Source organism: Thiomicrolovo sp. ZZH C-3 (assembly GCF_054862725.1).
Window position 1 is genome coordinate 900,243 of the sequence record NZ_JBTKXX010000001.1, and the last position, 447,714, is coordinate 1,347,956.

The 447,714-nt window shown below is 57.3% G+C and carries 462 protein-coding genes, 2 tRNA genes, 1 other RNA gene and 2 riboswitches (2 of these 467 running past the window's edge); of the genes, 265 read left to right on the forward strand and 200 right to left on the reverse strand.

The genetic code is table 11. The features are described 5' to 3' along the window. From ACXWTF_RS04595 to ACXWTF_RS04635, 9 genes are all read left to right on the forward strand, one after another. A protein-coding gene (locus ACXWTF_RS04595; RefSeq protein WP_461713830.1) for a TlpA family protein disulfide reductase crosses the window boundary here: on the forward strand, positions 1 to 466 show its 3' portion. 47 nt of this gene lie to the left of the window's left edge; only the last 466 of its 513 coding nucleotides appear in the window; the start codon falls outside the window, past its left edge; its stop codon occupies positions 464 to 466. Between the two features lie 10 nt (positions 467 to 476). Beyond that, on the forward strand, positions 477 to 983 hold the full coding sequence (locus ACXWTF_RS04600) for a TRAP transporter small permease subunit (RefSeq protein WP_461713831.1): 507 nt from the start codon (positions 477 to 479) through the stop codon (positions 981 to 983). Then, positions 980 to 2,263 (forward strand): TRAP transporter large permease, encoded by a 1,284-nt coding sequence (locus tag ACXWTF_RS04605; protein ID WP_461713832.1) that lies wholly within the window; start codon positions 980 to 982, stop codon positions 2,261 to 2,263. The genes ACXWTF_RS04600 and ACXWTF_RS04605 overlap by 4 nt, the downstream gene beginning before the upstream one ends. 60 nt (positions 2,264 to 2,323) lie before the next feature. Further along, entirely contained in the window at positions 2,324 to 2,503 is a 180-nt protein-coding gene (locus ACXWTF_RS04610; RefSeq protein ID WP_461713833.1) for a hypothetical protein, read from the forward strand. An 11-nt stretch (positions 2,504 to 2,514) separates the two neighbouring features. Further along, positions 2,515 to 2,997, forward strand: a complete 483-nt coding sequence (locus tag ACXWTF_RS04615) for a hypothetical protein (RefSeq protein WP_461713834.1) — start codon at positions 2,515 to 2,517, stop codon at positions 2,995 to 2,997. A 75-nt stretch (positions 2,998 to 3,072) separates the two neighbouring features. Continuing rightward, positions 3,073 to 3,960 (forward strand): acyl-[acyl-carrier-protein] thioesterase, encoded by an 888-nt coding sequence (locus ACXWTF_RS04620; RefSeq protein WP_461713835.1) that lies wholly within the window; start codon positions 3,073 to 3,075, stop codon positions 3,958 to 3,960. 66 nt (positions 3,961 to 4,026) lie between these two features. Continuing rightward, the gene (locus tag ACXWTF_RS04625; RefSeq protein ID WP_461713836.1) at positions 4,027 to 4,521 is read left to right on the forward strand and encodes an HIT family protein; all 495 of its coding nucleotides are present in this window, start codon (positions 4,027 to 4,029) and stop codon (positions 4,519 to 4,521) included. 132 nt (positions 4,522 to 4,653) lie between these two features. Continuing rightward, complete coding sequence (locus ACXWTF_RS04630) at positions 4,654 to 5,139, forward strand: tetratricopeptide repeat protein (RefSeq protein ID WP_461713837.1); 486 nt, start codon at positions 4,654 to 4,656, stop codon at positions 5,137 to 5,139. Positions 5,140 to 5,188: 49 nt separating this feature from the next. Then, positions 5,189 to 5,491: an MTH1187 family thiamine-binding protein gene (locus ACXWTF_RS04635; protein WP_461714569.1), complete on the forward strand. Its 303-nt coding sequence runs from the start codon at positions 5,189 to 5,191 to the stop codon at positions 5,489 to 5,491. A 71-nt stretch (positions 5,492 to 5,562) separates the two neighbouring features. Here the strand turns inward: ACXWTF_RS04635 and ACXWTF_RS04640 are convergent, their stop codons facing one another. The 3 genes from ACXWTF_RS04640 to ACXWTF_RS04650 form a co-directional block, all read right to left on the reverse strand. Continuing rightward, entirely contained in the window at positions 5,563 to 5,772 is a 210-nt protein-coding gene (locus tag ACXWTF_RS04640; protein ID WP_461713838.1) for a hypothetical protein, read from the reverse strand. Positions 5,773 to 5,914: 142 nt separating this feature from the next. Further along, positions 5,915 to 6,430 carry a c-type cytochrome gene (locus tag ACXWTF_RS04645; protein WP_461713839.1) on the reverse strand — a complete coding sequence of 172 codons (516 nt, stop codon included), beginning with the start codon at positions 6,428 to 6,430 and terminating at the stop codon, positions 5,915 to 5,917. A 123-nt stretch (positions 6,431 to 6,553) separates the two neighbouring features. Next, a complete protein-coding gene (locus ACXWTF_RS04650; RefSeq protein WP_461713840.1) occupies positions 6,554 to 7,159 on the reverse strand; it encodes a Crp/Fnr family transcriptional regulator in 606 nt (201 codons plus the stop codon). 100 nt (positions 7,160 to 7,259) lie between these two features. Between ACXWTF_RS04650 and ACXWTF_RS04655 the strand changes: the two genes are divergently transcribed. Genes ACXWTF_RS04655 through ACXWTF_RS04685 form a run of 7 tightly spaced genes read left to right on the forward strand, consistent with a single transcriptional unit; the run spans position 7,260 to position 15,986 of the window. Continuing rightward, positions 7,260 to 8,399, forward strand: coding sequence for a succinyldiaminopimelate transaminase (locus ACXWTF_RS04655; RefSeq protein ID WP_461713841.1), 1,140 nt, complete (start codon positions 7,260 to 7,262; stop codon positions 8,397 to 8,399). Further along, entirely contained in the window at positions 8,392 to 8,877 is a 486-nt protein-coding gene (locus ACXWTF_RS04660; protein WP_461713842.1) for a hypothetical protein, read from the forward strand. Before ACXWTF_RS04655 ends, ACXWTF_RS04660 begins: the two co-directional genes overlap by 8 nt. Beyond that, a complete protein-coding gene (gene murC, locus ACXWTF_RS04665; protein ID WP_461713843.1) occupies positions 8,874 to 10,181 on the forward strand; it encodes a UDP-N-acetylmuramate--L-alanine ligase in 1,308 nt (435 codons plus the stop codon). The genes ACXWTF_RS04660 and murC overlap by 4 nt, the downstream gene beginning before the upstream one ends. After that, the gene (locus ACXWTF_RS04670) at positions 10,178 to 10,507 is read left to right on the forward strand and encodes a hypothetical protein (RefSeq protein WP_461713844.1); all 330 of its coding nucleotides are present in this window, start codon (positions 10,178 to 10,180) and stop codon (positions 10,505 to 10,507) included. Before murC ends, ACXWTF_RS04670 begins: the two co-directional genes overlap by 4 nt. Next, the gene (locus tag ACXWTF_RS04675) at positions 10,504 to 12,711 is read left to right on the forward strand and encodes an endonuclease MutS2 (RefSeq protein ID WP_461713845.1); all 2,208 of its coding nucleotides are present in this window, start codon (positions 10,504 to 10,506) and stop codon (positions 12,709 to 12,711) included. Before ACXWTF_RS04670 ends, ACXWTF_RS04675 begins: the two co-directional genes overlap by 4 nt. Positions 12,712 to 12,768: 57 nt before the next feature. Then, on the forward strand, positions 12,769 to 14,145 hold the full coding sequence (locus tag ACXWTF_RS04680; RefSeq protein ID WP_461713846.1) for a hypothetical protein: 1,377 nt from the start codon (positions 12,769 to 12,771) through the stop codon (positions 14,143 to 14,145). Then, complete coding sequence (locus ACXWTF_RS04685) at positions 14,142 to 15,986, forward strand: RND transporter family protein (RefSeq protein ID WP_461713847.1); 1,845 nt, start codon at positions 14,142 to 14,144, stop codon at positions 15,984 to 15,986. Before ACXWTF_RS04680 ends, ACXWTF_RS04685 begins: the two co-directional genes overlap by 4 nt. A 2-nt stretch (positions 15,987 to 15,988) precedes the next feature. Here the strand turns inward: ACXWTF_RS04685 and ACXWTF_RS04690 are convergent, their stop codons facing one another. The 3 genes from ACXWTF_RS04690 to ACXWTF_RS04700 all read right to left on the reverse strand — a co-directional run bounded on the left by ACXWTF_RS04690 (position 15,989) and on the right by ACXWTF_RS04700 (position 19,514). Beyond that, entirely contained in the window at positions 15,989 to 16,720 is a 732-nt protein-coding gene (locus tag ACXWTF_RS04690) for an outer membrane lipoprotein-sorting protein (protein ID WP_461713848.1), read from the reverse strand. Between the two features lies 1 nt (position 16,721). Then, a complete protein-coding gene (locus tag ACXWTF_RS04695) occupies positions 16,722 to 18,818 on the reverse strand; it encodes a hypothetical protein (RefSeq protein WP_461713849.1) in 2,097 nt (698 codons plus the stop codon). Positions 18,819 to 19,136: 318 nt separating this feature from the next. Next, positions 19,137 to 19,514 (reverse strand): bacteriohemerythrin, encoded by a 378-nt coding sequence (locus ACXWTF_RS04700; RefSeq protein ID WP_461713850.1) that lies wholly within the window; start codon positions 19,512 to 19,514, stop codon positions 19,137 to 19,139. Between the two features lie 119 nt (positions 19,515 to 19,633). Between ACXWTF_RS04700 and ligA the strand changes: the two genes are divergently transcribed. The 13 genes from ligA (at position 19,634) to ACXWTF_RS04765 (ending at position 33,126) form a co-directional block, all read left to right on the forward strand. Beyond that, on the forward strand, positions 19,634 to 21,586 hold the full coding sequence (gene ligA / locus ACXWTF_RS04705) for an NAD-dependent DNA ligase LigA (RefSeq protein ID WP_461713851.1): 1,953 nt from the start codon (positions 19,634 to 19,636) through the stop codon (positions 21,584 to 21,586). 4 nt (positions 21,587 to 21,590) lie between these two features. Then, entirely contained in the window at positions 21,591 to 23,429 is a 1,839-nt protein-coding gene (locus ACXWTF_RS04710) for a bifunctional diguanylate cyclase/phosphodiesterase (protein ID WP_461713852.1), read from the forward strand. Continuing rightward, positions 23,426 to 23,974 carry an outer membrane beta-barrel protein gene (locus ACXWTF_RS04715; RefSeq protein WP_461713853.1) on the forward strand — a complete coding sequence of 183 codons (549 nt, stop codon included), beginning with the start codon at positions 23,426 to 23,428 and terminating at the stop codon, positions 23,972 to 23,974. Before ACXWTF_RS04710 ends, ACXWTF_RS04715 begins: the two co-directional genes overlap by 4 nt. After that, positions 23,974 to 24,681 carry a 23S rRNA (cytidine-2'-O)-methyltransferase TlyA gene (gene tlyA, locus ACXWTF_RS04720; RefSeq protein ID WP_461713854.1) on the forward strand — a complete coding sequence of 236 codons (708 nt, stop codon included), beginning with the start codon at positions 23,974 to 23,976 and terminating at the stop codon, positions 24,679 to 24,681. Before ACXWTF_RS04715 ends, tlyA begins: the two co-directional genes overlap by 1 nt. After that, positions 24,650 to 25,489, forward strand: a complete 840-nt coding sequence (locus tag ACXWTF_RS04725) for a bifunctional riboflavin kinase/FAD synthetase (protein ID WP_461713855.1) — start codon at positions 24,650 to 24,652, stop codon at positions 25,487 to 25,489. Before tlyA ends, ACXWTF_RS04725 begins: the two co-directional genes overlap by 32 nt. Before the next feature lie 155 nt (positions 25,490 to 25,644). Then, entirely contained in the window at positions 25,645 to 26,325 is a 681-nt protein-coding gene (locus ACXWTF_RS04730; RefSeq protein ID WP_461714570.1) for a F0F1 ATP synthase subunit A, read from the forward strand. Positions 26,326 to 26,343: 18 nt separating this feature from the next. Next, positions 26,344 to 26,613: a hypothetical protein gene (locus ACXWTF_RS04735; RefSeq protein ID WP_461713856.1), complete on the forward strand. Its 270-nt coding sequence runs from the start codon at positions 26,344 to 26,346 to the stop codon at positions 26,611 to 26,613. A gap of 4 nt (positions 26,614 to 26,617) precedes the next feature. Continuing rightward, positions 26,618 to 27,202 carry a thiamine phosphate synthase gene (locus ACXWTF_RS04740; protein WP_461713857.1) on the forward strand — a complete coding sequence of 195 codons (585 nt, stop codon included), beginning with the start codon at positions 26,618 to 26,620 and terminating at the stop codon, positions 27,200 to 27,202. Then, positions 27,190 to 28,614 carry an Asp-tRNA(Asn)/Glu-tRNA(Gln) amidotransferase subunit GatB gene (gene gatB, locus ACXWTF_RS04745; RefSeq protein WP_461713858.1) on the forward strand — a complete coding sequence of 475 codons (1,425 nt, stop codon included), beginning with the start codon at positions 27,190 to 27,192 and terminating at the stop codon, positions 28,612 to 28,614. Before ACXWTF_RS04740 ends, gatB begins: the two co-directional genes overlap by 13 nt. Before the next feature lie 4 nt (positions 28,615 to 28,618). Further along, positions 28,619 to 30,184 (forward strand): ion transporter, encoded by a 1,566-nt coding sequence (locus tag ACXWTF_RS04750; protein ID WP_461713859.1) that lies wholly within the window; start codon positions 28,619 to 28,621, stop codon positions 30,182 to 30,184. Continuing rightward, complete coding sequence (locus ACXWTF_RS04755; protein WP_461713860.1) at positions 30,181 to 30,906, forward strand: NAD-binding protein; 726 nt, start codon at positions 30,181 to 30,183, stop codon at positions 30,904 to 30,906. Before ACXWTF_RS04750 ends, ACXWTF_RS04755 begins: the two co-directional genes overlap by 4 nt. After that, positions 30,875 to 31,771: an NAD(P)H-dependent glycerol-3-phosphate dehydrogenase gene (locus ACXWTF_RS04760; RefSeq protein ID WP_461713861.1), complete on the forward strand. Its 897-nt coding sequence runs from the start codon at positions 30,875 to 30,877 to the stop codon at positions 31,769 to 31,771. The genes ACXWTF_RS04755 and ACXWTF_RS04760 overlap by 32 nt, the downstream gene beginning before the upstream one ends. A gap of 5 nt (positions 31,772 to 31,776) precedes the next feature. Further along, the gene (locus ACXWTF_RS04765; RefSeq protein WP_461713862.1) at positions 31,777 to 33,126 is read left to right on the forward strand and encodes an SLC13 family permease; all 1,350 of its coding nucleotides are present in this window, start codon (positions 31,777 to 31,779) and stop codon (positions 33,124 to 33,126) included. A gap of 4 nt (positions 33,127 to 33,130) precedes the next feature. Here the strand turns inward: ACXWTF_RS04765 and ACXWTF_RS04770 are convergent, their stop codons facing one another. Then, on the reverse strand, positions 33,131 to 33,847 hold the full coding sequence (locus ACXWTF_RS04770; protein ID WP_461713863.1) for an endonuclease/exonuclease/phosphatase family protein: 717 nt from the start codon (positions 33,845 to 33,847) through the stop codon (positions 33,131 to 33,133). A 77-nt stretch (positions 33,848 to 33,924) separates the two neighbouring features. Here ACXWTF_RS04770 and ACXWTF_RS04775 point away from each other — a divergent pair, with 77 nt between their 5' ends. Next, entirely contained in the window at positions 33,925 to 34,215 is a 291-nt protein-coding gene (locus tag ACXWTF_RS04775; RefSeq protein ID WP_461713864.1) for a Dabb family protein, read from the forward strand. A 41-nt stretch (positions 34,216 to 34,256) separates the two neighbouring features. Here ACXWTF_RS04775 and ACXWTF_RS04780 read toward each other — a convergent pair whose 3' ends face one another. From ACXWTF_RS04780 to ACXWTF_RS04830, 11 genes are all read right to left on the reverse strand, one after another. After that, the gene (locus ACXWTF_RS04780) at positions 34,257 to 34,718 is read right to left on the reverse strand and encodes a hypothetical protein (protein ID WP_461713865.1); all 462 of its coding nucleotides are present in this window, start codon (positions 34,716 to 34,718) and stop codon (positions 34,257 to 34,259) included. A gap of 142 nt (positions 34,719 to 34,860) precedes the next feature. Then, positions 34,861 to 35,508, reverse strand: a complete 648-nt coding sequence (locus ACXWTF_RS04785; protein WP_461713866.1) for a class I SAM-dependent methyltransferase — start codon at positions 35,506 to 35,508, stop codon at positions 34,861 to 34,863. Next, positions 35,505 to 37,457: an ABC-F family ATP-binding cassette domain-containing protein gene (locus tag ACXWTF_RS04790; protein ID WP_461713867.1), complete on the reverse strand. Its 1,953-nt coding sequence runs from the start codon at positions 37,455 to 37,457 to the stop codon at positions 35,505 to 35,507. The genes ACXWTF_RS04785 and ACXWTF_RS04790 overlap by 4 nt, the downstream gene beginning before the upstream one ends. Before the next feature lie 63 nt (positions 37,458 to 37,520). Further along, positions 37,521 to 37,784, reverse strand: coding sequence for a Txe/YoeB family addiction module toxin (locus ACXWTF_RS04795; protein WP_461713868.1), 264 nt, complete (start codon positions 37,782 to 37,784; stop codon positions 37,521 to 37,523). Continuing rightward, on the reverse strand, positions 37,777 to 38,034 hold the full coding sequence (locus ACXWTF_RS04800; RefSeq protein ID WP_461713869.1) for a type II toxin-antitoxin system Phd/YefM family antitoxin: 258 nt from the start codon (positions 38,032 to 38,034) through the stop codon (positions 37,777 to 37,779). The genes ACXWTF_RS04795 and ACXWTF_RS04800 overlap by 8 nt, the downstream gene beginning before the upstream one ends. 150 nt (positions 38,035 to 38,184) lie before the next feature. Beyond that, positions 38,185 to 39,270: a hypothetical protein gene (locus ACXWTF_RS04805; RefSeq protein WP_461713870.1), complete on the reverse strand. Its 1,086-nt coding sequence runs from the start codon at positions 39,268 to 39,270 to the stop codon at positions 38,185 to 38,187. A 239-nt stretch (positions 39,271 to 39,509) separates the two neighbouring features. Continuing rightward, positions 39,510 to 40,226 (reverse strand): OmpA family protein, encoded by a 717-nt coding sequence (locus ACXWTF_RS04810; protein WP_461713871.1) that lies wholly within the window; start codon positions 40,224 to 40,226, stop codon positions 39,510 to 39,512. Positions 40,227 to 40,286: 60 nt separating this feature from the next. Continuing rightward, positions 40,287 to 41,147, reverse strand: coding sequence for an N-acetylmuramoyl-L-alanine amidase (locus ACXWTF_RS04815; protein ID WP_461713872.1), 861 nt, complete (start codon positions 41,145 to 41,147; stop codon positions 40,287 to 40,289). A gap of 3 nt (positions 41,148 to 41,150) precedes the next feature. After that, a complete protein-coding gene (locus ACXWTF_RS04820) occupies positions 41,151 to 41,666 on the reverse strand; it encodes a hypothetical protein (RefSeq protein ID WP_461713873.1) in 516 nt (171 codons plus the stop codon). Next, entirely contained in the window at positions 41,663 to 41,986 is a 324-nt protein-coding gene (locus ACXWTF_RS04825) for a hypothetical protein (protein WP_461713874.1), read from the reverse strand. The genes ACXWTF_RS04820 and ACXWTF_RS04825 overlap by 4 nt, the downstream gene beginning before the upstream one ends. A gap of 164 nt (positions 41,987 to 42,150) precedes the next feature. Beyond that, complete coding sequence (locus tag ACXWTF_RS04830; protein ID WP_461713875.1) at positions 42,151 to 42,453, reverse strand: hypothetical protein; 303 nt, start codon at positions 42,451 to 42,453, stop codon at positions 42,151 to 42,153. Positions 42,454 to 42,606: 153 nt separating this feature from the next. Here ACXWTF_RS04830 and ACXWTF_RS04835 point away from each other — a divergent pair, with 153 nt between their 5' ends. The 4 genes from ACXWTF_RS04835 (at position 42,607) to ACXWTF_RS04850 (ending at position 45,490) form a co-directional block, all read left to right on the forward strand. Continuing rightward, a complete protein-coding gene (locus ACXWTF_RS04835) occupies positions 42,607 to 42,804 on the forward strand; it encodes a hypothetical protein (protein WP_461713876.1) in 198 nt (65 codons plus the stop codon). Between the two features lie 75 nt (positions 42,805 to 42,879). Further along, positions 42,880 to 44,163 carry a M48 family metallopeptidase gene (locus ACXWTF_RS04840; protein WP_461713877.1) on the forward strand — a complete coding sequence of 428 codons (1,284 nt, stop codon included), beginning with the start codon at positions 42,880 to 42,882 and terminating at the stop codon, positions 44,161 to 44,163. Then, complete coding sequence (prmC, locus tag ACXWTF_RS04845; protein ID WP_461713878.1) at positions 44,163 to 44,999, forward strand: peptide chain release factor N(5)-glutamine methyltransferase; 837 nt, start codon at positions 44,163 to 44,165, stop codon at positions 44,997 to 44,999. Before ACXWTF_RS04840 ends, prmC begins: the two co-directional genes overlap by 1 nt. After that, a complete protein-coding gene (locus ACXWTF_RS04850) occupies positions 44,996 to 45,490 on the forward strand; it encodes a DUF4149 domain-containing protein (RefSeq protein ID WP_461713879.1) in 495 nt (164 codons plus the stop codon). The genes prmC and ACXWTF_RS04850 overlap by 4 nt, the downstream gene beginning before the upstream one ends. Positions 45,491 to 45,510: 20 nt before the next feature. Here ACXWTF_RS04850 and ACXWTF_RS04855 read toward each other — a convergent pair whose 3' ends face one another. Genes ACXWTF_RS04855 through ACXWTF_RS04875 form a run of 5 tightly spaced genes read right to left on the reverse strand, consistent with a single transcriptional unit; the run spans position 45,511 to position 50,204 of the window. Further along, positions 45,511 to 45,900, reverse strand: a complete 390-nt coding sequence (locus ACXWTF_RS04855) for a DoxX family protein (RefSeq protein ID WP_461713880.1) — start codon at positions 45,898 to 45,900, stop codon at positions 45,511 to 45,513. A gap of 8 nt (positions 45,901 to 45,908) precedes the next feature. Continuing rightward, positions 45,909 to 46,199 carry a J domain-containing protein gene (locus ACXWTF_RS04860; RefSeq protein WP_461713881.1) on the reverse strand — a complete coding sequence of 97 codons (291 nt, stop codon included), beginning with the start codon at positions 46,197 to 46,199 and terminating at the stop codon, positions 45,909 to 45,911. Positions 46,200 to 46,210: 11 nt separating this feature from the next. After that, positions 46,211 to 47,362: a cell division protein FtsZ gene (gene ftsZ, locus ACXWTF_RS04865; protein ID WP_461713882.1), complete on the reverse strand. Its 1,152-nt coding sequence runs from the start codon at positions 47,360 to 47,362 to the stop codon at positions 46,211 to 46,213. A gap of 14 nt (positions 47,363 to 47,376) precedes the next feature. Next, a complete protein-coding gene (ftsA, locus tag ACXWTF_RS04870; protein ID WP_461713883.1) occupies positions 47,377 to 48,744 on the reverse strand; it encodes a cell division protein FtsA in 1,368 nt (455 codons plus the stop codon). Next, entirely contained in the window at positions 48,741 to 50,204 is a 1,464-nt protein-coding gene (locus ACXWTF_RS04875) for a peptidylprolyl isomerase (protein ID WP_461713884.1), read from the reverse strand. Before ACXWTF_RS04875 ends, ftsA begins: the two co-directional genes overlap by 4 nt. 165 nt (positions 50,205 to 50,369) lie before the next feature. Between ACXWTF_RS04875 and ACXWTF_RS04880 the strand changes: the two genes are divergently transcribed. After that, entirely contained in the window at positions 50,370 to 51,665 is a 1,296-nt protein-coding gene (locus ACXWTF_RS04880; protein WP_461713885.1) for an adenosylmethionine--8-amino-7-oxononanoate transaminase, read from the forward strand. Positions 51,666 to 51,667: 2 nt separating this feature from the next. On the opposite strand, the gene ACXWTF_RS04885 is transcribed toward ACXWTF_RS04880, so the two are convergent. The 3 genes from ACXWTF_RS04885 to ACXWTF_RS04895 form a co-directional block, all read right to left on the reverse strand. Continuing rightward, positions 51,668 to 52,246 (reverse strand): class II aldolase and adducin N-terminal domain-containing protein, encoded by a 579-nt coding sequence (locus ACXWTF_RS04885; RefSeq protein ID WP_461713886.1) that lies wholly within the window; start codon positions 52,244 to 52,246, stop codon positions 51,668 to 51,670. 63 nt (positions 52,247 to 52,309) lie between these two features. Beyond that, entirely contained in the window at positions 52,310 to 52,621 is a 312-nt protein-coding gene (locus ACXWTF_RS04890; protein WP_461713887.1) for a sulfite:cytochrome C oxidoreductase subunit B, read from the reverse strand. A gap of 11 nt (positions 52,622 to 52,632) precedes the next feature. After that, positions 52,633 to 53,823 carry a molybdopterin-dependent oxidoreductase gene (locus tag ACXWTF_RS04895; protein ID WP_461713888.1) on the reverse strand — a complete coding sequence of 397 codons (1,191 nt, stop codon included), beginning with the start codon at positions 53,821 to 53,823 and terminating at the stop codon, positions 52,633 to 52,635. A gap of 176 nt (positions 53,824 to 53,999) precedes the next feature. Between ACXWTF_RS04895 and ACXWTF_RS04900 the strand changes: the two genes are divergently transcribed. The 14 genes from ACXWTF_RS04900 (at position 54,000) to ACXWTF_RS04965 (ending at position 68,374) form a co-directional block, all read left to right on the forward strand. Beyond that, positions 54,000 to 54,887: a LysR family transcriptional regulator gene (locus ACXWTF_RS04900; protein WP_461713889.1), complete on the forward strand. Its 888-nt coding sequence runs from the start codon at positions 54,000 to 54,002 to the stop codon at positions 54,885 to 54,887. A 3-nt stretch (positions 54,888 to 54,890) separates the two neighbouring features. Then, positions 54,891 to 55,823 carry a 16S rRNA (cytosine(1402)-N(4))-methyltransferase RsmH gene (rsmH, locus tag ACXWTF_RS04905; protein WP_461713890.1) on the forward strand — a complete coding sequence of 311 codons (933 nt, stop codon included), beginning with the start codon at positions 54,891 to 54,893 and terminating at the stop codon, positions 55,821 to 55,823. Further along, complete coding sequence (locus ACXWTF_RS04910; protein ID WP_461713891.1) at positions 55,813 to 56,106, forward strand: hypothetical protein; 294 nt, start codon at positions 55,813 to 55,815, stop codon at positions 56,104 to 56,106. Before rsmH ends, ACXWTF_RS04910 begins: the two co-directional genes overlap by 11 nt. After that, positions 56,103 to 59,210 (forward strand): efflux RND transporter permease subunit, encoded by a 3,108-nt coding sequence (locus tag ACXWTF_RS04915; RefSeq protein ID WP_461713892.1) that lies wholly within the window; start codon positions 56,103 to 56,105, stop codon positions 59,208 to 59,210. The genes ACXWTF_RS04910 and ACXWTF_RS04915 overlap by 4 nt, the downstream gene beginning before the upstream one ends. Before the next feature lie 250 nt (positions 59,211 to 59,460). Next, positions 59,461 to 59,536, reverse strand: a riboswitch (cyclic di-GMP riboswitch). Positions 59,537 to 59,727: 191 nt separating this feature from the next. Continuing rightward, the gene (locus ACXWTF_RS04920; protein WP_416768813.1) at positions 59,728 to 60,015 is read left to right on the forward strand and encodes a DUF2018 family protein; all 288 of its coding nucleotides are present in this window, start codon (positions 59,728 to 59,730) and stop codon (positions 60,013 to 60,015) included. 15 nt (positions 60,016 to 60,030) lie between these two features. After that, on the forward strand, positions 60,031 to 60,921 hold the full coding sequence (locus ACXWTF_RS04925; RefSeq protein WP_461713893.1) for a polyprenyl synthetase family protein: 891 nt from the start codon (positions 60,031 to 60,033) through the stop codon (positions 60,919 to 60,921). Next, a complete protein-coding gene (gene hemA / locus ACXWTF_RS04930) occupies positions 60,921 to 62,165 on the forward strand; it encodes a glutamyl-tRNA reductase (RefSeq protein WP_461713894.1) in 1,245 nt (414 codons plus the stop codon). Before ACXWTF_RS04925 ends, hemA begins: the two co-directional genes overlap by 1 nt. Positions 62,166 to 62,171: 6 nt before the next feature. Next, complete coding sequence (locus ACXWTF_RS04935; RefSeq protein WP_461713895.1) at positions 62,172 to 63,878, forward strand: proline--tRNA ligase; 1,707 nt, start codon at positions 62,172 to 62,174, stop codon at positions 63,876 to 63,878. Beyond that, positions 63,875 to 64,294, forward strand: a complete 420-nt coding sequence (locus ACXWTF_RS04940; RefSeq protein ID WP_461713896.1) for an FxsA family protein — start codon at positions 63,875 to 63,877, stop codon at positions 64,292 to 64,294. Before ACXWTF_RS04935 ends, ACXWTF_RS04940 begins: the two co-directional genes overlap by 4 nt. Continuing rightward, positions 64,257 to 65,087, forward strand: a complete 831-nt coding sequence (locus ACXWTF_RS04945) for a DsbA family protein (protein ID WP_461713897.1) — start codon at positions 64,257 to 64,259, stop codon at positions 65,085 to 65,087. The genes ACXWTF_RS04940 and ACXWTF_RS04945 overlap by 38 nt, the downstream gene beginning before the upstream one ends. Next, positions 65,084 to 66,022, forward strand: a complete 939-nt coding sequence (hemC, locus tag ACXWTF_RS04950; RefSeq protein WP_461713898.1) for a hydroxymethylbilane synthase — start codon at positions 65,084 to 65,086, stop codon at positions 66,020 to 66,022. The genes ACXWTF_RS04945 and hemC overlap by 4 nt, the downstream gene beginning before the upstream one ends. A gap of 86 nt (positions 66,023 to 66,108) precedes the next feature. Beyond that, positions 66,109 to 66,444 carry a cytochrome C gene (locus tag ACXWTF_RS04955; RefSeq protein ID WP_416768817.1) on the forward strand — a complete coding sequence of 112 codons (336 nt, stop codon included), beginning with the start codon at positions 66,109 to 66,111 and terminating at the stop codon, positions 66,442 to 66,444. Positions 66,445 to 66,521: 77 nt separating this feature from the next. After that, positions 66,522 to 67,910 (forward strand): argininosuccinate lyase, encoded by a 1,389-nt coding sequence (argH, locus tag ACXWTF_RS04960; RefSeq protein WP_461713899.1) that lies wholly within the window; start codon positions 66,522 to 66,524, stop codon positions 67,908 to 67,910. Then, positions 67,907 to 68,374, forward strand: a complete 468-nt coding sequence (locus tag ACXWTF_RS04965) for an OsmC family protein (protein ID WP_231020868.1) — start codon at positions 67,907 to 67,909, stop codon at positions 68,372 to 68,374. Before argH ends, ACXWTF_RS04965 begins: the two co-directional genes overlap by 4 nt. 328 nt (positions 68,375 to 68,702) lie before the next feature. Here the strand turns inward: ACXWTF_RS04965 and ACXWTF_RS04970 are convergent, their stop codons facing one another. Beyond that, positions 68,703 to 69,059, reverse strand: a complete 357-nt coding sequence (locus ACXWTF_RS04970) for a histidine triad nucleotide-binding protein (RefSeq protein WP_461713900.1) — start codon at positions 69,057 to 69,059, stop codon at positions 68,703 to 68,705. 305 nt (positions 69,060 to 69,364) lie between these two features. Between ACXWTF_RS04970 and pheS the strand changes: the two genes are divergently transcribed. The 7 genes from pheS to ACXWTF_RS05005 all read left to right on the forward strand — a co-directional run bounded on the left by pheS (position 69,365) and on the right by ACXWTF_RS05005 (position 78,985). Beyond that, positions 69,365 to 70,357, forward strand: a complete 993-nt coding sequence (pheS, locus tag ACXWTF_RS04975) for a phenylalanine--tRNA ligase subunit alpha (protein WP_461713901.1) — start codon at positions 69,365 to 69,367, stop codon at positions 70,355 to 70,357. Beyond that, positions 70,354 to 72,687 (forward strand): phenylalanine--tRNA ligase subunit beta, encoded by a 2,334-nt coding sequence (pheT, locus tag ACXWTF_RS04980; RefSeq protein WP_461713902.1) that lies wholly within the window; start codon positions 70,354 to 70,356, stop codon positions 72,685 to 72,687. The genes pheS and pheT overlap by 4 nt, the downstream gene beginning before the upstream one ends. Continuing rightward, positions 72,684 to 73,967, forward strand: a complete 1,284-nt coding sequence (aroA, locus tag ACXWTF_RS04985; RefSeq protein WP_461713903.1) for a 3-phosphoshikimate 1-carboxyvinyltransferase — start codon at positions 72,684 to 72,686, stop codon at positions 73,965 to 73,967. Before pheT ends, aroA begins: the two co-directional genes overlap by 4 nt. Beyond that, positions 73,957 to 74,793, forward strand: coding sequence for a 4-hydroxy-3-methylbut-2-enyl diphosphate reductase (locus ACXWTF_RS04990; protein WP_461713904.1), 837 nt, complete (start codon positions 73,957 to 73,959; stop codon positions 74,791 to 74,793). The genes aroA and ACXWTF_RS04990 overlap by 11 nt, the downstream gene beginning before the upstream one ends. A gap of 127 nt (positions 74,794 to 74,920) precedes the next feature. Further along, positions 74,921 to 76,582, forward strand: a complete 1,662-nt coding sequence (locus tag ACXWTF_RS04995; RefSeq protein ID WP_461713905.1) for a 30S ribosomal protein S1 — start codon at positions 74,921 to 74,923, stop codon at positions 76,580 to 76,582. Between the two features lie 102 nt (positions 76,583 to 76,684). Continuing rightward, complete coding sequence (gene serA, locus ACXWTF_RS05000; protein ID WP_461713906.1) at positions 76,685 to 78,271, forward strand: phosphoglycerate dehydrogenase; 1,587 nt, start codon at positions 76,685 to 76,687, stop codon at positions 78,269 to 78,271. Positions 78,272 to 78,292: 21 nt separating this feature from the next. Further along, complete coding sequence (locus ACXWTF_RS05005) at positions 78,293 to 78,985, forward strand: DUF2461 domain-containing protein (RefSeq protein WP_461713907.1); 693 nt, start codon at positions 78,293 to 78,295, stop codon at positions 78,983 to 78,985. A 2-nt stretch (positions 78,986 to 78,987) separates the two neighbouring features. Here the strand turns inward: ACXWTF_RS05005 and ACXWTF_RS05010 are convergent, their stop codons facing one another. Beyond that, positions 78,988 to 79,941, reverse strand: a complete 954-nt coding sequence (locus ACXWTF_RS05010; RefSeq protein ID WP_461713908.1) for an AraC family transcriptional regulator — start codon at positions 79,939 to 79,941, stop codon at positions 78,988 to 78,990. A 190-nt stretch (positions 79,942 to 80,131) separates the two neighbouring features. Between ACXWTF_RS05010 and ACXWTF_RS05015 the strand changes: the two genes are divergently transcribed. Further along, positions 80,132 to 80,593: a cupin domain-containing protein gene (locus ACXWTF_RS05015; RefSeq protein ID WP_461713909.1), complete on the forward strand. Its 462-nt coding sequence runs from the start codon at positions 80,132 to 80,134 to the stop codon at positions 80,591 to 80,593. A 14-nt stretch (positions 80,594 to 80,607) separates the two neighbouring features. Here ACXWTF_RS05015 and ACXWTF_RS05020 read toward each other — a convergent pair whose 3' ends face one another. From ACXWTF_RS05020 to ACXWTF_RS05110, 19 genes are all read right to left on the reverse strand, one after another. After that, a complete protein-coding gene (locus tag ACXWTF_RS05020) occupies positions 80,608 to 81,354 on the reverse strand; it encodes a DUF2238 domain-containing protein (RefSeq protein WP_461713910.1) in 747 nt (248 codons plus the stop codon). A 20-nt stretch (positions 81,355 to 81,374) separates the two neighbouring features. Then, entirely contained in the window at positions 81,375 to 81,704 is a 330-nt protein-coding gene (locus tag ACXWTF_RS05025) for a bactofilin family protein (protein WP_461713911.1), read from the reverse strand. Beyond that, positions 81,701 to 82,654: a M23 family metallopeptidase gene (locus tag ACXWTF_RS05030; RefSeq protein WP_461713912.1), complete on the reverse strand. Its 954-nt coding sequence runs from the start codon at positions 82,652 to 82,654 to the stop codon at positions 81,701 to 81,703. Before ACXWTF_RS05030 ends, ACXWTF_RS05025 begins: the two co-directional genes overlap by 4 nt. A 256-nt stretch (positions 82,655 to 82,910) precedes the next feature. After that, on the reverse strand, positions 82,911 to 83,435 hold the full coding sequence (locus tag ACXWTF_RS05035; protein WP_461713913.1) for a GNAT family N-acetyltransferase: 525 nt from the start codon (positions 83,433 to 83,435) through the stop codon (positions 82,911 to 82,913). Positions 83,436 to 83,467: 32 nt separating this feature from the next. Further along, a complete protein-coding gene (locus ACXWTF_RS05040) occupies positions 83,468 to 84,070 on the reverse strand; it encodes a LysE family translocator (protein WP_461713914.1) in 603 nt (200 codons plus the stop codon). Continuing rightward, positions 84,067 to 84,444: a cupin domain-containing protein gene (locus ACXWTF_RS05045; protein WP_461713915.1), complete on the reverse strand. Its 378-nt coding sequence runs from the start codon at positions 84,442 to 84,444 to the stop codon at positions 84,067 to 84,069. The genes ACXWTF_RS05040 and ACXWTF_RS05045 overlap by 4 nt, the downstream gene beginning before the upstream one ends. 154 nt (positions 84,445 to 84,598) lie before the next feature. Further along, positions 84,599 to 86,539: a thioredoxin domain-containing protein gene (locus ACXWTF_RS05050; RefSeq protein WP_461713916.1), complete on the reverse strand. Its 1,941-nt coding sequence runs from the start codon at positions 86,537 to 86,539 to the stop codon at positions 84,599 to 84,601. A gap of 156 nt (positions 86,540 to 86,695) precedes the next feature. Next, a complete protein-coding gene (locus ACXWTF_RS05055) occupies positions 86,696 to 87,016 on the reverse strand; it encodes a hypothetical protein (protein ID WP_461713917.1) in 321 nt (106 codons plus the stop codon). A 78-nt stretch (positions 87,017 to 87,094) separates the two neighbouring features. Next, positions 87,095 to 87,529 carry a thioredoxin TrxC gene (gene trxC / locus ACXWTF_RS05060; protein WP_461713918.1) on the reverse strand — a complete coding sequence of 145 codons (435 nt, stop codon included), beginning with the start codon at positions 87,527 to 87,529 and terminating at the stop codon, positions 87,095 to 87,097. 262 nt (positions 87,530 to 87,791) lie between these two features. Next, on the reverse strand, positions 87,792 to 88,292 hold the full coding sequence (locus ACXWTF_RS05065; protein ID WP_461713919.1) for a hypothetical protein: 501 nt from the start codon (positions 88,290 to 88,292) through the stop codon (positions 87,792 to 87,794). A 149-nt stretch (positions 88,293 to 88,441) separates the two neighbouring features. Next, positions 88,442 to 89,596 carry a hypothetical protein gene (locus ACXWTF_RS05070; RefSeq protein WP_461713920.1) on the reverse strand — a complete coding sequence of 385 codons (1,155 nt, stop codon included), beginning with the start codon at positions 89,594 to 89,596 and terminating at the stop codon, positions 88,442 to 88,444. A gap of 311 nt (positions 89,597 to 89,907) precedes the next feature. After that, entirely contained in the window at positions 89,908 to 90,345 is a 438-nt protein-coding gene (locus ACXWTF_RS05075; protein ID WP_461713921.1) for a hypothetical protein, read from the reverse strand. Between the two features lie 263 nt (positions 90,346 to 90,608). Next, positions 90,609 to 91,175, reverse strand: coding sequence for a hypothetical protein (locus ACXWTF_RS05080; RefSeq protein ID WP_461713922.1), 567 nt, complete (start codon positions 91,173 to 91,175; stop codon positions 90,609 to 90,611). A gap of 99 nt (positions 91,176 to 91,274) precedes the next feature. Continuing rightward, entirely contained in the window at positions 91,275 to 91,505 is a 231-nt protein-coding gene (locus ACXWTF_RS05085; RefSeq protein WP_461713923.1) for a hypothetical protein, read from the reverse strand. Further along, on the reverse strand, positions 91,505 to 91,912 hold the full coding sequence (locus ACXWTF_RS05090) for a hypothetical protein (RefSeq protein ID WP_461713924.1): 408 nt from the start codon (positions 91,910 to 91,912) through the stop codon (positions 91,505 to 91,507). Before ACXWTF_RS05090 ends, ACXWTF_RS05085 begins: the two co-directional genes overlap by 1 nt. A 100-nt stretch (positions 91,913 to 92,012) precedes the next feature. After that, positions 92,013 to 92,582: a hypothetical protein gene (locus tag ACXWTF_RS05095; RefSeq protein WP_461713925.1), complete on the reverse strand. Its 570-nt coding sequence runs from the start codon at positions 92,580 to 92,582 to the stop codon at positions 92,013 to 92,015. 107 nt (positions 92,583 to 92,689) lie between these two features. Continuing rightward, positions 92,690 to 93,679, reverse strand: a complete 990-nt coding sequence (locus tag ACXWTF_RS05100) for a DUF4238 domain-containing protein (protein WP_461713926.1) — start codon at positions 93,677 to 93,679, stop codon at positions 92,690 to 92,692. A 224-nt stretch (positions 93,680 to 93,903) separates the two neighbouring features. Continuing rightward, entirely contained in the window at positions 93,904 to 94,185 is a 282-nt protein-coding gene (locus tag ACXWTF_RS05105; protein ID WP_461713927.1) for a hypothetical protein, read from the reverse strand. A gap of 265 nt (positions 94,186 to 94,450) precedes the next feature. Beyond that, positions 94,451 to 94,777, reverse strand: coding sequence for a hypothetical protein (locus ACXWTF_RS05110; RefSeq protein ID WP_461713928.1), 327 nt, complete (start codon positions 94,775 to 94,777; stop codon positions 94,451 to 94,453). Between the two features lie 272 nt (positions 94,778 to 95,049). On the opposite strand from ACXWTF_RS05110, the gene ACXWTF_RS05115 reads away from it, so the two are divergent. Then, complete coding sequence (locus ACXWTF_RS05115) at positions 95,050 to 96,015, forward strand: integron integrase (protein WP_461713929.1); 966 nt, start codon at positions 95,050 to 95,052, stop codon at positions 96,013 to 96,015. Here the strand turns inward: ACXWTF_RS05115 and ACXWTF_RS05120 are convergent. From ACXWTF_RS05120 to ACXWTF_RS05145, 6 genes are all read right to left on the reverse strand, one after another. Then, on the reverse strand, positions 96,012 to 97,016 hold the full coding sequence (locus tag ACXWTF_RS05120; RefSeq protein WP_461713930.1) for a hypothetical protein: 1,005 nt from the start codon (positions 97,014 to 97,016) through the stop codon (positions 96,012 to 96,014). The genes ACXWTF_RS05115 and ACXWTF_RS05120 overlap by 4 nt on opposite strands. Further along, complete coding sequence (locus tag ACXWTF_RS05125) at positions 97,013 to 97,510, reverse strand: GNAT family N-acetyltransferase (RefSeq protein WP_461713931.1); 498 nt, start codon at positions 97,508 to 97,510, stop codon at positions 97,013 to 97,015. The genes ACXWTF_RS05120 and ACXWTF_RS05125 overlap by 4 nt, the downstream gene beginning before the upstream one ends. 82 nt (positions 97,511 to 97,592) lie before the next feature. Further along, complete coding sequence (locus ACXWTF_RS05130; protein ID WP_461714571.1) at positions 97,593 to 99,305, reverse strand: efflux RND transporter permease subunit; 1,713 nt, start codon at positions 99,303 to 99,305, stop codon at positions 97,593 to 97,595. Beyond that, a complete protein-coding gene (locus ACXWTF_RS05135) occupies positions 99,305 to 100,903 on the reverse strand; it encodes an efflux RND transporter permease subunit (protein ID WP_461713932.1) in 1,599 nt (532 codons plus the stop codon). Before ACXWTF_RS05135 ends, ACXWTF_RS05130 begins: the two co-directional genes overlap by 1 nt. A 9-nt stretch (positions 100,904 to 100,912) precedes the next feature. After that, positions 100,913 to 101,707, reverse strand: coding sequence for an efflux RND transporter periplasmic adaptor subunit (locus tag ACXWTF_RS05140; protein WP_461713933.1), 795 nt, complete (start codon positions 101,705 to 101,707; stop codon positions 100,913 to 100,915). After that, positions 101,704 to 103,092, reverse strand: coding sequence for a TolC family protein (locus tag ACXWTF_RS05145; RefSeq protein WP_461713934.1), 1,389 nt, complete (start codon positions 103,090 to 103,092; stop codon positions 101,704 to 101,706). Before ACXWTF_RS05145 ends, ACXWTF_RS05140 begins: the two co-directional genes overlap by 4 nt. A 265-nt stretch (positions 103,093 to 103,357) precedes the next feature. Here ACXWTF_RS05145 and ACXWTF_RS05150 point away from each other — a divergent pair, with 265 nt between their 5' ends. The 3 genes from ACXWTF_RS05150 to ACXWTF_RS05160 are packed head-to-tail and all read left to right on the forward strand — an operon-like array spanning position 103,358 to position 105,853. Further along, positions 103,358 to 103,954, forward strand: coding sequence for a hypothetical protein (locus ACXWTF_RS05150; RefSeq protein WP_461713935.1), 597 nt, complete (start codon positions 103,358 to 103,360; stop codon positions 103,952 to 103,954). After that, positions 103,951 to 105,024: a hypothetical protein gene (locus tag ACXWTF_RS05155; protein WP_461713936.1), complete on the forward strand. Its 1,074-nt coding sequence runs from the start codon at positions 103,951 to 103,953 to the stop codon at positions 105,022 to 105,024. The genes ACXWTF_RS05150 and ACXWTF_RS05155 overlap by 4 nt, the downstream gene beginning before the upstream one ends. 7 nt (positions 105,025 to 105,031) lie before the next feature. After that, positions 105,032 to 105,853 (forward strand): tyrosine-type recombinase/integrase, encoded by an 822-nt coding sequence (locus ACXWTF_RS05160; protein ID WP_461713937.1) that lies wholly within the window; start codon positions 105,032 to 105,034, stop codon positions 105,851 to 105,853. A gap of 14 nt (positions 105,854 to 105,867) precedes the next feature. On the opposite strand, the gene ACXWTF_RS05165 is transcribed toward ACXWTF_RS05160, so the two are convergent. After that, complete coding sequence (locus ACXWTF_RS05165; RefSeq protein WP_461713938.1) at positions 105,868 to 106,533, reverse strand: M15 family metallopeptidase; 666 nt, start codon at positions 106,531 to 106,533, stop codon at positions 105,868 to 105,870. Positions 106,534 to 106,674: 141 nt separating this feature from the next. Between ACXWTF_RS05165 and ACXWTF_RS05170 the strand changes: the two genes are divergently transcribed. From ACXWTF_RS05170 to ACXWTF_RS05220, 11 genes are all read left to right on the forward strand, one after another. After that, positions 106,675 to 107,172 carry a hypothetical protein gene (locus tag ACXWTF_RS05170; RefSeq protein WP_461713939.1) on the forward strand — a complete coding sequence of 166 codons (498 nt, stop codon included), beginning with the start codon at positions 106,675 to 106,677 and terminating at the stop codon, positions 107,170 to 107,172. A 104-nt stretch (positions 107,173 to 107,276) separates the two neighbouring features. After that, on the forward strand, positions 107,277 to 107,468 hold the full coding sequence (locus tag ACXWTF_RS05175) for a hypothetical protein (RefSeq protein ID WP_231020941.1): 192 nt from the start codon (positions 107,277 to 107,279) through the stop codon (positions 107,466 to 107,468). Positions 107,469 to 107,514: 46 nt separating this feature from the next. Continuing rightward, positions 107,515 to 108,603 (forward strand): radical SAM protein, encoded by a 1,089-nt coding sequence (locus ACXWTF_RS05180; protein WP_461713940.1) that lies wholly within the window; start codon positions 107,515 to 107,517, stop codon positions 108,601 to 108,603. 80 nt (positions 108,604 to 108,683) lie between these two features. Continuing rightward, positions 108,684 to 109,220: a YbhB/YbcL family Raf kinase inhibitor-like protein gene (locus ACXWTF_RS05185; protein WP_461713941.1), complete on the forward strand. Its 537-nt coding sequence runs from the start codon at positions 108,684 to 108,686 to the stop codon at positions 109,218 to 109,220. A gap of 1 nt (position 109,221) precedes the next feature. Further along, a complete protein-coding gene (locus tag ACXWTF_RS05190) occupies positions 109,222 to 109,842 on the forward strand; it encodes a DUF2238 domain-containing protein (protein ID WP_461713942.1) in 621 nt (206 codons plus the stop codon). Next, positions 109,835 to 110,770 (forward strand): sensor domain-containing diguanylate cyclase, encoded by a 936-nt coding sequence (locus ACXWTF_RS05195; protein ID WP_461713943.1) that lies wholly within the window; start codon positions 109,835 to 109,837, stop codon positions 110,768 to 110,770. The genes ACXWTF_RS05190 and ACXWTF_RS05195 overlap by 8 nt, the downstream gene beginning before the upstream one ends. A gap of 37 nt (positions 110,771 to 110,807) precedes the next feature. Next, the gene (locus ACXWTF_RS05200; protein WP_461713944.1) at positions 110,808 to 111,164 is read left to right on the forward strand and encodes a hypothetical protein; all 357 of its coding nucleotides are present in this window, start codon (positions 110,808 to 110,810) and stop codon (positions 111,162 to 111,164) included. Continuing rightward, positions 111,164 to 111,787, forward strand: a complete 624-nt coding sequence (locus tag ACXWTF_RS05205; protein ID WP_461713945.1) for a type III pantothenate kinase — start codon at positions 111,164 to 111,166, stop codon at positions 111,785 to 111,787. The genes ACXWTF_RS05200 and ACXWTF_RS05205 overlap by 1 nt, the downstream gene beginning before the upstream one ends. After that, positions 111,781 to 112,398, forward strand: coding sequence for an ATP phosphoribosyltransferase (gene hisG / locus ACXWTF_RS05210; protein WP_461713946.1), 618 nt, complete (start codon positions 111,781 to 111,783; stop codon positions 112,396 to 112,398). Before ACXWTF_RS05205 ends, hisG begins: the two co-directional genes overlap by 7 nt. Then, complete coding sequence (locus ACXWTF_RS05215; RefSeq protein ID WP_461713947.1) at positions 112,388 to 113,068, forward strand: class I SAM-dependent DNA methyltransferase; 681 nt, start codon at positions 112,388 to 112,390, stop codon at positions 113,066 to 113,068. Before hisG ends, ACXWTF_RS05215 begins: the two co-directional genes overlap by 11 nt. A 46-nt stretch (positions 113,069 to 113,114) precedes the next feature. After that, positions 113,115 to 114,311, forward strand: a complete 1,197-nt coding sequence (locus ACXWTF_RS05220) for a hypothetical protein (RefSeq protein ID WP_461713948.1) — start codon at positions 113,115 to 113,117, stop codon at positions 114,309 to 114,311. Here ACXWTF_RS05220 and ACXWTF_RS05225 read toward each other — a convergent pair. Both ACXWTF_RS05225 and ACXWTF_RS05230 read right to left on the reverse strand, forming a co-directional pair. Next, positions 114,293 to 115,123 carry an iron-binding protein gene (locus tag ACXWTF_RS05225; RefSeq protein ID WP_461713949.1) on the reverse strand — a complete coding sequence of 277 codons (831 nt, stop codon included), beginning with the start codon at positions 115,121 to 115,123 and terminating at the stop codon, positions 114,293 to 114,295. The two genes, ACXWTF_RS05220 and ACXWTF_RS05225, sit on opposite strands and share 19 nt — an antisense overlap. Beyond that, complete coding sequence (locus ACXWTF_RS05230) at positions 115,120 to 115,551, reverse strand: iron-sulfur cluster assembly scaffold protein (protein WP_461713950.1); 432 nt, start codon at positions 115,549 to 115,551, stop codon at positions 115,120 to 115,122. The genes ACXWTF_RS05225 and ACXWTF_RS05230 overlap by 4 nt, the downstream gene beginning before the upstream one ends. Before the next feature lie 91 nt (positions 115,552 to 115,642). On the opposite strand from ACXWTF_RS05230, the gene ACXWTF_RS05235 reads away from it, so the two are divergent. The 9 genes from ACXWTF_RS05235 to ACXWTF_RS05275 all read left to right on the forward strand — a co-directional run bounded on the left by ACXWTF_RS05235 (position 115,643) and on the right by ACXWTF_RS05275 (position 125,060). Next, positions 115,643 to 117,403 (forward strand): YgiQ family radical SAM protein, encoded by a 1,761-nt coding sequence (locus ACXWTF_RS05235; protein WP_461714572.1) that lies wholly within the window; start codon positions 115,643 to 115,645, stop codon positions 117,401 to 117,403. Positions 117,404 to 117,415: 12 nt separating this feature from the next. Next, on the forward strand, positions 117,416 to 118,954 hold the full coding sequence (locus ACXWTF_RS05240) for a sensor histidine kinase (protein WP_461713951.1): 1,539 nt from the start codon (positions 117,416 to 117,418) through the stop codon (positions 118,952 to 118,954). 10 nt (positions 118,955 to 118,964) lie between these two features. Further along, positions 118,965 to 121,568, forward strand: a complete 2,604-nt coding sequence (locus tag ACXWTF_RS05245) for an ATP-binding protein (RefSeq protein ID WP_461713952.1) — start codon at positions 118,965 to 118,967, stop codon at positions 121,566 to 121,568. Between the two features lie 35 nt (positions 121,569 to 121,603). Next, the gene (locus ACXWTF_RS05250) at positions 121,604 to 121,852 is read left to right on the forward strand and encodes an RNA-binding S4 domain-containing protein (RefSeq protein ID WP_461713953.1); all 249 of its coding nucleotides are present in this window, start codon (positions 121,604 to 121,606) and stop codon (positions 121,850 to 121,852) included. Then, positions 121,849 to 122,835 carry an anthranilate phosphoribosyltransferase gene (gene trpD, locus ACXWTF_RS05255; protein ID WP_461713954.1) on the forward strand — a complete coding sequence of 329 codons (987 nt, stop codon included), beginning with the start codon at positions 121,849 to 121,851 and terminating at the stop codon, positions 122,833 to 122,835. The genes ACXWTF_RS05250 and trpD overlap by 4 nt, the downstream gene beginning before the upstream one ends. Then, positions 122,832 to 123,248, forward strand: a complete 417-nt coding sequence (gene tsaE / locus ACXWTF_RS05260) for a tRNA (adenosine(37)-N6)-threonylcarbamoyltransferase complex ATPase subunit type 1 TsaE (RefSeq protein WP_461713955.1) — start codon at positions 122,832 to 122,834, stop codon at positions 123,246 to 123,248. Before trpD ends, tsaE begins: the two co-directional genes overlap by 4 nt. Continuing rightward, complete coding sequence (gene lptB, locus ACXWTF_RS05265; protein ID WP_461713956.1) at positions 123,241 to 123,963, forward strand: LPS export ABC transporter ATP-binding protein; 723 nt, start codon at positions 123,241 to 123,243, stop codon at positions 123,961 to 123,963. The genes tsaE and lptB overlap by 8 nt, the downstream gene beginning before the upstream one ends. Beyond that, entirely contained in the window at positions 123,941 to 124,702 is a 762-nt protein-coding gene (locus ACXWTF_RS05270) for a TIGR02757 family protein (protein ID WP_461713957.1), read from the forward strand. Before lptB ends, ACXWTF_RS05270 begins: the two co-directional genes overlap by 23 nt. Positions 124,703 to 124,766: 64 nt before the next feature. After that, positions 124,767 to 125,060 carry a hypothetical protein gene (locus ACXWTF_RS05275; protein WP_461713958.1) on the forward strand — a complete coding sequence of 98 codons (294 nt, stop codon included), beginning with the start codon at positions 124,767 to 124,769 and terminating at the stop codon, positions 125,058 to 125,060. 30 nt (positions 125,061 to 125,090) lie between these two features. On the opposite strand, the gene ACXWTF_RS05280 is transcribed toward ACXWTF_RS05275, so the two are convergent. After that, positions 125,091 to 125,291: a hypothetical protein gene (locus ACXWTF_RS05280; protein WP_461713959.1), complete on the reverse strand. Its 201-nt coding sequence runs from the start codon at positions 125,289 to 125,291 to the stop codon at positions 125,091 to 125,093. Positions 125,292 to 125,424: 133 nt separating this feature from the next. Between ACXWTF_RS05280 and ACXWTF_RS05285 the strand changes: the two genes are divergently transcribed. The 8 genes from ACXWTF_RS05285 to lpxD (ACXWTF_RS05320) all read left to right on the forward strand — a co-directional run bounded on the left by ACXWTF_RS05285 (position 125,425) and on the right by lpxD (ACXWTF_RS05320) (position 132,880). Next, positions 125,425 to 125,712: a hypothetical protein gene (locus tag ACXWTF_RS05285; RefSeq protein WP_461713960.1), complete on the forward strand. Its 288-nt coding sequence runs from the start codon at positions 125,425 to 125,427 to the stop codon at positions 125,710 to 125,712. Positions 125,713 to 125,793: 81 nt separating this feature from the next. Further along, positions 125,794 to 126,225 (forward strand): CoA-binding protein, encoded by a 432-nt coding sequence (locus ACXWTF_RS05290; protein WP_461713961.1) that lies wholly within the window; start codon positions 125,794 to 125,796, stop codon positions 126,223 to 126,225. A 5-nt stretch (positions 126,226 to 126,230) separates the two neighbouring features. After that, positions 126,231 to 127,442: a threonine ammonia-lyase gene (ilvA, locus tag ACXWTF_RS05295; RefSeq protein ID WP_461713962.1), complete on the forward strand. Its 1,212-nt coding sequence runs from the start codon at positions 126,231 to 126,233 to the stop codon at positions 127,440 to 127,442. 4 nt (positions 127,443 to 127,446) lie between these two features. Beyond that, complete coding sequence (locus ACXWTF_RS05300; protein WP_461713963.1) at positions 127,447 to 128,364, forward strand: Ppx/GppA phosphatase family protein; 918 nt, start codon at positions 127,447 to 127,449, stop codon at positions 128,362 to 128,364. Positions 128,365 to 128,782: 418 nt separating this feature from the next. After that, positions 128,783 to 130,477, forward strand: a complete 1,695-nt coding sequence (locus tag ACXWTF_RS05305; protein WP_461713964.1) for an acetolactate synthase large subunit — start codon at positions 128,783 to 128,785, stop codon at positions 130,475 to 130,477. Beyond that, positions 130,474 to 130,947, forward strand: a complete 474-nt coding sequence (ilvN, locus tag ACXWTF_RS05310) for an acetolactate synthase small subunit (RefSeq protein ID WP_461713965.1) — start codon at positions 130,474 to 130,476, stop codon at positions 130,945 to 130,947. Before ACXWTF_RS05305 ends, ilvN begins: the two co-directional genes overlap by 4 nt. Next, positions 130,948 to 131,943 (forward strand): UDP-3-O-(3-hydroxymyristoyl)glucosamine N-acyltransferase, encoded by a 996-nt coding sequence (gene lpxD, locus ACXWTF_RS05315; RefSeq protein WP_461713966.1) that lies wholly within the window; start codon positions 130,948 to 130,950, stop codon positions 131,941 to 131,943. After that, positions 131,930 to 132,880 carry a UDP-3-O-(3-hydroxymyristoyl)glucosamine N-acyltransferase gene (gene lpxD, locus ACXWTF_RS05320; RefSeq protein WP_461713967.1) on the forward strand — a complete coding sequence of 317 codons (951 nt, stop codon included), beginning with the start codon at positions 131,930 to 131,932 and terminating at the stop codon, positions 132,878 to 132,880. Before lpxD (ACXWTF_RS05315) ends, lpxD (ACXWTF_RS05320) begins: the two co-directional genes overlap by 14 nt. A gap of 124 nt (positions 132,881 to 133,004) precedes the next feature. On the opposite strand, the gene ACXWTF_RS05325 is transcribed toward lpxD (ACXWTF_RS05320), so the two are convergent. From ACXWTF_RS05325 to mqnF, 11 genes are all read right to left on the reverse strand, one after another. Further along, entirely contained in the window at positions 133,005 to 134,171 is a 1,167-nt protein-coding gene (locus ACXWTF_RS05325; RefSeq protein WP_461713968.1) for a pyridoxal phosphate-dependent aminotransferase, read from the reverse strand. A 98-nt stretch (positions 134,172 to 134,269) separates the two neighbouring features. Then, positions 134,270 to 134,617 carry a VanZ family protein gene (locus tag ACXWTF_RS05330; protein WP_461713969.1) on the reverse strand — a complete coding sequence of 116 codons (348 nt, stop codon included), beginning with the start codon at positions 134,615 to 134,617 and terminating at the stop codon, positions 134,270 to 134,272. Next, positions 134,614 to 135,312 (reverse strand): serine O-acetyltransferase, encoded by a 699-nt coding sequence (cysE, locus tag ACXWTF_RS05335; RefSeq protein WP_461713970.1) that lies wholly within the window; start codon positions 135,310 to 135,312, stop codon positions 134,614 to 134,616. Before cysE ends, ACXWTF_RS05330 begins: the two co-directional genes overlap by 4 nt. Positions 135,313 to 135,323: 11 nt before the next feature. Beyond that, entirely contained in the window at positions 135,324 to 137,156 is a 1,833-nt protein-coding gene (gene speA, locus ACXWTF_RS05340) for a biosynthetic arginine decarboxylase (protein ID WP_461713971.1), read from the reverse strand. Between the two features lie 17 nt (positions 137,157 to 137,173). Beyond that, the gene (gene hisS, locus ACXWTF_RS05345; RefSeq protein WP_461713972.1) at positions 137,174 to 138,385 is read right to left on the reverse strand and encodes a histidine--tRNA ligase; all 1,212 of its coding nucleotides are present in this window, start codon (positions 138,383 to 138,385) and stop codon (positions 137,174 to 137,176) included. Further along, entirely contained in the window at positions 138,382 to 138,969 is a 588-nt protein-coding gene (gene tmk, locus ACXWTF_RS05350; RefSeq protein ID WP_461713973.1) for a dTMP kinase, read from the reverse strand. The genes hisS and tmk overlap by 4 nt, the downstream gene beginning before the upstream one ends. Continuing rightward, positions 138,954 to 139,445, reverse strand: a complete 492-nt coding sequence (gene coaD, locus ACXWTF_RS05355) for a pantetheine-phosphate adenylyltransferase (RefSeq protein ID WP_461713974.1) — start codon at positions 139,443 to 139,445, stop codon at positions 138,954 to 138,956. The genes tmk and coaD overlap by 16 nt, the downstream gene beginning before the upstream one ends. After that, positions 139,438 to 139,965 (reverse strand): UbiX family flavin prenyltransferase, encoded by a 528-nt coding sequence (locus ACXWTF_RS05360; RefSeq protein ID WP_461713975.1) that lies wholly within the window; start codon positions 139,963 to 139,965, stop codon positions 139,438 to 139,440. Before ACXWTF_RS05360 ends, coaD begins: the two co-directional genes overlap by 8 nt. Before the next feature lie 310 nt (positions 139,966 to 140,275). Beyond that, positions 140,276 to 140,692, reverse strand: a complete 417-nt coding sequence (locus tag ACXWTF_RS05365; RefSeq protein WP_461713976.1) for a PAS domain-containing protein — start codon at positions 140,690 to 140,692, stop codon at positions 140,276 to 140,278. A gap of 72 nt (positions 140,693 to 140,764) precedes the next feature. Next, positions 140,765 to 141,634 (reverse strand): signal peptide peptidase SppA, encoded by an 870-nt coding sequence (sppA, locus tag ACXWTF_RS05370; protein WP_461713977.1) that lies wholly within the window; start codon positions 141,632 to 141,634, stop codon positions 140,765 to 140,767. A 2-nt stretch (positions 141,635 to 141,636) separates the two neighbouring features. Beyond that, the gene (mqnF, locus tag ACXWTF_RS05375) at positions 141,637 to 142,854 is read right to left on the reverse strand and encodes an aminofutalosine deaminase family hydrolase (RefSeq protein ID WP_461713978.1); all 1,218 of its coding nucleotides are present in this window, start codon (positions 142,852 to 142,854) and stop codon (positions 141,637 to 141,639) included. A gap of 79 nt (positions 142,855 to 142,933) precedes the next feature. Here mqnF and aroQ point away from each other — a divergent pair, with 79 nt between their 5' ends. The 7 genes from aroQ to ACXWTF_RS05410 are packed head-to-tail and all read left to right on the forward strand — an operon-like array spanning position 142,934 to position 146,531. Next, complete coding sequence (aroQ, locus tag ACXWTF_RS05380; RefSeq protein WP_461713979.1) at positions 142,934 to 143,410, forward strand: type II 3-dehydroquinate dehydratase; 477 nt, start codon at positions 142,934 to 142,936, stop codon at positions 143,408 to 143,410. Between the two features lie 4 nt (positions 143,411 to 143,414). After that, positions 143,415 to 143,906 carry a 2-amino-4-hydroxy-6-hydroxymethyldihydropteridine diphosphokinase gene (gene folK, locus ACXWTF_RS05385; protein WP_461713980.1) on the forward strand — a complete coding sequence of 164 codons (492 nt, stop codon included), beginning with the start codon at positions 143,415 to 143,417 and terminating at the stop codon, positions 143,904 to 143,906. Beyond that, positions 143,903 to 144,730 carry a P-loop NTPase gene (locus ACXWTF_RS05390; RefSeq protein WP_461713981.1) on the forward strand — a complete coding sequence of 276 codons (828 nt, stop codon included), beginning with the start codon at positions 143,903 to 143,905 and terminating at the stop codon, positions 144,728 to 144,730. The genes folK and ACXWTF_RS05390 overlap by 4 nt, the downstream gene beginning before the upstream one ends. Further along, the gene (locus ACXWTF_RS05395) at positions 144,730 to 145,278 is read left to right on the forward strand and encodes a hypothetical protein (RefSeq protein WP_461713982.1); all 549 of its coding nucleotides are present in this window, start codon (positions 144,730 to 144,732) and stop codon (positions 145,276 to 145,278) included. The genes ACXWTF_RS05390 and ACXWTF_RS05395 overlap by 1 nt, the downstream gene beginning before the upstream one ends. After that, a complete protein-coding gene (locus ACXWTF_RS05400; RefSeq protein WP_461713983.1) occupies positions 145,262 to 145,576 on the forward strand; it encodes a cupin domain-containing protein in 315 nt (104 codons plus the stop codon). Before ACXWTF_RS05395 ends, ACXWTF_RS05400 begins: the two co-directional genes overlap by 17 nt. Positions 145,577 to 145,596: 20 nt before the next feature. Continuing rightward, positions 145,597 to 146,112 (forward strand): shikimate kinase, encoded by a 516-nt coding sequence (locus ACXWTF_RS05405; protein WP_461713984.1) that lies wholly within the window; start codon positions 145,597 to 145,599, stop codon positions 146,110 to 146,112. Further along, positions 146,109 to 146,531: a thioredoxin family protein gene (locus tag ACXWTF_RS05410; RefSeq protein ID WP_461713985.1), complete on the forward strand. Its 423-nt coding sequence runs from the start codon at positions 146,109 to 146,111 to the stop codon at positions 146,529 to 146,531. Before ACXWTF_RS05405 ends, ACXWTF_RS05410 begins: the two co-directional genes overlap by 4 nt. 57 nt (positions 146,532 to 146,588) lie before the next feature. Here ACXWTF_RS05410 and ACXWTF_RS05415 read toward each other — a convergent pair whose 3' ends face one another. Next, positions 146,589 to 147,446: an MBL fold metallo-hydrolase gene (locus tag ACXWTF_RS05415; RefSeq protein WP_461713986.1), complete on the reverse strand. Its 858-nt coding sequence runs from the start codon at positions 147,444 to 147,446 to the stop codon at positions 146,589 to 146,591. Positions 147,447 to 147,527: 81 nt separating this feature from the next. Between ACXWTF_RS05415 and hisD the strand changes: the two genes are divergently transcribed. From hisD to ACXWTF_RS05485, 14 genes are all read left to right on the forward strand, one after another. Further along, positions 147,528 to 148,826 (forward strand): histidinol dehydrogenase, encoded by a 1,299-nt coding sequence (gene hisD, locus ACXWTF_RS05420; RefSeq protein WP_461713987.1) that lies wholly within the window; start codon positions 147,528 to 147,530, stop codon positions 148,824 to 148,826. A 448-nt stretch (positions 148,827 to 149,274) separates the two neighbouring features. Then, the gene (locus ACXWTF_RS05425; RefSeq protein WP_438273358.1) at positions 149,275 to 149,793 is read left to right on the forward strand and encodes a 4Fe-4S dicluster domain-containing protein; all 519 of its coding nucleotides are present in this window, start codon (positions 149,275 to 149,277) and stop codon (positions 149,791 to 149,793) included. Further along, positions 149,793 to 150,692: an NrfD/PsrC family molybdoenzyme membrane anchor subunit gene (gene nrfD / locus ACXWTF_RS05430; RefSeq protein ID WP_461713988.1), complete on the forward strand. Its 900-nt coding sequence runs from the start codon at positions 149,793 to 149,795 to the stop codon at positions 150,690 to 150,692. The genes ACXWTF_RS05425 and nrfD overlap by 1 nt, the downstream gene beginning before the upstream one ends. Positions 150,693 to 150,706: 14 nt before the next feature. Beyond that, complete coding sequence (locus tag ACXWTF_RS05435; RefSeq protein WP_461713989.1) at positions 150,707 to 154,126, forward strand: molybdopterin-dependent oxidoreductase; 3,420 nt, start codon at positions 150,707 to 150,709, stop codon at positions 154,124 to 154,126. Between the two features lie 77 nt (positions 154,127 to 154,203). Then, entirely contained in the window at positions 154,204 to 154,821 is a 618-nt protein-coding gene (locus ACXWTF_RS05440; RefSeq protein ID WP_461713990.1) for a TorD/DmsD family molecular chaperone, read from the forward strand. Next, positions 154,821 to 155,924, forward strand: coding sequence for an NADH-quinone oxidoreductase subunit I (locus ACXWTF_RS05445; protein WP_461713991.1), 1,104 nt, complete (start codon positions 154,821 to 154,823; stop codon positions 155,922 to 155,924). Before ACXWTF_RS05440 ends, ACXWTF_RS05445 begins: the two co-directional genes overlap by 1 nt. Positions 155,925 to 156,054: 130 nt before the next feature. Beyond that, on the forward strand, positions 156,055 to 156,816 hold the full coding sequence (locus ACXWTF_RS05450) for a hypothetical protein (protein WP_461713992.1): 762 nt from the start codon (positions 156,055 to 156,057) through the stop codon (positions 156,814 to 156,816). Then, positions 156,813 to 157,322: a hypothetical protein gene (locus ACXWTF_RS05455; protein ID WP_461713993.1), complete on the forward strand. Its 510-nt coding sequence runs from the start codon at positions 156,813 to 156,815 to the stop codon at positions 157,320 to 157,322. The genes ACXWTF_RS05450 and ACXWTF_RS05455 overlap by 4 nt, the downstream gene beginning before the upstream one ends. A gap of 85 nt (positions 157,323 to 157,407) precedes the next feature. Then, positions 157,408 to 157,719, forward strand: a complete 312-nt coding sequence (locus tag ACXWTF_RS05460) for a hypothetical protein (RefSeq protein WP_461713994.1) — start codon at positions 157,408 to 157,410, stop codon at positions 157,717 to 157,719. A gap of 79 nt (positions 157,720 to 157,798) precedes the next feature. Beyond that, positions 157,799 to 158,695, forward strand: coding sequence for a VWA domain-containing protein (locus ACXWTF_RS05465; protein WP_461713995.1), 897 nt, complete (start codon positions 157,799 to 157,801; stop codon positions 158,693 to 158,695). After that, positions 158,692 to 159,597, forward strand: a complete 906-nt coding sequence (locus ACXWTF_RS05470) for a vWA domain-containing protein (protein WP_461713996.1) — start codon at positions 158,692 to 158,694, stop codon at positions 159,595 to 159,597. Before ACXWTF_RS05465 ends, ACXWTF_RS05470 begins: the two co-directional genes overlap by 4 nt. Continuing rightward, positions 159,590 to 160,357 (forward strand): tetratricopeptide repeat protein, encoded by a 768-nt coding sequence (locus ACXWTF_RS05475; RefSeq protein ID WP_461713997.1) that lies wholly within the window; start codon positions 159,590 to 159,592, stop codon positions 160,355 to 160,357. Before ACXWTF_RS05470 ends, ACXWTF_RS05475 begins: the two co-directional genes overlap by 8 nt. After that, complete coding sequence (locus tag ACXWTF_RS05480) at positions 160,338 to 161,456, forward strand: hypothetical protein (RefSeq protein ID WP_461713998.1); 1,119 nt, start codon at positions 160,338 to 160,340, stop codon at positions 161,454 to 161,456. Before ACXWTF_RS05475 ends, ACXWTF_RS05480 begins: the two co-directional genes overlap by 20 nt. Before the next feature lie 57 nt (positions 161,457 to 161,513). Beyond that, positions 161,514 to 161,756, forward strand: a complete 243-nt coding sequence (locus ACXWTF_RS05485) for a hypothetical protein (protein ID WP_461713999.1) — start codon at positions 161,514 to 161,516, stop codon at positions 161,754 to 161,756. A 1-nt stretch (position 161,757) separates the two neighbouring features. Here the strand turns inward: ACXWTF_RS05485 and ACXWTF_RS05490 are convergent, their stop codons facing one another. From ACXWTF_RS05490 to ACXWTF_RS05500, 3 genes are read right to left on the reverse strand one after another with little or no spacing between them, the layout of a single operon-like run. Next, positions 161,758 to 162,501, reverse strand: a complete 744-nt coding sequence (locus ACXWTF_RS05490; RefSeq protein WP_461714000.1) for a CHAD domain-containing protein — start codon at positions 162,499 to 162,501, stop codon at positions 161,758 to 161,760. Positions 162,502 to 162,534: 33 nt separating this feature from the next. After that, positions 162,535 to 163,545: an endonuclease/exonuclease/phosphatase family protein gene (locus ACXWTF_RS05495; protein WP_461714001.1), complete on the reverse strand. Its 1,011-nt coding sequence runs from the start codon at positions 163,543 to 163,545 to the stop codon at positions 162,535 to 162,537. After that, positions 163,542 to 165,503 (reverse strand): M3 family metallopeptidase, encoded by a 1,962-nt coding sequence (locus ACXWTF_RS05500; protein WP_461714002.1) that lies wholly within the window; start codon positions 165,501 to 165,503, stop codon positions 163,542 to 163,544. The genes ACXWTF_RS05495 and ACXWTF_RS05500 overlap by 4 nt, the downstream gene beginning before the upstream one ends. 107 nt (positions 165,504 to 165,610) lie before the next feature. On the opposite strand from ACXWTF_RS05500, the gene ACXWTF_RS05505 reads away from it, so the two are divergent. Both ACXWTF_RS05505 and ACXWTF_RS05510 read left to right on the forward strand, forming a co-directional pair. Beyond that, entirely contained in the window at positions 165,611 to 166,177 is a 567-nt protein-coding gene (locus ACXWTF_RS05505; protein WP_461714003.1) for a YceI family protein, read from the forward strand. Then, on the forward strand, positions 166,174 to 166,794 hold the full coding sequence (locus ACXWTF_RS05510) for a DUF502 domain-containing protein (RefSeq protein WP_461714004.1): 621 nt from the start codon (positions 166,174 to 166,176) through the stop codon (positions 166,792 to 166,794). The genes ACXWTF_RS05505 and ACXWTF_RS05510 overlap by 4 nt, the downstream gene beginning before the upstream one ends. On the opposite strand, the gene ACXWTF_RS05515 is transcribed toward ACXWTF_RS05510, so the two are convergent. Further along, a complete protein-coding gene (locus ACXWTF_RS05515; protein WP_461714005.1) occupies positions 166,778 to 167,251 on the reverse strand; it encodes a CYTH domain-containing protein in 474 nt (157 codons plus the stop codon). The genes ACXWTF_RS05510 and ACXWTF_RS05515 overlap by 17 nt on opposite strands. A 274-nt stretch (positions 167,252 to 167,525) precedes the next feature. Beyond that, positions 167,526 to 168,065, reverse strand: a complete 540-nt coding sequence (locus ACXWTF_RS05520) for a DUF4136 domain-containing protein (RefSeq protein ID WP_461714006.1) — start codon at positions 168,063 to 168,065, stop codon at positions 167,526 to 167,528. 73 nt (positions 168,066 to 168,138) lie between these two features. Here ACXWTF_RS05520 and ACXWTF_RS05525 point away from each other — a divergent pair, with 73 nt between their 5' ends. Both ACXWTF_RS05525 and ACXWTF_RS05530 read left to right on the forward strand, forming a co-directional pair. Then, complete coding sequence (locus tag ACXWTF_RS05525; RefSeq protein ID WP_461714007.1) at positions 168,139 to 170,538, forward strand: fatty acid cis/trans isomerase; 2,400 nt, start codon at positions 168,139 to 168,141, stop codon at positions 170,536 to 170,538. Between the two features lie 68 nt (positions 170,539 to 170,606). After that, positions 170,607 to 170,894 (forward strand): hypothetical protein, encoded by a 288-nt coding sequence (locus tag ACXWTF_RS05530; protein WP_461714008.1) that lies wholly within the window; start codon positions 170,607 to 170,609, stop codon positions 170,892 to 170,894. Here the strand turns inward: ACXWTF_RS05530 and ACXWTF_RS05535 are convergent. Then, positions 170,891 to 171,436: a macro domain-containing protein gene (locus ACXWTF_RS05535; RefSeq protein WP_461714009.1), complete on the reverse strand. Its 546-nt coding sequence runs from the start codon at positions 171,434 to 171,436 to the stop codon at positions 170,891 to 170,893. The genes ACXWTF_RS05530 and ACXWTF_RS05535 overlap by 4 nt on opposite strands. A gap of 253 nt (positions 171,437 to 171,689) precedes the next feature. Here ACXWTF_RS05535 and ACXWTF_RS05540 point away from each other — a divergent pair, with 253 nt between their 5' ends. Both ACXWTF_RS05540 and ACXWTF_RS05545 read left to right on the forward strand, forming a co-directional pair. Beyond that, complete coding sequence (locus ACXWTF_RS05540; RefSeq protein WP_461714010.1) at positions 171,690 to 173,246, forward strand: EAL domain-containing protein; 1,557 nt, start codon at positions 171,690 to 171,692, stop codon at positions 173,244 to 173,246. Further along, positions 173,236 to 173,913, forward strand: coding sequence for a hypothetical protein (locus ACXWTF_RS05545; protein WP_461714011.1), 678 nt, complete (start codon positions 173,236 to 173,238; stop codon positions 173,911 to 173,913). The genes ACXWTF_RS05540 and ACXWTF_RS05545 overlap by 11 nt, the downstream gene beginning before the upstream one ends. On the opposite strand, the gene ACXWTF_RS05550 is transcribed toward ACXWTF_RS05545, so the two are convergent. Beyond that, positions 173,892 to 173,975, reverse strand: a tRNA-Leu gene (locus tag ACXWTF_RS05550). The genes ACXWTF_RS05545 and ACXWTF_RS05550 overlap by 22 nt on opposite strands. Positions 173,976 to 174,093: 118 nt before the next feature. On the opposite strand from ACXWTF_RS05550, the gene ACXWTF_RS05555 reads away from it, so the two are divergent. Beyond that, entirely contained in the window at positions 174,094 to 176,316 is a 2,223-nt protein-coding gene (locus tag ACXWTF_RS05555) for an FtsK/SpoIIIE family DNA translocase (protein WP_461714012.1), read from the forward strand. A gap of 156 nt (positions 176,317 to 176,472) precedes the next feature. Then, complete coding sequence (acnB, locus tag ACXWTF_RS05560) at positions 176,473 to 179,025, forward strand: bifunctional aconitate hydratase 2/2-methylisocitrate dehydratase (protein ID WP_461714013.1); 2,553 nt, start codon at positions 176,473 to 176,475, stop codon at positions 179,023 to 179,025. 140 nt (positions 179,026 to 179,165) lie between these two features. Here acnB and ACXWTF_RS05565 read toward each other — a convergent pair whose 3' ends face one another. Then, the gene (locus tag ACXWTF_RS05565; protein WP_461714014.1) at positions 179,166 to 180,200 is read right to left on the reverse strand and encodes a DUF2235 domain-containing protein; all 1,035 of its coding nucleotides are present in this window, start codon (positions 180,198 to 180,200) and stop codon (positions 179,166 to 179,168) included. A gap of 1 nt (position 180,201) precedes the next feature. Beyond that, positions 180,202 to 182,673 (reverse strand): EAL domain-containing protein, encoded by a 2,472-nt coding sequence (locus ACXWTF_RS05570; RefSeq protein ID WP_461714015.1) that lies wholly within the window; start codon positions 182,671 to 182,673, stop codon positions 180,202 to 180,204. A 105-nt stretch (positions 182,674 to 182,778) separates the two neighbouring features. Here ACXWTF_RS05570 and ACXWTF_RS05575 point away from each other — a divergent pair, with 105 nt between their 5' ends. Next, positions 182,779 to 183,120, forward strand: a complete 342-nt coding sequence (locus tag ACXWTF_RS05575; RefSeq protein WP_461714016.1) for a zinc ribbon domain-containing protein YjdM — start codon at positions 182,779 to 182,781, stop codon at positions 183,118 to 183,120. A 61-nt stretch (positions 183,121 to 183,181) separates the two neighbouring features. Here ACXWTF_RS05575 and ACXWTF_RS05580 read toward each other — a convergent pair whose 3' ends face one another. After that, positions 183,182 to 184,015 (reverse strand): transglutaminase domain-containing protein, encoded by an 834-nt coding sequence (locus ACXWTF_RS05580; RefSeq protein WP_461714017.1) that lies wholly within the window; start codon positions 184,013 to 184,015, stop codon positions 183,182 to 183,184. Next, complete coding sequence (locus tag ACXWTF_RS05585) at positions 184,012 to 184,242, reverse strand: DUF350 domain-containing protein (protein WP_231021020.1); 231 nt, start codon at positions 184,240 to 184,242, stop codon at positions 184,012 to 184,014. The genes ACXWTF_RS05580 and ACXWTF_RS05585 overlap by 4 nt, the downstream gene beginning before the upstream one ends. A gap of 210 nt (positions 184,243 to 184,452) precedes the next feature. Between ACXWTF_RS05585 and ACXWTF_RS05590 the strand changes: the two genes are divergently transcribed. Continuing rightward, entirely contained in the window at positions 184,453 to 185,400 is a 948-nt protein-coding gene (locus ACXWTF_RS05590; protein WP_461714018.1) for a hypothetical protein, read from the forward strand. A gap of 7 nt (positions 185,401 to 185,407) precedes the next feature. Here the strand turns inward: ACXWTF_RS05590 and ACXWTF_RS05595 are convergent, their stop codons facing one another. From ACXWTF_RS05595 to ACXWTF_RS05615, 5 genes are all read right to left on the reverse strand, one after another. Then, the gene (locus tag ACXWTF_RS05595) at positions 185,408 to 186,562 is read right to left on the reverse strand and encodes a T6SS phospholipase effector Tle1-like catalytic domain-containing protein (protein ID WP_461714019.1); all 1,155 of its coding nucleotides are present in this window, start codon (positions 186,560 to 186,562) and stop codon (positions 185,408 to 185,410) included. Between the two features lie 127 nt (positions 186,563 to 186,689). Then, a complete protein-coding gene (locus tag ACXWTF_RS05600) occupies positions 186,690 to 187,760 on the reverse strand; it encodes an alkene reductase (RefSeq protein ID WP_461714020.1) in 1,071 nt (356 codons plus the stop codon). Between the two features lie 96 nt (positions 187,761 to 187,856). Then, complete coding sequence (locus ACXWTF_RS05605; RefSeq protein ID WP_461714021.1) at positions 187,857 to 188,774, reverse strand: DUF3137 domain-containing protein; 918 nt, start codon at positions 188,772 to 188,774, stop codon at positions 187,857 to 187,859. Between the two features lie 67 nt (positions 188,775 to 188,841). After that, a complete protein-coding gene (locus ACXWTF_RS05610) occupies positions 188,842 to 190,038 on the reverse strand; it encodes an amidohydrolase family protein (protein WP_461714022.1) in 1,197 nt (398 codons plus the stop codon). A 152-nt stretch (positions 190,039 to 190,190) separates the two neighbouring features. Beyond that, entirely contained in the window at positions 190,191 to 190,601 is a 411-nt protein-coding gene (locus ACXWTF_RS05615; protein WP_461714023.1) for a DUF3617 domain-containing protein, read from the reverse strand. 185 nt (positions 190,602 to 190,786) lie between these two features. Here ACXWTF_RS05615 and ACXWTF_RS05620 point away from each other — a divergent pair, with 185 nt between their 5' ends. Then, entirely contained in the window at positions 190,787 to 191,842 is a 1,056-nt protein-coding gene (locus ACXWTF_RS05620) for a hypothetical protein (protein WP_461714024.1), read from the forward strand. A 27-nt stretch (positions 191,843 to 191,869) separates the two neighbouring features. Here the strand turns inward: ACXWTF_RS05620 and ACXWTF_RS05625 are convergent, their stop codons facing one another. Further along, positions 191,870 to 192,172 (reverse strand): monooxygenase, encoded by a 303-nt coding sequence (locus tag ACXWTF_RS05625; RefSeq protein ID WP_461714025.1) that lies wholly within the window; start codon positions 192,170 to 192,172, stop codon positions 191,870 to 191,872. An 84-nt stretch (positions 192,173 to 192,256) separates the two neighbouring features. On the opposite strand from ACXWTF_RS05625, the gene ACXWTF_RS05630 reads away from it, so the two are divergent. Next, entirely contained in the window at positions 192,257 to 192,694 is a 438-nt protein-coding gene (locus ACXWTF_RS05630) for a MarR family winged helix-turn-helix transcriptional regulator (RefSeq protein ID WP_461714026.1), read from the forward strand. 90 nt (positions 192,695 to 192,784) lie between these two features. Next, positions 192,785 to 193,132: a TraR/DksA family transcriptional regulator gene (locus tag ACXWTF_RS05635; protein WP_461714027.1), complete on the forward strand. Its 348-nt coding sequence runs from the start codon at positions 192,785 to 192,787 to the stop codon at positions 193,130 to 193,132. Positions 193,133 to 193,149: 17 nt separating this feature from the next. Here the strand turns inward: ACXWTF_RS05635 and ACXWTF_RS05640 are convergent, their stop codons facing one another. Then, positions 193,150 to 193,845 (reverse strand): CDGSH iron-sulfur domain-containing protein, encoded by a 696-nt coding sequence (locus ACXWTF_RS05640; RefSeq protein ID WP_461714028.1) that lies wholly within the window; start codon positions 193,843 to 193,845, stop codon positions 193,150 to 193,152. A gap of 188 nt (positions 193,846 to 194,033) precedes the next feature. Between ACXWTF_RS05640 and ACXWTF_RS05645 the strand changes: the two genes are divergently transcribed. Beyond that, positions 194,034 to 194,702, forward strand: coding sequence for a DUF5671 domain-containing protein (locus ACXWTF_RS05645; protein ID WP_461714029.1), 669 nt, complete (start codon positions 194,034 to 194,036; stop codon positions 194,700 to 194,702). Next, positions 194,699 to 195,130, forward strand: a complete 432-nt coding sequence (locus ACXWTF_RS05650) for a hypothetical protein (RefSeq protein ID WP_461714030.1) — start codon at positions 194,699 to 194,701, stop codon at positions 195,128 to 195,130. The genes ACXWTF_RS05645 and ACXWTF_RS05650 overlap by 4 nt, the downstream gene beginning before the upstream one ends. A 93-nt stretch (positions 195,131 to 195,223) precedes the next feature. Here the strand turns inward: ACXWTF_RS05650 and ACXWTF_RS05655 are convergent, their stop codons facing one another. The 14 genes from ACXWTF_RS05655 to ACXWTF_RS05720 all read right to left on the reverse strand — a co-directional run bounded on the left by ACXWTF_RS05655 (position 195,224) and on the right by ACXWTF_RS05720 (position 210,240). Beyond that, entirely contained in the window at positions 195,224 to 195,454 is a 231-nt protein-coding gene (locus ACXWTF_RS05655) for a hypothetical protein (protein WP_461714031.1), read from the reverse strand. Positions 195,455 to 195,683: 229 nt separating this feature from the next. Next, positions 195,684 to 196,514 carry a class I SAM-dependent methyltransferase gene (locus ACXWTF_RS05660; RefSeq protein ID WP_461714032.1) on the reverse strand — a complete coding sequence of 277 codons (831 nt, stop codon included), beginning with the start codon at positions 196,512 to 196,514 and terminating at the stop codon, positions 195,684 to 195,686. 187 nt (positions 196,515 to 196,701) lie between these two features. After that, on the reverse strand, positions 196,702 to 198,600 hold the full coding sequence (htpG, locus tag ACXWTF_RS05665; protein WP_461714033.1) for a molecular chaperone HtpG: 1,899 nt from the start codon (positions 198,598 to 198,600) through the stop codon (positions 196,702 to 196,704). Positions 198,601 to 198,750: 150 nt separating this feature from the next. Then, positions 198,751 to 199,476 (reverse strand): tRNA pseudouridine(38-40) synthase TruA, encoded by a 726-nt coding sequence (truA, locus tag ACXWTF_RS05670; protein WP_461714034.1) that lies wholly within the window; start codon positions 199,474 to 199,476, stop codon positions 198,751 to 198,753. Positions 199,477 to 199,479: 3 nt separating this feature from the next. Then, positions 199,480 to 200,499 (reverse strand): LptF/LptG family permease, encoded by a 1,020-nt coding sequence (locus ACXWTF_RS05675; RefSeq protein ID WP_461714035.1) that lies wholly within the window; start codon positions 200,497 to 200,499, stop codon positions 199,480 to 199,482. After that, the gene (locus tag ACXWTF_RS05680; protein WP_461714036.1) at positions 200,492 to 201,328 is read right to left on the reverse strand and encodes a prepilin peptidase; all 837 of its coding nucleotides are present in this window, start codon (positions 201,326 to 201,328) and stop codon (positions 200,492 to 200,494) included. Before ACXWTF_RS05680 ends, ACXWTF_RS05675 begins: the two co-directional genes overlap by 8 nt. Then, positions 201,325 to 202,002 carry a di-trans,poly-cis-decaprenylcistransferase gene (locus ACXWTF_RS05685; RefSeq protein WP_461714037.1) on the reverse strand — a complete coding sequence of 226 codons (678 nt, stop codon included), beginning with the start codon at positions 202,000 to 202,002 and terminating at the stop codon, positions 201,325 to 201,327. Before ACXWTF_RS05685 ends, ACXWTF_RS05680 begins: the two co-directional genes overlap by 4 nt. Continuing rightward, complete coding sequence (coaBC, locus tag ACXWTF_RS05690) at positions 201,999 to 203,267, reverse strand: bifunctional phosphopantothenoylcysteine decarboxylase/phosphopantothenate--cysteine ligase CoaBC (protein ID WP_461714038.1); 1,269 nt, start codon at positions 203,265 to 203,267, stop codon at positions 201,999 to 202,001. Before coaBC ends, ACXWTF_RS05685 begins: the two co-directional genes overlap by 4 nt. Beyond that, positions 203,264 to 204,574 (reverse strand): bifunctional UDP-N-acetylglucosamine diphosphorylase/glucosamine-1-phosphate N-acetyltransferase GlmU, encoded by a 1,311-nt coding sequence (glmU, locus tag ACXWTF_RS05695; RefSeq protein ID WP_461714039.1) that lies wholly within the window; start codon positions 204,572 to 204,574, stop codon positions 203,264 to 203,266. Before glmU ends, coaBC begins: the two co-directional genes overlap by 4 nt. A 14-nt stretch (positions 204,575 to 204,588) precedes the next feature. After that, positions 204,589 to 205,206 (reverse strand): phosphatase PAP2 family protein, encoded by a 618-nt coding sequence (locus tag ACXWTF_RS05700; protein WP_461714040.1) that lies wholly within the window; start codon positions 205,204 to 205,206, stop codon positions 204,589 to 204,591. Then, positions 205,203 to 206,642 carry an ArnT family glycosyltransferase gene (locus tag ACXWTF_RS05705; RefSeq protein WP_461714041.1) on the reverse strand — a complete coding sequence of 480 codons (1,440 nt, stop codon included), beginning with the start codon at positions 206,640 to 206,642 and terminating at the stop codon, positions 205,203 to 205,205. The genes ACXWTF_RS05700 and ACXWTF_RS05705 overlap by 4 nt, the downstream gene beginning before the upstream one ends. Positions 206,643 to 206,656: 14 nt before the next feature. Beyond that, positions 206,657 to 207,877, reverse strand: a complete 1,221-nt coding sequence (locus tag ACXWTF_RS05710) for a glycosyltransferase family 9 protein (protein WP_461714042.1) — start codon at positions 207,875 to 207,877, stop codon at positions 206,657 to 206,659. After that, positions 207,874 to 208,806 carry a lysylphosphatidylglycerol synthase transmembrane domain-containing protein gene (locus ACXWTF_RS05715; RefSeq protein ID WP_461714043.1) on the reverse strand — a complete coding sequence of 311 codons (933 nt, stop codon included), beginning with the start codon at positions 208,804 to 208,806 and terminating at the stop codon, positions 207,874 to 207,876. Before ACXWTF_RS05715 ends, ACXWTF_RS05710 begins: the two co-directional genes overlap by 4 nt. A 54-nt stretch (positions 208,807 to 208,860) precedes the next feature. After that, positions 208,861 to 210,240, reverse strand: a complete 1,380-nt coding sequence (locus ACXWTF_RS05720; RefSeq protein WP_461714044.1) for an ArnT family glycosyltransferase — start codon at positions 210,238 to 210,240, stop codon at positions 208,861 to 208,863. Positions 210,241 to 210,298: 58 nt separating this feature from the next. Here ACXWTF_RS05720 and ACXWTF_RS05725 point away from each other — a divergent pair, with 58 nt between their 5' ends. The 7 genes from ACXWTF_RS05725 (at position 210,299) to ACXWTF_RS05755 (ending at position 215,203) form a co-directional block, all read left to right on the forward strand. Beyond that, a complete protein-coding gene (locus tag ACXWTF_RS05725) occupies positions 210,299 to 210,979 on the forward strand; it encodes a phosphatase PAP2 family protein (RefSeq protein ID WP_461714045.1) in 681 nt (226 codons plus the stop codon). 82 nt (positions 210,980 to 211,061) lie between these two features. Beyond that, positions 211,062 to 211,730: a phosphatase PAP2 family protein gene (locus tag ACXWTF_RS05730; protein WP_461714046.1), complete on the forward strand. Its 669-nt coding sequence runs from the start codon at positions 211,062 to 211,064 to the stop codon at positions 211,728 to 211,730. Then, on the forward strand, positions 211,727 to 212,359 hold the full coding sequence (locus ACXWTF_RS05735; RefSeq protein ID WP_461714047.1) for a fused DSP-PTPase phosphatase/NAD kinase-like protein: 633 nt from the start codon (positions 211,727 to 211,729) through the stop codon (positions 212,357 to 212,359). Before ACXWTF_RS05730 ends, ACXWTF_RS05735 begins: the two co-directional genes overlap by 4 nt. 2 nt (positions 212,360 to 212,361) lie before the next feature. Further along, the gene (gene trmA, locus ACXWTF_RS05740) at positions 212,362 to 213,477 is read left to right on the forward strand and encodes a tRNA (uridine(54)-C5)-methyltransferase TrmA (protein ID WP_461714048.1); all 1,116 of its coding nucleotides are present in this window, start codon (positions 212,362 to 212,364) and stop codon (positions 213,475 to 213,477) included. Between the two features lie 128 nt (positions 213,478 to 213,605). Continuing rightward, positions 213,606 to 214,043: a DUF4395 family protein gene (locus ACXWTF_RS05745; protein WP_461714049.1), complete on the forward strand. Its 438-nt coding sequence runs from the start codon at positions 213,606 to 213,608 to the stop codon at positions 214,041 to 214,043. After that, entirely contained in the window at positions 214,043 to 214,447 is a 405-nt protein-coding gene (locus ACXWTF_RS05750; RefSeq protein WP_461714050.1) for an RrF2 family transcriptional regulator, read from the forward strand. The genes ACXWTF_RS05745 and ACXWTF_RS05750 overlap by 1 nt, the downstream gene beginning before the upstream one ends. A 117-nt stretch (positions 214,448 to 214,564) precedes the next feature. Next, positions 214,565 to 215,203, forward strand: coding sequence for an Hpt domain-containing protein (locus tag ACXWTF_RS05755; RefSeq protein ID WP_461714051.1), 639 nt, complete (start codon positions 214,565 to 214,567; stop codon positions 215,201 to 215,203). Here the strand turns inward: ACXWTF_RS05755 and recO are convergent. After that, positions 215,200 to 215,820, reverse strand: a complete 621-nt coding sequence (gene recO / locus ACXWTF_RS05760) for a recombination protein RecO (protein WP_461714052.1) — start codon at positions 215,818 to 215,820, stop codon at positions 215,200 to 215,202. The two genes, ACXWTF_RS05755 and recO, sit on opposite strands and share 4 nt — an antisense overlap. 133 nt (positions 215,821 to 215,953) lie before the next feature. Between recO and gltB the strand changes: the two genes are divergently transcribed. From gltB to ACXWTF_RS05830, 14 genes are all read left to right on the forward strand, one after another. Then, a complete protein-coding gene (gene gltB, locus ACXWTF_RS05765) occupies positions 215,954 to 220,414 on the forward strand; it encodes a glutamate synthase large subunit (RefSeq protein WP_461714053.1) in 4,461 nt (1,486 codons plus the stop codon). Positions 220,415 to 220,416: 2 nt separating this feature from the next. Then, complete coding sequence (locus tag ACXWTF_RS05770) at positions 220,417 to 221,799, forward strand: glutamate synthase subunit beta (protein ID WP_461714054.1); 1,383 nt, start codon at positions 220,417 to 220,419, stop codon at positions 221,797 to 221,799. A gap of 121 nt (positions 221,800 to 221,920) precedes the next feature. Then, entirely contained in the window at positions 221,921 to 222,784 is an 864-nt protein-coding gene (accD, locus tag ACXWTF_RS05775) for an acetyl-CoA carboxylase, carboxyltransferase subunit beta (protein ID WP_461714055.1), read from the forward strand. After that, positions 222,771 to 223,394 carry a thiamine phosphate synthase gene (locus ACXWTF_RS05780; RefSeq protein WP_461714056.1) on the forward strand — a complete coding sequence of 208 codons (624 nt, stop codon included), beginning with the start codon at positions 222,771 to 222,773 and terminating at the stop codon, positions 223,392 to 223,394. Before accD ends, ACXWTF_RS05780 begins: the two co-directional genes overlap by 14 nt. Further along, positions 223,385 to 223,843, forward strand: a complete 459-nt coding sequence (locus ACXWTF_RS05785) for a 23S rRNA (pseudouridine(1915)-N(3))-methyltransferase RlmH (RefSeq protein WP_461714057.1) — start codon at positions 223,385 to 223,387, stop codon at positions 223,841 to 223,843. The genes ACXWTF_RS05780 and ACXWTF_RS05785 overlap by 10 nt, the downstream gene beginning before the upstream one ends. 8 nt (positions 223,844 to 223,851) lie before the next feature. Continuing rightward, positions 223,852 to 224,208 (forward strand): RNA polymerase-binding protein DksA, encoded by a 357-nt coding sequence (dksA, locus tag ACXWTF_RS05790; RefSeq protein ID WP_461714058.1) that lies wholly within the window; start codon positions 223,852 to 223,854, stop codon positions 224,206 to 224,208. A 9-nt stretch (positions 224,209 to 224,217) separates the two neighbouring features. Continuing rightward, entirely contained in the window at positions 224,218 to 225,267 is a 1,050-nt protein-coding gene (locus tag ACXWTF_RS05795; RefSeq protein WP_461714059.1) for a hypothetical protein, read from the forward strand. A gap of 272 nt (positions 225,268 to 225,539) precedes the next feature. Further along, the gene (gene dusB / locus ACXWTF_RS05800; protein ID WP_461714060.1) at positions 225,540 to 226,538 is read left to right on the forward strand and encodes a tRNA dihydrouridine synthase DusB; all 999 of its coding nucleotides are present in this window, start codon (positions 225,540 to 225,542) and stop codon (positions 226,536 to 226,538) included. A 69-nt stretch (positions 226,539 to 226,607) separates the two neighbouring features. Beyond that, complete coding sequence (locus tag ACXWTF_RS05805) at positions 226,608 to 227,261, forward strand: response regulator transcription factor (protein WP_461714061.1); 654 nt, start codon at positions 226,608 to 226,610, stop codon at positions 227,259 to 227,261. Then, positions 227,248 to 228,501, forward strand: coding sequence for an ATP-binding protein (locus ACXWTF_RS05810; protein ID WP_461714062.1), 1,254 nt, complete (start codon positions 227,248 to 227,250; stop codon positions 228,499 to 228,501). The genes ACXWTF_RS05805 and ACXWTF_RS05810 overlap by 14 nt, the downstream gene beginning before the upstream one ends. Before the next feature lie 101 nt (positions 228,502 to 228,602). Next, entirely contained in the window at positions 228,603 to 229,766 is a 1,164-nt protein-coding gene (locus tag ACXWTF_RS05815) for a DUF302 domain-containing protein (RefSeq protein WP_461714063.1), read from the forward strand. 139 nt (positions 229,767 to 229,905) lie between these two features. Continuing rightward, the gene (locus ACXWTF_RS05820) at positions 229,906 to 230,658 is read left to right on the forward strand and encodes a sulfite exporter TauE/SafE family protein (RefSeq protein WP_461714064.1); all 753 of its coding nucleotides are present in this window, start codon (positions 229,906 to 229,908) and stop codon (positions 230,656 to 230,658) included. After that, the gene (gene uvrA / locus ACXWTF_RS05825) at positions 230,651 to 233,473 is read left to right on the forward strand and encodes an excinuclease ABC subunit UvrA (RefSeq protein ID WP_461714065.1); all 2,823 of its coding nucleotides are present in this window, start codon (positions 230,651 to 230,653) and stop codon (positions 233,471 to 233,473) included. The genes ACXWTF_RS05820 and uvrA overlap by 8 nt, the downstream gene beginning before the upstream one ends. Before the next feature lie 1,102 nt (positions 233,474 to 234,575). Further along, a complete protein-coding gene (locus tag ACXWTF_RS05830) occupies positions 234,576 to 235,343 on the forward strand; it encodes a patatin-like phospholipase family protein (protein WP_461714066.1) in 768 nt (255 codons plus the stop codon). 188 nt (positions 235,344 to 235,531) lie between these two features. On the opposite strand, the gene ACXWTF_RS05835 is transcribed toward ACXWTF_RS05830, so the two are convergent. Beyond that, the gene (locus ACXWTF_RS05835) at positions 235,532 to 236,359 is read right to left on the reverse strand and encodes an SDR family NAD(P)-dependent oxidoreductase (protein ID WP_461714067.1); all 828 of its coding nucleotides are present in this window, start codon (positions 236,357 to 236,359) and stop codon (positions 235,532 to 235,534) included. Positions 236,360 to 236,423: 64 nt separating this feature from the next. Next, positions 236,424 to 236,567, reverse strand: coding sequence for a hypothetical protein (locus tag ACXWTF_RS05840; protein ID WP_461714068.1), 144 nt, complete (start codon positions 236,565 to 236,567; stop codon positions 236,424 to 236,426). Positions 236,568 to 236,699: 132 nt separating this feature from the next. Here ACXWTF_RS05840 and ACXWTF_RS05845 point away from each other — a divergent pair, with 132 nt between their 5' ends. From ACXWTF_RS05845 to arfB, 3 genes are read left to right on the forward strand one after another with little or no spacing between them, the layout of a single operon-like run. After that, positions 236,700 to 236,975: a DUF503 domain-containing protein gene (locus ACXWTF_RS05845; protein ID WP_461714069.1), complete on the forward strand. Its 276-nt coding sequence runs from the start codon at positions 236,700 to 236,702 to the stop codon at positions 236,973 to 236,975. Between the two features lie 45 nt (positions 236,976 to 237,020). Next, positions 237,021 to 237,188 carry a hypothetical protein gene (locus ACXWTF_RS05850; protein WP_461714070.1) on the forward strand — a complete coding sequence of 56 codons (168 nt, stop codon included), beginning with the start codon at positions 237,021 to 237,023 and terminating at the stop codon, positions 237,186 to 237,188. 6 nt (positions 237,189 to 237,194) lie between these two features. After that, positions 237,195 to 237,608 carry an alternative ribosome rescue aminoacyl-tRNA hydrolase ArfB gene (gene arfB, locus ACXWTF_RS05855; RefSeq protein ID WP_461714071.1) on the forward strand — a complete coding sequence of 138 codons (414 nt, stop codon included), beginning with the start codon at positions 237,195 to 237,197 and terminating at the stop codon, positions 237,606 to 237,608. A gap of 648 nt (positions 237,609 to 238,256) precedes the next feature. Here arfB and ACXWTF_RS05860 read toward each other — a convergent pair. Continuing rightward, positions 238,257 to 239,102 (reverse strand): OmpA/MotB family protein, encoded by an 846-nt coding sequence (locus ACXWTF_RS05860; RefSeq protein WP_461714072.1) that lies wholly within the window; start codon positions 239,100 to 239,102, stop codon positions 238,257 to 238,259. Between the two features lie 624 nt (positions 239,103 to 239,726). Here ACXWTF_RS05860 and radC point away from each other — a divergent pair. The 9 genes from radC (at position 239,727) to ACXWTF_RS05905 (ending at position 248,976) form a co-directional block, all read left to right on the forward strand. Next, positions 239,727 to 240,386: a RadC family protein gene (gene radC / locus ACXWTF_RS05865; protein ID WP_461714073.1), complete on the forward strand. Its 660-nt coding sequence runs from the start codon at positions 239,727 to 239,729 to the stop codon at positions 240,384 to 240,386. Between the two features lie 100 nt (positions 240,387 to 240,486). Next, the gene (locus ACXWTF_RS05870; protein ID WP_461714074.1) at positions 240,487 to 241,092 is read left to right on the forward strand and encodes a hypothetical protein; all 606 of its coding nucleotides are present in this window, start codon (positions 240,487 to 240,489) and stop codon (positions 241,090 to 241,092) included. Beyond that, on the forward strand, positions 241,089 to 241,805 hold the full coding sequence (locus tag ACXWTF_RS05875) for a nucleotidyl transferase AbiEii/AbiGii toxin family protein (protein WP_461714075.1): 717 nt from the start codon (positions 241,089 to 241,091) through the stop codon (positions 241,803 to 241,805). The genes ACXWTF_RS05870 and ACXWTF_RS05875 overlap by 4 nt, the downstream gene beginning before the upstream one ends. 590 nt (positions 241,806 to 242,395) lie before the next feature. Next, on the forward strand, positions 242,396 to 242,590 hold the full coding sequence (locus ACXWTF_RS05880) for a YwbE family protein (RefSeq protein ID WP_231021224.1): 195 nt from the start codon (positions 242,396 to 242,398) through the stop codon (positions 242,588 to 242,590). Between the two features lie 49 nt (positions 242,591 to 242,639). Further along, positions 242,640 to 243,098, forward strand: a complete 459-nt coding sequence (locus ACXWTF_RS05885; protein WP_461714076.1) for a very short patch repair endonuclease — start codon at positions 242,640 to 242,642, stop codon at positions 243,096 to 243,098. A gap of 16 nt (positions 243,099 to 243,114) precedes the next feature. After that, on the forward strand, positions 243,115 to 244,764 hold the full coding sequence (locus tag ACXWTF_RS05890) for a DNA cytosine methyltransferase (RefSeq protein WP_461714077.1): 1,650 nt from the start codon (positions 243,115 to 243,117) through the stop codon (positions 244,762 to 244,764). Further along, positions 244,742 to 246,010 carry a hypothetical protein gene (locus ACXWTF_RS05895; RefSeq protein ID WP_461714078.1) on the forward strand — a complete coding sequence of 423 codons (1,269 nt, stop codon included), beginning with the start codon at positions 244,742 to 244,744 and terminating at the stop codon, positions 246,008 to 246,010. The genes ACXWTF_RS05890 and ACXWTF_RS05895 overlap by 23 nt, the downstream gene beginning before the upstream one ends. A 1-nt stretch (position 246,011) precedes the next feature. Then, the gene (locus tag ACXWTF_RS05900; RefSeq protein ID WP_461714079.1) at positions 246,012 to 247,997 is read left to right on the forward strand and encodes a DEAD/DEAH box helicase; all 1,986 of its coding nucleotides are present in this window, start codon (positions 246,012 to 246,014) and stop codon (positions 247,995 to 247,997) included. A 61-nt stretch (positions 247,998 to 248,058) separates the two neighbouring features. Next, positions 248,059 to 248,976, forward strand: coding sequence for a protein NO VEIN domain-containing protein (locus ACXWTF_RS05905; RefSeq protein WP_461714080.1), 918 nt, complete (start codon positions 248,059 to 248,061; stop codon positions 248,974 to 248,976). A gap of 160 nt (positions 248,977 to 249,136) precedes the next feature. Here ACXWTF_RS05905 and ACXWTF_RS05910 read toward each other — a convergent pair whose 3' ends face one another. Further along, complete coding sequence (locus ACXWTF_RS05910) at positions 249,137 to 249,541, reverse strand: globin family protein (RefSeq protein ID WP_461714081.1); 405 nt, start codon at positions 249,539 to 249,541, stop codon at positions 249,137 to 249,139. A 121-nt stretch (positions 249,542 to 249,662) separates the two neighbouring features. On the opposite strand from ACXWTF_RS05910, the gene ACXWTF_RS05915 reads away from it, so the two are divergent. The 5 genes from ACXWTF_RS05915 to ACXWTF_RS05935 all read left to right on the forward strand — a co-directional run bounded on the left by ACXWTF_RS05915 (position 249,663) and on the right by ACXWTF_RS05935 (position 253,798). Further along, positions 249,663 to 250,451: a DUF4197 domain-containing protein gene (locus ACXWTF_RS05915; protein WP_461714082.1), complete on the forward strand. Its 789-nt coding sequence runs from the start codon at positions 249,663 to 249,665 to the stop codon at positions 250,449 to 250,451. Between the two features lie 55 nt (positions 250,452 to 250,506). Then, entirely contained in the window at positions 250,507 to 250,794 is a 288-nt protein-coding gene (locus tag ACXWTF_RS05920; protein ID WP_461714083.1) for a hypothetical protein, read from the forward strand. 15 nt (positions 250,795 to 250,809) lie between these two features. Further along, entirely contained in the window at positions 250,810 to 251,502 is a 693-nt protein-coding gene (locus ACXWTF_RS05925) for a 2-phosphosulfolactate phosphatase (RefSeq protein WP_461714084.1), read from the forward strand. Positions 251,503 to 251,610: 108 nt separating this feature from the next. Next, positions 251,611 to 253,137, forward strand: coding sequence for a sensor histidine kinase (locus tag ACXWTF_RS05930; RefSeq protein WP_461714085.1), 1,527 nt, complete (start codon positions 251,611 to 251,613; stop codon positions 253,135 to 253,137). Positions 253,138 to 253,240: 103 nt separating this feature from the next. After that, a complete protein-coding gene (locus ACXWTF_RS05935; RefSeq protein WP_461714086.1) occupies positions 253,241 to 253,798 on the forward strand; it encodes a cytochrome b/b6 domain-containing protein in 558 nt (185 codons plus the stop codon). On the opposite strand, the gene ACXWTF_RS05940 is transcribed toward ACXWTF_RS05935, so the two are convergent. Then, complete coding sequence (locus ACXWTF_RS05940; protein WP_461714087.1) at positions 253,795 to 254,601, reverse strand: alpha/beta fold hydrolase; 807 nt, start codon at positions 254,599 to 254,601, stop codon at positions 253,795 to 253,797. The genes ACXWTF_RS05935 and ACXWTF_RS05940 overlap by 4 nt on opposite strands. Positions 254,602 to 254,776: 175 nt before the next feature. Here ACXWTF_RS05940 and ACXWTF_RS05945 point away from each other — a divergent pair, with 175 nt between their 5' ends. Then, complete coding sequence (locus ACXWTF_RS05945) at positions 254,777 to 254,926, forward strand: hypothetical protein (protein WP_461714088.1); 150 nt, start codon at positions 254,777 to 254,779, stop codon at positions 254,924 to 254,926. Positions 254,927 to 254,930: 4 nt separating this feature from the next. Here ACXWTF_RS05945 and ACXWTF_RS05950 read toward each other — a convergent pair whose 3' ends face one another. Genes ACXWTF_RS05950 through ACXWTF_RS05960 form a run of 3 tightly spaced genes read right to left on the reverse strand, consistent with a single transcriptional unit; the run spans position 254,931 to position 256,206 of the window. Continuing rightward, entirely contained in the window at positions 254,931 to 255,440 is a 510-nt protein-coding gene (locus tag ACXWTF_RS05950; RefSeq protein WP_461714089.1) for a pyroglutamyl-peptidase I family protein, read from the reverse strand. Between the two features lie 14 nt (positions 255,441 to 255,454). Beyond that, complete coding sequence (locus ACXWTF_RS05955; RefSeq protein ID WP_461714090.1) at positions 255,455 to 255,904, reverse strand: hypothetical protein; 450 nt, start codon at positions 255,902 to 255,904, stop codon at positions 255,455 to 255,457. Continuing rightward, entirely contained in the window at positions 255,901 to 256,206 is a 306-nt protein-coding gene (locus ACXWTF_RS05960; RefSeq protein ID WP_461714091.1) for a hypothetical protein, read from the reverse strand. Before ACXWTF_RS05960 ends, ACXWTF_RS05955 begins: the two co-directional genes overlap by 4 nt. 177 nt (positions 256,207 to 256,383) lie before the next feature. On the opposite strand from ACXWTF_RS05960, the gene ACXWTF_RS05965 reads away from it, so the two are divergent. After that, a complete protein-coding gene (locus ACXWTF_RS05965; RefSeq protein ID WP_461714092.1) occupies positions 256,384 to 257,619 on the forward strand; it encodes an HD domain-containing phosphohydrolase in 1,236 nt (411 codons plus the stop codon). Between the two features lie 33 nt (positions 257,620 to 257,652). On the opposite strand, the gene ACXWTF_RS05970 is transcribed toward ACXWTF_RS05965, so the two are convergent. From ACXWTF_RS05970 to ACXWTF_RS05980, 3 genes are read right to left on the reverse strand one after another with little or no spacing between them, the layout of a single operon-like run. Beyond that, complete coding sequence (locus ACXWTF_RS05970; RefSeq protein WP_461714093.1) at positions 257,653 to 258,144, reverse strand: Mut7-C RNAse domain-containing protein; 492 nt, start codon at positions 258,142 to 258,144, stop codon at positions 257,653 to 257,655. Next, entirely contained in the window at positions 258,144 to 258,392 is a 249-nt protein-coding gene (locus tag ACXWTF_RS05975; RefSeq protein WP_461714094.1) for a hypothetical protein, read from the reverse strand. The genes ACXWTF_RS05970 and ACXWTF_RS05975 overlap by 1 nt, the downstream gene beginning before the upstream one ends. 29 nt (positions 258,393 to 258,421) lie before the next feature. Then, positions 258,422 to 258,766 (reverse strand): DsrE family protein, encoded by a 345-nt coding sequence (locus tag ACXWTF_RS05980; RefSeq protein ID WP_461714095.1) that lies wholly within the window; start codon positions 258,764 to 258,766, stop codon positions 258,422 to 258,424. A gap of 32 nt (positions 258,767 to 258,798) precedes the next feature. On the opposite strand from ACXWTF_RS05980, the gene ACXWTF_RS05985 reads away from it, so the two are divergent. After that, positions 258,799 to 259,113, forward strand: a complete 315-nt coding sequence (locus ACXWTF_RS05985; RefSeq protein WP_461714096.1) for a hypothetical protein — start codon at positions 258,799 to 258,801, stop codon at positions 259,111 to 259,113. An 829-nt stretch (positions 259,114 to 259,942) separates the two neighbouring features. Here ACXWTF_RS05985 and ACXWTF_RS05990 read toward each other — a convergent pair. From ACXWTF_RS05990 to ACXWTF_RS06010, 5 genes are all read right to left on the reverse strand, one after another. Beyond that, complete coding sequence (locus tag ACXWTF_RS05990) at positions 259,943 to 261,379, reverse strand: protein adenylyltransferase SelO (protein ID WP_461714097.1); 1,437 nt, start codon at positions 261,377 to 261,379, stop codon at positions 259,943 to 259,945. A gap of 68 nt (positions 261,380 to 261,447) precedes the next feature. Continuing rightward, a complete protein-coding gene (locus ACXWTF_RS05995) occupies positions 261,448 to 261,759 on the reverse strand; it encodes a hypothetical protein (RefSeq protein WP_461714098.1) in 312 nt (103 codons plus the stop codon). A gap of 23 nt (positions 261,760 to 261,782) precedes the next feature. Next, positions 261,783 to 261,929 (reverse strand): hypothetical protein, encoded by a 147-nt coding sequence (locus ACXWTF_RS06000; protein ID WP_231021110.1) that lies wholly within the window; start codon positions 261,927 to 261,929, stop codon positions 261,783 to 261,785. A gap of 139 nt (positions 261,930 to 262,068) precedes the next feature. Continuing rightward, positions 262,069 to 263,511, reverse strand: a complete 1,443-nt coding sequence (locus tag ACXWTF_RS06005) for an FAD-dependent oxidoreductase (protein ID WP_461714099.1) — start codon at positions 263,509 to 263,511, stop codon at positions 262,069 to 262,071. Further along, the gene (locus ACXWTF_RS06010) at positions 263,498 to 264,184 is read right to left on the reverse strand and encodes a phosphoglycolate phosphatase (RefSeq protein ID WP_461714100.1); all 687 of its coding nucleotides are present in this window, start codon (positions 264,182 to 264,184) and stop codon (positions 263,498 to 263,500) included. The genes ACXWTF_RS06005 and ACXWTF_RS06010 overlap by 14 nt, the downstream gene beginning before the upstream one ends. A gap of 126 nt (positions 264,185 to 264,310) precedes the next feature. On the opposite strand from ACXWTF_RS06010, the gene polA reads away from it, so the two are divergent. The 4 genes from polA to ACXWTF_RS06030 all read left to right on the forward strand — a co-directional run bounded on the left by polA (position 264,311) and on the right by ACXWTF_RS06030 (position 272,071). Further along, complete coding sequence (polA, locus tag ACXWTF_RS06015) at positions 264,311 to 267,025, forward strand: DNA polymerase I (protein WP_461714101.1); 2,715 nt, start codon at positions 264,311 to 264,313, stop codon at positions 267,023 to 267,025. Between the two features lie 123 nt (positions 267,026 to 267,148). Continuing rightward, on the forward strand, positions 267,149 to 270,298 hold the full coding sequence (gene ccsA, locus ACXWTF_RS06020) for a cytochrome c biogenesis protein CcsA (RefSeq protein WP_461714102.1): 3,150 nt from the start codon (positions 267,149 to 267,151) through the stop codon (positions 270,296 to 270,298). A gap of 206 nt (positions 270,299 to 270,504) precedes the next feature. Continuing rightward, positions 270,505 to 270,936, forward strand: a complete 432-nt coding sequence (locus tag ACXWTF_RS06025; protein ID WP_461714103.1) for a hypothetical protein — start codon at positions 270,505 to 270,507, stop codon at positions 270,934 to 270,936. Positions 270,937 to 271,033: 97 nt separating this feature from the next. Continuing rightward, positions 271,034 to 272,071 carry a sodium:calcium antiporter gene (locus ACXWTF_RS06030; RefSeq protein ID WP_461714104.1) on the forward strand — a complete coding sequence of 346 codons (1,038 nt, stop codon included), beginning with the start codon at positions 271,034 to 271,036 and terminating at the stop codon, positions 272,069 to 272,071. A gap of 4 nt (positions 272,072 to 272,075) precedes the next feature. Here the strand turns inward: ACXWTF_RS06030 and ACXWTF_RS06035 are convergent, their stop codons facing one another. The 3 genes from ACXWTF_RS06035 to ACXWTF_RS06045 all read right to left on the reverse strand — a co-directional run bounded on the left by ACXWTF_RS06035 (position 272,076) and on the right by ACXWTF_RS06045 (position 273,332). Further along, positions 272,076 to 272,507 (reverse strand): pyrimidine dimer DNA glycosylase/endonuclease V, encoded by a 432-nt coding sequence (locus ACXWTF_RS06035; RefSeq protein WP_461714105.1) that lies wholly within the window; start codon positions 272,505 to 272,507, stop codon positions 272,076 to 272,078. 77 nt (positions 272,508 to 272,584) lie between these two features. Continuing rightward, positions 272,585 to 272,923 (reverse strand): cupin domain-containing protein, encoded by a 339-nt coding sequence (locus ACXWTF_RS06040; RefSeq protein ID WP_461714106.1) that lies wholly within the window; start codon positions 272,921 to 272,923, stop codon positions 272,585 to 272,587. A gap of 1 nt (position 272,924) precedes the next feature. After that, positions 272,925 to 273,332 carry a hemerythrin family protein gene (locus ACXWTF_RS06045; RefSeq protein WP_461714107.1) on the reverse strand — a complete coding sequence of 136 codons (408 nt, stop codon included), beginning with the start codon at positions 273,330 to 273,332 and terminating at the stop codon, positions 272,925 to 272,927. A 78-nt stretch (positions 273,333 to 273,410) separates the two neighbouring features. Between ACXWTF_RS06045 and ACXWTF_RS06050 the strand changes: the two genes are divergently transcribed. From ACXWTF_RS06050 to ACXWTF_RS06060, 3 genes are all read left to right on the forward strand, one after another. Further along, positions 273,411 to 274,055 carry a Crp/Fnr family transcriptional regulator gene (locus tag ACXWTF_RS06050; RefSeq protein WP_461714108.1) on the forward strand — a complete coding sequence of 215 codons (645 nt, stop codon included), beginning with the start codon at positions 273,411 to 273,413 and terminating at the stop codon, positions 274,053 to 274,055. Between the two features lie 93 nt (positions 274,056 to 274,148). Then, positions 274,149 to 276,623, forward strand: coding sequence for an ATP-dependent helicase HrpB (gene hrpB / locus ACXWTF_RS06055; protein ID WP_461714109.1), 2,475 nt, complete (start codon positions 274,149 to 274,151; stop codon positions 276,621 to 276,623). 54 nt (positions 276,624 to 276,677) lie between these two features. Beyond that, the gene (locus ACXWTF_RS06060; RefSeq protein WP_461714110.1) at positions 276,678 to 279,302 is read left to right on the forward strand and encodes a DUF2339 domain-containing protein; all 2,625 of its coding nucleotides are present in this window, start codon (positions 276,678 to 276,680) and stop codon (positions 279,300 to 279,302) included. Here the strand turns inward: ACXWTF_RS06060 and lolA are convergent, their stop codons facing one another. Further along, the gene (gene lolA / locus ACXWTF_RS06065; protein ID WP_461714111.1) at positions 279,303 to 279,818 is read right to left on the reverse strand and encodes a LolA-like outer membrane lipoprotein chaperone; all 516 of its coding nucleotides are present in this window, start codon (positions 279,816 to 279,818) and stop codon (positions 279,303 to 279,305) included. It lies immediately after the preceding gene. Between the two features lie 142 nt (positions 279,819 to 279,960). Here lolA and secA point away from each other — a divergent pair, with 142 nt between their 5' ends. The 4 genes from secA to ACXWTF_RS06085 all read left to right on the forward strand — a co-directional run bounded on the left by secA (position 279,961) and on the right by ACXWTF_RS06085 (position 285,364). Beyond that, positions 279,961 to 282,540 (forward strand): preprotein translocase subunit SecA, encoded by a 2,580-nt coding sequence (gene secA, locus ACXWTF_RS06070; RefSeq protein WP_461714573.1) that lies wholly within the window; start codon positions 279,961 to 279,963, stop codon positions 282,538 to 282,540. Next, entirely contained in the window at positions 282,537 to 283,745 is a 1,209-nt protein-coding gene (locus ACXWTF_RS06075) for an ABC transporter permease (protein ID WP_461714112.1), read from the forward strand. Before secA ends, ACXWTF_RS06075 begins: the two co-directional genes overlap by 4 nt. Before the next feature lie 166 nt (positions 283,746 to 283,911). Continuing rightward, on the forward strand, positions 283,912 to 285,084 hold the full coding sequence (locus ACXWTF_RS06080; RefSeq protein WP_461714113.1) for a cytochrome-c peroxidase: 1,173 nt from the start codon (positions 283,912 to 283,914) through the stop codon (positions 285,082 to 285,084). A 55-nt stretch (positions 285,085 to 285,139) separates the two neighbouring features. After that, the gene (locus tag ACXWTF_RS06085; protein WP_461714114.1) at positions 285,140 to 285,364 is read left to right on the forward strand and encodes a hypothetical protein; all 225 of its coding nucleotides are present in this window, start codon (positions 285,140 to 285,142) and stop codon (positions 285,362 to 285,364) included. 4 nt (positions 285,365 to 285,368) lie between these two features. Here ACXWTF_RS06085 and ACXWTF_RS06090 read toward each other — a convergent pair whose 3' ends face one another. Further along, positions 285,369 to 285,755 (reverse strand): hypothetical protein, encoded by a 387-nt coding sequence (locus tag ACXWTF_RS06090; RefSeq protein ID WP_461714115.1) that lies wholly within the window; start codon positions 285,753 to 285,755, stop codon positions 285,369 to 285,371. A 53-nt stretch (positions 285,756 to 285,808) separates the two neighbouring features. On the opposite strand from ACXWTF_RS06090, the gene ACXWTF_RS06095 reads away from it, so the two are divergent. The 3 genes from ACXWTF_RS06095 to ACXWTF_RS06105 are packed head-to-tail and all read left to right on the forward strand — an operon-like array spanning position 285,809 to position 287,518. Next, positions 285,809 to 286,549 (forward strand): DUF695 domain-containing protein, encoded by a 741-nt coding sequence (locus ACXWTF_RS06095; protein WP_461714116.1) that lies wholly within the window; start codon positions 285,809 to 285,811, stop codon positions 286,547 to 286,549. Positions 286,550 to 286,551: 2 nt separating this feature from the next. Then, positions 286,552 to 287,163, forward strand: coding sequence for a 1-acyl-sn-glycerol-3-phosphate acyltransferase (locus ACXWTF_RS06100; RefSeq protein ID WP_461714117.1), 612 nt, complete (start codon positions 286,552 to 286,554; stop codon positions 287,161 to 287,163). After that, positions 287,153 to 287,518, forward strand: coding sequence for a diacylglycerol kinase (locus tag ACXWTF_RS06105; RefSeq protein WP_461714118.1), 366 nt, complete (start codon positions 287,153 to 287,155; stop codon positions 287,516 to 287,518). Before ACXWTF_RS06100 ends, ACXWTF_RS06105 begins: the two co-directional genes overlap by 11 nt. Here ACXWTF_RS06105 and ACXWTF_RS06110 read toward each other — a convergent pair. Beyond that, complete coding sequence (locus ACXWTF_RS06110) at positions 287,509 to 287,778, reverse strand: hypothetical protein (protein ID WP_461714119.1); 270 nt, start codon at positions 287,776 to 287,778, stop codon at positions 287,509 to 287,511. The genes ACXWTF_RS06105 and ACXWTF_RS06110 overlap by 10 nt on opposite strands. Before the next feature lie 198 nt (positions 287,779 to 287,976). On the opposite strand from ACXWTF_RS06110, the gene ACXWTF_RS06115 reads away from it, so the two are divergent. The 7 genes from ACXWTF_RS06115 (at position 287,977) to ACXWTF_RS06145 (ending at position 293,599) form a co-directional block, all read left to right on the forward strand. Beyond that, complete coding sequence (locus tag ACXWTF_RS06115) at positions 287,977 to 288,228, forward strand: hypothetical protein (protein ID WP_461714120.1); 252 nt, start codon at positions 287,977 to 287,979, stop codon at positions 288,226 to 288,228. Between the two features lie 7 nt (positions 288,229 to 288,235). Further along, on the forward strand, positions 288,236 to 288,628 hold the full coding sequence (locus ACXWTF_RS06120) for an ester cyclase (RefSeq protein ID WP_461714121.1): 393 nt from the start codon (positions 288,236 to 288,238) through the stop codon (positions 288,626 to 288,628). Between the two features lie 65 nt (positions 288,629 to 288,693). Continuing rightward, positions 288,694 to 289,251, forward strand: coding sequence for an ATP-dependent zinc protease family protein (locus ACXWTF_RS06125; protein ID WP_461714122.1), 558 nt, complete (start codon positions 288,694 to 288,696; stop codon positions 289,249 to 289,251). Further along, a complete protein-coding gene (locus ACXWTF_RS06130; protein WP_461714123.1) occupies positions 289,248 to 290,786 on the forward strand; it encodes a UUP1 family membrane protein in 1,539 nt (512 codons plus the stop codon). The genes ACXWTF_RS06125 and ACXWTF_RS06130 overlap by 4 nt, the downstream gene beginning before the upstream one ends. Then, positions 290,783 to 291,721 carry an alpha-L-glutamate ligase-like protein gene (locus tag ACXWTF_RS06135; protein ID WP_461714124.1) on the forward strand — a complete coding sequence of 313 codons (939 nt, stop codon included), beginning with the start codon at positions 290,783 to 290,785 and terminating at the stop codon, positions 291,719 to 291,721. The genes ACXWTF_RS06130 and ACXWTF_RS06135 overlap by 4 nt, the downstream gene beginning before the upstream one ends. A gap of 16 nt (positions 291,722 to 291,737) precedes the next feature. After that, entirely contained in the window at positions 291,738 to 292,553 is an 816-nt protein-coding gene (gene ppk2, locus ACXWTF_RS06140; RefSeq protein ID WP_461714125.1) for a polyphosphate kinase 2, read from the forward strand. Continuing rightward, positions 292,550 to 293,599: a peptidase M42 gene (locus tag ACXWTF_RS06145; protein WP_461714126.1), complete on the forward strand. Its 1,050-nt coding sequence runs from the start codon at positions 292,550 to 292,552 to the stop codon at positions 293,597 to 293,599. The genes ppk2 and ACXWTF_RS06145 overlap by 4 nt, the downstream gene beginning before the upstream one ends. A gap of 7 nt (positions 293,600 to 293,606) precedes the next feature. Here ACXWTF_RS06145 and ACXWTF_RS06150 read toward each other — a convergent pair whose 3' ends face one another. The 4 genes from ACXWTF_RS06150 to ACXWTF_RS06165 are packed head-to-tail and all read right to left on the reverse strand — an operon-like array spanning position 293,607 to position 297,706. Next, the gene (locus ACXWTF_RS06150; RefSeq protein ID WP_461714127.1) at positions 293,607 to 294,650 is read right to left on the reverse strand and encodes a succinylglutamate desuccinylase/aspartoacylase family protein; all 1,044 of its coding nucleotides are present in this window, start codon (positions 294,648 to 294,650) and stop codon (positions 293,607 to 293,609) included. A gap of 12 nt (positions 294,651 to 294,662) precedes the next feature. Further along, positions 294,663 to 295,574: a 30S ribosomal protein S6--L-glutamate ligase gene (rimK, locus tag ACXWTF_RS06155; protein WP_461714128.1), complete on the reverse strand. Its 912-nt coding sequence runs from the start codon at positions 295,572 to 295,574 to the stop codon at positions 294,663 to 294,665. Next, positions 295,571 to 296,011, reverse strand: a complete 441-nt coding sequence (locus ACXWTF_RS06160) for an ATP-dependent zinc protease family protein (RefSeq protein WP_461714129.1) — start codon at positions 296,009 to 296,011, stop codon at positions 295,571 to 295,573. Before ACXWTF_RS06160 ends, rimK begins: the two co-directional genes overlap by 4 nt. 42 nt (positions 296,012 to 296,053) lie before the next feature. Next, positions 296,054 to 297,706 carry a Na/Pi cotransporter family protein gene (locus ACXWTF_RS06165; RefSeq protein ID WP_461714130.1) on the reverse strand — a complete coding sequence of 551 codons (1,653 nt, stop codon included), beginning with the start codon at positions 297,704 to 297,706 and terminating at the stop codon, positions 296,054 to 296,056. 132 nt (positions 297,707 to 297,838) lie between these two features. On the opposite strand from ACXWTF_RS06165, the gene ACXWTF_RS06170 reads away from it, so the two are divergent. Next, entirely contained in the window at positions 297,839 to 299,023 is a 1,185-nt protein-coding gene (locus tag ACXWTF_RS06170; RefSeq protein ID WP_461714131.1) for a saccharopine dehydrogenase family protein, read from the forward strand. On the opposite strand, the gene ACXWTF_RS06175 is transcribed toward ACXWTF_RS06170, so the two are convergent. Next, positions 298,965 to 299,948 carry a glucosaminidase domain-containing protein gene (locus ACXWTF_RS06175; RefSeq protein ID WP_461714132.1) on the reverse strand — a complete coding sequence of 328 codons (984 nt, stop codon included), beginning with the start codon at positions 299,946 to 299,948 and terminating at the stop codon, positions 298,965 to 298,967. The two genes, ACXWTF_RS06170 and ACXWTF_RS06175, sit on opposite strands and share 59 nt — an antisense overlap. A gap of 28 nt (positions 299,949 to 299,976) precedes the next feature. Here ACXWTF_RS06175 and nspC point away from each other — a divergent pair, with 28 nt between their 5' ends. Continuing rightward, positions 299,977 to 301,113 (forward strand): carboxynorspermidine decarboxylase, encoded by a 1,137-nt coding sequence (nspC, locus tag ACXWTF_RS06180; RefSeq protein WP_461714133.1) that lies wholly within the window; start codon positions 299,977 to 299,979, stop codon positions 301,111 to 301,113. Positions 301,114 to 301,131: 18 nt separating this feature from the next. On the opposite strand, the gene ACXWTF_RS06185 is transcribed toward nspC, so the two are convergent. The 5 genes from ACXWTF_RS06185 to ACXWTF_RS06205 all read right to left on the reverse strand — a co-directional run bounded on the left by ACXWTF_RS06185 (position 301,132) and on the right by ACXWTF_RS06205 (position 305,915). Further along, a complete protein-coding gene (locus ACXWTF_RS06185; RefSeq protein WP_461714134.1) occupies positions 301,132 to 302,373 on the reverse strand; it encodes an HD-GYP domain-containing protein in 1,242 nt (413 codons plus the stop codon). A gap of 70 nt (positions 302,374 to 302,443) precedes the next feature. Next, a complete protein-coding gene (locus tag ACXWTF_RS06190) occupies positions 302,444 to 303,835 on the reverse strand; it encodes a Do family serine endopeptidase (protein ID WP_461714135.1) in 1,392 nt (463 codons plus the stop codon). A gap of 66 nt (positions 303,836 to 303,901) precedes the next feature. Further along, a complete protein-coding gene (locus ACXWTF_RS06195; protein WP_461714136.1) occupies positions 303,902 to 304,108 on the reverse strand; it encodes a hypothetical protein in 207 nt (68 codons plus the stop codon). A gap of 89 nt (positions 304,109 to 304,197) precedes the next feature. Next, positions 304,198 to 305,136 carry a 4-hydroxythreonine-4-phosphate dehydrogenase gene (gene pdxA / locus ACXWTF_RS06200; RefSeq protein WP_461714137.1) on the reverse strand — a complete coding sequence of 313 codons (939 nt, stop codon included), beginning with the start codon at positions 305,134 to 305,136 and terminating at the stop codon, positions 304,198 to 304,200. Continuing rightward, positions 305,133 to 305,915, reverse strand: a complete 783-nt coding sequence (locus tag ACXWTF_RS06205; RefSeq protein WP_461714574.1) for a pyridoxine 5'-phosphate synthase — start codon at positions 305,913 to 305,915, stop codon at positions 305,133 to 305,135. Before ACXWTF_RS06205 ends, pdxA begins: the two co-directional genes overlap by 4 nt. A 249-nt stretch (positions 305,916 to 306,164) precedes the next feature. Further along, a riboswitch (guanidine-I (ykkC/yxkD leader) is annotated at positions 306,165 to 306,263 on the forward strand. 47 nt (positions 306,264 to 306,310) lie between these two features. On the opposite strand from ACXWTF_RS06205, the gene ACXWTF_RS06210 reads away from it, so the two are divergent. The 13 genes from ACXWTF_RS06210 (at position 306,311) to ACXWTF_RS06270 (ending at position 320,893) form a co-directional block, all read left to right on the forward strand. Next, entirely contained in the window at positions 306,311 to 307,381 is a 1,071-nt protein-coding gene (locus ACXWTF_RS06210) for a putative urea ABC transporter substrate-binding protein (RefSeq protein ID WP_461714138.1), read from the forward strand. Between the two features lie 9 nt (positions 307,382 to 307,390). Next, entirely contained in the window at positions 307,391 to 308,215 is an 825-nt protein-coding gene (locus ACXWTF_RS06215) for an ABC transporter permease (protein WP_461714139.1), read from the forward strand. Next, a complete protein-coding gene (locus ACXWTF_RS06220; protein WP_461714140.1) occupies positions 308,212 to 308,976 on the forward strand; it encodes an ABC transporter ATP-binding protein in 765 nt (254 codons plus the stop codon). Before ACXWTF_RS06215 ends, ACXWTF_RS06220 begins: the two co-directional genes overlap by 4 nt. A gap of 92 nt (positions 308,977 to 309,068) precedes the next feature. Then, positions 309,069 to 309,806, forward strand: coding sequence for an urea amidolyase associated protein UAAP1 (locus ACXWTF_RS06225; protein WP_461714141.1), 738 nt, complete (start codon positions 309,069 to 309,071; stop codon positions 309,804 to 309,806). 10 nt (positions 309,807 to 309,816) lie between these two features. Then, positions 309,817 to 310,437, forward strand: a complete 621-nt coding sequence (locus ACXWTF_RS06230; protein ID WP_461714142.1) for an urea amidolyase associated protein UAAP2 — start codon at positions 309,817 to 309,819, stop codon at positions 310,435 to 310,437. 4 nt (positions 310,438 to 310,441) lie between these two features. Then, a complete protein-coding gene (locus ACXWTF_RS06235) occupies positions 310,442 to 311,455 on the forward strand; it encodes a fatty acid desaturase family protein (RefSeq protein ID WP_461714143.1) in 1,014 nt (337 codons plus the stop codon). A gap of 127 nt (positions 311,456 to 311,582) precedes the next feature. Then, entirely contained in the window at positions 311,583 to 312,248 is a 666-nt protein-coding gene (locus ACXWTF_RS06240) for an N-acyl homoserine lactonase family protein (protein ID WP_461714144.1), read from the forward strand. Between the two features lie 177 nt (positions 312,249 to 312,425). Continuing rightward, positions 312,426 to 316,028: an urea carboxylase gene (gene uca / locus ACXWTF_RS06245; RefSeq protein WP_461714145.1), complete on the forward strand. Its 3,603-nt coding sequence runs from the start codon at positions 312,426 to 312,428 to the stop codon at positions 316,026 to 316,028. A gap of 8 nt (positions 316,029 to 316,036) precedes the next feature. Then, entirely contained in the window at positions 316,037 to 316,888 is an 852-nt protein-coding gene (locus ACXWTF_RS06250; RefSeq protein ID WP_461714146.1) for a sugar phosphate isomerase/epimerase family protein, read from the forward strand. Next, positions 316,885 to 317,769, forward strand: a complete 885-nt coding sequence (locus ACXWTF_RS06255) for a DMT family transporter (protein ID WP_461714147.1) — start codon at positions 316,885 to 316,887, stop codon at positions 317,767 to 317,769. The genes ACXWTF_RS06250 and ACXWTF_RS06255 overlap by 4 nt, the downstream gene beginning before the upstream one ends. Positions 317,770 to 317,782: 13 nt before the next feature. Continuing rightward, a complete protein-coding gene (gene atzF / locus ACXWTF_RS06260) occupies positions 317,783 to 319,114 on the forward strand; it encodes an allophanate hydrolase (RefSeq protein WP_461714148.1) in 1,332 nt (443 codons plus the stop codon). Then, positions 319,107 to 319,505, forward strand: coding sequence for an allophanate hydrolase-related protein (locus ACXWTF_RS06265; protein ID WP_461714149.1), 399 nt, complete (start codon positions 319,107 to 319,109; stop codon positions 319,503 to 319,505). The genes atzF and ACXWTF_RS06265 overlap by 8 nt, the downstream gene beginning before the upstream one ends. Before the next feature lie 197 nt (positions 319,506 to 319,702). After that, a complete protein-coding gene (locus ACXWTF_RS06270; RefSeq protein WP_461714150.1) occupies positions 319,703 to 320,893 on the forward strand; it encodes a hypothetical protein in 1,191 nt (396 codons plus the stop codon). Between the two features lie 92 nt (positions 320,894 to 320,985). Here ACXWTF_RS06270 and ACXWTF_RS06275 read toward each other — a convergent pair whose 3' ends face one another. Next, on the reverse strand, positions 320,986 to 321,792 hold the full coding sequence (locus ACXWTF_RS06275) for a DODA-type extradiol aromatic ring-opening family dioxygenase (RefSeq protein WP_461714151.1): 807 nt from the start codon (positions 321,790 to 321,792) through the stop codon (positions 320,986 to 320,988). Positions 321,793 to 322,009: 217 nt separating this feature from the next. On the opposite strand from ACXWTF_RS06275, the gene ACXWTF_RS06280 reads away from it, so the two are divergent. Next, entirely contained in the window at positions 322,010 to 322,885 is an 876-nt protein-coding gene (locus ACXWTF_RS06280) for a hypothetical protein (RefSeq protein ID WP_461714152.1), read from the forward strand. Between the two features lie 4 nt (positions 322,886 to 322,889). Here ACXWTF_RS06280 and tgt read toward each other — a convergent pair whose 3' ends face one another. After that, positions 322,890 to 324,011, reverse strand: a complete 1,122-nt coding sequence (gene tgt, locus ACXWTF_RS06285; protein ID WP_461714153.1) for a tRNA guanosine(34) transglycosylase Tgt — start codon at positions 324,009 to 324,011, stop codon at positions 322,890 to 322,892. A 185-nt stretch (positions 324,012 to 324,196) separates the two neighbouring features. On the opposite strand from tgt, the gene ACXWTF_RS06290 reads away from it, so the two are divergent. The 7 genes from ACXWTF_RS06290 to mog all read left to right on the forward strand — a co-directional run bounded on the left by ACXWTF_RS06290 (position 324,197) and on the right by mog (position 332,713). After that, positions 324,197 to 325,600, forward strand: coding sequence for a COG3400 family protein (locus ACXWTF_RS06290; protein ID WP_461714154.1), 1,404 nt, complete (start codon positions 324,197 to 324,199; stop codon positions 325,598 to 325,600). A gap of 74 nt (positions 325,601 to 325,674) precedes the next feature. Continuing rightward, positions 325,675 to 326,730: a 3-dehydroquinate synthase gene (gene aroB, locus ACXWTF_RS06295; protein ID WP_461714155.1), complete on the forward strand. Its 1,056-nt coding sequence runs from the start codon at positions 325,675 to 325,677 to the stop codon at positions 326,728 to 326,730. Then, positions 326,727 to 328,805, forward strand: a complete 2,079-nt coding sequence (locus ACXWTF_RS06300; protein WP_461714156.1) for a mechanosensitive ion channel domain-containing protein — start codon at positions 326,727 to 326,729, stop codon at positions 328,803 to 328,805. The genes aroB and ACXWTF_RS06300 overlap by 4 nt, the downstream gene beginning before the upstream one ends. Beyond that, positions 328,802 to 330,049 (forward strand): tRNA (N(6)-L-threonylcarbamoyladenosine(37)-C(2))-methylthiotransferase MtaB, encoded by a 1,248-nt coding sequence (gene mtaB / locus ACXWTF_RS06305; protein WP_461714157.1) that lies wholly within the window; start codon positions 328,802 to 328,804, stop codon positions 330,047 to 330,049. The genes ACXWTF_RS06300 and mtaB overlap by 4 nt, the downstream gene beginning before the upstream one ends. Next, positions 330,036 to 331,679: an AAA family ATPase gene (locus ACXWTF_RS06310; protein WP_461714158.1), complete on the forward strand. Its 1,644-nt coding sequence runs from the start codon at positions 330,036 to 330,038 to the stop codon at positions 331,677 to 331,679. Before mtaB ends, ACXWTF_RS06310 begins: the two co-directional genes overlap by 14 nt. Then, positions 331,666 to 332,178 (forward strand): pimelyl-ACP methyl ester esterase BioV, encoded by a 513-nt coding sequence (bioV, locus tag ACXWTF_RS06315; RefSeq protein ID WP_461714159.1) that lies wholly within the window; start codon positions 331,666 to 331,668, stop codon positions 332,176 to 332,178. The genes ACXWTF_RS06310 and bioV overlap by 14 nt, the downstream gene beginning before the upstream one ends. A gap of 1 nt (position 332,179) precedes the next feature. Next, entirely contained in the window at positions 332,180 to 332,713 is a 534-nt protein-coding gene (gene mog / locus ACXWTF_RS06320) for a molybdopterin adenylyltransferase (protein WP_461714160.1), read from the forward strand. 36 nt (positions 332,714 to 332,749) lie between these two features. Here the strand turns inward: mog and ACXWTF_RS06325 are convergent, their stop codons facing one another. The 5 genes from ACXWTF_RS06325 to ACXWTF_RS06345 form a co-directional block, all read right to left on the reverse strand. Beyond that, positions 332,750 to 333,802: a hypothetical protein gene (locus tag ACXWTF_RS06325; RefSeq protein WP_461714161.1), complete on the reverse strand. Its 1,053-nt coding sequence runs from the start codon at positions 333,800 to 333,802 to the stop codon at positions 332,750 to 332,752. Between the two features lie 144 nt (positions 333,803 to 333,946). Continuing rightward, positions 333,947 to 334,891, reverse strand: a complete 945-nt coding sequence (locus ACXWTF_RS06330; protein WP_461714162.1) for a hypothetical protein — start codon at positions 334,889 to 334,891, stop codon at positions 333,947 to 333,949. A gap of 235 nt (positions 334,892 to 335,126) precedes the next feature. Beyond that, on the reverse strand, positions 335,127 to 336,410 hold the full coding sequence (locus ACXWTF_RS06335; protein ID WP_461714163.1) for a serine hydrolase domain-containing protein: 1,284 nt from the start codon (positions 336,408 to 336,410) through the stop codon (positions 335,127 to 335,129). Further along, positions 336,410 to 337,243 (reverse strand): CPBP family intramembrane glutamic endopeptidase, encoded by an 834-nt coding sequence (locus tag ACXWTF_RS06340; RefSeq protein WP_461714164.1) that lies wholly within the window; start codon positions 337,241 to 337,243, stop codon positions 336,410 to 336,412. Before ACXWTF_RS06340 ends, ACXWTF_RS06335 begins: the two co-directional genes overlap by 1 nt. A gap of 176 nt (positions 337,244 to 337,419) precedes the next feature. After that, positions 337,420 to 337,902, reverse strand: a complete 483-nt coding sequence (locus ACXWTF_RS06345) for a GNAT family N-acetyltransferase (protein ID WP_461714165.1) — start codon at positions 337,900 to 337,902, stop codon at positions 337,420 to 337,422. Between the two features lie 93 nt (positions 337,903 to 337,995). On the opposite strand from ACXWTF_RS06345, the gene ACXWTF_RS06350 reads away from it, so the two are divergent. Next, a complete protein-coding gene (locus tag ACXWTF_RS06350; RefSeq protein WP_345986709.1) occupies positions 337,996 to 338,322 on the forward strand; it encodes a hypothetical protein in 327 nt (108 codons plus the stop codon). A gap of 82 nt (positions 338,323 to 338,404) precedes the next feature. On the opposite strand, the gene ACXWTF_RS06355 is transcribed toward ACXWTF_RS06350, so the two are convergent. From ACXWTF_RS06355 to ACXWTF_RS06375, 5 genes are all read right to left on the reverse strand, one after another. Further along, positions 338,405 to 339,181 (reverse strand): exodeoxyribonuclease III, encoded by a 777-nt coding sequence (locus tag ACXWTF_RS06355; RefSeq protein ID WP_461714166.1) that lies wholly within the window; start codon positions 339,179 to 339,181, stop codon positions 338,405 to 338,407. Between the two features lie 54 nt (positions 339,182 to 339,235). After that, the gene (locus tag ACXWTF_RS06360) at positions 339,236 to 340,120 is read right to left on the reverse strand and encodes a CoB--CoM heterodisulfide reductase iron-sulfur subunit B family protein (RefSeq protein ID WP_461714167.1); all 885 of its coding nucleotides are present in this window, start codon (positions 340,118 to 340,120) and stop codon (positions 339,236 to 339,238) included. Positions 340,121 to 340,129: 9 nt separating this feature from the next. Further along, the gene (locus tag ACXWTF_RS06365) at positions 340,130 to 341,110 is read right to left on the reverse strand and encodes a succinate dehydrogenase/fumarate reductase iron-sulfur subunit (RefSeq protein WP_461714168.1); all 981 of its coding nucleotides are present in this window, start codon (positions 341,108 to 341,110) and stop codon (positions 340,130 to 340,132) included. A 10-nt stretch (positions 341,111 to 341,120) separates the two neighbouring features. Continuing rightward, positions 341,121 to 342,833, reverse strand: a complete 1,713-nt coding sequence (sdhA, locus tag ACXWTF_RS06370) for a succinate dehydrogenase flavoprotein subunit (RefSeq protein ID WP_461714169.1) — start codon at positions 342,831 to 342,833, stop codon at positions 341,121 to 341,123. Between the two features lie 148 nt (positions 342,834 to 342,981). Next, entirely contained in the window at positions 342,982 to 344,184 is a 1,203-nt protein-coding gene (locus tag ACXWTF_RS06375) for a GGDEF domain-containing protein (protein WP_461714170.1), read from the reverse strand. 116 nt (positions 344,185 to 344,300) lie between these two features. On the opposite strand from ACXWTF_RS06375, the gene ACXWTF_RS06380 reads away from it, so the two are divergent. The 3 genes from ACXWTF_RS06380 to ACXWTF_RS06390 are packed head-to-tail and all read left to right on the forward strand — an operon-like array spanning position 344,301 to position 347,037. Further along, positions 344,301 to 345,125 carry a thiamine-phosphate kinase gene (locus ACXWTF_RS06380; RefSeq protein ID WP_461714171.1) on the forward strand — a complete coding sequence of 275 codons (825 nt, stop codon included), beginning with the start codon at positions 344,301 to 344,303 and terminating at the stop codon, positions 345,123 to 345,125. 8 nt (positions 345,126 to 345,133) lie between these two features. Further along, on the forward strand, positions 345,134 to 346,222 hold the full coding sequence (gene truD / locus ACXWTF_RS06385) for a tRNA pseudouridine(13) synthase TruD (protein ID WP_461714172.1): 1,089 nt from the start codon (positions 345,134 to 345,136) through the stop codon (positions 346,220 to 346,222). Next, positions 346,219 to 347,037 carry a phosphatidylserine decarboxylase gene (locus tag ACXWTF_RS06390; RefSeq protein ID WP_461714173.1) on the forward strand — a complete coding sequence of 273 codons (819 nt, stop codon included), beginning with the start codon at positions 346,219 to 346,221 and terminating at the stop codon, positions 347,035 to 347,037. Before truD ends, ACXWTF_RS06390 begins: the two co-directional genes overlap by 4 nt. Before the next feature lie 15 nt (positions 347,038 to 347,052). Here ACXWTF_RS06390 and ACXWTF_RS06395 read toward each other — a convergent pair whose 3' ends face one another. The 6 genes from ACXWTF_RS06395 to ACXWTF_RS06420 all read right to left on the reverse strand — a co-directional run bounded on the left by ACXWTF_RS06395 (position 347,053) and on the right by ACXWTF_RS06420 (position 355,703). Beyond that, positions 347,053 to 347,790: a fumarate reductase iron-sulfur subunit gene (locus ACXWTF_RS06395; protein ID WP_461714174.1), complete on the reverse strand. Its 738-nt coding sequence runs from the start codon at positions 347,788 to 347,790 to the stop codon at positions 347,053 to 347,055. Next, positions 347,783 to 349,771, reverse strand: coding sequence for a fumarate reductase flavoprotein subunit (locus ACXWTF_RS06400; protein ID WP_461714175.1), 1,989 nt, complete (start codon positions 349,769 to 349,771; stop codon positions 347,783 to 347,785). Before ACXWTF_RS06400 ends, ACXWTF_RS06395 begins: the two co-directional genes overlap by 8 nt. Continuing rightward, positions 349,768 to 350,529, reverse strand: a complete 762-nt coding sequence (locus ACXWTF_RS06405) for a fumarate reductase cytochrome b subunit (RefSeq protein WP_461714176.1) — start codon at positions 350,527 to 350,529, stop codon at positions 349,768 to 349,770. The genes ACXWTF_RS06400 and ACXWTF_RS06405 overlap by 4 nt, the downstream gene beginning before the upstream one ends. Before the next feature lie 231 nt (positions 350,530 to 350,760). Then, complete coding sequence (locus tag ACXWTF_RS06410; RefSeq protein ID WP_461714177.1) at positions 350,761 to 353,406, reverse strand: PAS domain S-box protein; 2,646 nt, start codon at positions 353,404 to 353,406, stop codon at positions 350,761 to 350,763. Between the two features lie 219 nt (positions 353,407 to 353,625). After that, the gene (gene ychF / locus ACXWTF_RS06415) at positions 353,626 to 354,726 is read right to left on the reverse strand and encodes a redox-regulated ATPase YchF (protein ID WP_461714178.1); all 1,101 of its coding nucleotides are present in this window, start codon (positions 354,724 to 354,726) and stop codon (positions 353,626 to 353,628) included. A 77-nt stretch (positions 354,727 to 354,803) separates the two neighbouring features. Beyond that, entirely contained in the window at positions 354,804 to 355,703 is a 900-nt protein-coding gene (locus ACXWTF_RS06420) for a hypothetical protein (RefSeq protein WP_461714179.1), read from the reverse strand. A 138-nt stretch (positions 355,704 to 355,841) separates the two neighbouring features. On the opposite strand from ACXWTF_RS06420, the gene rd reads away from it, so the two are divergent. Continuing rightward, positions 355,842 to 356,006, forward strand: coding sequence for a rubredoxin (gene rd / locus ACXWTF_RS06425; RefSeq protein WP_461714180.1), 165 nt, complete (start codon positions 355,842 to 355,844; stop codon positions 356,004 to 356,006). Position 356,007: 1 nt separating this feature from the next. Here rd and ACXWTF_RS06430 read toward each other — a convergent pair whose 3' ends face one another. The 8 genes from ACXWTF_RS06430 to folD are packed head-to-tail and all read right to left on the reverse strand — an operon-like array spanning position 356,008 to position 362,597. Continuing rightward, positions 356,008 to 357,444, reverse strand: a complete 1,437-nt coding sequence (locus tag ACXWTF_RS06430; RefSeq protein ID WP_461714181.1) for a leucyl aminopeptidase — start codon at positions 357,442 to 357,444, stop codon at positions 356,008 to 356,010. Then, the gene (locus tag ACXWTF_RS06435) at positions 357,413 to 358,018 is read right to left on the reverse strand and encodes a DedA family protein (protein WP_461714182.1); all 606 of its coding nucleotides are present in this window, start codon (positions 358,016 to 358,018) and stop codon (positions 357,413 to 357,415) included. Before ACXWTF_RS06435 ends, ACXWTF_RS06430 begins: the two co-directional genes overlap by 32 nt. 9 nt (positions 358,019 to 358,027) lie before the next feature. After that, positions 358,028 to 359,227 carry a tryptophan synthase subunit beta gene (gene trpB, locus ACXWTF_RS06440; RefSeq protein ID WP_461714183.1) on the reverse strand — a complete coding sequence of 400 codons (1,200 nt, stop codon included), beginning with the start codon at positions 359,225 to 359,227 and terminating at the stop codon, positions 358,028 to 358,030. Next, on the reverse strand, positions 359,227 to 359,775 hold the full coding sequence (locus ACXWTF_RS06445) for an adenine phosphoribosyltransferase (RefSeq protein ID WP_461714184.1): 549 nt from the start codon (positions 359,773 to 359,775) through the stop codon (positions 359,227 to 359,229). Before ACXWTF_RS06445 ends, trpB begins: the two co-directional genes overlap by 1 nt. 8 nt (positions 359,776 to 359,783) lie before the next feature. After that, positions 359,784 to 360,239: a ribose 5-phosphate isomerase B gene (gene rpiB / locus ACXWTF_RS06450; protein ID WP_461714185.1), complete on the reverse strand. Its 456-nt coding sequence runs from the start codon at positions 360,237 to 360,239 to the stop codon at positions 359,784 to 359,786. A gap of 18 nt (positions 360,240 to 360,257) precedes the next feature. Beyond that, positions 360,258 to 360,935 carry a site-2 protease family protein gene (locus ACXWTF_RS06455; protein WP_461714186.1) on the reverse strand — a complete coding sequence of 226 codons (678 nt, stop codon included), beginning with the start codon at positions 360,933 to 360,935 and terminating at the stop codon, positions 360,258 to 360,260. After that, on the reverse strand, positions 360,922 to 361,743 hold the full coding sequence (gene lepB / locus ACXWTF_RS06460) for a signal peptidase I (protein ID WP_461714187.1): 822 nt from the start codon (positions 361,741 to 361,743) through the stop codon (positions 360,922 to 360,924). The genes ACXWTF_RS06455 and lepB overlap by 14 nt, the downstream gene beginning before the upstream one ends. Continuing rightward, on the reverse strand, positions 361,740 to 362,597 hold the full coding sequence (folD, locus tag ACXWTF_RS06465; protein ID WP_461714188.1) for a bifunctional methylenetetrahydrofolate dehydrogenase/methenyltetrahydrofolate cyclohydrolase FolD: 858 nt from the start codon (positions 362,595 to 362,597) through the stop codon (positions 361,740 to 361,742). Before folD ends, lepB begins: the two co-directional genes overlap by 4 nt. Before the next feature lie 61 nt (positions 362,598 to 362,658). On the opposite strand from folD, the gene ACXWTF_RS06470 reads away from it, so the two are divergent. From ACXWTF_RS06470 to ACXWTF_RS06480, 3 genes are read left to right on the forward strand one after another with little or no spacing between them, the layout of a single operon-like run. Continuing rightward, positions 362,659 to 362,997, forward strand: coding sequence for a c-type cytochrome (locus ACXWTF_RS06470; protein WP_461714189.1), 339 nt, complete (start codon positions 362,659 to 362,661; stop codon positions 362,995 to 362,997). Beyond that, positions 362,984 to 363,919, forward strand: a complete 936-nt coding sequence (locus ACXWTF_RS06475) for an HpcH/HpaI aldolase/citrate lyase family protein (protein WP_461714190.1) — start codon at positions 362,984 to 362,986, stop codon at positions 363,917 to 363,919. Before ACXWTF_RS06470 ends, ACXWTF_RS06475 begins: the two co-directional genes overlap by 14 nt. Next, positions 363,916 to 365,145 (forward strand): dicarboxylate/amino acid:cation symporter, encoded by a 1,230-nt coding sequence (locus ACXWTF_RS06480; protein ID WP_461714191.1) that lies wholly within the window; start codon positions 363,916 to 363,918, stop codon positions 365,143 to 365,145. The genes ACXWTF_RS06475 and ACXWTF_RS06480 overlap by 4 nt, the downstream gene beginning before the upstream one ends. A gap of 12 nt (positions 365,146 to 365,157) precedes the next feature. Here the strand turns inward: ACXWTF_RS06480 and ACXWTF_RS06485 are convergent, their stop codons facing one another. After that, on the reverse strand, positions 365,158 to 366,072 hold the full coding sequence (locus tag ACXWTF_RS06485; RefSeq protein ID WP_461714192.1) for an energy transducer TonB: 915 nt from the start codon (positions 366,070 to 366,072) through the stop codon (positions 365,158 to 365,160). 142 nt (positions 366,073 to 366,214) lie between these two features. On the opposite strand from ACXWTF_RS06485, the gene hemL reads away from it, so the two are divergent. The 3 genes from hemL to ACXWTF_RS06500 are packed head-to-tail and all read left to right on the forward strand — an operon-like array spanning position 366,215 to position 368,350. Further along, positions 366,215 to 367,498, forward strand: coding sequence for a glutamate-1-semialdehyde 2,1-aminomutase (gene hemL / locus ACXWTF_RS06490; protein WP_461714193.1), 1,284 nt, complete (start codon positions 366,215 to 366,217; stop codon positions 367,496 to 367,498). Further along, complete coding sequence (locus ACXWTF_RS06495) at positions 367,498 to 367,854, forward strand: AtpZ/AtpI family protein (protein WP_461714194.1); 357 nt, start codon at positions 367,498 to 367,500, stop codon at positions 367,852 to 367,854. The genes hemL and ACXWTF_RS06495 overlap by 1 nt, the downstream gene beginning before the upstream one ends. Then, on the forward strand, positions 367,811 to 368,350 hold the full coding sequence (locus tag ACXWTF_RS06500; protein ID WP_461714195.1) for a hypothetical protein: 540 nt from the start codon (positions 367,811 to 367,813) through the stop codon (positions 368,348 to 368,350). The genes ACXWTF_RS06495 and ACXWTF_RS06500 overlap by 44 nt, the downstream gene beginning before the upstream one ends. Positions 368,351 to 368,359: 9 nt before the next feature. Here ACXWTF_RS06500 and ACXWTF_RS06505 read toward each other — a convergent pair whose 3' ends face one another. After that, the gene (locus ACXWTF_RS06505) at positions 368,360 to 369,046 is read right to left on the reverse strand and encodes a hypothetical protein (protein ID WP_461714196.1); all 687 of its coding nucleotides are present in this window, start codon (positions 369,044 to 369,046) and stop codon (positions 368,360 to 368,362) included. Further along, positions 369,046 to 370,899: an RNA polymerase sigma factor RpoD gene (gene rpoD, locus ACXWTF_RS06510; RefSeq protein ID WP_461714197.1), complete on the reverse strand. Its 1,854-nt coding sequence runs from the start codon at positions 370,897 to 370,899 to the stop codon at positions 369,046 to 369,048. Before rpoD ends, ACXWTF_RS06505 begins: the two co-directional genes overlap by 1 nt. 239 nt (positions 370,900 to 371,138) lie before the next feature. On the opposite strand from rpoD, the gene ACXWTF_RS06515 reads away from it, so the two are divergent. From ACXWTF_RS06515 to ACXWTF_RS06545, 7 genes are all read left to right on the forward strand, one after another. Then, positions 371,139 to 371,645: a 3-isopropylmalate dehydratase small subunit gene (locus ACXWTF_RS06515; protein WP_231018006.1), complete on the forward strand. Its 507-nt coding sequence runs from the start codon at positions 371,139 to 371,141 to the stop codon at positions 371,643 to 371,645. After that, the gene (gene leuB, locus ACXWTF_RS06520; RefSeq protein ID WP_461714198.1) at positions 371,642 to 372,712 is read left to right on the forward strand and encodes a 3-isopropylmalate dehydrogenase; all 1,071 of its coding nucleotides are present in this window, start codon (positions 371,642 to 371,644) and stop codon (positions 372,710 to 372,712) included. Before ACXWTF_RS06515 ends, leuB begins: the two co-directional genes overlap by 4 nt. Beyond that, on the forward strand, positions 372,709 to 373,545 hold the full coding sequence (gene purU, locus ACXWTF_RS06525) for a formyltetrahydrofolate deformylase (RefSeq protein WP_461714199.1): 837 nt from the start codon (positions 372,709 to 372,711) through the stop codon (positions 373,543 to 373,545). Before leuB ends, purU begins: the two co-directional genes overlap by 4 nt. Then, a complete protein-coding gene (locus tag ACXWTF_RS06530) occupies positions 373,545 to 374,015 on the forward strand; it encodes a tRNA (cytidine(34)-2'-O)-methyltransferase (RefSeq protein ID WP_461714200.1) in 471 nt (156 codons plus the stop codon). The genes purU and ACXWTF_RS06530 overlap by 1 nt, the downstream gene beginning before the upstream one ends. Then, on the forward strand, positions 374,012 to 374,170 hold the full coding sequence (locus ACXWTF_RS06535; protein WP_461714201.1) for a hypothetical protein: 159 nt from the start codon (positions 374,012 to 374,014) through the stop codon (positions 374,168 to 374,170). The genes ACXWTF_RS06530 and ACXWTF_RS06535 overlap by 4 nt, the downstream gene beginning before the upstream one ends. A 238-nt stretch (positions 374,171 to 374,408) precedes the next feature. Beyond that, complete coding sequence (locus ACXWTF_RS06540; RefSeq protein ID WP_461714202.1) at positions 374,409 to 375,068, forward strand: LexA family transcriptional regulator; 660 nt, start codon at positions 374,409 to 374,411, stop codon at positions 375,066 to 375,068. Between the two features lie 29 nt (positions 375,069 to 375,097). Continuing rightward, positions 375,098 to 376,444 (forward strand): SH3 domain-containing protein, encoded by a 1,347-nt coding sequence (locus ACXWTF_RS06545; protein ID WP_461714203.1) that lies wholly within the window; start codon positions 375,098 to 375,100, stop codon positions 376,442 to 376,444. A gap of 18 nt (positions 376,445 to 376,462) precedes the next feature. Here the strand turns inward: ACXWTF_RS06545 and ACXWTF_RS06550 are convergent, their stop codons facing one another. Beyond that, positions 376,463 to 377,659, reverse strand: a complete 1,197-nt coding sequence (locus ACXWTF_RS06550; protein ID WP_461714204.1) for a tetrahydrodipicolinate N-succinyltransferase N-terminal domain-containing protein — start codon at positions 377,657 to 377,659, stop codon at positions 376,463 to 376,465. Positions 377,660 to 378,102: 443 nt separating this feature from the next. Here ACXWTF_RS06550 and ACXWTF_RS06555 point away from each other — a divergent pair, with 443 nt between their 5' ends. Next, positions 378,103 to 378,582, forward strand: a complete 480-nt coding sequence (locus ACXWTF_RS06555; RefSeq protein WP_461714205.1) for an ankyrin repeat domain-containing protein — start codon at positions 378,103 to 378,105, stop codon at positions 378,580 to 378,582. Continuing rightward, positions 378,582 to 379,457 (forward strand): zinc metalloprotease HtpX, encoded by an 876-nt coding sequence (gene htpX / locus ACXWTF_RS06560; RefSeq protein WP_461714206.1) that lies wholly within the window; start codon positions 378,582 to 378,584, stop codon positions 379,455 to 379,457. The genes ACXWTF_RS06555 and htpX overlap by 1 nt, the downstream gene beginning before the upstream one ends. On the opposite strand, the gene ACXWTF_RS06565 is transcribed toward htpX, so the two are convergent. Further along, the gene (locus ACXWTF_RS06565) at positions 379,454 to 379,654 is read right to left on the reverse strand and encodes a hypothetical protein (protein ID WP_461714207.1); all 201 of its coding nucleotides are present in this window, start codon (positions 379,652 to 379,654) and stop codon (positions 379,454 to 379,456) included. The genes htpX and ACXWTF_RS06565 overlap by 4 nt on opposite strands. Before the next feature lie 111 nt (positions 379,655 to 379,765). Between ACXWTF_RS06565 and ACXWTF_RS06570 the strand changes: the two genes are divergently transcribed. Further along, positions 379,766 to 380,143 carry a DUF6394 family protein gene (locus tag ACXWTF_RS06570; protein WP_345986747.1) on the forward strand — a complete coding sequence of 126 codons (378 nt, stop codon included), beginning with the start codon at positions 379,766 to 379,768 and terminating at the stop codon, positions 380,141 to 380,143. A 4-nt stretch (positions 380,144 to 380,147) separates the two neighbouring features. Then, positions 380,148 to 381,848 (forward strand): potassium channel family protein, encoded by a 1,701-nt coding sequence (locus ACXWTF_RS06575; protein ID WP_461714208.1) that lies wholly within the window; start codon positions 380,148 to 380,150, stop codon positions 381,846 to 381,848. On the opposite strand, the gene ACXWTF_RS06580 is transcribed toward ACXWTF_RS06575, so the two are convergent. The 5 genes from ACXWTF_RS06580 to aspS are packed head-to-tail and all read right to left on the reverse strand — an operon-like array spanning position 381,849 to position 386,749. Further along, positions 381,849 to 382,970 (reverse strand): metallophosphoesterase, encoded by a 1,122-nt coding sequence (locus ACXWTF_RS06580; protein WP_461714209.1) that lies wholly within the window; start codon positions 382,968 to 382,970, stop codon positions 381,849 to 381,851. It abuts the gene before it with no gap. Beyond that, on the reverse strand, positions 382,967 to 383,707 hold the full coding sequence (locus ACXWTF_RS06585) for a competence/damage-inducible protein A (protein WP_461714210.1): 741 nt from the start codon (positions 383,705 to 383,707) through the stop codon (positions 382,967 to 382,969). Before ACXWTF_RS06585 ends, ACXWTF_RS06580 begins: the two co-directional genes overlap by 4 nt. Positions 383,708 to 383,757: 50 nt before the next feature. Further along, positions 383,758 to 384,405, reverse strand: a complete 648-nt coding sequence (adk, locus tag ACXWTF_RS06590) for an adenylate kinase (RefSeq protein ID WP_461714211.1) — start codon at positions 384,403 to 384,405, stop codon at positions 383,758 to 383,760. An 8-nt stretch (positions 384,406 to 384,413) separates the two neighbouring features. Further along, positions 384,414 to 384,992 (reverse strand): adenylate kinase, encoded by a 579-nt coding sequence (locus ACXWTF_RS06595; RefSeq protein ID WP_461714212.1) that lies wholly within the window; start codon positions 384,990 to 384,992, stop codon positions 384,414 to 384,416. Then, positions 384,989 to 386,749: an aspartate--tRNA ligase gene (gene aspS, locus ACXWTF_RS06600; protein ID WP_461714213.1), complete on the reverse strand. Its 1,761-nt coding sequence runs from the start codon at positions 386,747 to 386,749 to the stop codon at positions 384,989 to 384,991. The genes ACXWTF_RS06595 and aspS overlap by 4 nt, the downstream gene beginning before the upstream one ends. 154 nt (positions 386,750 to 386,903) lie before the next feature. Here aspS and ACXWTF_RS06605 point away from each other — a divergent pair, with 154 nt between their 5' ends. Genes ACXWTF_RS06605 through ACXWTF_RS06620 form a run of 4 tightly spaced genes read left to right on the forward strand, consistent with a single transcriptional unit; the run spans position 386,904 to position 391,937 of the window. Next, positions 386,904 to 388,685: an ABC transporter ATP-binding protein gene (locus tag ACXWTF_RS06605; protein ID WP_461714214.1), complete on the forward strand. Its 1,782-nt coding sequence runs from the start codon at positions 386,904 to 386,906 to the stop codon at positions 388,683 to 388,685. After that, positions 388,682 to 389,167 (forward strand): lasso peptide biosynthesis B2 protein, encoded by a 486-nt coding sequence (locus ACXWTF_RS06610; protein ID WP_461714215.1) that lies wholly within the window; start codon positions 388,682 to 388,684, stop codon positions 389,165 to 389,167. The genes ACXWTF_RS06605 and ACXWTF_RS06610 overlap by 4 nt, the downstream gene beginning before the upstream one ends. Then, a complete protein-coding gene (locus ACXWTF_RS06615) occupies positions 389,164 to 390,048 on the forward strand; it encodes a hypothetical protein (protein WP_461714216.1) in 885 nt (294 codons plus the stop codon). The genes ACXWTF_RS06610 and ACXWTF_RS06615 overlap by 4 nt, the downstream gene beginning before the upstream one ends. Next, entirely contained in the window at positions 390,045 to 391,937 is a 1,893-nt protein-coding gene (locus ACXWTF_RS06620) for an asparagine synthase-related protein (protein ID WP_461714217.1), read from the forward strand. The genes ACXWTF_RS06615 and ACXWTF_RS06620 overlap by 4 nt, the downstream gene beginning before the upstream one ends. A gap of 259 nt (positions 391,938 to 392,196) precedes the next feature. Here ACXWTF_RS06620 and ACXWTF_RS06625 read toward each other — a convergent pair whose 3' ends face one another. Then, complete coding sequence (locus tag ACXWTF_RS06625) at positions 392,197 to 393,348, reverse strand: S8 family peptidase (protein ID WP_461714218.1); 1,152 nt, start codon at positions 393,346 to 393,348, stop codon at positions 392,197 to 392,199. Between the two features lie 206 nt (positions 393,349 to 393,554). On the opposite strand from ACXWTF_RS06625, the gene ACXWTF_RS06630 reads away from it, so the two are divergent. The 15 genes from ACXWTF_RS06630 (at position 393,555) to mrdA (ending at position 405,311) form a co-directional block, all read left to right on the forward strand. Beyond that, positions 393,555 to 393,827, forward strand: a complete 273-nt coding sequence (locus ACXWTF_RS06630) for a PqqD family protein (protein WP_461714219.1) — start codon at positions 393,555 to 393,557, stop codon at positions 393,825 to 393,827. A 94-nt stretch (positions 393,828 to 393,921) separates the two neighbouring features. Further along, on the forward strand, positions 393,922 to 394,686 hold the full coding sequence (locus ACXWTF_RS06635) for a TIGR04219 family outer membrane beta-barrel protein (protein ID WP_461714220.1): 765 nt from the start codon (positions 393,922 to 393,924) through the stop codon (positions 394,684 to 394,686). A 52-nt stretch (positions 394,687 to 394,738) separates the two neighbouring features. After that, positions 394,739 to 395,605: an NAD(+)/NADH kinase gene (locus ACXWTF_RS06640; RefSeq protein ID WP_461714221.1), complete on the forward strand. Its 867-nt coding sequence runs from the start codon at positions 394,739 to 394,741 to the stop codon at positions 395,603 to 395,605. Next, positions 395,602 to 397,161: an AAA family ATPase gene (locus ACXWTF_RS06645; protein WP_461714222.1), complete on the forward strand. Its 1,560-nt coding sequence runs from the start codon at positions 395,602 to 395,604 to the stop codon at positions 397,159 to 397,161. The genes ACXWTF_RS06640 and ACXWTF_RS06645 overlap by 4 nt, the downstream gene beginning before the upstream one ends. Then, positions 397,158 to 397,934, forward strand: coding sequence for a TatD family hydrolase (locus ACXWTF_RS06650; protein WP_461714223.1), 777 nt, complete (start codon positions 397,158 to 397,160; stop codon positions 397,932 to 397,934). The genes ACXWTF_RS06645 and ACXWTF_RS06650 overlap by 4 nt, the downstream gene beginning before the upstream one ends. 47 nt (positions 397,935 to 397,981) lie before the next feature. Next, entirely contained in the window at positions 397,982 to 399,205 is a 1,224-nt protein-coding gene (locus tag ACXWTF_RS06655) for a lytic transglycosylase domain-containing protein (RefSeq protein WP_461714224.1), read from the forward strand. After that, positions 399,198 to 399,986: a septal ring lytic transglycosylase RlpA family protein gene (locus ACXWTF_RS06660; RefSeq protein ID WP_461714225.1), complete on the forward strand. Its 789-nt coding sequence runs from the start codon at positions 399,198 to 399,200 to the stop codon at positions 399,984 to 399,986. Before ACXWTF_RS06655 ends, ACXWTF_RS06660 begins: the two co-directional genes overlap by 8 nt. A gap of 2 nt (positions 399,987 to 399,988) precedes the next feature. After that, positions 399,989 to 400,561, forward strand: coding sequence for an imidazoleglycerol-phosphate dehydratase HisB (gene hisB / locus ACXWTF_RS06665; protein ID WP_461714226.1), 573 nt, complete (start codon positions 399,989 to 399,991; stop codon positions 400,559 to 400,561). Next, positions 400,558 to 401,055, forward strand: a complete 498-nt coding sequence (locus ACXWTF_RS06670) for a KdsC family phosphatase (protein ID WP_461714227.1) — start codon at positions 400,558 to 400,560, stop codon at positions 401,053 to 401,055. Before hisB ends, ACXWTF_RS06670 begins: the two co-directional genes overlap by 4 nt. Further along, positions 401,052 to 401,570 (forward strand): LPS export ABC transporter periplasmic protein LptC, encoded by a 519-nt coding sequence (gene lptC / locus ACXWTF_RS06675; RefSeq protein ID WP_461714575.1) that lies wholly within the window; start codon positions 401,052 to 401,054, stop codon positions 401,568 to 401,570. Before ACXWTF_RS06670 ends, lptC begins: the two co-directional genes overlap by 4 nt. Then, positions 401,567 to 402,046 carry a lipopolysaccharide transport periplasmic protein LptA gene (gene lptA / locus ACXWTF_RS06680; RefSeq protein WP_461714228.1) on the forward strand — a complete coding sequence of 160 codons (480 nt, stop codon included), beginning with the start codon at positions 401,567 to 401,569 and terminating at the stop codon, positions 402,044 to 402,046. Before lptC ends, lptA begins: the two co-directional genes overlap by 4 nt. Beyond that, positions 402,043 to 402,666, forward strand: a complete 624-nt coding sequence (yihA, locus tag ACXWTF_RS06685; protein ID WP_461714229.1) for a ribosome biogenesis GTP-binding protein YihA/YsxC — start codon at positions 402,043 to 402,045, stop codon at positions 402,664 to 402,666. Before lptA ends, yihA begins: the two co-directional genes overlap by 4 nt. Then, positions 402,650 to 403,111, forward strand: a complete 462-nt coding sequence (locus ACXWTF_RS06690) for an N-acetyltransferase (RefSeq protein WP_461714576.1) — start codon at positions 402,650 to 402,652, stop codon at positions 403,109 to 403,111. Before yihA ends, ACXWTF_RS06690 begins: the two co-directional genes overlap by 17 nt. After that, positions 403,078 to 403,530, forward strand: a complete 453-nt coding sequence (locus ACXWTF_RS06695; RefSeq protein ID WP_461714230.1) for a hypothetical protein — start codon at positions 403,078 to 403,080, stop codon at positions 403,528 to 403,530. Before ACXWTF_RS06690 ends, ACXWTF_RS06695 begins: the two co-directional genes overlap by 34 nt. Beyond that, entirely contained in the window at positions 403,527 to 405,311 is a 1,785-nt protein-coding gene (gene mrdA / locus ACXWTF_RS06700; protein WP_461714231.1) for a penicillin-binding protein 2, read from the forward strand. Before ACXWTF_RS06695 ends, mrdA begins: the two co-directional genes overlap by 4 nt. 11 nt (positions 405,312 to 405,322) lie before the next feature. Here the strand turns inward: mrdA and ACXWTF_RS06705 are convergent, their stop codons facing one another. Further along, a complete protein-coding gene (locus ACXWTF_RS06705; RefSeq protein WP_461714232.1) occupies positions 405,323 to 406,252 on the reverse strand; it encodes a calcium/sodium antiporter in 930 nt (309 codons plus the stop codon). Further along, on the reverse strand, positions 406,252 to 406,677 hold the full coding sequence (gene ybeY, locus ACXWTF_RS06710) for an rRNA maturation RNase YbeY (RefSeq protein WP_461714233.1): 426 nt from the start codon (positions 406,675 to 406,677) through the stop codon (positions 406,252 to 406,254). Before ybeY ends, ACXWTF_RS06705 begins: the two co-directional genes overlap by 1 nt. Positions 406,678 to 406,752: 75 nt before the next feature. Here ybeY and ACXWTF_RS06715 point away from each other — a divergent pair, with 75 nt between their 5' ends. The 7 genes from ACXWTF_RS06715 to ACXWTF_RS06745 all read left to right on the forward strand — a co-directional run bounded on the left by ACXWTF_RS06715 (position 406,753) and on the right by ACXWTF_RS06745 (position 413,021). Further along, positions 406,753 to 407,262: a gluconate 2-dehydrogenase subunit 3 family protein gene (locus ACXWTF_RS06715; RefSeq protein WP_461714234.1), complete on the forward strand. Its 510-nt coding sequence runs from the start codon at positions 406,753 to 406,755 to the stop codon at positions 407,260 to 407,262. Continuing rightward, entirely contained in the window at positions 407,259 to 408,965 is a 1,707-nt protein-coding gene (locus ACXWTF_RS06720) for a GMC family oxidoreductase (RefSeq protein ID WP_461714235.1), read from the forward strand. Before ACXWTF_RS06715 ends, ACXWTF_RS06720 begins: the two co-directional genes overlap by 4 nt. A gap of 10 nt (positions 408,966 to 408,975) precedes the next feature. Then, positions 408,976 to 409,641 carry a 7-cyano-7-deazaguanine synthase QueC gene (gene queC, locus ACXWTF_RS06725; protein ID WP_461714236.1) on the forward strand — a complete coding sequence of 222 codons (666 nt, stop codon included), beginning with the start codon at positions 408,976 to 408,978 and terminating at the stop codon, positions 409,639 to 409,641. A 71-nt stretch (positions 409,642 to 409,712) separates the two neighbouring features. Further along, a complete protein-coding gene (locus ACXWTF_RS06730; RefSeq protein WP_461714237.1) occupies positions 409,713 to 410,933 on the forward strand; it encodes an EAL and HDOD domain-containing protein in 1,221 nt (406 codons plus the stop codon). After that, positions 410,934 to 411,431 carry a DNA-deoxyinosine glycosylase gene (locus tag ACXWTF_RS06735; RefSeq protein WP_461714238.1) on the forward strand — a complete coding sequence of 166 codons (498 nt, stop codon included), beginning with the start codon at positions 410,934 to 410,936 and terminating at the stop codon, positions 411,429 to 411,431. After that, positions 411,421 to 412,050 carry a M48 family metallopeptidase gene (locus ACXWTF_RS06740; protein WP_461714239.1) on the forward strand — a complete coding sequence of 210 codons (630 nt, stop codon included), beginning with the start codon at positions 411,421 to 411,423 and terminating at the stop codon, positions 412,048 to 412,050. The genes ACXWTF_RS06735 and ACXWTF_RS06740 overlap by 11 nt, the downstream gene beginning before the upstream one ends. 83 nt (positions 412,051 to 412,133) lie before the next feature. Next, positions 412,134 to 413,021: a bifunctional methionine sulfoxide reductase B/A protein gene (locus tag ACXWTF_RS06745; RefSeq protein WP_461714577.1), complete on the forward strand. Its 888-nt coding sequence runs from the start codon at positions 412,134 to 412,136 to the stop codon at positions 413,019 to 413,021. On the opposite strand, the gene ACXWTF_RS06750 is transcribed toward ACXWTF_RS06745, so the two are convergent. From ACXWTF_RS06750 to mobB, 7 genes are all read right to left on the reverse strand, one after another. Beyond that, positions 413,018 to 414,151, reverse strand: coding sequence for a TRAP transporter substrate-binding protein (locus ACXWTF_RS06750; protein ID WP_461714240.1), 1,134 nt, complete (start codon positions 414,149 to 414,151; stop codon positions 413,018 to 413,020). The two genes, ACXWTF_RS06745 and ACXWTF_RS06750, sit on opposite strands and share 4 nt — an antisense overlap. 298 nt (positions 414,152 to 414,449) lie before the next feature. Further along, complete coding sequence (locus tag ACXWTF_RS06755; protein WP_461714241.1) at positions 414,450 to 415,523, reverse strand: calcium:cation antiporter; 1,074 nt, start codon at positions 415,521 to 415,523, stop codon at positions 414,450 to 414,452. Positions 415,524 to 415,621: 98 nt separating this feature from the next. Further along, the gene (locus ACXWTF_RS06760) at positions 415,622 to 416,620 is read right to left on the reverse strand and encodes a hypothetical protein (protein WP_461714242.1); all 999 of its coding nucleotides are present in this window, start codon (positions 416,618 to 416,620) and stop codon (positions 415,622 to 415,624) included. Next, positions 416,617 to 418,557 carry a methionine--tRNA ligase gene (gene metG, locus ACXWTF_RS06765; protein WP_461714243.1) on the reverse strand — a complete coding sequence of 647 codons (1,941 nt, stop codon included), beginning with the start codon at positions 418,555 to 418,557 and terminating at the stop codon, positions 416,617 to 416,619. The genes ACXWTF_RS06760 and metG overlap by 4 nt, the downstream gene beginning before the upstream one ends. Positions 418,558 to 418,574: 17 nt before the next feature. Next, positions 418,575 to 418,778, reverse strand: coding sequence for a hypothetical protein (locus ACXWTF_RS06770; RefSeq protein ID WP_416768171.1), 204 nt, complete (start codon positions 418,776 to 418,778; stop codon positions 418,575 to 418,577). Next, positions 418,765 to 419,619 (reverse strand): class 1 fructose-bisphosphatase, encoded by an 855-nt coding sequence (locus ACXWTF_RS06775; RefSeq protein WP_461714244.1) that lies wholly within the window; start codon positions 419,617 to 419,619, stop codon positions 418,765 to 418,767. Before ACXWTF_RS06775 ends, ACXWTF_RS06770 begins: the two co-directional genes overlap by 14 nt. Before the next feature lie 2 nt (positions 419,620 to 419,621). Continuing rightward, positions 419,622 to 420,125, reverse strand: coding sequence for a molybdopterin-guanine dinucleotide biosynthesis protein B (gene mobB, locus ACXWTF_RS06780; protein ID WP_461714245.1), 504 nt, complete (start codon positions 420,123 to 420,125; stop codon positions 419,622 to 419,624). A gap of 142 nt (positions 420,126 to 420,267) precedes the next feature. Between mobB and ACXWTF_RS06785 the strand changes: the two genes are divergently transcribed. Then, the gene (locus tag ACXWTF_RS06785) at positions 420,268 to 420,741 is read left to right on the forward strand and encodes a hypothetical protein (protein WP_461714246.1); all 474 of its coding nucleotides are present in this window, start codon (positions 420,268 to 420,270) and stop codon (positions 420,739 to 420,741) included. Here the strand turns inward: ACXWTF_RS06785 and ACXWTF_RS06790 are convergent. Genes ACXWTF_RS06790 through gltX form a run of 3 tightly spaced genes read right to left on the reverse strand, consistent with a single transcriptional unit; the run spans position 420,677 to position 423,908 of the window. Then, a complete protein-coding gene (locus ACXWTF_RS06790; RefSeq protein ID WP_461714247.1) occupies positions 420,677 to 422,314 on the reverse strand; it encodes a transglycosylase SLT domain-containing protein in 1,638 nt (545 codons plus the stop codon). The two genes, ACXWTF_RS06785 and ACXWTF_RS06790, sit on opposite strands and share 65 nt — an antisense overlap. 2 nt (positions 422,315 to 422,316) lie before the next feature. Further along, on the reverse strand, positions 422,317 to 422,613 hold the full coding sequence (locus ACXWTF_RS06795; protein WP_461714248.1) for a YggT family protein: 297 nt from the start codon (positions 422,611 to 422,613) through the stop codon (positions 422,317 to 422,319). Continuing rightward, on the reverse strand, positions 422,610 to 423,908 hold the full coding sequence (gltX, locus tag ACXWTF_RS06800; protein WP_461714249.1) for a glutamate--tRNA ligase: 1,299 nt from the start codon (positions 423,906 to 423,908) through the stop codon (positions 422,610 to 422,612). Before gltX ends, ACXWTF_RS06795 begins: the two co-directional genes overlap by 4 nt. A gap of 140 nt (positions 423,909 to 424,048) precedes the next feature. On the opposite strand from gltX, the gene ACXWTF_RS06805 reads away from it, so the two are divergent. Next, a complete protein-coding gene (locus ACXWTF_RS06805; protein WP_461714250.1) occupies positions 424,049 to 424,582 on the forward strand; it encodes a hypothetical protein in 534 nt (177 codons plus the stop codon). Between the two features lie 316 nt (positions 424,583 to 424,898). Here the strand turns inward: ACXWTF_RS06805 and ACXWTF_RS06810 are convergent. The 4 genes from ACXWTF_RS06810 to ACXWTF_RS06825 form a co-directional block, all read right to left on the reverse strand. Further along, positions 424,899 to 424,973 (reverse strand) — tRNA-Glu (locus ACXWTF_RS06810). 94 nt (positions 424,974 to 425,067) lie between these two features. Beyond that, positions 425,068 to 425,613, reverse strand: coding sequence for a response regulator transcription factor (locus ACXWTF_RS06815; RefSeq protein WP_231018057.1), 546 nt, complete (start codon positions 425,611 to 425,613; stop codon positions 425,068 to 425,070). A 146-nt stretch (positions 425,614 to 425,759) separates the two neighbouring features. After that, positions 425,760 to 425,957 (reverse strand): hypothetical protein, encoded by a 198-nt coding sequence (locus ACXWTF_RS06820; protein ID WP_461714251.1) that lies wholly within the window; start codon positions 425,955 to 425,957, stop codon positions 425,760 to 425,762. After that, positions 425,957 to 427,228, reverse strand: a complete 1,272-nt coding sequence (locus tag ACXWTF_RS06825; RefSeq protein WP_461714252.1) for a citrate synthase — start codon at positions 427,226 to 427,228, stop codon at positions 425,957 to 425,959. The genes ACXWTF_RS06820 and ACXWTF_RS06825 overlap by 1 nt, the downstream gene beginning before the upstream one ends. A gap of 167 nt (positions 427,229 to 427,395) precedes the next feature. On the opposite strand from ACXWTF_RS06825, the gene ACXWTF_RS06830 reads away from it, so the two are divergent. Together ACXWTF_RS06830 and ACXWTF_RS06835 are read left to right on the forward strand one after the other, a co-directional pair. Beyond that, a complete protein-coding gene (locus ACXWTF_RS06830) occupies positions 427,396 to 429,135 on the forward strand; it encodes a copper resistance system multicopper oxidase (RefSeq protein ID WP_461714253.1) in 1,740 nt (579 codons plus the stop codon). Then, positions 429,132 to 429,812 (forward strand): copper resistance protein B, encoded by a 681-nt coding sequence (locus tag ACXWTF_RS06835; protein WP_461714254.1) that lies wholly within the window; start codon positions 429,132 to 429,134, stop codon positions 429,810 to 429,812. The genes ACXWTF_RS06830 and ACXWTF_RS06835 overlap by 4 nt, the downstream gene beginning before the upstream one ends. Before the next feature lie 191 nt (positions 429,813 to 430,003). Here ACXWTF_RS06835 and ACXWTF_RS06840 read toward each other — a convergent pair whose 3' ends face one another. Then, the gene (locus tag ACXWTF_RS06840; protein WP_461714255.1) at positions 430,004 to 430,624 is read right to left on the reverse strand and encodes a hypothetical protein; all 621 of its coding nucleotides are present in this window, start codon (positions 430,622 to 430,624) and stop codon (positions 430,004 to 430,006) included. Between the two features lie 218 nt (positions 430,625 to 430,842). Between ACXWTF_RS06840 and ACXWTF_RS06845 the strand changes: the two genes are divergently transcribed. Continuing rightward, on the forward strand, positions 430,843 to 431,466 hold the full coding sequence (locus tag ACXWTF_RS06845) for a TetR/AcrR family transcriptional regulator (protein ID WP_461714256.1): 624 nt from the start codon (positions 430,843 to 430,845) through the stop codon (positions 431,464 to 431,466). A 24-nt stretch (positions 431,467 to 431,490) separates the two neighbouring features. Here the strand turns inward: ACXWTF_RS06845 and rnpB are convergent. From rnpB to mltG, 12 genes are all read right to left on the reverse strand, one after another. Further along, positions 431,491 to 431,813, reverse strand: an RNA gene (gene rnpB, locus ACXWTF_RS06850) — RNase P RNA component class A. Positions 431,814 to 432,085: 272 nt separating this feature from the next. Further along, positions 432,086 to 432,649, reverse strand: coding sequence for a 2-oxoacid:acceptor oxidoreductase family protein (locus tag ACXWTF_RS06855; protein WP_461714257.1), 564 nt, complete (start codon positions 432,647 to 432,649; stop codon positions 432,086 to 432,088). An 11-nt stretch (positions 432,650 to 432,660) separates the two neighbouring features. Beyond that, a complete protein-coding gene (locus tag ACXWTF_RS06860; RefSeq protein WP_461714258.1) occupies positions 432,661 to 433,515 on the reverse strand; it encodes a 2-oxoglutarate ferredoxin oxidoreductase subunit beta in 855 nt (284 codons plus the stop codon). Next, positions 433,515 to 434,669, reverse strand: coding sequence for a 2-oxoglutarate synthase subunit alpha (locus tag ACXWTF_RS06865; protein WP_461714259.1), 1,155 nt, complete (start codon positions 434,667 to 434,669; stop codon positions 433,515 to 433,517). The genes ACXWTF_RS06860 and ACXWTF_RS06865 overlap by 1 nt, the downstream gene beginning before the upstream one ends. Positions 434,670 to 434,678: 9 nt before the next feature. Beyond that, the gene (locus tag ACXWTF_RS06870; protein ID WP_461714260.1) at positions 434,679 to 434,996 is read right to left on the reverse strand and encodes a 4Fe-4S dicluster domain-containing protein; all 318 of its coding nucleotides are present in this window, start codon (positions 434,994 to 434,996) and stop codon (positions 434,679 to 434,681) included. A gap of 59 nt (positions 434,997 to 435,055) precedes the next feature. Next, positions 435,056 to 435,364 (reverse strand): heavy-metal-associated domain-containing protein, encoded by a 309-nt coding sequence (locus ACXWTF_RS06875; RefSeq protein WP_461714261.1) that lies wholly within the window; start codon positions 435,362 to 435,364, stop codon positions 435,056 to 435,058. Then, complete coding sequence (gene sucD / locus ACXWTF_RS06880) at positions 435,364 to 436,236, reverse strand: succinate--CoA ligase subunit alpha (RefSeq protein WP_461714262.1); 873 nt, start codon at positions 436,234 to 436,236, stop codon at positions 435,364 to 435,366. The genes ACXWTF_RS06875 and sucD overlap by 1 nt, the downstream gene beginning before the upstream one ends. A 3-nt stretch (positions 436,237 to 436,239) precedes the next feature. Beyond that, the gene (gene sucC, locus ACXWTF_RS06885; RefSeq protein WP_461714263.1) at positions 436,240 to 437,409 is read right to left on the reverse strand and encodes an ADP-forming succinate--CoA ligase subunit beta; all 1,170 of its coding nucleotides are present in this window, start codon (positions 437,407 to 437,409) and stop codon (positions 436,240 to 436,242) included. Positions 437,410 to 437,479: 70 nt separating this feature from the next. After that, entirely contained in the window at positions 437,480 to 438,871 is a 1,392-nt protein-coding gene (gene fumC / locus ACXWTF_RS06890; protein ID WP_461714264.1) for a class II fumarate hydratase, read from the reverse strand. A gap of 1 nt (position 438,872) precedes the next feature. Continuing rightward, positions 438,873 to 439,829 (reverse strand): malate dehydrogenase, encoded by a 957-nt coding sequence (gene mdh, locus ACXWTF_RS06895; protein ID WP_461714265.1) that lies wholly within the window; start codon positions 439,827 to 439,829, stop codon positions 438,873 to 438,875. Positions 439,830 to 440,035: 206 nt separating this feature from the next. Further along, positions 440,036 to 442,210 carry an NADP-dependent isocitrate dehydrogenase gene (locus ACXWTF_RS06900; RefSeq protein WP_461714266.1) on the reverse strand — a complete coding sequence of 725 codons (2,175 nt, stop codon included), beginning with the start codon at positions 442,208 to 442,210 and terminating at the stop codon, positions 440,036 to 440,038. A 145-nt stretch (positions 442,211 to 442,355) separates the two neighbouring features. Beyond that, complete coding sequence (gene mltG / locus ACXWTF_RS06905; RefSeq protein WP_461714578.1) at positions 442,356 to 443,252, reverse strand: endolytic transglycosylase MltG; 897 nt, start codon at positions 443,250 to 443,252, stop codon at positions 442,356 to 442,358. On the opposite strand from mltG, the gene ACXWTF_RS06910 reads away from it, so the two are divergent. After that, on the forward strand, positions 443,230 to 446,490 hold the full coding sequence (locus ACXWTF_RS06910) for a YhdP family protein (protein ID WP_461714267.1): 3,261 nt from the start codon (positions 443,230 to 443,232) through the stop codon (positions 446,488 to 446,490). The genes mltG and ACXWTF_RS06910 overlap by 23 nt on opposite strands. Before the next feature lie 172 nt (positions 446,491 to 446,662). Beyond that, positions 446,663 to 447,714, forward strand: partial view of a hypothetical protein gene (locus ACXWTF_RS06915; RefSeq protein WP_461714268.1) — the 5' portion only. The gene runs 193 nt beyond the window's last position; the window shows 1,052 of its 1,245 coding nt (coding positions 1–1,052); it begins with the start codon at positions 446,663 to 446,665; its stop codon lies off the right edge, out of view.

Consider the following 447,714-nt stretch of genomic DNA (forward strand, 5'->3'; position numbering starts at 1 on the left):
CGCTGCGGATGCTGCTGACATGTTTACACTCAAGGCGGCGGGTGAGAAGACGATCGCCGCAACAGAACTGCCCAACGGCATGCGCTTCAAAGGGTATGAGGGGAAACCGGTGCTGGTGAACTTTTTCGGCAAACAGTGCCGCTACTGCAAAAAAGAGATCCCGCACCTGCAGGCGCTCACAAAACGCTACGGGGGGCGCATCGGCATTATCGGTATCCATATGCAGGGGCGCATGATGCCGCAAGATCGCGCGCAGATCGCCGGGAAAGGCGGGTTCAACTACCCTGTTTTCGAATACGAGGACAATATGGCGATCGTTCGCCACATCGGGTCGCGTGCCCGTTTCAACGGGAGTATCCCTTTCAACATCGTCTTTAACGGCAAAGGCGAGGTGTCCGAAATTATTCCGGGGTATCTGAGCGAGAAAGACCTGGAGATGATCTTCGGCGAACTGCTCAAGAAGTGACTGTAAGGATATGACAGAGCAGGGGAAGTTGGCCTTTGTCAGACTACTGATCCGTACGGTCGGCGCCTTGAGCGCAGCCGTCCTGGGCATGCTGGTGCTCCTGATCGTTTTTGACGCCACCCGCCGCTACCTTTTCCATGAGGGCTCCGTTGCGCTGCAGGAGCTGGAGTGGCACCTGTTCGATGTCGTCATCATGCTCGGCGTTGCCTACGCCATGCACCGGGGTGCACATGTGCGCGTGGATATCTTCTACGACCGCTTCTCCGAACGGACCAAACAGATCGTCAACGTGGTGACGATGCTCTTTTTCGTGCTACCCGTCTCCGCATTGATCCTCTACGTCAGTTTCGATTTCGTCCTGATGAGTTTTGAGCAGATGGAAGCCTCCTCAGACCCGGGCGGACTGCCTTACCGTTTCGTCGTCAAGGCGCTGATCCCCCTGGCGTTTGCGCTGCTGATACTGCAGGCACTGCGTGAGCTGGCCGAGGCGTGGCATGCGTTGAAGGAGAGCCTGTGATCGCGCTGGCCATGTTCGTCATCGCACTGGCGCTGCTCCTCTCGGGTATCCCCGTCGCCTTCGTCTTCGGCGGCGTCGCACTGCTCTTTGCGCTGCTGATCCCCGAACTGGGGCTGCAGGTCTTCAGCCTGCTGCCGTTCCGCATCTACGGCATCATGGGCAATACGACCCTGATGGCGGTCCCGCTCTTCATCGCCATGGGGCTGATCCTGGAGAAGTCGAAAATGGCCGAGAAGCTGCTCGAGACGATGGGCGGGCTTTTCGGAGGACTGCGCGGCGGCTTGGCCGTCAGCGTCGTGCTCGTCGGTACGATCCTCGCCGCCTCGACGGGGATCGTCAGCGCTTCGGTCGTGATGATGAGCATTATCGCCCTGCCGCTGATGCTGAACGCGGGATACGACAAGGGGCTGGCATCGGGCACGGTCGCGGCCAGCGGCACGCTCGGGCAGATCATCCCGCCGTCGATCATCCTGATCATCCTCGGCGACGTCATGAACGTCAGCGTCGGGGAGCTCTTCATGGGGGCGGTACTGCCGGGGCTGGTCCTCGTCGGACTCTATATCGTCTATATTCTGCTTTATGCGGCGCTGAAGCCAAAAGCCGCCCCGGCGGCGGCCCGGGGAGAACACGTTGGCATCATTAAGGCGCTGACGGCCATCGCCCCGCCGCTGCTGCTGATGGTCGCGGTCCTCGGCTCCATCTTTGCCGGGATCGCGTCGCCGACGGAGTCAGCAGCCTTCGGCGTCGTCGGCGCCCTGGCACTCAGCGCCTTCAACCGAACCCTCAGCCGCTCCATGGTGAGCTACGCCCTGCTGGAGACCGTCAAGCTCAGCGGGATGATCTTTATGATCCTGATCGGGGCGACGGCCTTCAGCCTTGTCTTCAACGAGCTCGGCGGCAGTGACCTCGTGCTGGAGTTCTTCAGTCACGATATCGGGAACGTCTGGGTCTTTATCGGGGTCGCGATGCTGGCCATCTTTATCCTCGGCTTCTTTATCGATTTCATTGAGATCTCCTTCATCGTCGTACCTATTCTCGTGCCCGTCATGCACGCGTTTGGCATCGACCCCGTCTGGTTCGCGATCCTCATCGCGCTGAACCTGCAGGCCTCCTTCCTCACCCCGCCTTTCGGTTTGGCGCTCTTTTTCCTCAAGGGCGCGGCGGGGACGATGGTGACGACACTGCAGATCTATCGGGGGATCATCCCCTTTATTCTGCTGCAGCTCCTGGCGATCGGCATCGTCATGCTCTTCCCCGACCTCGTCTTCGCCTTTATCTAAACCCCGCGCGGGGAAACTGGTATACTGTGGGAATGGAGGTGCGTGATGCGTGAAAAATGGATGATACTCATGTTGCTGACAGGGACGGCGGTGGCCTTCGGGACGGTGTTCGCGACGCCCTCGATCCAGATGACCGGCAAGGTCCAGGCGCCGCCCGCGTATGATGAAGTCGACCGGACGGGTTACACGGCGCCCGTGATAACGACACCGACCGTCGAGATGCACGGCCGGGTGCAGTAAAGGAGGCGGTCATGAAACATCTTCTTCTGATAACCTTCATCGCCGCGGTTTCCGCCTGGGGCGCCCCGGTGGATTTTACGTTCAAGGTCCCCGTCAAGCTGGTCAAGGTCCGTTCGTCGGATGCGCAGGTGATGTGTACGGTCTATAACGCCCAGCATCAGTCCATTGCCGGGAAGTTCTTCCGTTTCGACCTCAACGGCGACGGCCTGCACACTTACAGCTACAACGGCACCGTGACGATCGAGATGTCGGCACATTCGGGCAAAGACCCCCGCGACGGCGAGACCTACGAGTGCCAGCTCTCACTGCTGCTTCCGTGGGCGTCACCCCCGTGGCAGAAGCCGACATCGCAGGGGTCGGATATCTATCTGACACCGCAGCCCGGCACGGCTTTTGCGCCGCTGGTCTCGGGCACCATTCCCAAGCCGAAAACCATTCAACAAAGAGTGCTCCCGGACAAGTACCGCTCCCTGCACCCCATGAAACTGAAATAGGTTTGCCGGGCCGCGGCCCGGTGCGGGAATGCAGTGAAACCGCTTTTGCCCCAATCTCACTATGATGGAAAACCGATGTCACACACTTTTACGCGAACATTCCGGGTCGACTGGTCCGATGCCAACGCCAACGGCCAGGTACACCTTCTGACCTATTTCCGCTATCTGATCGAGACGGCCTGGGCCTGGGGGGCTGCCGTCGGGCTGGGGATAGAGGAGAGCCGAAATCTCGGCCTGGTCTGGGTGGTCCGCGAAACGCAGTTCAATCTTTTCCGTCCCCTGCTTCCCGATGATACGTTCACGTTGACGATCTGGCTGGACCGCTGGCGCCGGGTCCACGGGACGCGTTTCTTCGAACTTGTCGATAAGGCGAGCGGGGAGGTTATCGCGCAGGGGGCGCAGGAAGTCGTCACCCTCAACCCGGAGAACATGCGTCCCAAGGCTGTTCCCAAGGCGATCGTTGAGCGGATGACGATCGAGACGCCCCGCACGCTGCCGCACCGGCCCTTCCCGGTATTTCGCGAGGCGCCTGAGCAGGTGATCCGGAGTCGGAGGACTGTGACATGGCAGGACCTTGACACACTGGAGCACGTCAACAACACGAAGTACGTCGCCTTTGCCGAGGATGCCGTCGTCGCGGCACTGGCGGGGTTCGGATGGGCCCCGAAAGATTTCAAAGTGCACGGACTGGCGGTGAAGAGCGCCAGCGTTCATATCCAGTACCTGACGCCGGCCGTCTGGGGGGAGACGCTGGAACTTGAGATGCTTCTGTCGGCATTGACTTTGGAGCGCGGGGTATGGCAGATCACCATTACGCGTGCAGCAGACGGCGAACCGGTCGCCCGCTGTGCGATCGGCTGGAACGTCGTCGACACGTCCGGTGTCCCGGTACCGATTCCGGAGGAACTTTACTGCCGTCTGCAGGCACAATTCGCCATTGCCGAAACGGTACCGCAGGGGTGATTCACCCTGCGGTATTCGCCGTCGCAGGATTTTCATCTGCCGTTCGTTATGCGCTATACTCCCTTCATGAAAGAGATTCTTTACGCGCCGTGGCGCACGGACTACATCAGCGGGCAGGCGATCGAGGGGTGTGTTTTCTGCCATATCAGTGAACATGACGAAGCGGATGAGGAGCTGCACGTGCTCTACCGCGACGAGCACTGCTTCATCGTCATGAACCGCTACCCCTATACCCCGGGACATTTTATGATCATTCCCCATGTGCACACGGATGCCCTTGAAACGCTGGATCCCGCGGTGTGGCAACGCATGAGTGCGCTGGCACAGCAGGGCGTGCACATGCTCAAAGAGGGATTCGGCGCGCAGGGCGTCAACCTTGGCATGAACCTTGGAAAGGCCGGCGGTGCGGGCATTGCGGAACATATTCACCTGCACCTCGTTCCCCGATGGGAACGGGATACGAACTTTATCACTGCCATCGCCGAGACCCGGGTCTATTCGACGGATTTTGAACGGATCTACCGCCGCATACTGGAGCTGGCCCCCCGCTATTTCGCATAAAACGGGATGGGATGCATATTTTGTAGAAAAAATATGTATTTCTTGTTTAATTTTATGTTCAATAGATATCAGATAGCATATGGGAATCTATAAGTGAAAGTGGGTAGCACCATGAAAGCAGTAATGACAGCCTTGATACTTCTGTTTTGTACGGCGCTTTTTGCGACGGAAGCGGGAGCGGTGAACAAGGCGAGCACGGTGAGCTGGTACAAAACGGCCGCATCGGAGGGGAACCCCGAAGCGCAGTTCTACCTCGGCGTGATGTACAGCAAGGGCGCAGGGGTGACCAAAAACGATGACCTCGCCGTCTACTGGTTCAAAAAAGCTGCCGCCCAGGGGCATGCCCAGGCGCAGCTGAACCTGGGGTATATGTATGAATCGGGCAAAGGGGTTAAAAAGAACTACGGCGAAGCGGTACAATGGTATCAGCAGGCTGCCGATAACGGCAGCTCGGTCGCTATGAACAACCTCGGGATCATGCATATGATGGGTATGGGGGTCAAAAAAGACAGCCGCAAGGCCTACCGCTATTGGCGTATGGCCGCCCAGCATGGTAACAATAACGCCTGGGACAATATCGAAAAACTGCGTCGGCTGGAGCCCCAGGCGGTCCGCTGAGCGACGCAACAGGGAGAAATATTTGACCTCAGTACTGCTTGAATTTTCCATGTTCCCGACCAGCGGGGACTGCCGGGACGGTGCTTCCGTCTCCGCCTATGTCAGCCGCATCATCGATATGATCGACCGCAGCGGTCTTCCTTACCAGTTGACTCCGATGGGGACGATTGTCGAGACGGGCAGCGTGAAAGAGGCGCTTGCTGTTGTCGAGCAAGCCTACGACGTCCTCGGTGAGGATTGTGAACGGGTCTATTCGGCGTTGAAACTTGATATCCGTAAAGGGAAGGCGGGACGCTTAAAAGGGAAGATCGACTCGGTAGAGCGGGAGCTGGGCAGAGACGTCAGCCATTGAGGCGTGACGCAGGGAACCCGGTGTGAGTAGAGGATACGGGTCCTGCCCGGACCCGCAGCGTTAAAAAAATATCAGCCGTGACCGTCCTGGTCGTGTTCGGCGTGGTGTGCGTGAAGCTCCATCGTGATACCCGAATGGATAAAGAGCGCGAAAGCGATCACCGTATAGACCAGTTTACCGGCTGTATCCCCCATCAGTGTCCAGAGAATCCCGAAAACAAAAGCGACTGAAAAGATGACGAACCAGTTACGGTCGCGTTGAAACTGCGTTAATTCCTGCATGCTAAACCCCTCCTCGGATTGAAAGAAAAATAAGTATAACCTATTTTTTCTTTCGCGTCAGTACGTAGAGAAAGATCGCGCCGATGACGAGAAAAATGACGATCTTGATCTGGGTCTCTTCCAGCGTCTGCATCGGCCTACCTTAATGGGTTTTGACGTAAAGGTTGGCGATGTACTCGGAAAGGGCTTCGACCTGGACAGGCGTCAGATCTTTGACCTGGTTCTGCATCAGGGTTTTCATGGCACCGCCGTAGGTCCCTTTCTGGTACCCGATGATGGCGTCGGCGATGCGCTTGCTTTCCCATTCGCCGATGGCGGCGGACTGGTTCAGGGCCATTTTCTCACCCTGGTTGCCGTGGCAGGCGGCGCACTTCTGAAAGAGCAGCGCCGGGGAGGTTTCCGCAGCGGCAGCGCTTTGGATCACGGGGGCCTTTTCAGCAGCTGCGATCGATGTGTTGTCTGCGGCTTCCTTGACCGGTGCAGGCGCCAGCGCCGGTTCAGCTGCCGGCTGGAGTTCCGGTGCAACAACGGGTTCGGCTGCCGGAGCGGGTGTTTCAACGGCGGCTGCCGCTTTCGGCGTGGCTTCGGGCTGTGTTTTCGGTGAATCGTTACAACCGGCGAGCAGGAGGAGGGCGGCTGTAAATGCAAGGGTTCTCATCAACAAGAGCCTTTATAAAAAGATGCCGCCATTGTACACTGTTAGAGCATTTGGGTCAAAGGTGCGCATGAAATTGGTTGTCTGCTATAAAGTCAGCTTAAGCAAATGACGGCTTTACGGGGATTAGAGCAGTTCGATCATCCCCCGGTGGAGGGCGACGGTGCCGTGGTGTTCAAGCTCTTTGAGCAGGCGGCTGATCACCTCGCGCGACGACCCGAGGTGGGCGGCGAGTTTTTCGTGGGTGATGGGGATCTGGGAGCTGTTTTGCGCATGCAGCCACTCCATGAGGCGGTCGTCCAGTTTTTTGAAACGGACGTCTTCGACCAGCCCCGCCATGCACTCGAGCCGTTTGGCGAAGAGGGCGAAAATGTAGTGCTGGTAGTCGGGCTCGGAGGTGTAGAGCTGCTGGACGACCCCGGCGGGGAAGAGGTAGCCGCTGATGGGCCCGTCGGCGACGGCACTTCCGATGGCAGGGGTGCCGGTAAATGCGCTGTTGAGGTTGACGTTGCACTGTTCGCCGGCGCCGAGGAAATAGAGGGTGATCTCCTGGCCCGATGCGTGCCGGCGGAAGACGCGGACACTCCCGTCGACGAGATAGAGGACCTCTTTGCAGCCGTCCCCCTGGCCGAAGAGCTCCTCGCCGTTTTGAAGCCGGAGCGCTTTCGCATGGGTGTCGACGAGGCGTCGGGATTCGGGTGCGAGGCGGCTGTAGCATGGGAAAGGTTCCATCGGGCTCCTTTCGGGGGTTCGACGCCCCCCGGTGCTGCAAAAGTATAGCAGATTATAATGGGCCACAAAGTATAATAGAGCCAAAAAAATCAGGACGAGAATGCAGTTTGAATCCTACCCGTTCGAAAAACTGAGTGCCCTGCTCGATCCCATCGAGCCCAACAGCGCCTACGCCCCGCTGACGCTGACCATCGGGGAGCCGCAGTTCGAGACCCCCGCGTTTATCCGCCATGCGCTGTGCGGCAGTGCCGACACCCTGCGCCGCTACCCGAAAACGGCAGGGGAGGAGATGCTCAACGGCGCCATGCGTGATTTCGTCGCACGCCGTTTCGGCGTAACGCTGGCAAGCGACCAGCTCGTCTCCAGCTTCGGCACCCGCGAGGTGCTTTTCAATTTCCCCCAGTACCTCCTGTTCGACAAGCCCGACCCGGTCATGACCTTTACCAACCCCTTTTACCAGATCTACGAGGGGGCTGCGATCGCCAGCCGGGCGAAGGTGAACTACCTCAACCTCGATGCCGCCAACGGTTTCAAACCGCAGGTCGACCCGGCGATCCTGCGGGCCAGCGACCTGGTGATCCTCAACTTCCCGAACAATCCGACCAGCAGCTGCCTCTCCCTCGAGGAGCTGGGCGAATGGGTCAAACTGGCGCTGGAATACGATTTCGTGCTGCTCAACGACGAGTGCTACAGCGAGATCTACCCGCACAAGGCTCCGGCGGGCATCCTGGAGGCGAGTGCGGCCGTCGGCAATACGGCCTTCAAGAACGTGCTTGCCCTCAACTCCATCTCCAAGCGCTCCAGCGCCCCGGGCCTGCGCAGCGGGTTTATCGCCGGCGATGCGGCCATCTTAGAGGGGTACCGCCGGTACCGTACCTATGTGGGGTGTGCGTCACCGCTGCCGCTGCAGACCGCCGCGGCGGCCGCCTGGGCGGACGAAGCACATGTCGCCGAAGCCCGTGCCGTCTACCGCGAGAACTTCGAGATCGCGAAGGCGATCCTCGGCACGGAGGTGCCGGAGGCGACCTTCTATCTCTGGCTGGAAGTGGACGACGCGATCGCCTTTACCGAAAAGCTCTACCGCGACTATAACCTGAAGGTCCTGCCGGGCGAATACCTGGCCCGCACCGACGTCAACGGCAACAACCCGGGCAGGGGGCGCATCCGCATTGCGCTCGTCGAGAACCCGGAACGCACACGCATGGCGCTCGAACGTATCAAGGAGGCGATGAATGGATAAGGCCGAAGCACTGAAAGCGAAGATCCTCAAGGCGCAGGAGGCGGCGGATATCGCCGGGCTCTACGTCCTGGAGCAGGAAGCGAACGAATGTTTTGACGAAAAGACGCTGATCGCCTATTACGCCAATATCCTCGACCTGGCACTGGAAAACCTCACCGACGCCCTGGGGACCGCGCGCCGCATGCAGATGACGGAAGTAAACGATTTCGCCACGCTGCGGGCCCTGTACGAGTACGCCGTCGAGCACTACAGTGCCGGCAAGGCCACGGACGCGGCGGCGCTCTTCGAGATCCTGGCAGGGCTCAGCGACGATGCCCGTTTCTCCGAAGCGATGACACGGCACAAGGCGTACGCCGAGCGGATGCCCGATTTCAACCAGTTCCTCGACGACGCGGCGGACCTGGAAGCGACCCAGCAAAACGGGACCTTCTATATCAGCGCGTTCCGCGTAGTGGAGAACGGGGCGGGCGAATCGTGAAGATCCATTTCATCGGCATCGGGGGGATCGGCATCTCCGGACTGGCGCAGTACATGGACCACAAAGGCAACAAGGTCAGCGGCAGCGATATCGCGGAGAACCGCATCGTGCGGCAGCTGAAGGAGAAGGGGGTCGCCATCACCATCCCCCACGACGCGAGCGCGATCACGGACCAGGACCTCGTCGTGCATTCGGCGATCATCAAACCGGACAATGTCGAAGTCATGGCGGCCAAAGCGAAAGGGATCGAAGTGCTGCCGCGCCGCGAAGCGCTGCTGCGCATCCTGCAGGACAAAGAGGTCTACGCCGTGGCGGGAGCCCACGGCAAAAGCACGACGTCGGCGATCCTGGCGGCCATCATGGAAGGCTCCGCCATTATCGGGGCCGAGTCCAAGGCGTTCGGCTCGAACGTGCGCTACAACGATACGAACGACCGGCTTATCTTCGAGGCGGACGAGAGTGACGGCAGTTTTCTCAACGCCAATCCCTACTGCGCCATCGTCACCAACGCCGAACCCGAGCACATGGAGTACTACGAGTACGATTACGACCGTTTCTACGACGCCTACCGCCGCTTTATCGCTTCGGCCGCGATCCGGGTCATCAACGCGGAAGATGCGTTCCTCTCGACCATCGAAGGCGAGGCGATCCGGCTCTACCCCAGCCGCGACATTTCGGAGGTGGAATACGTACTGCACGACGGTGAACCGCATACGCGTTTTTGCCTGAAGGAGCTGGGGACGTTTGACGTCTGGGGCTTCGGCGAGCACATCGCCCTCGATGCGGCGCTGGCGATCCTTGCCGCGGTGCAGACGATGCCGGTGGAGACGGTCCGCGAGAAGATCCTCGGCTACCGCGGGATCAAGAAGCGCTTCGACATCATCGACAGCGAGGAGGGGTGCGTCCTGATCGATGATTACGGCCACCACCCCACCGAGATTGCCGCGACGATGGCTTCGGCGCGGACCTATGCCCGCCTGCTGGGGCTGGAGACGATCACGGCGGTCTGGCAGCCGCACAAGTATTCGCGTACCATCGACAACCTCGAGGCGTTTTCGCACTGTTTCGAAGGGGTGGACCGTCTGATTATCCTGCCGGTCTGGGCGGCGGGGGAAGCGCCCCGCATCATCGATTTCGAAGGGGTCTTCGCCGCGTACAGCCCGCTACTGGCCGACCGCGTCAAACGCAGCGGCTGCGGACTTGAAGTGCTCAAAGAGGGTACAATAGCCCAAACGCCGGCATCGGGGCTGATCATCGGCTTCGGCGCCGGGGACATCACCTACCAGCTCCGGGGAGAAAAATGAGTTACGTCTATATCGTCGCCGTCATCGCGCTGCTCTATGCGGGGATGCACTTTTTTACCGAACTTAGCCATCGCCAGAAGCTCTCTATGGCCGGTGTCGTGCTGCTCATCATCATGGGGGCCGTGGCCTGGAACCGTTCCGTCGACGCGCAGCAGGAGCATGTCCGCGCCGTCATTCTGAAATTCAACCAGCACCAGACGCTTGAGTGCCGGGGGGTGGAGGTCAATGACCGCACCTTTACCCTCAGCGTCGGGACCCAGAGCTTTATCGCCAACGCCGGCACGCCCCACGCCGGGCAGATCTTCGACGCCGCAGGGTGCCGATGAGCGCTTTCGGCCACCTGCTTGATCAGCTCGATCTTCAGGCCCACGTCGCCGAGATCGAAAGCTTTCTCAGCCGTAAAAAGCCCCTCTACATCGAAGGGGACCAAGGGCGCCACTACCAGTACATCCGCGCCCTCGACACCCTCGAATTTCCCGCCCCGCCGAAAACGACCGCCTTCGACACGATCCTGATCCACCTGAAAAAGCAGGGGGTGCTGAGCTTCGAACAGATCTTCGAGCTCATCAAGGTCGTACGCTACTTCCGCACCCTGCGCAACAGAGGCTTCGAAGGGATCATTGGGGAGTGGATGGCCTCCGTCGTCGTTCCCGACAGCTTCAAAGAGGTTGAGCGCCACTTTGACGAGAAGGGGAACTTCAAAGAGGAGCTCGACGAGGAGCTCTTCGCCATCGCCGAACGGATCAAGGCGCAAAAGGGTGATATAGCAGGGCAGATGAAACGGCTGCTCTATGCCGACAGGCTGCGCAGCTATCTCGTCGATACCCAGGTACACTATGTCAACGACGAAGAGTGTCTGCTGGTGCGCGGCGGTTTTGGCGCCGTGCTCAAAGGGAGCGTCGTGGGCCGGACCGGGGCGGGCTTCTTCTACGTCACCCCCGATACGCTGCTCAAATCCAAAGAGCAGATCCGCGCTTTGACCCAGGAGCGTGATGCCCGCTACTACGAGTACGCCAAGGGCTTCTCGGCGCAGCTGCGCGAACTGCAGCCCTTTATCGGCTTTATCGACAAAGAGTTCGACCGCCTCGACCACTACCAGGCCCGGGTGCTTTTCGCCCGCGCCAAAGGGCTGCATATCGTCGCGGCACAGCCGGGCGAGGCGATCGTGCTGGATGCCTTTGAACACCCGGCCCTCTCCAACCCCAAACCCGTCAGCCTCGATTTCAGCGCCTCGGTGCTGATGATCACCGGGGTCAACGCAGGGGGGAAAACGATGCTACTCAAATCGATCCTCTCGGCGGCGCTGATGGCCAAGTACCTGCTGCCGATGAAGCTCAACCCCCACCGCTCGCGGATCGGGTCGTTCAAACAGATCGAGGCGGTCATCGACGACCCTCAGAACGTCCGAAACGACATCTCCACCTTCGCCGGGCGGATGCAGCAGTTCTCCCGGCTTTTCGAGCGTAAATCGGCCCTGGTCGGGGTCGACGAGATCGAACTGGGTACGGACAGTGACGAAGCGGCGGCCCTTTTCAAGGTGATCCTCGACGATCTGATCCGCCGGGGGCAGAAGATCGTCGTCACGACCCACCACAAACGGCTCGCCTCCCTGATGGCCGACCGCGACGACGTCGAACTGGTTGCGGCTGTTTACGATGAGGAGCGCCGGGTCCCCACTTACGACTTCCTGCAGGGGATCATCGGCAAAAGCTACGCCTTCGAGACGGCCCTGCGCTACGGAATTGCTCAGGGGATCGTCGGCAGGGCCAAAGCGGTCTACGGCGAGCAGCATGAGAAGCTCAACCTCCTTATCGAACGGGGGAGCGAACTGGAGCGGGAGCTGCGGCGCAAACATGCCGACGTCGATGAACGGCTGGAGCGGCTGGAGGAGCGGGAGCGTGCACTGAAGGATGAGCGCGAATCCCTGCGCCGGGAGTATGATGAACTTGAACGCCGTCTGCGCGGCGAGTTCCGGCAGGCGATCGACAGCGCCAAAGCGGCGGCCAAAGCCGGGGACACGGCAGCGATCCACCGGGCGATGAACGCAGCGAACAAGCAGCTACCCGAAAAGCGCGAAGCGAAGCAGAAAACGGCCCCCGTCACCCTCAACGTCGGGGATGAGGTCAAGTACCGCAAGCAGCGCGGCGTCATCGTGGCGCTCAAGGAGAAGGAAGCAACGATCGAAGTCGAGGGGATGCGGCTGCGGGTGCGGCGCAACGAGCTCAAACCTGCCGGGAAAGCGGCCGCGCCGACACCGAAGGTGCAGGTGAGCAACAAGGTCGAGAAGCGCAGCGGCCTCAAGCTCGACCTGCACGGCATGCGGGCCGAACAGGCCAGGGAGAAGATGGACGTTTTCCTCTCAGATGCCCTTATCCAGGGATGGGACGAGGTGATCATCTACCACGGCATCGGTACGGGCAAACTCGCCTACGCCGTCAAGGAGTTCCTGAAACAGCACCCCAGCGTCAAGGGTTTCGAGGATGCGCCCCCGCAGCTGGGCGGTTTCGGGGCAAAAATCGTTCACCTCTGATATAATATCCTCTAATGTATATGGTCTGGGTACCCTGCTGCCGGGCCGGAGGGAGAGGTGACGTCTACCGTGAACCGTCTTGCTGCCGTGACGCTGGTTTTGGGAGTGATAGGGGGATGCACGCTGCTGGACGGAAAAGAGATCTCCTCCGCAGCGACCGGCCTGCCCGGAAGCCTTACCCTCAAACAATCCTTTATCGTGCGGCAATTGAACAACGGTACTGCCTACCCGGACACCCCCTATATCTTTACATTGACGGAAGGGGATTACGAGGAGGGCGCGTACCGCATCGAAGGCGGGCTTCTTCTGTACAAAGGGCATGACGGCAGCGGCGTGAGCCTCAACCAAATGGCCCTGGTCTACTGGGGGGACGATTTCGACGTGAGGATAGGAAAGTTCGTTTCCAAAACGGGGGTGCTTGATTATCTGAGCGGCATGGATCTTCTTAACCCGGTCCGGGTGGACTTTTTTGACGACGATAATATCAACATCCGGAGGATCCCGCAGTGGATGGCGGAGCTTTCCTTTTTTGTCGGGGGTGATTCCCTTCTCAGGGTGACCGTTCAGCCCTACGACGGACGTACGCAGAGTTATCTCTCGACGTATATGGGGTTGCTGCTTGACAGCTATCTTCCGGCCTATTTTGAACGGCTCAGCCGCAACAGTGAGGAGGGGGCGGCAATCTACCGCGAAGTTTTTCTCCCGCTTTACCTCGACGGCATCAGTCCCGCGCTGAAAAGCGACATCGACGGACAGTACAATGCACGCGGACTTGCCGTCGATAAAAGCACGCTTCAGGTGGTGGCGGAGAAGAGCAGCGCAGGGGGTACGTTCGGCGCAGTCTGGACGAACCGCTATTCGGAAGTGCCCTATATCCGTGTGGATGAGCAACTGCTGGCGATAATCGACGCGCTCACGGAGGGCCAAAACAGTGCAGAGGCGCTCAGGGCGTACCTGGATCAGCCCGATCTCAACCCCATCAAGGGGGTCAAGGGTTTTCGATATAACCAGTACTCCCTCTATGCCGAGGGATCGGTCGGTACGTACGGCGTGCGTGCCGAAGCAGGCGTGCGGGACAGGGTGCCGGTACTCAACAGCTTCAGCCCGCTGGCGATGGTGGGATTCGGGGTGGACCGGCAGGCGGGAAGCTCCTATTTCGACCTGGAGGTGCAGTGGGGCTATCTCAAACCGTATCATGAGAGCGTTCTCGCGACAGTGCTGCTGAACAAGTTTGACCTTGCCGTTTTCAGGGGGGTGGCCGTTCGTTTTGACCATTACCTGATCACGGGGTGGTATGGGGGCAACGCCACTGCGGTCATGCTCCCGAACCTCGTACTGAGCCGCGGCGCTTTTGAGGTCGATCTGCACGCCCTCTATCACTCGGACGATAAAACGTACAACACCGTCGGATTCACGCTGAGGGCATCGTTTTGAAGCTCGGATTGAAAACGGCCGTACTGCTGTTGCTGCTGATGTTCGGTGCGGCCCTGATGCGGCAGGTCGAGGTGCGCACGGTGGACTGGAGCCATTTTTTCCCGGACACGCCCGCGGCAACGCTGCAACAGCAGTGGTTCACACCGGATCAGCAGTACCTCTTTGCCGTGCTCTCTGAGGACGCACCCCTGCTTGCGTGGCGATCGGAAGGAGTGATCACGGACTATTTCCGTCTCGATCGGCAGGACCTCTACCTGCTGACCTTCAGCCGGGGGAAACAGAATGCCCTCCTCGCACGGGTCGCCCCCTATCCGCACAGCGGTACCGCCGTCGTCGGCGCTCTGCTGCTGCAGGGCTTTTTCGATGATATGGCATTTTACCTCTATGCGATAGCGCCTTTCCTGCTTCTGCTGCTATGGCTGCTGACATCGTTGACCTACCTGCTGAATATCCTCATTGAGATCGGTACTTTTACGGTATCGCTGCTCGCCGTCTTGGTTGTCGGCGGTATCGCCGTCGATCCCGCGGCGCTGCTGGCGATCGTTTTCCTCATTATCTATGCTTTGACCCTCTTCAACTACCTGCACTCCGGGGAGATCGGCAACCACCAGCTGGCATTCGGCATTACTCTCTCCATCGCCACGACGGCGTTGAGCAGTCTCTTTCTCTACGGGTCTGATTTCGGACTGATCAACACCTTCGGAAAGATGATGCTGATCGGGCTGGGGGTACTCTACGGCTATCTTCTCGGCCGGATCTACCTTTTTGGGCAGGTGGAATGCGAGTTTGGCTGGCGCCGTCGGTGGCATATGGACAACGCCGGGATAAAAAAGGGGCTGCTCCTTTTTGGAGGGGGTGCCGTCGTTTGCGGCTTCGTTTGTGCGAAAGGGGCCTTGGTCGATCTGAACCCTTTGAACCTAATGCAGCCGACGATGGCGACGTATAAACGCATCGCGGAGTTTGAGTCCGGCCACCTGCCGACACTGCCGTTCGTAGTCCGTTTGCGTGCCCGGAAAGGCGATTTCTCCGATTTGAAAACGGCCCGGGCACTCGCCGGGTTGACGCCGCGTATCGCCGAAACAGTGCCCGGGGTGTTGCTGGGAAGTCTTCCGCAGGGGTATCAGCGTTTCGCGGCAGCGCCGCTTTCAGCTGCTTCCCCCGATGCCTATGCCCAGTATCTGCTTGCCCTGGAGTGGCTCGACGGCGGCTTGCCGCTGCTGAGCCCGGACCGGCGCGACACCTATATGACGCTGAGTATCCCGATCACGACGCCTTCGTATACCATTACCGCTATGGTCAAGCAGTTGCAGGCGATCGGCGACACCTCGGCCGCTTTTTCCGTGAGCGTGCTGGGCAAGATCGCCGATTTTGAACACTTCTTGAGGCGTTTCGCGGGGGAGTTCATTGCCGGGGTGACCATCTCGCTCGGGTTCGTCGTACTCTTTTTTCTGCTTTACTGCCGGACATGGAAGAGCGTCATTGTCCTCGTGTCACCGCTGCTGTCGCTCCTGCTGCTTGCCGGCATACACCGTCTGCTGGGGATGGATTTCACCATGATCACCCTGCTTGGTACCATTCTGTTCATCGGGCTGGTCACGGATTCGATCATCCATCTTTTCATCTGTATCAAGCACAAGGGCCATCGCTGTATCGGTGATGTGCTCCGCCCCATCATCGTCTCGAACATGACAATGCTGATCGGGCTGGCCGGGATGCTGTTAGGCGGTACGATGATCCGGCAGTTCGGCCTGGAGCTCGGGATCCTTCTGGCGGCGAATCTCGCCGTTGTGGTCTACCTGCTGCCGGTGCTGCTGAAACGCCACTTCACCCGCTGCGGGTGAACTCAGAAAGTGCAGCGGTGCAGGCGGTTGTGGTGAAAAAGCCCCCTTTTGATATCGCGGGAGATGCTCCCGGTATCCACCCTGTAGGTCAGCTTCCGTGACTTGATGAGGTCGTTGACCTGCCAGCGGGTGATGAGCAGCTGTTCGTCGATACGGTTCACCTCGTCGATATTGACGACCCGCTGCAGCTGGGGGCCTTTGAAGATTTCGACCCTCCTGATCACGGAAGTCGAAGGATCGATGTAATAGACCGAGCGGCTCCCGTTACGCTTCAGTGTGACCTTGTAACAGGCGTTACCTTTGAACTGCGTCTCCTCCAGCGGTTCGAAGGTCCCTTTTTTCGCATCCAGTTCTGCGTAGGAGATCCCCATGCCGACGGCTTCGCTCTCCTCCTCCTGTTCGGGGATGATCCGCACGCGTTTCAGGGCGGGGAAGTAGATGGCGTTGCTGCTGTTCTCCTGCTCCCGTTCGATGAGGATGGCGGTGCATTTGATGTTTTGCGGGGAGCGGAAACGGATCAGGAGCGACGAAGCGTCGCCCGTCTGCCGTTCGGCGACCATGAAGGAGCGTTCCTGCCGGTTGCCGCTGTTCTCCACCGTCATCGCGACATCGAAACGCAGGTTGCCAAACGAGAAGAGTTTCGCACTTTTGGCATAGACGGCCTCGGCACTCTCCGAAGCGCAGAGGCTCATTCCGGCCCAGATAAGCAGGGCGGCTGTACGATGCCACTGCATATCACACCGTCGCATTGGTATCTGCCGTCTGGCCGGTATGGTTGCCGACCCACTCCAGCGCACTCAGGGTGATCTCGCGCAGGAGGCTCTGGTTTTCCAGTACCGCAAGGGCATACTCCTGCATGTTCGCCATCATCTGTTCCATCGTGCCCGCGATGACGGTGACGATCTGATCCTCCGCCGCCGGGGTGTACCATTCCCGGTCGAGAATCAGTGCCATCCCCGTCAGCATCAGGTTGGTAATCGTCTTCATCCCGTCATAGATTAGCAGTCCGAAATCGAGGATGAGCATCTCTGTATAGACGATGAGCTGCTCGGTATAGACGATCCGGTCGGCCATTTCACCGATCCGGTCGGCCATCTGCCCGATCTGTACGGCCATCCAGAGGATGCGGTCGGCCATGACGCCCACCTCCTCGCCGCGGGAGGCGAAGAGGTAGCCGTACTCCATCCCTTTCATTGCGAACTGATAGGCATCCTCCTCGATATCCATCGTAAAGCTGTAGGCGAGATCGGCCATGTGGGTGGCGAAGTCGTAGGCATCGCTTGCCGTCTGGGCGGTAAAGCTGTAGGCGAGGTCCGCGAGATGCGATGCAAAGGCGAAGGCATCGGTTTCCGTCTGGGAGGCAAAATCGGCGGCCTGGGTCGAAAAGGTAATGGACATCGTGGCAATGAGGTCGAAGATGTCACGCCAGGAGGCACCGCCGTCCAGAAGGTCGCGGAGCTGATCGAAATAGCCGGCGTTCTCTGTCGCGTAGACGGTGCCGCTTTGCAGCCTGCTCTGCATCTGCCGGGTATAGACCGTGAACGCATCCGTCTGCGGCAGGGCATCCGAACCGAAAAGCGTGACGTAGGTGTCGGCGTCGCTTCCGTCGGCGAACCCTTCCTGTACGACCCCATCCGCCGTCACCGCGTGTTGGCTCAGCATCGTAAAGAGCTGGCGCACGACAACGGAGATGACAGAGAGGGAGACCGAGCGCTTTTTGATGGTATCGAGGGAGGCTTGCTGCTCCGCGCTCAGCGTATAATTTTCCGTCGCAGGGTCGTAGCCGGCGTTGAGCGAGGTCAGCAGGGCATCCGAGTGAGTCTTGGTGGTAGCGATGATCTCTCCCACGGTGCCGCCGACGACCTTGAACATCAGCGCGACCAGGGCACTTTGCACCGACACCGATCCGAGGAATGCTTCCATCTGCAGGGTCTCATCGGGTGTCATAGTACCGGCGGATGCCGTTGACACGGTTGCCGTACCGGCCGTAGAGAGCTTCTCGAGGGAGAAGAGCCCCATGAGTGCCACGGCGGCAATCGCCATCTTTGCAAAACTCAGAAGCGTATCGCTGTTACTCTCAAAGCTCAGATCGGCTGCCGTTTTTTCCGCAATGATCTTGAGCAGTTTGTCGACGGCGAAGTAGGTCAGGGTGGCGTATAGGAGGGCACGGGCGTCGCCGTTGTCAAAGAGCCCTTTGAGGTAGGTGAAAAAGCCGTTCATGGCGATTCGGATGGCATCGAAGATATAGTGGAGCGCATCACCGGCCGCTGCTTTCAGTTTGGCAAGCAGGTTGTCGAAATCACTGAATTCAGAGGGGACGTCTGCCGCCGTCCGATAGTGCGCTGCCGCGGCGGTGACCTGCGGGGCATCCTGTGTCGTCTCCTGTCGGTTATTGTAGTCGAAGAGGCGCATGGTGGCCAGCAGCTTCACATACTGGTGGTCGAATTGTTGATGGGCGAGGCTGCTGTAGGCTTCATACTTGCGCCACATCGATTCCGTTTCGTCGCTTTGGAAAAACAGCGCAGCGAGCGGGGAGTCGGCCGGGAGAGTAGGGGTCGTTGCCGCGAAGAAACTGCTGATATCCGTGGTCGGTTGCGTGGAGATCGCCAACGGCGACGGTGCGTACGTTCCGGTCATGCTGCCGAGCAGGTCTTCGATCTGGGCAACGGTCTGGTCGTTCAGCGTTTTGGCTGAACGCAGCAGTGTGACACGTTCATCGATGGGGGAGAGCGCAGTACCGCCGCCGGAGCCGCCGCAGCCTCCCAGGAGATTGATCGCCGGTAATGAATAGAGTGCGATCGCGCTTGTTGAGAGAAACTTCCGTCTGTTCATGATTCACCTTTCTGTTCCGATAGGCCGACAACCCAAGCAAAAAGTTCGGTGGATTGACGGCGCGTCAAAAGACTCTTCATCCGCGGGAACGAAGAGAACGAAAATACCGGTCACCGGAGTAGGATAAATGAATATTACTTAATTTTTGTGGTCCATTTAATTATAAATAATTATATTTCATGGATGTGATAACGTCGATTTTCAGCAACGTAATGCAGGAACAAGAGTGCGAATAGAGGGCGATGGAGGCGCGGAATGGCGGTCGATGGCGAAAGTATCGTGTACCCCGGGCGGTTCCGGGGGACCGTTGGGGGGAGATCAGCCGGCTTCGTGCGACGCGAGGAACTTTGAAAGGTCAAGGTCGTAGAACATCGTGTGGCGGCGGAATTTGTCGTAGGCGTAGCTTTCGATAAAGGAGCGGGCCATCGGCGGCATGGCGGTGATCATCGCAAAAAAAGACTCCATCTCGTCGATGAGCTGTTCATGGTCGCCGGTATGGGTTTCGCGTTCGGGGTAGAGGTGCTTCATCATCAGCTTCTCCTCTTCGGCGAAGTGGCGTTTCGTCTCTTCGATCCATTCGCGGAAGAGCGCAGTGTCGATCCCGTTCTCCATCTTTTGAAGCTCTTCGAGCATCTGCAGGAACGTCTCGTGCGCCGTATCCATCTCTTCAATATTCAGGCGAAGATCGTGTGTCATAACGCCTCCTTTGTAGACTTCTGGTTATCAATGCATATTATATTCTTCTCGGCCCTTTTTTGCACCCCTTTACTCTCAACAAGCTTCGTTATAATCCTGTACAAAAAAGAGCAACGAATATGACGGCTGAAACCTACCGCGAAAGCGTAGCGCTGCTGAACCGCTACGCCTACCACTATTATGTCCTCGACAATCCCATTGCCAGTGATGAAGAGTACGACAAGCTCTACCACGAGGTGCTGGCATTTGAAGAGGCCCATCCGCAGAGCGTGCTGCCCGATTCGCCGACGCAGCGGGTCGGCGGGGTGCCGCTCGAGGGGTTCGAAAAAGCCGCCCACCGCAGCCGCATGTGGAGCCTGGAGGATATTTTCGACGCCGAGGGGCTTCAGAAGTGGCTGGAGCGGGTCGGCAAGCTTGCCGACAACGTCACGTTTTACTGCGAGCCGAAGTTCGACGGGGCGAGTCTCAACCTGATCTACGAGGGCGGCCGCCTCGTGCAGGCGATCACCCGCGGCGACGGTACGATCGGCGAGGAGGTGACGCAGAACGTCAAAACGATCCGCAGCGTCCCGCTGGCGATCGACTACGAGGGGCGTATCGAGATCCGCGGGGAGGTCGTTATCTTCAAAGAGGAGTTCGACGCGATCAACCGCGAGCGCGAAGCGCAGGGCGAAGCGCTCTTCGCCAACCCCCGCAATGCCGCCGCGGGAAGCCTGCGCCAGCTTGACCCCAAAATCACCGCGGCGCGGAACCTTGTCTTCCTCCCCTACGGCATCGGTGAGAACAGCCTCGATATCCCGCTGCTGAGCCAGCGGATGGAGTGGATCTACGCCCTGGGCTTCCGCAAGCCGCCGCTGCACCGCGTCTGTGCCGGCTACGATGAGATCGAGGCGATTTATGAGGAGATGAAAGCGACCCGTGACGACTTTGCGATGATGCTAGACGGTATGGTCATCAAAGTCGACCAGGTCGAAGCCCAGGAGGATATGGGCTACACCGTCAAAAACCCGCGCTGGTCGGTGGCCTACAAGTTCCCGGCGGTCGAGAAGATGACCCGGGTCCGGGATGTGATCCTGCAGGTGGGGCGTTCGGGCGTCGTCACCCCGGTGGCCGTCGTCGAACCCGTCGACATCGAGGGGGTCGTCGTCGAACGCGCGACTCTGCACAATTTTGACGAGATCGCACGCAAAGATATCCATATCGGCGACCACGTCATCATCCTGCGCAGCGGCGACGTCATCCCGAAGATCATCAAGGTCATCCCCGAGCGGCGCGACGGCACGGAAAAGGCGCTGGCCCGCCCGACGCATTGCCCGGTCTGCGGCAGCGAACTGCTCGACGAGGGGGCGCTGATCAAGTGCCAGAACCTCTCGTGCGAAGCGCGGGTCGTCAACGCCATCATCTATTTCGCCTCCAAGCAGTGCCTGAACATCGACGGACTGGGCGACAAGATCGTCGAAGCGCTCTACAAAGCGGGGCTGGTCAAAGGGGTCATCGACCTTTACGCACTGACGCTCGAAGCGCTGTTGGAACTCGAAGGGTTCAAAGAGAAGAAGAGCCTCAATCTGCTTGACGCCATCGAAAAAAGCAAAGGGACGGCGTGTTGGCGCTTCGTCAACGGACTGGGGATTGAGCATATCGGCGAGGTCGCTTCGAAACAGCTCTGCGACACCTTCGGCCTGGATTTCCCCGATGCGACGGAGGAGGCGCTGCTCGCCATCGACGGGTTCGGCGGGGAGATGGCGGCATCGGTGCTGGAGTTCGTGCGCGTCAACCGGGAGCAGATCGAGGCGCTGCGGGGCGTCGTGCAGCCGGCGGTGCCGGTAAAGAGGGCCGAAGCGGCGGAGAACCCTTTCAAGGGGAAGACGGTCGTGCTCACGGGGACGATGAGCCGTCCCCGCCCGGAGATCAAAACCGAGCTTGAAGCCCTGGGGGCGAAGGTCGCGGGAAGCGTGTCGAAAAAGACCGATTATGTCATTTACGGCGAAGATGCCGGCAGCAAGTATGAGAAGGCGGTGTCGCTGGGCGTAGCGACCCTTACGGAAGATGCGATGAAACAGATGCTACAATAGACCGATGAAAACACCTGAAGAATATATGGCCGCCAGTGATTACCAGGAGATATTCGAGCTTCAAAATACCATCTTGGAGAAGGTGGCCGAAGATGCCAGCAAGGAGGCCGTGCTCGAAGAACTCTGCTTGTTGCAGGAGCGGATGGTCCCGGGCAGCGTGGCATCCATTATGCTCCTGAACCCGGCCGACGGTAAACTCTATGTCGAATCGGCGCCCTCGGTCCCCGACGAGGCACTCAGCGTCTTTGACGGCATACAGCCGGGGCCCCGCAACGGCTCCTGTGCCAACGTTATCATGCGGAACGAACCGCAGTTCGTCTGTGATATCAGCTGCGACGAACGTTGGCAGAACGTGATGGAAGCCACCCAGAAAATCGGCCTGAATGCCTGCTGGTCGATGCCTGTCGTCCTGGAAGGAAAGACGGTCGGCACCTTTGCATTGACCTCCTTTGAAGAGCGTGTCCCGACCCCGTTCCACAAGATGCTGCTTACCGTTGCCGCGCGGATCGTCAGCATCGTTCTGAAACGGGAACAGAACCGGGAGAAACTGAGTTTCCTCGCCTTCCATGACCCGTTGACGGGGCTGGTGAACCGGGCGATGCTCGAAGAGCGGCTGAAGCACCTGATCGCCCGTTCGGAGCGCAGCGGCAGAAACGCGGCCCTCTTTTTTATCGACCTGGACCGTTTCAAATACCTCAACGACACCTACGGGCACGCGACCGGGGACCGTCTTTTGGTGGAAGTGGCAAAACGGCTCACTGAGAACGTGCGCAACGAGGATACGGTGGCGCGCTTCGGGGGGGATGAGTTCGTCATTCTTTTCGAGGAGGAAGTTGAGCGCGAAAGAGTCCTGGGGGAGGCACAGCGTCTGATCGACGCCTTCGGCGAGGCGTTCCAGATCGGCGAACACCGTTTCCACATCTACGGCAGTATCGGTATCGCCATGTTCCCCGACGACGGGGAGGATGCACAGACCCTGCTCAAACATGCCGATACGGCGATGTACCAGGCCAAGCAGACGCAGGACCATATCCGTTTTTATGCCCCGCAGATGAGTGAACAGACCTTCAAGAGCCTTGTGCTGGAGAAGGAGCTTCGCGAGGCGATCCACAACAACGAGTTCGTCGTTTACTACCAGCCGGTTTTTGAAGGGAGCGGTACCACGATCCGGGCGGCGGAGGCGCTGGTGCGCTGGGAACACCCCGAACGGGGGCTGCTGCTGCCGGCCGAATTTATCCCCTTCGCCGAAGAGACGGGGATGATCTCGCGGATCGACGAGATGGTCCTGACCCAGGTCATCGGCGACCTGCGGCGCTGGCATGCGATGGCGATCAACAAAATCATCCCGCTTTCGGTCAACATCTCCGGGCGCCATATCAATGAAAAAGACGTCACAAGGCTGACGGAGATCCTCAACCGCAGCGCATTGGCGCGGGATTACATCGGCCTGGAACTGACGGAAACCTACCTGATGCAGTTTGCCGAAGAGACGGTCGTGCAGCTCGAACGGCTCAAACACGCCGGTGTCAGACTGGCGATGGACGATTTCGGCAGCGGTTATTCGTCGCTGGGCTACCTCAAGCGTTTCAAGATCGACACGCTCAAGATCGACCAGCTCCTCGTACGCGACATCGTCGAAAATGCCGACGACCGTTCCATCGCCGAAGCGATCATCAAGATGGGGCACAGCTTGGGGCTGCAGATCGTTGCGGAAGGGGTCGAGACCCTGGAACAGCTGGAGATGCTCAAAACGCTGGAGTGCGATGCCCTGCAGGGGTTCTATTTCGACCGGGCGCTTCCGCCGGACATCTTCGAAGCCAAATACCTCCGGAGAAATCTATGAGGGGTGCGGCTGTTCTGCTGGCGGCGACGCTGCTGTGCGCCGCCGATCGCACCGGCCCCTACCTGGAAGCGGGCGCAGGGCTTGGCAGCTACAACGATGACGGCCGCCGTGCGGAGATCACGACGGCATCTGCCCCGCAGTACCGTTTCGGGGCGGGGGCGTTTATCAACCGCCATCTCTCCGTCTCGCTGGAATACGCCCAGTTCGGCGATTTCAAGGGGACGACGGGAACGGGCGAAAAATCCGAAGAGACGTTCAAAGTACTCTCCGCGGATGTGACCGGCCACTATCCCATTTTCAATGACCGGGTGGACCTTTTCGCCCGTTTCGGGGCCGGGGAACTCTACTGGGACCAGCGCCTCCCCGAGCGCAAAAGCAGTTCGGCCGGCACGCTGGTGTACGGCATCGGTGTCGGCATCCGGGCCCTGGCGTGGCTGACGGTGAACGCCGGGTACGACTTCTACCAGTTCGGGTTGGACGAAAACGGCACCTCCTATGCTATGGGACTGGGCACTGCCTATATCGGCTTGCAGGTGCAGTTTTAGTGCGTCTGGACCACTACCTCGTCGAAGCGGGCCTGGCGCCGACGCGTTCGAAAGCACAGCAGCTGGTCAAAGCCGGGAGCGTCACTGTCGACGGCAGCGTCGTGACCAAGCCGGCATTCGCCGTGGACTCCCAGCAGGTAGAGGTGACCGAGGCGATGCCCTACGTCAGCCGCGCGGCATTGAAGCTCAAGGGCTTCCTGCCCGCACTTCCCTTTGATGTCACGGGGATGAGTGCGCTGGACATCGGTGCCTCGACCGGGGGGTTCACCCAGGTGCTGCTCGAAGCGGGTGCGGCGCAGGTCGATGCCGTCGATGTCGGCCGGGATCAGCTCCACCCGGATATCAAAGCGGACCCGAGGGTGCGCAGCTTCGAGCAGATCGACATCCGCCGTTTTGAGCCCGATAAGCGTTATGACGTCGTTACCAGCGACGTCTCCTTCATCTCCCTGCACCATATCCTCGACGACGTGGAGCGGCTCGCCGGGCACTGGATCATTCTGCTGTTCAAACCGCAGTTCGAGGTGGGCCGCGACGCGGCACGGGACAGGAAGGGGGTCGTGACCGATCCGCGGGCCATAGCGAAAGCGATGGACGGTTTCGAAGCGGCCTGCACGGCGCGGGGGTGGCGGCTGCGGGCGAAAGAGACGGCCGCGATAACGGGCAAGGAGGGGAACAGTGAAACATGCTACTGCTTTGAAAAAGGTTGATGCCGTCGCCATCGGGGGCTTTGACGGGATGCATGAAGGACATCAGCATCTGTTCAACGCCCTGGGGGAGCACGGAGCGATCGTTGTGGTGGAAACGGGGTATGCCAACCTGACCCCGGGCCGGGAGCGTGAGCATTTTACGACCCACCCCATCGTCTACCTCCCCCTTGACGATATCCGGATGCTCGATGACCATGGCTTTGTCGACTACCTCCGTACACGCTTTCCGGCACTTGAGCGGATCGTCGTCGGGTACGACTTCCGGTTCGGACTGGACCGCAAGTTTTCCTACGCGGACCTCGCGAAGGCGTTCGGCGGGACCGTACAGGTGATCGACGAAGTGACCGTCGGCGGCGAGTCGGTGCATTCGCACAAGATCCGTGCGAAGCTGATCATCGGCGACGTGACGGGGGCAAACCGTTTCCTTGGCCACCACTATACGGTCCGCGGCAAGGTTGTGCGGGGGCAGGGGATCGGCAAAAAAGAGCTCGTACCGACGGTCAATATGCTGACCGACGGCTTCCTGCTTCCCAAAGAGGGGGTGTACGCGAGCCTGGCACGACTGGACGGTGAGGAGCACTACCATCCCGCCGTCAGTTTTATCGGCCATCGGGTCACGACCGACGGCAGTTTCGCCGTCGAAACGCATGTGCTTGACGGCGGGATCGTCTGCAACGAACGCATCGACGTCAGTTTCGTCCTGCGGCTGAGGGGGAATGAGAAGTTCGCCTCCCTTGCAGCACTGAAGGAGCAGATCGGGCGGGATATCGCCGCGGCGCGCAGGGCGGTGGGGCGGCTGGAACTCTGATCGCTTTTTATGCATCGTCCAGACTGAAATGACGCATTTGTGCCCATTTTCGGCACGTTTTGCGGGCAATGTCCCCTCCCATGGCAGGCTGGCTTAGGCTCCTTTAATGGAGAGAGGGCTATAATCGCACAACTATTTTGATCGAAGGAATTCTCGTGGGTGAACTCTTTACTTTCTTCGGTGTGATCAGTGAAAATCACACCTACCTCTTTATGTCGCATATGCTTCTGACGGCACTGATCGTTATTATGCTGGCCAAAATGGCGACCAAAAACCTCAAAGTCGTCCCGGGGGGCACACAGAACCTGATGGAAGCATACCTGCAGGGTGTCGTTGCAATGGGTTCGGACGTTATGGGCCGCGAAAAAGCGATGCGCTACCTGCCGCTGGTCGCGACACTGGGCCTCTTCATCGGTATTGCCAACCTGATCGGGGTCATCCCGGGCTTTGAAGCGCCGTCCGCGTTCCTGGACTTTACACTGGCGCTGGCGCTGATCGTCTTCGTTTACTATAACTTCGAAGGTATCCGCCGCAACGGTGTCGTTGAGTACTTCAAACACTTCATGGGGCCGGTCTGGTGGCTGGCATGGCTGATGTTCCCGATCGAGATCGTTTCGCACATCTCCCGTATCGTGTCTCTCAGCTTCCGTCTCTTCGGTAACGTCAAAGGGGACGATATGTTCCTGATGGTCATGCTGATGCTCGCACCGTGGCTGCTGCCGATGATCCCGTTCGCGCTGCTCTCATTCATGGCACTGCTGCAGGCGTTCATCTTTATGATGCTGACTTACGTTTACCTCGGCGGAGCCGTGACTCTTCACGAAGAATCCCACTAATTTCTTCCGCGATGCCGCATGAAACGCAGTACGTTTGATACGCTTCTGAGTTTCCTGCTCGGCTTTGCCTGGGCCCTGATGATTCTGGGCTCGTGGCTTCTTTTCCATATTACAGCCATCTTCGGTTTTTCCATTGCACTCCTTGCCACGATCGTCTTTATCTTTTTGATGCTGTGCGTTATTCTGCTGCTTGAAGGGCTCAACCTCTACAAAGAGCGTGTCGAAAACCAGCGTGAACAGACGCGGCTGCTGCAGCGTATCGCGGAGCTGCTCGAAAGCGAGGCGTGACCCCATGGCTTTTTTCGCCTATCTGATCACCGACGGAAGCTACGGCTGCGCGACGCCCGGGGCGTTTGTCAAACGCCTGGGCGAGCTGTTTGCTGCGCAGAAGGTCGACTATGCCCTCTACCGGGACAAGGCGAACCCGGATTATGAACGTTTTGCGTCGGTCTTCGTCGATGCATGCCATATGCACGGCATCAAAGCAGTGCTGCATCAGGATGCGGCGTTGGCGGATGCCCTGGGGGCAGAGGGGGTCCACCTGACGTCGACGCAGTTCGATGCGATCGGCGGGGCGAAGGCACGGGGCCTTTTTACGGTCATTTCAACGCACAGCGCCGTCGAAGCGATGCACGCGGCGGCCGTTGGGGCCGATGCCGTCACCTACAGCCCGATCTTCGAGAGCCCGGGCAAAGGGGCGCCCAAAGGTTTAGAGGATTTAAATGAAACAGCGGGTAAAATTGACCTACCTGTTATCGCGCTGGGCGGCATTGTCAGCCCCGATCAGATCAGCGCGGTCCACGCCGCCGGCGCCGCCGGTTTTGCATCGATTAGATACTTTATAAATTCAGCCAAGGAATCCTTTTGTTCGAAGTGATTATCGGACTCGAAGTCCACGTCCAGCTCAATACGAAAACCAAACTGTTTTGCTCCTGTCCCACCAGTTTCAACGACCGCCCCAACGTCAACACCTGCCCGACCTGTCTGGCCCTTCCGGGCGCACTTCCCGTCTTTAACCAGGCGGCCCTGCACAAGGCGGTGATGTTCGGTACCGCCATCGATGCGACGATCAACCGTACCAGCTTCTTCGACCGTAAAAGCTACTTCTACCCCGACAGTCCGAGCGCGTTCCAGATCACCCAGCTCTATACGCCCGTCGTCGAGCACGGAAAGCTGGAGATCGATTTCGAGGACGGTTCGCACAAGACGATCCGCATCAACCGTGCCCACATCGAGGCGGATGCCGGTAAGAACATCCATGACGGTGCCGTTTCCAAGGTCGACCTCAACCGCGCGGGCACCCCGCTGATCGAGATCGTCTCCGAACCGGATATGCGTTCGGCGGACGAGGCGATCCTCTACCTTAAGAAGCTGCACTCCATCGTCCGCTACCTCGATATCAGCGACGCGAACATGCAGGAGGGTTCCTTCCGTGTCGACGTCAACGTCTCCATCCGCCCCAAAGGGGACGAGAAGCTTTACACACGTGTCGAGATCAAGAACATCAACAGTTTCCGCTTCATCCAGAAGGCGATCGAGATGGAAGTCGAACGCCAGATCGACGCCTGGGAAGACGGGGTCTACGATGAGGAGATCTTCCAGGAGACCCGTCTTTTCGACCAGACGAAGCAGGAGACCCGCTCCATGCGCGGAAAGGAAGAGGCGGCGGATTACCGCTACTTCCCGGAGCCGGACCTGATGAAGGTGGTCGTCGACGACGCGATGTACGCAGAGGCTTCCCAGATCCCGGAACTGCCGGACGAAAAACGCGAACGCCTGGTCAAAGAGCACGGCCTGCGCGAGTACGACGCGAGCGTCATCACCGCGGAACTGGAGATGGCGCATTACTTCGAGAAGATGCTGGGTCAGGGGATCAGCGCGAAAAACGCCGTCACCTGGCTTACCGTCGAGCTTCTGGGGCGTCTCAAAGGCGGGATGACCGTTTCAACCTCTCCGGTCGATGCGGAGAAACTGGGCCTTATTGTCAAGCGTATCGAAGACAGTACCATCAGTGGCAAAGCGGCCAAGGAGGTCCTGGACTACCTGATGGAGAACGACGAGGGCGTCGATACGACGATCGAGAAACTCGGCCTCAAGCAGGTCAGCGACACGGGCGCCATCGAAGCGATGGTCGACGAGATCCTCGCGGCGAACCCGGCCAAGGTCGAAGAGTACCGCGGCGGCAAGGATAAGCTCTTCGGCTTCTTCGTCGGGCAGGTGATGAAAGCGAGCAAAGGCAGCGCGAACCCGCAGGCGGTCAACGAGATCCTCAAGCAGAAGCTGGGATAAACACGTGAACCTCTTCTCCAGGGCGCTCGTCGACAGCGCCTACGCTCTGGAGTCCTCCCAAAAACTGCGCCGGGTGCGCCACGGCGTCGACAACCTGATGAACAACGTCGGGTATAGATACAAGCGCTATTTCGACCTCTTTATGATGGTCCTGATCCTCTCGAGCGTCTTCATCCTGATCCGTGACGTCAAGTTCCGGCAGGATGACTTCCTGGCGATCTTCAACGACTACATCATCTCCTTTATTTTTCTTATCGAGTACCTGATGCGCTTCTGGGTCAGCAGCGACAGCGCCCGCATCGTCATCGACCAGTATGAAAAAGATGAACTGCTGCAGCGGGAGTTCCGTGCGGGCAGGGCGCTGATGAAGGTGCTGCTCGCCAAATGGCACTACGTCAGCTCTCTGCCGGCCATTATCGATTTCCTGGCGATCATGCCATTCTTCCACGAACTGAGGCTGCTGCGCCTCTTTATCATTTTCAGGGTCTTCAAGCTCTTCCGCTACGCCCAGAATATGCACCACTTTGCGGCCATCCTCGCCAGCAAGAAGTTCGAACTGCTGACGCTCTTTACCTTTGTCGGTTTGATCATCTTCGTCGCATCGGTGATGATCTACGTGATGGAGGCCCTCAACCCCGATTCGAAGGTCAATACGCTCTTTGACGCGCTCTACTGGTCCGTCGTGACGATCTCGACGGTGGGGTACGGCGACGTCGTCCCCGTCAGCGGGGAGGGGAAGCTTGTCGCGTTGGTCGTGATCGTTTCCGGGGTGGCCGTGCTGGCGTTTGCGACCTCCATCGTCGTGGCGGCGTTCACGGAGAAGCTCGATGACATCCGGGACGGGAAGCTGATCCAGGATGTCCAGAAGCTCAAAGGCATCTACCTGATCTGCGGCTACGGCACGGTGGCACAGCAGACCGCTTCCAAACTGCGGCGTATGGGACGCAACGTGGTCATTCTTGACGCCGACGCGGCAAAGATCGCCGAAGCGCGGCGCCATCACGACCTGGCCCTTGCCATCGACCCCTCCAGCCTGGAGGCGCTCGGGCAGCTGGGCATCGATCCGGGCCGACAGGTGCGGGCGGTCATTCTGCTGGGAGATACCGACGTGGAGAACGTCTACACGGCACTGACGCTGCGCTCGATGAACAAGGAGCTGAGGATCCTCTCTTTGCTGCATGACAAAAAGCACCGGCGCAAGCTGGAGAGCGCCGGGGTGAGCGACATCGTCTACGCCCAGGAGCTGATCGGCCAGCTCTCGCGCGAATACAGCGACCAGCCCATCGCCTTCGAGGCGCTGCACGCTTTGCGCGCCGAGCACTCGGGGGTCGTGATCGACGAGATCCTGATCGACGAGCGGATGGCCCGTTTCGTGCAGACGGTGCAGGACCTTAAAATCAGGGGGCGGCGGCTGATCCTGCTCGGGGTGGAGTCCCGCCGCGAAGGGTGTTTCGTCTTTAACCCCCCGGCCGATTTCGCCGTGGAGGAGAACGATATGCTCGTCGTCATCGGGGAGAATGCCATGCTGCATGAGTACCGGATCGATCTACATCAGGCGGTGCATTCATGAATGTCGAGGCTATCATTCTTTTCGGCTATAACGAATTCGCCAGGGAGATCGCGCAGCAGCTCCGCTACAGCTGCAGTCGCATCGTCATCTACGCGCTCAATAACGGCGAAGTCGAGCAGGCGCAGGCGGCAGGGCTCGAGGCGCACCTGGCGGACCTGGAGGACAACTGGGACGACCTGCTCTCCTTTGATCTTTCGGTGACGCGGATCATCTGTGCGCTGGAGAGCGAGGCGGAGAACGTCTTTTTGACCCTCTCCCTACGCGACCGCTTTCCCGAAGCGGTCATCGTCGCCCTTGCCACGACCCAGGAGAACGCCTCCAAGCTCCGCCTGGCCGGCGCGAACAAGGTGATCGCCGAACTGCAGACGACGGCGAACCTGGTGATCGAGCGGCTGGAAAAGCCGGTGATCACCCGCCTGCTCGAAGAACTGATGGATACGCAGATGGACCTGAAGGTCGCGCAGATCACCCTGACGGAGCTCTCCCCGGCGGTCGGCAAGCATATCAACGAACTGCTCTCGACGACACAGCGCGATATCATCGTGCTGGCCGTCGTCGACCAGCGGATGGGCGAGTCGTTTATCTTTACGGCGAAGGGGTACAACCACCTGCTCGACCCGGGGGATGTTTTAGTCGTGATAGGTTACGATAAGGAGATAAAGGCATTTGAAGAGGAAGTCGGAGGGGTATGTGAAACGGATCGCAGTCATCGGGGCGGGTAAGTGGGGCTCGGCCCTGGCATTTGCATTGGGGCAGAACCCGGAAAACGAAGTCGTTATCACGTCACGCCATAAAAGGGACGTTCCCAATTTCGTCGACCTGGAGACGGCGCTGCAGCGCGAATATCTCGTCATGGCCATTCCGGCCCAGCAGGTGGGGGCGTGGCTGAAAGAGCACTTCCGGTACCGGGATCAGAAGGTGCTGGTTGCGGCCAAAGGGATCGAGGCGTCAACCGGCCGTTTTCTCAATGAGATTTTCGCGCCCTACGTGCCTGATCAGAACATCGCGTTTCTCTCCGGCCCCTCCTTTGCGGCGGAAGTGATCCAGGCCCTGCCGACGGCCCTCGTCGTCAGCAGCACGGACGCACAGACGGCGATGGGGTTTGCCGAAGCCTTCCCCGACTTTATCCGTACCTACAGCGACGATGATATCGCCGGGGCGGAAGTGTGCGGCAGCTATAAAAACGTCATTGCCATCGCCGCGGGGATCTGCGCCGGGCTGAAGCTCGGCAACAACGCGGCGGCGGCGCTCATCTCCCGGGGCCTGATCGAGATGCGGCGCTTCGGGCTCTCCTACGGTGCGCGGGATGAGACCTTTCTCGGTCTCAGCGGGGCCGGGGACCTCTTCCTGACGGCCAGCTCGGTGCTCTCAAGGAACTACCGTGTCGGCCTCGGGCTGGCGGAGGGCAAAGCGAAAGAGCAGATCGTCGAGGAGCTCGGCGAGGTGGCCGAGGGGATCGGAACGGCCTACGCACTGCACGGCATTGCGCAGCGCAGCGGGGTCTACCTGCCGATCGCGACGGAGGTGTATGAAATCCTGGAGGGTAAAGCGCCCCGGGAGAGCCTCAACGATCTGCTGACAAGGTAGCGGGCATGGGCGGGTCAACGGTCAAGATCCTCTGGGCCGTCGGGACGGCGCTGCTGCTTTACACGCTGGTATTACCGCTGCTCACCCCGGTGCAGGCGGCCCTGGCAGGGGTCGTGACGCTGCTGGTCGTGCTCTGGACCAACGAGGGGCTGCCGCTGGGGGTCGTTTCGCTCCTGCCCATCGTCCTCTTCCCGGCGCTGCACATTCTGCCGACCAAGGCAACGACGGTCAACTACGCCCATCCCATCATCTACCTCTTTCTCGGCGGCTTCATGCTGGCCATTGCCGTGGAGAAGATCGGGCTGCACATCTGGATCGCGCGGAAGATGCTGGGGATCTTCCCGGCGACGGGGCGGGGGATCATCATCTCACTGGCGGTGACGTCGGGATTGATGAGCTCGATCCTCTCCAACACGACGACGGCCCTGCTGCTGATGACGATTGCACTTTTCCTCTCCGACGACCCGCGCCTGAAGATGCGTTTTACGCTGGCCATCGCCTACGGGGCGAGCATCGGGGGAATCCTGACCCCCATCGGCACCCCGCCGAACCTGATTTTGCTGGGGGTCATGGAGGAGCACGGGATGGCGATGATCCCCTTCGTGCAGTGGATGTGGATGGTCGCCCCGCTGGCCCTCGTCATGGTCGGCGTTATCTCCGTAGTACTCGCCATAGGCATCAAAGACGTCCGCCTTGCACTTCCGGAGGAGGAGAAACCGCTCGATGCGGATCAGAAAAAACTCCTGGCCCTGCTGGGAGGGCTCGTGGTGCTGCTGCTCGTCAATGCCCCCATCCGTCCCTGGTGGGAGGGGCTCGGCATGAGCGAACCGGTGATCCTGCTCAGCGCCGGACTGCTGCTCTTTGCACCCCCGTTCAACCTTCTCATCTGGCAGGAGGACAAGGCGAAGATCCCCTACCGCATCATGTTCCTCTTCGGTGCGGGGTTCGCCATCGCCAAGGCCTTCTCCGAAACGGGGTTGGCGGGACAGGTCGCCGAATTCCTCGTGGATTACAGCTACCTGACACCGCTCTACCTGATGCTGATCGTCGCGGCGCTGATCACCTTCACGACGGAGATCACCTCCAACACGGCGCTCATCTCCATTATGCTGCCGGTAATCTACGCGGTGGCGCAGCAGACCGGGCTGGATGCGACGCTGTTTATGATGGTGGCGACGATCTGTTCGAGCTACGCGTTCATGCTCCCCATCGCTACCCCGCCCAACGCCATCGCGATGTCCAGCGGGGTGATCCCGATACGGACGATGGCGCTTTACGGGCTCCTTTTCAATCTTGTCGGCATTATTCTGATCGTGCTGATCGCCTACCTCTTCTGGCGCCCCGTCCTGGGCTGAGCACTCAGCGTTTAAAGGTGGCGAGTATGGGGTTATGGTCCGAGACCCGGCCCGTATCGACGGCTTCGGCGGTGAGCAGGGTGAGGCCGCGATAGTAGAGGTGGTCAAGGGGTTTGGAAAAGCGCTGCTTGATATGGTGCCCGTTGGCACAGGCGGCGGGGAGGAGGTCGATCGAGCGGGCAAAGCGTTCGAGGTACTCCATCCGCTTCCGGCTCCAGGTGTTGAAATCCCCCGTCACGATCATCGGCCCTTTGCGCTGCTGCAGGGCGATGCGGAGCCGGTCGATCTCCTCGATGAAGACGGCGGCGGAGACAAAGTTGATGGCGTGGAGGTTGACGGTGACCAGTTCGCTGCCGTCGTCGAAGGGGTGGGTCGTGATCAGCAGGCTTTTGCGGGTGGCGATGTGCATCTCCCGACGGTTCGTTTTCAGGCTGACCGTCTCGTGGATAGGGCTTTTGGCCGCGGTCAGGACGCCGTATTGGCGGTGGCGGAGATTGATGTTGATGGCGGCGGAGACGTTATAGCCCGGGAAGTGCTCCGCCGTATGGGTATCGAGGACCGCTTCTTGGAACAAAATCAGTTCGGGTGTCCCGGTCGCCAGCAGGGATTGCAGCGTTTTGTCGAAGGGGGGACGTCCCATCTCTTTGTGGATGTTCCATGTCAGCAGCGAAAAGGTGTCGGGCAGGGGAATCCCCGCCTCGTCCGATCGGTAGTGTCGCATAATTCAATCATAACCTACATAGGTTAAAATGGCATCAAAAAAAGAGCCCCTGCGGGGGGAATTCAAAGGAGAAAATCATGGTTGTCCATATTGTCATGTTTACATTCAAAGCGGAGAACAAAGCGGCGAACGTCGCCAAGGCCAAGGCGATGCTCGAGGCGCTCACGGAGAAGATCGATCCGCTGCTCAGCATGGAAGTCGGCGTAGACTTCAACGGCAGCGAACGGGCGATGGACCTGGTGCTGACAACGACCTTTGATACGAAAGAGGGGCTTGCGACCTATGCAACGCATCCGGCGCATCTGGAAGTGGTGGCATTCATCAAAGAAGTGACGGAGATGTCAAAGGTCGTTGATTACGTACGGTAAGGGGAAAGGGTGAGACGCGGGGCCGGAGCCCGGTCCGTGTCTCAGTTACACTCGTTGAGGGAAGGGTTCTGGAAGAGCTGGTTGATATTCTCTTCGACAAAGCGGTAATCGACACCGTCGATGTGCAGACCCGCCTTCTTGATCTCGATACATTTGACTTCCATGTTGTTCCACTGGCCGCCGAGGACGCCTTTCTGGCTGCTTTTGCCCGGGGGAACACGCTCGTAGTCGTCGGCCCAGAGCGTAACGCTCTGACCGGCTTCGGTGACGCCTTCAAGGTAGAAGGTGGCCATGTCGACCGGTTTGGCTGAGGTATTGACGAAATAGACGACCGGGTGGCTGTTCCCCTTCTCGTCGGTTTCGACATCCACATCATAGATGACGACCGGCATCTTCATCTTTTTCGCGCTTTCCATATCCACATGGCTCGGTACCAGTACATTTGTCAGCGTATTCAGCTTCGCACAGCCGGTCATAAGACCTGCGGCTGCGACAGACGACATAAGAAACGCAAATCCTCTTCGCATAAAGCTCTCCTCCTAAAAATATTAAAAATGATTATATCGGATGCGAGGCTTAAAGGACCATGAAGATATAACAATTTATAAAATTGGCTACCGGATGTGATAGATTTATGATGCCCGTTTACAGGGCTTTTGAGAGAAGAACGATCTTTTTACCATCGTGGGAAATACGTTTCATCCTGAGCCGCTGGGCTGCGATTTCAAAGCTTCTCGGCGTGAAAAAAACGAGATGCGTCGGGTCGCGGCGGTACCACCAGTTCTGGTAAAACGCTTCGCTGTTGTCATGGAACTGCGTCATCAGTGCCAGGGTGCCTCCCGGGGCGAGACGGGCCTTCAGTTCGCTGAGGGTCCGCAGCGGATCGGCGATGTGTTCGATCACCTCGGTGGAGGTGATCAGGTCAAAGCGTGCTTCCTCTGCGGGGGGCTCCGGCGCGAAATATTTGTCGTAGATTGTCACTTCGAACCCGCGGCGGCGCAGCAGCTCGGCGAGGACCGGCTCGGGGCCGGAGCCGAAATCGAGCACCTTTGTGACGGGACGCTCAAGCGTGGCGAGCGTATAATCGATGAAAGCTTCAAACATGGCGACGTACCCCTCGTTCTCGATGGAGTTGTTGTGTTCGCCGTACTTTTTGCGCTCCTGAGCTTCCGTTGGGTGGGCGGTGTCATCTTTGAAGATCAGTTCGCAGCGGGGGCAGTGGTAGGTAAGGCAACCCAGCTGCCGGTCACGGAAGGAGGGGGAGGGGGTCTGGCAGAGGGGACACTTTTTCATTGCCCCTCGATCTGCTCCGCTTTCTCTTCGATGGTGAGGAGCTCGTCGACTTTCATCTCGTACTCGGCTTCGAGGGCTTCGAGTTCCTTGGCCAGCACCGAGATTCCCTTTTCGGCGTAGCACCCGGGGTCGGCGAGGCAGGCGTTGAGATCCTCGATCTTCTGCTCCATGGCTTCGATCTCGGCAGGCAGCGATTCGAGGGCCATCTTCTCCTTGTAGGTGAGGCGCAGGGGCTTCTTTTTTTTCGGTTTCTCCTGTACGGCGGGTTTGGCGCTGACCGTTTCGGCCTCGCGCTCCATCGCCTCCATCTCGCGGAACTCCTTCTCGTTTTCAAGGTATTCGCTGTAGAGCTGGTAGCGCTCCTCGACCTCGCCGTCGCCTTTGAAAACAAAGAGCTTCTTGGCGATCTTGTCGACGAAGTAGCGGTCGTGGCTGACGAGGATGACCGCCCCGGGGAAGGCCTGGAGCTTCTCTTCGAGGATATTGATGGTGGGAATGTCGAGGTCGTTGGTCGGTTCGTCGAGGATAAGGCAGTCGACCTGCTTCGTAAAGAGCAGCGCCAGTGCCACACGGTTCTTCTCCCCGCCGCTGAGGATGCCGATCTTCTTGTCAAGGAACTCGCGGGGGAAGAGGAAGTTCTTGAGGTAGCCGTAGACGTGCATGTTCTTGCCCTGCACCTCGACCCGGTCGCCGCCGTGGGGACAGAAGGTCTCGATGAGGTTCTTGTCGTCGTCAAGCATTTCACGGTGCTGGTCGAAGTAACCGATGGAGAAATCTCCCTGCTTGATCTTGCCCGCCGTCGGTTTGAGGCGTCCCAGCAGCGCTTTGAGCAGGGTGGACTTTCCGCTGCCGTTGGGGCCGACGACGGCAATGACGTCCTTTTGGAGAATGCGTGTCGAGAAGTCTTTGATGAGCATCTTGGTGCCCAGGGTGATGTCGAGGTGCTCGATCTCGAAGAGCATCTTCTGTTTGTTGACGCTTTTGTCCCGGTTGAAATGCTTCGCTTCGCGGTCGAGCTCGACCCGCATCTTTCGGATCTGCGCGGGGTTCGTTTTCGCCTGCTCCCGCAGGTTCATCAGCCGCTCTTTGCGCCCCTCGTTGCGCTTGAGGCGGGCCCGTACCCCGCGTGAATACCACTCGTTCTCCGAGCGCAGCAGGCGCAGCAGGTTGTCGTGCTGCTTCTGCATCGTGCGCAGCAGCTCCTCTTTTTGGGTCAGGTAGCTGCTGTAACCCCCTTTGAACTCCCGCAGTCCCGCGTCCTCCACCTCGACGGTCTTCGTCGCGATCTGGTCGATGAAGTAGCGGTCGTGGGAGATGAAGACGAGGGTGAACTTCTCTTTGAGGATGAGCTCCTCAAGGAATTCGACCATGTAGACGTCGAGGTGGTTGGTCGGTTCGTCGAGCAGCAGGACGTCGGGTTTTTGCAGCAGCAGCGACGCCAGCGCGACGCGGCGCTGTTCGCCCCCGCTGAGCAGGTTGACGTTCTTGCTTTCGTAGTGCTTGAGCTGGAAGTGCTGCAGGACCCGCTCGATCTTGTCGTCGAGGTTCCAGGCGCTGTGGTGGTCGAGGTAGGCGGAGAGCTCCGTATGCTCCTTGATGAGCTGCGGATCGTCGAACTTTTCGGCCATCTCCACCGAGAGGGCGTCAAAACGCGCCAGCGCCTCCTTGAGCTCGACGAGGCCGTGCTCGATCGCCTCGCGCACGGTGTGCCCCTGTTCGAAGTGCGGCACCTGGGCGAGCATCTTCACCTGCAGGTTCTGGCGGATGATGCGCTCCCCCTCGTCATACTCCAGCGTGCCGCCGACGATCTTCATCAGGGTTGATTTGCCGCTCCCGTTCTTGCCGACGATAACGACACGCTCCCCCTCGTCGACGTGGAAATCGACGTTCTCGAGGATTTTTTGCGCTTCGTAGTTTTTATAGATGCCGTGCAGATCGATGAGGGCCATGGTGCTCTTTTTTCTGCGTATTTTACTATAACGGGTTGAAAGTGGGGTGACGCGGAAACGGCATCAGTAATGGTAGCGACAGGAGATGATGGTGAGGTGTTCGTCGTCAACGGCGTACACAAGCCTGTTAGTGTCATCGATTCTGCGAGAATAAAAGCCCGAGAGGTTTTCTTTAAGAGCTTCGGGTTTTCCGATGCCGTTGAAGGGGTCGCGCAGCGTATCTTCGATGAGCCTGTTAATCCGTTTGAGTGTTTTTTTATCCTGTGTTTGCCAGTATACATAGCTTGCCCACGCGGCATCGGTCCAGGCTAGCATGCGTTTAGACATCGATCAGGTCTTTTTCGGACGTTTTTCCTTTTTGGTACTGGGTGATGGATTCGGCCAAGTGCGCTGCATTCGCCGGTGATTTGAGTAGATACACTGTTTCCATTAGGCTTTCGAAGTAGTCTTTGGACATTATGACTGCGTCTTCCGCATCACGGCGGGTGACAACGGTATAATCGGCATCTTTGCTCACGTTATCGAGAACGGTCTTGAGGTGATTGCGTACTTCACTGTAGCTCATGATGGTCATCATTGGCCTCCCTGTTCAATTTATTGTACAAGTATAGCATATTTCATGCCAGTCTATAGTGTTAGAGTTGAGAAAGCCCATGATTCAGATAGTATTCTATTTAGTAAAGCGCATTAATACTCTAAAAAAAATTTAGAATATTTTCCTACCTACTTAGAACTGAGGTGACCAATTTCGGATAATCTCCTCACCCCTATTAATCATACAAGAGATACTTTTATGCCCATCTTTTTGATTTACCATTCGCTCGGGAGAGTCTAAATTTGATCTATATTCTCGTAATTTTCGAATGAGTTTATCGCCAATGACAGTACCGAAGAGTGTTAAAATAGTTGATTCAAGAGGGTCCTCATCATTTTGTAAGAAGATTAAAGATTTGGCAAATGTTCTTAATTTGTAATCCAAAGAGCAAAGAATCCATTTTTGATTTTTTTCATCCTGATCTTTTATTTTTGTAACCCACTCTTCGATAAGAAACAAGTCCCAAGTGGCATTTTTGATTCCTTTTAAAGCTAATTCCCGATTTGAGGATCGTAAGTTTTTTAGCAGTCCTTTACGATTATTATTAGGCGCAAGATAGTGTGCTGCAAGGATGATTGGCGTTGCAGGCATCATGTAATCTTTATACATCCATTCTAATAGATCAGACATACGTTTGTAACTATTCCCACCTTGAAGTTCAATATGTGCTAGCTTCAACACAAGAACATATAAACGGCGCCAGCGTCGTAGAGGCATTTCGAAGTTGACATCTGTCAAATGACTCTGATCGGAATCATTCGATATAACGGTAGTAAGCTCATCAACTTCTTTAAGCGCAATAGCGGCCCAATATTTTGGATGGAGATTATCTAACTTTCGAAATTGATGTAATTCTTGATTGGCTTTTTTATTGCCATGTGCCATCGCAGCTTCATAAAGTGCTATATTGGGTTCTATAGTGATTTCAGCCAATTGTAAAAAAGCAAGTATGCCGGCAGCAAGTCTGTCATTTTCGTTCTTGACACTTTTTCCATTGTACAATGAAAGTAAGCGTGTTATGACATTGCGGTCAAGAAGCACGTAAAAATCAGTATTTAAAATATCCCTACTTTTTAGGTAAAAAGAGGTATCAAAAATCTCTCTTTTATCGACATATTCAAAACTTGAGATGAATAGTTTGTCTGAGTGTATTAATTGAGATAAGCAGTTGATTTTTTGTTTTTCGATTGGATATGTTCTAATAATCAATTGTTTCATGATCAATACAATGTTCTGATAAGTGTCATTTAATTTAGATTAATCCACAAAGTTTATAGAATATTTCATTGATTTTTCGGCAGGGGGAATCTTAAGTTCAGAACTACATATGTTGTGTTTAGGTAAAAGTTTATAATTTAACTCCTATTGGTTCACCAACGGAGGGACCTGCACTATTCCGAGATATACGAAGCGGCGCAAAAGTTACTCCGAAATAAAGGAAGAGAGTTTGCCCCCGATCAGAGGCACTGGTCGACGACGTTCTCCTGTGTCTGGTAGAGAAAGATCTCGACACGGCGGTTTTGCGCCATATTGGCTTCGCTGTTGTTGGGGACCAGCGGTTTGTCGAAGGAGCAGCCGCGGGCATAGACGGCGTTGGAGAGCCCCTGGTTGACCATGGCCGTGGCGACGGTGCGTGCACGGCGTTCGGAGAGCTGCAGGTTGTAGTCATAAGAACCGCGCGGGTCGGTATGGCCGACGACCTGCACGATGGAGCTGGGGTATTTTTTCAGCGCCGTCGTCAGCTGGTCGATCTTTGAAAGGGCCATCGGCGTCGGGTTGTCAGAGTTTGTCGGGAACATCATAGCGCTCTTGAAGGTGACTTTGACATATTTGTCATGCTGCGTGACGATGATATTATCCGCACCGACGTCGCTCTGGCTGACGGTGGTGTTGAGGGATTTGGCAACGTCTTTGGCCTGCTGGTCCATCGCGTAGCCGATCCCGCCGCCGGCCGCGGCGCCGACTGCGGCACCGATGAGGGCGCCCTGGCCTTTGTTCTTGCCGCCGAGCAGCAGACCACCGACCGCACCGACCGCCGCACCGATGAGGGCGCCTTTTTTCGTCTTGTCGTATTCGTCCGTCTGCGAGCCGTCTGCATTGGGCTGGGTACTTGCACAACCGCCGATCAGTGCGGCAGCGAGGACGAGTGAAAGTGTTTTGGTTTGAAAGGTCATTGCTTATACTCCTAAACTTGATGGCTTATTGTATCAAGAAAATGTCTCTTTTTCGTGATATTAGCCGACGGGGGTGTCTGTCTGCAGGTAGTCGCTGTGTACCCACCCCTCGCGACAGATGCGGACTTTCTGCCACACGCCGTTGCGTTCGACCAGTTCGACCCGGGTCCCTTTTTCGACCGGATCGCCCGCGAGCGGCGCGCTCCCCGAGGGCTGGGAGCGGACATTGAGGAGGCTGGCCGTAACCGTCGCGTTTGCCGCTGCGTTCCCCTGATCTTCCGTCGTTTCCGCATCGGCGTGGCGCCCCGTCAGGATCCTGTCGCGCAGACGCTCCAGGGGAAAGGCCGGGCCGGGGTCGATCTTGCGGCCGGGGGCGATCTCCTCGTGGCCGACGATCGTACGGATGCCGTAGCTGCTTTTGAGGACCCGGCACACTTCGAAACAGGCCTCGATCTGCTCGGCCGTATAAGTGTGCCAGTAGGAGGGTGACGTTTGATTCCGGTGAATGGCCTGGATGACCTCGGCTTCTTCGTAGCGTCTGCCGAACCAGGCGAGGTAGCCGCCGCCGGAAGGTGTGAGCTCGCCGGCGTTGACGAGCTCGATGCCGATGGCATAGCGGTTGAGGCTGCTGCGATCCTGCCAGCGGCTCGTGCCCGCATGCCAGGCGATACGGTCGAAACCGACCATCTGGACAACAGTGCCGTCGCGGTCGATGATGAGGTGGGCCGAGGCTTCGACGTCGGGGTTCTTGAAGGTATTGACGGCGGAGGCGAGGGTAGGGCCGGCGGTAAAGTGAATGACGACGGTGTCGGGCTGACCCGCTTCGTAAGGGCCGCTGTCTTTGTGTTCGCAGGGGTCGAAAACGACCTCCCGTCCGAAGAGGTCGCCGGTGAGTCTGTTGGTCGTTATAGAGAGTGCCATGATTTATCCTATGGTTTTGGATGAGGTGTCAGCTGCGTCACGACGCGCTTTTGCGCCGTTACCGGGCTGGGGTGGCCTTGTGGTGTCCGCTTTTTCTTTCTCCTGCAGGGAGCGGAAGAGGTAGCCGGCGATGGCACCGAGGACACCGATTGCGGCCGTGAGCTGTTCATTGGTCTCGACGACGAGGACGAGAATGATCGTACCGAAGATGATAATGTTCAGCCCGGCCAGATGGATGATGTCACTTGTATCATACTCCTTGTGACGCAGAAACATGAACGAGACGGTGAACATGACAACGGAGAGAAGCGAGAGCGCAAGGACGTAGTAGCGTTCGTTCTCCATTTTGAGGATGATCAGGTCCGCCTGGGTTTTGAGGTATTCGTTATCGTTCATTGCAGACTGGTTCGGCAGGCTCTGTTCAACCGGCTGGGGCGAGTAGGAGGGGAAACTGTCCTCGCAGAGGGCATGATTCGCTAAGCCCACCAATAGTAAGAGGGCGAAAAAGATGCGTCTCACTGTTCTCTCCTTTCCCAGTAGCGGATAATACCGTCGTAGTAATCGGCTTCGTCGTAGCGTCGTTCCTGGAGGGCCTGAGCCCGCAGTGACCGCATCCGCGTGATCCATGCCTGTTGGGTTGCAGGATCTTGCCGGTTGAGTCTGACGATCGCGTCGATCTGCTGCTGGGTCAATCCGTCACTGCGCTGAGGGGCTGCAAACTGCTGCACGTTCGTACTGCCGGGGGCATTGAGGGGGACGTCGTACTTGTTCAGGGCGGCACACCAGAGGAGGTCCGCGGGAAGTATAACCGCCGTCAGGATGAGAAAGAGTGCTTTCATACTGTCTCCTTCGGATAGGGAGTGTTTCGCGCTATCAAAAAATAAAGAGAAACAGTTTATATTACAACAGAACAGATAAATCTAAAAAATGGACGGCGTGTGGAAGGATAAAGCAGCGAAGTCGCAGTTGAAACGGGTTAACGGTCTTGAAAGGGAAGGATACGTCAGAGATCGCAGAGCATACGCCGGACGACGAACCACTGCGCGATGGCCTGGTCCGTGTACTGGTACTCCTGCTGGTTGAGGGGAATGGAGATATTGCGGATCTTGGCGCGAAGAATGCCGAAGGCGACGAATCCGAAGAGCAGGGCGCCGATAGCATAGAACCAGTCATAAAAGAACCAGATCGCCAGGGCAAGAGCGTAGGTGCCGTAGGAGAAGAGCCATCCCAGCAGCCGCGCCGCCGTGCGGCAGAGCGGTCTGGACGGTTCGGGTGTCGGTTCGAGCAGCGGGATATCGGTTTTCATAGCATGATTATAGCAGTTGGCGGGTCTAAAACGGTATTGACGATAAAATAAATAAAAAAAAAGACTTAAAACGTCATGCTAATCTTGAAAGCAGGATAGATCGTCATAAATATTAAGTATGATTTTGACAAATAAATATTAAAAGGATAGATTATGATGGAACCGACACTCCAGGGCATTGGCGATTATAACGGGCTCAAAGGTGAAAAAAAACGGGTGGTAAGGGCTGTCCTGATTGCGGGGCTGTTGATCGGTGCCCTCTATGTCATTGTGGCCAACAGCTACGTCGGAGAGGTCCATGACAGACTGCCGGTCAAGGACGGGATTACTGCCGTTCCCTTCAACCGTTGAACTTCTTCACCCGTCGCTGACCCGTTTTAGGGTCGCGATGCTACAATTACCGACACATTTTCATAAGGTTTTTCCATGGTTACTGCATTGATGGTTATGATCAGCTTCTACTTTATTGCCAAACTCTATATCAGCGTCATGCAGGTCGGGTTTATCAACCGCGCCAAGCGGATGGCCCCGGTCCTGATGGGCAGTGCGGATTATCTCAAGGCCGGCAACTACGCCGTAGCCAAAGAGAAGCTGCAGATGACAGGAATGATGATCGAGTACATCATGTTCATTGTCTGGCTTGACGGCGGGATCCGCTGGCTGGAGTCGGTCATGGGCGGGATGGACGAGCCTTTCAAAAGCATCGTCATGGTCCTGGCTTTTTTGCTGATCAATACCCTGGTGGAACTGCCGCTGTCGCTTTATGAGAAGTTTGTCCTCGATGCGAAGTTCGGTTTCAACCGCACCAGCGTCGGTCTCTATGTTAAAGACACGCTGATCACGCTGCTGCTGGTGGCGCTGCTCGGCGGCGCGGTCATCTGGGGCGTGACGGCGATCATCGCATCGACGGCGCTGTGGTGGTTCTGGAGCTTCCTCTTCCTCTTCGCCGTCGTCGTCGCGCTCAATATGCTCTTTCCGACGCTGCGCGCGCTCTTCTTCGACAAGCTGACGCCGCTCGAGGATGCGGAACTGGCCGGGGAGATCGATACCCTGATGCAGAAGACGGGCTTTGTCAGCAGCGGGGTTTTCGTCAGTGATGCAAGCAAACGCGACACCCGCCTTAACGCTTACTTCGGCGGCCTGGGCAAGAGCAAGCGCGTCGTGCTCTACGACACGCTGCTCGAAAAGCTCGACGCGCGTGAACTCCTCGCGGTACTGGGGCACGAACTGGGCCATTTCGCCCACGGCGACCTCTACAAGAACATCGCTGTCGTCGGGGGAATGCTCTTCGGTATGCTCGCCCTTTTCGGCAACCTGCCCGCATCGCTTTTCGAGCAGCTCGGGGTCGGGAATACGCCGGCAGTGACGGTGATACTTTTCATGCTCTTTATGCCGCTGGTCAGTTTCTTTATCATGCCGCTGATGGGAGTGATCAGCCGCCGTAACGAGTATGAAGCGGACCGCAGCGGCGGGGAGCTTGTCGGCAAGCTCTACCTGGCCAACGCCCTGCGCAAGCTGGTGACGGAGAACCGCGCTTTCCCCCTTTCGCATCCGCTCTATATCTTCTTTTACTATACCCATCCGCCGGTGATCGAACGCCTTCGGGCCCTGGGCTTCGAGGAGCAGGGCAGCGGCAAAGGGGCGATGCGCTCCCATTGCGACGCGGACAGCGTCGAGCGTGAACTCGATGATGAAGGGGCGCGATACTGATGGAAGTACACGCACGGCCGCTGCGGGAGTGCCTGGATCGGATCGCCGCCGAGATCGCCGTGAGTGCCGAACGTCCGCGGCGGGAGGCGGAGCGGATGCTGATGGAGTATCTGGGGCGTGACGGCCTCTGGCTGATTACCCACCAGGATGCGCCGGTGGATTGCGACGAGCGTCTCTGGGGGTGGGTGAAACGGCGCAAGGCCCACGAACCCCTTGAATACATCTTCAACCGCGTCAGCTTCTATTCGCAACTCTTCTATATCGCCCCGGGGGCTCTGATCCCGCGGCCGGAGACGGAACTCCTGATCGATCATGTCCTTGAGGCGGTGGAGCGTGACAGCACGTTTACGCTCTGTGAGGTTGGCGTCGGAAGCGGCGCGGTCAGCGTGACCCTGGCGCTGCATCTGGAACAGGCCAGGATGATCGGGGTCGATATCAGCGCGGATGCCCTGGGGGTTGCGGCCAAGAACGTGACGGACTTCGGCCTCGACGAACGGATCGAGCTGCGGCAGAGCGACCTGCTCGCGAACGTTCCGGAGGAGATAGACGTCCTGGTCTCCAACCCGCCCTATGTCGCCGTAGATGCGGCACTGGAACGCAACCTCGATTATGAACCGGACCTGGCGCTCTTTGGCGGTGTCACGGGAATGGACATTATCGTCCGCCTCATCGATGCCGTTGCCACCCGGAAGATCCCGCTGTTCTGTTGCGAAATGGGCTACGATCAGCGCGAGGCGGTCTCGGCGATCGTGCCGGAGGGGTACGGCGTTGCATTTTACAAGGACCTTGCGGGACTTGACCGCGGGTTCATCATGACAAGAAAGGATGAAATATGAATACCAAACAGTGGAGCGTTACGCTCTATCTTCTCACTGTAGCCGCCACGCTGGGGGCGGTTTTGATTCTGGGCATCGTCGTCGCCCCCGTGATCTTCCACTCCGTCTCCATTCTGCCGACGGACCTTCTGAGCCGCTATGAAGAGGGGATGCTGATGGGCGAGATCTTCCGCCGATTCAGCTACTGGGCCTATGTGATGGCCGTGATCATGCTGGTGTTCGAAGGCAACGAGTACCGCCGCCAGCGCCGCGACAAGTGGGCCATCATGAGCGCGTTGCTCGGGGTCGCGACCCTGCTGATGTTCGCGGCGGTCTATGTCCCGATGATCCTGGCGATGCAGGCGGAGGGGGCGGATGCGACGGCGACCGAAGCCTTCGCGTCGCTGCACAGTGCCAGTGAATTCGATTTCAAACTGCTGGCTGTCGCACTGATCGTACTGTTTGTGCGGCGGATGCAGCTGATGTTTCTGCCGTCTGCCGGCAAGGTTTAAGGTAGAGGAACGCCGCTCCGCTAAGAGCGGTTGATACTATATTTCCCGGGCCCGGAAAAGAAGAGGGCCAGCGCCGCAAAAAGATAGAGCAGTGCCATCTCGCTGACCGGACCGCCGGTCTTGGTAAGCTGCAGCGGGAAGAGCCCGCCGAGCAGGGCAACGGCCAGCATCATATTCACGGCCATCAACGCCGCACCGATCCGCGCATAGAATCCCAGAATGATCATGACAGGGGCGATCACCTCGCCGACAAAAACGCCGTAACCGAACCAGCCCGGCAGCCCGTGTGCGTGCAGCATGCCCTGGATAGGAGCGATCCCGTGCAGCAGTTTGTGGACACCGTGAAAGAGCATCAGGGTGCCGATAGAGAGGCGCAGCAGCAGCCGTGCGAGGTCGTCGTTTCTGAACATGGGGCTCCTTAGCGTCCGCCGAATTTCCGTTCCCACCACTCATGGGGCGTGAGGCAGGTCTCTTTGAGGTAGGGTTCATCCAGGCGGTATTCGTAATGTTTGATAAATTCGAGCAGTGTTTTGTAGGCGTCATTGATCCGGGCACTCATGCTGTTAGCGGTTTCGGGATCATCCGGGTGTTTGTCCGGGTGCCAGCGGTGCATCAGGTTCTTGTACCGGGTCTTGATTTCGGGGAGGGTCGCCTTGTCATGAAGGCCGAGCAGGGTCTTGGCCTTCAGCACGCTTTCATAGGGGGGCATCAGAGAATGCGTCAGTCTTTCTGCTGGCGCATATAGGTCGGTACGTCGAGGTAATCATCGCTGAGATCACCGCCGACGACCATGCGGGGACGTGTCACGGTACGCCCTGCGGCAGGCGTTTCCTGCGCCGGAGCGTCATAGGAGTCGTTATTGATGGAAGGCGCTTTTTTCGGCGCTTCCTCGTGGTCGAAACCCGTGGCAACGAGGGTGATCTTGATGTAGTCGATCGCGAGGGTGGCGTCCGTCGTGGTACCGAAGATGACGTCGGCATTTTCATCCGCGCTCTCCTCGACGACACCCATCGCCTCACCGATGGAGACCATCGGGAAGTCGGGGTGCATCGTAAAGTGCACAAGGACGCCCATCGCGCCGTTGATGCTCATGTTGTCGAGCAGCGGCGATTCGATCGCGGCGCGGATCGCTTCATAGGCGGCATTTTCACCCTGGTGTTCGCCGACACCCATTAGCGCCATGCCGTGATGGCACATGACGGTCTTGAGGTCCGCGAAGTCGAGGTTGATGTCATTGTCGCCCGAGGAGAGGATGACACCGGATGTCCCGCTGACCGCCTGGGCCAGGACGGCATCGACGATCTTGAAGGACTCTTTGAGGCCCAGGTTCTTGTCGATGATGGAGAGCAGTTTGTCATTGGGGATGACGACGATGGAATCACTCTCTTTTTTCAGTTCCGCCAGGCCCTGATCGGCTAGTTTGAGGCGTTTGCGCCCCTCGAAAGCGAAGGGCTTCGTGACGACGGAGATCGTCAGCGCACCGACGTCACGGGCGATCTGGGCAATGACCGGCGCTGCACCGGTTCCGGTACCGCCGCCGAGGCCGGCAGCGATAAAGACGATATCGGCACCTTCGATGGCGCTGCGGATATCGTCGTAGTTCTCGATGGCGGAGTCTTTCCCGACGCTTGGCTTCATGCCGGCACCGAGCCCCTTCGTCAGACGGCTGCCCATCTGGATTTTGACCGGGGCAAAGGAGGTCTGAAGCACCTGTGCATCGGTATTGGCGACGACCATCTCGATGCCGTCGACCCCTTCATTGATCATATGACCGATCATATTTCCGCCGCCGCCGCCGACCCCAATGGCAACGATACGCGCACCGTTATTGGCCGTCGTCTCTTCGATTTTGAACATATTGTCAGATCCCATCTATCACTCCCCTGTTAAAATAACTGTGTAATCCAGTTCCAAAACTTGCTGCCGAAGCCGGCAGCTTTGTCTGCGCTCTTCTTCGTGTCGAAGGATTTGATCCTGATCGTGCCGGCTTCCTCGGAGGGCGGCAGCGGAATCTCTTCCTCTACCGGCTCCTGAACGGAAGGTTCCGTCAGATCAGGTTTTTCCAACGGCTCTTCGTTGCGGTAACGTACCTGGCGGTTCACGTCGATTTCGTAAGGCGCATAGCCCCCCGCCGCATACTTGACGAGCCCGACCGCCGTTGCCGTCGCCGGTTCCTTGAGGGCGTCAAAAAGCCCCTCGACGTTGCTCGGCTTGGCGAGACGGACCGGGACGTTGTCGAAAATGGCAACGGCAAGATCACGGAGGCCGTCGAGTCTGGTAAAGCCGCCCGTCAGGACGACCCCGGCCCCCAGCTGATCTTTGAGCCCGCTCTTGTCGATGGACTGGGCGAGAATCATCAGGGTCTCTTCGACCCTGGCATAGATGACGTTGTGTACGACGCCGAGAGAGACTTCGTGCGTGGACTCCTCATCGCCGATAATGGGCAGCTCGATCAGATCGTCGCTCGGCGTACTGAGCGAGCCGTACTTGATCTTGACACTTTCGGCGACGTTGAGCGGCGTGTGCAGCGCCATGGAGAGGTCGCTGGTGATGTGGTGCGATCCGACGCCGAGGAAATCATTGTAGCGGATGGCGGTCCCGGAATGGATCACGGTATCGCAGGTGTGCCCGCCCATGTCGATCACGGCCGCACCGAGCTCTTTTTCATCCTCGTTGAGTACGGCGATGGCGGATGCGTAGCCGTTGAGCACGACGGTGTCCACATCGACGCCTGCACCGCGGACGGCTTTCTTGAGGTTGTTGAGGTTGGACTTCTGTGTCGTGATGATATGGGTCTCGACCTCGAGGCGTGACGCGTTCATTCCCAGCGGGTCCTCGATGAAGTCCTGGTCGTCGACGATGAAGTTGTACGGCAGGGTATGCAGCACTTCGTACTCGTTGGGGATATTGGCGTTGTACAGCGACGTGTGCATTACGCGGCTGATCTCTTTGAAGGTGATCTCCCGGTTGGGGATGTTGACGATCCCGCTGGAGTTCAGGCTTTTGGTGTAGGCGCCGGAGATGGAAACGACCGCCCGTTTGATCTCGGTCCCGGCGACGCGTTTGGCGTCGGAAAGCGCACCCTTGATCGCCTTGGACGCGAGCTCGATGTTGGTGATGGAGCCTTTCTTGATCCCCTGGGAACGGGCAATGCCGGCCCCCGAGATCTGAATCGCTCCCTCAGGGGAGATCTCCGCGATGATGGCGCAGATCTTGCTGGAGCCGATATCGATCGCGAGGACGCTTTTTTTCACTGCCCGAATCCTTGAAGGAAGATTTGTGTTTCATAGCGCTCTGAAAGGGCGGCGATCAGCGCCTGGCTGAAGAGGCTCTCTTTCGTCTGTGCGACCGCCTGATCCGCATTCGCATCGGCGACGGCATCGATCTGCTGGTCGAGAATGCGGTAGAGCACGATCTTGCCTGAAGGGAGCTGCGCCATGTTTTCGGCTTTGGCGGAACGGAAGAGGCTGGTCAGCAGGGCCTGCGTCTCTTGTTCATCCAGTCCCTCGACGCCGGAGGTCGCATCGCGTTTGAGGTAGCCCCCCGTGGTCGTACCGCGGAAGGATTTCAGGGAGGAGGATGCCAGTTCCATCAGCTTCTCGGCACGCACCTGGCGGCTGTAGGCGGCAAGCAGATCCGCTTTCGCCGCTTCGAAGCTTTTGGGCATCGGTTCGATGGTCTCCAGGCGCTTGATGATCAGGTATTTCCCCTGCTCCTTTTTCGGTTTCAGGTAGGGACTGGTTGCATCGGCGGCAGCGATGGCCTGCATCGTCTCCGCGCTGAAGGTGCCGTCGCCTTCACGGACGGTCGCCTCGACGATCTTCACGTCGGCGTCAAGCTTCTCTTTCTTGTAGGCGATGTAGGTCTTCAGGGCCTCTTTGTTGGTGGCCTTGTCGTTGACGGCGGCGACCACGGCGCTTTTGGCGCTGTCAAAGGCGAGGATCTTTCCGTCCGGGCCGATGAAGTCGTACTTGTGCGCATCGTAGTAGCTCTGCAGCTCCTCATCCCCGGCACCGGCTTCCACGGCGTCCTGGGTGATGTAGGCGATCTTGAACGCCCTCGGTGTCATGTAGTCGAGTTTGTGGGCTTCCCAAAAAGTTTTGAGGGCCGCATCGGAGGTGTCGATGTTGACCATCTCGCCGCTGAGGACTTTGTACTCGAATTTGTCCGCGATGCCCATGGCGGTCTCGAAGGCTGATCTTTCGATGCCGTTTGCCTGGGCAGGGAAGAGGGCAAAGAGTTTCTGGATCAGCAGTGCGCGGCGGATGTCCGCTTCGTAATCAACCGGCGTCAAACGGTTCTGTTTGAGGACCTTCTGGTAGAGCTCCTTGCTGAAGACGCCGTTCTCGATGAAGGCCTCTTGGGACTGCAGGACCGCGGCCACCTCTTTGTCGGTCGTTTCAAGGTTATAGCTGTTAGCGAGGTTGACCAGCAGGGCCTGGTTGACCAGCTGCTGTAACGCCTGTTTGTCCAGGCCGAGCTTCTTGGCCTGCTCCTCGTCAAATTTGCCCTGGAAGATCTGGCTGTAGCGGTTGAAAAGCTGTGCGTAGGTTTTCTGGAGTTCCCGGCTGGTGATACTGACGTCACCGACTTTCGCGACGGCCCCCGATTTATCGCCGTAGCTGTACTGCCCCCATCCGACGAATCCCGCGCCGATAAACGCGATCGTGGAGATCCAGATCGTAATGACGAGGTATTTTCGGTGTCGTTGCATCCATGTAATCATCTGTGTCGTTTGCCTTCTTGCGTCGTAGTTGTCAATTTTATTAGTTTAAAGCTTAAGAATTGCCTTAAAGTCCCTGTTTCCCGAACGTTTTTTCACTGAGAGTTCAATTATTTTCGATAAGATTTTCAAAATTCAACTTTTGGAGGGTAGAAGATGAACAACCGCGAAATTTCCGAGAGGGACCTGCGCCATATCTGGCATCCGTGTACCCAGATGAAAGATCATGAATTCCTGCCGCTCACGCCGATCAAAAAAGGCGACGGCATCTACCTCGAGGATTTTGAAGGCCACCGCTATATCGATGCGGTGAGCAGCTGGTGGGTCAATCTTTTCGGTCATGCGAACCCGCGCATCTCCTCGGCGGTCAAAACCCAGGCCGAAACGTTAGAGCACGTTATTTTGGCGGGATTTACCCATGAGCCCATTGTCCGTCTCTCCGAACGCCTGGCGGCGATGACGCCGGAGGGGCTAACGCGCTGTTTTTACGCTGACAACGGCTCGAGCGCTATCGAAGTCGCCCTGAAGATGGCCTATCACTATTATAAGAATATCGGAAAAGAGCGCCCCTTGTTCATCTCCCTGACCAACAGTTACCACGGCGAGACGATCGGGGCGCTCTCGGTGGGCGACGTGGCGCTCTACAAAGAGACCTACGGACCGCTGCTGCTGCAGACGATCCAGACGCCGGTCCCGGCGGACCAGAGCGAAGCGGCGGCGCTGGTCGCGGCCGCCGAGCTAGAGACCCTGCTCAAGGCCCGTGCGCATGAGGTCGCAGCCCTGATCGTCGAGCCGCTGATCCAGGGGGCGGGGAACATGCATATGTACCATCCGCGCTACCTGAAAGAGGCTCGGAAACTTTGCGATCAATATGACATTATGTTGATTGCCGATGAAATTATGACGGGATTCGGGCGAACCGGGACGATGTTCGCCTGCGAACAGGCGGGGATTACCCCGGATCTGATGACCCTCTCGAAGGGGTTGACCGGTGGTTATCTGCCGCTTTCCGTTACGATGACAACCGATAAGATCTACGAAGCGTTTTACTGCGATTACAATCTTTATAAGGCATTTTTGCATTCGCACAGTTATACGGGGAACGCCCTTGCCTGTGCCGCAGCCAATGCGACGCTGGATATTTTTGAACGCGACAACGTGATCGAAGCCAACCGGAAACTCTCGGCATTGATGGCAGAGGGGCTCAAACGTTTTGAAACTCTGCCGAACGTGAAATCGGTACGGCAGACCGGTATGGTCGTGGCGGTGGAGCTGGAGGGGTACGCCCCCGAGGAGCGTATCGGGCTGAAGGTGTTCGACTTCGCACTGGAGCGGGGGGTACTCCTGCGGCCGCTGGGCCCCGTCGTCTACTTCATGCCCCCCTACATTATTAAAGAAGAGGAGCTGGCCTACGTCATGGACACGGCTTACGAGGCGATCACGTCACTCTGATTTTAGGAGAGCATACTCTGCCGGAGCATCAGGATCCGGCAGCTCTTCTCCAGCACGGCCAGCTGTTTGGCCATCTCATGCAGGTCACGGTTATAGGCGTAGATGCCGTAGCCGCGGATGACGACCAGTTCCAGGTCGGAGTTGAGCAGCCGTTTGGGGATCTCCGTGGAGGCACGCTCGTACCACTGGTCGAAGGAACGGGGATCGTACACCTCGACACGGGGCATCTCCTTGATCCCGAAATAGTCTTTCGGTTCGATCACATCGTGGAGCAGGCTGTAGGCCATCGTATTGGGCGGCATTGAGAAGGTGATGAATTTGGCATCGCTGATCTGGCGGTAGATATTGTGGTGGATGGCCGCGTCGATACTGGCCTCGTTCCAGCGGTAATCTTTCTGGAAATAGAGCTCGATCAGCTGCTGCTCATTCATATGGTCGAAAATGGTGTCTTTCGTATTGATGATGAAACGGCTGTTGTCGGATTTGGCGGAGACGCTGCCGTGGTAGATGCTGAAGAACTCTTTGCGGAACATCGAGAGGGAAAAAGAGACGAGCTGTTCTTTGAGATGCTGTTTGTTCATAGCGCTATTGTAACGGAAGATAGGTGAATTTTTGTGTGAAGAAGAAGGGGGTGGGGGCCGGCCTTACGGCTGGCCGTTGCCGTACTGCTCGGCAAGATAGTCGGTGATGAGGGCCCGGTCCTCTTCGGTGATGGGCGCTTTGAACGCGACAACCATCTTGTCGACTTTCTCTTTCCAGAAGCTGCGGGACTGTTTGCCCTGGTTCAGGATATAGCCGAAAGAGTGGCAGGTCAGACAGTTGGCCTGGACCAGGTCGAAGTGCTTGCCCATTTTGATCTCAAACGGGACATAAGGGACTTCGACATCCTCGTTCAGGACGGCGTGGAGATTAAGGGCACCCAGGCTCAGCAGGGCGGCAAAGATTGTTTTTTTCATAGAGGCTCTCCTTAGACTACTTCGACGGTAACGACGTCGATCCCGTTAAATTTGTAACCGCCGTGGTTCCACTTGATATCTTTGGCAAGCGGCTGCGCTTCGCCGGCGCGGTTGATCGCCTTGGCCATGATGGTTTGCTTGCCGTACTTCTTCGGTTTGAAGTCGTAGGTGAAGGCGCGGAAGGCGTAGCGGCCGAGGTCGTCGCCCAGCGTCGCCTCCTGCCACGTTTTGCCGTCGTCGAAGGAGAGCATGACGGCCTTGATGCCCGCACCGTAATCGAAGGCAACCCCGCGGATGGTGGTGTAGGAGTTGTGATAGAGCGTATCGCCGTTGGTCGGGTAGCCGATGAAGGACTTGACGTTCATCTTCGTGATCGGTTTGGTCGGAACGTGTTCACCCGGCTTCTGGCATTCGCAGTCGTTGTCCGGGATGCGGTACGCTTTGTCCATAAAGAAGAGGTGCTGGTAGTCGCTGGTGACGGTCAGGTTGCTCAGCATTTTGACCCAGCTGTCGGAGTAGGTGCCCGGGATGACGAGGCGCACCGGGTAGCCGTTAAGGTACGGCAGGTCCTCGCCGTTCATCTCATAGGCAACGATGACGTGGTCACCGATCTCTTCGAGGTGCAGTTCACGGACGAAGTTCGGCGTTTCGTAGTAGGCAGCCGTTTCGGAGCCGTTGAACCCGACCCATTCCGCCTCTTTCTTCAGGCCTGCACGCTCAAGGATGTCGCGCAGACGCACACCTTTCCAGCGGGCACAGCCCATGGCGCCGCTGCCCCACTGGATACCGCCGGCAGTCGGCTTGAACGCGGAGCGGCTGTTGCCGCCGCACTGCAGGACGGCATAGACTTCGACCGGCTCGTACTCGTTTTTGAGCTGGTCGACGGAGAGGGAGAGCTCGCGCTCGACGAGGCCGTTGACCTTGATGCGGAAGGTGTCGAGGTCGATGTGCGTCGGGATGTCCGGCATGTGCCAGCGGACAAAGAACATGTCGTTCGGCGTGACCGGGTGGGCAAAGACATAGCGCGGCGATTCGAGCAGCGGCGGGCGGTCGGAGTAGGTGATCATCGGCCGTTTCTGCGGGAACGGAATGGAGGAGATTTTGCGGTTATCGACGGGCTGGCCCGCGGCGAAGGCTTCGGGGCCCAGCGCGGTCACGCCGGCACCGGCCAGCGCGCCTTTAAGGAAAGATCTGCGTTTCATGATTTGAGGACCTTGAGACGATATAAAATCGTTTGATAAAAATTATGTCCGTATTTTATCAAAAAGATATGGTTAAGAAAAATAAAACCAAAATGATATAATGTGCAATAAAACTGTTCTTAATGGATGCCGTTCAGCCCCGAAGAGAGGGGCTTTCAGGTACAGGAGGAGGCGAAATGTATACGTTGAAACAGCTGGAACTTTTCCTCGATCTGGGGCGGAGCGAGAAGATCATCGACACGGCCAAGAAGTTCGGCCTGAGCCAGTCGGCGGTCTCGATGGCGATCAAGGAGCTCGAGCGGCTGCTCGACGGCCCGCTTTTCGAGCGGATCGGCAAACGGCTGGTGCTCAATGGGCGGGGGGCGATGCTGATGCGCAGCGCCCAGCCGCACGTTGATGCCCTGCATGCCCTCTACGACCAGATGCGCAGCGATTCGCTGCGCGGCGAGCTGCGCCTGGCGGCCAGCGTGACGATTGCGGAGTATTTCATTCCGACGCTGGTCTGCAACTATATGGAGCAGAACGAACACGTTACCATCTCCCTCAAAAGCGCCAACACCGCCGACGTCATCCGCAAAGTCACCTCCGGGGAGGTGGACATCGGCTTTATCGAGGGGGAGGGGATCCTCGAAGAGGTCGAGAGCCGGGTGCTGATGCGCGACGAGCTGGTCGTGCTCACAAGTGACAGGACGCTGGCGGAGCGGGGGCCGTGGTTCATCGACCAGCTGGCATCGCGGCCGTGGATCATGCGTGAAAAAGGGTCGGGGACCCGGGCCGTCTTCCTCAACGCCATCAGCCCCGTCGACCAGGAGCTCAATATGGTGATGGAGCTGGAGCATATCGAGTCGATCAAGAACTTCCTGCTGGCCAAGCCCGATTACCTCAGCGTTCTGCCGCGCATCTCCGTCAGAAGGGAGCTTGAAGAGGGGCACCTCTTCGAGATCGCGATCAAGGCGCACCACTTCGAGCGCGACTTTACGATGATCTCCCGCAGCCAGCAGACGCTGCTGCCGCTGCAGACCCATTTCCAGGAGTACCTCTTAAGTTCCATCGGGCTACAATAGCGCATGCAGAATATCCCCCATATCCCGGTACTCTACCGTGAAGTTACCGAAGCTTTTTCCGGGTGCGAAGCGGGCATTGTCGTCGACTGTACCATGGGGTACGGCGGGCACAGCAGCCTGCTGCTCGAAGCGAACCCGAACCTTCGCCTCGTCGGCATCGATCAGGACGAGACGGCGATCCGTTTCTCCACGGAACGGCTCGCCCCCTTCGGGGAGCGTGTCGAGATCCGTAAGGGGCGTTTTTCCGCCGTGCTGGAGACCATCGTGCGGGATTACGGCGCGGAGCAGATCCGGGGAGTGCTTGCGGATATCGGCGTCTCTTCGCTGCAGCTGGATGAGAAGGACCGCGGTTTCTCCTTTGAGAGCGAGACGCTCGATATGCGGATGGACCCCTCGGCGCCGCTGGATGCCGCGACCGTCGTCAACAGCTACGCCGAGGCGGAACTCGAGCGCATCCTGCGCGACTACGGCGAGGTCCCCAACGCGCGCAAGATCGCGCAGGTGATCGCTTCGCAGCGCCCCTTTACCTCCGCCAAAGCGCTCGCCGAGGCGGTCCGCCCCTATGCCCCCCGCGGCAAGAAGATCCACCCGGCGACACTGGTGATGCAGGCGATCCGCATCGAGGTGAACGACGAACTGGGGGAGCTGAACCGCCTGCTCGACGTCTGCGAACGCGCCTGCTTCCCCGACGCGGTTATCGGAATCATTGCGTTCCACTCCCTCGAAGACCGCATTGTCAAACAGCGGTTCGCGCAGTGGAGCCGCAACTGCATCTGCCCCAGCGACGCGATGCGCTGTACCTGCGGCAACGACCACGCCATCGGGCGTCCCCGGCCGAAAAAACCGATTACGGCACAGGCGGACGAACTCAAAGAGAATCCCCGCAGCCGCAGTGCGAAACTGCGGTTGTTTGAGATGAACTGCCATGGACGATAAAGCCAACCTTCTGGAAGAGACCGGCAGCGCCATTGTCACCCGCAAGGGAATAGGCCTGCGTTTTCTGCTCAGCATGCTGATGGTCTTCGGGATCGCCTGGATGCTGCTCTTCCCGAAGATCTACCTCCAAAACAGCATCTACTACAAGAGCCGCGACATCGCGACGATGCAGCGCGAGTATGAGACCCTCAAAGAGGAGAACCTCGTCATCAAGCGTCGGGTGGAGGCGCTGAAGTTCAAAAACCAGGTACTTGACACCCTCTTTGCCGAGGAGCAGCCGTGATCGCACGCCTGATCGAGTTTGCGCTGAACAAGCCGCTGCTCAACCACATGCTGCTGCTCTTTGTGCTGCTCCTCTCCGTTTTCGCCTACCTCAACATTCCCAAAGAGATCTTCCCGCCGATCCAGATGGACAAGATCACGATCAGCGGCGGCTACGCCGGGGCGAGCGCGGATGTCCTCGATAAGATGGTCGTCACCACCATCGAGGACGAACTGGGCAATATCAGCGAGCTGGAGACGGTGACGACGACGATCAAAAACGGCGCCTTCACCATTACCGCGGACATCAAGCCGGGGTCGGAGAACATCACCGTGCTCAACGACGTCAAGGATATCATCGCCCAGACGAAGCGGGACCTCCCTTCGGACATGAACGAACCCATCGCGCAGATCCATGAAGAGACGATCCCGCTGGTACTGGTGGCCATCGCAGGTGAGGCACCGATGACCGAACTCCTTGCGCGCGCCGACGAGCTCAAAAGCGCGCTGTCGCGCTACAAGGAACTCAGCGACATTACGATCCGCGGCGATTCCGACGACGAACTCGTCTTCCGCATCGACCCGGACAAGCTGGATGCCTACGGCCTCTCCACCGACGCCGTGGTCGCGGCGCTGCAGAACCTCAGCTCCATTTTTCCCGTCGGCACCGTCAAGCGGCGGGGCGAGCACCTCTACATCAGCACCTACAACGGCGAAAAGGATGAAACGGCGATCGAAAACACGGTCATCGGCGTCGGCGGAAAACGGGTGAAAATCGGCCAGATCGCCACGGCCACCTTCGAACTGGGCGACGCGACGGAGCTGTCGCACTACAACGGGGTGCGCAACGTCTCCGTCAACATCACCAAGTCAAAATCGGGCAACGCCATCGCCCTGGCCAAGCAGATCCGCGAAACCCTCAAGGGATTCGAAGCACGTTACCCGGATCTGCAGTTCGCGGTCTACACCGACACCTCCGTCTGGATCAAGAACCGTCTCAATACCGTCGTTTCCAACATCATCGTCGGGCTGATTCTCGTTTTTGCCGCCATGCTCATCTTCGTCAACCGCGGTATCGCGCTCGTGGTGGCGATGGGGATCCCGATGAGTTTCATGATCGGGCTGATCGCGACGGAGATGATCGGCTATTCGCTCAACATGCTCTCCCTGCTCGGTGCCCTGATCGCCCTGGGGATGCTTGTGGATGAAGCGATCGTCGTGGCGGAGAATATCTACCGCCATATGGAAGAGGGGATGCCGCGGAGGGAGGCTGCGATCCAGGGGGCGGTGGAGATGTTCCCCGCGGTACTGACGGCGACGCTGACGACGGTCTTCGCTTTTTTGCCGATGCTGCTCATCACCGGGGAGATGGGGACCTTTATCAAGATCCTGCCGGTGATGATCACCATTTTGCTGATTAGTTCCCTCTTCGAAGCCTTCTTCTTCCTGCCGCTGCATGCGCACGAACTGCTGCGCCTGCGCCGGGAGAGCCATGTCAGCCACGGTATCTGGGAACACCTCTACCGCTGGTACGACAAAACGCTGCACCTCCTTTTCCGCCACCGCAAGCGCTCTCTCTTCCTGATCGTCGGCGCCATCGCGGCGCTCACGGCGGTGATGGTGTCGCAGAGCCGTTTTCAGCTCTTCCCGCCCTTTGACGTCACCCAGGTCTACGTGACGGGGAAGGTCAATATCAACAACGAGCTTGAAGACACGGAGGAGCGGGTCGCGATGATCGAGCGGATGCTGCTGGAGAAGCTGGACCCGGAGGAGTACTCCTCGGTGACGTCTGTCATAGGGATGCGCCTGGATGCGAAGAACAAGGCGGAGATCGGCGAAAACCTCTTCCAGGTCTTCATCGACCTGCATGAACGGGCCCCCGATAACTGGTACAACCGCTACATCAACCCCATCTTCTCCATCGAATACAACGCCGAGGTGCTCAAACGCCAACGCGACGCCAAACGGATCAGCGAGGACGTGAAGCGGTGGCTCGAACCGCTTGCCCAAAGCAGCGAAGCGGACGGGACGAAAACATTCGAAAACTTCAACGTCACCGTGCCGGGAACGGGCGTCGTCGCGCACGATATCGAGCTCGCGCTCGAGGGCAAGGACGACACGGAGCTGGCCAAGGGAGTAAAAGTGCTGGAAGCGGCCCTGGCCGAAGTGACCGGGGTCTATAATATTTCGGATGATGCCGACCTCGGGGAGCGGGAGCTGAAGCTGCGCATCAACGACTACGGCTACGACCTGGGCCTGAGCGAGGCGGACATCAGCCGCCAGCTGCGCGCCCACTACCTCAAAGGCGAATACGGCAAGATGTTCAGCGCCAGCGGCCTGGTGCGCATCCGCATCGAGAGCGTGCAGAAAGATGACCCCGAGAGCCTGGAGAGCTTCCGCATCCAACTCCCGAACAGTACCCAGACCGTGGCCCTGCGCGACGTCGCCGACTTCATCTATACGCAGGCATACGTGACGATCGAAAAAGAGGACGGTGCGCGTATCCGCAGCGTCTATGCGTCTTTGGACAAGGATATCCGGACATCGTCGGAGGTGATGACGGCGATCGCACCGACGCTGGATCGCCTTAAAAATGAGGGGTTCCATATCGAGATCAAGGGGGAGGAGAAGGAGAACGCCAAGACGCAGCGGGAGATGTCCCAGGCGGCGGCCGTCGCGATCTTCCTGATCTTCATAACCCTCGTCTGGCTCTTTGATTCGTTGGTACTGGCCCTGATCGTCCTCAGCACGATCCCCCTGGTCCTCGTCGGGGTCTATGTCGGCCACTGGTTGATGGGGCTCTCCATCACGATGCCGAGCCTGATCGGGGCCGTGGGGCTGGCGGGGGTCGTCGTGAACGACGGCCTGATCATGGTAAGCTTTATACGGCAGGCCCGGGACAGCGAGGCGCTGATGCAGCGGGCACGGACCCGCCTGCGCCCGATCCTGATGACGTCGATCACGACGGTACTCGGGTTGATGACGCTGATCTTCTTCGCTTCCGGTCAGGCACAGATCCTGCAGCCGATGGCGGTGTCACTGGGGTATGGGATTTTATGGGCAACGGTACTGAACTTGTTCTATGTACCGCTGCTGTATGCCGTCATCTACCGTATCAAACGGTAGCGACGTGCTTTGAAATGAGAGGAGAAAAGGAAGTGCGGTAGGGAGGGAAGCCGACACTTCCCTCCCTGTGATTAAAACGGACACTCAAAATCATGACAGACCTGCCGTCCGCACAGACGTCAATGCCCGCATGATGGCATCAGGTTGAGTAGTAAGGAGTGTACCGTCACCTTATGTTGAACCGAGAACTGTGTGCTAATTAGTAGAGCGTGTGCAAGACACTCGAGGAGTAGAAGACCTTAGTTTATGTTTAGGCAACCCGGCCGTCTCAGTGAGACCCGTAGGCTTTCCGTCCCCGTTTCGCAACGAGTTTGGCATTATCTACATAATTAAGCAACAACAGATTGTTATAAGTTACACCTTACAGTTCCATTAAAATTTGATTTTTTTCTAGCTTTATTTTTTTATCGGATCGTAAAGTAGCGATGGGCAAAGTCCGGACGGTGATTATGAGTTGAGGAGATGCACTTAAGCCCAAAAGGGGTATAATCACGAATTATTTTCAAGGTAACACAAGATGTACGAAGCACTTTTTGAAGACGAAGGCGATATCTTCGGCGGTTCACCCCGCAGTAAATTCATGGACGTAATCTTCAACGCCAACCGTTCCGTCGCCGAAGGGGAGCTCCAGCGCCTCATCGAGCGCCTGGCGGCAATGGAGAAACTGCTCGGCCAGACCATGGACGACGCGACGATCGACCGCACGATCAAACAGCTTCAGTTCGAAGAAGCGGATGCCGTCAATGCCATGGCGAAGGAACTCTATATCGAGTCGATGGGCAACGTCCTCAGTCAAAGCGAATAGGGGGAAGGCGCCGAGATGGTCGAAGCGGTAGCGCGCAGAATGCAGGAGATGGTCGCAGCGGTGGGATACCCGTACGCGACCGGGCTTTTTGAAACACTGTCCGGCGGCAAGCGCCTCCGTGCCCGCCTGATCATGATGATCGCGGGGGAGAACGACGCTTCCGTGACGCTGGCCGCGGTGATCGAACTGATCCATGCCGCCAGCCTCCTGCATGACGATGTCATCGACGAGGCGCAGCTGCGCCGCGGCACCCCATCGGTCAATGCGACCGAGGGGAGCAAACAGGCGGTGATGCTCGGCGATATCCTCTACTCCAAGGCGTTCAGCGAACTGACGCAGTTCGACGCCCGGATCGCCAAGACGGTCGCGGATGCCGTTACGTCGCTCTCGGTCGGCGAGATGATGGATGTGCAGATGGCGAAATCATTCAATGAGGATGAAGCGCGCTATCTGCAGATGCTCTATCTCAAAACGGGGGTCCTGATCGAGGCGGCCGCGAAGAGTGCGGCGATGCTGGCCGGCAAAGACGCCGAGGCGTACGCGCTCTACGGCAAGAACCTCGGCGTCGCCTTCCAGATCATCGACGATATCCTCGACATCGTTTCCGATGAAGCGACACTGGGCAAACCGGCGATGAACGACTACGTCGAAGGCAAATGCACCCTGCCGTATATCCACCTCTACCGCACGCTCGACGGTGAGGCGCGCGAACGCCTCCTCGCCCTGCACGGCAAAAGCGCGACGGCGGAGGAGACCCGCTGGCTCCAAGCGGGGCTGGAGAGCAGCGGGGCGGTTAAAGCCGCCTACGCCCGGGCCCGTGCGCTCAGTGACGAGGCCAGGGATGCCATCCGCGGTGACGCGGCCCTCGAGGCAGTCTTGGAATCCATGATGCAAAGAACGTTCTGATGCACTATCTTATCCTCAGTTTTACGCATAAGAATACAACGCTCCCCATCCGGGACAAGCTGGCGTTTAACGATGATGCTGCCAAGGAGACCTTTCTCGCCCGGACCCTTGAAGCCCCCTACCTGAACGAGGCATTCGTTCTCTCCACCTGTAACCGTATCGAACTGATCAGCAGCTGCAACAATCCCGGCGAAGCTGCCAAGCACCTCTTTATGCTGCTGCATGAGCACTCGGGCATCAGTCTTAACGAGCTGGAGGGTCGGGCGGAACTCTTTGAAGACCAGGGGGCGATCCACCACCTCTTCAGTGTCGCCAGTTCCCTTGATTCGCTCATTGTCGGCGAGACCCAGATCGCCGGCCAGCTCAAAGACGCCTACCGTTTTGCCCTGGAGCGGGGACATTGCGGCGACAAACTGACCCGCGCGGTCAACTACGCTTTCAAGTGCGCGGCCGAGGTGCGCAACCAGACCGATATCTCTTCCAAACCCGTCTCCGTGGCCAGTGTCGCCGTGGCGGCTGCGCGCCGCGCTTTCGGGACGCTCTCGGGCAAGCGGGCGCTGGTGATCGGGTCGGGGGAGATGTCCGTCATCGCCGCGCGCACCCTGAAAAACCATGGGGCCGAGGTCAGCCTGATGAACCGCACGATGGCGAAGGTCGAAGCGCTGGCCGAAGAGGTGCAAGGGACGCTTGTCCCCTTTACGCGCCTCAAAGATGTCCTGGGCGAGTACGACATGATCTTTACGGCCACGAGCGCGGAAGACCCCATTATCGACGGGAAGGTCGGCCTGAAAAAAGAGCGGGAGTGCCACTGGTTCGACATGGCGGTCCCGCGGGATATCGGCGAGATTGACCATGCGATGGTGACGGTACACCGGGTGGACGACCTGAAAAACACGGTCGACGAGAATATCATGCTGCGCGAAGAGGAGGCCAAGGCCTCCTTCGCCATCGTCGGGCGTTATACGGCGGAGTTCTACGCCTGGCTCAAATCGCTCAACATCGAACCGCTGATCAAGGAGCTCTACCGCCGTGCCGACACGGCGGCCGCGACGGAAGCGGCCCGCGTTGTCGGCAAGGGGTATGTGCCCGAGGCGTATGAAGCGCAGGCGCAGAAGATGGCCCTGCAGGCGATCAAGCGATTCCTGCACCCGCAGGTACAGCAGCTGCGCAAAGCAGCTGACGAAGGCGACATCGACGCCATGATCGATTCGATGGCATTTATTTTAGACATGAGTGAGGAGTAACCGACAATGCGTATGTCCCAGGCTTTTATCCCGACGGAGAAGGAGGCGCCCAAAGATGCGGCGCTCCCGAGCCACATCTATCTGACCCGGGCCGGGTTTATCGCCCAGGTCGCCAGCGGGCTGTACAACCTGATGCCTTTGGGCAAGCGGGTGCTGAAAAAGATCGAGGCGATCATCAATGAGGAGATGGCACGTGCCGGTGCGCAGGAGGTCGATCTCAGTTTCGTCACCCCGGCGGAGCTGTGGGAAGAGAGCGGCCGGATCGAGAAGTTCGGCAAGGAACTGCTGCGTTTCCGTGACCGCAAAGAGAACCTCTTTGTCCTGGGACCGACCCACGAGGAGATGATGGTCAACCTCGTGCGCAACCGCGTCAACAGCTACAAGCAGCTGCCGCTGAACCTCTATCAGATCAAGACGAAGTTCCGCGACGAGGCGCGTCCGCGCTTCGGCCTGATGCGGGCCCGCGAGTTCGTGATGAAAGACGGCTACAGCTTCCACACCTCCTACGAGGACCTCGACCGCGAGTTCGAGGCGATGGAAGCGGCCTACAAGCGCGTTCTGGAGCGTCTGGGGCTTGATTTCCGCATTGTCGAGGCCGACAGCGGCGCAATCGGCGGTTCCGGTTCAAAGGAGCTGATGGTCCTCGCCGACAGCGGTGAAGACACCCTGGCCGTCTGCGACCGCTGTGAATACGGTGCGAACATCGAGGCGGCCAGACGTTCGGAGCGCGCGGCAATCCCCGAAGCACCGGAGGCGGATTTCAACAAGTTCGCGACGCCGGGCGTCAAGAGCATCGAGGAGCTCGGCGGCTTTTTCCATGTTGACCCCTATTACACGCTCAAGGCCGTGGCCAAGCGTGCGATCTACGAAGAGAGGGATGAGGTCGTCGTCTTCTTTCTGCGCGGCTGCGACGACCTGCAGGAGGTCAAAGCGGTCAATGCCTGCGGTGCGCTGGACCTTGTCGATGTCAACGAAGAGGAGCTCTCGGCGCTTGGACTCGTTCCGGGGTTCATCGGGCCGCTGGACCTCAACAGCGTGCGCACCATCTTCGATGCGGACGTCAAAGGGGCGGCGAATATGATCTGCGGGGCCAACGAAGCGGACTACCACTATGTCGGCGTCGATCTTTCGGTGCTTCCGGAAGAGGCGCAGTACGCCGCGCTGTATGAGGTCAAAGAGGGCGACGGCTGCCCGGTCTGTGACGGAAAGCTCTCCTATACGAAAGGGATCGAGGTCGGGCACATTTTCAAACTCGGTACCGTCTACTCCGCACCGCTGGGGGCGCAGTTCCTCAATGAGAACGGCAAGGCGGAACCTTTCGTGATGGGTACCTACGGCATGGGTGTGAGCCGCCTTATCGCCGCGGTGATCGAACAGCATCATGACGAGAAGGGGTGCGTCTGGACGAAAACGACGGCACCCTACCTGGTGAACCTGATGATCTCGAACATCAAAGACGAGGCGCAGACGGCCCTGGCCGAGCGCCTTTACGAGGCATTGCAGGCGGCAGGCGTCGACGTTATCATGGACGACCGCAAGGAGCGTTTCGGGTTCAAGGCGAAAGATGCGGAACTGGTCGGTTACCCGCTCACCGTCATTATCGGCAAGGAGCTCGCCAACGGCATCGTGCAGTTCTTTGACCGCGCCGAAGATACGAAAACCGATGTCCCGTCCGATGAAGCGCTCGCGCGTATTATGGAGTGGATCGGATGATCTACTTTCTCCTCTACCTTTTCCTGGAAGTGCTCGTTTCCGTCAAGATCGCCTCGACGATCGGCGGGGTATGGACCTTCGTCGAGCTGATCGCGAGCGCCCTGGTGGGCATCGTGATCCTGGCGAACTTCCGGGGGACGCTGGCGGAGAACATCAACGCGCTGAACCAGGCGCGGATCGACCCCTTCGAGTTTCAGCAGCTCAACCTCTTTACCATTCTGGGCGCTTTTCTGCTGATCGCCCCCGGTTTCCTGACGGATATCTTCGGCATCCTGCTGCAGTTCAGTGTTGTCTCGAAGATGTTGGTTAACCGATTTGTGTCACAATCCAGGCACGATTCATCAACTCACAACACTCAAAAGGATGACCATGTCATTGATGTCGAAATTGTCAGCGACGATGCTGATAAGCGCTAGCCTTTTTGGCGCAACGAACGGCGAAGTCGAAACCTTCCTCAAAAACAACCTTTCCAAGAACCCTGCTATTACGTCATTGACGGTCAAGGTCGTCGAACGGCAGCCGCTTGAAGGTATGAAAGGGTGGGACAGTTTCATCGTATCGCTCGACGCAAAGGTGAAGCAGGGTAAGAGTGAACGAGAGATAAAACAGCGCGTTATCTACTTCGCCAACGACAAAGTGATCACCGGGGAACTGACGGACCTGAAAACGGGCAAGAGCCTCCGTGATGCGGCGGCACCGCAGTTCAAATCCGATTTCTACAAAAAAGCGAACCTCATTTACGGCAACGCGAACGCGAAGCACAAGGTTGCGATCTTCTCCGATCCGCTCTGTCCTTTCTGCCGGAGTTACGTTCCCAAGGCGGTGGAGTACATGAAACAGTACCCGGAAACCTTTGCCGTCTACTACTACCACTTCCCGCTGGAACGCCTGCACCCTGCGGCGCCGACGCTGACCCGCGCGGCGGTTGCGGCGGAACTCCAGGGGCGCAAGGACATCATGCTCTCGCTCTACAAGGTGCCGACGACGATCACCCGCGAAAAGGATGAACAGAAGGTCCTCGATGCCTTCAACAAAGCCGTCAACACGAACCTGAAAATCAGCGATCTGCACAGCGCGGCGGTCAACGCCCAGGTGGCATCGGATGATGCCATCATCGAAGCGCTGATGGTCAGCGGCACGCCGACGGTCTATTTCGACGGTGAAAAAGATGCAACCAAAAACCGTTACAAGGGAGTCAACGTTAAATGAAGAAACTCGTCATCGCAACCCGCGGAAGCAAGCTGGCACTCTGGCAGTCCGAACATATCAAGGCCGTTCTCGAAGAGCAGAACCCCGGGCTGGAAGTGTCGCTTAAAATCGTCGTAACGAGCGGCGACAAGATCCTCGACGTGCCGCTGGCAAAGATCGGCGGAAAGGGGCTCTTCCTTAAAGAGATCGAAGAGACGATGCTGAAGGGTGAAGCCCAGCTGGCGGTCCACTCGCTCAAAGACGTACCGACACAGATGCCCGACGGCCTCGTGCTGGCAGCGATTACCGAGCGCGAAGACGACCGCGACGCGATGCTGAGCGAAAAGTATGCGAATATCGAGGCCCTGCCGGAGGGGGCGGTTGTCGGGACATCGTCGCTGCGCCGCCGTATGCAGATCCTCACCCTGCGCCCGGACCTGACCATCAAGGACCTCCGCGGGAACGTCGATACCCGCATCCGCAAGCTCAAAGAGGGCGAGTATGATGCTATTATCCTCGCCTCTGCCGGGATCAACCGCCTGGGACTGCTCGACAGTGTCGAGTACGTCTACCCGATCGCACTGGGCGATATGGTACCAGCCATGGGACAGGGCGCGCTCGGAATTGAAGCGGTCGATGATCCGGAAGTCCTTGAAATCGCACGGGGACTCGAAGATACGAATACCCGTATCGAAACGACGATCGAACGCGAGTTCGTCGATACGCTGCAGGGAGGTTGCCAGGTTCCTATCGGTGTCAATGCCACCGTACTCGAGAACGGCCAGGTACTGACGCAGGCGATCGTCGGGCTCCCCGACGGGACGGAAGTGCTTGCAGAATCGGTTGAAGTGCCGAAGGATGGCGTCGGCAATCTCGGCCGGAAGATGGCGGAAACATTTATCGAGCAGGGTGCGCGTGAACTGCTCGCCAGGGCCGAGGAAATGGCATTTAAATAGTTTATAACAAAATTGTCACAGTTAAGGCTCGCATAATAATATATAATGTATTCTTGTGTGACACCTCCCTTGGATAAAGGATGCGAATGAAGAAGGTCGTTTTCTCTGTTCTTATTACGGCACTGATGACGGGTGTTGTCAGTGAAGCTGCCGTGTACAAAGGTCAGCGCGAGTTTCATAAACAGTGTAAAGCCTGTCATGACGACGGCCAGGATATCGCCTTTACCTACAAACGCAGAACATGGAAAAAGATGATGAAGAACCATGGCGAAGGCCTGGCTGAAATTCACCTCAATAACGACAAAGCGAAGAAGTCCTGGAAATACTTCAAAAGCAAGAAGTACCAGAAGAATTCGAAGCACCTCAAAGATTTCATGGTCGAATACGCCAAGGATAGCGGTAACGTTCCTGCCTGTAACTGACCCTCCGGCCTCCGGGCCTTTCTGCACTTTAAACCCTATTCGCTAAAATACCGTTATTTTATTTTGGAGACAGACCTATGGAAAAAATGTGGTCCGGCCGTTTCAGCGCCTCCGCCTCGTCACTTCTAGACCAGTTCAACGCTTCGATCATGTTCGACCGCGAACTGTATCGGGAGGATATTGAGGGTTCGCTTGCCCATGCCGCTATGCTGCAGAGCCGCGGTATCCTGAGTGAAGATGAGCTTGAGGCGATCCGCGGGGGACTGGCACAGGTCCGCGAAGAGATCGAAGCAGGCAGTTTTGAGTGGAATATCAGTGATGAAGACCTGCACATGGCGATCGAAAAGCGTCTTACCGCGCTCATCGGCGACGCCGGCAAAAAACTGCATACGGCCCGCAGCCGTAATGACCAGGTCGCCGTCGATTTCCGCCGTTACGTCCTGCGTAAGGACCTCGAGATCGCCGGACAGCTCAAAACCCTGCTGCAAACCCTCGTTGACATTGCCGGAAAGCACACGGAGACGCTGCTGCCGGGCATGACACACCTGCAGCATGCCCAGCCGATCAACTTCGGTTTCCACCTGCTGGCATACGCAAGCATGTTCAAACGTGACATCGACCGTCTCCTCTCCAGCCGCGAGCGCAACAACGTCTCTCCGCTGGGCTGCGCCGCCCTGGCCGGAACGCCGCACAATATCGACCGCAGCTATACCGCGCATGAGCTCGGCTTCGACAGTGTCAGTGTAAACTGCCTCGATACGGTCAGCGACCGGGATTTTGCCCTGGAGATCCTCTTTAACATCTCGACGATGATGATGCACGTCTCCCGCCTCAGCGAAGAGCTGATCCTCTGGTCGAGCTACGAGTTCGGCTTTGTTGAGCTCTCCGATGAGTATTCGACGGGCTCCTCCATCATGCCGCAGAAGAAGAATCCGGATGTCCCGGAACTGCTGCGGGGCAAAACGGGCCGCGTCTACGGCGCGCTGATGGGGCTGCTCACGGTGATGAAGGGGCTGCCGCTCGCCTACAACAAGGATACCCAGGAAGACAAGGAAGGGGTTTTCGACGCTGTCGCGACAGCGCACATCTCCCTCGAGATCCTGAACGAAGCGCTCAAGACGATGACCGTCAAGCCCGAGAACATGCTGGCTGCATCGAAGAAGGGGCACCTGAGCGCCACCGACCTGGCCGACTACCTCGTCGAGCGCTGCGGGGTACCGTTCCGCGAGGCCCACTTCATTACGGGCAAGGCCGTCGCCCGGGCCGAAGCGCTCGGAATCGACCTGAGCGAGATCGCTTATAGCGAGCTCAAGGCGATCGACGAGCGTATCGGCGAAGATGTGATCCCGCACCTGCAGCTGGCACACTCCATGAACGCCCGTACCTCCTCCGGCGGGACGGCGACGGTGCGTACGCTCGAACAGATCGTGCACTTCGAAAACTACCTGAAGGAGCTTGATTTATGAAAGTAACGATTTCCCACCTGGACGAGATGCGTTTCGAAGCGAAAACGGACCGCGGACAGAGCTTTGTCATTGACTGCCCGGTCATTTCACCGATCGAATATTTCCTCTCCGGCCTCGTCGCCTGTACGACGAGCGACCTCATTGCCATTCCGAAAAAGCAGGGCAAGACGGTCACCAACCTCAGTGTCGACGGCGAGGTTGTGCGCAACGAAACACCGCCGTGCAAGTTCAACACCCTGCACCTCGACTACCGCTTCGACTCCGATGCAGACGATATGACGGCGCTGCGCTGGGTCATGGGCAGCATCGAGACCTACTGCTCGACGATCAACACGGTACGCGATACGACGAAGATCACCTACTCCGTGACGCACAACGGCAACGTTCTGCGTGAGAACGAGGAGATCATCAGCGGGCAGGGCGGCAATATCGACTTCGGTGAAATCGAAGCCTGCCCCAGCTAAGCTGAAACTCTTCAATACGCCGCAAACCCTTTTTTAGGTCCTTTGTTCCCTTTCTTCTTTGCTTGCACAAAGAAGAAACCGAACCGGAAAGAAGAAAGTGAAAAGCGGCTGCCGCATGTAATACACTCACACGCACTTCATCTTCACTATTACGTGGACGTTCCAAGCCGAAATTTTTTGTAATATTTTTTATGGGGAGAGGTAAAAGCGCAGTGCATCTGCGCGTGAGCTCTCTGCTGAAGATGTAGCAGAGCGGAATTTCGCAGCTATGCGAGGACAAACCCAGTGTTAACGTAGTCGCAGGAGCTAGGCTCCTGCGGCGTAAGGTTTATAGAAAGTCTTTCGGGTCCGCGTCTGCGAAGTGGCCCCAGCGGAGTCTCGCGCCGCCGAGGATGTGGAAATGGAGATGCTTGACCTCCTGGCCGCCGTTCTCCCCGATATTGGTGATCACGCGGTATCCGCTCTCTTTGATATCGACCTTCTCAACCACTTCCTGGATAAACACAGTCATACCTGCCATCATCTCCGGCGTTACCTCGTTGAAACTGTCGACATGGGTTTTGGGGATGGCGAGTACATGAACGGGGGCCTTGGGGTTAATGTCGTGAAAGGCGATAAAATCGTCATTTTCGTGCACCGTGTTGGCACTCAATTCATTGTTGGCGATTTTGCAGAAAAGACACATGAATGTTCCTTGAAAGAGCGTTTTTGTGATTGTAGCATAGAAGCCTTTGAGGCTAACCTGCTTTGAATCGGAGGGGTTTCGGTATTGATTTTAAAGAAGAGCACTTCTTCCAGAGCGCCCGCTGATGATGTAGCGAAGCGGAATTTCGCAGGGCATAGCGCGAGGACAACGCGAACTAAGCGTTAGCGTAGCTGCAGGGGCTTTGCTCCTGCAGTGTAATTCATCAATGATACTGCCCTTTAAATCTCTTTGGATACAATACGCGCAAGATACATGGGGGAGACGTCCCCGGGAAGGAGCCAGGGTTGCAAGAGTGGTATGACGCCATTGCGTCGGCACAGAGTGTCGACAAACTTGAAGAGATCCGTATTGCGGTGTTTGGGAAAAAAGGGGTACTCGCGGCAGAGTTCGCGAAGATGAAGTCCGTTCCCAACGAGGAGAAGGGGGCGTTTGCCAAAGAGCTCAACGAGCATAAGGCGAAGCTGACCGAGGCCTTTAACGTCCGCAAGGAGATCCTGGCCCTCGAAGCGCTCGAGGCGGGGATGAAAGCGGAAGCGATCGACGTGACCCTGTTCGGCCGCGGAAGCGAACGCGGGGCGCTGCACCCGGTGATGCAGACGATGGACCGTATTGTCGAGTACTTCGTCGCGATGAACTTCTCGGTCAAGACCGGCCCGATGGTGGAAGATGATTTTCACAACTTCGAGGCGCTGAACCTGCCCAAGTACCACCCGGCCCGTGATATGCAGGATACCTTCTATTTCAAAGACGAGCTGCTGCTGCGTACCCATACCTCCCCGGTACAGATCCGCACGATGAAGCAGGAGAAGCCGCCGATCCGTATGATCGCGCCGGGCGCCGTCTTCCGCCGCGACTACGACCTGACGCACACCCCGATGTTCCACCAGGTCGAGGGACTGCTTGTCGATGAAGAGGGCAAGGTCTCCTTCGCGAACCTGAAGTTCATCCTCGAGGACTTCCTCAAGTACATGTTCGGTGACGTTGACGTCCGTTTCCGCCCGAGCTTCTTCCCCTTCACGGAACCCTCCGCGGAAGTCGATATCAGCTGCATCTTCTGCGGCGGTGACGGCTGCCGCGTCTGTTCCAAGACCGGATGGCTGGAAGTCCTGGGCTGCGGGATCGTCGACCCCAACGTTTTCAAGGCGGTCGGCTATGAGAACGTCAGCGGCTACGCCTTCGGCCTCGGCGTGGAGCGTTTCGCGATGCTGATCCACCGTATCGGGGATCTGCGCTCGCTGTTTGAGGGCGATATCAGACTACTGGAGCAGTTCAAATGATTGTCACACGCCACTGGCTTAACGAATGGATCGACCTCTCCGATATTACGACGGAGCAGCTGGCCAAGACCTTCAACGCCATCGGCCTGGAAGTCGACCGGGTAGAGTCCTACCGCATGCCGGAGAAGATCGTCGTGGGCAGGGTCGCCGCGTGCGAGAAACATCCCGATGCCGACAAGCTTAACGTCTGCCAGGTCGACCTGGGCGGTGAAACGCGCCAGATCGTCTGCGGTGCTCCCAACGTTGCGGCGGGGCAGTACGTGCCTGTTGCCGTCGTCGGTGCGGTGATGCCCGGCGGGCTGGAGATCAAACCGGTCAAGCTCCGCGGCGTCGATTCCGCGGGGATGATCTGTTCTGCGACCGAACTGGGGCTGCCGAAACTGAACGACGGTATCCTTGTCCTTGACGAGAGCATCGGCACCCTGGAGCTCGGGAAACCGCTCGGCGAATATCCGCTGCTCAACGATGACCTGATCGAGATCGAACTGACGGCGAACCGCGGGGACTGTCTGAGCATCCGCGGGGTCGCCCGCGACCTCTGCGCCGCGCTGGACAAGAGCCTGAAGCCGCGGACGGCAAGCCGCGAGGATGAGAACCGCCTGGGCATCGGGCGCCTGCTGAAGCTTGACGTCGAGGGCGATGTCGCCGGCAGTGTCCGCTACCATGCCGTCTCGGTCGAGTTCTTCGATGACTCCCTGCTGATGACACTGCGCCTGGCCATGATCGACGAGAGCCGCAGTAATGCCGTCGAAGGGTGCCTTGAGTACGCGATGCACAGTACCGGGGTGATCCTCCGTGCCTATCCCGTCGACTTCTTCCGCGGGGACGATGAGAAGCTTGCCGAGGTCGTCATCAAGCGTGAGGCGCATGGGCTGACTGCCGTTTACGGGAAGGAGTGCGCGTCGATCATCGGCATCCGCCAGGAAGACGCTTCCCGGCTGCAGGACGTCCGCGGCGTCATCGTTATCGAGGCGAGTTATATTGCGCCGGACGTCATTTCGCAGAAGATGGCGGAGACGAAACTGCAAAGCGGGCCGCTCTACTACCGCACTTCGCGCGGCAGCGAGCCGGAACTCTCGCTTGGCAGCGATTTCCTGTTCAGCTGCATCGAGGCCAAGGGCGAGGGCAAGATCTACGGCGGCACGCTGGAGCACGCCGAAGTCTTCGAACCGAAGAATATCAGCATCGACATGGATTACGTCAGCAGCATTGTCGGGACGGAAATCGACAAGAGCCGGGTGGCGAACATCCTCAAAAACCTCGGCTTTGATATCTCCAAATCGAGCGAAGAGCAGATCGTCGTCAGCGTGCCGCGTTTCCGCCACGACATCGTCAACCGCCAGGACCTGATCGAAGAGATCGTCCGGATCGTCGGCATCGACAATATCCCGGCGAAACCCTTTGTCCTGGCCGAAGCGGACCGCATCGATGACGACTATTTTGTCTTCCGCAAAAAGCAGACCTACCGCCAGCGCGCGGCGCAGAGCGGCTTTTACGAGAGTGTCCACTTCGTCTTCAACGAGCGCGAACAGCTTGACGCCCTCGGGGTGCCAAGCGTGGCCAAGGAGCTCTCCCTGCTCAACCCGATCGCCGGGACTCTGGACACCCTGCGTCCGACACTGCTCGTGGGGCTGCTCAATGCCGCCAGCAGCAACGCCAAAAACGGCCGCAAACGCATCCCGCTCTTCGAGATCGGTTCGGTCTTTGACGTCCAGCGCCGCGAATCGGTCAAGATGGCACTGCTCTTTGCCGGTGCCCTGAGTGAGGACACCCTCGATAACAGCGGCAAGCCGGAGAGCATCGGTTTCGAGTCTTTCTCCAAACTGGCAGCGGATGTCCTGGGGGATTTCACCCTGGAGCCGATCACCCCGACCCACAAGCTGGCCCACCCCTACCAGGCGGCGGCCGTCTACCAGAACGGGGTGAAGATCGGCGAGATATTTACCCTGCACCCGACGCTGCAGGCGGAGATGGACCTGCCGCGCACCGTGATGTTCGAAGGTGCCTTTGACGCGCTCGCCTTTGAACGGGTCGAGGCAAAACCGTACTCCAAGTACCAGGCGTCGCACCGTGACCTCAGTATCCTGATGCCGCAGGCAATGGCCTACGCGAAGGTAGCCGAAGTCATCGAAGGGAGCCGCAGCGGCGAGATCGTCCGTTTCTACCCCGTCGACCGCTATACGGACGAGAGCCTGGGCGAACAGATGAGCCTGACGCTGCGCTTTGTCCTCCAGTCGCAGGAGAAGACCCTCGAAGAGGAGGAGATTACGGCGGCGATGGAAGGGGTGCTCGCAGCCCTGCAGAACGATCTCGGAGTGGCACTGCGATGAGCCGGGTCCGTATCGCGCCGGCCGGGACATTCGCTTTCCGCAGCGACAGGATCGCCGCGGACAAATCGATCTCGCACCGCAGCGCGATGTTCGCGACCCTGGCCGAAGGCCAAAGCGTCATCCGCAACTTCCTGCGCGGCGAGGATACGATGAACACCCTGCGCATTGTGGAAGCCCTGGGCGCTGAAGTGGTGGATGACGGCGACGTCATCACCATCGTCTCCCGCGGTATCAAAGAGCCCGATGACGTCCTGGATTGCGGCAACTCCGGTACAGGGATGCGGCTTTTCTGCGGGCTGCTCGCCTCGGCGGAAGGGCACTTCGTGTTGAGCGGGGATGAATACCTCCGCCGCCGCCCGATGAAACGGGTGACGGCACCGCTGCGCAGTATCGGGGCGATGCTTGACGGCCGCAATAACGGCGACCTGGCACCGCTGAGCGTGCGCGGCGGATCGTTGAAGGCCTTCGACTATACAAGTCCCGTCGCCTCGGCGCAGGTCAAAAGTGCGATGATCCTCGCGGCGCTCCGGGCCGACGGCCCCTGCTATTTCGAAGAGCCCGAGCTGAGCCGTGACCATACGGAGCGGATGCTCAGCGGGATGGGGGCCGCGATCAAAACGGAAAACCTCCGTACGGAAATACAGCCGCTGAACGGTCGGCTGCAGCCCCTCGACATCCGGGTGCCCGCCGACCCCTCCAGCGCCTTCTTCTTTGCCGTGGCCGCGGCGATCACCCCCGGCAGCAGTGCCGTCATCGAGGGCGTGACGCTCAACCCGACCCGTATCGAGGCCTTCAAGGCGCTTGAACGCATGGGGGCGGATATCCGCTACGAGGTGATCGACGAGCGGTATGAACCCATCGGCACGATCGAGGTGCATTACCGCCCGCTCAAGGCGATCGTCGTCGAGGAGAACATCGCCTGGCTGATCGACGAACTGCCGGCGCTGGCGATCGCGATGGCGACGGCGGAGGGGACCAGCGAGGTCAGAAATGCCGAAGAGCTCCGGGTCAAAGAGAGCGACCGCATCACGACGGTGATGACGAACCTGCAAAAGTGCGGTATCGTCTGTGAAGAGTTCGAAGACGGTTACCGGGTCACGGGCGGGGTCCTGCAGGGTGCTAGCGTTGACAGTTTCGGCGATCACCGCATCGCGATGAGTTTCATCATCGCCGGCCTGCGCTGCGGGATGGAAGTGACAGATACGGAGTGTATCATGACCTCCTTCCCGAATTTTTTCGAGCTGATCGGTACGATCGGGGAAGTGCATCATGAAGATTGAACTGGCAGAGAACTACGGCTTCTGTTTCGGCGTCAAACGGGCGATCAAGATCGCCGAGGAGAACCGAAAGTCGGCCACCTACGGGCCCTTGATCCATAACGCGAAGGAGATCGACCGTCTGAAGAAGGATTTCCAGGTCGCGCTGACGGAGAACCTGGATGATTTCAAAGCGGGCGACACGGCGGTCATCCGGACCCACGGCATCCCGAAACAGGAGCTGGAGACGCTCTATGCACGGGATGTCAACGTTGTCGACGCCACCTGCCCCTATGTGACCAAACCGCAGCAGATCTGCGAGGAGATGAGCGAACAGGGGTACGACATCGTCATCTTCGGCGATGAAGAGCACCCGGAGATCCGCGGGGTCAAAAGCTACGCCAAGGAGGGCGCCTACGTCGTTATGAGCGTCGAGGAGCTCGAAAAGATCCGCTTCAAAGAGAAGATCGCCGTCGTTGCGCAGACGACACGGAAGGTCGAAGAGTTCCTCAAGATCGTCAACCACCTGATCCCGCGCTATAAAGAAGTAAGGGTCTTCAACACGATCTGCAACGCGACCTTCGAGAACCAGGACGCGGTGCGCGACCTCTCAAAACGGGCCGATGTCATGATCATCATCGGCGGGAAAAACTCCTCGAACACGAAGCAGCTGCACAGTATCGCCCAAGCGTACTGTCCCGACAGCTACCATATCGAAGGACCGGACGACATCGACGACGCCTGGTTCAACGGCAAGGCATATTGCGGCATCAGTGCCGGTGCCTCCACCCCGGATTGGATCATCGAACAGGTGATCGCGCGGATCAAAACCGGTCAAAAGAGCGCCTGAGACTTCCGGCACGTTTCCGGAAGGGGCTGCTTAGCGTAAAAAATCCGCCCTGCTGTAATCTTTCTGCTTCATAAAAGCTTTCTTTCGCTATACTCACGAGATTTTATTACGTAATAAGGGTACAGGTATGGCTTTCGATAACGAAGCATTTGAAGAGGAAAATTTCGCCGAGATGCTGGAGGCTTCTTTCCAGGAGCAAGAATCCAATCGCATCACCGAAGGTGAAGTTGTCGCAATCCAGGAAGACGATAATCGCGCGCTCGTCGGAGTTGGAGAAAAACTGGAAGGTATCATCAATCTTGATGAGATCAGGGATGAAGCGGGCAATCTGCTTTTCAACGTCGGTGACAAGATCACGGTCATGGTCACGGGACACTACAACGAGCGTCCGAAGATCTCCTACCGCAAGGTCCTTGAGCAGCAAAAAACGATGGAATTCGTCGAAGCGCACAAAGAGGATTTCGAAGATGTCGTTATCGAAGGAACTGTGACCAAGAAAAACCGCGGCGGTTACGTCATCGAAGCGGACGGCGTCAGCTTCTTCATGCCGCGTTCACTGGCGGCGTTCAAAGAGAGCGACAACGTCATCGGCCGCAAGGTCAAGGCGCAGGTCATCAAACTCGATCCGGAAGACAACTCCATCGTCGTCTCCCGCCGCAAACTCTTCAACGAAGAGCGCAAGCGCAAGAAAGAGATCATCGACCAGCTCATGGAAGAGGGTACGATCGTCGAAGGTGTCATCAAGAAGATCACCAGCTACGGTATGTTTGTAGACGTCGGCGGTGTCGACGGCCTGGTCCACTACAACGAGATCAGCTACAAAGGCCCGGTCAACCCGTCCAAGCTCTACAGTGAAGGTGACAAGGTCAATGTCAAAGCGATCGCTTACGACAAAGACAAGCGCCACCTCTCCCTCTCCATCAAAGCGGTCCAGCCGGATCCGTGGAAAGAGATCGAGGACGAACTCGAAGCGGGCGATACGATCACGGTTACGGTCAGCAACATCGAGCCGTACGGTGCGTTCGTCGACCTTGGGAACGATATCGAAGGTTTCCTCCATATCTCCGAGATCACCTGGGACAAAAACATCAAGAACCCGAAAGACTACCTCACTGTCGGCGACGACATCGACGTCGAAGTGATCGACGTTGATCCGGAGAAGCACAAGCTGCGTGTCTCCCTCAAGCGTCTCCTGCCGAAACCTTTCGACGAGTTTGCGAAGAAATTCAAAGAGGGCGATGTCGTCACCGGTACCGTTACCTCCCTGACGGACTTCGGTGCATTCGTCAAGATCGCCGGTGTCGAAGGGCTCCTGCACAACCAGGATACGACATGGGAAAAAGGCGTCAAAGCCAAAGACCTCTTCAAGTCCGGTGACGAAGTCGAAGTCAAGATCGCGAAGATCAACCGTGACGACCAGAAGATCTCCCTCAACCGCAAGATGCTCGAAGAGAGCCCGGTCGAGAAATTCGCGGCTTCCCACCGTGTCAACGATATCGTCAAGGGCAGCGTCCGTGACGTCAAAGACTTCGGTGTCTTCGTCTCCCTCAGCGACGGTGTCGATGCGCTGATCCGCAACGAAGACCTCGAGCCGCTCAAAGCGGAAGAGCTCGAAAAAGGGCAGGAGATCGAAGCGGCGATCGTTGCGATCGACGCCAAGCGCGACCGTATCCGCCTCTCTGTCCGTAAACTCGACAGACTGCACGATCAGAAAATCCTCGACAAGCTCAACGAAGAGGACGGTTCCAACAGCCTCGGCGACCTGATCAAAGACCAACTCAAAAAATAACCCCTTTCCGCACCGGCGGAGGGGCTTCCCAAATTTATCAGCAATGCCCTGCGAGGCAGGTACTTGTTGATAACATTTTCAATTTCACTTTAGGATTTTAAGATGGAAAAATATAAAGTAGTCGTATGTGACCATATTCATGAAGCCGGGCTCGAGATGCTTCAGAACGATCCGCAGATCGATTACGTCTTTGCTGCCGATATCGACAAAACGGCGCTGCTCGATGTCATCGCCGATGCCGACGTCGCGATCACACGCTCCTCTACCGACGTGGATGACAAGTTCATCGGTGCCGCCAAGCAGATGAAAGCGATCGTCCGTGCCGGTGTCGGGGTCGACAATGTCGATATCGACGGCTGCTCCAAAGAGGGGATCATCGTCATGAACGTCCCGACGGCCAACACGATCGCCGCCGTTGAGCTGACCATGGCCCATATGCTCTCTTGTATGCGTATGTTCCCGTACTCCCACGACCATCTTAAAAACCAGCGCATCTGGAAGCGCGAGAAGTGGTACGGCTACGAGCTCAAAGGCAAGAAGCTCGGGATCATCGGTTTCGGTAACATCGGAAGCCGCGTGGGGGTTCGCTGTAAGGCCTTCGAGATGGACGTCGTTGCCTACGACCCGTACATCCCGGCCTCCAAAGCAACAGACCTCGGCGTCAAATACACGGACAGCTTCGACGAGATCCTCAGTTGCGACATCATCACGATCCACACTCCGAAGAACTCTGAGACGATCGATATCATCGGTGCCGAAGAGATCGCGAAGATGAAAGACGGTGTCGTCCTCGTTAACTGTGCCCGCGGCGGCCTCTACAACGAAGAAGCCCTCTATGACGGCCTGAAATCCGGAAAGATCCGTTTCGCGGGTATCGACGTCTTCAAAAAAGAGCCGGCAACCGACCACCCGCTGCTCGACCTGGACAACATCGTCGTCTCCCCGCACCTGGGTGCAAATACCTTCGAGTCCCAGTACAACATCGGGACGCAGGCGGCCCAGCAGGCGATCGAAGCCGCCAAGGGCATCGCCTTCCCGAACGCCTTCAACCTGCCGATTGATGAGACAAAGATCCCGGCATTCGTCAAACCGTTCCTGGAACTCGGTCAGAAGATCGGCTTTATGGCAAGCGAGCTCAACCGCGCACCGATCGTCTCCATCAAGGTGAGTGCGCAGGGCGATATCGCCGAGTACCTCGACTCGCTGAGCACTTTCGTGACGGTAGGCGCACTGGCGGACAAGACGGGCGATACCATCAACTACGTCAACGCCTCTTTCATCGCGGAGCAGAAGGGGATCAAGGTCGAAACCTCTGCGGAACTCGCCAGCAGCGCGTACAAGAACCTCATTTCCGTCAAACTGACGACGGACAAGCGCGTCGTCGACATCGACGCGACCATCTTCGAAGAGGGGGTACAGCGCATCGTCGAGGTCAACGGATTCGACCTTGACGTTGAGCCGAAGGGGAACTTCACTCTCTTCAAAAACACCGACGTCCCGGGCGTTATCGGAAAAGTCGGTTCGCTGCTGGCGCGCAACGGCGTCAATATCGGCGACTTCCGCCTCGGACGCAACGGCAGCGGCGAAGCCCTGGCCGTGATCATCACCGACACCCCGGTCAAAGACGCCGCACTTTCAGAGCTCTCCGCGCTCGAAGAGTGCATCAGCGTCGATACCGTCCGCCTCTAAAGCGATCATCGGAGCCCTCCGGTGTTCTCGCACTTTCCCGCAGGAACCCTCCCTTTTCTGACCGAACTCCAGGCCAACAACTCCAAAGCGTGGTTTGACGCCAACAAGATGCTTTACCATGAGCTTGTACTCGAACCCAGCCGCGCTTTTGTCGAGGAGATGGGCGAACACCTCATGGCCCTCGTGCCGACGATCAACGCCGTCCCGAAAGTCAACGGGTCGCTCTTCCGCATCTACCGTGACCAGCGTTTCCACTTTGACGAACCGCCGCTGAAGGACCATATCGGCATCGTCTTCTGGCAGGGAGGGGGCAAACGGATGCAGAGCAGTGCCTTCTACCTCCATTTCGACCCGAGTACGCTGCTTGTCGCCGTGGGACTGCGCCGCTTCAAACCCGCTATGCTTTCCGCTTACCGCTCCTATCTGAAGTCCGAAGCGCGGCGCAGAGAGCTGCAGGCAATTCTCGATAAACTGACGCGGCAGGGCTTCAGGCTGCCTGAGAAGCGCTACAAGCGCCTTCCGGCCGGTTATGACGCGTCGATGCCGCTGGCGGAGCTGGCGCTGTACAACTGCATGTATGCCTATACGGAGAACGATGCCGCGCTGATAACGTCTGAAAACCTCATTGACACGCTCTATGCCCACTACGAGGCGATGCTGCCGCTGCAGCAGTGGGTCTACGAGATGACGCTCTATGCCCAGGAACAGGGGTGACGTCAGCGGCGCTTTCCCGGGACGAGGGAGGGGTAGTCAATCCGGTTGCGCAGACGGTACTCTTTCGGACAGATCCCTTCATGGTTTTTGAAAAATCGCCCCAGCTGTGAGGGGCTCTCGAAGTTGAGGGCGTAGGCGATCTGCTTGATCGACATATTGCCGAAACAGAGCAGGTACTGGATCTCCTTGATGATACGCAGGTGGATATAGGAGAGCGCGCTTCGGTGCAGCGTCGCTTTGACGGTTTCGCTGAGATGCTTCGGGGTGACATCCAGCATCTCTGCATAGGCTTTGACACTCTTCTTGTTCCAGAAATGCTCCTCGATCAGCACCAGAAACTCCGCACTGAGCTGTTCGGCCCGTGTCAGATTCTGCGGCAGGCCCGCATTCTGCTTTTCACGTTTGAGGATGAAAAGCAGCTGGGTGATGAGCATCTTGGCCATGCTCCTGAAATCCTCTTTTTTCTGGCGCAGTTCGAAACTAAGCTGTTCGAAGAGCGCGAGGACCTTGGCGTAGGTGGCCGTATCGAGGACGACATCGTTCTGGTGCAGGCGGTGGAAGGCAAACAGCGGATCGAGGGCATCGGAGGAGAGGTTCTCCTTTTCGATAAAAGCCTTGTCGAAAAGCAGTACGTAGGTTTTTGACTCGTCCGAAATATCCCTGAACGCGTAGATGGAGCCGGGGCAGACCAGTTGCAGGGCCTGGGGCCGGATCGTGTAGTCGAAATGGTTGACGCTGCGGATCGTCTCCCCTCTGAGCCGGAGAAAAAGCGCGTAGTAATCAAAGCGCAGGGGGATGCCGTGGCTCGGGGCGATGTCGTCAAGCAGCAACACGACATCCTTCGCTTCGAAACCTTCGGCGTAAAAGTCCATACCGAAGGTGGGGTTGGGTTTGAAAAGGTACTTGTAGGTATTGATCGTCTCTTCAATCGTATAGAGCGGAAGCGATGCCCCCATGGGTTTACCTTTCGCTTTTTGCCTATTATAGTGACGCAACAACTATAGAAAAATCAAATAATCCGACCAATTGCACAGTTAAGCGAACATTGGCTCTTTTCAACGGAGGACGCTGCTGTTAAGATGGTGGGGTAGTACTGCGAACATTCACATTGAAGGCCCAAACGGCCTAAAATAGAAAGGATTATCGATGTTTATACCGATCCGTAAATTGGCAGTAACAGTTATGGTGCCCGTCGTTGCAGGAGTTTGCTCGGGACTGATGGCCGAAGAGCCTGCTTTGGCGTATAAGTACGATGACACACGGCTTGTGTGGGGGCCTTGCCCGGCTTTCCTCGGCGAAGCGTGCAAGATCGCTGTTTTACACGGCGATCCGGCCAAGCCCCGCACCGATGTGTTTTTCAAAGTCCCGGGTGACTACAAGATCCCGCATCACTGGCATACGTCAGCGGAGCGCATGATCCTCGTCTCGGGCAATATGACGGTCCAATACGACAACCAGAAAGCCGCACTGATCGAAACAGGTATGTACGCTTTCGGACCGGAGAAACGTCCGCATGTCGCCTACTGCGAAAAGGGGGAGCCCTGCGTGCTCTTTATCGCCTTCAACGAGCCGATTGACGCTTTCGAGATCATGCAGCCCGCTGAATAAAAGAAAGAGGACGGCTATTTTTTATGACGCTGCCGCCAGAGGCGCATCAGGGCGTTTTCGCCCAGCGGGTGCCTGTGTTTTACCCGGAAACTGTGGACCCACTCCCGGACAAAATCTTTTTGTAATGTTGCGTTGATAGCCGCGGTGATGACCATGGCTATAAGCGCGCCGATAGTGGCGAAGAGCATATCCTTGTGCGCATCCCAAACGTCGCCCTGGGTGCCGAGGTAGGCCATCCCGAGGTCGCCGCCGAAGTAGACGGCCGCCCCCCATTCGACCAGTTCATAGAGCATGGAGCTGGCCATGGTGACCAGGAGGGGAAAAAAGTAGCCCCAGAACCCTTTGACGTCGACGACGCGCAGGAAGAACTCTCGCAGCGGGTAGGCGAGCAGCAGCCCGTAGAGAAAATGGACGACGCGGTCGAAATTGTTGCGTTCCCAGCCGAACATGCCGTTGAGCGAAACGCCGAAGAGCGATTGCCCCCACGCCTCATAGGGCACTTCGGCATAGGTGTAGTGGGCGCCGATTTCGTGCAGGTAGAGAAAAAGAAAGACCAGTGTCAGCGAGATGCGCGAGAGGGGAAAGGTGTTGTAGGTCGTGGCAAAAAAAAGCACGGCCAGCAAAACCAGGACATTTTCCAGGATCCAGTCGTGCCGGTCGAAGGGGGTAAATGCCAGGAAGATGAACTCCAGCGCAAAGAGCACGGAGAGGAGAAGCAGGTAGCGGTTATGGGCGTAAGCGTACTCCTTGTCCCGTGGCATTCACGCTCCTTTCGCCCTGATCAGCTCTTCTTCTCAGCCGGTTTTTCGGCGGCAGCTTCCTTAACGGGTTTGGCCGCGATTTCGGTCGTTTTGCGGTGGCTTTCGCCTTCGAAGATCCCTTTGGATTCGATGACCATCTCTTTGGAGGAGATGATGCCTCCGACATAGCCGTTCTCTTTGATCTCGACACGGTCGACGTCGACGGTCCCTTCGATGCGTCCGCGTACAATGAGGTGCGGCGCTTTGACCTCGCCGACGATCACGCCGTTCTGTCCGACGGTAATCACCCCTTTTGAATGCATCGTTCCCTCAAGGCGACCGTCAAAAAAGACGTCGCACTCCAGTGTCATTTCGCCTTTGAGTAAAGCGCCAGCTGTGATGATGGTGGTACTGGTGTTGGTGACGGGAGCTTTTGCAGGTTTTGATTCCGTGTTATTGTTGCTACCAAAGATTGCCATGGTACTTTTTTCTCCTTTTCAAAAATGGTGGCATAGTGTTCGAGGTCCCACTTGATAAACCAGTAAGGGTTGAGTTTGCGCTGGATGAAACGCACTTCGTAATGCAGGTGCGGGCCGTTGCTCAAGCCCGTATTGCCGCTGTAGCCGATCAGATCGCCTTTTTTGACATACTGGCCGGATTTGACGCTGATCTTGTTGAGGTGGCCAAAATAGGTTTTGAAACCGTAGTTATTATCGATGATGATCAGGCGTCCGTAACCGCTGCTGCTGTGCATCCCGGCATACTCGATGACGCCGTCCGCCGTGGCATGGACAGGGGTGTTCATCGGGGCGCGGAGGTCGCTGCCGGGGTGGAACTCTTTGCGGTGCAGGGTGGGGTGGGTGCGGTAGCCGAACTTGCTCGTAATGCCGCGGTACTCCACGGGCGAACCGTTGGGGATGTGCTGCAGCAGTGCCGCACGCTGCACCGAGGTCATCTGGGCGATCTCGACGCGTTCAAGCAGGCTGCTGTCCGTTTCCGCCTCGGGGGCCAGCCCGATCAGGGTCTCGATGCCGTCGAGGCGGTCGGAGACCGTGGTAAGTTCCGCCTGTTTGTCGGCGAGCTCTTTTTCCGCCGTGGCGATGGAGGTCAGCAGCTCGGCATTGTGCGCTTCGAGCTGGGCCTTTTTCTCGTCGATATCGTTGAGCGAGACGTTGAGGAAAACGATAAAGGCGACCCCGGCGGCAATCAGCGTGACAAGGCCCGCACCTGCGTAGAGCAGGACTTTCTTGACGATATTGTGCAGGCTGTACTGCCGTACGCCGTCAAGGTCATGAATCGTGACAGTAAAGCGTGTATTCATCCTTGCGCGTCTCCTAATGGTACTGCCGAAGCAGTCCTTACTCTTCTATATTTCAGATCTAAACTATTACTGAAAATTAAAACAATTTTTATGTGACATTATACCTTGATTTGAAACGTCCCTATTTCTGCAAAAATGGTACAATGTGGTCTTCGTTGCAATATATAATATTTTTAAATATCGCGCCCATTGTACATTGCTAATCTTAAGGAAATTATAAAGCGTTTCTTTCATGTTGTTTTATGTTTAATATAAATTAAAGTTGTGACTTTATTTTCTCCTCTCCCTCATCATTCTGGACAATAACGATATCGCTTTTCAGTTTTTTGCCGCCGGAGATTTCAAAGGCGTTGTGTTCATAGAAGGCCAGGGTCCTGTCAAATGCCGGCAGGGGAGGCGTCGTCACCTCCAGCCGTTTCCACCCCCTGGAGGCGGCGAACGCTTTTGCCTGCTGCAGCAACTCTCTGCCTATTCCCATCGAACGGTACGCGGGGCGTACATATAGTTCCGGGATCGTACCGTAGGCACCCTCCGCGTAGAGGGCATAGCTTTCATAGAGCGACACGAACCCTATCGCTTTGCCGGTTGCGGGGTCCATGGCGAGAAAAACATGATAAACCCCACGGGACAACAGCTCCGCTGCCCTCTCCTCCGTCTCTTCCTGATGAAAACGGAAGGCTTTGACGTTGATGCGGTTCATGATCTCGTGGAGCAGTTCCCCGGTCATGACGGCGATGTCGAGGGTATTGTCAGGGGTAGCCCGGATGAAAGTGGCGGTCATGGTGTTGCTCCTTTGCTGTGGCGTGTCGGTCGTCAGGCTTTCGCAAGCAGTAGGGTGCCCGTGGTGATCATGACGCTTCCCGCAGTCCTATTCAGACGTTTTTGCGACCGTTCACTTTTGAAAAAGGCCCTTGCCCCGGAGGCGGAGCAGGCGTAAAACAGCATGACGGAGCCGAGAATGGAGGCAAGTGCAACGGCGATGAGCACGACGTCATACGTTTCTAAGGTACGGAGGTCGACAAAGAGGGGGAGAAAACCGAGGTAGAAAAGAATGACTTTCGGATTGCCCAGCGTGATGGAGAGTCCGCTAAGGAAGCCGTACTTTTTTGATGCCGAGACACTGACCGCTTCCGGTGCCGTGCGCCATAACTGCAGCCCTAACCAGATTACATAGGCGGCACCTGCGTACTTGATCACGGTAAAGAGCACGGCGAAAGTCTCCGCGACAACTGCAAGGCCGTAGATGGCGGCCAAAAGGAAAACCAGGTCGCCGGCAATGATCCCCGCAATAACGGGCAGCGACGCTTTGAAGCCTGATGACAGCGCTTTGGAAACAGTGATAAAGACCCCGGGACCGGGGGTGACGGCCAGCACAAACATGGCGGCCGAAAAAGCTGCAAGGTCATACACGCTCATCGCTCTCCTTTCATAGTGTGCTGATTGCTCTTTTTGGCATCGATCCTGTCCCCATGGCTCGGCGGTGTTGAGACCACCAAAAACTCCAGATCCTGTGCATGTGCATTGCTCAGGGTGTGTGGGGTGCCTGCGGGGATGTGGAAGCCTTCTCCGGGGTGCAAAGTAAAGATTTCATCCGAGACTTCAAGGGTCGCAGTGCCGGACAGGACATAAAAGAACTGCTCTGCTTTATTGTGAAGGTGGCGGGTTTCCGACGACCCTTTCGGGACGCGTTCCCGGATGACACTGAGATTGGCCGAAGCCGCCAGGTGCCAACCGTCACAGTTGTCTCCCCAGGTATAGTGATCGCTGTTTGTAACGGAAACGATGGGCATTTGAAACTCCTGGCACCAACGCTTTGCTCTTCGTTACATTGGAGCGCAGCGGGTCATTTGTACGATGGCAGCAACATGTTGGAAATCATTTTCAAGCATGCTTACGTATCTTAGCCAATTCATTTGAATAGAGCGGTGCATCTCCGTACGCAGGTCAGTCTGAAAATTTTTCCCGTATGGTGTCGGCGATTTCCACCGGCGTTTTCAACTGTGCGAAACAGCTCTGCGTCCCGCAGAGCATGTAGTTTTTGTTATGGGTGGCTTTGACGCGAACGTAGGGGTAGGTGACCTCCGCCAGGGAAGGTGCGGCGTCTGCCAGTTTGTCGGCACTGGCTTTGACGAGCAAGTCTTCGAAGCGGTAGCGGATCGCCTGGTTGAAGAGGTGGGGGTAGCTGATGGGTGCTTTCGCCAGATTGGCGGAATAGAACTGCAGGGTTGTGAAGGCGAACTGCCGGTAGCTCTCATCCCGGAGAATGCCGAGGCTCAGCAGCAGATCGACGATCACCCCGATGGAACCGGGATAGAGCGCGTCTGCCGGATCCGCCTCCGTCGTGAAATCCCCGCGACTCAAATACCAGCGTCCGTTCTCATAGAACGCCTCCAGCGCGAAGTCGGCCATCCGCTGCGCCTGCATGAGCCAGACGTTGTCATACGTGGCTTCATACGCTTTGATGAACGCGGTGCCGAGGTAGGCGTAATCTTCCAAAAAGGCGCCGACCTTCGGGGTGCTGTGAATGAGCCCCGAGTGAAAGAGCGCGCCCTGGGGCATCACGAAATCCATAAGCGCCTCCAGCGCATCGACGGCCTTCTGTGTGTAGATGGGATCGGATTTCCCCAGCTCGAAGAGGCCGCGGATCATCATCGCGCTCCACGAGGTCTGCACCTTTTTGTCGATAAAGGGGTATTCCCGCGCTTGTCTCAGGGAGATGAACACTTTCCGTACAGCGTTGAACCACTCCGGACGGTCAGCGGGCGACTCGAGCCAGACGATGTTGCGGCCCATGAAGTTGCCCTCCGGCGTCACATGCAGGGTGGTGAGGATCGTTTCCGTATCGTCTGCGCTGAAACCGTGTTCGAGCAGTGCGGTTTTGGCCGTGTCGTACTCAAACGTGTAGTAGATGCCCTGTGCGCCTTCGGTGTCGGCATCGCTGGCGGAGTAGAAGAGGCCGTCTTCTTGCATTTTCCCGGTCATAAAGTCGGCGATCTCTATGGCTATTAGGGTATAGCTCGCGTCATTCAACATACGTCCGGCACGGGCGTAGAGCTCGCAGTGCAGCCCGTTGTCGAAGGTCATCTTCTCAAAACGGGGTACCAGCCAATCTACATCGGTACTGTAGCGGCAGAAGCCGCCGTCGATGAGGTCGTACATGCCGCCCCGGTGCATCGTAGAGAGGGTCTTTGTGAGCATCTTCTCGGCATAGGGATTGTCTTGCAGCAGCACGATGTCCAGCAGCGCGTTAAGGGTGTAGGTCTGCGGAAATTTCAGATCATTCGAAAAGCCGCCGCTGTTCGGCTCGAAAATGCGCAGCGCCTGTTTGACGAAGCGCTGTATCAGGGTGGCATTGAGCTGTTTCACCTCTATGGCCTGCGGGGCGGGTTTGTCCAGATAGGCCTGAATCTCGTCGGCGCTTTTGAACAGGCTTTTATCTTTTTGCGCCACTTTGGCCGCAATCAGTTCTGTCAGCTCCGTGAAACCGATCTTCTCTCCGCGGGAGTCCGGCGTGATGTAGGTACCGGCAAAGATGGGCCGGTTGTCCGGGGTGCAGAAGACGGAAGTGGGCCATCCGCTCGGTTTGCGGTTCAGCAGGTGGTGGACCTCCTGGTAGTATTTGTCGATATCCGGGCGCTCTTCGCGGTCAACTTTGATGCAGATGTAATGTTTGTTCAGGATCGCGGCGATCTTTTCACTGCTGAACACATCGCGCTCCATGGCGTGGCACCAGTGGCAGGTGCTGTAGCCGACCGAGATAAAGATGGGGCGCTCCTCTGTGCGGGCGCGTTCGAACGCTTCGTTGCACCAGGGGTACCACTCTATGGGGTTGTCTTTGTGTTGCTGCAGATAGGGCGAGTCTTCGAGTTCGAGTCTGTTGGGCATGGGTTTCCGATCTGTGTTGGAAAAGGACTTTAGTCTATCATTCGCGCCGTGCGTATTACGTGGTCAGCGACAGTCCTTCAGTTTCGTTCGAAGTGCAAGATTCGCTCTTTTGGTCTCCAATGGGCTTTTAAGCGCCTTTTATGCGTAAGAACATAATCAGTGCGATAAGTGATGTTGTTCGATGATCTCGGTAAATGCCGCTTGAAGCCCTGCTTCGTCCGGGAGCTCACCGCGCGCCGCTTTGCCCCGAAGATCGTAGAGCTCAAACAGACGTGCCACATCTTCTTGCGTAAGTTCGAAGCCTTTTGCCTCGATGGAGCGCAGGAGTCCTTCGCTGATAGCAATCTGGTGTTCTTTATTTGCGACTGTCCACGCCTCACCCATGTACCAGTAGACCACCATGTCAGTGACTGGGTAATGGCCTTTTTTGATGTAGGTGTAGTCGTTAAAGTATCGTTCCAGTCTGTCCAATTGCATCAGCATCCTCCCGGCTTACATAACAGGAGGTGTGCAAATGTCGGTCCCGACTGCCTTGTTGGCAACTATCTCATGATATTAGACGATGTACTTCCCGGTCCACTTCTGGAGCTCTTCCACGCTCATGGCCCTGGACCTGCGGTTGATCTCATACCCGTTTTTAAAGAGAATGAGCGTCGGGACGGAGCGGATGTTATAACGCGCTGCAAGTAAATGTTGCGTATCGGTATCGACCTTGAGGAAACGGGCCTTCATCGGCAGGGCGGCGGCCGCCTCTTCGAATGCCGGGGCCATCGTGCGGCAGGGGCCGCACCAGGGCGCCCAGAAATCGACTATTACCACGATGTCGCTGTTCCAGACATGCTTGATAAATGCCGCTTCATCCACGCCGACCGGTTTCGTCTCCAGCAGCGAAGCCTTGCAGTGCGTGCAGTCGGCTTCGCTGTAATGCTCCTGTACGGGAATGGTGTTGATCTCACCGCAATGGGGACAGACCATTTTTTGTGTATCCATGACGCTATGCCTCCGGGTCTCGATATCTATCTTCCCCGGGCCACGGTGGAATTTTACTCTGTCATGCAGAATGGAAAAATCAGCGTTGACCCATGGAACTTCAATCTATCCTTTGCAAGTTTCAAACTATGAAAGATGAAACAGTACATCGTAGATTGCCAGGGCTTTGTCTTCGAATACACGTGATAACTAACGTTTAAAATGACCAATCAAAAAGCTGCCCAAGGGTTTTTGATTGGTCTCCAATGATATGTTCTGTATTTTAGTCATATACCCAGAGCTTTATTATCTTATTTTCCCAATGGTTTTCAATGTAATGGATTTTTACTTTCTGCCCATTCTTAACTATAGGTCCACCTCTATTCTTTGTATATTCATAAAATAATGTTTTCTCATTTATATTAGTTCCAGTGTATCGTATGCTGAAGTTGACATCTTTTACGCGAAACCTTTCTGTATCATGTCCATTAAGAGGCATTTCATGATAATTTTCGACATGCCCTTCTACAATAGAGTATGTTTCATTTTTAATTGATTGTTCAACCTGATGATTGTCAGAATATTTACCGTAAATGCCAACTACCGTCATTGCAGCCCAAGCAACTATCAAAAATCTAAGAAAAATTTTTGTGAATTTATTTGTCTGTTCTTTGGTGAAATAAAGTACCAAGTAAACTGTAAAAAAGAGAAAGACCAATAATAAAATATTCCAGATAGTCAATGGATCAGGATAAGAAGCGTAGATAAAAATTTTTTCATTCAAAGTACATTGTCCCTTCAATTACATAACGTTTAAAATGAGCTAATAATTGCCCGCAGGGTAATTTATTGGCTCCTCTGATTTGTTAGATATGGCTTTTCGCACTTCGGCTTGAGGTGTAAGTTGTAAGAATAGAAAGAAAGCATCAATTTTCATTTTTCCATCTCCAGCATTTTTGTAATATTGAATTCACAATATTCCGCTTTACCATCTCTTGGCAGGGGTATATTATATACACCCCCACTCATTGCCCAGTTGTATTCTGCATATGCTTTTTTCCGATTAGGTGTATTGAAATAGGCCATTTCCATATATTCAACATTGGGTCTTATTTGCACGTGTTTAACCCATTCAAGATATTGCAGACACGCATATAGATTCCAATGAGCTTGTTCACGCACTTTTGAATTGGCAGTAGCTACAGGGGCTTCAGCTATGGTAAAAAATGTCTTTGCATACTGCATTGCCAAAGCTTGTTCAACTGGGCGACGAAAATAGCCGAGTGGTTGAAAGATCGCTCGTTCTATGTCATCTCTTACTTTGTTTTTGTTTGTATCAACTCCTGATAACGTGTAATCGCTGAACGCTTGGTTGGGTTTTGGAGGCAATACAAAACCGTTGATCACCATAGGCTTTTCTGGATAGATCCAGTCTGAATCATTATGTAATCGAATTCGGTAATCCTTTTGGACTTTGACGCCTTCATAGTTGTCTCGGACAAAGTTTGCAAACACATCATGACTGAAGTAGTGTTCCCCTGGTTTTGTGAATTCGCAGAGCTCCGAGTTGAAGTCAGAACCAATTATCCATGCCGTCTGATTGTCATCCAGAGATTTGACCAAATAATGGCTCAGAGGCTCTCCCCCGATGCGACCAAATCCTCTATGCTCCACATTGAAAAAAGAGAGGACGCCAAATCGACTTCCCGGAGGGTAGACTTTTATTTTTTTGAAAAAATTATATGTTCCCTGCTTCTGAAATTCTTCGTCGCTCTCAAAACTTAGATTGGTCACCGTGTAATATGGTTCATCCATTGCAGAGGGACCGATATTTTTTATCAATGCCAGGTTCTCTTGGGATACAAAGACTCGATTCTCACAGGGCGTTTCATGGTATTCATAGATGTGGGAATCATTTGCATCTGTAAAAACATACGACAAAATCGCATAGATCAAAAATAGAACGAATAAAATAGACTTGTAAAAGAAAACGATATAGGTGACGAGCGCCGCAATAGCTAATGAAATAAGAACTTTTTTACGCTTGTTGGATATTTTGCCGTTCTTATCATGTCCTAGTTTTTGCATCAATCTTTGCCATAGTTTTTATTTTATTCACATTCATGCTTTCGAGCCTCAGCGTTTGAAGCATCTAACGGTCGCGCTGAGCACCGCTGAGTCAGACTTCATAAATCAGCAAGCTGATTTCTGGAGGCTGGCTTAGCGAGTGACTCCTGCCATGTGTTGGTCGTAGCGAAACGGAGACCGGCAGATGGCAAGGTGGCACGTTCAGTGCACAGCGCGACCGTTGCTCGTTCCCGCAAAGCGGGAACGAGCAACGTTTAAAATGAGTAATCAAAAAGCCGCCCGAGGATTTTTGATTGGTCTCCAATGATTTGTTAGGCATTTTTCGCCTGTACCGTAATCCTATGCAATTTGGATTGGACATATTCATAATGAATTGAATAGTTGCCGAATTCAAAACGAATCCAATCTCTTAATTCTCCCATAAAATCAACTTTACCTTCAGTTATTTGAATACCGTGGCTTGTTGCATACTGCATCGCATCGGCCTTAGAATTAAATCTCATTAGTGTATCGCCTTCGAAAGGGTCAAAGGTTTGTAGATCAACAGGTCGTATATACAACGTGCTAAAAAGCTGATCTTCATTAAAAAGAAAGTTCAGACCCAAATCTGGGATTTCAGCCCAATATTCGCTGGCAAGACCTTCATGAAATCGATCATATTCATATTTGACTTGTACGTCATATGTTTCGAAAAGGTCACAAAGAGCATCGTTCTTTAGGTGCATTCCAAGAAGGTCAAGATATTTCATGTTTGATGCCTAACGGTCGCGCTGAGCACCGCTGAGTCAGACTTCATAAATCAGCTTGCTGATTTCTGGAGGCTGGCTTAGCGAGTGACTCCTGCCATTTGTTGGTCGCAGCGAAGCGGAGACCGGCAGATGGCAAGGGGGCACGTTCAGTGCACAGCGCGACCGTGGCTCGTTCCCGCAAAGCGGGAACGAGCAACGTTTAAAATGAGCAATCAAAAAGCCGCCCGCGGGTTTTTGATTGGTCTCCTCTGATTTGTTATAAGTTACCAAATTTTCCACCAAGGATTTTTTTGAGACTGGTGGCTTTCATTTGCTGTTAGAACATGGTATTCAGGCTCATCTGCTTGGTCCATGTCATGCCTTACAGTTGTAATGGAAGCTGCAAGTTCTATAGGTGCATCGAATATATAATCAACATCTTCGTCTCCCTGGTCTTGTTCCTCAAAAAGCTGTTTTCTGATCGCTTCAAAATTCCCAGGGACATTTCCGAGTTCATCTATGTGTCGTAAGTCTTGTTGTGCATCATGCTCTACAGCCCAGTGAAATGAACCGTTTTCCCAACAACAGGCTTTAGAATACATTACATGCTCTTCGACTTGGCAAAATATTACAGTTGTATCTTGAGAAAGTTTTTTTAACAGATCCTTTTTTAACAATGGGTTATTAAAATAATTGAACTGAATATGGCACCAATTATTAGACAAATTAGCGCCACTTATTTCGGACTCAGGAAACTCTTCTATTTCGCCTGTTTTTTCAAGGTCAAGAACTTCTATCACATGATCTAGTGTTTTATCTTTAACGGCTATCCAAGAAATTGAAAACCCCATTTTCTTCTCCTGTTCATAATGACGTATAACGTGTAAAATGAGCAATCAAAAAGCCGCCAGCGGGTTTTTGATTGGTCTCCTTTGATTTGTTAAGTATCTTCACTTGAATATACTTTTGAGCATTTTTTGGATTTCGTCCTGAGCATACTCAGTGACCTTTTCTTTTCCTTCTTCAATCGCTATTTCGACTAAAGAATCATAGTCATTTAATTCGCCACATTCTTGACACTTGATCATATCACCCGATGAATGCTCTTTATCCGTATCACCTTCTAATACGCAGTCGCAGAATAAACATTTCAACTCCACTGTAAAGGTTTTATCTTCCATTAGTTGTCTCCCAAAAGTTTAAGACTAAATGTTGCTAGTGCTAACAGAAAACCTAGCACTATAAATAGCCCCTTATGGTCTTCAATATAATCCGATGTTTTCTTCAACCAGCTTCTTGAGGCCTTAAGCTCTTCAGCTTTTCTTTTTGAGCGTGCCGCACCCATACCTTTAGGTGTTATACGAAGCGAGGTATATTTACCGCCATTTATAAAAGCGTGTTCAAGCCATTCGTGAGCCAAACATTTGTCAGTAGCTTTTTCCAATTCCGAAAGCGTATATGATGTCCCATTTGCATCATTGAGTTCATCAACAAGTTTTTGATCTATTGACAATGTGACTGTTTTATAAGTAGACCCAGTTGATTCCATATAATCAATTACATTATTGAGGATTTTGAACTCTGGCACTTTGTTCCTTTGATACTTAACGTTTAAAATGAGCAATCAAAAAATCCGCTCGCGGGTTTTTGATTGGTCTCCTCTGATTTGTTATCTTTTAATATCAGATTCATTTGATTGCATCACTAGCTATAAATATAAAAGAGATGAAAAACATCATCAATGCAGTGAGAAAATATTCCGGTTTTAGCTGTGATTCGCGAATTAGAATACTTTGAGAATGATCATTCGGATTGACATAACAGCGAACCTTACCATTGTGTATTAAGTGTTTTGCTAATGATTTTGCTTCATCCTCAAAGTCGATTCTGCTGCATTTCTTTAAAAAGAGTTGGTCCGATCTATATTTTTGACTTTCAATAGTAGACGTGTATTTGATTTTAGGATAATAAGTTCTTGTTCTCCATAGAAAACACATAAGATTAACAATTTGAACACTTGATACATCTGCTTCTAAAGTAATCCATTTTTTAGTTTTTGCAAGACGGCTTGCTTCTCTTTGTTGAAAATAGACGTAAGTTAGAAAATAGAATAAATTAAGGATAAGTCCCAATAAAGTGTTTTCTAACTTAATATAAACGTACATTAAAAGTAAAAATGCGGGAAGTGATGTGAGTAATATGTATATGCTTATGTAGTCTACTGAATATTCTTCAGCGATTGTATTTATCCATTTCATATTGCTAGTAATGCCTTTTAAGATAACGTTTAAAATGAGCAATCAAAAAGCCGCCCGCGGGTTTTTGATTGGTCTCCTTTGGTTTGTTATACCTTTCCCTGGCCGTGCTATCCATTTAAAAACTGCTCCAAAACATCTTTTTCGGACGAATAAACCTGCTTACCAGCCTGCGAATGAATAAATGTATTGTACATAGTAACTTTTTCTTCTCCGATGGATATTATTCCCTTTCTATTCAAGTCTGGGTTACTAGTTAGAAGAAGAGCTAGCTTGGGTGTTAATGGATAATAGAACTCAAGTTCAGATGGGACTTCCTCAAGACTCAAACCAATAGCATGAGTATTAATTATTGGTTGGTCGCCGGTAACAAACGGCGTATTCGAAGTGTTTTCTATGAGTACCGGCCGAAATTCTGCTCTATCTTGGTACAGACTAAACCCTACGCTCGTAGCACTTGTATGTCTAAGTACGGCCCACATTCCATCAACGTTAAACCCTTTAAAGGAGCCAATGGCTTCCCGAACTTTGCTATCGATATTCTGGGTTCTAAAATACTGCTGACATATGAAAAACAAAAACTCGATCAACTCATCGTCGTCGTCATAAAAGGAGAGATCTTTGCGATACAGCATCTCTAGGAATTTAATGGCATTAGACTCTATCTTGCCATGAAAATCTTCTTCAAAATTATGAACTAGCACATCTAACATTTTATCTGCTTCTGGATGTGACACTCCGTGGCTGTCAAGCAGGTCTCTTATCTTAAAAACCTGATTAAAGAAATCTATCCATCCGTGGTTAAGATCGCGAATTAATGGTCTTTTATCTTGATCAATGAAGGCTTTAATGAATTCTATCTCGGCTTCAGTTAGTTCCTTAAGCTTGTAGAAGTATCTTTCTTGACCGACCCCCATCAACCCAGACTTAAATATCCTTCGGTCCATAAGGCAGTATATGCTTTCGTTCTCGGACCATGCTCTTAGATATTTACGCCACACAAAGTGCTGCTTTTTCTTCTTTTGCTGATTCAATTCAACACTCCAAGTCTCGTCGTAAGGTATAACGGTCGCGCTGAGCACCGCTGAGTCAGACTTCATAAATCAGCAAGCTGATTTCTGGAGGCTGGCTTAGCGTGTGACTCCTGCCATTTGTTGGTCGTAGCGAAGCGGAGACCGGCAGATGGCAAGGTGGCACGTTCAGTGCACAGCGCGACCGTTGCTCGTTCTCGCAAAGCGGGAACGAGCAACGTTTAAAATGAGCAATCAAAAAGCCGCCCGCGGTTTTTTGATTGGTCTCCTCTGCTTTGTTATGTAGTTGCATGCTATGAAGTCTTAGCAATATATATGAGCCACGCCCAAATTAACCAACTAGTCACAAGTAGCCTTTTTCTTGCAGAATGATTATCCGGCATCGCTAAGGTATGAATAATTCCCATGGGTAGTTCAAAAAAGTATTGAAGGTTCAAATTCAAAACAATAAGCAGCATTAAAACTGTTAAATATGGACGAATCGGGTCTTGGGGATAGTCGAATATACTTGCAAGAGTAAAACTCAGAATTGCCACAATCGCAATAATGATGTTCTTCATCTTTTCTACTTCCACCAACTATCCTTTGTTTACATAACGGTCGCGCTGAGCACCGCTGAGTCAGACTTCATAAATCAGCAAGCTGATTTCTGGAGGCTGGCTTAGCGAGTGACTCCTGCCATTTGTTGGTCGTAGCGAAGCGGAGACCGGCAGATGGCAAGGTGGCACGTTCAGTGCACAGCGCGACCGTTGCTCGTTCCCGCAAAGCGGGAACGAGCAACGTTTAAAATGAGCAATCATAAAGCCGCCCGCGGGTTTTTGATTGGTCTCCTGTGATTTGTTAGGCATTAGTATGCCCTTGGACAAATGCAAGCAAGTCCGATACAAACAACGGCTCTACTTTGCGGATGGTAGGTTTCCCGCGTAATCCGAGTTTGTAGAAAAACCATTTGAAAATTAAAAAGACATCAATGAGCTCACCTTCGGAGTGAAAATAATGATCTATGCTTTTAAGATCTTTTAGATCTATCCCATAGTTATCTAGAAGATCAAAATAGAGCTCTTCAGCAGTATCCCCATCGATTCCTAGATCTTCCACTAGGGAATCTGTCTCCAAAACTTCTTCTTTATTGCTATGGTGACTGAGAATTGAGATTAATGTCTTCATTTCCATTTTATGCCTAACTATTTATTCATTTCCAAACTGTGTCATATTGCTGGAATATCCATAGATACCCGGAACCCATCAGTGTCCTGGTATTGGATATTTAATCGCAATATTAAACAAATTGAAATACAAATGTTAATACTACGCTTTTTTTCTTAAAATTATTTCTGTTTGAACGTCCTCGGTATTTTGATATTCGGACGAAGTGTCCGCATATCATTGAAATATGTGCTTATTGGACACTATGTCCTGCGTATTGAAGGATGGCCATTATGTCGAAAAAGAAACTTCTTGATCTGGTTCGGGAACAGATACGTCTCAGACATTACAGTATGCAGACGGAAAAAAGTTATGTCGGTTGGGTGAAACGCTATATTTTTTTTCATCACAAAAAGCACCCTGTCGAGATGGGCAAGGCAGAGATCGAAGCGTTTCTGACCCATCTCGCTGTAGAAAGAAACGTCAGTGCGACAACCCAGAACCAGGCTTTCAATGCACTGCTGTTCCTCTATACCCAGGTATTGGGCATCCCGTTGAAAGACCAGAACATCCAGGCGTTGCGGGCGCAGCAGAGAGTGCATGTCCCCGTGGTCTTGACCAAAGAGGAGGTCACGCGGATTCTTTCAGGCCTTGCCGGTGTCTACCAGTTGATGGCCTATCTCATGTACGGGTGCGGTTTGCGGATGAAAGAGGTACTGCAGCTGAGAGTCAAAGATATCGATTTCGGATTTGACCGTGTCTACATCTGGGACAGTAAAAGTCTCAAGGACAGGACGGTGCCGCTGCCACAGAAGATCAAACAGCGGCTGCGTCTGCAGGTAGAGTACGTCGAAGAGCTCCATCGGATGGACCTGGCCGACGGTTGCGGATCTGTCTATCTTCCCCATGCGCTGGAACGCAAATATCCCGCAGCGCACAAAGAAACGAAATGGCAGTATCTTTTTCCCATGAAGACGATTTCGACCGATCCGCGAACGGGCCTCCGGCGCCGGCATCACATCCTTGAAAGAACGTTCGGGAGGAACATAAAACTGGCGGCGGAGAAGTCCGGTATCCACAAAAGGGTGACCTCGCATATCTTCCGCCACAGCTACGCGACGCATCTGCTGCAGAGCGGCGTCGACATCAGGTCCATCCAGGAGCTGCTGGGGCATAAAAGCGTCGAAACGACAATGATCTATACCCACGTCGTGAAGGAGCTGAACAAGGAGAGCATCAAAAGCCCGCTGGACTTTTAATGCCTCTGTTCGAATGCCGAAAGAAAGGCCTGCTTATGCAGGTTTTTGAGTGCGCTGTTGAGGCCGTTGGCGTTGAACATGACGAGTTCGCGGTAGTAGCGCTGCAGCCGTTCGGTTGCGAGGACGGAGCTGCCGCCTTTGAGGATCATGCCGGTGGTGACTATGCGCTGGACGAGTTCGAAGAGCTTCACGCGGAGCCTGTCCAGTTCTTCGCCATCTTTTGTAGCGAGGAAGGCGTCTTTCACCGTTTCCAGACCCGCTTTGGCTTTGCGCCGGACCTCCTCGTCCTCCAGGGCATCCACGGCGCCGATGCCGATGCCGTAGAGGGCGTAGTGGATGGTCTTGGAGACGGATTTGTTCTTCGTGTAGGTGCCAAGGGGGTGCGAGGCGACGATGTGTTCCTGATGCACTTCATAATCGTCGAGGATGATATCGACGGTCTGCATGGCGTTGCCCACAAAGGTTTCGGTCACTTCACCTAAAACGAAACCTTCCATGGGCTCGAACGGCACTACCGCCTGCAGCTCCCGCCCTTCACAGTGGAAGCCGACGACGAGGGTGTCAAAGATGCGGTAGCCGCTGGCCCATGTCAGGCGGCCGTTCAGGCGGTAGGTGCCGTTTTGTTGCGTGGCCGATACCACCGTGACGGGGGCGCGCAGGTGGTTGATGGCGATCCCGCAGCGTCTGGCCAGATAGGTCTGCAGCAGGGCAAAGCGGTTGGCGTGCATGATCTTATTCGCTGCGAGGATCTGGATGGCCAGGAAAGCGAGGCTGCCCGAGCGGGGTGCGAGGGTCGTGAAGAGCCGGAACTTCATCGTTTCATGCAGGTCGGCAGCGTAGCGGTGAAAGGCAAAGACACCCGCGTCGTAGGCAAGCTCGAAGGCCGTCTTGAGCATCTCTGTATCCGTGTCGAGGCGGTGCAGGGGGAGGGCGTCCAGGCGGGCGGTTGCCGCTTCGAGCTGTGCACTGTAGTGCTCCAGGTCCGCAGTTGCCGCTGTCATGCTTCTCCCTTGCCGATGCTTTTGGTGGCGATGACCCGCAGGGGTTCGAACCCCAGGCGCTCCCAGGCGCTTTTGGCGCTTTCGTTCGCCGCCATATAGCTCAGTTCGACGGTGCCGATGGACTTCGACGCGAACCACGCCTCCATCGCACCGTACAGCTGTGCACACTGCTCACGGCCCCGGTGCGCTTCGTCCACGTAGCACAGGCCGATCCACCCCACGAGCCCGATATCGGCCGCGCCGATCTGCGACGGGGCGATCTTGCCCATGATGCAGCCGATATCCTCCCCCTCCTGCCGTAGAATGAGGGTCCTCGCCTTGCGCGTGTCGAGGTATTCGAGGGCATAGGTTTCCATCGCGTCGACGGAGAGGGCGGCGAACCCCTCGTAATAGGGGCCTTCTGCGCACTCGGAAAGATACAGAAAAGTCTTGTGGAGGGCTTCCACCAGGAAAAAGAGGTCCTCTTCACCCGCGGTACGAAGTTCGCTGCCCATACTGCTCCTTGCCGTTTGCATGCTGCATTCTACAGTCTGTCGGGTTAAAGCGCGGAGGGGTGCCCGCGGGGGCGGGGGAGGTCTACGGCTCGTAGACGGAGACGGCTTTGCGCTCTTTGAAGCCGAAGTGGCGCTCAAGGTCGGCGTTGTGCAGCAGCACCGGGACGACCAGCAGCGAGGCGGCGACGGCGGCGATGGTGCCGAAGATGAGCGCGACGCCCAGCCCGCCGAAGACGGCATCGCTGGCGAGCAGGGTCGAAGCGAGGATGATCGCCGTCGCCGTCAGGAAGATCGGCTTGGCGCGGGTGGCGGCGGCGTAGGCGAGCGCTTCCGTCTTGTGCATCCCCTTTTCACTCATCAGCGACTTCGTAAAGTCGATGAGCAGCAGCGAGTTGCGCGAACTGATCCCGATCAGGGCGATGAAGCCGATGAGCGACGTCGCCGTCAGGAAGAAGGTGTCGGCGCTGAAGAGGTCCATGATGAAGTGGCCCACGATCACCCCGATGATGGAGAGGAAGCTTCCCAGCAGGACGATGCCGCTGAGGGTGAAGCTCTTGTAGTAGACGACCATCAGCAGGAAGATGAGCACGAGCGCGGCGATGAAGGCCCCGCCCAGGTCCCGGAAGGTGTCGAGGGTGACCTTCATCTCGCCGTCCCAGTGCAGCTCGTAATGGCTTCCCGTCTTTTTGTCGGTGAGGGAGAGGTCGAAGAGGCCGCTCTTCTCGATGTCATACTGCTCGGAGAGGGTATCGAGGATCATATGGCGCGCATCCATCAGCGGGTAGACCTGGGAGACCATGTCCGTTTCGGCCACGACGTTGACCATCTGGTGCAGGTCCTTGCTCATGATCATCGGGTTGGCGCGGGTCGGGATGATGTCGACGACCTCGGTCAGCGGTACGAGCAGACCGTTGCTGTTCATCAGGCGAAGCCCCGAGAGCTTCTGTTCAAGGGCGCGTTTGTCCTTGCGGCTGAAGACCTTCGACTCCGGGCTCAGGGTCAGGAAGATCGGGATCTGCTCGTTGATCGTTTCGCTGTTCTTGACGGCGATGTCCATTCCCTCGAAGGCGAGGTAGATGATGTCGTTGACCTGCTTGATGGAGAGGCCCGAACGGGTGATCTTCGTGCTGTTGACCTTGAGGTCGAAGCGGTCGTAGAGCTCGTCGGCCATGACGTCGATGTCGACGAGCCCCGCCGTCTGGTGGAAGATCGCGGCGACCTTGCCGGCAAGCTCGCGGATGCCCGCGGCGTCGCGTCCATAGATCTCGGCGACAATGGCGGCCAGGGTCGGCGGCCCCGCCGGCGGTTCGACGAACTTGATGTTCGTACCGGCGACGATGGGCTGGCACGCCTCCTGGATCACCGGGCGGATGCGCTGGACCATCATGTAGGAGGGCTCGTCGCGGTCATGTTTCTTGGTCAGGTTGACGACGACCTCGGAGACATTCTCCGCGTTTTTGAAGTGGCTCCCCTTGATGAGACCCGCAAAGTCAAGGGGCGAGCCCATGCCGAGGAAGGTCTCCGTGTCGAGCACCTCCTGCTCCTTCTGGATAAAGGAGGTGACGCACCGGCTGACGGCGTCGGTCTGGCGGATGGAGGAGCCGTTGGGCAGGTCAACGTAGATGGTGAAGGTGTCGTTGTTCTTGCCCGGGAGCATCTTCGCTTTGACGATCTCGGTCGGCGCGATCATCAGCACGGAGAGGATGAAGGCGACAAGGGTCACGATCAGGATCATCTTCTTCTGCTTGCGGCTCTGCAGCAGCGCCGTGATGAAGCTTTCGAACTTCTGGAAGATCATTTATGGCCTCCTTCGTGTTTCGCGTGGTCGGGACGGTGCATCATCCGCTTGGCAAAGTAGGGGGTGAAGATATAGGCGACGAAGAGCGACGCGATCAGCGCCACCGGGACGTTCGCCGGGATCGGTTTCATAAACTGCCCCATCATGCCGCCGACGAAGGCCATCGGGACCATGGTGAGGATGATGGCGAAGGTCGCGATGTTCGTCGGCGGTCCGATTTCGTCGGTCGCTTCGACGAGCAGGTCGTCCTTGGGCATGTCCGCCGACTCTACCGAGTGGAAGTGGCGGTGGATGTTCTCGATCACGATAATAGCCGCATCGACCAGGAGCCCCAGCGAGAGCAGGAAGGCAAAGAGGGTGATCCGGTTGATCGTCTGCCCGGTGATGTAGGCGATAAAGAGGGTGATCGCCAGGATGGCCGGGACGGTAAAGGTGACGATGAGCGATTCGCGCCACCCCAGGACGAAGACCAGCAGGATCGCGATGATGACGATGGAGATGATGAGGTGGAAGACCAGCTCGTTGACCGCCTCGTTGGCGCGTTCGCCGTCGTTGCGGGTGATGGAGTATTTGATCCCGGCTTTTTCGAGGATAGGCTTGTAGTTTTCAAGGGCCTCTTTGACCTCGTCGGCGATGACGACGGCATTGGTGCCCTTGAGCTTGGAGATCGTCAGCGTGACCTGGTCCTGCGCCGGGGTGAAGGCGTCGCCGTCGCGGACGCTGATGGCGGCAGAACGGAAGTTCTGGATGTCGTAGCCGTTCTCGACCTTGGCGACGTCGCGGAGGTGGATCGGCGCCCCCATATACTGGGCGACGATGATGTCCTCGACGTCCTGGACGCTTTCGATGGCGTTCTTGATGCCCATGATGACGATCTCGCCCTCTTTGGTACGGTTTTTGACCGCCGGGACGTTATAGGCGAGGGCCTGTACCGCCTGGGTGATCTGTCCCAGGGAGAGGTTGTAGCCGGAGAGTTTGTTCAGGTCGACGAGGATGTTGTACTGATGCTTATGCCCCCCTTTGAGGGCCGTCACCGCGACGTTGGGCAGGCCGTTGATGGCGTGCTGGATGTTTTTGACCGCGTCGTAGAGCTGGGTGTCGTCCATCTTGCCCGGGTCTTTGGCGTAGAAGGCCACGGAGACGATCGGGATGTCGACGTCGATGTCGAGGGGCTTGATGACGGGCTGCATCGCGTTCTCGGGGAAGATGTCGGCATTCTGCATGATCTTGTCGTAGACCTTCAGGTTCGAATCCTCTTTCTCCTCCCCGATGTAGAAGGCGGCGTTGACGATGCCGACGTTGTCCATCGCCATCCCCATGATGTGCTCGATGCCGAGTACCTCTTTCATCTTGCGCTCGAGAGGGCGGACGATGACGTTCTCGACCTCTTTGGCCGTGGCGCCGGGCAGGGCGACGATGACCGTCGAACCGCTGACGACCATCTGGGGGTTCTCCTCGCGGGGCATGATCATCAGCGAGAGGTAGCCGATGGCGAGCAGGGTGACCCCCAGGATCATCGTCAGGGGGCTGTTGATGAAGTAGCGGGCGAGTTTACCCGCGTAGTCCTTGGGCGTATAGGGTTTGTGTGCGTGCATCTGCGCTCCTTAGGGGATCGTGACCGTGGCGTACATTCCCGGGTAGATCGGGGCTTTTGAACTCGTTTGGAAAGCGACCTTGACGCGGAAGGTATGCGTCATCGGGTTGGAGCTCGGGATGATGGCGCTGACGGTACCGGTCGTCAGCAGCCCCACGGAAGGGACCTCGACGGCGACCTTGGTGCCGTAGGGGACCTTGGAGAGGTCGCTTTCGGCGACTTCGATGGCGATCTTGAGGTCGCTAAGGTCCGCCAGGACGAAGGCCGGCATCCCCGGCATCGCCATCTCGCCGACTTTGATGTTCTTGGCGATGATGACGCCGTCGTTGGGCGCTTTGATCCGCAGGTACTTGTACTGGCTATAGACTTCGGAGAGCTGTGCTTTGGCCTGTTCCACCTGCTTTTTGCTGATGGAGACCATGTCTTCCATGTTCTTCGCGGCTAGTTCGAGGTTCTCGACTTCGTACTGGCTGACCATGTTCTTCTCCAGCAGGCGCTTGTAGCGGGCCAGGTTGAGGCGGACGTTGCTCAGCTGGTTCTGGTTCATCTGCAGGGCGAGTTCAGCCTGGGAGATCCCGAGTTCGACCCGTGCCTTGGCCGTGTCGACCTCTTTCGAGTCGATGGTATAGAGCAGCTGCCCTTTTTTGACCCGTTCGCCCTCGGAGGCGCCGACCTCGGTGACGAAGCCCATGTAGCGGCTGGTGATCATCTTCTGGTTGTCCGAGATGACGCTCCCGGCGACGGTGAGGCCGTCGGCATAGAGGGCGGCCGCGGCCAGGATAAAAGAGAGAAGCAGTTTTTTCATTGTGTGACTCCGTTGGCAAGTTTTTCAAGGGCGAAAACCCGTTCGGTCCGTTTGTTCTTCACTTCCAGCAGGGCAAGGACCTTCTCAAGCTGCTGGGACTGTTTGATGACGACGTCGCTCATGGAGGCGAGCTGTTCGCGGTAGCGCGCTTCGTAGCTGGCGTAGATCTCTTTGGCGAGCTCCAGCTCCTTGGAGAGGGCGTCGATCTCGTAGTCGAGGGAGGTGATCTCGGTATGGATCTTGTCGACCTGCAGGGCGATTCCCTTCTTGGCCAGGTCGATCTGTGTTTTGGTTTTGAGGGCTTCGATGCGGGCCTCTTCATAGGCGGCGTAGTCGCTGCCGCCGGCAAAGAGGTTCCATTTGAGCTGGACGCCGACGGTGTAGGAGCCTTTGTCGGCGGCATAATGCTCGAAACTGTCGGCGGCGGTCTGGACATCGGCCTGCAGGCCTACCATCGGCAGGTAGTCGGACAGGGCGACGTCTTTCATGCTCTCGCGGATCTGCAGGCCCGTTTTGGCCCGCTGGACGTCGACGTTGGCGGCGATCACGTCCGCCGTTTCGAGCGGCGGCAGCGGGACGTCGGAACTGGGGAGGGCGATGGCATTGACCGGCTGGTCGAGGAGAAAACTGAGGTAGTGGTAGAGCAGCTTCTCGTTCGCCTCCATCTGGTGGATGGAACGCGCGACGTTGAATTTTTTCGCCTGGACTTCCAGCAGGTCGGTCTGCTTGGCATACCCCTCCTGGATCATCGACTGCGTCATCGCCTCGAGGGTGCCGATATTGTCGTAGATCGTTTTCAGATTGGCAAGGGCTTCATCGAGCAGGCGCATATCGTAAAAGGCTTTGCGGGTTTCGTAGATCTTCTCGTTGAGCAGTTTCGTTTTGTCGAGGCGTTTGAGGCGTTCCATCCCCTCGGCCGCTTCGACGTAGGCACTGATCTTTCCGCCGACATAGAGCGGCAGGGTGTACTGCAGTTTACTCTGGAAGAAGTTGCGGTCGCCGGGGTAGTTCAGGTCTTCGGGCTGACGGTCAAGCAGTGTGCCGTCCGTACAGTAGGCCGGCGGCGTGGCACCTTGACACGCAATAAAGTCACTGAAACCGAAGTCACCGAACGCCGCTTCGCGGCCGGTGAGCTTGAAACCGAAGACGTTGCCGGCATCGTCGGAGCGGGAGATGTTCTGGATGAAATCCAAAGAGCCCCAGTGCTGTCCGCCGGCCCGGGAGACGCGTTCGCTCGCGCTCTGTACGTCGTAGGTGGCCGCTTTGATCTCAAGGTTCTGGGCTTTGAGAAGGTCGATGGCCTCGTCGAGGCCTAATGCGCCGTTCGGGGCGGTCGCAGCGCCGAGGCTGAGGGCCGTTGCGCAGAGCAGGGTCGCCAGTTTCATGGGTAAAGTCTCCTTTTTTGTAGCAAAATTATAAAAAAGTTATAAAAATTATGAGAGTGCATTATACTACATACGATCTTAATGAACGTAAACACGCCAGCACCGTTTTGTAAACAAGAGCATAGAAAAATCTTATCACAATATTCACAAGCTTTTCATTGAAAAAGAACGTATGCAAGCCCGTTACCACATTTTTACCCTATTTAAGCTACACTTGCAGCATCTTACGGAAACGCCCACAGGGCGGTGTATCAGAGGAGTACGGGTGAGTCTCAAAGAGAATATCTCGATGGTCAAGGAAGAGCTGAGCACGGAGGAGCAGTTCTTTGAACAGGCAGTCAAAACGGAGCGGTTCGTCAAGAAGTACAAAAAACCGTTGATCGCGGCAGTGGCGGCGGTGGCGCTCGCCGTCATCGGAACGGCGGCGTACGACGCGTATGCCGGTTCCAAACGCGACGCGGCGAATGCCGCCTACCTGACCCTGCAGTCCGACCCGGCGAATACGGCGGCGAAAGAGACGCTCAAGGCAAACGCGCCGCTGCTCTTTGACGCATGGAAAATGTCCGAAGCGATCAAAAGCGGCGATGTGAAAGCGCTGCAAGCACTGGCGTCATCCCCGGCGTCCGAAGTCGCCGATGTCAGCAGCTATGAAGCGGCGGCGATCACCAAAGACGCCAAGGCGCTGGGCAGCTACAGCTACCGCCAGGGCGGGGTCTACAAAGAGATGGCCCTGATCGATGAAGCCGTGCTCCTGATGCAGGAGGGGAAAACGGATGAGGCGCACCGCCGTCTGCAGATGATCGGGGACCAGTCTCCGCTCGCGGCGCTGGCGGAAGCGCTTTCGCACTACGGCGTAAAATGATCAAGCAGGCCTCTCTCCTTCTCGTCGGCGCGCTGCTGGCCTTTTCGGGCTGCAGCAACAAAGAGTACTACACGCCGGAGCAGACCGTCAACGACTGGCCGGTCTGCAAAACGCCGAACCATTCGGCCGAAGCCATCGTCGGCGAACGCCCGAAGGTAGAGCAGATCCCGACCTGGCCGGCGTGCCGGCGTGCCGGGGTCCAGCTGGTCACGAAAGGGGCCGAGGGCGCTGTCGCGCGCCAAGGCCAGGTCGTCGGGAAAAGCGGCGTCAGCGGCTTCAAGATCCCCGACGGTGAACGTTTCCTCGGGCAGAGCGGCGGCTGGTACCTCTCGACGGGCATCGACGGCAACGTTACGCTGCAGCGCGACGACGCGAACGAGACGGAGCGGCTGGCGCTGGAAAAAACGGTCGCTGCTGCGAGCGTAGAGGGGGACTACCTGGCCGTCCTCTTCTCCAGCAACGATATCGGGATCTACCGTCTCTCCACCGGCAAGAGCTACTACAAGCTGCCGGGCACGCCGGCAACGGCGGTGGATGTCCGCATCGCCAACCCCTATTTCCTCGGGAACCTCGTCATCTTCCCGACCCTTGACGGCCGCCTCGTCGTCGTCAACTACGAGGAGAAGGAGCTGCTCCGCTCGACGGTGGTCAGTACCGAAACCTACTTTGACAACGTCTTCTACTTCAAAGTCATCGGCGACACGATGGTGGCGGCCACCCCGAACCGCCTTTTTTGTCTGAGCGACAAAGAGCGGCGGGAGAAACTCGACCTTCGTGACGTCGTCTTCGACGCGTCGGGTATCTGGGCGGCCACGAAAGAGGGCGAAGTGATCCACCTCACCACGGCACTGCAGCCGGTGGCCAAGCAGAAGTTCCCGTTTGCGCACTTCCTGGGGATGATCGTGGGCAAGGAGAAGCTCTACCTGCTCGAAAAAGAGGGCTACCTGATCGTCATGGACAAGGCGATGACGCAGACGGAGGTCTACAGCATCGCCCTGGATGACGGCATCAGCTTCACGGGGGAGAAAGCCTTCTACGTGCGCGACAAGATCATTACCGTCGAGGAGTAGCGTCGGCGTGTCCGGTCCGCTCGAAGCCTTTATCGAATATATCACCGTGACAAAGGCCCTGAGCAAGCGGACGGTCGAGGCGTACCGCTCTGACCTCGAACAGCTCGAAACGGCGGCGGAGCGTCCGCTGCTCTCCCTGGAAACTGCCGACGTGCTGAAACTGCTCGGCGGGATCGCCAACAAACGCACCCTCAACCGCAAACTCTCCTCGCTCAACGCCTTTTTCGCCTTCTGCCATTCGCGCCGCTTTACGGCGGAGGCGGAGAAGTTCGCACTGGCAAAGATTCCCAAACAGCTGCCGAAATTCCTCAGTTTCGATGCGATCGAACAGGGGGTCGCGGCCATCGGGACGGAGAAGTGGACGGATCTGCGCGACCGGGCGCTGATCATGTTCCTTTACGCGACGGGGGTGCGCATCAGCGAGGCATTGGCCGTCGAACGGAGCGATTTCGAGGGGGAGTGGCTGCGGGTGCGCCACGGTAAGGGGGAGAAGGAGCGGCTCGTTCCCGTCGCGGAGGCCGCGCGCCGTCTGATCGACCGCTACCTCGACGCGGTGCCCTTTGAGCGCAATCCGCTCTGGCTGAACCACCGGGGCAAAGTGCTCAGCCGCGTCTCCGCCTACAAGATCACCCGGAAGTATCTCGGGGTTTCGCCCCATGTCCTGCGCCACTCCTATGCCACGGCACTGATCCTCGGCGGGGCGGACCTGCGGGTCGTCCAGGAGCTGCTGGGGCACGCCTCGCTGCTGACGACGCAGGTCTATACCCATGTGCAGAAGCAGAACCTCAAAGAGACCGTGCTGCGCTACCACCCTTACAGCCACGCCTGACCGTCACAACCGGACTAGCGGATGGGGAAATCGAAGTAGCGGTCGGGGTAGGGTTCGTTTTCCAGCGTAAAGTGCCACCACTCCTCCGGAAGCGGCCGGAAACCGGCGCCGGTCATGACCCGGCGCAGCAACAGGCGGTTCGCGCGCTGCTGCGCCGTCACCGCCATACTTTCGGGCCACGACTCCGGCCCGAAGAAATCAAAGCCCGTTCCCATGTCCAGCTCCGCGCCGCTTTCAAGGTCGATCAGGGTGAGGTCCACCGTGCTGCCCCGTGAATGCCCCGAACGCGCCGCGATGTACCCCGCTTTGAAGAGCACGCTCTTGGCGACGCGGGGGTAGTAGGCTGCCTTCATCTTCGTATCGTCGAGATCCTTTGCCCAGCGTACGAAATGGTCGACGGCGCGCTGGGGACGGTAGGCGTCGAAGACCTTGAGGCCGAGGCCGAAAGGGGCAAGGGCGGTTTCCGCCTGCTTCAACGCTCCGGCTGCCGGACGGGTCAGGTAGCAGCGCGGCGCTTCGTACCCGTCAACGGGCCGACCGACAAAGTTGTTGCTTCCGAAATAACGTGCTTCGATGCGGAGGGAGGGAACGGCTTTTTTGAGATCGACGAAGTCGGGCGGAACCATGTCAGAGGCGGTACCGACGGAAAACAGTATCAAAAAGAGCAGGAGGGTACGCATCGCAAAAACCTTTTTCGGGGCATTATAGCACTTCGGAAAAGGTCGGCCTGCTTTAATCATAAATTCTAATATCAAAACGATGTGATTTCCTAAGAACGCGGGGCATAAAATGAAAGCGACCTTTTGCATGAAGGAGACGCGATGACGTACAGACAAAAAAGAAACTGGCATGGGGCCGTCTGCTGTGCTGTCCTGCTGCTGACGGGGCCCTCCCTTTGGGCGGCGGACAAGGCCGACATGCTCGAACAGGGGCGTTACGTCGCGGTGATGATGGGGTGCAACGACTGCCATACGCCCAACTATCTGATGCGCGAGGGGAACGTTCCCGAGAAACTCTGGCTGACGGGGAGTGCGTTTGGATGGCGCGGCCCCTGGGGGACGACCTACCCGACGAACCTGCGCAACCGACTGAGCCAGATGACCGAGGACAAATGGGTGGCGTACGCGAAAAACCTCAAAGCGCGTCCCCCCATGCCCTGGTTCAACCTGAACCAGATGAAAGAGAAGGATTTGCGGGCCTTTTACCGCTATGTGCGGCATCTGGGGGCGGCCGGAAGCGAGGCCCCCGCCTACGTTCCGCCGTCGGAGCAACCGCAGCCACCCTACGCGACATTCCCGCCGCCGCCTCCCGCACAATAGGGGTGAATAATTTTTAGAAAGAAATATGCATTATCCCCTGCGGAAAATTATCGGCAATACACTCTGTATCGTCGGTTCCGAAATTCATATGCAAGAGGGTCGTAATGTCTCAGAAAGTGCAAGTCAAAATCGAAGGTCTCCCGGAGGGAGCGGTCAGTGCTGAAACCATGCAGAAAAAGATCATGAAGAACATCGTTGCCGAGATCAAATCTGCCAATATGGACGGGCTGAACCCCTTCGACCTCGATATTGACGCAGGTCTGGATGTCGCCGTTGAGATGACGCCGGGCGCCTGACGTTCGTTAAAACTGCTGCCGCACTCCCGCGGCGGCGGGTACCTGTATGATCGCTTCCGTTATCCTCAAACTGACCGAAACGTGCAATCTCGACTGCACCTACTGTTATATGTTCAATTCCGAAGACAAGACCTACACGCGTGTCCCGAAATTTATGCCCCTCGAGACAGGCCTGAAGGCGCTTGAGCGCATCGGTGATTATCTGAGAAAGTATCCCGAGCGGTGCATACGCCTGGTGTTGCACGGCGGCGAACCCACGCTCTGGCCGGAAGCCTTCATGACCCCTTTCCTGGAAGCGGCGGGGGCGCTGCGCAGGGAGACGATGCGGCTGAGTATCGGTTTGCAGACCAATCTCTACGACTACGATGCAGCGCTGTTGCATCGGGTCGCGGCGGCGGGCGGTTCCATCGGGGTGAGCCTGGACGGCCCAGGGGTGTATAACGACCTGCGCCGGGTGACCAAGGGGGGCGGCGGCAGCTACGGGAGGGTTGCGGCGAATCTGAATCGGCTGGAAGCGGACGGGCTGCTCCCCTTTTTCGGTGGGGTACTCAGTGTCGCGGACCCCGACATTCCGCCCAGGGAGTATTTTGAGTGGATCAGGACGCTGCCCAAACAGCGGGTCAGCGTGCTCTGGCCCATCCACTACAACTACGATGCACGGCCAAAGCGCGATTACGGGGCGTGGTACGCCGATCTCTTCCGCCTCTGGGCCGGGGCGGACGATCCGTCGATCGATATCCGTATCTTCCGCGACGCGATCAAGCGGATGCTGGGCTCATCACAGCACGGTGACGGCATCGGGGGCGAAGGCCTCAACAGCATCATCGTCAGCAGCGACGGGCAGTATGAGCGTCACGATTATCTGCGCTATTTCGCCGACGGGGCGGTACGGACGGCGTTCAATGTCCGTGACCATTCGCTGGAAACGGCGGCGCAGGACCCGCTTATCCGACGCTGTGCCGATCTGCGCGGTACGCTGCCACCGGAGTGCGTCGCCTGCGGGCACTACGAGGTTTGCGGCGGGGGATTCGTCGCCAACCGGCTCGGCGGGGAGGGAGTGGACCTGACACGCAGATCGGTGATGTGCGAAGACCACAAGCGCTTTTTCGACACGGTCCGCGCATACCTCGGCTGAGTGCAGTACGGCGGGCCGTGTGCGGGCCGTTTCGGTAGTGTATAATGGGTGGCGTTAGATTTATGCGCAAAGGAGTCAACATGAAAGCAGTTGTGAGTATTCTGCTGATCGCCGCGGCGTGGCTGCATGCCGGGAATTTTACATTGACGAGCAGTGACCTTCAGGGACAGCTGACCATCAAGGAGGTCTTTAACGGCTTCGGGTGCAGCGGCGAAAACGTCTCGCCGGCACTGCAGTGGGCGAATGCGCCCAAGGGAACGAAGAGTTTTGCCGTCACCGTGTATGACCCGGATGCGCCGACGGGCAGCGGCTGGTGGCACTGGGTCGTCTTCAACCTGCCGGTTACAGTGACCTCCCTGCCTTCCGGTGCCGGCAACGGTGCCAAGGAGCTGATGCCAAAAACAGCCGTGCAGAGCATGACGAGCTTCGGACAGGCGGGGTTCGGCGGGGCCTGCCCGCCGGTCGGCGACCGGCCGCACCGCTACGTTTTCACGGTCTATGCCCTCGATGTCGCCGCGCTTGACCTGGACGCTTCGGCGATGCCGGCGCTGGTGGGGTATATGCTCAATGCCCATGCGATCGCCAAAGCATCGCTGATGGCTTACTACGGCCGCTAGTATGGGACGCCGTGCGGGGGCGGTATGGGTCGCGGTGTTCGCCGCTGTCCTGCTCTGGTCCGCAATTGCACCGAAAGACCGCCTGACCTGGGTGCTCGAGGTCACCCCCGCGCTCATCGGTTTCCTTGTGCTGGCCGCAACCTACCGCCGTTTTCCGCTGACGCCGCTGCTCTACTGGCTGATCCTCGTACACAGCATCATTTTGATGATCGGCGGCCACTACACCTATGCCGAAGTCCCTTTTTTCGACGGACTGCTTGAAAGCAGCCGCAACAACTATGACAAGGTCGGCCATTTCGCCCAGGGGTTCGTGCCGGCGCTGATCGCGCGGGAAGTGACGATCCGTCTGGATGTCATCCGGGGAGAGGGGTGGCGCTTCTTCTTCCTTGTCAGTTTCTGCCTGGGATTGAGTGCCTTTTACGAGCTGATCGAGTGGTGGGTTGCACTGCTCAGTGAAGAGGCGGCCGATGCTTTTTTGGGGACGCAGGGATATGTCTGGGATACACAGTCGGACATGGGCTACGCCCTGTCCGGCGCCCTTGCCGCGCTCCTGTTGCTGCGCCGGGTCCACGACCGTCAGCTGCAGCAGTATGTTCCCGCGCCAGGAGTCAATGGTGATTGACACGTCGCAGCTGTCTACACAGGTGTTCCACTCCCTCAACGAACAGATCGCGGTGATTGACAGCCGGGGGACGATCCTCGAGGTCAATGCTGCCTGGAAGCGGTTCGGAGAGGAAAACGGTCTGGCGGCAACCTTTGCGACGGTGGGATACAGTTATCTCTCCGTACTGGAGTCGTCGATCCTTTCCGGCGATACCCAGGCCATCGAAGCCTCTGCGGGTATCATGGATGTAATCATGGGCCGCCGGGAGGATTTCCGGTACGAGTACCCCTGTCACAGCCCGGAGAAGAAGCGTTGGTTTATGATGGATGTCTCCCCGCTGTACGGAAGCGATAAGTCAATGTTCGTGATCGCGCATTATGACATTACGCAGCGCTACCTGGCCGAGGAACATGCCGCGTTTCTCTCGCAGCATGACCCCTTGACCGGGCTGGCGAACCGGCGGCGTTTCGGTGAATTTGTCCAGGAAGCGATCCGGCGGGACGCACGCATCGGGCAGTCAGTGACGCTGCTGGAACTGGATCTGGACAACTTTAAATCCTTCAACGATGCGCTGGGGCACCCCGCCGGTGACGACTGCCTCGTGCAGGTCGCCGCGGTGCTCCAGGAGCACACCCGCCGACCGGATGACCTGGCGGTGCGCCTGGGCGGGGATGAGTTTGCCATTGTCCTGGGCGGGGACAATACCGATGCCCACCAGGAGATCGCCGAGACGATCCGCAGCGAGATCGAAGCGCTGGAGCTGGTGTTTGACAACGGCAGTAGAAGTGTCACGGCGAGCATCGGGGGCGTTGCATTGCAACCGACACCGGGCGAGCGGGTCGAGACCCTGCTCGCTGCGGCAGACCGGATGCTCTACCGGGCCAAGACACAGGGACGGAACCGGGTGGTTTTCGAACAGCTTCCGGCGTGGCAGGCCGATAGCTGATACGGTTTTACTACACTGCATGCGCTATAATGGCGCCATGAAATTGCTCCATTTTGAAGAGACACGCACCATGCTCAAACCCATTATCGACCGCCTCAACGCCAAAGGACTCATCTACAAAAACCTTGATGAGGTTCCGCCGAAGGCATTGGGGATCCGCAACCGTATCCGTCTCTTCAGCGCCACGGACCGGCAGGGCTACTACACGGCGATCTTCGTCGTCGCCCAGAAGAGCCGGGTCGTGATGAAAGACGTGGAAAAACTCGACATCATTCTGCGCAAGCTGGAACTCTACGTAGACCACGCGTTCAAACACCGTGTCCTGATGATCGATGCACCGCTCTGCTCCAAGGCCAAAGCCGCCTTTAAACAGCAAGGCTGGAAGCTCATCTGATGCTGCTGTGCGACATCGGCAATACTTCTTTCCATTTCTACGACGATGCGGATGGGCGCGATTACAGGGAAGATGCCGCTGCATTCGATCCGGCCGATGTGACGGTCCCTGTCTACTACATCAACGTTAATGCCGCGCTCCAGCCCCGCCTGGATGCTCTGGAAAACTGGACCGATCTTCGCCCTGCGATCGACTGGCATGACTACTACGCGACGATGGGTATCGACCGGGTCGCGGCCTGCGAGGCGGTCGAAGAGGGCGTCATCGTCGATGCCGGCAGCGCTGTCACGGTCGATGTTGTGCGCGGGGGACGTTTCGAGGGCGGATTCATCTACCCGGGGGTTTCGGCGCTCTTGGAGACCTACCGCCGTATCTCCCCGCGCCTGGACAACTCATTCAATTTTGATATGCAATTGGATAAAATGCCGAAAAATACGCGGGATGCGATCAGTTACGGTGCCCTGGGCCTTTTGGCCAAAGAGGTGTCCGGTTACGGCCTGCCGGTCTACCTCACCGGCGGGGACGCATCGCTGCTCATGCCGCTGTTCAGCAGGCCGATCGTTGCGCCGCTGCTGCTGTTCTCGGGTATGAAAAAGATCATTCAAAAGGCTGGACTATGTTGACCGTCGCACTGCCGAAGGGCAGAATCGCCAAAGAGACCCTCGAAATTTTCGAGACGATTTTCGGAGAGACGTTCGCTTTCGACGACCGCAAGCTGATTCTCGATACGCCGAACTTCCGTTTTCTGCTGGTACGTAACCAGGACGTGGCGACCTATGTCTACCACCAGGCGGCCGACATCGGCGTCGTGGGGCTTGACACCCTCGAAGAACAGGGGCTCGACGTGATCCGCCTGCTGGACCTCGGCCGCGGTTACTGCCGTGTCGCCATCGGGATGAAGAAGGGCGAGAAGCTCGACCTGACCAAGCCGGAGATCAAGGTCGCGACCAAGATGGTCAACATCACCAAGCGCTACTTTGCCGAGCGCGCCGTCGCCGCCGACGTTATCAAGCTCTACGGCTCCATCGAACTGGCCCCGCTGGTCGGGCTGGCGGATATGATCGTCGATATCGTCGAAACGGGAACAACGATGAAACAGAACGGCCTGGAGGTCGTCGAGGAGATCATGGAGTCGACGACGCACCTGATCGCCAACAAGAACAGCTACTTTGAGAAAAAAGCGGAGATTCTCGACATCTACGAGAAGATCAACAAGGTCGTCAGTGAGTCTTGACCTCTACGCGAAGGCCGAACACCTGCTCGGCATCGAGGAGTCGACCGAACGGCTGCATGACCTCTACCTGAATACCCTGCAAAACTACCCGGCCAAAACGCTGCTCGATATCGGCTGCGGCCGCGGTTTCCTGATGGAGAAGGCGCAGGAGGCAGGCATGGTCTGCACGGGCATCGACCAGAGCGCGGTGATGGTGGAGGCCGCCGCGGCCAAAGGGCTTGATGTCTCGCGCAAAGGGATCTGCGAAGTCGGGGGGAGCTACGATGCGGCCGTGGCCGTTTTCGATGTGCTCAACTTCCTCGATAAAGACGGACTCTTTGTCTTTTTGCAGTGTGTGGCACAGCGGCTCAACCCCGGCGGGGTCTTCATTGCCGACATCAATACCCTCCACGGCTTTACGGATGTTGCGGAAGGGACGATGACGAACGAGGATGATACGCATTTCCTGACCGTCGATGCCTATTTTGAATCCGAAGAGCTGCACACGCAGTTCACCCTTTTTTCGAAGACGTCGCCGGAGTGCTATGTCAAAGAGCAGTCGGAGATCGTGCAGTGGTTCCACCCGCTCAAACGGTTCCGCAACGTCCCGAACCTCAAACTGACCCACTACAAGAATATCTCGCTTTACGACACGAACGACAAGATGCTGCTGGTGTTCCAGGCGGTCTAGTCGGTCGCCGTTCGTGAAAATAGCCCTGTAATGTTATACTCTAGGCATGAAAATGCCGGGGCTCGTTTACCTTTTTGTTATTTTTGTCCTGCCGGCTATCCTGTCTGCACAGGAAGAACCCGAATCATTCCCCTCCGTTTTTGACGTCCCCGTTCCCGAATGCAACTGCAGCGCCCTGGTCAACGAGATCAATCTCCGCCGTACGCTCAGCATCACCGACTGGAAGATGTACCTGCAGGAAGAGCAGGGGTGGTTTGAGAGCAGCCTGGAGTATATGGATGCGTTTCATGCGGATATCACGCAGAAGGTGCATCTGCTCTCGGCGAATACGGATCAGCAGCTGGCCAGCTGGAGCGGGCGCGAAACGAAAAAGAAGCGCCGCCGCGTCCCCAGGGACGGTAATGCCAGTGAAGGGCTCTCCGACTACTTTAACCGGTTGTTCCATGACGACACTTTTCTCTACAGCGGCGAAAGGAGTTACCTGATCCTGCGCGGGGGTGCGGAGTATAACGAGGAGGAGGGGTGGAAGTTCCTCAACAATATCCGCTTTGCGATGAAACTGCCTCATACCCAGGAGCAGCTCCAGATCTTTGTCGGCGACCCGCTGGCGGACAAAGACAAGGATGTTATTTCGGAGAACGGCGAAGTGGACGAAACGACCGGGGTGGGGGCGCGCTATTTCCTGCCGGATTTCCTTCTGGACGTCAAAGCGAGTGTTTCCGCCGGTTTCCGGGGATTGACAAACCCCTTTACGCAGGGGCGTGTTGAGTACCGGTCCAACTTTTACGACTGGCTGATCCGGCCGGTGCAGTATGTGGACTACTCCGTCGACAGGCAGTTTTACGAGGAGACCGACCTTTACATCGACCGCCGGATCTCGAAAGAGGAACTCGTCCGTCTGCAGCTGCAGCGCTCAACCGAGACGGACAATGCGGGAATGGCATACAAGGTGGCGCTCTCCTATTTCAACACTCTCGGCTTCAGGGCGGGATTCCGTACTTTTGCATCGGCGTCGGGACGCACGGTGGTTGACAACTCCCAAAGCACCGATACGAATGAGACCGTCGTCGAGATGACCCCCGGTATCTACCGGTACAGCGTCGGTATCGGTTGGAAACAGGCGTTCGCGCGCCGGTGGCTCTTTTACGAGATTATCCCCCGAATCGATTACGACATGCAGTACAACTGGCGGCCGAACTACGTCTGCCAGTTCTGGCTGGAGATCTATTTCGGCGATACCTGATCGAGCAGTTTCTTCATCAATTCAATGTGGTAGCTCTCCTGGAAGTTGATGAAATCAAAAAAGGCGGAGAGCTCCTCGTCCCGGACCGCTTCGGCGAGGGAGCGGCACTGCTCTTTGGCATTCTCCTCCTCGGCGATACCGTTACGGATAAAGGCATCGAGATCGTCGATCCTGTAGGTCCGTTCATCCAGGGGACGGGGCAGGGCGAGGAGCCCCATCTTCGCCATCATGTTCCCGAACGATTTCAGGTGGAACTGGGATTCGTCGATGAGGTCCTGGTAGATGTCGCGCTCGAGCAGGTTGCTGCTTTCGTTCTGCACATAGGCGTAGATGAGGATCAGCTCATACTCTTTGTAGGACTCCTCGAACAAAAAGAGGGTCAGGGCATCGGTCTGCGCTTTGTCAAGGGATTTGCCCGGCAGGGTGCGGTGGCGGTCGAAGGCGGTCACGGGGGCGTTGGAACCGGGATGCTCCTGCAGCGCCTTCAGTCTTGCGATAAGGTATTCGTCGTCGGTGGTCATCCGTGTTGTAATCGGGGAACCCGGGTAGAGGGCCATGGTCGCCTTGACGGCGGCCGTCAGGGCTTTCAAGGCTTCAAACGTGTCGGCGGGCCGGCCGAGGTCGATGTCGCGGTCGTAGGTATAGGGTGTATTGCTTTCCGCCAGGGAGCGCGCGATCCAGCGCATATGCCTGAAGGCGATCTGGGCATGGTCGTAGAGCTCGGATTTTACCGCTTCGTCTTCGACCATAAAAGAGGTAAATAGTATGTGCAGCCAGAGGGCGTGTTTGCGCGCAAAAACGTCCGCTGTCATGCCGTCTCCTCCGTCGCGCAGCTGCTGGCGATGGCGATCCGGTGCAGCTCCTCCTCCCCGCCCTTTGCGCGGTGGGCCAGGTTCAGCAGGGCGGCCCTGAATGCCGTGAGAACGAGTTCCGAACAGGCCCGCTGTTTTTCGGGGGCATCGGCGACCTTCTCTTCCATCTTGTGCATCAGCGCCGTGGCTTCGGCGATGCCCGCCCCTTTGACCATCTCGGTGAAGACGGAGCCGAGGACGACCGTATCCTGGCAGCCGTTGGTCGCAAAGGCGATCTCGTTGACCGCCCCGGTCTCTTTGCCGAGGTACAGGATGACATACTCGCCGCTGCGCTCGTCGTAGCCGATCCCGACCCCGCCCGGGTCATCCAGTTTGCCGTAGTTTTTCGGCGCCGTCATATGTTCGATGATCTCGTCGTTCAGTTCCATTTTCCCCCCTGTGTGCACTTCTTGTGATATTATTCTAACCTTATATGCTTAGAAGGAGCGCACGCAGCGCTGCTTTCGTGAAGGAGATGCCCTGAGCCGCCGCAAACCCGTCAAAGACAACGGTTTTACCGCCGACGATTTTCTTGTAACGACCCCCGAGGCGATGCAGCGCCGCGGCTGGGAACAGCTTGACGTCATCCTCGTCAGCGGCGACGCCTATATCGATTCGCCCTTTATCGGCGTGGCGATGGTGGGGCGCATTCTCGAGCGTGAGGGGTACCGGGTCGGTATTATCGGCCAGCCCGACATTGAGAGCGCCGGGGACATCACCCGGCTCGGTGAGCCCCGGCTCTTCTGGGGGGTGAGCGGCGGGAGCGTCGACTCGATGGTCTCCAACTACACAGCGACAAAGAAGTTCCGCAACAGCGATGACTACACCCCCGGCGGCAAGAACAACAAACGCCCGGACCGTGCAACCCTGGTCTATACGAACCTGATCCGCCGCCATTTCAAAAACACGGTCCCGATCGTGCTCGGCGGGATCGAAGCGAGCCTGCGCCGTATCACCCACTACGACTACTGGAGCAACAAGCTGCGCAAACCGATCCTCTTTGACGCCAAGGCGGATTATCTGATCTACGGGATGGGGGAGATCGCGCTGCTTGACCTGACGCATGCGCTGGAAAAGGACGAGGACCCGTCGACGGTGCGCGGGGTCTGCTACATCTCCAAAACGCCGGAACCCGGATACATCCAGCTCCCTTCCCATGCCGAGTGTCTGAAGGAGAAGGAGCGCTACATTGATATGTTCCAATACTTTTACGACAACAACGACCCCATCTCCGCCAAGGGGCTCTGCGAGGAGGTCGACGGCCGCTATTTGATCCAGAACCCGCCGTGCGACTATCTCAGCGAACCGGAGATGGACGGCCTCTCCGCCATGCCCTTTACGCGGGAGCTTCACCCCTATCACAAAAAAGAGGGGGAGGTGAAGTGCCTGGAGACCATCAAGTTCTCCATCATGACCCACCAGGGGTGCTGGGGCGAATGCAACTTCTGCGCCATCGGTGTGCACCAGGGGCGCACCATCCGCACCCGTTCGGAAGCCTCTATCGTCGGCGAAGCGAAGGCCTTTACCGAGTACGAAGACTTCAAGGGGATCATCTCCGACGTCGGGGGGCCGACGGCGAACATGTACGGTTACGAATGTAACAAGAAGCTCAAGCTCGGCACCTGCGATCATCAGCGCTGTGTCGACTCGCGCCACCTCTGCTCCTCCATGAAGGTGGACCACTCCCGCAACATCAACCTGCTGCGCCAGGTGCGGGAAGTGCCGGGGATCAAGAAGGCCTTTGTCGCGTCGGGGATCCGCTACGACCTGATCAACGAGGACAAACGCCACGGTTATGACTACCTCAAAGAGCTTGTCCGTCACCATATTTCCGGACAGATGAAGGTGGCGCCGGAGCATACGCAGCAGCATGTTCTGGACCTGATGGGCAAGCCGGGCAAGCAGACACTGATCGATTTTAAAAAGCTTTATGATAAACTTAACGCAGATGAGGGGAAAAAGCAGTTTTTGACGTACTATCTCATAGCGGCGCATCCGGGTTGTACGGAAGCGGACATGCATGAGCTGAAGCGCTTCACGTCCGAAGAGCTCAAGATGAACCCGGAACAGGCGCAGGTATTCACGCCGACGCCGGGGACGTGGTCGTCGGTGATGTATTACACCGAGATGGATCCGGAGACACGAGAGCGGATCTTTGTCGAAAAAGATACGCGCCGCAAAGAGAAGCAAAAAGAGATCGTCGTTAAAAAACAGCAGTTCAGGAGCGGTTTCGCCAGTTAAAGGAGCAGACAATTGGCACTGTTTGGAAAGCTATTTAAGAAAAAAGAGCCCTCGAGGCCGGAAGTTGTTCCGGTCGAGGCGGTCGAATTGCAAGACGCCCCGTTCAACCTCAATGATACGTTGCGCGATGTCGCGAATATCCTCTCCCTTGATGCGCAGGAGAAGCGTATCTCCATCGTTTATCGGATGAAAAAGAATGTCCCTTCCGCCGTTATCGGCGACCGTTACAAGCTCTCCCGTCTTTTGAGCGACATTATCGGGAATGCGATCGATTTCACCGACAAACGCGAGGATGTCGTTGTCCAGATCAGCCGGAACGAAAGCAATGACGAGGCGCTGGAACTCCATTTCGAGGTGATCGATTACGGGGTCGGAATGGACGAGACGGTGATCGAAGAGACCATGATGCCGATGCTGACCAGCGACATGCCCGCAGCAGCGTTTGAGATCCGCGGCAGCGGGCTGCAGCGTGCCCGTGACATCGTCCACGCGATGCAGGGCAGCATTCGCATGAGCAGTCGGCCGAAAAAGGGTACGCGGGTCAATTTCCATCTGCTCCTCTCCGCCGAAGACCTTAAAGAAAAACGCCACTACCGTCTGCCGAACAAAGAGGGCGTCGGGCGCAAGACCCTGGTGGTCGACAACGATATCGGCAGCGCGAAGGCCGTGGTACCGATGCTGGAGTATTTCCGTCACGACGTGACCGTCGGCAAAACGGCGGACCTGGCTTTCATGGAGTCTTACGATATCGTGATGGTCTCCTCCGAGTACTGGAGCGACGAACTCTACGCGGATATCCAGAAGCTGGGTGAGACATGCCCGAAGATCGTGATGATCGAGAGCATGATCAACCACCAGGAGGTGGAAGAACGCGCGCTGGAATATGTCGACTGGCTGATCTATAAGCCTTTTACCCAGCAGTTCGTCTTCGAGATGCTGGTGGCGCTCTATTCCGATGCGCTCAGTACGGCTCCGGGAGAGCTTGAAACCCCGGCAGATGAAGCCGCACCGGCCGAACCTATTGCCGAAGCGGCAGCCCCGGAAGAGCGCGCTCCAGCGCAACCGGCTCCGGAAGAGGCTGCGCCCGCGGCGGAACCGGCCAAAACGAAAACGGTGTCGGTGGTCGAGGCCTTCCTCAACGGGACGGTCATAAGCGGCGAGCAGAATGATCGCAGCGTCTTTTGCAAATCGGCCCACCAGTTCTTCGTGGCGGCGGACGGCCTGGCCCACAGCGGCAACGACTACGCGGCCTTTGTCGAGAAGCTCAAGGAGGCGATCTGGAAGTATGTCAAAGCAGACCGCGTGCTCATGGGCATGATCGACCAGGGACAGCTGGGCGAGGCGGCGGAGTACTGCGCCAAGATGAAGCACCCCCTCGCCGAACTCGGCGTCTACAAGCTTGCCTGCCTGGCCGACCTGCTCGAAGCGGCGTGCCGGGAGCGGAATGCGGAGGATATCGCGGCGTTGACCAATGCCGTAGCTTTTATTCTCAAACAGTCGATTGCGTCGCTTGATCAGTTCATCGAACAATCGAAATACAAAATCCGCTAGGGGGTGGCGGATGCAGTATCATAAATTGATCATACTGGCGCTCGTCGCCATGGCGTCGTTTGCTCTGTCGGCGGCGGAACCCTATATGAACATCGTGGTTGCCGCGGGCAACAGCAAGGCGGAGATGGATATCTACGTCCATACCCTGAACCGGAAGTTCGCCGAAGATCCCGCGATCGCCGAAGCACAGGCCAAAGAGCAATTCAAGGTTGTCAGCCGGCGCTCGGGGCGCCACTACATCACCAGTGTCGAGCCGCTCCGCGACAGCGAAGTCGTCTCAAGGGTGCTGGAAAAAGTGCAGCGTTATTTCCCGGATGCCTATGTCTATACCCACCGCGGCGACGAGCCGCTTGCGGCTGAACCCGCACCGAAGGTGGAGGTGAAAACCGTCTACGTTCCGGCGGAACCGGAGGTCAAGACCGTTTATATCCCGGCCGAACCGGAGATCAAAACCATCTATGTCGACCGCCCTTCAAAGGGGATCCCGTCGGAGAAGATCCTGCTCGCGCTGGTGATCCTCGGGGCGCTGTTGCTGCTGCTGATTCTCTTCGCCCTCTATCAGAAGCAGAAGCTGTCAAAAATCAGCCGCGTCCTCAAAAAAGAGCATGAAGAGCTCGAACAGATGCTGGAGCACCAAGAGGATATCATGGTCAACGTCGGTGAGAAGATCCGCCAGCCGGCCAAAGAGATCAGCACCAGCAGCGAAAAGATCCTGCAGACCCAGCTCGACCCGGAACAGAGCCGGGAGCTGGAGAAGATCAAGCATTCCGATGAACTGCTCCTGGACATTACCAACGATCTGATCGACTTCCTGAACCTCAAGTCCGACAAGGTCAAGCTGCGGCACGAACTCTTCAACATCAACAACGTCCTTGACGAAATGGCGGGGACGGTCAGTAACCGTGCGCGCGGCAACGGCGTCGAATTCATTTTCGATATCGAGAAGGGGGTCCCGGCCAAGTTCATCGGGGATTCGCTGCGCCTGGGCCAGGTGCTCACCAACCTGATGAGCAATGCTATGAAGTTCACCGAAGCCGGGGAAGTGAAGCTGCATATCCGGCGTCTGCCGGACAAGGGCGGGAAGGTGATGCTGGAGTTTATCATCTCCGACACGGGCATCGGTATTGACCCGAAACGCTTCAACGATATCTTCGAACCCTTCTCTTCGGCCAACGACCTCAAAGAGACGGGGCTGGGGCTCTACATCTCCCGCGCGCTGATCGATATGATGGGCGGCAGCATCGAGATCAAAAGCGTCATCAGCAAAGGGAGCGATTTCATCCTGACGATCCCGCTCGAAGTGCCGGATGTCAACGAAAAACGCCACTACCGTCTCCCGGCAAAGGCCTTTACGGGGCACACGTTCGTGATCGTCGAGGTCCAGCCGACGGCGGCGGATGCACTCAAGAAGATGCTGGAGTACTTTAAAAACGAGGTCAGCGTCCGTTCGCTGGGGGCGATCCGCAACAAAAGCGATATCCTCTTCGAGAGCGAAGTCGTCATCATTGCCGAAGATGCCTTTACACCGGACGTACAGGCGCTGATCAAGCGGGTCAAGAGTGAAACGGACAACAAGGTCGTCCTGGCGGGCAGTATGATGAACGAGCCCCACGACGTCTCGGCGCTCAAATCCATGATTGATGCACGGATCATGAAACCGCTGAACCTGCAGCGGATCTACGACCTGATCGTCGACCTCTTCGAAGACAGTATCAAAGAGGTCGATACCGAAGGCGTCACGCCGCGGCACACCTCGCCCAAGGCGATCACCGAGCAGCACTATGAGGATGTCCCGGAGACGCCGAACATCACGAAGCAGAGCTTCAGCGCTTTTGCGGGCGCATCGGTGCTGATCGTCGAAGACAACCTGATCAACCAGAAGGTCCTGCTGAGCCTCTTCAACGGCAGCGGCATCCGGGTCACCATGGCCGGCGACGGCGTCGAAGCCCTCGAAGCGGTACAGGACCCGAAAAACCGTTTCGACCTCGTCCTGATGGATATCAACATGCCGGTCATGGACGGCTACGAAGCCACGCGCCATATCCGTTCGGACGCGCAGTACGATGAGATGCCGATCGTCTCGCTGACGGGCCTGGGGCTGCCCGAGGAGATCGCGAAGATGTACGCGCTCGGGATGAACGCGCATCTGACCAAACCGGTGCAGATCGGACGGCTCTATACGGTGTTCAGCCGCTTTGTCAAAACGGCGGCCCCGGCGGCCCAGACCCCGGCGCGCACGGCAACGTCGCCGCTGAAGGAGACCACGTTCGCCAATACGGAAGTCCTCGCGGCCAAAGACGGCCTGATGCGCGCCAGCGGCGATGCGGAGCTCTACGGCGAGATCCTCGAAGAGTACGTCAAGCTCTATGCCAGTGCGGATCAGACACTGGAGATCTTTATGAAGACGGGCAACTATGACGCGGCCAAGAAGCTGGCACACGATATCAAAGGCGTCAGCGCCAATATCGGCGCGACCCATATGGTGCAGGTCTGCGAGGCTCTCAACGTCGGATTTTCACGGAACCTGGAGAACAGCAAACTGCGCGCACTCAAAAGCGATTTCGACCGCCACCTGCATGATGTATTGAAAGAGGCGAGAAAGTATCTGCCGTAACGGCGGATTTAGTAATCATTCCCTACAATTACCGCATGAGAATAGATAAATTTCTGAATGCGGTCAATATCACCAAGCGCCGCACCGTGGCGCAGGATATGCTCGCCAACGGGGTCGTCAGCATCAACGGCCAGCACGTCAAGGCGAGCAAGAACGTTGCCGTGGGGGATGTCATCACCATTGCCTACCTCAAGGGGGAGAAGCGCTACGAAGTGCTGCAGATCCCCGCGACCAAATCCACACCCAAATCGATGCAAAGCGAATACGTAAAGGAGCTGAATTGACCTACAGCGAAGCCCAAGCCGCTTTTGAACGCCTTTTCCGGCATGAGATGGACGATGCGCAGATGCGCGACTTCCTCCTCTCGATGAAACTTGATGATACGATGCCGGTCGAGGCCCTGGCCGCCGCGGCATCCGTCATGCGCGCCAATGCCATCGCGCTGCCCGTGGATGAGACGCTGCGCCCGGAGCTGATCGACATCGTCGGCACGGGCGGCGACAAGATCGGCAGTTTCAATATCTCGTCGACGACGGCGATCCTCTGTGCTTCGATGGGCTCCTACGTCGCCAAGCACGGCAGCCGCTCCGTCACCTCCAAATCGGGCAGTGCCGATATGTTCGAAGCCCTGGGGGTTAGGCTCGACCTGGGCATCGAACAGAGCGCGCGCCTGCTGGAGGAGACAGGCTTCACCTTTATGTTCGCCCAGAACCACCACCCGGCGATGAAATTCATCATGCCGGTGCGCAAAAGCATCCCCGAAAAGACGATTTTCAACGTCCTCGGCCCGTTGACGAACCCCGCCGGTGTCGCGAAGATCATGCTCGGCGTCTTCGACAAAAGCTTCGTGCCGAAGATCGCGGAGGCGCTGAAGATCAACGACGTGGCATCGGCGATCGTCGTCAGTTCAAAGGAGCGGATGGACGAGATCAGCATCTCCGACATCACCTACGCGGCCCGCGTCGATGCGAAGGGGATCACCGAATACGAGATCGATCCCGCCCTCTACGGCATCCCGCGGCAGCCGCTCGAAGCGATTGTCGGGGGTGACGCGGAAGCAAACGCCGCAATCCTGCGGAACATCTTCGAAAACCGTGCGACCGAAGCACAGCGCGACATCGTGCGGATCAACGCGGCCAACGCCTTCATCGTCGACGGGAAAGCGCGGGATATCCAGGAGGGGCTTGAGATGGCCGACGAGGCGCTGCTGGGCGGCCGGGCCAAGGCCAAGCTGGCGCAGATCATCGAGATCTCCGCGAAGCTGTGAGACAGCTCAAATGCGGCAAGGAAGATCTGGACCGGGTGGTCGGCGCCATCATGGACGCGCTGCCGCGGGGCGGTGTCGTGATCTTGCAGGGCGACCTCGCCAGCGGCAAAACGACATTGACCCAGGCCGCGGCACGCCATCTGAACATTGATGAGCCGGTTACTTCGCCGACGTTTTCGCTGCAGCAGTGCTACGGCGACCAGATGTTCCACTATGACATCTACAACCACGGCATCGAGCACTTTCTTGCCCTGGGGCTGCTCGAAGAGTTGGAAAAACCGGGCTACCATTTCATCGAATGGGGGGACGAAACCCTCATCGAGATGCTGAAGATGGCGGAGATCCCCTCCGTCGTCATCGAAATCGAAAAGTGCGCGCCAGACGCACGCTGTTACAAGGTGTACCATGCATAAACTGAGTGCCCAGGAGTTGGTCAAGACGATCAAACAGACCGAAATCGTCCGCGGGGTCTCCCTGGAGGTCAATACCGGTGAAGTCGTCGGACTGCTCGGTCCCAACGGCGCCGGAAAAACGACGACGTTCTACATGATCTGCGGCCTCGTCGAAGCGACGGGGGGCGAGGTCTTTATCGACGAGAAGAACATCTCGGGTTACCCGATGCATGCCCGTGCCCGTTCGGGTATCGGCTACCTGCCGCAGGAGGCCTCCATCTTCAAAGACCTTACGGTCGAGGAGAACCTGATGGTCGCGGCGCAGGCGGTGATCAAGAACAAGAAAGAGCAGCTTGAGCGCATCGAGGAGATGCTCGATATCTTCAATATCGAACCGATCCGCTACCGCAAGGGGATCAGCCTTTCAGGCGGGGAGCGCCGCCGTGCCGAGATCGCCCGCGCCCTGGTCGCCCGTCCCCGCTTTTTGCTGCTGGACGAACCCTTTGCCGGGGTCGACCCCCTCGCTGTTATGGATATTCAGAAGGTCGTCGAGCAGCTCGTCAAACACGACATCGGCGTGCTGATCACCGACCATAACGTCCGCGAGACCCTCGATGTCTGCGACCGCGCCTATGTTATCAAGAGCGGTACGCTGCTGGCGTCGGGCACGAGCGCCGAGATCATGGTCAACGAGGATGTCCGGCGGCACTACCTTGGCGAGTCGTTTAAATTCTGATCTGAAGGCGCTGCTGGAAGCCGAGATGCGGCAGCGCAACCATGCGCTGGAGATCTCCTACGAGCGGCCCGATCCCATCCTTGTCGCGCAGCGTTACCGGGAGCCTTACAGTGCCCTCGTATGCGCGCTTTTCGCCTACGGGCGCGCCGATCTGATCGTCCGGTTTCTCGACAGCCTCGATTTTTCGCTGCTCGATACGGAGGAAGCGACGATCCGCAGCGTCTTTTCAGACCACTACTACCGCTTTCAGAATGCACAGGATATCGCCGAGTTTTTTATTACCCTCCGGCGCCTGAAACAGACCGATGATATGGAAAGGATCTTTACGGAGGCTTACCGGAAGGAGCACTCCGTGATCGACGGGCTGAACGGTGTCATTGCGACGCTGCAGGGGCTTAACAGGTACGAGAGCCGCGGCTACCGCTTTCTCGTCGGCAGCAGCGTCACGAAGATAAAAGGGGGCGCGCCGATGAAGCGGTGGCTGATGTTCCTGCGCTGGATGGTCCGCAAGGATGCCATTGACTTCGGACTCTGGCAGGGCGTCGACACGGCTGACCTGCTGATGCCCCTTGATACCCATACCTTCAACGTCTCCCGCCGCCTGGGGCTTCTGCAACGAAAAACCTACGACCTGCAGGCCGTCGTCGAGTTGACAGAGAGGCTCAGGACGTTCGACGCAAAGGACCCGGTCAAGTACGACTTTGCCCTCTACCGTCTCGGACAGGAAAAAATACGCTGACGGCGTAGCCGGTAACGCAACGAAAAAACGGTACGATACGCCATAAGATATCGGAGGAGTTCCCATGCCGGCAAAACAGTATCAATATGCCATTTCCGTGGTGGCGATGAAAGATGCATCGGTCAACAATCAACTGGTCAGCGGTCTGGCGGACAAGCGACACATCATTGAAGCCGTCAATGCGATCGGATGGCAGTTTGATGCCGCGTACAGTGAGCACATCGTCATGGTCACCTGTAATGTCGGGGAGGAGCGTGCGGGGGGAGTGCTCTACCGCTTTACGATCACCTATCCTCAGGAGCGTGTGCAAAAGTGCGTCAGCGACCTCGTGTCAAAATGCGAAGAGTTGTTGGAGTAATGCTGCCGCGGCGCTGCGGCAGCGGGGGTGTCAGGCCGCTTTTTTGACCGCTTTTTTTGCCGCTTTTTTCGCGACCTTGACCTTTGATGGTTTGGCTTTGAGGACGATCTTTGTCACTTTTTTCGCGACTTTTTTGACCTCTTTTTTCTTCAGGACATTCTTTGCCACTGCCTTCTTGGCCGCTTTTTTCGCTACTTTCGCTACTGCTTTTTTCTTCAGGACCTTTGCCATTTTTTTCTCCCTTTGGATTGTTTTTATCACTATAAATAGTAATAAATTATTACCATAGTACATTTATTATATTATAATGTCAAGAAGAGGGTGCGAAGGAAAACAGTATCATTCGCATGCATAAGGAGGCTGAATGACTTTTATCGAGTTCAAAAAGCTGCTGCTGGATGCGGAGATCACGCTGCCCAAATTCAGCAAGCTGATCAAAGTGAGCGAAAAGAACCTGCAGTCGTACAAGAAGAAGGGCGAAGTGCCCAACACGATCGCCGTTATCGCCGCCTGTTTTGCACAGATGCATCAAAACGGGATGGCGTATGCCCCCGCGGTGGAGGCCCTGGGCCTCAAGGCCAAAACCAAAAAAGGGGCGGGGTTCGCCAAGAAGAAAAAAGCGGATGCCGCAGAGGCGGAAAAACAGGGCTGAAATTCGCCCTGCGCCGCAGAAGGGGACTTTTACCGAAGGGGCCCGGAGAAAGTGTTATAATTCCCGAAAAAAAGGAACGAAATGGAGTGCGAATTCCCAACGGTCAATGCCAACAGCGAAGAGATCAAGGCGATGTTTGAAGCGACCAAGACGATCGCCGTTCTGGGGCTCTCCCCGGACGAGAGCAAGGACAGCCACCGCGTAGCGAAATACCTCAAAGAAGCGGGGTTCAAAATCGTTCCTGTCTACCCCAAAGAGGATGAGATCCTCGGTGAAAAAGTCTACCGCTCCCTGGCGGAGATCCCTTTCCCGGTCGATATGGTCGATATCTTCCGCAAGCCCGCGGCCCTGGATGCCGTGGCGGACGCCTGTATTGCGCGCGGTGACGTGAAGTTCTTCTGGGCCCAGAAAGGGATCGTCAACAACGAAGCCGCCGAAAAAGCGGAAGCGGCGGGGATGAAAGTCGTTCAAAACCACTGTACGATGGTCGAGCACCGCCATCTGCTCGGGTAACACTGTTGTTCCCTTTCAGCAAGATCGAACAGGCCGCCGAACGCATCGGCGGCGTCGTGACGAAGACCCCCTACGCGTTTGCGCCCCACCTCAGCGAGATGAGCGGCTGCGAGGTCTACCTCAAGAAGGAGAACCTCCAGATCACGGGCGCCTTCAAGATCCGCGGGGCCTATAACAAGATCGCTTCGCTCAGCGACGCGGAGCGCGCGCGCGGCGTGGTCGCGGCGAGTGCAGGAAACCATGCCCAGGGGGTTGCCTATTCCGCGGCACAGTTCGGGATCCGGGCCGTGATCGTCATGCCCGAATCGACGCCGCTCACGAAGGTCGACGGCGTACGCCATTACGGGGCGGAAGTTATCCTGCACGGCAACAATTACGATGAAGCCTATGCCCACGCCGTCGCGTACGGCACGGAGCACGGACTGGAGTTCGTCCACCCTTTTGAAGATGACGAGGTCATCGCGGGACAGGGGACGATCGGCCTGGAACTGCTGGCAGCCGACGAGCACCCCGACGCGGTGGTCATCCCCGTCGGCGGCGGCGGGCTCATCAGCGGGATCGCCGCAGCGGTCAAGCAGCTTGATCCGACCATCGAGGTGATCGGCGTCAGTGCGGCCGGTGCCCCGGCGATGCGCCAATCCTTCGAAGCGAAGCGGCCCATCGATACGACCTCGGTCCGCACCATCGCCGACGGGATCGCCGTGCGCGATACGTCACCGAAGACGCTGGAATACATCCTGGAGAGTGTTGACCGTTTTATCGGTGTCGACGACGAAGAGATCGCCAATGCGATCCTCTTCCTGCTGGAGAAGCAGAAGCTCTCGGTCGAAGGGGCCGGCGCCGTCGGCGTCGCGGCACTACTGCATAAAAAGCTGCCGCACCTCGTGGGCAAAAAAGTGGCCGTGGTGCTCTCCGGCGGTAACGTCGACGTTACACTGCTCTCCGTCATCATCGAGAAGGGTCTGCTCAAATCCTTCCGGAAGATGAAGCTGACCGTGACCCTGGTGGACCGCCCGGGCTCACTGATGCAGCTGACGGAACTGCTCAGGTCGCTTAACGCGAACATTGTGCATATCGCCTACGACCGCACCTCGACGGACCTTGATTACGGGGATGCGAACGTGACGATCCACCTGGAGACGAAGGGCGAGGCGCACCAGAACCAGATCCGCGACCTGCTGCACCGCCACGGCTATCTCAGCCAGGAAGGGCACTGACCGTATGGCGAAAGTCGTCGCGATCGACCTGGGGTCGAATACCTGCCGCGCCATCGAGTATGACTGCGCGGCGGGTGCCTTCGGCCGCGAATGCGAACGGATCGTCAAGACCGCCGACCGGATGCATGAGACGGGCCGCATCGACGAAGGTGCGGTCACGCGGGTTATCGACGCTTTGAAAGCGGCGGACGAACTGTTTGACTTGAAACATACCCCTTACCGCGCCGTAACGACGGCGGCGATGCGGATGGCCGCGAACAGCGAAGCGGTATTGGCGCAGATCGCGGAAGCGACGGGCGTCGGCTTCGAGATCATCGATGCGGACCGTGAAGCGTTTTATACCCTGACCGCCGTCCGTGCCCGCCTGGGACAGCTCGGGCTGCAGTCGGATTCGCTCTGTATGATCGATATCGGCGGCGGTTCGACCGAGGTGATCTTCTACCAGGAGGGCGAACGGGTATCGCAGAGTTTTTCCATCGGGATCGTCACGATTGCGCAGCGGTGCGACACGCCTGAAGAGGTGCGCAGACTGACGGACAGGATGCTGCAGCCGGTGCGGCTTTTCGTCGATGCCTACATTGCGGCCCAGGGACGGCCGCAGACCTTTGTCACGACGGCCGGTACGCCCACGACGATTGCGGCTTTTTTGCAGGGGATGACCTATGACAGCTACACCCCCGGACGCATCAACGGGTTCGCACTGGAGAAAACGGAGTGTGAACAGGCGCTCCGCGAGCTGCTGATGCTCGATGAAAAGATGCGCAGCATCTACGTCGGAGTGGGGCGGGAGACTCTGATCGTCGCCGGGGTCGTCATCGTCGAGATGTTCTACGAGGTGCTGGGGTACGATACCTCGGTCGTGATCGACGACGGGGTACGCGAAGGGGTGGCAATCGCCTTTTGCGAAGAGGGGGGAAGCTAAAAGCCTCATTCGCTGCACCGAAGCGAAAAACTTACCCCTGTTTAACGATTAATCGACTATAATTACCCCATTTTTATTTATGGGTATTTCCAGCCTTCTTCGCGTTTCTCAGAGCGGTTTTGACGTATGAGATTTTCTTTGTTTCCTGCGAAGGCCTGGCTTGAGCCAAGTCAAGAAGGGAACGGAGGAAAGATCGTACGTCAAAACCCCTCCCGGAGGGCACTCCAGCGAAAAACATACTCTGCGTTGCCGCTTTTTGACTTGGCTCAAGCCAGGTCATCAAAGCGTCGCCTTGATTATGCCTTTCGCTGGAGTGCTGAGGCCGTGAAGAAAGCTGGAGATACCCATTATTTAGATAGAGTCTCGGCACCGATAGAACACTGTGCTATCTACGAGACGTTTTTACGAGGAGAATGCCATGCAGATGAGTGGCGCACAGATGGTCATTGAGGCACTGAAACACGAAGGGGTCGATACCGTATTCGGCTACCCCGGCGGTGCCATTATGAACGTCTATGACGAGATATACAAACAAGACGATTTTCAACACATTCTGACCCGGCACGAGCAGGCGGCCGTGCACGCGGCAGAGGGGTATGCGAAGGTCACCGGCAAGGTCGGCGTGGCGATGGTCACCTCCGGACCGGGCTTTACCAACGCCGTGACGGGTATCGCCGATGCGTATATGGACTCCATCCCCCTCGTCGTTATCAGCGGGCAGGTCCCGATGTCCCTGATCGGGACGGACGCGTTCCAGGAGATCGACTCCGTCGGTATCAGCCGTTCGTGTACGAAGCACAACTACCTTGTCACCGATGCGGCGGATCTGCCGCGCGTCCTGAAAGAGGCGTTCTACCTCGCCGCGACCGGGCGTCCCGGACCGGTCCACGTCGACATCCCCAAGGATGTTACCGCCCAGATCGCCGAGTTTGACTACAGCCGCCCGGTGGAGATGGAGACCTACAAGCCGACGACCAAGGGCAACGCCCGCCAGATCAAAAAGGCGATCGAGGCGATCGCCGCGGCGAAGCGGCCGCTGCTCTACCTCGGCGGCGGTGTCATCAACGCCAACGCGGCAGACGAGGTCCGCGCGTTCGCGAAACTGACGGGGATCCCGGCGGTCGAAACCTTCATGGCCCGCGGTACGATGGGCGCGGAGAACCCGCTGGTGATCTCCATGCTGGGGATGCACGGCTCCTACGCCGCAAACATGGCGATGAGCGAGACCGACCTGATTATCGGCCTTGGCGCCCGCTTCGATGACCGCGTTACCGGGAAACTGAGCGAGTTCGCGAAAAACGCCGACGTTATCCATGTCGATATCGACCCGGCGAGCATCTCCAAGCTGGTCAATGCGGAGTACCCGATCGTCGGCGACGTCAAGTATGTTGTCGAAGCGATGACGACCCTGGCCAAAGGCAAAATCGATCCGGAGCGTTTCGCACCGTGGCTGGAGACGATCGACCACTTCAACAAACTGCACCCGCTGGGGTACGAAGAGGAAGCGGGCACGATCAAACCGCAGTGGGTCATCGAACGCATCGGACAGCTGCTGGGCGAAAAAGCGAACATCAGCACCGACGTCGGCCAGCACCAGATGTGGACGGCCCAATTCTACCCCTTCTCGCGTCCGCGCCAGTTCATCAGTTCCGGCGGTCTGGGCACGATGGGCTTCGGGTTCCCGGCGGCGATGGGGGTCAAGCGCGGCGATATGGATCGCGTCAGCATCAACGTCACCGGTGACGGTTCGATCCTGATGAACGTCCAGGAGCTGATGACGTCGGTCGAGTACAAACTGCCGGTCATCAACGTCATCCTGAACAACCACTTCCTCGGCATGGTCCGCCAGTGGCAGACGCTCTTTTACGACAAACGCTACTCGGAGACGGACCTCTCCATGCAACCCAACTGGGTCGGGCTCGTCGAGAGCTTCGGCGGGGTCGGCTATAACGTCGAGACGAAAGAGGAGTTCGACGCCGCGCTTAAAGATGCGGTCGAGAAGAACGTCGTTGCGATGATCAACGTCAACGTCTCGCGTTTCGAGAACGTTCTGCCGATGGTCCCGGCCGGCGGTTCGCTGTTCAATATGATGTTGGAATACAAGGATAAATGATGCAGAACGAAAGAAGAGTTGTATCGGTCATCTTACAGAACGAGGCGAGCGCGCTCTCGCGGATCACGGACCTCTTTTCGGCCCGCGGCTATAACATCGAGTCGTTGACCGTCGCCCCGATCCCGGAGTCCAAATATTCACGCCTCACCATCGCAACCTCCGGCTCCGTCCGGGTGATCGAACAGATCACGAAACAGCTGCACAAGCTCATCCCGGTCCTGCGCGTCTACGAACATGCCGATCTCGTCGAGAAAGAGATGGCGATGGTCAAGTTCCCGATCTCGGAGAACCTCTCCGATATCGAAACGCTGAGCAAAGCCTATAACGGCAAGATCGTCAATGTCGGCAACGACATGATCATCGCGATGGTCGCCGACGAGCCCAAGCGCGTGTCACACTACCTTGAGGCCGTCAAACGTTTCAACCCCAAAGAGATCGTCCGCAGCGGGACAGTGGCCCTGGAGCGCTAGGTGCGACTCTCCCTTATCGCGGAAACGCTTGGTATCCCGCTGCCGGGCGAAGCGCGTGAAATCCGTGCAATGAATACCCTCGCAGATGCGTCGCCGGACGAACTCTCCTACCTCTCGGACAACCGTTACCTCACCTCCCTGGAAACGACCAAGGCCGCGGCCGTGCTGGTCAGAGCCGACGCCCTCGATGCCGTTCCCGAGCACTGCATTGCCCTCGTGTGCGATGATGTCTCCCTCAGCATGGCGAAGGCGACTGCCCTTTTTGCCCCGCCGCTGATCGATCACGATGCCCCCGAACCGCTTATCGGGGAAACCAGCTTTGTCGACCCGCGTGCCAATATCGAGAAGGGTGCCGTCATCGGCAACGGTGTCACAGTGATGGCCGGCGCCTATGTCGGTTCGGGCGTCGTGATCGGCGACGATACGGTCATCTTCCCCAATGTGACACTCTACCGCGACTGCCGGATCGGATCGCGCTGCCGAATCCACGGCGGGACGACAATAGGTGCGGACGGTTTCGGTTACGCCCACACGGCCCAGGGCGAACACGTCAAGATCTACCAGAACGGCAACGTTGTCATTGAAGATGACGTAGAGATCGGTGCGAACTGTTCCATTGACCGGGCACTCTTCAACGCTACTGTCATCCGCCGTGGTGCGAAGATCGATAACAACGTGCATATCGGCCACAACTGCGATATCGGAGAGCACTGTATCTTCGTTGCGCAGGTCGGCGTCGGCGGGTCGACGCACCTGGGACGAAACTGCGTCGTCAGCGGGCAGACGGCCTTCTCGGATCACCTGGAGATCGCGCCGTTTACGACCTTTACGGCACGTTCGGGGGTCACGAAGTCTATCAAGGAGAGCGGGAAGGTCTTTAGCGGCTACCCGCTGATGGAACACCGCCTCTGGAGCAGGCTGCAAAGCCGTCTTTCCAAGCTTGCGAAAGAGGGGGTCGGTACAAAACGGAGGGCGAAAACACATGAAGTTGAGTGATATCTGCCGGAAGCTCGCGATCACCTTTGACGGAGAGGATCGTGAGATTACGGGCCTCAATGCACTGCAGGATGCGGGCGGACAGGAGGTCAGTTTCCTCGAAAACCCCAAATACGCTTCACAGCTCTCAGATACCAATGCCGCCGCGGTCCTAGTCACGGAGGCCATGGCGCAAAATCTCCCTGAACAGTGTATCCCTCTGATCGTCGACGAACCCTATATCGCCCTGGCGAAAGCGTCCGCTTTCTTTGCGCCGCCCCGCCTCGAGCAGGATGTGCCGGAGCGTGTTGTCGGTGCAGGGACGGTGATCGAAGAGGGCGCCTTTGTCGCCAAAGGAAGCCGGATCGGTCAGAACTGCCATATCATGCCCGGTGTTTTTATCGGCAACAACGTCACGATCGGCGACAACACGGTCCTCTACCCCAACGTAACCGTCTACCGTGACTGTGTGATCGGCAGCGACTGCATCATTCACGCGGGAACGGTTGTCGGCAGCGACGGTTTCGGTTTCGCGACGACGAAGCTGGGCGAACACGTCAAGATCTACCAGAACGGCAATGTCGTGATAGAAGATGATGTCGAGATCGGCTCCAACACGACGATTGACCGTGCCGTCTTCAAGAGTACGGTTGTAAAAAAAGGCGTGCGTATCGACAACCTTGTGCAGGTAGGGCATAACTGCATGATAGGCGAATACAGCGTGCTGGTCTCGCAGGTGGGGCTTGCAGGCTCCTCCAGCCTCGGACGCAACGTCGTTATGGGCGGTCAGAGTGCGACCGCCGGCCACCTCTCCATCGCCCCGTTTACGACGATCGCCGCGCGCGGCGGTGTGACGAAGAACGTCGACAAAGCCGGTGTTTACGGCGGCTTCCCGCTGATGGAACACAAGCTCTGGCTGAAACTCCAGGGCAAACTCGCGCGCCTGCTGAAAGCCTAGGGTGCCGTCAGCTTCTGCACGGTGCTGCAGAGGTACGCTTTTCTCTTTTTTTCAATCGCTGTTTTGAAGTGTCGTTATGTGGGAGTAGTACGAGACGGCATGTCCTGCCGTCTGTGTAAGAAGATCAGTAGGTCTTGACGAAGTCCGCGATACGTGCGATCCCTTCGCGGATGTTCTCGATATCGGTCGCAAAGCTGAAGCGGAAGTAGCCGTCCATGCCGAAACCGAGTCCCGGGACGACGGCGACCTCTTTTTCTTCGAGCAGGCGCTTGCAGAAGGTGAGGGAGTCTTCCGTGACCGCTTTGATGTTGACGAAGAGGTAGAAGGCACCGTCGGGGGAGAGGACGGAGAGGCCGTCGACGGCGTTAAAGCGTTCGACCGCTTCGTCCCGGCGCGCCATAAAAGCCTGGCGCATCATCTCGATCTCTTCGTCCGCGGAGCCGTCAAGCCCCTTGAGGGCGGCGTACTGGGTGATGGAGTTGATGTTGGACGTGCTCTGGCTCTGCAGTTTCTTCGTCGCCTTGATCATCTCCGCATCCGCAGAGGCCATATAGCCGAAACGCCATCCAGTCATCGCCACGGATTTACTCAGCCCGTTGATGGTGACGGTACGCTGGAACATATCGTCGCTGATCGCCGCCGCGGAGGTGAACTCCCCTTTGTAGATGAGCTTTTCATACATCTCGTCGCTGGCGACGATGATGTCGGTACCCTTGAGGACGTCTGCCAGCCCTTCAAGCTCCGCTTTTGAGTAGACGGCGCCCGTCGGGTTGGACGGCGTCGTGAGAATCAGCATCTTCGTCTTCGGCGTGATGGCTTCCTGGAGCTGCTGCGGGGTGATCTTGAAGCCGCTGGCGTCGTCGGTCATGATCTCGACGGGGGTCCCGCCGCAGTATTTGACCAGCTCCGGGTAGGTGACCCAGTACGGTGCGGGAATGATGACCTCGTCGCCTTCCTGGATCGTGGCCGAGAAGAGGTTGAAGAGCGAATGCTTGGCACCGTTGTTGACGATGACCTGGTTCATCTCGTAATGCAGTCCGTTGTCGCGTTTCAGTTTCTCGATGACCGCCTTTTTCAGTTCCGGGATACCGTCAACGGCCGTATAGCGGGTCTTGTCGCTTTCGATGGCGGCGATGGCGGCATCTTTGATGACGCGGGGCGTACCGAAATCCGGTTCGCCGGCGGAGAAACTCAGCACGTCTTTGCCCTGTGCGCGCAATTCCTGCGCGAGCGCGGTGACGGCGATCGTGATCGATTCGGAGAGAACGTTTACTCTATCGGTCAGTTGCATTCTAGGCCTTTAGGCGGGAAAAATCCCTAGGGTTAAATCCTGAAATTATACCACTATAAGCATAAGGGCAGTGCCAAAATGGTGGACCGGAGCGAAATTTAAGCGCGGCGGGCCCTGAGACGGTAGACGAGGAGGTGCAGGCACAGGGCGGCGGCCACGGCGGCGGCGTCGACGGCGATATCGGACAAGGATGCGTGCCGGTTGGGCAGAAAGGCCTGCACGGCTTCGATCAGGATGCCGTAGCCCAGCAGCAGCGCACTGCGCAGTCGCCAGGAAAACAGAGGGAAGGCAAAGAGGTGGAGCAAGTAGAGCGTGAAAAAAGCGGCGAAGTGGTTTAGGACGTCACTGACGGAGACGACCGTCGGCAGCGGTTCGTACGTCGGGATAAAAGCGAGGATCGAAACGGCGAGAAGGGTTACGGCGAAGAGGAGCTTCGCGACGTTCATTTCATCGCTTTGAGGAAGGAGTCGTAGATATGCTCAAGCTCGAGGTCCTGTTCAAGGATTTCGGCGTTATCCTGCATCAGGATATGCTCGAGGACGGCGACACGTTTGAGCAGGTACTCGAAAAGCTCCTTGTCGATGTCGGGGAGCTTGTTGTGGCTGAGGGGATCTTTATCGCGCCCCTTCTCGATGATACGCGCCGGGATACCGACGGCGGTGGAGTTGTCGGGAACCGGTTTGACGACAACGGAGTTCGAACCGATTTTGGCATTTTCGCCGATGACGATATCGCCGAGCACCTTTGCCCCGGCGCCGATAACGGCGTTTCTTTTGATCGTCGGGTGGCGTTTGCCCGGGGTGAGGCTGACCCCGCCCAGCGTCACGCCCTGGTAGACGAGGACGTCATCTTCGATAATGCAGGTCTCCCCGATGACGACGCCGATACCGTGGTCGATGAAGAAGCGGCGGCCGATCGTCGCACCCGGGTGGATATCGATATTGGTTAAGATCTGGTTGATGGCCATAATGAAACGGGCGGTACGGCGGAGCCCCTTTCGGTACAACCGGTTGGCGATGCGGTACCAGGTGACGGCCCAGATGCCCGGATAGTTGAAAAAGAGCTCGAAGCGGCTGCTGATCGCGGGGTCGTTGCGGTAGACGTTCGAAAAATCTTCTCTGATCTCAGCAAACAGTCCCAATACGAACCCCCTTATTTTGTGGTGCGCAAGTAGCCGTTTTGCGCCAGAAAGTGTTTAAGTGTGGAAAGTGTATCACGGTTTTCTTCCTTTGTCATAAATTCGGATTCGGCAATACGCGTTTCAAGTTGTTTTAATACGACGGCCGGGTCGTACTCGAGGTTGTCGAGGATCTCCAGGATATCTTCGGCCTCGTCGAGGTTGGTGAAGCGGTAGCCGTCATCGTCGATCAGTACCGTCGCCTCGCTGGGGTGGCTGAAGAGGTTGTGGTGCATGCCGAGGGTCTCCTGGTAGGCGCCGACGTTGAAGAAGCCGAGGAAATACTCCTCGACATCCAGGTCGACGTCGTGCAGGTAGAGCGGCGCCTTGGGATCGAAGCCGATCTCCCCGTCGCTGTCGCAGGTGATGTCCCACAGCGACGCGGCGCGGATGGCCGGCTGTTCAAGCCGGTCCAGCGGCATGACGGGGAAGTGCTGTTTCAGCCCCCAGTAGTCCGGCATGCTCTGGAAGAAAGAGCTGTTGACCAGGTAGCGCTCCTGCAGCCTTTCTTGCAGCCGTTCGATCTCGGGCAGCTGGTTGCTCTGCTTGAGGTAGAGGGCCCGTTTGATAATCAGGTGCACGAGGGTTTCCGCGTTCGAGCGGTCCTGGAGGTCGATATAGCCCAGCTCGAACAGTTTGAGCAGGGATTCGAGGTGGTCGAGCGCATCGTGGAGGTACTCGATACTGTTGCCGGAGGTGAGCATGTTGTGAAGTTCGAGCAGCTCCTCGATCAGCGGCGGGTTGACCTCTTTGAGCTTGAGGGAGCGCTCCTGGTAGTCGTGGGAGAAGAGCTCCAGGACCGGCGTGACGAGGACGGCGTGCGACGCGGTGATGAACCGGCCCGACTCGGTGACGATGTTCGGGTGTTCGACCCCCTTGGCGCGCATAATGCCGCCGAGCAGGAAGACAACGTCGTTGGCGAACTCTTTGAGGCTGTAGTTCCGGACCCGCTGCGCCGGGTGCTGGGCATACTCGACGGAGAGGCCGCCGCCGATGTTGATGGCGCGCAGGGCATCCGCCCCCATCCGTTTGAGCTCGGCATAGATGTTCCCCGCCTCGCGCAGGGCGCGTTTGAGCGGGGCGATCTCATCCATCTGCGACCCGATATGGAAGTGCAGCATCGTGAAACGGTCCAGCAGGTTGTGGCGTTTGAGCAGGTCGAAGGCTTCGAGCAGCTCCGTGGAGGTGAGGCCGAACTTGGCCTGCATCCCGCCGCTTTTGGCCCAGATGCCGCTGCCGCCGCTGTGCAGGCGGATCCGGATACCGATATTGGGGACACGGAAAGAGGTGTTCTCGGCGACTTCGATGATCGACTCGAGTTCGCCGATCCCCTCGATGGTCAGGGTGATATTGTGCCCCATCTGCGCCGCGAGGAAGCCCATGGTGATCATCTCGACGTCTTTGAAGCCGTTGACGGTAATCGGCGAGCCCGTCGGCGTATTGGCCATGGCGAGGATCAGTTCCGCCTTGGAACCGGCCTCGAGGCCGTAATCGTGTTCCCGCCCCGCTTCCACGATCGATTTGACCACCTCGGGATACTGGTTGACCTTCAGCGGGTAGACGGCCTTGAAGCGCCCCTGGTAGCGGTTCTCTTCGATGGCACGGGTAAAGTGGCCGTACAGCGCGTCGATCTGCTTGGCGATGAGGTGGGGGAACCGGAGAATGACGGGACCGGTAATCCCCTCCGAACGGATCTGCGCGGTAATATCGATGAGCGCGGGAGAGCTTTTGTAGTTGATGTGGGCTTTCCCGTCGCGAATGATGAAGTTTTGGTCACCCCAGATATCGAGTCCGTAGGGCTGTTGCATGTGTCTGCTTCCTGAAGTTAAAGTTGATCGGCCGGAATAACCGATTCGGTTTTGGTCTCGAGGTCTTTGATCCAGACCTTGCCTTCGTTGCGTTCGTTCTCGCCGATCACGACGCAGTAGCGGGCGTTGATGCGGTCGGCCCCTTTGAGGTGGGCTTTGAGGCTCTTGGGTGCATATTCGACGACGACGGTGTCACCGGCGCGTTTGTCGCGCGCAAGCTGCATGATCTGGGGCAGGGACTCGGCATCCATCGCCCCCATGTAGTAGCCGTCGCGCACGGCTTCGGGCATTTTGATCAGCTCCAGCAGCCGTTCGATCCCGATGGCGAAACCGACGGCCGGGGTGGCGCGGCCGTCGAGGAACTCGACAAGGCGGTCGTAGCGCCCCCCGCCGGCGACGGCGCTCTGCGCGCCGATCTCGTCGCTGACGAACTCGAAGGCGGTTTTGGAGTAGTAGTCCAGCCCGCGCACGAGGTGGGTGTCGACCTCGTAGGCGATCCCGCCCTCATCCAGCAGCTGTTTGAGTGTCGCAAAGTCGCTGTCGCACGCTTCGCAGAGGTTGTCCATCAGTTTCGGTGCATCCTTGTAGAGGATCTGGCACTGCTCGTTTTTACAGTCGAGGACGCGGATGGGGTTGGTCGCCTTGCGGCGCGCACAATCTTCGCAGATATGCTCTTCGTGCTTGTCGAGGAAACCGACGAGCATCTCGCGGTACTGGGGCATGCAGTGCTGGTCGCCGAGGGAGTTGATCTTGAGGCGGAAAGCGATCCCCAGCGCCGTGAGGATGTCGGCGATCATCGTAATGATCGTCACGTCCTCGTAAACGGAATCGACGCCGAAGCTTTCGCACCCGAACTGGTGGAACTCGCGCAGGCGTCCCTTCTGCGGGCGTTCGTAACGGAACATCGGCCCGTGGTAGAAGTAGCGCTGGATCCCCCCGGCACGGTCGAGCTTATTCTGGACAAAGGCGCGCACGACGCCGGCGGTCCCTTCGGGGCGGAGGCAGACGTCGTTCTCGCCTTTGTCGATGAACTGGTACATCTCCTTGCCGACGATATCGCTGGACTCGCCGACGGAGCGTTTGAACAGCGCCGTCTCCTCGAGCAGCGGCGTTTCGACGTAGGTGAAGCCGTAACGCCGTGCGATGGCCGTGGCCGTCTGTAAAAAGTACTCAAACCGCGCATTGTCCGGCGGCAAAATGTCATTCATACCACGCAGGGAACGAATCATGACTCTCCTTTGGTAGTGATAATTTCTTTGATCTGTTCGGTGATCGTATCGACGTCCAGGGCTGCGTCAATGACGAGGGTCGGAATGCCCAGCAGCCGGGCGGCCCGTTCGAGTTCATCCTGAATGGCCAGCAGATACTCGGTGCCCCGGGATTCGATGGCGTCGTGGGCTTTGCCGGCGAGACGGCGCATCAGCTCCGTCTCCTCCAGCTTCAGGATCACGGCGAAATCGGGCAGCACCCCTCCCGTGGCAAAACGGTTGAGGCGCAGCAGTTCGTCAGGCTCGAAAGCCTGTTTGACCATAGCATAGGCCATGCCCGAAATAACGGAACGGTCCGAGATGATCAGGTCGGAGCGGTGCGGGAGGATGACCTCCTCGATATGCTCGCTGCGGTCGGCGAGGAAGAGCAGCATCTCCGCGCGGTCGGAACGGACCCCCGTTTCCAGGATCAGTGCTCTGATACGCTCCCCCGCAGGCGTGCCGCCGGGCTCCTTGGTAAAACAGGCCTCGGGGAAAAGTGCCCGCAGGGCTTCCATCTGGGTGGACTTCCCGGCGGTGTCGATCCCCTCTAGGACAAGGTACATGAGTCCATTCCCCGGATAATGGCTTCGACCTCCGCGGGCAGCAGGTGCTCCGTCTTGCCGTTGAAGGTGAGCAGATTGCGCACGATGGAAGAGCTGACGAAGGCGTTTCGCAGGCTCGGCATCAGGTAGACCGTTTCGACATTCGCGTCGAGCGAATGGTTCAGGTAGCCCAGCTGCAATTCGTATTCGAAATCGCTGACGGCGCGCAGGCCGCGGATCAGGATGTCGGCGCCGTACTCTTTGGCCAGGTCGATGGTGAGGTTGTCAAAGCCGATCACCTCGACGTTCTGCAGGCCTCCGACGGCGGCGTTGGCCATACTGACACGCTCGTCGAGGGTGAACATCGGCTTTTTACTGTGCGACTCGGCGACGGCGACGATGACACGGTCGAAGAGCTTGAGCGCCCGCGCAATGATGTCGTAGTGGCCGTTGGTAATGGGGTCGAAGGTCCCCGGATAGAGTGCAGTTTTAATCATCGCTCCCCCAGCGTTTGTAAAGATCGTTCTCGATACCGATCAGGTCGAACCATTTGCCGATCATGAAGTTCTCCATGGCCTCAAGGCTCTCCTGTTGCGAGTAGTAGGCCAGGACAGGCGGGGCGATAAAGACACCCAGTGTGGCCAGTTTGTGCATGTTTTCCAGGGCAATGGCCGAGAAGGGCATCTCCCGCGGCGCGAGCAGCAGGGTCTTGTGCTCTTTGATCATCACCGAAGCCGCCCGCGTGGTCAGGTTGTCCGCAATGCCGGCGGCCACTTTGGCCAGCGTATTCATACTGCAGGGGATGATCAGCATCGCGTCCGCACCGAAGGAGCCGGAAGCCAGCGGCGCGGCGATGTCACCCTCGTCGTGCAGCGTGACATCCTGCTCGTGGCGGAACACCGTTTTGGCGTTTTCGGAGACGATGAGGTGCTTCTGGATATGGTCCGGAAGGGCCCGGAGGGTTTTAAGGCCCAGGGAGGCTCCGCTTGCACCGCTGATGGCTATGATGATCTTCATGCACGCTCGCAAATTGAAATGGGTGCTATTTTACCACGTGGGGACTTAGGTTGTGTATGGGGTTTGTCGGAAGCGACGGAAACGGGGAAAGAAAGAGGGGAGAAGCATGGATGCCTCTCCCTCCTTTGAACGAAACTTGAACATGCGAATCGTCGTGATCCGCAACGGGGTTAAATCCAAGGCAAAACACTTACCTGCCTCCACTCTAGCAGAGCAAACTTGGTGTTATCCTTAAAATGCCCCTGAAACAGGGGAAAGAGGGGGGTTCATGTTCCGGCCTGCTTCATAACGTTAGTGAGTGAAGCCGCGATCACTTCTCTTTGGCGATAAGGTCCTGATACTGTTTGATGACGGTTTTGAGCTTGTCGCGGTCGGGCATTTTACGCGAAGCGATATAACCGATGATGTTACCGTTTTCATCTTTTTTCGGCACGATCGTGACGACGACCCAGTAGTACTTTCCGTCTTTGCGGAGGTTTTTGACATACCCTTCCCAGGTCTTTCCCTCTTTGATCAGTTTCCACATCCCCTCAAAGGCCGCTTTGGGCATATCGGGATGGCGCAGAATGCTATGGGGCTGCCCCAGGGCTTCCTCTTTGGAGTAGCCCGTCATCTCTACGAACTTGCGGTTGACAAAGGTGATGACCCCTTTGAGGTCCGTCTCGGAGATCAGGCTTCTGCCGTCGAAAAGTACTTCTTCATCGATAGGTTTCGGTCGTTTGATCATGTATTAACTCTTTCTTTTATAGTGCGGAGGACGGTCTACCGTCCAGCAGTTTTTCACATTATAGCGTGCTCTTTATTTGAGAACCATATGTGGGAAATAAAGTTGCATCATGCTGCTTCCCTCCGCTTCAAGGGCGCGGAAAAAACGCTCCAGTTCACTCGCTTCGTTCCAGACCGGTGCGGTGACGCCGCTGCGCTGTTCCAGCAGCCGCTGTGCATCGTATTCGACGCCAACACTGTCGATGAGGCCGACGGCCTGGGCCTGGCGTGCCGTAAAGATGTGGGCGTCGGCGAACTCGGTGCTTTTGGCGGGGTCAAGGCCGCGGGCATCGGCGACGTCGTGTACGAACATCGCATAGGTGTCCCGGATGACTTTGTCGATTTCGGCCCGTTCATAGGGCGTCCATTGGCGGTCCGGCGTACCGGCCTGCTTGTACTTGCCCGCTTTGACGACCTGGGTGCGGATGCCGAGCTTCTCCATCAGCCCCTCCAGGTTTGCGCCCTGCATAATGACGCCGATGGAGCCGACCATGGCACCCGGGTTGGCAACGATCTCGTCGGCCCAGATGGCGGCATAGTAGCTGCCGCTGGCGAGCATTCCCTTGGCATAGACGATAACGGGTTTGGACTCCTGCAGCCGCTTGACCGCGTAGGCCACTTCGACGGAAGGGGCGACGGCACCGCCGGGGGAGTCGGCAACGAGCAGGACCCCTTTGATCTGCGGGTTGGTCCGGGCCTCTTCCAGGGAGCGGACAACCTCGGTGGTATCGATAATAGGGCCGTTCAATTCGATGCGCTGGAGGTTGACGCTTTCAAACCCGTCGTCGGGCATCGGGACGAAGATGATGAAGAGCAGCAGCAGGAGCAGCAGCGCTTTGAAGTGGTTCTGAATATAGTCGATCACAGCGCCGATGGGGGCGAACAGCGTTTTGAGGAAGTGCATGGTCAGCCTTTGCGTGGGATTCCGTCGATGAAGATCTGGCGAAGCGGGTAGCGCTGCAGCAGCAGGTGCAGCGGCGTATCGTCGCTGGGGGTATGGTCGAGCTCCAGCCAGAGCATGTCGGCGGCCTTGCCTTCGGCGATTTCGCCGCAGTTGAGGCGCAGCGCCTTCGCCGCGTCCACAGTGACACTGTTGAGCAGGCGGCGGGCCAGGGGAAGCAGCGGGGTTTCCGAATGCATGAAGAGCGCGATTTTCATCTCCTCGAAGAGGTCGATGGCGTAGTTCGAACTGAGCCCGTCGGTTCCCGTCAGCCAGGGAAGCTCATGGGCTTCGAGGGCATCAAGGTCGATGGCGCCGTTGCCTAGAAGCCGGTTGGAGACGGGACAGTGAATAATGGTATGGCCCGCACGGGAGAGGGCTTCGAGCTCTTTGGGCTGGGCCTGGACGACATGGGTCATCAGGGTCGGGGTCTCTTCAAACAGTTCGAGGAAGCCCACGGCGTCGTTGACAGCGTACTCCTGTTTGAGCAATTCGTGGAAGAAAGGCTTGAACTCCCCCTCGTTGCGGTCAAGCCACTCCCGTTCGGCCGGGCTTTCAAGGTAGTGGGCCGTTGTGACCAGCTTCTCGTCCCGCGCGACCTTCAGGGCGCGTTTGATGAGGGCGGGGTGGACGGAGTAGGGGGAGTGGATGGCGACGGCGGGATAGAAACCGGGGCGGTCGACGGCCTTGGCGTTGTCGAGACGCTGCAGGAAGTCCGTGTAGAGCGCATCGGCCATCGCGGCCTGCGAGCCGATCACTTCGTTGAAGAAGACGACTTTCTGGGGGGCGGCGGCGGCGGCTTCAAGGTCCATCCCGTGGGAACTGATGGCGCCGAAGGCCGTGATGCCGTTGTCGAGCATCATGGCGATCGTGCGGTCAAGGCACTCCCGTCCGCAGGCGTTGATGAGCTCCTCGCGCTCCTCGATGACGCTGTAGAGCCAGGTGAGAAAGTTACCGTATTTCAGGGTCGTTTTATTGGCGCTGAACTCCAGGTGGACGTGGGGATTGACCAGGCCGGGCATCAGGAGGGTCGGCGTCTCGGCTTCAAGGACATCGGCATCGGGGAAACGCGCTTTGAGCGCTTCGGCGGACGCGACGGCGACGATGGTCTCTTCGAAGGCGACGGCGTGTTCGGTCATGATACCGGTGGGTGTCAGGATCGCGGAGGGAATGAGAATTGTCATCGGCTGCCCTTAGAAGAACGCTTTAATATAGTCAAGCGTATAATACCCACTCGATTTTAAAACGAGATAAGGAAGATTAATGAAAATTGCAGTCATTCAGGGACCGAACCTCAACATGCTCGGCGTCCGTGAACAGCAGATTTACGGGCCGATGAAGCTTGAACAGATCCACCAGCAGATGAAAGAGTTCGCAGAGCAGAACGGTGTGGAAGTCGAGTTTTTCCAGAGCAACCTCGAGGGCGAGATCGTTGACCGCATTCAGGAGTGTTACGGCGACGCAGACGGCATCATCCTCAATGCCGCGGCCTACACTCATACTTCCGTCGCGATCCGCGATGCGATCACGGCCGTCAGCCTGCCGACGATCGAAGTCCATATCAGCAATATCGCACGCCGCGAAGAGTTCAGACAGAAGAACATGATCGCCCCGGTATGCACCTCCTCCATCGTCGGTTTCGGACCGTTTGGTTACCATCTCGCCATGGTCGGTATGCTGCAGATCTTCAATGAAATCCGTGTGGCACAGGCGGCGCAGCAGGCGGCGCAGCAGGCCTGAGCCAATGATCGAGCGGCGGCTCCCCTCCGGCCTGGCCCTGATCCGCACAGGTCAGTTCCCCGGCCTTTTCCCCGTGCGCGGGCTGCCGCACCGGGCGGTCATCGGGATCGGCGGCAACCTGGGGGACGTCGTCAGACGCTTCGAACAGCTGCTCGTCTACCTTCGCCGTGACCCCTTGATCAATGTGCTTTCCGCCTCGCCGCTGCTGCAGAACCCCCCGTTCGGCTATGCGGACCAACCCGATTTTATCAATGGGGTCCTGCTCGTCGAAACAACGCTGCCGCCGCGCGCATTGATGCGCCACCTGCTGCGCATCGAACGCCGGTTCCGGCGGGTGCGCACCTTCGCCAATGCCCCCCGTACTCTGGACCTCGATATCCTCTTTTATGACCGCAGAACGCTGGACTATCCGGACCTGAGCGTTCCCCATCCGCATTGGCGGGAGCGCGACAGCGTTGTGATCCCGCTTTCATTGCTGCCGGGGAGGAAACGATGAGCCGGCGGGCAAAGCGCACCCGTTTTATCGCCGTGACCAGCGGCAAGGGCGGGGTCGGTAAAAGTACGATCACCTCCAACCTGGCGCAGCTGCTCTCCATCAGCGGTCTGAAGGTTGCGGTGTTCGACGCCGACATCGGCCTGGCGAATCTGGACGTAATGTTCAACGTGACGGCCGGAAGCAATATCCTGCACGTACTCAAGGGGGAGGCGTCGCTTGGCGATGTCGTTATCCCCGTGCAAAAGAACCTGCTGCTGATCCCCGGCGAGAGCGGCGAGGAGATCTTCCGTTATTGTGACGCGGGGATGTTCGAACGGCTTATCGGCGATGCGGGGGTACTGGACGACATCGACATCATGCTGATCGATACCGGGGCGGGAATAGGTGAGCATACGCAGCTGTTCCTGCAGTCGGCCGATGACGTGATCGTCGTAACGGTGCCCGATCCCGCGGCCATTACGGACGCCTATGCCACGATCAAGGTGACGGCGCGCCGCCGCAAGGATATCAAGATGATCCTCAACCAGGTCCACAGCGCCAAAGAGGCCCAAAACATCTTCGGAAAGATCAGCAGCGTCGCCAAAACGCATATCGGTCCGGATCTCCGCCTTGAGCTGCTGGGGGAGATGACCCGGGATGACAAGGTCGCCTACGCCGTCAAGCGCCGCTCGAGCTTTGTACGGGAGTTCCCTACCGCGCGGCCGACCCGGGAACTGCAGGCGATCGCGCAGAATATCATGGCCGACATCGACCGCAGCGTCACGGTCCAGGCGAGCGAAAGCGGCATCGCCGGGCTTTTCAAGCGCCTGATGGAGCAATTCTGATGGCAGGAGGTGTACTGAACCAGGCGGAGATCGATGCGCTGATGGAGCTCTTCGGGACGGCACCGAATAGCGATCGGCAGCCCAAGCCTGCCGGGAAACCGCAACCGGAGGTCGGGGCGCTGCGCAGCGAACTGGACGCCACGGCCCGGCGCTGGGAGGCCGCGTTGGCGGCACTGACGGGGATGCCGGCGACGGTGACGCTGCAGAGCATCGTCCGCCGGGGGCGTGCCGCGGCTGAAGCGGGGACGGTACAGCTGAAGTGTGCGGAAGCGGGGCGTTATCTCATTGTCCCCGAAGCCCTCGTCAACCTTGTCAATGAAAAGAGCCTGGGGGCTGCGGAAACCGACCCGCTGCTGGGGCACCCGCTCAGCGCGATCGACAGGGCACTGTTCGAAACGACGGGTGCGCTTTTCGCCGACGGGGAGGGCGTGTCAGAGGTTGACCGCCTCCCGCAGGGTGCAAAGGTGCTCGAAGCGCGTTTCGATATCGCCGTCGGGGCGTTGCTGAAAACGACGGTGCGCCTGCTGCTGGATGAAGAATCTGTTTGAGTATTCCCCTCCGGCGGAGGGAGAAGAGACGCTGGAACCCCTGCTGCGCCACGGCGACGTCCGGATCGAGCGGATCGCCTCGAACCGCGCGCGGACGGCGTGGTACGATCAGGATGAGGACGAGTGGGTCGCGCTGCTCGAAGGGACGGCGGAGCTCGAGATCGGGGCCCGGCGGGTCACGCTGAAGCGCGGTGATACGCTGCATCTGCCGGCCCACTGCCGCCACCGGGTGCTTTCGACCTCGGATGACGCCCTCTGGCTGGCGGTTTTTATGAGAGATATATCAGCGGTTAGCTAGGATAACCGGAAGGAACGAAGATGGCAAAGAATATTATTTTGATCGGGTTCATGGGCGTCGGCAAGGGCAGTATCGCCCGCGAGATCGTCAAACAGCACCCCATGGTGGCCCTGGATACGGACGATGTGATCGAAAGCATGGAGAACCGGAAGATCAAGAAGATCTTCGAAGAGGAGGGCGAAGCGCACTTCCGCGCCATCGAACAGCGGGTCGCCGAGTGGCTTGAAGAGGATGTACGGCACACGCTCATCTCCACGGGCGGCGGTTTTTTCAAGGTCAAGAACCTCAAAAAGATCGGCACCGTCGTGCTGCTGCACGCGGACTTCGATACGATCCACCGGCGTATCCTTGCCCACCCCAATGCGGAGAAGAAGCTCAAAAAGCGTCCGCTTTTCCAGGATGAAGCCCGGGCTCGTGCCCTCTACGACGAACGGGAGAAACACTATATGAAAGCGGCGGATATCGTTATCGATGTTGAAGGCAAGTCGCCCGAGAAGATCGCGAAAGAGATCATCAAGAAGGTGATCAAAAAATGAAAAAGTTCCTTTTCCTCCTGATGCTGGCGGCCGTACTGAATGCCGGGCAGGGGATCCGGTGGGAAAAGGATCTTGAAGCCGGCCTCATGAAAGCGAAGACGCTGGACAGACCGCTCTTCTTTGTTTTCTCCCGCCACAGCTGCAAATGGTGCCGCCACCTGGAGGCGACGACGTTTCAAAACGCCGAGGTGATCGCCCGGCTCAACGGGAAGTTCGTCAATGTCATCGCCTACACAGACGACGGCGATGCCGTCCCCCGCGAACTCTGGAGCCCCGGGACGCCTGCGCTCTGGTTTCTGACGAGTAACGGGGAGGCAATGTTCGAGCCCATTCCCGGCGCCGTGAAGTCATCGGACTTGCTGCAGGCGACCGATATCGTTTTACAAGCGTATAAAAAGCTGCCGCGCTCCAAACGCTAAGGCAGCGGCAGCCGCCAACCCGTTTCCCGAAGCGGCCGCCCGCGCCGTTTTTGCCTTTCAGGGGATGAAACGCATCCCGTCTTCGGCGAAGATCAGCTCCCCTCCGTAGGCACGCCTGATGGCTGCCTCGCTTGCTTCCTCCCGTCCGATTGTCCGCTGCATCCTGTGGGTCAGTACAACGGTGTTCGTTCCCGATTTTGCCGCGATTACCCCGATCTGCGAGGGTGTCATATGCAGGGCCCGTGCGCCTTCAAAGCCTGTTTCGGGGATGGCATGGTGCATGATCAGGAGATCCGCCCCCTTGGCGAAGGCGGCGAGGGTACCATCAGCATCGTTCGTATCCCCGCTGATCACGATACTTTTTTCCCCGATGTCGATCCGGTAAGCCAGTGCGGGAACGATCCCGTGGTGGACGGGTATCGACCGGAGCGTAAACGAGGGGAACCGCATCACCGGTTCGGCCACTTTGGGCAGCAGTTCGAACGAATCGCTTTGCGGTGTCAGAACGTCCCGCATATACCGGTAGGTCCCCTGTGGCCCGAAAAGCGTTTGGAGGTAGAGACCGATGGACGGAAAAGATGCATTGCCCGCGGGACCGATGACGGGAAGCGGGGAACGTCTGCCGCTGAAGTAACCCGCTTTGATGAAGGAGGGAAGGTCGACGGCGTGGTCGATATGCAGGTGGGTAAAGGCCAGGGCTTCGAGCGTGTCGAGGGATGCGCCGCTTTCGCTGAAGCGCAGCATCACCCCGCTCCCGCTGTCGATCAGCAGACGGGATTTGCCCTCAATGCTGAGCAGATAACCCGTTGCGGCCCGTCTGCCGGTTTCGGGCCCGCCGGAACCGAGGACGGTGAAGATGATGTCGGCGGCTGACATGGTAAAAGAGATGCAGAAGAGGAAAAAGATCGCTTTCATGTTCCTATTATAACCGTCGATTCGCTTCTGTGGGCAAACAGGCTATAATTGCGCCAAAGAAGTATAGAAAAGAGACACATTATGGTATTTACAACGACGACCGCCGCCGACTTCGACACGATTTTCTCAAACCTGCTGGAACGCGGGAAAATGGATATCGAGCATGTCACCGCTATCGTCGGCGGAATCATCAAGGAGATCCGCAGCGAGCAGAATACGGCCCTGAAGCGCCACATCGCGAAGTTCGACCAGTGGACGCCCGAAAAAGATGAAGAGCTCAAAATCGATGCGGACGCGATGGCGCAGGCGTACGCCCAACTGGAACCCGAACTGAAATCGGCACTGCACCTCGCCTACGACCGCATCAAGTCCTACCATGAGAAGCAGCTGCCCAAATCGTGGTTCGACACTGAAAGCAACGGGACGATCCTGGGGCAGAAGGTGACGCCGGTCGATCGCGCGGGCCTCTACATCCCCGGCGGCAAAGCGGCCTATCCGAGTTCACTGCTGATGAACGTCATCCCGGCCCAGGTTGCGGGCGTCGAGGAGATCGTCGTCTGTACGCCGACGCCGGAGAATGAACCCAATGCGCTGCTGCTGGCGGCCTGCCACCTCTGCGGGGTGACGGAGGTCTACAAGGTCGGCGGCGCCTCCGCGATCGCGGCGATGGCCTACGGGACGGAGACGATCCCGAAGGTGGACGTCATCACGGGCCCGGGCAACATCTTCGTCGCTACGGCGAAGAAGCTCGTCTTCGGGGACGTCAACATCGATATGATCGCGGGCCCCAGCGAGATCGGGGTCCTGGCCGACGCGAGCGCGAATGCGCACCACATCGCGATCGACCTGCTGTCACAGGCGGAGCATGACGAGATGGCGAGCTCTATCCTGATCACCCCCTCGGCCGAACTGGCCGAGCAGGTGAACCTCGAGATCGAAGCCTGGCTGCAAAAACTGCCGCGCGAACAGATCGCCCGCAAGTCGATCGTCGAGCGGGGCGCGATCATTATCGCCCGTGATATGGGAGAGGCGGTCGCGCTGATGAACGAGGTCGCGCCGGAGCACCTGGAAGTCGCGACGGACAACCCGTTTGAACTGCTGGCCTCCATCAAGCACGCCGGCGCCATCTTCCTGGGGCACTATACGCCCGAGGCGATCGGGGATTACGTCGCCGGGCCGAACCATACGCTGCCGACCGGCGGCACGGCCCGTTTCTACTCGCCGCTGGGCGTCGAGAACTTCATGAAGAAATCCTCCGTTATCGCTTTTTCACGCGGAGCCATCAACGAGATCGGCGAGGCGTGCGCCCTGATCGCCCATACGGAAGGGCTGACGGCACATGAACAATCCGTCCGCGTCCGCATGGGCAACGCCGAGTAAGATAACCGCTGCTTATCCTGGGAAGATGTTCATTTTAATTGAACGTCTTCTTCAATCTATTTTCATATTATTAAAAATAATTTTACCAACCCCGCTTTTTTTACACAGACTGCCCACTATTTGACAATAATGTGCCACTGATTTAGTTTCAGTTAAAGTTAAATCCGATAGCATCCATGTAGCGTAAATGCCTTGTAATCCCCCTATTTGCGGGGGTTTTAAATATTATAAGGCATGATAATCGTACTGACGCTTTTGCATTTTCCGTTCGAAACGGAGGATACAAAAGCGTCTGTGCCGCTTAAAACTGGTGTAAGGAGAACACATGCAATTAGGCTTCCTGGTTGATCTGCATCTGTGTATGGGATGTAAGGGTTGTGAGATCGCCTGTAAAGTGGAAAACCAAGTTCCGCTTTCCACATGGCGTCTTCGTGTTAAATATGTGGACGTGGGGACGTTCCCGGAGACAAAACGGACGTTTACCCCGCTGCGCTGTAACCACTGTCACAATGCGCCGTGTGAGCGTATCTGTCCGGTCAGCGCGCTGCACTACATCGACAACGGTATCGTGAACATCGATAAAGAGCGCTGTATCGGTTGTGCGGGCTGCGTCATGGCGTGTCCGTACGGCGCGATCTACATCGACCCCGAAACACAGACGGCGGACAAATGTACGTACTGTGCCCACCGTATCGCTTCGAGCCTTATGCCGGCGTGTGTTGTTGCATGTCCGGTTGAAGCGAACATCTTCGGTGACCTGGACGATCCGACGTCCAACATCAGCAAGTACATCCAGAACCATCAGGGCGATGTACAGGTCCGTAAACCGGAAAAAGGGACGGATCCGCACCACTACTATGTCGGCGGCGGCAACGTCACCCTCAATCCTCTGGCATCGTTCAGAGTCGAAGGTCACCAGCTCTTCAACAAGCTGACGACACATATGCCGGTAGGAGGACACCACTAATGGTACATGAAGCTGTAGCTGCGACAAACGCCGTCGTCACACTCGACGTCGGGCTCCCGGGTATTGTCTGGGGATGGATCATTACAATGAACATGTGGGCGAAAAGCATCGGTACCGGTGTCATTTTCATGCTCTTTTACCTGTTGAAGCGCTACCCGGAAGCGGCTGGAAGCCTGCGTTTCCCGGTGACGGTGGTCTCCATCGTCTTCATCCATATTTTCCTGTTCTTTACGGTCATCGACCTGCACCAGATGTTCCGTTTCTGGCACATCTTCTTCCACCCGCACTGGACGTCGGCGATTACCGTCGGTGCATGGATCGTTACGATCCTCGTCCTCGTGCTGTTCGGTATGGCGTTCGCGACCTTTATCAAAAAGGACAACGCACTCTTTGACAAGCTCCTTGTGTGGGCGGTCATCCTGGCAGTACCGGTAACACTTTACACTGCGGCTATCATGGCGGAAGCGACGGCACGCGAACTGTGGCAGATGCCGACGGAAGCGGCTCAGATGATCCTGGCGGCGACCCTGACAGGTTCGGCGACGGTCCTGCTGATGGGCGGTAACCTGCCGTACGAAGCAAAACGTGACCTCGCGGTCGTCCTCGGACTCTCCGCACTGGCAGCATTCATCCTCTATATGTCCGAACTGGTTTTCGGTCCGATCAAAGCGGAAGAAGTTGCAGCGACACTCGAAGCGGTCAAAGGCCACGGCGAGTATACGACGATGTTCTGGGTCGGCCAGGTCCTGGCGTTCATTGCACCGTTCGTCCTCGTTATCCTGAGCGTCACAAACCGTTCTGTTGGCCTTCTGAAGGTCGCGGCACTCTCCGCGATCGTCGGACTCTGGATCGTCAAGCATGTCTGGCTTGTCATTCCACAACTCTTGCCAATGAGCTAAAAAGGAATTGAAGAATGTATAAAGAAAGCAGAAGAACATTTCTTAAAGGCGCGGCATTTACGGTAGCCGGCGCCGCCGTCGCGAAAGGCGTCTTTACGACAGACGCCATCGCCGATTCGGTTGAAGAAAGCAAATTTACGAACACACCGGACTCGCTCTCCTTCTACCCGCCGCTCGAGCAGTGGGATGATTTCAAAGAGCTCGACGGCGACGACTGGAAACGCGGCGGTATCGACCGCAAAGGTGTCCAGAGCGCAGAGAACCCGGACGGTATCTACGTCAACGACTTTGCCATCGTCCCGACGGCATGTTCGAACTGTGAGGCCTCCTGTGGTCTGACGGCATGGATCGACAAAAAGACCTTCACAGTCAAAAAATACATGGGTAACCCGCTGCACCCGGGCTCCCGCGGCCGTAACTGTGCCAAAGGGTACGCAACACAGTCACAGATGTACGATCCGGACCGCCTGGCATTCCCGATCAAGCGTGCACCGGGCTCCAAGCGCGGTGAAGGTAAATGGATCCGTACGACCTGGGACGAGGCGATGAGCACCATCGGTAAAAAGATGAACGATACGCTCAAAACAGGTGACGAGCTCTCCCGCAAGTCCCTGATGTTCCACGTCGGCCGCCCGAACGAGAACGGATTCACGGGGCAGGTCTGGACGACGTTCAAGCAAGACGCGTTCAACTCCCACACCAACATCTGTTCGTCCGGCGGTCGTACGCCGACGATCCAGTGGGCGAACGACGACCGTACGAGTCCGGACTGGGCGAACGCGAAGCTCGTCTTCCTGAACTCCTCACATGCAGCGGACGCCGGTCACTACTTCCAGCAGTCCGCCGGTTTCATCGCCGACGCACGTAAAAAAGGCGCACGCCTGGTCGTTATGGACCCGCGTATGTCAAACTCTGCCGGTATGGCGGACCTCTGGATCGCGGCATGGCCTGGTACAGAGCCGGTTGTCTATCTTTACCTCGCCAACCGTATCCTCCAGGAAGGCCAGGTCGACAAGAAATTTGTCAAGAAGTGGTTCAACTGGGAAACCCTGATGAAGAACCGCAACTACCTGCAGTTCATGGTCGAGAAGGGTTATATCTCCAAGATGCCTGCGGACAAGAGCTTCGAGAGCTTCCTGGAAGTCATGAAAGAGATGTATGCGCCGTATACACTCGAATACGCCGTCAAAGAGACGCATGTCCCGGCGTACAAACTCGAGAAACTCTACGAGATGTTCATCTGGGCCGGCGACGCGATCAGCTCCTACTTCTGGCGTGCGGCTGCCTCCGGTAACCGCGGTGGCTGGATGTCCGGCCGTACGGGATACCTTGCCATCGCACTGCGCGGTGCGATCGGTACCGTCGGGGGTACCTTCTTCCACCACTGGCACGTTATCTCCGTCGCCGGTAAAGGCGGTTCCGCGACTGTCGGCCAGGGCCGCAGCGGTTCAAACGTCCCGAAAGTCGACGTCTGGAACGAACTGACATGGCCGCCGGAGTGGCCGCTCTCTACCTATGAGATGTCCTACCTCCTGCCGCACCTCCTCAGCGACGTTGAGTGGCAGGAAAAATGGAAAAAACGCGGCCTGAACGTACCGCAGAAACTTGCGGTCTGGATCCCGCGTATGTACAACCCGGTCTGGATCAACCCGGACGGTTTCCGCTGGCTGGAAGTCCTCAAAGACGAAAGCAAGATGGAGCTGACCTTCAACCTGTCACCGACATGGTCCGAGACAAACTGGCATGTCGACTACGTCCTGCCGGTCGGTCTGGCGGGCGAGCGCCACGACCAGCACTCCGAAGCGACGATGCCGGCACGCTGGACCTCTTTCCGCCAGCCGGTCATGCGCGTTGCGCTTGAGAAAGCGGGCTGGAAGCCGAAGAACCCGAACCGTGCGACCCTTGAAGCGCACATCAAAGCGGGTCTGGGCGAAGTCTGGGAAGAGAATGAATTCTGGTTCGAAATGGGCTTCAAGTACGTTGACCCTGACGGAAGCCTCGGCATCAGAAAGATGTGGGAATCCAAGCGTCACCCGGGCAAGGCGGTTACGATCGCCGAGTGGTACGACGCGGCGTTTGGCGACAACCTGCCGAACCTGTACAAAACGGCCACGACCGATCCGCGCTACAAAGACAGCGAGTTCCCGGTCTACAACTTCATGCGTGATCACGGTGCATGGCTCGAAGAGAGCAACATCTACCACGCGCAGGAACGCGAGATCAAAGAAGAGGGCGACAACCTGATCGCCCACGGTCACAAGTACAACAAGCACCACGTCGAAAAAGACGAAGAGACGGGTGTCCTCCTGGCAGAAGCCCACGGCGACGCCTGGAAGTACAAAGACGGCAAGAAGCCGATCGGTATCGAGATCGACGGCAAGAAGATGGACGGTTTCGCGACACTCGACAAGAAACTCGACTTCTTCTCCGAATGGCTTGCCGAAGAGTGGAAGTGGCCGGAGTACGCGGTACCGTTCTATCCGCGTAACGAGGAAGAGAAAGCGGCAATGCCACATATCGTATCCCATGTCAACCACATGTACATGAAAGCGGACAACGAATTCGCACTCAATACGGTCTTCCGTCTGCCGTACAACATCCACACGCGTTCTGCGAACTCCAAACACCTGATGGAGATCTCCCAGAACCACGACCCGATCTGGATCAATACGCAGGATGCGAAGCGCATGGGCTTCAAGCGCGGTGACGCGATCCGTGTCCGTATCACGGATACGGTCTCCGGTCTTGAGAGCGGTTACTTCGTCGCGATGGCGGTCCCGACCGAAGGTCAGATGCCGGGCGTCCTCGCCTGTTCACACCACGGCGGACGCTGGAAGCTGAAAAACGCTGTCACGATCCCGAACGGTGTCTCCGACGGTAAAGTCGAAGATATCACCGTCGGTTCCGGCGATCTGAACGATCCGGCATTCCTGCAGGCCTCACCGGAAGGTGCGGGTACGGCTGCCGGTGCGATCAAAGTCGCTGACTATGACGGCACGGCCGGTATGAACAGCTTCGGTGTTCCGACGGCAGAGATGCAGATGGACGGTAAAACGGGTAAACTCAAATATGTCGAGGGTATCCATCCGTTCCACAGCAAGCGTTTTGCGGCGTACAACAAAGACAGCGACAACATCTGGTGGGACGGCCTTTCCGGCTCCTGGCAGAATGCCGTCGCTCCGACGCACCCGGACCCGATCTCCGGTATGCACTGCTGGCACCAGAAGGTTATCCTGGAGCCTGCACAGCCGGGTGACAAAATCGGTGATATCGTTGTTAACTACGATAACAACTTTAAAACCTACCAGGCATGGCGTGACGAACTCACGCGCGGACTGGACGCGAATTCCGAATTCCGCCGCCCGCCGCACATCAAGCGCCCGTGGGTGCCGCTTAACGAAGCAGCGTACCGCGTCGATATCAAAGACGTTTGAGTTTAATTCTCCCCACCAAGCAGGCCTTCAGCCTGCGCGGTTACAATCTCACCACATTTTTTACAGTTAGGTCATAAATGGAACAGACACAAGCACGCAGCAATATCTATGCACTTCTTTCAAGAGTGTTGATGCAGGAAGCCGATACGGAACTTATTGACATTATCAACAATGATGACGCTATTTTGGAGATGATGCCGAACTACAAGGTCTGGGAAGCACGCATGACTCTTCAAAGCAGTGAACTGATCGAGAAGCATCTGAATCCCGATTTCACCAACGTCTCTCTGCTTCACCTGATCCCCTACGAGACCTTCTATACCCGCGAGGACCAGATGATCGAAACCGGGGGTGCGAACCCGGTCACCGACGTCTACTCGGCTTATGATTTCATGGTCGATTTCGAAGCGGCCCGGGTCGTCTCAGCGGATCATATCGGTGTCGAACTGGAGTTCATGCACCACCTTTGCGAAGCGCAGATCAAGGCAATGAACGACAATGACGGCGAAGCGGTGGATGAACTGCTGGAAGTGGAACGCAGCTTTCTCGAGAAACACCTCGTACGCTGGGCTCCGATGTACCTGCTCAACATGAAGCATGAATCCCGTACACCGCTCTATTATGACACGGCGGATATGGCGCTGGAGTTCATTCTCAGCGACTACCAGTATCTCAGCGAGACAGCGGGAGCCTGATGGCCGGTATTACCCTCAACCCGGGCCGCTGCGTACGGCAGCTCAGCACCTTCAGCACCTGTAACAGCTGTATCACGGCGTGCCCGACCGAGGCGCTTGTCGCGACGGAAAACGTCCCGGCGGTCAACCTGGCGGCCTGTGTGGGCTGCGGCGGCTGTGCCGGTGCCTGCCCCACCGAAGCGATCCGTGTCGATGATTTCAGCGCTACGGAGTTCTTTTTTGCCTTTGCCGGGGACGGTGAGAACCTCGTCTCCTGCCGTAAAAACGTCCCCTGTATCGCAGCGCTTAGCGTTGACCACCTCTTCTCGCTTGCGTCGCTCAAAGGAGGTATCCGTCTCGATACCGGCCACTGCGAGGGGTGCGAGATCGCCTCAACCTGCCGCCCGCAGTTCGAGGCGCGGGCCGAGGAGGCCTCCTACCTCCTTGAGGCGGTGATGAGCAGTGCGGAGATCGTTTTCGAAGATGCCGCTTACGAAGCGCAAACCGCTGAAGATGAAGGCGACCGCCGCGGCTTCCTTCGTGCGTTCAACCTCAAAACACTGGCCGAGGGGAAGGCGAAGTTCGAGCGCGAAGTGGAGACGGCAACCGATGAGCTGATCCGTCACCAACTCGATTCGACGGCGATCGCCCAGCTGCGGACCAAGACACTGCCGGACAAACGCAAACTGCTCTTTACCGCGATGAAACGGGCCGAAAAGCCTTCAGAGTACCATGTCGTCGACGCTTCCGAACTGACGCTGGCCTCCCAGAAGCTGATGGACGGCGACAAATGTACGGCGTGCCAGATGTGCTACCGTATCTGTCCGACGGGGGCGCTCACCAGCGACATCAAAGGCGCAAAGATCGATTTTGACGCGATGATGTGTGTGCGCTGCCACCTCTGCCACGACGTCTGCGAACCGGACGCGCTGACACTGTCGCCCTCGTTCAATATCAAAGAGCTCTTCGAACCGACACAGCAGCGCCTGGTGACCTTCTCTGTACGCAACTGCGATGAGTGCGGGAACCCCTTCACCTCCCTCGCCGGAGAGCGGGTCTGCCACCGCTGCCGGATCGAGGAGGAGGAAGCACGCACCCTCTGGGGCATAGGAGATGATCAGTGATTTGTACAATAAGTGCGGTTCACTGCACGCGGGTGCCCCAAGGGCACTTCTTCCAGGGCGTCCGCCGCCGAGGCGAACCCAGTGTTAACGTAGGTTGCGGGGCTTGGCTCTGGAACCGTATGGAGTCTAAATGAACGAAGCGAACCAGATAACACAGGTGACGAAGCTGTATGGATTTATTGCGGAAGAGGCGCAGCAGAACCGCTTTGCCGTGACGCTGAACAAACGCTTCAAGGCGGGCGGGGACGACGCGATGATGATCCCGATGAACATCCGCCCCGACGACTTCTACTTTACGCTTTCGAATATGAAGCAGTCGCATGTCAACGGGGCGGTCATCGCATCGGAGTACCAGGAACAGGTGCTTGAGATCGTCGATGCGGCCTCGGAACTCTGCGAGCGTACAGGAATTTGCGACACCGTTGTCGTCGGCAACGGGCAGATGCACGGCGAACTTCTCCTGCCGGTTGCCTTGAAAATGATGGCCGAAAAAAGCGGTGTGAAGCGTGTCGCCCTGATCGGCGCCACCCCTTTGGCGGGGGCATTGGCACTGATCCTCGAGAACATGAGCGTCGCGATGTTCGATCCGTGGATCGAGGAGCTGATGGCGCTGCAGGAGCGTCTTGGCACCGAACTCGACATCAACCGTCTGGCAGAAGGGATGGATGTCGACCTTTCCGGGTACGACATGGTGATCGATCTCTCCGAGATGACGGAGCTGTCGATGGTCAGCGCGCTTGCCCCGCTGAACGTCGACCTCAAGCAGCCCCGTCAGCCCTCCGCGCTGCGTCAGCGCTGTATCGAGCTTGATGCTGCTTACAGCGGTTACGAGAGTCTGCTGGACATTATGACCGAGACCGTTTATAATTATTTGACAAAGGAAAACAGATGAACCTACATGATCTGGACGATCTGAAAGCGGAATTCGACAAGTTCGTCCGCGAAAAATGTACGACCGATGAAAACGGCAATCCCGTCGAGAACGAACGCGACGCGGGCGACGCCGTCGATGACGAGCCGGTTCCGGCCTTTGTCGATGAACTGGAGAACAAGCTGCTGGCCCCGGCGCTCAGCGGCGTTTACCTCTCGCGTATCGATATCAAACGTATTTCCCAGGCCCTGGACGAGTCCCTGCCGATCAAAGAGCGCAAGAAGATGATCAAGGCGCTGTTCCGCCATACGACCTCCAAGGCGTGGCTGCGCGGCGCCTTCGACGAGATCACGAACCACATCGACGGGCGTATCCTTATCTACCGTGAGCTCTCAGAGACTTTCCCGGCAACGGCGTCGATCTTCAACGAGCACATCGCCAAAGCGGAGAAGACGAAAAAGATGTTCGACCAGATCGTCGAGGACTTCGAGGAGATCGAACCGACCGACGAACCGATGATGGTGTAGGCGCGTCCCACGGCGGTTTGAGTTAGTATAAGGTTATGGTATAGTATATGTCCACAAACGGTGCGGTGCACCCGAAGGAGTTATTATGAGCAAAAAAGCTCTTCTTGCCCTTGCATGTATCGGAGCACTCTGTGTCTTTCCGGTCCAGGCGAAAAACGACAAACACGGTGATCTCCCTCCGGGGCTGCAGAAAAAAGCCCGCAGCGGCAAGCCCCTTCCTCCGGGCTGGCAGAAAAAGCTCCAAAGGGGCCAACGGATCGATCGTACCGTGTTTGAACAGGAAGCCGTGATTATCGCTCCCCGTGACCGTGACGGTCTCCTCACCGTCCGTATCGATGGCAAAGTGGCCCGGGTCGCTGAAAAAACCCTGGAAATCGTCGATATCCTCCAGCGGTAGTCATGCGCGGCCTACGCTTTGCCGTGCCGCTCCCGGCGTGTCGGACGGCGCCGAACCCCTTTTCCCGTCCGAGTAATCCATGAGCTTTGAATTTCCCTGGCTGTTCTTGCTGCTGCCCCCGCTGTGGTATTGTCTCTACCGCTGCCGCGAACGCCTCAGTCCGCGCACGTTCGTGCATCTCGAACTCTTTGCCGTACGGCGCGGCTGGTTCAAGTGGCTCTGGCTGCTGCGTTACTTTGCGGTGCTGCTGCTGGTGACCGCCATCGCTTCTCCCGTGACCATCGACCAGGACGACCCGCTCAACCGCCAGGGGGTCGATGTCGTACTGGCCCTGGACGCCAGCGGGTCGATGGGGGCGTCGGGGTTCGATCCCAAAAGCCGGGAGAGCCGTTTCGACATTGCCAGGAAGATCGCAAAACACTTCATTGTTGAGCGGATAGGTGATAACGCCGGGGTCGTCCTTTTCGGCGACTTCGCCTTTATCGCCTCGCCGGTGACCTACGAAAAAACCGTGGTCGCGGAGATGATGGATTACCTCGTCTACGGCATGGCGGGACAGAATACGGCCATCGGCGAGGGGATCGCGATGGGCGTCCGGGCGCTTGAGGATTCGCGGGCGATCTCCAAGGTGCTCATCCTGCTGACCGACGGCGAACACAACAGCGGGCGGGTATCGCCCAAGGAGGCGACGGCCCTGGCCGTCAAACACGGCATCCGCATCTATACCGTCGGGATGGGACGGAAGGGGGAGTTCGATGAAGCGATGCTCCGCCGAATCGCCGAGGAGAGCGGCGGCAGCTTCTTCGCCGCCTATGACCCGGAAGCCCTGGCTGCGGTTTATGAAGCGATCGATGCCCTGGAGCGCTCCAAAATCAAGTCGGAACGGATCCTGCGCAAAGAGCACTATTACGCCTGGCCCCTGGCCGGGGGCGTCCTGCTGCTCTTCTATCTCTGGCGCAGGGAGGCGCTGCGATGACATTTATGACCCCGCTGTGGCTCTGGCTGCTGCTCTTCTTCGGGCTCTATCTTGTTTACCTCCGGCAGCGGGGGAGGGGCGTTGTCTGGCATCTCAGGAGTATCCTGCTGCTGTCGGCGGTTGTCCTCGGCATCCTGGCACTGGCCCGTCCGGTATCGATGCAGGAGCCGGTGTCGATCGAGCGCCGGGGAAGCGACGTTGTATTCGCCGTGGATATCTCCCGTTCCATGCAGGCGACGGATGTCGCACCGAGCCGCCTTGAGGCGGCGAAAAGCGTGCTCTCAACGGTCGTGCAGGCAGACGACACGAACCGCTTCGCGGTCCTGGCCTTTACGACGAACCCGGTGATCCTGTCACCGCTGACCCGTGACGATGAACTGCTGCTGCATCTCTTTTCGGGGCTGGACACTTCGATGGTGATGACCCGGGGAACGGAAATAAGCGGCGCGCTGAAGCTGGCGCGGAAACTGTCACGCTCCGAACGCCCCATCGTCGTTCTCCTGACGGACGGCGGCGATAGTCTGGGGTACTCCCAGGAGGCGGCGCAGGCCCGTGCAGCCGGACTGATCGTCAACGTGGTGATGCTGGCGACGGCGTCGGGCGGCACGCTGAAAGCCGAAGACGGCAAGCTGCTGCGCAACGAGGAGGGGGGCATCGTCGTGACCGCGCGTAACAGTGCGATCGCCGCCATTGCCGATGCGACCGGCGGCGTCGTGATCGACGGGGCCGATGCCGGGGCGCTGTCCGCGGCCATCAAGGCCCAGGGGATGGAGGATATCCGCGAACAGCGCAAAATCATCCTCTACCGTGAGTACTTCTACTATCCGCTGGCATTGGCGCTGCTGTTTGCCATGCTGGGGATGACGGATCTGCTGTCACGGATCGGAGGGCGTCGTGCGTAAACGTCTGGACCATATCACCTCTATCCCAACCGTCACCGCGGCACTCCTGGCGCAGGGGTGGCGCAGCATGACGGCGTGGCGGAAGCACCGGGTAATGCTGCCGCTTTTGCTCACGTTCCTGGCCGTGACGCTGCCGGCACTGCTGTTGCTGCTGTGGAATGCGACGTTGCCCTACCGGGCGGCAGAGGCCTATCGAGCGGCGGACTACAACCGCAGCGCCGGACTCTACGCGCAGATGGAGGGGGCAGCGGCACTGTTTGATGCGGGCAATGCCTGGTACCGTGCCGGCGAATATGAACGTGCCCTGCAGTTCTACAGTGCATTGGAGCAGCATGATGGCGCCTTCGGTGCGTCGGTCTGGTTCAACCGGGGCAATGCCCTGATCCGTCTCAAAGAGTTCGCGAAAGCGCGTGAGGCCTTTGCCCGCTCCCTGGCGCTGAACTATGACGAGGCGGCGCTGGCGAACATGATGCACATTCTCGCAGCAGAGGAGCAGGACCATATGCTCACCGGACGCCAGGAGGGCAAGAAACGCGCCCAGGACCAGGCGGCCGAACGCAGCGAAGGCGGCCCCAAAAAAGAGGGCGGGGGCAGCAACCAGCAAAGCAGTGCCGAGCGCCGTTCCGGGGCCGGAAGCCAGGGTAAAAAGGTGGAGCGGGAGGAGCAGCTGGAGTTCTCGAACAGCGGCAACAGCCGCCTGAGCTCAAAACAGTATGAACTGATCAATCAAAGGAGCGTACATGAAACGAATCCCTGGTAGCGGGTGGCTCTGGATACTGCTGCTCCTGCCGCTGCTCTCCCGGGCGGCGGAGACAACCTACAGCTGGAGTGCCGTGGCGACGAAAACGCGCGTTGCACAGCATGAAGCCTTCGCCGTCGAGTACACCTGCCGGTTCGATTCGCAAGCCTACGCCTACATCATCGCCTTTGATCCGGCGAAGGAGACGGAGGGGTACCGCATCGAGCCGCAAAACAGTGACGAACAGATCGTTGAGGGACGGCGCGTCAACCGATACCGCTTCACCGTTTTCCCCAAACAGGCGGGGCCGCTCACCCTGGCATTCACTGCCACGATGGAACATACCACAAAGGCTTCCATTGAAAATGCGGTCATCGGCCGCGACAACGTCGAGAAGCTCGATTACACGGCCAGGCGCGTTGCACTTCCCGTGGTCACGGTAGAGGTCGCGCCGCAGGAGACACCCTATGCCGGTCATCTGCAGCTGTCGCTGGATGTCGACCGCGAAACCGTCGATGCCTTTACACCGGTGCAGGTGGCCGTCAAACTGGAGGGGCACGGCAACCTCGATGTCCTGACACCGTTTGCGATCGAGGTCCCGGATACCCGCCAGTTCACTGACGGGGAGCAAAAAACGCTACGCCTGGGCGACAACGGCTATGCGGGGAGTATCCGCCAGCAGTTCGCCATCGTATCGGACCATGATTTTACGGTGCCCGCACTGCAGCTCTCCTATTACGATACGGAACAGAAGCGGACGGTGACGTTGTCGACACAGCCGCATACCGTCACGGTACGTGCCGCCGCCGCTTCCGCCGCGAACGGGGAGAATGAAGCAGCACCCGCCGACGTACCGGTACCGTGGAGCGCCTCCTGGCTGCACCTGCTCCTGGCGCTGCTCGCCGGAATCGTCATCGGCCGCTTTTTACTCCCTGTGCGGGTGGAGACGGAGGCAGTACCGCTCTCACAGAAGCTGCTGCGCTGCAGCGATCCTGAACGTTTCGTGGCCTACCTGGCCATGGCGGACGCCGAAAAGTACCGCGAAATGATCGACGCGATCGAGGCGAAGCTGAAGGCGGGGGAGAAGGTCGACCTTTCCGCGTACAAACGGCAGCTCTGAGGCCGTGTTTTTGATAGAACGACGGTTGCATTCAGTCGGGAAAAACAGAGCGTGCATTTGACAAAGATACTCCGGTTCAAAACGGCGGCGGGCGTGTTCCATGTGGCCCGAGACGGCGGCGGGCGTTACCATATCCTTTTCAACGACGAGAGTATGGGCGACTATGATGATATGATCGATGCGATCGAGGGGTTTGTCCACGAGAGCGGGTTCTACATCATCCACCCGGAGATGGCTTATCCCCTGGATACTTTCGACCTCGGCATCCCCGACGATATCAGCGGCTGGGAACCCTGCTGATTCAGACCTCGAAGGCCTTTTTGAGTTTGCGGAGGGCTTTTTTACGCGCGTCGTAGAGGGCCGTGCACTCCGGGGAGGGGTGTTTGTCGCAGAAACGGTGCAGCCAGTCGAGCTGGTTGGCCGCATCCTGGATGGCGCCGAAATGCTCCAGGTGCGCTTTGGCGTTTTTGATCTTGCGTTTGGCATCGATAAGCTCCGCCTCGTGCAGGAACTCCAGGACGTAGCGCGCCTGCTTGTAACGCAGCCGGATCTCATGGATCTCTTCCTCTTTCGAATCCTTTCCGAGGGCCCGCCGCGCCTTTTTTGCTTTTTCATACAGGGCCTCTCCTCGGGAGATGAGCCTTTTTTCCCGCTGGTCCAGTTTCAATGCCTCGATATCGGAGATCAGGAGATTGATCGTCTGCTCAAACCGGCGCGGCGTCTCAGCAGGCCACCGTTTCTTGTACTGCTTTTCCCGGAAACGTGTCAGGGCCGTGTGCAGGTTCGGATAGGTGTCAAAAGAGAGCGCGTCGAGAAAGACGTCCGTCTCGCGCAGCGGGTTGGTGACTTTGAGCATCGATTTGGCGATGGCGTCGGGGGCGTAAAGATGGCGGGTATAGGCGGAAAGGACGGAGCGGAAGCGGCGCAGCGCGACCCGGAAACGGTGCAGGGCCTCGATATCGGCATCCGGCCCGATAACAGGGAGCTGCTGTTTGGCCGTTTCGAGCTGCTGGACCAGGTAGGATTTTAAAAGCGCGCTTTCCATGATGGAATATTATAGTGCAGCTTTGTTACAGACTTACTTCAAGGTGAAATCGGCATAGATCGGCAGATGGTCTGAGAAGCCCTTCCCGGTGTGGTGTTTGGGGTAGGCGCGGCTGCGCTGCCAGCGGTAGAGCGCCCCTTTTTTGGTAAAGAGGTACGCCGGCGTGAAACGTGCAAAACTTCCCCGGACGTATTCAACCCCTTTGCCGTCCGCGAGGCGGGGGGAGATGATGATATGGTCCAGGGCCTCTTTCTGACCGTAGAAGTTGTGGCTCCAGCGCTGCAGTCCCGGCAGTTCGTACCAGAGGTTGTAGGCACAGGAGGGACAGCCGGGCAAGGCGTCAATCGTGATGCCTTTCTCGTCGCGCATCGTCATCAGCACGTCGTTGATCCCCGTGATCCCGTCGGTGTCGTTATGCTTGCGTTTGCGGGCGAAGAGGTGCTTTTCGTCGTAGTCGGCGTTGAAATCCCCCAGCAGGACATATGAAACGTTTCCCAGCGCGTCGAGCCGTGCTTTCAGGGCCTTCGCCGAGAGCAGACGCAGGCTTTCCGGGCCCGATTTGCTTTTCCAGTGGTTGATGAAGAGGTAGAGCGGCTCGCCGCCGGTCTCCAAGCGGACCTCGAGGATGTTGCGGATACGGGTCCCGTTGGTGACGGCGATTTCACGCTTGACCTTGATGGGAAAGCGCGAAAGCAGCGCCGTTTTGACGACGCTCGGTTTGGCGTTTGCAATGGCGCGGTGGGGGAGGTACCACCCGGCGCGTTTGACCGCCACCTGCAGGTCGCGCAGGGCCCGGTCCGATTCGATCTCCTGCAGTCCGATGACGTCGGGCTTGATCTCGGCGATGACGCGGGCGATGTTGTGCAGTTTTTTACGGTAGTTTTTTTCGTTCCATTGCCACGGGGTGTTGGGAATGTACTCGGCGTACTCGTGGCCGCTGCGTTCGAGGTCAAAGAGATTCTCGACGTTATAGGTTGCGATGCGCATGGTCTCTCCCGCAAAGAGCAGCAGCGGCAGCAGCAGTGCCGCCAGGAGTCTGGTCACGCCTCAATGCCGCTCAGGCGCAGCAGGCTCTGCGTTTCGGGTTCGCGTTCCATCAGTTTGTAGAACAGTACCCGCATGCTCTCCGAACCGCCGCGCCCGAGAATGATGTCAAGGTAGCTGCGCCCCAGGGCGGTATCGAAGACCCCCTGGTCGACGATGGCGAAGAAGGCGTCGGCACTGAGGACCTCCGCCCACTTGTAGCTGTAGTACCCCGCGGCGTAGCCGCCGGCAAAGATGTGGGAGAAGCCGTTTTGGAACTTGTTGTACGACGGCGGCGTGAGCAGGGCGGTACGTTCACGCACGGCATCAAGGACCGCCTGGACGTCCGGGGTCTCCTCCATGTGGAGGGTGAAGTCGAAAATGGCGAATTCGAGCTGGCGGAGCATGCCCATCGCCGACTGGAAGTTCTTGGCGCGGACCAGTTTGTCGATCATCAGGTCGCTGATCACCTCACCGCTCTCATAATGCTTGGCGAAGAGTTTGAGCACCTGCGGCTCGTAGGCGAAGTTCTCCAGGAACTGCGACGGGAACTCCACAGCGTCCCACTCGACCCCGTTGACCCCGCTGACCCCGTTTTCGCTGACGGTGCTGAGGAGGTGGTGGATGGCGTGCCCCATCTCGTGGAAGAGGGTGACGACGTCGTCGTGGCGCAGCAAAGAGGGGGTCGTAGCGCTTGAGGGCGGGAAGTTGCAGACGATAAAGGCGCTTGCCAGCTGCTCGTTGCCCTCTTCATCGAGGCAGTGGCTCTGCCAGTTATGCATCCACGCCCCGCCGCGTTTGCTCGGGCGTGCCTCGAGGTCGAGCAGGAGGCGGGCGCGCAGCCGGCCGTCGACATAGAGGTCGTGGGCCGTCGCCGTCTCGTGCCAGAGTTCGACCCCTTCGGCCGGGCGGATGCTGACGCCGAAGAGGCGGTGGAGGAACTCGAAGAGCCCTTCGACGACGGAGTTCTGTTCAAAGTAGGGACGGTACTCCTCTTCGTCGATGTCGTAGCGGCTCTTTTTGAGCTGTTCGCCGTAAAACGCGCTGTCATAGCTCTGCAGCTCCGCCGCCCCGGCGAATTCGCGCAGTTCGGCCAGTTCACGCTGCCCCTGGGCCATGGAGGCGTCGGCCAGTTCGTTCAGGAAGGCCAGGACGGTGTCGGGGTCCTTGGCCATCTTCGTCGCCAGGGAACGCTCGGCGTAGGTCTCGAAGCCGATCAGGCGCGCCGCCTCCTTGCGCAGGGCGAGGGTCTCCTCGATGATCTCGGCGTTCTCGGGGGCGCGGGTCGTGTAGGCTTTGTAGAGCGCTTCGCGGATATCGCGGTTGGGACCGTAGGTCATGTAGGCGATGTACGAGGGCATCTGCAGGGTGAACTTCCATGCGGTCTTGCCCTCTTCCGTTTCGAAAGCGGCGCTCTCGATGTCGCTTTTGGGCATCCCCTCCACGTCGGCGGGATCGGTGACGATGTACTCGAAGGCGTTGGTGGCATCCAGCAGGTTCTGGGTGAAGGTGTTGGAGAGTTCGCTGCGGCGCAGGTTGATCTCGGCCAGGCGCTTTTTGCTCGCTTCGTCGAGGTGGGCGCCGCTGAGCTCAAACCCCTGGATGTTCAGGTCGATGACGCGCTGCTGTTCGGGCGTGAGCAGGTCGTACTCATTGGCCTTGATCGCCTTGAACGCCGTATAGATCTCCAGGTTCTGCCCGATCTCGGTACCGTACTCGGTCAGCAGCGGCAGGGCGGCGGTGTAGACCTCCTGGGTCTTGTCGCTGTTGTTGACCGAGTGCAGGTGCGACATCGGCGTGAAGAAGTGGTCAAGCCGCTCATCGAGCATCTCGAAGGGTTTGACAAAGTTGGCATAGCTCTTTTCCTCGATGGCGAGTAGGGCCTTGATCTGGCTGCGTCCTTCGTCCAGGGTGCGTTGCAGGTCGTCGATAAACGTCTCCAGGTCGACCTCAAAGGGTAAAAAAGGTGCTTTGCTCATTGATATCCTTCCTATCTTTGTTGAAATATTACCTCAAGATGCTGATACGTGATTAAACAATGGCAGTTATAATAGCCGGAAAACTTTGGTTCACCAGGAGAGTAATGATGAAAAAGATTGCATTATCGGTTCTCGTTGCCGCCACGGTCGCAATGGCCGACTGCAGCTACAGCAAGAGCGGCGATGTCAGCGTCAACTGGACGGCGTTCAAAACGCCGATGAAAAAAGGGGTGGGCGGAACCTTCCGTTCCATCGTCTATAAAGGCGCGGAAAAGGGGGCATCGCTGACACAGCTGCTCAAGGGCTCCAAGGTGATGATCCAGACGAACAACGTCGATTCGGGCAATGCCGGGCGCGACGCGAAGCTGGTGCAGTTCTTCTTCAACCAGATGGACGGGCAGATGCTCGAAGCGCAGATCCTCGATATGGACGAAGCGGCCAAGATCGTCCTGGTGGAGGTGATCATGAACGGCAAGGGGCTCAACGTGCCGATGGCCTACCGCTATGAAAAGGGCGTTTTCTCCGCCGCCGGCGTGATCGACCTGGGCGACTTCAAAGCCCTTGATGCGCTGACGTCTATCAACCGCGCATGCTATGACCTGCATGCCGGTAAGACCTGGCAGGATGTCAATATCGGCTTCAGCGTGAAGGTCGAGGAGAGCTGTACGAAATGATCGCCGCCGCCGTCAAGAAAATGATCCGCTTCCTCTTCGTGGGGGCGCTCTCATTCTTTCCGCTGGTGGTGGTGCTTCTCATCGTCAATTTCCTCAAAAACATCGGCCTGAGCGCCTATCTGAGACTGAACACCCTGACCGATTCGACCGGAACGACAGTCCTGCTGATGCTCGGGGTGCTGTCGGCGCTGATCCTGCTGGGATGGACCATTGAACGCTACGGCCGTTCCGTCCTGCTCTCGGCGATCGACCGGATGTTCGAGAAGATCCCCGCGGTCAATACGATCTACTCCGTCTCCCGCAAGATCTCCAATATGCTAACCGGCAAGGATGATTCGGGCAAAAAAGAGGTCGTCCTTGTCGAATACCCCAAAGACGGCGTCTGGGTACCGGCCTATGTCCTGAACCGCCATAACGGCATCTGCGTCCTCTTTGTACCGACGTCGCCGAACCCCACCAGCGGCTACACGGTCCTGGTCAAGGATGAACTCACCGTCCCGGTGTCGCTGACGCTGGAGGAGGCCTCCTCTTTCATTATCAGCATGGGGGCGGACTTCGTCAAACGCGACGAAGTGACGGAGAAGATCCACGGGGCGGGGGTCAGGCCTCGTTCTTGAAACGCGCGTAGGGGAGGGTGCGCAGGTTGGAGTTGTAGTAGCGTCTGTCGTCGGAGACTTCCCGGGTCACCCAGGGCGGCAGTGCGAAGCTTTCGTCCGCACGTTGCAGCTCGATTTCGGCCAGGTAGAGCCCCGCGTTGTCCCCCTCGAAGATATCCACTTCCCACAGATGCCCCTCATAGACGATCTCGTACCGCTTTTTTTCGATCAGCGGCGCGGCACAGAGCTCCTGCAGCATCGCATGGGCATCCTCCACGGGGATCTCGTATTCAAATTCGCTCCGCACGAGGCCCGCTCTTTTGCCTTTGAGGGTCAGGTACGCTTTTTCGTTCTTCGTACGGATCCTGACGGTGACCCCTTCGGCAGCAATGTACCCCTGCGTGATGACCAGCGGTGCGGGCAGCTCGGGGAGCAGAGCGGGGTCAATGAGAAATTTACGTTCGATTTCGATTGCCATGGGGTATTGTAGCGCAGATAGACAGGAGAGGGTGCCGGGAGGCTCCCGGCAAAAAGCTATTAGTGCTTGCGGTCGCCGGTGTTGTGATAGAAATACATGCTGTATCCGATCACCGCAACGCTCGGGTAAAAGATGCCAAGCAGTTCGATCATTGTTCACTCCTTCTTAAATGAAGCGGGTATGCTAGCGAAAAAAGCGGCTATTTTTCCATTCAAATGCATTGAACAAAATGAACAGTTTTTTTCATGATCTTCGGGGGGCGCCCCCGACAGGGTTATCGGCTGCTATGCGGGAAGGATCGAAGGCTCTCTGAAACGACTGTATTGATGTAGCGCGACCGTTCGTCGGGGGTGTCGAAACTTTTGAGACGGTCGGTCGTGACGGCACGCCAGAAGACCATGTTCCCGTCGGGGTCGAGCGCGTCGATGATGATTTTGGATTCGTCGTATTCGTACTCACGCTGGACAGGTACGGTCATGGAGGCGCCGTACCCGTAGCCGTAATAGGGGTAGAAACCGACCATCTGGAAATCGGTCGTGACCTGTTTTCTGGTGGTCACATCGGTGTGGAAGAGCAGGATGAAATCGGCCGCTTCTCTGGAGGCGGGCGTATACCCTTTTTGGACCATTTGCGCGGTGAGTGCATCGGCGATGCGGCGCTGCGTCAGGGTCGTGACACCCTCTTTTTGGGGGTAGACGACGGCAAAACTTCCCAGGCGTTGAAAGTCGAACTCGGGGTCATAATCGCTCTGCACCTGCAGGCTGGAACATCCTGTGAACAGCAGCAGCATTACCAGTGTAAATATCCGCGTCATCGTGCCGTCTCCTTCCGTGCTTTGTACCATTGTAGCAGGGCATGGCTAACAGAATACGCTACACTTACACCCAATGAAACCGCTGATTTACTCTTTGATCATCCTGCTGTTCCTGGCGTTGGGGGGATGTGCCCCGAAACCCGTTCCCCCGGTGGCCGTTGCCGTTTCGGAGCGTGTGATCGATTACACGAAAGAGGTCCGTCCCATCCTGGAACGGCGCTGTGTGGTCTGTCACTCATGTTACAACGCCCCCTGCCAGCTGAAGCTGAGCGCCTTTGAGGGGCTTGAACGCGGGGCGTCGAAGATGGTGGTCTACGACGCGGAAAGGTTGACGGCCGCCCATCCGACACGGCTCTTCGTCGATGCGGATAGCGCACAGGCGTGGCACAAGCGGTTCGATTTCTACTCCGTGACGGCCAACAGCGCCAAGGGCCGCTTCAATGATTCGATGCTGGTCAGCCTGCTGGAGGCGAAGCGGCAGCTGCCCCACGCCGGAGGCGAGTACCGGCCGGAGTCCGATGAACTCACCTGCCCGCGGGATCATGACGAACTCGAGGAGTACCTCGATGAATACCCCGACCGGGGGATGCCCTACGGCTTCCCGCCGCTGACTGACGCAGAGTTTAGGACTTTGGCCCAGTGGGCGCAGCAGGGTGCCAGGGGACCGGACAGCGAAGCGCTGCGGCGGATGAACGCCGCCGCAGAAGCCGACAGGCGTGCGCTGGAAACCTGGGAGCTTTTTTTGAACGCGCCCGATGCGAAGCACGCCGTGACCGCCCGTTATCTTTATGAGCATCTCTACCTGGCCCATATCCGTTTCGGGAGCCCGGAGGGGGCGTTTTACGAACTGGTGCGTTCCAAAACCGCTGCGCCCACTCCGATCGAGATCATCCCGACCGTCAGGCCCTACGACGATCCGGGCACGGGGGCGTTTTATTACCGTTTCCGCCGGATCACCTCGACGCTGGTGCACAAGACCCATATGGTCTTCACCCTCGATGACGCCCAGCTGGCAAAGATCAAAACACACTTTATCGACGCCCCGTGGGCGGAGACGCCGCATGTGATGGGCTACGGTGCGAAACAGGCTGCCAACCCCTTCGTGACCTTTGCACAGATCCCCGCCGCAGCGCGCTACGGCTTTCTGCTCGACAACAGCGAATATATTGTCCGTACTTTCATTCGCGGGCCGGTCTGCAAGGGGCAGGTGGCGCTGAACGTCATCAACGACCATTTCTGGGTGATGTTCCTGGACCCCAAATACGACCTGAGCCTGCACTACCCGAACCTGCTGCGGTTCAACGAGAAGAAGCTCTCCATACCCGATGAAAGGGGCAGCAATTTCCCTGCTTACCGGCTGCTCAGCGACAAATATATCCAGCGTGCGGTGGATTACTACAAGGCCCGGGCGGATTTCTATTCGCTCATCTATACGGACGGGCTGGGATACGACGCGATCTGGAAGGGGGAAGAGGCCGACGACGCGCCGCTGCTCACGGTCTACCGCCACTTTGACAGTGCTTCGGTGCACAAGGGCGTGCTCGGCGACCTGCCCAAAACTCTCTGGGTCATCGACTACCCGCTCTTCGAGCGTATCTACTATGCCCTGGTTGCGGGGTTTGACGTCTTCGGCAATGTCGGGCACCAGACCAATGTCCGCCGTTATATGGACCGGCTGCGTGTGGAGGGGGAGAGCAACTACCTCGACTTAATGCCCGCTGCCAGCCGCGAGAAGCTCTTTGACGCCTGGAACAAAAACCTCAACCTTCTCGTTGAGGATAAGCTCTTCTACCGCCCGGCACGCATGCCCGCGGCCGTTGCTTTCGAGACAAACGATCCCAAACGCGAATTCGTCGAGCATATTGTCGATCACGAGCTGATGGGGGCGACGGACATCTCCTTTGACCCGGTGAACTATTTTCACGCGGGGGACGCACATCCACCGCTCCCCGAACACTACCGAACGCGGGAGGATTATATTCAGGCGTTCCGTGCCGTTTCAAAACCCGGGACGGCCTTTGTCCGTACGATCGACGGGCAGCAGTCGAACCTGGCGTACGTCCGCGTGCGCATGCCCGAGGGGGAGAAGGATATCCTCTTTTCGGTCGTCGTGAACCGTTGGCACGACAACGTCGCCTTTATGTTCGACGAACAGAGCCGCCTGGATCCCTCCAAAGACAGTGCGGATTTCATCTTTGATTTTATCGGTTCGTATCCGAATATGTTGCTCGAGCTGGATGCGGAGGAGGCCCCGGCCTTCTTCGATATGCTCGCGCACTACAAGGATACGCCCGAGTACCGCCGCCGTTTTTTCCATTTCGGCATTACCCGGGACAACCCGCGCTTCTGGGAGGCGTATGACTGGTTCCAGAAGCGTTTTGATACGACGCACCCCGTCGATGCGGGGCTGTTTGACCTGAACCGCTACTACTACCTCTCGCGCTCCCACGGGAAAAAAGAGGCGGCAGAGTAACGGGGCGGACGCCGCCGGGCGAAATGTGTTACAATGGTTTCAAGCGACTTGAATCAAAGGAGTAACGGATGTCAAAATCGATGGTTGAGATTAAAACGCTAAAACTGGCGCATACGCAAAACGGCACGATCAGTATTGCGCACATCGAGGAGCCTTACGGCAAACACAGCAGTCCGGTGGTCAGCATCGCCATTGCGTTGGAAGGTGCATCCAGCGACTGGAAGGTCCATCTCCCCTACGAAAATATCGATGAGGTGATCAAAGGGCTCCAGGAGGCGAAAGCAGCCAACGACGGGATGCCGCATCACGACAAACACACCGATGACCTTAATGCCGACACCGGGGGCGGGGCTTAGGCCCGCTCCTCCCCGAAGAGAGTGCGCATGAGGGTACCGTCGCCTTCGGAGTGCGCATACAGTAATACCTCACACTCATAACCGACGTCACGTCTGAAAAAATCACGATAGATCTCCAGCACACGCCTCTTGTCCAGTCCGCCGACCCCCGTGCCCATCAGCGGCAGCGCCAGGGAAACGCTCCTGCCGTGCAGCGCGGCAAAGGCCGCCAGGGCGGTGTGAATATTACGGAGGATGGTCTCGATCTCCTCAAGCCGCGGCAGGGCCTCCGCCGCACCGGGGTTGTAATCCATCACGGCGGCATGCAGCACGCTGCCGAAACGTTCGCAGCCGCCGGTGGCGACGACATCCCCCTTCTGCAGCCTTCCCGTTTCCCTCAACGCGCGGGTCATGGCGCTTTGCAGACCCGGACCGCAGGCGCGGGCAAAAGCGCCCGAAACACCGGAACCAAGCTGTAAAACGGTATTGGACGGATTGACGATAAAGTCCGATGCCGGTGCGTCCAGGAGGTTTCCTGTTTTGATCGTTAGATGATAGGCCATAAACACATTGTAGCATCATCCGCATGGGGGAGGGGAGGGAGCCGATACTAGCAGCATTCACGGCCAGGCGCGCCAGGCCTTCGGAGATAAATCTTATTATAAATGTAGTAACTTTAACAAATTACTACAAGATCCTTGACACGAAAGTAGTAATTGTGCTAGCATGAAGGATTGTGTGAAACCGTCATTGCTGTGATGACGGTGCCAAAAAGGCCCATGCGGCCATAGCGAGGATGACTGGACGGAGGGCGCGATGCCGATTCGGACACTTCAGGATAAACACTACAAAGGGATCAGTGAACTCTACCGCAAATCCGACGGGAGGGTGACGGGTTACTACGTTACCTACCGCGATGCGGAGGGGAAGCCGGTCAAGCGAAGGGTCAGTGCCGATAACAAGGACGAGGCGCTTCGCAAACTGGTCGACATCAAAGAAGAAGTGGACCGATTGAAACAGGAGAAGGCGATGAGCGCGCTCCCCCCAACCTCTGAACACCCGGGCACGACACCTAAGGCGGCAACGGACAATGTCACGCATGAAGTGCACTCGATGCATGACTGCCAGAAACGGATCTCAGCCTATGAGGGCAACGCCGTTGTCATGCTCATCGACATTGTCGCTTTCGACGACATCCGCATCCTCTACGGATATGAGAACGCCGAGCGGATGGTGGCGGAGCTTGAAACACTGGTGCGCGCGACACTGGGCCGCCTAAAAGAGGACGTCCATCTTTCCGCCCCCGGTTCCGCACCGTTCGATTTCGATCTCTACCATCTCTACGCCGACCGGCTCTGTCTTTTTGTCAAAAACGACTTTTCGCACCGCCTGCTGGATTTCATCGCCGAAAAACTCCACGCCTGTGTGTCGGAATACGCTTTTCATGTCGTCCAGGGGAACAGCATCCATATCAATGTCTCGATCGGTGCGAGCAAAGCCGACGGTGCCGTCAGCCTGATGTTCGCGGAAAAGGGGCTGCAGGAGGCGAAAAGGCTGCACAACAGCTACATCTTCTATGACAGCGGCTCCGTCGAGCGTAATACCCATTTTTCCAATAAGACCTATGAACTGCTGCAGGAGAACATCGAGCACAACAGTGTGACGCCCTATCTGCAGGGGATCTTCCGTAACGGCGAACTGACGAAACCGGAGAAGTTTGAAAGCCTGATGCGCTTGGTGGACCGGCAGGGACGGGTACTGTCGCCGGCGGCCTTCCTGGAGAAGTCCAAAGAGTACCGCCTCTATACCCAGCTGATGCTCCAGATGATCGACAAGGTGTTTGACGTGCTGGCGCACTACGACATCGCGGTGACGCTGAACCTCTCTTACGTCGATATCAACAACGTGCTTTTACGGGAGCGTCTGCTGGAGCGGCTGTCAAAAACGAAGCGCGGCGGCCGGCTGACGGTTGAAATCCTCGAGAGCGACCAGATCCGCGACCTGGAGATTGTCAACGAGTTCATTTTCAGGCTGAAAAAGCGCGGTGTGCTGATCGCTATCGATGATTTCGGCAGCGGATTTTCGAATTATGACAACCTGCTGAACCTCGAAATCGATTACGTGAAACTCGACGGATCGCTGGTCTCGAAGATCCATGACCGTAAACACCGCATTATCCTCGGCAATATGGTCAACATCTGCCACGAATTGGGGATCGAGACCGTGGCGGAGTATATCAGCGACATCGGAGTGCTGCGCATGGCACAGAGCATCGGCATCGACTATTTCCAGGGGTATCACCTCCATAAGCCGCAGCAGTGGGATGAGGCGCTGCAGAGCTTTGGTTACACGGAGGCGGCCTATGCATCATGACGACAAACATCTGTCGGAGATCACGGACAGGACGATGCGCCGGCTGATGAACGAAGCGGTCGTCCTGCCTTCGACATACCGGGAGACCTTTATGGAAGAGGAGCAAAAAAGCCTCGAAGCGTCCCGCGAGGCGGGGGGCGGGGATGCCGTGCACCGTGAGATCGATCTGCTGCGCGGCCACCTCTTTTCCGATGACATCACCCCGGCGAAGAACCGCCTCTGGCTATACAAACAGAAGCTCAATGCGCGCCAGGGCTTTGTGGACGAGGGGTGTCTCGTGAGCCTCCGCATCCCCGATTACGAGACGATCGTTGACGCGTACGACACGGTCATCGGCAACCGGGTGCAGATGCTGGTCTGCAGCTACGTGATCGAGTACCTGAAAATGCAGCGCGTCAATTTCGAGATTGCCCGTTACGCCGGAGGGGATTTTCTGCTGTTTATCCATGGGATGGAAGAAGCCGACGTCGACCTCCTGCTGGCCAACATGCAAAACGGGGCGGCATCCCATACGTTCAAGCACCGCAGCAGAGTCTTCGGGCTGACGTTCGATGTGGTCTGCATCCGCTATATCGAAAACGAACCGTTTGCGTCCGTCATGGATCAATTGGAAGAAAAAAGGTTTGAGAAAAGGGTTGAAGAGGGTGGTACCGCCGGCCGGACTTGAACCGGCACGTCCGAAGACAACGGATTTTGAATCCGTCGTGTCTACCATTCCACCACGGCGGCTGACGCAGAGCCGAATTGTAATGGATGCATCCTTAAAATAGGCCCGAAGCCATCCCAATGGGCGGCCAAAGCACTTTTTGTTATAATCCCTAACATTACTTGACAATGAGGATCGTATTTGCGGCAGGCACTTTTTATTACTGTTTTGGCCATCTTGGTATACGCGGGGATCTCGACGATCATTGCGGATGCGGCCGTCATCGGGACGATCGGGGAGATTATCGCCAAGGCGAACCGGGCGCTCTTCGGCTACGTCGCTTTCGTCTACCTTTTCGTCCTGCTCTACCCGCTGTATGCCTACTACAGAGACAGTGAGATCAATGTCGAGCGCACCGAGAAGATCCTGGCGGGGATCCTCCTTTTTTTCTCCCTGCTGATCCTGCAGGCGCTGGTGACGGAGGGGGCACTGCGCGGTGCCCTGGGCGCCGGGTTCGTCGATTTTCTCGAACCCTATATCGGGGCGTTCGGCCTCTGGGTCTTCTGGGTGATGACGGTCACGATCGCCGCCGTGATCCTGGTCGATGCCGAGAAGTTCCCCTCCATGCCGAAACCGAAACTCCCTTTTTCATTCAGTAAAGATGAGGCGGAGGATGCGGAGCCGTTGCCGGAAACGACCCCGGCCGGAAAACGTGCCGCCGTGACGGAACAGCCGGGTCTCTTTGACGACGATCCCTTCGATACCCCCGCGTACAAGCGGATGAACCTGCCCCTGGAAGCGGACGACGCGGCCATCCGGCTGGTGCCGAAGGCGCAGCAGGAAGCCCCTTTTGAGGAAGAAGAACCGGAGGCCGCACCGGAAACGGCAGCTGCCGCGAAAGAGGGGACCATTCTTGCAAAGGCCGAGGGGGTTCGGCAGAAAAAGAGTGCGCTGATCGTCGAGGAGCTCGATGAAAACAAGAAGCTGCTCGATCAGATCGAAAAAGGGACGTCGGAAAAACCGAAGAACTTCAAACTCCCCTCGCTGGACTTTTTTCAAAAGCCGCCGAAGCAGGGAAACAGCATTGATGAGCGCGAGCTCGACGACAAGATCCGCGACCTGATCGAGAAACTGGCGCAGTTCAAGATCGACGGGGACGTTATCCGCACCTACGCGGGCCCGGTTGTCTCGACCTTTGAGTTCAAACCGGCCGCACACATCAAGGTCTCGAAGATCATGAACCTTCAAGACGACCTTGCCATGGCCCTGCGCGCCGAGACGATCCGCATCCAGGCGCCGATTCCGGGCAAGGACGTTGTCGGTATCGAGATCCCGAACCACACCGTCGAGACGATCTACCTGCGCGAGATCTTCGAGAGCAAACTCTTCAAAGAGGCGAAATCGCCGCTCACGATCGCCCTGGGCAAGGACATCGTCGGCAAGCCTTTTATCACGGACCTGAAAAAGCTGCCCCACCTCCTCATTGCCGGGACAACGGGCTCGGGTAAATCGGTGGGGATCAACGCGATGATCCTCAGCCTGCTCTACAAGAACTCCCCCGACCAGCTGCGGCTGCTGATGATCGACCCGAAGATGCTGGAGTTCTCCATCTATAACGATATCCCGCACCTGCTCACCCCGGTCATCACCAAGGCCAAACAGGCGATCGCCGCGCTGAACAACATGGTCGGGGAGATGGAGCGCCGCTACCAGCTGATGAGCGAGTCACGCACGAAGAACATCGAGAACTATAACGAGAAGATGAAGCGCGAAGGCGGACAGCCCTTCCCCTACATCGTCGTGATCATCGACGAACTCGCCGACCTGATGATGACCTCGGGCAAGGACGTGGAGTACTCCATCGCCCGCCTGGCGCAGATGGCGCGGGCGTCGGGGATCCACCTGATTGTTGCGACCCAGCGCCCCTCCGTGGATGTCGTCACGGGGCTCATCAAGGCGAACCTGCCGTCGCGCATCAGCTACCGCGTCGGCCAGCGTGTCGACAGCAAGATCATCCTCGATGCCCAGGGGGCGGAGTCGCTGCTGGGCCGGGGCGACATGCTCTTCACACCCCCGGGCGCGACGGGGCTTATCCGTCTGCATGCACCCTGGAGTACCGAGGAGGAGATCGACCATGTCGTCGAGTTCCTCAAATCCCAGCGCGCGCCGCAGTACGATGAATCCTTCCTCGCCGAGAGCGGCGGCAACGGCGGCACAGGCGAGGAGGGGACTATAGAGGATATGGACGAGCTCTACGAGGAGGCGAAAGAGATCGTCCTCGCCGACCGCAAGACCTCCATCAGCTACCTGCAGCGCAAACTCCAGATCGGTTACAACCGTGCCGCGCGCATCATCGAACAGATGGAACAGCGCGGGCTGCTGTCACCTCCCAACGCAAAAGGGAACCGCGATATCATCGGTTAAAGGGAGGCTTACCCAAGCCTTGCCTGCCGCAGTGTTTCAAAACTAAACACAATGGTAACAAAATCGCAAAAATAGGTTACATTTCGTAACACTGGAAACCTACTTGATTCTTTCCTTCGCTATAATCTCTCGAAATCTTATTTACAGGATAAAACGATGGCATTTATGGACGAATATAAAGCGCATGTAGCAGAGCGCGAAGCTCTGGGCGTACCTCCACTTCCTCTGTCTGCGGCGCAGACGGCTGACCTGATCGAAATGATCAAGGCAGGCGAAGGCGATATGGCCGAAAATATCGATCTTCTGAAAAACCGTGTTTCTCCGGGTGTTGACGACGCTGCCTACGTCAAAGCGGCATTCCTCAATGATGTCGCACAGGAAAATGTGAGCGTTGCGGCAATCACAGCGGAAGCGGCAGTCGAAATGCTCGGCATGATGCTGGGCGGCTACAACGTCAAGCCGATGATCGATGCCCTCTCATCTTCCAACGCTGCCGTCGTTGATGCGGCGGTCAAAGCACTGAGCCATACGCTGCTCGTCTACGACGCGTTCAACGATGTTGAAGAGCTGCACAAGGGCGGTAACGCCGCTGCGACGAAGGTGCTTGAGTCCTGGGCGAACGCAGAGTGGTTCACGTCCAAAGCCGATCTGCCTGAAAAAATCACCGTCACCGTCTTCAAGGTTCCGGGTGAGACCAATACGGATGACCTCTCCCCGGCGTCCGAAGCCTTTACACGTTCCGATATCCCGCTGCATGCAAACTCCATGCTCACCGCGAAGATGGACGATCCGATGGGTACGATCAAAGCCCTCAAAGAGAAGGGCCACCCGGTTGCCTACGTCGGCGACGTCGTCGGTACAGGGTCTTCCCGTAAATCCGGTATCAACTCCGTACAGTGGCACATGGGTGAGGATATCCCGGGCGTTCCGAACAAGCGCACCGGCGGTGTCGTCATCGGCGGTATCATCGCACCGATCTTCTTCGCGACCTCCGAAGACTCTGGCGCACTCCCGCTCGAGATGGACGTGACACAGATGGAAACCGGCGATGTCGTCGACATCTATCCGTTCGAAGGCAAAGCTGAGAAGAACGGCGAAGTCATCGCGACCTTCGGCCTGCGCCCGAACACGATCACGGACGAAGTCCGCGCCGGCGGCCGTATTCCGCTGATCATCGGCCGCGGTCTGACCAAGAAAGCGCGCGAAGTTCTCGGCATGGGCGAGATCGAGCTCTTCCTGAAGCCGGAGCAGCCGGCCGATACGGGCAAAGGCTATACCCTGGCACAGAAAATGGTCGGTAAAGCGTGCGGCCTCGAGGGCGTCCGCCCGGGCATGTACGTCGAGCCGGTCATGACGACCGTCGGTTCCCAGGATACGACAGGACCGATGACGCGCGACGAGATCAAAGAGCTGGCGGCGCTGGGCTTCAACGCCGACTTCGTTCTGCAGTCTTTCTGTCACACGGCGGCCTATCCGAAGCCTTCTGACATCAAGATGTACCACACGCTGCCGGACTTCATCTCCAACCGTTCCGGTGTCGCACTGCGCCCGGGCGACGGTGTTATCCACTCCTGGCTCAACCGCATGTGTCTGCCGGACACGGTCGGTACGGGTGCGGACTCGCACACACGTTTCCCGATCGGTATCTCCTTCCCGGGCGGTTCGGGTATCGTTGCATTCGCAGGCGTTACCGGCTCCATGCCGCTGACAATGCCGGAATCCGTACTGGTCCGCTTCAAAGGCGAACTGCAGCCGGGCGTCACGCTGCGTGACCTCGTCAACGCGATCCCGTACGTGGCGATCAAAGCGGGCGACCTGACGGTTGAGAAGAAGGGCAAGAAGAACATCTTCGCCGGCCGTATCCTCGAGATCGAAGGGCTGCCGGATCTGAAAGTCGAGCAGGCGTTCGAGCTTTCCGATGCCTCTGCAGAGCGTTCTGCCGCGGCGTGTACGGTTCACCTCAACCAGGAGCCGGTCATCGAGTACATCAAATCCAACATCGTTCTGCTCCAGAGCATGATCGATGCGGGCTACCAGGATGCTCGCACCCTGGCGCGCCGCAAAGAGAAGATGGAAGAGTGGCTTAAAAACCCGGAACTGATGGAAGCGGACAAAGATGCCGAGTACGCAGCGGTTTACGAGATCGACCTGAACGAAATCACAGAGCCGATCCTGGCGTGCCCGAACGATCCGGACGACGTTGCAACGCTCTCCGAGATCCTTGCAGACGCAAACCGCCCGCATAACATCGACGAGGTCTTCGTCGGTTCGTGTATGACCAACATCGGTCACTACCGTGCACTGGGTGAAGTCCTCAAGGGCGAAGGTCAGGTGCCGGCACGTCTGTGGGTTGTTCCGCCGACCCGTATGGATGAGCAGCAGCTCCAGGAAGAGGGCTACTACGCGATGTACGGTGCCGCAGGCGCACGTACGGAGATCCCGGGCTGTTCTCTCTGTATGGGTAACCAGGCGCGTGTCGCGGATAACGCGGTCGTCTTCTCGACCTCTACGCGTAACTTCGACAACCGTATGGGTAAAGGCGCACAGGTCTACCTCGGTTCCGCGGAACTGGCAGCCGTCTGTGCGATGCTCGGACGCCTCCCGACAAAAGAGGAGTACCTCGAGATCGTACCGAAGAAGATCGCCGGCAAAGAGGCCGACATCTACAAGTACCTCAACTTCAATCTGCTCGAAGAGTTCGCGCTCTAAGCAGACCTCCCCGTTGCGGGGAACCCCACTTTTTTTCTCCGAACTTTCCCTTTTTATCCCTTTACACTGGAAACAACCCGGCCGCTGCCGTCCCCTGCATCAGCCTCTTATTCTGCATACACCGTGAAGTCGAGGCGGGCTTACTGCTCTTTGGCGGGCCACTGCTCCCATGGTTCAACGTCATAGTCCATTTTGAGGATCCACGGATGATAGGCCGTTGGGTTTTTCGCATGACGTTCGAGGACGCTGGCGTGGACGAGGGGTTTGCCGCGGGTCGAAGTGTCCCAATGGCGCTGTGCGCGGCGGTAGAGGCGGGTCAGCCATGTGCCGCGGGAGTCGTGCATCTTTCCCTGGGCATCTTCATGGGGATCGACGGTATGTTTCGGATAGATCAGCAGCCCGTGGTTGATCGCCTGCCGGGTGAGCCAGACGAGGGGGATGTCGGAGAGATCCTGTTCCGCATAACCGCCGCCGACGTCGGTATGCATCCCGCTGAACCAGACCTGTTTCACGGTCTGCCACTCCTTGACCTGTCGCTCCCACAGCACCGGGTGGAAGGTTTTGCGTTCGTCGTCGATGGCCAGGGCGTGGTAGGCGTGTTTGATCGTTTCGCTGAGCCTGAAGTTGTGGAAACGGTGGCGGAACCCCGGAATGCCGTCGAGCAGGACGCTGAAGCTCTTGATGGGAAGGCCGAGCGCGGCGACGGTGTCGTAGCAGCCGATAAACTCCACCTTGGTCCACATGTTGTGATGATCTTTTAAAAAGGCGGCGGCTTTCGTTTTGCGTTTCTCCTCATCCTCGATCATATAGATATCATAGGCTTTGGCGATCAGTTCGGGGCGGGATTTCGGCAGGATGCCGAAGTAGTGCAGGAAGCCCGAGAGGCTGCGGACCGTCGCCGCGCCGCGGCTGAAACCGAACAGGAAGATCTTGTCCCCGGCTTCATAATGCTCAAACAGAAAACGGTAGCACTGCCGGATGTTGCGGGAGATGCCGAAACCGCCGACGTTCCCCGTCAGACGGTGGACCCCCGTACCGAGCCCCGGGTCGTAAAAGGCGATCTGCCGCGGGGTACGGTCTTCGATCATGTTGAAGAGTTTGTAGATATTGGTGTTGTTGCCCTGGCCGCCCTCCTGGCCGGTCCCGTCGGAGAAAATTACAATATTTTTAGCCATGTTATCCCTTTGTGATCTGTTCGCGTACGAAATATTTGGCGACCAGTGCCCCGGCCGTCAACGGTTTGTCGAAATAGTAGCCCTGGAAAATGTCACACTGCATTTGATTGAGCAGCTCGACCTGCCGTGCGTTCTCGACGCCTTCGATCACCACCTTCATCCCCAGTGCATGGCCGAGTGCCGTCATGGTTTTGACGATGACGGCCGTTTTCGGGTTGAACTCGATTTCGTCGATAAAGCTCTTGTCGATTTTGATGGTATTGACCTTGAAAGATTGAAGGTAGGTGAACGTCGAGTAGCCCGTGCCGAAGTCGTCAATGGCGATCTTGATCCCCGCATCGCACAGTGCTTTGATTTTCTGGATATTGTCGGTGGAGCTTTCGACGATGATCCGTTCGGTCAGTTCAAGCTCCAGCAGGTCCGGACTGAGGTTGTATTCGCTGAAGAGATCGAGGAGGTCGCGGATGAAATAGGGGTCGTTGATATCGACGGCCGTGACATTGACGGCGGCATAGATCCTGTCCCACCCCATCCGTTTCCACTGTTTGAGCGCTTTGCAGGACTCTTCCAGAACCCACCTTGTGATACGCTGGATCAACCCGTTCTGCTCGGCAATGCCGATGAAGACATCCGGTGTCAGAATGCCGCGCTGGGGGTGACGCCAGCGGATCAGGACCTCTACCCCCGCCAGGGTGCCGTCCGCGGCGTTGACTTTTGGCTGAAAGAGCAGGAAAAACTCGTTGTTCTCCAGGGCCTCGAAAAGATCGTTGTGGAGTTTCAGGCGCTCGACGGCCATGTTGTCCAGGATCGGATTGAAAAAGTAGAATCGGTTCTTTCCAAGCTCCTTGGCCTTGTGCAGCGCCGAATCGCTGTTCTTGATGAGCGTGTCGTAATCCTCCCCGTCGTTGGGGTAGAGGGCGATACCGACGCTGGCCGTAATATGGACGATCCGGTTATCGAGGGTAAAAGGTTTGCGTATCTGTACCAGTATCTGGTCGGCAACATGCGTCAGCGACACCGTCGATTGGATCCGTTCGAGAATAATGAGAAACTCGTCCTGCCCCATACGCAAAATGGTATCGTAGCGGCGCACGTGGGCCTTCAGCCTGGAACTGAGGAGCATCAGAAGTTCGTCGCCGATTCTGTGCGTCATGGAGTCATTGATGTTCTTGAAATCATCGATGTCGATCAGAAGCACGGCAAAGGGGAGTTTGTCTTTTTTCGCATAGTGCATGGCCGACGCGAAAATCCGCTGCAGCGAGTGGCGGTTGCCCATCCCCGTTAGCTGGTCGATGTAAAGCAGCGACTGCAGCTGGTCGCCCAGGGCGTAGGAGAGTACGACGATCTTGAGCAGCACACCGATCTGCTGCGAATGCAGGATGATCCAGGTGGAGGGGATCAATCCGAATTTATGGAGTGCCAGCATGGTAGAACCGGCGAAGAAGAGGCTCCAGGCACCAAGATAGAAGCGGGCTCGTCTTTTGTTGTATTTCAGGATGACGATCGAAGCCGAGAGCAGCACAACCGGCGAAACGGCCGCCAGGAGGGTCGTGATCTTGACGGTGAGGTAATAGAGATCGAAAAAGCTCATGATCATGGGAAGGAGGTTGATCAGAATAATGACGTTCAGGACCGAATGCAGCCGGGGCGTATAGAGGGCCGTTTCGAGAAAACGCTGACCGAACAGGATCGCGGCCCAGATCGTGAGGTTGACAAAGAAGGGGACCCCGGCGTTATAGAACCAGGGGTAATCGGGAACAAGCAGCAGCGGCGTGAAACCGTCAAAGGAGAGCTGCATCATCGTATAGAAGACGATAAAACCGACGTAATAGAGGTAGATGACTTTCTTGAAAATCAGGAAAAAGATAAAGTTGTAGAGAGAGAGGATAATGAGAATGCCGTAGAAAATACCGTAATAGAGGTAGCTTTTCAGGTCGGTGTCCTGCAGCGCTTCCGGGTCGTTCAGGGTAATGGGAAGGTCGATCGCCGATTCGGAACGGATTTTCCATACCAAAGAGGTCTCCGTCCCGGGCACCAGCGTGATCGGAAAACGAAAGTCCAGGCTTGAGATAGGACGCGAGGCAACGGGGCGCATGTCACCGCTGGGAAAGTAGGCGAGGATCTTTCCGTTCTCAATGATATAAAGGTCGACATAATCGAGCAGCGGGTTCGCCAGTGCGACAACCCATGCGTTTTCCGTCACGGAGGTATTCCTGACCGTGGAACGCAGCCAGATGGTGTCTTCGGTATAGCCGAAGGGGAGCTGTGTCTTGCCGACCGTATTGCACAGCTGCGGGACGCTGTCGTCGAGGAACATGTCGATCGTCATGGTATGGAGATGGTCCATACACAGCAGTACGGAGGAGGTGAGATCATAGTGTTTGCCACTGGACTTGACGTCCGTGACGGTTTCGGCTGAGAGCGGATAAAAGAAGATAAAAATCAGAACAAAAATATGAAAAAACGTTCGCATGGGTTCATTATACTCCATGGGCATGTTATTTGTGTTAATGATGCCAAAAATGATTTTGAGCTTGTTTGGCGAACTGGTACAATTAGCATTTTGAAAAGGATGAAAATGGAACAATTGCCAAAATGCCCCCAGTGCGGCAGCGAATACACCTATGAGGACGGCGAGCTTTACGTCTGCCCGGAGTGTGCCCACGAGTGGTCGAAAGATGCTGCCGCAGGCGAAGAAGAGGCGTCCGTCGTACGTGATGCCAATGGCAACATTCTGCAAGACGGCGATACGGTCACGGTCATCAAAGACCTGAAGGTCAAGGGCGCTTCTTCCGACATCAAGGTCGGTACCAAGGTCAAGAACATCAAACTGAACCCGGACAGCGACCATAATATCGACTGCAAGATCCCCGGCGTCGGTGCGATGGGACTCAAATCCGAGTTCGTCAAAAAAGTCTAACTCCCTGCAGTACAGCCGGCGGCACCCGCCGGTTACCCCCTCTCTTTATTGACCTGAGAAGCTAATCTTTCCGAGGCCGAAAGTGCGCTGTTTTTACCCATTGGCCGCCCGTGTAGTTTGTCGTCAGCGGCGATCCGTAGTTGTACCAGATGTCGCGGGCGTTGAACATCCCCCTCGGATGGTAGTTCGGCAGGGCCGAGGCCAGGGGGAAGCTGCTTTTGACCCGCTTGGCCGTCGCTTCGAGCAGGTAGGTCTTCCCCGCTTCGAAGACAACGACCCAGGCGTGTCCCTCGTTTTTGTAGGTTCCGAAAACGACGCGGGCATCATAGCCGATACCGCAAAGCCAGTCGGCGAGCAGGATGGCATGGTCTTCACAATCGCCGCGTCCGCTGAGGTAGGCTTCTTCGGAACTGAGCCAGATCTCGGTATACCCTTTAAACTGCTCTTCGTCACGCATGTAACGCATATGCCTTGAAACATGGTGCATCGCGTTCCATTTCGAATCGCCCCTGAAGGGGATGAAGTGTTTGAAAAAACCGTTGGCATAGTAGGCTTTGAGATCGCGTCCGTAGGCGAAGTAGGCAACGGGTTTTTGGTTGAGGCGCTGTGAGCCGGAACCCTTGCCGCGCGATGTGTTGGCCGGACGGTCCAGCCAGGCGGGGATTCGGGCGCTCCGTTTCCCCGGCAGCGAAAGCAGCTGCATCTCGCCCGCTCTGGGACCCGGGTTGCGACGAGGGAAGGTTTGTTCCGGGGCCGTGACGGTTGTCGGAGGCGGAACCGGCAGGGACGCTTCGTCGTGCCGCTGCTTGAGCGCCGTGATGAGGAAAAGGGGGACATAGATCAAAATCAGCACCCGCAGCAGGGTGAAAAAATGCGCTTTGAACCGTTTGATCATGTCATCGAAGAGGCGACGATGATGGCGATGAAGATAAGAATGGTCGAGGCGAAGATGGCGGCGGCAACGTTGCCTTTCTTGATCTCCTCTTCGAGGGCGATCGATTTGAGCAGCTTGCTGTCGATGTATTTGAGGGCGATAACGGCAATAACGAGCACGGCGACCGTATAGACGAGATTGACAGAGAGGTTGATCAGGGTGGAGATAAAAAAGTCGCTTTCGGGCACGGGCGTTTCCTTCGAAAAAAATGATAGGGTAGTGTATCGCAGCTTTACTTTTCAAATAAAGTGACGGTTCATAGCAATAATATTGGATAGTGTGAAAACAGTATAAACGGCAACGTAGAAGGGCTTATGCCGTGACAATATTTTGATAAATTGTGGCAACAATAAGCCGCTTTGAATTAGAATCAACTACTGTCATGAAGAAAGGACACTATGCAACTGCTGATCGTATTGCTGGGCGCGCTGCTCGGTTTCACTTACGGCTATAACACCGACGGGTTTATCTTCAGTTCGAATATCTGTCTTTTTGCGGGACTGACGATGATCATGCCTTCGCTCTTCAAGGTGAAGCTGATGGACGTCAAACTGCTCTGGCACCACCGCCTGGTCGTTATCAAAAGCCTCTTTCTCAACTTTGTACTGTTGCCGATCTTCGCCGTCATTATCGGCCTGCTGAGCCACGACTACGGCATCGCCGCCGGGTTATTTCTGCTGTCGGTCCTGAGCGGCGGCGGGATGGTGATGTACTGGATCAAAAAATCCGGCGGCGATACGTCGCTGGGCTTTCTCATCCTCTTTATCAACCTGCTGCTGATCTCGCTGTCGTTTTTGATGCTGCACCTCTTCGGCGTCTACACCGAGGGCTATTTCGACACCCTCTACACCGACGATAATAACAACATGGAGAGCTATGCGCGGCTGGTTATCGAACTGCTCATCGTCATCCCGTTTATCGCGAGCCGTTTCGTGGTGCTGTTCAAACCGCTGGAGAAGTTCATTGAGACCTACCGCCCTTACATCAGCAACATCAGTATGTTCATCATCCTCTTCTACCTCTTTGGTCTCCAGAGCACGCAGAACCTCGTCGATCTGTACGATTTCGAACCCGAACTGATCGTGATTGCATTGGTTGCCGTTATCGTCTTTTACGTTCTGGACCTGCTGTGCGCCTGGTTCCTCTTCAACATGGACTCCCCCCAGGAGCGTGCGGCTTTCTGGCACAGCGTGACGCGCTATATTACGCTGGCACTGGTCCTCTCCACCTTCTCCATGAAGGCGTTCGGCGTCTCGATGCTGCTGCCGATCATGATCGCCTATATGATCCAGATCCCCTTTGCGATCCTCACCGACCGGAAGCTGGTCGAGAAGGAGAAGGCTTAGTCCGTCGTTAACCGGCTTTCTTGGGATCGTTGAAATAGACCCGTCTTTTGCCGCCGGGGTTTTTGAGGTTGGTGATCCAGTCGCTCGTTGAGAGCGCATAGCGGTCACCGACGGCGGAAAAGTGCATGTAGCGCTTGTCGGGAGCAGCGGGGGCCTCAAAGAGGCTGTGACCGGCGGCCGTCTCTCCCAGGAGCTCCAGTCCTGCCAGCGCGGGAATATGCTCCATAGCTTTCGAATACATCAGCTGCAGGGCACTGTTACTGAGACCATAGGCGACCGGTGCGTGTTCGATGAAACAGGCATCCAGGGCCCAGTCGGAGAGTGCGGGGAGCTGGGTGAGCGTATAGAGAAGTTCATACCCTTTCCCCTCGGCTTCTTTCCGCAAGGCATTGACCTGCTGTTCTGCCTGTCCCTTTTTGTGTTTCGGATAGACCCTGTAAAACTCCGAATCCTTCACGAGGACATCCTGGCGGTCGTCAAGCTCTCCGTATCCGCCGCCGATATCGGCATGTACCCCCATCAGGGCGATCTCTTCCGTATTGGCTTCCGTCGTACCGTCGGCGCGCTTGAGTGACTCCAGCGGGAAGTTGTGGCGGTGTTCGTCTTCGGCGGTCAGATGAACGATCTTTTGGGCCGAGTCATTCGAGAGGTCAAGGTCAAAACCGATATTAAGGTCATTGGCCAGCCCTATTGTCGCCACCGTATCGAAAAGGCCGACAAATCCGACGCGTACATTTGCATCGTGTTTGTGGGCGGCATTGACGCGGTTGACGAAGTCCCGCGCCTCGGCGGAGCCCCGGCTGAAACCGAAGACATCGATGATGACGTCGTCACCGCCGTTTTGCCGCACAGCCGAACGGACCTTTTTGAGTTTGCGTTTGACGAAGCTTTTGGCATCACCCCCGAAGGCCATATGGAGGGCATCGTAATAGTCGTTTTTGGCCTTTTTGCGCTGCCATATCGCTTCGACGGCCTTGGCTGAGAGGGTTTTCCCCTGTTTGTATTTTCCCGTGCCGACCCCCTGGGAATAGAAGGCAGTGTAGCCGCTGGCACGGTAGACTTTGTAGAGTTTGGCGACGTTGCTCAGCGATCCGTCACCGATGAGGTCGTCGTTGTAAAGATTGTTGCCCGTGCCGTCAAAAAATACGCCAAGCCGCAGCATCGCCACTCCTTGTGGAAAACTCTTTAGAACACCATAAAATATTTTACATTTAAGATTGCTTCACGGAAGATCGGCGACGGCACGGAGCGCCGCCGGGAGGGAAAAGAGGGGGCGTGGCTCTGGTGCGTTATGCCAGCGTCGGGTAGTCCAGGTAGCCCTTGTCATCCTGGGTGTAGAAGGTGCCCGGGTCCGGTTCGTTCAGCGGTGCATCGGCCTTGAAGCGTTCCGGCAGGTCGGGGTTGGCGATGTAGAGCTGCCCGTAAGCGACGGCGTCGGCGAGGCCGTCGGCGATCGCGGCATTCCCCCGGGCTTTGTCATAACCGCCGCAGGTGATAAGCACCCCCTGGTAGGCATCGCGCAGGGCGGCGAGTTCGACGACGTTCGCCCCGTGACGGATATCGCCTTCCAGGGCATCGACAATATGCACATACGCAAGCTGATACTCGCTCAGGCGGTTGAGCACGTAGGTAAAAAGCGTCTGGGGATCGGAATCGCTCATATCGTTGAAGGTCCCGCTGGGGGAGAGCCGTACGCCCGTACGGTCGGCGCCGATGGCGGCGCTGACGCCTTCAATGATTTCGAGCAGAAAGCGGGTGCGGTTTTCGACGGAACCACCGTAGGCGTCTTCACGTTTGTTCGTGCCGTCGCGCAGGAACTGATCGATGAGGTAGCCGTTGGCACCGTGGATCTCCACGCCGTCACACCCTGCGGCAATGGCGTTTTTCGCCCCGGCGACAAACTGGGCGACGATCTCCGGGATCTCCGTTGTCTCCAGGGGGCGCGGGGTGACAAACGCCTGCATCCCCTCGAAGGTGTAGGTCTCTCCTGCCGGTTTGACCGCCGAAGGGGCAAGGGGAAGCTCTCCGCCCAGGAATGAGGGGTGGGAGATGCGGCCCACGTGCCACAGCTGCATATAGATCTTCCCGCCTTTTGCATGCACGGCCTGCGTCACCTGTCTCCACGACTCCGTCTGCTCCGGCGTATAGATGCCCGGCGTCGCGGGGTAGCCGATTCCCATCGGGGAGACCATGGTCGCTTCGCTGATGATCAGCCCGGCGGAGGTCCGCTGTGCATAGTAGTCGGCCATCATGGCGTTGGCCCGGTGATCTTCCACGCTGCGGCAGCGGGTCAGCGGCGCCATGACAATGCGGTTTTGAAGGGTGATGCTCCCGACGTTCAGCGGCGAAAAGAGATCCATTGTAGTGCTCCTGTGTGGTGATGGCCCATTATTTCATGGCGGGCGTAACAACTCTATTAAAATCCGGCGGCAATTCGGGCTATTAAAGATGCACCACTAGAGACGGTGGTGATGATGGATCGCCTTGACAGCCTCACGTGCGAAATTGAGTGCATTGATGCTGTAGGTCAGATCGTTGAAGGTCCATGAAAAAGGCTGAAAAAACCCGCCGTTGAGCACAGCGATATAGATAGTGTCCCCGACGAAAGCGATGCGGGGAAAAACGCGGTACTTCTTGATAAGCGCTTCGAGCTTTTCCATCACGGTATGCGAGAGCAGAAAGTTGGCCTCGATTGGATCGTTTCCGTGGACGACATACTCTTTTTCAAAGCCGCTGCTGTCAAGGCGTATTCTTTCGAGTCCGCGGTACATCCGCTTTGGCTGCAGCCCGTGACCGAGAAAACCGAGGTGCTTTTCCGCCAGGTCGAAGGAGACGATCGTTGTTCCCGACACGGGCCTGCGGGCCGCTGTCACGACGAACAGGCCGCCGAGTACCGGAATCTTCTCCCCTTTTTCGTGATGTTCGAGCATGACATGCGACATGCTGACCGGGAGGCCGTCATCGTCATAGGCAAGCAGGTTGTTGGCTTCATAGGTCTTGGCCGGGAAATCAGCTACGAGTTTCGACGCGAGGATGTCCTGGTAGGCGATACCCCTGTAGGGGTTGTATTTCAGCCCGGGGTCGATCGCGCGGAGCAGTGGGGCGGCGACAAGACGCTGAAAGCTCTTAAGGGTCCGTCGGCTTCTTCCCGGTTTCCGCCTGGTAGCAAGGATGCTGTATATCAGCACGAAAAAGAGCGTCACGAGGAGGGCGATCTTGGGTTTACCCGTGAGGAGCAAGAGAGCTGTCACCGCAAAAAGGGTGGTAAAGAGGGCGGCTTTGAGCGTGCCATTGACAGGTATCGTCTGTTCGGGTGGAATGTTGGGCTGGATCTCCTGTTTGAAGACGCGTTCCAGTTCTGCCAGTGTCTTCAAACAGGTTGTCCTTTAGGGCTATCCCAATTAAGATAGAAGCTTCAAGGATTATACCAAAGGGCGGAACCTATTGCCGCAGTACTCTTCCTTCGCCGATGACGACGCGGGGGATGGCGCCGAGCATCATCGGTTCTTTGTCCCACAGCAGCAGCGAGGCCCATTTGCCGGGCGCAATGGTGCCCAGCTCCGCATCCATCTCGATGGCACGGGCATTTTCGAGGGAGAGCAGGTTGATCGCTTCGGTTGCATCGAGCCCGGCGATCATGAAGTACTGCGATGCATCGCGGAGGGTGTGCGCGTGGATGACCGGGTGGTCGCTCATGACCGCCATCGGCATTTTCGCCTCCACCAGTTCGGAGACGTTTTTATACGATGCGTGTTTGAGCTCGGTTTTATAGCCGACACTCCCCAGCGGTCCGAAGACGACGGGGATGCCGGCGGCATCGAGGGCTTCGAAAATATGGCGGTGGTGGATGTCCATGCAGTGCTCCGCGCTGGCGCGCAGTCCGTACTTTTTAACCAGCTCGATCAGGTAGAGCGCATCGTCCTCTTTGTGGACATGGATCTTGACAAGCTTGTCGCCTTGCAACAGGTCCAGCAGCGCGTGCTCCGTCGCCGTAAAAGCGGCATGATAGTCCGCCTCGATCTGTTCGCGTTTGAGGGCCAGGAGCTCTCCCTTAACGCTTTCGTCCAGCTCCAGCAGGGCGATGTCTCTGGCGGTGCGGGCTTTTTTCTCCCGTAAAAGCAGGGTGTCAAAGCGTTCTTCGAGCAGGGCGTTGACCCCCATGCGGGTATTGGGACGGGTCCCTTTCCACTGCCGCGTCGAGGTCGGGTTGTAGCCCAGGGCCATCTTGTAGCCCAGGTGTTTGACGAGCGCGTTGTCGACATTGCCGGCAAAGTGACGGATCACCGTCGTTTTCCCGCCGACGACATTGCCGCTGCCGGGAACGATACAGCTGTAGAGTACGCCGAAATCGATGGCATGGGAGAAGGCCGGGTCATCCATGTAGATGCTCTGCAGCGGTTCGTTCAGGGGCTGGATCTGGTCGCTGATGTCATTGCCTTCGGCCTCGGAGGAGGGCTCGCCCTCCCGGAACATCCCGATATGCGAGTGCGGGTCGACAAAGGCGGGGGTGACGATCCCTTCATAATCGTACCGTTCTGCCGTCTCCGTCACGGCGGTGATGCGTTCACCCTCGATATGGACATAGCAGGCTTCCCGGCGCGTGCGGCCGTCATAGAGGATGTTGGCTTTGATGATCACGGTTGACTCCTTTTGACACGATATGCAAGCGGCGTGCACGCAGCAGCGTACTTGGGAACGGTCGCGTCTTAATCATCGTATAAAAAGCGGGAGGAGTGTGTAGCGTGTGAAGTGTCAGGCGCTCCCGCGGGGGGAGGCAGAAAAGGAAGGTTTTATTCGCAGGGGCCGAGGTATTTGCCCGTCATCGTTGTCGTCATGGTCATGGCACCCATGCCCGTATCGGTGTGCATGTTCATTTTTCCCTGGAAGCTCTCACCCGTATAGGTGATGGAGCCGTCCCCTTTGGAGTGTTGGCATTCGTAGCGCCAGGACACGGTATCGCCGTCAACCTTCTGGTCCATGACCTTACAGCCGTCATTGTCATTCTTCTGCATCGGAACGCGGTCCTGCGCGCTCAGGCACTGTTCGAACGTTGTCGCCGGGATCTGCATCGCCATCCCCTGCATCTCGGTTTTGCTGGTGATGGACCATTTCCCCTCTTTGAAGTCCGGTCCTGCCGGTTCTGAAGAGCAGGCGCTGAAGAGGAATCCGGAACAGATTAAAGCGGTAAGTACCGATCGCATATAACATCCTTGTGCATTAATTTGAGGGCCATTGTAATATATTATTGTGATATTCGCAAACCACACGCACTACGGTGTGTCGATGTGTAATGTTGTTAAGCTTACTTGCGTTAGGGTTACTCTATACAGACAGGTCGGTGCGGCGTCGTACCTTCCTGTCAATGAACGTCAATAAAAGGATTCCTATGCTGAAAATGAAATGGGCGCTGATGGCGATGATGCTGCTGGCGGTCGCCAATACGGCCGGGGCAGCCGGAAATGAGAATGGCGGATTGTTCCATAAAAAAGTCCAGTTGTACAACGGAAAGGGCAGCGATCCGTATACGGTGTTTTACCCCATCGAGGTTACGGAACCGGGACGGGTGACGTTTGAGATCAAGGTGACGAATTACACGCATGAGCAGGTCGATCAGAAAAAAAGACGCTCCCCCTTCCGCTGGTACTTTGTCGATTCGCGTTTCCTCAACGGCAAACAGCCGATGAAAAAGAGCACCTTCCAGGAGTGGGCACAGAAAGCGAACAAGTACAACCCGGTCGAGTATATCGCCGGCGATGAGATCCGCGGAGTCTACAGAAGCCTCAAAAGCCTCTCCGATTCCATCTTCGGCAAGAAGAAAAAGAAAAAGCTTCCGGCCTATTACCGCCGCGGCAATGCCCATGTCACGCTTGCCGACGGCCGTTCGACGCCACCGCACTACGACATTGACCAGATGGAGCTGATGGAGACGCAGGGGATGTACTTCATTGTCCTGGATAACTACGACAGGCAGCTGGCGCCGGAGTTCGAGGTGAAGATCTCCTATCCCGGGAAACAGCAGTATGTCGACGAGGCCCTGCAGCCCAAACCGATGGATCTCGGCATCCTGCAGATGGGGCAGCGCAAGGGGAGCGGAAAACTCTACGTGACGCTTCAGAACTTCGGAGAGGGCACCATTCCCGACGGGGTGTATGCGCGTAAAGGCAAGAGTGCGCTGTCACTGATGCTGACGGTTGACGGCAAATCGTGGGGTGGTGTGACGCTGGCCGGTCTCGACAAGCGCAAACGGCTGGCGAAACCCGGAGGCAAGGTGACGTACACCTTCGAGAATCTGACACTCAAGGACGGCATGAAGATCACCGCCGCGTTGAATATGCCGCGTTTCGAAGATACCAACCGCCGCAATAACCGCATGAACACGACGGCCAGCGTCAAAAAAGAGTTCAAACCGGCGACGCAGTTGCGCCCGGTGCAGGCCCAGTAGGCCGCAGAGAGAAGGAGCGGCTGCGCTTTAGAGCGGTGCGCGGTCTATTTTGCTCAGGACATCATTGCTTTGGAAGATGACGGAGCGGATGTTCTGAATGCCGAACGAGGTCAGGCGCGCCTCGTGTTTTTCAAGATAGCGCCGGGCATCGGCTTCGTTGTCGAAGAGGTAGATCCCCCCGGCAATTTTTTCGGCTTCGGACTCGGTCCAGATCTTCCAGACCAGTCCCTCCTCCTGGGCGATATCTTCCGCGAGAAGGCGCATCGCTTGGCTCATCTCCTCCCCGAACGGTCCCTCGTACGGAAAATCGACTTGAAGAATAAAGTTCATGGTACTCCCTTGTGATTGTTGAAGCCTGCTGACAGGTGGACGGAAGTATAATCAACCCATCAATTTTTGTCAACTAGGTTTACAATGTCCTTCTGTTTCAGCGCACTTCAATCCAGCACCATCTTCAACCGCATCATCCTCAGGGCCGTTCAGGACGAAGGTTTCACGGAGCTGACCCCCGCACTGCTCGGCATCTTCGCGCATCTGTCTGAAAGTGACGGGATGAGCGTCAGTGCACTGGCCGCGGCGCAGGGCAGCACACGCCAGGCGGCGCACAAGCATGTAGTAAAACTGGCGTTATCAGGGTACATCGAACTGCAGACGCGTCCGGGCAACCGCAAAGAAAAAGTCGTCGCGCTGACGCCGCGGGGTAAAGCGCTGGTCAAAGTGGCTTTGAAAGTGATCGCCGATACCGAGGCGGAAATGGCCCGGTTCCTGGGGCGGGATGCTTTCAAACAGTACCTGCAGAACCAGGAGGCACTCTTACATTTTCTGGCGGGATTGGAAGCAGGACAACAATAGACTTGCCCCCAGGCTCCCAAATTGGTTCTCACCTTTAAACATTCTTTTACATTGCGGCCAATAAGATAGTGACATAGAGGAGAAGAGAACATGAAAAAGAAGCAGATGGAAGCTTTTGAAACAAAGCTGCTGGAGATGAAAGCAGAGTTGGAATCGAGCATCGTACGCCTCTTGGAGGAGAACGATGCCGTGACGACGACGGATGACGGTGTCGATATGCAGGATGAGGTCGCACTGGAGAACGAGAGCCGGCATGAAACGGCCCTGATAGGGCAACAGCGGCATGAACTCGAAGAAGTCGAGCATGCCCTGGCAAAGATCAAAAACGGGACCTACGGCATCTGCGAGGCGAGCGGGGACAAGATCCCCGTGGAGCGTTTGGAAGCGATCCCCCACGCCCGCTACTGTATCAAGGAGCAGCGCGAAGCGGAACAGTAGCCTTCACAAATAGCAGGCTACTCCTTCCCGTCTGCGTTGAAGTGCGACAGCAGGTGCCTGGCATCGCAAAAGGGCTTGTTCTTCGAGATGCCGCAGCGGCAGAGGGTCACGCGGTTTCTCACCTCGTAAGGGGTCCCGTCCGCACTGATAATGGGAATGCCGCCGCGCACCCAGATGGGGCCGCTGCATCGCATTGCCGGATCTTCGATCAGGACGATGGAGGGTTCGAACTGCGGTTCGATCGCTTTGCCCGTCTTTTTGTCCCACGCCACGAGCCGTCCGGCCGGGCAGTCCCAGACTTCCTGGAGGAAGACCGCTTTTATCTCGGGGTCATCAGACATTTTGACCTGGTTCCAGACACCCCCGTGGGGATCGCAGAAGCGGGCGAGGGCACAGAAACATTTGGCATCGGTCAGGAACATATCCGGGCCCTCGTACCGCTTGGAAAGTTCCGCGATGGGCAGACGCGCAGCGGTCTCCGTACCATTAAACCCCTCCTTCGCATGCGACCCGTCGCAGAAGGGGTGGCGCTTTGATTTGCCGCAACGGCAGAGGGAGTAGACCGCCTGCTGCGGGTACTGCTTGCCCTCGATCCATTTGACCGCTTCACCCTCACTGTTGACACCGATGGTCTGCACGGAGAGCGGGACACTCCCTTTGACGATATAGGGACCGTTTTGAACGATGGTAATGCTCTGTTCTGTTTGCGTCATGCTATGCCTTCTCCAGACACTTTAGCATATTTTGAAGAGTGCCGCTGCCATATATGGAAGAATAAACGGGTTCATAAGGTGCAAAGCGGTGTGTCCGCTTCCCCGGCATTGAAGATAAAAAAATTTAATAGAATTAACGGTAACGCTGTCGAATAGACTATGCTACAATCGTAAAGCATAGACCCTTCATGAAGGAGAACGAAGATATGGCTGCTGTCTCTGAAGAACTGCTCAACTTTATCCGGGAGGCCCTGCAAAAGGGGCTTTCGCGTGCGGAGATCGAAAAAGTCCTGCTGGAAGCCGGATGGAGGCAGGAAGAGGTGACGCACGGTCTGGATAAATTTGCCGATGTCGATTTCCCCATCCCCGTACCGAAACCCAAACCCTACCTCTCGGCGATGGAAGCCTTTCTCTACCTGCTGCTCTTTGCCGCGCTCTATATGAGCGCGTACAACCTGGGGAGCCTGCTGTTCAACATCATCGCCCTGGTACTCCCCGATCCCGCGTTCATGGGTACGGGGGACATGGAAGCGTGGATAGAACGCGGCATCCGCTGGGACATCTCCATGCTGCTGATCGCTTTCCCGCTCTACCTCTACATGAGCTATCTGATCAGCCGCTCCTACCGTCGCGACCCGCTGGGACGCGGTTCAAAGATCCGCAAGTGGCTCACCTACGTGACGCTGTTTATCGTATCGGGGTTTATCGTCGGCGACCTGGCCGTCTTGGTGTTTAACCTGCTGGGCGGGGAGATGACGCTGCGGTTCTTCCTGAAGTTCCTGGTCGTCGCCGTCATCGCAGGGACGATCTTCGGGTATTACCTGTGGGACCTCCGTAAAGAGGAGAAGGCGCAATGAGAAACGGCGACGTGGCGGGCAAACTGCTGCTGCTCGTGTCGATGACCATCGTGATCGGCGCGATTGTTGCGGGCATGATGATGATCGATTCCCCCGCCAAAGAGCGGGCTGAAAAACTCGATAAACGCCGCATCGATGATTTGGCAAAAATCGCCCTCACGATCGACCGCTACTGGGAACGCCACCAAAAGCTCCCAGCGGACCTCGATGCGCTGCAAGCAGGCGTGGTCAGCGACCTGGAGACTGAAGATCCCAAAACCCAAAAAAGGTACCGCTACCATCCAACCGCCTCCTCATCCTATGAACTGTGTGCAGCATTTGACACGAAACAGAGTAAAGAGACATGGACATACCGGTACGGAAGGGACAGGAACTGGTCTCACACCGCAGGGGAGTACTGTTTCGCGCTGGAGCCGTATAAAAAATAGGTCAATCCTTTCCGGACTGCCGTGTAGGAAAGCGAAGTTCAGGGAGCATCAGGACGGATGTGTGCAGGTTTGGTCTTATAGCGCGAAGGGGCGTCAGCTCTCCTCTTCACCTACCTCTTCAGACTGTGTCGTGACCAGCGCTCTGGTGTGGTCACCGTAGACCGGCTTCTCGTTGCGCAGAAGGTCGGTGATGATAGCGAAGCTTTCTGCGTTCACGGAAATACTTTTCGAACGTACCCCGTCAAAATAGGTAAACCAGAAAAACCCGGAGTTTGCGCTGGCATCCCACCAGGCCTGGTACTTGTTGATCAGTTTGATTGCCATTTCTCTCTCCTTGCGACTGATGTCTCTATCGTGATTGGCCGATGCCCCAAAACTTGCAGAATCATTATAGCTGTAAAAATAAATATTTAAAAACATAAAAAAGTAAATTTATTAAAATGTTGCAGATGCAGAAGAGTAAGGTCAGCAGCGAATAGTCCGGAAGCGATAAAACAAATGGGGAAAAAGGGGGAGCCAATCGCCTTTGCAGGGCCTTGCTCCTCAAGCCGTATCAGGCGCGTTTTAACACGACGGCAAACTCATTCGATGTCTCATGAAACGGATCGCCGGCGACATTGGCGAAACGTTCCGAGATAACGAACCCGTTTGCCTCTATTTCCGCCGTCAGGGCCGCATAACTGAAATGCTGGAACCAGTTATATATCTCTTTCTCCTGACCGTCCTCAACGTAGATGCGATACCGGTCCAATATCACGTTTGTTTCGTCGTATTTGAAGGTATTGACGAAAGCAAAATAGTCCTGTTCGGACCAGAACCCGTCCAGCTGATTGTGTTCGTAAATCGCCTGTTCCGTGCGTTTGTCGTAGGCGTTCAGCGCGTAGACATCAAGTAATACGCTGCCGCCGTCGGCCAAAAGCGTGTGGAATTTCTGAAGCAACCGTGCGCGCTGCCCGGGGCTCAGCGCGCAGAAATCGCACATGATCATCGTGATGAGGTCGAACCGGATACTGCTCTCATAATCGAGATAATTTCCCAGGACATAATCGACTTCCGGGGTATGCGCTTTGGCGTAGGCAAGAGACGACTCCGAAAAATCGAGCCCGGTCACATGGTCGCTCAGTGCGGCGAACTGCGAGGTGTACAGCCCGGGGCCGCAGCCGAAATCACCGATGCGGCTGGCACGGTGAAGCCCGAAATGCTGTGCGATCCACGAGACGGACCGGTCGATGAAAGCTTTCGAGCGGGAGGCCGCATCGATATCGGGATTAAGATGGTATTCCAGCATCTTCTGGGAGGTATACGGGTCATTCCAAAGTGTTTCCGCCGTATAGGCACTATAGGGTTGGGGACGCATATTGATGCGTTTGAGTGTTTGGTACATAATGTCTCCGATTTACGGCGACAGTCGTTGAGATCAGCGTATTGTCACCGTTTGAAAATGTTGAATGGGTTGAAGCGTTTGTTGAATAGACATCATGCACCTCCTGTGTGGAAATCGTAAGCGCTATTTTATCAGATGATGTGGTGAGAGGGAGGAAAAGCAGGTTAAAAAGTGGGTGAGGGGCGCGTTACAGCGCCTTGCTCATGATGCGGTTCATGCGGGCGATGAAACCGGCGGTATCGTCGAGTTCGGCCCCCTCATAGAGCTTCGCCTGGTCCAGCAGGACGAAGGCGGCGTCGCCAATGAGGTTGACGTCTGACGTGCCGTTGAGCTTCTCGAGCAGCTCGTGTTTCGGGTTGATCTGCAGGATCGGCTTGCTCTCCGGGATCTCCATTCCCATACCGCCGCCCATCTGTTTCATCATCTGGGCCATCTGGTAGTTCGGGTCCTCTTTGTCGATCTTGAGGCAGACCGGCGAGTCCGTGAGGTCCGTGGTGATCTCAACCTTGGAAACTTTGTCTCCCAGGGCTTCGGTCATCGCACCGACCAGGCTCTCAAAGGCTTTTGCCGTCTCCTCGTCGGCCTTTTTCTCCTCTTCGCTCTCTTCGAACTGGGCATCGGAGACGTTGACGAACTTGTACTCTTTGTACTCCGTGACCATCGGGAAGACGATGGTGTCGATCTCGTCGTTGAGGATGAGCACGTCGATCCCTTTTGCTTTGAAGCGCTCAAGCTGCGGGGAGTTCTTGAGCATCTGCAGGCTCATCTTGCCGCTGATGTAGTAGATCTCTTTCTTTGTCTCGTCGACCTTGGTCACGAAGGATTCGATATCCGTCGGCTCGTCGGAGTTCAGCGTGTTGAACTTCAGCAGCTCCAGGATCTTCTCACGGTTGCCGAAGTCGCTGTAGAGCCCCTCTTTGATGACGTTGCCGAACTCCGTGTAGAAGGCGTCGTACTTCTCGGCGTCTTTCTTCTTGAGCTTGGCAAGCTCGCTGAGCACCTTCTTGACGGAGGCGTTCTGGATCTTGTTCATGACCGGGTTGGACTGCAGGATTTCGCGGCTGACGTTGAGCGGCAGGTCGGCGCTGTCGATCACCCCGCGCAGGAAGCGCAGGTAGGTCGGCATCAGCTCTTTGTCGTCGTCGGTGATGAAGACGCGGTTGATGTAGAGCTTCACGCCCGGCTGGTAATCGACGCGGTAAAGGTCCATCGGCGCCTTGGACGGGATATAGAAGAGGGTCGTGTACTCGATGGCCCCTTCGGCTTTGTGGTGCAGCCAGGTGATCGGTTCGCCGGAGTCGTGCGACAGGGAGCTGTAGAACTCTTTGTACTCATCGTCGCTGATGTCGGATTTGGAGAGCGTCCAGAGCGCAGAGGCCTTGTTGATCTGCTCGTTCTTGATCTCCGTGCTGGAGGGCTTCGTCTCGTTGCCTTCGTCGTCGCGCTCGGCCGGGATGAAGTTCTCCTTGTCCATGAAGATGGGGAAGGGGATGTGGTTGGAGTACTTTTTGATGATGCTTTCGATGCGGTAGGTCTCGAGGAACTCCTCGTCCTCGTCCTTAAGGAAGAGGGTGATGCTGGTACCGTTGCCCTCTTTTTCAGAGGGTTCAATATCGAACTCGCCGTCGCCGGCAGAGATCCATTTGTACGCCTGCTCCTCGCCCGCTTTCTTGGTCACGACCTCGATCTTGTCGGCGACCATGAAGGCCGCGTAGAAACCGACCCCGAACTGGCCGATAAGCTGGCTGTCTTTTTTCGCGTCGCCGGAGAGGTTCTCCAGGAAGGCCTTGGTACCGGACTTGGCAATGGTCCCGAGGTGGGCGACGAGATCCTCGTCGTTCATTCCGATCCCGGTGTCGCTGACGGTCAGGGTCTTGGCCTCTTTGTCAATCGCGATATCGACACGCGGCGTAAAGGCGATCCCTTTGTAGGCATCGTCGGTCAGGTGCAGCATGTTGAGCTTGTCGAGGGCGTCGGATGCGTTGGAGACGAGCTCGCGCAGAAAAATCTCTTTGTTGGAATAGAGCGAGTGGATCATCAGCTGGAGCAGCTGGTTGATCTCGGTCTGGAACTGATGTTTTGCCATCGTAAAAACTCCTCAATAGTTAGTCGAATTTTCAGATGTGATTTTAGCGAAAAAAGTTAATGGCCGCAAGTCATATCAATATAGTTTAGTTAAAAAGACTAAACTATTGGTTCGATTGCCCTGGTGAAAACATTTGAAAAAGCGGAAGCGTCAGTAGATGATCTTCGAAAGATAGAGCCCGGCGGCGGGGGCGAGGTCGGTGCTGTGGCGGGCTTTGAGGTCGATCTGCTCCTGCAGCTGTGAAAGGCTCATCTCACCGCCGTTGACCTTCAAGACGGCATCCGCCATCATCCGGATCTGCGAACGGAGGTAGCCGTTGGCCTCAAAGTAGAGGATGGTGTAGCCCCTGTGGCGGTAGGCGAAGGCTTTGTAGACGGTGCGCACGTAGTGCTTGACGTCGGAACCCGTCTTCTTGAAGTACTCGAAATCGTGCTCTCCCTCGAAAAGGCGCATGGCGCTGTTGAGGCGCTCCAGGTCCAGCGGTGGGGTGAAGGTGACGAGTTCCGCTTCGAAGGGGTTTGGTTCGCGGTCGCTCATGATGTAGCGGTAGACGCGGCGGCGCGCGCTGAAGCGGGCGTGGAAGTCATCCTCGGCCGCTTCCAGACGGCGGATGCCGATGGAGGCGGGGAGTTGGTGGGCGAGGGCGCGGCGGAGTTTGACGAGGTCGCTCCAGTGGGGCGGCAGGTCGATATGTACCACCTGGCGGAAGGCGTGGACGCCGGCGTCGGTGCGGCCCGATGCGATCGGTTTGGCGGTGATGCCGAGGCGCGTGAGCGCCTGGTGCAGGACGCCCATCACCGTGTTGCCCGTCTCCGTCTGGCTCTGGGAGCCGGAGAAGCGGCTGCCGTTATAGCTGAGGGTCAGTTTGATGCGCATGGATCAGAACCGCGCCCGGATGCGTCTTCGGTAGATGATGTAGGTGACAAAGAGCCAGCTGAAGAAGACGGCCGGGATCGTGTAGAAACCGAGGGCTTTTTGCAGCCCCGTCGTCCCCGCGTAGTAGAAGAGCATCGAGACGAAGAGCCAGAGGTAGACGTACCCTTTCTGGTGGCGTACATGGGCGATGCCGATGGAGAGGGCCGCGAAGAGGCCCGCGACGGGGAAGAGGGAGAGGAGGATGTCGGTGATGAACATCCGGATCTTGCTTTTGCGCCGCTCGGGGTCGAGCCAGAAGTCGATAGGGCTGTTGTAGGGGCGCAGCTCCGTCTGCATGACGTTATTGATCATCATCGCCTCGAACTGCATCTGGGTCATTTTCTCATCGGTATAGCTGTACCCCTGGCCGTTGGTCAGCTTCAGCCGGAGAATGCCCTTGTTGTTGAGGACTTCGGCTTTTTCCGCCTGGATGAGGATCTCCTCTTTCGCCTCTTTGTGGAACAGCACGACGTCGCCGTAGCTGCGGTCCTTGTGCGCCTTGCCGATGTAGAGCAGCCAGTCGCCGAAGTTGTGCCCGAACTCAGAAGCCTGGAGGTTGAAGTTCGCTTCGCTCTGCTTGTAGCGGACGAAGTTCGTCGAGAGGACCGTCGTATGGGGGAAAAGAACGAAAAAGTCGAACATCAGCAGCAGGCTCAGCAGCGCTGCCGGCTTCATAAGCGTCGTGAGGATAAAGGTGGGCTTGATGCCCAGGGCGAAGACGACGACCATTTCGTTGTCGGTCGAGAGGCGGAAGAGCGAGAGGGCCGCCGCGACAAAGAAGGTGATGGGCAGGGTGTAAAAGAGGATCTCGGGGAGGATGAATAGGTAGAGCTTGAACATCTCCCAGAGGTTGAGCTGGATGACCGCGGTGTAGCTGGCGAGCTTGATCAGGAAGATCACCGACGCAATGGAGAAGAGCGGCAGGAAGATCGAGAAAAAGAGCAGGCCGAAGGTGCTCAGGATATAGCGGCGCAGTCTATGCATAGAAGGCTTCCATCCAGCGCGCGATCGGCGTATCGAAGATGTAGACGATCCAGGTCGCCATCGCCAGGAACGGGATGAACGGCAGCTGCTTGCTCGCATCGGTCTCGTTGCGCGTCAGCAGCATTGCCGGCAGGGCGAGCAGGGCGGAGAGGAAGACGGCGGCCAGGCCGAGCTGGACCCCCAGCAGCGCACCCATCGTTGCCCCGATCATAATGTCGCCTTCCCCCATCGCTTCGACGACGGCGGGAATCGTGTTGTAGTTGCGGACCCACGAGGCCTGCTTAAGATTGGGGCTCATACGCTTGATCTTGATAAAGAGGTAGTAGGAGACGTAAAAACGCAGGAGCGCAAACCCCCCGGCGAAGAGCAGAGCGTTTTTCAGATTCTCCACCAGCATCTGCGGCGACCAGACGCTGACGACGGCGAGACTCAGGGCCAGCAGGTTCAGGCTGTCGGGAACCATCTTGTAGTAAAAGTCGATCACCAGCAGGGCCAGCAGGGTCAGGAAGACCCCGGTGATCCCGATCATGGCCGCAGAGAGGCCGAGCTTGAGGTAGAGCGATGCGGCAATGGCGGCACTGAGCAGCTCGATCAGCGGGTACTGCGCACTGATGGGCACCCCGCAGAAAGCGCAGCGGCCGCGCAGCATCAGCCAGGAGAGGACGGGAATGTTATGCCACGGCTTGAGGTTGGTCCCGCAGTGGGGGCAGTGCGACGCGGGGAAGACGACGCTTTCGCCGCGGGGGATGCGGTAGATGACGACGTTGAGAAAGGAGCCGAACAGGGCTCCGAACAGGGCAACGAGTGCGAGGGTGGTCCAGAACATCATAATCCTCCGAATCGGCGCTCGACCGACTTGAACCGGTCGATAATGCTTTGCAGCTCACGGGGCGTGAAATCGGGCCAGAGCGTGCGGGTAAAAAAGAGCTCGGCGTAGGCCGCCTGCCACAGCAGAAAGTTTGACAGGCGCTGGTCGCCGCCGGTGCGGATAAGCAGGTCGACGGGTTCGGGGGCGTCGAGGGCGCTGTTCAGCGCCTCCTCCGTCAGTTCGAGCCCGTCCTCCTGCAGCGTCTTGACGGCACGGAGGATCTCATCCTTTGCGCCGTAATTGAGGGCGAGGTGGTGATGCAGACCGGTACAGTGCGCCGTTTTCTCCTCCGTCTGGCGGATCAGCTTCTGCAGGGAGGCCGAGAAACGCGAAAGGTCACCGATGGCATGGAAGCGGACGTTGTTCTCCAGGTAGACGTGCTGCTCCTTTTTCAGGTAGCGCGACAGCAGTTTCATCAGGAACTCCACTTCGGCCTTGGGGCGTTTCCAGTTCTCCGTGCTGAAGGCGTAGAGGGTCAGGATCCTGATCTCGTCGTGCCGGGAGGCGAAGGTCATGATGTCTCGGACGACCTCCGCCCCTTTTTCGTGCCCCTTGACGCGCGGCTGCTCCTGCTGCTGTGCCCAGCGGCCGTTGCCGTCCATGATGATCGCGACGTGGCGGGGCAGGTTGCTCATAGGCCTTCCGCCTCGTCAAGCAGCTGCAGGGAAAGGGCGAGTTTGCCGCTGCGCGGCAGGAGCTTCTCGCCTTTAGCGGAGATGAAGGTGATGGCGTTGTCGTCGCTGCCGAAGCCCTGGGAAGCCGTAAGTACGTTGAGGCAGATCGCATCGACGTTTTTGGAGACAAGGGCTTTTTTCGCATTGTCGAGGGCGCTGCTTTCGTCGAATTCCGCTTTGAACGCCACGCTCTTGATTCCCGCTTTGTCGACGGAACCGATCAGGTCGCGGTTCTGCACGAGTTCGGGCGACCAGGCTGCGCCCAGGGCCTCTTTTTTCAGTTTCCCCTGCTGGGGGTGGGCCGGGACGTAGTCGCTGACGGCGGCGGCCATAAAGAGGTAGGGGGTCTTCTGGATCAGGTGGATCGGTTCGTCGGTAATCAGTGACGGCTTGCTCATCATCCCTTTTTTGGCGACGCGGATGGAGTCGGTGAGGTACTCGGCCATCTCTTCGCTCCCCTCGACGTCGAGGGTGTGCATCGTCTCGGGAAGGCCGTCGTCGAAACGGGTCGCGATCAGATTGACGTCCGCGCCGCGGAGGTAGAGCGCCGTGGCGAGGGCGGAGGCCATTTTGCCGCTGGAGAAGTTGGAGAGGTAGCGGACGTCGTCGAGCCGCTCGACGGTGCCGCCGCCGGTAACGATGACGCGGCGGTGGCTCCAGAAGTCGTTTTTGAGCAGCAGGCGTGCGCTCTGCCAGAAAAGCTCCAGGGGTTCGGCCATGGCGCCGTCGCCGGTCGTCTGGCAGGCAAGCTCTTTTGTCTGGGTTTTGACGATCTCGTAGTTGGCGACGCCGAGCATCTTCAGGTTAGCCTGGGTGATGGGATGCTTGATCATGTTGGTGTTCGCCGAGGGGGCCAGCAGTTTGATACCCGGGAAGGCCAGGGCACACTGCAGCAGGAGGTTGTCCGCGATGGCGTTGGCCAGCTTCGCGATGGTGTTGGCGCTGGCGGGGGCGATGACCATCAGGTCCGCATCCTCGGCGCTCTGGATATGGTTGTGGCGCGATGCCCAGGACTCATTGCCGCTGTGCAGCACTTCGTTGCGGCTGAGGGTCTCGAAACTGAGCGGTGTGACGAATTTTTTCGCCGCATCGGTCATGACGACCTTGACCTCGGCGCCGGCCTTGACGTAGAAGCGTACGAGTTCCAGTGCCTTGTAGGCGGCGATGGAGCCGCTGACGCCGAGAAGGATGCGTTTGCCCGCGAGGAGGTCGGAGGGGATGGTCATGATTTCGCCTTGCCGAAGAACTTGTGGTAGAAGTTTTTGACGATCTTCATCGGGGTGCGGCTGACGACGAGGACGCCCGAATCGATCTTCGTCCCCGTGACCGTCGTGCCCGCGGCGATCATGACGTCGTCTTCGATCTCGCACGGCGCCACGATCTGCGTGTCGGAGCCGACGAAGACATTCTTGCCGATTTTCGTTTTGTACTTCGATTTGCCGTCGTAGTTGCAGGTGATGGTCCCCGCGCCGATGTTGGTGCCTTCATCGATCTCCGCGTCGCCGAGGTAGCTCAGGTGCCCCGCTTTGACGCCGCGCAGGGTCGCTTTTTTCGTTTCGACGAAGTTGCCGATATGCGTGCCGTAAAGTTCGCTGCCCGGACGCAGGTGCGCCATCGGCCCGCAGTCGGAGTCGACCATGACCGAATCTTCGACGACGGAGTGCGCCTTGATGTGGGAGTTCTCGATGTTGCTGTCGCCTGTGATACGGACGCCGTTCTCGACGGTACACTCCCCTTTGAACACGACGCTCTCCTCGATGTAGATCGTATCGGCGAGCTGCATTGTGACGCCCGCTTTCATCCACGCGTTCTTGATGCGGCGCTGCATGATGACGTCGGCGGCTTCGAGATCGGCCCGGGAGTTGACCCCCTTGAAGTGCTCCTCGTCGATTAGCAGGGGCAGCACCTTGCGGTGCTCGTCCCGGGCCATCTCGATGATGTCGGTGAGGTAGTACTCCTCCTGGGCATTGTGGTTGTTCAGGCGCGGCAGGCACTCGGCCAGGACGTCGCGCTTGAAGCAGTAGACCCCGGCGTTGACGTGGGTGATGGCGAGCTCTTCGGGGGAGGCGTCCTTCTCCTCGACGATCCGCTCGACCCCGGCATCGGAGAGAACGACCCGGCCGTATCCGCTGGGGTCCTCCAGGTCGAAAATGGACATGATGATGTCCGCGTCGGCTTCGAGGAAGCCCTTCAGCGCCTCGGCCGTGACAAGGGGCATGTCGCCGTTGAGCACAAGCACCTTCTCGTGTTTGGGTTTGATCCCCATCAACGCCCCGCCGGTCCCCGGGAACTGCGCGATATCCTGGACGGCGAAGGTGATCTCGTCGAAGAGGGCGCCGATGGCCTCGATCACCTCCTCTTTCTGGTGGGCGACGACGATGGTGATGTCATCGCTGATCGCCTTGGCGGCCTTGATGCTGTGGTAGAGCATCGGGCGTCCGCTGACGGGGTGCAGGACCTTGGCCGTCTGCGATTTCATCCGGCTCCCTTTGCCGGCGGCGAGAATGATAACGGAAAGAGGGTGTGTATGCATGAAAAATAACCTGGTTAATGTCGTTTGAACGTAATTTTATCGAAATTATAGAGCAGCAGGGTGCTGATCGTTCCGAGCATCGCCCCGGCGACGACGTCGCTGGGGTAGTGGAAGAGCACGCCGATGCGCGAAAGCCCCACCATCAGGGCCCCGACAAAGAGGGCCGGGGCGAAGCGCGGCGCGATCAGCGCCAGGGCCGTCGCGACGGCAAACGCCGTCGTCGTATGTCCCGAGGGGAAGCCGTGCAGCCCGTAGGCGTTGGGGGCGGCGAACCACTCGAACCCGTAGCGGTTCTCGTCATAGAGCATCCAGGGGCGCGCTTTGCCAAACAGCAGTTTCAGGGGGATGACGGCCAGACCGCTGGCGGCGACGGCGGCGAAAAAGAAGCGTACCCGGTCCGCCCAGTAGCGGTTGCCGGCTCTGTAGCGCAGGTAGAACCAGAGCAGCAGGGCGCCGACAAGCCACCAGGTGATGACGCCCAGTTCGCTGATCGTGGCGCAGAGCGGTTTGAGCCAGGTGTCGCGGCGCGCGTAAGCCCACTGCGAAGCCGCGATGTCCAGCGGACCGTAAAAGAGGATGATCAGGGCGGTCCCGACCACCAAAAGAACAAGTATCAGCGTTTTGAGGTTCATTGGGCTCCTTTGAAACCGCGGCACCAGGTGAGCGTCACGGTGTTGACCTTGCGGCCGTTCAGGTTAAGGTCGAAGGTCTCCGCCTGCTCGGTGGAATCGCACCGCATGGCGGGCGTGATCCCTTTTTTGAAATCGTGCGTCGTGATAAAGAGCAGGTCCTTGCCTTCGGGCGTCTCCGGCTGCCAAAGGTCGAACTGGTCGAAGCGGTTGTCGACGAGGTAGGTATCGATCCCGTACGGCCGGCCGTAGTAGAGCGCACGCGACGCGAGTGACCAGTTGGTGACGGCGGCCGCCTGGTGTGCCGGGTCCGTGATCTGTCCGGCGGCGCGGCGCATGATGGTGTCCCATCCGTAGAGGTCCCGGTGCAGGGACTTGTAGTCGGGCAGGGGGATGAACGGTGCGCGAAGTTCGGCATAGAGCATGAGCACGAGGAGACCGGAAACCGTCACGGCACCTCTGGCATAGCGCTGCCATCCCCGGCGCTTTTGCAGCAGCATCGCCGTCCCGATGGGAACGAAGAGCATATAAAAGAGTGCCGTCCAGTGGGGCAGTGCCCGGGCGAAGAAGCTGTTATAGGTGAAAAAAACCATCAGCGTGAGGCCGAAAACGCCCGAGAGGAACAGCGGGGCGTTCTGCGGCGTCTTCAGTGCGCGGTAGAGCCCGTAGAACGCCAGCGGAAAGAGAAACGGGCTGTAGGCGCCGAACTGCGCACCCAGCGACTGGGCGAAGGCGTTGAAGCTGACCCCGCCCGAACCGGCGACATGTGCGCTCTGGTAGGCGAAGCTGATCCATCCGTTTTGCATATTCCAGAGCAGTACCGGGCTGACGACGGCCGCGGCGAGCAGCGCGGCGGGCAGAAGCTTCGGCGTCACGAAGAGGTCCCAGCGGCGGCGGTAGGCAAAGTAGAGCAGCAGGGCAAGGACGAAGAGGACGGCCGTATATTTGGAGAGCCCGGAAAGTCCCAGCAGAAGGCCCAGCAGCAGCCAGTCGCCCGGGCGGTTGTCCTCCTCGATCCGGAGCGCCATGATCATCACGGGGATCGCGAACAAAAAGAGCAGGGTGTCGGGCATCAGCATCATGAAGAGCGCGTTGAAGAGAAAAGAGGCGTTGAGGGCCAGTGCTCCCCACAGTGCAAGCCGTCCGGAATCAAAAATACGCAGCAGCCAGAAATAGAGCAGCGCCGTCGCGGCGGCACCGATAAAAACCGCCGGGACACGCGCGGCGAACTCGTTGACGCCCAGCAGCGCGGTAAAGAGCCACTCGGTCCACCCCACCAGCGGCGGGTGGTCGAAATAGCTCAGTGCCGGGTAGAGGCCGTAGAGGACGTAGTGCGCCTCGTCGACACCGAGGCCGAAATGGCCGATCACGGCCAGCCGCAGCAGAGTAAAAAGGGCGATGAGGGCCCAAAGGGGGCCATGTGCGCGCAGAAGCTTCACCGGGACCGTCCGTCTCAGGCGAGGGCGTCCAGTTTCGGCTTGAGGGTCTCAAAGACCCACTCGGGGGTGATCACCTTGATGCACTGGTTATCCGTACAGGGGGTCTTGCGGTGGTTGGCGGCGCTGACGCAGGGGCTGCAGGCCATGCCGGCAAAAATCGGGGTCGTCGGTCCGAGCGATCCGTAGAGCGCCGGGGTCTCCGGGCCGAAGATGACGAAGGTGTGCATGTCGGTAATAGAGGCGAAGTGGGCCGGGCCGGAGTCGTTGGTCAGCATGAAGGCGCAGACGCTGTAGAGGTGCGGCAGCTGCAGGAACTTGACGCCGCCGGCGAAGTTGATACAGCGTGCGTCATTGACACAGTCGGCCAGGGCCTGCGCCCCGTCGAACTCGGCGGGCGCACCGGTCAGCAGGACGATCGCCTTGTCGTTGTAGGCGAGGATCTTCTTGATGACCTCGCAGTAGTTTTCCCGGTCCCAGCGGCGCTGCGGCAGCAGGTCCGAGGCGTTGGAGTTGACGAGAATGACGGGGTTCGTCTCCGGGTCGAACCCGGCATACTTCTCGGCGATGATCTCGAGGACTTCGCGCTTCTGCGTCTCTGTCACCTCCGTTTTGGCAATCGCGATCTCGCTGTCGTCGATGATGCGCTTGGTGAAGGGGAGCTGCTGTTCGCTGCTCATGAGCGCGTCGACGAGGGCGACGAAGTTCTTGGCGATGTGCTGGTGCGGGTTGTAGGCGACCTTGTGGGTCAGGAAGTCGCCGCGGTAGAGCCCCTCGTTGTGGAAGCTGTGGAAGCCGACGCGGTTCGTTGCCCCGGAAAAGCCGGTCATCAGCGCGGTAAAGCGGGAGAAGAGCTCGAGGTCGATGACGGAGTCGATCTGCTTCTCGCGGCACCATTTGAAGAAGCGCAGCGTCGAGAGCGCCAGCGGAACCATGCCGCCTTCGTCGATGGTGAAGATGTTCTCCTCTTTGACGGTGTTCAGCAGCTGCAGAGAGACCTTGTTCTTGCTGAAGATGACGAAGTAGAGTTCGCCGTCGATCTGTGACTGCAGCTTGCGCATCGCCGGGTCGACGAGGATGGCGCTGCCCATCTCCGAGAGTTCTACGAGCAGAACGTTCCGGGGCTTCTGGTAGGGGGCGGAGCGAAACAGCCCCGCCGTTTTCGTCAGCAGTGTACCCAGAAAGGTAAGAGGGATGCCCGCATAGCGGTCGATGGCACGCATCGTATCGACATTCATGCATTTTCCTTTAGTGAAGTGGTGTGTTTGGCACGGTTCCAGAACCACGCCCCCGGCAGCGCCGTGAGAATGAGCAGGATCCCGTAAAGGATGGAGATGGCGAGGATCTTCGCCTTGGCGAGCCCCACGAGCATCAGGATCCCGACCATGGCGCCCTCGCGGACCCCCCAGCCGGCCAGGGAGATCGGCACGATGGTAAGCAAAAAGACCGGCGGTACGGCGACGAGGAAGATGCCCATCCCCGTCCAGACGTCGACGCTGAGCGCGAGGAAGTAGATCGCGATCACGGTAAAGAGGTGGACGACGACCGAGATGCCGATATGCTTGAGCAGCAGCAACCTGGAGTGGTAGAGCCGCGCCATCCGCAGCCCCAGCCGGTGGAAGAGGTCAAGCCCCTTGAGGTTGGCGAGGAAGGTGAACTTGTCGAGGTTGAGCATCAGAATGAAGCCCGCGATCCCGCCGAGGGTGATCAGGTTGATCAGGTTGAAGAGCCACTGCGGGAAGGTGCCGTAAAAGAGCAGGTTGGAGACGAGGTTCAGTACGAGCAGGCCGACGAGGCCGACGACCCGGTCGACGAAGATGCCGTAGAAAGCATCCTTTTTCTCGTACCCTTTCTGGACGAGGTCGATCATCCGCGTCGCGTCACCGCCGATGCTGCCGGGCAGCACCTGGTTGAAAAAGGTCCCTTTGAAGTAGCTCTGTACATAGAAAGAGACCCGCTCTTTGAACCCGAGCTCTTTCATGATGAGCCGCCAGCGGTAGGCGGCGAGGAAGGTGCTCGCCATCTGCGCGGCAAAGGCGATCAGGATATAGCCGCCGTGGGACTTGGCGAGGATCGCAATAAGCTGGCCCACGTCGATAAAGGTGAGCAGAAAGTAGAAAATGACGACGGTAACGACGAGCTTGACGGCGGTTTTGAGGTGTTCCATCGACATCCTTTGCAAAAGTGTGCTAATTTTAACCAAAGATGCGTAAAGGCCCGTTTAGCGGCTGCCCGAAACCCGGTAGAGGTAGTAGGTCTTGGTGCGTTTCAGGCCCCGCTGGACGGTGAGGGTGTCGAGCAGCGCGACGTGCTCAAAGCGCTCTGCAAGCACCGCCGCTTTGTCTTCGGGTGCGAGGTAGAGCCCCTCGCGGTAGGGGGCGCCGTCGTCCCACATGTCGTACTGGCTGAAGCGGGTCGGCGTCGGGATGCGTACCGAAGCGTGGTCCGGCGTGTAGTAGGTGACGAGGGCCGCGATGGCCAGGTGGTTGGCGTAGAGGGCGTCGCCTGCGTCGCGATGGCGTTCAAGCATGGCGACGGCCTCCTTGTTGCCGTACATCCTGTCCTGCACGACGGGCAGCCAGAAAAGCAGGCCGGCGCGGGCGACGAGGCTCAGCGTGAGGGCGACGGCGAGCCCGGCGTAGAAGGTCCGCTTCATATCGTGCACCGAGAGGATGTAGGCGGTCAGCACCGTCGCGCTGATATAGGCGGGCGCGGTGTAGTTCAGTTCGATATGCGTATGCAGCGATTTATAGAGGAAAAAGAGCAGGGGGGTTACGGTCATCAGGGCCAGGAAGAAAAGGGCGTCGTTTTGGACGAAGAGCTTCTCTTTGCCCAGGAAGTAGAAGAGCACACCGGCAAAGACCGGGGTGAAAACGGCGAACTGTGATCCGATCAGTTCACCCGCCCAGTTCCACATCATATGCTCTTTCGCCCCGCCGTGGTGCAGCTGGAAGAGGAAGCTGATCCAGTCGTGGGCATAGTTCCACCACAGCATCGGGGAGACGACGGCCAAGGCGACCCCGATGGCCATCCAGGTGCGCCAGGAGGCGAAAAGGTCCCGCCGGCGCAGCAGCATAAAGAGCAGCAGCGCCATCAGGTAGAGGACGGAGGTGTATTTGCTCAGCATCATCGCCCCGATGAAGAGCCCCGTCAGGAAAAAGTCGATCGTCCGGGCCCGGGTGATGACCCGGTAGGTCGACCAGAGGGCCAGGGACCAGAAGAGGATGAGCGGCGAGTCGGTCGTCATTATCGTGTAGCCCGCATGCACAAGGACGACGGAGGTGAAGATCAATACACCCCAGAGCCCCGTACGAGCGTCGCGGAGCGCTTCGAGCAGGCGGAAGATGACCCATCCGGCGACGCTCATCGCCAGGACGTTGCCCAGCCGCACGCCCCATTCGGCTTCGCTGACAAGGTCGGTGAGGGCGATGAGGAAGGCGATCATCGGGGGGTGGTCGTAGTAGCCCGCCTGCAGGTGGTGGCTCCAGAGCCAGTAGTAGGCTTCATCGCCGTGCAGGGGTAAAAAAGCGTTGTATACGGTCGCGAAAAGGCCCGAGAGCAGCAAAATGAACAGGGCGGTCTGGCGGTAGGTTCGGATCATGGGTGACTTTTTGGGTGCCATTATACTCTATGCGTGTGAAACGGCTATAATGCGCTCTATGAATAAAAAGATACTCTGCATTCCGGCGGCTGCGTGGGGAGCGATGGCCGTTACTGCACTGCTCCTTTACCTTTTCCCGCAGATCGACATTGCCGTAAGCAGCCTCTTTTACAGCCCTGAAACAGGCTTTGAACAGGGCGGCACGCTTTGGGAACGCCTCATCTACCACTCCGTCGGCGTCGTGCTCACTGCCATCTATGTCGGGGCACTGCTGCTGTGGCTCTATAACCGCGTCAGCGGGCGTGCGCTGTTGGCCTTCAACGGGAAGAAACTGCTCTACTTGCTGCTCGTGGCGGCACTGGGCAGCGGAATCTTCGTCAACCTGGTGCTTAAACAGAACTGGGGACGCCCCCGCCCGGACCAGACGACGCTGTTCGGCAGCGACCGCCACTTCACCCCGGCCTTTGTCATGAGTGACCAGCGGGGCAAATCCTTCAGCAGCGGCCATACCTCCGGGGCCTTCGCCCTGCTTGCGCTGATCTTCCTGACCCGGCGGCACCGTCGATCGGTCGCACTCGCGGTCCTCACCTATGGTACGGCGGTCTCCCTGGCGCGCATCGCGGCGGGCGGCCACTTCTTCAGCGATGTACTGGTCTCCATTATGATCATGTACATTGTCGCGGGGGTGCTGTATGACCGCTTCTTCGGCTGCAGCCATGTTTCCGACGGGGCGGAATAAAGCGCAAAAGACGCTTTACGCAGCATAGTTCGGTTGCAGCCCGGTAACGGGCGCCGTTCCCTTCCGCCGTTATAATACCGCCATGATCAAAGTGGCAGCAGCGATCCCTCTGTGGGGTTGGACGGCAATGGCCGTCCTCTCTTTATTTTTTGTCCTCTTCCCCCAGGTCGATCTGACGGTCGCATCCCTTTATTATGTACCCTCCCAAGGCTTTCCCGCCGCGAAAACGTTTTGGGAACATGTCCTCTACCACTCCGTCCCCTACGGCCTGATGGCGCTCTACGGCGCTGCCGCACTCCTCTGGCTTTTTAACGCCGTGTTCAACCGCAGTGTCATGCGTTTCACGGGCCGGAAACTGCTCTACGTGCTGCTGGTGCTCGGCATCGGTTCCGGGCTCATCGTCAACGCCATGCTCAAGGAGCACTGGGGCCGCGCACGCCCGGCGGAGACAATCGTGTTCGGAGGCCAGAAGGCGTTCTCCCCCGCTTTCGTACCGGTTGCGGGGCAGGTGGGCAACTCCTTTAGCTGCGGACACGCTTCGGGGGCGTTCGCCCTGCTGGCCTTTGCCCGGCTGGCCCGGCGCCGCCGGTTCTGGAGTACAGTCGTCTTCGGTTACGGTACCGTCGTCGGCGTGGCGCGGATGGCGGCGGGAGGCCACTTCCTCAGTGACGTCGCCGTCTCGTTTTTTATTATGTATATCGTGACGGAGCTGCTTTACGCCGTGCTCTTTTCCCCAAAGGAGACCCCATGAAGAAACGTCCTGCTACATTCGCACTTTTTGCACTGCTTGTTGCCGCCGGCGGCTTCTATGCCTGGTATGTCTACGGCCATTACCGTTTCGAGACGATCGATCCGGACCGGGTCTACAAATCGGCGCTGATCACCCCTGATCGCCTGGAGGATTTCCTGATCCCGCACCATATCCATACGGTGATCGATCTGCTGGACCCGGGGGTGCAGGATGCCCTCAATCCGGCCCAGCAGACGGAGATCGATGCCGAAGCGGCGGCAATCGCACGGATCAACGAGCGGTACGGCACGCAGATCCACCACATCAACATCCCCTCCCATCAGGTGCCTACCGGGGAGACACTGGAAAAATTTTTCGCGGTGCTTGACGACAACGCCTCCTACCCGGTGTTGATCCACTGCTACCACGGGATGGGGCGTGCGGCCATCTACAGCGCGCTTTACCGGATCGAGTATCTGCACTGGAAGAATGAAAAGGCCCGGGAGTGGACGCGGCTGCTGCCGATTATGGTAGAATCCCGACTTTATCACAGCAGTTTCGCCCGGGGACACTCCAAAGGGGATTTCCTGATCCATTACGCACCGAGAAGCGAAGGGGAGGCGAGCACGCTGCATCATTTAGAGGGGTAGGCATGGAGTGTAGGCATTTCGGCCGCTGCGGCAGCTGCCGCTGGTATGAAGAGGGTTACGAAGGGCAGCTGGCCAAGAAAGCGGATGAGATCAAAGTCCTGTTCGCGCCGCTTTATACAGGGGCGTATGATATCGCACGCTCCGCACCGGAGGGGTACCGTGCCCGTGCCGAGTTCAAGGTCTGGCACGTCGGCGACACGATGCATTACGCGATGAACTCCATCGACCGCGACGGTGTTGTCCTTCTGGAAGAGTGCCCGATGGTCTCCGCACCCATCCAGGCTCTGATGTGGCCGCTGCTAGAGGCCCTCAACGCTCTCCCCGACCTGGGGCACAAACTCTTTGGGATGGATTTCCTGGCCGGCCGCGACGGGGATGTCGCCGTCTCCATGCTTTACCACCGCAAACTCGACGGCGCGTGGAAGGCGCAGGCCGCCGAACTGGCCGATCGGTTCGGCATCAGTATTATCGGCCGCAGCCGGAAGCAGAAAGAGGTGATCGGGCGCGATCACGTCATCGAATCTGTTGACGTCGGCGAAAGAACCTACCGTTTCAAGCAGATCGAAAACAGTTTTACCCAGCCCAACCCCGGCGTCAACGCCCAGATGATCGGCTGGGCGCTGACACAGTTCGATGGCCTCGGCGGGGACCTGCTGGAGCTCTACTGCGGGGCGGGGAACTTTACCATCCCCTTTGCGTCGCGCTTTGAGCGTGTCCTGGCGACGGAGATCTCCAAATCCTCCATCCACGCGGCGCAAACGAACATGGAACTCAACGACGTACACAACATCGATTTTGTGCGCATGAGCGCCGAAGAGTTCGTCCAGGCCCTCGACGGAGTGCGCGAATTCAACCGGATGAAGGGAATAGACCTGCCGAGCTATCGCCTCGACACGATCTTCGTCGACCCGCCCCGCGCCGGCATGGACGAAGCCTCCTGCGACTTTGCCGCCCGTCACGAGCATATCCTCTATATCTCCTGCAACCCCGAGACGCTCAAACGCGATCTGGAGTACCTGACCCGTACCCACCGCATCGAGGCGATGGCGATGTTTGACCAGTTCCCCTATACCCATCACATGGAGATGGGCGTGCGGCTGAAAAGGGTCGCACCGTAGTCGGAACGGCCGGCCTCCCCATATAAACCATAGTATATTGGTATGGATGCTTGACAATGCGGTTGGACCGGGAGTAAACTGTGATACTTTTATGATGGGAACCGGTCAGGTCCCGAAAAGGTTTTACGATGGCACAGGCATGTCCCGTTAACTTCACCGCGGTTGACAATACGGTCAGCCGGATTCTCTCGCTCCTGAGTGCAGGCGTCGTTGCACTCTTTTTTGTCACGGGTGCCGTGCCGCTGCTGTTCGCCCTCGGAGCGGATCTGCTGGTACGCCTTTACGGCAACAAACACTACAGCCCGCTCTTTCAAAGCGCTGCGGCGCTCAAACGCCTGATGCACCTGCCGGCACAGAAGGTCGACGGCGCGGCCAAGAGCGTGGCCGGCCATTTCGGTCTGCTGTTCATCCTGCTGCTGATCGTTGCCGCATCCCTGGGCCTGCAGGCGGTGCTGGTGGCGGTCGCCTCGGTCTACGTCCTCTGTCTGCTGATGGATGTGCTGTTCAACTTCTGCGTCGGCTGTAAAGTCTATTACCTCTATCGTCTGATCGGCGGGGCGGCGTAATGGCGGGGATCTCGTCAAAGGGGGTCTACGCCCTCGCCGCCATGCACGTACTCTCCCATGCGCCCCAGCAGCGTCCGATGCAGATACGCGAAATCGCGGCAATGACCTCCATCTCCCACGGTTACCTCGAACAGATCCTCTCCGCGCTGCGGCGTGCGGGGCTCGTGACGAGTATCCGCGGTGCGGCGGGAGGATACCAGCTCGCCGGGCGTGCGTCGGAGATCACGGTGCTGGAGATTCTCGAAGCCCTGGAAGGGCCGCTGTGCCAGACGGAAGGGAATGTCGGTTCCAGTGTCATTCTCGAGGCGTTCTGGGGCAGTATGAATGAGAAGATCCGGGCAATCTTCGACATGAAGCTTGCGGATATCGACCAGCTCTACCAGCCTTACCACTACTCCATTTGATCACAAAAAACTCTCCTAACACTCAGTAATGGTTTCCGTTTAAGCTGAGGCCGACCCCCTTTATATTATGATAGTTGTTCATAATTGCCGCGGTGGCGCGGCAGTCAAGGATGATTGATGCCCTACCTCTCCATTTTGCTGACCCTCCTCGTTGTCGTCGTGGTGGTCGGCCTGGTCTCTGTCCTGGTGACACGGATGCGCAACAGCCGCCATCTCGAGTCGATGCGGGACGAAGTGGAACTTGCGAAATACACGGAAAAAAAGCCGGCAACGAAACCGAAGGTGATGAAGGGTGCCCAGCCGGATGTGGGGATCAGGGTGCTGCGTGCAGAAACAGCCTCGGCACCAGAGGAGGAGAGCGGGGAAAGCGCACCGGAAGCGAAGGCGACGGCTGAACGCCCGGAAGCCCCTTTTGTGCCGCGCCACTATCCGCCCTTCAGCAACGCCCGCGCCATGACGGAGTTCGGTCTGTCGCAGGAGGAGGCGGATGATTTTACCAGGGAACTGATCGCCCAGATCGAGGCGGAAACCGCAGACCTGGACGCTGCCGTCGCTTCGCGGGACTGTGTACAGCTTGAAGAGGTGCTCCATAAACTCAAAGGCTCGACGTCCAATCTGGGGGAGGGCGGCATTACCGCGCTGCTCGCCGATTTCAACAACTATGTCAAAGAGGGGACGGACCCCGATACCATCGATGACTACGTTGCAAACCTGCACTATTACCTCGACGAACTGAAAAAAGTGTTCCCCGCCTAGAGTCCTTCGAGCAGGGTCGCCCAGAGGGTGTCGACCTCTTCATCGCTCAGGAAAAGGGCGCTTTGGTGTTCGAGCAGCTCATCGGCGGCGTGTTTGTCGATTGCGGTACGGTGCGCGCAATTGGTGTGGGCATACTGGAAGGCCCGGATCATGCTGACGGCGGATTCCTTGATGGGGTTCTCGCAGAAGAAGCAGTGGGTCCGGTCGGGGCTGCGGCCTTCATAATGCAGCAGGCGGGCGTAGGCCTCGACGGCGACGCGCTTTGGGTTCTGCGTGCCCCAGCGCTCCGCGGCGTCCTTGAGCAGGGCGAAGTAGAATCCCCCCGTCTCTTCCGATTCGCGCAGATGGGGGTAGAAGAGCGAGACGAATGAGTGCCACAACCGTGTCCGCGAGGGGTCAAGCAGCCAGGGGAAGCCCAGATGCACAACGTCATAGACCCGTCCGATGGAGGATTTGAGGGAGTGCTCGATCTCGAAATCGATCATGTGCCCGAGGTTGATCGTCCCGTGACGGGCCCCGTAAAACCGGTAAAGGGTCTCTAAGCGATCCTGTGTCAAAATGGCTAAAATCAGATCTTCGTCTTTGACGCGCTGAAGTCGAATGATGAACCCTTGCACCCTGCGTTTCTTCCTGTATCATTTATCATCACTAGTGTATAAAAAATCGGCTTTCAAAATGAAGCTTTAAAGCGTTCTATAGTATAATATTAGCAATCGGCATTTTTCTAAATACGGGAAAAGTGCTTAATATATGCTTAAAAAGGTGAACCGAGTGGAATATTCTGACCTGTTACGATCTTTTAAAGACAACTGCGGTTTCGGCCTGATTGCCAATATCGATAACCGGGCGTCCCATGAGACGCTCGAACGTGCCATCACGGCACTGGAGCGGATGATGCACCGCGGTGCGATCGCCGCAGACGGAAAAACCGGTGACGGGAGCGGTCTGCTGCTCTCCATGCCGACGGCGTTTATGCGCAAGATCGCGCAGGCCAACGGGGTAGAGCTCCCGGAGATGTATGCGGTTGCGACCGTCTTTACCCGCGTCAAAAAGCACCTCGAAGTGCTCAGCGACATCTGTACGCAGAACGACCTCAAAGTGATTCTCAAGCGGGAGGTCCCGGTGGATGACAACGCGCTTGGCCAGCAGGCGCTCGATACGAAACCCTACATCTATCATATCTTTATCGTCCCCAACTCCATTATGGCGACGCAGCGCTTCGACGCGCTGCTCTACCTGAGCCGCAAAGAGACGGAGCACGCCCTGGAGCACGACGAGGATTTCTACATCCCGTCCATGTCTGCAAGTGTCATCTCCTTCAAAGGGCTGGTGATGCCGACGCACATCAAGGAGTTCTACAAGGATTTCCAGGACCCGGATTTCAAGATCTCCTTCTCCCTGTTCCACCAGCGTTTCTCCACCAATACGCTGCCCAAATGGCGCCTGGCACAGCCCTTCCGCGCCGTGGCGCACAACGGTGAGATCAACTCCGTCGAGGCGAACCGCTTCAACGTCCGCGTCAAATCCGAGTCGATCAAGAGCGAGGTCTTTACGAAAAAAGAGCTCGACCGCCTGCTGCCGATCCTGCAGCCGGGTGCATCCGACAGCGCGAGCGCGGACAACTTCTTCGAATTTCTCATTGCCAACGGGATGGACTTCTTCAAAGCGGCCCGCGCCGTCATCCCGGCGCCGTGGCAGAACGCTCCGCATATGGACCCGGACCTGCGTGCGTTCTACGAGTACCACTCCACCGTCTTCGAAGCCTGGGACGGTCCGGCGGCCTTCTCGCTGACCGACGGACGCTATATCGGCTGTGTCCTCGACCGTAACGGTCTGCGCCCCTCCAAGTACATCATCACCCACGACGACACCCTGCTCATTACGAGCGAGTACGGGGTCATCGACCTGGATGAAGACAACATCAAAGAGCGCGGCCGCCTGCAGTCGGGCGAGATGATCGGCCTGGACCTCAAGTTCGGCAAGGTCCTCAAAAACGCGGAGATCAACGACTACCTCAAGGCGTCACAGCCCTACATGAAGTGGCTCAATGAGCATATGGTCTACCTCCAGGAGCATGTCGAAGAGCAGTACAGTGCGCACTGCATCCTTGACAAGGACAACCTGGTCCGCCGCCAGCGCTACTTCAACATCACCGAAGAGGTGATCGAGCAGGTCATCGAACCGATGATCCGCGACGGCAAAGAAGCGGTCGGCTCCATGGGGGATGATACCCCGATGGCGGCATTCAGCTCCAAACAGCGCCACTTCAGCGACTTCTTCAAGCAGAAGTTCGCCCAGGTCACGAACCCGCCGATCGACCCGATCCGCGAAAAAGTCGTCATGAGTCTCAACACCGGTTTCGGCGAGACCCACAACATCCTCGACGAACTGCCGACGCATGCCCACCGCCTCAAGGCGATCTCTCCGATCATCACTTATGAGAAGCTCGAGGTCCTGAAATCCTATGGTGACGAGAACTCGCCGCGTTTCCAGCCCTTCTACAAGAACGCCACTTTCCCGACGGCCTTTGAAGGCGAGCTGAAGCCGGCCCTCGACGCCCTGGTGAAGACCGTGACCAAAGCGGTCAAGAAAGAGGGCGTACGGATCGTCGTCCTCGATGACGGCGGCCTGGACGCCACCCACCGCACCATCCCGATGCTGATGGCAATCGGACGCCTTAACAGCGCGCTGCTCGACGCCGGTGTACGCCACCTGGTCTCCCTCGTCGCCGTCTCTTCCGAAGTGATCGATTCGCACGGTGCGGCGACGCTGATTGCCTACGGTGCGAGCGCCGTCTTCCCGGAGCTGCTCTTCTCCACCGCCGTCAACATGGTCGAGACGAGCAAACCGCTCTCCGACATTCCCTGCAGCGAAGCGCTCAAGTCCGTCCACGGCGCCCTGAACGCCGGCCTGCTCAAGATCATGTCCAAAATGGGGATCTCCACGATCGCGTCATACCGCAACTCAGGGCTCTTCGATGTCCTGGGACTGGGCCGCGAGATCGTGGACGACTGTTTCGGCGATTCGCATTGCCATATCCCGGGTCTGGGCTACGAAGATATCGATGCACGCCTGAAAAAAGCGCACGAAGAGGCCTTTGACGACCTCGGTTTCAACAGCATCTTCCCGCTCAAGATCGGGGGCTTCTACAAGTTCTACAACGGCCAGGAGTACCATGACTTCGGTCCGCAGGTCATCCACGCCATCCACGCACTGAGCAAGTCGGGCGATCCGCAGGATTTCGAACGTCTGAAAAATATTGTCAATACCCGCGGCCAGAAGTTCATCCGCGACTTCTTCGAACTCAAATCCGACCGTGCGCCGATCGATATCAGCGAAGTCGAGCCGGCCGAAGCGATCACGAAGCGCTTCAGCTCCGCGGCGATGAGTCTCGGTTCCATTTCGCCCGAGGCGCACCAGTGTATCGCCGAGGCGATGAACACTATCGGCGGCCAGTCCAACTCCGGTGAGGGCGGGGAAGACGCCGCGCGCTTCAAGACCATGCTCAACTCCAAGATCAAGCAGGTCGCGTCGGGCCGCTTCGGCGTCACGCCGGCCTACCTGCGTTCGGCCGAAGAGATCCAGATCAAGGTCGCCCAGGGTGCGAAACCGGGTGAGGGCGGCCAGCTGCCGGGCCACAAGGTCTCGGCACTGATCGCGCGCCTGCGCCACACCGTGCCGGGTGTCACCCTGATCTCGCCGCCGCCGCACCACGATATCTACTCCATCGAGGACCTGGCGCAGCTGATCTATGACCTCAAGCAGGTCAACCCGGACGCGAAGATCTCCGTCAAACTCGTCTCTACGGCGGGCGTCGGTACGATCGCCGCGGGGGTCGCCAAGGCCTACGCGGACAAGATCATCATCTCCGGCGGCGACGGCGGTACCGGGGCGGCACCGCTCACCTCGATCAAATTCGCCGGTAACCCGTGGGAGCTGGGGCTCTCCGAAGCGCACAACGCGCTCAAGGCCAACGACCTGCGGAAGATGGTCCACGTCCAGACCGACGGTGGCCTCAAAACCGGCCTTGACGTCATCAAAGCGGCACTGCTCGGGGCGGAAAGCTACGCCTTCGGTACGGGTGTCCTGGCGATCGTCGGCTGTAAGATGCTGCGGATCTGTCACGTCAACAAATGTTCCGTCGGTATCGCGACGCAGAACGAAAAGCTGCGTAAAGAGTACTATAAAGGAACCGTCGACCAGATCGTCAACTACTTCAGACTGCTGGCCGAGGATATCCGCGGCTACATGGCGCAGCTGGGCTACAAGACGCTCGATGAGCTGATCGGCCGCAGCGACCTGCTCAAAGTTATCGACGACGAGTTCGCGAAGAAGTTCGATTTCGGCAACGTGCTGCACCGGGAGCCGGGTGTCGATACCTGCCAGGTGGCTTCCAACGAACCGTTCGACGACAACGCCTTTGAAAAAGAGGTCCTCGAAGAGGTCCGCAGTGCGATCAAGCACCCCGAACACCCGGTCCGTGTTGTCCGCGACATCTGCAACCTTAACCGCAGTTTCGGGGCACGCGTCTCCGGTGAAGTCGCCCGCTATTACGGGGATGAGGGACTGGCCGACGGTACGATCGACATCCGCCTCAAAGGGGTGGCGGGACAGGCCTTCGGTGCCTTCCTGATCAACGGGGTGAACCTCACCCTCGAAGGTGTCGCGAACGACTATATCGGTAAAGGGATGCACGGCGGTAAGATCGTCATCAAATCGGGCCACGAAGGCGGCAACTTCAGCGGCGGCGGTAACACCTGTCTGTACGGTGCGACCGGCGGTAAGCTCTACGTCAACGCGGCCGTCGGCGAACGCTTTGCCGTCCGTAACTCCGGTGCGCTGGCCATCGTCGAAGGCACCGGTGACAGCCCGTGTGAATACATGACCGGCGGTATCGTCGTTATTCTCGGCAAGACCGGGGTCAACTTCGGTGCGGGGATGACGGGCGGGATCGCCTTTGTCTTCGACGAAGACCACAACTTTATCGAGAACGTCAACCGTGAACTGGTCGAGGCGGTCCGCATCGATACCGACGACGGCGACGAGGCGCGCCACTACCTGAAGCGTCTCCTCAAAGACTATATCAACGAAACGGGCAGCTCGAAGGGCCGCATGATCCTGGATAACTTCCGTACGGAGATCCGCAACTTCTGGCTTGTCCGTCCGAAAAACCTGACCAAACTTCCGCTCAACCAGGAAAAGGGAGACTAAGAATGAGAGAATTTTTAACGATTGGACGTATCGATCCCACAAAACGCCTGGTGGTCGACCGCGTCAAGGACTTTAAAGAGATCTACGAAGTATTCAGCAAGAACGAAGCCGGTGCACAGAGCGACCGTTGTGTCCAGTGCGGGGACCCCTACTGTCTGAACAAGTGTCCGCTGCACAACTACATCCCGCAGTGGCTCAAAGCCGTGGCCGAAAACGACCTTGAGTTCGCCTTCAAGCTCTCCAACGAGCCCTCACCCTTCCCGGAGGTCATGGGGCGTGTCTGTCCGCAGGACCGCCTGTGCGAAGGGGACTGTACCCTCAATGACGGCCACGGCGCCATCACGATCGGTGCGGTCGAAGCCTTTATCAACGAAGAGGGCTTCAAAGCGGGCCTGAAGCCGGAGTTCCCGGGGATCACGACGGACAAGAAGGTCGCGATCATCGGTTCAGGTCCTGCGGGCCTCTCTGCCGCCACCTACCTGCTGCGCTCCGGGATCGCCGTCACGATGTACGAGCGCTCCGACCGCGCCGGCGGCCTGATGACCTACGGTATCCCGAACTTCAAACTCGACAAGAAGATCGTCGACCGCCGTGTCAAACTGCTCGAAGAGGCGGGTCTGGAACTGGTCCTCAACTGTGAAGTCGGCAAGGACGTCACCTTTGAAGAGATCGTCAACGGCCACGACGCCATCTTCATCGGTATCGGTGCGACCAAGGGCAAAACGGCCCGCATCACCGGTGAACAGGCCCCGAACGTCTATATGGCGATGGAGTACCTCACCGCGATCCAGAAAAAGAACTTCAAACTTTCCTATGACAAGAAGTTCGAATTCAAAGACCTTGATGTCGTTGTCGTCGGGGGTGGGGATACGGCGATGGACTGTGTGCGTACCGCCAAGCGCGAAGGCGCACGCAGCGTCAAGTGCCTCTACCGCCGCGACGCCTACAATATGCCGGGCAGCCAGAAAGAGTATAAAAACGCGATGGAAGAGGGGGTGGACTTCCAGTTCCAGGCCTCGCCGAAGCAGGTCCTGCTGGATGAGAACGGCCGCGCCGTCGGCGTCGAGATGGTCAAGACCGTCCTGGGCGCCAAGGATGAGAGCGGCCGCCAGCGGATGGAAGAGGTCAAGGGAAGCGACTTCACGGTCAATGCCGACGTCGTCATCTTCGCCCTCGGCTTCAACCCGTCCGTGCCGTCGTTCCTGGCGGAAAACGGTATCGAAACCAACGCCTGGGGCGGGATTGTCGTCGACGACAACCACCAGACCTCCACGGCGGGCATCTATGCCGGCGGCGACTGCTACCGGGGTGCAGACCTCGTTGTCAACGCTGTTTACGACGGCCGCGAAGCGGCACGCTCCATCGTCAAAAGCCTGCTGAAATAATTGCGCTTTTCGGCGCCGTGTCTCTGCCCCTTTCCCTGAGCTTTTAGGGGAAGTCTGGGCACTTTTTCGCTACAATTCCCCCAATCAATCAAAACTATTTCCGAACCCCGAAGGATACGTGATGAACCTTTTCAACCTTTTCGGCGGCACGTCCCGACAGCAGCCCACCAAGAGCGAGGCTCCGGCACACTGGGTCAAATGCCCCTCCTGTAACTCCCTGATGTACTACAAAGAGGTTGAAAACCAGAATTACGTCTGCCCCAAATGCGGCCACCATATGCGCATCAACGTCGACAAGCGCATTGCGCTGCTTTCCGACGAGGGGAGCTTCGTCGAGTTCGACGCCGAGCTCGCGCCGATCGACCCGCTGAAGTTTGTCGATAAAAAGAGCTACGTCAAGCGCCTCGAAGAGGGCGAGAAGAAGACGGGCCGCCGCTCCTCCGTTGTCAGCGGCGAGTGTACGATGAACGGCGTGAAGGTCCAGCTCTGCGTCTTCGACTTTGCCTTTATGGGGGGATCGCTCGGCTCCGTCGAGGGGGAGAAGATCACCCGTGCGATCCACCGTGCCATCGAGAAGAAGCAGGGGGTCGTCATCGTCAGCGCTTCGGGCGGGGCGCGGATGCAGGAGAGTACCTTCTCCCTGATGCAGATGAGCAAGACCTCTGCGGCCCTGGCGCGCCTGGGTGAACACAAGCTCCCCTTCATCTCCGTCCTGACCGACCCGACGATGGGCGGGGTCAGCGCCTCCTTTGCGACCCTGGGGGACATCATCATCGCCGAGCCGGGCTCGCTCATCGGGTTTGCCGGCCAGCGCGTTATCAAGCAGACGATCGGTTCGGACCTCCCCGAGGGGTTCCAGCGTTCGGAGTTCCTGCTCGAACACGGCTCCATCGATATGGTCGTCAACCGTAACGAGCTCAAAGAGACGATTTCAGATCTTATCCGCATGATGCTGCCCGCTTCGGCCGACCATGACGCGCAGTGAAATAGACCCTTTTTTCGCCTCCCTCCCGTCCAACGCCCTCTACGCCCTCTGCGACCAGGCGTTGCTCGATGCCCACAATCTTGACCTGGAACCCTATGTCGACGCCTGCCGCCGGCTGGACGTCTCGCTGATACAGTACCGCAACAAAGCAGCCGATACCGACACCGTCAAAGCGGCGCTGGAACGACTGCGGGCATTGTGGGACGGGATGCTGATCATCAACGACCGCTGGCAGCTTCATACGCTTTGTGACGGCGTGCACGTGGGACAGGATGACCTGCTTGGCTTCGGCGCGGATGCCGCCGCCGCGGCGGCATCCCTGCGCCGGGAGATGGGCAGCGACTGTGTCATCGGCCTCTCGACCCATAATGCCGAAGAGATCGCGGCGGCTAATGCCATGGGGATCGATTACATCGGCCTGGGGGCGTTCCGGGCGACGGGGACCAAAACGGATGCGGCGGTCCTGGGCGAAGACCTCGACATCCTGGCTTCCGCCTCCGTTCACCCGGTCGCGGCCATCGGCGGTGTCGGCTTCGAAGACCGCTTCGAGCATGCCCGGATGCGGGTGATGGGGAGCGCGATCATCACGGAGGCGCTGCCATGGAAGTGACCCTCTACTCCATCGCCAAAAAAGAGCGCTCGCTCTACGATCCTTTATACAAAGAACTTATAAAGATGAGTTCGCGCTTCGCCAAAGTCAATGACGTCGAAATTTTCGGCAAAAACGTCACCAAAGCACACACAATCGGGGAAGAGGCCGCAAAACAGGCCTATACGGAGAGCCTTGAGCCTTATTTAAACCGTGGATATTCGATTGCGTTGCATCCTGATGGAAAAATAATCGACAGTTTCGAATTCAGTAAGCTCCTTAGTGATAAAATGTCGGTGCAATTTTATATCGGAGGGGCGTTCGGATTCGAAGACGCGTTTCTGCGGCGCTGCGACAAGGTGATCAGCCTTTCGCCGCTGACGATGAGCCACAAGATCGCCAAGGCGGTGTTGCTCGAACAGATCTACCGCGGTTTTACGATCCTGAACAACCACCCCTACCACAAATAAGGACACCCGTGCAAAACAGCGAACTGTCATATTTCGAGGAGATCCTGCGTGCCCGCAAGGCGCAGATCATGAAGAACATTTCCGGCGTCGAGGCGGAGCTGGACGGTCTGAGTGACATTGAGATGAATGACGAGGGCGATTACGCCGCGATCAGCAACGAAAATATGGTCGATACGGCAATCGGTACTCAGCAGGGGACCGAACTGCTCGAGATCGAACTGGCACTGAGCAAGATCAGTGCCGGGACCTACGGCATCTGCGAAATGTGCGAGGAGCCGATCAGTTTTGCGCGTCTCAAGGTGAAGCCGCATGCGCGTTTTTGCATTGACTGCAGGGAGATCGCCGAGAAGAACAACGCCAAGTAAGGGGAACGCATGTATATCAAACGCTACAGTATCGCCGCACTGCTGCTGATCTTCGTGATCGGCTGGTTCGTTTACGGTTTCGTCTCAAAAGAGAGTATCCATATTGAACTGCTCGGCCTGATGCTCCCGTCACTGCCGGTGGCCGTCTGGGTCGCCCTGGCGATGCTGCTGCTCTATGCCGGCACCCTGGTCCATATGCTCTTCTACTCCGTCGTCGGCAGCGTGCGCCTGCGCAAGTATGAGAAAGATTACGCCCACCTGCTCGACGCCGTGGCGGACGCCTTTTTGCAAAAAGAGGCGCGTCAGCACAGTTTCAAAACGGAACGCTACGCGCTGATGGGTGAAATTACCGACCATACGCGTATGCTTCCGGGTGAGGGGCTTGAAGGGATCGACCATCCCAAGCTCTCTGCCATCGTGCAGGCGATCCGGACGATCGAGCAGGGTGAAGGCGCTGATCTCAAGCGTTTCAACCTGCCCAGCGACAACCCGCTGGTGCGCCAGAACCAGATCAACCTTCTGAGCGAAGGCAAGCTCGATGCCGAAACGGTCCTCTCAAAGCCGGAGCGTTACGATGCGGCGATCCATGCGCTCGCTTTTGAGCAGCTCAGCGTCTTCGCACCCCTGCATGTACTTGAGAAGTATCGCGCCTACATGACGTTAAAGGCGGCCATCGCGATCGTGAACCGTATCAACGCGGAGGAGAACACCCTTTCCGTCCCGAACACGACGGTGGTGGACTTCATCACCCGCATCGAGGGGCTCTCTTCGCTGGATTATCTCTACCTCGGCGTCGTGATGGGCGAACATATGCTTCCCGAACAGCGCATCGCCGTCTTCGAGATGCTCTCGGACAACGACGACAAAGCCCTCGACGGCTACCTCTTTACGCTCTTCGACCTCGAGATGGTCGACCGCGCCAAAGAGCTGCTGCAGATGACGGCGGAGAACGAATACGTCCTCTTCAAAGCCTACGCCGACCTCAAGGCGTGCAACAAGCATTATGACGTCAAGCGTTTTGCGAACATGATGCTGCAAAACTATTCTCCGAAGGCCTGACAGGCCTTCGGAACTTGTACGGCAGCCGAGCGAAGCCCGGCTACCTACGTTAACACTGGGTTTGGCGTTGTCCTCACTACGTTGCGGAATTCCGCTAGGCTACATCGGCAGCAGGCCCGCGCACAGGTAAACCGTGCTTAAGGGTTCACATCTTCCGCGTACCACTCAGGGCGTACCCCAAGGGCACTTCTTCGCTTTGCTCAGGGCGCACTCCGAGAGCACTTCCTTCGGGGCGCACACTTTCTCACCCCGTTTTTCGCTAAAATACGCGCATGATTTTAAAAGACATTCTTGATTTCTCCAAACCTTTATATGTCCTCGCACCCCTGGCGGGCTATACCGACCTGCCTTTTCGCAGCGTCGTGAAAAAGTTCGGCGCGGACCTGACGGTGAGCGAGATGCTCAGCTCCAACGCACTGGCCTACGGATCGCAGAAGACCCTCAAGATGCTCGAGCGCAGCCCCAACGAGGACCCTTACTCGGTCCAGATCGCCGGGGCCGATACGGAGATCGTCCGCCGCGCCGTCGAGCTCCTTAACGAACAGGATGACATCGACATCATCGACCTCAACTGCGGCTGCCCCGTCCCGAAGGTCGTCAGCCACGGCTCAGGCAGCTCCCTGCTCAAGGACCTGCCGCAGATGGGGCGGATCATCGAGACGATCAAGGCGACCTCGAACAAGCCGCTCACCTCGGTCAAGATCCGTCTGGGCTTCGCCGAGAAGAACCACCTCGAGATCGCGAAACTGGTCGAGGAGAGCGGGGCGGATTTCCTGGCGGTCCACGGCCGCACCCGCGCCGGAAAGTTCAAGGCGGAGGTCGATTATGATGCCATCGCCGAGATCAAGCAGGCCGTCTCCATCCCCGTTATCGCCAACGGTGACATCGACAGTTATGAAAAGGCGCAGTGGGTGCTGGAGCATACGAAGGCCGACGGCGTGATGATCGGCCGCGGCGCCGTCGGGGCCCCGTGGATCTTCCACCAGCTCAAGACCGGCAGCGCGACCATCGACCCGATGATCCGCTACGAGATCATCATGGAGCACTACGACCGGATGATCGACTTCTACGGCCCGCGGGGCGTCCCGATGTTCCGCAAACACATTCACACCTACTCCAAAGGGTACGCAGGCGCCTCGGCCCTGCGCAACGACGTCAACCGTATCGACGACGTCGCGGCGTTCCGCAGCCTCATCGACGGCTTTTTCAAAGAGAGCCGCTACGTCGGCGAGGCAACGGAGACAGACCCGATCGCCTGCGCTTTCGATTAGGCGCAACACCCCTAACACTCCGCTAACACTTGCATGCTACACTCTCCGCACACGTGAGGAGAACTGTATATGCGAATCCTGATGCTCGAAGACGATACCGTGCTTGCCGAACTGGTCGGCGGCTACCTCTCCCGCCATTTCCGTATTGATGTCGTCTCCGACCTGGCCGAAGCACTGGCTTACGTCGAGCGCTACTGCTACAACGTCGTCCTGCTTGACCGCAACATCAACGGGGTGGATGTGGGGATGTCGCTGATCACCAAGGTGAAGCAGCGCAGCAGCGAGACGGGGGTGATCATCATCAGCGCCTATGACGCGATTGCCGATAAGATCGCGGGCCTGAACCTCGGGGCGGACGACTACCTCGACAAACCCTTCGATAACGCCGAACTCCTGGCACGCATCCATGCGCTGGCACGCCGGAACCAGGGCCTGCCCCTGGTCGAGGTGGGCGGGCTCACCTGCGATACCCTGGGCCGTTCGGTCCGCAGCCCGGAGGAGGAGATCCTGCTCAGCCGCAAAGAGAGCGATCTCTTCTTCTACCTGCTCGCGAAGCAGGGGCAGATCATCTCCAAGGACGAACTCCTTGACGCCCTCTACGTCAACCCGCAGAACATCGCCTCCAATACGATCGACGCGACGGTCAAGAATATCCGCAAAAAACTGCCCGAAGGGGTCATCAAGACCGTCAAAACCCGGGGGTACGTGATTGAAAGGGCGTAGAAGCCTGCAGCAGATCGTCCTTTCGTACTTTCTGCTCAGCAGCGTCATCACCTTCGTACTGCTTGGAAGCTACGTCGTCTACCGCTACCACGCCGAGCTCAGGCAGAACCTGCACCAGTCACTGAAAGTCCTCTCCGAGGATGTCGTCCGCCACCGTCTCTACACCTATGACAATGAGACGATCCGGCAGAACTTCCACCTGCTCGAAGCCTACCACAGCGCCCCGTTCGTCGACCTCTTCGACGATCTGACCTTCTCGGTCACCGACAGCCTTCCGCCGCAGGCGGAGGAAGTTGCCGTCATCGCCGTGTTGCCGGACGGACGCTACCTGAAGGTCCGTTCGAATACAGTAAGGATCGAGCAGAAGAGCCGTGAGATGGCCCTGCACCTGGCCGCCGTCTTCGGGCTGATCCTGCTGCTGTTCATCCTGCTCTTCTCCCTTTTTCTGACACGGCTGCTGCACCCCCTGCGCTGCCTGGTCCGCTACTGCCGTTCAAGTGCGGGGGATGAAAAGGCGGTCCCGGTATGCAGCGGACCGGCGGAGGTGAGTGAACTTAAAAATGCGATCATCGCCCTGCAGCAGGCCAACCGCTCGCTCTGCCGGGAGAAGCAGAACATCTTCAAGGAGGCCGCCCACGAGATCAAAGCCCCCATCGCGGTGCTCAAAGCGCGCCTGGCGCTCTTTGCCGAGGATGATGCCTTTGAAAAAAAACGTTTCGTCGCCGAGAGCGAAGCGGACATTGCGACGATCAGCAACAAGCTCAAGGAGCTGATCTTCCTCAAAGAGATCGAGTGGGATATGCGTGAGGCGCGGGAGGATGTCCCGATGCAGGAGCAGTGCCGTCTGATGCAGCAGGCCTTCCTGCCCATCCTGGAGAAGAAGGACCTGACGATCGTGGCGAACTTTGAGCAGGATTTCACCCTCCATATCCACAAGGCGGCGATGCAGAAGGTGATGCAGGCCGTTTTCGAGAACATCTTCATGCACACGAAGAACCACTCCGTGATCCGTACGACCGTCGATCCGGCCAGCAAGCGGTTGGAGATCGTCAACGAGGTCGGCTCCAAGAGCGACGAGACCCTCTTCAGCTCCCATATCGGCTCGCAGCTCATCGACCGCCTGGCCGACAAGCTGGGGTACCGCTACGAGACGCGGCAGCACGACGGCCTCTTTTTCACCGTGATCACTTTTGACGGGGAAGAGGAGGGGGCTGCAGCGCAGCAGGGGGAACCCGTCTGAAAAAATCATGAAAAAATCTTAGAGATTTGGTCATGTTTTTTTCATCGGGAAGCATTACACTTCTTAGTATCATCGTTAAACAGACGATACAAGGAGATGAAATGATCAGTAAGAGAAATCTGCTCGGTTCCGCCGCACTGGCGGCCATGATGGCGACCGGTTTTGTCGGCTGCGGTTCGGACAGCAGCAGCACGTCGGATGTGATCACGCCCTATGAGCGTATCGCCGTCTTCCCGGGAACATGGGATGACGTCCTCGGCGTGGCGGACGAGATCGCGACCTATGTCGATACGACGGACGAAAGCGCGGCGCTGGGCTATCCGACCAACTGGATCGTCGCCGGGGCGAACCCCTCCAAAGGGGAGACGTATGAGATCACGGACCTCCTGCCTATTCCCGTCGGTGCCAACAAAAGCCGGGTCGTCGAGCTCTGCAACAGCAATTACGCTACGAAGGCGATGGCCACGGGGCGCCACCACGGACCGGCGCTGCCGTGCGAAGTCTCCGTCCACAGCGACGGGGAGAACATCTACGTCGATATGCTCAATGCCGATGCGATATTCTCGATCTTCTTTACGGACATCAACGATACGGACGGTACCCTCGAAGCGGTCGCTTCCGATGTCAAATCCGAGATCCGCGGGATGGTACTGGCGGCCCTGGCCGGCAGAAGCCCGGCGGAATCGATGCTGAAGATGGGGCCTGTGTTCGACAAAGCGGGCATGGAAGCGGTGTCGTTCACTTCGCCTTATCTGGTCTACAACTACCGCAAGGACGATAACAGCACCTTCTCGGCCACGGACGCCGCCAATGTAGCCAAAGAGATCATCGCCAAGCTCGGTACCGATGTCGCCACGGCCGATACGAACGTCCCGGGCCTCTCCGCCGGGTCCGCCTGGCGCAGCGGACGCCCGGACCCGCTGGCCATCCCGGGGGTGCAGGTTGTCGAGGCGTGTTCACCCAAATATGCCAAAAAAGCGACGGCGCTCGGCAGCGAATACATTACGGCGCTGCCCTGCGAGATCGCCGTCTATGTCGATGAGACCGACGATACGAACGAAACGCTGACGATCAGTTTCCTCAACCCTAACTTCATGTTCAACACGATGTTCGGCGGGGCCGTGGAGGAGGCGTATGCGGCGGGCGCCATCACGAAGGACGACGTCATCGAGTACAGCACGCTGGCCGAAGTCGTCTTCGGCGACCTGCGCCTCATCGTCGATGCGGCGGTCCAGGACAGTGCCCTCAGCCTGAAGGTGAAATAGGCGTTTTTCACAACGCGATGCTGCCGCCGAACCGGCGGCGGCTTCTTTCAACTTTGAACAATCAACCTCCCCTATAATCATAACCCCCTCTTTACCGAGCCTCCTGTATAATCGCGCGAATCAACACACGGGGCGGCAGATGGCAGAGATTATCGAACTTATTTTTTTGGGCATCGGCGTCGGCGCGCTGTCGGGCTTTTTCGGCATCGGCGGCGGGACGATCCTGGTCCCGGCACTGCTCTTCATCGGTTTTGACATGAAAAGCGCCGTCGGTATCTCCGTCGTGCAGATGGTCTTCAGCTCCATCTACGGCAGCTACCTGAACCTGAAAAAGGGGACCCTGGACGTGCGGATGGTTCTGGCCATCGGCATCGGGGGTGCCGTGGGTGCGCTGGGCAGCAGTTTCATCGTCAGCGCGCTTTCGGGGCGGACGCTCGAGTGGATCTTCATGGGCTTCGTCCTCTTTGCCCTGGGACGCCTCTTCTTCAAGACCGTCGAGCATGACCAGGAGGTCAAAAAGGTCCACCCGGCGCTGCTCTTCGTCATCGGCCTGCTGCTGGGGGCCTTCTCCATCTCCATCGGGGTCGGCGGCTCCATCCTCCTCGTGCCGATCCTGGCAGGCTTCTTGCATGTGCCGCTCAAGAACGCCATCTCTGCCGGCCTCTTCTTCGTCGTCTTCTCCTCCATCTCCGGGCTGGTCAGCCTTTCGGCGGGGGGATACGTCGACTACTATCACGGCGTCCTGATCGGGATCGCCTCGATGGCGGGGGTCTTCGGCGGGATCTGGCTCAAGCACGTCGTTCCCGTCAAGCAGCACAAACTCCTGATGATCGCCTTCTACCTGGTGGTCATCGGATACTTCTTCTACAGATTGGTGGTAAAGCATGGATAAGATCACGATCACGGGCGCGCGGGAGCATAACCTCAAGAACATCTCGCTCGAAGTGCCCAAAAACAAGCTGGTCGTCTGTACGGGCCTCTCGGGATCGGGCAAATCGACCCTCGCTTTCGACACCCTCTACGCCGAAGGGCAGCGCCGCTACATCGAGAGCCTCTCCAGCTACGCCCGCCAGTTCCTCGACCGCATCGGCAAGCCCGACGTCGACAAGATCGACGGCCTCACCCCCGCCATCGCCATCGACCAGAAGACGACCTCCAAGAACCCCCGTTCGACCGTCGGCACCATTACCGAGATCTACGACTACCTCCGCCTGCTCTTCGCCCGCATCGGCGTGCAGCACTGCCACCTCTGCGGCAAGGAGATCTCGCAGATGTCCGCCGCCGACATCATCGAGCAGGTGCAGAAGCTCCCCGAAGGCTCCAAGGCCGTCATCCTCGCCCCGCTGATCCGCGAGAAGAAGGGGAGCTTCGCCGACCTGATCGAGGGGCTGCGTCACAAAGGGTATGTCCGGGCGATGGTCGACGGCGTCATGGTGCGCCTGGACGAGGAGATCGAACTCTCCAAGACGAAGAAGCACACCATCAAGGTCGTCATCGACCGTGTCGTTATCAAGGAGGAGAACAAAGACCGGATCGCCCAGGACGTCGAAAAGGCGCTCAAGGAGAGTTACGGCGAGGTCGAAGTGGAGATCATGAACCATACCGAGATGGACCTGACCGCGAACGTCATCCACTACAGCGAGCACAACGCCTGTTTCGACTGCAAGGTGAGCTTCGAACCCCTCGAGCCGCTCAGCTTCTCCTTCAACTCCCCCAAGGGCGCCTGCCCCGAGTGCGACGGCCTCGGCATCCGCTACGCCCTGGACCACGACAAGATCATCGACGGCGACCTTCCCATCGAAAAGGGCGCGGTCAAGATCGTCTACGGCTTCAACAAGGGGTACTACTTCACCTTCCTCAAAGGCTTCTGCGAGACCGAGGGGATCGACATCACGATCCCGTTCCGCGAGCTGGAGGAGCATCAGAAAAAGGCCATCCTGCACGGCAGCATCAACGAGGTGACCTTCAAGTGGAAGAACCACCCCGTCAAACGGATCTGGCCGGGGATCATCCGCATCGCCTATGACATGTTCAAGGACGAGAAGGATATCCAGGACTACATGAGCGAGAAGGTGTGCAACGTCTGCGGCGGTCACCGCCTGCGCCGCGAAAGCCTCGCCGTCGACGTGGCGGGTCAGAAGATCAGCGGCGTTATCTCCCAGCCCATCGAGGATACCTACCGCTGGTTCACCGCCGAGGACACCTTCGCCTTCCTCGGCGAGCAGGACCGCATGATCGCCGCGCCCATCCTCAACGAGATCAAAGAGCGCCTCTTCTTCCTCTTCGACGTCGGCCTGGGCTACCTGACACTGAGCCGCGACGCCCGGACCATCAGCGGGGGCGAGGCGCAGCGCATCCGGATCGCCAGCCAGATCGGCAGCGGCCTCACCGGTGTCATGTACGTCCTCGACGAACCCTCCATCGGCCTGCATGAGCGCGACACCCTCAAGCTTATCCGCACCCTGCGCTCGCTGCAGGAGAAGGGCAACACCGTCATTGTCGTCGAGCACGACAAGGAGACGATCGAACACGCCGACCACATCATTGACATCGGCCCCGGCGCGGGGCAGTACGGCGGGGAGGTTGTCTTTTCGGGGACCCTCAAGCAGCTCATGAAGGCGAAGACGGAGACGGCGGCCTACATGACGGGCAAGAAGAAGATCGAGTACTTCTACCGCCGCGAGCAGGAGAACTGGATCGAGATCAAGAACGTCACCATCAACAACATCGAGGAGCTCTCCGCGCGCATCCCGCTGCAGAACCTCGTCTGCGTCACCGGGGTGAGCGGCAGTGGCAAGAGCTCGCTCATCCTGCAGACCCTGCTGCCGACGGCGAGGGAACTCCTTAACCGTGCGCGCAAGGTCCACACCGTCGCCGGGGTCGAGATCACGGGGCTGGAGCAGCTCGACAAGGTGATCTACCTCGACCAGAGCCCCATCGGCCGCACCCCGCGTTCGAACCCGGCGACCTATACGGGGCTGATGGATGAGATCCGCAACCTCTTTGCGAAAACGAAACTCTCCCAGATCCGCGGCTACACGGCCAGCCGCTACAGCTTCAACGTCAAGGGCGGCCGCTGCGAGAAGTGCCAGGGGGAAGGGGAGCTCAAGATCGAGATGCACTTCCTCCCCGACATCATGGTCAAGTGCGACGCCTGTCACGGCACCCGCTACAACCCGCAGACCCTCGAGATCGAGTACAAGGGCAAGTCCATCGCCGATGTGCTTTCGATGAGCGTCGAGGAGGCACTGAAATTCTTTGACGCCATCCCGAAGATCAAGGCGATCCTGAAAACCCTGCACGACGTCGGCCTCGGTTACATCACCCTGGGGCAGAACGCCGTGACGCTGTCGGGCGGTGAGGCGCAGCGCATCAAGCTCTCCAAGGAGCTCAGCCGCAAAGATACGGGCAACACCCTTTACATCCTTGACGAACCGACGACGGGGCTTCACTTCGCCGATGTCGACCGCCTCACGCAGGTGCTGCACCACCTTGTAGAGCTGGGCAACTCCGTCCTCGTCATCGAGCACAACCTCGACATGGTCAAGAACGCCGACTACATCATCGACATGGGCCCCGAAGGGGGCAGCAAGGGCGGCCGCATTATCGCCGTCGGCGACCCCGAAGCGGTGGCAGGGATGGCCGACGAGACCGGCAGCTACACCGGCGAATACCTGAAAAAGGAACTGGAAGACGCCAAACAGTAAGCGTTTGGCGTGTCGTGCTACGTGCTAAGAATTACGGAATTAATACGGAGGTAAGGATGACATGTCATCCTACGTAACACGTAACACGTAACACGTAACACGTAACACGTAACACGTAACACGTAACACGTAACACGTAACACGTAACACGTAACACGTAACACGTAACACGTAACACGTAACACGTAACACGTAACACGTAACACGTAACACGTAACACGTAACACGTAACACGTAACACGTAACACGTAACACGTAACACGTAACACGTAACACGTAACACGTAACACGTAACACGTAACACGTAACACGTAACACGTAACACGTAACACGTAACACGTAACACGTAACACGTAACACGTAACACGTAACACGTAACACGTAACACGTAACACGTAACACGTAACACGTAACACGTAACACGTAACACGTAACACGTAACACGTAACACGTAACACGTAACACGTAACACGTAACACGTAACACGTAACACGTAACACGTAACACGTAACACGTAACACGTAACACGTAACACGTAACACGTAACACGTAACACGTAACACGTAACACGTAACACGTAACACGTAACACGTAACACGTAACACGTAACACGTAACACGTAACACGTAACACGTAACACGTAACACGTAACACGTAACACGTAACACGTAACACGTAACACGTAACACGTAACACGTAACACGTAACACGTAACACGTAACACGTAACACGTAACACGTAACACGTAACACGTAACACGTAACACGTAACACGTAACACGTAACACGTAACACGTAACACGTAACACGTAACACGTAACACGTAACACGTAACACGTAACACGTAACACGTAACACGTAACACGTAACACGTAACACGTAACACGTAACACGTAACACGTAACACGTAACACGTAACACGTAACACGTAACACGTAACACGTAACACGTAACACGTAACACGTAACACGTAACACGTAACACGTAACACGTAACACGTAACACGTAACACGTAACACGTAACACGTAACACGTAACACGTAACACGTAACACGTAACACGTAACACGTAACACGTAACACGTAACACCAAAGGGGTCAGTCATGCCAACGCAGCATTCACCGAAAAAGATCGCACTCGCGCTCTCCGGCGGCGGCGTGCGCGCCGTGGCCCACCTGGGCGTCGTCGAGGTCTTGCAGCAGCAGGGCTATGATATTGCTGCGGTCGCCGGCAGCAGCGGCGGGGCCCTGGCCGGAGTCCTGCTCTGCGACGGCCGTACCCCGCGGGAGGTCCTGGAGATCTACCGCGAGCTCCGGCGCATCGATCTTGTGCGCCACTTCCGCCAGGGCGGCGTCTTCGCCCTCAAGGGGATCGAACGGCTGCTTTCCCATCACCTCTCCGTCAGCGACATCGAAGCGCTCCAAACCCCCTGCATTATCGCCGCGACGGACCTGACGGCGGGAACGATCCGCTATTTTGACCGTGGTCCCATTGCCAAGCTGGCCGCAGCCTCTTCGTCGCTCATCCCCTTTTTCGCCCCGGTCGCCTACGAGGGGATGCGCCTGGGCGACGGCGGTTTTATGGATAACATGCCGGTACGCGCACTTAAAGATCTGGGCCTGCCGGTCCTCGGCATCAATGTCAACGCCATTTTGCCCCAGGAGCCCAAGAACGTCATGCAGACGACCTACCGCGCCCTTATCCTGATGATGGCGGCGAACGTCGAGGCGTCGAAGCACTTTGCCGATGCCTACCTGGAGATTCAGGGGTGCGCGGAGATGAACATCTTCGACACCTCCAAACTCGATGAGGCCTTTGACGCGGGCCGGCGCGAAGCGGAGGCGGCGCTGGAAAAGGGGTTGTTGGGGTGATGGATTTTAGGTAGTAGGTAGTAGGTAGTAGGTAGTAGGTTGTAGGTTGTAGGTTGTAGGTTGTAGGTTGTAGGTTGTAGGTTGTAGGTTGTAGGTTGTAGGTTGCGCCGCAGGCGCTCTTAAGCGTGCTGCGGCACACTACTTATCACCTTAACCAAGAACCCAATACCTAACACCTTACACCTATGCTAAATCTTTATCAAGATCCGGTCCAGTAGAGCGGTCGGCAGCAGCCGCTTGAACGCGGCCAGCAGCACCGTCGCCCCGGTAATGTGGTAGCGCGGGGCGGGGCGCTCCGCTTCAAGGGCCCTGATGACCTTTTCGATGACGGCGTCCGCATCGCGGGTGAAACGGTCCTTCTCCTCTTTGTGCTGCTTGCGCTTGTAGACCTCTTCACCGTAGACATCCGCAAAACGGCTCCGCGATGTGTCTATATTCTTCTCGAACATTTTGATGGCGTTGTCGCGGAACTTTGAGCGGATCGGGCCCGTATTGAGGGTGACGACATGGACGCCCGTACCCTCCAGCTCCAGGCGCAGGGTGTCGCAGAGCCCCTCGATGGCGTACTTGCTGGCGTTGTAGGCGCCGCGGAAGCGCAGCGAGACAAGCCCCAGCACCGAGCTGTGCTGCAGGATGCGCCCGTACCCCTGCGCGAGCATAAGGGGCAGGACGCGGCGGGTCAGTTCATGCAGCCCAAGGACGTTCGTCTCGAACTGTTCGCGCAGGGCGAAGGTCGGCACGTCTTCCAGCGCACCGGGCTGGCCGTACCCGGCGTTGTTGAAGAGCGCGTAGAGGGTACCGCCCGTCTGCTCCAGGACCCATTTCAGGGCCGCGTCGATGCTGTCGGGGTCGGTGACATCGAGCCGGTGGGCGTTCAGCCCCTCCGAGACAAGCCTGAGAACATCTTCGTGGGCACGCGCCGTGGCATAGACGTCGTACCCCGCTCTGAAAAGTGCCAGGGCCGTTTCATAGCCGATGCCGCTGGAACAGCCGGTGATAAGGATCGATTTTTTCATGGTGCCATTATATCCATCCTCCGTAACAGGGAGTGCATGGCGCGAAGGGGGAGTTGGTCTTTGATCAGGTGTAGTAGATACGGCCGCAGTCGTAACACTCGTACTTTCTTTTTTTAAAGCGCAGGTATTTTTCGACAAAGGTACGTTTGCGCCGTTTGGCGTGTTCCGAACCGCAGTGGGGGCAGACCCTCTTTTTGAACGATTTCATTTTTTTCCTCTGACAGGTATCACTCTCTCACCGGCGATTCATGTTGCGGGATTCTAGCGCATCAGTATTAAAATAATGTTACTATTGACACACAAATGATGTTTAAATTTACAGACATACAAAAAGGTGATAATGCTTATCTGCCACTGCTACCTCCATTTTGAACTCCCCCATGTCCACTCCCTCAAGGGGCGCCGCAGCGTCATGAACGGCATAAAAGAGCGGCTGAAAGCCTTCAACGTCTCCGTGATGGACGTCAGCGGCGAGTACCCCAAAGAGGGCGACATTGCCTTTGTCTTTCTCTCCGCGGATGCCCGGACTGCGGCGCAGTACCGCGATGCCGTGGAACAGATGCTGGAGCGCCACTTTCCCGAACTTACTTACACCCTGGAGTATGAAGCGTTGTAGTCTCCTGCTATAATGAAAGCTGACAGATCACCAAAGGATAACACCATGGCCGACAAACCGCTCTCCGAACTCGACGAACGCGAACCGGAGCTGGACGAGTCCAGCGACTACGAAAAACCGATATCTTCCAATAAACGCAACTGGATACTCAGCGCCTTCGCCATCGCGATCATCGTCTACCTGCTCTACAACATCCTGATGTCCTCGTTCTAGGGAACCATGCTTACCATTTCGAACAACGTAAGCCTTGACGAGGATGAGATCGAGATCGAGGCCATCCGTGCCCAGGGCTCCGGCGGGCAGAAGGTCAATAAGACCTCTGCAGCCATTCACCTCCGTTTTGACATCGCTGCGTCTTCACTCCCTGAGTTTTACAAAGAGCGCCTGCTCGCCCTGAAAGAGAGCCGTATTACGAAGGAGGGGATCGTCGTTATCAAGTCCCAGCAGCACCGCAGCCGTGAACAGAACAAAGAGGAGGCGTTGGAAAGGCTCGTGGAGCTGATCAAAAGCGTCAATGTCTCCAAAAAGAAGCGTATTGCAACGAAACCGACGAAGGGGTCCGTCAAAAAAAGATTGCAGACGAAAAAGAGACATGGAGAAAAGAAAAAGCTGCGCGGCAAAGTCGCCGACTGAACTTCCAAAAACGCGCCAATCGCATTCTATTTTAAAAGCGCGGGAACAGGGAGTCATCTAAATGTGCCGCTCCCGCTTCACGCGGCAGCGGTGGGAGCCTCAGCGCTCCCGTGGGCGGTTTGATGGCCCAGGCGGTGCATACGGCGCACCCTGTGTAAGATGCCGAACTCCCGAAGGGGCATAGGACCTCTCATAGTGTCGCGAGCCCGATTTAAGCGGCGCGACGGTTCCAATCTCTGGAGCGAGGTTGCCCGGCATCTTGTCTGTAAGAGGGCGAAGCGACCGTGGTCGCATCTGGTGGCGCTGCACTGTCATGCGCGCCGAGCTCTATTGGCTGCTTCGACCCGGCTTCACGCTCTCACAGAAAAAGCATCTTACTGCGTTTACCCGATCCTTCGTCGCGTTTCAGCCCATACCCCAACTCTTTTTTAGGGGCGGCTTCCCCCGGCGACGAGGGACCCACAACCGCCAATAAATTCGTTTGATTCATTGGCTTCCTTTGCGGTACCTTTTTAAAGATCTTTCGTACGTACTAGAGTCATGATAACGCCACTAAAATAAAATCAAAATTAAATTGTGAAGCTCATTTCGACAAGAGATAAAAAGGTGATAAGGGAAGAGGGCGGGCAACGTGTGCCCGCAGGCGGGTTATTCGGCGAGCTTGGGAAGCTCGTTGGAGAGGATCTCCAGGTTCGGCAGCATGATGATCTCGATGCGGCGGTTGAGCGCGCGCCCCTCCGGCGTTTCGTTGGTCGCGCGGGGGTGGAACTCGCCGAAGCCGGCGGCAGAGACGTTGTCGGCGGAGACGCCCTCGTCGACCATCAGGTGGACGACGCTGAGGGCGCGCGCTGTGGAGAGCTCCCAGTTGCTCGGGAAGCGCGCGCTCTTGATGGGGACGTTGTCCGTGTGCCCCTCGACCTGGAAGCGGCGGTCGGGGAAGGCGGCGAGGGCCTTGGCGATCTGCGCCAGCGCCTCCCGGCCCGCTTTGTTCACCGTCGCGCTGCCGCTGGCAAAGAGGACTTCATCGGGGAGGTTGATGACGATGCGCCCCTTCTCGATGGAGACGGTTAGCTGCCCGCCGTCGATCATCTTCTGCAGCTCCTTGACGAATTGCGCGTAGATCTCGTTGCGCTTCTGCGTCTCGGCCTCGATCTGCTTCATGGTCTCAAGCTGTTCGCGGGAAGCCCCCAGCTCTTTGCGGGCCGCCTCGAGCTCCTGCTGGAGCTGCAGCTTGCGCATCTCCATCTCGCTCAGTTCGACGTTGTTGAACTCGATCTGCGACTTGCCCTTGGCGATCTCCTCGCGGTCCTTGGCGATCTGCGCCTGGTTGCGGGCGATCTCGTCGCGCTGCTCCTTGATGGTCTGCTGCGCGGAACCGAGCTGCGCGCGGGTCTGGTTCAGCTCCTGCAGCGTCGCCTCGTGCGTACTCTTCATAACACAGCCGGAACTGAGCAACATCACTGCTGCCATCGCGGCCACCGGAATCAGTTTCATAATGGGGACTCCTTTTTGACAAATGGCCGTCATTATAACCGAAGAGGGGAAATAGCACTCGCACATGGAAATGCCCCCTTCCTGTGCTGTTCCAGGGTGCGAAATGCTGTAAAAAAGGCGAAAAACAGTGCGTAAAAGCGACCTTTGATGAAGAGAATACGAACAATGCAGCGTCATGCGGCGACAAAGCTATATATCCTCAATAATAGCTTCGGTCCCCGAAGCGCATCAAATCGATAGGCAACCTGTCGTTAAGCGTGCCTTGAAAGCCGTTCCGTAGGCCATACGACGAGAGGAACGTGCGATTCGCGCAACGACGATTTTCTTTTGGTTCTTTTCTTATGAAAAAGAAAAGAATGAATAGAGTGTATTCCTTTGCCACTTTTTTAGAAAAAGTAGCGTAAAAAGCGGTCTTTCGCAAATCGCTCATAGGCCTGCGGGATGGCTTATAAGGAATGCTCAAGGCCAAGCCCCAGTTGATTGGATGCGCTTCGACGTGTCGAAGCGAATATGAAAGTACAAAGCTTCAGGGACTGAAGCACGTTAATCAATAGGCAGAAACTCATCTCGGTTTTGTTGAAACTTAATATAACATATATAGTTATATTACGATAGAATTATTGCATGAAAAAGCTCCAGGAACTCTACAAAGGCGACAAGCCCCGCGAAAAACTGTTGACAAAAGGTCCCTCTGCCCTCAAGGAGTACGAACTGCTGGCGGTGCTGCTCGGCAGCGGGGTGCCGGGCAAGGATGTGCTGAAGCTCTCGAAGGAGATCGTAGGCATCTTTGACACGTCGTTCGAGAGGCTGACGCTCGACGATCTTACTTCCGTCCACGGCATGGGCGAGGCAAAAGCTGCGCAGATCCTCGCCGCCGTCGAGCTCTCCCGGCGCTATCTCATTAAGCAGCACGTCAAAATCACTTCGGCCGCGGATGTCTACGAACTGCTGCACGATTACGGGTCCAAGAAGCAGGAGTATTTTCTCGCCCTGGCCCTGGACGGGGCCTCGCACCTTATCGAGAAGCGCGTCGTCTCCATCGGGACCCTCAACCAGTCCCTCGTGCACCCCCGCGAGGTCTTCGCCGATGCCGTTGCGGATCGGGCGGCGGGGATCATCGTTGCCCACAACCACCCCGGCGGCCAGCTCGTCCCGAGCCGGGAGGATGTCGCGGTTACCCGGCGCCTCAAGGAGGCAGGGACATTGTTGGGAATAGAGCTGCTGGATCATGTCATTTTGACCAGGGACGGTTTTCTCAGTCTGCGGGAGGAGGGGATGCTGTAAATAAAGGGAATAAATGTGAATGAGCTAAACAGTAAAACTTGTATATTTTACGAATATCGTGTAAAATACAAATAAAATATACCTTCTGAAAGGGGATGCTGTGACGACATCAGAGATCAAAGAAACATTCGGTATCGCTGCCAGTACCCTCAGCGATTGGGGGCGGGACCCTGACAAGAAATCGCTGGCGATGCTTTTGCGCGCTATTGACGGTGAGACGGCAATGAAGTTTATCCGCGAGCAGTCCAATGTACCGAAATACTCCCCTGTCACCCGAAAAATCAAGTTGGATAAAAAGCTCTTCGGCCGCGATCTTTTATGGTCGGTTCAAGACGGCGATCCCGTCGAGATCGACAAGATCATCACGCTCTACCTTGATCAACCGGACGAGGATGACACGAAGGCCATGCTCAGACTCTTCGGGGCGGAGCGGCTGAAAAAAACGGCCCGGAAACGCATCCGACCCAGCGGCGATGCGGCGTATGAAGAGGCGATGGAGCAGATTGCCTACGCGGAGGACCCTGAGAATTTTTATATGAATCGTCCGTTTCCGACGATAGATAATTTTTTGGCCCATCCGAAAAAGCGCGAGGCGAAATGGCTGGTCGCGCATTACGGAAAAGAGGCCGTACTCCAGGCCGCCGAGCGGCAGACCTCCGGCTTTGCCGAGTTGTTCCGTATTAAGAAGATGGTCGCTGCCGCGTGACGGAGTCCATAAGGGAGCTGCTGCCTCATATTCAAGATCATGCGCTGTTCCGCGACCACGATTTCAGGTTGGTCGGCGGTACGGCACTGTCGTACCACCTGGAGCATCGCATATCGGAAGACCTCGATTTCTGTACGGTGTCAGATCTCCCCCTTGACTCGATAGCCGGATTCATCTCCGACTGCGTGGATGTGCTTGGCGAGGAGAACGTTGATTTTATTGCACCGGCCCAGGGTGTCATCGATGACTTCGAAATTCACGGCGAGCGCGTCGAAGATTATCTGCAAAACTGGAAGATCGGCAATGTCCGTGTGACGTTTTTCGACGGCAGAGAAGGGACCGGCACGAGGGAGATCCTGGCCGAAAACGACTTTACGACGATCGGGAACATCAGGATCGCCGGGCCAGAGACGATTTTCAAACTCAAATCATTGATGTTCTACAAACGTTCAAAGTCCCGCGACCTTTTCGATATGCTGTCGTTTTACGGACTGAACGATCCAAAATATTCGCCGCAGGAGACGAAGCGGCTGATTGAGCAGTACGAACCGGCCTATCGCGGCAAAGAGGGGTTTGCTTTGTGGCTGCACGCCTTTGAGCACCGTCCCTATGATCGCTACCGGGATGAGGGCTTGCACGGTTTGACGCATGAGGTAAAGAGTTTTGATGAGATGAAAAAAGAGATCCTGGAGCTTTTTGAGCGATTGGTGTAAAATCTTTTTTTCTCCAGTCAGCTTCGGTCCTCCGAAGCGCATGAAATCGATTGGCGAAAAGTCGTTAAGCATGCCTTGAAAGCCGCCCTGAAGGCATAAAGCCGAGAAGGGCGAGCGATTTGCGCAACGACGATTTTCTTTGGGTTCGTTTCTTTGTAAAAAGAAAGGAATGAACTACAAGTTTTTTTGCCACTTTTTTAGAAAAAGTAGCGCAAAAAGCGGCCTTTCTCGAAACGCTCATCCCTCCCGGCTTTATGCCTCCGGGATGGCTTATAAGGATCGCGCTCAAGGCCCAAGGGTCCATTTCATTAATGCACTTCGACGTGTCGAAGCTCTTTACTTTTCAATTAGCTTCGGTTCCCGAAGCGCATAAAATCGATAGGCCAAGTGTCGTTAAGCGTGCCTTGAAAGCCGCCCTGAAGGCATAAAGCCGAGAAGGGCGAGCGATTCGCGTAACGACGATTTTCTTTGGGTTCGTTTCTTTGTAAAAAGAAAGGAATGAACAGAGGATTGGTTACGTTTCTTTGAAACGGGAATCCCAAGAGGTCAATCCGTCATAGACGGAAACATATTGTAGGAGAAAAGAAACTATGCCGGACCCCAGACAGCGAAAGAACATACGCTTCGGATTGAGCGTCGCCATCGTGTTGAAACAGGACCAGGACACAGGTAGACTGACCGACGGCATCGTCCGCGACATCCTCACCAAAAGCGCCACGCATCCGCACGGCATTAAAGTACGCCTCATGAGCGGCGAAGTAGGGCGAGTGAAGGAGATATACTAAAGTATTAAATACTTGCATATTTTTGCACACTATGAGTTATATTGAGATTATGAAAACAAAAAAGCAATATTGTCGGGATGGGCGTGCGCCTATTCCTGAAAATGAACAAATATCTAAAACGATGAGTTCAATAAAAGCAAAAAATACTAAACCAGAGATTTTACTAAGAAAAGCACTTTGGCATAGTGGGATTAAAGGTTATCGGTTGCACTGGAAAAAAGCTCCGGGAAAACCAGATATCGCATTCCCAGGTAAGAAGATTGCAATTTTCGTAAATGGTTGTTTCTGGCATAGATGTCCATATTGTAACCCGTCAATGCCTAAAGTTAATAGAGGATTTTGGGAAGAGAAATTCAAAAAAAATGTAGAACGTGATAAGAAAAAAATCAAAGAGTTACAAAAAGAACATTGGAGAGTTTTGGTTATATGGGAATGTCAAATAAAAAAAGATTCTATGCGTTTTGTAGATAGAATACAAAAGATGCTAGAAGCAAAGAATAATAATTAATAGAATCGGTTGTATAGTGACAAAATATAGAGTAGCGGATTTCTTTTGTGGTGGAGGTGGCTTTTCAGAAGGCTTTCATCTTGCTGGTTTTGATGTTGTGTTTGCAGTTGATAAATGGGAGCCAGCAGTTTTGACTCACCATATGAACCATCCAAAGGCTAAAACTCGAGTTGGTGATGTTATCACAATATCGAATCTGCCTGATGATGAATTTCATGAATTAATTCCCGATACAGAAGTGATAATAGGATCGCCGCCATGTACATTTTTTTCAAATTCAAATAAGTCTGGAAAAGCAGATAAGACAGAGGGTATCGCACTGATCAAAGCTTATTTGAGGATAGTTGCTCGAAAAAAGTTTAAACAAAATTCAATACTTAAATATTGGGTCTTGGAAAACGTACCTAATGTAGAAAAATATATAGAGTCTTCATATAGTGCGGCAGACTTAGGGTTGGAAGGTGACTTTACTTTACAAGTGAAACATGAGTCTTCAAAGGTCTATAATGCCAAGATGTTTGGCGTGGCTTCAAAACGACTTAGATACTTGTGTGGTGACTTTCCAGAACCTCAAGAGCTCATAAGAGACAAAAAAGCTGCCAAGACGGTCGGTGATATCCAGAAATGTCTGGGGGCACCACTACAAGACTTAGAGTCAACTATTATTGATCCAAACTATGGATTTGAAATGCCTTCAAAAGAAGTCACTGATCATCATTATATACGTGAGATTGCTGAATTTGAATGGAAAAAAGCTAAAAGGATGAAGCAAGATAAAGGCTACATGGGAAGAATGTCGTTTCCTGAAGATGTGTCTAGGCCATCTCGTACAGTCATGGCTACAATGTCTCATGCGACAAGAGAAGCTTTGATATATGCACATGGTGATAATAGCTATCGTTCACCTACAGTCCGTGAGATAGCTTCTATTATGAGCTTTCCAATTGACTATAGGTTTTATGGTGACAGTAAATCCTTGAAGTACAAACTTGTAGGAAACGCTGTGTCACCAAGATTGTCGTATGCAATTGCAAAGGCGATAGGTAGACGAGAAGGTTTACGTATACAAAGAAAATATAAGCCTAGATTGTTTGATGAAAACCAGAAATTTTTGAATCTTAATGAGCAAGTTTTTAAACTGAATATAGAGCAACCCAAAAAGTTAAATGCTAAATTTAAATATCACATTCCTTATTTAAAAATAAATGCAATGCGTGTTGAATTAACTAATTACCGTTCTGATTTTGACAATCAAAAGTATAGGTGGGATGTTGAAGTACATTATTCGCAAGGGCCTAATGCAAAAGTCTATAAGCCTTTAATTCATATTGATATGTTTCCACGGTCATGGCAGCAAAGTATAGATGATTTTATATTTACTCATGAGTCAAAGTTGTCTGATTCCGATTCATTTCAGCGTATTTTTTGTATGACAGAACAAAAACGTAAAGAGTTGAGTGTGATGGGTCCGATGGAGCTCTTGGAGAATGTGAAAGGTTTTTTAGAAAATAGAATTGGATTTCATGATTTAGAACGAACTTTAGATGTTGAATATCAAAAAGAGATTATAAAAATGCCAGAGATAATTTGTTTAGGTTATTATATATTGGTTAAAATAATCTCAAAAATGCAAAGGTCAATGGATGAACGCCGAACTGCGTATTGAATATTTGGATAATCTAAAGAAAACAGCCAAACCAGTCTCACAGAAGACTATCGTATATCAGAATGAAACGCAGACATTGCCTGTGTATAAAATTGATCTAGATTATCTTATTTACAATAAATACAATGGCAGAATATCCAGTTATGTGAAGTCGCATGAACGGCAATATGGTTCAATACACCCTGAGACAGAAGAGGGAAAGGTAAAACTTGAAGGTTTTTTGTGGGAGTCCCAGATCCACAGAAATAAAGTGACTTTAAAAGACCTGGATGACCATGGACAATTAGAGGCCGGAATTGTGACCAAAGATGGTGTAATCATTGATGGGAATAGACGGGCTTCACTACTTAACAAATTGCTAACAGATAAAAAAGAGAACCCAAAGTATTTCCGAGCGATAGTCCTGGATGAGACTATTGCTGAAAGCTCTAAAGACATAATGCGTCTAGAAACTACTTATCAAATGGGAGTAGATGAGAAAGTTGATTATAACGCCATTGAAAAATATTTAAAGTGTAAAGACCTTAAAGAAATCCATCGCTTTACAGAAGATGAAATTGCGACAATGATGTCTGAAAAACCAGCTAAAGTCAAAGAATGGCTTGAAATAATGGAACTGATGGATGATTATCTTGAGGGCCTTGGATACGATGACATCTATACGCGTCTTGATAAAACAGAAGGTATATTTGTGGATGTCCATAAATATTTGAGAGGCTATACAAAAGGTTCAATCGTCCCTGATTGGACTCCAGAAGAAGATGATATTGATGATCTAAAGCAAGTCTATTTTGACCATATCAGAGCCAGATTTAGTGGTGATGGTAAAGCGTATAGGGATATTGGCAAAATAAGTAAGAGCAGTATATTCTGTAACCAAGAGGTTTGGGAAGAATATAGGGATGATCATTTCAAGGTAGTCAATTCTATTACAGATGAAGAACCTAGTGTTGATGAGTTAAAAGAATCAGCTGAAGGTGCAGACCTAGGTAAGATTCTCGAAAGTCGGGATAATGATTGGACTAACAAAGTAACAGGTCTGCTAAAAGGGAATTTGAATACTTCGATTCGACAAGTCGAAGACATTAAAGAAAAAGAATCACCTGTTGTGTTATTAAAACGTGCGAAGAAAACACTAGAAGCGATAGATACGGATATTGATACTTTTCATACTGATGATATTGTTAAAGAGCTTGTCCATGAGATTAATAATTTGACTTACAAATTTAAAAAATTATTGAAATAAGATGAGTACGGTTACTCTTGATATTTTAGCTGATGAAGGTATCTATGAGCTCAAAGGAGCAATAGACTGCATTTCATCAAATAGGCGTGCAAGATCAAATTTTAAGAGTATTGGGACTGTCTTTGGAAAAGATAGCCTTCGAATACCTTTTGAACTTGATGTAAAAGAGAGTAAAGAAAAGAAGTTTAATGAGATTGTTAAGCTCCTCAAGAAGTTTGATTTTAATTATGGCCAAAGTGCAAGTGTAGAGTCTGAATTATATGATATGCAGTCAGAACATGAAAAGTTCGATGTATTTTCTATCAAAGCTTATGAGATTCGAAACAATATATGTGATTCTGCAGATTTTAGTTTTTTTACTAATACTCTTGAAATGAACATGGTTCGGACTCTTTATCCTATTCAATTACTATCCGCATATCATCTCGCTTTTTCCCAGAATGCATGTAACTTTTCTGTGCCAGGGGCCGGAAAGACATCAATTGTGTATGGAGCTTACTGTTTTTTAAAGAGTATGCTTCATGATAATCCTAAGTCAGTAAACAAAATACTGATTGTGGGCCCTTTAGCAGCTTTTGCCCCTTGGGAAGATGAGTTTGTAGCTTGTTTTGGTCAAGCAGCCACTTCTAAAAGAATTTCAGGGGAGCTTTCAAAGACTGAAAGGCAGAATTATTTCTATTCTCAGCATACAAGTGAAATTACTTTGATTTCGTATCAAAGTCTTGCAAGTTCTAAAGAGGATATCAATCATTTCTTGAAAAAAAATAGAGTTATGGTGGTTCTCGATGAGGCACATAAGATTAAGAATACTGAAAATGGTATATGGGCTAGTAGTGCTTTAGAAATATCAAAGTATGCAAAGTCTCGAGTGGTTTTGACAGGTACTCCTGTCCCAAACGGCTATAAAGATATCTACAATCTTTATAAGTTTATTTGGCCATACAAAAATGTATTAGGTTTTTCTTTGCATCATCTTGATGATATGACGAAGAACTATGCAATGCCCCGTACTAGAAAGATGATTGATCAACTTATTCAAAATATTGCACCTTTTTTTATTCGAATTCGTAAATCTGATTTAGGGCTGCCTTTACCAATAGAAAATCCACCAATCTATGTTGATATGGGATCTGAACAGAGAAGTATCTATGATTTCATCGAGAAAAAATATATTGAATCTTTGCAGACACAGTCACAGGGGCTGTCTGTTGGTAGTGAATTGAATAAAGCAAAATTGATCAGGATGATGCAATGCTCTACTAATCCAGCTTTGTTGAGTAAAGCTATAATGAATATTTCCACTGAAGAAAACTACTTGGATGTTGATGATTCAGAAATTATGCGACAAATCCTTGACTATAAAAATCAGGAAGTACCACCAAAGTTTTTAAAAACTATAGAGTTAATTAAGAGGATTATTGCTGAAGATGGTCCAAAAGGAAAAGTTATTGTATGGACTATTTTCATTGATAATATGGATTATCTACAGGAACTTCTTCAAGCTGAAGGAATCGATTCAAGATTATTACGTGGAGATGTTCCCAGTGAAAATGAAAATATTGATGAAGATGAACTTACACGAGAAAAAATCATTCGTGGCTTTCATAAGGAAGATAGCCCTTATAAGGTGATAATAGCAAATCCTTTTGCAGTAGGGGAATCGATCTCTTTGCATAAGGCCTGTCATAATGCAATATATCTAGAACGTGATTTCAATGCATCTAGATATTTACAGTCAAAAGATCGTATTCATCGGTATGGACTGAAAGATGAAGACGTGATCAACTATTATTATGTGCTTTCAAAAGAAGCGATTGATGAGACGATCCATAGGAGGTTGATTGACAAAGAACGTCGTATGATGGAGATTATTGAGAATGAAGAAATCCCTTTAATTAATATGAACATGGATTATGAAGAAGATATGACTGATGATATCAAGGCTCTGATAAGGGATTATGTTGCAAGAACATCATCTAAAGCGTAAGCTGGGAAATATTGGAGAGGTATATTATATCTATGGCTTAATCAATGCACATAGTGTGAATATGGAAGATCTCCAAGCGTATTGTCTAAAGTCCTCATTGCAGCTAGGGGAGTCTTTCTATGGCATTTTAGATTTGCTGTTTGCAATGAAAATCGCTTCAAAAAGTGAAGATGATGTGTTATCGATAGAAAATATGCTTGATTGTACAAAAGTAGATGTATTCACACGGCAGTTCCTCCAAATGTTATTTCAAATGCTCGATGCTGCAGATATGTTGTCCACTTTATTTACTCGTGATAGTTTGACTTATGATAGAGAGCTTAAGACCTACGTTGTAAAAGAGAGCCGTATTCCTTTCAAACTATACAATTTTAAGAACTTCTTTCTTGAGTCCAATTTATTTCAAAGACATGAACTCATTAATGGCTTGCTGATAATTAATGCAGATTATTTGGATGTATTTCATGACAGTGTAATCGCTATTGTTAACTCGTCTAAGAAGATTAAAAAGACGATTGAACAATTGAAACAAGATCTCGAGCAAAAGCAGGTTTATGGGGAAGAAGCAGAAGAGTTTGTACTTGCGTTTGAATTGAAGCGTTTGTATGCTCATCCGCAAAAAGATAAAATCGAGCAAGTATCGAAAGAAGATGTGTCAGCGGGATACGATATCCAATCCTTTCATATGGATACATCTGTTCTTATCAATCGCTTTATAGAAGTAAAATCCTTTGATACATTGGTAAAGTTTTATTGGTCAAAGAATGAAGTCGACACTGCAAGAGTCCTACGCAAAGATTATTTCCTATATCTTGTGGATAGATCGCAGATGCTTGAGGAGGGTTATGAGCCTTTAATGATCCAAGACCCGTTTTTTAATGTATTTGAAAATGACGAAGGTTGGAAGAAAGAAGCACATAGTTGGATGTTGAGTTGTCAGCCATGCAACAAATATACCACTGATCATACTAATGGTTAATCTGACTTCTATAGTCTCTTTGTATGCATCAATCGTTTGTAAAGAGGCGATGTGGACACTGTTAATGTCTTGTCTTCAAGCATTTAAGCACGCTATTTTTTTTTGTGGCTATCTTCGTTCTGTTCGTCGTTAAGGGAATCATCGGCGAGCTTATTTAAAATTAGGTAATTTCGCTCTGCAGATAGTCGTGATTAAGATGCGTCAGTGCGGCGTCCCAGGCGTTGATGGCTTTTGGCGGGGCTTTGCGGTCTAGAACCTGTTTCATGCCTTTGAGCAGTGCTTCGAAGATGAGTGAGAACTCTTCGCGCGTTGCGGTGGGATACATGGCTTTGAATTTTTCTGCATACGTCTTCATCTTTTCGGGGCGGTCGATAAAGCTGGTCAGTGCAATGACGGCAAAACTGAATTGCTGGGGCATATTAGGTTTGGCCCCCTGGAACAGCACCTTCAGTTCCGGATGCTCCGTCAGCAGGATTTTAAAGGTATGCTCGGTAATGGCATGGATGTTTTCGGCCACCTTGGGTGCGCTTTTTTGCAGGTTGTCGTAATGCTCCTCCGGGATCATGACTCTCCTTTTTACATCGGATGAGCAATTCTCATTCCAATCATTGCGTATTGCGATCTTTATGGCATACTGCTAGACAAACGAACCCATAGGACCAACTATGCATATTTCAAAACTTTTAATGACCTCTTCTTTAGCCGTAGTGCTCACGACCCAGACTCTCAATGCCGGACTGTTTGACTCCATTATGGAAACGGTGACAAAAACGACTTCGGGAGAGACGCAGACGAAGGATGTATCCGGGCTCTCGATCACGGACATTGACGGCGGGCTGCGCGAGGCGCTCAACAAGGGTGTGAAACAGGCGATTGAACAGCTGGGGCAGGAGAACGGGTTCCTTGGGAACAGCCTGGTGAAGATCCCCGTGCCGGAAAAGCTGATGATGGTCGAAAAGGGGCTGCGCAAGGCGGGGATGGGCAAGTATGCCGATGACTTCGTCACGGCGATGAACCGGGCGGCGGAGAAGGCCGTGCCGGAGACGGCGAAGATCTTTGCCGATACCATCTCCGCCATGAGCATCGAGGATGCGAAGAAGATCCTCACCGGTCCGGACAACGCGGCGACGGAGTATTTCCGCGAGCACTCCGGCCCGGCACTGCAGGCGGCCATCCTGCCCATTGTCCAGCAGTACACCCAGGAGACCGAGGTGACGCAGTACTACAAGACGATGGTTGACACCTACGACAGTTACGGCGCGCCGGTGCTGGAGCAGACGGGGGTGACGGCACTGCTGGGGTCGCTGTCGGGTGAAAGCAACGCGACGCAGTACGACCCGCGCGACCTCGACGGCTACATCACGGCCAAAGGGGTTGACGGCCTCTTTACGGTCATTGCCGACGAAGAGAAAGCGATCCGTAACGACCCTGCGGCGCGGACGACAGAACTGCTGCAGAAAGTTTTCGGCAACTGAGGGTGGGGATAGAACGGTTTTTGTAATAGGGGAGTCAAAAAAAAGGTTCTCCCCCGTGCAAAACAAAACGCATCCGAAAGTCGTTCTTCTCAAAGGCAACGGTCCCATCATCATCAACAGCGAAATGATGGAGCTTATTACGATCACACTCTCCCACGGTCTCGTCGGCCTTCCGCTGGAGGAGCTGCGCGCCGAGAAGGTGATCATCGTCAAGGATATGGAGACCTTCTGGGATGTCCACAAGACCGTCAAAGCGAAACCGGCCTGTTTCGTCTACAGTTATGACGGACTGGACGAAGAGGACCTCAAACGGATCCACTCGGACGACATCAGCTACCTCTAGGAGAAACAGTAAACAGTGACACCCCGGGTTGAGATCTTTCGCGGCAACGACCTTGCGCTTCCCCCGTCGGAGGTCAACGTCGTCATCGACGTCGTTCGGGCCTTTACCGTGGCGCATTACGCCTTTTTGCGTGGGGCCGCCGAAATGCTCCTCGTCCCCGACGTCGAGGCGGCCTTTGCCGTGCGACAGGAACGGCCGGAGGTGCTGCTGGCCGGAGAGGTAGGCGGTCTACCCATTGCGGGGTTCGACCTCGACAACTCTCCCGTCCGCTTCGCCTCCGCCGATCTGGAAGGCCGTACAATCGTACAGAAGACGACGAACGGCGTCAAGGCGGCGCTGCACTCGCTGGGGGCGCCGACGGTGCTGCTGACAGGCTTTTCCAATGCCGAGGCGACGGCGCTGTACCTCAAAGCGCGTTACGGCAACAGCACTGCGAAAATAAACCTCGTCGCGTCCCACCCGACGGGGGACGAGGATTTCGCCTGCGCGGAGTATATCCGTTCACTGCTGCTGGGGGAGGCGATGGAGGCCGATGAGGTCCGGCGGCGCATCTACGGCTGCGAGACCGTGCAGAAGTTCCTCGACCCTTCCCGCCCCGAATTCAACGCCGAAGATATCGACTACTGCGCCGCCGGCCTGCCGCCCGAATATGTCATGGCCGTTCACCGGGAAGGCGCGCTTCCCACCGTGCGGAAGGTGATGTTATAAGCCCCGTGGGGGCAGGGTGTAGCGCCTGGTGACAGGGCTGTCCGCCCACCCCTACTGCTGTGCCTTTCCCGTACCTCCTTTACGTTAGAATAGTGCAGAAGGAGATGCATGTTCAATTTTGAAGAGCTTTTCGACCTGATCGATGTCGGGATCACCGTGTTTGAACCGACAGCGCAGGGCGATGACTTCAAGGTCGTCTACATCAATGAAAAGGGGAAGAGCCTCTGCCACTTCGAGGTGGGTGCACACGTCGCCGAGGCACTCTCCACGCTCTTCCCGGTCAATGCGACGCGCCCCCTGTTCGATTTTTTCAAAGAGGTCTACCGTACGGGAGAGCCGCAGGAGATCACCCTGGTCCCCTGTTTCGGTCAGACGAGGCTCTGGCAGGAGGGCTACCTCTACAAGCTCTCCAGCGGCCATGTCGTTTCGCGCTGCATGGGGGTGAAGGAGGAGCGTGCACGGGAGATCATGGCCCCGAACGAACGCCTCACCTTCAGGACCATCCTCGATACGGCCCCCATCGGGATCTGGTCCCAGGATGTCAACGGGCGGCTGCAGTTCGTCAACAAGGCCTTCTGCGACGCCATCGGCATCAGCGAGGAGCGTTTCCTCTCGGTGCCGCATTATGAACCGCTCTACCCGCCGGAGATCGCGCAGAGCTGTATGTGTTCGGATGCCGCGGCCCTCCAGCAGGACGAACCCCACCTCTCCTATGAAAAGATCCCGTTTACCGACGGAAAGGTGCATGAAGTCCTCATTGTCAAAACAAGGGTCGAAGATGAAAAACAGGGGGTCAGCGGGCTGGTCGGCCTCAGCCTCGATATGACCGAACAGCTTGAGGCGGAGCGGAAACTCGAAGCGATCAACCGGAACCTCGAGGCGCGGATCAGCGAGGAGATCGAGGCGAGCCGCCAGAAGGACAACATGCTCTACCAGCAGAGCAAGTTCGCCGCGATGGGGGAGATGATCAGCAACATCGCCCACCAGTGGCGTCAGCCTCTGAACACCCTGGGGCTGCTGATGACCGATATGTCGGTCAAGATGCTTATGAAAGGGAACGCCCAGCGGGAGAGTGATTTCGAGGAGTTCCAGGCCCAGTGCAGCGAGATCATCCAGTACCTCTCGGACACCATCGACGATTTCCGTTTCTATTACCAGGAGGACGACGGCGACAACACCTTCTGCATGGACGACCTGGAAAAATCGATGCAGAACCTCGTCATCAGCTCCATCATGGGCAACCGGATCCGCTACGAGACCGCCCTGGAGAACATACGGATCTGCGGTTATCTCAACAACCTCAAGCAGGCGCTCATCAACCTCTATTCGAACGCGGCCAACGCCATCAAGAACAACGGGGTCGAAGCGGGCGTTATCCGGTGCCGGGGCTTCGTCGACGCATCGGACTACGTCATCGAGGTGTGCGACAACGGCGGGGGAATCGACGCAGCGATCATCGACAGGATCTTCGACCCCTATTTTACGACCAAGCACAAAAGCCAGGGCACGGGGCTGGGGCTCTACATGACGAAGCAGATCATCGAGCAGAAGTTCAACGGCTCTATCTCGGCGGAGAACGACCGGACCGGTGCCCGTTTCACGATCCGCATCCCCATGGCCGGGGAGGCGTGCTGAGCCTCCGCCGGGCACCTTCACTGTTTACATTCATTTACGCCCCGGATACACAGGTTTGAGGAATATGGCGTATAATTGTCATATTTAACCGGAGGGGGAGATCATGAAAGATTACTCGTTACAACTGCGCGTCTGGCACTGGGCCAACGCCGTCGTCGTCCTCGGTCTGCTGGGGACCTTTTTCCTGCGTAAGACCTTTCTGAGCTGGCATACGAATTCGCAGATCCTGCTGGAGAAGCTTGAGACCTTTGGCATTACCGTGACGGCGGAACAGGCGGCGGCCCTGGCCAAGGCGGTGCGCGCGCCGATGTGGGAGTGGCACATCATCCTCGGCTACGCGTTTGCCGTGCTCGTGCTGTGGCGGCTGGTGATGATTGTCAAAGAGGGATTCGGCTACGCGCCGGAGAACAGCCACATGGCGTGGGTCTATCGCGGTTACAAGGTGCTCTACGCCGTGATGGCGTTCATGGCCGTCAGCGGGCTCGTTATCCACTTTTACAAAGATATCGGCCTTGCCAAAGATGTCGCCGGGTCGGTCAAGGAGCTGCACGAGCTGGTCGCCTGGGCCATCGTCGCCTTTGTCGCCCTGCACATTGTCGGGGTCTTCGTCGCCGACAACCGCGACCAGAAAGGGATCACCTCGAAGATGATCTCGGGCTAGCCCCTGCCGCAGTGCCGGGAGAGAAAATCCAGCAGCGCGGCGTTGAATGCCTCGGGGTTCTCGAGATTGCTCAGGTGCCCGGCCTCTTCGATAACGACGAGTTCGGCGTCCGGGAGGGCGTCGTGCATGTAGTGCGATGCGTCCGGCGGGGCGATCTTGTCCGCCTCGCCGACGAGGAGCAACACCGGAAGGGTGAGCCGTGGGAGCCCGCTGCAGGTTTCGTCGCGTTCGCGCATGGCGCGCAGAGAGCGTACAAGGGTGTGCTGGGAGTTCGATGTGATCATCTCCCGCACCGATTCTACCGTCTCCGGGTGCTGCTCGAAGGTCGGTTCCGCGAGCAGCTTGCCCAGCAGTCCCTCGGCGAAGGGTTCCACCCCGTCCGTTTCGATGGCGCGGATGGCCGTGAGCCTTTTGTCGCGACCCTCGGGCGTATCGGCGGCGCACTGGGTGTCGCAGAGGATCAGGGCGTTGAAACGTTCCGGGTGCATCTCCGCCGCTTTGAGGGCGACGTAGCCGCCCATGGAGAGGGCGCAGAGCGTTGCCTGCTTGATGCGCAGGGCGTCCATCAGCCCAAGAAGGTCCCGGGCGAAGAGGGGAATCGAGAAGGGCGCTTCACCTTCTTCCGATTCCCCGTGCCCCCGCAGGTCGTACGCGATGACCCGGCACAGCGCCTTGCAGGCATCCGCCTGGCCCTGCCACATCGTGCGGTTCAGGGGGAAGCCGTGCAGGAAGATCAGGGTCGGCTTGTCGACGGCCCCCAGGTCGTCATAGCAGATATCGATACCGTTGACTGTCGTTGTCATGCGCGCTCCTTTTATAAGGACATAGAATTGATTCTACCGAAAAAACAGCCATAAATCATAATTAAAAACTATACTGACTCTGTGATCACCCCCCTGGGCTAAACCGCCGCTTTTGCCTGGAGCAGTGCTATAATGGGAAAAAGGGCGTCACAGAAACGGGGGAGAGGAGCACCGTATGAAAACCCTCTGCAAGATCAGACTGGCGCCGAACGAGACGCCGGATAAAGCATTGAAGAAGCTGTTGGGATCCTCAAAGTACTACTGCAGGAAATGCCTGCGCACCGCGGCGGAGAAGGGTGCGCTGTGCAAGCCGGAGAAGCTGTGAAAGCTCAGCGCAGTGCCGACAGTCTCGAAATGATCTGTGTAAAGGCTTCGGTGAGCGGCGGCGTATTGGCGTCGGTCAGAACGGGGACATGGATGAAGAGGCAGTGGTGCGCCCCGGCGGCACCGCGCATCCGCTCCAGAGAGCGGTAGTAGAGCGTATTGCAGACAAAATCGCCGGCATCGTTACTGATGGCCGTCAGTGCGAGCCCCTCGGCGAGCGCGGCAAGGTTGAGATCGGTCCGCAGGATGCTCTCTCCCAGGCGGGCCTGGGATTCCAGTTCCAGGCGCGCACGCTCTTCGGCCATGCCGCAGCAGACGAGGACCCGGGGGCGGAGGGTTTCAAAGGCATCCAGTACCATCCGGGGTGCGCGTTGAGGGTCTACCGGCAGATGCCGGAGGGTGTGGCAGGCGTCGCCATTGGCGTCGATGAAATGTTGTAGAAGGTCATCCGAGGCATTGGAGGCCTGGTGGGGCAGCCAGGTCGCAAAGGTGGTAATAAGCACGCCGCTGTGCATGGAACCTCTCCCGGTCAGTTCGGGGTGCCGTAGACTTCCATCGGCATCCCGATGGCGATGGGGTTGTGCAGCATGACGCTGCGTTTGCCCTCGCCGTCGGCGACGAAGAGGTCGTAGGGGACATAGAGCAGGCGGGCGGAGATCTTTTTGTGGGTCTGCGCCTTCTCTTCGACGTGGATGCGGATCCCCTGGGGCGAGGGGGCACTGTACTGCTCGGGGATGGTAACGCGGGCCACGAGGGCGACCGCATCGACGTCCCCCATCTTCACCTCCCCCTTGAGGCGCTCGAGCAGCTGCTCGTAGCACTGCTTCTCTTCGCCGCTTTCGCAGGCGAGTTCACGTACGCTGCCGTCCTGTGCCAGCAGCTTGGCGAAGGGGACGAGGGGCTGCTCCTCTTCCAGGGCCAGCACGGCGTCGGCGACGCAGCGCTCCACCATCTCGAACAGTTTCTCTTCGTCGGTCATTGCTTTCCTTTTGGGGAGGTGTGCACCTTGTACCATTTACAGCGCTTTTTCTGCTTGATGGTGTAGACGTTGTACTGAAACTTCTTGCCGCAGTCGGGACAGGCGAAGACCGCACGGTTCTTCGCCTTCATATAGCGCACGAACAGGAAGTTGCCGACCTGGTCGCCTTCGCGGTAGACAGTTTTTTCCCTTTGCGACGCCGCGATGGCCGCGCGTTCGGCATCTTCGCGCTGCACGCGCTGCCATAGCGGTTCTTCATCCTCTTCAAAGCGATCGGTATCGGCGGTGTAGCGCTCCATCATCGGCATCGGGCCTTCAGGCGGAACGGAAACGGGCAGGGCGTCATAGGGACAGGCATGGAGGCATTATAGCTGCTCTGCGGGAAAAAACACAAAAAAAGAGCGCCGTAACATACTACACCGCCCACAGAATGTGTTATTATCTTGTTAATAGAAAAGTACTAACAAAAAGTGTTAACGATGGAATACGAGCTCAATTTACGCGAAGTGATTTACGCCCTCTCCGAAGCCCTCGACCTTGTCGGCATCGACGACACGCGTCACGGTAAACGGGTGGCGTTCATGGCGGCCGCCTGCGCGAAAGAGGCGGGTTTCGACGATGGTTTTATTGATGAGATCATCAGTATCGGCATGCTGCATGACTGCGGCGTTTCAAAGACCGAAACGCACCGCAGCCTGGTCACACAGCTGGAGTGGAAGGATGAACAGTTCCACTGCGAACGCGGCGCCATCCTGCTGGGCAAGGTGGAACTTTTCGCACGCTTCTCCCAGCCGGTCTACTACCACCATACCCACTGGGATATCCTGGAACATCTGCCCGTCGACATGCGCGTCAAACAGGCGGCAAACCTGATCTACCTCGCTGACCGCATCGATGCCCTTCGGGTACAGCTGGAGGGTCCCGACCTGGAGCAGAGCGACGAGATCGAGCGGATCATCCTGGAGCACAGGGGAAATTTTTTCGCCCCGGAGCTGGTCGACGCTTTCGTGGCGGCCGCGCGCCGGAACTCGTTTTGGTTCTACCTGGCGGACGAACCGCTGGAGGAACAGCTGCTCGAGTGGGTCGGACGGGGGGAGACCCTCCATCTGCCCTTTACGGCCATCAGGGAGGTGGCGCAGATGTTCGCCGACGTCGTCGACGCGAAGAGCCCCTTTACCTTCGAACACTCCTTCGGGGTGGCGGCGCTCTCCAATTTCCTGGCCCGGGGGTTCGGGCTGGACGAACATACCCGCGAGACGGTGGAGATAGGCGCCCTGCTGCATGATCTCGGAAAACTGCGGGTCGACGACAGTATCCTGAACAAGAAAGGGCAGCTGAACCACGGGGAGAAGATGCTTATGAACCGGCACGGGTTCGATTCGAACATGATCCTGCGGCGCATCCGCGGTTTCCGGGAGATCGCCCGCATCGCCTCGCTGCACCACGAGATGCTCGACGGCGGAGGGTACCCCTACAGCCTTGAGAAGGAGGAGATCCCCCTCGAGGCACGGATCGTCACCGTCGCCGATATCTTCCAGGCCCTGGTACAGACACGCCCCTACCGCGAAGCGATGACGCCCGATGCGGCCTTTGCCATCCTGCAGGAGATGGCCGACGCCGGGAAGATCGACAAAGCGGTCGTGGCGATGATCGGCGCGAACCTCGAGCAGGCCTACCGGCTGGCGAAGTACAAGGAGCGGGCCGAAGCCGCCTGATCGGTCCGTGCCCGTTAGGAAAAAGAGTGCGGCTCAGCTTTCGCCGGTTGGATACAGGGCCGTCTCCAGAAACCGGAGCATGTTGCGGTAGTGATCGCCGTGCCAGTAGATACGGCCGCATTCGGGGCACTGCCTGAAGGTGTCGAAGGTCGCATAGACTGTTTCGGGAACGGCGTTGCGGACGGCGGCCGGACAGACGCGCAGAAGCGGGGCATTGCAGATCAGGCAGCGCAGGTGCGCATCCCCGCCGACTCCCAACCCGAAACGCGCCGACAGTTCACGCAACTGGTCGTGGAGCTCGACGGCGCGGAGGAGATAGACCGGCACGTTTTTGCGACGGGCGAGGGCGGCGTCACGGGTGAGGATGGTGCGTTCCCCGTCACGGACAATGCTGATCAGCTCGGTGTCGGGAATGCTCGGGAAGAAGAGGGTGTCGTACCCCATGAAACGGAGGTATTTGGCAAGCCTGCCCAGGTGGCAGTCCGCGATAAAACGGTGCGCGCCGTCTTGCTGCGCACCACCCATCAGGCTTCGGGGATCGTCTCGGTGACGCTGCTCCAGTCGGCCAGGCCTGCAGGGACGTTGCCGTACTCGTTTTCCAGCCGGTCCCACTCGGGATAGTCGGTATTGAAGGCGGAGACATCCGCGGCCGCTTTCTCCGGGCTTTCATACTCGCCGAGCATCTCCTCATCGATCCAGAGCTGGTAACGCTCGTGGCCGGCCTGGCGGATCTCGAAGGTCCCGATATCCGTGTTGAAAAGGTAGTTCCGCATCTGCTCCTCCTTGGTGCCTAATAAGGAGATTATACCGTCATTACCGCCCAGCTGTCATCTTTGAGACACGCCGTGAGCATTTCGCCGGTGTGGGTATTCTCCACCCCCAGCACCGCAAGGGCATCCGTTGCCGCGTAATCCTCCGTGCAGACGATGCAGGCGCTCATAGTGACGCCGCTCTCCTGCATCTGCTTCAGACGCGCCTGTACCTCTTCATCGGCGGCGGCCAGTTTGATGGAAGGCCCCCAGATCATCAGGTGGGCCTCCTCCCAGTAACCACGTTCGAGGATGACGGAGCCGTAGAGCAGGGGGAGTTTCATGGCGACCTCTTTGTCACCGTTCGTCCAGACGATCAGGAGTTTCGTTTTCGACATTGTATTTGCCTTTTTGGTAAAATTCTATCCTAATGATCCGAGAAAAAATCGCCACCGCCGCTTATCGCCTGAAACACAACCCCGCCCTGCGCCGCAGTCTCGCGCAGATGAAGCCGAAAAAAACGGTGTGGGGTTTTTTGGGCGTCGTCCTTTTCTTCTTCGTCCCCGAGATGATCGCGTTTATCTGGGGCGCCGATATCACTGCCTACGCCCACGCGCAGATGCTCGACGTTCCCGCAGAACCGCTGGCCACCTGGTACGAGCTGCTGGTCATGCTCTTTGAGGAGGGCGGCAGCTGGGTGAACCTCGGTATCGGCTTCGCCTTTCTCCTCTGGCTTTTCCTGTAAAATATAATAGCTTCGGTTCCCGAAGCGCATAAAATCAATAGGCAAAAGGTCGTTAAGCGTGCCTTGAAAGCCGCTGCGGAGGCACAAAGCCGGGAGCAGCGTGCGATTCGCGCAACGACGATTTTCTTTTGGTTCTTTTCTTATGAAAAAGAAAAGAATGAACAGCATACTTCTTTGCCACTTTTTTAGAAAAAGTAGCGCAAAAAGCGGCCTTTCGCGAATCGCTCATCCCTCCCGGCTTTAGGCCTCCGGGATGGCTTATAAGGATCGCGCTCAAGGCCAATTTCTAATTTTATTGGATGCGCTTCGACGGGTCGAAGCTCTTTTGCTTTTATTAGCTTCGGTTCCCGAAGTGCATTGATCAATAGGCCAGCTGTCGTTAAGCGTGCCTTGAAAGCTGCTGCGGAGGCACAAAGCCGGGAGGGATGAGCGATTTGCGCAACGACGATTTTCTTTTGTTTCTTTTCTTTGTAAAAAGAAAAGATAAAGAAGTATGTTTATGCCACTTTTTTAGAAAAAGTAGCGCAAAAAGCGGCCTTTTGCGAATCGCTCATCCCTCCCGGCTTTATGCCTCCGGGATGGCTTACAAAGAGCGCTCAAGGCCAAGAGTCCATTTAATTCATGCGCTTCGACGGGACGAAGCTCTCTTCCTTTTACTAGCTTCGATATATCGAAGCGCATTGATCAATAGGCGACTTGTCGTTAAGCGTGCCTTGAAAGCCGCCCTGAAGGCATAAAGCCGAGAAGGGCGAGCGATTCGCGCAACGACGATTTTCTTTGGTTTCGTTTCTTTGTAAAAAGAAAGGAAAAGGGAAACCTTTACCCTTTTTTAGGAAGAACAGGAGAGCTTGAGGTTCTTGTGTTCGTTCGGCGTCGCTTTGGCGTAGCGCTCGAACTGCGGCAGTTCGTCATAGGGGTGGCGGGCGATCTCCAGCAGCTCCTCGACCCCGCTGTTGTCAAACTTTTCCGCTTTTTTGATCGCCTCCTGCAGCATATAGTTTTTCAGCACGTATTTCGGGTTCGTTTGCAGCATGGCTCTGTGGCGCTCATCCGCGCTGCGCTCCTCCTGCAGCAGCCTGGCGTCGTACTCGGCCAGCCATTCGCGGACGGGTTCACGGTCGACGCAGATGTCGAGCAGTGCTTTGCCGTCGCCGTCGTAGCGGCTGAGGGTGCGGAAGAAGAGGGTGTAGTCCGCCTGCGACTTCTGCAGGGCCGACAGGAGCTTTTTGAGTAGGATAATGTCGTCCTCCTGCTGCAAAGCCAGTCCCATCTTGCCGGACATGATGTCGACGTAGGTCTGGGTGTAGACGGAACCGTACGCCTCGAGCTTCTTCTCCATCCGCTCCTTGGAGACGATGGGCGACATGGCCTCGGCGAGCATGGAGAGGTTCCAGTAGGCGACATGGGGCTGCTGCCCGAAACCGTAGCGGCCGTGGGTATCGGTGTGGTTGCAGATAAAGGAGATGTCGTAGTCATCAAGCATGGCGTAGGGACCGTAGTCGATGGTGAGGCCGCCCATCGACATGTTGTCCGTGTTCATGACGCCGTGGTTGAAACCGACGCTCTGCCACTGCGCCAGCAGCCGGGCCGTGCGCTCGACGACCTCGGCGAACATCAGGAAGTAGGCATCCTCCTCGCCCTTCAAATGGGGGTAGCTTTCATTGATGACGTAGTCGGCCAGGGGTTCGAGTTTGTCGTGCTCCTCTTGGTAGTAGAAGTACTCGAAGGTGCCGATACGGACCCAGGTCGGCGACATCCGCAGTACGACCGCCCCGCGCTCGAGGCGTTCGCGCACGACCTTCGTCTCCGAGCCGATCAGCGCAAGCGCGCGGGTCGTCGGGATGCCGAGGTGGTGCATCGCCTCGCTCATCAGGTATTCGCGCACGGAAGAGCGCAGGACGGCCCGCCCGTCGCCCATGCGCGAATAGAGGGTCTCGCCGCTCCCTTTGAGCTGCAGATTCCACTCCCCGCTCTTGCCGAGGTTGATGGCCCGCCCGTCGCCGAGGCGCGGGACGAACATCCCGAACTGGTGCCCGGCGTAACACATGGCGAAGGGTTTGGCGCCTTCGGGGGTGAACGTACCGTTGAGCAGACCGACGAGTCTGTCGTCCGTGCCGGCGTCCGAAGAGAGGCCGATCAGCCCGGCCGCGTCGGGGTTGAAGCTGATCAGGTAGGGGTTTTTCAGCGGCGTCGGTTCGGTCGGGTCGTAAAAGTGCGGATCGAGGGAGAGATAGGGGGTGTCGAGTGTGAGTGCATCCAAAGTCATGCCGACTTTGTACATTTACTGTTCTAAAAGCGCGATGGCATGCGGCGACGCCTTCCCGCCGCCTGATTTCAGCCCTCTGAATTGACGAGGTAGGGGTTGTCGTCGACCCCCCGGCGTTGAAGGCCGACGGAACTCTCCAGCGTGCGCTCCATCACTTCGCTCCACGCTTCGATCCCCGCCGGTACACGTACGGCTTCGCTTTCAAGGATGTCCCATTCGGGATAGCCCGTGTTGAAAGCGGCGACGTCCTCCGCGGCCTCGGCGGCGGTGGCGTACTCTCCGAGTTTCTCATTCTCCAGCCAGAGTTCGTACATTCGGTGATGGCGGCCGTTCGTGATCTCGAACGTGCCCAGGTCCGTATTAAAGATATATGTATGCATCCTCGCTCCTCTTCCTGAATGCATCAGCCCTTGCGTTTCGCTTTCTTCTCAACACGCTCCTTGACCTTGTAGTCCTTGATGTGTTTCTTGACCTCCTGCTTGAGCTCCTTTTTCAGAATGTTCTTGAGCTCTTTCTTGACGTATTTGCTGACTTTTTTCTTGTCGATCATCGCGTCTCCTTTGCAACGGTATGGTTACATCATAAGACAGGACGGCTTAAAAGTCAACGTTACGGCAGCCGGTTGATGGAGGTCGTTTGGAAGAGAAGCGCGTAGTTTTTACCGGGGGAGAAGGCGTCTGCGGCGCCGATTACGCGGCAGGTGTGCCTTCACGTACCGTCCGGCGCGAGAGGCAGGAGGGGTAGGCCCGCGCTTCGGCGATGGAGGAGGCTTCGGTTTCGATCAGCTGCTCCGGCGGGAGGGTCGGTACGTCGAAGGTGCGTGTCCCCTGCACGGCGGCGTCGGCATAGCCGAGGCGGATGAGGCGTTCGACGATGGCGTCGGTCATGCTCAGTACCGAGGAGGCCTTGACGACTTCGCAGCGGGCGTAGCGGTCGCCGACGAAGGAGACGTCGGCGGCGCGGAGGGTCGGGTCGTCGCCGGGGATCTGCTGGGCGCCGAAGAGGGGCTTGGAGGCGACCTCGGCATCGATGAAGGCGGGGATATAACGCGCCATGTGTTCGATGGCGCGGCGGCTGCGCTTCTCGACGCAGGACCAGTCCCACTCCTGGTCGATCATCTCGATAAAACGCTCGTCGAGGTTCGGCTGGGCGCTGGTGGGGGTACTGCCGACCAGCCCCTCATCGAAAAGGGTGATGTCGTTGGTCATGCCGTGCAGCTGCACGAAACCGCAGGGGTAGGGGGTGAACTGCGCCATCCCGTTGGGGGTGCCGCGCTCGCCGTGGAAGATCACCTCCGGCCAGACGATGCTCTCCTGCCACTTGGTGACATAGGCGGCCTTGAACTCGACCATCCGCTCGCGTTTGAAGCCGAGCATGTCGTCGATCTCCCCGGTGCGGAAGCCCGCGGCGTTGATCAGGTAGTCGAAGCGCTGCTGCGTCGACTCCTCTCCATCTGTTGCAGTGACGATGAATCCGTCGCCGTCGTCGCTTCGGGTCGCGGCGGTGACCGCCGTGCCGAGCCGCAGGTCGCACCCGTCGAGCTTCTGGAGCGAGAGGGCGGCGCCCGCGCCGAGGCGGAAGAGGTTCAGGCCGTACTCCTGGACCATGATGAGGGGGAACTTGACCGTGGAGAGGTCCACTTCGCGGGCAACGGGGATCATCCATTCGTCCGGTGTCTGCGGCAGTGCGACCGGTTCGCGTTCGCGCAGCGCCTCGACGCTCTCGCGGTCGTAGAGGCGGAAGTAGGTTTCCGGGTCGCCCAGAACCCGGTTGCGTGGGTCTTCGGCGATAAAGCGCTTGTATTCGCGGCGCAGCATCTCCAGCCGGGGGTAAAGATCCCCGGGCTCGCCCGTGTCGGTCAGAGGGACGGCGATGACCGTCGGGCGGAAATCGACGGCATAGGGGTAGAAGCGCAGCAGGTCGATGGACTGGCGCAGCAGGGTGACGCACTGTTCGTCGGAGATCTCGCGGTAGAGGTTTCCGCCCGCATGCAGATGGCAAAACGGCGGTCCGGAGACGAGGCTCTCCCCCTTCTCGAAAAGGGTGACATTCATCCCGATGCGGCTCAGGTAGAGTGCCGCCGTCGCCCCGGCGACCCCGCCGCCGACGATGGCGATATCAGCCGGCGCCATGGGAGACTCCGAAGGGGGCAGCGACCTCGGCGAAGGTGTCGCAGACGAGGTTGGGGGCATACGCGGCGATCGCCTCCCCGTAATTGTAGCCGTAGCCGAGGCCGATGGCGTCCATCCCGGCGGCCCTGGCCGCAAGGATATCGTTTTTGGAATCACCGATCATGACGCAGCGCTCCTTGTCGACGCCGAGGGTTTCGCAGACATGCAGCAGGGGCCGGGGGTCCGGTTTCCGTTGGGGCAGCGAATCGCCGCCGAGGGTGTATTCGAACAGTTCAGACATCCCCAGGCTGTGCAAGATGGGTTCTATGAAGGCGTAGGGCTTGTTGGTGACGATGGCCAGGCGGTAGCCCTCCTGGTGCAGTTGCTGCAGCACTTCGGGCACCTGCGGGTAGGGGCGCGTCAGCACGGCGAGGTTCCCGGCGTAGAACTCCAAGAAGATCGCAAGGGCCTGGTCGACGGTTTCGGGGGTGTCCTCCGTGTCGCTGCCGGCGCGCAGGGCGCGTTCGACGAGGGTCCGTGCACCGTTGCCGACCCAGCCGCGCACGGTCGTCTCTTCGAAGGGGGGACGCCCGAGCTGTTCAAGCATATGGTTGACCGCCAGTGCCAGGTCGGGGGCGCTGTCGATGAGGGTACCGTCAAAGTCGAATAAAATCAGCTCTTTATGCGTGAACACTACATACTACCTTATACTTATATAAAAATTTTGACAGGATTATAGCGCAGCCCGATTAATCCCGTTTTCGTTAAAATGGCTTCCGTTTTTATCTAAGTGCAACTTTAAGACCAAAAGAGACCCGCAATGCCCAAAACCATCACCGTCATCGATACCTTCGGTTTCTTCTTTCGCAGTTTTTACGCCCTGCCGCCGCTCACGAACAAAGAGGGGTTCCCGACCGGACTGCTTACCGGTTTCATCAACTTCATCGACCGCCTCCACCAGGACCATGCCAGCGACTACATCGTCTTCGCTCTTGATGCCAAGGGACCGACCTTCAGGAACGAGATCGACCCCGAGTACAAGGCGCACCGCCCGCCGCCGCCCGACGAGCTTAAAGCGCAGCTGCCCATCGCCATCGAGTGGATCGAGAAGATGGGCTTCAAGACCCTGATGCAGAGCGGCTTCGAAGCTGACGACATGATCGCCTCCATTACGAAAAAGGCGGTCGAGGCGGGGATGGTCGTGCGGATCGTCTCCCACGACAAGGACCTCTACCAGCTTATCGACGACGACAGGGTCGTGCTCGTCGACGCCATCAAGCGCAAGGACGTCAACGAGACGGAGTGCCTGGAGAAGTACGGCATCCGACCCGAGCAGTTCACCGACTACCAGGCGCTGCTCGGCGACAGCGCCGACAACGTGCCGGGGGTCAAGGGGATCGGCAAGGTGACGGCGCAGAAGCTGCTTAACCAGTATGAGACCCTCGACAACGTTTACGCAAACATCGACGAGGTAAAGCCTGCCGGTGTGCAGAAAAAACTGCGCGAAGGGGAGGAGAACGCCTGGATGTCGCGCAAGCTCGTCACCCTGCGCGACGACCTTTTCGAGACGGTGGCGTGGGACGAGTATGACATGGACGACCGCAACCCCTTCCTGCCGATCGTACCGGAGCTGATACGCTACGAGATGAACGGGATCATCCGCAAGCTCAAAGCGAAGAAGCTCATCAGTGAGGAGGAGATCAGTGCCGAATCCGCCGCGCCGGAAGCGGAGTGCCCGCTGCCGGCGAACGCCGGGTTCAGCGCGAAACTGATCACGGATGCAGCGGAACTTGCCGCGATCACCGGTACCATCACCCCGGAGACCCTGGTCGCCTTCGATACGGAGACGACGGGGCTGGATTACCTCGAAGACACGATGGTCGGCTTCAGCTTCTGCCTGAACGCGGAGGAAGCCTACTACGTCCCCGTCGCGCACAGCTACCTCGGCGTGCCGGAACAGGTCGGCGAAGTGGCCGCGTCTGCGGCGCTGCGGCAGATCTTCACCGGGCGGGTCGTCGGGCACAACCTCAAGTTCGACCTGCACTTCGTCAACCACTATATGGAGGGGTTCGTACCCTCCCTGTATGCCGATACGATGATCATGGCGTGGCTCGCCGCGCCCGAGAGCGCACTCTCCCTGGACAAGCTCGCGCAGTCCCACCTGAACCACACGATGATCAGCTTCAAAGAGACGGTCAAAAAGGGGGAGGATTTCTCCGGGGTCGACCTGGCCGACGCCTGCGGTTACGCCGCCGAGGATGCCTGGGCGACCCTGATGCTTTATGAAAAACTGACAGCGCTGCTGGGCCTGCAGGGCGAGCACCTGCTCGAAGAGGCAAGCGCGGTCGAATTCCCCTTCTCCCTGACGCTCGGCGCGATGGAGGAGGCGGGCATCAAGGTCGATACCAAGGTGCTTGCGACCTTCCTGGAAGAGGGCAAAGCGCGCCTGGCGGAACTGACGCAGACGATCTACGAGCTGACCGGAAGCGAGTTCAACATCAACTCCACGAAACAGCTGGGGGAGGTGCTTTTCGAGAAGCTGGGGCTGCCCGTGGTCAAGAAGACGAAGACGGGCTACTCGACGGACGAGAAAGTCCTCAACGCGCTGCTGGAAGAGCACACGGTCATTGAAAAGCTGCTGGAGTACCGCGAACTGCACAAGCTTGTCTCGACCTATCTCGATCCGCTCCTGCAGCTGGGGCAGCAGCGCCCCGACGGCCGCATCCACACCTCTTATGTACAGACGGGGACGGCGACAGGGCGGCTCAGTTCGAAAAACCCGAACCTGCAGAACATCCCGACCCGGACCCCGCTGGGGGCGCGCATCCGCGAGGCCTTTGTGGCCGAGCCGGGTAAAAAGCTTATCGGCATCGACTACTCACAGATCGAACTGCGGCTGCTGGCGCACTTCAGCGAGGACCCGACCCTCGTCGACGCCTTCAAGCATGACAAGGATATCCACCTGAGCACCGCCATCGCGCTGTTTGGCGAGGCGGAGGCCCCGAAAAAGCGAAGCATCGCCAAGACCGTCAACTTCGGCCTGCTCTACGGCATGGGGCAGAAGAAGCTCTCCGACACTCTGGGGATCACAACAAAGGAGGCGCGGGAGATCATCACCCGCTACTTCGAGACCTTCCCGACGGTCAAATCCTATTTTGCCTCCATCGTTGAGCGCTCCAAGGAGCAGGGCTACGTCGAGACCCTGCTGGGGCGCCGCCGCTACTTCGACTACGATAAGGCGACGCCGATGCTCAAAGCCGCCTACGAGCGCGAATCGGTCAATACCGTCTTCCAGGGCAGCGCGGCCGACCTGATCAAAATGGCGATGAATCGCATCGAAGATGTGATAAAAAAAGAACGCCTCCCTGCTACCATGCTGCTGCAGATTCACGACGAACTGATCTTCGAGGCGGATGCGGCGCAGGTGGAGGCACTGGGAGCGCGTTTCCAATCTATTATGGAAGAGATCCATCCCCTGCATATCCCGCTGCGAGCGTCGCTGAACATCGGGGCGCACTGGGGCGAACTGAAATAGGTTCTGAATAAGCAGCGCTTATTCAGCCTCTCCCGCCGATTGAAAGACTCCGTTAACCGAAAATGACTACAATTACGCACTTTGGGGGCCGCACAGCCCCCTGACTGCATGAAAAGGAATGAGATGAAGTACCTCCTCTCTGTGATCAGCTCCATGAAAACCATGGCCACGTTAATGCTGGTGTTTGCCGTCTCCGTCGGATACGCGACCTTTGTCGAAAACGATTTCGGCACGCCGACGGCCAAGGCCATGATCTATAACGCCCGATGGTTCGAGGTGCTGCTGGGTATTCTGGCGTTCAACCTCGTACTCAATATCGTACGGTTCAAGATGTGGAAGAAGGGGAAGGGACTCGTTTTTCTCTTTCACTTTGCTTTTCTCGTCATCCTGTTCGGCGCGGCGGTCACCCGCTATGTCGGCTACGAGGGGATGATGCACATCCGTGAAGGGCAGATCGAGGACAAGATCACCAGCTCCACCAGCTACCTGAAGATCGTCTATGACGCCAACGGGAAGGTGGGCGAGTACAAACAGAGCCTCTACCTCTCCAAGCTCGGCGGCAACGACGTCGACACGACCTTTGACGTTGCCGGCAAAACCGTCAGCGTCAAGCTGCTCGAATACATCCCCGACGCCGTCTACAGCGTTGTGGAAGCAGCGGACGGCAAGCCGATCGCCAACATGATGATCACCGGCGGCGGTGCCCCCGACCAGATGCAGCTCTCCCTGGGCGAACAGTATGAGAACGAAAAGCTCATCATCGACTTCGACTCCGGCAAGCCGGTCCATGAGGGCAAACCGGTCGTCCGCCTCTTTATGGAGGGCGACAGCTTGAAGATGGCCAACGGTTTCCCGATGACCTATCTCAAGATGGATGACCAGAGCAGCGGCGCGGTCGCTCCTTCGCTGGAGAACAACGCCTCGACACGCACACTCTATACGACCGAGAACGGCGCGAACTTCGTCATCCGCAGCTTCTTCGCCAAGGGGAAGAAGACGGTTGTCTCCCAGGAGGCCAAAAAGAGCGGACCGATGATGCGCAGCGCGTCTCAGGATGCGATGCGCCTGCAGTTCAGCGACGGCAGCGACACCAAAGAGGTCGTTGTCATGGGCACCTCGGGCAAGGTCGGTGTGCCGGAACCGGTGACGCTCTCGGGCGTCCCGATGTCGGTCAGCTACGGCGCCGAGCTCATCCGCCTGCCGTTCGCCCTGAAACTGACGGACTTCGAGCTCGACCGCTACCCCGGATCGCAGTCGCCGATGTCCTATGCGAGCGACGTCGTCCTGATCGACAAGGAGCAGAATATCGAAATGCCTTACCGCATCTTTATGAACCACGTACTTGACCACCGCAACTACCGTTTCTTCCAGTCCTCCTATGACCGGGATGAGCAGGGGACGGTCCTCTCCGTCAACCACGACCCGGGCACCCTGCCGACCTATATCGGCTACCTGCTGCTCGCCATCGGGATGTTCGGTTCGCTCTTCGTCAAGGGCGGCCGCTTCCGCCAGCTGGGCAAGATCGCCAAGCGTGCGGCGGAGGAGAAAGAGAAACTGGCCGCGGGGCTCGTCGCCGCACTGCTGCTGACGTTCGCACCGCAAAGCGCCAAAGCCGATACGAACCCGATGATCAAGGAGATCACCTCCTTTGACCGCACCCACGCCGATATGTTCGGGGCCCTGATCGTCCAGGACAGCAACGGCCGTATGAAACCGGTCGATACCCTCAGTACGGAGATCCTGCACAAGATCAACCGCGGCGATACCATTCTCGGCCTCAATGCCAACCAGATCCTCCTTTCGATGATGCTGGTACCCGAAGCGTGGCGCGACATCAAGATGATCCGTTCGGACAAACTGGTCAACAAGGAGCTGGGATTCGACGCCGGCGAGAAAACGCTCGCCTTCAACCAGTTCTTTGAATACCCCGAGGAGATGGCGGGCTACAAGCTCAACAAGTATGTCGAAGAGGCGATCCGCAAGGCACCGGGCAAACGCGACAAGTTCGACAAGGCCGTCATCAAAGTAGACGAACGCGTCAACGTCGCCTACATGGTCTACACGGGCGCGCTGCTGCGCCTCTGGCCGGACGCAGGGGATGCGAACCACAAATGGGTGGCGACGATCGAGGCGATCAACGGCTTCACCCCGCAGGAGAGCATGCTCGTGCGCTACCTCGCTGCCCAGTACTTCTCCTCCATCGACGACGCGGTCAAGAGCGGCGACTGGAGCAAGGCGGACGCCGCGCTCGCACAGATCGCCGAGCATCAGAAAAAGGCGGGATCGACCGTCTACCCCGACGAGAACAAGGTGAAACTGGAGATCTGGTACAACCACGCCAACATCTTCGAACGCCTCTGGCCGCTCTATTTCCTGGTCGGCTTCGTCCTGCTGGTCTTCGCCTTCGCGCACATCATCAACCCGCGCGTCAAGCTGGGGCTCTTTGCCAAGGGGGCCTACGGTCTGCTCGTACTCTTCTTTATCGCCCATACGGTCGGCCTGGCGATCCGCTGGTACATCTCCGGCCACGCCCCGTGGTCGAACGGCTACGAGTCGATGATCTACATCGGCTGGGCATCGGTCCTGGCGGGCTTTATCTTCTCGAAGAATTCGCCGATTACCCTTGCGGCCACCTCCATCCTCGCCGGGCTGATCCTCTTTGTCGCCCACCTCAACTGGATGGACCCGCAGGTGACGAACCTGGTGCCGGTCCTGCAGTCGTACTGGCTCAGCATCCACGTCTCCATGATCACCGGCAGCTACGGTTTCCTGGGACTGGGGGCGCTGCTGGGATTCATTACGCTGATCCTCTTTATGTTCAATTCGGGCAAGCGTGCGCACAGCATCTCGCTCTCCATCAAGGAGCTTAACGCCATTAACGAAATGAGCCTGATGGTCGGGCTGGCGACGCTGACGGTGGGGAACTTCCTCGGCGGGGTCTGGGCCAACGAGAGCTGGGGCCGCTACTGGGGCTGGGACCCGAAAGAGACCTGGGCGCTGGTGACGATCCTTGTCTATGCCGTCGTCATCCACCTGCGCTTTATCAAGAAGATCTACACGCCGTACCTCTTCAGCGTCATCTCCCTGCTGGCCTTTACGTCGGTGCTGATGACCTACTTCGGCGTCAACTACTACCTGGCGGGGATGCACTCCTACGCCAAGGGCGACCCGGTGCCGATCCCGGATTTCGTCCCCGTCACCTATGCGATCGTCTTTGCGGTGATCGCATTGGCGGCGCGCCACCGCAAACTCGCACCGCTGTGCAAGGAGTAGGGGGCTCCGTTTTACCTCCTCTAACCCTTATCCTTACGCTTTCGGTGCCCCGCGGCACCGGCACTCTCCCCACCATTTTTTCTTGAATTTACAGTACTGAAATCCCCATTGAAACGGTCGGAATTTTTTTATTTTACTCCCGGTTATTTTATGGGATTAAATAATTCTGATATAATTTTTTCCGAATTAATAAACAGGAGAGAGGAATGGTGAGAATCGTCCTGATAGCGCTGATCGCGATCGGTGTCCAGTTGAATGCGGCGGAGCAGAAGTTCAACCTGAAGTTCAATATGCTGAAACTCAATGCGGAGATGGGGGAAGCCCGGGAGAATATGATCCGTAACGACAGGGTGGAAGCATTGAAAGTGTTCAAGCGTCTCAAAACGGAAGTGCATGACCTTCTCAGCAACAAGGAGAAGATCGAATCCATGCTGCCGCCGGAGAAGAAGCAGAAGTCAAACATTGCCCTCGAGTCGGCCAAGATGATCGCCGAGAACATCGAGCTGATCGAGGATGCTTATGGTGAGAATACCCGGGACCTGACACCGCGTAAGCGGCAGATCAAAGCCCAGCGGGCCTACACCTCCATCGAACTGGCCTGTTTTCACTGCCATAACCTCGTGCGCGACGAACTGTAGCGCCCGGCCCTGTGCCGGCCATCCGGCTCCCGAAGTGACTTTTTGGATGAATAAGGGCACAATGGGAGAGCGTATCTTTTAGCGGGAGTTTCCTGTGATGCATCCGGAAACATGGTCTCCGACTTACCTTTATATCGCTTTTGTGCTGGCCGCGCTCGTCGTCGGGTGGTTCGGTATCTGGATGACTGAGACGGCCCGTGACCTCGCCCATGAAACGGGGATGGGTGAGGCCTTGATGGGGGCGCTTTTTATCGGGGCGTCCACCTCGCTTTCGGGTCTGACGACCTCCGTCAGCGCCGCCGTATCAGGTTTTGCAGAGCTGGCCGTCAGCAACAGTCTGGGCGGGATCGCCGCCCAGACTGTTTTTCTTGCTTTTGCCGACATCGCCTACCGCCGGGCGAACCTCGAACACGCCGCCGCTTCGGCGGAGAATCTCTTCATGACGGCCCTGTTGATGACACTCCTGAGTATCCACATGGTGGGGATCGCCGTTCCCGATATCAGTTTCTGGTCGGTCCATCCCGTCACACTGCTGCTGCTTGCAGCGTACCTGGTGGGCATCCAGCTGCTGGCACGCACCCATACGATGCCGATGTGGCTGCCGAGAAAAACCCGGGATACCCGTGCAGAGAAGCAGCAGCCTGCCTCGCGCAGGCCGAAGGGCATGCCCGGGCTCTGGATCCGTTTTCTTGTTTACTCATCCGTCGTCGCCGCCGCGGGCTGGTTCCTGGCGCAGCTTGCCGTGCCGATCGTGCAAAATTCGGGACTCTCCTACGGTATCGTCGGCGGGATTTTTACGGCCGTCTCGACCTCCATCCCCGAACTTGTCGTCGCTGTAACCGCCGTGCGGATGGGGGCGCTCAACCTCGCCGTCGGGGATATTATCGGCGGGAATGCGTTTGATACGCTCTTTATTGCGGCCTCGGATGCCGCTTACCGTGAGGGGCCTATTTACGCCGCTGTCTCCGGTGCGGAAGTGTTCTGGCTCGCCGACGCGCTCGTGATGACAGGGGTACTCTTGATGGGGCTGCTCTATCGTCAGCGCCACGGCCCCGGGAACATCGGGCTTGAAAGCACATTGCTGCTGCTGCTCTACTTCGGTGGTGTGGCCTTGCTGGGGTTCGGGGCGGTTTAGGAGTTCAGCGGACGACTTCCCACGCCTCGACTTCCCCCTCAACCGGGCTGAAGAGCGGGTGCGTTTCAACCTTTTGCAGCGCTGCGAGTACGTTATAACGCTCAGGGTCGCGCACTTTCAGTTTGTTTAGCAGATGGGTGCACTCGTATGTCAGCTGGCCGCGGGTGACGGCGAGGGTGCCGCACTCCCCGTGTTTGACGATCTTCTCCCGGTCGAAGTTATAGCCTCTGCTGTCCGCCTCGTCCGCGATGAAGCCGAGATAGCAGGCAATGGCCGCCGCCGGATCGGCCGTCTGTTTAAAGCGGATCAGCTGCGGATGGTGCTTGTACCCCTTTGTGTTGCCGAGCAGCACGTTCTGCGCCAGCAGCGCCTCGCGCCACAGCGCCACCAGTCCCTTGGCGTCGAGGTATTTGGGGTGGAGTGACCAGAGTCTCATCGCTGTCTTTTTCCTTGTTTCCCTACTCGGTGCGGGGAAGAATATCCCACTATACTACAGGTTTGCCAAAAGCGGGATCACGCCTTTGTCAGATTGACGACGCGTGCAAGATTATCGTTTTTGGAGAGCGTCAGCCGGATAACACTGTCCGTGTGGGCCTCTAGGGAGTGGGGGACATGGGCGTCAAAACAGACGATCTGTCCGCTAAGCAGATCAGCTGTATCGCTGCCGGACGCGACGGTGACGCATCCTTCAAGCACCATGATTGTGATGGGCCCGGGCGCGGAGTGCTTCCTCATGATGTTCCCCTTTGCCATACAGATACGGATCTCCTTGGAAAAGGGGCTCTCCAGTATCTTTTCCGCGACGAACGGTTTATCGAAGTGAGGCGCTTCCAGAAAGGCGTAGATTTGCATCTTAGCTGCTTTTGACCATGGCGATGAAGTTTGCCGTCACCGTGTCCATGGTCGCAATGTGCTGTTGCAGCCAAAGCGGTGTATCGACGCAGATATAGTCACGGATGATCCGGTTGTCATGCCGGTTGCGCCACTCCATCATCACCAGCTGGAATGTGTTCAGGGCACGGTCGTGCTCGGCCTTGTGCATATCGTAAGCGGGGAAACCGACTTCGCGCATCAGCTGCTCTTCATTGGCGAAGTGTTCTCGGGTATGTAAAAAGAGCGCTTCGAGTGCCACGGCGAGGGTGGTCTCCAGCGCGGCGGTATCGAGCAGCGTCTCGATGTGGTTGAGCTGTTCCACCTCTTCGGCATGGACGCTGTTCATCTCGTCAAAAGCGACTTTGGGGAGTTCGGCGATAGTGATCATCGGATCGTTCCTTTTTTATCGCCAGTATAGGTTATGATAGGGGCAAATGATATTGACATCGATCAAGTTGGAGGGGTGATGGGACTGGAACACTGCTATCTGTTCAACCGTCTGGAGGGGGGTGACCTTATACGGCTGCAGGAGATTACAGGGGTAAGAGCGTACACCGCGGGAAGCACGCTCTTTTATGCCGGGGAGCAGCCGGGGAAACTTCGCCTGATCGTATCGGGCATCGTGCAGGTTCTCAAGCATGACACAGCCGGCAACGAGATCGTCCTGGCCCGTTTCCGTGACGACGACCTGGTCGCCGAGGCGGCGCACTTTGAAAACATCCCTTATCCGGCCACGGCGCGCTGCGAAACGGACGTGACGCTCTACGAGATCGATTTCGAGGCGTTCAAAGAGCGCTTTTTGAACCGTCCTGATGTGGCGTTGGGCATTATCCGTTCGCTGACGCACAAGATCAGGCAGCTCGAAGAAGTGATCCGGCGCACCACGGTCGATGACGCACAGACCCGCCTGGCACGCTACCTGCTGGAACATGCCGATGCGCTGCCAATGCCGAGCCAGAAGCAGATCGCGTCACAGATCGGCCTGACCCCCGAAACGGTCTCGCGTATCGTGCGGCACTTCAAAGCGCGGGATTGGGTCGAGGTGCGCGCGCGCAAGATTGTCATTGTCGATCCGAAGGGATTGAGAAGCCTGACGGATGAAACAACCTAGAATGTAAGTGCACGTTCAAAAAGCTTTTGAGCGTACCTTTGGACGGCTTGAATTGATTTTTGCGATGAAGACGGAACCGTTATAATTCCCTTTATGTTACACGAACTCCCTATCTATGTCGTCCTGCCCGAAATCGGGGACGCGCTTGCCGCTTCCAACCAGCTCATACTGCAGGCCCCTCCGGGCGCGGGGAAAACGACCGTCGTGCCGCTGGAACTGCTGGAGGCGGCGTGGCTGGAAGGCAAGAAGATCGTCATGCTCGAGCCGCGGCGGCTGGCAGCGCGCAACGCGGCGCTTCGGATGGCGGAGCTGCTGGGCGAGGCGGTCGGACAGAGGGTGGGGTGCCGCATCCGGCAGGAGACGAAGGTCTCGGCGGCGACGCAGATCGAGGTCGTCACCGAGGGGATCCTGACGCGGATGCTGCAGGGCGACCCGGCACTGGAAGAGGTAGGGGTGCTCATCTTCGACGAGTTCCATGAGCGTTCCATCCATGCGGACCTGGGACTGGCGCTCGCGCTGCAGTCACAAACGCTGCTGCGCGACGACCTGAAAATCGTCGTCATGTCGGCCACGCTGAATGCCGATGCGCTCAAGGGTGTGCTGCCCGACGCCGCCGTCGTGACCAGCGAGGGGCGCTGCTTTCCCGTGACGCACCGTTACCTTGATATCCGCCGCAAACCGCCCGAGGCGAAGCGCATTGCTTCAGTGACGGCGGAGACGATCCTCGATGCACTCAAAGAGGAGGAGGGGAGCATCCTCGCCTTTCTGCCCGGCGTCAAAGAGATCAATGCCGTCGAACGTTCGCTGCAGGGAAGCACGGCAAGCAACATCGTGATCGCGCCCCTGTACGGCGATCTCTCCAAAGCGGCGCAGCAGCACGCCATCGCCCCCGCTGCTGAAGGCAAACGCAAGGTCGTCCTGGCGACGAACATCGCCGAGACATCGTTGACGATTGACGGTGTACGTATCGTCGTCGACAGCGGGCTGGAGCGTTTCGTGGCGTACGACGCCGCCTCGGGCATGAACCGGATGCACACGCGCATGATCACGCAGGATTCCGCCGTGCAGCGTGCCGGCCGTGCGGGCCGGACGCAGAGCGGGGTCTGCTACCGGCTTTGGCATGAAAACAAGCCGCTGGTGCCGCATGCGCGGCCTGAAATCGTGCAGAGCGACCTGGCGCCGCTGATGCTGGAACTCGCCAACTGGGGGGCAACGGTCGATGAACTTGCATGGGTCAATACGCCGCCTGAGCATGCCGTCGAAGAAGCCTCGGAACTATTAATATCACTTAATATGATAGATGCGGCGGGAAGTATTACCCCGCACGGCAAAGCGGCACTGGCTTTGGGGCTGCATCCGCGCCTGGGCCATATGCTGTTGCGGGCCAAGGCGGAGGGGCTGGGATACGAGGCGGTGCTGCTCTCAACCCTGCTGCAGGAGCGGACGGGCTTCACTGGTACGGACCTGGCGGAGGGAATGGGGTGGCTGGACCGCTCGCTGCAGTCGGGGGGGAGCGGCAGTCTGCTGCGCCATGCCGTGAACCTGCTCAAAAAACGCACGGGATGCGAACGGGGCGGCAGCGTGAAAACCGATGCGGCGGGAGTGCTCGCGGCGTTGGCGTATCCCGACCGCATCGCCAAACGCCGCAGTAGCGGGTCGGATCGTTTTTTACTGGCCAACGGCAAGGGGGCGGTGCTGGGCGATGCCACCGCTTTTTTGCACGATGAGTACCTTGCCGTCGCCGAAGCGGGCGGGCAAGGGGAGCCGCTGCGCATCTTCCATGCCGCCGCTCTATCGCAGCCGGAGCTGGAAGCGTGGTTCGGCGATGCCATAGAGGCGGAGGAGCGCGTGGCGTGGAACGGGGAATCAGGCCGTGTCGAGGCCGTCCGGACGGAACGGATAGGGGCCGTCGTTTTAGCAGCGTCGCGCATCGACAACCCGTCGCCGGAGCTGGTAGCGCGGGGAGTACTCGACGGCATCCGCCGGGGCGGACTCGATCTGCTGCCGTGGACGCAGAAGAGTACGGCGCTGCGCAAGCGGGTCACCTTCGTCAACCGCCATCTGCCGGAGACGTTCGCCGCCCTGGACGATGCCGCACTGCTGGCAACCCTGGAGACATGGCTGCTGCCCTACCTGGAGGGGGTCCGTGACCTCAGGGGTGTGCAGAAACTCGATCTGTTTGCCATCCTGAGCGCGCTGCTGGGCTGGGACGCACAGCAGAAGCTCGACGCGCTGGCCCCTGAGACGGTGGCGGTGCCCAGCGGTTCGACCATTCGTATCGACTATGACGACCCGGAGCAGCCCGTGCTCGCCGTACGCCTGCAGGAGGTCTTCGGCTGGGAGCGCACGCCGACGGTGCTCGAGGGAAAAGTGCCGCTGATGCTGCACCTGCTAAGCCCGGCGCAGCGGCCGGTGCAGGTGACGAAGGACCTGGCGTCGTTCTGGCGGGAGGGGTATGCGGAAGTGCGCAAGGAGCTGCGGGGCAGGTACAAAAAACACTACTGGCCCGAAGACCCCTACGAAGCGGTCGCGACCTCCAAGACGAAGAAGGGGATGGCACGGGGATGACCTGAGCATATTTGTGTTAGCATAGCACCATAAAATAATAAATAGGAATAGCTGATGTTGACACTGCTTGCCATCCTGATCATCTTTTTCCTCATCCTCGATCTTTACAAAAAGAACCGGGAACTGCGCGAACGGCTCGATGCCCTGGGCGATGGGGAGAAGTTTGAAGAGCGTGAGAACCGGGAACGGCCGCGCTCGCCGCTGGAAGAGGTGCGGGAGAAGCTGGTCTCCCCTGCGGTGAAACCGGTGGTGCCGAATGAGCAGAAGGCCGAAACGCTCCCCCGGAAGGAAGCGGCGGAAGGCCCTGTGCCGGAGACGCCGAAGGCGGCAGCAACGGAGACCCCGCAGACCGAAGCCGCGGAACCGTCGCCGCTGGCCCAGGCGCTCAACCGCTTCATCACCGGTGGCAACATGCTGGTGAAGGTGGGCGGCATCATCTTTTTCCTGGGGCTCGTTTTCCTGGTCAAGTACGCCGCCGAGCACAACATGATCAGTATCGAGATGCGCCTTATCGGCATTGCGCTGGGCGCCCTGGCCATGACCGCTCTGGGGTGGCGGCTGCGGGAGCGGGAGGGGTACTACGGGCTGGTCCTGCAGGCGCTGGGGGTTGCCTCGTTCTACCTCGTCGTCTACGCGTCGGCGAAAATGTACGGCCTGCTGACGATGCCGCAGGCCTTTGTCATCATGCTGATCGTCGTCATCTGCGGTTCGCTGCTGGCCGTGGCCCAGGATGCCGTCATCCTCGCGCTCTTCTCCATCACCGGCGGTTTCCTGGTCCCGATCCTGACCTCCGACGGCAGCGGGTCGCACATTGTACTATTCAGCTACTACGCCATGCTCAACATCGGCATCCTGCTCATCGCCTGGTACCGCTCCTGGCGGGTGCTCAACATCGCCGGCTTCTTTTTTACCTTCGTCATCGCCACCGCCTGGGGCGTGCTGCGGTACGACCCGGCGCTTTTTGCATCGACCGAACCGTTCCTGATCTTCTTCTTCCTGCTCTACCTGGGGGTGAGCATCCTCTTTACGTCGAAACACCCCTTCGAGGTACGCGCCTTTATCGACGCCACGCTGGTCTTCGGGCTGCCGCTCGTCGCCTTTTCGCTTCAGGCGTCTATGGTCAAGCAGTACGAGTACGGCGTCTTCTACAGCGCGGTGGCGGTGGGGAGTCTCTACCTCGCGCTGTTCCGCCTGCTGTCACCGCGGACGAAGATGCGGATGCTGGCAGAGGCGTTCCGCGCGATCGCCATCGTCTTCTACACGGTGGCGATCCCCTATGCGCTTGACGACCGGATGACCGGTGCGCTGTGGGCGCTTGAAGGGGCGGCCGTGATCTGGATCTCCCTGAAGTACCGCAAACATTACGGGGTGCTCTTCGGGATGGTGCTGGAGCTGGCGTCGAACGTGCTCTACCTACTCTCCACCGTAGGCCTTTCGGCTGAATATGCCTTTGCCAACGGGATTTTTGCCGGCTATGCCGTCGTGGTAACGGCGGCGCTCTTTACGGCCTACCGGCTCCGGGCGCACCACGGCAGCGAACCCCGGGGGCTCATGCAGACCTTCTCCCTGATCTTCCTGGGGACGGGGTTGTTGATGTGGCTGATTGCCGGTGTGCTGGAAGCCGGCCGCAGCAGCTTTGAGCCGGGGAACGTCCTGCTGATCTACACGGCGCTCGGCGCGTTGCTCTATGCCGCCGCTGCCATCCGTCTTTCCTGGACGGAACTGGTCACGGTGTTGCAGTACTACCTGCCGTTGGGGATCGCGCTCTTTGCGACGCTGCTGCAGCACTTTATCGCGGCACACCCCTTTGCGGGGATCGGGAGTATCGCCATCGGGCTTTTCTTCGCCGTGCATTACGGCCTGCTCCGGCGTTTCGGCGCGGCCTGGACCCTGAGCGCGCTTCTGCATGTCACCGGGTTGATCGTATTGGTGTTGATCCTGTCGCGGGAGCTTCAGTACGCCGTGGAGACATGGACGGGCATCGCGGTGCTTGGTCACGGTGCCTTCGGCGTGCTGCCGATCCTGACACTTCTGCTGCTGGTACAGTCCGAACGCTACTATCCCGCCCTGATCCGGGAGCACCTCGCTGCTTACCGGCTGGCCGGGGGGATCGCACTTTCGACCGTTGTCGGCATCTGGGAACTCAAAAGCAGCGCCCTTGACGGTGCGGTACCGTTTATGCCCTACATCCCGCTGCTCAGCCCCCTCGATCTTCTCCAGGCGGCGGGGCTGGCAGTCTTCGTCTACTGGCTGCAGCGTGTGGAGAGTGTCACCGCCGCGGCCGACCGGTTCGCTTTCAAAACGGCCGGCGTTGCGGCGTTCCTTTTTGCAACCGTGCTGCTTGGCCGCGCGGTCCATTTTTACGGCGGTGTCGGATATACGACCTACGCTCTGACGGCGAGCCTGCTGTTCCAGGCATCGCTCTCGATTCTGTGGAGCTGTATGGGCATCGCCGCCATGCTCGTCGGCAAGGTGCGGGGCGAGCGTACCGTATGGCTGGCGGGTGCTGGGGTGCTGGGGGTGGTCGTATTGAAGCTCTTCCTGGTCGATCTGGCGGGGAGCGGGACGGTTGAGCGGATCGTCTCTTTCATCTCCGTCGGCGTCCTGCTGCTGCTGGTGGGGTACTTTGCACCGATCCCGCCCTCAAAGGGCGGCACGGAAGAAGAACCGGGGGTGTGACTACTCCCGGAGCAGGTCGTACAGCGGCGGGATCACCGGGGTGAAGAGGGCGTCGTCGAGGTTGCGGTTGATCTTCTGCTCCGTGAAGCGGATATGGACGGTATTCTCGAAGGGGTCGTTGTAGGAGATCGCCAGCGGGATGTCATTGCGGATCTTGATGGTGAACTGCTGGGACTTGTGGGTCGCCAGGTAGGTTTCGTCGTCGAGTTTTTCGGCGTTGGCGAGGATCTTGAAGAGGTCGATCTCGTCGCGGAAGGTCTTGACGATGGCCTGCTCGAGCTCCGGTTCGATGATGGTGACTTTGTGGCCGATGACGAAGACGCTCTTCTCGACGGGCTTGAAGTAGTGCCAGTGTGCCTTGTCCGGGCGCGTCGCGTCGACATGCCCCTCGTAGGTGATGGTCTTGTTCGTATCGTCGACGATCTGCTGGGTGAAGTCCGCACTGAAAGAGCGGATGGAGTCGGTAAATCCGAAGAGGGATGTGAGCGCGGCAAGCAGCAGAAAAATCGTTTTCATTAGGGAACCTTTTTTTGTGCAATTGTAACCAAAAATGGTGACCGGATACCCCGTTAGGGCACCTTTATAAAAACGATACCTTCGCTTAGTTATAATCAGCGCAAAAAAAGGGGCACTGCCGGTGCCCGGAACTAGGGAAAAGATGCTGCAGACGATGATGGGCAAGGTGTTCGGCACCAAGAACGACCGGGAGCTGAAACGCTACAAACGGGCACTGAAAAAGATCAATGCGCTCGAAGCGACGTACGAAGCGATGGACGATGCGGCACTGCAGGCCGCGTTCGAAGAACTGAAAACGGCCGTGCGCGCCGAAGAGAAGAGCCTCGAAGAGGTGCTGCCCGACTCCTTTGCCATTACGCGCGAAGCGGCCAAGCGTACCCTGGGGATGCGTCATTTCGATGTCCAGATCATCGGCGGTATGGTCCTGCACGAGGGGCGCATCGCCGAGATGAAGACGGGGGAGGGTAAGACCCTCGTCGCCTCGCTGCCGGTCGCGCTCAACGCGATGACGGGCAAAGGCGTCCACGTCGTCACCGTCAATGACTACCTTGCGCAGCGCGACGCCACGGAGCTCACCCCGCTGTACGGCTTCCTGGGTTACGAGGTCGGCACGGTCCTCGAGGGGGAGTTCGATCCGCAGGCCAAGCGCACGCAGTATGCCGCTGATATCACCTACGGCACGAACAACGAGTTCGGCTTCGACTACCTGCGCGACAACATGAGCTTCTCCCGCGACCAGATGGTACAGCGCGGCCACCACTTCGTCATCGTCGACGAAGTGGACTCCATCCTTATCGACGAGGCGCGGACCCCGCTGATCATCTCCGGTCCGACCAACCGGACCCTCGACAACTACGTCCGCGCCGACGAGATCGCCAAGCAGTTGCGTAAAGAGACCCACTTTACCGTCGATGAAAAAGACCGCCTGGTCCTGATCACCGAAGAGGGGATCGCCAGGGCCGAGGAGCTCTTCGGCGTCGACAACCTCTACAGCCTCGAGAACTCCTCCCTGTCGCACCACCTCGACCAGGCGCTCAAGGCCAACTACATCTTTGAGATCGACGTCGATTACGTCGTCAAGGACGGCGAGGTCGTTATTGTCGACGAGTTTACCGGACGCCTCTCCGAGGGGCGCCGCTACTCCGAGGGGCTGCACCAGGCCCTCGAGGCGAAAGAACGCGTGCAGATCAAGGAGGAGTCGCAGACCCTCGCGGACATCACCTTCCAGAACTACTTCCGCATGTACGACAAGCTGGCGGGGATGACCGGTACGGCGCAGACGGAGGCGACGGAGTTCGCCCAGATCTACCGCCTCGACGTCGTCTCCATCCCGACGAACGTCCCGGTCGTCCGCGAAGACCTCAACGACCTGATCTACAAGACCGAGCTCGAGAAGTTCCAGGCCGCCATCGAGAAGATCAAAGAGCTCAACGCCAAAGGGCAGCCGGTCCTGGTCGGTACGGCCTCCATCGAGAAGTCCGAGGTGCTGCACGAGCTGCTGAAGCGCGAGAAGATCGCCCATACCGTCCTCAATGCGAAGAACCACGCCCAGGAGGGTGAGATCATCAAGAGCGCCGGCGAGAAAGGCGCGGTCACGATCGCGACCAACATGGCCGGGCGCGGGGTCGACATCAAAGTGAGCGACGAGATCAAGGCGATGGGCGGCCTCTACATCATCGGGACCGAGCGCCACGAGAACCGCCGTATCGACAACCAGCTGCGCGGGCGTTCCGGCCGCCAGGGCGACCCGGGGGTCAGCCAGTTCTACCTGAGCCTCGAGGACAACCTGCTGCGTATCTTCGGTTCGGACAAGATCAAAACGATCATGGAGCGCCTCGGCGTCGAAGACGGCGAGTATATCGAGTCGAAAATGGTTACCCGTGCCGTCGAGAAGGCGCAGAAGAAGGTCGAGAACCTCCACTTCGAAGGGCGGAAGCAGATCGTCGAGTACGATGACGTCGCCAACGAACAGCGCAAGATCGTTTACCGTTTCCGCAACCAGCTGCTCGACCCGGAATTCGACATCGGCATCAAGGTCAACGAGATCCGCGAGGCGTACGTGGCGCGGGCGCTGACGGAGTGCGAGATCTACGAAGGCGGCGGCCGGGAGGAGTTCGACCTCGAGAAACTCGTGAAACTGCTCCAGGAGGAGCTCCATTTCGTCGCGGAGGACGGTGCCTTCGAAGGGCTCGATTTCGAAGAGCTCTCCGAGAAGCTCAATACAGAGATCAAAGAGGCGTATGATACGAAGATGGCCGTCGTGGACGAGTCGGTCCGCCGCGACATCGAGCGCGAGATCTACCTCAAGACCCTCGACACAGCTTGGCGCGAACACCTCTACCGCATGGATACGATGAAAACGGGTATCCGCCTGCGCGCGTACAACCAGAAAGACCCGCTCGTCGAGTACAAAAAAGAGAGCTTTAACCTCTTTACGGAGCTGATCGAGACGATCAAGTACGACACGATCAAGACCCTGCAGATCATCCGCTTCCAGCTCCGTTCGCCGGAGGAGGAGGCCGAAGCCTTCGCCCGGGCACAGGAGATCGAGCGCAAGCAAAAAGAGATGCAGATGCAGCTCAACCGCGATAGCGACGAAGCCGCAGACGCGCCCTCCGCGAAAAAACCGGCCCGCAACGACCCCTGTCCCTGCGGTAGCGGTAAAAAATACAAGAACTGCTGCGGACAGAGCGGACCGAAGAAGGGGGCATTCGCCTCTTGAAAAAACAGCGCAGCCTGACGAACTACCTGCTGCGCCGCTTTCTGCGGTTTGACCGGGAGCAGCCCTTTATCTTCCTCTCCGCGATGCTCGCCTTCCTGGGCATCATGCTCGGCGTCATGGTCCTTATCATCGCCATGGCGCTGATGAACGGTTTCGACAACGAGTTCAAGAAGAAACTCACGATCATGAACTACCCCCTCACTATCGTGCCGCGCTTTTACGGCAGCGTCAACAGCGAGCTGCTGATGCAGCTTGAACAGGAGTTTCCTCAGCTCAAATTCAGCCCCTACGTCGCCGCTTCCGTCATCGCCCGCAGCGGATCGCAGCTGGAGGGGGGCTACCTTTTCGGCGTGGACTTCAAAGCCGAACGGGAGGTCAACCCGGTCGTCGCGAAGGGGCTCGATACGCTGCCGGAAGGGAATTTCAAGGTCCTCGTCGGCGAAGCGCTGCTGGAGGCATTCGCCCTCGACAAAGGGGACCGGCTGATGTACATCTTCACCCAGATCGAACCGGGCGGGCTGGCGGTCACGCCGAAGCTGAAGCGTTTTGTGATTGACGGCACCTTCGATTCGGGCCTGAGCGCCTATGACAAGGCCTACAGCTACACCGATCTGCATTCGCTGCAGACGATCATGCACCTGCCCGATAACGTCTACGACGGCATTCACATTATGACCGCGGAACCCCAGAAGGTGATCGAAGCGGTGCGTAACGTGCTGCCCGAAGGCGTGCGCATCAAGGGGTGGTGGGAAGACAACGCCAACTTCTTCGCGGCGCTCGAGCTGGAAAAACGCTCGCTCTTCATCGTGCTGATGCTCATTATCCTGATCGCGGCCGTCAACATCATCTCGTCGCTGCTGATGACGGTGATGAACCGCCGCAGCGAGATCGCGCTGCTCATTTCGCTGGGCGCCTCCCCGGCGCAGATCAAAAAGCTCTTTTTGAAACTGGGCGTCGTCATCGGTATCGGGGGGATCGTCACCGGGGCCATTCTCGGCCTTTCGGGTGTGTGGGTGCTGCAGACCTTCGACATCATCACGCTGCCCAAACACGTCTACCCGACGGCGCGCCTGGCGCTGGACCTCTCCTGGCAGGATTTCGTCTCCATCCTCGGCGGCGCCTTCGCCATTGTCGTTCTTTCGTCGTGGTACCCGGCGAAGAAAGCCAGCGAGGTCGACGTTCTGACGGTGCTGCGCAACGAATAGCGCCGGCGCCCCGGCGCCTCTTTCTTCCTTCTTCGACCTCCCATCCAAGACAAAAATGTTACATTTATAATAATATTATCGATAATCACTATCAAATTAAAGCTTCTTTGAAGAATATCTTTTGCATACTACCAAAACGATTATGATTATCAATAATGGAGTCAACATGAAAATACGTACGCTTACGGGACTTGGAATCCTGCTGGTGCTGCTCGGCGGCTGTAACGAATCGGGTGAGGGCGGTCTTGATCCGCAGAAGGTCGCGCTCGGCGAGGCGTTCTTTAATGATACGAACCTCTCGAATACGGGGAATCAGGCCTGTGCCTCCTGTCACGATGTGAACCGCGCCTTCAGCGAACCGCGTATGCTGACGGCCCAGAATGATTTCGGCGCCGTCTCCATCGGGGATGACAACGTGTCGATCGGCGACCGTAACGCGCCGACGGCGATGTACGCGTCGTTCTTCCCGGCGTTTCATTTTGATGACGAGGCGGGCGAGGGCGAAGGGAGCGGCGGCCTCTGGCTTGGCGGCCAGTTCCACGACGGCCGTGCCGCAGACCTCAAGGCGCAGGCGAAGGGACCGTTTTTGAACCCGGTCGAGATGCAGATGCCCGATTTCAACAGCGTCGTGGCGCGGGTCAAGGCGAACCCATCCTATGTCACGGAACTCGAAGCACTCTACGGCGACAGCGTCTTCGACGACGATGCCGCGGCTTACGACGCGATCGGGGATGCCATCGCCGCCTTTGAGAAGAGTGACGTCTTCGCGCCCTTTGATTCGAAATACGACCGCTGGCTCAGAGGGGAGGCGGAGCTGACCGATCTGGAGCGCCGGGGGCTGGAGATGTTCGTGCGGGAAGACAAGGGCAACTGTGCGGCCTGTCACCCCAACGTCGGTTCGGGTGGCACACCGGCCCTCTTTACCGACGCGACCTTCGACAACCTCGGGGTTCCCGTCAATGAAGCGGTCCGCACCAACCCGAACAACCCGCTCAGTGCCGTGGTGGATTACCGCGACCTCGGCCTGGGGGAGACGACGGGCGACCCCTCCCTGGACGGTGCGTTCAAGGTGGCGACCCTGCGCAATATCGCGGTGACGGGCCCCTATATGCACAACGGCGTCTTCAAGACCCTGAAGGCGGTGGTGCACTTCTACAATACCCGTGACGTGGCCGGCGCGCTCAACCCGGAGACGGGACTGCCGTGGCGCACGCCGGAAGTACCCGAGACGATCAATGTCGACGAGCTCGGCAACCTGGGGCTGAGCGACGCGGAGGAGGACGCCATCGTCGCCTTCCTCAAAACCCTGACCGACGCCCGTTACGAATCGCTGCTGTAACGATTGATTCGGCCCCGCCATTGCGCTATACTATTCAGAAAACAAGGGAGGGGCTATGTCCGTAGAGGGACTGATGCTGAGTGCCGCAGCGCTGCTGCTGATGATGGCGGCGGGACTTTTTTACTTGATCGTACGCCGGATCAGCCGTGCCCAGCGCGATGACAATGCGCGGATGGACAGACTCGGCGAATCACTGATGGAGAAGCTCGAATCGCAGTCGCTCTCCGAGGAGCAGAAAGCAAAGATCGCCGAGGCGCTCAAAGAGATAAAGGGGCGCTGACCTTTTAGAGGACCGCCCACAGCACCAGCGGCGGGTAGACGGCGAAACCGGCGTAGGGCATCCATCTTCCCAGCGGCAGGATGAGCATCTCGTGCAGCTGTTCCGAGACTTCCCTTTTTTCGAATACTTGCTGCATCAGCACGATCTTTGTCGCGATATCGACGGTTTTGATAAAGAGGAGCATGACGGCGGGCAGCGCCATCCGTGTCTCCAGGATCAGCCAGATGGCAAAGTAGTAGGTGGGGTGCAGCAGAAGAAAGTAGAAGATGCTTCTGTCATAGCGGCGCCGGATCCGTATGAGCATCTCCAGCATCGTCGGCGCCTTCTGCCAGGCGACCTCGAACCCTTCGAGGAGCAGATAAAAAACCGTGACCGCGATAATGCTCTCCATCTGTTCCTTCCCCAATCTTTGTTAAAATAGCGCCATTATACCAAGGGCAGTGCATGAACGTTACCTACACGACGACAAATGAAGAAAATACCCCGGTCACGATCGAGGCAAACCTCGATTTTGAGCCCCAAAGCGACGATACGGTCTGGATGCTCTGGTGCTTCGTACCGTTAAAAACGCCGGATGCGCAGAGCGGCTGCGGCGCAGAGGAGCGCCGCGTCCTCGACGCGATCAATACGGCGCTGAGCGACCGGCTCGAACTGCGTAATGGTGCCTTGTATGCCGGGATGCGCCTGCAGGAGGGGTGGGCGGAGCTCTATTACTATGCCGCCTGGAGCAAGGGGGCCGAGCAGCAGTTCCGGGACCTGTTCAAGCAGTACGGTTACGGCCAGATCGAGTACGGGGCGACCCGCGATACCCATCACGCTTTTTACCACGATACCCTCGCGCCCGATCCGTTCGAGCTTCAGCAGGCCAAAAGTGCCGAGATCATCGCGGAGCTGTCCGCGGCCGGGGACGACCTCTCCTGTGCGCGCCCGGTAGAGCACTACCTCTTTTTCCAGACGCGTACGGCGATGCAGCGCGCGGCGGCGGGCCTGGCCGAAGCGGGCGTGCGGATCGAAACGGACCTGGAGGAGGAGGGGCACTACCCCCACGGGCTGCTGTACGAACGGACGCATGTCTGTACCCCCGACGCGCTTGAGGCGGTCACCCGTCCGCTGATCGAAACCGCGCTCGAGGCCCACGGGGTCTACCTGGGGTGGAGCACCTCGCTGGCCGGGAACGGGGAGTGAGGATGCGCAAAAGCGTGTTGCTGCTGCTCTGGACGGTGGCGGCGCTGCTGGTGTCGCTGCGTTACCGCGTCAGGGGCGAGGGGCGGGAGCATGTGCCTGCCGCCGGTGCCGTCCTGCTCCTGGGCAACCACGTCAGCTGGATGGACTGGCTGCTGGTGCAGATCGCGCTGCGCCGTCGACTGCTGCGCTATATGATGGAGCGGGCCATTTACGAATGGAAAGCGCTGGGGTGGATGTTTCGGCTGGGACGGACCATCCCCGTCTCGCCCAAAGCGTCGAAGCAGGCGTTCAAAGAGGCGGTTTCGGCCCTGAACGCGGGGGAAGCCGTAGCCATTTTCCCCGAAGGGGGGATCAGCCGGCACTGCGAGATAGAAAAGTTTTACCGTGGATTTGAGATAATAGCGTCTCAAAGTCACCGGGGGGAGATCGTGCCGTTCTACATCGACGGGATGTGCGGCAGCCGATGGTCCTATACCCGAAAGACCCATGCCGGCGGACGGCGGGGGCTGCGCCGTCCCGTGACGGTCGTCTTCGGTGCCCCGATGCCCCTTGCCAGCAGCGCGGATACGGTACGCGACGCGGTCATGCAGTTAAAGGATTCTATTGCTCAATAAACCGGATTACACCCTGTTCAAAAATACGCGCTACGCCCTGACGGGCCTCATCGAGGTTATCCGTAACGAGAGCTCGTTCAAGCTGCAGCTGCTGCTCTTTTTCGGGATGGGCACCTTTGCGTGGCTGCTGCCGATCACCCCGCTGTATAGCGCGGTGCTGAGTATCTCCCTCTTTATCCCGCTCCTGGCCGAACTGGCCAACAGCGCGGTCGAACGCGTCGTGGACCTCGTGACGCTCGAATACCATGAACTGGCCAAACGGGCCAAGGACGCGGGGGCGGCCCTCGTATTCGTTTCGCTGGTCATGACCGGCGCCATCTGGATCAGTACCCTGCTGATCGCCTTTTACTTCTGAGCCTTTTTCGCGCTCGCGTTGGTATCCTCCCCATACTTGCTCGGAAGATCCGGGGTGTACCCGTTGGCGATGTCGAGGCAGCGCCGGTAGGAGGTTTCGCAGCTGTCGTAGCACGCTGACGAGGCATTCTCCATACCGTCACACTTGGCAATACAGCCTTCGTTACGCTCATCGCACACTTCCATAGGGTCGCGCTCTTCGGCATGCAGCGTAAGCACCGCAAGCAGCAGGCACGCTCCCCAGAGACTCTGTTTTATCATAGGTTTTCTCCTCCCGGCAGATCGGCTTTTCATGGCTTGGCCCCATGAAATAACCGGCTAAATTATAGCGCTGTTTTTGCAAAAAAAGGAGTATAATTTCTGGTTTGCACTTGTTTTAGTTTTGGCCGCACCCGCGCGGTCATGGTCGGGCATAGCCCATGCTCGGCGCCGATGGGCGCTATACTGTTTGAGGTCGAAATGACGATTTCTGATATCGAGATGGAAATGAAGTTGAACGGCGTGGATGAAGCGGATGCCGCTGCGATCCTGTCGGTTTGTCAAACGAAAGGGTACGCTCCGGAGACCCTTGACGAGGAGCTGGAAAAGCGGGGATACGAGCGTATCTTTACCTACGACTTTGAGAACGACGAATCATGGGAAGATGACGACGATGACGATTTCGCGCCGATCGAACGCTTCCCCCATAAGCACCGTTTCGATGACGAGTGAGGGCATAATGGAACCGCAGCAGCTGCTTGAACGCTATTACGCGATGTGGAACGAGAAGGATTTCAGCGTAGCCGACACCCTGCTGGACCCCGACATCCGTTTCCGCGGATCGCTGGGGATCGAAGCGAACGGACTGGCGGGGTTCAAGGACTATGCCGCGATGGTGACGCAGGCGTTCCCGGCCCTCTACCACGCCGTCGAGATTACCGTCGTCGAAAAGGAGAGGGCGGCTGCGTACGTCTCCTACACGGGCAAGCATGAAGGGGCGCTTTTCGGCCATCCGGCGTCGGGGAACAGGATCAGCTTCACCGGCGCCTCATTTTTCCATTTCCGTAACGGCAAGATCGCATCGATCAACGTCCTCGGTGATCTCAATACGCTGTTATCACAGTTGTCATAGTCACTTTTCTCTGTTACAATCTTAACCAAAAAGCCCTACCGGGCGATGAAAGTGAGCGGCGTATTTTGAAGAAACGGACCTTCCTGGCGATCCTTTATGTTGTGGCATTCAGCGCCCTGGCGGCTGCGGAGCCGGCAGTGGAACCGCAGCCCCCTGTTGTTGCACCGGCCGAAGTGAGCTGGAGTGACGAAGAGGCGGATGCGGGAGAGATCGGCACGAAACAGGTGATCGGGAAAGTGGAGAAGGTGTTCGTCGAACCGGGCGGTTTCGTGCTGGATGGCAGGATCGACACCGGTGCGAATACGACCTCCATCGGTGCGGAAGAACTCCAGATCGTCAATGAGGACGGCCAGGACTGGGCCCTCTTTAGTGTCAACGGCCAGCAGATCCGTGCCAAGGTCGTGCGTTTTGTCAAAATCAAGCAGCACGGCGCCCCCTCCCAGCGCCGGGCGGTCGTCATGCTCAAACTCACCCTCAGCGACGTGACCCAGGCGGTGGAAGTGACGCTTACCGACCGGAGCAACTTCAAATACAAGATCCTGATCGGTGTCAATTTCCTGCATGACCACTTTATCGTCGATGTCAGCCGAAAATATGCCAAAGAACTGGTGACAGCCCCGTGATCTCGTCACGTTTCCAGGTACTGATGATCGTCATGCTCCTGGCGATGACAGGACTTTTCGTCTCCTGGTACAAGGTGGTATACCTCGGCGTACCGGTGACGCCACACGACAAGCGATCCGTTTTTACGGTGACGGCGGAGGTGGACCTTGAAGGCACCGGCGGTGCCGCGTCGGTCTCGCTGCGCCTTCCATCGCTTCAGCCGGGTATGAAGATCCTCGAGCGGGAGGGGGAAGCCGGTGATTTCGGCATGACGACGGCTTCCATGCACGACGGCGAGCTGCTGCACTGGACGAAACGGCAGTTTGACGACAAAAGCAAGCTCTTTTACAAGATCAGGGTCACGCCCGATGCACTCTATGAGCCCCAGGACCGCAAAGCGGTATGGGACACGACCCCGGCATACGATGATACGCAGTTCTGGGACGCCTCGGAGCAGGCCGCGGCGGCGGGGATCCTCAACTTTGCGCGGGAGCATTCCGCCGATGCGATCTCCCTGGCGGCACAGTTGATCGATATGTTCAATACCGAAATGCCGACCGACGCGGTCAAGGAGCTGCTGGCCAAGAAGAATGAGACGACGGCTTCCCTGGTCATGGCACTGTTGGCGCGGGAACACATCCCGTTCCGCAAGGTACGGGGTATCATGCTCGAAGACGGGCAGAAGAAACGGCGGGCGGTGACGCTGCTGGAGGTCAAAGGCACGGACGAGTCGGGCTACTTCAGCTTTAAAACGGGGCAGATCACGCTGCCGGAGAACTTTTTCGTCTGGGCGCTTGGCAACCGGGCGATGATGACGACCAAGGGGATCGCCAAGGCGCGGCTCCGCTTCTCGGTCAGCGAGGCCAAAGTGGCGGCCTCCATGCTCAGCAAGCGCGAAATGCTGCGGCAGGGGAATGACTTCCTGAACTTCTCGCTCTACACCCTGCCGAGTTCCCAGCAGAACGCCTTCAAGCAGCTGCTGCTGATCCCCATCGGCGCGCTGGTGGTCGTCATTTTCCGTATCCTGATCGGGATCCGCACCATGGGGACCTTCATGCCGGTGCTGTTCGCCCTCGCCTTTATCCAGACGACGCTGATCAGCGGGCTGGCGATGTTCTTCGTGATCGTCGCCAGCGGCCTGATCGTGCGCAGTTACCTCTCCCGGCTGCAGCTGCTGCTGGTGGCGAGGATCTCCGCCGTGATCATCGTCGTCATCAGTATCATGTCGGTGATGAGTATCATCAGTTTCAAACTCGGCATCGATGAAGTGCTCAAGATCACCTTCTTCCCGATGATCATCCTCTCCTGGACGATCGAACGGATGTCGATCCTCTGGGAGGAGAGCGGTGCGCGGGAGGCGCTGACGCAGGTCGGCGGTTCGCTCATTGTCGCGATCGCCGCCTTCTTCGCGATGGATAACGACTTCGTGCGCCACCTCACCTTTACCTTTCCGGAACTGCAGCTGCTTGTCCTGGCGATGGTCATCCTCGTCGGCCGCTACACCGGCTACCGCATCTCCGAACTGGTGCGCTTCGCACCGATGGCCGGGCGATGAAACTGGTAACCTTCGGTGCGCTGCGGCGCAAAGGCATCGTCGGGATGAACTACCGCAATATCGAGCTGATCGGCCGTTATAACCCCCGCAGCCTCTACCCGATGGTCGATAACAAGCTGATGACCAAAGAGCTGGCCACCGCCTCGGGGGTGCCGGTCACGGAACTCTATGCGACCATCGAACGCCAGTCCCAGCTGCGGGATCTTCACAAAGTGCTGGCCCCCTATGAGAGCTTTGTCGTCAAACCCGACTACGGCAGCGGCGGGAAGGGGATCGTCGTCATCACCCACCGTGAAGGCGACACCTTTATCAAGGCAAGCGGGGATGCCCTCTCCCTGTCGGACCTGCGCAAACACTTCTCCAACATCCTCAGCGGCCTCTACTCGCTGGGCGGCCGCTACGATACGGCCATCATCGAAAAGGTCGTCGCCTTCGACCCGATGTTTGTTGATTACAGTTTCGAAGGGGTGCCGGATATCCGCATCATCGTCTACCGGGGATACCCGGTGATGGCGATGATGCGCTGCCCGACCCGGGAGAGCGACGGGAAAGCGAACCTGCACCAGGGGGCCGTCGGCGTCGGATTGAGCATCAAGGATGGTTCGGCACTTTCGGCGGTCATCCACGACCGTCCCGTGACGCACCATCCCGACACCCACCACGACTTCGCCCACCTGCAGGTCCCCCAGTGGGAGGCAGTCCTTTCGATGGCATCGTCATGCTATGAGATGACGGGCCTGGGGTACCTGGGGGCCGATATCGTTTTCGATAAAAACGACGGCGCGCTGCTGCTCGAACTCAACGCCCGGCCGGGGCTGGCGATCCAGATCGCCAACGGCATGGGTCTGCGGGAACGGCTGGAGACGGTGGACAGGCAGAAACAGCCGCGGGATGCCCATGAACGCGTGCTTTACAGCATGAACTATCTCGACTGAACGCGCGGACGAAACCATGAAAACCTACGGCCTCACACCGGAACAGCAGGATGAAGCGCTCCGTATCCATGCGCAGAGCCTGGCCCTGGCCCCCTACCAGGCGGAGCTGATCAAGCTGCAGCAGCATATCGAACGTCACCGGCTGAAGATGATGGTGCTTTTCGAGGGGCGCGATGCGGCGGGCAAGGGGACGACCATCGGCAGTGTCAGCCGGTTCATGAATCCCAAGCATTACCGCATCGTCGCCCTGGGCAAGCCGACGGAGGAGGAGCGTTCCCAGTGGTACTTTCAGCGTTACATCAAGCACTTCCCCCATTTTGGCGAACTTGTCCTCTTTGACCGCAGCTGGTACAACCGGGCCATGGTCGAACCGGTTTTCGGTTTCTGCACGCCGCGCGAACATGCCCTTTTCCTCAAGCACGTCGTCCCGTTCGAGCAGGCATTGACCGAAGAGGGGATGCTCCTCGTCAAACTCTATTTCAGCGTCAGCAAACAGAAGCAGGCCCTGCGCTTCGAGCAGCGGCGCAGCGACCCGTTGCGGCGCTGGAAGCTCAGCGAGATCGATATGCAGGCGCAGAGCATGTGGGAGCAGTTTACGCAGATGAAGTACCAGATGTTGACGGTCACCGACCATGCGGCGGCCCCCTGGCATGTCATCCGTTCCAGCGACAAACACAGGGCGCGGCTCGAGACGATGAAGCTCCTGCTGCGGCAGGTCGATTACGAGGGGCGGGACGAGCGCCTCGTGTTCGCGCCGGATCCGAAAGTCTGTTTTTCCGGGCGGCAGGAGCTGGCCCTGATGGAAGCGCATGGCAAGGGGTACACTTCATGAGCGTGCCCGGATTCGAAGCTTTTCTTGACACCCTGAAATATCTTGTGAGGCGTCCCTCCGTCGTCGGGGCGGAACACCCCTTTTTCCTGACGCTCAAACGCGAGCTCGACGAGCTCGGGATCGACACGACCCTGTACGAGGGAGTGCTTTTCGCTAAGGGACGGCGGCCCGGGTCGGGGACGCTCTCGGCACATATCGACCGCCACGGCCTGATCTGTACGGGACCGAACGAGTTCCAGTACGCGGCGTTTCTGACCCAGAACCGTGCCGACCTGATCGGCAACTCGGTAGCGGAACAGACGATGAATACAATCTCGGAACGGTTCGCGGGGCAGGCGGTCCAGGCCTACGAGCCCCGGTCGGGAACCTACCTCGGGCTGGGGACGATTGAAAAGGCCTACATCTGCCCGCGGCGCAACAACCTGATCTTTGAGGTTCAAGGGTTGGAATACCTGTTGCCGGGGACGCCGGTCGCCTATGTCGATTCGCTCCGAAACAGCGACGGGATGCTTTCGGCCCAGCTCGATAACGTTATCAGCGCGGCACTGATCCTGCACCTCTACCGCTGCGGATACGAGGGGAGCGCCTTTTTCACCGCGCAGGAAGAATCGGGCAAAAGCTGGCGTTTCGTGCTGGAGTGGTACCGCCGTTTTGATGGGGAGACGGACCGGCTTCTGGTCCTGGACACCAGCCCTTTCCCCGACCGTGAAACGGCCGATGCGCAGGACATTGTGCTGCGTTACCGCGATGCAAACGCCCCGTTCAACAGGGCGTTTACGGAGGAGATCGCCGGACGGTGCGACCGCCTTGGGATCCGTTACGGCTTCAAAGACCGCTATATCGAGGCGCAGAATGCCGCTGCAGTGGCTACAGGCGGAACGGCGTCGTCGCTGGGGAGTACGGAGATGGGGCGGCTGGCTGCGGAAGGGACGCTGCAGGGGACGACCCTTCAGCTGCCGACGACCGGTTACCATACCGCGTCGGAAACGGTCCGTACGGAATCCGTCAGGAAGATGCTGGCACTGTTGACTGACCTCTACCTCTAGCGGCCGATCAGATCAGCGGAGGGTCCTGCAGCAGGGAAGGCATCGCTTCGCCGACGGCGCTCTCGTCGAGGGCCTCCAGGGCTTCGAGGTGGGAGATGGTGTGCGCTTTTTCCTTGGTGGCGATATGAAAGATCGCATCCCCCTCGTAGACCAGCGGGGTCTCCAGCCGTCCGATGATGATCCCGTCGAATTCGGCATGGACCTCGACCAACTCCTGCTGCAGCGGCACGTCGATCTGCGCCAGCAGCTCACCCTCCTGCACAAAACTTCCCGGCGCTTTGAAACTGCGCATCAGACCGCTTTGGGGTGAACGGAGCCATTTACTGCTGCTGACGGTGACGGTCGGCAGTTTCTTGGGGGTATAGGAGGTTTTCGGCAGCATCCCCAGGTGGCGCATGACGTGGACGATCCCTTTGAGTCCGGTACGGATGGAGAGCTCGTCGTAGCGCAGTGCCTCTCCCCCCTCATACAGCAGAATCGGCACCCCTTTTTCGACGGCGGCCTCGCGCAGGGAACCGTCACGCAGCGCCGAATGCATCAGCACGGGTGCACGGAACGCCTCGGCCATCGCCAGCGTCGTTTCATCCTCAAGATTGGCCCGCACCTGGGGGAAGTTCGAGCGGTGAACGGCACCGGTATGCAGGTCGATACCGGCATCGGATTTCTCAACGATCTCGTCCATAAAGGTTTTGGCGACTTTGGAAGCGAGGCTCCCTTTTTGCATGCCGGGGAAGGAACGGTTGAGATCGCGGCGGTCGGGGAGGTAGCGCGAGTGCTGGATCAGGCCGTAGGGGTTGACGACGGGAACGGCCAGGAGGGTGCCGCGGAGTTTGGCCATCTGGGGCAGCTGCAGCAGGCGCCGGATGATCTCGATACCGTTAAGTTCATCCCCGTGGATCGTCGCACTGACAAAGAGGGTCGGCCCCCTGCGTTTGCCCCGGATCACCTCGACCGGCATATCGATCCGTTTTTCGGAGTAGAGGGCGGGCAGGGGGATCGGGATGACTTTGCGCTCCCCTTTGGCGACGGTGGTACCTGCGATCTCGAACATCGTCACGCCCCTTTACATCGGTGAGAGCCTCGGCTTCTTGGCGCGGGGCTTGCTGCTGGCCTTTTCAAGGTGCTGGATAATCAGTCCGGCGATGTCCTTGCCGGAGGCCGTTTCGATGCCTTTGAGGCCGGGGGAGGAGTTGACCTCCATGATCAGCGGGCCGCGTTTGGAGCGGAGCATATCGACGCCGCACACCTGAAGGCCCATCGCCTTGGCGGCGGCAACGGCGGCTGCGCGTTCGTCCGGGGTGATCTTGATCATCCGGGCGCTGCCGCCGCGGTGCAGGTTGGAGCGGAACTCCCCCTCGGGTCCCTGGCGTTTCATCGCGGCAACAACCCTGTCGCCGATCACGAGGCAGCGGATATCCGCACCGCCCGCCTCCTTGATGAACTCCTGGACCATGATGTTGGCATTGAGCCCCATAAAGGCCTGGATAACGCTCTCGGCCGCCTTTTTTGTCTCGGCCAGGACGACCCCGATCCCCTGGGTCCCTTCGAGCAGCTTGATGACGACCGGGGCGCCCCCGACCATATTGAGCACGTCTTCGATGTCGTCGGGATTGCGGGCAAAGCCGGTGATCGGCATCCCGACCCCTTTGCGCGCGAGCAGCTGCATGGAGCGCAGCTTGTCCCGGGCGCGGCTGATGGCGATGGAGTCGTTGAGGGAGTGCAGCCCCATCACCTCGAACTGGCGCAGGACCGCCGTGCCGTAGAAGGTGATCGAGGCGCCGATGCGGGGGATGACGGCATCGAACCCGACGAGGTCCTCGCCCTTGTAGTGCATGGAGGGACGCTCGGAGGTGATATTCATATAGCAGCGCAGGGTGTCGATGACCTCCACCTCGTGTCCGCGTTCAAGGGCTGCTTCGACGAGGCGGCGGGTCGAGTAGAGATTCCTGTTGCGTGAAAGGATGGCAATTTTCATTCGGTAGGCTCCCCGGCAAGATAAGAGGCATCGGGATCGACGATGAAACGTTTCTCCATGGCACGGCGCCCCAGCAGCATCCGGAACACCATCGTGTCGCGGTTGGTCAGGGTGATCTCGGCGTCAAAGGTCTCATGCCCGATACGGATCGGCGTCAGGATGACGTAGCGCTCCTCCCGGTGACCGCCCGAATCGCTGACGGTGCGCACATCAAAGAGTTCGGCAACGCACTCGACGACCGTCTCCGTGTCGTTTTGATTCGGGTGCAGTCCGAACCGCACCATCTTTTTGCCCTCACGCGCGAAGGCTTCGACGTAAAAGGCATGGAGGGCGGACGTTTTGGCCCCGGTGTCGATTTTACAGTTGACGGCGTCGACGCCCAGTGCCGGCAGTCCGACCTGTTCGCGCCAGCCGATGACCCGTTTATCCTGCTTCATATGGTTTACTCTTGTCTCAAAGTTCAATCTTACCATTATAGGTCATGATTGATTAAGAAGAGGCCCCTTGGGCAAGGCGTTGCGCAGGGACTTGGTAAAGCTCTTGACCAGGTGCAGGGCATTGACGGTGATCGTCGTCATCTCCGAGGGGATGGCGGGGTTCTGGGCGATGGCCTCGATGACCGCCATGCTGTTCTTGTAGGAGTTCGCGACCCGCCGGTAGGTCTCTTCGAGCACCTCCCGTTCCGCTTCGGCACCCTGTGCGACCGCATGGTAGGTCAGTACGCTTTTGAGGATCTGGTACCGGAGATCTCTGTAGAAGGCCTGCTCCTCCGGAGACGCGGCATCGTAAAGGCGTTCGATGTCGTAGAGCATATCCTTGATCGCCTTGGCCGCCGTGGCGAGGTAGGCGATGGTGTGCTGCAGGTTCAGCAGCTGCACCTGCTTCTCCTCCTCGGGACAGTGGGGGGAGAGCAGGATGATGTAGCGGTAGATCTCACCCTCATGGCGCCGGATCTTGGCATAGAGGCGGTCAAAGACGATATCAAAATGTTTCTGCGGCGCTTCGAGGAGCTTGTCGACGGAGAGGCCCGCCTCGAACGCTTTGGGCGGTGAGATGTCGATGGCGAGCAGGGCGAACTCTTCGACCCGGTTCGAGAGGGCGTTGACCTCGTTTCTGAGCGCATCGATCGCCATGTCCGGGACCGTGACGGGGGCATTATGGATCCACTTGGTCACCTGCAGCGGTGTTTTCTTGAAGGTGCGTAGCAGCAGGCGTTCAAGCAGCGGGATGAAGGGGTACCAGAGCAGGACCCCGAGCAGGTTGAACAGGGTATGGAAGAGGGCGATTTTGACCACACCGTCTGCCGCGGCGGCAAAACGGTCGATCCCCCAGATCATCGCTCCCATCAGCATCATGGCCACTGCGGCCGTTGAAATATTGAAAAGCACATGGGCCAGGGCGGTCCGTTTTTTGTCCGGGGTGCCGCCGAGGGCACCGAGAATGGCCGTGACCGTGGTGCCGAGATTGGCTCCGATGACGAACGCGGCGGTGGCGGGAAAGCCGATAATGCCGCTGTAAAGCGCACTCTGGGCGATCGCGATCGCGGCGGAACTGGACTGGATCAGGCCCGTAAGGGCAAAACCGATCAGGACGAACAGGTAGGGGGGCCAGTTGTTGAAGGCCGTCAGTTCGACGGTGTCGGCAAAGCCGCTGAAACTCCCTTTCATCCCCTCGAGGCCCAGGAAGAGGAGCCCGAACCCGACCATGACGCCGAAATGTTTTTTCCAGCGGCTCTCCGGGGAGGCGAGGACGCCGCCGAGGCCCCCGATACCGATCAGCAGATACGAGAGCAGCCGGATATCGAGTTTGAAGCCGACCAGGGCGATGATCCAGGCCGTGACGGTGGTACCGAGGTTGGCGCCGAAGACGACGGCGATGGCGCCGCCCAGACTCATCAGCTGTGCCCCGACGAGCGACAGCGCCATCAGGGTGACGACCGAAGAGCTTTGAAAGAGGGCCGTCGCACCGAGCCCGGTCATCAGGCTGCGAAGCGGGGTGCCGGTCGCCCGCTGGACGATGCTCTTGAAGGCATGACCGGCGGACTGGCGGATCTGGCTCTCCAGATAGAGCATCCCGAAGAGAAACAGACCGAGCCCCGAGAACGCTTCCACCCAGAGGACGACAGAAGGCATACCGCTCCTTTTCGCACGATTTCAAGACAGTATAGCAAGATTACGCTCCGGCAACAATCGGCCTATTTTCGGGGGGCTGCTTAAACGGAAATAGGTTACTATTTGAGGTGAATTTAATGACGAGGTAGAAGAATGGCTACTGTATTGATTATCGGCGCGGGCGGGGTCGGCCGCGTGGTGACGCACAAGTGTGTTATGAACGGCGAAACGTTTACAAAGATCGTCCTGGCGAGCCGCAGACTCGAAAGCTGCAAGGCGATCGCGGACGAGCTCCCGGCCGGCGCGGTCGCGATTGAGCAGGTCAATGCGGACAGCGTCGAGGAGACGGCAGCCCTCATCCGGAAGGTCGGGGCGGACATCGTGATCAACGTGGCGCTTCCCTACCAGGACCTCTCCATTATGGATGCCTGTGTCGAGACGGGCGTCGACTACCTGGATACGGCCAACTACGAGCATCCGGACGAGGCGAAGTTTGAGTATAAAGAGCAGTGGGCCCGCGACGCGGCCTTCAAGCAGGCGGGGATCATGGGGCTGCTGGGCAGCGGCTTCGACCCGGGCGCGACCAACGTCTTCTGCGCCTACGCCCAGAAACACTATTTCGACGAGATTCATACCATCGATATCCTGGACTGCAACGCCGGCGACCACGGCTACCCATTTGCAACGAACTTCAACCCGGAGATCAACCTCCGCGAAGTCAGCGCGAAAGGGCGCTACTGGGAAGAGGGCGAGTGGATCGAGACGGATCCGATGCAGATCCACATGAGCTGGGATTACCCGGAGATCGGCCCGAAGGAGAGTTACCTGCTCTACCACGAGGAGATGGAGTCGCTCGTGAAGCATATCAAAGGCCTCAAGCGTATCCGCTTCTTCATGACCTTCGGCGAGAGCTACCTGACCCATATGAAGTGCCTCGAGAACGTCGGGATGCTGGGCATCGAACCGGTGGAGCACCAGGGGCAGAAGATCGTGCCGATCGAGTTCCTCCGCACCCTCCTGCCCGACCCCGCGACCCTGGGGCCGCGCACCAAGGGCAAGACGAATATCGGGATCGTCGCCGAAGGGCTCAAAGACGGCAAGAAACGGAAGGTCTACATCTACCAGGTGAAAGACCACGAGGCGTGCTACGCCGAGGTCAAATCACAGGGCGTCTCCTACACGACGGGCGTGCCGGCGATGATCGGTGCGAAACTGATGCTGGAGAAAAAGTGGTATCAGGAGGGGGTCTGGAACATGGAACAGTTCGACCCGGATCCGTTTATGGACGAAATGAACGCGCAGGGCTTACCGTGGAAAGTCCGGGAGCTGGACGCGTAAGGTTCGTTTCCGGTTCCTCCTCTTCGCAGGGGACCGGTTCGCGCTCCTCGCCCTCCACTTTGACCTCATTGAGGGCACACATCGGCTCTTCGGCCGCTTTCTTCTTCGCAGCTTCTTCCATCTTCTGCGCCACATACTCCGGGACAATATCGACCAGCGCAATCGGCGCATAGGAAGGGGTGTCGTAGGTATAGAGCTTATTGGCTTTCATGACATAGTAGAGTCGGGCGACGTATTCGTCGCGCAGTTCCGAGTAGCGGCGCAGGTAGCGCAGCAGCACGAAGGGGTTGTCCGTCTGGGTGCGGGCGCGGCGCAGCCCGCTGTAGGCGTACCCCTTGGCGATCATCGTAAAATAGCCGCGGATCGCATCATCGAGGGTGGCGAACTTCTTGACATAGATCGTTTTGGTGCCACGCTGCTCCGAGGCCGCGATACGGGGCTCGTGCTTGTTGTAGGACCAGATGCCGAATACGTTATTGGCCACTTTGAAGAAACGGGAGCTTCCCCACCCGGTCTCCAGGGCCGCCTGGGCGATCACGAGGCTGACGGGGTGTGTGTGCATACTGCGCAGAAGGCAGGGATAGCCGGTAACGTTGTAGCGCTGCATCTGCGCCTGGAGCCACGCGTCCTCGTCCGCCGAACGTTCCGGTTTGTCGATCAGCATTTTCGCCCGGGCGTATTCCGCATCCAGTTCGGCTTTGACGGCTTTGACGGCCGGAAGGATCTGTTGGATAAAGCGGGCTTTGCGTTCGCCGGCGCTCAGTGTCGGTACCGGTTTCGGTTTCGGTTTTTCGGCGACCGGTCTGCTCTCGATCGGGGCCTCAACTGGTTCATTTTCAACGGGGGAAGAGGTTATAATGTCGTAGAGTGAATAGAGGGTGACGGCGATAAAGACGAGCACAGCACCCAGAATAAATTTTTGCATGGACGAAATTATATCGAAAAGTAACACGATGAAAAAATATTATGACGTTGAAACACCGGTTTATATTTGCGAAGAGGCGCGTCTTGAGGCCAACCTCAAGCTCCTCGATCGTGTCCAGCGCGAGAGCGGTGCGAAGATCATCCTGGCGCTCAAGGGCTTTGCTATGTGGTCGACGTTCGAGCTCGTTGGGCGATACCTGCAGGGGTGTACGGCCAGCGGCCTGCACGAGGCGAAACTGGCCCGGGAAAAGATGGACAAAGAGGTGCATACCTACTCCCCGGCCTATAAAGCGCAGGAGATCGACGAGATCGCGGCGATCTCCGACCATATCGTCTTTAACTCCCCGGATCAGCTCGAACGCTTTTACGACCGTGTCAAAAGCGTCAACCCGAATCTTTCCGTCTCCCTGCGCGTCAATCCGGAGTACTCCTCGTCACCGGTCGATCTCTACAACCCCTGCGGGCTCTATAGCCGTCTGGGTACGACGGCGGCGAATTTCGACGCAACGCAGCTTGCCAAACTCGACGGGCTCAATTTCCATGCCCTGTGCGAACAGAACGTCGATGCGCTCGAGGGGGTCCTTGATGCCTTTGAAGCGAAGTTCGGCGCCTACATCGACGGGCTCGAGTACGTCAATTTCGGCGGGGGGCACCATATCACCCGCGCCGACTACGACGTCGATCGCCTGATCGAGGTCATACGCGCATTCCGGGAGCGCCACAACGGGGTTACAGTCTACCTCGAACCGGGCGAAGCGGTCGGTTGGCAGACCGGACCGCTGGTGGCGACGGTGCTTGACATCGTCCATAACGGGATGGATATCGCCATCCTCGACATCTCTGCCGAGGCACATATGCCCGACACCCTGGCTATGCCCTACCGCGCCGAGGTACGCGATGCTGCCGAGACCGGGGAGAAACCGTATACCTACCGCCTCGGCGGCAATACCTGTCTGGCCGGTGACATTATGGGCGACTACGCCTTTGACGCACCGCTGCAGGTCGGGGATCAGATCGTCTTCGAGGACCAGATCCACTACACCTTCGTCAAAAATACGACCTTCAACGGCGTGCAGCTTCCTGCACTGGCCATCCTGCGGCAAAACGGGGCGATGGAGATCGTCAAGCGCTTCGGCTACGAGACCTACCGCGACCGCCTCTCCTAAAAGAGCGATGCAGAGTGTCTAGAGCCTGCTGATATAGGGCTCGGCCTCTTTTTGCAGCATGCGCTCAAGCTCCTCTTCGCTCCGGTTCAGTGTCTCGCGGTAGATCTCGGGGGCGATCCGGATGAACACCGCGACGATCTCCGGATCGAAGTGGGTGCCGGCGTGGCTTTTGAGGTAGGCAAGGGAGGCGTCAAGCGCCATGGGTTCTTTATAGGGACGCCGTGAGCCCAGGGCGTCAAAGACGTCGGCCACGCTGAAGATGCGTGCCTCCAGGGGGATCGCACTGCCGCGCAGCCCCTTGGGATAACCGCTGCCGTCGTACTTTTCGTGGTGGCCTGCAATGACTCTCCCGGCTTTGGAAAGCCAGGTGACGTGACGGACAATCTCCAGTCCTCTCTCCACATGGCTTTTCATTAGCTCAAACTCCTCATCGCTCAATCGGCCCGGTTTCAGCAGGATCGCGTCCGGGATACCGATTTTGCCGACATCATGCAGATAGGCGCCGAGGATGATATTGGCAATGTGCTTTTCGCTGCAACACTGCAGGGCCTCGGCGAGCCTCAGCGTATAGTGCGTGACACGGTAACTGTGGCTTGAGGTTCCGCTGTCACGTTGTGCCACGGCACTGCCGAGTGCTGCGACGGTACCGAAATAGCTGTGGATCAATTCGCTGTTTTTTTGGCGCAGCTGCCGGTAATAGAGCAGAATCATCGGAAAAAGGGCGATGGCGAAAACTGCCCCGGTCGCGAGTACGAGCCAAAGGGCATTGGTATAGTGCTCACGCATCCGCCGGATGATGGTGCCATCGACGGGAAGAAGGCCGCGGAAAGCCCTGATGACGGGCTTGCCTAAAGGGTTCCTGATCTCGGCCGGTCCCGTGGCAAAGCGAAGGTAGGGGGTACCTCCGCGTTCGATCAGCGAAAAATCATCCGCTCCGGTTGTCGAGAGGACCGGCAGCGGTGTTTCAGGCTTCAGCACCGCCCATCTTTTGGATGCAAAGGCGTGGAGAAGATGGCCCTTCCCGTCATAGGCCTCGAAGTAGGGGATCTGCATCTGTTGCAGCACTTCACGCATCTCTTCACTGACTGTTTCGGACTCCTCCATCGACAGGTGTGCACGTACCTGCGTCATGACGTCCGCAAAGCGCTGGTTGACATAGTCCTCCAGACGTGCATGGTGCTGCTGATAAACGGTGGCGAGCATAAGGCCGATCACGATTAGGTAGGCGACGGTGATACGCAGGGCGAATGAGAGGAGCATAATACTTCATCTCCTGGAAGAGTCTGTTCCCCTCTATTGTAGCCAATTCGGGGTGGGAGCCGAAGGCCCCCTAGGGAAGGGCGACGACGTAGACCTGCCCTTTACGGTAGAGGTAGACACGTTTGAGCTGCCCCTTGGCATTTTTGCGTGCTTTGGCCAGGGAGACGATATCGGTGACGGGGGTGTTTTCCAGCTGGACGATGATGTCCCCGGGCCGGACCCCCTGCATGGCCGCATCCCCCTCGGAATCGACCTCGGTAATGAGGACACCCTCGACATCGTCGGGGATCCGCAGGCGGTAGCGCTGCTGCGCGTCCAGGTTCTGCAGGCTCAGCCCTTCGAAGATGCTCTCGGTGTCGTTTTGGGCCTGCTCACCCAGGTCGGTCAGGTCGACATAGACGCTGTCGGTGTCGCCGTCGCGCTCATAGGTGATTTTGACGCGGCTGCCGGGGCGGTACATCCCGACGGTGTTTTTGAGGTCGGCGGCATTTTTGATCGTGTGACTGTCGACGGCAACAATGAGGTCACCCCGTTTCAGCCCCGCTTTGGCCGCCGGCGAATCGGCAACGATGTCGTTGAGCAGGCCCCCCTGTTCATGTTGATAGAGGGAGTGCAGCTCTTTGGTCAGGTCGCCGATGCTGACGCCGAGGTACCCCCGCGTGACGCTGCCGTCTTCGATCAGCTTCTTGGCAATGCTTTTGACCATGTCGACCTCGATGGCAAAGCCGATCCCGTTGTTGCCGCCGCTGCGGGTGATGATGGCGGAGTTGATCCCGATCAGCGCCCCGCGGCTGTCCACCAGTGCCCCGCCGGAGTTGCCGGGGTTGATGGAGGCGTCGGTCTGGATGAAGTTCTCGTATTCGTTGATCCCGATGCCGCTTTTATGCTGGGCCGAGACGATCCCCTGCGAAACGCTGAGGCCGACGCCGAAGGGGTTGCCGATGGCAAAGACGATATCCCCGATCTTCAGCTCGGCGGAGCTCCCCATCCGGATCGGTGTGAGCCCCTCCGCATCGATACGGATCACGGCAATATCGGACTTGGGGTCGCTGCCGACGAGCTTGGCACGGTACTCTTTTTGCGAACCGGGGAGCTTGACCATGATGGTGTCGGCATCTTCGACGACGTGGTTGTTGGTGACGATATAGCCGTCCCCGGTGACGATCACGCCCGAACCGAGGCTCTGGCGGTGCGGGTTGGGGTTGTAGCGGCGGCCGAAGAACTGTTCGAAGAACGGGTGCATCTGCTGCATGTATTTCTGCGAGCGCGTCTGTTTCGACGAGATGTAGACGATGGAGGCTTTCGCCTGTTCAACGGCCGGGCTGAACGAGAGGACCTCGTTGGGGCCGTTGGGCATCATCCGCTTGGTCACCGGGGGCATTTCGTCAAAGGTGACGGCCGCGGCCTGGAGGGTCAGCACGGCGGAAAGAATGGAACTGATCAGTAGGTGTTTTCTGGGCATCAATCATCCTTTGAATGAAATATCCCAAGTATAGAATGCGCTATTTAATCGTGTGTAAACGGTGCGCTATTCGTAGCGGAAGAGGTCGGAGTTGCTGTAGGTGGAGTCTTCGGAGATATAGGCGTCCGGGTGGGCGTCAAGAATCTTTTTCGCCTCTTCGGTGCTCGTACATTTCCCCAGGAGTTCTTCGTACTCAAAAGGGCCGCTGGAAAGCGTGACTTTTTTGCGCTGTTTGATGATGTAGATATGCTGCCGGGATTTTTCTGTGCCCATCGGTCAACCCTGAAAAAATTTTGTCTGCGTAAATTTTATAGGGAAAGTGTCAATTTAATATCACAATTTATTATAAAAACAGTGCGGGGCTACCCGAGGAGCCTCAGGGCCGCATCGACGGCGTTGCGGTAGCTGCTCAGGCGCGCCTTGCCCCGGTAGGCGATATCGAACGCGGTGCCGTGGTCGACGGAGGTGCGGACGATGGGGAGGTTGAGGGAGATGTTGACACTCTCATCGAAATAGAGTGCCTTGAGGGGGGCAAGCCCCTGGTCGTGGTACATCGCCACGATGTGACGGTGCTCGGTGCGGAAGTGCGGCGTGAATGCGGCATCGGGAACGACCGGTCCGAAAAAGGGACGTCCGTCGCACTCAAATCCTTTGGCCTCGATGGTGTCGTTGGCGAGGGCGATGGCCGCCTCGATCTCGCGCTCCTCGTGCCCGAGCACGCCGTTGTCCCCGGCGTGGGGATTGAGCCCCAGGACAGCGATGTCTTCAAAACCGGTGGCGCGGTAGAGGTCGAGGAGAAAACGGGCCAGGGCGTTGCGCTCGATCTTGGAGGGCACCTCATTGAGCGGGAGGTGCTCGGTATAGAGGGCGACGTAGAGCTGACTGCACCCCAGCATCATGATCGCGTCCTGCTCGAAATGGTCCCGGAGCAGGTCGGTGTGGCCTTTGTAGGTGATGCCGGCCTGCATCCACGCCTCCTTGTGGATCGGAAGGGTGACGATCGCATCCGTGTCGCCGCTTTCGGTGAGGGCGATCGCCTTGACAAAGGAGGCGTGGCTGTAGCGGCCGGCATCGGCGCTGACGACTCCGGGCTGAATGGGGGAGGGAAGCCCGAGCGGCACCATGGTGAAATCGTCTGGCAGCTGCATGCCCAGCAGCGATGCGGCCTGCTCCATCACCTCGGGATCAACGCAGTAATAGGGGTGGCATACGTCGGCGATCTGCGGATGGGTCCGCAGCGCGATCTCGGGTCCGACACCGTTCGGGTCGCCGATGCTGATGGCAAGGCGCGGCAGGCTCATCGGACCAGCAGCGCTTTCATATCGCGCACGGCGGCACTGAGCCCGGAAAAGACGGAACGTGCAATGATGCTCTGGCCGATATTGAGTTCCGTGATCTCCGCAATGGCCGTGATGGCCTGCACGTTGTGGTAGTTCAGACCATGGCCCGCGGCGACTTCGAGGCCGATGGCATGGGCATGCTCCGCACTCTGGCGCAGGGCGTCGATCGCGGCTTCGAGGCGGCGCTGCAGGTCGTCACGGGGCAGTTCGAGGTCGGGAATGCTGTGGCGGGTGTAGGGCAGCGCGGAATGGAGCATCGCATAGATGTTGGCGTAGGTCCCGGTGTGCAGTTCGACCATCTCCGCTTCCAGGGCCTTGGACTGCTCCATGATATGTGCGGAAGGGTCGACGAAGAGCGATACCGCGATCCCGGCGTCATGCAGCTGGTCGATCGCATCGGAGACGGCGGTGCTCTGGCCGATGATATCCAGACCGCCCTCGGTGGTCACCTCTTCACGGTTCTCCGGAACGAGCGTGGCGCGGTGGGGGCGCAGTTCGCAGACGATGTCGATGATCGACTGGTTGATCGAACACTCCAGATTGACCGGCAGCGGTGAGGAGGCGATGATCTTCTGGGCGTCGTCATCATTGATGTGACGGCGGTCCTCGCGGAGGTGGATGGTGATCTGGTCCGCGCCGCTCTGGGCGCAGGGGGCCAGGGCCATCAGCGGATCGGGGTCATTGATGCGGCGTGCTTCGCGCAGGACGGCGATATGGTCGATATTGACGCCGAGCTGGATAGGGCGGTGATCCTGGGGCATGAAACTCTCTCTCCTCTATTTACAGAGTAATGAAATCATACCCAAATTAACGGATAAAATCGGTTAGATGCCAAAGGGGTGGGGCGGCTGCCTGAGCAAACACAAAAGTTGTGACTGTTTTTATTAGTGACCATTTTTTAATCACCCGGTTGCTTGACCTGGGTGATAAAAGTGTTATACTGACACCCAGAAAGCATGTCACGAGGTTGTCAAACCTCACCACTGTCCACAATAGGCGGCTAGGGTTCCGGCGGGTTACCGTGTCTGGTCCGAGAGCTGTCGACCTCTTGAGTAGGGGTTACACGGAGGGATAAAAGCCCGGGAGGTTTCAACCTCTTGGCGTGTTTAATCCATTACCTACTCAGGAGATTTACATGAAATCTATTTTCAAATCTACCTCAAAACTCTTAGTTGCCGCTACGATGGTCATGGGCCTTGGTGCCTCTTCGCTGATGGCGGAAGTCAAAGATAAGTTTCAGGTCTCCTGGACGATCTATGTCGGTTGGATGCCCTGGGATTACGCCCAGCAAAAAGGGATCATCGACAAGTGGGCCAAAAAATACGGCATCGAGATCGAAATGGTCCAGGTCAACGACTATATCGAATCAATCAACCAATATACTGCAGGAAAATTTGACGGCTGTCTCATGACGAACATGGACGCCCTGACGATCCCGGCTGCCGGCGGCGTTGACTCTACGGCGGTCATCATGGGTGACTACTCCAACGGGAACGACGGTATCCTCCTTAAAAACAAGAAAAGCCTTGCCGACATCAAAGGCCAGACGGTCAACCTCGTCGAACTTTCCGTCTCACACTACCTGCTGGCGCGTGCGCTTGAATCGGTCAACCTGAGCGAAAAAGATGTCAAGGTCCTCAACACCTCCGACGCCGACATGGTTGCGGCATGGGGTACAAAAGACGTGACGGCGATGACGACATGGAACCCGCAGCTCAGCGAGATCATGGCGACGAATAAAGATGCGAACCTTGTTTTCGACTCCAGCAAGACGCCGGGCGAGATCATCGACATGCTCGTCATCAACACCGAAACCCTCAAAGACAACCCGAAACTCGCCAAAGCACTGACCGGTGCATGGTTCGAAGTAATGGCACTCATGAAAAAGGGCGACGAAGCGGCACTGACCTTTATGGCGCAGGCTTCCGGTACCGACCTTGCGGGTTATAAAAGCCAGCTTGATTCTACGATGATGTTCTATGCTCCGGCGGACCTGCTTGCCTTTACGACCAGCGACGAGATCCCGGCGACCATGAAAAAAGTCAGCGAGTTCTCTTTTGATCACGGCATCCTCGGAGAAGGTGCGCCTGACGCCGAGTTCATTGGTATGGAGTTCCCGGGCGGCAAAACGTTCGGTGATCCGAAAAACATCAAGCTCCGCTTCGACGACACCTATGTCAAAATGGCCGCCGAAGGGAAACTGTAAGGTCCTCTCATGAAACGTTTAATGAACCTCAGACCGTCGAAGCAGTCCCTCTTTTTCCTGGGGCTGCTGCCATTCGTCCTGATCGCGCTTCTCTATCTGGGAGCGTCGGAAGTCCGCCTGGCGGAAAATCCGAACGACAAACTGCTGCCCTCCATGAGCAGCTTTGCCGAAGCGATCGACCGCATGGCGTTTGAACCGAGCAAGCGTACCGGCGAATACCTCTTCGCCCGGGATACGGTTGCCTCGCTCGAGCGCCTCGGCCTCGGTGTGCTCATCAGTGCCGTGCTCGCACTGCTGATGGGGATCCCGCTGGGGTTCATTCCCTTCGTTCGTGCGGGCCTTTCGCCCTTCGTCGCGGCCTTTTCCATGGTGCCGCCAATGGCTATTTTGCCCATCTTATTCATTATCTTCGGTATGGGTGAGCTGGCTAAAGTAGCACTGATCGTCATCGGGGTGACCCCGCTGATCGTCCGCGACCTGCAGCAGCGGGTCATGGAGATCCCGGCCGAGCAGCTGATCAAGGCGCAGACCCTGGGCGGATCGTCCTGGACGATTGTCCTGCGCGTCGTGCTGCCGCAGATCTTCCCGCGCCTGCTCGATGCGGTGCGTCTCACCATGGGGACGGCGTGGATCTTCCTGATCTCCGCCGAGGCGATTTCGGCCACGGAAGGACTGGGGTACCGGATCTTCCTGGTACGCCGTTACCTGTCGATGGATGTGATCTTGCCGTATGTGGCCTGGATCACCTTCCTCGCCTTTTTATTTGATTACCTGCTCAAGCGGATCACTTACAAGGTGTTCCCGTGGTATGACGCAGGAAAGGAGCGCTCATGAGCCTCGTCACCGTCAAAAACCTCTGGAAAGAGTACGGCGACAACGTCGTACTGGAAAACCTGAGCCTGAACATCGAAGCGGGCGAATTCTGTACGCTCGTCGGACCGTCGGGCTGCGGGAAAACGACCTTTCTGAAGATGCTGCTGGGACAGGAGAACCCGACCCGCGGCACCTTCTTGCTCGACGGGAAACCGTTCCCGGAAGAGCCGGGCGTGGACCGGGGGATCGTCTTCCAGCGCTATTCGGTCTTTTCGCACCTGAGTGTGCTGAAAAACGTCATGCTCGGGATCGAGTTTGAAAAGGCCCCGCTCTCGGGCCGCCTCTTCGGTCCGGCCCGCAAGGCGGCGGAAGCCGAAGCGATGGCGATGCTTGAAGCCGTCGGCCTCGGCGACGCGGCCAAAAAGTACCCCAGCGAACTCTCCGGGGGGATGCAGCAGCGTCTCTCCATTGCGCAATCCCTGGTGAAAAAGCCGAAGATCCTGCTACTGGACGAACCCTTCGGTGCCCTCGACCCGGGGATCCGCGCCGATATGCACGCGCTGATCCTCGACCTGTGGGAGAAGAACAACCTCACCGTTGTTATGGTCACCCATGACCTCCATGAGGGGTTCTACCTCGGTACGCGGCTGCTGGTCTTTGACAAGGTCCGCCACGACCCGCAGGCTCCCAATGCCTACGGGGCGCGCATCACCTACGACATCCCTGTCGGGGATACGCGCGAATCCGTACTTGAAGAGATTGATAAAACCATCAAGGTTTGATCCAGACAAGGAAGAGCAGATCTTCCAGTGCCGCAGGACGACTTGCGGCATCATGACGCGCGGGACGGCCCGAATACTTTGAAGGAGAAACAGTGATTACTGAACACAAAAACCTGAAACCAGAATCCATCATCCTCGACGAGGTGCTCCCGGGCGGTGCACGCTGGTCGAAGATCATCAAGCGCGGCGACAAGATCCGCATTACGACCAAGGACGGCCTGGGGACGCTCAGCGCGATGTTCTACAACGCCGACAACACTTCGGAGCGTTTTAACTCTGCCGACACGGTCAAACTTCAGCATAACGCCTACTTCTGCAAAGGGCGCGTCTTCTACTCCGAGCAGGGACGTGTACTGCTTTCCATTACGGAAGATACGACCGACGGTCTCTTCGATGCCATCGGCGGCATCAGCAACCCGCGCATCGTTGCGAAAAACTTCGGTGAGGGCGACTTCGAACATATCCGTAACCGTTATTACAAGAGCGACCGGGAGAACTTCCTCGTCGAACTGGGCAAATACGGCATGGGTAAACGCGACATGCTCCAGGCGGTCAACTTTTTCAGACGGGTTGACGTCAAAGAGGGCAACAAGCTGGCACTTTCCGAGAAGCGTGCGGAGCCGATGAGCTACATCGAACTGCGCGCGGAGATGAACGTCCTGCTGGTGCTCTCCAACACGCCGCATGCGATGGAAACGGGAACGTACAACCCGAGCGACGTCCAGCTGACGCTGTTCAAGGCGGCCCCGGTGACCGAAGATGATTACTGCATGAACTTCAGTATCCAATCCAAACGTGCATTCCAGAACAACGCACGCTATTTTGCCTGAGGAGCGCGTGATGAAAAGAGATATCGAAACAGCCGTATACAACCACAAACTGCCGGCCGGCGTGCCTTGGAGCTATGTCGTGAAAAAAGGCCAGACACTGCGTATCGTCGACCTCGAAGGGTGTCAGGCCGTCGACACGCTGTTTTACAATGCCAATGATCATGAAGAGCGCTACTCGGCCAACGACACGATCCGCGAACAGGGGAGCATCTTCGTCACGACGGGCACCCAGCTGATCTCCACCGACGACAACGTCATGATGACGATCACCGACGATACCTGCGGCAACCACGACACCCTCGGCGGCCACTGCAGCGCGGAGAGCAATACCGTGCGCTACGGCCACGATACGAAGTACATGCACAGCTGCCGCGACAACTACCTGTTCGAGATCGGCGAGCGCGAGATGGACCCGCGCGACCTCACGAACAACATCAACTTCTTCATGAACGTGCCGATTGAAGAGAACGGTTTTTTGATCATCGTCGACGGTATCTCCAAGCCCGGAGATTATGTCGATATGAAAGCGGAGATGGACACGCTGGTGCTGATCTCCAACTGCCCGCAGCTCAACAACCCGTGCAACGCGTTCAACCCGACGCCGATCCAGCTGGTCATCTGGGACGACTAAGACGATGAAAAAGACGACACGGCTTCTGCGCTTCGAAGATGCATGGCTGCCGAACCTGGCGGCATGGGCCTATATGCTGGGTGCCTACGTTGGCGGCTTCGCCGCCATCATGGCCGACGCGCTGTGGCTCAACGCCGCCGGGGTGCTCCTGCTGGCACACGGTATGGTCATCGCTGCCTATTTCATCCACGAATGTGCCCACGATTCGCTCTTCAGGCTGCCGATCAACAACCACCGTTTCGGAGAGCTCCTGCTCTGGATCTGCGGCGCGTCGTACAGTGATTACGAGGCGATACGGATGAAGCATGTCCGCCATCACTTGGATCGTGCGGATGTCGTCTCGTTCGATTTCCGCACCCGCCTGCCGCGCCATCCGATATTGCTGAAGACGATCCAGGTACTGGAGTGGTTCTACATTCCCGCCCTCGAGATCATGATGCACGCCCTCGTGATCATTCTGCCGTTTGTCAAGGAGAGCCGCCGCCACCTGCGCCGCCGCGTCGTCACGGTACTCGTGCTGCGCATCGCTTTTTTTGCGGCTTTGGCGTCGATTGCGCCGAAAGTGCTGCTGCTCTACCCGCTGGCGTACATGCTCTTCCTGACGGTCATGCGTTTCATGGACGTGCACCAGCACACCTACGATGTGCATGAAACACTGGATTTTTCGCGCGAAGCGCAAGTGAAACAGTATGACCGCGCTTTCGAATCGCGCAACACCTATTCGAACCTGATCTCCGAGAAATACCCGTGGCTGAACCTGCTGGTCCTCAATTTCGCGTACCACAACGTCCACCACGATCAGCAGATCCAGCCGTGGTACCGGCTGCCGGGGCTGCATGCCAAGCTCTACGGTGACGACAGGACACAGGTGCTGATGTTCTCCGACCTGGCGCGCAGCTACCACCGCTACCGTGTCGCGCGGGTCCTCAACGGGGACCCGGCCGACCTTGATGTCAAGCATGACGGGGGCCGCACCTTTATCGGGGTGGACGGTGTCTCCTTCCTGACGGCGCACTAAAGGAGTCAACATGACCCAGGTAAAGAAGTTCTGGCCCATTCTCACCGGCACACACCGCTATGAAAAAACCCTTTCAACAAGGGGATATGGGCAGGGAATCATCATAACTGCTCCAATTTTAAGCTATTTGATCGAAACAGCCCACGGCCGGATACTGTATGATGTCGGCTGTGACTACTCCAAGATCGCCGACGACGTGAAACGTAAAAAGTTTTACGAGCACGAAGGGTTCCCTTTCGGGCCGCCGACGATGGAGGAGGAGCAGCGTCTCCCCAACCGCCTGGCCGAACTGGGGTTGCAGAAAGAGGATATCGATGTCGTCTTCTGCGGCCACCTTCACTTCGACCACGCGGGCGGGGTATGCGAGTTCTGCGGTGCCGAGGTGCACGTACACGAGAAAGAGCTCGAAGCGGCTAACGCCCTGGCGGACGAAGCCTATTTCAAAGAGGATTTCGACTGCCCGGTCAACTGGCGCGTTTACAAGGACGAATACGATCTCGTCCCCGGCGTGCGGGCCATCGAGACGCCCGGCCATACGGCAGGGCACATGTCGATGATGATCGAACTGCCCAAAGGGCCCCCGATCCTGCTCTGCGGCGACGCGGCCGACCTGCAGGAGAATCTCGAACAGGAGATCGTTCCGGGGCTCTGTTGGCAGGATCGTGAAGATATGGCGCTTGCCAGTATCAAGAAACTCAAAAACCTCGCCAAGGAGACGGGGGCCGAACTGTGGCCCAACCACGACATCAAGTTCTTCGAAAGCAAGAACCGCTTTCCGCGGTTCTTTCATTGAGAACGTGTCTTGAGCAAAGCCCAAAACACTACGCTGGCCGCTAAGGCGCTAAAGCTTGCCCCTGCGGGGCAGAAACATTTTTTACTCACGCTTTGGGGTGCGCAACCTCACCTGTGCTGGACGACCTGCACAGGTATCCGAACGGGACGGCCCGAAACCTGAACCTGAGGAAGAGCTATGTTTAAAAAAGTTTTGATTGCCAATCGTGGCGAGATCGCCTGCCGCGTTATCCGTACACTCAAACACATGGGCATCGGTTCTGTTGCCGTCTATACCGGTGCCGATACCGACTCCCTTCACGTCAGTCTTGCCGACGAAGCCTACTACATCGGACACGGGGTTGCGAGCGAGAGCTACCTCGACGCGGACAAGATCCTCGATATCGCCGAACAGTGCGGTGCCGAAGCGGTCCACCCCGGCTACGGTTTTCTGAGCGAGAATGCCGAGTTCGCCCGTGCCTGCGAAGCGGCGGGAATCGCTTTTATCGGTCCGCGCACGGAGCATATGGAGAAATTCGGCCTGAAACATACGGCCCGCGCCCTGGCCGAGGCGAACAACGTTCCCCTTCTGCCGGGCTCCTCACTGCTGGCCGACCTGGACGAAGCCAAAAGCGAAGCGGCGCGCATCGGTTACCCGGTGATGCTCAAAAGCAGCGCCGGCGGCGGCGGGATCGGGATGCAGCTCTGTTTTGACGAAGCGCAGCTGCTCGCGGCGTACGACTCGGTCAAGCGCCTCAGTGAAAACAACTTCGGGGGCGGCGGGATGTTCCTGGAAAAATACGTCGCACATGCGCGCCACATTGAAGTACAGGTCTTCGGGGACGGCGAGGGCTTCGTGGCGACGCTGGGCGACCGCGACTGTTCTGTACAGCGCCGCAACCAGAAGGTAATTGAGGAGACCCCGGCACCTTTGATCTCGGATGAGACGCGCGAAGCGCTCTACACGGCCGCCAGGGACCTGACGGCTTCCGTCGCCTACCGCTCCGCGGGAACGGTCGAATTCGTCTATGATACCGACAGCGGTGAATTCTACTTCCTCGAGGTCAATACCCGCCTGCAGGTCGAGCACGGCATCACCGAAGAGGTGACCGGCGTCGACCTCGTCGAGTGGATGATCCGTACGGCTGCCGGTGAGAACCCGGAGCTGTACGACTATGTCCACGCCCCGCAAGGCCACGCCATCCAGGTGCGTGTCTACGCCGAAGACCCGATGAAGAACTTCCAGCCCAGCTCCGGTGTCCTGACCAACGTCGCCTTCGCCGGAGGGATCCGCTGCGACACCTTTATCGAGACGGGTCTCGAGGTCTCCTCCTTCTACGACCCGATGATCGCCAAGCTTATCGTCAAGGGAACGGACCGCAGCGACGCACTTGCCAAGATCGGCACTGCCATCGCAGATACCCGCATCGACGGCATCGAGACGAACCTCCGCTACCTTGGCGCTATTGTCGCTTCCGAGGTCTTTGAACAGGGCAAACAGACGACGAAGTACCTGGACGGCTTCAGCTTTACACCCAACAGTATCGACGTCCTGCGACCCGGGACCCAGACGACGATCCAGGACTATCCGGGCCGCAGCGGCTACTGGGATATCGGCGTTCCGCCCTCAGGCCCCTTCGACGGTTTCAGTTTCCGCTACGCCAACCGCCTTGTCGGTAACAGCGAAGCGGCGGCGGGCCTGGAGATCGCCATTGCAGGGCCGACCCTGCGCTTCAACACCGACAGCGTCGTCGCGCTCTGCGGCGCGCAGATCGATGCCTACCTGGACAACGAACCGGTGGGCATGAACGAAGCGCTCACGGTCAAGGCCGGCAGCGTCCTCAAACTGAAAAAAGTGCAGAACGAAGGCTTCAGAACCTACCTCGCGGTGCGCGGCGGGTTCGACGTGCCCGAATATCTCGGCAGCCGTTCGACCTTTACCCTGGGACAGTTCGGCGGTCACGCGGGTCGCACCCTCGTTCCCGGTGATGTCCTGCATATCGATACGATGACGGAGGGTGAGGCCGCGACCGCACCGGCGACACCGCGCCACGGATTTGAGAACCGCTGGGAGATCGGTGTCCTCTACGGACCGCACGGTGCACCGGATTTCTTTACCGATAACGATATCGAGACCTTCTTCGCGACGGAGTGGGAGATCCACTACAACTCCAACCGTACCGGTGTACGCCTGATCGGTCCCAAACCGCAGTGGGCACGTACCGACGGCGGCGAAGCGGGGCTGCACCCCTCCAACATCCATGACAACGCCTACGCCATCGGTGCCGTCGACTTCACCGGCGACATGCCGGTCATCCTCGGCCCCGACGGTCCGAGCCTCGGCGGTTTCGTCTGCCCGGTGACGATCGTCAGCGCCGAGCTGTGGAAGATGGGCCAGCTGCGCGCAGGGGACAAGGTGAAATTCGTCCCGGTGGAGCACGATACGGCGATGGCAATGCTCACAGCGCAGGAAGAGGCGATCGCAACACTCTCCACCTACGACGAGCGTGCATTCCTCGCCCCCAAACCGATCGGTTCGCCGATCCTCTTCGCCGATGACGCGAAGGGTGACCTTCCGGCCATGGTCATCCGCCAGTCGGGTGATGCGAACCTGCTCGTCGAGTACGGCGAGATGCAGCTTGACATCGAACTGCGCTTCCGCGCCCACGTGCTGATGGAGGCGATGAAAGAGGAGGCATTTGAGGGCGTCACGGACATCACTCCGGGCATCCGATCGCTGCAGATCCATTTCGACCCGAAAGCCTGCAACCGCGCGGCGCTGATCGATCGCCTCAAGGAGATCGAACTGACCCTGCCGTCCATCGACGACATCGAGGTGCCGGCGCGCGTCGTGCACCTGCCGCTCTCCTGGGACGATGAGTCGACCCGCGTCGCCATCGACAAATACATGAAGACGGTCCGCCCCGACGCGCCGTGGTGCCCGTCGAACATCGAGTTCATCCGCCGCATCAACGGCCTGGAGAGCATCGACGAGGTCAAGAAGATCGTCTTCGGCGCCAACTACCTCGTGATGGGGCTGGGTGACGTCTATCTCGGCGCCCCCGTCGCGACGCCGCTCGACCCGCGCCACCGCCTGGTTACGACCAAGTACAACCCGGCGCGGACCTGGACCCCGGAAAACGCCGTCGGTATCGGCGGCGCCTATATGTGTGTCTACGGGATGGAGGGCCCCGGCGGCTACCAATTCGTCGGTAGGACGGTGCAGATGTGGAACCGCCACCGCCAGACGGCGGATTTCAAAGAGGGCAAGCCGTGGCTGCTGCGCTTCTTCGATCAGATCAAGTTCTACGAAGTGAGTGCCGAAGCGCTGCACAAAATGCGCGAGGATTTTCCCCGCGGCCGTATGAAGCTCAAAGTCGAAGAGACGACCTTCAGCCTCAAGGCGTACAAGGATTTCCTGAGCGAGAACGAGGCGAGCATCAAGGCCTTCAAGACGACGCAGCAGAACGCCTTCGATGAAGAGCGTGCTATGTGGGAACGCACGGGGCTGGCGAACTTCACCAGCGAGAGCGGCGAGGTGAAAGCGGAGACGATGGAGGTGATCGCGCTGGGTGAACACGACGAAGCGGTCGAATCCCCGGTACAGGGAAGCCTCTGGAAGGTGATGGCGAAACTCGGCGACACGGTCGAAGAGGGCGAAGTGCTCGCCATCGCCGAATCGATGAAGATGGAAGTCGACATCGAGGCCCCCGAAGCGGGCAAGATCGTCAAGGTGCTCTGCCACGAAGGTGAGAGCGTTCACGCGGGCAAGATGCTCTTCGTTATCGAACCGCAGGAGTAGGACTGATCATGGAACTGCAGCGTTATAAAACCATGTGGGGCTTTACGGGGGATTTCGATACCGCCTGTGCCGAAGCCCTTGCGGCGGGCTTCGACGGCATCGAAGGGCCTGCCCCCGAGACCTCCTCCCAGCGTGCCTACTGGAAAGCGTGTCTTGAAAAGTACGGCCTGCACTACATCGCCGAGGCGGTGACCGGGGGCGATTATGTTCCGCGTCGCGATCTCGGTGTCGAAGGGCACCTGGACGACCTCAACGCGATCCTTGCGCGCAGTGCGGAACTCTCCCCGCGTTTTGTCACCTGCATCGGCGGGCTGGATGCCTGGAACGAGGCGGAGAGCCTGCGCTTCTTCAAAGAGGGGATCAAACTGGCGGAGCGCTACGGCCTGCAGATCAGTTTCGAGACCCACCGCAGCCGGAGCCTCTTCAACCCCTGGGTGACGCGCCGCATCGTCGAAGCGCTGCCGCAGATCTCCCTGACGGCCGACATCAGCCACTGGTGCGTCGTCTGTGAACGGCAGATGGACAGCGAACGCGAGACCATTGAGGCGATTGCGTCGAACGTGAAACACATCCACGCCCGCGTCGGGTACGACCAGGGGCCGCAGGTTCCCCACCCGGCGGCACCGGAATATGCCTATGCGCTGGAGGCGCACCAGGCGGCCTGGGAACGTTTCTGGGATGCGCAGTACCAGCGCGGTTTTGCGATCGCGACGATGACGCCGGAGTTCGGGCCTGACGGTTACCTGCATACGCTCCCCTTTACCCAGGCCCCGGTGGCCGACCTGTGGGAACTCAACCAGTGGATGGGCGAAACGGAACGGCTCCATTTTCAGCGCCATATGGCAAAGGCGGCGGCATGAGTTCACACCTTCCTGTTGTCGTACTGCTCGGCGCTTCGGTCCTTTGGGGGCTCACCTGGCTGCCGCTCAAACAGATCAACGGCATGGGGATTGACGGCATTGCGCTGACGATGGGTGCCTACGGCATCCTCGCCCTCATGCTGACGCCGGTGCTTATGGCACAGTTTGCGCAATGGCGCGAACACAAGCGGGCCATGGGAATGATCCTCCTCTTCGGCGGAGGGGCGAACCTCGCGTTTACCTATGCCCTGATCAACGGCGAAGTGATCCGCGTGATGGTGCTCTTCTACCTGCTGCCCGTCTGGGGCGTGCTCGGCGGGAAGTTCTTCCTGCGCGAAGGCGTCGACCTCTGGCGCTGGCTGGGTGCCGCCCTCGCGGTCACGGGCGCCTTTGTCATTCTCGGCGGGTTCGACGCCCTCGGCGGCGCACCGTCATGGATCGACCTGATCGCACTGCTTTCGGGCCTGCTCTTTGCGATGAACAACCTCGTCTTCCGTGCCGCGGCAGAGGTCCCCGTCGCTTCGAAGATCACGGTGATGTTCTACGGCTGCCTTGTCCTCGCGGGAGCGCTGCTCGGCCTGGGCGTGGAGCAGCTTCCCTATGATGCAGGCTCCGAAGCATGGCTTGCCCTCGCGGCCTACGCCGTACTGTGGCTGCTGCTGGCCAATATCGGGTCACAGTGGGGCGTTTCGCATATGGAAGCGGGACGCTCCTCCATCATTATTATCATGGAGCTGATCACCGCCGTCATCTCCGCGACACTGATCGCGGGCGAACGGATGGACACTATGGAGATGATCGGCGGCACGCTGATACTCGCGGCCGCGCTGATCGAGGCGCTGCGCACCAAAGAGGACGATCTCCCCGAGACGACGATTTAAGAAGGAATAGATTATGACGATTTCACAACTTTTGAACGACTACAGAAACAGGACGACAACACCGCGCAACGTCATGGCAAAGATCCGTGCGCTGATCGCGGAGCATGCCGAAAACCCTGTTTTTATCCATGCATTGAGCGAGGCGGAGACCGAACCCTACCTCGAACGCCTTGAAGGGGTACGCCCGGACTCACTGCCGCTTTACGGCATCCCTTTTGCGATCAAGGACAATATCGACCTCGCCGGTATCCCGACGACGGCCGCCTGTCCGGCATTCAGCTATGTCCCGGAGGCATCGGCCTTCGTCGTCGCGCAGCTGATCGAAGCGGGGGCGATCCCTGTCGGCAAGACCAACCTCGACCAGTTCGCGACGGGACTCGTCGGGACGCGTTCGCCCTACGGCGCCTGCCGTAACAGCATCGACCCTGCCTATATCTCCGGCGGCTCCAGTTCGGGGAGCGCGATCAGCGTCGCCCTGGAGATGGCGGCCTTCTCCCTCGGGACCGATACGGCGGGCTCCGGACGCGTTCCGGCGGCCTTTAACAATCTTGTGGGCGTCAAGCCTTCCAAGGGGGTCCTGAGCACCTCCGGTGTCGTGCCGGCGTGCCGCAGCCTCGACTGCGTTTCCATCTTTGCCGTCAATACCGATGACGCGCAGGCTGTCTTTGACGTCGCCAGCACCTTTGACGCTGCAGACCCTTACAGCCGCAAGATGCCGCAGACAGGGGGCAGGGCGGAAAAAACGATGCGTTTTGCCGTGCCGCTTCCGTCCCAGCTGAAGTTTTTCGGGGACAGCGAGGCGGAAGCGCTTTTCAACACCGCGGTGGCCCGTTTCGAATCGATGGGGTATACGGCGGTGGAAACCGATTTCTCGCCGATGCTCGACGCGGCGAACCTGCTCTATTCGGGCCCCTGGGTCGCCGAACGCTATATCGCAACGAAACAGATCATGGATGAACAGCCCGAGGAAGTTCTGGACGTGACGCGTTCGATCATCGAACAGGGACGCGACAAGAGCGCGGAGGAGTACTTCAGTGCGGAGTATCAGCTGCGGGTGTACAAACGGCACTCCGAACTGGCGCTCGAGGGTACGGACTTCGCCCTGACCCCGACGACGGGGACCATCTACACCATCGAGGCGGTCAACGCCGATCCGGTGCAGCTGAACACGAACCTCGGCTACTACACCAACTTCATGAACCTGCTCGACTTCGCCGCCTACGCGGTGCCGGCCGGATTCCGTCCCAACGGGCTCCCTTTCGGCGTCACGCTCTTCGGCGACGCCTTTGAAGACCGCCGTCTGATGGAGATCGGAAAAGCATACGTGGAGGTGTCCCGTGGCTGAGACGATCAAGATCGCCGTCTGCGGCGCGCATATGCGCGGACTGCCGCTCAACCACCAGCTGACGGAGCTGGACGCGACCTTTGAGAGTGCAACGAGCACGGCGAAGGGATACCGCCTCTATGATGTCCCAGAGAAAGTACCGCCACGGCCGGGAATGGTCCGCGACAGTGATGTGCAGAGCAGGGTGACGCTGGAAGTCTGGTCGATGCCGCTGGAGCATTTCGGTGCGTTTATGGTCCAGATCGCTTCGCCGCTGTGTATCGGCACTGTCCTGCTCGAGGATGGCAGCGCTGTCTACGGGTTTCTGTGCGAAGCCGATGCGCTCAAGGGTGCCGAAGAGATCACCTCTTTCGGCGGCTGGCGGGAGTACCTCGCTTCGAAGGTGCGCTGACGCGCCTTCACATCAAAAAATATAACCAACTTTTTGGAGGTGGAAAAAATGAGATGAATAGAAAATATCCCATATATGATTAAAAAATAAACAATTCAACGGTTTAAAAATGTTAAACCGTTGGTAAAGTACTAAAGACATAAAGCAAGTCTATCTATCGATAAGGAAACATAATGAAAATGACAAAAATGAGTTTGATGGCAGCACTGCTCCTGGGAAGCAGTGCCTTCGCATTTGATAACACGGAAGTCGGCGGTGATGCCCGTTTCTTCTACTCTACATTTGACGGTCACGGTGCCGACCTTTTCGGCAAAGAGACCAGCACAGCCGATTTCGGTGCACGCCTGAGCATTACAACAGATATCGATGAGATCCTCTCTGCGGGTGTCACAGGTTACGCCGTCAGTACCCTGGGTCTTGACAAAGAGATCGCCAACAACGTATGGTCCGGTGCACATATTGACAACACAACAGGTGATTTCTACACGACGACCGGCTGGATCGGCGAAGCGTGGCTCTCTGCCAAACTGGGTAACACAGTTGCCAAAGCGGGCCGCATGGAACTCGATACGCCGCTGCTCTTCACCGAAACGTGGGGCATTACAGCGAACAACTTTGAAGCGGCGACGATCACCAATACGGACATCCCGGATACAACGCTTGTCGGTGCATGGGTCGCCACCGGGAACGGCTACTCCCAGTTCCTGCTGACCGATACAAAAGGTAAATTCACCACTATCGCTGACCAGGGTGCGATCGCCGTCGGTGCGATCAACAACTCATTCGAACCGCTGACGGCGCAGGCGTGGTACTACGAACTGCCCGATGCTGCAACGGCATACTGGCTGCAGGCAGATCTCTCCATGGCCGGTGTCGTTGCAGGTCTGCAGTATACGGCGATCAACCCGAACGAACTGATCTCCACTGCGGATGACTCTACGGCGTTTGCAGCCAAACTGGGTTACGAAGGGGTAGAGAACCTCGGTATCTATGCTTCTTACTCCACAACGGACAAAGACGGCGACATGTACATCGGTAACATCGCTACGATGCCGGGTGAAGGCTGGGGTATGCAGTCCAAGCTCTACACGGAAGCGTGGTGGAACTTCGGTTACGTCGGACTTCCGGGTACGGATGCGTACAACGTAACAGCGACCTACAGCATTCCCGAAATGGCTGACCTCGGACTCTTCTATACCAACATCGACACAGACGGCGGTGCCGGTCTGACGTATTTCAAAAACAAGGTCAGCGAAGTCACCTTTACGGCGGCGAAATCGTTCGGCAAACTGGATGCGCTCTTCGCCTATATCTATGCGGACGATGACGCACTCAACAACGGCGACGCCTACAACACGCTGCAGCTCTACCTTGTCTACAACTTCTAATCGAAGTGACAGACGCGCGTAAAGCGCAGCACATCTCCTTCACGCCCGGGGGCCTTCATTCTCCTTCCTCGGGCGTCCTCGCACACCTTTTTTCAAGACCATAGAAACATCGCAGAATCGACCCCGAGGATCTCCGCCTCGTAAACGCTGTCGCAGGCGCGCCCTGTCGCACCGTAACAGACATGCAGCGGCAGCAGGTGCTCTGCACGTGGGTGGCAGTAGCGGGCGTAGGGGGCATGCTCCCAGTTGATGAGCCGTTCGGTACGTTCGCTCTCGATCAACGTTTTGTCCGAACAGGTTTTGATGAGCCAGTGCTTGAAAGCGTCGTTTTTATCCGTACGCTCCTTGGATGGTGTAAAGAAGGCTTTCATGTTGTGAAACGAGAAGCCCGAGCCGACCACCAGGATATTGTCGTGCGATAATGAGGCCAGCGCCTCCCCCATGCGCAGATGCGTGGCCGGATCCAGCCCTTTGACGAGTGACAGCTGTATGCAGGGGATGTCCGCTTCGGGGTACATGATCTTTAGGGGCACGAAGAGCCCGTGGTCAAACCCGCGGCCGTCGTCCAGGATCGATGTGATGCCGTGCTGCTGGAGACACCAGTGTACCTCATCCGCCAGGGCCGGCATCCCGGGCGCGGGGTAGGTGATCTCGTAGGATTCGTCGGGAAAGCCGTAGTAGTCGTAGATAAGCTCCGGTGTGCTGCCGTGGGTGATCGTCGGTGTAATGGTCTCCCAGTGGGCGCTGACGACAATAATGGCCGACGGCTTTTTGATCTTGGCGGCGACCTGTTTCAGCGTCGTGACCATCTCGTCATGACTCCTGTCGCCCAGCAACGGCAGCGGCCCGCCGCCGTGGGAGAGATAGAGGACATTCAATCCATTGGCATTGTTGGCCATTTCGTACTCCTTTTCATCCCGTTTGGCGATGCTTGTGCTCTCAACCCATTATAACGCGCAGGGCGGCGCGACACTTTAACCGGGCGGACTAGCGCAGAGCGTTCAGTCGCCGTTTAACACCCAGGGTGCATAATGAAATATTATAGTGTAAAAAGGAGAAGGATGCATCCTCTATCGGGGCGTGTACCGCAGAAACAGGCAGCCGAAAGGAGGCCGGATGAAACGCATTGTCAATCAGTTCCGTCAGCACCGGCACGCAATCGAAAAGTTTCTGCGAAACAGGGTGGAGGACGACAGTTTCAACTTTGAGGCGGAGGAGGGGATACGCCTCGCCTTCAGCCATCTGCCTTTTTTACAGATGATCTACCTGATCGGGCCCGACCTGAAGCAGACGAGCCCGAATTACTACCGCCGCGGCATGGACGACTCACGCATCGGCGCGGACAAGAGCCACTACTTTGCCAATATCAACCCGGAAAACTTCAGTACCTACATGACGAGTCCCTACATTCATCACATTACCGGTGATTCCTGCGTCACGCTTGTGACGTCGGACGGGGAAGGGGGCTTCGTCGTGTTCGATTTCAATCTGCTCAAACTGCTCGAAGCGCTGCGCCTGATCGAGCACAACTCCCGTTTTGAGCGTTTCAAACTGATCGTGTATGCCCTGGGCGGAGCTACCCTGGTCGCCGTATCGCTCTTTCTCATCCTCTACGGGGCGTACACATTCGCCTTCGTCTTTTTGCATACGTCCGAGGCGATGCTGCACGAGGTCTTCAAGGCGATCATCGCAATTACCCTGGGGATGGCCATTTTTGACCTGGCCAAAACGATATTGGAGAACGAAGTGATGTACAAGAACGCCGGCCGGCAGCGGGAGGGGCAGTATACGCTGCTGGGCAAGTTCCTTGTCTCCATCATTATCGCCCTCTCCATCGAATCGCTGATGGTCGTCTTCAAGATCACGCTGGGGGACTATACGGGGATGGGGTACGGTTTTATGCTGCTGCTCGGTGTCACGCTGATGATCGTCGGGTTGGGGGTATTCGATTACCTGACGACGCGCAGAGTGGTGGAGGAAGAGGAGAAGTGAATGATCACCCCTCGCGTTTGCGGTAGAACTCGGTTTTGAAGTCGCTCCAGCGCCCCTGCAGGATCGCCTCGCGCGCCTCGCGCATCAGGTTCAGGTAGTAGTGAAGGTTGTGGATGGAGGCGAGACGGAAATAGGTGAGTTCCTTCGCACGGTAGAGGTGGTTCAGGTAGGCGCGGCTGTAGCGGCGGCAGGTGTAGCAGTCGCAGGCGTCGTCGACGGGGGCCTCGTCAAGTTTGTAGCGTGCCGCCTTGATGTTGATCTTGCCGAAACTGGTAAAGAGCGTCGCATTGCGGGCGTTGCGCGTCGGCATGACGCAGTCGAACATGTCGACGCCGCGGTCGATGTTCTCGATCAGGTCCTCGGGCGTGCCGACGCCCATGAGGTAGCGGGGCTTGTCCGAAGGCATATACCGGACGGTGTGCGCGACGGTGTCGTACATATCTTCATTGGTCTCGCCGACGGAGAGGCCGCCGATGGCGAACCCATCGTAATCGAGGGCGCAGAGTTCCGTCGCGGACTTGGTGCGGAACTCCTTGTCGATCCCGCCCTGGATGATGGCGAAGATGTTCTGGTCGACGCCGATCCCCTCCTGCTGTTTGCGGCGGTGGTAGGTGATGGACTGCTCGGCCCACTGGGTCGTGCGGTCGATGGAGAGGGCGATGCGTTCGCGCGTAGCGGGCAGGGCGACGAGGTCGTCGAGGATCATCATAATGTCGCTGCCGAGGTTGTACTGGATATCGAGCACTTTTTCGGGGGTGAAGTAGTGTTTTGAGCCGTCGATGTGGCTGCGGAACTCGATGCCGTTTTCGTCGGCTTTGGAGATGTCGCTGAGGCTGAAGGCCTGGAAGCCGCCGCTGTCGGTCAGGAAGCTGTTGGGGTAGGTGGTGAACTTGTGCAGACCGCCGAGTTTTGCAACGCTGTCGTCCCCCGGACGAAGGTACATATGGTAGGTGTTGGCGAGGATAATCTTGGCGCCTAAAAGTTCGGCCATGTCCTGCATGTCGAGGGCTTTGACGCTGCCGACGGTCCCCACGGGCATAAAGACCGGGGTCTGGATGGTGGAGTGGGCCGTCTCGATGGTGGCGGCCCGGGCGTTTCCGCTGGTCGCTTCAAGGGTAAATGTCATGGGCTTCTCTATGGAAATATCGTGCGGAATTGTAACGAAAAGCCCCTAAACACGCAGTTATGCTACAATGTCCCCGACAATAGACTGGCCGCGCCACCGCCATCCCGGCGCCGGGCCTCCACCGCAGACGAAAGAAGGTATTCGCACCGATGCGGGCAACCATGCCCCTGTCGTGACATTGGACCATGAAAAAAATTCTCATCATCACGGATTGCACGATCGGCGAGCATCTTGTCGAGCGGGCCATCGAAGCTTACTCCAAAGACAATCTTTACTACGTCATCCAGATGAAGGAACGCAGTTACGATAACGCCGGGCCGGACCGCTTCAAATTCTTTACCTTCGACCCGACGAGCCGCTACAAGCTCAGCAATGTCCTGAAGATGGATTTCGTGCAGATCATGCTGGTGATGAGCAGCCGCGCGGACGCCGTGAACACTCTGGAGAACATCCGGGCCGACAAGCCCTCGGTCCGCGTCATCATGCTGGATCAGTGGGACCTCAAGATCGATGACCCCAACACCCTCACCATCGACGTCAACGACCAGCTCTCCGCCCGCCTTATCGACTACCTCCCCAACGTGCCCGTTATCGCTCAGAACGTCGGCCTGGGAGAGGGGGAGGTGATGGAGGTACTGGTCCCCTTCGGCAGCGCCTATGTCTACCGCCATGTCGGGGCCATTGAACAGTCGCAGTGGCGCATCGCCGGCATCTACCGCGACCAGCGGCTTATCCTGCCGACCGAACGGACGCTGATCCACCCCAACGACCTGCTGCTCCTTGTCGGCGAACCGGATGTGCTTATCTCGATTTACCGCTCCTTCAAGCGGGAACTGGGGCACTTCCCGGCACCCTACGGCAGCACGATCTACCTCTTTTTCGATATGGACGTGGACCGCGCCGAGGATATCGTCCCGATGCTGCGCAAAACCCTGTATGTACAGGAGCGCCTCCGCCGCAAGCTTTATATCCGTATCACCAATCCGGGCGACCTGGACGTGCTGCGCGAGATCAAGGCCATGCGCTCTTCGGAGATCGAGGTGATGATCGACTACGACCGCAAAGGGGAGGCCTACCTGCTCACCAACGACAAGCGCCATGTCCATGCGGGCTTCATCATCGTTTCGCGGAAACTCTTCGGGATCGATGCCGTGCGCAAAGTGCTCTATGAGCTCAAGGTCCCGGTGCTGAAGATGGCGTCGGGGCAGATGCACAACGTCAAGCGCGCGGTGATGCTCCTCTCCGCATCCGCGGATGTCGAGAAGATCACCACCACGATGTTCGACATGGCCTCGCAGATGGAGTGGATGATCGAGCTGCTGGAGTACCAGCAGGACGACAATGATTTCAAAGAGCAGGTGGAGCAGTACTACCAGAACCTCTCGGCGATCTTCTCCCAGTCCGTCACCATCCGCAAAAGCACGGACAACCCGCTGCGCATGCTCAAAAAAGAGGAGCGTTTCGTGCAGTGCATTCCCTTCTCCGAGACCGTCATGCAGCGTCCGGTGCTCTCCCTTTTCTCCACGGATCTGCAGGGACTCTCCTTCCACCTGGATCACTTTCACCAGCTTTTCATCCCGGTCCTCTAGGAAGCACAGCGCTTCAAGATGGCTATAAGCCTCATTTAAGTATTATAAGTCACTAATTTTTTTTCGGATAGAGAATGACCGTAAACATCGATCTCAAAAAGACTGTTGATACTTCATACAAGATCTATATTGACGCGCTGCCGGCGCTCACCTTTGACAAAAAAGTCGCCGTCGTGACCAACCCGACGGTCTCCGGGCTGCACCTGGAGTACCTGCTTGCGCGCCTCGAAGCACCGGCGGTGGAAGTGATCACGCTTCCTGATGGCGAGCAGTACAAGAACTGGGAAAGCATCGAGACGGTGCTCGGAGCGCTCTTTGAGGCGCGTTTCAACCGCAGTTCCGTATTGATCGCCTTCGGCGGCGGTGTGATCGGCGACATGACCGGGTTTGCCGCGAGCATCTTCCAGCGGGGGATCGATTTTGTCCAGATCCCGACGACGCTGCTCTCCCAGGTCGATGCCAGCGTCGGCGGCAAGACTGGGATCAACAACCGTTACGGCAAGAACCTCGTCGGGGCCTTCCACCAGCCCATCGCCGTCTATGCGGACCCCCACTTCCTCGAAACCCTTCCGCCGCGCGAATTCGCCGCGGGGGTCGCCGAGATCGTCAAGATGGCCGTCACCTTCGATGCCGAATTCTTCGCCTGGCTCGAGACGGCGGACCTTACCCAGCCCGAACAGCTCGCCGAGGCGGTGGCCCGTTCGGTCCAGACCAAGGCGGCCGTAGTCGCCCAGGACGAGAAGGAGCGGGGACTGCGCGCGGCGCTGAACTACGGACACACCTTCGGCCACGTTATCGAGAATGAAACGAACTACACGACCTACCTGCACGGCGAGACCGTCGCCATCGGGATGGTGATGGCCAACCGGCTGGCCGTGGCGCTGGGCCTGATGGACGCGGCGGAGGCGGAGCGGGTCGAGCGGCTGCTGCAGCGCTATGCCCTGCCGGTCCGTTATGCGATCGCCGATGTCGATGCCTTTTACGAAGCGTTCTTCCTCGACAAAAAAAGCGGTGACAACAGCATCACCTTTATTCTGCCCAAGCAGCTTGGCGGCGTCGAGATGCGCAGTGATATCCCCCGCGAGGCGGTGATGGATATCCTGCGCGGTTTTGCGGAGGCTGCGCAATGATCGGACGCCTTGCAGGGAGCCTGATCTGTACGGCGGCGTTGCTTTTCGCCGCACTGCCCTCTGTCACATTTGCTGCGGAGAAGTCTGCCACGTTAAAACAGCAGAAGACGACGATTGCCTGGAGCAGTGCGATCGAGACGTACGCACACCATCACGTTCTCCAGGAACGCCTGGCACAGGCCGATGTCGCGCTGCAGAACGCCGAAGCGGCCGGTAAAGCCGATACGGTCCGCCGCCTGGAACGCGACCGTCAGCGCCTTAACGCGGAACTGAAGCGGATCGACACCGCCGCCCTGGCGGTTGTCGAGTACTATACCCGCCCCAGCAGCGAGCAGCTCTCCATCCACACGGAGATGTACAGCGGTTACGAGTCAAAGGGTGCTGAGCTTGAAACCCTTAAAACCGAACTGCAGCAGAAACAGAAAGAGCTCAACGATCTGCTGGGCACGTCGCGGGACACTGCCGAGGTGCAGCAGTCCCTGAAAGAAACGGCCTTTGCCCTGGAAACGATCAACCGGGTGCAGCAGCGGATCGCCCACCTTTCCGACGCCCGCCTGACGCGGATCAACGAGCTGCGCAAACAGGAGGCGGACCTCAAGGACGAACTGGACAAAAGCAACATCTGGCAGAAGAGCTACACGGCGTACCTGACCTACCTGGATGTCAAAAAAGACCTCGCGGCACTGCAGGAGCAGATCGATGCCATCGAGCGTTCCGACGATGCCGATGCCCGTATGGAGCAGCGCGACGCCCTGCTGGCGAAGCAGAAGATCTTGAGCGATCAGCTCTCCTTGCTGCAGTCGCACTCCGCTTCCCCCTTTGCGGACCTGCTCAAACCCGAGGAGATCGATGCGGCGCCGGAGGTCAGCAACCCCATCGACATCTTTGCCGGGGTCTCCTACAACAAGAAGGTGCGCGAACAGCTCAGTGAGTACATCAAGCGCGGGGACGAGCTGAAGCGCTACCTGCGGCTCCTGCTCGACCAGCGCCAGCTCCTTGTCGGCCTGGCCGACGTCGACAGCAGCGAAGACTACGTCAAGCAGATCGCCGGCCTCGACTCCATGACGGACAAGTACCAGACGGCGTACACGACGCTACAGGATACGGCGGACGTCTATGCCAAGCGGGTTGAAGAGATCGAGCTGACGAACAATAAGGCGATCGAAGAGCAGCTCTTCAAGCTGGCCAACATCGGGGGGATCATCCTTTTCCTCCTCATCATCTTCTTCATCATGAAGCAGATCGCGAAACGCTACATCAGCGACAACGAACGCTTTTACATGGCGAACAAGGTTATCACCTTCGCCAACGTTTCGCTGATCATCCTGGTCCTGCTCTTCAACTATATCGAGAATGTCAGTTACCTCGTCACCGTGCTCGGGTTCGCCTCCGCCGGTATCGCGATCGCGATGAAGGACTGGTTCATGAGCATGCTCGGCTGGCTGGTGATCGTCTTCGGCGGCTCCATTCACGTCGGGGACCGTGTCCGTGTCGACAAGGACGGCAAACAGTACGTCGGCGACGTGCTTGACATCTCGCTGCTGCGGATCACCATCCTTGAAGACATTACGCTCACGACCTACATGCACAACCGCCGGGCAGGGCGGGTCATCTTTATCCCGAACAACTACATCTTCACGGAGATGATCGCCAACTACACCCATGTCTCCCTCAAGACGGTCTGGGACGGGATCGACATCACCATCACCTTCGACTCGAACCACAAGAAGGCGCAGCTCATCGCCAAGGAGATCACGCGGAAATTCGCCAAGGGGTACACGGACATCACCCGCAACCAGCTCAACAAGCTGCGCAGCCGCTACAACCTGAAGAATACGAACGTCGAGCCGCGGATCTACGCATTCGCGGAAGAGAACGGGGTGCGCATCAGCTCCTGGTATCTGACCAATGCGTATGCCACCCTGACGCTGCGCAGCACGATCTCCATGGAGATCCTCGACGCCTACGGTCAGGAAGATGACATTACCATTGCCTATCCGACCCAGCGTCTCCGCCTGCAGAACGAACCGCTGCCGCAGCCGCGCAGCATGCCCGAGGAGGGCGAGCCGGTATGAAGCCCAAAGTCTATTTCAAAACCTTCGGCTGCCGCACCAATGTCTTTGACACACAGGTGATGATGGGGCGGTTGAGTGATTTTGACGTCACCGAGGACGAATCGGCCGCGGACATCGTTGTCGTCAACTCCTGCACCGTTACCAACGGTGCCGATACCGGCGTGCGGGGTTACATCAACGCCCAGGAGCGTGCGGGACGTAAAGTCATGCTGACGGGCTGCGGGGCACATACCAAGGGCGAAACCCTCTTTGAAAAAGGCAAAGTCCAGGGGGTTTTCGGACAGTCGGAGAAGGCGAAGATCAACGAACTGCTGCAGCGCAAGACCCGCTTTTACGAACTGGGTGACCTGGAGTTTATCGACAACAACGTCGTCGAGCAGTTCGTCGGCAAAAGCCGCGCCTTCATCAAGATCCAGGAGGGGTGCAGCTTCCGCTGCAGCTACTGCATCATCCCCTTTGTGCGCGGGGATGCGCGCAGCGTCGACGAGCAGGTCATCCTGGACCAAGTGAGCAAACTGGCCGCCAACGGTTTCGGCGAGTTCATCCTTACCGGGACCAACATCGGCAGCTACGGGCAGGGGGAGAACCGATCCATCGCCACGCTGCTGCAGAAGATGAGCCTCATCCGGGGCGTACGCCGTATCCGCCTGGGTTCGCTTGAACCGGTGCAGATTACCGATGCCTTCAAGGAGCTCCTGGGTGAGCCGTGGCTGGAGCGTCACCTCCACATCGCCCTGCAGCACACTTCGAAAGAGATGCTCAAGCTGATGAACCGCCGCAACAAGTTTGACGAGGATCTGAAGCTCTTTTCCGAGCTGGCTGCGAAGGGGTTCGCGCTGGGGACGGACTTTATCGTCGGTCACCCCGGCGAGACGCAGGAGCGCTGGGATGAGGCGTGGGGGCATCTGCAGCAGCTGCCGCTGACGCATGTACACGCCTTTACCTACTCCAAGCGCGACGGCACGCCTTCGGCAACGATGAAGCCCGAGATCAGCGGGGCCGTCGCCAAGGAGCGGCTGGCACAGCTGACGGCCCTGGTAGATGCCAATAACCTTGCATTCCGCCGCGAACACTGCACCGACCTGGACGTACTGGTCGAGTCCGTCACGGAGGAGGGGCGCTACCAGGGGTACGACCAGTACTACAACAAGATCCTTATCGACAGCGAGGCGGACCTGGAAGGAAACTGGATCCGGATCGAATCCGCCACCGCCGCAGAGGAGTACAACCATGCAGTCGTCTGACAAAGCCAAGTGGATCATCGCCGCCTCGGCGGTGCTGCTCATTGCGCTGACCCTTTTTGCCTTCCTGCGCGACACTACCAAGCCGATCAGCCGCGACCAGCTCAACACGCTGATTGCCGGGGGCGAACTGAAGCAGGTCGTCGAACGGGAAAGCTCCTACCTGCTGAGCAGCAGCGAAGGGCGTTTCAGCATCATCAAGTCCCAGGTACCCGCCGGTACCTTCGATGCCTACGTCGTTAAAACGGAAGAGGGTGGGGCCGTCGTTATCGCCATTTTGACCCTGATCATTATTTTGGGGGCGGCATCGCTGCTGCTGCGCTACTGGATGAAGCACCGCCGTCTCCCGGGCGCCCCGGTCAAATCTGCCCAGGGAGCCGGTGCCCCGGAACAGACCTACCATGTCCAGCCGGTCGTCTCCGACGTCACCTTCAGCGATATCGGCGGCATCAGCGACGTCAAGGAGGAGCTGGAGGAGATTATTGACTTCCTCAAGAATCCTCAGCGCTACCGCCACTTCGGTGCGCGCCTCCCCAAAGGGGTGCTGCTGGTCGGTCCCCCGGGTGTGGGCAAGACGATGATCGCCAAGGCGGTCGCCGCCGAGGCGAACGCACCCTTTTACTATCAGAGTGCCTCCTCTTTTGTGCATATCTATGTCGGGATGGGGGCCAAACGTGTCAGCGAGCTCTTCCGCGCGGCCGCGTCCAATGCACCTGCGATCATCTTTATCGACGAGATCGATGCCGTCGGCAAGGTGCGCGACGGCGGCAGCAACGAGGAGCGCGAAGCGACCCTGAACCAGCTGCTCACCGAGATGGACGGTTTTACGGACTCCAGCGGCATTATCGTCATCGCCGCGACGAACAAGATCGAGGTGCTCGACCCGGCCCTGCTGCGCGCCGGCCGCTTCGACCGCCGCATCTTCGTCGACCTTCCGACCCCGCATGAGCGCGAAGCGATCATCGCCAAATACCTGGAGAAGATCCCCCACAGCGTAGACGCCAAGGCGATTGCGGAGATCACCGTCGGCTTCAACGGAGCGGCACTGGCTGCCCTGGTGAACGAAGCGGCGCTGCACTCCCTGCGCAACCGGCAGATCCATGTCCGTATGGAGGACGTCCTGGCCGTCAAGGACAAGGTCGCCTACGGCAAGAAACGCCTGCCTATTCTCAACGACGAACAGAAAGAGTGCCGGGCGACCTATCTTGCAGGCAAAGCCGTCGCCGCTACCTGGTTCGACCTGGCGTTTGAGAAAGTGATGCTGGGAAGCGAGAGCATCCGTCCGGCCCTCTCTGAGCCGCTGATGCGGCACGAGATCGAATCGCATATCCGCATGCTGCTCGCCGGCAAGATCATGTGCGACATCCGCTACCGTGAACACGCCTCCAGCGCCAAAGAGGATATCAACGCCGCATTGACCCTCGCCAAAGCGATGCTGTTCGAGTACGGTATGGGTGATTCGCTGCTGCCGCCGCAGGAGGCGCTGCCGCAGCTGCTTGAGCGTATCGAGCAGGAGACCCGTACCCTGCTTGAAGGCAAATCGACACTGGTCGACACTATCGTCGATGTGCTCTTGGAGCGTGAAAGCATCTCCAAAGAGGAGATCAAAGCCCGGATCGATGCGGTTTTATAGCGGTTTCTGTCTCAAAGACGAATCGGACTTCTTTGCGCCGTGGCTGCAGCACAACGATTTCACAGTCGCAGGTTTCAGCTACGGGGCGATCAAGGCGCTCTACGACGTGCTGCAGAGCGACTGGCGTATTGATACGCTGCAGCTCTTTTCGCCCGCTTATTTCTGTAACAAGCCCGACAGTTTCAGGCGGCTGCAGATGAAAGGGTACAAACGCGACAGCGCGGCCTACCGGGCGCGTTTTATCGAGAGCTGTTTCGCGCCTTATCCCGTCTGCGACGTCACCGTCTACGACGAGGGCGAAGCGGCGCTCGAGGAGCTGTTGGGCTACCCATGGCCCGAAAAGCTGTTACGGGAGGTTGTGGAACGCGGTGTACGCATCGAGGTCTACCTCGGTGGAAAAGACGCCGTCATCGACGCCGAAGCGGCCCGGGCGTTCTTCACACCCTACGCGACTCTATACTATTTTAAAGACGCAAACCACTTTTTGCAAGGAGCATAATATGAGCAATATCAAGATCGGTGTCATCACCGCTTCGGACCGTGCCAGCGCCGGTATCTACGAAGATATCTCCGGGATGGCGATCCAGGAGACAATGAACGACTACCTCACGAGCAGTTTCGAGATCGAGTACCGCTGTATTCCCGACGAGCAGGCGAAGATCGAGGAGACGATGAAAGAGCTCTGTGACGAGGCGGGGTGCTGCCTCGTTGTCACGACGGGCGGTACAGGCCCCGCGCCCCGTGATGTCACCCCGGAAGCGACGGAGAACGTCTGCGACAAGATGATGCCGGGCTTCGGCGAACTGATGCGCCAGGTGAGCCTGCAGTACGTCCCGACGGCGATTCTTTCGCGCCAGACGGCGGGCATCCGCGGACAGTCGCTCATTATCAACCTCCCGGGCAAACCGAAGTCCATTCGCGAGTGCCTCGACGCCGTCTTTCCGGCCGTGCCGTACTGCATCGACCTGATCGGCGGTCCTTACCTTGTGACGGACGAGAATGTCATCAAGGCCTTCCGGCCGAAGGCGAAATAGTAGTTGTTTTTACCAACCATAAATCCTCTATCGGATTTATGATTGGTCCATGCCTTTGTTGGAGCTCTCACAGATTATTTGATCCAAAAAGCCAATCATCTCATTCTGAAAAACCTCAATGATATATTCATCATTGCGATGGGACAACAACACATAGGTGTCATTGTCTTGCGGATTTTTTATCATCCATGATCCGGGTTTATCTATGGCGGTATCTGAAAAACCCAATCGGGAGTACTGTGACATCAGCTTTGCTTTTAAGTCTTCAAAGGTGATGTCACCTTTATCGTGTATAACGATTTTGTGGTTTTTATCATTGCTGACGACGGTCGTTTCCCGTATGGCTTCATCTTCTTCTTTATTGTCCGGTTCCAAATATTCCGGATGTTCTTCGATAATTATTTTATAGGTCGCGGACAGTGCGCTGATCGTGATGACGGCAATGACGATGTTTAAAACGGAGTATAAAAAGAAGAGTTCGTAATGAATAATGGAAGAGATCAGTTTAATAGCCAAACCATAGACGAAGCCGAAGACGAATGAAAACAACACGGGAAACAGAATAACCGAAAAATAGACAAAAAGTCTGTATTGTCTTGTGAAGTACCATGCATCTGAGAGCGTGATTTTTCTGTCCACCGAGATTGCCGGAAAGACTAACGAAACACGAGAGATAATGATGGACGATATCACGCCGATAATAGTTGCGCTTACGATAAAGCCTATACTTTCCATTGAAGCATCTAAGGTGAAAACTGCAAAAGAGATGAGTATTATAAGCAGGCCCAAGAGAATGCCGTTGAGCAAAAACAGCCACTCTCTTTTCGTGAACTTGTACAATCCCCATTTAGGGATACTGTTTTCGCCCAAAATAAAGATTCTATGGCATGAAATGGCTACCATGATATAGATAATCCAACCGGCTATAGCAGTGATGAAAAATAGAGAGAGGCTTGCTGCTTCCGGATTACCATTCACATCAGTTGTATTATTCAGATTGACATAGTCTATGATGATCATGAAAACCAAATAGATTGTCAGCGCTTTAATAAGAACCATATGCTTTTCAAAAACAGAAGAGAGGGCCATGTCTAGCATTCTTTTATACATTTTTACTCCGTAGTTAAAAGATCATAATCACAACTTGCTGACGTTTAAAATGACCAATCAAAAAGCCACCCGCGGGTTTTAGATTGGTCTCCTCTGATTTGTTAGAGCTATATACATAGTAATTTAATCCTTATCCCAAGACTGCAAAAATGAAGACATGTAAATTTCTAACATTTTGTAATGTATAACAAATCTCTTTCCTTCTTCTTCAAATTGCATAAATGGCAACTTTTGGTACATTACAATGGCTATCATCGCATGTTTTATAAACGAATAACTATACAAAATAGAATGTTTAAGTGTATAGTCCATGTCTTTCGTAATTGCACCTAGTGCATTAGGCGCAACACCACCATCGACTTTCTTGTCAGTCGCACCAAAAAAAACAGCCATAAAATGCCCATGCGTGTAATCAGACAATCTATTATAAATAGGATCACGAATGTTTTGAATACTTTCCCATAGTTTTAAACTACTGTCTATATCCTGATAAATTTTTTTTAATATTTTGGTTAACGATTTTGGCTTTGTAAGCTTATGCCAGACTTCACGTTCCTTTTCTTCGCTATCTCCCATTTGACGATAGCTTGAATAAAACTCATCGTTACCTAATACAGCTAATGAAAGGTCGGAATATTCTATGTAACTGCGAAAAATTTGTTTTGCTTGAACATCTAATCCCTTCTCTAAAAGAATCCTTATAGAAAGAAGAGAATTTATTAAATGTACCATCATAAGTGATGTAAAACGTAATTTTATTTTTGTTTCATCGTTTATATCCAAGTTTTTTTCTGAATTCTTATCTAGCATAAACTTCTCTGAAAGAATCAGAAACAGTTCAAGGTGCAAAAAAATTATGTAATCTAACACATGAGCTTTTTCTCCATAAGATTTCGAGAACTCAAGTGAAAGTTCGGCTTGAAGATCAGATATATATTTTTTTGTGCCTCTGAGTTCTTTGATTAAATTATGGATATTAGAATCTGAACGTAAGAACTCGCCATCTGAAGAAAATATTAATTTTTCCAGATTATTAAATAATGCTCGGATAGTTTTGATCTGAGACACAAATCCTTCCTCGATTTATTTTGATATTTTGGCTCTAACTATTAATTAGTTTACATTTTAGTGTACTATAGAACTTTTTTGGTTAGGAAAAGCTGCAAAAATAATAACAATATGAAATATTTTAAAGCTTTTGGTGTGCTGTAGTACAAAAATGGAGGCACGATTATTATCGATATCCGGGGGTAGATTAGCAAAATGTAGGTCTATCAGCCGTTTTTGATGTTAATCATACATTTCAGCGATCTGATGCGGACCTGCTCTTGCTGTTGCATGCAGAAGACGGCCGGCGCGACGTATGCTGTATGACAATGTCTGCAAGGCGTGTTTTTATGTCCTGCATTGCGGTACCTCTCTTATCGACGATCCCGATGTCGGTGTTGATCTGAAGCGCAACGGTGATGCCGTACTCCGGGTAATAGCTCAAAGCAGAACAGTACCCGGGGATCCAGCCGTCATGCCCGTAAACAGGGCCGAACGGTCCGGTGTGACGGATAACGATGCCCGCGCCGTAGCTGACATCCGCACTGTCATCGCGTATCGGCCCGGCATTCAGAAGTATGTCCAAATAGGGACCGGATATGGCCTCTCCTCCAAAAAGTGCCGCACCCCATCGGACGAGGTCGCGTGAACTGCTGACCAGTCCGCCGCCGGTCCATTCGAGCCCGGGGTGCCACTGCATTGAACCGTCGGTTCGCGTTGTTTTACCCGGAAAGCCGAAAGGATTGTCAGCGGCCGTGTATCCGGGAGCAAGCCCCGGCAACCTACGGCGGTCGGAGGGGCCGGTCAGCGTCAGCCCGAGTGGTTTGAGAAAGCGTGTGTCAATGAGATCGTAGTAGCGTTTTTTCGTGGCGGCTTCGATCACCAGACCGACGAGAATATAGCCGGTATCGCTGTATGCCCACCCTTCGCCGACGTTGAAAAGCGGCGGCCGGTCAAGTATAAAACGGAGCAGGCGTTCCGGGGGGAAAGGGTTGCCTCTCTTCTGCCATTCGCGGGAGACCGCTGACGTAAAACGTTCCATGTGGACATGGTCGGGGAGTCCCCCGCGATGGTTCAGCAGGTACCGGAGTGTTAAGGCATCGTGGTTCGGCAGGCGTGCAAACCATGAATAGCCTCCGAGCCATTGGGATATCGGGGCATCCAAATCGAGCGTTCCCTCCAGGGAGAGCGCCACAGCGGCCGCGCTTACAAAGGTCTTGCCGATACTCGCGGCAAGCATGCGCGAATGCACCTTCATCGGTGCGGCGGTTTCGGCGTCGGCATAGCCCGTGGCGGCCACGCTGAGTGTCCCGTCCGGCAGCATGTAGGCGGCTGTGGCTCCCGGGAAGCCGTACTTTTCCCTGCAGTCATCAAGCGCGGTTTGAAAGGCGTGCGGAAGGTCCGACGACGTATTGGAACGGGGCTTTTCCTTTGCGAATGCCCGGTGCGAAGCGTGCCAGGCCGGCATCAGCAAAAGCAAAAAGGGGATAAGAAGTCGTAGACGTATCTTCCGGCCGTGGTACGGTGTGTCTTTGCTCATCAAGCTTTTTCCCGCGGGATAATCGCTGTCACGGCATTATCTTTGGTCAGCATGGCGGCGCGGTTGAACCATACGATCAAAAGCGCGGCGGCGACGACGAAAATCGAGTCATAGGGCTGTGCATCGGGCCAAAGAGGGTTCATGAACTGGAAATGGACGAACGCCGGCAGCAAAATACTGCCACGCGAGGCATTGAACAGCGGTGTCATGATCACACTGATCGCGACGGTGCCGGCGAGGAATGGCACGAATGACCACTCGCTCTGCTGCATTCCGCTCAACAAAAACGCCGGAAGGTGCCAAAAGCCCCATATAAGGCCGAGAAGGAGCGATGCTGCCAGCGGCGTCATCTTCCGTTGCAGCAGCGGCAGTGCGAAACCGCGCCACCCCAGCTCTTCGACCGGCCCTTTGAGCAGCGCAAACAGCAAAGCGCCCGGAAGCGCCTGCAGGGATGCGAAGGGGAGCGATGCAGAGGCGAGATTGCCTTTGAGTGCGGAGCCGGCGTAAAAAAGCAGCGGAATCCCCAAAAACAGAAAGGCATACCATGCCGGGGAAGCACGCCAGATCGATAACCTGGAGAGATAACGCAGAAAACCTCCGGTTCCTGCATGATAGATGACGAGAAGACTTGCAGCGATCGCGGGCGCATAGACCGCGAGGTAAAAGAGCGGGTGCCGCCCGGTCAGTGTACCGAAAAGAGTGCCCGCCGTATCGGGGAAGAAGATGAACAGTGCAAGAATGCCCCATGCCAGTCCGAACGCGATCAGTAAAAACGGTACGAGGGCGATCAGAGGAATGTGATGTTCGTCTGTTTTTGAGAGATCCGGTTTCATTTTTGGCTCTGAAAATAATGTAAATGACTTGTTTGCTGCTGCAATGCAGTCTACCTGCCAGATTAGCATATGTATTGTTATCTGCATATGAATTAGAAAAAATGCAGACAGACGAGGCGTCTGTCATCCGAGCGGATAGCTACTGTATGTAAAATCCCTGGGCAATAACGCGCATGTCAGAGTCTCTTTTCCCAGAACTGCGCGCTTCCCGCTTCGGGGTCCAGCTCGTAGGCGGCGAAGCCGAATTTCCTGTAGGCGTTTTGTGCGACGGCGTTGTTGCCAAGCACTTCCAGGGTGATTTTGCAGCAGCCTTTGGCCGTGGCGATCTCCTCAACCTTTTCCAGCAGTTTCTGACTGATGCCCAGCCCTCTATATTCTGGAAGGACGGCGATGTCGTGGATATTGACGAGGGGTTTGCAGGCGAAGGTGGAAAAGGCCTCGAAGCAGTTGGCCAGTCCTACCGGTTCGCCGTCGGCGTAGGCGATAACGGAGAAGGCGTAGGGGCGTTTGGCGAGTTCTGTGACCAGGTTGGCTTTTACCGTGATGCCCAACGGTTTCCCGCCACCCATGGGGTCGCGCGCATAGGCGTCGAGCAGCATCGGTATGTCAGCCCTGTGCTTGTCACTGGAATAATCTGCTTTGACGGTTTCTATGTTCATTTTTCACCTTTAGATCGAAGTAGTGTATGTTAATTTTTGTGTACGCGAATATGTTTTGCATATTTTAGTACAACGATCGTAAAAAGGAAAATAATGACCTGTAAACTCCACGAGGTGATCGATTTTGTCCGCCAGTACCATCTGCTCGATGACCTGAGTGACGAAGATATCGAAACCTACTTCCATACCTTTCACCACGCCTGCAAATGGGACAAAGAGATCCACTCCCACGACATCGACTGCGACGAGATCGGGATTATTGTCGACAAGACGAAAGAAGTGCTGGACGAAGCCTATGATCATGAATATACCATACCGCAGATCTATGAGGTCGCCAAGGCGTTCTGCGGGGTATTTGACGCGGCAAAGGCCCCCAAAGCGCCCGTCCCGTTTGTCATCGTCCTTCTGACCAGACTCTAACCCGCACTTTTATACGAAACAGGCCCTCTTTCGGGGGCTGCTCCACAGAACTATTTATTGAACTATATAACCGGTGAGGTGCTTAAAGTGCCAGGCGGATGCCGACGGGGCAGTGGTCGGAACCTTCGATGTCCTGGAGGATGAAGGCGTCTTCGAGCAGTTCGGCGAGGTCGTCGGAGATGAAGAAGTAGTCGATCCGCCACCCGACGTTCTTCGTGCGGGCGCTGAAACGGTAGGACCACCAGCTGTACTCCTCTTCGATATCGCCGTGGACGTAGCGGAATGTATCAATGTAGCCGTGTTCGATGAGCTTGTCGATCCAGGCGCGCTCTTCGGGGAGGAAGCCGGAGGTCTTGGCGTTGGACTTGGGGTTTTTCAGGTCGATCTCGCGATGGGCCGTGTTGACGTCGCCGCAGATGACGATGCTTTTGCCCTCGTCGCGCAGCGCGTCGCAGTAGGTGAGGAACTTTTCGTAAAAGGCCATTTTGTATGCCAGGCGCTCCTCGTCCTTCTGCCCGTTGGGGAAGTAGACGTTGAAGAGGGTGAAATCGTCATAGTCGTGCTGGATGATGCGCCCTTCGTGTTCGCTGTCGATGTCGAGGCAGAACTCCGAGGAGTCGGGAACGAGGTGCGAGAAGGTCGCCGTGCCGGAATACCCCTTGCGCTCGCCGCTGTTGATGGTCAGTGTCGCGTAGTTCGTGTCGAAGAGGTCATCGGGGAACTGGGATGCGGTGGCTTTGATCTCCTGGAGGCAGAGGATATCCGGACGGCGTTCATCGACCCATTTAAGTGCCTGTTTGTTGGCGACGGCGCGGATACCGTTGACGTTCCATGAAAGTATTTCGATTGTATCGGACATAAAATGTACCTTGTGAGCGCAGGGGGGAGGCGCAAAGCGCGCCCTATGTGGTCGTTAGACGAAGTTGACCTTGGAGACGTGGTGCTTGAGGCCGAGTTCGGACGGCGTACAGCCCAGGGCCAGGCCGACCATCTGCTGCATATGCAGCACCGGCATCTTGACGTCGCGGCCGACGGCGTGGCTGGCATGCTCATACTGGGTGTCGAGTTTCAGGTGACACAGCGGGCAGGGCGTGACCATCCAGTCCGCGTTGGCATCCATGGCGCCCATGAGGGCTTTACCGGTCAGAACCGCCGCCGTGTGCGGTGCCTGAAGCTCGGCGTGGAAACCGCAGCATTTGTTCTTTTCCTCGTAGTCGACGTTGACACCGCCGAGGGCGATGATGAGCTCGTCGAGGGAACTCGGGTTGTAGGCACTCTCCGCGCTGTCGTGCGTCTCGTTCTGCAGTTCGGAAGGGCGGATGTTGTGGCAGCCGTAGAACGGTGCGATATTGAACTGGCTCAGCGGCGTGACAACCTTCTCTTTGATCGTCTCGAGACCGAAGTCGTCGATCAGGGCGTAGAGGAAGTGGGTGATCTTGGACGTCCCTTTGTACTCCAGGCCGACTTCCGCCAGTTTTTCGTTGACGCGGGCTTTGAGCTCCGGGTCGTTATCGAGGCGGTGTTTTGTCATCGCCGTGTTGAGTTGGCAGGTATTACAGATGGTGACCATTGTCATCCCGCGGGACTCGGCGTAGCAGATGTTGCGTGCGTTGAGGACAAGTGAGAGGAAGTCGTCATAGTCCTGCAGGTGGGACGCACCGCAGCAGGTCGCTTCGGAAAGCTCTACGAGTTCGATCCCGAGCTTTTCGGCAACGGCGTACGTCGACATCAGCTGCTCCGGCGTACTCTCCTTGGCGGTACATCCTGTAAAAAGGGCGTATGTGAGTTTCTTTTCCATGACTTATCCTTAGAATTTGACCGTCGAAGACGATTTGATCAGGGCTTTGACTTCGTCGAGTTTGTCCGACTTCGGCATGTTCCACGGCATAACGACTTTGCCGACCTTGAACATCTTGAATCCGACCTTGCCGTGTTTCATCAGCATCGGGAGCGTGCCCTCGGAGTAGCGTACGAGTTCGGCTTCGTCCAGGAAACCGTGTTTCTTGATGGAGTGCGCGAAACCGACGGCGTGGCGTGTGGCGACGTTGTTGATGGCGCGGCCGTGTTCGAACACCTGGTTGTGCAGCTTCGTGATCTTTTCGATCGGGTTAACCTCTTTGGGGCAGACCTCCGCACATTCGTAACACTTGACACAGTCCCAGACCCCGGCGGACGGTGCGTTGATGATGTCAATACGCTCGTCGATGCCGTCGTCGCGGACGTCGGCGTTGAAGCGGTAAGCTTTCGCGAATGCCGCCGGTCCGATGAAGTCGTCGTTGATCTCGATGACCGGACAGGAGTAGTGGCAGAGCCCGCACTGGATACAGTAGTCCGAATCCAGCAGTTCTTCGGCCTGCGCCGGTGTGACCGCACACTCCATTTCCGGGTGCTCTTCGATATGGCTGATCAGGTAGGGCTCGATCGCTTCGTGCTTGACCCAGAAGTCCTCTTTGTCGATGATCATGTCCTTGACTGCACGCTTGATGCTGAGCGGTTCGAGGGTCAGTTCGGTCCCGAAGAGTTCGATCATATCGTTCATACGCTCTTTACACGCCAGAACGCCCTTGCCGTTGACCTTGATGGCACAGGCACCGCAGATACCGTGGCGGCAGCTGCGGCGGTAGCTGAAACTGCCGTCAACATCCCACTTGATACGGTTGAGGATGTCGAGGACGACCTCTTCGGAGGTGACCTCCATCTCAATCTTCTTGTAGTGGGGGAGGTAGTCCGTTTCGGAGTTGAAGCGGAAAACGTTGAATGTAATCGTTTGTGTCGTAATCGTAGTCATCTTCTTCCCCTTAGTATGTACGCTCTTGCGGCTCGAATTTACCCGGCGTTACGGCCATGTAATCGAGGCTGATGTCGCCGTTTTCATCCATGTACGCCATCGTATGCTGCATGAAGTTCTCGTCGTCACGCGTTGTGAAGTCCTCGCGGTAGTGTGCACCGCGGCTCTCTTTACGGGCGAGGGCGCTCTCGACGATGAAGAGGGAGTAGTCGAGCATGTGGCCCAGTTCGATCGCTTCCTGGAGGTCCGTATTGAAGATCTTGGACTTGTCGTCGATGCGGATGTTCGCAAAGCGCTTGCGCAGTTCTTTGACGATCTCGACCTGCTTGGAGAGGGTCTCTTCGGTACGGAAGACGCCGGCGTTGTCCGTCATGCTCTGCTGCAGTTCGTTGCGCAGGCCGGGCACCGTCTCTTTGCCGTTGGAGGTCAGGATACGTTCCATCTCTTCGATCATGGCATCGGCAGCGGACTGCTCCGCTTCGCGTAGGAAGAGCTTGTCGATGTCTTCGACCATACTCTGGCCGACGTGGCGGCCGAAGAGCAGGGCTTCGAGGACGGAGTTGGCACCGAGACGGTTGGCCCCGTGAACGCTGACACAGGCACATTCGCCCGCCGCGTAGAAGCCTTCGACGAGCTCGTCGTTGTTCTTGCGGACGTGTCCGTCGATGTCGACCGGGATACCGCCCATGGAGTAGTGCGCCGTCGCGGAGATAAGAATGGGCTCCTTGATCATATCAAGGCCGAGGAAGGTGATGGCCAGGTCGCGCAGCTCCGGCAGGCGCTCCATGATCTTCTCTTTGCCCAGGTGGGTCAGGTCGATGTAGACGGCGTCTTTGCGCGGGCCGACACCGCGGCCTTCGCGGATCTCGTTGATGATGGCACGGGCGACAACGTCACGGGAAGCCAGTTCAAGCTTGTTCGGTGCGTAGCGCTCCATGAAGCGTTCGCCTTCGGAGTTGAGCAGTTTACCGCCTTCGCCGCGGGCCGCCTCGGAGATGAGGATACCGCTGCCTGACAGCCCTGAGGGGTGGAACTGGACGAATTCCATGTCTTCCAGCGGCAGGCCGTGGCGTGCAACGATGGAGAGACCGTCGCCGGTGTTGGCGTGGGCGTTGGAGCTGATCTTGAACGCGCGGGCGTACCCGCCGGTCGCAAACATGACGGCCTTGGCGTTGAAGATCGCCTTCTCCTGGTTACGAATATTGAAGGCGACGACACCGCTGACCTTCCCGTCTTCATAGATGATGTCGGCGGCATACCATTCGTCGATGAAATCAACGCCGACGCGCAGTGCCTGCTCGTAGATCGTCTGGAGCAGGGTGAGACCGGTACGGTCTTTGGCGAAACAGGCGCGCGGTGAGGACTGGCCACCGAAGGGGCGCTGGGCGATCTTGCCGTCGTCGGTACGGCTGAAGGCCGCTCCCATGCGCTCTGCCCAGCGGATCGTTGACGGTGCTTTCTGACACATCAGCTCGACGGCGTCCTGGTCGGCGAGGTAGTCCGCACCCTTGACGGTGTCGAATTCGTGCAGCTCGATGCTGTCGGCATCGCTGAGGGCTGCGTTGATACCGCCCTGTGCCGCACCGGAGTGGGAGCGCAGCGGGTGGAGTTTGGTAATGACGGCGACATTTTTGCCGGCGATCTGCAGCTCTCTCGCAGCCGCAGAACCTGCCAGGCCGGAACCGACAATGACCGCATCATAAGTATAAATAGGAATACTCATAACCTTCCTTCGTAAACGTAAATATTCGTCAGATTATAGCGATTGAAAGGGTAGGTTTCGGTTAAACGCTTCTTGCCGGAGAGCGGAAGGGAAAGGTGTTACAAAATGAACCAGAAAGGCCCTCAAATGGGGGCTTTGGAGGGAAAATCTATAATATTTTCGTATTGTTATTCGTATCGGAAACGCAGTTGCCGCCCTTCTCCTGTGCCATTTTCAGGCGCTCTTTGGCATTTTTGACGGCATCGTCGAGGGTCTGTGAGGCGGTTTTTGAAGCAAACCCGCCGCTCAGAGTGATCGGGAAAGAATCGTGTGGCATTTTGAAACGGTTCTCCTCGATCATCTGGCGGATATGGTTACACTCCTCCATCGCTTTTTGCTTGTCGCTGCGCAGGAAGACGGTGATGAACTGGCCGCCGTGGATACGCCCGATCTGGTCGTTTTGCATCTTGTGCAGTTTCATGATGGAGGTGATCTTGATCAAAATCGGGTCGATCACGCTCTGCGGGAAGTGGTTGACGAGCTTGGCATAGTTGTCGATTTCGAAGATACAGACATAGACCTGTACATCCTTGGAACCCTTCGGCCGGCGGTCGAAACCTATTTTCACCCCTTCATAGTTGGGAAGCTGGGTGACCTCATCCTTCTTGCCGCCGGTAGCAGCGGCTTCACCGCCCTCCTGGCGTATTTTCAAAGCGATGGAGTTGATCTCGGATGTTTTAAACTTGACCGATGCGCGGGTGGCGCCCTCCTGAGGCTGCAGCGCATGGATATCCCCCAGGATCGTTTTCGAAGCGTTCCGTGCGGCCGCCATGACAACGAAAGCCCAGAGCAGCACCAGGACCAGCGTAGCCCCGACAATCAGGCTGTAATGGTAAAGGACGCTGTTTTGCAGCTTGGTCAGCGGATAGAAGAGGGCGGTATAGCTTTCGATGGCCCGGAGCATAACGTCGCGTTTGGCGGGGGCATCGGCGGTACTGTTGAAGTAGGCGGTGGCCGAGGCACTCAGGACTCTGGCGCGCTTGCGGAGCAGATCGGTATATTTGCTGCGCGTCTTCGCCTCACCGATAATGAGACTGTTGACGATCTCATAGGGGCTTTCGCTGTCAAGGGTGTCGATCATGATCGGCAGGCGGCTGAGAACGCCGCTGGCCTGGATACGGTCAAGGGCAGGGTCTTCGCGGTTCAATTCGGCAAGGGAACGGGCCATCTTCTCCTGTTCGGCCATATTGTCGATCCGCATATAGGTGGCATAGGAGCTGGCGAGGAGAAGCCCGCTCAACAGGGTAAAAAGCATAAGTAATGTAGCGTTGAACTGCACCGAACTCAGAAGTTTTTTGATCGACGTCTTCATAATATCCCGTTTGTGGATTTTTACTAATTTTAATTGGTGTTTCATTAAGTGCCACTTATGACGTTCCCTGTGTAAAGGCGCCGCAAGCGAGAGTGGAGTAGAATTCTCCTCTTATTATGGATCTGGAAAAACGTTTTATCGCTTCCGTCGCCGCCGCATCAAAACAGATCGGGGATGACGGTGCCGTGATCGGTTCTACTGTCTATTCGAATGATGCTTTCATCGAGGGGACGCATTTCAAGCGTGCATGGATGACGCCGCGCCAGATCGCCTATAAGGCGTTTGCGGTCAATATTTCCGATGCCGTGGCGATGAATGCCGTGCCGCGCTATGCACTGCTTGCAATCGGCATCCCCTCCTCGTTCAGTGCGGGCGAGGTGGATGCCCTGGCGGCGGGGTTCGTCGATGCATCGGCCGCTTTCGGCTGCGAGCTCATCGGCGGGGATACCGTCAAGAGCGACCGGCTGATCATCTCGCTGACCATCGTCTCCGAAACGCGCCGCCCGCTGCGCCGCAGCGGCATAAAGCCGGGGGATCTGCTGGCCTTTACCGGGCGCGTCGGCAAGGCGAAGCGGGAGCTGCAGTATCTGCTGGCGGGGCGCAGGGCACACGCGCAGTCGCATTATGTGCGGCCGCTGCTGCGCCGGGAATTCATTGCCGATGCCGCGCCCTACCTGCGGGCGGGGATGGATATCTCCGACGGGATCTTCACCGATCTGCAGCGCCTGGCAGACCTGAACCGTACGGGTTTTTCTTTTTTACGCCCCCTCGGCAAAGATGCGGGCTGCAGCGGGGAGGAGTATGAGATGCTCATCGCCTTCCCGCCGCGGATGCGCAAGCGTGTCGAGTACCTGGCGCGCAAACACCGCACGCCGCTGACCGTATTCGCGCGGGCGGCACGGACCCGTTACCGTAATCCGTGCAAATCACACCACTTTTAAAGGGACCCATGGACCGTTTTTATTACCTGCAGCATGCACCGATCCCCTTCGTTTTCAAACAGAGCGTGCGCGACTTCGTCGTCAACGAAATCCCGCTTTACCCCTTTACGGGCAACGGTGAGCACCTTATTCTGCATGTGCGCAAAAAGAACCTCTCTACCTGGGACCTCATCTCCCTGTTTGCCAAGTACCTCGGTATCAAAGGCAAAGAGATCGGTTATGCCGGCCTCAAAGACAAAAACGCGATGACGACGCAGTACATCTCGCTGCCGAAGCAGTTCGAGCGGAAACTGGAAGGGTTCAGCCACGAGAACGTGAAGATCCTTGAAAAGACCTATCACAAGAACAAGATCCACATGGGTCATCTCAAAGGCAACCGCTTCTTTATCCGCCTCAAGAAGGTGACGCCGACGGCGGCCAAGAAGATCGACGAGGCGCTGAAACAGATCGCCGTCTACGGCATGCCGAACTTCTTCGGCTACCAGCGTTTCGGCATCGGCGGGGAGAACTGGAAGAAGGGGGAGGCCCTGCTGCGCGGGAAGATCAAGGAGCGCAACGTCAAGCTCAAACGACTTTATATTAATGCATATCAAAGTCACCTTTTCAACCTCTGGCTCAGCCGCCGCATCGAGGTCAGCACACTGATCGGTACCTTTGAGCCCAAAGAGATCTCGCCGCTGCTCAACATTCCCGAGGATCAGCTTCAGAAGCTGGCGCAGCAGCCGCACCCCTACAAGCTGATCGAGGGGGACATCATGATGCATTACCCGCACGGGCGCCCTTTCGAGTTTGACGGAGACGCGGAGGAGATCGAACGCTTTAACGAACGTGACATCGTCCCGACAGGGCTGCTGGTCGGTAAGCGGGCCAAACGCTCCACCGGGCTCTCACGGGTCTTTGAAAAGGCGTATGATGCCGTCCACGAGATCGACGGCCAGCGCCGCTATGCCTGGGTCTTCCCCGAAGAGGTGGAGGGCAAATATCGTGAGGAGGAGGCCTGGTACGAGCTGCACTTTACGCTGCCCAAAGGCTCCTACGCCACGGTCCTGATCGAAGAGATCGCCAAACGCAAAATTGACAACGACGAGGAAGCATGACACGCCACATCACCAACACCATTTCGCAGCAGTTCGGACGGTTCGCGTCCAAAGAGTTCCCCCAATGGTTCCAGAAGATCGTCAACCAGGGGTATGTCAGCATCATGGGGCTGGATATGAGCGAGTTCCACTCGCCCGTCACCTACCGTTCGCTCAATGCGCTCTTTACCCGCAGGCTGAAAGCGTCTCGTCGCTTCTCCAATGATGCCGATGACCTGATCTCGCCGTGCGACAGCCTCATCACCGAGTGCGGCGACCTTGATGCGACACGGGCCCTGCAGATCAAGGGGATGTCCTACTGCGTCCGTGAGCTGCTGGGGTCGGAGATTGAGGATACGAACAAGGATCGTATCGAGCACGGGCAGTTCGTGAACTTCTACCTCTCGCCCCGTGATTACCACCGCTACCACGTGCCGGTGAACATGAAGGTGCTCAAAGCGGTGCATATCCCCGGTAAGCTCTACCCGGTCAACATGCCTTCGCTCAACAAACGCGCCGACCTCTTTATCGAGAACGAGCGGGTCGTGCTGGAGTGCGAGAGCCAGCAGGGAACGCTGATCTACCTTGTCCTCGTCGGGGCGCTCAACGTCGGAAAGATGCAGGTCAGTTTCGAACCGCGTATTCAGACCAATGCGGATGCGCAGCAGCCGACGGCGTACACGTTTGACGATCTTCACCTGAAAAAGGGGGATGATTTCGGCTGTTTCGAGATGGGATCAACCATCGTCATGGTTGCGGAAAAAGCAGCGATGGAGCTGAAGGTCGAAGCGGGGCAGAAGGTCCGCTTCGGGGATACGATCGCTAAAATCGGCTGAGTCGGGGCAGGCCGCTCAGCGCATCCCGACCATTTTGCGCCGCAGGTAGGCGATCTTGGACTGAAGCGGCAGGTGCTTGGGACAGACGTCGGCGCAGCCCAAAAGGCTCATGCAGCCGAAGACGCCGTTGTCATTGCCGATGATCTCGTACCAATCCTCCGTAGTCCGCTTGTCGCGGGGATCGACCTCGAAACGGGCGACGCGGTTGAGCGCCACGGCACCGACGAAGCCGTCGCGCATCCGTTTCGTTCCGCAGGCTGAAACACAGCAGCCGCACTCGATACAACGGTCGAGCTCGAAGATCGTGTCGGCGGTGTCGGGGTCCATCCGCACCTCGACCTTGTCGATATCGACCGCTTCGTTGGTTTCAATCCACCCTTCGACCGTTTCGGTCATCTCCTGCATCCATTTGGCCGTATTGACGGAGAGGTCGCCGATGAGCTCGAAGACCGGCAGCGGCATCAGGGTGATCTCGCCGTCCTCGAAACGGCTCGTGAGGGTCTTGCACGCCAGGTCCGGCGTCCCGTTGATGACCATGCCGCAGGAGCCGCAGATGCCGGCCCGGCAGACAAACTCGAACTGCAGGGTATGATCCAGGGTCTCGCGGATGACGTTGAGGGCGACGAAGAGGGTCATCCCCATCGTCTCTTCGATCTCGTAGGTCTGCATATGCGGCCTGTCCGTCTTATCCAGCGGGTTGTAGCGCAGGATATGGATCTTCAGCATACGCCCTTTTTCATACGCTTTACTCATCACCGACTCCTATGCGTTCGTTTCTTCCCCGGTACTTTTCGGGCAGCTCAAAAGGCATCAGCTTGTGCTGCACCGCGAAACGGTCCAGTTCCGGATGCGTTTCGCGGAACCCGTCGACCTCCGCCTGGCGTTCGGCGCTTTTGGGGTGCTCGATGGTGTTGCCTTTCTTGCCGTAGCCCCGGAATCCCGGCGGCATCTCCATGGCATCAATATCGAGGGCTTCATACTCCACTTCGACGCTGTCGCTCTCTGCGTTCCAGTAGGTCAGGGTGCGTTTGAGCCAGTTGGCATCGTCGCGCTTGGGGTAGTCGGTACGCGTATGCGCGCCGCGGCTCTCGGTCCGCAGCAGTGCCCCTTTCGTCGCGCAGAGGGCCAGCCGCAGCATTTTCTGGGTGCGGTAGGTCGCACGCAGCTGGGGATTGGCACTTTTTGACTGCACCTGGAGGCAGACCCGTTTGCTTTTGTCGTAGAGGGTCTGCAGTTCGTCGTAGGCCTCCTGCAGCTCCGCGCCGTTGCGGAAGATGCCGACCTTCTCCATCATGATCTTGCGCATGCGGTTGCGGATGGCGTAGATGTTCTCTTCGCAGACATTCGGGTCACCGTGGTTGAGAATGTCGTCGAGTTCACGCTCGAAGGAGCCGATAGCCGCCTCGATGGCACAGGAGTCGATGGTCATCTTGCACTTCTCGGCGTAATCCGCGACATATTCGCCGACGATCATGCCCGAAACGACGGTTTCAGCCACCGAGTTTCCGCCGAGGCGGTTGAAGCCGTGCAGGTCCCAGCAGGCGGCTTCGCCGGTGCTGAAAAGACCCTCGAGATGCGGCGACTGTCCGGTGTGGTTGACCTTGATGCCGCCCATGGAGTAGTGCTGCATCGGCCGGACGGGGATCCAGACCCCTTCGTCGGCGGGGTCGATGCCGAGAAAGTTGATGCAGATCTCCTGGACGTCGCGAAGGTTCTTTTCGATGTGCTCGCGTCCGAGGATGGAGATGTCGAGCCAGAGGTGGTCGCCGTAGGGTGAGGGGACCCCTTTGCCCTTCATGATGTGCTCGAACATACGGCGCGAGACGACGTCGCGGCTGGCGAGCTCTTTTTTCTCCGGTTCGTAGTCGGGCATAAAGCGGTAACCGTCAACGTCGCGCAGGACGCCGCCGTCGCCGCGGCACCCCTCCGTCATCAGGATGCCCGAGGGGACGATGGCCGTCGGGTGGAACTGCACCGCCTCCATGTTCCCCAGGCGGGCAATGCCCGTCTCCAGCGCGATCGCCTGTCCGGTCCCTTCGCAGATGACGGCGTTCGTGGTCGATTCGTAGATGCGGCCGTAACCGCCGGTGGCGATCACGGTCGCCTTGGCGATATGGGCACTCAGTTCGCCGGTGACCAGGTCCATGACGACGGCCCCTTCACAGACCCCGTTACGGTGGATCAGTTTGACGGCTTCGACCTTTTCGATGATGGAGACCCCGAGCTTCATCGCCTGGTTGGCGACGGCGTAGAGCATCGTGTGCCCCGTTGCATCGGCCGTATAATTGGTCCGCCACTTCTTCGTGCCGCCGAAATCTCGCGAATCGATCAGCCCGTGGCTCTCTTCCGCCTCGTGCAGCGTCTCGCGCTGGCCGTTCATGACGACGCTTTTGGCTCCTTTGCGCACCCGGCTCCATGGCACGCCCCAGGCCGCCAGTTCACGGATCGCCTTCGGCGCGACGTGGGTGAACATGCGCGCGACCTTCTGGTCACAGCCCCAGTCACTCCCCTTGACGGTATCGGCAAAATGGACGTCCTCGTTGTCGCCCTTGCCCATGACGTTGTTGGCGAGGCTCGCCTGCATGCCTCCCTGGGCCGCGGCCGAGTGGGAGCGCTTGACGGGAACGAGGCTGAGTACCGCCGTATCCTGCCCCCGGGTCCGCGCTGCGATCGCTGTGCGCAGCCCCGCAAGCCCGCCGCCGATGACGAGGACGTCACTGTAGTGAATTCTCATTGTGCAGCCCTTTCAGAGCTGGGTACATAGCGCTCCCCGGCATGATCGGCATGCTCAATGCCGATTTTGATGTAGGTCGCAAGTGTCAGGGAGCCCAGGGTCGTGAAGAAGATCGCGATCGTCCACATGACCCGGCGAAGTCTTTTGCGGGTTTCGTTGGCGTTTTTGCCTTCGAACCACCCCCATTTGACACAGAGGCGGTAGAGGCCGATGGCACCATGCAGTTCGACGGCCAGCAGCAGCAGAATATACAGCGGCCACATCATGTCGCCGACGGTCTGATCGGCCGAAGCGTACGGACCGATCTCTTCGGGACGCACCATCACGGTGTAGAGGTGGATTGAGCCGAGAAAGAACATCGAAAAGCCGGTGACGGCCTGGATGAACCAGAGGTTCGTGTCGGTGTGCTTCATCATCTTCATATGGCTGCGGTAGGCGCGGAACTGGCGGTAGGTGACCGGGAATTTCCGCGCGGCAATACCTGCATGGGTAACGAAGATGACGGAAACCACGGCGGCGGCCAGCGAGACGATCAGCGGTTCGCCGTTCTCGATGAACCAGGCGCCTTCAAAGAACTTGGTGACCGCATACATGAAATCTTTGCTGATCAGGATGCTGGAGACGAAAAACATATGGGCCCACATAAACAGCGCCAAAAAGAGGCCGGTAGCACTCTGGAGGTAGTCCAGACGCGCAGGCGTACGGCTTCGCTGACCACTGGCCGTCTTGCCGACGATCCCTTCGATCACGTCATTCACTCTCGCTCCTTGAAAACTTTTTCGTATTGTAGCAGGTGTCTTTCAGATGAGCGCTATTCCATGAAAGTACGGCATTTATGTAGCGCGGTGCACCCTGCGTTTGAGGCGTATTCTAGCATCTTCCTTGTTACCGACTGCGCTACTGCGGGTGAGAAAATGAGCATCGCGGTGTTATGGAGCGGGGAACAATATGCGAAAGGCGGGCGGCGCCGCGTCAGGTGTGACTACAGATCAAAGCAGCGGCGGAAGCGGAGTATCGGTCGTAAATGTAAACGCCTTCTCGTTAAACAGCCGGACACAGGCATCGACGGCTTCGGGATCGTAAATGCTCCCTTTGCCTTTTTGGATCTCCTGTATGGCCGTTTCTATGCCTCTTGCCGAACGGTAGGGGCGATGCGAGGAGATGGCATCGACGGTATCGGCGATGGAGATAATACGCGCTTCGAGCAGGATTTCATTCCCCTTGAGTCCCTGAGGATAGCCGGTGCCGTCGACACGTTCGTGGTGCTGCAGGATGATCTGCGCAATCGGCCAGGGAAAACGGACATCTTTGACAATATCGTATCCGGCCTGCGGGTGGGTCTGGATCAGCTGGTACTCGATGTCGCTCAGTCTGCCCGGTTTGGAAAGGATTTCCGCGGGAATATGGATCTTGCCGAGGTCGTGGATGATCCCGGCAAAGCTGATCCCCTGGATCCGCTCTTCGTCCAGCTCCATCTCCCGTGCAATGGCGGCGGCGAGTTCAGCGACGCGCCGCTGGTGTCCCGCCGTATAAGGGTCGCGGGACTCGACGGTGGCCGCGATCGCCTGGATAGACTGTTCGAGGCTCTCGCGCAGCAGGGTTTCATGCTGCTCTTGTGACACGCGGGTGCGCAGATTGAGTATCCCGTAGGCCAGGTCCTGGGCCAACTCTTCGAGCAGCTTGACCTCATCCTCGTCAAAGGGCTCGTCGAGGGATGCGTAGATCCCCAGTACGCCAAAAACCTCGTTCCCGTTGAAAAGCGGCAGGGAAATATTGGAGATATAGCCGTGCTCGACTGCCGTTTTCCCCCAGAGGGTCTCCCCTGCGTTCTTGTCGATACTGCGGCAGATCTGGGTCGTTTTCATTTTGACGGCGCGCCCCGCCGGAAAGTCACTGCTGTCCGGTTCATCCAGTCTGAGCTGTTCGATCCAGTAGCGTTTTTTCCTGTAGCCGGCCCATGTGACGGGAACGAGACTGCTCTCATCGCCGTCGGCAGCCAGATAAACGGCGGCGAGACTGTAGCCGCTCTGTTCGACGATGACTTTCGTGACCTTGTCCAGCAGCTCCGTCTCATTTTGGGCATGGACGAGGGCCGTATTGACTTCCGAGAGGGTCCGAAGCGCGCGGTTGGCCCTTTTGAGGGCCGCGTCCGATTCTATACGTTCACTGATATCGCGGACGATCGACAGTAGATAGGTGCGGTCCCGTTCAATGAGCGATGCGCTGATTTCGACGGGAAAGAGCGTACCGTCCTGACGGCGGTGAACGCTCTCGAAACGGATCTTCTTGGTTTTTCTGAACCGTTCCATCAGTTTTTCCGATTGGGCAGGAGACATGGTCGGATCGATCTCTCTGACCGTCATGTTCAGCAGCTCCTCGCGGCTGTAGCCGAGCTGGCGGCTCTCGGTCTCGTTCACGTCGAGGAGCCGGAGGGTTTTAATGTCGACGATTTCGACGGCGTCCATGGACTGGTCGAAAAGCGTATGAAACAACTCCAGCCGTTCTTCGGTCTTCCGCTTGTCGGTGACATCCATACCGATAGAGAGAAGCCCCTCGATGGTGCCGTGGATGTCCCGGAGGGTCTTGCTGAACCACTCGATCTGAAGAATCCTTCCGTCCCGGGTCTGGATTTTATCAAGCTGGAGGACTCCCGTTTGGATGTCTTTGATGGCATCTGCAAAAAGCTTTTTGGTTCGTTTGCGGTTCGGTTCCGGCAAAAAGGTGTCTACCCAGTCTTTGCCTTTGACGTCATCGAGAGTATAGCCCGAAAGGCTCTCCATATAGGGGTTGAAACGGACGATTTTCCCCTGCGGGTCGAGAATCAGTATGATGGCCTGGGCTGTTTCGACAAGGTTGCGGTTGAAGTCGCGCTCGTACCGAATCTCCTGTGCCGCTTTGCGGGACGCGGTAATGTCGATCCCGATCCCGATCAGCGCACGTCCCTGTGCGATGTCGATCTGCTGGCTTGTGAGGGTGTAGTGGCGCACACCACGGCGTGTCAGGAGACGCACTTCGGAAGAATTCCTTCCGCTGTCGAGTGCCCCGATGATCTGAGTGCGTATATACTCCCTGTCATCGGGGTGCACGAGCTCGAGGGCGTCGTAGCCGTCAAGCTCCTCCCCGGAGAGACCGAACATCGTTTCGACGCTGCTGTTCCATCGAAGCAGACGGCCGCCATCGTCGATCAGGAAGAAGATGTCGGGGATGCTCTCGACCAGTTTCTCTGAAAAGAGTTTTTCGGTCTGCAGTCTCTCCTCGTAGCTTTTACGTTTGCTGATATCTTCGAGAATATGGATGGAGTAACGGTAATTTCCGTCCTGATCGTTGATGACATAGGCACGGGAGTGGTAAACGGTCCCGTCAACGTCGATCTCGTCGTCCGCAGAAAAGACCCCTCGGACTTCCTTTGCCATTTTGCACTGGGGCAGGGGGCCGGTGGATTTTGGGAAAACATCATAGTAATACTGCCCGATGATCTCCTGAAAGGAGAGGCCGGTCTTCTGCTGATAGGCCCGGTTGCAGCGGATGATCCGGAAGGAAGCATCATGCAGAAAAATGGGTTCATCGAGGACGTCCAGCGCGGTGATCCACTCTTCCAGTGCCCGCTGCAGCTGCTCACACGATGCGTTTGTCATACACAAACCTTTTCGATCAACCGGTAGATCCCGCTGAAATTCTGTTGATTATAGCATGATTAGAAAATGTAAACAGTGGATAAACGTTTTAAAAAGAACAAGTCTGCAAAAACAGTGGGGAATAGCAGTGAATTAAAGTGGTTATATATTGGAACAGATGGGTGTGGAGGTTAGACGATGCGGCGGGAGTGCACGTGCAGAGATGCACGGCACCAAAAGTTAGACGTTGAAACGGAAGTGCATGACGTCGCCGTCCTGCACGATATACTCCTTGCCTTCGAGACGCATTTTACCGGCTTCTTTGGCACCGGATTCACCGCCGCAGGTGATAAAATCATCATAACTGATAACCTCGGCGCGGATGAACCCTTTTTCGAAGTCGTTGTGGATGACGGCGGCGGCTTTCGGCGCCGTCGTGTTCTTTCTAATCGTCCAGGCGCGTACCTCTTTGACCCCGGCCGTGAAATAACTCATCAGGCCCAGTTTGTCGAAGCCTTTTCGGATAATCTGCTCAAGACCGGACTCCTCGACGCCCAGATCGCGCAGGAATTCATCACGCTCATCGTCCTCCAGGCCGACCAGTTCCTCTTCGATCTTCGCACAGAGCTTGATGACCTCGCAGTTCTGCTCCTCGGCGTGCTTTTGGAGCGCCAGGACGTACTCGTTGTCTTCGAGCAGGCCGTCCTCGTCCGTATTGGCACCGTACATGATCTCTTTGGCCGTCAGCAGGCGGAGGTCCTTGTTGAGTTCGGCGAAGCGGTCGTCGTCGATGTCGGCGAAGCTGCGGGCGAGGTTGCCGCTGTCGAGGTGATCAAGCAGCGTCTGGGCGAAATCGACCATCGCCTGCGCCTTTTTGTCGGCCTTGGCCTGCTTCTTGAGACGTTCGATGCGGTTCTGGACCATCTCGACGTCCGCGAGGATCAGCTCGGTCTCGATGATCTCGACGTCGCGGAGCGGGTCGATGTTGCCCTCGGTATGGACGACGTTCTCATCGGCGAAACAGCGTACGATCTGCAAGATCACTTCCGTTTCGCGGATATTGGCGAGGAATTTATTCCCAAGCCCTTCACCCTTGCTCGCCCCCTTGACAAGACCGGCGATGTCGACGAAGTCGAGGGTGGAGTGCTGGATGCGTTCGGGGTTGACGATCTTCGCCAGGGCGTCCAGGCGCGGGTCCGGGACGGGAACGACCGCCTTGTTCGGTTCGATGGTACAGAAAGGGTAGTTGGCCGCTTCCGCGTTCTGCGCCTTCGTGAGCGCGTTAAAAGTAGTTGATTTTCCGACGTTCGGCAGCCCGACGAGTCCGATGGCTAATCCCATAATGGTTTCCTGTCAATACGATTTGGTGGCGGAAGTATACTCAGTTGCGGGTTAGGCGGCGGTTAGCCCCGGCGGGACTAGTCACCCTGTTTTTTCCGTAGAGAGGGCTTCTGTTTCGCTGCAGGGCTCTTCCAGACGCCGACGCCGCGGATAAAATGGGTCACGACAAAGAAGAGCAGGGCGAGCGATGCGATCATCGCGGCGACGTAGAGCAGGTCCGAGAAGTTTGAAAGCGACGCTTTGAACGCACTCAGAAGCGCTTCGATCAGCAGGGCGATCATGATGGAGGTCAGGAAGGTCACGAAGGATTTGGCGTCGAAGGCCTCGAGCGTTTCCGAGGCGCGGAAGACCTCGTGGTTGATGATCGTCTTGCCGAGGTCGAAAAAAGCGAGGCCGAGCGTGACGGCAATGACGGGTTTAAAGATCGTCTCCAGCGAGAAATGGTTTGCATTCGTATAGAGGTCCCACCAGAAATAGCCGAAGCCGTAGAGGACCGAGAAGATCGCAAAAAAGATCAGCGCCGCACCCATCAGTAGGTAGATGGTCCGGGTAAAGAGGCTGAAGCGCCGGTGCCCGGCCACCAGGGCCAGACGTTCCAGCAGGGTGTGCAGGTTGAAATCGTAAAAATCGTATCCCTGTTCCGTTTCGAGGACGGCGGTCAGGACCAGCTTGCCGGACATAAGCGAGATGTAGGGGTCGGTCATCAGTTTCCCGTCCGTAAACGTCTGCCCTCCGAGCAGATCGGACAGCTCCTCGCCCCGCCCGGAGTTGTCCTCGCCCTGGCGCAGGTAGACGGGGGTGTTCTGGATGAAAGCCTCATCGCTCCCATAGGCTGCTTCAAGGCTCGGAAAGAGACCGAAAAGGTCCTGCAGGGAGGCTTCGTTCATCCCTTTTACATGCTGTTTGTGCAGGGTGGAGAAGAGAAATTTTTCGATCAGGTTTTTGTTGTGTTCATAGACTCTGATGATGGTCTGCATCTGTATTCTCCTTAAAATTGCCGTGGCTTTACAGGTTAAAAGCACGACAGGGCGTTTGCCAATTTCACCGATGATATCATTGTCGTCTGAAGGCAACGATGATGTCGGAGAGTAATTCCGGCAGTTAAAGGAGCAAAGATGCAAAAGTATGTCTGTACCGTCTGCGGTTATATTTATGATCCCGAAGTGGGGGATGAGGATAGCGGTATTGCGCCGGGGACGGCGTTTGAAGATATCCCGGAGGAGTGGGAGTGTCCGCAATGCGGTGTCAGCAAAGCGGACTTTGAACCCTACGAGGAGTAGGCTACTGTTTTGAGATCCCCTGCAGGAACGCAACAGTCGTCCGTACCCCCGCACCGGTACCGCCGTGGGGGTTGACACCCCAGCCTGACTCGGTGTACGCCGGACCGGCGATGTCGAAGTGCATCCACTTCTCTTTCATGTCATCGGTAATGAAGTGATCAAGGAACATTGCAGCGGTGATGGCGCCGCCGTAGGGGATGTTACTGATATTGGAAACATCGGCGATCTCGCTTTTGAGGGCCTTTTTCAGGTGTGGGTTGAACGGCAGGGCGCCGACCAGTTCACCGGCATTGTCTGCTGCACTGTAGACGGCGTGTTTGAGGGCGCTGCTGTGCCCCATGATACCCGTCGTGTAGGGACCGAGGGCGACAACGCAGGCGCCGGTCAGCGTCGCGTAGTCAAAGAGGTAGTCGGCCTGGACGTTGTCCTGGGCGTAGGAGAGGACGTCGGCAAGGACGAGACGGCCTTCTGCGTCGGTATTGCGTACTTCGATCGTTTTGCCGTTGCGGGCAAACAGGACGTCATCGGGCTTGTAGGCATTGCCGCCGATCATGTTCTCGACCGCCCCGACGAAACCGTGGACGGCCACGGGCAGTTTCAGCTCGCTGACGGCCTTCATGATTCCCAGGACCGCACAGGCACCGGCTTTGTCCATTTTCATCGTGACCATGGAGGTGGAAGGTTTGAGGCTCAGCCCGCCGCTGTCGTAGGTGAGCCCTTTGCCGACGAGCGACACGGTCGCCACAGGATTTTTCGGAACGTAGGAGAGGTGGATCATACGCGGTTTGTGTGCCGAGGCGCGGGCGACCATCAGCATCGCCTGCATCTTCTCCTCTTCGAGTGCATGTTCGTCGAAGATCTCGCAGTCCAGGTTGTTGGCGTCGGCGAGATCCTGGGCAATGATGGCCAGGTCGGCGGGGACCATGTCGTCGGGGGTCGTATTGACGAGGTCGCGGGCGAAGTTCGTGGCGGTCGCAAGGATAACGGCGCCGTCGACGGCGGTTTTTAGAGCATCGGCATCGAGTGCACTGCCGTCGTAATTCGCACCGGCAACATAGAACGTTTTGAGCTTGGGGGCTTTGGCGTCAGATTTGTAGCGGGTATATTTGTAGCTTCCCAGCACAATACCCTCGACGAGGGCGGCGGCGTTTTCAAGGCCGTACTGCGCGATCTTGGCGCTTTCGTAGCCGAAGTCGGAGAGGCTCTTGGCGGCCGCGGCCATCGCGTCACGGAGGGCATCGGGTTCAAACGCCGTGACGGCGGCGACGTATTCCGCCCCCTCGTGCAGCATGCAGCTCTGCCCCTCCTTGGCTTCGAATCCGGCCTGTTCGAGGACGGCTTTCTTCGGGTGTGACGCCAGGGTTTCCGGTGTCAGAAGGGTGACGGTCAGGGCCGCGTCGATGGATTCAACGGGTTGCGTTGCGAGCTTGACGAGCATGTTGTTTCTCCAGCATTTGGTTTTCGATTTTTTTGAACAGGGTGGTGATGCCGATCAAAAAGAGGGCGGCTATCGGCAGGGCATAGTACCAGTGCGCTTTGGCCCACTCGAGCACCTGCAAGATCTGTTCTCCCAGCAGGTAGGCGGGGATGATCGTGAGCGCCGCCCAGACCCAGGCACTCAGCAGGTTGATAAGGGCGAATTTGCGCGAGGAGTACTTGGTGATCCCGATACTCATCGGGATGACGGTACGCAGTCCGTAGAGATAGCGCTGCACGAAAATGATCGGCCAGCCGTACTTTTTGAGCAGCAGGTGGGCAATGGCGAATTTGCGGCGCTGGCTGTGCAGTTTCCGTTGGATGAAGCCTTTGTTGAAGCGGCCGATGTAGAAGTAGATCTGGTCGCCGGCAAAACCGCCCAGCCCGGCGACAAAGATGGCTACCGGAACGTTCATGTGGCCCGTATGCCCCATGATGCCGGCCATGAGCAGGCCCATCTCCCCTTCGAGGATGCTCCAGACGAACAGGATGATGTAACCGTACTCTTGCAGCAGTTCCAGTAAATACTCTTCCACGCGCTCTCCTTAGTCGAAGTGTAGCATGTCTTTGGCCTGGATCATATCTTTGTCCCCGCGGCCGGAAAGATTGACGATCACCAGTTTCCCGGCAATATCGGGCATTTTTTTCAGATAGGCGACGGCGTGAGAGCTCTCAAACGCGGGGATGATCCCCTCTTTGCGGCTGAGCCAGACAAAGGCTTCCAGGGCCTCATCGTCGGTGATGGTGTCGTACGTCACCGTCCCGTTCTCTTTGTGGAAAGCGTGTTCCGGTCCGATCCCGGGGTAGTCGAGTCCTGCGGAGATGGAGTGGGCCTCAAGGATCTGGCCGTCGGCATCCTGAAGGAGGTAGCTCATCTGCCCGTGAAGAACCCCGGGGCGCCCTTTGAGCAGGGACGCGCCGTGCTTATCCGTTTCGGTCCCGAGACCGCCCGCTTCGATGCCGACGCACTGCACCTCTTTGTCTTCGAGGAAGTGCTGGAACATCCCGATGGCGTTGGAGCCGCCGCCGATACAGGCAACGACGGTGTCGGGGAGGCGTCCCTCTTTCTCCAGGATCTGTGCGCGGGCTTCCCAGCCGATGATCGCCTGGAAATCACGGACCATCATCGGGTAGGGGTGCGGCCCGGCAACAGTGCCGATAATATAGAAGGTGTCACGGGCGTGGGTAACCCAGTGGCGGATGGCGTCGTTCATGGCGTCTTTGAGGGTGCGTGAGCCGCTCTCGACGGCGTGTACTTTTGCCCCCAGCAGTTTCATGCGGAAGACGTTGAGCTCCTGGCGGGCGACATCTTTTGCGCCCATGAAGATCTCGCACTCCAGTCCCAGCAGGGCGGCGATCGTCGCCGTAGCGACCCCGTGCTGCCCCGCGCCGGTTTCGGCGATGACCTTCTGCTTGCCGAGTTTCTTGGCCAGCAGCCCCTGGGCGATGACGTTGTTGACCTTGTGCGCACCGGTGTGGTTCAGGTCCTCGCGTTTGATATAGACCTTCGCGCCGAGCGCTTCGGAGACGTTCGCCGCATAATAGAGCGGTGAGGGGCGGCCGACATAGTCTTTGAGGTAGCCGTCCACCTCGCTCCAGAAGGCTTCGTCGAAGCGGTACTGTGCGTACGCTTTTTCAAGCTCCAGCAGGGCAGGCATGAGGGTTTCGGGGACGTAACGGCCGCCGAAGATGCCGAAATGGCCATTGGTATCGGGATCGAACGTCGAGGGTTCGGGGATATACATCAATCCACTCCTATAACGGTATAAACGGGGGTGAGCTCGGTCAGGTTGTCGATACCCGGCAGAAACTCCAGCCCGAGGATAAAGCAGGCTTCGACGCAGTGTGCGCCGACCTTGTCAATCAGGGAGGCAGCGGCTTTGGCCGTTCCGCCCGTGGCGATCAGGTCATCGATCAGCAGGACTTTCGCCCCCTTGTCGGGACCGAAAGCGTCCATGTGTACCTCGACTTCGTCAAAGCCGTATTCGAGAGAGTACTTCTCCGAAACGGTCGTAGAGGGGAGTTTTCCCTTCTTGCGGATGGGGACAAAACCGACACCCAGCATCTGCGCCAGGGCAGCACCGAAAATAAAACCGCGTGCATCGATCCCCGCAACGTAATCGAGCTGGTAGGATCCGTAGCGCGTCTTGAGGTGTGTCATCAGCGTGCCAAACGCCTCGGCGTTGTTGAGCAGCGTCGTGATGTCTTTGAAGATGATCCCCGGTTTCGGAAAGTCGGGGATATCGCGGATCGCGCCTTCTATCAGAGCCTTTTGATCGACGGTCAGGGACATGTGGGGCCTTACAGCGCTGCGGAGCAGCCGCCGACGGCTTCGATCTTTTCGACGCGCCCGGCGTGGCGGCCGCCTTCGAAGGCACCGGCGATCCAGGCATCGATGATGGATTCGGCGACCCCGCGGCCGACGACACGCTCGCCGAAACAAAGCACGTTGGCATCATTGTGCGCACGGGCCATTGTTGCCGTGTAGGCGTCATGGCAGAGCGCCGCGCGGATCCCGGCAAAACGGTTGGCGGTCATGCTCATTCCAAGACCCGAACCGCAGATCAGGATACCGTCGGCGTCTTCCTCGTCGGTGAGCACGGCGTTGCAGACCTTGACGGCGAAGTCGGGGTAGTCGACACGGTCTTTACTGAAGGGGCCGAGGTCAACGACATCGTGGCCTTTGGTTTTGAGCAGTTCGACGGTGTAGTCTTTGAGGTCGAGTCCGGCGTGGTCGGTGGCAATGTAGAATTTCATGGAGTACTCCTTCGTTTTTTAAGATAACAGCAGTTGCAGCACGTACTGGACGGGCATGAAAAGTACATACTCTTTCAGCGGCGTGATCAAGAGGATGATGACGATGAATATGCCGTAGGGCTCCAGGCGCTGGAACCACATAGCGATGTTGTTCAGGCCGAACTTGAGCGAGAGGAACATCAAAAAGTGCGCCCCGTCGAACTGGGGGATCGGCAGCAGGTTAAAGACGGCCAGCAGCACGTTGATGAAGACCAGCTGCATGACGACAAGGTAGAGGAAAATATAGCCCAGCCCGTCGCTCTGCACCGGCTGTTGCATCCCCGTCAACAAGACGGCGAAGAGGGAGGCGAGGGCAAAGTTGTAGGCGATACCCGCAAGGCTGACCTGCATGGCGGCGTTGTAGCCGCCGTTGGCAATGACGGTGCGCATATTGACCGGGACCGGTTTGGCCCAGCCGAAAAGAAAACCGCCGCCCATACCGAGCAGCACCGGGATAAAATACATCATCAGCGGTACGAGGATCGTCCCGATAGGGTCAATGTGGATCAGCGGGTTGATGGAGAGGCGCCCGGCATGTTTGGCCGTCGTGTCGCCGTAACGGTAGGCGACCCAGCCGTGCATGATCTCGTGCCCGATAATGGCAATGGCCAGTGCAATGACGGCCGCGGCGATTTTCAGCAGATCAATAGAGTCCACGGTCTTGGCCCTCTTCGCGCTGGCGTTCGGCGACCGCGCGGTCAAGGTAGGGAGACTGTTCGAGGTCCTCGGGGGTTTTGAACATGCGGTCCCAGCGGATCTCGTAGTTGTCGTCCATGCTGAAGTAGATGAACCAGGGCGTCCCTTCGACGAGGCCGTAGGGCACAGCGCCCCAGAAGCGGCTGTCGTTGGAGTGGTCGCGGTTGTCGCCCATCATGAAGTAGTGCCCCTCGGGGACCTGGACCGGGCCGAAATTGAAGATGGGCTGCGGATACTGGCCGTCATCGATGATGAACGGGTCGTGGTGGATCCCCGGGTGATCTTTCATGTAGGGGTTCTTGACCCAGAGACGGCCGTCGAACGCTTTGACTTCGTGGGTGAAGGTGTAGTGCTGACGGATGTAGTCATCCCCTTCGGCCGGGTGGAGGTAGAGGTCTTTATTGAAGACGAAGAGTTCGTCCCCCGGCGTTGCGACACACCGCTTGACGTAGTGCAGGGTGGTGTTGTTGGGGTAGCGGAAGATGACGATGTCACCGCGCTGTGGCGTGTCGCCGTCTACGATATGACCGTCGGTGCCCGGAATAAGCGGGATCTCAAGGAAGGGGATGTGCGGGGTGGAGATGCCGTAGGCGAATTTTTTCGCAAAGAGGTGATCGCCGATCAGCAGGGAATCCTTCATGGAGCCGCTGGGAATGCGGAAGGCCTGGGCAACGAAAAAGATGACAAAGAGGACAATGATGACCGTCCCCGTCCAGCTGTTGGAGAAGCGGTAGGCCGCTTTGGCGGCGTGTTTGACCTTCGTCTTCATTGGCGCTCTTGTGCGTGCATCTCGGCCGCTTTGAGGGTGTTTTTCAGCAGCATGGCGATGGTCATCGGGCCGACGCCGCCGGGCACCGGGGTGATGTAGGAACACTTCGGCGCGACGTTTTCATAATCGACGTCCCCGACGAGGCGGCCGTCGGGAGCGCGGTTGATACCGATGTCGATCACGATGGCTCCCTCCTTGACCATATCCTCTTTGATCAGGTTGATGACCCCGACACCGACCAGGACGATGTCGGCATTTTTCGTGTGGGCCTTGAGGTCCTTGGTGTGGATATGGGTGATCGTGACGGTGGCGTTGGCGTTGAGCAGGAGGGCAGCCATCGGTTTGCCGACGATGTTGGAGGCGCCGACGACGACGGCGTCCTTGCCTTCGAGGTCGATGTTGTACTCGGCCAGCAGCTCCATGACACCCAGCGGGGTGCAGGGCACAAAGCCGTCCAGGCCCGTCATCAGGCGTCCGGCGTTATAGGGGTGAAAGCCGTCGACGTCCTTGTGCGGTGCGACGAGTTCGAGCAGGCGGGTCGTGTCGATATGTGCCGGAAGCGGCAGCTGAACGAGGATGCCGTCGATGTTCGGGTTGCCGTTCATCATTTCGATGGTCTGCTCGATCGCCTCCTGTGAGATCGTTTCGGGCATCTCGTGGGTGACCGAGTAGAAACCGGCGCGGTCGCAGGCCTTCTTTTTCATGCCGACATAGGCATGCGAAGCGGGATCGTTTCCGACGAGGATGACGGCGAGGCCCGGAACGCGCCCGGTCCTTTCCTTGAGTTCGGAGGCTGCGGTGGTGACGCCTTCTTCAATCTTCTTGGAAAGCGCTTTTCCGTCGAGTATCTGCATTTCAACTGACCTAATAATTTTTTTGATAATATACCCCTACTTCAATAAAAAGGTGCTTTTAATGGCCCGTTGGCTCCTGTTTTTGGCGACCTTGCTTGCGGCGGAGGAGTCCTTCATCACCCCGCAGGAATACGCCGCGCAGCTCTATCACAATCCGAGGGGGATCGGCTGCAATCTCTGCCACGGCGAACACGGCGAGGGGAAGGTAATCGCCCATTATACCGATAAGGGCGTTCGCAAATCGTTTACCGCCCCGGCGATCAACGTTATCGCTTTCGAGGATTTTGACCGCGCCCTGAACGGCCGCGTCAAGGGGATGCCGCGCTACTTCCTGACCGAGGAGGAGCGGCAAACCCTCTACCGTTACCTGCACCCAAAGGACGCCAATGTTCCAAACTGACCTCCCTGAACTGGAGCGGGCCGCGGAGACCCTCGACATCGCTGCCATTGACGCGCTGCTCTCGCCGCAGCGCCGTACTCTGAACGGCTCCGCGGCATTTCACGCGCCGCTGATGCTCTCCGCCCACCGCGTCAAGCACCTCTCGAAGATCCCGCAGCTGTCCGCCGACGCGGTGATGTTCAACCTCGAAGACGGGGTCTCGGCCGAACAGAAACCGGTGGCGCTGCGCCTCTGTGCCCTGGCGCTCTCCCGCCTGCCGCACTCTGACAAGAAACTGATCGTGCGGGTCAACCCCCTCGACGAGGGCGGGGCGGAGGAGATCGCTTTTCTTGCCCCCTATATGCCCGATGCCATCCGCGTCCCGAAGGTCCGCACGCCGGAGGAGGTGGAACGCATCGTCTCAATGGTGCCTGCCCCGATTGAAGTCCATCTCTCCATTGAGACGAAAGAGGCGTGGCTGGCCCTCGCAGGCTTACGGCCCGATCCTCGGGTGAGTACCTTCTATCTCGGTATCCTTGACCTTTTTGCCGACCTGGGGCTCGACCAGGCGCTCATTACCCCGGAGAACCCGACCCTGCGCTACCTGCTGTCGCACTTCTTCGTGACCTGCCGGGCCCTGGGCATCAAGCCGGTCTCCTTCGTCTACCAGGATTACCGTAACGAGGCGGGATTCGCACAGTGGCTTGCGCTGGAGAGCGAGATGGGCTTTGATGCCAAGGGTTGCATTGCACCGAAACAGGCGGAGCAGGTGATGGCGGCCTTCGGCCGGGACGAGGCGGCACTGGCACGGGCACGGGAGATCGTCGCACTCTTCGAGGCCGAACGCGCCAAGGGGGTGACGGGTTTCGCGCATGAAACGTACGGATTTGTCGACGAACCGATCTACAAGGGGGCATTGGCCCTGCTGAAAGGTGCGGAGTGAACCGGTTGCGCGCGGCCCTTGTCTCGACGAACGGCCTGATCCTCACCGGTATCGTTCTGGGCGGATTTTTCGGGGCGTTCTTCCCCGAACTGGCCCTGGCGCAGCGGGTGATCGGGCAGATGTTCGTCGCGCTGCTGAAAATGCTTGTCGTCCCCCTGGTCTTTGCCAGCATCTTCGTCGCCATCGCCGGGCTGGGAACGCTGCACCATCTCAAAAACATGGGGGTGCGCACGATCGGGCTCTACCTGCTCACGACGGCACTCTCGGTCCTGTTGGCGATCGTCGTCATGAACGGTGTCGGCATCGGGGAAGCGATCTCCGCCGAAGGGGTCGCCTTTGCGCAGGCCCATGAGATCAAATCCTTCTCTTTCGAAGCGATGCTGCTCGGCTTCATTCCGACAAACGTCTTCGCGTCGCTTACGAACGGGGCGATGATGCAGGTGATCGTCTTTTCCATCCTTTTCGCGATCGCCAGCCTCTACCTCAGCGACCACCACCAGGGGCTGATGCTCGACTTCTTTACGGGGGTCAACAACGCCATGCTCAAGATGGCCGAATGGGTGATCAAGCTGACCCCCATCGGCGTTTTCAGCCTGATCGCCTATGTGATTGCCGATGAGGGGGTCGACGTTATTCTCGGGCTCTGGAAATATATGCTCGTCGTCATCGGAGTGATCTTGCTGCACGGTCTGGTGACCCTGCCGTCGCTGGTTGCCTTCTTTGCGCGCGTCAACCCCTACCACTATATGGGACGGGTCAAGGAGGCGATCCTGCTCGCCTTCTCCACCGCCTCCAGCGCGGCGACGCTGCCGGTCTCCATCGAGGTGAGCGAGCATAAAGGCGGGGTGCGCCGGGAGAGTGCCGGGTTCGTCCTGCCGCTGGGGGCGACGGTCTCCATGGACGGGACGGCGGCCTACCTGGTCGTGGCGGTGCTCTATATCGCGACCCTCGCCGGGGTGGAGCTCTCCTTCGGCGACCAGGTGCTGCTGGGGGTTACCGTCGTGGCCCTCTCCGTCGGCGTCGCGGCGCTGCCGAGCGCCTCGCTGGTAATGATGGTCGTCATTCTGAACCAGATCGGCCTGCCGGCGGACTATATCGGTCTTATCGTCGCTGTCGACCGGGTGCTCGACATGTTCCGCACCTCCCTCAACGTCACCTCGGACCTGATGGTCACGAAGATCGTCGACGTCACGACGCGCAAAGCGGTACTGGAAGCGACGGCCTGAAGGCGTGCGTGTTCAGTAGCCGCGCAGATAGTAGCCGAATTTGTAGCGCACCAGCGTTTTCTGTTCGGGCCGCGGGTATTTCCAGTAGACCGACTCTATCGTCTCCTTGGTGACCTCGTCGAGCAGGAAGAAACCGCTGTTGCGTATGGTGCGGAAATCGGTCATCCGGCCGTCGGGGTGGAGGTAGAACTCGACGATGTTGTAGTCGTTGACGCGCATATTGTTGGGGATCATCGTGCTGCCGGTGTCGTTGAGCTGGGTCTGGGTGAGGCGGCGCATGATCTCCTGGTTGTCGAGCAGGTATTTCTGCTCCCCTGCGCTCAGTTTCCCGAATGCATCGCCGTAGGCCTCGCGGATATCGTTGGGAATGCGGCTTTCGCGTCTGGCGGACGCCGACATGGCGGCGGCTTTGCGTTCGACGTTCTTCTGCTTCTGTGACAGTTTGGCAAAGAGGTTTTTATGTTCCGTCGGCACTTCGGTGGCATTGGCCTCGGCCGTTTTCGGCTCCGGTGTTTTCATAAAGGGGATGTAGGGTTTTTCCGGCGGGACGGGTTGCATTTTGGCAACCGGCGCCTGCGGCTCGGCTATTTTTGTGGGGGTCGGGATCTTCTGCTGCGGTTTGACCGGTGTGGGCTGCGCAACAGGCAGCTGCTGCCGGGGTGTCGGAAGCGGCTGGGACTGGGGAAGCTTTTCGAGCTGTTTGCCCTTGGGCATCGGCGGTATCTTCTCCGCCGGCGGGCGCTTGTTCGGGAGCGCGGCGTTTTCCTTGGCCTTCGGGCGCTCTTTGAGTGCGATCTTGATCCGGTGCTCCTGGAGTTTCGGTTCGACCGGCTCGGTGACGAAGATGTAGCCCAGCAGCAGGAAAAGCACCAGGATGAGCAGATGGAAGAGTACGGCAATAATAAGGGCGGCGGTACTTCGGCTCATCGGGTCGGTGTTTCCTTCCAGCCGAGGCAGGGTCGGCCATAGTGTAAAGTGGGGGAATTATAACCCATTTGCTATAATGGCGGGAAAATTCAGGGGTGTTTGTGCGTTAGCGCCGCGCAAGCCCCCCTTTCACGGACGGTCAATGAACATTACATCCTCGATTCAGGCATTTGAAGAAGCTCAGACATTGATTCCCGGCGGTGTGGATTCGCCGGTACGCGCTTTCAAAAGCGTCGGCGGGACCCCGCTCTTTATTGAAAAGGGCGAGGGGGCGCACCTCTACGACATCGACGGCAACGCCTATGTCGATTATGTCCAGAGCTGGGGACCGCTGATCTTCGGACACCGCGACGAGGCGATCGAGAGCGCGGTCTGCGACGCGGTCCGTCACGGGCTCAGTTTCGGGGCGCCGACCCTCTCCGAGAGCGAACTGGCCAAAGAGGTCATCGGGATCTTCGAGAGCATCGACAAGGTGCGTTTCGTCTCCAGCGGGACCGAGGCGGTCATGAGCGCCATCCGCCTGGCACGGGGCTTCACGGGCAAGGACGACATCGTCAAGTTCGAGGGGTGCTACCACGGCCACAGCGACGCCCTGCTGGTGCAGGCCGGTTCGGGCCTTGCGACCTTCGGCAACCCGAGCTCCCCGGGCGTCCCGGTGGACTTTACCAAGCACACCCTCCTGGCCAAGTACAACGACATCGAGAGCGTGCGCAAATGCTTCGAGGATTCGGACAACATCGCCTGTATCATTATCGAGCCGATTGCAGGCAACATGGGGCTCGTCCCGGCGGACAAGGAGTTCCTGGCGGAACTGCGCCTGCTCTGTGACGCCCACGGGGCGCTGCTGATCTTCGACGAGGTCATGAGCGGGTTCCGTGCGACCCTGTACGGTGCGGAGTCCATCACGGGGACGCTGCCGGACATGGTGACCCTGGGCAAGGTCATCGGCGGCGGGATGCCGGTCGGTGCCTTCGGCGGCAAGGCCGAGATCATGGCACAGCTCTCCCCGGAAGGACCGGTCTATCAGGCGGGGACGCTGAGCGGGAACCCGGTCGCGATGGCGGCAGGGATCACCGCCGTGCGTAAACTCCGCAGCAACGCCAAGCTCTACAGTGTGCTCGAAGCCCGTGCCAAGCGCCTGATGGAAGGTTTTGCCGCTGCGGCGGAGAAGCACGGCATTGCGCTGAAGACCGACGTACGCGGTTCGATGTTCGGCTTCTTCTTCAACGACAAACCGGTCAAGAACTTCGACGACGCGGCCGCATCGGACCTGGAACGCTTTGCGGCATTCCATGCCGGCATGCTCGCCCGCGGCTTCTACTTCGCCTGTTCGCAGTTCGAGACGGGCTTTATCTGTACGCAGATCACCGACGAGATGATCGAGGCGACGATCAGCGCGGCGGATGAAGTGATGGGGACGCTCTGATGGCGGATAAGCACCTGACGGGGCTGACCCCGGAAAACGGCGAACCCGAAGAGCGCAAGCCGCGCCTGAAGCCGGTCGTGGAGGGGGCGGAAACCCTCTCGCTCGGTATCTCCATGGTCGTGGCGGTCCTTATCGGCGTCGCCGTCGGCATCGGGCTGAAGAAGTGGACGGGCATCACATGGCTGCTCTGGGTCGGTGTCGCTATCGGGATCGCCGCGGCGTTCCTGAACGTTTTCAAGGCCTATTCGAAACAGTACAAAGAGTTTGAAGAGCTCTCCAAAAACCCGCGCTACAACCCCAAAACACTTGAAGGTGACGACGACGATGACGATGACGACGCTGCGAAGCACTATTAGTCCCTTCCTCGCCGTTCATCTCCTGCTGTACGGCCTGCTCGCCGTCTCCAAAGCGGCCTTTCTCAACGCCCAGATCGCCTTCATCTCCGCGTTTTTGATCCTGCTGGGATCGCTCTACAGCTACCGGAAGCTCGTGCAGCGCAACCTCGAGAACGGGACGGCGCTCCACCAGGATGACCTGGTCGAGAAGATCGACGACCCCTATGACCTCTACAGCGAAAGCGAAGAGGGTGTCGACGAAGAGAAACCGCTCAAAGATGTCATTAAAGAGGAGAAGGCGCGCCTGAAGGCGAACAAGGCGACCGTGCGCAACGTCTCCAAATCGACGCCGGCGCTGCTCTCCGTCTACCGCCTGGTACCGTACGGCATCCTGGTGCTCGGGTTTATCGCGCTCAAAAACAACAATATGCTTTCACTCTGGTATTTTCTGCCGGGGCTGGCTGCGGGAATCGTGGCGGGATTTCTGAGCGGAAAGGCGCTCTTCGCCTCCCGCTGATTCACCCTTTTACTGATTGATGATGGGAATATTGACCGTCACGGCCTTCTTTCCGATTTCGCAGAAGAGGTGGTTCTTCTTACACATCTGCTCAATCGCCGACTTGTAGACCTCGTCAAAGACGTTCCCGCTCACCTTGAGGGAGAAGAAGGTGTACTTTTTCTCTTCATAAAGGATGTACTCTCCGATCCGGAAGGCGAGCTTCGTCGTGATCGTTTCACTGCCGCCGAAGGATTCGTACATCTTGTTGAGGAGGCGGATGAACTGGTCGGTATTGAGCCGTGTTTCGGGCATTGTCGGGTCCAGGTCTTTGTGGAAGGTCGATTTGCTGCCGATGGAGTTCGTCGCGATACAGAGGTCGATGAGGGAGTAGATGTTGACCAGATCGCCTTCGATCTCCGGGCGGGAGAACTGGAAAGAGGGGGTCTGGAAAAAACGGATGCCGATCTCCTCTTCATTGACGTAGCCGACCATGATGCCGAAGATCTTGAAGCGGCCGTACTCCAGCTCCATAAAGGTCGTTTTGAACCCGAAAGAGGGGCTGGCGTAGGTCGTGGCAAGTTCAAAAAGCGTCAGACGGTCGACGGCACCGAGCAGGTACTGTCCCTCTGCGTTGACGGAGAGTACCTTCCCCCCGGCACTGAAGAGGATATAGGGATTAAAATCGTATTCGATCCACTGCTGTTCGAAGGTCATTATTCCTCGATATAGTTCTTGAGTTTGCGGCCGACTTTAGGGTGCTTGAGCTTTTTGATCGCACTGCTTTCGATTTGGCGGACGCGTTCGCGGGTGACGTTGAGCTCTTTCCCGATCTCTTCGAGGGTACGGTCGCTTTCGTCGTCCATGATCCCGAAGCGCATCTTGATGACGGCTTTTTCGCGCTCGTTGAGCTGTTCGAGCACCCCTTCGATCTGGACCTTGAGGTCGTCTTTGAGGATAGCATCGGAAGGCGAGAGGGAGGTGCGGTCTTCGATGAAGTCACCGAAACGGCCATCCTCTTCACTGCCGATCGGTGCCTCGAGGGAGATCGGTTCTTTGGTGATCTTGATGACGTTCTTGACCTTCTCGACGGAGAGACCCACCTCTTCGGCGATCGTCTCGACATCCGGTTCTTTGCCGTTCTCCTGCAGGTATTTGCGCATGATCTTGTTGATGCGGTTGATCGTCTCGATCATGTGGATCGGGATGCGGATCGTGCGCGCCTGGTCGGCGATGGCACGGCTGATCGCCTGACGGATCCACCAGGTCGCGTAGGTGGAGAACTTGTACCCTTTCTGGTACTCGAACTTGTCGACGGCTTTCATCAGACCGATATTGCCTTCCTGGATCAGGTCGAGGAAGGGGAGGCCGCGGTTGGTGTAGCGCTTGGCGATGGAGACGACGAGGCGGAGGTTCGATTTCGCCATCCGCGTCTTGGCCGTCTCGGAGATCGCCTTACCGCGCTTGATCTGCTCGAGGATGTCCGAGAGCTTTTCGGGTTCCATGTTGAAGCCGCCCTTGGAGGCCTCTTTGGTCTGGATCAGCTTTTTGATCTCCATATAGGTACCGACCATCGTCGCTTCGGGGACCCGCGCCGCGATATCCTCTTTGGAGAGCTCGGTAATATTGTCGAGGATCTCTCTGTGGTTCTTGCGCAGCAGGTCGTTGAAGAGCGGAAGCTTGTACTCGAGGCGCTTGAGCTCTTTTTCGAACCCTTCGTCGCTCTTGAGGGAGGTTTCCATCGATTTGACGAGCTCGTTGATCAGCTTGGACGTCGGTCCGAGGTCAAGGAGTTTCTCTTTGAGCACTTTCTTTTTGAAGCTTGCCGTCAGGAAGAAATGGACGATCTCTTCGTTCAGGTCGCCGTTCTCGACGCCTTCCGGGAGCTTCTCGGAGGCTTTCTGCCACTCTTTTTTCGCCTTTTCGAGGGCCTTGAAGCTGCTGACGACCAGATCGACGCGCTTTTTGTCTTTGGCGCTGATCTTCTTTTCGCCGCTCTCGTCGTCACCGTCGTCCGTGTCGTCGTCACCGTCGTCTTTTTCGTCCTCAAAGCTTTTAAAGAGCTCTTTGACGCGGCGCTCGCGGTTGATGAGCGGCTCCTTGTAATCAAGGATGAAGTCGATCAGGTAGGGGACGGAGCAGATCGCATCGATGATGATACTTTCACCGAACTCGATCTTTTTCGAGATCTCGATCTCCTCCTCTTTGGTGAGCAGCGGGATCTGGCCCATTTCACGCAGGTACATCCGTACCGGGGAGTCGGAGCGGGACCACTCCATCAGCTCATGCTGTTTGAGGATGTCGAACTCCTCGCCGCTGGCATTTTCGATCAGTTTGCGCTGGGCGTCGCGGCGTGCTTCGGCTTCCTGCTCGTTCATGAGCTTGGCGTGCTCCGAAGCGGTATAGAGGCAGCGCTTATTCTTTTCGGCCAGTTTCAGGACGCTTTTCGCCTGCGCAGCGGTCGGGTTCTTCTCAAAAAGTTCCGCGATCGTTTCGTAGGTAATGCAGTTCTCGGATTGGTGTTCGACAAAAAGGGTTTCAAGGGCTTTATTGAGTTCTTTTGCGGTCATCGGGTGAAAAGCTCCTGGAATAGTGTATTAGGGCGTATCGGCCGATCCCGCATCCGGGATGGGCCAGGCCTGTGGGTTTTTGAGTTAAGTGGGGATTATACTTTATGATGGCTTAGGCTTTGCTTTCTTTCAAAGCGGAGGCGCGGAATAAAGGATATATATTAATTAATATAACCCATCATTCAACCCCTTTTGAGGGATTTTGGATATAATCGCACCAAAAAATTGCAGGATCTTCTATGAGCACACTCGAAGGAAAAGTCTGGCGGTTCGGTCAGGATATCGATACGGACCTGATCATCGCCGCACGCTATCTTAATACGTCCGATCCCAAAGAACTCGCGAAGCATGTAATGGAGGACGCCGATCCGGATTTCGTTTCGAAAATGGCACCGGGCGACATCATCGTCGCCGGCAACAACTTCGGCTGCGGTTCGTCACGCGAACATGCGCCTATCGCCCTGAAAGCCGCCGGGATCGCCGCGGTGATCGCCCCGACGTTCGCCCGCATTTTCTACCGCAACGCCTTTAATATGGGACTGCCGATCTTCGAACTCGAAGAGAGTGCCGAGATTGCCGAAGGCGATATCGTCTCCGTCGATATGGACAAGGGGACGGTCACGGACAAGACGACCGGCAAGAGCTACGCCTTTACGCCGATCCCGCCGTTCATGCAGGAGCTGCTCTCCGCCGGCGGTCTGATGAACTATGCCGAAGAAGAGATCAAAGCAGGAGGAAAAGCATGAAAATCTATAACATTGCCCTGATCAAGGGGGACGGGATCGGTCCCGAGATCATCGACGAAGCGGTCAAGGTCCTCGACGCCGTCGCCGCCCGGTTCGATTTTTCCATGCGTTACGAAGAGGTCCTGATGGGCGGCAGCGCCTACGACGTGACGGGCGATCCGCTGCCCCAGGAGACGATCAACGTCTCCCGCAATGCCGACGCGGTCCTTTTCGGGGCCATCGGCGGCGAAAAGTGGGACAACCTGCCGCGCGAGAAGCGCCCGGAGAGCGGTCTGCTGCGTTTCCGTAAAGAGCTCGGCGTTTTCGCCAACCTGCGCCCGGCCGTCGTCTACGACGAGCTGGTCAACGCCAGCTCCCTCAAGCCCGAAGTCGTCAAGGGCGTCGACCTGATGGTCGTGCGCGAACTGATCGGCGGCATCTATTTCGGTGAACCGAAGGGGTGGGAAGGGGACAAAGCCTACAACACGATGGTCTATACGAAGCCGGAAGTTGAACGCATCGCGCACACGGCATTCAAGATCGCGATGGAACGCGGCAAGAAAGTCTGCTCCGTCGACAAAGCGAACGTTCTCGACGTCTCCCAGATGTGGCGCGAGACGGTCGAAGAGGTTGCCAAAGAGTACCCGGAAGTCGCCCTGTCGCACATGTATGTCGATAACGCCGCCATGCAGCTCATCCGCGACCCGAAACAGTTCGACGTCATCCTGACGGGCAACATCTTCGGCGATATCCTCAGCGACGAGGCGAGCATGCTTTCGGGCTCCATCGGGCTGCTCCCTTCCGCCTCCGTCGGCGCGAAGATCGGTGTCTACGAGCCGATCCACGGTTCGGCGCCGGACATCGCGGGACAGGGGATTGCCAACCCGATCGCGACGATCGCCAGTGCGTCGATGATGCTCCGCTTTGCCCTGGGCGAAACCGAGGCGGCCGACCGTATCGACGCGGCCATCAAGCACGCCCTCAAAGACGGCTACCGTACGCGCGACCTCGCGAACTACGACGCCAAAGAGCTCTGCTCCACCAGTGAAATGGGCGACATCATCGCAAACTACGCGGCCAAAGAATGAAAGAGTACCGGGTACTGATCGATTGTCGTGACGAAAAAGGGCTCGTCTACAAAGTCTCGAGCATCTTTTTCAAGTACGACCTGAATATCCTCTCCAACAGCGAGTTCGTCGACAGCGAAACGAACCTCTTTTTCATGCGCAGCGTCGTCAGCGGTTTCATCGACGGCAATGACCTGGAGAAAGAGCTGCGCGCCGTGCTGCCCGAAAAGGCGAACCTGCGCATTGTTGCCCCGGAGAAGAAGAACATCGTCTTGATGGTCACCAAAGAGTCCCACGCGCTCGGTGACCTTCTGATCCGTTACCAGGCCGGCGAACTCGATGCCAACATCCTCGGCGTCGTCTCCAATTACGACCTGCTCGAACCGCTGATCGAGAAGTTCGGCATCCCTTTTTATACGGTGTCGCACGAGGGGCTCAGCCGCGATGCGCACGAGCAGAAAGTGCTCGAGTGTCTGGCCGGTTTCGGCGAGATCGACTATATCGTTCTGGCGAAGTACATGCGTATCCTGACGCCGAACTTCGTCGAGGCCTACGCCAACAAGATCATCAATATCCACCACTCCTTCCTGCCGGCCTTTATCGGGGCGAACCCCTATAAACAGGCCTATGAGCGCGGGGTGAAGATCATCGGGGCGACGGCGCACTTTGTCAACAACGACCTCGACGAAGGGCCGATCATCTCCCAGGACGTCAAGCACGTCGACCATGCCCACAACTGGCAGGAGATGCAGCGCCTCGGACGCGATATCGAGAAGATCGTCCTCTCCCGGGCCCTGCGCCTGGCCCTCGAGGACCGCATCTTCGTCTACGGGAACCGGACCGTTATCTTCTAGTGTTTAACATCGTTCTTGTCCATCCGCAGATCCCCAACAACACCGGTGCCATCGGGCGCCTCTGCGTCAATACCGGTGCTACGCTGCACCTGATCGAGCCGCTGGGGTTCGACATCAGCGAAAAGGCCGTCCGGCGGGCGGGGCTGGACTACTGGCACAAGATCGATCTGCATGTCTGGGAGAGCCTGGAGGCGTTTACCGCGGCGCATCCCGATGCCCTCCGCTACCACCTGGCAACGACCAAGACGGAGCAGCCCTATTTCGAGCATACCTTCCGGGAAGGGGATTACCTCTTTTTCGGCAGCGAGACCGCCGGGATCCCGGCTGATTTTCTCAGTACGCATCCGGAAGCCTGTATGACGATCCCCATGACGCGGGAGGGGCGCAGCCTCAACCTGGCGATCAGCTGCGGGATTATCCTCTACAAGGCGATCGAACAGAACTTTGAGACCTATAAGGAGATGATGTGAACGGGGTAATCGATACGATCATGCTGATCCTCTTCGTGCTTTTCATGTTTATGATTTTCGGCGGCTACCATCGCCAGAAATTCGAAGAGCGCGAAAAAGAGCAGAAGGGCAAAGAGACGGAGGAGGAGTCCGCTTCATCCGAGCCGAAGGCCTAGGCTCAGAGCAGCCTGTCCGCCAACTTTTCCAGAGAGTGTTCAAACTTCTCAAACCATGATTCCGCTTTTTTGATCATCTGTGCCATGGGAGCTCCCTTTGTCATTTGTTTTGACCTATTGTATGCCCGGATGACATCTTTCATTTTTAATATTGCAATTTGACATATAATTTTGGTACGATCCTACATCGCTATACCATTATGCTATACAAAACTATGCGTTAAAGAAGGAGCTGAAGATGAAAGAGTTTGCTGAAATCGTTGAGGAGATCAAGGATATCGTTTCCGGCGAGCTTCCGGGCAAAAAGGTGTTCGACAAGGATGTCGCCTCGCTGCTCGGAATCTCGCAGATGAACTTTGCCACCCTGAAAAAACGCAACAAGATCCCCTACGAGGAGCTGCTGAACTTCTGCGCCAAACGCTCCATTGCGATCAACTGGCTGCTCTTCGGCCAGTCGCCCGAGAGCCTCATCGAGCCGACCAACAAGTTCTACATGGTCCGTTACTTCAGCGAGATCAGCGCCTCCGCCGGCGGCGGGGCAGACGTGTTCGACGAGGGGTCTGAGCCGATGATGCTAAGCGGGAACTTTGTCCAGACCCTCGGCGGGGAGCAGGAGCTGCGTTTCATTGAGGCGATCAACGTCAGCGGGGACTCGATGGAGCCGACCTTCAGCTACGGCGACATCATCTTCGTCAACCGGAACAAAAAGGATATCGGCCGGGGCGGGATTTTTACCATCAATACCGAAGGGGGCCTCTTCATCAAACGCCTCCACAAGCGAATAGATGGTAAAATCGACATTATTTCTGACAATAAAGAGTACCCCGTCCAGACCGCCGCTCCCGAGGCCATCGAGATTATCGGGCGCGTTGTCGGGCGGTTCGGTCAGGTCGATTAACCGTCCCTGCGGCGGGAGCCGGAGAGAAGATGTTTCCCCACCAACGCCCTTTGACCGCCCTGGCGGCAGCTGTCCTGGCACTGTCGCTGGGCGGCTGTACACCCAAAATGCTTCAGGATACGGCAGCCGAAACGCCGCTGCCCCCACTTGCCGCTGTCGAAGATCTTCAGCGTTTCCCCCAGACGATCGACCCCTACCTTATCCGGCTGCAGGAGCGCAATGCAACACTGCCGATGCAGAGGGCGTATAAAAGCGCCTATTACAAGGTGTGGGAGGATGCATATACCCCCGAAGTGCTTGAAGAGGTCAAGTGGCCTTTTGACGTCTACCGGCCGGAGAACGCTTACGGACAGAACCTCAGGCCCCTCTCGGAGGCGTGGTTCTATGCGATGCTGCGCGAAGCGAACTGGCAGGCATACGGCAGCATTGGCGGGCGTGCTGTGGCGCTGCACCGTCTCAACCTGCGCAATTTCCCGACGGAAAAGCCCCTGTTCCGCGACCCTTCTGTGGCCGGGGAGGGGTTCCCCTTTGACTACCTGCAGAACAGTACCGTTTTTGCCGGCGAACCGCTCTACATCTCCCACTACTCCAAAAGCGGGGCATGGGCCTACGTCCTGACCTCCTACGCGACGGGCTGGGTTCCCGTCGACCGCATTGCCCCGGTCACCCGGGCGGAGCGGGAGATCCTGCAGGCGCAGCCGCTGCTGGGAGTGCTCCGGGACCACATGCCGATCCACTCCCTGCGGGGCCGCTATATGTTTGAGGGGTATGTGGGCATGGTCCTGCCGCTGCAGCAAAAAAGTGCGACGCGGTGGCGCGTCGACCCGGCGGGCCATGCCGGTACGGCGGAGATACCGCGCGAAGCAGCGGCACCGCTCCCGCTCACCTTCAGCCGCGAAAACATGCGGCGGGTCATTGCACCGATGATGCAGACGAAATACGGCTGGGGCGGGCTGTACGGCGAGCGGGACTGTTCCTCGACGATGCGGGATATCTTCGCCCCCTTCGGCCTCTGGCTGCCGCGCAACTCCTACAAACAGTCCCGGCTCGGGGAGGTCGTCTCTTTCGAAGGCCTCGACGACGCCACGAAGCTCTCCAAAATTGTTGCGGAGGGGAGGCCATTCGAGACGCTGCTCTACCTCAAAGGGCACATCCTGCTCTACCTGGGGGTCTACGACGGCGAGCCGGCGGTCCTGCATACGGTCTGGGGCGTCAAAACCGTTGACGACGAGGGGAATTTCGGCCGCCATATTATCGGGAAGACCGTCATCTCGTCCCTGCGTCTCGGGCATGAACTGGAGGGGTACAGCGACGAATACTCACTGCTGCATAAAGTGGAAAGTATGAATTTTGTTTTTGAAGCGGCAGAAGAGTAGGTACCGCGGAGGCGGTACTTAGTGCAGGTCGGCGTTGAGCTTGACCTCGCGGCGGGAGCGCAGCGCGATCATCTCGCCGGTAAAAGAGTCCTGGCGGTAGTGGATGCCGTTGAGGCCCGCAAGATCTTTCCCTTTGAACCAGTCGCCTTCCAGCTCGACGCCCGGATTGGCGGCTTTGATCTTCTCAAGCTCTTCGTATTCAACGAGGAACTTCGTCCCTTCGAGGATCGCGATGCCCGCATCGATGATACAGCCGTCGCCCAGCGGGATACCGCAGACGGAGTTGGCGCCGAGGAGGCAGTTTTTACCGATGGAGATGGGGTTGCCGTCGGTGCCGCTCAGGACACCGAGGATGGAGGCACCGCCGCCCACATCAGAACCGTCGCCGACGACCGCGGAGCTGGAGATACGCCCCTCGACCATGCTCACGCCCGTCGTACCGGCATTGAAATTGATGTAGCTCGCTCCCGGCATAACGGTCGTACCGGCATGCAGCTGGGCACCGAAGCGGACCTTGGACGTTTCAAGGATACGGGTGTTGTCCGCCGGGATGATGTGCTGCAGGAAGCGCGGGAATTTGTCGACGAAGTCGATGTGCGGGTACTGGCCGGAGAACTTGAGCTCGATCTCGTTTTCACGGAGCCAGTCGAGCTCGATCGGCTGGCCGTCGCTCCAGGCGACGTTCGGCAGGGCACCGAAAGCGCCGTTCAGATTGATGCTGCGCAGGGCGACTTTGCCCAGGGACATCGCATAAAGCTTCAGGTAGGTTGCCTCGACGCTCTGGCACGGCGCGTCGTTGAAGATGAAGACGACACGGAACTCGCCGTCGCGCATCCCGCTCTCTTTGATCTGGTTGTAAAGCGCCGAGATCACCTGGATGTTCTTGTGGGCATCACCGTAGGCCTCGTCCGCATACGGTGTGAAGGCGTTGAGACAGCTCTCAAGGAAGGGCAGGGTGACGTTGCAGATCGCTTCGTCGCCGCTGATGTCCACCGGGCAGCCGCTCTCGCTGAGCGCCTCCATGAAGATCGCCGCGCTGCCGAAGTTCTCGTCCCAGTTGACGACCGGGTAGGTCGCCTGCAGGATCTTGTCGGTGTTCAGCTGGCCGAAATCGACCCGGCAGATACCGAAAGCGACCGGTGCCTTGTACCCTTCGCCGTTTTGAATGTCGGCCACTTTGGCCTTGAATGCGTCTGCAGTTTCAATCATTTCCATAGAGCAGGTTCCTTGAATTTTTTCGGAATTTTAACACAGACCAGCTCTGATAACCCTGCATCCGACTTTGCAGCGGGATTTTCTAAGGCGCGTATTAAGCCGTATCATTGATGCAAAACCGAAGCTGTCGGTTAGAAGTTGCGGTGTTATACTTTCGACGGGCACCTCTAAAAACCCTGTATAGTCTCAGCGCCGCAGAGAAAGTTATAATCAAGGCGACGTTTTGAAGGCCTAGCCGTAGCTAAGCCGAGAAACGGCAACGCTGAGTATCGCTTTTCTCTGCGGCGTCCTCCGGAAGGGCTTTTGAAGCACGATCTTTCCTCCATTTTCGTCTTAACTTAGCTCCGGCTAGGTCTGTGACGAAAATAAAGAAAACCTCACGCTTCAAAAGCCCTCTGAGATCTATACAGGGTTTTTAGAGGTACCCGAAAAGGATTAAAGCAATGAGCAACTGGTCGACGTTACTACAGTCGGATGACTATCTCGGTGTCAAGAAGAGTCTCAAAGAGGGCGCCGACGTCAACGAAAAAAGCGAACACGGAGAGTCGGTGATCGCCCAGGCGCTGCGCCTGCGCTGCAGCGACGAACTGCTGGAGCTGCTGGTCGGGGCCGGTGCGGATCTCTTTGATGCCGACGACGAAGGGGTCAGCGTCTTTGATGTCGCGATCACCTATAACAACCCGGGCATGGTGCGCAAGATCATCGAGAAAGGGATTGATGTCAACGAGACCCGCCGGGCCAGCGGCTTTACCCCGCTGATGGCCGCGGTCTGCTATAACCGCAAAGAGATCGTTGAACTGCTTATGACAAACGGGGCGGATACCTCCCTCAAAGACAAACTGGGGCTGACCGGTGCCGATTATGCCCGCAAAACCCACCGCAAACAGATGCTGGGTCTCCTGGGGGAAGAGGAGGGGGCATAATGGAACAGGCCAAGACCGTCTTCCTGCTGTCGTTCCTTGCAGTGCTGTTCGTGATGCTCGGCGGCTATTTCGGCGGCGTGAGCGGTGCGCTTATCGGGCTGCTGTTCGCCGGCGGGATGAACTTTTACGCCTATTTCTATTCAGACAAGATGCTGCTGCGGCACTACCACGCCGAACCGGTGACCCCGGAGCAGAATCCGCGGCTCTACCGCATCATCAGCTCCCTGGCGCACAAAGCGGGCCTTCCGGTGCCGGCGATGTATGTCATCCGCGAGCAGACCCCGAACGCCTTCGCGACGGGACGCGACCCCGAACACGCGGCCGTCGCCATTACCGAGGGACTGCTGCAGATGCTCGACGATGAAGAGGTCGAAGCCGTCATGGCCCACGAACTCTCCCACGTCAAACACCGTGATATGCTCATTGCCACGGTGGCCGCTTCCATCGCCGGCGCCATTGCGATGATCGCCAATATGATGCAGTTCGGGGCGATGTTCGGCAACAACCGCGACCGCAACCCCATCGTCATGATCGTATTGGCGCTGCTGCTGCCCCTGGCGGCCAGCGTTATCCAGATGACCATCAGCCGTTCCCGGGAGTTTATGGCCGATGCCGGCTCCGCGCGGATCACAGGCCATCCCGAGTGGCTGCAGCGTGCTCTGCGCAAACTGGAGACCTATAACACCCGAGGCAGCGTACAGGGCGCAACCCCGGAGAACGCCCACCTCTTTATCGTCTCTCCCTTCGGCGGCAAAAAACTCTCTTTCGGCGAGCTGTTCCGCACCCACCCGACGACGGAGCAGCGCATCGCGCGACTGGAGCTCCTCAAAGAGGCAGGGAGCGGGCCAAAACATTTCGAGCGCCACTACCGCTAGAAAAGCTTCTCCTGACGCTCGTTCTCCAGCGGCTTGCGTTTCTCTTTGGTCAACCACTCTTCCAGGAGGTGTTCGACCACTTTGCTCAGGCTCATCTTATAGCGCTGCCGCGCGTATTTCATGCTCTCGTTCCAGACCTCCTTGTCCACAATCAACGAACGGGTTATCTCATTTTTCGGCTTCATGATATCATCCAATATTAATTATATACAAAATTATATAGTAATTTTTCCAATGCGTCAAACAGGCCTCGGCGGTTAAAGCCTTTTTAAAAGAGGGGAGAATAGAATGATTACCAAGGAGTGTTTATGAACCTGTCCAACGTTATCTCCGGCTTCTTCATTATTCTCGCGCTGACGACGAACTTCGGTTTCTTTTACGGGGAACCGACGGTCATTGCCGAGCACAGCCGGTATGAGCTTTTTGCGGCGATCATCTTCAACCTGATCGCCACCGTCTACAAACTGGGTGACAAGACGCAGATCGGGGCGGTATTGCTGGCGACGAGCCTGGTGGCCGATATCCAGCTGATCAGCTCCGCATCCGTCTGGGCTTTCGGCGAATACGTGGTCGGTATGAACACGGAGGTGGTCGTCGCGATCATCTCCCTTTCGGGCGGGGCCATGATCGCCAATATCGTTTCTGTCATCCTTTTTACGGCGGAAACCATCAAATCGAAGCGCTGAGGCCGTGGACAATACCGCGCTCTTCCTGATCATCCGGCGCCTCCGGGTGCCGATGTTCGTGCTGATCACGACCTTCGCCATCTCCATCCTCGGCATGGTACTGATCCCGGGCGTGGATGAGCAGGGCCGCCCTTACCATCTGAGCTTCTTTGACGCCTTCTATTTCGTGACCTACACGGCGTCGACGATCGGCTTCGGGGAGACGCCGTACACCTTCACCTATCCGCAGCGTCTTTGGGTCTCCTTCTCCATCTACCTCTCCGTCATCGGGTGGTTCTACGCCATCGGCGCCATTGTCGCATTGATGCAGGACAAGGTACTCGCTTCTCAGATCGACCTTTCGAAGTTCAAAGGGAAGATCCACGCGATCCGCGAACCTTTTATCATCTTCGTCGGTTACAACCTCCTGGCCAAAAGCATTATCCGCAAACTGAGCGACGAAGGGATCCAGTCCGTCGTCATCGAGAACGACGCGATGAAAATAGATGAGATGGTCCTGGCGAACTATACGCTGGAGATTCCGGCGCTGCACGGCGACATCAACGATCCCGACGTGCTGCGCATGGCGGGCATCAACAAGCCCCAGTGCCAGGCGGTCGTCTCCCTCTCCAGCGACGACGCGATGAATTTGCATACGGCAATGGCGGCCAAACTGCTCAACCCGAACGTCAAAGTGATAGTCGAGGCGACCTACGAGGAGTACGCGGACAACCTCAACACCATCGGGATCGAGATCGTCGAAAACCCCTTCAAGATCGTGGCGAAGCGGCTCTACATGGGACTGCGCGCTCCCTCGCTGCTGATGCTGGAGCAGTGGATCTACGGGGAACCGCTGCAGCTGCACCCCCGCGATATGATCCCGACGGAGGGCAAATACATCGTCTGCGGCTACGGCCGGATGGGCAAAGCGCTGCGCATCGCGCTCAAACGTGCCGGCATCGAATACGTCTTTATCGAGACCAACCCCAAAAAAGTGCGGCAGATGCGCAAAGACGACGTCCACATCATGGTGGGTGAGGGGCAGGACAAGAAGCTGCTGCTCGAAGCGGGGGTCAAAGATGCCTCCTGCATCATCGCCGGTATGAACGACGACTTTATCAACCTGAGCATCGTGATGGCGGCAAAGAAGCTCAATCCGAACATCTTTACGGTCGCCCGCCAGAACAACATTCACGATGACAGTGTTTTCAAGGCCGCGGACATCGACCGGGTGACCATCGTCAAGAACCTGCTGATCAACCAGACCTACATCGCCATCGCGCGGCCGCTCAGCGAACGCTTCCTGCAGCTTATCAAGAACAAGGGGGCCGAGTGGGGCGACGGGCTCATCATCACCCTTAAACAGATCATCGGGGATAATCCCGATAAGCTGGAGACGGCGGTGGACGAGGAGCACGCCTACGCGCTCTGCCGCCACCTGGAAAAGGGGCGAACGGCGGAACTGGAGATCCTGCTGCGGAGCCGAAAGGATCACCGTTACTGCAACCAGGCCGTTGCCCTCTACCTGCGGCGCGGTGATGAGGATTTCCTGCTGCCGGATCCTGATATGCCTTTGCAGATCGGTGACCAGCTGCTCTTCGCCGGGGACAGGGAGTCCTTCGAGGACATCGCTTACAGCATGGAGAACCTCTATGAATTGCAATACGTCCTCGAAGGAAAAAGCTGCGCAACCTCTGTGAGCTGCCGTCTCCATACGGGACGCTGATCAGACGATATCGAGCACGCTGATTTCGCTCGGGGCGAGGACCCGCAGCGGCGGCCCCCAGTATCCCGTGCCGCGGCTGACATAGATCTGTTTCGTTGTATCGACACGGTACAGTCCCGCCAGGTAGGGCTGATCGACCATCACCAGCAGGCCGAAGGGGAAGATCTGCCCGCCGTGGGTATGGCCGCTGAGCATCAGGTCATACGCTTTATGCTGCATGATCCGCGTGCTTTTGGGCTGATGGGCCAGGACGATCGTTTTGAGGGAAGGGTCGCTTCCGGCGAAAGCGGCTTCAACGTCGTAGGGCATCACCCCCATCCGCTTGGAGATCAGGTCGTTGATGCCGACGAGGTTGAAGCGGTCGGCAATACGCACGTTGCGGTTATCGAGCACCGTGATGTCCAGCGCGCTGCGCAGGTGGGCGACAATCTCCTCCACACCGTGAAAATACTCGTGATTGCCGGTTATGAAAAAGGTCCCGAAACGTGACTGCAGTGATTTGAGAGGTTGCAGCATTTCGGCGACGTGCTCGATCCTTCGGTCGACGAGATCGCCCGTGATGACGACGATATCGGGGCGCAGTGCATTGATCCTGTCCACACAAGACGCGATGAAATCCCTGCGGATGGCGAGGCCGACATGCACGTCGCTGAGCTGGACAATACGGAACGGAGCGGCATCTGTTTCACCAAGCGCGATGCGTTCAAAACGCAACATCGGGCGGCGAAGACCGCCGATCAGGCCTCCGAAGAGGTAGCTGACCGCGGCGATGATCATGGTCAGGTCGAAACCGATCTTGATAAAGCGGCGGCGTTCGGGCTGGAAAGGGATGCGCTCCGCAGCCGTATGCATCAGGTCGTAGACGAGGGCAACGAAAAAGAGGATAAAAGTGATGCCGACACTGCTGCTGAGCAGGTAATAGAGCAGGGGTGAATCGGGCAGGAGGTGGGTCAGGGTCTGAAAAACGAAAAGGACCTCGACGATAAAGAGGGAGAGGGCGACGGACTTCCACGCTCCGGCCCGGCCGAAGTGCAGCCTCCGGAAGAAACGGCGGTAGACGTAGAGGTTCAATCCTCCCATGACGGCCGTGAAGACAAAGCCGAAAAGCAAAAAGCGTATCATGCGATCTGGAAGGCGATCTCTGCGTCATGCAGGAAATCGGTAAAGAGCGCGAACGCATCGTCAACGGCGGGGCTTTCACTGCCGGCGACGGAGATCTCGACCCGGGGGATTCCGTCGCGCAGCATCGGCAGCGACGAGAATTCGACCGCTTCTGGCATCTGCTTCATGACGTCGATGAGCGTGTTCTCGCTTGTCTCGGCGATCAGCGTTTTTCGGAAGACGGGTTTTTGCTGCGCATAGTGCCCCCTGACGGCCGCTTCGATCATGGGATGCGCCATCTCCGGGAAGCCCGGAACGAAAAAGTAGCGGTTTTCAAGAGCGAACCCGGACATATTGTTGACGGGGTTTTTGAGCAGGGTCGCGCCGACGGGGAGGTCCGCCATATGGATGCGGTGGGGACGGGCCTCGTCGCCGAAACGCTCGATGATATCCTGTTCGAACTGGAAATGGCGCCGGAGCGGCTTCTCCGTAAAGACCCTGGCCGCGATGGGACGGGTCAGATCGTCGGGGGTCGAGCCGATCCCGCCGAAACTGAAGAGGACCGCGTCCGGGTCGGCGAGGACCATACGGTAGGTCGCTTCGATCAGAGCGGCATCGTCCTTGATGACGAGGGAGGCATAAAGCGTGTGGCCGTAAGGGGCCAGAACCGTTTTGAGAAAAGCGAAATGTTTGTCTGTCCGGCGGCCGTTAAGGATCTCGGTGCCGATGATGACGGCATAAAAGTGTGGCGTATTCATAGAGGTATTATAGCGTCTAAGGAGGGAAGGGCGGCGCTGCCGCCCGGTGCTTATTTCAGCGCGGAGAGAATGGTGCTCTGGACCGTGTCGATCGGCTGGGTACCGTCGATGCGGATGTATGTGACGGCGCTGTTGTTTTCGGCTTCCGCCGTGTAGTAGCCGATGAGCGGTGCGGTCTGCTCATGGTAGACGCGCAGGCGGTCAAGGACGACCTCTTCTTTGTCGTCGTCGCGCTGCACGAGGTCTTCACCGGTGATGTCGTCTTTGCCTTCGACTTTCGGCGGATTGTAGACAACGTGGTAGGTACGGCCTGAGGCCAGGTGGGCGCGGCGGCCGGACATGCGGCTGACGATCTCGGAGTCGGGCACATCGATCTCGATGACGGCATCGATGGCGACCCCTGCCTCTTTCAGCGCGTCCGCCTGGGCGATGGTGCGCGGGAAACCGTCAAGCAGGAAACCGTTTTTGCAGTCATCTTCGGTGATGCGCTCTTTGACGAGGCCGATGATGATCTCGTCGGTAACGAGCTTGCCCGCGTCCATGAAAGATTTCGCCAGCTTGCCCAGTTCCGTTCCCGCCTTGATGGCGGCGCGGAGCATGTCGCCCGTAGAGATCTGCGGAATATCGAATGCTTTGGTCAGAAACTGAGCCTGGGTGCCTTTGCCTGCGCCGGGAGCGCCGAGTAGAATAATTTTCATGCTTTTCCTTATTGAATTAAACTTTCGATGTGGGCCTGCATCTCGTCCGCGACCTGGGCAAGTTCGCGCTCGCCGTCGATCTTGTGCAGCAGCCCTTTTTCGGTATAGAAACGCTGGATATCGGCCAACGGTTCGACATAGACCGTCATACGGCGTACAAAGACCGCTTCGTTGTCGTCCGCCCCGCGTGCGCGTCCGAGGACGCGGTCACGGGCGACCGCTTCGCTGACGACGACCTCGATGACGTTTGCCAGTACCACCTCGGGTTCGCCTGCGAGGTAGTTATCGAGCGCTTCCATCTGCTCGATAGAGCGGGGATAGCCGTCGATGATCACGGCCGAAGTCGGCGCCTGCTTAATCGCCCCGACGATCGTTTCGATCGCAATATCGATGGGGACGATCTCACCGCGGTCGATGATGGATTTGATCAGCTGACCGCGTTCGCTGCCGGTGGCGACCTCCGCACGGAACATGTCCCCGGCGGAGTAGTGGGTAATATCGGCATGGCGGGAGGCGATCACTTCGCAATCGGTCGTTTTGCCCGAACCGGGCGCGCCGATGATCAGAAAGAGTGTTTTACGACTCATGACTGGCTTTTGGACTCTCTGGTGCGGATATGCAGCTCGCGCAGCTGGGTGTTGTCGACGCTGCTCGGTGCCTGGGTGAGCAGACAGGAAGCCTTCTGCGTTTTCGGGAAGGCGATGACGTCACGGATGCTGTCTTTCTTGGCGAGCAGCATGATCAGGCGGTCGAAACCGATAGCGAAGCCGCCGTGCGGCGGTGCACCGAATTTAAGCGCGTCGAGGAGGAAGCCGAATTTCTCCTGGGCCTCCTCTTCTTCGATGCCGAGGAGTTTGAAGATCTCCTCCTGAACATCCTGCTTGTGGATACGGATGGAGCCGCCGCCGAGCTCGACGCCGTTGAGGACGATGTCGTAGGCGATGGATTCGATGTCTTCGACATGCTCTTTATTGAGGTCTTTAGGCATCGTGAAGGGGTGGTGCAGGGCTTTGACGCGCCCTTCGTCGATCTCGAACATCGGGAAGTCGACGACCCAGAGGAATTCGAAACGGTCTTGGTCGACAAGGTTCATTTTCTCGTGCTCGGCGATGAAGATACGGAAGCGCCCCATATAGTCCCAGACGGTGTGCTTGTCCCCGGCGCCGAAGAAGACGACGTCGCCGACTTCAAGCTCGGTACGGTCGATGATCGCCTGGATATCTTCCTCTTTGAAGAATTTCGTCAGCGGTCCTTTGAGACCGTCCTCTTTCATCTGGAAGTAGCCAAGCCCCTTCGCACCGAATTTGCGGACATAATCCTCGAAGCTTTTCATTTCACGTTTGGAGAAGACAAGGTCTGCACCCGGGACGCGCAGCGCCTTGATACGGTTCATTTTCGGGTTTTGCGCGATGGCGGTGAAGATCTCGTTGTCGCAGCGCTCGAAGATGTCGATGACGTCGACCATCTCCAGGCCGTAACGCATGTCCGGCTTGTCGGAGCCGTATTTTTCCATCGCTTCACTGTGCGGCATGCGCGGGAAAGGCGCCTGGACGTCGTGGCCGGCGGCTTTGAACATCCCGACGATCAGCTTTTCGGCGACGGCAATGACCTCTTCCTGGTCGCAGAAGCTCATCTCGACATCGATCTGGGTAAATTCGGGCTGGCGGTCGGCACGGAGGTCTTCGTCGCGGAAACACTTGGCGATCTGGAAGTAACGGTCGAAACCGCCCACCATCAGCAGCTGCTTGAAGAGCTGCGGGGACTGGGGCAGGGCGTAGAACTCGCCTTCGTGGACACGGCTCGGGACGAGGTAGTCGCGGGCACCTTCCGGTGTGGATTTGGTCAGGATGGGTGTTTCCACTTCGAGGAAGCCGAGCTCGTCGAGGACGTTGCGCGCCGCGATCGCCGCTTTGGAGCGCAGTCTGAAGGTGTCGAAGGAGGCGGTGGAGCGCAGGTCGAGGTAGCGGTATTTGAGCTTTGTCTCTTCACCGACGCTTTCATCGCCGATGACAAAAGGCATCGGGGCGGAGCGGTTCTCGATGACGAGCTCGTCGACGACGACTTCGATAGCACCCGTTTTGAGGCGCGGGTTGGTCAGCCCCTCGCCGCGCAGACGGATGGTCCCTTTGGCGATCAGGACGAATTCGTCACGGACGTCGTTAGCGATTTTGTGCGCCTCGGCGTTGTCCGCCGGGTCGCAGACAAGCTGGATCAGGCCGGTCTTGTCGCGCAGGTCGATAAAGATGATGCCGCCGTGGTCACGGTAACTGTTCGCCCATCCGGCGAGTTCGACGCGCTCGCCGACGTTGTTTTCGTTTAAATCGGTACAGTAATGGCTTCTCAAAACGTAGGGTCCTTGTGCCGGAAGGTCTAATGCCTACGGCAAAAATTTTCGCGATTATATCGCAAGGGGGATTCAGCATTGCTAAAGCAGGGGGCGAAGATGGGTTTCCTGGGATTTTCTGGTAGTATTACAGTAAAAAGCAGATATTGACAAGATGAAAATCACTTTAGGCTCCCTCTATCAGTCATTGCATGCCCAGCGTAGAGACTTTGAACGTGCCAACGCCGCAGGGATGCTTGCGACACTGCTGTTTTTGCCTATCCCGATTTTGATACCGTTGCTCATTGACGAGATCCTTCTGCAGCACCAGGGGCGACTGACTGAAACGCTCGCAACTGTCGGTATTACGCAAACATGGTGCGTGATTGCCGTCACCCTGGCAGCAGTACTGTTTTTGCGTGTGAGCGTCTTTTCTCTGAACAACCTCAAGACATATTATGCGATGAAGATCACGCAAAAAAGTGCCTTTTTGATCCGGCACGGTTTATTGCATCACCTTGAGCGTATCAGCCTGTCGGAATATGAAGCGGTCAAATCGGGTACGATCGTGATGAAGACGATACGCGATGTGGAACAGATCAGTGCATTCCTGGGGCAGTTGGCGAGCACGGCATTGACATCGTTGCTGATGTTCATCGGGATCCTGGGGGTGATGTTTACGATCAGCTGGCCGTTGACACTGTTGCTGATCGTACTCAACCCCCTCTTCTACGGCATCTCTAAAATCCTGGGCCGTAGGGCAGGGGCATTAGTGCTCCGCCAGCATGAGGCATACGAAGAGTATCACGATATGTTCAGCGAAATTCTGGAGCTTTTTGTGCAGGTGCGTGCCAGCAACCAGGAGCGAAATTTCTTTGGCCTCCTGAAGGAGAAAGCGGAAAAGATTCAGGACGCGTCGATGGATTACGGATACCGTTCATCGGTCGCATCCAACGCTTCAACCCTATTGACAAACACGGTTATTGATCTTTTCAAAGCCCTCGGTATCGCAGCCGTTATCTATTCGGATCTCACTGTCGGGATGATGCTCGCTTTCCTGTTTTATCTCGCGCCCATTGCATCCCCGGTGCAGCAGCTCATGTCCCTCGTTATATCGTTCCAGTCACTCAAACCCTCGATGGAACGGGTGAACCATCTGCTGGAAATGCACAGAGAGCCGTATCACCCGCATACCAAGAACCCTTTTGAGGGCGTATCGACCGTCACGGTCTCCCTGGAAGAGGTCACATTCGGTTTTGACGAAAAAGACCCCGTTCTAAATGGTATTTCTCTGCATGCTGAGCGGGGGCAGAAGATTGCCCTGATCGGGCCGAGCGGGTCGGGAAAGAGCACCATCGCAAAGCTGCTTGTCGGGTTTTACCAGGCCGATACGGGGACAATAGCATATAACAATGTCTCAATTGAGGAAATCGGCTTACCGGTTGTGCGTGAACATGTTGCACTCATGCTGCAAGATTCGCTCTTTTTCAATGACACGATTCGGATGAACCTGACGCTTGGCCGTGCATTGGATGAGGCGGAAATTTTAGATGCATTGCGCGCTGCCCAGCTTGAAAACTTTATGGATTCTCTCGACAGTGATCTTGATACATTGATCGGAAAAAACGGCATCAGACTCTCCGGCGGGCAGCGCCAGCGCCTCGCGATCGCACGGCTTATCCTGAGTGACCCACAGGTCGTTATTTTTGACGAAGCGACGTCCGCGCTGGATAACGAAACCGAAGAGAGGCTCTATGACACGCTCCGCGACTTCCTGTCAACGCGGACGACCATCATCATTGCCCACCGCCCGACTACGATCCGCCAGGCAGATCATATTTACTATATAGAGGATGGTCGCGTCAAAGGGGAGGGTACCTTTATGGAACTTATCGAGCAGGGGATGGTCGGCCGGCGGCGCGAGGACCGAAAACCGAGAACGGAGAAAAAAGAGTGACAGATGCGAATGCGGTTGTTACATCACTGCGCCGTAAACTCGGAAACTTTTTGGCGCTTGGTTTAAAAGAGAAAGCACTCTTTATTGAAGCCTACATTCTGTTGGGTGCGATGCATTTGGCACTGAAAAATCTCCCCTTTAAACGTCTTGTACGCAGGTTGCGGCAGTACCGCGGCAGTATTGAAGCAGCGCCTCTGTCTCCTGCGCAGCGGGAGTGCGCCGTCATGGTTTCAAAAGCGGTAACGACCGCAGCGAACCATACCCTGTGGGAAAGTGCCTGCCTGGTCCAGGCACTGGCCGCGCAGCGCATGCTGCAGCGTCGCGGGGTCCCCGGTGTTTTTTATCTCGGTGTTGTTCATGACGTAGCGGTGCAAGAGGGAATGCGGGCGCATGCATGGCTGCTGTGCGGAGATTTTGTCGTTACGGGGCATGGATACACTGACTTTACGACCTTGTCAACATTCACATGGGGGGCACAGTGATCGTTTACGGCACGCAGATCGACAGTGATATTGTTTTTCCATTGACACTGCCCGAATCCGGTGAAGTGAAATACACTGTACGACTTGCCTCGGATCTCCCGGAGGGGCTAAGGCAATCCATCACCTGCGGTTTCCCGATCTACTATGCACACGGCAGGAACGTTTACCTCTACAGTGACAGACTCTTTGACGGGTCGGACTATGGACAGCCGTGGTGTTACGAAGTCAAAGACGTCGTCACGTTTTACTGGGTCGGCGGGGAACGTACGCTCTACTATGAGCTGCAGGCCTGCGGCAGCGCGGCGCTGCTGGCATTCTGGTTTATCCACCTGGTACTGCCGCTTTACTTTACACTTGAAGAGATGTATGATTTTTTTCATGCTGGTGCCGTGGAGATCGACGGCAAACCAATACTCTTTATTGCGCCATCCATGGGTGGAAAATCGACATTGACGGACTACTTCATCCGGCAGGGGCATACACTTATTTCGGACGACAAGGTAGCGACATTTATCGAAAGCGGCCATTTCATTGCCGTCGGAGCACACCCCTACCACCGCCCCTACAGGAAATTCGAGGAACTCGGCTACCATGTGACGGATTTTATGACGGATTTCAGTCCAATCAGCGCTTTCTACGTCCTTGAAAAAGCCGATGCCGGGGCAGCTGTCATGATTGAAGAGATCAAGGGTTTCCACAAATTCGAGGCGCTGCTGCCCAATTACCTCTTTCTCTTTTCTTTCCTGAAAGCCAAGCGTCTGAAGTACCTCTCCACTCTTCTAAACCAGGTCAGGGTCTATACCATCACGGTACCGCATGACCTGGACCGGCTCAGTGAAGTGCACAACGCTATCTGTACGCATCGCAGGAGAGAGCAGTGAGCGGTATTTTCGGTGTTTTCGACCGCAAGGGCATTCCGGTGGATGCATCCACTACGGCTTCAATGCTTGAAGCTTGTTCGTACTGGATGCCGGACGATCGTGACGTGAAACAGAGGGGTGCCGTTGTATTGGGGCATACAATGCTTTATAATACGCCTGAATCCCGCCATGAACATCTGCCGCTGGCGCGTGATACACTACTGCTCACGATGGACGCGAGGATCGATAATCGTGCAGAGCTGCTCACACAGTTGACGCTTCCGGACCGCCCGGCAGAAGAGATCGGCGACAGCGAGTTTATTCTGGCTGCCTACCAAAAATGGGGAAGCAGGTGTCCGCAATACCTGCTGGGCGATTTCGCTTTCGTCATCTGGGACGGCGAAAAAGAGCAGCTGTTTTGCGCGCGGGACCCTATCGGGGTCAAGCCTTTTTATTACTATCTGACTGACGACCTCTTTGTTTTTTGCAATGACATGAAAGGGCTTCTGGCCTACGAGGGGGTGCCGAAAGCGTTCTGTGACGAGGCCGCCGCGATCTATCTGGAGAAAGGGGAACTTTGGCACCCGACGCTGACATTTTTTGAAGCGGTCAAAAAACTCCCCCCGGCAACAACGCTGACCGTGACGGCTGCATCGGTGGCGTTCCATACCTACTGGGAGCTAGATGCGATACCGCAAAACAAGCCCGGTACGTTTGAAGCATACAGGGAAAAACTCTTAGCACTGCTTGAGGATGCCGTACGGGTGCGCCTACGGACACAGTATCCGGTCGCTTCGCATTTAAGCGGTGGTCTGGATTCTTCAACGATCAGTGTCCTGGCGGCGCGGCAGCTTGCACCGCGCGGTGAAAAGCTCAAGGCTTACAGCTGGATCGAACCGCCGCGTGAGGCGGATGACGCATCGCATTATGAGTGGGCGAACAGCCGGCAGATCGCCCGCATGGAAAAGATGGATCTTGAGCATATTGATCTTGACGGGAAAATGTTATCGGAAATACTCATGCACCACAATATTGGATTGAACGACACGGTCGATCTGTGGTATGAGTTTGTCCTGCGCAGGTCGGCTCAGCAGCAACAGATCCGTACCGTTTTGTCGGGGTGGGGCGGGGATGAGTTCATCTCCTACCACGGCAGGGCAATTTATGCAGATCTTTTCCGCCGCGGGAAGGTTTACAAAGCCGTCAAAGGGATCTGGCGTGAATGTACACGGGCGAAGAGGCGTCTTCGCTGTTTCTTGGGACGCTGTTACCGTGAACTTTTTTTGCCGCTACTGCCCCGCCGGATCCTCTGCCATATGCCGAAGGTGGATTGCCGTTTTGACGGGTACGTTCAGTTTGCCCGGAAAGATTTTGCCCGATACGTACGCAAACGTTCGATGCCGTCCGTCTTCGTGTTTCATAAAAGCATTCGCGCCGACCAGCGCTTCTTTCACCGGCAGGGACACATCCTTGCCCGCCTGGAGTCGTGGGCCGCATCGGCCTTCGAAAACCGGCTGGAATACAGCTTCCCGCTGCTTGACAGACGAATCGTGGAGTTTGCGCTGTCGCTGCCTGCTGAGCTTTACTACCGGGAAGATCAGACGCGGTTCCTTTTTCGGCAAGCCGTGGCAGGGCTTCTGCCGAAGGAGATCTGTTTCGGCAGCTTCAAGTATGAGCCTAATCGGATCAAACGTATTCTCGAATCGGAAAAAGAGTCCTTCACATATCTATTCAAAGTGTTTTCCGCCAATGAAGGATGTGACCGGAACAGTCCGTACATAGACAGCGCCAAACTCCTCGAAGGGATGGAAAATTTCATAAACCGTGATTCTACGTTCAATAATGAAGATATAAAAATATTAAACGAAATAGAAAAGACAATATTGCTCTTTCTCCTTGCTAATCACTGATAGATTTGCTACTCTGACAACAATATATAATCAGAAAGAGAAGAGAAGATGCTCAGTGGGGAAAAAGATATCCGTCAAAAAAAAGTATGGCATCATCCTGTGATGAAAATACTCGATGTCCAGTCGACGAAAAGCGGTTTGGTACTGTCTCAGAACGAGAACAAGGTTCACTACGTCTTCGGTGGAGCCGGCGGAGGATCCTAAGTGCCTGGCAGCTGCACTATAAGGAACACCCCCCTCTAGCCTGATGGGAGGTTGTTTACTGTATAGCGAGGTCTGGCCGCACAAGCCCGGCTCCCTGTTCATCCGCAGGCAGGCCAAGATCTTCGGCACTGCTTTTTAATCTTGTTTTGACTTCATCCGGCGCAAGGGCAGGAAACACAGAAAGTACAAGGGCTGCAGATGCACTCACGTGAGGTGTTGCCATGCTTGTACCATTCATGGAAGTGTAGCCTGCATTCAGGTAGGTGGAATAAATACCGACACCGGGTGCCGCAAGATCGACTTCCGGGCCGTAACTGGAGCTTGCCGCCAGGTTCCCGTTGATGTCGACGGAAGAGACCGCGATGGTTTCGGGATATCTGGCCGGGTAGAGCATGGCACCGCCCGAGCTCCCGTTGTTCCCGGCAGCCGCCACCTGTACAATGCCGGCGGCATGCATGGCTGCAACGGCGTCTGTCAGGGATTGCACGGTGCTCGTCGCACCGAAGCTCATATTGACGACCTGCATATGGTTGTCGATACACCACTGCATCCCGTCAAGAATATCTGATAAGTTACCTGTATTATCGCTGCCGAGTACCTTTACCACATAGAGGTTGATCTGCGGTGCAGCACCGATCACACCGATGGTATTGTTGGCGGCTGCAATAATACCGCTGACATGGGTACCGTGCCCGTTATCATCTACAGCACTTTTATGCGGGTTAATTGCACTGAAATTCCCTTTGATGTTATCTATCAGATCAGGATGATCCAGATCTGCCCCCGTATCGAGTACGGCAACGTTGATCATTGTCCCGTTGGTTTCTGACCAGGCAAGGTCCGCTTCAATCCGATCAACGCCCCAGGTCAGCTCCTGTGCTGGCTGGGGAAGAGGGGCAACGGGTTTCGCTGTACCATGCAGTACGATATCATCGTCAATTCTCAGGATATTCTGATTATCAAGGTCACTCAATACATTGAACGCTGCATCAGGAAGCGATACCGCAAAACCATTGACAATCCGCAGCGGTTTGACCGGAATAACCCCCAAGTTCTTAAGCAGTGCAGCCTGTTGGGCAGGGTTTGCGAACCCCGGTGCAAAGACAACAATTTTTTGTTTCACATTGGCTGCAAAAACATTACCGGCAAAGAGCGTGGCAACAAACAGCATAAAAAGATGCCGTATCGGACGAAAACGCTTCAACATAGACAACCTCCTTCATATAGAAACTCCCATCGTAACAAATTCCATCTTTATTGACGCTGTTTTTTTGCAATTAAAAATAACCTAATTAAATATTGTTATCTGTGTTTTATGGCACTGATTATTTATAATATGTCAAAAATTAATCACATTTCATACAAATAAAAATATAAATAAGAGCTATTGTATAATTCAGTAAAGGATAAGCGGTGGATTACTCAAAAAGAATTGCGGTAGCGGATACGGTCTTTTCACAAATGGTAGATGACGAGATCGTCCTTCTCGATATGGAGAGCGAGAACTATTTCGGACTAGACAGTGTCGCAACCGATATTTGGAAGCTTCTGCAGGATGGAAAGACCTTCCAGGAAACAGTGGATTCACTTCATAATATGTACGAAGTTGATCTTAATGTATTGAAAAAAGACCTTGAAACATTTGTAGACACTTTAATTAACAAAAAGCTCGCCAAAATTGCATGAAAATGCTATAATCGCCGGAAACAAGCGCGTCCGGCGGCTCCCACATCTCATTTGCCCCAATAATCAGCGTATATGCTCAGACTAAAGGAGCCCCGTGCCTTTACCTTTGAAATCAATACTGCTGTGTTTCCTGACAGTGATCACTCTTCATGCTTTCGAAACAGACATCGAGATCGGGGCAGGGGTCTGGAATGCAAAAGCATCGGGTGACCTGACCTATGACGAAAACGGGGGCAGTGTCACCGCCGTCGGCGACCTGGGCTACAAGAACGAAAACAATTTTTATTTCTATGCAGATCTCAAGCCGCTGAATGTATCCCCCTTCGTACCGAACCTCAAACTCGAGTACACATCGATTGCCTATGAAGGGCGTACAAAGGGGTCTGTGACCTGGGGCCCTTTTCTCTACCAGGCCGATGCGCCGAACAAAGTAACCGCGTTGGAGTATGATGCGACCTTCTACTATACGTTTGCCGACCTCCTTTCATGGGCGTCGATCGACGCCGGCATCAATGTAAAATACGTCAAGACGCGCTATACCATCGATGACAGCTCGTTTCATTATGATGAAAGTGATATTACGACGCTCCCGCAGCTTTATCTGCATGGCCGTGTACCCGTCATGGAGCTGCCCGCCTCGGTCGATCTCTCCTATTATTACTACGATGAAGGCAGTTTTACCCTCTACGATTTCCGCTTGTCTGGACGGTATGATTTCGACACGGTGGCAGTCTATTTCAAACCTTCGGTGGAACTGGGGTACCGCATCCACCGGCTCTGGCTCCAAAAACCGAGCTACAACACGAAGATCGATCTCCATATAAGCGGTATCTACCTGGACGCCTCACTGCACTTTTAACATTCTGACTCAAAATCCGGGCGGGAATGTGCGGCGTGGTATAATCTGTTCCATGAATGAAACAGCGCAGATTTCACTGAACAAAGTCGGCATTATCTTACGCCCTTCGACGCCGGAGCTCAAAGAGGTTTTCTACCGGGTAAAGCAGATCTTCGAATCCCACGGCATCGAAGTGCTTATCGACAACCTCAGCGGCGGCATGATCGGCGTGCTCGGGCAGCAGTTCGACATTCTCTGCCGGGAGAGTGACCTGCTGGCCACCATCGGCGGGGACGGCACCCTCATCTCCGCGGTCCGGCGTTCGCACAGTTTCGGCAAACCGGTGATGGGGATCCATGCCGGGAAACTGGGCTTCCTGGCCGACGTGGCGCTTGATGAGCTCGATGAGATCCTCTCCCAGATCAAAGCGGGGGAGTACCGTATTGACGAACGGGCGATGCTGCAGGCCGTTATTACCACCGCGGTGGGGGAGAAACGTGTCGTCGCTTTCAATGACATTGTGATCACGCGCCCCTCCATCTCCAAGATGATCCACGTGGAGACCTTCGTCGACGGCAAGAACTTCAATACTTATTTCGGCGACGGCGTTATTATCTCCACCCCGACCGGTTCGACCGCCTACAACCTCTCCGCCGGCGGTCCCGTGCTCTTCCCGCTGACGAAAGTCTTTGCACTGACACCAATCTGCCCCCATTCGCTGACGCAGCGGCCGGTTGTGCTGCCGGGGCAGTATGACATCGAAGTGAAAACGCCGGACCAAAGCGCCCTTGCCGTCGTCGACGGGCAGGATATGTATGAGTTCGGCGAGGGGGACAGCATCCGCATCTCCCTGGCCGATATGCCGGCGAAACTCCTGCACCGCAAAGCCTTCAACTACTTCGACGTGCTCAAGGAAAAACTGAACTGGGGGGAAGGATGATCGAACATTTCCACCTGCGCGACTGTTTGACGTTTGAAGAGGTCTCCATTGACCTCAAGCCGGGACTGATCGTCTTCTCCGGTCCCAGCGGCAGCGGTAAGTCCGTCTTTATGCGCGCCATTCTCGCCTCATTCGGCCTGGATGACCCCATCGCGTCGCTAAGTGAATCGGTCGTCACCTGGCAGATCGACGAAAGTACCAGCGGCCTGCTCAACGAAAACCCCAACGTCCTGCGCGAGGTCAAAAAAGAGAAAGCACGTTACTTCTTTAACAACCAGGCCATCTCCCGCGCGACGGTCGCGGAGCTCAGCCGCTCCCATTTACGCCACCTGAGCCTGAAGGATTACAGTGATTTCGATTCAGATGCGCTGCTGGGGCTGATCGATGCAACGGTCTCAGCCACCGATGACAAGCACCTGCACCACGTAGAGCTTTACCATCAGGGTTACCTGCGGTTAAAGCAGCTCGAACAGGAGCTCTCACGCCTCAAGGCCGATGAACGCAAACTGCGCGAGCAGGAGGAGTTCGCCCGCTTCGAAGTCAACAAGATCAACGAGATCGCTCCGGAAGTAGGCGAATACGACACCCTGCTCGAGATCAAAAAATCCCTCTCGAAAAAAGAGAAGCTCGAAGAGAAGATCGGCCATGCACAACAGATCTTTGACTATGAGCATGTTGTCAATGAGGTGCTCGAGTCTTTGGACATCGACGGCGCCTTCTTTGATGACGCGATGAACGAGCTGCGCACACAGTTCGATTCGGCCCAGGAGCGTTTCGATGACCTGGAAGGCACCGATATCGAACAGGTACTCAACCGCCTGGAGGCGCTCTCCGAGCTGAAACGGCGCTACGGCAGCATCGAGGAAGCGCTTACCTACCGGGACAGCAAACAAAAAGAGCTCGAGGTCTACGAATCCCTCGAAGAGCATGTCGAGGCGCTGCAGCAGGAGCTCAACACCCTCTATACCTCCCTGACGCAGAGTGCCGCGCAGATCTCCCTTGCCCGCAGCGGGTCTCTTTTCGCCCTGAACGAATCCATTAACGGCTATCTGCGCCAACTCTACCTTGACGGTGCGGAAATGACGCTGACCCACGGGGATTTCGGCCCGGAGGGGCAGGACCGCGCCTCGTTGCAGCTCAAAGGGGCGTCGCTGCAGCAGATCAGTGCCGGCGAGTTCAACCGCCTGCGCCTCGCACTCCTGGCGGTCAAGTCCGAAGGGATGCAGGGGCAGCAGGGCGTTTTGATGCTTGATGAAATCGATGCCAACCTCAGCGGCGAGGAGTCGATGAGCGTTGCCCGGGTGCTGCGTACCCTCAGCCGCCATTTCCAGATCCTTGTCATCTCCCACCAGCCGCAGCTCACCGCCATGGGCGAACAGCATTTCATTGTCACCAAGACCGAACACAGCCATGTCCGTGAACTGGCCACGCACGAAGAACGGATGGAGGAGATCGCCCGTATCGTCAGCGGCGAATCGGTCTCCGAAAAAGCGCGGCACCTGGCAACAGAACTGCTGGAAACGGCCCGTAACGGTGCCCCGAAAGGTGTGTCGTGATCATCGATACGCATATCCACCTTGACGATGAACGTTACGAAGACGATCTCGAGGCGGTCCTCGAGCGCGCCGAACATGAGGGTGTCGAGGCGCTGATCATTCCCGGTGCCGATGCACGGACGCTGCCGCGTGCCATCGCAATTGCCGAAGCGCACGAGAATGTCTACTTCGCCGTCGGTATCCACCCCTACGATCTGGAGGGCTTCGACGCCGGCTGTTTCGATGAATTCCTGAATCACCCCAAGTGCGTCGCCGTCGGGGAGTGCGGTCTTGACTACTTCCGCCTCGAGGGCAGCGAAGAGGAGCAGGCCGAAGAGAAGCGCAAGCAGGCCGAGGTGTTTCGGGCCCAGATCCGCATCGCCCTGGCGTATGGCAAACCGCTGATTGTGCATATTCGTAACGCCAGTCATGACGCGCGTGTTATCCTCGAAGAGGAGGGGGCTTCGAAGGTCGGGGGTGTACTGCACTGCTATAACGCCGACGAAGAGCTGCTGCTGCTCGCCGGCCAGAACTTCTATTTCGGCATCGGCGGCGTATTGACCTTCAAAAATGCGCGCAAGCTTGTCCAGGTACTGCCAAGCATCCCGAAAGAGCGCCTTCTGATCGAAACGGATGGTCCCTATCTGACGCCCCATCCGCACCGCGGCACCCGTAACGAACCGGCCTACACGAAGCTGGTCGCCGAGAAGATGGGTGAACTGCTCGACATGCCCGTCGAGACGGTCGAAGCCGTCACCACCCGGAACGCCTCGAGGCTTTTCGGCATTTCCTAACTGCTGGGCACTATGCTATAATAAGCCCAAAAAGAGGGGTTTGATTGGTGATTGGACGTATTCTTCTACCCATTTTTTTGCTGCCCGCGCTGCTGTTCGGTGCCCTGACCTTTGACACGGACTCGAACCGTGAAGCCCAGGTCGTACGGGCCTTCGACCTCCCTCCCACCTTTCTCAACGATCCCAAGCTTCAAAAGATCATCAGCAAAAAACGCAAAGAGTACCAGCGCCACGGTTTCTTCAAAAGCCTGAACCAGGCCTACCTCTTCATTCCGATGATCAAGGACACCCTGTCGCACTCGGATGTTCCGGACGAGTTCCTCTTCCTGGCGATGGCGGAGTCGGGCTTTTCCATCGATGCCTACTCCCGTAAAAAAGCCTCCGGAGTGTGGCAGTTCATGCCCGAGACCGGCCGCACCTTCGGGCTGCAGATCAACGACTATGTCGATGAACGCAGAGACCTCCTCAAATCGACCAAAGCCGCCATTACCTACCTCGAAACCCTGCACGCGCGGTTCAACAAATGGTACCTGGCCGCCATCGCCTACAACTGCGGGGAGGGGCGCCTTTTCCGCGCGATCAAAAAGGCCGGCACCGACGACATTTCCGTGCTGCTGGATGAGAAGAAACGCTACCTTCCCCGGGAGAGCCGCAACTATATCCGTAAGATCGTCGCACTGACGCTGCTGGCGTCGGACGAGGACTTTATGATCAACCAGGAGTACGCCTACCTGCTCAACCGCGCCAACGCGTACTCCATCGCCCAGGTCGAAGTCTCCCGCGGCGAACGGATCAGCCGGGTCGCCAAACTGATCAATATGCCCGCCTATAAACTGGCGTCACTCAACCGCCATCTCAAATACGACTTCGTACCGCCCCATGACAAAAAATACACCATCTATATCCCCTACGTCAAACTGAACGAATTCCGCCAGAACTACAAACCGGCCCCTCTGGAGACCTTTTACATGCTCCACAGCGTTGCATCGGGCGAGAACCTTTCACGCATCGGCAAGAAATACCGTGTCCCCTACAAGATGATCAAGGAGTTCAACCGTCTGCGTACCAATATGCTGCGGATCGGCCAGAAACTCGTCATCCCCCTCTCCAGGCCGCTGGACCTCAAGAACGGCAAATATACCGTCAAACGCGGGGACTCCCTCGAAATGATCGCCCGCAATTTCGAAACGACCGTCTCCAGCCTGAAAAAACTCAACAACATCAAAGGGAGCCTGATCCGCGTGGGCGACCGGCTGAGCATCTATGATTAAACTGCTTCCGTTTCTGGCTCTCCTGCTGCTGATGGCCGGGTGCAGCACCCGGGGTGTATCGTCCCGGACTGCCTACGAGGCACCGCCTGCCGTTGCTACACGGACAACGCCTGCGTCGTCGACGTACAAACATCCCACCATGCGCCCCTACACAGTCAATGGCCGCCGCTACTTTCCCACGGTCGTCCAGAAAGGGGATACCTTTGACGGACGTGCGAGCTGGTACGGTCCCGATTTCCACGGCAAACTGACCTCGAACGGCGAACGCTATGACATGTATGGCGCCACCGCTGCACACAAAACCCTGCCGATGAATACCATCGTCCGCGTCACCAACAAGCGCAACGGCCGCCAGACCGTCGTCCGGATCAATGACAGGGGCCCCTTCGTCGCCTCGCGCATCATCGACCTCTCCAAGAAGGCCGCGACCGACCTGCAGATGGTGGGAGTTGGGACGACCGACGTCCATCTCGAGGTCCTAGGCTTTGCCGGCAAAGGCGAGCGCATCATCCCTTCGGCCGCGGCCCTGCGCGCCGGACCGGCGGAACAGATCGTCAGTGCCTTCTATATCCAGATCGGCGCCTTCCGCCGTTTCGAAGGGGCATCGATTACCCAGCAAAAATTCAACGGTTTCGAAGGGTATAAAACGATCATCAAGGATACTGAGTATAATAACGAAAGACTTTTCCGCGTCTGGCTCGGAAAGTTCAAGAGCGAGGCCGAGGCGCACGATTTCATTGCATCGTCACCCTTTGAGCACGCCTTTATCGTAAGGAAATAACCATGATCGTCAAAGAGCGCAATACCAAAGAGACGCAGATCCGCGTAGAGCTTGAACTCTACGGCGAGGGCAAAAGCAGCATCGAGACCGGTGTCGGCTTTTTCGACCATATGCTCGAGGCCTTCGCCAAGCATGCCCTGATCGATCTGAACGTCTCGTGTAAAGGTGACACGCACATTGACGACCACCACAGCGTCGAAGATGTCGGGATCGTTATCGCCATGGCACTGGCCGAGGCGATCTACCCGATCGAGAAGGTAGAGCGTTTCGGTAACGCCGTCGTCGTCATGGACGAGGCAAGCGTGAGCTGCGATATGGACCTGAGCAACCGTCCCTATCTCTACTACGACGTTCCCGTCAGCGGCAAGGTCGGGGCCTTCGATACGGAGCTGGCCGAAGAGTTCTTCCGGGCCATCGTATTCAACGCCCGCATCTGCGCACATATCGTGATGCAGCGCGGCAAAAACCGCCACCACATCATCGAGGCGGCCTTCAAAGCCTTTGCCGTCGCCCTGCGCCGCGCGGTCACCCGCAACGAACGCGTCACCGTGCCGAGCACAAAGGGTGTTTTGTGATCAAACTGATCGTGCTGGACGTGGATGGCTGTCTGACCAACGGCCAGATCATCTACGGCGAAAGCGGGGAGGAGATCAAGGCCTTCAACGTCAAGGACGGTCTGGCGATCAAAAGCTGGATGGGCCTCGGGCACGAAGTGGCCATCATCACCGGGCGCCGTTCCGGTATCGTCAAACGGCGTGCGGACGAACTGGGGATCCTGCACCTTTACCAGGGGGTCAAGGACAAACGCAAACGCCTGGAGATGCTCTGCAGCGATCTCGGCATCGATGTCACGACAGAGGTCGCAGCCGTCGGTGATGACCTGAACGACCTGAAAATGCTCGATCTGGCCGCCGTCTCCTTCGCACCCGCCGACGCATCTTCTTACATCACCGGCCGTGTCGACCATGTTCTCGCGCGCCGGGGCGGGGAAGCGGCCGTCCGTGAAATGATCGAAGCGCTGATGCGCCGCAACGGCGAGGAAGAGGCCTTCCTCGCGCAGTGGCAATGAGCGTCACCTCCTTCTACCTCCTTATCGGGGCGGTGCTGGGGAGCATCTTCTTCTTTTTCAAGCCGTTGCAGGTCGACATCGCTTCGCCCGGGGAGCTCGCACAGATAGAGCTTGAGCGTTTTACGGTCTATGAAGTGGAAGCGACCGGAGTGAAGACGATCCTCGCCGGAGCGCACGCATCGCGCTTCCCAAACCGCTATGAGTTGGTTGATCTCAACCTGACCGACCGTTCGGAGGGGCATGTGCAGACCATGCAGGCGCGCAAAGGGGTCTATAAAGAGCCGCTGATCTCTCTCGAGGGGGAGGTGCATTTTAGACGTGATGACGGCACCACCTTCGAAACGGCGAAGGCTGACTACAACCAGAGCTCGGGAGACGTCCGCGCGCCGGGTGCGTTTATCCTCCGGCAGGCGCAGGACCGTGTCGACGGTCAGAACCTTTATTACAATATCAAGCGCGGAGATATCACCGCGAAGAAGATCGTTGGAATCTATACCATGAAGGAGAAGATGTGAAGTCCGTTTCAGCCCTTATCTTAGCCATGACCGTGGCCGGGAGCCTCTATGCGGCCGAACAGCTCAGGATCGTTGCCGACGCTTTTACGGCCAACGAGAAACAGGGGCGTTCGGTCTTTGAGGGCAACGTGCGCATCAAAATGGGAAGCGACGAACTCAACGCTTCGCGCGTCGAGGTCTATACCGCCGCCGACCGTACGCCGACAAAGTATATCGCCAGCGGCGACGCCTCTTTTTTCCTGATGGCCGATGACAACTCCAGCTACAGCGGACGGGCCCAGAAGGTCATCTTTCTGCCGCTCAAGGAGGAGTACCGTTTCTACGGAGACGTTCACCTGCTGCAGCACAACGAACACAAGCAGATCGACGGCGAAGAGGTCGTTGTCAATATCCAGGAGGGGACAGCCGCGGCAAGAGGGGCGGAGCGCCAGCCGGTCATCATGATCTTCAACCTCCCCGAGGAGAAGAAGAAGTGATCGAAATCGTCGAAGCGCATTTCGAAACGAGTGCGGCCAACATCACCCAGTCGCCGGAGAATGACATCGTCAACGAAGTGGCGTTTATGGCCCGCTCAAACGCGGGAAAGAGTTCCCTGCTCAACGCACTGTGCAACCATAAAAACCTTGCCAAGGTCTCCGCGACACCGGGAAAAACGCGGCTGATCAACTACTTCGATGCGACCTTCATGGACCGGGAAAGCCGAGAGAAGTATGATGCCAAGCTGGTGGACCTGCCGGGATTCGGGTACGCCAAGGTTTCCAAGAGCCTCAAAAGCGACTGGGAGAAGAACCTGACCGACTTCATCACCCAGCGCGAACAGATCCGTGTCTTCGTCCACCTTGTCGATGCGCGCCACCCCGATCTCCCCATCGACCGCTCCGTCGCCGAATACCTCGAGCAGATCCGCCGCCCCGGCCAGACCGTATTGCGCGTCTTTACCAAGGTGGACAAGCTCAACCAGAAAGAGCTCGGAGCCCTGCTGCGGGACCATCCGGGTTCACTGGTCGTCTCCAGCAGCAAAAAGCGGGGCATATCAAAACTGGCGGCACGCCTTTACGATCTCCTGACGGAGTGCGATGATGGCCATTCACTATAGAAAAGCGACCCTTGCCGATATTACGGCGATGCAGCACCTCGTCGCGCCCAAGGTTGACGACGGTACCATCCTCGTGCGCAGCAACGACGAATTGGCGACCAACATCCGCTCCTATATCCTCGCCTTTGACGGCGAGCGCCTGATCGGTTTCACGGCCCTGCACGTCCACTCGCCGGAGCTGGCGGAGATTCGCTCCCTGATCGTCGATGAACCCTACCGCAACCACGGGATCGGGGGCGAACTGGTCAAGCTGGCACTGGAAGAGGGGAAGAAGCTCGGCCTTAAACGGATCCTGGCACTCACCTATGCGGCCCGTTTCTTCGAAAAGCTCTCCTTTTCCGAGATCCCAAAAGAGAGCCTGCCCGAGCATAAGATCTGGGCCGACTGTATCAAATGCAAGCACTTTCCGGTATGCAACGAAATCGCGCTGATCAAAACCCTCTGACCTGGCTTTTCTTCGCGCTGCTTTTCGTACCCTACGAAGCGCTCACGATGCACTATCTCTACCTGCCGCCGATGTTCGGCGTGCTCTTTTTCCTCTACATCCGGGCGCTCGACACCCATTCGTCCTTCGCTTTTTTCGTGATCCTTCTGCTGCTGATCGTCGCCGAGACCGCCAAAGGGTATCTGCTGCTCAGTACGCTCTTTTTCTACACGATCAGCCACTTCCTGATCCTGCCGAGGATCAAAAGTATCGTCTCCTGCCATCTCTGCCTCAACGCTATCATCGTCGTGCTGGCCTATGTCGGGTACTGGGCCTTTACCGCGCTCTTTGCGAATATGTTCGCCCTGCCGCTTCCGCAGCTTGATTTCAAGGTCATCTTCTATATCATGATCGAATTCTTCCTGGTGGGGCTGCTGTGAGAACCCGCTTCCTCATCGCCCTGTTCATCTTCATCTGGGTCTCGCTGCTCAGCCGTGTCTACTATCTGAGCGTACACTCCAACCGCTATTATGAGCAGCTCTCCATGGAGAACACCCTCAAAACGGAGCGTATCGCGCCGGTACGCGGGGAGATCCTCGACCGCAACTTCAAGCCTCTCGCCATCAACAAGCTGGGGTTCAAGATCGAGGTTATGCCCCACCTGAACACCCAAAAGCGGGTCGAGAGCCTTCAGACGACACTGGAACGGATCCAGCAACTGCTGCCGATGCTCGATGCGCAGAAGATGCTCAAAACCTACAAGCAGAACGATTCGCATTACAACCACCGTGAGATCGCCGTGGCCGACTTTATCTCCTACGAGGATATCCTGCCCGTCTACTCGGAGCTGAACCTGCTGGAGAACGTCAAGATCTCCCCGGCACCGATGCGCTACTACCCCTACCAGAAGATCGCGGCGCACATCATCGGCTATACGGCCAAATCAAACCAGCAGGAGATCGAGAACGATCCCGTGCTCAAACTGACGGGCATCGTCGGAAAATCGGGCCTGGAGAAGCAGTACAACAAGTACCTCGAAGGGGTGCCGGGAGAACGTACCGTGCAGATGAATGCCCTTAACGAGGAGATCTCCGTCCTCGAGACCCGTAAGGCGATTGAGAACCGGAACCTGGTGCTCACCGTCGATATGCGGCTGCAGAGCTACATCAGTGAACTTATGCGCGGGAATGCGGGGGCCGTGATCGTGATGGGGCTTGACGGCGAGATCCTTTCAGCGGGCAGCTATCCCGAATACAACCCCAACACCTTTGTCTCGGGGATCTCAGCCAAGAAATGGAACGCCCTGATCAACGACCTTGACATGCCCTTTACGAACAAGATCGTCAACGGGCTCTATCCGCCGGGCTCCACCATCAAGCCCTCCATCGGGCTGGTCTACCTCGACAGCGGGATCAGCCAGTGGTGGTACGTCACCTGCAGCGGAACGATGAAGCTGGGGAACCGGAATTTCCGCTGCTGGAAGAGCTGGGGTCACGGCAAGACCGACCTGCACAAGGCGATCCGTGAGAGCTGCGACGACTATTTCTACAAAGGCAGCCTCAAAGTCGGGATCGAAAAGATCAGCGAAGGGCTGAAGGAGTTCGGCCTGGGCAACAAAACAGGGATAGACCTTCCCAACGAGTTTATCGGCACCATCCCCAACCGCGCATGGAAACGGGAGCGCTACAATGAGCCGTGGTATATCGGTGAGACGCTCAACACCTCCATCGGGCAGGGGAGTGTGCTCGTCACCCCGCTGCAGATGGCCCAGAACACGGCGCTCCTCGCCAGTGGGAAACTGCCGCAACCAAGGCTGGCGCGCATGATCGATAACAATCTCACCCAGCCGGTCTACCGGGATGTCCTGACCCGTGAGCAGAAAGCGGATCTTCCCATTATCCGCCGGGCGATGCGCCAGGTCTGCAGCCATCCCAAAGGCACGGCAACTGCTCAGATCAAGACCAAGATCGCCATCGCGGGCAAGACCGGGACCGCCCAGGTCATCGGTATCCCGCAGGCGACGAAGAAACGGATCAAAGAGGAGGATATGGCCTACTATACGCGTTCGCACGCCTGGCTGACGACCTACGGGCCGTACCGGCACCCGAAATACGTGGTCACGGCCCTGATCGAACACGGCGGGCACGGCGCCAGCGCCGCGGGCGACATCGTCTCGAAGATCTATGACAAACTGGCGGAGTTCGGGTATATCAAAAAGTAGCGGCGGCGGGCTTACTGCCCGAGCGCGCTTTTGACGAAGAGGGCAAGGATCATCAGCAGGATGATCCCGCCGGCTTTGCTGTAGAGCTTGTTGGCAAGGACCAGCAGCAGGGCAAGGGAAGCGGCCATCATGATGTAGATGTCGGCCAGGTTTGACCCGCTGATGGGGAGCGGGCGGATAATGGCCGCGCCGCCGAGCACCATCGCAAAGTTGGCGACGTTGGAGCCGATGATGTTCCCGATGCTCAGGTCGGCATTGCCTTTTTTCAGCGCGACAAGGGAGACGACAAGCTCCGGCAGTGAGGTCCCGAAGGCGATCAGCAGCAGGCCGATGACCCATTCACTGACCCCGAGGCTCCGGGCGATCATACTGGCGCTCTCGACGACAAAGTGCGCCCCGCCGATGGTCATCACGAAGCCTACCAGCAGCAGGGCGATCGTTTTGCCCCAGGCAAAGGCCTCCTTCTCCAGGCTCTCGTCGATTTCCTCGGTCAGTTCCGAACCGTCCGTCGAGAAGAGGAAGAAGAGGTAGGCGGCCATCAGCATGACAAAAATTACCCCTTCGAAACGACCGATGACGCCGTCATAGGCTGCCAGGAAATAGAGGATGACGGGGAAGAGGATCCAGGCGCTGTCACGGTTGAACAGGTCGCGGTCCGGGTTCATCTTTTTGGCCAGAACGAAGACGAGGCCCAGAACGAGGGTGATATTCATTGTCACGCTGCCGACGACGTTCGCGACGGCCAATTCCGGTTTGGCGTACCATGACGCCATCATCGAGGCCGCCATCTCCGGCAGGGAGGTGCCGAACCCGACCAGGGTTGCCCCGATGACGAAGTGGGAGATGTTGTAGTGCAGGGCGATCCGCTCGGATTCGCGGATAATGAAATCGGCCCCCCAGATAAGCGCCGCCATCGCGGCCACGAAAACAAGATACTCCATTACGCCTCCTCCTCGGTACGGACGATCAGACTGCTCGGCAGTCCGAGCGCGTTGATGACTTCTTCCTCTTTGTGCCGCATCTCCCCCGCATCCGTCTCATGGTCGAAACCGAGCAGGTGCAGTACGCCGTGCAGAAAGAGCAGGGCACACTCTTCGGTTTCGCTGTGGCCGAAACGCGCCGCCCCGCTGCGCACATGGTCCGCGCTGATGACGATGCTCCCGATCGGCGCCATCGGCATCGGGTCGTAGGGAAAGCTCAGCACGTCGGTCGCTTTGTCGATACCGCGGTGCTCCCGGTTGAGCACGCGGATCGTCTCGTCGTCGCAGATGATAAGCTCCATTTCGCTCGCATCCAGGGTGTCGGCGATGGCATCCAGCAAGGTGATGTCCGGTTGAAAATCCGTCTGGTTGTCGATATCAATCATAGACGGCATTCTAGCCAATCTGTGCTTTATCGTGCCGTTACTGAACCGTTTTTGCCGCTATGCTACAATCAATCCATGATAAACCGACGAACCCTCCTTTTCGGGGGTGCGGCGCTGCTGCTGCTCCCGGCCGAAAGCGGTGCGGATTACGCCCGCCCCGTCACCATCCTCAAAGAACCTTACCAGACCATCGCCGCCGTCCAGCGCGACCTCTTTCCCGGCGGCGGAAACGCCCCGTCGCCCCGACTGCTCAAGACGATCGACTACCTCGGCGGCGTGATGCGCGATCCCTATGTCGATGAGGAGGACAAGCGTTTTATCGCCAACGGCGCACGCTGGCTGAACAAGCAGGCGGACGAGGATTTCGGGCTTGCCTACTACCGGCTCGACCCGCAGCAGCGCCAACAGGTCCTGCAAAAGGTTTCCGGATACGTCTGGGGGGACAACTGGCTCTGGAGCCTGCTCTCCTATCTGTTTGAAGCCCTGCTCGGTGACCCGGTCTACGGGGTGAATACCCACGAAGCGGGGTGGCACTGGCTGCAGCACGAACCCGGCTATCCCCGGCCGAAGGCACCTTTAATATGAAACAATATGACATCTGCATCATTGGTAGTGGCGCGGGGGCGTCCCCCGTCGCCTTTGAACTCAGCCGCGCGGGCTACCGTGTCCTGGTTCTGGAGAAGGGCCCCTACCTGACGGAGAAGGATTTCACCAAGGACGAGATCGCCGTCAGCCGCCGAAGCATCTACACCCCCCGCCTCAAAGAGGAGCAGCACGTCGTGGAGACCTATAACAGTGACGGCAGCATCGACCGTGTGACCGCGGCGGAGTCGGGCTGGAACTTCTGGAACGGTTCCATGGTGGGCGGCTCTTCGAACCTGATGAGCGGCTATTTCCACCGCATGAAACCGGTCGACTTCAGGCTCCGCTCCACCTTCGGCCCCGTCGAAGGCGCCAACGTCGTTGACTGGCCGATCTCTTACGAGGATATGGAGCCCTATTTCACGAAAGTCGAACAGATCGTGGGCGTCTCGGGCAGGGTTGTTGAGCACCCTTTCCAGGAACCCCGTTCCACCAGGGAGTTCCCCTTCCCACCGACCTGGGAACAACCCATATCAGGATGGTTCGATGCGGCCTGCGACGCGCTCGGGTACCACAGCATCCCCACGCCGAGGGCCGTGCTTCCCTATGACGCCCTGGGGCGCAGCGGCTGCTCCTACTCCAATTTCTGCGGCAGTTACGGCTGTGCCACGGGCGCCAAGGGCAACGCACGGGCGGCACTCCTTGAAAAGGCGAAGGCAACGGGCCGCTGCGATATCCTGCCGAACGTATTCGTCTACAAGCTTGAATCGGAACGGCAGCGCGTCACGGCCGCACACTACTTTGATGCCGACGGGAAGTCCCACTCTGTCACGGCGGGTACTTTCGTCGTTGCCGCCCAGGCGATCGAAAGTGTGCGCCTCCTGTTCAACTCGCGCAACAATTTTCACCCCGACGGCCTGGGAAACACCAACGGCCAGCTGGGAAAGAACCTGATCTTTTCCGCCGGCGGCAGCGGGCAGGGGAAATTCGAGTTTGACCGCCTGAACGAACGCCAGCGTTTTGAACTGATGACCCGCGGTGCCTTCGTCAACCGTTCGTTGCAGGAGTGGTATGTCTACCAACAGAAGGGGCGGACCGTGAAAGGGGGGACGATCGATTTCCTCTTTGAGCACGCCAACCCCGTCAGCCGCGCCCTGCGCGAACTCTATGACGATGAGGGCAACCTGCTCTGGGGGCGGAAACTGCAGGCACGGCTTGAGCACGCGTTCAAATCCTCACGCATCTTCGCCTTCGAGGTCTTTAACGACTGGCTGCCGACGGACAAATGCTTTGTCTCCGTTGACGAAAGCGTGAAAGACAAATGGGGAGTGCCCGTCGGCAAGATCCGCCTCTACGGCCATCCGCACGATGTCGAGGTCGGCAAGTTCCTTGCCGCAAAGGCGGAAAAGGTGCTGCGGCAGATGGGGGCGGTGGAGATCGAAAGCGATATCTCCTCGGCCCCGCCGCCGAACCTGGTCGCCGGCGGGTGCCGTTTCGGGACGGACCCCAGACACTCCGTGCTCGACCCCGACTGCAGGGTGCACGGTATCGGAAACCTCTATGTCTCCGACGCAAGCTTTATGCCGACGGGCGGGAGCGTGCCCTACACCTGGACGATCTACGCCAACGCCTTCCGGGTCGCCGATGCCATCATTGCGGCACTCAAAGCCCGGGAAAAAGGCTATAATAACGTCAAACATTTGTAGGGGAGCACACGTGGGCAAAAAAGCGGTCTGTATCATGAGCGGCGGGATGGATTCGACACTGGCGGCCTATATGCTCCGTTCCCAGGGGTATGAGATCGTCGCGGTGCACTTCAACTACGACCAGCGCACGCAGCGCAAGGAGCTGGAGAGCTTCCGGGCCATCACGGCGCGCCTCGGCACCGATCATACCTACGAGATCGACCTCGGCTTTTTCGCCGATATCGGCGCCTCGGCGCTGACGGACAGAAGTATCGAGGTCCCGACAGAGGGCATCGAACCCGGCGTTCCCGTTACCTATGTGCCGTTTCGCAACGGGATATTCCTGAGTATCGCCGCCGCCATTGCCGAAAAAGAGGGGGCTTCCGTCATCGGTATCGGGGTCGTCGAGGAGGACTCCAGCGGCTACCCCGACTGCCGGGAGGCCTACATCGAGGCGATGCAGCGTGCCGTCAATCTCGGCACGAAGGATGAGACGGAGCTTACCATCGCCATGCCCCTGGTGCACCTCAAAAAGGAGCAGATCGTTGCCGAGGCCCTTGCGTACGATGTTCCCCTGGAACTGACCTGGAGCTGCTACAGCGACGAAGCGGCTGCCTGCGGCGTTTGCGACAGCTGCCGGCTCCGCCTCAAAGGTTTCGAGCTGGCCGGCATACCCGACCCGATCCCGTATCGTTAAAAACGGTGTGTCCTAAGCCTGTCGAAAACTGTTATGATATACAATAACAAGAGTTGACACAAAGGAGTCCGATGACAGAGTTTGTACAAGTTGCGCGACAGCCCATCATCGACGCTGCCAATGCTACCTACGGCTACGAACTGCTGCACCGCGAAGGTGAGAACAACGCCGCCAATCCTGCATTGACGCATCGTCTGATGTCCGCGCAGGTAATGTTGAGCGTATTCAACCTGATTGGCCGGGAACGCGCGGTGGGAGACAGTCTCGCGTTCTTCAATATCTCCCCCGCTTTTTTGATGACGGATATTATTGAGACCTTCCGTCCCGATCAATGCGTCTTCGAGATCGCGGCGAACGAGCCGCTCCGCCACAATGAAATCGCCAAGCTGAAAATCCTGTTTGACAAAGGGTACCGTTTCGCCCTGGACAACTTTATCGTTTCGGCCAACATGATTACCCAGTACGAGAATGTCCTGCCCTATATCAGCTATCTCAAGATCGATATCCAAAACAGTGATGTCGAACAGGTCGCCGAATTTGCCGGCACCCTCAAGAAGAACCACAAGCTGATCGCCCAGAAGGTCGAAAGCATCGACGAGTTCTCCGCTTATCAGGGGCTCGGGTTCGATTATTTCCAGGGGTACTACATCCAGCACCCGGTCCCGGTCAAACACTACCGCCTCGAACCGAAACAGATCGGGGTCAGCCGCCTGTACAAAATGCTCGACACCGTCCCGTTCCACGAATTCGCCAAAGAGTTCGAACGCCACAACGAGCTGACCATCCAGTTCTTCCAGTATCTCATCTCCACGGGGATGAAGCGCTACGACGCGACGCGTTCCGTCCGTGCCATGATCATGGATATCGGTCCCGATGTTATGCGCCGCTGGTTTATGCTCATCATCTACGCGAAGGGCGGGGCGGACATCAGCGTGGAAAAGGGCCCTTTCTCCCGCTTCTTCGAAGAGCGGATCGACCTGATGAACACCATCGTCTCCAACGTCCACAGTGCCGACCCGGAACGCCGCAGCGACGAACTGCGCCTCTTGGCCATCTTCTCGACGCTGATCGACGTCTACCAGATCCCTTTTGATACGCTGATGGGTTCCTTCGAGATCACAAAGAACCTCGAAAAGTGGATTGCGGCGCGCAAGGGACGTTTCAGCCTGCTGTACAAGGCCGTCAACCAACTGCAGCACTCGCCCCTCGATATCGAGAAGGTGAACCGTGTCCTCAAAGCCTTCAAGACCGATTACGACGAGGTCAGCGTCAAGATGAACCACCGGGTGTAAATGCGCCTGGAACACCCCTTCGACCCCGTTGCCGACGGCCGCTCCCGCGTCCTGGTCCTCGGCTCCTTCCCCAGCATCGCCTCTTTTGAAGCCGATTTTTACTACGCCCACCCGCGCAACCAGTTCTGGCCTATCATGGAGCAACTCTTTGATGTGACCCTCCCGGACAAGGCCGCCCGCCGCACCTTCGCGCTGGAGCGGGGGATCGCCCTGTGGGACAGTTACGCTTCGCTGGTGCGCAGCGCAAACAACTCCAGCGACGCCAACCTGAGCGACCTGGTCCCCAACGACATCCCCGCCTTTCTCGCGGCACACCCCGCCATCGAACACATTTTCTGTACCGGCAAAAAGGCCTTTGAAGGGTGCAAAAAACACGCGCCGGACCTTCCCGTCCCCTGTACGCTGCTCCCCTCAACCTCCCCGGCATACGCCGCCATGCGGTTTGACGCCAAACTTGACGCCTATCGCCAGATCAAAGCGGTGCTCGATGGTGCTTGAGTTCGACGGCATCCGCGTGGAGCATCGTATCAACCCCCGGATGAAACACGCCTACCTCAGCGTGGAAACCGACGGCACGGTCGTGCTCAAATCCAACGGGCGCGGGCAGCGGCACCTGCAGGCCTTTGTCGCTTCCAAGCGCGAATGGATCCTCCGCCAGCAGGGCCGCTATGCCGCGCAGCCGGCCATGCAACCGGGGGAGAGCCTGCTTTTTCTGGGCGACATCGTCCCGCTGACATCGCTTGATACGGTATTTCAGACCCACTCGCCCGATGCGATCCGCCGAAGCTACGACCGTTTCTACCGGGAACGTGCCGAAACGCTGCTGCGCGAAAAAACAGCCCGCTTCGCCGAACAGATGGGAATCAGCTACGAGGTGATCCGCTTCCGGAAGATGAAACGGCGCTGGGGAAGCTGCTCGAAAACGGGGGTAATCACCTACAATACCCTTCTGCTGCAGCTTGAAGAGGCGATGATAGACTACACCGTCGTGCACGAGCTGGCCCACCGTGTCCATTTCAACCACTCCGCCGACTTTCACGCCCTTGTGGCTTCGATCCTGCCCGACGAGAAGACACTGCGCCAGCGGATGCGCTACCGCAAAGCCTCCTATTACTGATCGATTAATACTCTCCGCCTATACTGGGGAAAAGAGGAGAGACTATGAAATATTTTATACTTTTTATCGCCCTGTTTCTGAGCCTGGCGTTTGCCGCGGACAGCGCGCCATACAAACCCCTCGGCACCTGGAAGCCGCTGACGGCGCAGGAGGAGGCGGTCATCGTCCACAAAGCCACGGAGCGCCCCTACAGCGGTGCGCTGCTCCACAACAAGGCCAAGGGGACCTACGTCTGCAAACGCTGCGGGTCCAAACTCTACCGCTCCGAGGACAAGTTCGATTCGCACTGCGGCTGGCCTTCCTTTGACGACGAGATCCCCGGCGCCGTGAAGCGCGTTCCCGACGTAGACGGCTACCGCACGGAGATCATTTGCGCCAACTGCGGCGCGCACCTGGGCCACGTCTTCAGCGGCGAGCACCTGACACAGAAGAACCTCCGCCACTGCGTCAACTCCATCTCCATGGAGTTCATCCCCGATGAGAAGGTCGCCTACTTTGCCGGCGGCTGTTTCTGGGGTGTGGAGTACTATATGGAGAAGATTTCCGGCGTCAAGTCAGTCGTTTCCGGCTTTATGGGAGGGACAAAGAAAGATCCCGGCTATTACGATGTCGTCAAAGGCAATACGGGACACCTGGAGACCGTCGCCGTCACCTATGACCCTTCAAAGGTCGACTACGAAACCCTCGCCAAAACCTTCTTCGAGATCCACGACCCTACCCAGGAGGGGCGGCAGGGGCCCGATGTCGGCGCCCAGTACCAAAGCGCCGTCTTCTATAACGATGCCGCCGAAAAAGCAGCGGTACAGAAGCTCATCGACCGCCTGCGCAAGAACGGCTATGACGTCAAGACGAAACTGATCGAAGCAACACCGTTTTACAAAGCGGAGGATTACCACCAGGATTATTACGAGCGCCACCGGAAGCAGCCTTACTGCCACGGCTTCGTCGACCGCTTCAAAGAGAAGGACTAGCGGACGTTGAGGAAGTAACGCAGGCTCGCGTCGCTGAAGACCTTGCTTTGGGCAAGGTAGGAGGAGGCGCTCTCAAAGACCCGTTTGAAGTCACCGCTCTGGGTACTCTGTTCCGCGATGACCTGCGTCAATGCTTTCTTGGCGGCCTCGGTCACGGCGTCGGGGAAACGCATCAGCTTGACACCGTTCGCTTCGAGCGACGCCATCGCTTCGGCGTTCTTCGCCTGGAATTCAAAGGTCATCGTACTGTTGAGCTCGCTGACGGCACACTCGATGATCGCTTGCTGTTCGCCCGAGAGGCGCTCCCATGTATGCTTGCTGAAGGTCATCTCCAGGATGGAACCCGGTTCGTGCCACCCCGAGTAGTAGTAGGGCGCGACTTTGTAGAAGCCCATCTTCATATCGAGGTAGGGGCCGACCCATTCCGTCGCATCGATGACGCCGCGCTCCAGGGAAGTGTAGATCTCCCCGGCGGGCAGCAGCACAGGGTTGACGCCGAGCTTCGACATCACTTCGCCTCCCAGCCCCGGGATACGCATTTTCAGGCCGTTCATATCCTCCAGGGTCTCGATGGGCTTACGGAACCAGCCGCCCATCTGGATGTTGGTATTGCCGCCGGCGAAGGGGTGGAGGTTGTAGCGGCCGTAGAGTTCCCGCCACAGCTCCATGCCGCCGCCGTAGAGGATCCAGCCGTTAAGCTCCTCCGCCGTCATCCCGAAGGGAAAACCGCTGAAGAGGGAGAAGGCCGCGTTTTTGCCTTTCCAGTAGTAGGGGCCAGAGTGGAACCCGTCGATCTGACCGCTGCTGGCAGCGTCAAAGACGGCGAGGGCGGGGACGAGGGTGTTTTTGGGAAAGAGCTTGATACGCAGCTGCCCGCCGCTGATCTGCGCGACACGCTCGGCAAAGCGGTCGACGCCGGTGCCCATGATGGGAAAATGCGCCGGCCAGCTCGTCGCGATTTTGAGCTCCGTCTTCTTGCCGCGGTTAACGTTGACGCTTTTGCCCGCCGTGTCGTCGTGCTTGGGATGCTTGCTGTAGTCGATCGCCACCCGGTTACTGTCGTTGCAGCCATCAAGCAGCACCGCCGACGATGTCGCCGCAGCAGCAGTCAGAAAAGTACGTCTGTCCATCTATAATCTCCTATATAGTTCCTCAACTATTTTGATATAACGGCACCCGAGCAAAACAAGGGTACCGCTCGCGTAGCGATGTTTCCTCGAAAGCCCGGATACCTACGCTAACGCTGAGTTCGCTTCGGCAGCGTGCCCAGCGACTTCGCCTTTATCCCCTGAAGATTGATGTTCCGTTACGCTGCTGCCGATGTAGCGTAGCGGAATTTCGCAGCACAGCGAGGACAAAGCAGCAGTGTGCTTCAGTGCCATAGCGGCCAGCGTAGGCAAAGGGGCTTTTGCTCCTTTGCCGTTCCAATCAGTAAAACGCCGCAATAATGGCATAACAGATAAAGAAAAAGAGGTGTGACGTCCCCTCGAAATAGTTCGTATAGCCGTCGTCCGTCGTTTTCCATGCCAGTACAATGGTCAGAATCAGCGCCCCGACCTGCAGGGTGTTGAAGTCCAGGGTCAGCGGGTGTGCCGTCGTATAGGAGAGCGCGAGCAGGATCGGTACCGTCAGCATGATCGACACCGTCGAGGCCCCCATCGCGATATTGATGACGCGCTGGATCTGGTCGTTGCGGGCCGCCGTCACCGCCGTCATGATCTCCGGGGCAACGGAGATGATCGCGATGATGAGACCCGCCAGCCCGACGGGGAAGTCGAACCGCTGAACCAGGGCCATCCCTTCGTTGGCGAAGATCTCCGCGACGATACCGATCAACGCGATCAGGGCGAAGATGATGACAAAGTTACCGGCCGTCGAGAGCCGCTCGAAAGCGTCGGGCTGATCCTCTTCCGTCTCTTCCCCCTCGGCCAGTCGGCGCTTGTAGCGGAAGATACGGCTGCGCGCCGTCGCTTTGAAGAAGTGCGAATGGGTCTTCGTCTGGAAAATAAAGATGACAATGTAGAAACAGAAGAGCACGAGCCCGATAATATTGCTGGCCAGGATCAGGTCATGGTGGGACTGGGCCGTAAAGTGCATGATGCTCGGAACAAGCAGGGCGGAGGTGGCGACCAGCAGGATCGTCGTATAGGTGCTGGAGGTGTCGACGTTATGCTCCTGCTCCTTGAACGCCAGTCCGCCGATAAAGACCGCCAGGCCCAGCAGGACGTTCATGTCGACGATGACGGCGGAGATGATCCCCCCTTTGACCGTGTCAAGCGCCCGGGGGTCGTTCTGCGAGGTCATGAGGACCATATAGAGCAGGATAATCTCGACGATGACGGCACTGAAGGTCAGGACGAAGGAGCCGTAGGGCTCTTCGAGGCGGTCGGCAAGCACTTCGGCCACTTCGGCGACGGTCATGGAGAGCAGGGCGATAGAGACGGCGGAGAGCGTCGTGGCGAGATAGGCGTTATGATAGTGGTGGAAAATGAATGCGATCACACCGAGTACGATACCGTAGACGGCGACTTTATTTTGAGAGAGTCCTTCCTTTAGCGTCAGGGGACTCGATGAGGGGTCTGCGTTCAACGCAATTGCTCCTAGAAGAGGGTTGGTGTTTCAGTCTTGGTATGCACGGTCTCAAGCAGACGTTTGTCCTGACCGCCGATCAATGCAAAATGAAACGGAACCGTTTTTAATAGCTGCATTATAGCTTCTTGGTTCTCATATAGCAAGAATGCATCATGCTGCCCGGACGCTTCGGCGGAGTCTTTGGGCATCAGGTAGATAATCTTAGCCCATCTGGCTTCGTTGCGGATAAAATCCACCTCCTGCAGCAGCAAGGAGAGGTCCGGTTCAAAGATCAGCACTTTGCCGCCCTGACCGAAGGTCTTGGGGCGCAGATCGTCGCCGACGAACACGGGTACGAAGTGGGCGCTCCCCTGCATGCCGCCGACGGTGAACGACAGTCCGTGCGTTTTAGCGAACTGGTAAAGATGGCCGAGGTAGGGAAGGAAGAAGGGGGAGAGCTGCATCCGTTCATAGTAGACGTCGTCAAGCACGAACGATGTCTCAAAGAGGGTCTGCTCCGCAATATCGATGGGAACGTTGCCTGTTTTGGGCAGCGGCAGCACCTGCACGAAGAGGTCCTCACAGCGTTTGTCTTCGGGAACGAAGACCCAGCTTGCTTCGGGCAGCTCCCACAGGTCGTAAAAACTTGAACGGATGGTCCCCCGCCAGACGTAACAGCGCGGATCTTTGAGCATCTGGGCCGCGACGGCCAGGGTCACCTGGTCGCAGCCGTAGACGTGCAGCGACTTCTCCAGCAGACGGAAACGCAACAGCCGCAGCAGCGTGAACTCGACCGAGTCGACTTTGAGCCAGGCGATCTCCGGGTCGGTGACCGTACACGTTTCTTCGTAAAGGACGGCATAGGCACCGTTGGCAACGGCCTGGGGGATATCCGCCTTGTCAAAGGCGATGAAGAGGTCCCCCCGTCTCACTTTATGGACATCGAGGACAATGGCGTCGACAAGCGTCACGGCCGGGTCGGACATCATCTCCGCCCCGGTCAATGAGAGGAGGTTCTGCAGCCTCATCCGACGGAGCTGCCTGCCTTTCTCGGCGCTTCGGGGCGCATCAGCGAGAGCCCTTCGTCATCCTTGGCCGCCAGCAGCATCCCCTCCGAGACCATGCCCATCAGCTTGGCCGGCTTCAGGTTAGCAACGACGCACACCTGTGTACCGACAAGACTCTGGGCTTCGTAATATTCGCGGATACCGGCGACGACCTGGCGCGGTGTCTCCTCGCCGACGTCGACCTGGAGCTTGAGCAGTTTTTTGCTCTTGGGCACCTCTTCGGCTTCGACGATGGTGCCGATCTTGAGCTGGGTCTCGAAGAACTGGTCGATGGTGATCAGGTTGTCCGCCTCGGCCGGCTCTGCCGCTTTCGCTTTTTTCGGTGCCTCTTCCTCTTTCGCGTTGGGCTGTGCCGCCGGGGCCTGGTCCATCAGCGGGGCCTCGATGCGCGGGAAGAGGGGCGGAACCTTCTTGATCGTAAAGGTCGGCAGCAGTTTGCCGCCTTTGACCAGGTCGTTATACGCATTGGTGTCGATGGCAAACCCGAGCGCATCCGCGATCGTCGCCGTCGTTTTCGGCATGAAAGGGTGCAGCAGGACGGAAGCCTTGGCGAGGATATTGGCCACCAGTGCCACCAGCGCCAGCGCCTCCTCTTTTTTGCCCTCTTTCATCTTGACCCACGGCGCATGCGCCTCGATGGCCTTGTTCCCGATCGTAAAGAGCTTCCAGAGCTCTTCGAGGAAACGGTGCGTCTGGACTTCGTCCAGGAAGCGCTCGACACTGCCGAGCACGGCGTCGACCTCTTCCATCTCCGCTTTGTGGTAGGTCATGACATCACTGCTGTCGATGACGAAATCGGAGTACTTTCCGCTCATCCCGATAATACGGTTAAGCAGGTTCCCAAGATCGTTGCTGAGATCGGAGTTGATCCGGTCGATCAGGGCGCGCTGGGAGAAGTCGCCGTCCTGCCCGAAGGGGACTTCGCGCATCATGAAGTAGCGCAGGTTCTCCAGGCCGTAGACGTCGGCGACCTCTTTGGGGCTGACGACGTTGCCCTTGGACTTGCTCATCTTTTCGCCGTCGCGGGTCCACCAGCCGTGGGCACCGATGTGCTTGGGCAGCGGCAGGTCCAGGCTCATGAGGAAGGCTGGCCAGTAGATGGCGTGGAAACGGAGGATATCCTTACCCACCAGCTGCATCTGCGCCGGCCAGAAGTCCATCTTCGCCTCGTCGCGGCCGTAACCGAGCGCCGTGATATAGTTGAGCAGGGCATCAAGCCAGACATACATAACATGCTTGCTGTCCCCGACGGATTCGGGCAGCGGCACACCCCAGGTGAAGCTCGTACGGGTCACGGAGAGGTCATTCAGACCGCCCTTGACGAAGTTGATCACCTCGTTGCGGCGGGATTTCGGCAGGATAAAGTCCTGGTGCGCTTCGTAATAATCAAGCAGCTTCTGCTCATAGGCAGAGAGTTTGAAGAAGTAGCTCTCCTCTTTGACGATGCTGGTCGAGCGGCCGCAGTCCGGGCAGAACTCCCCGTCGATGAGCTGGGTCTCGGGAAAGAAGGTCTCGCAGCTGACGCAGTAGTGCCCTTCGTAGTTCCCCTTGTAGATGTCCCCCTTGGCGTACATCTTCTCGAATGCCTTCTGAACGCCGGTCATATGGTCCTTGTCCGTCGTCCGGATGAACTGGTCGTAACTGATGCCGAATTCATCCCAGAGGTTGCGGAAGCTGGCGCTGATCTCGTCGGCGAACTGCTGGGTCGGTTTTTCGAACTTCTTCGCCGACTCCTCGATCTTCTGCCCGTGTTCGTCGGTCCCGGTGAGGAAGTAGACATCCTCGCCGATCAGACGGTGGTAACGGGCCAGCGCATCCGCAATAAAGGTCGTATAGGCGTGGCCGATGTGCGCCTCGCCGTTGACGTAGTAGATAGGGGTGGTGACGTAATAGCTCATACTCTCTAATATCCTTGTTAAAATTCGAATCCGCCGGTTTCGCCCTTGGACATGCTGTCATAGACGGCGGCGACGTAGCTTTTGCGCACGTCGCATCCCAGGTAGTGCTCACAGACGCTGCAGCTCTTGACGCCGTGCTCGGCCTGGCACGCCTGCAGCTTCTCGATCATGGCATCGAGCTGCAGTTCGAAACGGTCTTTTTCCGCGTCACTCTGCGCCATAGGCCTCTTTTACCTTGCCGATTTCGTATTTGGAACCGAAGAAGCAGGCGGTCGTTTCATGCGGATCACTGCAGGGAAGGTCCATCAGGCGGTTCCCTTTTTCATCCACCGCGGCGCCGCCGGCCATTTCGTAGACGAAGGCAAAGGGGAAGACCTCGAAGAGCTTGCGCAGTTTGCCGTCGGGTTTGTCCGTCGTGCCCGGGTAGCTGAAGAGTCCGCCCCCTTTGAGCAGGATCTGGTGCAGGTCCGGGACCATGCCGCCGGAGTAGCGCAGGCGGTAGCCTTCGGCGAAGAGGCCGTCGATGAGCTGCTTGTGGTGGGAAGGCCAGTGCTGCTGGGTGCCGCCCGGGGCGTTGAGTTTGCCCTTTTCGCCGATCGTGATCTGCTCAAGCTCTTTGAAACGGCCGTGGCGCCAGGTGTAGTGGCGGACATTGTTCTTGTAGGCCGTCACCATCTCGGTACGCGGTCCGTAAACGACGTAGACGGAGGCGATCATCTTCTGTGCGCTCCACTCACCGTCGTAGATGCCGAAAATGGAACCGACGCTCAGGTCGACGTCGATCAGGCTGGAGCCGTCGAGGGGGTCGTAGGCGATGCAGAGCTGACCGTCAGGGTGCAGGATCTCCTCCTCTTCTTTCTCCTCGCTGGCGATCGCCTTGACGAGGGGAATACGGGAGAACTCCTCGGCGATGATCAGGTCACTCTGGATATCGAGCTTGAGCTGAATGTCTCCGGACTGGTTGGAGTGGGCCGAATAGTCGGTATCTTCGTTGGTGATCGCTTCGTGAATACGGTGTGCGGCACGTTCAATGGCTTCAAAGACGGGGGCGAGGGTCTGCATGGTTATATCTCCTTGGCATGGGTGAGGATCCACTCGACGACGGCATCGGGGTCGTTGAGATCGAGGACGGCGACCTTGTCGGGAAGGTCATAGTCGTCAAGTGTGACGCTGTCGTCGACGGCGAGGGCATTCATATAGGGAAAATAGGCTTCGTCGATGCGGTCGCGGAAAATACTGATCCGCGGCAGCGGGAGGGTTTTGAGCCCCTCGACAAGCAGGATGTCAAAATGGCCGAAGAGGGTGATCAGTTCGTCGAGCTCATGGTGGCGGTGGGAGAAGAGGGTGGTACGGCTGGGCGAGGTCACGATCACCTCGGCACCGGTATCGGTGAACTTGTAGCTGTCCTTACCGGGGATATCGAAACGCGCCTTGTCCTTCGGGTCGTTCTTGATAATGGCGACCTCTTTGCCGTGCTCATGCATCAGGCGGGCGGCCACTTTGACGATCAATGTCGTTTTCCCGCTGTTCGAAGGGCCGGTAAAAGCGACGGCAAGACGTTTTTTCATGGTAACTGCATCCCCGGGAGCTTCTCCCTTAAAATATGGGGGATTATAGTCCAGAATGGTTGAAAATCTCTTAAGATGGGCGCAAAAGGGCTGCGGGGCGACATTCCGCTATAATGCTGAAAACCATGCTTTCCGGAGTCCCATGCGCTTTTGGCCCATCCTGTTGCTCATCCCTGTGCTCTTTTCCGCGTGCAGCAAAGAGAGCGCCTTTACCCACTTTAACAAGCTCGACAGCCGTCATGAACGGGCAGTTTCCAACCTCAAACGCGTCACCCTGACCGATGAGGCCAACCGTACGGCCGCCCTGATAAGCATCCTGCACCTCAACCCCGTCGATCCGCAGCTCTACGGCAAGCGGCCCTCATTCTTCGTCGCCCTTTTCGACCGCGGCGGACGGACGCTGGAGGAGTACAACGTCACCCTCAACGGCAAAAGCCCCGTCGGGCTGGCCCAGCTCGACGAGAACTGCTCCCTGCGGGAGCTGATGCCGCTGAACAACCCGTGGAACCGCTACTATCAGCTGCTCTTCCGTCCGACCAAAGAGGCGAACCTCACTTTGTCTTTCGGAACCGGTCCGTCTTTGAAGGGTGAAGTAACGTTTCACACAGATCAATAAGCGAGACTGGCTCGCCCAGGATCTTCTTGTAGACCACGTAGTTGGTCAAAACCTTCTTCCCGTACTCCCGCGTCTCCGTCGTCCGCATCAGCTCCATGCTCAAGAAGGGCTCATAGGGGCCGGGGTTGAACATGTCGTTAAGCAGGTAGCGTTTGGTAAAGCCGATGCCACCGTTGTAGGCGTAGGCGATGAAGAGGGGGTGGTAGACCCGGTACTGCAGCCACGCGATATGGGGCTTGGCGTAGAGCAGGTTGATATGGGGATCGAACATGTCAAAGAGGGTTTCGCGTCCGCAATCGACCTGGCCGTCCATCGCGCGACACAGAAAGGGCATCATCTGCATCAGTCCCAGGGCGTAGGAGTGCGACAGCGCCGCGGGGATGAACCGGCTCTCCTGGCGCATCAGTGCGTAGATGATCGCCTTGGTGTCCGTGTCGACATCCGCCAGCTCCGCGTCGTAGGGCATAACATACCCCTGCAGCCGGTAGCGCGACGCCTTTTCGATAATGAAGGATTGGAGCGGTACAAGGTTTTTAGCGTCGTAGCGTTTGGCCAGGGCGTAAAGCTCGTTTGCCGGCGTCGCCTTGATCGTGTCAAGCAGATCGTTCCAGACAAAGGGGTCGGAGAGGTTCAGGTCCGAAACGCTGTCCGCGGTCTGCAGCTGCGAGTAGTAGTTTTCCGGGAAGCTCCCGGTTTTCTCCATCGCGTAGAGGGAGTAAAAGTTGATATCCCAGCTCTGCGCCAACAGTTTCCACATCAGGTCATTCTTCTCCGAAGCCAGGGCCTGCCAGAAGAGCGCCTTGTCCTTGTCGCTCTGGTAGTAGGCCTTGTCGCCTGAGAGCTGGAAGAGTTCGATCGCCCGGGATTTTTTGCCGCGCAGCAGCTGGTTCAGCCCCAGGTAAAAGAGCCCGCGCGGATCAAGTCCCTCGACAGCATCGACCTTGGTCAGGGCCCATCCAAACTTCGAGAGCTTGTCGTCGTTGATCGTGCTCATAACCGCTGATGTGAAACCGGGCGCCTTCGCCAGCAGCTGCATGTAGTCGTAATCGGGGATGAAATTGAACTGCTTCCGGCGGGAATTGCCGTAGCTGCCGTTGAAGACACGCAGAAACAGTGCGGGGGAGTAGCGTTTGTAATGCTGCTGCAGGTCCGGATCATCCAGGACCTCGGCCGCCGCAGTGAGGGAGGCGTCACCCACCAGGGCGACAACGCGTTCCCGCGCTTTTGGATGCATCGCCGAGAGCTTCCCGACGGAGACCGCCAGTTTGGCGCAGCCCGCATCCTTGCTTTTGATCAGGTCGTTGACCCCCATCTTCATACATTTGACGGTATAGGCGACTTCGGGGCGGTCACTCTTTTCGGCATAGGCGAAAAACATCCGTCTGCTGACGTTGCGGATCAGGTAAAACGCCTCGTCGGCCTGTTCGGAGGTGATATTCTGGTCGAAATACTGCCAGATCATAAAGTTGCGGGCATTGGAAGGGGGCTTGGAGCTGATCTGCTCCAGGGTGATGTCGGCGCCGAGCGGCAGCACGCCGAGCAGCAGCGTTGCGAGGGCGGCCCGCAGACGCATTGTTAGAGCGCACCTGCCAACGCGTAGACCAGGCGGACGAAGATGACGTCGATGACCTGCAGTCCGATAATAATGATGAGCGGGGCCAGGTCGATACCGTTAAAGACGGTCGGGACGTAGCGGCGCAGCAGGCTATATGCCGGTTCGGTCAGGCGGTACAGCACCTGCACGATGGGGTTGGTCGGGTCGGGGCGCACCCAGGTGAGCAGGGCGGCGATGATGACGACCCAGATGTAGACGTTGATGAGGGTGTGGACGATGCCGCCGAGACCGGAGACGATACTGCCGAGCGTACTCATTTGACGATCTCCCCGAGGTAGGATCTGATCTCCGTATAGACGTCGGCCAGTTCCGGACCGTGTTCGGCGCCGGTCAACAGCAGGCGCAGGGATTTGAAGAGCTGTTTGCCCTTGATACCCGTCGTGTCGACGACATGCTGCTTCAGGTCGTCAAACGCTTCGAAGTAGGGCGCCGCTTTGATGGCAGCGCGGATCGCCTCGGCACTCTCGGCGAACTCATCCGGGATCTCTTTCGGGGCAAAGACCGCTGAAACCTTTGCCTTGAGCTCCTTCGTCGTGCTGGCCTCTTCCAGGTAGAGTTTGGCCAGCCTGCCGATGGAGTCGTCGGCAAACCCGACATAGCGCGAGAGCTCTTTGTCCTCCATGCGGCGGAGATGTTCGCGGTTGATATGGCGCAGTTTGTCGATGCTGAACCGCGCCGGGGCACGGGAGATGTTTTTAAGATCGAACCAGTCCACCGCCTCGGCCATCGTAAAGACCTCTTCAGGCGTCTTGTTACCGATAAGAATGAGGTAGTTGGCGATCGCTTCGGGCAGGAACCCCTCTTCGAGCATCCATTTGACGCTGGAAGCGTTATCGCGTTTGCTCATCTTTTTGCCCTCGTCGTTGAGGATGATGGGCAGGTGGGCGTATTCGACCTTCTTGTCATACCCCAGAGCATCGCGGATCGCGATCTGCTTGGAGGTGTTTGAGAAGTGGTCCTCGCCGCGGATGACCAGGGAGATGTCGCCGAGCATATCGTCGATGGCGCAGGCGAAGTTGTAGGTTGGGTACTTTTCCGCGCGCAGGATGATGAAGCTGTCGATATCCACCGGGTCGAACGTCGCCGAACCCTTGATGATATCCTCGACCGTGATCGGTGCATCGGGGCGCTTCAGGCGGACCGTAAACGGGTTCTCGTTGTCGATCGTCGCTTCGGGCGGGAGATGCGTACAGGCGTCGTCATAGCGGAAGGGCTTTTTCTGCTCCTTGGCCAGTTCGCGCTTGCGGTCAAGCTCTTCAGGGGTACAGAAACAGTTGAATGCCTTCTTCTCCTGCAGCAGCTGGATCGCCATGGCGCGGTGAAAACGCAGGTTGTTGCTCTGGTAGATAACGTCGCTGTATTCGATGCCGAAAAGGGCCAGGATCTGCAGGATCTCCTTGTCCTTCCCTTCAATGTTCCGCTCTTTGTCCGTATCTTCGATCCGGATGATGAGGGGTTCATTACGCTGGCGGGAGAGGAGGGCGTTGAAAAGGGCAACGCGCAGGTTCCCGATGTGCATATCTCCTGTAGGGCTTGGGGCAAAACGCAGCATGAAACGTTCCTGATTTTTTTGTGAAATATTAACAAAACAAGCTTAATGGCGGAGGCACCTATCACATTTAACTGTATTATGCCCCGTCATACTCCCCGGGTATTAGCCGCCCGCCATGTAAAATGGGGTAGACTGTCGCTATGAAAGCACTATTGATTGACCCCGACACCCAATCCGTTTCCGTCCAGGATTTCGACGGACAGCCCCACAGCCTCTACACCCTTTTCGGTTCCCTGCTTGTCGACGGCAACGCCCTGCTGAACGATCATATGGTCTACAGCGGCGGCGAAGCGTTCGAAAAAGGGCACAAAGGTTTTTTACTCGGTGAGAAACTGCTCTTCGGCAAAACGCTGGTCGTCGGCATGGCCGATATCGAAGAGGTCGATGCGACCATCGATACGGAGACACTGCAGCAGCTTGTCCGCTACGATCTGCCGGCGTTCTACCGTTCGGTGATCTCCCTGCTGCCCCCGGATTTTGCCTTTGACCAGGCGTATGCACTCGAAGGGATGGAGGGGGCAACCGCCGAGTGGGTCCTCTACGCCTTCAGCCTCGCCGACGAAGCGACGCAGGCCTATTTTCTTGACGAACTGAAAAAGACGGTCTCGGGAGAAGAGGGTGTACATCCCTACCTCGAGAAAATGGGCAATCTCGCCCTCCGTTCGATGCAGTAGAGAGCGTGACCCGGTTCACGACGGGACGGCGGCCCAGAAAGGGGTAGAAAACTACTCGCGGCGTTGCCGCTCTTCTTCCTTGTACCGCCAGTTATTGTATTGAATGGTTCCAACCCCTAAAAAAACGGCAAAAAGTGCGATAACTCCTAGAATAATTTCTCCCGGTGTCATGTGGATTGTCCTCTGAATTCATATTGTGTTGTATTGAGAACAATCTACTCCATCCGGAATAAAAAGCAGCTTCTTTTGGCAATGGAAAGTCCAGGCATAAAAATAAACAAAGAATTGCAAGAAAGTAAAAAAGTGAGATAGGAAGTGGTGACCCCACGGAGACTCGAACTCCGGTAACCAGAATGAAAATCTGGGATCCTAACCGCTAGACGATGGGGCCTTCTGTGTAACAACAATTTTGTTGAGCCGAAATTATATTTCCGGGTCGCTTAACAATCTCTTAAATACCGCAAAGTTGCGGCATTTAGATGGAATTACATATAGAATTCGCGGAGGGCGCGGATAATGACGGCATTTTTAGAGATGCTCTCCGCTTTGGCGTTGTCGTTGACAAGGTCATACAGGTCAAGGGGCAGGGAGATGGAGAAGGTTTTCGTTTCAACCTTTTTCTTGCGTTTGACCATGTTGGTGACATTTTGAAGGAGCTCGATGATCTTTTTCGTATCGATCGGCTTCTGGATGAAGCTGTTGACACCGATCTCGATCGTCTCGGAGATCTTCTGGATATCGTTGCTTGCAGAGATGACAACGACCATCTGCTGCGGGTTCATCTCACGGATCTTGCGTGCAAGCTCGATCCCGTCCATTTCCGGCATGATAATGTCAACAAAGACGATATCCGGTTTTTTCTCTTTGAAAAGCTCCAGGGCTTCTTTACCATTGAATGCGGATGTGACATCCTTAAAGAAGTTCTTGAACGTTGAGCTGAGCAGTTCGTTTGCAACTGCTTCGTCTTCAACGACCATCGCACTCATCTTTTTCGTCTCTTCGGTCAGCTGAACCAGGTCAACATTTTTCATTTCTGTTTCCTCATGATGATTTCTGTCTGTATTTTACACTGTTATCAGCAAACAACGTTAACAGAATTAAAATTGTTTACTCGTGATATTACGTTGCAAAATTATAGTAACAATTAAATTACACAAACTTAAATTTATGGGAAAAATCAATATTTTTTAAATTGCTCGAGCCATTCGAGGTTGGATTCGACCGTTTTTTCCTTCTGTTCGAGGAGGGAGGCGATGATGGATTTGAGGGTCTGCTCGTCCATAAATGCGAGCATATCCGGGTTGATATGGGTCGTGCCGCCGTACCCATTAAGCAGTTTTTCGATGTCGTTGATCAGTTCCTGTTTCGTACTCACTAAGATAAACTCCTTGTTTCCGGTCCGATGTAGCGCTGACGCGGACGGGCGATCTTTTTTTCCGCATCGGCATGGAATTCTAACCACTGTGCCAACCATCCGACCGTTCTGCCTATCACAAAGATAATCGTAAACATCTCTTTGGGGATTTTGAGCGCCGTCAGGATAAGCCCCGAATAGAAGTCGATGTTGGGATAGAGCTTGCGGGAAATAAAATAGTCGTCGCTGAGGGCGACCGCTTCGATCTTTTCGGCAATCTGGAGCAGTTCGCTGTCGACATCAAGCTCGTCTTTCATTTCGTCAAGCAGTTTCTTCAGGATCCTGGCACGGGGATCGAAGTTCTTGTAGACACGGTGACCGAATCCCATCAGTCTGAAATCGTCATTGGGGTCCTTCGTACGGGCGATGAACTCATCCACACGGTCGACGGAACCGATGTATTCGAGCTGTGCGATAACCGATTCGTTCGCCCCGCCGTGGGCCCGTCCCCACAGGGCATTGATACCCGCCGTGATCGCGGCATAGGGGTGCGCCCCGGTCGATGCAACGGAACGGACCACCGTCGTCGAGGCGTTCTGCTCATGGTCGGCATGGAGGGTAAAGATCGTATCAAGCGCACGCACCTGCACCTCCGGGATCTTCAGATTCTGCCCGGGGTAGGCGTGGATCATGTAGAGAAAGTTTTCGGTAAAGGAGCGCTCAAGGTCGGGATAGATAAAAGGGATCCCCAGGGAGCGCCGGTAGGCGAAGGCCGCCAGGGTAGGGACCTTGGCCAGCAGCCGGCGGCGCATCACCTGCAGGTCCTCTTCATTGCGCATCATGATGTGTTCCGAATAGAAGGTCGAAAGCGCCGATACGGCGGACGAGAGCATCGCCATGGGATGGGCATTGTCCGGGAAAGAGTAAAAGAGGTTCTTCAACCCTTCATGCACGTACGCCCTTTTGCGGAATTCGTAATCGTATGCCGCAAGCTCTTCCGGGGAGGGGAGTTCACCGTTGAGCAGAAGATAGCACACCTCCAGGTAGCTTTTCTCCATCGCCAGCTCTTCAATCGGGTAACCGCGGTAACGCAGTTCGCCCTTCGCCCCATCTATATAGGTAATCGTAGAGCTGCAGCTGGCCGTCGACGTAAAACCGGGATCGTAGGTAAACATACCCGTCTGTTTGAAAAGGTCCCGAATATCGATCACATCCTGACCCATGGTAGGGTGCATGATGCTGAATTCGTAGGTGTTCCCGTTTCGATTGTCTGTTAAAGTCACCGTAGCCATCGCGTGCTCCTTGCTAAAGTATTTTTCCAAAGGATACCTGAAAACAAGCGCAAAGCGCCATTATCGGAAGATCTTTTGCTTTCCCGTTCAGGGTGCGTTGAGCCGATGCGGCTTTGTGCACGGTGCGTACACATTATAGGGGTATCATACTTCCAGAAGGAGCAGTCATGGACGATCATCCTGCTACGATACAAAGACGCCGATTCCTCCAGGGCATGGCGGTTTCCACCGTCCTGGCCCGAACGCTCTTGTCCGCTGGGGAAGGGGGGAGTGCACCCGCTCCGGTCAACCGCCGGGAGAGCCTCATGCTTGAAGGAACGGAGTTTTTCCTGACACTTGAACGCACCGTTGTCAACGTCAGCGGCTCCGCTGTGCTGGCGACAACGGTCAACGGCATGCTCCCCGGGCCGACGCTCAAATGGCGCGAGGGCGATACCGTGACGATCCATGTTACGAACAACCTCCCGGTGTCGAGCTCCATCCATTGGCACGGTATCATCCTCCCCTTTCAAATGGATGGTGTCCCCGACATCAGCTTCAAGGGTATTGCCCCCGGAGAGACGTTCACGTACCGTTTTGCCGTGCGCCAGAGCGGAACGTTCTGGTACCACTCGCATACCGGTTTTCAGGAGCAGAGCGGCGTTCACGGCACGCTTGTCATCGTCCCGAAGGACGAAGACCCCGTCGTCAGCGACCGCGACTACGTTGTCTCGCTGTTTGACTGGAGCGACGAAAAACCCGAAACGATCTACCGGAAACTCAAGCTGTACAGTGACTATTACAACTTCAACCAGCGCACCGCGGGCGATTTCATAAGCGAAATGAGGACCGAAGGGTTTTGGGATGCATTGCAGCACCGCGCGATGTGGAACCGGATGCGCATGAGCGACAGGGACCTGTCGGATGTCACAGGCTATACCTATACCTATCTGCTCAACGGATTCACGGACGCGGAGGATTGGCATGCGCTTTTTGAAACCGGCGAAAAGATACGGCTGCGTTTTGTCAACCAGTCAGCGATGACGATCTTCGATGTCCGCATCCCCGGCCTGAAGATGACGGTCGTCGCGGCGGACGGCAACCCGGTGAAGCCCGTGGAAGTCGATGAATTCCGCATCGCCGTCGCGGAGACCTACGATGTGATCGTAACGCCCGAAGAGCGGGCCTACTGCATCTTTGCGCAGAGCATCGAACGCTCGGGATATGCCGCAGCGACCCTTGCCCCCAAAGCGAAGATGCATGCCGCGCGGCCGTCGATAGATCCTCCCCAGCCCCTGACGATGGCCGATATGGGTATGGGCGGCATGACCGGGGAGGGTGGTACCGATACGGGCGCCATGAAGTGTGGTGGAGGCATGCAGATGCCGAAGGAGGAGAAGCGCAGCTGGCCGATCACCCCGCTTCCGATGCGGCGGGGCGTCGGGACGACGATGCAAGCGGCCAACCCGCGCTACCGGCTGGACGATCCGGGCGTAGGGCTGCGGGAGAACGGCAGAAGGGTGCTGACCTACGCCGATCTGCGCAACTATTACTCCACCGCCGACGCCCCGCCGCCCGACCGGGAGATCGTGCTGCACCTGACGGGCAACATGGAACGGTATATGTGGTCGATCAACGGCATCAGGTATGCCGACGCGGCCCCGCTGACGTTTCATTTCGGCGAACGGCTCCGCATCACCTTCGTCAACGACACGATGATGATCCACCCAATGCATCTGCACGGCATGTGGAGCGACGTGGAGACGGGCGACGAGGCCCGCCTGGTGCGCAAACATACGGTGCTGGTGCAGCCCGGCAGCAAAATCAGCTACCGGGTGACCGTCGATGCCGAAGGGGCCTGGGCCTATCACTGCCACATGCTCTACCATATGCCCGGAATGTTCCGAAAAGTGGAGGTGGTCTTATGAGAGCGATGCCATATGCCGCGGCGCTGTTGCTTGCCGCTTCCCTTTTCGCGGAAATGAACGACGATCCCCTGCGCGCGACGCTGCTTGCCGACCGCCTGGAAACGGCTTCGGGGAAGTGGAACAGGTGGGAGCGTCTGGTGTGGGACGTTTCCGCTTACGCCGGCTACGATCTTGACAAAGCCTATTTCTACAGCGAGGGGAGTGAAGAGCCCGGCGAGAGCGAAAGCCAGAACGAGCTGCTCTACAGCCGCGCCGTAGCACCGTTTTGGGATATACAGATCGGCGCGGAAGCAGATACCGCCGACGGAAAAAGCGTTGGCTGGGGAGTAGTGGCCCTACAGGGGCTTGTCCCGTACTATTTTGAAACACGTCTGCGGCTGATGGTCAACGACCAGGCCGTGGCGCTCAATGCCGAAGCAGAATACGAGATGCTGCTGACGCAGCGTTTGGTATTGACGCCACGCATCGAACTGCAAGCCTACAGCAGTGACGTCGAAGAGCTGAGAGCAGGGGCCGGTCTCTCCTCGATCGAAACGGGACTAAGGCTGCGCTACGAGTTTATACGGGAATTCGCACCCTATGTCGGCATTTCATATGCTGCGACAATCGGCAACACAAGAAAATACGCACCTATAGACGAGATGCAGGCGGTCGCCGGTATACGCTTCTGGTTCTAAGAGCGGGGCGCGGAGTGAACAGAAGTGCCTATTTGTAATATTGAATATTATCTAGTTAACATAATGTATATTCTCTTGAAAATATTTTTTACAATCTATCTGCCCTATCTCCTAAGAGCCATGAAGACATAAGACATTATTTAATATAAAATATTTTATTAAATAATATGGCAATGGTGCCCCACAAAAAGCTAGTTTCGCAGGGACGGTTTGGGCACCGGGTGCACTGCCGGACGTGTGATCAATCCGTCCAGGATCAGCAGTTTCGGCACCCATCGGCTTTTAAACGCGGATCTGCCCCCCGGGAGCGTTATGACGTCTTCAAAAGCCTCCAGCGCCTCTCTACGGATACTGCCGCTCTGCTCAAGGGCTTGTGCCATCTGAGTCGCACTGAGGCCGTAGATCATCTTGATTCCGCGCTTATGCATGTTCTGCGCAATCGCCAACAGCACAGCATCTTCGTTTAACGCTATGGCAAAGAAACCTAGATTGCCGATACGGTCTATCTGTACCACCTTCCTGGCTTCAAAAATAAGATCAAGCGAGCGCTTGAGATCATAGTGGTAACGATAAGGCGGCTGGGTGACGGCCAGTTCGTACACGACATGCCGTCCGCCCTGCACTGCATACAGCGTCCGTCTGATCGTCAGGTTCTGCATACCGATACGATCTTCGGTTACCTTTTCCGTTGTGACCACCAGGCGATCCTGGCCAATTTCCAGCCCCAGAAGCCCATCACTCTTTTCTATAATAGAGGGCGAGCTGCAGCCGGCAATAATAGTGGTCATGATGCTAAGAAAGAGCTGTTTCATTCTCACTCCATATTTAAATATATCAAACCCTTAAAAATGCGCTTGAATCCTCGGATCATTATAGCGGAAGCACCCTTGCCTGCCGTCAGTACAAATGAACATATGTTAATTTAACCATGCCAACAAAAGAACATTTGTTCACTTTGATTTAAGAATAAATTAACGGATGTTCATATACACTTTCCAAATGATGAACAATCGTTAATAAGGAGACTGAAATGCCCGAAAACAGGGAGTTTAAAAAGGGTGGCGACACGAAGAAGCTGATCGAGGAAGCGGCGATGGATCTCTTCGCCGAGTATGGCTATAAAGGCGCATCGGTACGTAAAATCGCTGCAAAAGTCGGGATAAGGGAGAGTGCGCTTTATAACCATTATGCCAATAAAGAGGCGATCTTTCTTGCCGTGGCCGGCAGGGTTTTCGCCTCCCCTTTTGCCCATCAGAAAACGGAGGAGTTCGTCCAGCAGAATGCCAAAAAAGGGAAGTCGTTTTTGCATAAATTCATGACCGAATTCAAGCTGATGACCTTCGATAAAAAATACGAAAAACTCTTCCGTTTCATGCTCATTGAACTGATGCAGAACGACGTACTTCGCAGCGGTTTCAGACAGGAGTTTCATGACGCGAACGTTAAACTGCTTTCGTCGGGTTTTTTCATTATGATGCAGGAGGGGCTCATCCGTTCCAACGACCCTATGACGCTTGCCAACGCCTTCCTGGGACAACTCTTTTACCTCCGTCTCCAGGTGAGCCTCTTGAAGGCTGACGGGGCGTCCACGACTGCCCTTTCAACGGCATTTGAAAAGCAGCTCGACCTCTTCTGGTCTTCGATCAGTGAATAAGGGTATATGGGGATGATGTAGGGGGAAAGAGGTACAACGGTAAGCCGGGTTCTGTTGATGCGATAATTTATCTACTGCACCCGTTACCGGGTGCCTCCAGCGAAACAAAAGCAGTGTAAGACGCTTACCATCTGTTTCTTGCTGCCAGGCTGGGTTTACATAGCTTCCGCCATTGCTGGCGGAACTGGTAGGCTCTTACCCTACCGTTTCACCCTTACCGCTTACGCGGCGGTCTGCTCTCTGTTGCACTGTCCCTCGACTTGCGCCGGCCATCCGTTAGATGGAGCCCTGTCTTACGGCAGCCCGGACTTTCCTCTTGAAAATCAAGCTATCGCGCGTTGTACCGGTGATATTATAGCATATGAGAACGGATCGGCGTATATAACATATTATATAATATCACATCGGCTTCCGGCTTTTCAATTATCCACCCTGTTCTTTGTCCCCTGTACTATGCAGTGAGGATGGATGGCAAATTGGCATCGTCGGGGCGATGCTTGTGCCGCCCGCTTACAGACAGCGGCGCCCTCTTCTCTTTCCAGGGATCAACGGCTATATAATATATTATATAATATTAGATATGAGGTCAAAAAAAAGCGGCGCGGAGCCGCCCTTCTCCTTACGCTGCGAGCGTAACGCCGGACTCGATAGCGTACTTGACGCCGAGTTCCCACGCTTTGAGGTTCGCTTCGTGTACTTTTTTCGGTACTTTGGAGAGCATAACCTCTTGCAGGGACTCCGGATTGAGAACGCTTGTGATCTGGTTGGCAATCGCCATCGCGACGACGGACTGCGTAATCACGTTTCCGACCTCTTCTTTTGCGATCGTAATAATGGGGATCTCAACGATCTTCCATGTTTGACGGTCTTCTTCTGTCGGGTGAACGAGGTTCGGGTCGACAACGATAACGCCGCCCGGCTTTACACCTTTCTTGAAAGACTGATAGCTGACGTCCGCAACGGAAAGCATGAAGTCGATCTCGCCTTCGTTCGCGTACGGGTAGCGGATCTCTTCATCGTCAAGCGTAATGTCAACAACGGTCGGTCCGCCGCGGACCTGGGACGTATAGGTCGCTGTCTTCAGACCAAAACCACCGTCTTTGATCTTACAGGCCGCCATGATCTCGCCGGCGAGGAGAACCCCCTGCCCGCCTACACCGGTAAAGCGCAATGTATGTCTCATTTCATGTCTCCTTAGATCTTTTTCTCGAAGTCGTCTTGCGTCAGTTTCGCACGCTTGCCCTGTGCCGCCGCTTTGATCTCGTCATAAGATTCGCAGTACTCAGGCTCCTGAACTTCTTTAAGGACGCCTGTCGGGAAGATATTTTTCTTCTCTTCATCAGAGAGCGCTTCCCATTTGCGCAGCGGGGTTGTAATGCTGTCGATCCACTCCAGGTTCTGCATCGCACTCGCCATTTTGTTCTTACGGCCGAGGTTGATATGGCAGTTGGACAGGATGTCGAAGAAAGAGAACCCTTTATGGCTGAAGCCTTTGACAAGGATCTTCTCGAGTTTCTTCGGATCCAGCATGGATTCGCGGGCAACAAATGTCGCACCGGCACCGATTGCGAGCGCACAGGCGTCGAAGGTCGGGTCGATGTTACCGTTCTTCTGGCTGACCGTCCACATACCCTGCGGTGTCGTCGGAGACGTCTGGGAGTTTGTCAGACCGTAGATGAAGTTGTTGATCAGGATAAAGTTCATATCGATGTTACGGCGGCATCCGTGGATCGTGTGGTTACCACCGATCGCCAGACCGTCACCGTCACCGGCAACAACGATCACGTGCGCCTGCGGTTTTGCAAGCTTGACACCGGTTGCGTATGCAACGGTACGACCGTGCGTCGTGTGGATCGTGTTACAGTTAATGTAAGAGCTGAAACGTCCTGAACAGCCGATACCGGAAACGACACAGACTTTGTCCATGTCCCAGCCCATCTTCTCGATCGCACGGATCGTCGCTTTAAGGATGACACCGTCACCACAGCCCCAACACCAGAGTGTCGGCATCTTGTCTACACGAAGGTATTTGTCGTAGTTAAAAGCCATTACATCATCTCCTTAACTTTTGCCACCATCTCTGCCGGCGCGATAGGGCGACCGTTTGCTTTGAGCAGGCGCGTGAAATCGTTACGGCGAACAATACGTTCGATTTCCGTAGAGTACTGACCCATGTTCAGCTCGGTCACCATGATCTTGTCACCGAAGCGTTCACCGATCTTGCGGATCTCGGCTTCCGGGCTCGGCCACATCATGATCGGGCGGAAGAGACCGGCTTTGATCCCTTCTGCACGCAGTTTCTGAACCGCTTCGAAGGCACCGAGTGCGATGGAACCGTAGGCAATGATACAGACTTCCGCGTCGTCCATCAGGACCTCTTCATAATCCGGGAGATCGTCAAGGCCGTCGTTTTGCGCAGCGACCGTGTTGATCTTGCCGGTGAGGCGTTCGATGTTGAATTCGCACTGTTCCGCATCTTCCGTCGGGAAGCCTGTCGGTCCGTGGTGCAGACCCGTCACGTGGTAGCGGTACCCTTCGAACATCGGGTTCAGGACCGCCGGCTCGTTCATCGGAGCGTCGTACGGGCGGTAGTCTTCCGGCGCACCGTCGAAGGTCGCGCGGTTAACGATGCTTGCTTCGACCTCTTCGAGGTCCGGGAGCTCCGCTTTACCGTGCATGTGACCGATCGTCTCATCCAGGAGCATGAAGACCGGCGTCATGTATTTTTCCGCAAGGTTGAAAGCGCGGACCGTCTGCGTATAACACTCTGTCAGGGAACCTGCACAGAGGGTAATGGAGGCGTAGTCACCATGTGTCGGGTACTTTGCCTGGCCGATATCCGCCTGGGAAACACGTGTCGGCAGACCGGTTGACGGACCACCACGCATAACGTTGACGATAACGAGCGGGATCTCGGCGATGAAGCCCAGACCGATCTGTTCCGCTTTGAGGGAGATACCCGGGCCGGATGTCGCCGTGAACGACTTCGTACCTGTCATAGAAGCACCGAGGGCTGCGGAGATACCGCCGATCTCGTCTTCCATCTGGATGGCGACGCCGCCGACTGCCGGCAGCAGGTCGGATGCCTCGTGCATAACTTCGGAAGACGGTGTAATCGGATAACCGCCGAAGAAACGTGCGCCGGCATCAACGGCCGCTTTCGCCGCCAGTTCGTTACCTGTTGAAATTACAATTCTTGACATTCCTGCTCCTTACTGATCAAGTGACATATAGTTGTTAGCAACGATCGCCGCCTGGCGAGCCTTTGCATCATCTGTCAGCTTCGCAAATTTGTATTCTTTCTTATCTGCAACATAAATCGCAAAGTCCGGACATGTGAGTTCACACTCGTTACAGCCGATACACGCTTCGGGATGGTCGATGGAGATCATCGCACCCAGTGTAGATGTCGGTTCATAACGCATCCCCAGAACGCCCGAAGGGCAGACGGAAACACAGATATCACATGCTTTACAGTTGTTGGTGTTGACCCAGACAGGGACGTCACCCGGTTTTTCAGTCTGAAACATTAATACTCCTCCATTTATTTGCGAGATAAGGGATCTCATAAAAGGCTCCTAAGAGTCCTTTATGAGGATCCCTGCTCTTCGCTTTTGGTTGAAAATTTTCCGACGGCGCAGGAGACGAAGCTCTTCGCTTTCAGTCCCGCTGCGTCCAGACCGCTGACCTGCTCTTGTGTAAGAGGATAGCCCAGCCTTCGTAAAATCGATTTGAAAAGTGCTGATCGCGCCTCGTCCGCAACTTCTGCTGTTACGATACGAGGCTCACACGTTAAATCGACTTCAACGGATGTAAACCCTTCTGCTTCGAGTGCCTTGGTAATCGTCGCCGCACAACCGCTACAGCGGACATTGGCGACGGTGACACTCTCTTTCATTATTTTGAAAGAACCTCTGCGACCGCTTTACCGATCTCTGCCGGCGAAACGACGACTTTGACGCCTGCCGCTTCGAGTGCCGCCATCTTCTCGGCTGCCGTACCGGCTGCACCGGAGACGATCGCACCGGCATGGCCCATACGTTTGCCCTTCGGCGCCGTCTGGCCCGCAATGAAAGCTACTACCGGCTTGGTAATATTTTCCTTAATAAATGCGGCTGCCTGAATTTCCAAGTCACCACCGATTTCACCGATCATGACGATCGCTTCCGTTTCCGGGTCCGCTTCGAAGAGCGGGAGCAGCTGCTTGTAGGAAAGTCCGATGATCGGGTCACCGCCGATACCGACGGCTGTCGTGATACCGAAGCCCTGCTTGACGACCTGGTTCGCGCCTTCATACGTCAGGGTACCGGACTTGGAGATCAGGCCGACGTTCCCTTTTTTGAAGATCATGCCCGGCATGATCCCGATCTTGCACTCTTCGGCGGTGATGATACCCGGGCAGTTCGGCCCGATCGTCTTCATGCCTTTTTTCGATGCGTACATTTTCGCGTACATCATGTCACGGACCGGTGCGCCTTCGGTAATAATCACCGCCAGCTCGATCCCTGCGTCCGCCGCTTCCATGACGGCGTCACCGACGAATGCCGGCGGGACGAAGATCATGGAGACGGTTGCACCTGTCGTGTCAACCGCGTCTTTGACCGTGTTGAAAACCGGCTTGCCCAGGTGCTCCTGGCCGCCTTTGTTCGGTGTGACACCGCCGACGATCTGCGTGCCGTAGGCGATACACTGCTCAGCATGGAAAGTACCCTCTTTCCCTGTGAAACCCTGAACGATAACTTTGGTATCTTTGTTTACAAGAATTGACATTAATTACTCTCCTTTCGCTGCTGCGACGGCTTTGGCTGCACCGTCTGCAAGGTCAACTGCTGCGATAACGTTCGCGATGTTGGCGTTTCTGAGGATCTCCGCCGCTTCCGGGGCGTTCGTACCGTCGAGGCGGACGATGACCGGGACGTGGACGTCAACCAGTTTCGTGGCCTCAAGAATACCGTTGGCGATACGGTCACAGCGGACGATACCGCCGAAGATGTTGACGAAGATCGCTTTGACGCTCGGGTTTTTGAGGATGATCTCAAAGCCCTTCGCGACCGTTTCCGCGTTCGCTTTACCGCCGACGTCCAGGAAGTTCGCCGGGGTACCGCCCATATAGTTGATGGTATCCATCGTACCCATTGCCAGACCTGCACCGTTGACCATACAGCCGATCTCGCCGTCGAGGGAGACATAGGAGAGACCGAAGCGGCTTGCTTCGCGCTCGTCTGCATCCTCTTCGGAGATGTCACGCATGTCCTCGATGTCCGGGTGACGGCCCAGTGCAGAGTCGTCAAAGCCCATCTTGCCGTCGAGTGCGAGGAAGTCGCCCGCGCCGGTTTTGATCAGCGGGTTGATCTCGATCATCTCTGCGTCGTTTTCCATATAGACGTTGTAGAGTGCCGCGGCAAATTTGATGAACTTGCCCTGCTCCTCTTTCGGAAGACCGAGGCCGAAAGCCAGTTCGCGGCCGTGGAAGCCCTGGAAACCGATGGTCGGGTCGATCGCAACTTTGACGATCTTCTCCGGGGTCTCTTCGGCAACCTTCTCGATCTCCATACCGCCTTCGGTGGAGGCCATGATGACAGGCATCTCTTTTGCACGGTCAAGGACCACACCGAGGTAGAGCTCGTCTTTGATGTCCGCTCCCTCTTCGATGTAGACCTTCTGGACCAGTTTTCCTTCCGGGCCTGTCTGGTGTGTGACCAGCGTCATGCCGAGGATCTGGCCTGCGAGATCGCGGACCTCGTCCAGGGAACGTGCCAGTTTGACACCGCCGCCGAGGCCGCGGCCCCCTGCGTGGATCTGTGCTTTGACGACCCAGACGTCCCCGCCCAGCTCTTCAGCATTCGCGACCGCCTGGTCCGGTGTGTTCGCGACGATACCGCGCGGTGTCGGTACGCCGTATTTGGCAAAAATCTGTTTCGCCTGATATTCATGGATATTCATATTTTCTTCTCCTCCTTTATTGGGTTACGCTTTCTACCGGAAATAATTTAGTTTTTTCCGGCATTGACCTTTAGGCCTTAGGGGCGATCATATCACCCGGTACCACGTACTTATCGAACTCTTCGGCACTCAGCAGGCCGAGGTTGACCGCCTCTTCCTTGAGGGTCGTGCCGTTCTTGTGCGCCGTCTTGGCGATCTTCGCCGCATTCTCGTAACCGATATGCGGGTTGAGCGCCGTGACGAGCATCAGAGAGTCGTTCAGGAAATGCTCGATATTCTCAACGTTCGCCTTAATACCGACCGCAGCATTGTCGTTGAAAGAGACGATGCTGTCGGCGAGCAGGCGGACGGACTGCAGGAAGTTGTACGCGATGACCGGCTTGAAGACGTTCAGCTCGAAGTTCCCCTGGGACGCCGCGAAACCGATCGTCGCGTCGTTCCCCATCACCTGGCAGGCGACCATCGTGACCGCTTCGCTCTGCGTCGGGTTGACCTTGCCCGGCATGATGGATGAACCCGGCTCGTTTTCCGGGATGGAGATCTCGCCGATGCCGCAGCGCGGGCCGGATGCGAGCCAGCGGACGTCGTTGGCGATCTTCATCATGTCCGCCGCCAGCGCCTTGAGAGCGCCGTGCGCGAAGACAAGCGCATCGTGGGAGGTCAGGGCGTGGAACTTGTTCGGCGCCGTGACGAAATCGTGGCCTGTCAGTTCGGACAGTTTCGCCGCTACGCGTTCACCCAGTTCCGGGTGGGCGTTGAGGCCCGTACCGACTGCCGTACCGCCGAGCGCGAGTTCGCGCACCGCTTCCAGGGAATCTTTGGCCATCTTTTCGGATTTGGCGAGCATTTCGACCCAGCCGCTGATCTCCTGACCGAGAGTCAGCGGCGTTGCATCCTGAAGGTGCGTACGGCCGATCTTGACCAGGTCCGCGAACGCTTCGCTTTTCGCCTGGAGCGTCGCTTTGAGTTTGGCGATCGCCGGGAGCAGACGCTCTTCGACCGCAATGACGGCAGCGACGTGCAGGGCCGTCGGGTAGGTGTCGTTGGAGCTCTGGGACTTGTTGACGTCGTCGTTCGGGTGGACAAGCTTCTCTGTGCGGAAGTCACCGCCGAGGATCTCCGTCGCGCGGTTGGCGAGCACCTCGTTGTTGTTCATGTTCGACTGGGTGCCCGAACCGGTCTGCCATACGACGAGCGGATAGTTACCGTCGAGTTTGCCCGCGAGCATCTCATCCGCCGCCTGGGCGATGGCGTCCGCTTTTTTCGCATCAAGCTTGCCGAGGTCCTTGTTGACCAGGGCGACCGCTTTTTTCAGATAGGAAAACGCACGGGTGATCTCGTAAGGCATCGTCTCTTCGCCGATGCGGAAATTCTGGATCGAACGCTGCGTCTGGGCAGCCCAGTACGCATCTTTGGGGACCTGCATCTCCCCCATCGTATCCTTTTCGATTCTGTAGTCCAAATTAGGCCTCCTCAAAGAATTTGTTTTCGTTCAGGGTGTCGATCAGGGTCTGAACGGAGTTGCACGAGCGGGCGAACATCTCTTTCTCTTTCTCGTTGAGCGTCACTTCGATGATCTTTTCCGCACCGTTGGCACCGATCATGACCGGGACACCGGAGACGACGTCGTCGTAGCCGTATTCGCCCTCGAGGTAGACCGCACAGGGGTGGATCTGCTTCGTATCTTTCAGGATCGCTTCGACCATGATGGCCGTGGATTTCGCCGGGGCGTAATAGGCGGAACCGGTCTTGAGGTATCCGACGATCTCGGCACCGCCATGGCGGGTACGGTCGACGATCTCATCGATCTCATCTTCGCTGAGCAGGTCGAAGAGCGGGACGCCCGCAACAGTGGAGTAGCGCGGAAGCGGAACCATGTCGTCGCCGTGGCCGCCCATAACGGAGGCACGGATCTGTCCGCCGCCGTAGCCCAGTTTTTCCTGGATGAACGCCGCCATGCGGGAGCTGTCGAGGATACCGGCCATCCCCAGGACACGGCTGCGGTCGAAGCCGCTCTCTTTGAGCGCGACATAGGTCATCGCGTCGAGTGGGTTGGAGACCATAATAATGATCGCGTTCGGCGAATATTTCGCGATACCGCTGACGACCTCTTTGGTGATATTGGCGTTGATCATCAGCAGATCATCGCGGCTCATCCCCGGCAGACGCGGGCTGCCGGCAGTGACGACGACAACGTCGCAGTCCGTGAGATCTTCCATGCTCTCAGCAACGCTGACGACCGTGTGGCTGCGGACCGCTGCCGCCGCCTGAGACATATCGAGGGCCTTGCCCTTTGCTACTTCGATTTTGTTGTCGCGGAGAATGATCTCATGGCATGACCCGAGCATTGCCAGTGAATACGCGACAGTCGCACCTACATTTCCGGCGCCGACGATTCCAACACGTTTACCCTGATTCATTGGTTGAAGTCCTTTTCGATTAAGTGGCTCTTCTGCACCGCTATACACATAAGCAATATGTGCGAACACACACCATTATGCATACATGGCAGAAGATGGTACATTATAAGTAAAATAAGGTTAAGTCCACTTCGTGAACCTATTGGAATGGTAGAAAGGTAACACGCACCTTTCTACCGTGTTCCGAAACGGAACAGTTATCGCACTCAGATAGCGTCGATAATCGCGTTGAGCGTTGCAGACGGGCGCATTGCCGCTTCCGCTTTCGCATCATCGGGGTGGTAGTAACCGCCGATATCCTGCGCTTTGCCTTCGGCAGCCATCAGCTCTTCCATGATCTTCGCTTCGTTCTCTTTGAGCGCTTTGGCTACCGGTGTAAATTTCGCCTGCAGCTCAGCATCAGAAGAGTCCGCCAGTGCCGTTGCCCAGTACTGTGCGACGTAGAAGTGTGACGCTTTGTTGTCCGGCTCGCCCGCTTTGCGGCCCGGAGCCTTGTTGTTGTCAAGGTACTCCTGGTTCGCGACGTCAAGCGCTGCCGTTACTTCGGCCAGCTTGGCGTTCGGGTTCTTCTGCTCGATCATGCGCAGTGACTCGGCCAGGGCGAGGAATTCACCCAGGGAGTCCCAACGGAGGTGACCCTCAGCGAGGAACTGGTCAACGTGCTTCGGCGCAGAACCGCCCGCACCCGTTTCGAACAGACCGCCGCCCGCGAGCAGCGGAACGATGGAGAGCATTTTCGCCGACGTGCCGAGCTCGAGGATCGGGTACATGTCGGTGAGGTGGTCACGCAGAACGTTACCGGTAACGGCGATCGTGTCTTTACCGGCACGGATACGCTCGTTGGTGAAGCGTGTCGCAGATGCAACGTCCATAATGTGGATCTCAAGACCGTCCGTGTTGAACTCCGGCAGGTACTTCTTGACCTTCGCGATCATCTGCGCATCGTGTGCACGGTTCTCGTCCAGCCAGAAGACGACCGGGATCTGCTCGATCTGGCCGCGTTCGACGGCGAGGCGGATCCAGTCTTTGATCGGGATGTCTTTCGCACGGGACATACGCCAGATATCACCCGCTTCACACTCGAAGCTCATCAGAACCGTACCGTCTTCCGCCGTGACCGTGACCGTACCCGCTTCGGCGAGTTCGAACGTTGTCGGGTGGGAACCGTACTCTTCGGCTTTCTGCGCCATCAGACCGATGTTCTGCATTGTACCCATTGTCGTCACGTCATACTGGCCGTTTTTGACACAGTCAGCGACCATCTCCTGGTGGAACATGCCGTACGTAGAGTCCGGGATAACCGCAACACACTCGAGCGCGTCACCGTTGCGATCCCACTGCTTACCGCCCTCGCGGACGACAACCGGCATGGACGCATCGATAATGATGTCGTTCGGTGCGTTGAAGTTCGTCGTACCCTTGTCGGAGTCGACCATCGCGATTTTCGGGCTGTCCGCTTCGACAACCGCCTGGAATGCCGCTTTGATCTCCGCCTCTTTCGCGTGCCCCTTGATCTTTTTCTCAAGGTCGGACATACCGAGGTTCGGGTTGACACCGACCTCTTTGAAGGTATCCGCGTATTTCGCGAAGACGTCTTCGAAGAAGATTTCGAAACCATGACCGAACATGATCGGGTCGGAGATCTTCATCATCGTCGCTTTGAGGTGAACGGACCAGATAACGCCTTTCGCTTTGGCGTCTTCGATGGTCTGCTTGTAGAACGCACGCAGCGCTTTGACGGACATGAACGTACCGTCGAGGACTTCACCCTCGAGGGCATCGATCGTTTTCAGTTCGCTGCCGTTGAGTGCGATCGTGACTTTCTGCGCCTTATCCATCGTAACGGACTTTTCGTTACCGTAGAAGTCGCCGTTGCCGTTCATGTGCGCGACATACGCTTTGGAGTTTTCAGCGTATGCTTTGAGTCTATGCGGGTTTTTCTGTGCATAGTTCTTGACGGCTTTGGCCGCGCGGCGGTCGGAGTTACCTTCACGCAGAACCGGGTTGACGGCGGAACCGAGGCAGGTGCTGTACGTTGCCTGGAGCGCTTTTTCTTCGTCGTTCGCCGGGTTCTCAGGATAGTTCGGGATATCGTAACCCTGCTCCTGGAGTTCCGCGATACAGTCTTTGAGCTGACCGACAGATGCCGAGATGTTCGGCAGCTTGATGATGTTACCTTCAGGCTTCAGGACAAGCTCTCCCAGTTTGGACAGTTCATCTTCACCTTTGCCCATTGCGGCAAGCACACGGCCGGCAAGTGAAATATCGCTTTGCTCAAGCTCTACACCGCCCTCAGCGCAGAATTTGGAAGCAATCGGAAAGAACGAGTACGTAGCCAAAGCCGGAGCTTCGTCAATTTTCGACCAGATGATTTTAGACATTCTATATCCTCGAAGTGTGAAGTTTATCGGCATCCCTAAAGCGTCTTTAGAACCGCCGATTGAAAATTACAGGGTCATCATATCACTTCAATCGCATTTCATGCCAAAATCGAAAAAGGGAGGAGGGAAGTTTTGGATTAGTGTTTCATTTAGTAGCACGGTTAATGTTGCGTAAGTGTGTAGAATAGTAACGTGTAAAGCGGTGCTTTCCGTCGGCACCTTTCGTAAAATAGAGGTACTCCGTTTTGGCCGGGAAGATCGCCGCACGGATCGCATCGAAGCCGACATTGCAGACCGGCGCGGCCGGCAGGCCGTTGTTCAGATAGGTGTTGTACCCGCTTTTGTCCGAACGGATGCGTGCGGCGGTGATCTTTTCGTGGGAGTACGGCCCGTAGTTGAGCGTGCCGTCCATCTGAAGCTTCATCCCCTTGGCGAGCCGGTTGGCGATGACCGAGGAGACCAGCGGCATCTCCGCATTGTCCGCCGCCTCTTTCTGGATCACCGAGGCGGTGATTATATAGTGGTACCATTTGCGTTCGTTGTAGAGGCCGAAAATCTTCTCCGACCAGGCGCGCTGTTTCGCCTCGGCGTAGTGCAGCAGCAGCTTCACCGCGTCGGCTTCGGTAATACCGATGGGAAGCTGATAGGTGTCGGGGACGAACGCCCCCTCCTCGTAGGGGCTCTGTTCCCGGAACGCCGCCATCAGCCGCACAGGATCAAGCCCGTGGCTCTGCGCAAGTTGCGTGAAGAAGATATGGGTCGTCTCCCCCGGCACCAGGGTGACCGGTTTCATCGCCGCTTTGGAGGTCGTGATACGGTAGAGAAAATCGCCGTGGGTCATTACCGTGCTTCCCAGGTCGATCCAGCCGTGCTGGGGGCGGCCGATGAAGCGCAGCAAAAAGGCGTCCAGGCGGTTAAGCTGCGGGTTGGCGGTTTCGAGGTGTGTTATAATCTTGCGAATTGATCCCTGGGGAATATAGAGCACCTTTGATGTCGTGAGCCCCATATTCAGGTAATAGATGAACGACAACGCCATCAGCAGAGCGATTGCACATACCCACTTCACGATCGCTTCCGTCATTGCTCTTTTTTTGGCCGTCGTCACTGTCCTCTACCTCACACTCTCAAGCGGTCTGCACCTCGGCAAGCTCAAAATCGGCCGCCTCTATGCGGAGAAATTATACCTGAAGTGGGATGATGCACTCCATGTCGAAATCGGTACGATCGCCCTCGCCCCGTCCGACGCTCCCAAGGAACCCACCGACCTCCTCTCCTTCCAACGGCGCATCGCCGCAGTACTGCGGCACCTGGACGACCACTGGGTCGGCACGCTCCGCATCGACCGTATCCGGCTCGGGAACGATCTCAACGCCTCGCTCTTCTTCGACCCCCGTAACCGCAGTAACCTGCACGTCGCCTCCCGCGACCAGGGGCACCTCTCCATGCTCCTCCTGCCGGTGCAAAACGCGGATGCCTACAAGGTCGAACTGTACGGTGACAGCAGCACGTTTGACGGCACCTTCCGTTTTGAGGGTGTGCTGCGGCCCAAGCTGAGCGAACTCTACCTGGGCGGCAGCATCGACGTTGCCAAGGATATCCACCTGCGTTTGGGCGTACATGCTACCCGCGACGCCGTCACGCTGAATACCTTCTCGACCGAACCCTTTGCCAGCGTCGCGCCGATCGTCAAACCCCTGCACCTCTCTGACCACGTCGAGCCGTGGATTGTCGCCCGGGCCCAGGGCGGGCCGGTCATGCTGCACACCCTGCAGACGACCCTCCCCTTCGCCGCACCGGCAAAAGCCTTCGACAACCTTTTCGGTCAGCTTACCTTTCATAACGCACGCTACCGTTTTGCGAATGACCCCAAGGCGTTTGAACCGGCCCTCGCCGAAGACGTGACCGTCCTCTTTGAACATAAGACCCTGAAGATCCTGCCGCACAATGCCACTTTTTACGGGGAGCCGGGCGGTGATACCCGTCTTGCCATCGATTTCGGCGGCAAAGAGCCGCTGTTGAAGCTTTCCATCCTGACCGCCGCGCGCTTTACCCCGCCGCTGCAGCGCCTGACGGCTTCGTACGGTATCGACCTCCCCTTTACCCAGACCCGCGGCGTTACCGACACCAACCTGAGCCTGACCGTCAACCTCGCCCATGCGCATACGACGGCGGAAGCGACTTTCCGGACGGCACAGAGCCGCATCGACCTCTCCGGTCTCCCCATCGACGTCTCCCGGGCCGCCGTCGACCTGAAAGGCTCTGCTGTCACCCTCCGCTCCGTGGAAGCCTCGCTGTTCGAGGGGAATGTGACGGGCAGCGTCACCGGCGCATTCAACCCCGCCAAACACAACGGTACGCTCCGCTTCAATCTCGGCGACGTACGCTACCCTGTCGGCAGTGCGCCCATCACCCTCTCCCCGGCGACCGTCCCGCTGCATTTCGAGTACCGTCTCGACCGGGGCGGCGACACCATACGGTTTGACGCTTCGCGGTGGCACTATATGGAGCACAACCTCACGTGTGATGCCTTTACGGCCCCCTTTGACCTCAAGGAGGTGCGCCTCCAGCTCCCCAAAACCGCCGTTGCTCTGGACCGGACAGCGCAAGCCACCGTGGAGGGTGAAATCACCCTTGCCCATCCCGCCGCCAACCTGCTGCTGGACCTGACATCGCTGCAGGCCGGTACCTTCTCTACCGCGCAGCCGCATACCCTCTTTCGTATCCGGGCCGATGAAAACCTCAGCGTAGTCAGCGATGCCGCCACCCGCTGGAACATGGACAAGACGCCCCTCTCCGTCTCGCCATTCACCGTCGCGAAGCACAACGGCCTTTTCCGGCTCTCCCCCGCCGTGGTGTCGATCGAACATCAGCTGACCGGCACCGTCGAGGGGATCTTCGAACCGGCCACAATGGCCACCGAGCTCAATGTCTCCAGCTTCCGCCTCGAGGATGAAGGGCTGGGCAGGCTCTTCCAGAACATGGACAGGTTCAGCGTCTACATCGTCCCCATCGACAACGAATACGACATCGTCATCCCCTCGATCAATATGGTCTACTCCACCCTCGGCCGGGGCTGGCGGCTCCACTTCTTCTCCCTGGAGGCCCTCACAAAGCACTCCCCGCTGCTGCAGGACTACAACCTGACCGACAGCACCATCTCCGTCTGGTCACCGAACGGCGAGTACCCCGTCTCCTTTGAAGGAAGTGTCGATTACCCCTACGCGCTGACCGCCGTCGACGGCAAACCGGTCAACACCTACCGCTTCGAAGGGGGCATCGAGCAAAACGGCACCGTCGACTGTACCATCAACGACCGTATCCGGGTCCTCAGCAGCGACACCATCCGTATCCGTTCCAACGGCGTCGCCTTCAGCCAGCCCGAGCTGACCCGCTTCTACCGCGACCACCAGTTCAGTACCGACGACAATACAAGCGAATCGAACACGTCGATCTTTATCGATGCCAACGACACCGCCATCCTTTTCCCGGGCAACCGGCGGGCCATAGCCGACCGCATCACCATCGACTACAGGCCCGACCACATCCTGGGACAGCTCTACAAAGCCAGGGGCGGCGCCAAACTCGATGTCAAGGGCGAGAAGTTCTACCTCTTCGGCTACCGCCTTGATGACGACTTCATGAACCACTTCTTCAACCTCTCCAAGGTTAAGGGCGGTACGCTGGATTTTTACGTCATCGGCGAAAAGAACGATTTCAAAGGGCTGGCCAAAATCAACGATACGACGGTGTACGACTACGTGCTTTTCAACAACCTCTTCGCGTTTATCAACACCGTCCCCGCCCTGGTCACCTTCTCGCTGCCCTCCTATGAGACCAAAGGGATCAAGGTCCACTCCGCCTATACCGAAATCGCTTTCCATGAAGGGGTCCTGACGGCATCCAATATCAAGATTGACAGCAAAGAGCTCGATTTCGCCGGTCAGGGGACCATCGACTACAACAAGGAGCGCATCAAGATGCAGCTGACCGTCAAGACCCAGGCGGCGGAGAATATCCGAAAGATCCCGCTTGTCGGTTACATCCTTGTCGGGGACGACAAGTCCGTCCTGACCACGCTGAATATCAACGGGCCGCTCGACAACCCCAAGGTGGAGAACACCATCGCCAAGGATATCATCGTCAGCCCCTTCAATATCCTCAAGCGCACCCTCGATTTCCCCGTCCACTATCTCAAAAAACTGGAAAACAGTTCCGACGAAGAGGATAAGAAAGCGAAAGAGACCCAGCAGATCACCTCCGGCACTCCACCCATTAATTGATATCCACTCTCAAAAAGTTACCAAACGTGACAAAATTGTTCTTTCGCCTTCATTTTTGATAATGATTGTCATATCTATTGACTTTTTCCTCCGACATCCTCTATACTTCACCCATAATTTTAGGAATGATTCTTGAAATCGTAAAACCAGAAAACATAACAAAGGATATGTGATGAAGCACATTGCACTTTCACTGGGAGCCGCCCTGCTGGCCGGTACGACACTCTACGCGGACGAACTGAGCGAACTCAAAGCCCAGATCGCCGAGCTGCAGGAAAAAACCGACGCCCTGATCGACGAAACCTCCAACCTGAAAACAGGTTTCAACTATACGACGGTCGATGCGAACGCCTCCGTAAACGGTATGGGGCCGGCGGCCTCGAAGGTCTACTACTCCAAGTCCCCGCTCTCCATCGGCGGCTACGGCGAGATGTACTGGGCCTCTCCGGACAGCGACGGCGCCGACGGTGACGCCTATACGGACGTCTACCGCTTCGTACCGTATATCGGGTACAAGTTCAGCGACAATATCGTCCTTAATACCGAGCTGGAATTTGAGCACGGCGGCGAAGAGGTCGCCATCGAGTTCATGTACCTTGACTTCCTCCTGCATGAGGCCTTCAACCTCCAGGTCGGTAACCTCCTGGTCCCAATGGGGCTGATCAACAAGCGCCACGAACCGACGCTCTTCAATACGGTACAGCGCCCGGATGTCGAGAAGTACCTGATCCCTTCGACCTGGCATGAGACCGGTATCCTGGCCTACGGCAGCTTCAGCGACATCGGTCTGAGCTATACGGCCGGGGTCATCAATGCGCTGGCGCTCAACAACGACAACAACATGCCCGGTTCCGTCAACAAAAAGTGGATCCGCAGCGGCCGTATCGGCTCCGAAGAGAACGGCCCGATGCAGCGCGTCGGTTTCGTCGGACGTCTCGACTACAGCGGTATCAGCGGCCTGCTCCTGGGGACGTCGGCCTATTACGGGGCCGCGACACAGGGACGCCCGAGCGGTGTCGATGCCTTTATGTACGACTTCTACGGCCAGTACGAGAAGGCGGGCTTTAAGCTCAAAGGGCTCTATACGGCCCTCACCGTCTCGAATGCCGAAGCGATCTTCGCCGAGGCGGCCGACGGTGCGGAGGGATACTACGTCAACGCTGAGTATGACGTGCTGGCGACACTGCCGACACGCTACCGCCTGCCGATTTTTGCCCAGTACGA

Excerpts from the sequence above, each read along its gene's own strand:
- ACXWTF_RS04600 (WP_461713831.1), top strand. The coding sequence starts at position 477 with ATGACAGAGCAGGGGAAGTTGGCCTTTGTCAGACTACTGATCCGTACG.
- ACXWTF_RS04610 (WP_461713833.1), top strand. The coding sequence starts at position 2,324 with ATGATACTCATGTTGCTGACAGGGACGGCGGTGGCCTTCGGGACGGTG.
- ACXWTF_RS04615 (WP_461713834.1), top strand. The coding sequence starts at position 2,515 with ATGAAACATCTTCTTCTGATAACCTTCATCGCCGCGGTTTCCGCCTGG.
- ACXWTF_RS04620 (WP_461713835.1), top strand. The coding sequence starts at position 3,073 with ATGTCACACACTTTTACGCGAACATTCCGGGTCGACTGGTCCGATGCC.
- ACXWTF_RS04625 (WP_461713836.1), top strand. The coding sequence starts at position 4,027 with ATGAAAGAGATTCTTTACGCGCCGTGGCGCACGGACTACATCAGCGGG.
- ACXWTF_RS04635 (WP_461714569.1), top strand. The coding sequence starts at position 5,189 with ATGTTCCCGACCAGCGGGGACTGCCGGGACGGTGCTTCCGTCTCCGCC.
- ACXWTF_RS04640 (WP_461713838.1), bottom strand. The coding sequence starts at position 5,772 with ATGCAGGAATTAACGCAGTTTCAACGCGACCGTAACTGGTTCGTCATC.
- ACXWTF_RS04645 (WP_461713839.1), bottom strand. The coding sequence starts at position 6,430 with ATGAGAACCCTTGCATTTACAGCCGCCCTCCTCCTGCTCGCCGGTTGT.
- ACXWTF_RS04650 (WP_461713840.1), bottom strand. The coding sequence starts at position 7,159 with ATGGAACCTTTCCCATGCTACAGCCGCCTCGCACCCGAATCCCGACGC.
- ACXWTF_RS04655 (WP_461713841.1), top strand. The coding sequence starts at position 7,260 with ATGCAGTTTGAATCCTACCCGTTCGAAAAACTGAGTGCCCTGCTCGAT.
- ACXWTF_RS04660 (WP_461713842.1), top strand. The coding sequence starts at position 8,392 with ATGGATAAGGCCGAAGCACTGAAAGCGAAGATCCTCAAGGCGCAGGAG.
- ACXWTF_RS04670 (WP_461713844.1), top strand. The coding sequence starts at position 10,178 with ATGAGTTACGTCTATATCGTCGCCGTCATCGCGCTGCTCTATGCGGGG.
- ACXWTF_RS04675 (WP_461713845.1), top strand. The coding sequence starts at position 10,504 with ATGAGCGCTTTCGGCCACCTGCTTGATCAGCTCGATCTTCAGGCCCAC.
- ACXWTF_RS04690 (WP_461713848.1), bottom strand. The coding sequence starts at position 16,720 with ATGCAGTGGCATCGTACAGCCGCCCTGCTTATCTGGGCCGGAATGAGC.
- ACXWTF_RS04695 (WP_461713849.1), bottom strand. The coding sequence starts at position 18,818 with ATGAACAGACGGAAGTTTCTCTCAACAAGCGCGATCGCACTCTATTCA.
- ACXWTF_RS04700 (WP_461713850.1), bottom strand. The coding sequence starts at position 19,514 with ATGACACACGATCTTCGCCTGAATATTGAAGAGATGGATACGGCGCAC.
- ligA (WP_461713851.1), top strand. The coding sequence starts at position 19,634 with ATGACGGCTGAAACCTACCGCGAAAGCGTAGCGCTGCTGAACCGCTAC.
- ACXWTF_RS04710 (WP_461713852.1), top strand. The coding sequence starts at position 21,591 with ATGAAAACACCTGAAGAATATATGGCCGCCAGTGATTACCAGGAGATA.
- ACXWTF_RS04715 (WP_461713853.1), top strand. The coding sequence starts at position 23,426 with ATGAGGGGTGCGGCTGTTCTGCTGGCGGCGACGCTGCTGTGCGCCGCC.
- ACXWTF_RS04735 (WP_461713856.1), top strand. The coding sequence starts at position 26,344 with ATGAAACGCAGTACGTTTGATACGCTTCTGAGTTTCCTGCTCGGCTTT.
- ACXWTF_RS04740 (WP_461713857.1), top strand. The coding sequence starts at position 26,618 with ATGGCTTTTTTCGCCTATCTGATCACCGACGGAAGCTACGGCTGCGCG.
- ACXWTF_RS04755 (WP_461713860.1), top strand. The coding sequence starts at position 30,181 with ATGAATGTCGAGGCTATCATTCTTTTCGGCTATAACGAATTCGCCAGG.
- ACXWTF_RS04765 (WP_461713862.1), top strand. The coding sequence starts at position 31,777 with ATGGGCGGGTCAACGGTCAAGATCCTCTGGGCCGTCGGGACGGCGCTG.
- ACXWTF_RS04770 (WP_461713863.1), bottom strand. The coding sequence starts at position 33,847 with ATGCGACACTACCGATCGGACGAGGCGGGGATTCCCCTGCCCGACACC.
- ACXWTF_RS04775 (WP_461713864.1), top strand. The coding sequence starts at position 33,925 with ATGGTTGTCCATATTGTCATGTTTACATTCAAAGCGGAGAACAAAGCG.
- ACXWTF_RS04780 (WP_461713865.1), bottom strand. The coding sequence starts at position 34,718 with ATGTCGTCTGTCGCAGCCGCAGGTCTTATGACCGGCTGTGCGAAGCTG.
- ACXWTF_RS04785 (WP_461713866.1), bottom strand. The coding sequence starts at position 35,508 with ATGAAAAAGTGTCCCCTCTGCCAGACCCCCTCCCCCTCCTTCCGTGAC.
- ACXWTF_RS04790 (WP_461713867.1), bottom strand. The coding sequence starts at position 37,457 with ATGGCCCTCATCGATCTGCACGGCATCTATAAAAACTACGAAGCGCAA.
- ACXWTF_RS04795 (WP_461713868.1), bottom strand. The coding sequence starts at position 37,784 with ATGTCTAAACGCATGCTAGCCTGGACCGATGCCGCGTGGGCAAGCTAT.
- ACXWTF_RS04800 (WP_461713869.1), bottom strand. The coding sequence starts at position 38,034 with ATGATGACCATCATGAGCTACAGTGAAGTACGCAATCACCTCAAGACC.
- ACXWTF_RS04805 (WP_461713870.1), bottom strand. The coding sequence starts at position 39,270 with ATGAAACAATTGATTATTAGAACATATCCAATCGAAAAACAAAAAATC.
- ACXWTF_RS04810 (WP_461713871.1), bottom strand. The coding sequence starts at position 40,226 with ATGACCTTTCAAACCAAAACACTTTCACTCGTCCTCGCTGCCGCACTG.
- ACXWTF_RS04815 (WP_461713872.1), bottom strand. The coding sequence starts at position 41,147 with ATGGCACTCTCTATAACGACCAACAGACTCACCGGCGACCTCTTCGGA.
- ACXWTF_RS04825 (WP_461713874.1), bottom strand. The coding sequence starts at position 41,986 with ATGAAAGCACTCTTTCTCATCCTGACGGCGGTTATACTTCCCGCGGAC.
- ACXWTF_RS04830 (WP_461713875.1), bottom strand. The coding sequence starts at position 42,453 with ATGAAAACCGATATCCCGCTGCTCGAACCGACACCCGAACCGTCCAGA.
- ACXWTF_RS04835 (WP_461713876.1), top strand. The coding sequence starts at position 42,607 with ATGATGGAACCGACACTCCAGGGCATTGGCGATTATAACGGGCTCAAA.
- ACXWTF_RS04840 (WP_461713877.1), top strand. The coding sequence starts at position 42,880 with ATGGTTACTGCATTGATGGTTATGATCAGCTTCTACTTTATTGCCAAA.
- prmC (WP_461713878.1), top strand. The coding sequence starts at position 44,163 with ATGGAAGTACACGCACGGCCGCTGCGGGAGTGCCTGGATCGGATCGCC.
- ACXWTF_RS04850 (WP_461713879.1), top strand. The coding sequence starts at position 44,996 with ATGAATACCAAACAGTGGAGCGTTACGCTCTATCTTCTCACTGTAGCC.
- ACXWTF_RS04855 (WP_461713880.1), bottom strand. The coding sequence starts at position 45,900 with ATGTTCAGAAACGACGACCTCGCACGGCTGCTGCTGCGCCTCTCTATC.
- ACXWTF_RS04860 (WP_461713881.1), bottom strand. The coding sequence starts at position 46,199 with ATGCCCCCCTATGAAAGCGTGCTGAAGGCCAAGACCCTGCTCGGCCTT.
- ftsZ (WP_461713882.1), bottom strand. The coding sequence starts at position 47,362 with ATGGGATCTGACAATATGTTCAAAATCGAAGAGACGACGGCCAATAAC.
- ACXWTF_RS04875 (WP_461713884.1), bottom strand. The coding sequence starts at position 50,204 with ATGCAACGACACCGAAAATACCTCGTCATTACGATCTGGATCTCCACG.
- ACXWTF_RS04880 (WP_461713885.1), top strand. The coding sequence starts at position 50,370 with ATGAACAACCGCGAAATTTCCGAGAGGGACCTGCGCCATATCTGGCAT.
- ACXWTF_RS04885 (WP_461713886.1), bottom strand. The coding sequence starts at position 52,246 with ATGAACAAACAGCATCTCAAAGAACAGCTCGTCTCTTTTTCCCTCTCG.
- ACXWTF_RS04890 (WP_461713887.1), bottom strand. The coding sequence starts at position 52,621 with ATGAAAAAAACAATCTTTGCCGCCCTGCTGAGCCTGGGTGCCCTTAAT.
- ACXWTF_RS04895 (WP_461713888.1), bottom strand. The coding sequence starts at position 53,823 with ATGAAACGCAGATCTTTCCTTAAAGGCGCGCTGGCCGGTGCCGGCGTG.
- ACXWTF_RS04900 (WP_461713889.1), top strand. The coding sequence starts at position 54,000 with ATGTATACGTTGAAACAGCTGGAACTTTTCCTCGATCTGGGGCGGAGC.
- rsmH (WP_461713890.1), top strand. The coding sequence starts at position 54,891 with ATGCAGAATATCCCCCATATCCCGGTACTCTACCGTGAAGTTACCGAA.
- ACXWTF_RS04910 (WP_461713891.1), top strand. The coding sequence starts at position 55,813 with ATGGACGATAAAGCCAACCTTCTGGAAGAGACCGGCAGCGCCATTGTC.
- ACXWTF_RS04920 (WP_416768813.1), top strand. The coding sequence starts at position 59,728 with ATGTACGAAGCACTTTTTGAAGACGAAGGCGATATCTTCGGCGGTTCA.
- ACXWTF_RS04925 (WP_461713893.1), top strand. The coding sequence starts at position 60,031 with ATGGTCGAAGCGGTAGCGCGCAGAATGCAGGAGATGGTCGCAGCGGTG.
- hemA (WP_461713894.1), top strand. The coding sequence starts at position 60,921 with ATGCACTATCTTATCCTCAGTTTTACGCATAAGAATACAACGCTCCCC.
- ACXWTF_RS04935 (WP_461713895.1), top strand. The coding sequence starts at position 62,172 with ATGCGTATGTCCCAGGCTTTTATCCCGACGGAGAAGGAGGCGCCCAAA.
- ACXWTF_RS04940 (WP_461713896.1), top strand. The coding sequence starts at position 63,875 with ATGATCTACTTTCTCCTCTACCTTTTCCTGGAAGTGCTCGTTTCCGTC.
- ACXWTF_RS04945 (WP_461713897.1), top strand. The coding sequence starts at position 64,257 with ATGTCGAAATTGTCAGCGACGATGCTGATAAGCGCTAGCCTTTTTGGC.
- hemC (WP_461713898.1), top strand. The coding sequence starts at position 65,084 with ATGAAGAAACTCGTCATCGCAACCCGCGGAAGCAAGCTGGCACTCTGG.
- ACXWTF_RS04955 (WP_416768817.1), top strand. The coding sequence starts at position 66,109 with ATGAAGAAGGTCGTTTTCTCTGTTCTTATTACGGCACTGATGACGGGT.
- argH (WP_461713899.1), top strand. The coding sequence starts at position 66,522 with ATGGAAAAAATGTGGTCCGGCCGTTTCAGCGCCTCCGCCTCGTCACTT.
- ACXWTF_RS04965 (WP_231020868.1), top strand. The coding sequence starts at position 67,907 with ATGAAAGTAACGATTTCCCACCTGGACGAGATGCGTTTCGAAGCGAAA.
- ACXWTF_RS04970 (WP_461713900.1), bottom strand. The coding sequence starts at position 69,059 with ATGTGTCTTTTCTGCAAAATCGCCAACAATGAATTGAGTGCCAACACG.
- pheT (WP_461713902.1), top strand. The coding sequence starts at position 70,354 with ATGATTGTCACACGCCACTGGCTTAACGAATGGATCGACCTCTCCGAT.
- aroA (WP_461713903.1), top strand. The coding sequence starts at position 72,684 with ATGAGCCGGGTCCGTATCGCGCCGGCCGGGACATTCGCTTTCCGCAGC.
- ACXWTF_RS04990 (WP_461713904.1), top strand. The coding sequence starts at position 73,957 with ATGAAGATTGAACTGGCAGAGAACTACGGCTTCTGTTTCGGCGTCAAA.
- ACXWTF_RS04995 (WP_461713905.1), top strand. The coding sequence starts at position 74,921 with ATGGCTTTCGATAACGAAGCATTTGAAGAGGAAAATTTCGCCGAGATG.
- serA (WP_461713906.1), top strand. The coding sequence starts at position 76,685 with ATGGAAAAATATAAAGTAGTCGTATGTGACCATATTCATGAAGCCGGG.
- ACXWTF_RS05010 (WP_461713908.1), bottom strand. The coding sequence starts at position 79,941 with ATGGGGGCATCGCTTCCGCTCTATACGATTGAAGAGACGATCAATACC.
- ACXWTF_RS05015 (WP_461713909.1), top strand. The coding sequence starts at position 80,132 with ATGTTTATACCGATCCGTAAATTGGCAGTAACAGTTATGGTGCCCGTC.
- ACXWTF_RS05020 (WP_461713910.1), bottom strand. The coding sequence starts at position 81,354 with ATGCCACGGGACAAGGAGTACGCTTACGCCCATAACCGCTACCTGCTT.
- ACXWTF_RS05025 (WP_461713911.1), bottom strand. The coding sequence starts at position 81,704 with ATGACACTGGAGTGCGACGTCTTTTTTGACGGTCGCCTTGAGGGAACG.
- ACXWTF_RS05030 (WP_461713912.1), bottom strand. The coding sequence starts at position 82,654 with ATGAATACACGCTTTACTGTCACGATTCATGACCTTGACGGCGTACGG.
- ACXWTF_RS05035 (WP_461713913.1), bottom strand. The coding sequence starts at position 83,435 with ATGACCGCCACTTTCATCCGGGCTACCCCTGACAATACCCTCGACATC.
- ACXWTF_RS05040 (WP_461713914.1), bottom strand. The coding sequence starts at position 84,070 with ATGAGCGTGTATGACCTTGCAGCTTTTTCGGCCGCCATGTTTGTGCTG.
- ACXWTF_RS05045 (WP_461713915.1), bottom strand. The coding sequence starts at position 84,444 with ATGCCCATCGTTTCCGTTACAAACAGCGATCACTATACCTGGGGAGAC.
- ACXWTF_RS05050 (WP_461713916.1), bottom strand. The coding sequence starts at position 86,539 with ATGCCCAACAGACTCGAACTCGAAGACTCGCCCTATCTGCAGCAACAC.
- ACXWTF_RS05055 (WP_461713917.1), bottom strand. The coding sequence starts at position 87,016 with ATGCAATTGGACAGACTGGAACGATACTTTAACGACTACACCTACATC.
- trxC (WP_461713918.1), bottom strand. The coding sequence starts at position 87,529 with ATGGATACACAAAAAATGGTCTGTCCCCATTGCGGTGAGATCAACACC.
- ACXWTF_RS05070 (WP_461713920.1), bottom strand. The coding sequence starts at position 89,596 with ATGCAAAAACTAGGACATGATAAGAACGGCAAAATATCCAACAAGCGT.
- ACXWTF_RS05075 (WP_461713921.1), bottom strand. The coding sequence starts at position 90,345 with ATGAAATATCTTGACCTTCTTGGAATGCACCTAAAGAACGATGCTCTT.
- ACXWTF_RS05080 (WP_461713922.1), bottom strand. The coding sequence starts at position 91,175 with ATGGGGTTTTCAATTTCTTGGATAGCCGTTAAAGATAAAACACTAGAT.
- ACXWTF_RS05085 (WP_461713923.1), bottom strand. The coding sequence starts at position 91,505 with ATGGAAGATAAAACCTTTACAGTGGAGTTGAAATGTTTATTCTGCGAC.
- ACXWTF_RS05095 (WP_461713925.1), bottom strand. The coding sequence starts at position 92,582 with ATGAAATGGATAAATACAATCGCTGAAGAATATTCAGTAGACTACATA.
- ACXWTF_RS05100 (WP_461713926.1), bottom strand. The coding sequence starts at position 93,679 with ATGAAGTCTGACTCAGCGGTGCTCAGCGCGACCGTTATACCTTACGAC.
- ACXWTF_RS05110 (WP_461713928.1), bottom strand. The coding sequence starts at position 94,777 with ATGAAGACATTAATCTCAATTCTCAGTCACCATAGCAATAAAGAAGAA.
- ACXWTF_RS05115 (WP_461713929.1), top strand. The coding sequence starts at position 95,050 with ATGTCGAAAAAGAAACTTCTTGATCTGGTTCGGGAACAGATACGTCTC.
- ACXWTF_RS05120 (WP_461713930.1), bottom strand. The coding sequence starts at position 97,016 with ATGACAGCGGCAACTGCGGACCTGGAGCACTACAGTGCACAGCTCGAA.
- ACXWTF_RS05125 (WP_461713931.1), bottom strand. The coding sequence starts at position 97,510 with ATGGGCAGCGAACTTCGTACCGCGGGTGAAGAGGACCTCTTTTTCCTG.
- ACXWTF_RS05135 (WP_461713932.1), bottom strand. The coding sequence starts at position 100,903 with ATGCACGCACACAAACCCTATACGCCCAAGGACTACGCGGGTAAACTC.
- ACXWTF_RS05140 (WP_461713933.1), bottom strand. The coding sequence starts at position 101,707 with ATGAAAAAACTGCTTCTCTCTTTTATCCTGGCCGCGGCCGCCCTCTAT.
- ACXWTF_RS05145 (WP_461713934.1), bottom strand. The coding sequence starts at position 103,092 with ATGAAACTGGCGACCCTGCTCTGCGCAACGGCCCTCAGCCTCGGCGCT.
- ACXWTF_RS05155 (WP_461713936.1), top strand. The coding sequence starts at position 103,951 with ATGATCAAGCAGGCCTCTCTCCTTCTCGTCGGCGCGCTGCTGGCCTTT.
- ACXWTF_RS05165 (WP_461713938.1), bottom strand. The coding sequence starts at position 106,533 with ATGCGTACCCTCCTGCTCTTTTTGATACTGTTTTCCGTCGGTACCGCC.
- ACXWTF_RS05170 (WP_461713939.1), top strand. The coding sequence starts at position 106,675 with ATGACGTACAGACAAAAAAGAAACTGGCATGGGGCCGTCTGCTGTGCT.
- ACXWTF_RS05175 (WP_231020941.1), top strand. The coding sequence starts at position 107,277 with ATGTCTCAGAAAGTGCAAGTCAAAATCGAAGGTCTCCCGGAGGGAGCG.
- ACXWTF_RS05180 (WP_461713940.1), top strand. The coding sequence starts at position 107,515 with ATGATCGCTTCCGTTATCCTCAAACTGACCGAAACGTGCAATCTCGAC.
- ACXWTF_RS05185 (WP_461713941.1), top strand. The coding sequence starts at position 108,684 with ATGAAAGCAGTTGTGAGTATTCTGCTGATCGCCGCGGCGTGGCTGCAT.
- ACXWTF_RS05190 (WP_461713942.1), top strand. The coding sequence starts at position 109,222 with ATGGGACGCCGTGCGGGGGCGGTATGGGTCGCGGTGTTCGCCGCTGTC.
- ACXWTF_RS05200 (WP_461713944.1), top strand. The coding sequence starts at position 110,808 with ATGAAATTGCTCCATTTTGAAGAGACACGCACCATGCTCAAACCCATT.
- ACXWTF_RS05205 (WP_461713945.1), top strand. The coding sequence starts at position 111,164 with ATGCTGCTGTGCGACATCGGCAATACTTCTTTCCATTTCTACGACGAT.
- hisG (WP_461713946.1), top strand. The coding sequence starts at position 111,781 with ATGTTGACCGTCGCACTGCCGAAGGGCAGAATCGCCAAAGAGACCCTC.
- ACXWTF_RS05220 (WP_461713948.1), top strand. The coding sequence starts at position 113,115 with ATGAAAATGCCGGGGCTCGTTTACCTTTTTGTTATTTTTGTCCTGCCG.
- ACXWTF_RS05225 (WP_461713949.1), bottom strand. The coding sequence starts at position 115,123 with ATGACAGCGGACGTTTTTGCGCGCAAACACGCCCTCTGGCTGCACATA.
- ACXWTF_RS05230 (WP_461713950.1), bottom strand. The coding sequence starts at position 115,551 with ATGGAACTGAACGACGAGATCATCGAACATATGACGGCGCCGAAAAAC.
- ACXWTF_RS05245 (WP_461713952.1), top strand. The coding sequence starts at position 118,965 with ATGCAGTATCATAAATTGATCATACTGGCGCTCGTCGCCATGGCGTCG.
- ACXWTF_RS05250 (WP_461713953.1), top strand. The coding sequence starts at position 121,604 with ATGAGAATAGATAAATTTCTGAATGCGGTCAATATCACCAAGCGCCGC.
- lptB (WP_461713956.1), top strand. The coding sequence starts at position 123,241 with ATGCATAAACTGAGTGCCCAGGAGTTGGTCAAGACGATCAAACAGACC.
- ACXWTF_RS05275 (WP_461713958.1), top strand. The coding sequence starts at position 124,767 with ATGCCGGCAAAACAGTATCAATATGCCATTTCCGTGGTGGCGATGAAA.
- ACXWTF_RS05280 (WP_461713959.1), bottom strand. The coding sequence starts at position 125,291 with ATGGCAAAGGTCCTGAAGAAAAAAGCAGTAGCGAAAGTAGCGAAAAAA.
- ACXWTF_RS05285 (WP_461713960.1), top strand. The coding sequence starts at position 125,425 with ATGACTTTTATCGAGTTCAAAAAGCTGCTGCTGGATGCGGAGATCACG.
- ACXWTF_RS05290 (WP_461713961.1), top strand. The coding sequence starts at position 125,794 with ATGGAGTGCGAATTCCCAACGGTCAATGCCAACAGCGAAGAGATCAAG.
- ACXWTF_RS05300 (WP_461713963.1), top strand. The coding sequence starts at position 127,447 with ATGGCGAAAGTCGTCGCGATCGACCTGGGGTCGAATACCTGCCGCGCC.
- ACXWTF_RS05305 (WP_461713964.1), top strand. The coding sequence starts at position 128,783 with ATGCAGATGAGTGGCGCACAGATGGTCATTGAGGCACTGAAACACGAA.
- ilvN (WP_461713965.1), top strand. The coding sequence starts at position 130,474 with ATGATGCAGAACGAAAGAAGAGTTGTATCGGTCATCTTACAGAACGAG.
- lpxD (WP_461713967.1), top strand. The coding sequence starts at position 131,930 with ATGAAGTTGAGTGATATCTGCCGGAAGCTCGCGATCACCTTTGACGGA.
- ACXWTF_RS05325 (WP_461713968.1), bottom strand. The coding sequence starts at position 134,171 with ATGCAACTGACCGATAGAGTAAACGTTCTCTCCGAATCGATCACGATC.
- ACXWTF_RS05330 (WP_461713969.1), bottom strand. The coding sequence starts at position 134,617 with ATGAACGTCGCGAAGCTCCTCTTCGCCGTAACCCTTCTCGCCGTTTCG.
- speA (WP_461713971.1), bottom strand. The coding sequence starts at position 137,156 with ATGCAACAGCCCTACGGACTCGATATCTGGGGTGACCAAAACTTCATC.
- hisS (WP_461713972.1), bottom strand. The coding sequence starts at position 138,385 with ATGATTCGTTCCCTGCGTGGTATGAATGACATTTTGCCGCCGGACAAT.
- tmk (WP_461713973.1), bottom strand. The coding sequence starts at position 138,969 with ATGTACCTTGTCCTAGAGGGGATCGACACCGCCGGGAAGTCCACCCAG.
- coaD (WP_461713974.1), bottom strand. The coding sequence starts at position 139,445 with ATGATTAAAACTGCACTCTATCCGGGGACCTTCGACCCCATTACCAAC.
- ACXWTF_RS05360 (WP_461713975.1), bottom strand. The coding sequence starts at position 139,965 with ATGAAGATCATCATAGCCATCAGCGGTGCAAGCGGAGCCTCCCTGGGC.
- ACXWTF_RS05365 (WP_461713976.1), bottom strand. The coding sequence starts at position 140,692 with ATGATCAAACGACCGAAACCTATCGATGAAGAAGTACTTTTCGACGGC.
- sppA (WP_461713977.1), bottom strand. The coding sequence starts at position 141,634 with ATGCACTTCCTCAAAACGCTGTTCGCCCCCATCGGCGCTGTGATCGAC.
- mqnF (WP_461713978.1), bottom strand. The coding sequence starts at position 142,854 with ATGACAATTCTCATTCCCTCCGCGATCCTGACACCCACCGGTATCATG.
- aroQ (WP_461713979.1), top strand. The coding sequence starts at position 142,934 with ATGAAAATTGCAGTCATTCAGGGACCGAACCTCAACATGCTCGGCGTC.
- folK (WP_461713980.1), top strand. The coding sequence starts at position 143,415 with ATGATCGAGCGGCGGCTCCCCTCCGGCCTGGCCCTGATCCGCACAGGT.
- ACXWTF_RS05390 (WP_461713981.1), top strand. The coding sequence starts at position 143,903 with ATGAGCCGGCGGGCAAAGCGCACCCGTTTTATCGCCGTGACCAGCGGC.
- ACXWTF_RS05395 (WP_461713982.1), top strand. The coding sequence starts at position 144,730 with ATGGCAGGAGGTGTACTGAACCAGGCGGAGATCGATGCGCTGATGGAG.
- ACXWTF_RS05400 (WP_461713983.1), top strand. The coding sequence starts at position 145,262 with ATGAAGAATCTGTTTGAGTATTCCCCTCCGGCGGAGGGAGAAGAGACG.
- ACXWTF_RS05405 (WP_461713984.1), top strand. The coding sequence starts at position 145,597 with ATGGCAAAGAATATTATTTTGATCGGGTTCATGGGCGTCGGCAAGGGC.
- ACXWTF_RS05410 (WP_461713985.1), top strand. The coding sequence starts at position 146,109 with ATGAAAAAGTTCCTTTTCCTCCTGATGCTGGCGGCCGTACTGAATGCC.
- ACXWTF_RS05415 (WP_461713986.1), bottom strand. The coding sequence starts at position 147,446 with ATGAAAGCGATCTTTTTCCTCTTCTGCATCTCTTTTACCATGTCAGCC.
- hisD (WP_461713987.1), top strand. The coding sequence starts at position 147,528 with ATGGTATTTACAACGACGACCGCCGCCGACTTCGACACGATTTTCTCA.
- nrfD (WP_461713988.1), top strand. The coding sequence starts at position 149,793 with ATGGTACATGAAGCTGTAGCTGCGACAAACGCCGTCGTCACACTCGAC.
- ACXWTF_RS05435 (WP_461713989.1), top strand. The coding sequence starts at position 150,707 with ATGTATAAAGAAAGCAGAAGAACATTTCTTAAAGGCGCGGCATTTACG.
- ACXWTF_RS05440 (WP_461713990.1), top strand. The coding sequence starts at position 154,204 with ATGGAACAGACACAAGCACGCAGCAATATCTATGCACTTCTTTCAAGA.
- ACXWTF_RS05445 (WP_461713991.1), top strand. The coding sequence starts at position 154,821 with ATGGCCGGTATTACCCTCAACCCGGGCCGCTGCGTACGGCAGCTCAGC.
- ACXWTF_RS05450 (WP_461713992.1), top strand. The coding sequence starts at position 156,055 with ATGAACGAAGCGAACCAGATAACACAGGTGACGAAGCTGTATGGATTT.
- ACXWTF_RS05455 (WP_461713993.1), top strand. The coding sequence starts at position 156,813 with ATGAACCTACATGATCTGGACGATCTGAAAGCGGAATTCGACAAGTTC.
- ACXWTF_RS05460 (WP_461713994.1), top strand. The coding sequence starts at position 157,408 with ATGAGCAAAAAAGCTCTTCTTGCCCTTGCATGTATCGGAGCACTCTGT.
- ACXWTF_RS05465 (WP_461713995.1), top strand. The coding sequence starts at position 157,799 with ATGAGCTTTGAATTTCCCTGGCTGTTCTTGCTGCTGCCCCCGCTGTGG.
- ACXWTF_RS05470 (WP_461713996.1), top strand. The coding sequence starts at position 158,692 with ATGACATTTATGACCCCGCTGTGGCTCTGGCTGCTGCTCTTCTTCGGG.
- ACXWTF_RS05480 (WP_461713998.1), top strand. The coding sequence starts at position 160,338 with ATGAAACGAATCCCTGGTAGCGGGTGGCTCTGGATACTGCTGCTCCTG.
- ACXWTF_RS05490 (WP_461714000.1), bottom strand. The coding sequence starts at position 162,501 with ATGGAAAGCGCGCTTTTAAAATCCTACCTGGTCCAGCAGCTCGAAACG.
- ACXWTF_RS05500 (WP_461714002.1), bottom strand. The coding sequence starts at position 165,503 with ATGAGCAAAGCACCTTTTTTACCCTTTGAGGTCGACCTGGAGACGTTT.
- ACXWTF_RS05505 (WP_461714003.1), top strand. The coding sequence starts at position 165,611 with ATGAAAAAGATTGCATTATCGGTTCTCGTTGCCGCCACGGTCGCAATG.
- ACXWTF_RS05510 (WP_461714004.1), top strand. The coding sequence starts at position 166,174 with ATGATCGCCGCCGCCGTCAAGAAAATGATCCGCTTCCTCTTCGTGGGG.
- ACXWTF_RS05515 (WP_461714005.1), bottom strand. The coding sequence starts at position 167,251 with ATGGCAATCGAAATCGAACGTAAATTTCTCATTGACCCCGCTCTGCTC.
- ACXWTF_RS05520 (WP_461714006.1), bottom strand. The coding sequence starts at position 168,065 with ATGACGCGGATATTTACACTGGTAATGCTGCTGCTGTTCACAGGATGT.
- ACXWTF_RS05525 (WP_461714007.1), top strand. The coding sequence starts at position 168,139 with ATGAAACCGCTGATTTACTCTTTGATCATCCTGCTGTTCCTGGCGTTG.
- ACXWTF_RS05530 (WP_461714008.1), top strand. The coding sequence starts at position 170,607 with ATGTCAAAATCGATGGTTGAGATTAAAACGCTAAAACTGGCGCATACG.
- ACXWTF_RS05535 (WP_461714009.1), bottom strand. The coding sequence starts at position 171,436 with ATGGCCTATCATCTAACGATCAAAACAGGAAACCTCCTGGACGCACCG.
- ACXWTF_RS05540 (WP_461714010.1), top strand. The coding sequence starts at position 171,690 with ATGCCGATTCGGACACTTCAGGATAAACACTACAAAGGGATCAGTGAA.
- ACXWTF_RS05545 (WP_461714011.1), top strand. The coding sequence starts at position 173,236 with ATGCATCATGACGACAAACATCTGTCGGAGATCACGGACAGGACGATG.
- acnB (WP_461714013.1), top strand. The coding sequence starts at position 176,473 with ATGGCATTTATGGACGAATATAAAGCGCATGTAGCAGAGCGCGAAGCT.
- ACXWTF_RS05565 (WP_461714014.1), bottom strand. The coding sequence starts at position 180,200 with ATGGCTAAAAATATTGTAATTTTCTCCGACGGGACCGGCCAGGAGGGC.
- ACXWTF_RS05570 (WP_461714015.1), bottom strand. The coding sequence starts at position 182,673 with ATGCGAACGTTTTTTCATATTTTTGTTCTGATTTTTATCTTCTTTTAT.
- ACXWTF_RS05575 (WP_461714016.1), top strand. The coding sequence starts at position 182,779 with ATGGAACAATTGCCAAAATGCCCCCAGTGCGGCAGCGAATACACCTAT.
- ACXWTF_RS05580 (WP_461714017.1), bottom strand. The coding sequence starts at position 184,015 with ATGATCAAACGGTTCAAAGCGCATTTTTTCACCCTGCTGCGGGTGCTG.
- ACXWTF_RS05590 (WP_461714018.1), top strand. The coding sequence starts at position 184,453 with ATGCAACTGCTGATCGTATTGCTGGGCGCGCTGCTCGGTTTCACTTAC.
- ACXWTF_RS05595 (WP_461714019.1), bottom strand. The coding sequence starts at position 186,562 with ATGCTGCGGCTTGGCGTATTTTTTGACGGCACGGGCAACAATCTTTAC.
- ACXWTF_RS05600 (WP_461714020.1), bottom strand. The coding sequence starts at position 187,760 with ATGGATCTCTTTTCGCCGCTGAACGTCGGGAGCATCACCCTTCAAAAC.
- ACXWTF_RS05615 (WP_461714023.1), bottom strand. The coding sequence starts at position 190,601 with ATGCGATCGGTACTTACCGCTTTAATCTGTTCCGGATTCCTCTTCAGC.
- ACXWTF_RS05620 (WP_461714024.1), top strand. The coding sequence starts at position 190,787 with ATGCTGAAAATGAAATGGGCGCTGATGGCGATGATGCTGCTGGCGGTC.
- ACXWTF_RS05625 (WP_461714025.1), bottom strand. The coding sequence starts at position 192,172 with ATGAACTTTATTCTTCAAGTCGATTTTCCGTACGAGGGACCGTTCGGG.
- ACXWTF_RS05630 (WP_461714026.1), top strand. The coding sequence starts at position 192,257 with ATGTCCTTCTGTTTCAGCGCACTTCAATCCAGCACCATCTTCAACCGC.
- ACXWTF_RS05635 (WP_461714027.1), top strand. The coding sequence starts at position 192,785 with ATGAAAAAGAAGCAGATGGAAGCTTTTGAAACAAAGCTGCTGGAGATG.
- ACXWTF_RS05640 (WP_461714028.1), bottom strand. The coding sequence starts at position 193,845 with ATGACGCAAACAGAACAGAGCATTACCATCGTTCAAAACGGTCCCTAT.
- ACXWTF_RS05645 (WP_461714029.1), top strand. The coding sequence starts at position 194,034 with ATGAAGGAGAACGAAGATATGGCTGCTGTCTCTGAAGAACTGCTCAAC.
- ACXWTF_RS05650 (WP_461714030.1), top strand. The coding sequence starts at position 194,699 with ATGAGAAACGGCGACGTGGCGGGCAAACTGCTGCTGCTCGTGTCGATG.
- ACXWTF_RS05655 (WP_461714031.1), bottom strand. The coding sequence starts at position 195,454 with ATGGCAATCAAACTGATCAACAAGTACCAGGCCTGGTGGGATGCCAGC.
- ACXWTF_RS05660 (WP_461714032.1), bottom strand. The coding sequence starts at position 196,514 with ATGTACCAAACACTCAAACGCATCAATATGCGTCCCCAACCCTATAGT.
- htpG (WP_461714033.1), bottom strand. The coding sequence starts at position 198,600 with ATGGCAAAACATCAGTTCCAGACCGAGATCAACCAGCTGCTCCAGCTG.
- truA (WP_461714034.1), bottom strand. The coding sequence starts at position 199,476 with ATGCGCATCAAACTGACCCTCAGCTATAACGGCAGCCGCTTCTCCGGC.
- ACXWTF_RS05675 (WP_461714035.1), bottom strand. The coding sequence starts at position 200,499 with ATGCATAGACTGCGCCGCTATATCCTGAGCACCTTCGGCCTGCTCTTT.
- ACXWTF_RS05680 (WP_461714036.1), bottom strand. The coding sequence starts at position 201,328 with ATGATGTTCTGGACCACCCTCGCACTCGTTGCCCTGTTCGGAGCCCTG.
- ACXWTF_RS05685 (WP_461714037.1), bottom strand. The coding sequence starts at position 202,002 with ATGAGCAACCTGCCCCGCCACGTCGCGATCATCATGGACGGCAACGGC.
- coaBC (WP_461714038.1), bottom strand. The coding sequence starts at position 203,267 with ATGACCATCCCCTCCGACCTCCTCGCGGGCAAACGCATCCTTCTCGGC.
- glmU (WP_461714039.1), bottom strand. The coding sequence starts at position 204,574 with ATGCATACACACCCTCTTTCCGTTATCATTCTCGCCGCCGGCAAAGGG.
- ACXWTF_RS05700 (WP_461714040.1), bottom strand. The coding sequence starts at position 205,206 with ATGAACCTCAAAACGCTGATACTTGTTCTTTTGGTGGTCGGGACCGCC.
- ACXWTF_RS05710 (WP_461714042.1), bottom strand. The coding sequence starts at position 207,877 with ATGAATGTCGATACGATGCGTGCCATCGACCGCTATGCGGGCATCCCT.
- ACXWTF_RS05715 (WP_461714043.1), bottom strand. The coding sequence starts at position 208,806 with ATGGAACACCTCAAAACCGCCGTCAAGCTCGTCGTTACCGTCGTCATT.
- ACXWTF_RS05720 (WP_461714044.1), bottom strand. The coding sequence starts at position 210,240 with ATGATCCGAACCTACCGCCAGACCGCCCTGTTCATTTTGCTGCTCTCG.
- ACXWTF_RS05725 (WP_461714045.1), top strand. The coding sequence starts at position 210,299 with ATGAATAAAAAGATACTCTGCATTCCGGCGGCTGCGTGGGGAGCGATG.
- ACXWTF_RS05730 (WP_461714046.1), top strand. The coding sequence starts at position 211,062 with ATGATCAAAGTGGCAGCAGCGATCCCTCTGTGGGGTTGGACGGCAATG.
- ACXWTF_RS05735 (WP_461714047.1), top strand. The coding sequence starts at position 211,727 with ATGAAGAAACGTCCTGCTACATTCGCACTTTTTGCACTGCTTGTTGCC.
- trmA (WP_461714048.1), top strand. The coding sequence starts at position 212,362 with ATGGAGTGTAGGCATTTCGGCCGCTGCGGCAGCTGCCGCTGGTATGAA.
- ACXWTF_RS05745 (WP_461714049.1), top strand. The coding sequence starts at position 213,606 with ATGGCACAGGCATGTCCCGTTAACTTCACCGCGGTTGACAATACGGTC.
- ACXWTF_RS05750 (WP_461714050.1), top strand. The coding sequence starts at position 214,043 with ATGGCGGGGATCTCGTCAAAGGGGGTCTACGCCCTCGCCGCCATGCAC.
- ACXWTF_RS05755 (WP_461714051.1), top strand. The coding sequence starts at position 214,565 with ATGCCCTACCTCTCCATTTTGCTGACCCTCCTCGTTGTCGTCGTGGTG.
- gltB (WP_461714053.1), top strand. The coding sequence starts at position 215,954 with ATGCTTAAAAAGGTGAACCGAGTGGAATATTCTGACCTGTTACGATCT.
- ACXWTF_RS05770 (WP_461714054.1), top strand. The coding sequence starts at position 220,417 with ATGAGAGAATTTTTAACGATTGGACGTATCGATCCCACAAAACGCCTG.
- accD (WP_461714055.1), top strand. The coding sequence starts at position 221,921 with ATGAACCTTTTCAACCTTTTCGGCGGCACGTCCCGACAGCAGCCCACC.
- ACXWTF_RS05780 (WP_461714056.1), top strand. The coding sequence starts at position 222,771 with ATGACGCGCAGTGAAATAGACCCTTTTTTCGCCTCCCTCCCGTCCAAC.
- ACXWTF_RS05785 (WP_461714057.1), top strand. The coding sequence starts at position 223,385 with ATGGAAGTGACCCTCTACTCCATCGCCAAAAAAGAGCGCTCGCTCTAC.
- ACXWTF_RS05795 (WP_461714059.1), top strand. The coding sequence starts at position 224,218 with ATGTATATCAAACGCTACAGTATCGCCGCACTGCTGCTGATCTTCGTG.
- dusB (WP_461714060.1), top strand. The coding sequence starts at position 225,540 with ATGATTTTAAAAGACATTCTTGATTTCTCCAAACCTTTATATGTCCTC.
- ACXWTF_RS05805 (WP_461714061.1), top strand. The coding sequence starts at position 226,608 with ATGCGAATCCTGATGCTCGAAGACGATACCGTGCTTGCCGAACTGGTC.
- ACXWTF_RS05815 (WP_461714063.1), top strand. The coding sequence starts at position 228,603 with ATGATCAGTAAGAGAAATCTGCTCGGTTCCGCCGCACTGGCGGCCATG.
- ACXWTF_RS05820 (WP_461714064.1), top strand. The coding sequence starts at position 229,906 with ATGGCAGAGATTATCGAACTTATTTTTTTGGGCATCGGCGTCGGCGCG.
- uvrA (WP_461714065.1), top strand. The coding sequence starts at position 230,651 with ATGGATAAGATCACGATCACGGGCGCGCGGGAGCATAACCTCAAGAAC.
- ACXWTF_RS05830 (WP_461714066.1), top strand. The coding sequence starts at position 234,576 with ATGCCAACGCAGCATTCACCGAAAAAGATCGCACTCGCGCTCTCCGGC.
- ACXWTF_RS05835 (WP_461714067.1), bottom strand. The coding sequence starts at position 236,359 with ATGAAAAAATCGATCCTTATCACCGGCTGTTCCAGCGGCATCGGCTAT.
- ACXWTF_RS05840 (WP_461714068.1), bottom strand. The coding sequence starts at position 236,567 with ATGAAATCGTTCAAAAAGAGGGTCTGCCCCCACTGCGGTTCGGAACAC.
- ACXWTF_RS05845 (WP_461714069.1), top strand. The coding sequence starts at position 236,700 with ATGCTTATCTGCCACTGCTACCTCCATTTTGAACTCCCCCATGTCCAC.
- ACXWTF_RS05850 (WP_461714070.1), top strand. The coding sequence starts at position 237,021 with ATGGCCGACAAACCGCTCTCCGAACTCGACGAACGCGAACCGGAGCTG.
- arfB (WP_461714071.1), top strand. The coding sequence starts at position 237,195 with ATGCTTACCATTTCGAACAACGTAAGCCTTGACGAGGATGAGATCGAG.
- ACXWTF_RS05860 (WP_461714072.1), bottom strand. The coding sequence starts at position 239,102 with ATGAAACTGATTCCGGTGGCCGCGATGGCAGCAGTGATGTTGCTCAGT.
- radC (WP_461714073.1), top strand. The coding sequence starts at position 239,727 with ATGAAAAAGCTCCAGGAACTCTACAAAGGCGACAAGCCCCGCGAAAAA.
- ACXWTF_RS05880 (WP_231021224.1), top strand. The coding sequence starts at position 242,396 with ATGCCGGACCCCAGACAGCGAAAGAACATACGCTTCGGATTGAGCGTC.
- ACXWTF_RS05885 (WP_461714076.1), top strand. The coding sequence starts at position 242,640 with ATGAAAACAAAAAAGCAATATTGTCGGGATGGGCGTGCGCCTATTCCT.
- ACXWTF_RS05895 (WP_461714078.1), top strand. The coding sequence starts at position 244,742 with ATGAACGCCGAACTGCGTATTGAATATTTGGATAATCTAAAGAAAACA.
- ACXWTF_RS05900 (WP_461714079.1), top strand. The coding sequence starts at position 246,012 with ATGAGTACGGTTACTCTTGATATTTTAGCTGATGAAGGTATCTATGAG.
- ACXWTF_RS05905 (WP_461714080.1), top strand. The coding sequence starts at position 248,059 with ATGGAAGATCTCCAAGCGTATTGTCTAAAGTCCTCATTGCAGCTAGGG.
- ACXWTF_RS05910 (WP_461714081.1), bottom strand. The coding sequence starts at position 249,541 with ATGATCCCGGAGGAGCATTACGACAACCTGCAAAAAAGCGCACCCAAG.
- ACXWTF_RS05915 (WP_461714082.1), top strand. The coding sequence starts at position 249,663 with ATGACCTCTTCTTTAGCCGTAGTGCTCACGACCCAGACTCTCAATGCC.
- ACXWTF_RS05930 (WP_461714085.1), top strand. The coding sequence starts at position 251,611 with ATGTTCAATTTTGAAGAGCTTTTCGACCTGATCGATGTCGGGATCACC.
- ACXWTF_RS05935 (WP_461714086.1), top strand. The coding sequence starts at position 253,241 with ATGAAAGATTACTCGTTACAACTGCGCGTCTGGCACTGGGCCAACGCC.
- ACXWTF_RS05940 (WP_461714087.1), bottom strand. The coding sequence starts at position 254,601 with ATGACAACGACAGTCAACGGTATCGATATCTGCTATGACGACCTGGGG.
- ACXWTF_RS05945 (WP_461714088.1), top strand. The coding sequence starts at position 254,777 with ATGAAAACCCTCTGCAAGATCAGACTGGCGCCGAACGAGACGCCGGAT.
- ACXWTF_RS05950 (WP_461714089.1), bottom strand. The coding sequence starts at position 255,440 with ATGCACAGCGGCGTGCTTATTACCACCTTTGCGACCTGGCTGCCCCAC.
- ACXWTF_RS05955 (WP_461714090.1), bottom strand. The coding sequence starts at position 255,904 with ATGACCGACGAAGAGAAACTGTTCGAGATGGTGGAGCGCTGCGTCGCC.
- ACXWTF_RS05960 (WP_461714091.1), bottom strand. The coding sequence starts at position 256,206 with ATGATGGAGCGCTACACCGCCGATACCGATCGCTTTGAAGAGGATGAA.
- ACXWTF_RS05965 (WP_461714092.1), top strand. The coding sequence starts at position 256,384 with ATGGAATACGAGCTCAATTTACGCGAAGTGATTTACGCCCTCTCCGAA.
- ACXWTF_RS05970 (WP_461714093.1), bottom strand. The coding sequence starts at position 258,144 with ATGGGTGGTGCGCAGCAAGACGGCGCGCACCGTTTTATCGCGGACTGC.
- ACXWTF_RS05975 (WP_461714094.1), bottom strand. The coding sequence starts at position 258,392 with ATGCGGAACTACCTTTTCAACACGGATATCGGGACCTTCGAGATCCGC.
- ACXWTF_RS05980 (WP_461714095.1), bottom strand. The coding sequence starts at position 258,766 with ATGTCGAAAACGAAACTCCTGATCGTCTGGACGAACGGTGACAAAGAG.
- ACXWTF_RS05985 (WP_461714096.1), top strand. The coding sequence starts at position 258,799 with ATGATCCGAGAAAAAATCGCCACCGCCGCTTATCGCCTGAAACACAAC.
- ACXWTF_RS05990 (WP_461714097.1), bottom strand. The coding sequence starts at position 261,379 with ATGACTTTGGATGCACTCACACTCGACACCCCCTATCTCTCCCTCGAT.
- ACXWTF_RS05995 (WP_461714098.1), bottom strand. The coding sequence starts at position 261,759 with ATGCATACATATATCTTTAATACGGACCTGGGCACGTTCGAGATCACG.
- ACXWTF_RS06000 (WP_231021110.1), bottom strand. The coding sequence starts at position 261,929 with ATGATCGACAAGAAAAAAGTCAGCAAATACGTCAAGAAAGAGCTCAAG.
- ACXWTF_RS06005 (WP_461714099.1), bottom strand. The coding sequence starts at position 263,511 with ATGGCGCCGGCTGATATCGCCATCGTCGGCGGCGGGGTCGCCGGGGCG.
- polA (WP_461714101.1), top strand. The coding sequence starts at position 264,311 with ATGCCCAAAACCATCACCGTCATCGATACCTTCGGTTTCTTCTTTCGC.
- ccsA (WP_461714102.1), top strand. The coding sequence starts at position 267,149 with ATGAAGTACCTCCTCTCTGTGATCAGCTCCATGAAAACCATGGCCACG.
- ACXWTF_RS06025 (WP_461714103.1), top strand. The coding sequence starts at position 270,505 with ATGGTGAGAATCGTCCTGATAGCGCTGATCGCGATCGGTGTCCAGTTG.
- ACXWTF_RS06030 (WP_461714104.1), top strand. The coding sequence starts at position 271,034 with ATGCATCCGGAAACATGGTCTCCGACTTACCTTTATATCGCTTTTGTG.
- ACXWTF_RS06035 (WP_461714105.1), bottom strand. The coding sequence starts at position 272,507 with ATGAGACTCTGGTCACTCCACCCCAAATACCTCGACGCCAAGGGACTG.
- ACXWTF_RS06040 (WP_461714106.1), bottom strand. The coding sequence starts at position 272,923 with ATGCAAATCTACGCCTTTCTGGAAGCGCCTCACTTCGATAAACCGTTC.
- ACXWTF_RS06045 (WP_461714107.1), bottom strand. The coding sequence starts at position 273,332 with ATGATCACTATCGCCGAACTCCCCAAAGTCGCTTTTGACGAGATGAAC.
- ACXWTF_RS06050 (WP_461714108.1), top strand. The coding sequence starts at position 273,411 with ATGGGACTGGAACACTGCTATCTGTTCAACCGTCTGGAGGGGGGTGAC.
- hrpB (WP_461714109.1), top strand. The coding sequence starts at position 274,149 with ATGTTACACGAACTCCCTATCTATGTCGTCCTGCCCGAAATCGGGGAC.
- ACXWTF_RS06060 (WP_461714110.1), top strand. The coding sequence starts at position 276,678 with ATGTTGACACTGCTTGCCATCCTGATCATCTTTTTCCTCATCCTCGAT.
- lolA (WP_461714111.1), bottom strand. The coding sequence starts at position 279,818 with ATGAAAACGATTTTTCTGCTGCTTGCCGCGCTCACATCCCTCTTCGGA.
- secA (WP_461714573.1), top strand. The coding sequence starts at position 279,961 with ATGCTGCAGACGATGATGGGCAAGGTGTTCGGCACCAAGAACGACCGG.
- ACXWTF_RS06080 (WP_461714113.1), top strand. The coding sequence starts at position 283,912 with ATGAAAATACGTACGCTTACGGGACTTGGAATCCTGCTGGTGCTGCTC.
- ACXWTF_RS06085 (WP_461714114.1), top strand. The coding sequence starts at position 285,140 with ATGTCCGTAGAGGGACTGATGCTGAGTGCCGCAGCGCTGCTGCTGATG.
- ACXWTF_RS06090 (WP_461714115.1), bottom strand. The coding sequence starts at position 285,755 with ATGGAGAGCATTATCGCGGTCACGGTTTTTTATCTGCTCCTCGAAGGG.
- ACXWTF_RS06095 (WP_461714116.1), top strand. The coding sequence starts at position 285,809 with ATGAACGTTACCTACACGACGACAAATGAAGAAAATACCCCGGTCACG.
- ACXWTF_RS06100 (WP_461714117.1), top strand. The coding sequence starts at position 286,552 with ATGCGCAAAAGCGTGTTGCTGCTGCTCTGGACGGTGGCGGCGCTGCTG.
- ACXWTF_RS06110 (WP_461714119.1), bottom strand. The coding sequence starts at position 287,778 with ATGATAAAACAGAGTCTCTGGGGAGCGTGCCTGCTGCTTGCGGTGCTT.
- ACXWTF_RS06115 (WP_461714120.1), top strand. The coding sequence starts at position 287,977 with ATGACGATTTCTGATATCGAGATGGAAATGAAGTTGAACGGCGTGGAT.
- ACXWTF_RS06120 (WP_461714121.1), top strand. The coding sequence starts at position 288,236 with ATGGAACCGCAGCAGCTGCTTGAACGCTATTACGCGATGTGGAACGAG.
- ACXWTF_RS06135 (WP_461714124.1), top strand. The coding sequence starts at position 290,783 with ATGAAACTGGTAACCTTCGGTGCGCTGCGGCGCAAAGGCATCGTCGGG.
- ppk2 (WP_461714125.1), top strand. The coding sequence starts at position 291,738 with ATGAAAACCTACGGCCTCACACCGGAACAGCAGGATGAAGCGCTCCGT.
- ACXWTF_RS06145 (WP_461714126.1), top strand. The coding sequence starts at position 292,550 with ATGAGCGTGCCCGGATTCGAAGCTTTTCTTGACACCCTGAAATATCTT.
- ACXWTF_RS06150 (WP_461714127.1), bottom strand. The coding sequence starts at position 294,650 with ATGTTCGAGATCGCAGGTACCACCGTCGCCAAAGGGGAGCGCAAAGTC.
- rimK (WP_461714128.1), bottom strand. The coding sequence starts at position 295,574 with ATGAAAATTGCCATCCTTTCACGCAACAGGAATCTCTACTCGACCCGC.
- ACXWTF_RS06160 (WP_461714129.1), bottom strand. The coding sequence starts at position 296,011 with ATGAAGCAGGATAAACGGGTCATCGGCTGGCGCGAACAGGTCGGACTG.
- ACXWTF_RS06165 (WP_461714130.1), bottom strand. The coding sequence starts at position 297,706 with ATGCCTTCTGTCGTCCTCTGGGTGGAAGCGTTCTCGGGGCTCGGTCTG.
- ACXWTF_RS06170 (WP_461714131.1), top strand. The coding sequence starts at position 297,839 with ATGGCTACTGTATTGATTATCGGCGCGGGCGGGGTCGGCCGCGTGGTG.
- ACXWTF_RS06175 (WP_461714132.1), bottom strand. The coding sequence starts at position 299,948 with ATGCAAAAATTTATTCTGGGTGCTGTGCTCGTCTTTATCGCCGTCACC.
- nspC (WP_461714133.1), top strand. The coding sequence starts at position 299,977 with ATGAAAAAATATTATGACGTTGAAACACCGGTTTATATTTGCGAAGAG.
- ACXWTF_RS06185 (WP_461714134.1), bottom strand. The coding sequence starts at position 302,373 with ATGCTCCTCTCATTCGCCCTGCGTATCACCGTCGCCTACCTAATCGTG.
- ACXWTF_RS06190 (WP_461714135.1), bottom strand. The coding sequence starts at position 303,835 with ATGCCCAGAAAACACCTACTGATCAGTTCCATTCTTTCCGCCGTGCTG.
- ACXWTF_RS06195 (WP_461714136.1), bottom strand. The coding sequence starts at position 304,108 with ATGGGCACAGAAAAATCCCGGCAGCATATCTACATCATCAAACAGCGC.
- pdxA (WP_461714137.1), bottom strand. The coding sequence starts at position 305,136 with ATGAGCCTGCCGCGCCTTGCCATCAGCATCGGCGACCCGAACGGTGTC.
- ACXWTF_RS06210 (WP_461714138.1), top strand. The coding sequence starts at position 306,311 with ATGAAATCTATTTTCAAATCTACCTCAAAACTCTTAGTTGCCGCTACG.
- ACXWTF_RS06215 (WP_461714139.1), top strand. The coding sequence starts at position 307,391 with ATGAAACGTTTAATGAACCTCAGACCGTCGAAGCAGTCCCTCTTTTTC.
- ACXWTF_RS06220 (WP_461714140.1), top strand. The coding sequence starts at position 308,212 with ATGAGCCTCGTCACCGTCAAAAACCTCTGGAAAGAGTACGGCGACAAC.
- ACXWTF_RS06230 (WP_461714142.1), top strand. The coding sequence starts at position 309,817 with ATGAAAAGAGATATCGAAACAGCCGTATACAACCACAAACTGCCGGCC.
- ACXWTF_RS06235 (WP_461714143.1), top strand. The coding sequence starts at position 310,442 with ATGAAAAAGACGACACGGCTTCTGCGCTTCGAAGATGCATGGCTGCCG.
- uca (WP_461714145.1), top strand. The coding sequence starts at position 312,426 with ATGTTTAAAAAAGTTTTGATTGCCAATCGTGGCGAGATCGCCTGCCGC.
- ACXWTF_RS06250 (WP_461714146.1), top strand. The coding sequence starts at position 316,037 with ATGGAACTGCAGCGTTATAAAACCATGTGGGGCTTTACGGGGGATTTC.
- ACXWTF_RS06255 (WP_461714147.1), top strand. The coding sequence starts at position 316,885 with ATGAGTTCACACCTTCCTGTTGTCGTACTGCTCGGCGCTTCGGTCCTT.
- atzF (WP_461714148.1), top strand. The coding sequence starts at position 317,783 with ATGACGATTTCACAACTTTTGAACGACTACAGAAACAGGACGACAACA.
- ACXWTF_RS06270 (WP_461714150.1), top strand. The coding sequence starts at position 319,703 with ATGGCAGCACTGCTCCTGGGAAGCAGTGCCTTCGCATTTGATAACACG.
- ACXWTF_RS06275 (WP_461714151.1), bottom strand. The coding sequence starts at position 321,792 with ATGGCCAACAATGCCAATGGATTGAATGTCCTCTATCTCTCCCACGGC.
- ACXWTF_RS06280 (WP_461714152.1), top strand. The coding sequence starts at position 322,010 with ATGAAACGCATTGTCAATCAGTTCCGTCAGCACCGGCACGCAATCGAA.
- tgt (WP_461714153.1), bottom strand. The coding sequence starts at position 324,011 with ATGACATTTACCCTTGAAGCGACCAGCGGAAACGCCCGGGCCGCCACC.
- ACXWTF_RS06290 (WP_461714154.1), top strand. The coding sequence starts at position 324,197 with ATGAAAAAAATTCTCATCATCACGGATTGCACGATCGGCGAGCATCTT.
- aroB (WP_461714155.1), top strand. The coding sequence starts at position 325,675 with ATGACCGTAAACATCGATCTCAAAAAGACTGTTGATACTTCATACAAG.
- ACXWTF_RS06300 (WP_461714156.1), top strand. The coding sequence starts at position 326,727 with ATGATCGGACGCCTTGCAGGGAGCCTGATCTGTACGGCGGCGTTGCTT.
- mtaB (WP_461714157.1), top strand. The coding sequence starts at position 328,802 with ATGAAGCCCAAAGTCTATTTCAAAACCTTCGGCTGCCGCACCAATGTC.
- ACXWTF_RS06310 (WP_461714158.1), top strand. The coding sequence starts at position 330,036 with ATGCAGTCGTCTGACAAAGCCAAGTGGATCATCGCCGCCTCGGCGGTG.
- bioV (WP_461714159.1), top strand. The coding sequence starts at position 331,666 with ATGCGGTTTTATAGCGGTTTCTGTCTCAAAGACGAATCGGACTTCTTT.
- mog (WP_461714160.1), top strand. The coding sequence starts at position 332,180 with ATGAGCAATATCAAGATCGGTGTCATCACCGCTTCGGACCGTGCCAGC.
- ACXWTF_RS06325 (WP_461714161.1), bottom strand. The coding sequence starts at position 333,802 with ATGGCCCTCTCTTCTGTTTTTGAAAAGCATATGGTTCTTATTAAAGCG.
- ACXWTF_RS06335 (WP_461714163.1), bottom strand. The coding sequence starts at position 336,410 with ATGAGCAAAGACACACCGTACCACGGCCGGAAGATACGTCTACGACTT.
- ACXWTF_RS06340 (WP_461714164.1), bottom strand. The coding sequence starts at position 337,243 with ATGAAACCGGATCTCTCAAAAACAGACGAACATCACATTCCTCTGATC.
- ACXWTF_RS06345 (WP_461714165.1), bottom strand. The coding sequence starts at position 337,902 with ATGAACATAGAAACCGTCAAAGCAGATTATTCCAGTGACAAGCACAGG.
- ACXWTF_RS06350 (WP_345986709.1), top strand. The coding sequence starts at position 337,996 with ATGACCTGTAAACTCCACGAGGTGATCGATTTTGTCCGCCAGTACCAT.
- ACXWTF_RS06355 (WP_461714166.1), bottom strand. The coding sequence starts at position 339,181 with ATGTCCGATACAATCGAAATACTTTCATGGAACGTCAACGGTATCCGC.
- ACXWTF_RS06360 (WP_461714167.1), bottom strand. The coding sequence starts at position 340,120 with ATGGAAAAGAAACTCACATACGCCCTTTTTACAGGATGTACCGCCAAG.
- ACXWTF_RS06365 (WP_461714168.1), bottom strand. The coding sequence starts at position 341,110 with ATGACTACGATTACGACACAAACGATTACATTCAACGTTTTCCGCTTC.
- sdhA (WP_461714169.1), bottom strand. The coding sequence starts at position 342,833 with ATGAGTATTCCTATTTATACTTATGATGCGGTCATTGTCGGTTCCGGC.
- ACXWTF_RS06375 (WP_461714170.1), bottom strand. The coding sequence starts at position 344,184 with ATGAAGACGTCGATCAAAAAACTTCTGAGTTCGGTGCAGTTCAACGCT.
- ACXWTF_RS06380 (WP_461714171.1), top strand. The coding sequence starts at position 344,301 with ATGGATCTGGAAAAACGTTTTATCGCTTCCGTCGCCGCCGCATCAAAA.
- truD (WP_461714172.1), top strand. The coding sequence starts at position 345,134 with ATGGACCGTTTTTATTACCTGCAGCATGCACCGATCCCCTTCGTTTTC.
- ACXWTF_RS06390 (WP_461714173.1), top strand. The coding sequence starts at position 346,219 with ATGACACGCCACATCACCAACACCATTTCGCAGCAGTTCGGACGGTTC.
- ACXWTF_RS06395 (WP_461714174.1), bottom strand. The coding sequence starts at position 347,790 with ATGAGTAAAGCGTATGAAAAAGGGCGTATGCTGAAGATCCATATCCTG.
- ACXWTF_RS06400 (WP_461714175.1), bottom strand. The coding sequence starts at position 349,771 with ATGAGAATTCACTACAGTGACGTCCTCGTCATCGGCGGCGGGCTTGCG.
- ACXWTF_RS06410 (WP_461714177.1), bottom strand. The coding sequence starts at position 353,406 with ATGACAAACGCATCGTGTGAGCAGCTGCAGCGGGCACTGGAAGAGTGG.
- ychF (WP_461714178.1), bottom strand. The coding sequence starts at position 354,726 with ATGGGATTAGCCATCGGACTCGTCGGGCTGCCGAACGTCGGAAAATCA.
- ACXWTF_RS06420 (WP_461714179.1), bottom strand. The coding sequence starts at position 355,703 with ATGCAGACCATCATCAGAGTCTATGAACACAACAAAAACCTGATCGAA.
- rd (WP_461714180.1), top strand. The coding sequence starts at position 355,842 with ATGCAAAAGTATGTCTGTACCGTCTGCGGTTATATTTATGATCCCGAA.
- ACXWTF_RS06430 (WP_461714181.1), bottom strand. The coding sequence starts at position 357,444 with ATGCTCGTCAAGCTCGCAACGCAACCCGTTGAATCCATCGACGCGGCC.
- trpB (WP_461714183.1), bottom strand. The coding sequence starts at position 359,227 with ATGTATATCCCCGAACCCTCGACGTTCGATCCCGATACCAATGGCCAT.
- ACXWTF_RS06445 (WP_461714184.1), bottom strand. The coding sequence starts at position 359,775 with ATGTCCCTGACCGTCGATCAAAAGGCTCTGATAGAAGGCGCGATCCGC.
- rpiB (WP_461714185.1), bottom strand. The coding sequence starts at position 360,239 with ATGAAATTCTACATTGCCACCGACCACGCCGGACTCGACCTCAAAGAC.
- lepB (WP_461714187.1), bottom strand. The coding sequence starts at position 361,743 with ATGAAGACGAAGGTCAAACACGCCGCCAAAGCGGCCTACCGCTTCTCC.
- folD (WP_461714188.1), bottom strand. The coding sequence starts at position 362,597 with ATGCAGATACTCGACGGAAAAGCGCTTTCCAAGAAGATTGAAGAAGGC.
- ACXWTF_RS06470 (WP_461714189.1), top strand. The coding sequence starts at position 362,659 with ATGGCCCGTTGGCTCCTGTTTTTGGCGACCTTGCTTGCGGCGGAGGAG.
- ACXWTF_RS06475 (WP_461714190.1), top strand. The coding sequence starts at position 362,984 with ATGTTCCAAACTGACCTCCCTGAACTGGAGCGGGCCGCGGAGACCCTC.
- ACXWTF_RS06485 (WP_461714192.1), bottom strand. The coding sequence starts at position 366,072 with ATGAGCCGAAGTACCGCCGCCCTTATTATTGCCGTACTCTTCCATCTG.
- hemL (WP_461714193.1), top strand. The coding sequence starts at position 366,215 with ATGAACATTACATCCTCGATTCAGGCATTTGAAGAAGCTCAGACATTG.
- ACXWTF_RS06495 (WP_461714194.1), top strand. The coding sequence starts at position 367,498 with ATGGCGGATAAGCACCTGACGGGGCTGACCCCGGAAAACGGCGAACCC.
- ACXWTF_RS06505 (WP_461714196.1), bottom strand. The coding sequence starts at position 369,046 with ATGACCTTCGAACAGCAGTGGATCGAATACGATTTTAATCCCTATATC.
- rpoD (WP_461714197.1), bottom strand. The coding sequence starts at position 370,899 with ATGACCGCAAAAGAACTCAATAAAGCCCTTGAAACCCTTTTTGTCGAA.
- ACXWTF_RS06515 (WP_231018006.1), top strand. The coding sequence starts at position 371,139 with ATGAGCACACTCGAAGGAAAAGTCTGGCGGTTCGGTCAGGATATCGAT.
- leuB (WP_461714198.1), top strand. The coding sequence starts at position 371,642 with ATGAAAATCTATAACATTGCCCTGATCAAGGGGGACGGGATCGGTCCC.
- purU (WP_461714199.1), top strand. The coding sequence starts at position 372,709 with ATGAAAGAGTACCGGGTACTGATCGATTGTCGTGACGAAAAAGGGCTC.
- ACXWTF_RS06540 (WP_461714202.1), top strand. The coding sequence starts at position 374,409 with ATGAAAGAGTTTGCTGAAATCGTTGAGGAGATCAAGGATATCGTTTCC.
- ACXWTF_RS06545 (WP_461714203.1), top strand. The coding sequence starts at position 375,098 with ATGTTTCCCCACCAACGCCCTTTGACCGCCCTGGCGGCAGCTGTCCTG.
- ACXWTF_RS06550 (WP_461714204.1), bottom strand. The coding sequence starts at position 377,659 with ATGGAAATGATTGAAACTGCAGACGCATTCAAGGCCAAAGTGGCCGAC.
- ACXWTF_RS06555 (WP_461714205.1), top strand. The coding sequence starts at position 378,103 with ATGAGCAACTGGTCGACGTTACTACAGTCGGATGACTATCTCGGTGTC.
- htpX (WP_461714206.1), top strand. The coding sequence starts at position 378,582 with ATGGAACAGGCCAAGACCGTCTTCCTGCTGTCGTTCCTTGCAGTGCTG.
- ACXWTF_RS06570 (WP_345986747.1), top strand. The coding sequence starts at position 379,766 with ATGAACCTGTCCAACGTTATCTCCGGCTTCTTCATTATTCTCGCGCTG.
- ACXWTF_RS06580 (WP_461714209.1), bottom strand. The coding sequence starts at position 382,970 with ATGATACGCTTTTTGCTTTTCGGCTTTGTCTTCACGGCCGTCATGGGA.
- ACXWTF_RS06585 (WP_461714210.1), bottom strand. The coding sequence starts at position 383,707 with ATGAATACGCCACACTTTTATGCCGTCATCATCGGCACCGAGATCCTT.
- adk (WP_461714211.1), bottom strand. The coding sequence starts at position 384,405 with ATGAAAATTATTCTACTCGGCGCTCCCGGCGCAGGCAAAGGCACCCAG.
- ACXWTF_RS06595 (WP_461714212.1), bottom strand. The coding sequence starts at position 384,992 with ATGAGTCGTAAAACACTCTTTCTGATCATCGGCGCGCCCGGTTCGGGC.
- ACXWTF_RS06605 (WP_461714214.1), top strand. The coding sequence starts at position 386,904 with ATGAAAATCACTTTAGGCTCCCTCTATCAGTCATTGCATGCCCAGCGT.
- ACXWTF_RS06625 (WP_461714218.1), bottom strand. The coding sequence starts at position 393,348 with ATGTTGAAGCGTTTTCGTCCGATACGGCATCTTTTTATGCTGTTTGTT.
- ACXWTF_RS06640 (WP_461714221.1), top strand. The coding sequence starts at position 394,739 with ATGAATGAAACAGCGCAGATTTCACTGAACAAAGTCGGCATTATCTTA.
- ACXWTF_RS06645 (WP_461714222.1), top strand. The coding sequence starts at position 395,602 with ATGATCGAACATTTCCACCTGCGCGACTGTTTGACGTTTGAAGAGGTC.
- ACXWTF_RS06660 (WP_461714225.1), top strand. The coding sequence starts at position 399,198 with ATGATTAAACTGCTTCCGTTTCTGGCTCTCCTGCTGCTGATGGCCGGG.
- hisB (WP_461714226.1), top strand. The coding sequence starts at position 399,989 with ATGATCGTCAAAGAGCGCAATACCAAAGAGACGCAGATCCGCGTAGAG.
- lptC (WP_461714575.1), top strand. The coding sequence starts at position 401,052 with ATGAGCGTCACCTCCTTCTACCTCCTTATCGGGGCGGTGCTGGGGAGC.
- ACXWTF_RS06690 (WP_461714576.1), top strand. The coding sequence starts at position 402,650 with ATGGCCATTCACTATAGAAAAGCGACCCTTGCCGATATTACGGCGATG.
- ACXWTF_RS06695 (WP_461714230.1), top strand. The coding sequence starts at position 403,078 with ATGCAACGAAATCGCGCTGATCAAAACCCTCTGACCTGGCTTTTCTTC.
- ACXWTF_RS06705 (WP_461714232.1), bottom strand. The coding sequence starts at position 406,252 with ATGGAGTATCTTGTTTTCGTGGCCGCGATGGCGGCGCTTATCTGGGGG.
- ybeY (WP_461714233.1), bottom strand. The coding sequence starts at position 406,677 with ATGATTGATATCGACAACCAGACGGATTTTCAACCGGACATCACCTTG.
- ACXWTF_RS06715 (WP_461714234.1), top strand. The coding sequence starts at position 406,753 with ATGATAAACCGACGAACCCTCCTTTTCGGGGGTGCGGCGCTGCTGCTG.
- ACXWTF_RS06720 (WP_461714235.1), top strand. The coding sequence starts at position 407,259 with ATGAAACAATATGACATCTGCATCATTGGTAGTGGCGCGGGGGCGTCC.
- ACXWTF_RS06730 (WP_461714237.1), top strand. The coding sequence starts at position 409,713 with ATGACAGAGTTTGTACAAGTTGCGCGACAGCCCATCATCGACGCTGCC.
- ACXWTF_RS06735 (WP_461714238.1), top strand. The coding sequence starts at position 410,934 with ATGCGCCTGGAACACCCCTTCGACCCCGTTGCCGACGGCCGCTCCCGC.
- ACXWTF_RS06740 (WP_461714239.1), top strand. The coding sequence starts at position 411,421 with ATGGTGCTTGAGTTCGACGGCATCCGCGTGGAGCATCGTATCAACCCC.
- ACXWTF_RS06750 (WP_461714240.1), bottom strand. The coding sequence starts at position 414,151 with ATGGACAGACGTACTTTTCTGACTGCTGCTGCGGCGACATCGTCGGCG.
- ACXWTF_RS06760 (WP_461714242.1), bottom strand. The coding sequence starts at position 416,620 with ATGAGGCTGCAGAACCTCCTCTCATTGACCGGGGCGGAGATGATGTCC.
- metG (WP_461714243.1), bottom strand. The coding sequence starts at position 418,557 with ATGAGCTATTACGTCACCACCCCTATCTACTACGTCAACGGCGAGGCG.
- ACXWTF_RS06770 (WP_416768171.1), bottom strand. The coding sequence starts at position 418,778 with ATGGCGCAGAGTGACGCGGAAAAAGACCGTTTCGAACTGCAGCTCGAT.
- ACXWTF_RS06775 (WP_461714244.1), bottom strand. The coding sequence starts at position 419,619 with ATGCAGACCCTCGCCCCCGTCTTTGAAGCCATTGAACGTGCCGCACAC.
- mobB (WP_461714245.1), bottom strand. The coding sequence starts at position 420,125 with ATGAAAAAACGTCTTGCCGTCGCTTTTACCGGCCCTTCGAACAGCGGG.
- ACXWTF_RS06785 (WP_461714246.1), top strand. The coding sequence starts at position 420,268 with ATGCGCTTTTGGCCCATCCTGTTGCTCATCCCTGTGCTCTTTTCCGCG.
- ACXWTF_RS06790 (WP_461714247.1), bottom strand. The coding sequence starts at position 422,314 with ATGCGTCTGCGGGCCGCCCTCGCAACGCTGCTGCTCGGCGTGCTGCCG.
- ACXWTF_RS06795 (WP_461714248.1), bottom strand. The coding sequence starts at position 422,613 with ATGAGTACGCTCGGCAGTATCGTCTCCGGTCTCGGCGGCATCGTCCAC.
- gltX (WP_461714249.1), bottom strand. The coding sequence starts at position 423,908 with ATGCTGCGTTTTGCCCCAAGCCCTACAGGAGATATGCACATCGGGAAC.
- ACXWTF_RS06805 (WP_461714250.1), top strand. The coding sequence starts at position 424,049 with ATGAAAGCACTATTGATTGACCCCGACACCCAATCCGTTTCCGTCCAG.
- ACXWTF_RS06815 (WP_231018057.1), bottom strand. The coding sequence starts at position 425,613 with ATGAAAAATGTTGACCTGGTTCAGCTGACCGAAGAGACGAAAAAGATG.
- ACXWTF_RS06825 (WP_461714252.1), bottom strand. The coding sequence starts at position 427,228 with ATGGCTACGGTGACTTTAACAGACAATCGAAACGGGAACACCTACGAA.
- ACXWTF_RS06830 (WP_461714253.1), top strand. The coding sequence starts at position 427,396 with ATGGACGATCATCCTGCTACGATACAAAGACGCCGATTCCTCCAGGGC.
- ACXWTF_RS06835 (WP_461714254.1), top strand. The coding sequence starts at position 429,132 with ATGAGAGCGATGCCATATGCCGCGGCGCTGTTGCTTGCCGCTTCCCTT.
- ACXWTF_RS06840 (WP_461714255.1), bottom strand. The coding sequence starts at position 430,624 with ATGAAACAGCTCTTTCTTAGCATCATGACCACTATTATTGCCGGCTGC.
- ACXWTF_RS06845 (WP_461714256.1), top strand. The coding sequence starts at position 430,843 with ATGCCCGAAAACAGGGAGTTTAAAAAGGGTGGCGACACGAAGAAGCTG.
- ACXWTF_RS06855 (WP_461714257.1), bottom strand. The coding sequence starts at position 432,649 with ATGAGACATACATTGCGCTTTACCGGTGTAGGCGGGCAGGGGGTTCTC.
- ACXWTF_RS06860 (WP_461714258.1), bottom strand. The coding sequence starts at position 433,515 with ATGGCTTTTAACTACGACAAATACCTTCGTGTAGACAAGATGCCGACA.
- ACXWTF_RS06865 (WP_461714259.1), bottom strand. The coding sequence starts at position 434,669 with ATGTCAAGAATTGTAATTTCAACAGGTAACGAACTGGCGGCGAAAGCG.
- ACXWTF_RS06870 (WP_461714260.1), bottom strand. The coding sequence starts at position 434,996 with ATGTTTCAGACTGAAAAACCGGGTGACGTCCCTGTCTGGGTCAACACC.
- ACXWTF_RS06875 (WP_461714261.1), bottom strand. The coding sequence starts at position 435,364 with ATGAAAGAGAGTGTCACCGTCGCCAATGTCCGCTGTAGCGGTTGTGCG.
- sucD (WP_461714262.1), bottom strand. The coding sequence starts at position 436,236 with ATGTCAATTCTTGTAAACAAAGATACCAAAGTTATCGTTCAGGGTTTC.
- sucC (WP_461714263.1), bottom strand. The coding sequence starts at position 437,409 with ATGAATATCCATGAATATCAGGCGAAACAGATTTTTGCCAAATACGGC.
- mdh (WP_461714265.1), bottom strand. The coding sequence starts at position 439,829 with ATGAATCAGGGTAAACGTGTTGGAATCGTCGGCGCCGGAAATGTAGGT.
- ACXWTF_RS06900 (WP_461714266.1), bottom strand. The coding sequence starts at position 442,210 with ATGTCTAAAATCATCTGGTCGAAAATTGACGAAGCTCCGGCTTTGGCT.
- ACXWTF_RS06910 (WP_461714267.1), top strand. The coding sequence starts at position 443,230 with ATGAACGACAACGCCATCAGCAGAGCGATTGCACATACCCACTTCACG.